The sequence below is a fragment of the Photobacterium toruni genome (genome assembly GCF_024529955.1).
Taxonomy (GTDB): domain Bacteria; phylum Pseudomonadota; class Gammaproteobacteria; order Enterobacterales; family Vibrionaceae; genus Photobacterium; species Photobacterium toruni.
This window is the reverse complement of record NZ_AP024854.1, coordinates 1268774-1730146: the sequence shown is the minus strand read 5'-3', so window position 1 is coordinate 1730146 and position 461373 is coordinate 1268774. Positions and strand designations below refer to the sequence as shown.

General features: G+C 37.6%; 435 protein-coding genes, 7 pseudogenes, 1 CRISPR repeat array and 3 riboswitches (2 of these 446 only partly in view). Of the genes and pseudogenes, 276 read left to right on the top strand and 166 right to left on the bottom strand.

Annotated features, from left to right (window positions below):
- A riboswitch (glycine riboswitch) is annotated at nucleotides 1-63 on the bottom strand; it reaches 35 nt to the left of the window's first position.
- Between the two features lie 356 nt (nucleotides 64-419).
- Nucleotides 420-1688, bottom strand: coding sequence for a glycoside hydrolase family 18 protein (locus OC457_RS08220; RefSeq protein ID WP_235866890.1), 1269 nt, complete (start codon nucleotides 1686-1688; stop codon nucleotides 420-422).
- 393 nt (nucleotides 1689-2081) lie between these two features.
- Between OC457_RS08220 and OC457_RS08215 the strand changes: the two genes are divergently transcribed.
- The 6 genes from OC457_RS08215 to OC457_RS08195 all read left to right on the top strand — a co-directional run bounded on the left by OC457_RS08215 (nucleotide 2082) and on the right by OC457_RS08195 (nucleotide 9462).
- Nucleotides 2082-2786, top strand: a complete 705-nt coding sequence (locus OC457_RS08215; protein WP_080173336.1) for a helix-turn-helix domain-containing protein — start codon at nucleotides 2082-2084, stop codon at nucleotides 2784-2786.
- 31 nt (nucleotides 2787-2817) lie between these two features.
- Complete coding sequence (locus tag OC457_RS20865; RefSeq protein ID WP_306341376.1) at nucleotides 2818-2979, top strand: HAD hydrolase-like protein; 162 nt, start codon at nucleotides 2818-2820, stop codon at nucleotides 2977-2979.
- Nucleotides 2939-3421, top strand: a complete 483-nt coding sequence (locus OC457_RS08210; RefSeq protein WP_306341377.1) for an HAD family hydrolase — start codon at nucleotides 2939-2941, stop codon at nucleotides 3419-3421. The genes OC457_RS20865 and OC457_RS08210 overlap by 41 nt, the downstream gene beginning before the upstream one ends.
- A 64-nt stretch (nucleotides 3422-3485) precedes the next feature.
- The gene (locus OC457_RS08205) at nucleotides 3486-3926 is read left to right on the top strand and encodes a hypothetical protein (protein ID WP_080173301.1); all 441 of its coding nucleotides are present in this window, start codon (nucleotides 3486-3488) and stop codon (nucleotides 3924-3926) included.
- Nucleotides 3927-4037: 111 nt separating this feature from the next.
- Nucleotides 4038-4754: a hypothetical protein gene (locus OC457_RS08200; RefSeq protein WP_080173302.1), complete on the top strand. Its 717-nt coding sequence runs from the start codon at nucleotides 4038-4040 to the stop codon at nucleotides 4752-4754.
- Nucleotides 4755-4932: 178 nt separating this feature from the next.
- The gene (locus OC457_RS08195) at nucleotides 4933-9462 is read left to right on the top strand and encodes an SslE/AcfD family lipoprotein zinc metalloprotease (RefSeq protein WP_306341378.1); all 4530 of its coding nucleotides are present in this window, start codon (nucleotides 4933-4935) and stop codon (nucleotides 9460-9462) included.
- A gap of 80 nt (nucleotides 9463-9542) precedes the next feature.
- Here the strand turns inward: OC457_RS08195 and OC457_RS08190 are convergent, their stop codons facing one another.
- Together OC457_RS08190 and OC457_RS08185 are read right to left on the bottom strand one after the other, a co-directional pair.
- Complete coding sequence (locus OC457_RS08190; RefSeq protein ID WP_080173304.1) at nucleotides 9543-11477, bottom strand: FUSC family protein; 1935 nt, start codon at nucleotides 11475-11477, stop codon at nucleotides 9543-9545.
- Between the two features lie 169 nt (nucleotides 11478-11646).
- On the bottom strand, nucleotides 11647-12012 hold the full coding sequence (locus OC457_RS08185; protein WP_080173305.1) for a hypothetical protein: 366 nt from the start codon (nucleotides 12010-12012) through the stop codon (nucleotides 11647-11649).
- Between the two features lie 292 nt (nucleotides 12013-12304).
- Here OC457_RS08185 and OC457_RS08180 point away from each other — a divergent pair, with 292 nt between their 5' ends.
- Complete coding sequence (locus OC457_RS08180; RefSeq protein WP_080173306.1) at nucleotides 12305-12586, top strand: hypothetical protein; 282 nt, start codon at nucleotides 12305-12307, stop codon at nucleotides 12584-12586.
- 270 nt (nucleotides 12587-12856) lie between these two features.
- On the opposite strand, the gene OC457_RS08175 is transcribed toward OC457_RS08180, so the two are convergent.
- Complete coding sequence (locus tag OC457_RS08175) at nucleotides 12857-14359, bottom strand: alanine/glycine:cation symporter family protein (protein WP_080173307.1); 1503 nt, start codon at nucleotides 14357-14359, stop codon at nucleotides 12857-12859.
- A 557-nt stretch (nucleotides 14360-14916) separates the two neighbouring features.
- Nucleotides 14917-15918 (bottom strand): ribonuclease T2 family protein, encoded by a 1002-nt coding sequence (locus OC457_RS08170; RefSeq protein ID WP_235866891.1) that lies wholly within the window; start codon nucleotides 15916-15918, stop codon nucleotides 14917-14919.
- Between the two features lie 172 nt (nucleotides 15919-16090).
- On the opposite strand from OC457_RS08170, the gene OC457_RS08165 reads away from it, so the two are divergent.
- The 4 genes from OC457_RS08165 (at nucleotide 16091) to OC457_RS08150 (ending at nucleotide 19808) form a co-directional block, all read left to right on the top strand.
- Nucleotides 16091-17035 (top strand): IS1595-like element ISPma1 family transposase, encoded by a 945-nt coding sequence (locus tag OC457_RS08165; RefSeq protein ID WP_080176628.1) that lies wholly within the window; start codon nucleotides 16091-16093, stop codon nucleotides 17033-17035.
- A gap of 379 nt (nucleotides 17036-17414) precedes the next feature.
- Entirely contained in the window at nucleotides 17415-17729 is a 315-nt protein-coding gene (locus tag OC457_RS08160; protein ID WP_080176204.1) for a hypothetical protein, read from the top strand.
- Between the two features lie 376 nt (nucleotides 17730-18105).
- Nucleotides 18106-18978 (top strand): ABC transporter ATP-binding protein, encoded by an 873-nt coding sequence (locus OC457_RS08155; protein ID WP_080176205.1) that lies wholly within the window; start codon nucleotides 18106-18108, stop codon nucleotides 18976-18978.
- On the top strand, nucleotides 18978-19808 hold the full coding sequence (locus OC457_RS08150; RefSeq protein WP_080176206.1) for an ABC transporter: 831 nt from the start codon (nucleotides 18978-18980) through the stop codon (nucleotides 19806-19808). The genes OC457_RS08155 and OC457_RS08150 overlap by 1 nt, the downstream gene beginning before the upstream one ends.
- 144 nt (nucleotides 19809-19952) lie before the next feature.
- On the opposite strand, the gene OC457_RS08145 is transcribed toward OC457_RS08150, so the two are convergent.
- From OC457_RS08145 to OC457_RS08130, 4 genes are all read right to left on the bottom strand, one after another.
- Nucleotides 19953-20156, bottom strand: a complete 204-nt coding sequence (locus OC457_RS08145) for a hypothetical protein (RefSeq protein WP_036795050.1) — start codon at nucleotides 20154-20156, stop codon at nucleotides 19953-19955.
- Nucleotides 20157-20487: 331 nt separating this feature from the next.
- A complete protein-coding gene (locus tag OC457_RS08140) occupies nucleotides 20488-23355 on the bottom strand; it encodes an Hsp70 family protein (RefSeq protein WP_080176207.1) in 2868 nt (955 codons plus the stop codon).
- A 167-nt stretch (nucleotides 23356-23522) separates the two neighbouring features.
- A complete protein-coding gene (locus OC457_RS08135; RefSeq protein ID WP_080176208.1) occupies nucleotides 23523-25358 on the bottom strand; it encodes an Hsp70 family protein in 1836 nt (611 codons plus the stop codon).
- Nucleotides 25358-26026, bottom strand: a complete 669-nt coding sequence (locus tag OC457_RS08130) for a DUF2760 domain-containing protein (RefSeq protein WP_162841698.1) — start codon at nucleotides 26024-26026, stop codon at nucleotides 25358-25360. The genes OC457_RS08135 and OC457_RS08130 overlap by 1 nt, the downstream gene beginning before the upstream one ends.
- Nucleotides 26027-26502: 476 nt before the next feature.
- Between OC457_RS08130 and OC457_RS08125 the strand changes: the two genes are divergently transcribed.
- Nucleotides 26503-26856 carry a YajD family HNH nuclease gene (locus tag OC457_RS08125; RefSeq protein ID WP_080176210.1) on the top strand — a complete coding sequence of 118 codons (354 nt, stop codon included), beginning with the start codon at nucleotides 26503-26505 and terminating at the stop codon, nucleotides 26854-26856.
- 136 nt (nucleotides 26857-26992) lie between these two features.
- Here OC457_RS08125 and OC457_RS08120 read toward each other — a convergent pair whose 3' ends face one another.
- Nucleotides 26993-28075 (bottom strand): site-2 protease family protein, encoded by a 1083-nt coding sequence (locus tag OC457_RS08120; RefSeq protein WP_080176211.1) that lies wholly within the window; start codon nucleotides 28073-28075, stop codon nucleotides 26993-26995.
- 380 nt (nucleotides 28076-28455) lie between these two features.
- Between OC457_RS08120 and OC457_RS08115 the strand changes: the two genes are divergently transcribed.
- Nucleotides 28456-29382: an LpxL/LpxP family Kdo(2)-lipid IV(A) lauroyl/palmitoleoyl acyltransferase gene (locus tag OC457_RS08115; protein ID WP_080176212.1), complete on the top strand. Its 927-nt coding sequence runs from the start codon at nucleotides 28456-28458 to the stop codon at nucleotides 29380-29382.
- A 270-nt stretch (nucleotides 29383-29652) separates the two neighbouring features.
- Entirely contained in the window at nucleotides 29653-30588 is a 936-nt protein-coding gene (gene lpxL, locus OC457_RS08110; protein ID WP_080176213.1) for an LpxL/LpxP family Kdo(2)-lipid IV(A) lauroyl/palmitoleoyl acyltransferase, read from the top strand.
- An 85-nt stretch (nucleotides 30589-30673) separates the two neighbouring features.
- Here the strand turns inward: lpxL and OC457_RS08105 are convergent, their stop codons facing one another.
- The 3 genes from OC457_RS08105 to OC457_RS08095 all read right to left on the bottom strand — a co-directional run bounded on the left by OC457_RS08105 (nucleotide 30674) and on the right by OC457_RS08095 (nucleotide 34182).
- Nucleotides 30674-31966, bottom strand: coding sequence for a serine/threonine transporter (locus OC457_RS08105; protein ID WP_080176214.1), 1293 nt, complete (start codon nucleotides 31964-31966; stop codon nucleotides 30674-30676).
- A 537-nt stretch (nucleotides 31967-32503) separates the two neighbouring features.
- Nucleotides 32504-32986 carry a YajQ family cyclic di-GMP-binding protein gene (locus OC457_RS08100; protein ID WP_080176215.1) on the bottom strand — a complete coding sequence of 161 codons (483 nt, stop codon included), beginning with the start codon at nucleotides 32984-32986 and terminating at the stop codon, nucleotides 32504-32506.
- A 137-nt stretch (nucleotides 32987-33123) separates the two neighbouring features.
- Entirely contained in the window at nucleotides 33124-34182 is a 1059-nt protein-coding gene (locus OC457_RS08095; RefSeq protein ID WP_080176216.1) for a 3-deoxy-7-phosphoheptulonate synthase, read from the bottom strand.
- A 317-nt stretch (nucleotides 34183-34499) separates the two neighbouring features.
- Between OC457_RS08095 and OC457_RS08090 the strand changes: the two genes are divergently transcribed.
- Complete coding sequence (locus OC457_RS08090; RefSeq protein WP_080176217.1) at nucleotides 34500-35405, top strand: putative PEP-binding protein; 906 nt, start codon at nucleotides 34500-34502, stop codon at nucleotides 35403-35405.
- A gap of 59 nt (nucleotides 35406-35464) precedes the next feature.
- Here OC457_RS08090 and OC457_RS08085 read toward each other — a convergent pair whose 3' ends face one another.
- Both OC457_RS08085 and cra read right to left on the bottom strand, forming a co-directional pair.
- The gene (locus OC457_RS08085; protein ID WP_080176218.1) at nucleotides 35465-36502 is read right to left on the bottom strand and encodes an FUSC family protein; all 1038 of its coding nucleotides are present in this window, start codon (nucleotides 36500-36502) and stop codon (nucleotides 35465-35467) included.
- Between the two features lie 97 nt (nucleotides 36503-36599).
- Nucleotides 36600-37583, bottom strand: a complete 984-nt coding sequence (gene cra, locus OC457_RS08080) for a catabolite repressor/activator (protein WP_080176219.1) — start codon at nucleotides 37581-37583, stop codon at nucleotides 36600-36602.
- Between the two features lie 377 nt (nucleotides 37584-37960).
- Between cra and fruB the strand changes: the two genes are divergently transcribed.
- From fruB to OC457_RS08060, 4 genes are all read left to right on the top strand, one after another.
- Entirely contained in the window at nucleotides 37961-39079 is a 1119-nt protein-coding gene (fruB, locus tag OC457_RS08075; RefSeq protein ID WP_080176220.1) for a fused PTS fructose transporter subunit IIA/HPr protein, read from the top strand.
- A 47-nt stretch (nucleotides 39080-39126) separates the two neighbouring features.
- Entirely contained in the window at nucleotides 39127-40071 is a 945-nt protein-coding gene (gene pfkB, locus OC457_RS08070) for a 1-phosphofructokinase (RefSeq protein WP_080176251.1), read from the top strand.
- 83 nt (nucleotides 40072-40154) lie between these two features.
- On the top strand, nucleotides 40155-41906 hold the full coding sequence (gene fruA, locus OC457_RS08065) for a PTS fructose transporter subunit IIBC (protein WP_080176221.1): 1752 nt from the start codon (nucleotides 40155-40157) through the stop codon (nucleotides 41904-41906).
- A gap of 744 nt (nucleotides 41907-42650) precedes the next feature.
- Entirely contained in the window at nucleotides 42651-43268 is a 618-nt protein-coding gene (locus OC457_RS08060) for an imm11 family protein (RefSeq protein ID WP_080176222.1), read from the top strand.
- Between the two features lie 244 nt (nucleotides 43269-43512).
- Here the strand turns inward: OC457_RS08060 and OC457_RS08055 are convergent, their stop codons facing one another.
- Together OC457_RS08055 and OC457_RS08050 are read right to left on the bottom strand one after the other, a co-directional pair.
- On the bottom strand, nucleotides 43513-44571 hold the full coding sequence (locus tag OC457_RS08055) for an IS91 family transposase (RefSeq protein ID WP_080176223.1): 1059 nt from the start codon (nucleotides 44569-44571) through the stop codon (nucleotides 43513-43515).
- Nucleotides 44568-45458, bottom strand: a complete 891-nt coding sequence (locus tag OC457_RS08050; RefSeq protein ID WP_080176252.1) for a tyrosine-type recombinase/integrase — start codon at nucleotides 45456-45458, stop codon at nucleotides 44568-44570. The genes OC457_RS08055 and OC457_RS08050 overlap by 4 nt, the downstream gene beginning before the upstream one ends.
- A 223-nt stretch (nucleotides 45459-45681) precedes the next feature.
- Here OC457_RS08050 and OC457_RS08045 point away from each other — a divergent pair, with 223 nt between their 5' ends.
- Nucleotides 45682-46455 (top strand): hypothetical protein, encoded by a 774-nt coding sequence (locus OC457_RS08045; RefSeq protein ID WP_080176224.1) that lies wholly within the window; start codon nucleotides 45682-45684, stop codon nucleotides 46453-46455.
- Between the two features lie 354 nt (nucleotides 46456-46809).
- Here the strand turns inward: OC457_RS08045 and OC457_RS08040 are convergent.
- Nucleotides 46810-47021: pseudogene (locus tag OC457_RS08040) on the bottom strand (phage integrase N-terminal SAM-like domain-containing protein); the annotation flags it as partial.
- Nucleotides 47022-47251: 230 nt separating this feature from the next.
- Between OC457_RS08040 and OC457_RS08035 the strand changes: the two are divergent.
- Complete coding sequence (locus OC457_RS08035; protein WP_080176225.1) at nucleotides 47252-47704, top strand: hypothetical protein; 453 nt, start codon at nucleotides 47252-47254, stop codon at nucleotides 47702-47704.
- Nucleotides 47705-48185: 481 nt separating this feature from the next.
- A complete protein-coding gene (locus OC457_RS08030) occupies nucleotides 48186-49022 on the top strand; it encodes a hypothetical protein (RefSeq protein ID WP_080176226.1) in 837 nt (278 codons plus the stop codon).
- Nucleotides 49023-49364: 342 nt separating this feature from the next.
- Here OC457_RS08030 and OC457_RS08025 read toward each other — a convergent pair whose 3' ends face one another.
- Both OC457_RS08025 and OC457_RS08020 read right to left on the bottom strand, forming a co-directional pair.
- Complete coding sequence (locus OC457_RS08025) at nucleotides 49365-49610, bottom strand: hypothetical protein (protein WP_080176227.1); 246 nt, start codon at nucleotides 49608-49610, stop codon at nucleotides 49365-49367.
- A 46-nt stretch (nucleotides 49611-49656) separates the two neighbouring features.
- Nucleotides 49657-49868, bottom strand: a pseudogene (locus tag OC457_RS08020) (site-specific integrase); the annotation flags it as partial.
- A 252-nt stretch (nucleotides 49869-50120) separates the two neighbouring features.
- Between OC457_RS08020 and OC457_RS08015 the strand changes: the two are divergent.
- Both OC457_RS08015 and OC457_RS08010 read left to right on the top strand, forming a co-directional pair.
- On the top strand, nucleotides 50121-50711 hold the full coding sequence (locus tag OC457_RS08015; protein ID WP_080176228.1) for a lecithin retinol acyltransferase family protein: 591 nt from the start codon (nucleotides 50121-50123) through the stop codon (nucleotides 50709-50711).
- A 38-nt stretch (nucleotides 50712-50749) separates the two neighbouring features.
- A complete protein-coding gene (locus OC457_RS08010) occupies nucleotides 50750-50935 on the top strand; it encodes a hypothetical protein (protein WP_080176229.1) in 186 nt (61 codons plus the stop codon).
- Nucleotides 50936-51328: 393 nt separating this feature from the next.
- On the opposite strand, the pseudogene OC457_RS08005 reads toward OC457_RS08010, so the two are convergent.
- Nucleotides 51329-51540 (bottom strand): annotated as a pseudogene (locus OC457_RS08005) (site-specific integrase); the annotation flags it as partial.
- A 268-nt stretch (nucleotides 51541-51808) separates the two neighbouring features.
- Between OC457_RS08005 and OC457_RS08000 the strand changes: the two are divergent.
- From OC457_RS08000 to OC457_RS07985, 4 genes are all read left to right on the top strand, one after another.
- Nucleotides 51809-52234 carry a lysozyme inhibitor LprI family protein gene (locus tag OC457_RS08000; protein WP_080176230.1) on the top strand — a complete coding sequence of 142 codons (426 nt, stop codon included), beginning with the start codon at nucleotides 51809-51811 and terminating at the stop codon, nucleotides 52232-52234.
- 319 nt (nucleotides 52235-52553) lie between these two features.
- Nucleotides 52554-53324 carry a sulfite exporter TauE/SafE family protein gene (locus tag OC457_RS07995; RefSeq protein ID WP_080176253.1) on the top strand — a complete coding sequence of 257 codons (771 nt, stop codon included), beginning with the start codon at nucleotides 52554-52556 and terminating at the stop codon, nucleotides 53322-53324.
- 245 nt (nucleotides 53325-53569) lie between these two features.
- Nucleotides 53570-54367, top strand: coding sequence for a hypothetical protein (locus OC457_RS07990; RefSeq protein WP_080176231.1), 798 nt, complete (start codon nucleotides 53570-53572; stop codon nucleotides 54365-54367).
- 301 nt (nucleotides 54368-54668) lie between these two features.
- Nucleotides 54669-55031: a GlpM family protein gene (locus tag OC457_RS07985; protein ID WP_080176232.1), complete on the top strand. Its 363-nt coding sequence runs from the start codon at nucleotides 54669-54671 to the stop codon at nucleotides 55029-55031.
- Nucleotides 55032-55084: 53 nt separating this feature from the next.
- Here the strand turns inward: OC457_RS07985 and OC457_RS07980 are convergent, their stop codons facing one another.
- The 3 genes from OC457_RS07980 to OC457_RS07970 all read right to left on the bottom strand — a co-directional run bounded on the left by OC457_RS07980 (nucleotide 55085) and on the right by OC457_RS07970 (nucleotide 59210).
- Nucleotides 55085-56431, bottom strand: coding sequence for a DEAD/DEAH box helicase (locus OC457_RS07980; RefSeq protein ID WP_080176233.1), 1347 nt, complete (start codon nucleotides 56429-56431; stop codon nucleotides 55085-55087).
- Between the two features lie 93 nt (nucleotides 56432-56524).
- Nucleotides 56525-56803, bottom strand: coding sequence for a hypothetical protein (locus OC457_RS07975; RefSeq protein WP_080176234.1), 279 nt, complete (start codon nucleotides 56801-56803; stop codon nucleotides 56525-56527).
- A gap of 205 nt (nucleotides 56804-57008) precedes the next feature.
- A complete protein-coding gene (locus OC457_RS07970; RefSeq protein ID WP_080176235.1) occupies nucleotides 57009-59210 on the bottom strand; it encodes an immunoglobulin-like domain-containing protein in 2202 nt (733 codons plus the stop codon).
- Between the two features lie 512 nt (nucleotides 59211-59722).
- Between OC457_RS07970 and def the strand changes: the two genes are divergently transcribed.
- Nucleotides 59723-60235, top strand: coding sequence for a peptide deformylase (gene def / locus OC457_RS07965; RefSeq protein WP_080176236.1), 513 nt, complete (start codon nucleotides 59723-59725; stop codon nucleotides 60233-60235).
- A gap of 78 nt (nucleotides 60236-60313) precedes the next feature.
- On the opposite strand, the gene OC457_RS07960 is transcribed toward def, so the two are convergent.
- The 6 genes from OC457_RS07960 to OC457_RS07935 all read right to left on the bottom strand — a co-directional run bounded on the left by OC457_RS07960 (nucleotide 60314) and on the right by OC457_RS07935 (nucleotide 65990).
- Nucleotides 60314-61684: an MATE family efflux transporter gene (locus tag OC457_RS07960; protein ID WP_370737975.1), complete on the bottom strand. Its 1371-nt coding sequence runs from the start codon at nucleotides 61682-61684 to the stop codon at nucleotides 60314-60316.
- A gap of 44 nt (nucleotides 61685-61728) precedes the next feature.
- Nucleotides 61729-62004, bottom strand: a complete 276-nt coding sequence (locus OC457_RS07955; RefSeq protein WP_080176238.1) for a hypothetical protein — start codon at nucleotides 62002-62004, stop codon at nucleotides 61729-61731.
- Nucleotides 62005-62328: 324 nt separating this feature from the next.
- A complete protein-coding gene (locus tag OC457_RS07950) occupies nucleotides 62329-63270 on the bottom strand; it encodes an LD-carboxypeptidase (RefSeq protein WP_080176239.1) in 942 nt (313 codons plus the stop codon).
- A 47-nt stretch (nucleotides 63271-63317) separates the two neighbouring features.
- Nucleotides 63318-64445 (bottom strand): anhydro-N-acetylmuramic acid kinase, encoded by a 1128-nt coding sequence (locus OC457_RS07945; RefSeq protein ID WP_080176240.1) that lies wholly within the window; start codon nucleotides 64443-64445, stop codon nucleotides 63318-63320.
- Between the two features lie 150 nt (nucleotides 64446-64595).
- On the bottom strand, nucleotides 64596-64883 hold the full coding sequence (locus tag OC457_RS07940; RefSeq protein WP_080176241.1) for a hypothetical protein: 288 nt from the start codon (nucleotides 64881-64883) through the stop codon (nucleotides 64596-64598).
- Between the two features lie 195 nt (nucleotides 64884-65078).
- Entirely contained in the window at nucleotides 65079-65990 is a 912-nt protein-coding gene (locus OC457_RS07935; protein ID WP_080176242.1) for a LysR family transcriptional regulator, read from the bottom strand.
- Between the two features lie 290 nt (nucleotides 65991-66280).
- Between OC457_RS07935 and OC457_RS07930 the strand changes: the two genes are divergently transcribed.
- The 6 genes from OC457_RS07930 (at nucleotide 66281) to OC457_RS07905 (ending at nucleotide 73416) form a co-directional block, all read left to right on the top strand.
- Nucleotides 66281-67474 carry a glycine C-acetyltransferase gene (locus OC457_RS07930; RefSeq protein WP_080176243.1) on the top strand — a complete coding sequence of 398 codons (1194 nt, stop codon included), beginning with the start codon at nucleotides 66281-66283 and terminating at the stop codon, nucleotides 67472-67474.
- Between the two features lie 102 nt (nucleotides 67475-67576).
- On the top strand, nucleotides 67577-68608 hold the full coding sequence (gene tdh, locus OC457_RS07925; protein WP_080176254.1) for an L-threonine 3-dehydrogenase: 1032 nt from the start codon (nucleotides 67577-67579) through the stop codon (nucleotides 68606-68608).
- Nucleotides 68609-68753: 145 nt separating this feature from the next.
- Nucleotides 68754-69230, top strand: coding sequence for a VF530 family protein (locus tag OC457_RS07920; RefSeq protein ID WP_080176244.1), 477 nt, complete (start codon nucleotides 68754-68756; stop codon nucleotides 69228-69230).
- 145 nt (nucleotides 69231-69375) lie between these two features.
- Nucleotides 69376-70971 (top strand): ABC-F family ATPase, encoded by a 1596-nt coding sequence (locus OC457_RS07915; protein ID WP_080176255.1) that lies wholly within the window; start codon nucleotides 69376-69378, stop codon nucleotides 70969-70971.
- A 125-nt stretch (nucleotides 70972-71096) separates the two neighbouring features.
- Nucleotides 71097-71552 (top strand): YaiI/YqxD family protein, encoded by a 456-nt coding sequence (locus OC457_RS07910; protein WP_080176245.1) that lies wholly within the window; start codon nucleotides 71097-71099, stop codon nucleotides 71550-71552.
- A gap of 676 nt (nucleotides 71553-72228) precedes the next feature.
- Entirely contained in the window at nucleotides 72229-73416 is a 1188-nt protein-coding gene (locus OC457_RS07905) for a DUF3800 domain-containing protein (protein ID WP_080176246.1), read from the top strand.
- A gap of 170 nt (nucleotides 73417-73586) precedes the next feature.
- Here OC457_RS07905 and OC457_RS07900 read toward each other — a convergent pair whose 3' ends face one another.
- The 5 genes from OC457_RS07900 to OC457_RS07880 all read right to left on the bottom strand — a co-directional run bounded on the left by OC457_RS07900 (nucleotide 73587) and on the right by OC457_RS07880 (nucleotide 76237).
- Nucleotides 73587-74603, bottom strand: a complete 1017-nt coding sequence (locus OC457_RS07900) for a tyrosine-type recombinase/integrase (RefSeq protein ID WP_080176247.1) — start codon at nucleotides 74601-74603, stop codon at nucleotides 73587-73589.
- Complete coding sequence (locus tag OC457_RS07895; RefSeq protein ID WP_080176248.1) at nucleotides 74600-74806, bottom strand: DUF4224 domain-containing protein; 207 nt, start codon at nucleotides 74804-74806, stop codon at nucleotides 74600-74602. Before OC457_RS07895 ends, OC457_RS07900 begins: the two co-directional genes overlap by 4 nt.
- A gap of 2 nt (nucleotides 74807-74808) precedes the next feature.
- Nucleotides 74809-75189, bottom strand: a complete 381-nt coding sequence (locus OC457_RS07890) for a hypothetical protein (protein WP_080176249.1) — start codon at nucleotides 75187-75189, stop codon at nucleotides 74809-74811.
- A 13-nt stretch (nucleotides 75190-75202) separates the two neighbouring features.
- Nucleotides 75203-75403 carry a hypothetical protein gene (locus OC457_RS07885; RefSeq protein ID WP_060999134.1) on the bottom strand — a complete coding sequence of 67 codons (201 nt, stop codon included), beginning with the start codon at nucleotides 75401-75403 and terminating at the stop codon, nucleotides 75203-75205.
- 165 nt (nucleotides 75404-75568) lie between these two features.
- Entirely contained in the window at nucleotides 75569-76237 is a 669-nt protein-coding gene (locus OC457_RS07880; protein WP_080176250.1) for a LexA family protein, read from the bottom strand.
- 101 nt (nucleotides 76238-76338) lie between these two features.
- Here OC457_RS07880 and OC457_RS07875 point away from each other — a divergent pair, with 101 nt between their 5' ends.
- The 5 genes from OC457_RS07875 to OC457_RS07855 are packed head-to-tail and all read left to right on the top strand — an operon-like array spanning nucleotide 76339 to nucleotide 79426.
- Nucleotides 76339-76566, top strand: coding sequence for a helix-turn-helix domain-containing protein (locus tag OC457_RS07875; protein ID WP_060999130.1), 228 nt, complete (start codon nucleotides 76339-76341; stop codon nucleotides 76564-76566).
- Nucleotides 76567-76618: 52 nt separating this feature from the next.
- Nucleotides 76619-77188 (top strand): toxin YdaT family protein, encoded by a 570-nt coding sequence (locus tag OC457_RS07870; RefSeq protein ID WP_060999128.1) that lies wholly within the window; start codon nucleotides 76619-76621, stop codon nucleotides 77186-77188.
- Between the two features lie 47 nt (nucleotides 77189-77235).
- Nucleotides 77236-78114: a hypothetical protein gene (locus OC457_RS07865; protein WP_262054055.1), complete on the top strand. Its 879-nt coding sequence runs from the start codon at nucleotides 77236-77238 to the stop codon at nucleotides 78112-78114.
- Complete coding sequence (locus tag OC457_RS07860; RefSeq protein WP_262054054.1) at nucleotides 78111-78836, top strand: ATP-binding protein; 726 nt, start codon at nucleotides 78111-78113, stop codon at nucleotides 78834-78836. Before OC457_RS07865 ends, OC457_RS07860 begins: the two co-directional genes overlap by 4 nt.
- Nucleotides 78833-79426, top strand: a complete 594-nt coding sequence (locus OC457_RS07855; protein WP_080176588.1) for a hypothetical protein — start codon at nucleotides 78833-78835, stop codon at nucleotides 79424-79426. Before OC457_RS07860 ends, OC457_RS07855 begins: the two co-directional genes overlap by 4 nt.
- 45 nt (nucleotides 79427-79471) lie before the next feature.
- On the opposite strand, the gene OC457_RS07850 is transcribed toward OC457_RS07855, so the two are convergent.
- Nucleotides 79472-82465, bottom strand: coding sequence for an NACHT domain-containing protein (locus OC457_RS07850; protein WP_144379629.1), 2994 nt, complete (start codon nucleotides 82463-82465; stop codon nucleotides 79472-79474).
- Between the two features lie 210 nt (nucleotides 82466-82675).
- Here OC457_RS07850 and OC457_RS07845 point away from each other — a divergent pair, with 210 nt between their 5' ends.
- The 40 genes and pseudogenes from OC457_RS07845 to OC457_RS07650 all read left to right on the top strand — a co-directional run bounded on the left by OC457_RS07845 (nucleotide 82676) and on the right by OC457_RS07650 (nucleotide 113567).
- Complete coding sequence (locus tag OC457_RS07845) at nucleotides 82676-82891, top strand: HP1 family phage holin (RefSeq protein WP_036794948.1); 216 nt, start codon at nucleotides 82676-82678, stop codon at nucleotides 82889-82891.
- The gene (locus OC457_RS07840; RefSeq protein WP_262054053.1) at nucleotides 82869-83405 is read left to right on the top strand and encodes a lysozyme; all 537 of its coding nucleotides are present in this window, start codon (nucleotides 82869-82871) and stop codon (nucleotides 83403-83405) included. The genes OC457_RS07845 and OC457_RS07840 overlap by 23 nt, the downstream gene beginning before the upstream one ends.
- Entirely contained in the window at nucleotides 83392-83781 is a 390-nt protein-coding gene (locus OC457_RS07835) for a hypothetical protein (protein WP_080176550.1), read from the top strand. Before OC457_RS07840 ends, OC457_RS07835 begins: the two co-directional genes overlap by 14 nt.
- Nucleotides 83762-83986 (top strand): Rz1-like lysis system protein LysC, encoded by a 225-nt coding sequence (lysC, locus tag OC457_RS07830; protein ID WP_235867010.1) that lies wholly within the window; start codon nucleotides 83762-83764, stop codon nucleotides 83984-83986. The genes OC457_RS07835 and lysC (OC457_RS07830) overlap by 20 nt, the downstream gene beginning before the upstream one ends.
- 17 nt (nucleotides 83987-84003) lie before the next feature.
- Nucleotides 84004-84474: a hypothetical protein gene (locus OC457_RS07825; protein ID WP_036794941.1), complete on the top strand. Its 471-nt coding sequence runs from the start codon at nucleotides 84004-84006 to the stop codon at nucleotides 84472-84474.
- Entirely contained in the window at nucleotides 84455-86548 is a 2094-nt protein-coding gene (locus OC457_RS07820) for a terminase gpA endonuclease subunit (protein ID WP_080176552.1), read from the top strand. Before OC457_RS07825 ends, OC457_RS07820 begins: the two co-directional genes overlap by 20 nt.
- Nucleotides 86545-86754 (top strand): hypothetical protein, encoded by a 210-nt coding sequence (locus OC457_RS07815; RefSeq protein ID WP_036794937.1) that lies wholly within the window; start codon nucleotides 86545-86547, stop codon nucleotides 86752-86754. Before OC457_RS07820 ends, OC457_RS07815 begins: the two co-directional genes overlap by 4 nt.
- On the top strand, nucleotides 86747-88234 hold the full coding sequence (locus tag OC457_RS07810) for a phage portal protein (RefSeq protein ID WP_235867011.1): 1488 nt from the start codon (nucleotides 86747-86749) through the stop codon (nucleotides 88232-88234). The genes OC457_RS07815 and OC457_RS07810 overlap by 8 nt, the downstream gene beginning before the upstream one ends.
- Nucleotides 88218-90215: a ClpP-like prohead protease/major capsid protein fusion protein gene (locus OC457_RS07805; protein WP_262054052.1), complete on the top strand. Its 1998-nt coding sequence runs from the start codon at nucleotides 88218-88220 to the stop codon at nucleotides 90213-90215. Before OC457_RS07810 ends, OC457_RS07805 begins: the two co-directional genes overlap by 17 nt.
- Before the next feature lie 69 nt (nucleotides 90216-90284).
- Complete coding sequence (locus tag OC457_RS07800) at nucleotides 90285-90608, top strand: capsid cement protein (protein ID WP_080176615.1); 324 nt, start codon at nucleotides 90285-90287, stop codon at nucleotides 90606-90608.
- 23 nt (nucleotides 90609-90631) lie between these two features.
- Entirely contained in the window at nucleotides 90632-90964 is a 333-nt protein-coding gene (locus OC457_RS07795; protein WP_080176616.1) for a hypothetical protein, read from the top strand.
- Nucleotides 90945-91460: a phage tail protein gene (locus tag OC457_RS07790; RefSeq protein WP_080176617.1), complete on the top strand. Its 516-nt coding sequence runs from the start codon at nucleotides 90945-90947 to the stop codon at nucleotides 91458-91460. The genes OC457_RS07795 and OC457_RS07790 overlap by 20 nt, the downstream gene beginning before the upstream one ends.
- Complete coding sequence (locus OC457_RS07785; protein WP_065190226.1) at nucleotides 91426-91917, top strand: hypothetical protein; 492 nt, start codon at nucleotides 91426-91428, stop codon at nucleotides 91915-91917. Before OC457_RS07790 ends, OC457_RS07785 begins: the two co-directional genes overlap by 35 nt.
- On the top strand, nucleotides 91898-92482 hold the full coding sequence (locus tag OC457_RS07780) for a phage baseplate assembly protein V (RefSeq protein ID WP_060999093.1): 585 nt from the start codon (nucleotides 91898-91900) through the stop codon (nucleotides 92480-92482). Before OC457_RS07785 ends, OC457_RS07780 begins: the two co-directional genes overlap by 20 nt.
- Nucleotides 92479-92811 (top strand): phage baseplate protein, encoded by a 333-nt coding sequence (locus OC457_RS07775; RefSeq protein WP_080176521.1) that lies wholly within the window; start codon nucleotides 92479-92481, stop codon nucleotides 92809-92811. The genes OC457_RS07780 and OC457_RS07775 overlap by 4 nt, the downstream gene beginning before the upstream one ends.
- Nucleotides 92808-93785: a baseplate J/gp47 family protein gene (locus OC457_RS07770; protein WP_080176522.1), complete on the top strand. Its 978-nt coding sequence runs from the start codon at nucleotides 92808-92810 to the stop codon at nucleotides 93783-93785. Before OC457_RS07775 ends, OC457_RS07770 begins: the two co-directional genes overlap by 4 nt.
- Nucleotides 93769-94512, top strand: coding sequence for a phage tail protein I (locus OC457_RS07765; protein ID WP_080176523.1), 744 nt, complete (start codon nucleotides 93769-93771; stop codon nucleotides 94510-94512). The genes OC457_RS07770 and OC457_RS07765 overlap by 17 nt, the downstream gene beginning before the upstream one ends.
- A complete protein-coding gene (locus OC457_RS07760) occupies nucleotides 94509-95033 on the top strand; it encodes a phage tail-collar fiber domain-containing protein (protein ID WP_080176524.1) in 525 nt (174 codons plus the stop codon). Before OC457_RS07765 ends, OC457_RS07760 begins: the two co-directional genes overlap by 4 nt.
- A gap of 6 nt (nucleotides 95034-95039) precedes the next feature.
- The gene (locus OC457_RS07755; protein WP_144379624.1) at nucleotides 95040-95420 is read left to right on the top strand and encodes a hypothetical protein; all 381 of its coding nucleotides are present in this window, start codon (nucleotides 95040-95042) and stop codon (nucleotides 95418-95420) included.
- On the top strand, nucleotides 95413-95715 hold the full coding sequence (locus OC457_RS07750; protein WP_080176526.1) for a hypothetical protein: 303 nt from the start codon (nucleotides 95413-95415) through the stop codon (nucleotides 95713-95715). The genes OC457_RS07755 and OC457_RS07750 overlap by 8 nt, the downstream gene beginning before the upstream one ends.
- An 8-nt stretch (nucleotides 95716-95723) precedes the next feature.
- On the top strand, nucleotides 95724-96377 hold the full coding sequence (locus OC457_RS07745; RefSeq protein ID WP_080176527.1) for a hypothetical protein: 654 nt from the start codon (nucleotides 95724-95726) through the stop codon (nucleotides 96375-96377).
- Nucleotides 96378-96380: 3 nt separating this feature from the next.
- The gene (locus OC457_RS07740) at nucleotides 96381-97112 is read left to right on the top strand and encodes a hypothetical protein (protein ID WP_080176528.1); all 732 of its coding nucleotides are present in this window, start codon (nucleotides 96381-96383) and stop codon (nucleotides 97110-97112) included.
- Nucleotides 97113-97114: 2 nt separating this feature from the next.
- Nucleotides 97115-97351: a hypothetical protein gene (locus OC457_RS07735; protein ID WP_080176529.1), complete on the top strand. Its 237-nt coding sequence runs from the start codon at nucleotides 97115-97117 to the stop codon at nucleotides 97349-97351.
- Nucleotides 97352-97408: 57 nt separating this feature from the next.
- Nucleotides 97409-97606, top strand: a complete 198-nt coding sequence (locus tag OC457_RS07730) for a hypothetical protein (protein WP_060999078.1) — start codon at nucleotides 97409-97411, stop codon at nucleotides 97604-97606.
- Entirely contained in the window at nucleotides 97603-98778 is a 1176-nt protein-coding gene (locus OC457_RS07725) for a phage tail protein (RefSeq protein WP_080176530.1), read from the top strand. The genes OC457_RS07730 and OC457_RS07725 overlap by 4 nt, the downstream gene beginning before the upstream one ends.
- On the top strand, nucleotides 98771-99259 hold the full coding sequence (locus OC457_RS07720; RefSeq protein WP_060999072.1) for a phage major tail tube protein: 489 nt from the start codon (nucleotides 98771-98773) through the stop codon (nucleotides 99257-99259). Before OC457_RS07725 ends, OC457_RS07720 begins: the two co-directional genes overlap by 8 nt.
- 69 nt (nucleotides 99260-99328) lie before the next feature.
- Nucleotides 99329-99898, top strand: a complete 570-nt coding sequence (locus OC457_RS07715; RefSeq protein ID WP_060999070.1) for a hypothetical protein — start codon at nucleotides 99329-99331, stop codon at nucleotides 99896-99898.
- A gap of 112 nt (nucleotides 99899-100010) precedes the next feature.
- Entirely contained in the window at nucleotides 100011-103142 is a 3132-nt protein-coding gene (locus tag OC457_RS07710; protein WP_262054051.1) for a phage tail tape measure protein, read from the top strand.
- An 8-nt stretch (nucleotides 103143-103150) separates the two neighbouring features.
- Nucleotides 103151-103519 carry a phage tail protein gene (locus tag OC457_RS07705; RefSeq protein ID WP_060999065.1) on the top strand — a complete coding sequence of 123 codons (369 nt, stop codon included), beginning with the start codon at nucleotides 103151-103153 and terminating at the stop codon, nucleotides 103517-103519.
- Nucleotides 103516-103719: a hypothetical protein gene (locus tag OC457_RS07700; RefSeq protein WP_060999062.1), complete on the top strand. Its 204-nt coding sequence runs from the start codon at nucleotides 103516-103518 to the stop codon at nucleotides 103717-103719. Before OC457_RS07705 ends, OC457_RS07700 begins: the two co-directional genes overlap by 4 nt.
- 3 nt (nucleotides 103720-103722) lie before the next feature.
- The gene (locus OC457_RS07695; RefSeq protein WP_080176372.1) at nucleotides 103723-104697 is read left to right on the top strand and encodes a contractile injection system protein, VgrG/Pvc8 family; all 975 of its coding nucleotides are present in this window, start codon (nucleotides 103723-103725) and stop codon (nucleotides 104695-104697) included.
- A complete protein-coding gene (locus tag OC457_RS07690) occupies nucleotides 104697-106001 on the top strand; it encodes a site-specific integrase (RefSeq protein ID WP_080176373.1) in 1305 nt (434 codons plus the stop codon). The genes OC457_RS07695 and OC457_RS07690 overlap by 1 nt, the downstream gene beginning before the upstream one ends.
- Nucleotides 106002-106041: 40 nt before the next feature.
- Nucleotides 106042-106329, top strand: coding sequence for a MarR family winged helix-turn-helix transcriptional regulator (locus OC457_RS07685; protein ID WP_080176374.1), 288 nt, complete (start codon nucleotides 106042-106044; stop codon nucleotides 106327-106329).
- Between the two features lie 354 nt (nucleotides 106330-106683).
- The gene (locus tag OC457_RS07680; protein WP_080176375.1) at nucleotides 106684-107151 is read left to right on the top strand and encodes a nickel transporter; all 468 of its coding nucleotides are present in this window, start codon (nucleotides 106684-106686) and stop codon (nucleotides 107149-107151) included.
- Between the two features lie 3 nt (nucleotides 107152-107154).
- Nucleotides 107155-107769 (top strand): hypothetical protein, encoded by a 615-nt coding sequence (locus OC457_RS07675; RefSeq protein ID WP_235867000.1) that lies wholly within the window; start codon nucleotides 107155-107157, stop codon nucleotides 107767-107769.
- Nucleotides 107753-108565 carry a hypothetical protein gene (locus OC457_RS07670; protein ID WP_080176376.1) on the top strand — a complete coding sequence of 271 codons (813 nt, stop codon included), beginning with the start codon at nucleotides 107753-107755 and terminating at the stop codon, nucleotides 108563-108565. Before OC457_RS07675 ends, OC457_RS07670 begins: the two co-directional genes overlap by 17 nt.
- A 1014-nt stretch (nucleotides 108566-109579) precedes the next feature.
- The gene (locus OC457_RS07665) at nucleotides 109580-112072 is read left to right on the top strand and encodes a polysaccharide lyase 8 family protein (protein WP_235867001.1); all 2493 of its coding nucleotides are present in this window, start codon (nucleotides 109580-109582) and stop codon (nucleotides 112070-112072) included.
- A 130-nt stretch (nucleotides 112073-112202) separates the two neighbouring features.
- A pseudogene (locus OC457_RS07660) lies at nucleotides 112203-112325 on the top strand (DUF188 domain-containing protein); the annotation flags it as partial.
- A 407-nt stretch (nucleotides 112326-112732) separates the two neighbouring features.
- Nucleotides 112733-112849 (top strand): annotated as a pseudogene (locus tag OC457_RS07655) (DUF188 domain-containing protein); the annotation flags it as partial.
- Between the two features lie 196 nt (nucleotides 112850-113045).
- Nucleotides 113046-113567: a hypothetical protein gene (locus OC457_RS07650; RefSeq protein WP_080176378.1), complete on the top strand. Its 522-nt coding sequence runs from the start codon at nucleotides 113046-113048 to the stop codon at nucleotides 113565-113567.
- Between the two features lie 528 nt (nucleotides 113568-114095).
- Here OC457_RS07650 and OC457_RS07645 read toward each other — a convergent pair.
- The gene (locus OC457_RS07645; protein ID WP_080176379.1) at nucleotides 114096-115457 is read right to left on the bottom strand and encodes a phosphatidylserine decarboxylase family protein; all 1362 of its coding nucleotides are present in this window, start codon (nucleotides 115455-115457) and stop codon (nucleotides 114096-114098) included.
- 473 nt (nucleotides 115458-115930) lie between these two features.
- Between OC457_RS07645 and hpf the strand changes: the two genes are divergently transcribed.
- Nucleotides 115931-116320, top strand: a complete 390-nt coding sequence (hpf, locus tag OC457_RS07640; protein ID WP_080176380.1) for a ribosome hibernation-promoting factor, HPF/YfiA family — start codon at nucleotides 115931-115933, stop codon at nucleotides 116318-116320.
- Between the two features lie 100 nt (nucleotides 116321-116420).
- Here hpf and OC457_RS07635 read toward each other — a convergent pair whose 3' ends face one another.
- Nucleotides 116421-117194: a class I SAM-dependent DNA methyltransferase gene (locus tag OC457_RS07635; RefSeq protein WP_080176381.1), complete on the bottom strand. Its 774-nt coding sequence runs from the start codon at nucleotides 117192-117194 to the stop codon at nucleotides 116421-116423.
- 342 nt (nucleotides 117195-117536) lie between these two features.
- Between OC457_RS07635 and OC457_RS07630 the strand changes: the two genes are divergently transcribed.
- Complete coding sequence (locus OC457_RS07630; RefSeq protein ID WP_080176400.1) at nucleotides 117537-118226, top strand: pseudouridine synthase; 690 nt, start codon at nucleotides 117537-117539, stop codon at nucleotides 118224-118226.
- Between the two features lie 74 nt (nucleotides 118227-118300).
- Nucleotides 118301-118669, top strand: coding sequence for a spore gernimation protein (locus tag OC457_RS07625; RefSeq protein WP_080176382.1), 369 nt, complete (start codon nucleotides 118301-118303; stop codon nucleotides 118667-118669).
- 112 nt (nucleotides 118670-118781) lie between these two features.
- Here the strand turns inward: OC457_RS07625 and OC457_RS07620 are convergent, their stop codons facing one another.
- Nucleotides 118782-119189: a nitrous oxide-stimulated promoter family protein gene (locus OC457_RS07620; RefSeq protein ID WP_080176383.1), complete on the bottom strand. Its 408-nt coding sequence runs from the start codon at nucleotides 119187-119189 to the stop codon at nucleotides 118782-118784.
- A gap of 237 nt (nucleotides 119190-119426) precedes the next feature.
- Here OC457_RS07620 and OC457_RS07615 point away from each other — a divergent pair, with 237 nt between their 5' ends.
- Together OC457_RS07615 and OC457_RS07610 are read left to right on the top strand one after the other, a co-directional pair.
- Nucleotides 119427-119720 (top strand): hypothetical protein, encoded by a 294-nt coding sequence (locus OC457_RS07615; protein WP_005367981.1) that lies wholly within the window; start codon nucleotides 119427-119429, stop codon nucleotides 119718-119720.
- A gap of 307 nt (nucleotides 119721-120027) precedes the next feature.
- Nucleotides 120028-120666, top strand: coding sequence for a thiopurine S-methyltransferase (locus OC457_RS07610; protein ID WP_080176384.1), 639 nt, complete (start codon nucleotides 120028-120030; stop codon nucleotides 120664-120666).
- A gap of 76 nt (nucleotides 120667-120742) precedes the next feature.
- On the opposite strand, the gene purT is transcribed toward OC457_RS07610, so the two are convergent.
- From purT to sbcB, 7 genes are all read right to left on the bottom strand, one after another.
- Complete coding sequence (gene purT / locus OC457_RS07605) at nucleotides 120743-121918, bottom strand: formate-dependent phosphoribosylglycinamide formyltransferase (RefSeq protein WP_080176385.1); 1176 nt, start codon at nucleotides 121916-121918, stop codon at nucleotides 120743-120745.
- Nucleotides 121919-122082: 164 nt separating this feature from the next.
- On the bottom strand, nucleotides 122083-122958 hold the full coding sequence (locus tag OC457_RS07600; RefSeq protein ID WP_080176401.1) for a DMT family transporter: 876 nt from the start codon (nucleotides 122956-122958) through the stop codon (nucleotides 122083-122085).
- A gap of 132 nt (nucleotides 122959-123090) precedes the next feature.
- Nucleotides 123091-123978, bottom strand: a complete 888-nt coding sequence (cdd, locus tag OC457_RS07595; RefSeq protein ID WP_080176386.1) for a cytidine deaminase — start codon at nucleotides 123976-123978, stop codon at nucleotides 123091-123093.
- A gap of 215 nt (nucleotides 123979-124193) precedes the next feature.
- Entirely contained in the window at nucleotides 124194-124880 is a 687-nt protein-coding gene (locus OC457_RS07590; RefSeq protein WP_080176387.1) for a CidB/LrgB family autolysis modulator, read from the bottom strand.
- A complete protein-coding gene (locus OC457_RS07585; RefSeq protein ID WP_080176388.1) occupies nucleotides 124877-125221 on the bottom strand; it encodes a CidA/LrgA family protein in 345 nt (114 codons plus the stop codon). The genes OC457_RS07590 and OC457_RS07585 overlap by 4 nt, the downstream gene beginning before the upstream one ends.
- A gap of 138 nt (nucleotides 125222-125359) precedes the next feature.
- Nucleotides 125360-125866, bottom strand: coding sequence for a hypothetical protein (locus OC457_RS07580; RefSeq protein ID WP_256382836.1), 507 nt, complete (start codon nucleotides 125864-125866; stop codon nucleotides 125360-125362).
- Between the two features lie 159 nt (nucleotides 125867-126025).
- Nucleotides 126026-127447: an exodeoxyribonuclease I gene (gene sbcB / locus OC457_RS07575; RefSeq protein WP_080176390.1), complete on the bottom strand. Its 1422-nt coding sequence runs from the start codon at nucleotides 127445-127447 to the stop codon at nucleotides 126026-126028.
- 179 nt (nucleotides 127448-127626) lie between these two features.
- Here sbcB and OC457_RS07570 point away from each other — a divergent pair, with 179 nt between their 5' ends.
- Nucleotides 127627-128799, top strand: coding sequence for a tyrosine-type recombinase/integrase (locus tag OC457_RS07570; protein ID WP_080176391.1), 1173 nt, complete (start codon nucleotides 127627-127629; stop codon nucleotides 128797-128799).
- 90 nt (nucleotides 128800-128889) lie between these two features.
- Nucleotides 128890-131655 (top strand): NACHT domain-containing protein, encoded by a 2766-nt coding sequence (locus OC457_RS07565; protein ID WP_080176392.1) that lies wholly within the window; start codon nucleotides 128890-128892, stop codon nucleotides 131653-131655.
- 186 nt (nucleotides 131656-131841) lie between these two features.
- Here the strand turns inward: OC457_RS07565 and OC457_RS07560 are convergent, their stop codons facing one another.
- The 5 genes from OC457_RS07560 to OC457_RS07540 all read right to left on the bottom strand — a co-directional run bounded on the left by OC457_RS07560 (nucleotide 131842) and on the right by OC457_RS07540 (nucleotide 134081).
- On the bottom strand, nucleotides 131842-132138 hold the full coding sequence (locus tag OC457_RS07560; RefSeq protein WP_080176393.1) for a hypothetical protein: 297 nt from the start codon (nucleotides 132136-132138) through the stop codon (nucleotides 131842-131844).
- A 64-nt stretch (nucleotides 132139-132202) separates the two neighbouring features.
- The gene (locus tag OC457_RS07555) at nucleotides 132203-132544 is read right to left on the bottom strand and encodes a helix-turn-helix transcriptional regulator (protein WP_080176394.1); all 342 of its coding nucleotides are present in this window, start codon (nucleotides 132542-132544) and stop codon (nucleotides 132203-132205) included.
- Between the two features lie 10 nt (nucleotides 132545-132554).
- On the bottom strand, nucleotides 132555-132938 hold the full coding sequence (locus tag OC457_RS07550) for a hypothetical protein (RefSeq protein ID WP_080176395.1): 384 nt from the start codon (nucleotides 132936-132938) through the stop codon (nucleotides 132555-132557).
- A gap of 13 nt (nucleotides 132939-132951) precedes the next feature.
- Entirely contained in the window at nucleotides 132952-133152 is a 201-nt protein-coding gene (locus OC457_RS07545) for a hypothetical protein (protein WP_080176396.1), read from the bottom strand.
- A 239-nt stretch (nucleotides 133153-133391) separates the two neighbouring features.
- Nucleotides 133392-134081 (bottom strand): LexA family protein, encoded by a 690-nt coding sequence (locus tag OC457_RS07540; RefSeq protein WP_159447890.1) that lies wholly within the window; start codon nucleotides 134079-134081, stop codon nucleotides 133392-133394.
- 90 nt (nucleotides 134082-134171) lie between these two features.
- Between OC457_RS07540 and OC457_RS07535 the strand changes: the two genes are divergently transcribed.
- The 41 genes from OC457_RS07535 to OC457_RS07335 all read left to right on the top strand — a co-directional run bounded on the left by OC457_RS07535 (nucleotide 134172) and on the right by OC457_RS07335 (nucleotide 165922).
- Nucleotides 134172-134372, top strand: a complete 201-nt coding sequence (locus tag OC457_RS07535; RefSeq protein WP_080176398.1) for a hypothetical protein — start codon at nucleotides 134172-134174, stop codon at nucleotides 134370-134372.
- Nucleotides 134373-134446: 74 nt separating this feature from the next.
- Nucleotides 134447-135016, top strand: coding sequence for a toxin YdaT family protein (locus OC457_RS07530; protein WP_060999128.1), 570 nt, complete (start codon nucleotides 134447-134449; stop codon nucleotides 135014-135016).
- A 47-nt stretch (nucleotides 135017-135063) separates the two neighbouring features.
- Nucleotides 135064-135942 (top strand): hypothetical protein, encoded by an 879-nt coding sequence (locus OC457_RS07525; protein WP_262054050.1) that lies wholly within the window; start codon nucleotides 135064-135066, stop codon nucleotides 135940-135942.
- On the top strand, nucleotides 135939-136664 hold the full coding sequence (locus OC457_RS07520) for an ATP-binding protein (RefSeq protein ID WP_262054049.1): 726 nt from the start codon (nucleotides 135939-135941) through the stop codon (nucleotides 136662-136664). The genes OC457_RS07525 and OC457_RS07520 overlap by 4 nt, the downstream gene beginning before the upstream one ends.
- Nucleotides 136661-137245, top strand: coding sequence for a hypothetical protein (locus OC457_RS07515; protein WP_080176604.1), 585 nt, complete (start codon nucleotides 136661-136663; stop codon nucleotides 137243-137245). Before OC457_RS07520 ends, OC457_RS07515 begins: the two co-directional genes overlap by 4 nt.
- Before the next feature lie 574 nt (nucleotides 137246-137819).
- Nucleotides 137820-138434: an anti-phage protein KwaA gene (gene kwaA, locus OC457_RS07510; protein ID WP_080176603.1), complete on the top strand. Its 615-nt coding sequence runs from the start codon at nucleotides 137820-137822 to the stop codon at nucleotides 138432-138434.
- A complete protein-coding gene (kwaB, locus tag OC457_RS07505) occupies nucleotides 138431-139408 on the top strand; it encodes an anti-phage protein KwaB (RefSeq protein WP_235867018.1) in 978 nt (325 codons plus the stop codon). The genes kwaA and kwaB overlap by 4 nt, the downstream gene beginning before the upstream one ends.
- Before the next feature lie 143 nt (nucleotides 139409-139551).
- Entirely contained in the window at nucleotides 139552-139767 is a 216-nt protein-coding gene (locus OC457_RS07500; protein WP_036794948.1) for an HP1 family phage holin, read from the top strand.
- Nucleotides 139745-140281: a lysozyme gene (locus tag OC457_RS07495; protein WP_065176861.1), complete on the top strand. Its 537-nt coding sequence runs from the start codon at nucleotides 139745-139747 to the stop codon at nucleotides 140279-140281. Before OC457_RS07500 ends, OC457_RS07495 begins: the two co-directional genes overlap by 23 nt.
- Complete coding sequence (locus OC457_RS07490; RefSeq protein ID WP_080176557.1) at nucleotides 140268-140657, top strand: hypothetical protein; 390 nt, start codon at nucleotides 140268-140270, stop codon at nucleotides 140655-140657. The genes OC457_RS07495 and OC457_RS07490 overlap by 14 nt, the downstream gene beginning before the upstream one ends.
- Nucleotides 140638-140862 carry an Rz1-like lysis system protein LysC gene (gene lysC, locus OC457_RS07485; protein WP_235867013.1) on the top strand — a complete coding sequence of 75 codons (225 nt, stop codon included), beginning with the start codon at nucleotides 140638-140640 and terminating at the stop codon, nucleotides 140860-140862. Before OC457_RS07490 ends, lysC (OC457_RS07485) begins: the two co-directional genes overlap by 20 nt.
- Nucleotides 140863-140879: 17 nt before the next feature.
- Nucleotides 140880-141350, top strand: a complete 471-nt coding sequence (locus OC457_RS07480) for a hypothetical protein (protein ID WP_036794941.1) — start codon at nucleotides 140880-140882, stop codon at nucleotides 141348-141350.
- Complete coding sequence (locus tag OC457_RS07475) at nucleotides 141331-143424, top strand: terminase gpA endonuclease subunit (protein WP_080176555.1); 2094 nt, start codon at nucleotides 141331-141333, stop codon at nucleotides 143422-143424. The genes OC457_RS07480 and OC457_RS07475 overlap by 20 nt, the downstream gene beginning before the upstream one ends.
- Nucleotides 143421-143630, top strand: a complete 210-nt coding sequence (locus OC457_RS07470; protein ID WP_036794937.1) for a hypothetical protein — start codon at nucleotides 143421-143423, stop codon at nucleotides 143628-143630. The genes OC457_RS07475 and OC457_RS07470 overlap by 4 nt, the downstream gene beginning before the upstream one ends.
- Nucleotides 143623-145110 (top strand): phage portal protein, encoded by a 1488-nt coding sequence (locus OC457_RS07465; RefSeq protein ID WP_235867012.1) that lies wholly within the window; start codon nucleotides 143623-143625, stop codon nucleotides 145108-145110. Before OC457_RS07470 ends, OC457_RS07465 begins: the two co-directional genes overlap by 8 nt.
- Nucleotides 145094-147091 carry a ClpP-like prohead protease/major capsid protein fusion protein gene (locus OC457_RS07460; RefSeq protein ID WP_262054048.1) on the top strand — a complete coding sequence of 666 codons (1998 nt, stop codon included), beginning with the start codon at nucleotides 145094-145096 and terminating at the stop codon, nucleotides 147089-147091. The genes OC457_RS07465 and OC457_RS07460 overlap by 17 nt, the downstream gene beginning before the upstream one ends.
- Nucleotides 147092-147161: 70 nt before the next feature.
- Nucleotides 147162-147485, top strand: coding sequence for a capsid cement protein (locus tag OC457_RS07455; RefSeq protein WP_080176619.1), 324 nt, complete (start codon nucleotides 147162-147164; stop codon nucleotides 147483-147485).
- A gap of 22 nt (nucleotides 147486-147507) precedes the next feature.
- A complete protein-coding gene (locus tag OC457_RS07450; protein WP_080176620.1) occupies nucleotides 147508-147840 on the top strand; it encodes a hypothetical protein in 333 nt (110 codons plus the stop codon).
- Entirely contained in the window at nucleotides 147821-148336 is a 516-nt protein-coding gene (locus tag OC457_RS07445) for a phage tail protein (RefSeq protein WP_080176621.1), read from the top strand. The genes OC457_RS07450 and OC457_RS07445 overlap by 20 nt, the downstream gene beginning before the upstream one ends.
- Nucleotides 148302-148793: a hypothetical protein gene (locus tag OC457_RS07440; RefSeq protein WP_256384079.1), complete on the top strand. Its 492-nt coding sequence runs from the start codon at nucleotides 148302-148304 to the stop codon at nucleotides 148791-148793. Before OC457_RS07445 ends, OC457_RS07440 begins: the two co-directional genes overlap by 35 nt.
- Nucleotides 148774-149358: a phage baseplate assembly protein V gene (locus OC457_RS07435; protein ID WP_080176541.1), complete on the top strand. Its 585-nt coding sequence runs from the start codon at nucleotides 148774-148776 to the stop codon at nucleotides 149356-149358. Before OC457_RS07440 ends, OC457_RS07435 begins: the two co-directional genes overlap by 20 nt.
- Complete coding sequence (locus OC457_RS07430) at nucleotides 149355-149687, top strand: phage baseplate protein (RefSeq protein WP_065176871.1); 333 nt, start codon at nucleotides 149355-149357, stop codon at nucleotides 149685-149687. The genes OC457_RS07435 and OC457_RS07430 overlap by 4 nt, the downstream gene beginning before the upstream one ends.
- Entirely contained in the window at nucleotides 149684-150661 is a 978-nt protein-coding gene (locus tag OC457_RS07425; RefSeq protein ID WP_080176540.1) for a baseplate J/gp47 family protein, read from the top strand. The genes OC457_RS07430 and OC457_RS07425 overlap by 4 nt, the downstream gene beginning before the upstream one ends.
- On the top strand, nucleotides 150645-151388 hold the full coding sequence (locus tag OC457_RS07420) for a phage tail protein I (protein ID WP_080176539.1): 744 nt from the start codon (nucleotides 150645-150647) through the stop codon (nucleotides 151386-151388). Before OC457_RS07425 ends, OC457_RS07420 begins: the two co-directional genes overlap by 17 nt.
- Nucleotides 151385-151909 carry a phage tail-collar fiber domain-containing protein gene (locus tag OC457_RS07415; RefSeq protein ID WP_080176538.1) on the top strand — a complete coding sequence of 175 codons (525 nt, stop codon included), beginning with the start codon at nucleotides 151385-151387 and terminating at the stop codon, nucleotides 151907-151909. The genes OC457_RS07420 and OC457_RS07415 overlap by 4 nt, the downstream gene beginning before the upstream one ends.
- Nucleotides 151910-151915: 6 nt before the next feature.
- Complete coding sequence (locus OC457_RS07410) at nucleotides 151916-152296, top strand: hypothetical protein (RefSeq protein WP_144379625.1); 381 nt, start codon at nucleotides 151916-151918, stop codon at nucleotides 152294-152296.
- On the top strand, nucleotides 152289-152591 hold the full coding sequence (locus OC457_RS07405; RefSeq protein ID WP_080176526.1) for a hypothetical protein: 303 nt from the start codon (nucleotides 152289-152291) through the stop codon (nucleotides 152589-152591). The genes OC457_RS07410 and OC457_RS07405 overlap by 8 nt, the downstream gene beginning before the upstream one ends.
- 8 nt (nucleotides 152592-152599) lie before the next feature.
- Complete coding sequence (locus OC457_RS07400) at nucleotides 152600-153253, top strand: hypothetical protein (RefSeq protein ID WP_080176536.1); 654 nt, start codon at nucleotides 152600-152602, stop codon at nucleotides 153251-153253.
- A 3-nt stretch (nucleotides 153254-153256) separates the two neighbouring features.
- Nucleotides 153257-153973, top strand: a complete 717-nt coding sequence (locus tag OC457_RS07395; RefSeq protein ID WP_080176535.1) for a hypothetical protein — start codon at nucleotides 153257-153259, stop codon at nucleotides 153971-153973.
- Nucleotides 153974-153983: 10 nt separating this feature from the next.
- Complete coding sequence (locus OC457_RS07390) at nucleotides 153984-154208, top strand: tail fiber assembly protein (RefSeq protein WP_080176534.1); 225 nt, start codon at nucleotides 153984-153986, stop codon at nucleotides 154206-154208.
- A gap of 57 nt (nucleotides 154209-154265) precedes the next feature.
- The gene (locus tag OC457_RS07385) at nucleotides 154266-154463 is read left to right on the top strand and encodes a hypothetical protein (RefSeq protein ID WP_080176533.1); all 198 of its coding nucleotides are present in this window, start codon (nucleotides 154266-154268) and stop codon (nucleotides 154461-154463) included.
- Nucleotides 154460-155635 carry a phage tail protein gene (locus tag OC457_RS07380; protein WP_080176532.1) on the top strand — a complete coding sequence of 392 codons (1176 nt, stop codon included), beginning with the start codon at nucleotides 154460-154462 and terminating at the stop codon, nucleotides 155633-155635. The genes OC457_RS07385 and OC457_RS07380 overlap by 4 nt, the downstream gene beginning before the upstream one ends.
- Nucleotides 155628-156116: a phage major tail tube protein gene (locus OC457_RS07375; RefSeq protein WP_080176531.1), complete on the top strand. Its 489-nt coding sequence runs from the start codon at nucleotides 155628-155630 to the stop codon at nucleotides 156114-156116. The genes OC457_RS07380 and OC457_RS07375 overlap by 8 nt, the downstream gene beginning before the upstream one ends.
- A 71-nt stretch (nucleotides 156117-156187) precedes the next feature.
- Nucleotides 156188-156757, top strand: a complete 570-nt coding sequence (locus OC457_RS07370) for a hypothetical protein (RefSeq protein ID WP_060999070.1) — start codon at nucleotides 156188-156190, stop codon at nucleotides 156755-156757.
- A 112-nt stretch (nucleotides 156758-156869) separates the two neighbouring features.
- Nucleotides 156870-160052: a phage tail tape measure protein gene (locus tag OC457_RS07365; RefSeq protein WP_262054047.1), complete on the top strand. Its 3183-nt coding sequence runs from the start codon at nucleotides 156870-156872 to the stop codon at nucleotides 160050-160052.
- A gap of 8 nt (nucleotides 160053-160060) precedes the next feature.
- Nucleotides 160061-160429: a phage tail protein gene (locus tag OC457_RS07360; protein ID WP_080176609.1), complete on the top strand. Its 369-nt coding sequence runs from the start codon at nucleotides 160061-160063 to the stop codon at nucleotides 160427-160429.
- A complete protein-coding gene (locus OC457_RS07355; protein WP_080176614.1) occupies nucleotides 160426-160629 on the top strand; it encodes a hypothetical protein in 204 nt (67 codons plus the stop codon). The genes OC457_RS07360 and OC457_RS07355 overlap by 4 nt, the downstream gene beginning before the upstream one ends.
- Before the next feature lie 3 nt (nucleotides 160630-160632).
- Nucleotides 160633-161607 carry a contractile injection system protein, VgrG/Pvc8 family gene (locus OC457_RS07350; protein WP_080176613.1) on the top strand — a complete coding sequence of 325 codons (975 nt, stop codon included), beginning with the start codon at nucleotides 160633-160635 and terminating at the stop codon, nucleotides 161605-161607.
- Nucleotides 161607-162911, top strand: coding sequence for a site-specific integrase (locus OC457_RS07345; RefSeq protein ID WP_080176612.1), 1305 nt, complete (start codon nucleotides 161607-161609; stop codon nucleotides 162909-162911). The genes OC457_RS07350 and OC457_RS07345 overlap by 1 nt, the downstream gene beginning before the upstream one ends.
- 40 nt (nucleotides 162912-162951) lie before the next feature.
- Complete coding sequence (locus tag OC457_RS07340) at nucleotides 162952-163239, top strand: MarR family winged helix-turn-helix transcriptional regulator (protein WP_080176580.1); 288 nt, start codon at nucleotides 162952-162954, stop codon at nucleotides 163237-163239.
- A gap of 353 nt (nucleotides 163240-163592) precedes the next feature.
- Nucleotides 163593-164195: direct repeats of the CRISPR family, unit length 37 nt; unit sequence GTCAGAAATGACAAGCCCTGCTTAAAGGGATTAAGAC.
- Between the two features lie 506 nt (nucleotides 164196-164701).
- Nucleotides 164702-165922 (top strand): hypothetical protein, encoded by a 1221-nt coding sequence (locus OC457_RS07335; RefSeq protein WP_262054046.1) that lies wholly within the window; start codon nucleotides 164702-164704, stop codon nucleotides 165920-165922.
- Nucleotides 165923-165978: 56 nt separating this feature from the next.
- On the opposite strand, the gene OC457_RS07330 is transcribed toward OC457_RS07335, so the two are convergent.
- On the bottom strand, nucleotides 165979-166245 hold the full coding sequence (locus tag OC457_RS07330; protein ID WP_080176578.1) for a hypothetical protein: 267 nt from the start codon (nucleotides 166243-166245) through the stop codon (nucleotides 165979-165981).
- Nucleotides 166246-167127: 882 nt separating this feature from the next.
- On the opposite strand from OC457_RS07330, the gene OC457_RS07325 reads away from it, so the two are divergent.
- The gene (locus OC457_RS07325) at nucleotides 167128-167361 is read left to right on the top strand and encodes a tyrosine-type recombinase/integrase (protein ID WP_235867016.1); all 234 of its coding nucleotides are present in this window, start codon (nucleotides 167128-167130) and stop codon (nucleotides 167359-167361) included.
- Nucleotides 167362-167710: 349 nt separating this feature from the next.
- Here OC457_RS07325 and OC457_RS07320 read toward each other — a convergent pair whose 3' ends face one another.
- Nucleotides 167711-168655, bottom strand: a complete 945-nt coding sequence (locus tag OC457_RS07320) for an IS1595-like element ISPma1 family transposase (protein WP_262054045.1) — start codon at nucleotides 168653-168655, stop codon at nucleotides 167711-167713.
- A 131-nt stretch (nucleotides 168656-168786) separates the two neighbouring features.
- Between OC457_RS07320 and OC457_RS07315 the strand changes: the two genes are divergently transcribed.
- The 3 genes from OC457_RS07315 (at nucleotide 168787) to OC457_RS07305 (ending at nucleotide 170607) form a co-directional block, all read left to right on the top strand.
- Nucleotides 168787-169212 (top strand): hypothetical protein, encoded by a 426-nt coding sequence (locus OC457_RS07315; RefSeq protein WP_080176475.1) that lies wholly within the window; start codon nucleotides 168787-168789, stop codon nucleotides 169210-169212.
- 34 nt (nucleotides 169213-169246) lie between these two features.
- Nucleotides 169247-169462, top strand: a complete 216-nt coding sequence (locus tag OC457_RS07310) for a hypothetical protein (RefSeq protein WP_080176474.1) — start codon at nucleotides 169247-169249, stop codon at nucleotides 169460-169462.
- Between the two features lie 395 nt (nucleotides 169463-169857).
- On the top strand, nucleotides 169858-170607 hold the full coding sequence (locus OC457_RS07305; protein ID WP_080176473.1) for a hypothetical protein: 750 nt from the start codon (nucleotides 169858-169860) through the stop codon (nucleotides 170605-170607).
- Between the two features lie 82 nt (nucleotides 170608-170689).
- On the opposite strand, the gene OC457_RS07300 is transcribed toward OC457_RS07305, so the two are convergent.
- From OC457_RS07300 to OC457_RS07290, 3 genes are all read right to left on the bottom strand, one after another.
- Entirely contained in the window at nucleotides 170690-170839 is a 150-nt protein-coding gene (locus OC457_RS07300; protein ID WP_158259517.1) for a helix-turn-helix transcriptional regulator, read from the bottom strand.
- A 1020-nt stretch (nucleotides 170840-171859) separates the two neighbouring features.
- Nucleotides 171860-172831: a HupE/UreJ family protein gene (locus tag OC457_RS07295; protein WP_235867008.1), complete on the bottom strand. Its 972-nt coding sequence runs from the start codon at nucleotides 172829-172831 to the stop codon at nucleotides 171860-171862.
- 37 nt (nucleotides 172832-172868) lie between these two features.
- Complete coding sequence (locus OC457_RS07290; protein WP_080176471.1) at nucleotides 172869-173681, bottom strand: peptidyl-prolyl cis-trans isomerase; 813 nt, start codon at nucleotides 173679-173681, stop codon at nucleotides 172869-172871.
- Nucleotides 173682-174046: 365 nt separating this feature from the next.
- On the opposite strand from OC457_RS07290, the gene OC457_RS07285 reads away from it, so the two are divergent.
- Nucleotides 174047-175210 (top strand): alpha-hydroxy acid oxidase, encoded by a 1164-nt coding sequence (locus OC457_RS07285; protein WP_080176470.1) that lies wholly within the window; start codon nucleotides 174047-174049, stop codon nucleotides 175208-175210.
- 60 nt (nucleotides 175211-175270) lie between these two features.
- Here OC457_RS07285 and poxB read toward each other — a convergent pair whose 3' ends face one another.
- Nucleotides 175271-176989: a ubiquinone-dependent pyruvate dehydrogenase gene (poxB, locus tag OC457_RS07280; protein WP_080176469.1), complete on the bottom strand. Its 1719-nt coding sequence runs from the start codon at nucleotides 176987-176989 to the stop codon at nucleotides 175271-175273.
- Between the two features lie 339 nt (nucleotides 176990-177328).
- Here poxB and OC457_RS07275 point away from each other — a divergent pair, with 339 nt between their 5' ends.
- The gene (locus OC457_RS07275) at nucleotides 177329-177898 is read left to right on the top strand and encodes a beta/gamma crystallin-related protein (RefSeq protein ID WP_080176468.1); all 570 of its coding nucleotides are present in this window, start codon (nucleotides 177329-177331) and stop codon (nucleotides 177896-177898) included.
- 71 nt (nucleotides 177899-177969) lie between these two features.
- Here the strand turns inward: OC457_RS07275 and OC457_RS07270 are convergent, their stop codons facing one another.
- The gene (locus tag OC457_RS07270; protein WP_080176467.1) at nucleotides 177970-179205 is read right to left on the bottom strand and encodes an SGNH/GDSL hydrolase family protein; all 1236 of its coding nucleotides are present in this window, start codon (nucleotides 179203-179205) and stop codon (nucleotides 177970-177972) included.
- 445 nt (nucleotides 179206-179650) lie between these two features.
- Between OC457_RS07270 and OC457_RS07265 the strand changes: the two genes are divergently transcribed.
- Nucleotides 179651-180490, top strand: coding sequence for a class I SAM-dependent methyltransferase (locus OC457_RS07265; protein WP_080176466.1), 840 nt, complete (start codon nucleotides 179651-179653; stop codon nucleotides 180488-180490).
- A gap of 62 nt (nucleotides 180491-180552) precedes the next feature.
- Here OC457_RS07265 and OC457_RS07260 read toward each other — a convergent pair whose 3' ends face one another.
- Complete coding sequence (locus tag OC457_RS07260; protein ID WP_080176465.1) at nucleotides 180553-181311, bottom strand: acetate kinase; 759 nt, start codon at nucleotides 181309-181311, stop codon at nucleotides 180553-180555.
- 276 nt (nucleotides 181312-181587) lie between these two features.
- Here OC457_RS07260 and OC457_RS07255 point away from each other — a divergent pair, with 276 nt between their 5' ends.
- The 6 genes from OC457_RS07255 to OC457_RS07230 all read left to right on the top strand — a co-directional run bounded on the left by OC457_RS07255 (nucleotide 181588) and on the right by OC457_RS07230 (nucleotide 186196).
- On the top strand, nucleotides 181588-182406 hold the full coding sequence (locus OC457_RS07255) for a Cof-type HAD-IIB family hydrolase (RefSeq protein ID WP_235867007.1): 819 nt from the start codon (nucleotides 181588-181590) through the stop codon (nucleotides 182404-182406).
- A gap of 130 nt (nucleotides 182407-182536) precedes the next feature.
- A complete protein-coding gene (locus OC457_RS07250; protein ID WP_080176464.1) occupies nucleotides 182537-182719 on the top strand; it encodes a hypothetical protein in 183 nt (60 codons plus the stop codon).
- A 148-nt stretch (nucleotides 182720-182867) separates the two neighbouring features.
- Nucleotides 182868-183665 carry a Cof-type HAD-IIB family hydrolase gene (locus OC457_RS07245; protein ID WP_080176463.1) on the top strand — a complete coding sequence of 266 codons (798 nt, stop codon included), beginning with the start codon at nucleotides 182868-182870 and terminating at the stop codon, nucleotides 183663-183665.
- A gap of 130 nt (nucleotides 183666-183795) precedes the next feature.
- A complete protein-coding gene (locus OC457_RS07240; RefSeq protein WP_080176462.1) occupies nucleotides 183796-185184 on the top strand; it encodes an MDR family MFS transporter in 1389 nt (462 codons plus the stop codon).
- Between the two features lie 195 nt (nucleotides 185185-185379).
- Complete coding sequence (locus OC457_RS07235; protein WP_080176461.1) at nucleotides 185380-185595, top strand: hypothetical protein; 216 nt, start codon at nucleotides 185380-185382, stop codon at nucleotides 185593-185595.
- A gap of 181 nt (nucleotides 185596-185776) precedes the next feature.
- Nucleotides 185777-186196: a GNAT family N-acetyltransferase gene (locus OC457_RS07230; RefSeq protein ID WP_080176460.1), complete on the top strand. Its 420-nt coding sequence runs from the start codon at nucleotides 185777-185779 to the stop codon at nucleotides 186194-186196.
- Between the two features lie 26 nt (nucleotides 186197-186222).
- Here the strand turns inward: OC457_RS07230 and OC457_RS07225 are convergent, their stop codons facing one another.
- A complete protein-coding gene (locus OC457_RS07225) occupies nucleotides 186223-187257 on the bottom strand; it encodes an IS630 family transposase (RefSeq protein WP_262054044.1) in 1035 nt (344 codons plus the stop codon).
- A gap of 256 nt (nucleotides 187258-187513) precedes the next feature.
- Between OC457_RS07225 and efpL the strand changes: the two genes are divergently transcribed.
- Nucleotides 187514-188086: an elongation factor P-like protein EfpL gene (gene efpL, locus OC457_RS07220; RefSeq protein ID WP_080175147.1), complete on the top strand. Its 573-nt coding sequence runs from the start codon at nucleotides 187514-187516 to the stop codon at nucleotides 188084-188086.
- Nucleotides 188087-188178: 92 nt separating this feature from the next.
- Nucleotides 188179-188640 (top strand): GNAT family N-acetyltransferase, encoded by a 462-nt coding sequence (locus OC457_RS07215; protein ID WP_235866950.1) that lies wholly within the window; start codon nucleotides 188179-188181, stop codon nucleotides 188638-188640.
- A 78-nt stretch (nucleotides 188641-188718) separates the two neighbouring features.
- Here OC457_RS07215 and cspE (OC457_RS07210) read toward each other — a convergent pair whose 3' ends face one another.
- Together cspE (OC457_RS07210) and cspE (OC457_RS07205) are read right to left on the bottom strand one after the other, a co-directional pair.
- On the bottom strand, nucleotides 188719-188928 hold the full coding sequence (gene cspE / locus OC457_RS07210; protein WP_080175148.1) for a transcription antiterminator/RNA stability regulator CspE: 210 nt from the start codon (nucleotides 188926-188928) through the stop codon (nucleotides 188719-188721).
- Nucleotides 188929-189312: 384 nt separating this feature from the next.
- Nucleotides 189313-189522: a transcription antiterminator/RNA stability regulator CspE gene (cspE, locus tag OC457_RS07205; protein WP_080157479.1), complete on the bottom strand. Its 210-nt coding sequence runs from the start codon at nucleotides 189520-189522 to the stop codon at nucleotides 189313-189315.
- Nucleotides 189523-190066: 544 nt separating this feature from the next.
- Here cspE (OC457_RS07205) and OC457_RS07200 point away from each other — a divergent pair.
- Entirely contained in the window at nucleotides 190067-190381 is a 315-nt protein-coding gene (locus tag OC457_RS07200) for a DUF496 family protein (protein ID WP_080175149.1), read from the top strand.
- Nucleotides 190382-190690: 309 nt separating this feature from the next.
- Here the strand turns inward: OC457_RS07200 and rsmF are convergent, their stop codons facing one another.
- The 4 genes from rsmF to OC457_RS07180 form a co-directional block, all read right to left on the bottom strand.
- Nucleotides 190691-192121, bottom strand: a complete 1431-nt coding sequence (gene rsmF / locus OC457_RS07195) for a 16S rRNA (cytosine(1407)-C(5))-methyltransferase RsmF (RefSeq protein WP_080175150.1) — start codon at nucleotides 192119-192121, stop codon at nucleotides 190691-190693.
- A 200-nt stretch (nucleotides 192122-192321) separates the two neighbouring features.
- Nucleotides 192322-194949: an MlaD family protein gene (locus tag OC457_RS07190; RefSeq protein WP_080175151.1), complete on the bottom strand. Its 2628-nt coding sequence runs from the start codon at nucleotides 194947-194949 to the stop codon at nucleotides 192322-192324.
- Nucleotides 194930-196126: a paraquat-inducible protein A gene (locus OC457_RS07185; RefSeq protein WP_080175152.1), complete on the bottom strand. Its 1197-nt coding sequence runs from the start codon at nucleotides 196124-196126 to the stop codon at nucleotides 194930-194932. Before OC457_RS07185 ends, OC457_RS07190 begins: the two co-directional genes overlap by 20 nt.
- Before the next feature lie 116 nt (nucleotides 196127-196242).
- Nucleotides 196243-198075: an ABC transporter ATP-binding protein gene (locus tag OC457_RS07180; protein WP_080175153.1), complete on the bottom strand. Its 1833-nt coding sequence runs from the start codon at nucleotides 198073-198075 to the stop codon at nucleotides 196243-196245.
- An 86-nt stretch (nucleotides 198076-198161) separates the two neighbouring features.
- On the opposite strand from OC457_RS07180, the gene OC457_RS07175 reads away from it, so the two are divergent.
- The 4 genes from OC457_RS07175 to OC457_RS07160 all read left to right on the top strand — a co-directional run bounded on the left by OC457_RS07175 (nucleotide 198162) and on the right by OC457_RS07160 (nucleotide 202297).
- The gene (locus OC457_RS07175; RefSeq protein WP_080175154.1) at nucleotides 198162-198620 is read left to right on the top strand and encodes a GAF domain-containing protein; all 459 of its coding nucleotides are present in this window, start codon (nucleotides 198162-198164) and stop codon (nucleotides 198618-198620) included.
- Nucleotides 198621-198729: 109 nt separating this feature from the next.
- Complete coding sequence (proQ, locus tag OC457_RS07170) at nucleotides 198730-199362, top strand: RNA chaperone ProQ (RefSeq protein WP_080175155.1); 633 nt, start codon at nucleotides 198730-198732, stop codon at nucleotides 199360-199362.
- A gap of 18 nt (nucleotides 199363-199380) precedes the next feature.
- Nucleotides 199381-201384, top strand: coding sequence for a carboxy terminal-processing peptidase (gene prc / locus OC457_RS07165; protein ID WP_080175156.1), 2004 nt, complete (start codon nucleotides 199381-199383; stop codon nucleotides 201382-201384).
- A gap of 247 nt (nucleotides 201385-201631) precedes the next feature.
- Nucleotides 201632-202297 carry a lipocalin family protein gene (locus OC457_RS07160; protein WP_080175157.1) on the top strand — a complete coding sequence of 222 codons (666 nt, stop codon included), beginning with the start codon at nucleotides 201632-201634 and terminating at the stop codon, nucleotides 202295-202297.
- 157 nt (nucleotides 202298-202454) lie between these two features.
- On the opposite strand, the gene pncB is transcribed toward OC457_RS07160, so the two are convergent.
- Nucleotides 202455-203654: a nicotinate phosphoribosyltransferase gene (gene pncB, locus OC457_RS07155; protein ID WP_080175158.1), complete on the bottom strand. Its 1200-nt coding sequence runs from the start codon at nucleotides 203652-203654 to the stop codon at nucleotides 202455-202457.
- A gap of 379 nt (nucleotides 203655-204033) precedes the next feature.
- On the opposite strand from pncB, the gene pepN reads away from it, so the two are divergent.
- The 8 genes from pepN to rmf all read left to right on the top strand — a co-directional run bounded on the left by pepN (nucleotide 204034) and on the right by rmf (nucleotide 215866).
- Nucleotides 204034-206664: an aminopeptidase N gene (pepN, locus tag OC457_RS07150; protein ID WP_080175159.1), complete on the top strand. Its 2631-nt coding sequence runs from the start codon at nucleotides 204034-204036 to the stop codon at nucleotides 206662-206664.
- Between the two features lie 117 nt (nucleotides 206665-206781).
- Nucleotides 206782-207000: a DUF2835 domain-containing protein gene (locus OC457_RS07145; protein WP_080175235.1), complete on the top strand. Its 219-nt coding sequence runs from the start codon at nucleotides 206782-206784 to the stop codon at nucleotides 206998-207000.
- Between the two features lie 516 nt (nucleotides 207001-207516).
- Nucleotides 207517-208527, top strand: a complete 1011-nt coding sequence (gene pyrD / locus OC457_RS07140; RefSeq protein WP_080175160.1) for a quinone-dependent dihydroorotate dehydrogenase — start codon at nucleotides 207517-207519, stop codon at nucleotides 208525-208527.
- A gap of 626 nt (nucleotides 208528-209153) precedes the next feature.
- Nucleotides 209154-211292, top strand: a complete 2139-nt coding sequence (gene rlmKL / locus OC457_RS07135) for a bifunctional 23S rRNA (guanine(2069)-N(7))-methyltransferase RlmK/23S rRNA (guanine(2445)-N(2))-methyltransferase RlmL (protein WP_080175161.1) — start codon at nucleotides 209154-209156, stop codon at nucleotides 211290-211292.
- Nucleotides 211293-211553, top strand: coding sequence for a glutaredoxin family protein (locus OC457_RS07130; protein WP_080175162.1), 261 nt, complete (start codon nucleotides 211293-211295; stop codon nucleotides 211551-211553).
- A gap of 6 nt (nucleotides 211554-211559) precedes the next feature.
- On the top strand, nucleotides 211560-213482 hold the full coding sequence (gene uup / locus OC457_RS07125; protein WP_080175163.1) for an ATP-binding cassette ATPase Uup: 1923 nt from the start codon (nucleotides 211560-211562) through the stop codon (nucleotides 213480-213482).
- Between the two features lie 11 nt (nucleotides 213483-213493).
- A complete protein-coding gene (locus OC457_RS07120) occupies nucleotides 213494-215521 on the top strand; it encodes a DUF3466 family protein (RefSeq protein WP_080175164.1) in 2028 nt (675 codons plus the stop codon).
- 171 nt (nucleotides 215522-215692) lie between these two features.
- The gene (rmf, locus tag OC457_RS07115) at nucleotides 215693-215866 is read left to right on the top strand and encodes a ribosome modulation factor (protein WP_045029021.1); all 174 of its coding nucleotides are present in this window, start codon (nucleotides 215693-215695) and stop codon (nucleotides 215864-215866) included.
- A 327-nt stretch (nucleotides 215867-216193) separates the two neighbouring features.
- Here rmf and fabA read toward each other — a convergent pair whose 3' ends face one another.
- Entirely contained in the window at nucleotides 216194-216709 is a 516-nt protein-coding gene (gene fabA, locus OC457_RS07110) for a 3-hydroxyacyl-[acyl-carrier-protein] dehydratase FabA (RefSeq protein ID WP_080175165.1), read from the bottom strand.
- Between the two features lie 68 nt (nucleotides 216710-216777).
- Nucleotides 216778-218493: an AAA family ATPase gene (locus tag OC457_RS07105; RefSeq protein ID WP_080175166.1), complete on the bottom strand. Its 1716-nt coding sequence runs from the start codon at nucleotides 218491-218493 to the stop codon at nucleotides 216778-216780.
- 195 nt (nucleotides 218494-218688) lie between these two features.
- On the opposite strand from OC457_RS07105, the gene matP reads away from it, so the two are divergent.
- The 3 genes from matP (at nucleotide 218689) to OC457_RS07090 (ending at nucleotide 219984) form a co-directional block, all read left to right on the top strand.
- Complete coding sequence (gene matP / locus OC457_RS07100) at nucleotides 218689-219081, top strand: macrodomain Ter protein MatP (protein ID WP_080175167.1); 393 nt, start codon at nucleotides 218689-218691, stop codon at nucleotides 219079-219081.
- Between the two features lie 129 nt (nucleotides 219082-219210).
- Entirely contained in the window at nucleotides 219211-219516 is a 306-nt protein-coding gene (locus OC457_RS07095; RefSeq protein WP_080175168.1) for a DUF3634 family protein, read from the top strand.
- Between the two features lie 66 nt (nucleotides 219517-219582).
- Nucleotides 219583-219984, top strand: coding sequence for a PPC domain-containing DNA-binding protein (locus OC457_RS07090; RefSeq protein ID WP_080175169.1), 402 nt, complete (start codon nucleotides 219583-219585; stop codon nucleotides 219982-219984).
- A gap of 36 nt (nucleotides 219985-220020) precedes the next feature.
- Here the strand turns inward: OC457_RS07090 and OC457_RS07085 are convergent, their stop codons facing one another.
- The 7 genes and pseudogenes from OC457_RS07085 to OC457_RS07055 all read right to left on the bottom strand — a co-directional run bounded on the left by OC457_RS07085 (nucleotide 220021) and on the right by OC457_RS07055 (nucleotide 227193).
- Nucleotides 220021-220266, bottom strand: coding sequence for a hypothetical protein (locus OC457_RS07085; RefSeq protein WP_080175170.1), 246 nt, complete (start codon nucleotides 220264-220266; stop codon nucleotides 220021-220023).
- Nucleotides 220267-220368: 102 nt separating this feature from the next.
- On the bottom strand, nucleotides 220369-220791 hold the full coding sequence (locus tag OC457_RS07080) for a hypothetical protein (RefSeq protein ID WP_080175171.1): 423 nt from the start codon (nucleotides 220789-220791) through the stop codon (nucleotides 220369-220371).
- Entirely contained in the window at nucleotides 220781-221581 is an 801-nt protein-coding gene (locus OC457_RS07075) for a winged helix-turn-helix domain-containing protein (protein WP_080175172.1), read from the bottom strand. The genes OC457_RS07080 and OC457_RS07075 overlap by 11 nt, the downstream gene beginning before the upstream one ends.
- Nucleotides 221582-221937: 356 nt before the next feature.
- Nucleotides 221938-222855, bottom strand: a pseudogene (locus tag OC457_RS07070) (ISNCY family transposase); the annotation flags it as partial.
- A 330-nt stretch (nucleotides 222856-223185) separates the two neighbouring features.
- A complete protein-coding gene (locus OC457_RS07065; RefSeq protein ID WP_080175173.1) occupies nucleotides 223186-225279 on the bottom strand; it encodes an ATP-binding protein in 2094 nt (697 codons plus the stop codon).
- A gap of 4 nt (nucleotides 225280-225283) precedes the next feature.
- Entirely contained in the window at nucleotides 225284-226447 is a 1164-nt protein-coding gene (locus OC457_RS07060) for an FIST signal transduction protein (protein ID WP_080175236.1), read from the bottom strand.
- A 293-nt stretch (nucleotides 226448-226740) separates the two neighbouring features.
- Nucleotides 226741-227193: a hypothetical protein gene (locus OC457_RS07055; RefSeq protein WP_080175174.1), complete on the bottom strand. Its 453-nt coding sequence runs from the start codon at nucleotides 227191-227193 to the stop codon at nucleotides 226741-226743.
- 126 nt (nucleotides 227194-227319) lie between these two features.
- On the opposite strand from OC457_RS07055, the gene OC457_RS07050 reads away from it, so the two are divergent.
- From OC457_RS07050 to uspE, 5 genes are all read left to right on the top strand, one after another.
- Complete coding sequence (locus OC457_RS07050) at nucleotides 227320-229737, top strand: heavy metal translocating P-type ATPase (protein ID WP_235866951.1); 2418 nt, start codon at nucleotides 227320-227322, stop codon at nucleotides 229735-229737.
- On the top strand, nucleotides 229738-229956 hold the full coding sequence (gene ccoS / locus OC457_RS07045) for a cbb3-type cytochrome oxidase assembly protein CcoS (RefSeq protein WP_080175176.1): 219 nt from the start codon (nucleotides 229738-229740) through the stop codon (nucleotides 229954-229956).
- Nucleotides 229943-230620 (top strand): sulfite exporter TauE/SafE family protein, encoded by a 678-nt coding sequence (locus OC457_RS07040; protein ID WP_080175177.1) that lies wholly within the window; start codon nucleotides 229943-229945, stop codon nucleotides 230618-230620. The genes ccoS and OC457_RS07040 overlap by 14 nt, the downstream gene beginning before the upstream one ends.
- A 74-nt stretch (nucleotides 230621-230694) precedes the next feature.
- Nucleotides 230695-231450 carry an FNR family transcription factor gene (locus OC457_RS07035; protein WP_080157434.1) on the top strand — a complete coding sequence of 252 codons (756 nt, stop codon included), beginning with the start codon at nucleotides 230695-230697 and terminating at the stop codon, nucleotides 231448-231450.
- A gap of 272 nt (nucleotides 231451-231722) precedes the next feature.
- Entirely contained in the window at nucleotides 231723-232670 is a 948-nt protein-coding gene (uspE, locus tag OC457_RS07030; RefSeq protein WP_080175178.1) for a universal stress protein UspE, read from the top strand.
- A gap of 400 nt (nucleotides 232671-233070) precedes the next feature.
- On the opposite strand, the gene ttcA is transcribed toward uspE, so the two are convergent.
- Nucleotides 233071-233964: a tRNA 2-thiocytidine(32) synthetase TtcA gene (gene ttcA / locus OC457_RS07025; protein ID WP_080175179.1), complete on the bottom strand. Its 894-nt coding sequence runs from the start codon at nucleotides 233962-233964 to the stop codon at nucleotides 233071-233073.
- 162 nt (nucleotides 233965-234126) lie between these two features.
- Nucleotides 234127-235305 (bottom strand): D-alanyl-D-alanine carboxypeptidase family protein, encoded by a 1179-nt coding sequence (locus OC457_RS07020; RefSeq protein ID WP_080175180.1) that lies wholly within the window; start codon nucleotides 235303-235305, stop codon nucleotides 234127-234129.
- 349 nt (nucleotides 235306-235654) lie between these two features.
- Between OC457_RS07020 and OC457_RS07015 the strand changes: the two genes are divergently transcribed.
- Together OC457_RS07015 and OC457_RS07010 are read left to right on the top strand one after the other, a co-directional pair.
- Complete coding sequence (locus OC457_RS07015; RefSeq protein WP_080175181.1) at nucleotides 235655-237139, top strand: carboxypeptidase M32; 1485 nt, start codon at nucleotides 235655-235657, stop codon at nucleotides 237137-237139.
- Nucleotides 237140-237295: 156 nt separating this feature from the next.
- Nucleotides 237296-237538 carry a hypothetical protein gene (locus OC457_RS07010; RefSeq protein WP_080175182.1) on the top strand — a complete coding sequence of 81 codons (243 nt, stop codon included), beginning with the start codon at nucleotides 237296-237298 and terminating at the stop codon, nucleotides 237536-237538.
- Nucleotides 237539-237641: 103 nt separating this feature from the next.
- On the opposite strand, the gene pepT is transcribed toward OC457_RS07010, so the two are convergent.
- Together pepT and OC457_RS07000 are read right to left on the bottom strand one after the other, a co-directional pair.
- The gene (gene pepT, locus OC457_RS07005) at nucleotides 237642-238871 is read right to left on the bottom strand and encodes a peptidase T (protein ID WP_080175183.1); all 1230 of its coding nucleotides are present in this window, start codon (nucleotides 238869-238871) and stop codon (nucleotides 237642-237644) included.
- A 275-nt stretch (nucleotides 238872-239146) separates the two neighbouring features.
- Nucleotides 239147-239968, bottom strand: coding sequence for a hypothetical protein (locus tag OC457_RS07000; protein WP_080175184.1), 822 nt, complete (start codon nucleotides 239966-239968; stop codon nucleotides 239147-239149).
- A gap of 443 nt (nucleotides 239969-240411) precedes the next feature.
- On the opposite strand from OC457_RS07000, the gene potA reads away from it, so the two are divergent.
- The 4 genes from potA (at nucleotide 240412) to OC457_RS06980 (ending at nucleotide 244549) form a co-directional block, all read left to right on the top strand.
- Entirely contained in the window at nucleotides 240412-241530 is a 1119-nt protein-coding gene (gene potA / locus OC457_RS06995) for a spermidine/putrescine ABC transporter ATP-binding protein PotA (protein ID WP_080175185.1), read from the top strand.
- Nucleotides 241514-242371: a spermidine/putrescine ABC transporter permease PotB gene (potB, locus tag OC457_RS06990; protein ID WP_080175186.1), complete on the top strand. Its 858-nt coding sequence runs from the start codon at nucleotides 241514-241516 to the stop codon at nucleotides 242369-242371. Before potA ends, potB begins: the two co-directional genes overlap by 17 nt.
- Complete coding sequence (potC, locus tag OC457_RS06985) at nucleotides 242371-243138, top strand: spermidine/putrescine ABC transporter permease PotC (RefSeq protein WP_080175187.1); 768 nt, start codon at nucleotides 242371-242373, stop codon at nucleotides 243136-243138. The genes potB and potC overlap by 1 nt, the downstream gene beginning before the upstream one ends.
- Before the next feature lie 358 nt (nucleotides 243139-243496).
- Complete coding sequence (locus OC457_RS06980) at nucleotides 243497-244549, top strand: extracellular solute-binding protein (RefSeq protein WP_080175188.1); 1053 nt, start codon at nucleotides 243497-243499, stop codon at nucleotides 244547-244549.
- 76 nt (nucleotides 244550-244625) lie between these two features.
- Here OC457_RS06980 and cobB read toward each other — a convergent pair whose 3' ends face one another.
- From cobB to OC457_RS06935, 9 genes are all read right to left on the bottom strand, one after another.
- The gene (gene cobB / locus OC457_RS06975; RefSeq protein ID WP_080175189.1) at nucleotides 244626-245345 is read right to left on the bottom strand and encodes a Sir2 family NAD+-dependent deacetylase; all 720 of its coding nucleotides are present in this window, start codon (nucleotides 245343-245345) and stop codon (nucleotides 244626-244628) included.
- Nucleotides 245346-245534: 189 nt separating this feature from the next.
- A complete protein-coding gene (locus OC457_RS06970; protein WP_370737970.1) occupies nucleotides 245535-246545 on the bottom strand; it encodes a formate dehydrogenase subunit gamma in 1011 nt (336 codons plus the stop codon).
- 169 nt (nucleotides 246546-246714) lie between these two features.
- Nucleotides 246715-247332 (bottom strand): formate dehydrogenase FDH3 subunit beta, encoded by a 618-nt coding sequence (gene fdh3B / locus OC457_RS06965; RefSeq protein WP_080175191.1) that lies wholly within the window; start codon nucleotides 247330-247332, stop codon nucleotides 246715-246717.
- Nucleotides 247333-247343: 11 nt separating this feature from the next.
- Nucleotides 247344-250202 (bottom strand): formate dehydrogenase subunit alpha, encoded by a 2859-nt coding sequence (locus OC457_RS06960; protein WP_080175192.1) that lies wholly within the window; start codon nucleotides 250200-250202, stop codon nucleotides 247344-247346.
- Nucleotides 250203-250214: 12 nt separating this feature from the next.
- Entirely contained in the window at nucleotides 250215-250412 is a 198-nt protein-coding gene (locus OC457_RS06955) for a twin-arginine translocation signal domain-containing protein (RefSeq protein WP_080175193.1), read from the bottom strand.
- A 66-nt stretch (nucleotides 250413-250478) separates the two neighbouring features.
- Nucleotides 250479-251096, bottom strand: a complete 618-nt coding sequence (locus tag OC457_RS06950) for a TorD/DmsD family molecular chaperone (protein ID WP_080175194.1) — start codon at nucleotides 251094-251096, stop codon at nucleotides 250479-250481.
- A 9-nt stretch (nucleotides 251097-251105) separates the two neighbouring features.
- Nucleotides 251106-252800 (bottom strand): 4Fe-4S binding protein, encoded by a 1695-nt coding sequence (locus tag OC457_RS06945; RefSeq protein WP_080175195.1) that lies wholly within the window; start codon nucleotides 252798-252800, stop codon nucleotides 251106-251108.
- A gap of 276 nt (nucleotides 252801-253076) precedes the next feature.
- Nucleotides 253077-253760: a DUF3306 domain-containing protein gene (locus tag OC457_RS06940; protein ID WP_159447858.1), complete on the bottom strand. Its 684-nt coding sequence runs from the start codon at nucleotides 253758-253760 to the stop codon at nucleotides 253077-253079.
- Nucleotides 253750-254241 (bottom strand): DUF3305 domain-containing protein, encoded by a 492-nt coding sequence (locus tag OC457_RS06935; protein ID WP_080175197.1) that lies wholly within the window; start codon nucleotides 254239-254241, stop codon nucleotides 253750-253752. Before OC457_RS06935 ends, OC457_RS06940 begins: the two co-directional genes overlap by 11 nt.
- A 290-nt stretch (nucleotides 254242-254531) precedes the next feature.
- Here OC457_RS06935 and fdhD point away from each other — a divergent pair, with 290 nt between their 5' ends.
- The 4 genes from fdhD (at nucleotide 254532) to OC457_RS06915 (ending at nucleotide 259584) form a co-directional block, all read left to right on the top strand.
- On the top strand, nucleotides 254532-255377 hold the full coding sequence (fdhD, locus tag OC457_RS06930; RefSeq protein WP_080175198.1) for a formate dehydrogenase accessory sulfurtransferase FdhD: 846 nt from the start codon (nucleotides 254532-254534) through the stop codon (nucleotides 255375-255377).
- On the top strand, nucleotides 255377-256288 hold the full coding sequence (locus tag OC457_RS06925; RefSeq protein WP_080175199.1) for a helix-turn-helix transcriptional regulator: 912 nt from the start codon (nucleotides 255377-255379) through the stop codon (nucleotides 256286-256288). Before fdhD ends, OC457_RS06925 begins: the two co-directional genes overlap by 1 nt.
- A 425-nt stretch (nucleotides 256289-256713) precedes the next feature.
- A complete protein-coding gene (gene pbpG / locus OC457_RS06920) occupies nucleotides 256714-257613 on the top strand; it encodes a D-alanyl-D-alanine endopeptidase (RefSeq protein ID WP_080175200.1) in 900 nt (299 codons plus the stop codon).
- 336 nt (nucleotides 257614-257949) lie between these two features.
- Nucleotides 257950-259584 (top strand): C45 family autoproteolytic acyltransferase/hydolase, encoded by a 1635-nt coding sequence (locus OC457_RS06915; RefSeq protein WP_210436088.1) that lies wholly within the window; start codon nucleotides 257950-257952, stop codon nucleotides 259582-259584.
- A 378-nt stretch (nucleotides 259585-259962) separates the two neighbouring features.
- Here the strand turns inward: OC457_RS06915 and OC457_RS06910 are convergent, their stop codons facing one another.
- Nucleotides 259963-262005, bottom strand: coding sequence for a sensor histidine kinase (locus OC457_RS06910; protein ID WP_080175201.1), 2043 nt, complete (start codon nucleotides 262003-262005; stop codon nucleotides 259963-259965).
- Entirely contained in the window at nucleotides 262002-263462 is a 1461-nt protein-coding gene (locus OC457_RS06905; RefSeq protein WP_080175202.1) for a sigma-54-dependent transcriptional regulator, read from the bottom strand. The genes OC457_RS06910 and OC457_RS06905 overlap by 4 nt, the downstream gene beginning before the upstream one ends.
- Before the next feature lie 363 nt (nucleotides 263463-263825).
- Here OC457_RS06905 and OC457_RS06900 point away from each other — a divergent pair, with 363 nt between their 5' ends.
- The 6 genes from OC457_RS06900 (at nucleotide 263826) to OC457_RS06875 (ending at nucleotide 269374) form a co-directional block, all read left to right on the top strand.
- Entirely contained in the window at nucleotides 263826-264599 is a 774-nt protein-coding gene (locus OC457_RS06900) for a substrate-binding domain-containing protein (protein ID WP_235866953.1), read from the top strand.
- A gap of 100 nt (nucleotides 264600-264699) precedes the next feature.
- On the top strand, nucleotides 264700-265401 hold the full coding sequence (locus OC457_RS06895) for an ABC transporter permease (RefSeq protein WP_080175204.1): 702 nt from the start codon (nucleotides 264700-264702) through the stop codon (nucleotides 265399-265401).
- 13 nt (nucleotides 265402-265414) lie between these two features.
- Complete coding sequence (locus OC457_RS06890; protein WP_080175205.1) at nucleotides 265415-266128, top strand: ABC transporter ATP-binding protein; 714 nt, start codon at nucleotides 265415-265417, stop codon at nucleotides 266126-266128.
- Nucleotides 266115-266708, top strand: coding sequence for a molybdenum cofactor guanylyltransferase MobA (gene mobA / locus OC457_RS06885; RefSeq protein WP_080175206.1), 594 nt, complete (start codon nucleotides 266115-266117; stop codon nucleotides 266706-266708). The genes OC457_RS06890 and mobA overlap by 14 nt, the downstream gene beginning before the upstream one ends.
- Nucleotides 266695-268473: a bifunctional molybdopterin-guanine dinucleotide biosynthesis adaptor protein MobB/molybdopterin molybdotransferase MoeA gene (locus OC457_RS06880; RefSeq protein WP_080175207.1), complete on the top strand. Its 1779-nt coding sequence runs from the start codon at nucleotides 266695-266697 to the stop codon at nucleotides 268471-268473. Before mobA ends, OC457_RS06880 begins: the two co-directional genes overlap by 14 nt.
- Before the next feature lie 184 nt (nucleotides 268474-268657).
- A complete protein-coding gene (locus OC457_RS06875) occupies nucleotides 268658-269374 on the top strand; it encodes a DUF3581 domain-containing protein (RefSeq protein WP_080175208.1) in 717 nt (238 codons plus the stop codon).
- Nucleotides 269375-269479: 105 nt separating this feature from the next.
- Here the strand turns inward: OC457_RS06875 and OC457_RS06870 are convergent, their stop codons facing one another.
- From OC457_RS06870 to nagE, 3 genes are all read right to left on the bottom strand, one after another.
- Nucleotides 269480-270820 (bottom strand): sensor histidine kinase, encoded by a 1341-nt coding sequence (locus OC457_RS06870; RefSeq protein ID WP_080175209.1) that lies wholly within the window; start codon nucleotides 270818-270820, stop codon nucleotides 269480-269482.
- Nucleotides 270801-271478, bottom strand: coding sequence for a response regulator transcription factor (locus OC457_RS06865; RefSeq protein WP_080175210.1), 678 nt, complete (start codon nucleotides 271476-271478; stop codon nucleotides 270801-270803). Before OC457_RS06865 ends, OC457_RS06870 begins: the two co-directional genes overlap by 20 nt.
- 183 nt (nucleotides 271479-271661) lie before the next feature.
- Nucleotides 271662-273044, bottom strand: a complete 1383-nt coding sequence (gene nagE, locus OC457_RS06860) for an N-acetylglucosamine-specific PTS transporter subunit IIBC (protein ID WP_080175211.1) — start codon at nucleotides 273042-273044, stop codon at nucleotides 271662-271664.
- Nucleotides 273045-273489: 445 nt separating this feature from the next.
- Between nagE and OC457_RS06855 the strand changes: the two genes are divergently transcribed.
- On the top strand, nucleotides 273490-274212 hold the full coding sequence (locus OC457_RS06855; protein WP_080175212.1) for a phosphatase PAP2 family protein: 723 nt from the start codon (nucleotides 273490-273492) through the stop codon (nucleotides 274210-274212).
- Nucleotides 274213-274290: 78 nt separating this feature from the next.
- Here OC457_RS06855 and OC457_RS06850 read toward each other — a convergent pair whose 3' ends face one another.
- A complete protein-coding gene (locus tag OC457_RS06850; RefSeq protein WP_080175213.1) occupies nucleotides 274291-274659 on the bottom strand; it encodes a transcriptional regulator in 369 nt (122 codons plus the stop codon).
- A gap of 243 nt (nucleotides 274660-274902) precedes the next feature.
- On the opposite strand from OC457_RS06850, the gene OC457_RS06845 reads away from it, so the two are divergent.
- The 3 genes from OC457_RS06845 to OC457_RS06835 all read left to right on the top strand — a co-directional run bounded on the left by OC457_RS06845 (nucleotide 274903) and on the right by OC457_RS06835 (nucleotide 276245).
- A complete protein-coding gene (locus tag OC457_RS06845; protein WP_080175214.1) occupies nucleotides 274903-275256 on the top strand; it encodes a hypothetical protein in 354 nt (117 codons plus the stop codon).
- A gap of 87 nt (nucleotides 275257-275343) precedes the next feature.
- Complete coding sequence (locus OC457_RS06840; RefSeq protein ID WP_080175215.1) at nucleotides 275344-275811, top strand: DUF411 domain-containing protein; 468 nt, start codon at nucleotides 275344-275346, stop codon at nucleotides 275809-275811.
- 107 nt (nucleotides 275812-275918) lie between these two features.
- Nucleotides 275919-276245 carry a hypothetical protein gene (locus OC457_RS06835; protein WP_080175216.1) on the top strand — a complete coding sequence of 109 codons (327 nt, stop codon included), beginning with the start codon at nucleotides 275919-275921 and terminating at the stop codon, nucleotides 276243-276245.
- 45 nt (nucleotides 276246-276290) lie between these two features.
- Here the strand turns inward: OC457_RS06835 and OC457_RS06830 are convergent, their stop codons facing one another.
- On the bottom strand, nucleotides 276291-277253 hold the full coding sequence (locus OC457_RS06830) for a hypothetical protein (RefSeq protein WP_080175217.1): 963 nt from the start codon (nucleotides 277251-277253) through the stop codon (nucleotides 276291-276293).
- A gap of 65 nt (nucleotides 277254-277318) precedes the next feature.
- Nucleotides 277319-277747 carry a MarR family winged helix-turn-helix transcriptional regulator gene (locus OC457_RS06825; protein WP_080175218.1) on the bottom strand — a complete coding sequence of 143 codons (429 nt, stop codon included), beginning with the start codon at nucleotides 277745-277747 and terminating at the stop codon, nucleotides 277319-277321.
- A gap of 107 nt (nucleotides 277748-277854) precedes the next feature.
- Between OC457_RS06825 and OC457_RS06820 the strand changes: the two genes are divergently transcribed.
- The 5 genes from OC457_RS06820 to OC457_RS06800 all read left to right on the top strand — a co-directional run bounded on the left by OC457_RS06820 (nucleotide 277855) and on the right by OC457_RS06800 (nucleotide 283201).
- Nucleotides 277855-278172 (top strand): DUF3861 domain-containing protein, encoded by a 318-nt coding sequence (locus OC457_RS06820; RefSeq protein WP_080175219.1) that lies wholly within the window; start codon nucleotides 277855-277857, stop codon nucleotides 278170-278172.
- Between the two features lie 126 nt (nucleotides 278173-278298).
- Entirely contained in the window at nucleotides 278299-278679 is a 381-nt protein-coding gene (locus tag OC457_RS06815) for a DUF4156 domain-containing protein (RefSeq protein WP_080175220.1), read from the top strand.
- A gap of 362 nt (nucleotides 278680-279041) precedes the next feature.
- A complete protein-coding gene (locus OC457_RS06810; protein ID WP_080175221.1) occupies nucleotides 279042-279740 on the top strand; it encodes a DUF2786 domain-containing protein in 699 nt (232 codons plus the stop codon).
- A 297-nt stretch (nucleotides 279741-280037) separates the two neighbouring features.
- The gene (locus tag OC457_RS06805; protein WP_080175222.1) at nucleotides 280038-281342 is read left to right on the top strand and encodes an inosine/guanosine kinase; all 1305 of its coding nucleotides are present in this window, start codon (nucleotides 280038-280040) and stop codon (nucleotides 281340-281342) included.
- Between the two features lie 425 nt (nucleotides 281343-281767).
- Nucleotides 281768-283201 carry an amino acid permease gene (locus OC457_RS06800; RefSeq protein WP_080175223.1) on the top strand — a complete coding sequence of 478 codons (1434 nt, stop codon included), beginning with the start codon at nucleotides 281768-281770 and terminating at the stop codon, nucleotides 283199-283201.
- Nucleotides 283202-283292: 91 nt separating this feature from the next.
- Here the strand turns inward: OC457_RS06800 and hrpA are convergent, their stop codons facing one another.
- Both hrpA and OC457_RS06790 read right to left on the bottom strand, forming a co-directional pair.
- Complete coding sequence (hrpA, locus tag OC457_RS06795) at nucleotides 283293-287132, bottom strand: ATP-dependent RNA helicase HrpA (RefSeq protein ID WP_235866954.1); 3840 nt, start codon at nucleotides 287130-287132, stop codon at nucleotides 283293-283295.
- Between the two features lie 303 nt (nucleotides 287133-287435).
- Nucleotides 287436-288827: an MATE family efflux transporter gene (locus OC457_RS06790; RefSeq protein WP_080175225.1), complete on the bottom strand. Its 1392-nt coding sequence runs from the start codon at nucleotides 288825-288827 to the stop codon at nucleotides 287436-287438.
- 126 nt (nucleotides 288828-288953) lie between these two features.
- Between OC457_RS06790 and OC457_RS06785 the strand changes: the two genes are divergently transcribed.
- The 3 genes from OC457_RS06785 (at nucleotide 288954) to OC457_RS06775 (ending at nucleotide 291472) form a co-directional block, all read left to right on the top strand.
- Nucleotides 288954-289814 (top strand): helix-turn-helix transcriptional regulator, encoded by an 861-nt coding sequence (locus tag OC457_RS06785; protein WP_080175226.1) that lies wholly within the window; start codon nucleotides 288954-288956, stop codon nucleotides 289812-289814.
- A gap of 124 nt (nucleotides 289815-289938) precedes the next feature.
- A complete protein-coding gene (locus OC457_RS06780) occupies nucleotides 289939-290913 on the top strand; it encodes a zinc transporter ZntB (RefSeq protein WP_080175227.1) in 975 nt (324 codons plus the stop codon).
- A 103-nt stretch (nucleotides 290914-291016) separates the two neighbouring features.
- Complete coding sequence (locus tag OC457_RS06775; protein WP_080175228.1) at nucleotides 291017-291472, top strand: tellurite resistance TerB family protein; 456 nt, start codon at nucleotides 291017-291019, stop codon at nucleotides 291470-291472.
- A gap of 117 nt (nucleotides 291473-291589) precedes the next feature.
- Here OC457_RS06775 and OC457_RS06770 read toward each other — a convergent pair whose 3' ends face one another.
- The gene (locus OC457_RS06770) at nucleotides 291590-293989 is read right to left on the bottom strand and encodes a helicase-related protein (protein ID WP_080175229.1); all 2400 of its coding nucleotides are present in this window, start codon (nucleotides 293987-293989) and stop codon (nucleotides 291590-291592) included.
- 198 nt (nucleotides 293990-294187) lie between these two features.
- On the opposite strand from OC457_RS06770, the gene OC457_RS06765 reads away from it, so the two are divergent.
- The 4 genes from OC457_RS06765 (at nucleotide 294188) to OC457_RS06750 (ending at nucleotide 299903) form a co-directional block, all read left to right on the top strand.
- Nucleotides 294188-295084, top strand: a complete 897-nt coding sequence (locus OC457_RS06765; protein ID WP_060998009.1) for a 1,4-dihydroxy-2-naphthoyl-CoA synthase — start codon at nucleotides 294188-294190, stop codon at nucleotides 295082-295084.
- 291 nt (nucleotides 295085-295375) lie between these two features.
- The gene (locus tag OC457_RS06760) at nucleotides 295376-297064 is read left to right on the top strand and encodes an NAD-dependent malic enzyme (protein ID WP_080175230.1); all 1689 of its coding nucleotides are present in this window, start codon (nucleotides 295376-295378) and stop codon (nucleotides 297062-297064) included.
- A 194-nt stretch (nucleotides 297065-297258) separates the two neighbouring features.
- Nucleotides 297259-298020, top strand: coding sequence for a SanA/YdcF family protein (locus OC457_RS06755; RefSeq protein WP_080175231.1), 762 nt, complete (start codon nucleotides 297259-297261; stop codon nucleotides 298018-298020).
- A 512-nt stretch (nucleotides 298021-298532) separates the two neighbouring features.
- Nucleotides 298533-299903 (top strand): SLC13 family permease, encoded by a 1371-nt coding sequence (locus OC457_RS06750; protein WP_080175232.1) that lies wholly within the window; start codon nucleotides 298533-298535, stop codon nucleotides 299901-299903.
- A 65-nt stretch (nucleotides 299904-299968) separates the two neighbouring features.
- Here OC457_RS06750 and OC457_RS06745 read toward each other — a convergent pair whose 3' ends face one another.
- From OC457_RS06745 to OC457_RS06735, 3 genes are read right to left on the bottom strand one after another with little or no spacing between them, the layout of a single operon-like run.
- Nucleotides 299969-300274 (bottom strand): hypothetical protein, encoded by a 306-nt coding sequence (locus tag OC457_RS06745; protein WP_144379594.1) that lies wholly within the window; start codon nucleotides 300272-300274, stop codon nucleotides 299969-299971.
- Complete coding sequence (locus OC457_RS06740; RefSeq protein ID WP_262054059.1) at nucleotides 300268-301212, bottom strand: IS1595-like element ISPma1 family transposase; 945 nt, start codon at nucleotides 301210-301212, stop codon at nucleotides 300268-300270. Before OC457_RS06740 ends, OC457_RS06745 begins: the two co-directional genes overlap by 7 nt.
- A 57-nt stretch (nucleotides 301213-301269) precedes the next feature.
- The gene (locus OC457_RS06735; RefSeq protein WP_262054075.1) at nucleotides 301270-301401 is read right to left on the bottom strand and encodes a hypothetical protein; all 132 of its coding nucleotides are present in this window, start codon (nucleotides 301399-301401) and stop codon (nucleotides 301270-301272) included.
- Nucleotides 301402-302282: 881 nt separating this feature from the next.
- Here OC457_RS06735 and OC457_RS06730 point away from each other — a divergent pair.
- On the top strand, nucleotides 302283-303236 hold the full coding sequence (locus OC457_RS06730) for a TerC family protein (RefSeq protein ID WP_080174765.1): 954 nt from the start codon (nucleotides 302283-302285) through the stop codon (nucleotides 303234-303236).
- Between the two features lie 98 nt (nucleotides 303237-303334).
- On the opposite strand, the gene OC457_RS06725 is transcribed toward OC457_RS06730, so the two are convergent.
- Together OC457_RS06725 and OC457_RS06720 are read right to left on the bottom strand one after the other, a co-directional pair.
- Complete coding sequence (locus OC457_RS06725; protein WP_080174764.1) at nucleotides 303335-304066, bottom strand: HAD family hydrolase; 732 nt, start codon at nucleotides 304064-304066, stop codon at nucleotides 303335-303337.
- A 150-nt stretch (nucleotides 304067-304216) separates the two neighbouring features.
- Nucleotides 304217-305986 carry a L,D-transpeptidase family protein gene (locus OC457_RS06720; protein WP_080174763.1) on the bottom strand — a complete coding sequence of 590 codons (1770 nt, stop codon included), beginning with the start codon at nucleotides 305984-305986 and terminating at the stop codon, nucleotides 304217-304219.
- Nucleotides 305987-306634: 648 nt separating this feature from the next.
- On the opposite strand from OC457_RS06720, the gene OC457_RS06715 reads away from it, so the two are divergent.
- A complete protein-coding gene (locus OC457_RS06715) occupies nucleotides 306635-308167 on the top strand; it encodes a YjjI family glycine radical enzyme (RefSeq protein WP_080174762.1) in 1533 nt (510 codons plus the stop codon).
- A gap of 14 nt (nucleotides 308168-308181) precedes the next feature.
- On the top strand, nucleotides 308182-309054 hold the full coding sequence (locus tag OC457_RS06710) for a YjjW family glycine radical enzyme activase (protein ID WP_080174761.1): 873 nt from the start codon (nucleotides 308182-308184) through the stop codon (nucleotides 309052-309054).
- Between the two features lie 71 nt (nucleotides 309055-309125).
- On the opposite strand, the gene OC457_RS06705 is transcribed toward OC457_RS06710, so the two are convergent.
- Both OC457_RS06705 and folE read right to left on the bottom strand, forming a co-directional pair.
- The gene (locus OC457_RS06705; RefSeq protein ID WP_080174760.1) at nucleotides 309126-310067 is read right to left on the bottom strand and encodes a LysR family transcriptional regulator; all 942 of its coding nucleotides are present in this window, start codon (nucleotides 310065-310067) and stop codon (nucleotides 309126-309128) included.
- Nucleotides 310068-310154: 87 nt separating this feature from the next.
- On the bottom strand, nucleotides 310155-310808 hold the full coding sequence (gene folE / locus OC457_RS06700) for a GTP cyclohydrolase I FolE (RefSeq protein ID WP_080174759.1): 654 nt from the start codon (nucleotides 310806-310808) through the stop codon (nucleotides 310155-310157).
- A gap of 310 nt (nucleotides 310809-311118) precedes the next feature.
- Between folE and moeA the strand changes: the two genes are divergently transcribed.
- The 3 genes from moeA to OC457_RS06685 all read left to right on the top strand — a co-directional run bounded on the left by moeA (nucleotide 311119) and on the right by OC457_RS06685 (nucleotide 313494).
- Entirely contained in the window at nucleotides 311119-312351 is a 1233-nt protein-coding gene (gene moeA, locus OC457_RS06695; protein WP_080174758.1) for a molybdopterin molybdotransferase MoeA, read from the top strand.
- Nucleotides 312352-312471: 120 nt separating this feature from the next.
- Nucleotides 312472-313239, top strand: coding sequence for a molybdopterin-synthase adenylyltransferase MoeB (gene moeB / locus OC457_RS06690; RefSeq protein ID WP_080174757.1), 768 nt, complete (start codon nucleotides 312472-312474; stop codon nucleotides 313237-313239).
- Between the two features lie 21 nt (nucleotides 313240-313260).
- Nucleotides 313261-313494, top strand: a complete 234-nt coding sequence (locus OC457_RS06685) for a glutaredoxin family protein (RefSeq protein ID WP_080174756.1) — start codon at nucleotides 313261-313263, stop codon at nucleotides 313492-313494.
- Nucleotides 313495-313594: 100 nt separating this feature from the next.
- On the opposite strand, the gene OC457_RS06680 is transcribed toward OC457_RS06685, so the two are convergent.
- Entirely contained in the window at nucleotides 313595-314437 is an 843-nt protein-coding gene (locus OC457_RS06680; protein WP_080157312.1) for a CvfB family protein, read from the bottom strand.
- A 327-nt stretch (nucleotides 314438-314764) separates the two neighbouring features.
- On the opposite strand from OC457_RS06680, the gene OC457_RS06675 reads away from it, so the two are divergent.
- Nucleotides 314765-316162 carry a hypothetical protein gene (locus tag OC457_RS06675; protein WP_080174755.1) on the top strand — a complete coding sequence of 466 codons (1398 nt, stop codon included), beginning with the start codon at nucleotides 314765-314767 and terminating at the stop codon, nucleotides 316160-316162.
- A gap of 59 nt (nucleotides 316163-316221) precedes the next feature.
- On the opposite strand, the gene cfa is transcribed toward OC457_RS06675, so the two are convergent.
- The gene (gene cfa, locus OC457_RS06670; RefSeq protein ID WP_080174754.1) at nucleotides 316222-317364 is read right to left on the bottom strand and encodes a cyclopropane fatty acyl phospholipid synthase; all 1143 of its coding nucleotides are present in this window, start codon (nucleotides 317362-317364) and stop codon (nucleotides 316222-316224) included.
- A 656-nt stretch (nucleotides 317365-318020) separates the two neighbouring features.
- Nucleotides 318021-319208, bottom strand: a complete 1188-nt coding sequence (gene metC, locus OC457_RS06665; protein ID WP_080174753.1) for a cystathionine beta-lyase — start codon at nucleotides 319206-319208, stop codon at nucleotides 318021-318023.
- Between the two features lie 166 nt (nucleotides 319209-319374).
- Between metC and OC457_RS06660 the strand changes: the two genes are divergently transcribed.
- From OC457_RS06660 to OC457_RS06630, 8 genes are all read left to right on the top strand, one after another.
- Complete coding sequence (locus OC457_RS06660) at nucleotides 319375-319857, top strand: hypothetical protein (RefSeq protein WP_080174752.1); 483 nt, start codon at nucleotides 319375-319377, stop codon at nucleotides 319855-319857.
- 79 nt (nucleotides 319858-319936) lie between these two features.
- Nucleotides 319937-320185 (top strand): hypothetical protein, encoded by a 249-nt coding sequence (locus OC457_RS06655; protein ID WP_080174773.1) that lies wholly within the window; start codon nucleotides 319937-319939, stop codon nucleotides 320183-320185.
- Between the two features lie 442 nt (nucleotides 320186-320627).
- Nucleotides 320628-320837: a helix-turn-helix transcriptional regulator gene (locus OC457_RS20910; RefSeq protein ID WP_080174751.1), complete on the top strand. Its 210-nt coding sequence runs from the start codon at nucleotides 320628-320630 to the stop codon at nucleotides 320835-320837.
- 288 nt (nucleotides 320838-321125) lie between these two features.
- The gene (locus tag OC457_RS06650) at nucleotides 321126-321410 is read left to right on the top strand and encodes a helix-turn-helix transcriptional regulator (protein WP_159447855.1); all 285 of its coding nucleotides are present in this window, start codon (nucleotides 321126-321128) and stop codon (nucleotides 321408-321410) included.
- A gap of 9 nt (nucleotides 321411-321419) precedes the next feature.
- Complete coding sequence (locus OC457_RS06645) at nucleotides 321420-322190, top strand: EAL domain-containing protein (protein WP_080174749.1); 771 nt, start codon at nucleotides 321420-321422, stop codon at nucleotides 322188-322190.
- A gap of 358 nt (nucleotides 322191-322548) precedes the next feature.
- Nucleotides 322549-324165, top strand: coding sequence for a phosphoethanolamine transferase (locus OC457_RS06640; RefSeq protein ID WP_096777838.1), 1617 nt, complete (start codon nucleotides 322549-322551; stop codon nucleotides 324163-324165).
- A gap of 77 nt (nucleotides 324166-324242) precedes the next feature.
- Nucleotides 324243-324920 (top strand): response regulator transcription factor, encoded by a 678-nt coding sequence (locus OC457_RS06635; protein WP_080174748.1) that lies wholly within the window; start codon nucleotides 324243-324245, stop codon nucleotides 324918-324920.
- Between the two features lie 3 nt (nucleotides 324921-324923).
- Nucleotides 324924-326303 carry a sensor histidine kinase gene (locus OC457_RS06630; protein ID WP_080174747.1) on the top strand — a complete coding sequence of 460 codons (1380 nt, stop codon included), beginning with the start codon at nucleotides 324924-324926 and terminating at the stop codon, nucleotides 326301-326303.
- 51 nt (nucleotides 326304-326354) lie between these two features.
- On the opposite strand, the gene OC457_RS06625 is transcribed toward OC457_RS06630, so the two are convergent.
- Together OC457_RS06625 and OC457_RS06620 are read right to left on the bottom strand one after the other, a co-directional pair.
- Complete coding sequence (locus tag OC457_RS06625) at nucleotides 326355-328442, bottom strand: molybdopterin-containing oxidoreductase family protein (RefSeq protein ID WP_080174746.1); 2088 nt, start codon at nucleotides 328440-328442, stop codon at nucleotides 326355-326357.
- Complete coding sequence (locus OC457_RS06620; RefSeq protein ID WP_080174745.1) at nucleotides 328442-329842, bottom strand: Na+/H+ antiporter NhaC family protein; 1401 nt, start codon at nucleotides 329840-329842, stop codon at nucleotides 328442-328444. Before OC457_RS06620 ends, OC457_RS06625 begins: the two co-directional genes overlap by 1 nt.
- A gap of 554 nt (nucleotides 329843-330396) precedes the next feature.
- Between OC457_RS06620 and OC457_RS06615 the strand changes: the two genes are divergently transcribed.
- Nucleotides 330397-332037 carry a SulP family inorganic anion transporter gene (locus OC457_RS06615; RefSeq protein ID WP_159447854.1) on the top strand — a complete coding sequence of 547 codons (1641 nt, stop codon included), beginning with the start codon at nucleotides 330397-330399 and terminating at the stop codon, nucleotides 332035-332037.
- A 182-nt stretch (nucleotides 332038-332219) separates the two neighbouring features.
- On the opposite strand, the gene OC457_RS06610 is transcribed toward OC457_RS06615, so the two are convergent.
- On the bottom strand, nucleotides 332220-332663 hold the full coding sequence (locus OC457_RS06610) for a hypothetical protein (protein ID WP_080174743.1): 444 nt from the start codon (nucleotides 332661-332663) through the stop codon (nucleotides 332220-332222).
- Nucleotides 332664-332994: 331 nt separating this feature from the next.
- On the opposite strand from OC457_RS06610, the gene OC457_RS06605 reads away from it, so the two are divergent.
- The gene (locus tag OC457_RS06605; protein ID WP_080174742.1) at nucleotides 332995-333939 is read left to right on the top strand and encodes a DMT family transporter; all 945 of its coding nucleotides are present in this window, start codon (nucleotides 332995-332997) and stop codon (nucleotides 333937-333939) included.
- Nucleotides 333940-334133: 194 nt separating this feature from the next.
- Here the strand turns inward: OC457_RS06605 and OC457_RS06600 are convergent, their stop codons facing one another.
- Entirely contained in the window at nucleotides 334134-334367 is a 234-nt protein-coding gene (locus OC457_RS06600; protein WP_080174741.1) for a hypothetical protein, read from the bottom strand.
- A gap of 265 nt (nucleotides 334368-334632) precedes the next feature.
- On the opposite strand from OC457_RS06600, the gene OC457_RS20860 reads away from it, so the two are divergent.
- The gene (locus tag OC457_RS20860; RefSeq protein ID WP_080174740.1) at nucleotides 334633-335313 is read left to right on the top strand and encodes a pilus assembly FimT family protein; all 681 of its coding nucleotides are present in this window, start codon (nucleotides 334633-334635) and stop codon (nucleotides 335311-335313) included.
- Nucleotides 335314-335469: 156 nt separating this feature from the next.
- Nucleotides 335470-335772: an antibiotic biosynthesis monooxygenase family protein gene (locus OC457_RS06590; RefSeq protein ID WP_080174739.1), complete on the top strand. Its 303-nt coding sequence runs from the start codon at nucleotides 335470-335472 to the stop codon at nucleotides 335770-335772.
- A gap of 119 nt (nucleotides 335773-335891) precedes the next feature.
- Here OC457_RS06590 and OC457_RS06585 read toward each other — a convergent pair whose 3' ends face one another.
- Nucleotides 335892-336260, bottom strand: coding sequence for a hypothetical protein (locus OC457_RS06585; protein ID WP_080174738.1), 369 nt, complete (start codon nucleotides 336258-336260; stop codon nucleotides 335892-335894).
- 318 nt (nucleotides 336261-336578) lie between these two features.
- Complete coding sequence (locus OC457_RS06580; protein WP_080174737.1) at nucleotides 336579-338288, bottom strand: L,D-transpeptidase family protein; 1710 nt, start codon at nucleotides 338286-338288, stop codon at nucleotides 336579-336581.
- A 1083-nt stretch (nucleotides 338289-339371) separates the two neighbouring features.
- On the opposite strand from OC457_RS06580, the gene OC457_RS06575 reads away from it, so the two are divergent.
- From OC457_RS06575 to OC457_RS06565, 4 genes and pseudogenes are all read left to right on the top strand, one after another.
- Nucleotides 339372-339833 (top strand): helix-turn-helix domain-containing protein, encoded by a 462-nt coding sequence (locus OC457_RS06575; RefSeq protein WP_159447853.1) that lies wholly within the window; start codon nucleotides 339372-339374, stop codon nucleotides 339831-339833.
- Nucleotides 339834-340327: 494 nt separating this feature from the next.
- A pseudogene (locus OC457_RS20905) lies at nucleotides 340328-340491 on the top strand (aminotransferase class V-fold PLP-dependent enzyme); the annotation flags it as partial.
- Nucleotides 340492-340494: 3 nt separating this feature from the next.
- Entirely contained in the window at nucleotides 340495-340683 is a 189-nt protein-coding gene (locus tag OC457_RS06570) for an aminotransferase class V-fold PLP-dependent enzyme (protein ID WP_370737965.1), read from the top strand.
- A gap of 227 nt (nucleotides 340684-340910) precedes the next feature.
- Nucleotides 340911-341483: a DUF2913 family protein gene (locus tag OC457_RS06565; protein WP_080174735.1), complete on the top strand. Its 573-nt coding sequence runs from the start codon at nucleotides 340911-340913 to the stop codon at nucleotides 341481-341483.
- Between the two features lie 129 nt (nucleotides 341484-341612).
- On the opposite strand, the gene OC457_RS06560 is transcribed toward OC457_RS06565, so the two are convergent.
- Nucleotides 341613-341963, bottom strand: coding sequence for a hypothetical protein (locus OC457_RS06560; RefSeq protein ID WP_080174734.1), 351 nt, complete (start codon nucleotides 341961-341963; stop codon nucleotides 341613-341615).
- A gap of 591 nt (nucleotides 341964-342554) precedes the next feature.
- Between OC457_RS06560 and OC457_RS06555 the strand changes: the two genes are divergently transcribed.
- Together OC457_RS06555 and OC457_RS06550 are read left to right on the top strand one after the other, a co-directional pair.
- Nucleotides 342555-343025 (top strand): SulA-like leucine-rich domain-containing protein, encoded by a 471-nt coding sequence (locus tag OC457_RS06555; protein ID WP_235866940.1) that lies wholly within the window; start codon nucleotides 342555-342557, stop codon nucleotides 343023-343025.
- Between the two features lie 200 nt (nucleotides 343026-343225).
- On the top strand, nucleotides 343226-344644 hold the full coding sequence (locus OC457_RS06550; RefSeq protein WP_080174733.1) for a basic amino acid/polyamine antiporter: 1419 nt from the start codon (nucleotides 343226-343228) through the stop codon (nucleotides 344642-344644).
- A gap of 87 nt (nucleotides 344645-344731) precedes the next feature.
- Here OC457_RS06550 and OC457_RS06545 read toward each other — a convergent pair whose 3' ends face one another.
- The 6 genes from OC457_RS06545 to OC457_RS06520 form a co-directional block, all read right to left on the bottom strand.
- Entirely contained in the window at nucleotides 344732-346054 is a 1323-nt protein-coding gene (locus OC457_RS06545; protein ID WP_080174770.1) for a GGDEF domain-containing protein, read from the bottom strand.
- Nucleotides 346055-346265: 211 nt separating this feature from the next.
- Nucleotides 346266-347546, bottom strand: coding sequence for a DEAD/DEAH box helicase (locus OC457_RS06540; protein ID WP_080174732.1), 1281 nt, complete (start codon nucleotides 347544-347546; stop codon nucleotides 346266-346268).
- A 138-nt stretch (nucleotides 347547-347684) separates the two neighbouring features.
- Nucleotides 347685-348596, bottom strand: a complete 912-nt coding sequence (gene nagK, locus OC457_RS06535; protein WP_080174731.1) for an N-acetylglucosamine kinase — start codon at nucleotides 348594-348596, stop codon at nucleotides 347685-347687.
- A 154-nt stretch (nucleotides 348597-348750) separates the two neighbouring features.
- Nucleotides 348751-349488 carry a tRNA-uridine aminocarboxypropyltransferase gene (locus OC457_RS06530; protein WP_080174730.1) on the bottom strand — a complete coding sequence of 246 codons (738 nt, stop codon included), beginning with the start codon at nucleotides 349486-349488 and terminating at the stop codon, nucleotides 348751-348753.
- A gap of 100 nt (nucleotides 349489-349588) precedes the next feature.
- Nucleotides 349589-350614 carry a GGDEF domain-containing protein gene (locus OC457_RS06525; RefSeq protein WP_080174729.1) on the bottom strand — a complete coding sequence of 342 codons (1026 nt, stop codon included), beginning with the start codon at nucleotides 350612-350614 and terminating at the stop codon, nucleotides 349589-349591.
- Complete coding sequence (locus OC457_RS06520) at nucleotides 350611-351591, bottom strand: response regulator (protein WP_080174769.1); 981 nt, start codon at nucleotides 351589-351591, stop codon at nucleotides 350611-350613. The genes OC457_RS06525 and OC457_RS06520 overlap by 4 nt, the downstream gene beginning before the upstream one ends.
- Before the next feature lie 308 nt (nucleotides 351592-351899).
- On the opposite strand from OC457_RS06520, the gene OC457_RS06515 reads away from it, so the two are divergent.
- The 4 genes from OC457_RS06515 to OC457_RS06500 all read left to right on the top strand — a co-directional run bounded on the left by OC457_RS06515 (nucleotide 351900) and on the right by OC457_RS06500 (nucleotide 356278).
- The gene (locus tag OC457_RS06515) at nucleotides 351900-352256 is read left to right on the top strand and encodes a glutathione S-transferase N-terminal domain-containing protein (protein ID WP_080174728.1); all 357 of its coding nucleotides are present in this window, start codon (nucleotides 351900-351902) and stop codon (nucleotides 352254-352256) included.
- A 169-nt stretch (nucleotides 352257-352425) separates the two neighbouring features.
- A complete protein-coding gene (locus tag OC457_RS06510) occupies nucleotides 352426-353124 on the top strand; it encodes a DUF3334 family protein (protein WP_080174727.1) in 699 nt (232 codons plus the stop codon).
- 200 nt (nucleotides 353125-353324) lie between these two features.
- Nucleotides 353325-354347, top strand: a complete 1023-nt coding sequence (locus OC457_RS06505) for an acyltransferase (RefSeq protein WP_080174726.1) — start codon at nucleotides 353325-353327, stop codon at nucleotides 354345-354347.
- Between the two features lie 266 nt (nucleotides 354348-354613).
- Nucleotides 354614-356278, top strand: a complete 1665-nt coding sequence (locus tag OC457_RS06500; protein WP_080174725.1) for a chitinase — start codon at nucleotides 354614-354616, stop codon at nucleotides 356276-356278.
- Between the two features lie 123 nt (nucleotides 356279-356401).
- Here the strand turns inward: OC457_RS06500 and OC457_RS06495 are convergent, their stop codons facing one another.
- The 6 genes from OC457_RS06495 to OC457_RS06470 all read right to left on the bottom strand — a co-directional run bounded on the left by OC457_RS06495 (nucleotide 356402) and on the right by OC457_RS06470 (nucleotide 364215).
- On the bottom strand, nucleotides 356402-357943 hold the full coding sequence (locus tag OC457_RS06495; RefSeq protein WP_080174724.1) for a GTPase family protein: 1542 nt from the start codon (nucleotides 357941-357943) through the stop codon (nucleotides 356402-356404).
- The gene (locus OC457_RS06490) at nucleotides 357940-359112 is read right to left on the bottom strand and encodes a YcjF family protein (RefSeq protein WP_080174768.1); all 1173 of its coding nucleotides are present in this window, start codon (nucleotides 359110-359112) and stop codon (nucleotides 357940-357942) included. Before OC457_RS06490 ends, OC457_RS06495 begins: the two co-directional genes overlap by 4 nt.
- Before the next feature lie 161 nt (nucleotides 359113-359273).
- Nucleotides 359274-359981: a potassium channel family protein gene (locus OC457_RS06485; protein WP_080174723.1), complete on the bottom strand. Its 708-nt coding sequence runs from the start codon at nucleotides 359979-359981 to the stop codon at nucleotides 359274-359276.
- Between the two features lie 13 nt (nucleotides 359982-359994).
- Nucleotides 359995-361104, bottom strand: coding sequence for a lipocalin-like domain-containing protein (locus OC457_RS06480; RefSeq protein WP_080174722.1), 1110 nt, complete (start codon nucleotides 361102-361104; stop codon nucleotides 359995-359997).
- A complete protein-coding gene (locus OC457_RS06475) occupies nucleotides 361104-363563 on the bottom strand; it encodes an ABC transporter permease (protein ID WP_080174721.1) in 2460 nt (819 codons plus the stop codon). The genes OC457_RS06480 and OC457_RS06475 overlap by 1 nt, the downstream gene beginning before the upstream one ends.
- Complete coding sequence (locus OC457_RS06470) at nucleotides 363544-364215, bottom strand: ABC transporter ATP-binding protein (RefSeq protein WP_080174720.1); 672 nt, start codon at nucleotides 364213-364215, stop codon at nucleotides 363544-363546. Before OC457_RS06470 ends, OC457_RS06475 begins: the two co-directional genes overlap by 20 nt.
- Nucleotides 364216-364757: 542 nt before the next feature.
- On the opposite strand from OC457_RS06470, the gene OC457_RS06465 reads away from it, so the two are divergent.
- A complete protein-coding gene (locus tag OC457_RS06465; RefSeq protein ID WP_080174719.1) occupies nucleotides 364758-366218 on the top strand; it encodes an SDR family oxidoreductase in 1461 nt (486 codons plus the stop codon).
- Between the two features lie 107 nt (nucleotides 366219-366325).
- On the opposite strand, the gene OC457_RS06460 is transcribed toward OC457_RS06465, so the two are convergent.
- Nucleotides 366326-367900 carry a BCCT family transporter gene (locus tag OC457_RS06460; protein ID WP_080174718.1) on the bottom strand — a complete coding sequence of 525 codons (1575 nt, stop codon included), beginning with the start codon at nucleotides 367898-367900 and terminating at the stop codon, nucleotides 366326-366328.
- Nucleotides 367901-368287: 387 nt separating this feature from the next.
- On the opposite strand from OC457_RS06460, the gene OC457_RS06455 reads away from it, so the two are divergent.
- Nucleotides 368288-369757 (top strand): C69 family dipeptidase, encoded by a 1470-nt coding sequence (locus OC457_RS06455; protein ID WP_080174717.1) that lies wholly within the window; start codon nucleotides 368288-368290, stop codon nucleotides 369755-369757.
- 130 nt (nucleotides 369758-369887) lie between these two features.
- Here OC457_RS06455 and OC457_RS06450 read toward each other — a convergent pair whose 3' ends face one another.
- From OC457_RS06450 to OC457_RS06435, 4 genes are all read right to left on the bottom strand, one after another.
- On the bottom strand, nucleotides 369888-370658 hold the full coding sequence (locus OC457_RS06450) for a class II glutamine amidotransferase (RefSeq protein ID WP_080174716.1): 771 nt from the start codon (nucleotides 370656-370658) through the stop codon (nucleotides 369888-369890).
- A gap of 359 nt (nucleotides 370659-371017) precedes the next feature.
- Nucleotides 371018-371632 carry a glutathione S-transferase family protein gene (locus OC457_RS06445; RefSeq protein ID WP_080174715.1) on the bottom strand — a complete coding sequence of 205 codons (615 nt, stop codon included), beginning with the start codon at nucleotides 371630-371632 and terminating at the stop codon, nucleotides 371018-371020.
- A 15-nt stretch (nucleotides 371633-371647) separates the two neighbouring features.
- A complete protein-coding gene (locus OC457_RS06440) occupies nucleotides 371648-372676 on the bottom strand; it encodes an NADP-dependent oxidoreductase (protein ID WP_080174714.1) in 1029 nt (342 codons plus the stop codon).
- A gap of 104 nt (nucleotides 372677-372780) precedes the next feature.
- Nucleotides 372781-373371, bottom strand: a complete 591-nt coding sequence (locus OC457_RS06435; RefSeq protein ID WP_080174713.1) for a TetR/AcrR family transcriptional regulator — start codon at nucleotides 373369-373371, stop codon at nucleotides 372781-372783.
- Between the two features lie 200 nt (nucleotides 373372-373571).
- Between OC457_RS06435 and OC457_RS06430 the strand changes: the two genes are divergently transcribed.
- The 3 genes from OC457_RS06430 (at nucleotide 373572) to OC457_RS06420 (ending at nucleotide 376241) form a co-directional block, all read left to right on the top strand.
- Nucleotides 373572-374144 carry a hypothetical protein gene (locus tag OC457_RS06430; protein WP_080174712.1) on the top strand — a complete coding sequence of 191 codons (573 nt, stop codon included), beginning with the start codon at nucleotides 373572-373574 and terminating at the stop codon, nucleotides 374142-374144.
- A gap of 164 nt (nucleotides 374145-374308) precedes the next feature.
- On the top strand, nucleotides 374309-375544 hold the full coding sequence (locus OC457_RS06425; protein WP_080174711.1) for an MFS transporter: 1236 nt from the start codon (nucleotides 374309-374311) through the stop codon (nucleotides 375542-375544).
- A 22-nt stretch (nucleotides 375545-375566) separates the two neighbouring features.
- Nucleotides 375567-376241: a peptidoglycan DD-metalloendopeptidase family protein gene (locus OC457_RS06420; protein ID WP_080174710.1), complete on the top strand. Its 675-nt coding sequence runs from the start codon at nucleotides 375567-375569 to the stop codon at nucleotides 376239-376241.
- Here the strand turns inward: OC457_RS06420 and OC457_RS06415 are convergent.
- Nucleotides 376238-377011, bottom strand: a complete 774-nt coding sequence (locus tag OC457_RS06415) for an AraC family transcriptional regulator (protein WP_080174709.1) — start codon at nucleotides 377009-377011, stop codon at nucleotides 376238-376240. The genes OC457_RS06420 and OC457_RS06415 overlap by 4 nt on opposite strands.
- A gap of 190 nt (nucleotides 377012-377201) precedes the next feature.
- Between OC457_RS06415 and OC457_RS06410 the strand changes: the two genes are divergently transcribed.
- A complete protein-coding gene (locus OC457_RS06410) occupies nucleotides 377202-378365 on the top strand; it encodes an MFS transporter (protein ID WP_080174708.1) in 1164 nt (387 codons plus the stop codon).
- Nucleotides 378366-378455: 90 nt separating this feature from the next.
- Here OC457_RS06410 and OC457_RS06405 read toward each other — a convergent pair whose 3' ends face one another.
- The 3 genes from OC457_RS06405 to rsuA all read right to left on the bottom strand — a co-directional run bounded on the left by OC457_RS06405 (nucleotide 378456) and on the right by rsuA (nucleotide 381271).
- A complete protein-coding gene (locus OC457_RS06405) occupies nucleotides 378456-379109 on the bottom strand; it encodes a DUF2913 family protein (RefSeq protein WP_080174707.1) in 654 nt (217 codons plus the stop codon).
- Between the two features lie 45 nt (nucleotides 379110-379154).
- Nucleotides 379155-380345, bottom strand: a complete 1191-nt coding sequence (locus OC457_RS06400) for a Bcr/CflA family multidrug efflux MFS transporter (protein ID WP_080174706.1) — start codon at nucleotides 380343-380345, stop codon at nucleotides 379155-379157.
- Between the two features lie 227 nt (nucleotides 380346-380572).
- Entirely contained in the window at nucleotides 380573-381271 is a 699-nt protein-coding gene (rsuA, locus tag OC457_RS06395) for a 16S rRNA pseudouridine(516) synthase RsuA (RefSeq protein WP_080174705.1), read from the bottom strand.
- Between the two features lie 305 nt (nucleotides 381272-381576).
- Here rsuA and OC457_RS06390 point away from each other — a divergent pair, with 305 nt between their 5' ends.
- Both OC457_RS06390 and OC457_RS06385 read left to right on the top strand, forming a co-directional pair.
- Nucleotides 381577-382071, top strand: coding sequence for a GNAT family N-acetyltransferase (locus tag OC457_RS06390; protein ID WP_080174704.1), 495 nt, complete (start codon nucleotides 381577-381579; stop codon nucleotides 382069-382071).
- A 222-nt stretch (nucleotides 382072-382293) separates the two neighbouring features.
- Nucleotides 382294-383253, top strand: a complete 960-nt coding sequence (locus OC457_RS06385; RefSeq protein WP_080174703.1) for a DUF3137 domain-containing protein — start codon at nucleotides 382294-382296, stop codon at nucleotides 383251-383253.
- A gap of 70 nt (nucleotides 383254-383323) precedes the next feature.
- Here the strand turns inward: OC457_RS06385 and OC457_RS06380 are convergent, their stop codons facing one another.
- Nucleotides 383324-383914 carry an NlpC/P60 family protein gene (locus OC457_RS06380; RefSeq protein WP_080174702.1) on the bottom strand — a complete coding sequence of 197 codons (591 nt, stop codon included), beginning with the start codon at nucleotides 383912-383914 and terminating at the stop codon, nucleotides 383324-383326.
- A gap of 296 nt (nucleotides 383915-384210) precedes the next feature.
- Between OC457_RS06380 and OC457_RS06375 the strand changes: the two genes are divergently transcribed.
- Entirely contained in the window at nucleotides 384211-385953 is a 1743-nt protein-coding gene (locus OC457_RS06375; RefSeq protein ID WP_080174701.1) for a DEAD/DEAH box helicase, read from the top strand.
- A gap of 67 nt (nucleotides 385954-386020) precedes the next feature.
- On the opposite strand, the gene OC457_RS06370 is transcribed toward OC457_RS06375, so the two are convergent.
- Nucleotides 386021-386371: a hypothetical protein gene (locus OC457_RS06370; protein ID WP_080174700.1), complete on the bottom strand. Its 351-nt coding sequence runs from the start codon at nucleotides 386369-386371 to the stop codon at nucleotides 386021-386023.
- A 68-nt stretch (nucleotides 386372-386439) separates the two neighbouring features.
- Nucleotides 386440-386664: an amphi-Trp domain-containing protein gene (locus OC457_RS06365; protein ID WP_080174699.1), complete on the bottom strand. Its 225-nt coding sequence runs from the start codon at nucleotides 386662-386664 to the stop codon at nucleotides 386440-386442.
- Nucleotides 386665-387020: 356 nt separating this feature from the next.
- Here OC457_RS06365 and gss point away from each other — a divergent pair, with 356 nt between their 5' ends.
- Both gss and rplY read left to right on the top strand, forming a co-directional pair.
- Nucleotides 387021-388901, top strand: coding sequence for a bifunctional glutathionylspermidine amidase/synthase (gene gss, locus OC457_RS06360; RefSeq protein ID WP_080174698.1), 1881 nt, complete (start codon nucleotides 387021-387023; stop codon nucleotides 388899-388901).
- Nucleotides 388902-389281: 380 nt separating this feature from the next.
- On the top strand, nucleotides 389282-389560 hold the full coding sequence (rplY, locus tag OC457_RS06355) for a 50S ribosomal protein L25 (protein WP_036794333.1): 279 nt from the start codon (nucleotides 389282-389284) through the stop codon (nucleotides 389558-389560).
- Between the two features lie 49 nt (nucleotides 389561-389609).
- Here the strand turns inward: rplY and OC457_RS06350 are convergent, their stop codons facing one another.
- Nucleotides 389610-389885, bottom strand: a complete 276-nt coding sequence (locus tag OC457_RS06350; protein WP_080174697.1) for a DUF1289 domain-containing protein — start codon at nucleotides 389883-389885, stop codon at nucleotides 389610-389612.
- Between the two features lie 266 nt (nucleotides 389886-390151).
- Between OC457_RS06350 and OC457_RS06345 the strand changes: the two genes are divergently transcribed.
- Nucleotides 390152-390469, top strand: a complete 318-nt coding sequence (locus OC457_RS06345; protein WP_080174696.1) for a hypothetical protein — start codon at nucleotides 390152-390154, stop codon at nucleotides 390467-390469.
- 50 nt (nucleotides 390470-390519) lie between these two features.
- On the opposite strand, the gene OC457_RS06340 is transcribed toward OC457_RS06345, so the two are convergent.
- A complete protein-coding gene (locus tag OC457_RS06340) occupies nucleotides 390520-392904 on the bottom strand; it encodes a DNA polymerase II (protein ID WP_080174695.1) in 2385 nt (794 codons plus the stop codon).
- Between the two features lie 38 nt (nucleotides 392905-392942).
- Complete coding sequence (locus tag OC457_RS06335) at nucleotides 392943-393713, bottom strand: nucleotidyltransferase domain-containing protein (RefSeq protein WP_235866938.1); 771 nt, start codon at nucleotides 393711-393713, stop codon at nucleotides 392943-392945.
- 215 nt (nucleotides 393714-393928) lie between these two features.
- Here OC457_RS06335 and OC457_RS06330 point away from each other — a divergent pair, with 215 nt between their 5' ends.
- Nucleotides 393929-394255, top strand: coding sequence for an HI1450 family dsDNA-mimic protein (locus OC457_RS06330; protein WP_036794328.1), 327 nt, complete (start codon nucleotides 393929-393931; stop codon nucleotides 394253-394255).
- Between the two features lie 132 nt (nucleotides 394256-394387).
- Here OC457_RS06330 and emrD read toward each other — a convergent pair whose 3' ends face one another.
- Nucleotides 394388-395602 (bottom strand): multidrug efflux MFS transporter EmrD, encoded by a 1215-nt coding sequence (gene emrD, locus OC457_RS06325; RefSeq protein ID WP_080174694.1) that lies wholly within the window; start codon nucleotides 395600-395602, stop codon nucleotides 394388-394390.
- Between the two features lie 341 nt (nucleotides 395603-395943).
- Nucleotides 395944-396540, bottom strand: a complete 597-nt coding sequence (locus tag OC457_RS06320; protein WP_080174693.1) for a GTP cyclohydrolase II — start codon at nucleotides 396538-396540, stop codon at nucleotides 395944-395946.
- 845 nt (nucleotides 396541-397385) lie between these two features.
- A riboswitch (Fluoride riboswitch) is annotated at nucleotides 397386-397460 on the top strand.
- A gap of 217 nt (nucleotides 397461-397677) precedes the next feature.
- Here OC457_RS06320 and OC457_RS06315 point away from each other — a divergent pair.
- The 5 genes from OC457_RS06315 to OC457_RS06295 all read left to right on the top strand — a co-directional run bounded on the left by OC457_RS06315 (nucleotide 397678) and on the right by OC457_RS06295 (nucleotide 404732).
- On the top strand, nucleotides 397678-398370 hold the full coding sequence (locus OC457_RS06315; RefSeq protein WP_080157628.1) for an iron-sulfur cluster assembly scaffold protein: 693 nt from the start codon (nucleotides 397678-397680) through the stop codon (nucleotides 398368-398370).
- 103 nt (nucleotides 398371-398473) lie between these two features.
- Entirely contained in the window at nucleotides 398474-399478 is a 1005-nt protein-coding gene (locus tag OC457_RS06310; protein WP_080174692.1) for a GGGtGRT protein, read from the top strand.
- A gap of 248 nt (nucleotides 399479-399726) precedes the next feature.
- Nucleotides 399727-400635, top strand: coding sequence for a manganese-dependent inorganic pyrophosphatase (locus OC457_RS06305; RefSeq protein ID WP_080174691.1), 909 nt, complete (start codon nucleotides 399727-399729; stop codon nucleotides 400633-400635).
- Nucleotides 400636-400984: 349 nt separating this feature from the next.
- Nucleotides 400985-402220, top strand: a complete 1236-nt coding sequence (locus OC457_RS06300) for an outer membrane protein transport protein (protein WP_080174690.1) — start codon at nucleotides 400985-400987, stop codon at nucleotides 402218-402220.
- A 34-nt stretch (nucleotides 402221-402254) separates the two neighbouring features.
- Nucleotides 402255-404732, top strand: a complete 2478-nt coding sequence (locus OC457_RS06295; RefSeq protein ID WP_080174689.1) for a VolA/Pla-1 family phospholipase — start codon at nucleotides 402255-402257, stop codon at nucleotides 404730-404732.
- Between the two features lie 76 nt (nucleotides 404733-404808).
- On the opposite strand, the gene OC457_RS06290 is transcribed toward OC457_RS06295, so the two are convergent.
- Nucleotides 404809-406011, bottom strand: a complete 1203-nt coding sequence (locus OC457_RS06290) for a patatin-like phospholipase family protein (protein ID WP_080174688.1) — start codon at nucleotides 406009-406011, stop codon at nucleotides 404809-404811.
- A gap of 448 nt (nucleotides 406012-406459) precedes the next feature.
- Here OC457_RS06290 and OC457_RS06285 point away from each other — a divergent pair, with 448 nt between their 5' ends.
- Nucleotides 406460-407452, top strand: coding sequence for a DUF2860 family protein (locus OC457_RS06285; RefSeq protein WP_080174687.1), 993 nt, complete (start codon nucleotides 406460-406462; stop codon nucleotides 407450-407452).
- A gap of 150 nt (nucleotides 407453-407602) precedes the next feature.
- The gene (panP, locus tag OC457_RS06280; RefSeq protein ID WP_080174686.1) at nucleotides 407603-409267 is read left to right on the top strand and encodes a pyridoxal-dependent aspartate 1-decarboxylase PanP; all 1665 of its coding nucleotides are present in this window, start codon (nucleotides 407603-407605) and stop codon (nucleotides 409265-409267) included.
- A gap of 575 nt (nucleotides 409268-409842) precedes the next feature.
- Here the strand turns inward: panP and torR are convergent.
- A complete protein-coding gene (gene torR, locus OC457_RS06275; protein ID WP_080174685.1) occupies nucleotides 409843-410556 on the bottom strand; it encodes a two-component system response regulator TorR in 714 nt (237 codons plus the stop codon).
- Between the two features lie 198 nt (nucleotides 410557-410754).
- Here torR and torC point away from each other — a divergent pair, with 198 nt between their 5' ends.
- The 8 genes from torC (at nucleotide 410755) to OC457_RS06235 (ending at nucleotide 421667) form a co-directional block, all read left to right on the top strand.
- The gene (gene torC, locus OC457_RS06270) at nucleotides 410755-411921 is read left to right on the top strand and encodes a pentaheme c-type cytochrome TorC (RefSeq protein WP_080174684.1); all 1167 of its coding nucleotides are present in this window, start codon (nucleotides 410755-410757) and stop codon (nucleotides 411919-411921) included.
- A gap of 93 nt (nucleotides 411922-412014) precedes the next feature.
- Nucleotides 412015-414543 carry a trimethylamine-N-oxide reductase TorA gene (gene torA / locus OC457_RS06265; protein ID WP_080174683.1) on the top strand — a complete coding sequence of 843 codons (2529 nt, stop codon included), beginning with the start codon at nucleotides 412015-412017 and terminating at the stop codon, nucleotides 414541-414543.
- 152 nt (nucleotides 414544-414695) lie between these two features.
- Nucleotides 414696-415343, top strand: coding sequence for a molecular chaperone TorD (gene torD / locus OC457_RS06260; protein WP_080174682.1), 648 nt, complete (start codon nucleotides 414696-414698; stop codon nucleotides 415341-415343).
- Nucleotides 415344-415773: 430 nt separating this feature from the next.
- Complete coding sequence (locus OC457_RS06255) at nucleotides 415774-416910, top strand: hydrogenase small subunit (RefSeq protein ID WP_080174681.1); 1137 nt, start codon at nucleotides 415774-415776, stop codon at nucleotides 416908-416910.
- 3 nt (nucleotides 416911-416913) lie between these two features.
- A complete protein-coding gene (locus OC457_RS06250) occupies nucleotides 416914-418617 on the top strand; it encodes a nickel-dependent hydrogenase large subunit (RefSeq protein ID WP_080174680.1) in 1704 nt (567 codons plus the stop codon).
- 13 nt (nucleotides 418618-418630) lie between these two features.
- Nucleotides 418631-419377 carry a Ni/Fe-hydrogenase, b-type cytochrome subunit gene (cybH, locus tag OC457_RS06245; RefSeq protein ID WP_080174679.1) on the top strand — a complete coding sequence of 249 codons (747 nt, stop codon included), beginning with the start codon at nucleotides 418631-418633 and terminating at the stop codon, nucleotides 419375-419377.
- Between the two features lie 5 nt (nucleotides 419378-419382).
- Entirely contained in the window at nucleotides 419383-419928 is a 546-nt protein-coding gene (locus OC457_RS06240; protein ID WP_080174678.1) for a HyaD/HybD family hydrogenase maturation endopeptidase, read from the top strand.
- Nucleotides 419925-421667 (top strand): Kae1-like domain-containing protein, encoded by a 1743-nt coding sequence (locus OC457_RS06235; RefSeq protein WP_080174677.1) that lies wholly within the window; start codon nucleotides 419925-419927, stop codon nucleotides 421665-421667. The genes OC457_RS06240 and OC457_RS06235 overlap by 4 nt, the downstream gene beginning before the upstream one ends.
- 69 nt (nucleotides 421668-421736) lie before the next feature.
- Here OC457_RS06235 and OC457_RS06230 read toward each other — a convergent pair whose 3' ends face one another.
- The 6 genes from OC457_RS06230 to hypB form a co-directional block, all read right to left on the bottom strand.
- Nucleotides 421737-422576, bottom strand: a complete 840-nt coding sequence (locus OC457_RS06230; RefSeq protein ID WP_235866937.1) for an HNH endonuclease — start codon at nucleotides 422574-422576, stop codon at nucleotides 421737-421739.
- A 616-nt stretch (nucleotides 422577-423192) separates the two neighbouring features.
- Complete coding sequence (gene hypA / locus OC457_RS06225; protein ID WP_080174676.1) at nucleotides 423193-423549, bottom strand: hydrogenase maturation nickel metallochaperone HypA; 357 nt, start codon at nucleotides 423547-423549, stop codon at nucleotides 423193-423195.
- On the bottom strand, nucleotides 423549-424580 hold the full coding sequence (gene hypE, locus OC457_RS06220) for a hydrogenase expression/formation protein HypE (RefSeq protein WP_080174675.1): 1032 nt from the start codon (nucleotides 424578-424580) through the stop codon (nucleotides 423549-423551). The genes hypA and hypE overlap by 1 nt, the downstream gene beginning before the upstream one ends.
- Nucleotides 424577-425698, bottom strand: a complete 1122-nt coding sequence (gene hypD / locus OC457_RS06215) for a hydrogenase formation protein HypD (RefSeq protein WP_080174674.1) — start codon at nucleotides 425696-425698, stop codon at nucleotides 424577-424579. The genes hypE and hypD overlap by 4 nt, the downstream gene beginning before the upstream one ends.
- Nucleotides 425695-425934: a HypC/HybG/HupF family hydrogenase formation chaperone gene (locus OC457_RS06210; RefSeq protein ID WP_080174673.1), complete on the bottom strand. Its 240-nt coding sequence runs from the start codon at nucleotides 425932-425934 to the stop codon at nucleotides 425695-425697. The genes hypD and OC457_RS06210 overlap by 4 nt, the downstream gene beginning before the upstream one ends.
- A 2-nt stretch (nucleotides 425935-425936) precedes the next feature.
- Complete coding sequence (hypB, locus tag OC457_RS06205; protein ID WP_080174672.1) at nucleotides 425937-426674, bottom strand: hydrogenase nickel incorporation protein HypB; 738 nt, start codon at nucleotides 426672-426674, stop codon at nucleotides 425937-425939.
- A gap of 412 nt (nucleotides 426675-427086) precedes the next feature.
- Here hypB and OC457_RS06200 point away from each other — a divergent pair, with 412 nt between their 5' ends.
- Nucleotides 427087-427662 carry a hypothetical protein gene (locus tag OC457_RS06200; protein ID WP_080174671.1) on the top strand — a complete coding sequence of 192 codons (576 nt, stop codon included), beginning with the start codon at nucleotides 427087-427089 and terminating at the stop codon, nucleotides 427660-427662.
- Between the two features lie 262 nt (nucleotides 427663-427924).
- A complete protein-coding gene (locus tag OC457_RS06195; protein WP_080174670.1) occupies nucleotides 427925-428944 on the top strand; it encodes a trypsin-like serine protease in 1020 nt (339 codons plus the stop codon).
- Nucleotides 428945-429000: 56 nt separating this feature from the next.
- Here the strand turns inward: OC457_RS06195 and OC457_RS06190 are convergent, their stop codons facing one another.
- Nucleotides 429001-429399 (bottom strand): hypothetical protein, encoded by a 399-nt coding sequence (locus OC457_RS06190; RefSeq protein WP_080174669.1) that lies wholly within the window; start codon nucleotides 429397-429399, stop codon nucleotides 429001-429003.
- A gap of 714 nt (nucleotides 429400-430113) precedes the next feature.
- Between OC457_RS06190 and purR the strand changes: the two genes are divergently transcribed.
- Both purR and OC457_RS06180 read left to right on the top strand, forming a co-directional pair.
- The gene (gene purR / locus OC457_RS06185; RefSeq protein WP_080174668.1) at nucleotides 430114-431118 is read left to right on the top strand and encodes an HTH-type transcriptional repressor PurR; all 1005 of its coding nucleotides are present in this window, start codon (nucleotides 430114-430116) and stop codon (nucleotides 431116-431118) included.
- Nucleotides 431119-431488: 370 nt separating this feature from the next.
- The gene (locus OC457_RS06180) at nucleotides 431489-432076 is read left to right on the top strand and encodes a TfoX/Sxy family DNA transformation protein (protein ID WP_080174667.1); all 588 of its coding nucleotides are present in this window, start codon (nucleotides 431489-431491) and stop codon (nucleotides 432074-432076) included.
- A gap of 154 nt (nucleotides 432077-432230) precedes the next feature.
- Here OC457_RS06180 and OC457_RS06175 read toward each other — a convergent pair.
- Nucleotides 432231-433266, bottom strand: a protein-coding gene (locus OC457_RS06175) for an IS630 family transposase (RefSeq protein WP_262054062.1) whose coding sequence is annotated in 2 segments (ribosomal slippage) — nucleotides 432231-432806 and nucleotides 432808-433266 — 1035 coding nt in all. Because the reading frame shifts where the segments join, the coding sequence is not laid out codon by codon here.
- A 367-nt stretch (nucleotides 433267-433633) separates the two neighbouring features.
- Here OC457_RS06175 and OC457_RS06170 point away from each other — a divergent pair.
- The 6 genes from OC457_RS06170 to OC457_RS06145 all read left to right on the top strand — a co-directional run bounded on the left by OC457_RS06170 (nucleotide 433634) and on the right by OC457_RS06145 (nucleotide 440676).
- On the top strand, nucleotides 433634-434278 hold the full coding sequence (locus tag OC457_RS06170; protein ID WP_080174874.1) for a carboxymuconolactone decarboxylase family protein: 645 nt from the start codon (nucleotides 433634-433636) through the stop codon (nucleotides 434276-434278).
- A complete protein-coding gene (locus tag OC457_RS06165; RefSeq protein WP_080174873.1) occupies nucleotides 434268-436418 on the top strand; it encodes an FAD-dependent oxidoreductase in 2151 nt (716 codons plus the stop codon). The genes OC457_RS06170 and OC457_RS06165 overlap by 11 nt, the downstream gene beginning before the upstream one ends.
- 80 nt (nucleotides 436419-436498) lie before the next feature.
- Nucleotides 436499-437662 (top strand): ABC transporter substrate-binding protein, encoded by a 1164-nt coding sequence (locus tag OC457_RS06160; RefSeq protein WP_306341388.1) that lies wholly within the window; start codon nucleotides 436499-436501, stop codon nucleotides 437660-437662.
- A gap of 81 nt (nucleotides 437663-437743) precedes the next feature.
- Entirely contained in the window at nucleotides 437744-439405 is a 1662-nt protein-coding gene (locus OC457_RS06155) for an ABC transporter permease (protein WP_080174872.1), read from the top strand.
- Between the two features lie 4 nt (nucleotides 439406-439409).
- The gene (locus OC457_RS06150; RefSeq protein WP_080174871.1) at nucleotides 439410-440045 is read left to right on the top strand and encodes an ATP-binding cassette domain-containing protein; all 636 of its coding nucleotides are present in this window, start codon (nucleotides 439410-439412) and stop codon (nucleotides 440043-440045) included.
- A 22-nt stretch (nucleotides 440046-440067) separates the two neighbouring features.
- Complete coding sequence (locus OC457_RS06145) at nucleotides 440068-440676, top strand: CDP-alcohol phosphatidyltransferase family protein (protein ID WP_080174870.1); 609 nt, start codon at nucleotides 440068-440070, stop codon at nucleotides 440674-440676.
- Nucleotides 440677-440758: 82 nt separating this feature from the next.
- Here OC457_RS06145 and punR read toward each other — a convergent pair whose 3' ends face one another.
- Nucleotides 440759-441661, bottom strand: a complete 903-nt coding sequence (punR, locus tag OC457_RS06140; protein ID WP_080174869.1) for a DNA-binding transcriptional activator PunR — start codon at nucleotides 441659-441661, stop codon at nucleotides 440759-440761.
- Between the two features lie 104 nt (nucleotides 441662-441765).
- On the opposite strand from punR, the gene punC reads away from it, so the two are divergent.
- The 5 genes from punC to artM all read left to right on the top strand — a co-directional run bounded on the left by punC (nucleotide 441766) and on the right by artM (nucleotide 446387).
- Nucleotides 441766-442971 (top strand): purine nucleoside transporter PunC, encoded by a 1206-nt coding sequence (gene punC / locus OC457_RS06135; RefSeq protein WP_080174868.1) that lies wholly within the window; start codon nucleotides 441766-441768, stop codon nucleotides 442969-442971.
- Nucleotides 442972-443484: 513 nt separating this feature from the next.
- Nucleotides 443485-444213, top strand: coding sequence for an arginine ABC transporter ATP-binding protein ArtP (gene artP / locus OC457_RS06130; RefSeq protein ID WP_080174867.1), 729 nt, complete (start codon nucleotides 443485-443487; stop codon nucleotides 444211-444213).
- Nucleotides 444214-444276: 63 nt separating this feature from the next.
- On the top strand, nucleotides 444277-445011 hold the full coding sequence (locus OC457_RS06125) for a lysine/arginine/ornithine ABC transporter substrate-binding protein (RefSeq protein ID WP_080174866.1): 735 nt from the start codon (nucleotides 444277-444279) through the stop codon (nucleotides 445009-445011).
- A 3-nt stretch (nucleotides 445012-445014) separates the two neighbouring features.
- A complete protein-coding gene (artQ, locus tag OC457_RS06120; protein WP_080174865.1) occupies nucleotides 445015-445719 on the top strand; it encodes an arginine ABC transporter permease ArtQ in 705 nt (234 codons plus the stop codon).
- Nucleotides 445716-446387 (top strand): arginine ABC transporter permease ArtM, encoded by a 672-nt coding sequence (gene artM, locus OC457_RS06115; RefSeq protein ID WP_080174864.1) that lies wholly within the window; start codon nucleotides 445716-445718, stop codon nucleotides 446385-446387. The genes artQ and artM overlap by 4 nt, the downstream gene beginning before the upstream one ends.
- 81 nt (nucleotides 446388-446468) lie before the next feature.
- On the opposite strand, the gene OC457_RS06110 is transcribed toward artM, so the two are convergent.
- Nucleotides 446469-446708 carry a hypothetical protein gene (locus OC457_RS06110; protein WP_080174863.1) on the bottom strand — a complete coding sequence of 80 codons (240 nt, stop codon included), beginning with the start codon at nucleotides 446706-446708 and terminating at the stop codon, nucleotides 446469-446471.
- Between the two features lie 459 nt (nucleotides 446709-447167).
- Between OC457_RS06110 and OC457_RS06105 the strand changes: the two genes are divergently transcribed.
- The 6 genes from OC457_RS06105 (at nucleotide 447168) to OC457_RS06080 (ending at nucleotide 454342) form a co-directional block, all read left to right on the top strand.
- The gene (locus OC457_RS06105) at nucleotides 447168-447530 is read left to right on the top strand and encodes a c-type cytochrome (RefSeq protein WP_080174862.1); all 363 of its coding nucleotides are present in this window, start codon (nucleotides 447168-447170) and stop codon (nucleotides 447528-447530) included.
- Nucleotides 447531-447605: 75 nt separating this feature from the next.
- Nucleotides 447606-449024 carry a cytochrome-c oxidase, cbb3-type subunit I gene (gene ccoN, locus OC457_RS06100; protein WP_080174861.1) on the top strand — a complete coding sequence of 473 codons (1419 nt, stop codon included), beginning with the start codon at nucleotides 447606-447608 and terminating at the stop codon, nucleotides 449022-449024.
- Nucleotides 449017-449625 carry a cytochrome-c oxidase, cbb3-type subunit II gene (gene ccoO / locus OC457_RS06095; protein ID WP_080174876.1) on the top strand — a complete coding sequence of 203 codons (609 nt, stop codon included), beginning with the start codon at nucleotides 449017-449019 and terminating at the stop codon, nucleotides 449623-449625. Before ccoN ends, ccoO begins: the two co-directional genes overlap by 8 nt.
- Nucleotides 449622-451808, top strand: coding sequence for a cytochrome-c oxidase, cbb3-type subunit III (gene ccoP / locus OC457_RS06090; protein ID WP_080174860.1), 2187 nt, complete (start codon nucleotides 449622-449624; stop codon nucleotides 451806-451808). The genes ccoO and ccoP overlap by 4 nt, the downstream gene beginning before the upstream one ends.
- 151 nt (nucleotides 451809-451959) lie before the next feature.
- Nucleotides 451960-452134: riboswitch (Lysine riboswitch) on the top strand.
- 83 nt (nucleotides 452135-452217) lie between these two features.
- A complete protein-coding gene (locus OC457_RS06085; RefSeq protein ID WP_080174859.1) occupies nucleotides 452218-453801 on the top strand; it encodes a Na+/H+ antiporter NhaC family protein in 1584 nt (527 codons plus the stop codon).
- A gap of 100 nt (nucleotides 453802-453901) precedes the next feature.
- On the top strand, nucleotides 453902-454342 hold the full coding sequence (locus OC457_RS06080; RefSeq protein ID WP_080174858.1) for a VOC family protein: 441 nt from the start codon (nucleotides 453902-453904) through the stop codon (nucleotides 454340-454342).
- Nucleotides 454343-454408: 66 nt separating this feature from the next.
- Here OC457_RS06080 and OC457_RS06075 read toward each other — a convergent pair whose 3' ends face one another.
- The 5 genes from OC457_RS06075 to OC457_RS06055 form a co-directional block, all read right to left on the bottom strand.
- Nucleotides 454409-455059 (bottom strand): Qnr family pentapeptide repeat protein, encoded by a 651-nt coding sequence (locus tag OC457_RS06075; RefSeq protein ID WP_080174857.1) that lies wholly within the window; start codon nucleotides 455057-455059, stop codon nucleotides 454409-454411.
- A 312-nt stretch (nucleotides 455060-455371) separates the two neighbouring features.
- The gene (locus tag OC457_RS06070; RefSeq protein ID WP_080174856.1) at nucleotides 455372-455770 is read right to left on the bottom strand and encodes a cystatin domain-containing protein; all 399 of its coding nucleotides are present in this window, start codon (nucleotides 455768-455770) and stop codon (nucleotides 455372-455374) included.
- A 90-nt stretch (nucleotides 455771-455860) separates the two neighbouring features.
- Nucleotides 455861-456202, bottom strand: coding sequence for a 5-carboxymethyl-2-hydroxymuconate Delta-isomerase (locus OC457_RS06065; RefSeq protein WP_080174855.1), 342 nt, complete (start codon nucleotides 456200-456202; stop codon nucleotides 455861-455863).
- Between the two features lie 360 nt (nucleotides 456203-456562).
- The gene (locus OC457_RS06060; protein WP_080174854.1) at nucleotides 456563-457156 is read right to left on the bottom strand and encodes a transposase; all 594 of its coding nucleotides are present in this window, start codon (nucleotides 457154-457156) and stop codon (nucleotides 456563-456565) included.
- 95 nt (nucleotides 457157-457251) lie between these two features.
- Nucleotides 457252-457584 carry a tRNA-binding protein gene (locus OC457_RS06055; RefSeq protein WP_080174853.1) on the bottom strand — a complete coding sequence of 111 codons (333 nt, stop codon included), beginning with the start codon at nucleotides 457582-457584 and terminating at the stop codon, nucleotides 457252-457254.
- A gap of 198 nt (nucleotides 457585-457782) precedes the next feature.
- Between OC457_RS06055 and OC457_RS06050 the strand changes: the two genes are divergently transcribed.
- Nucleotides 457783-458811, top strand: coding sequence for a substrate-binding domain-containing protein (locus OC457_RS06050; RefSeq protein WP_080174852.1), 1029 nt, complete (start codon nucleotides 457783-457785; stop codon nucleotides 458809-458811).
- A gap of 94 nt (nucleotides 458812-458905) precedes the next feature.
- On the opposite strand, the gene OC457_RS06045 is transcribed toward OC457_RS06050, so the two are convergent.
- A complete protein-coding gene (locus OC457_RS06045) occupies nucleotides 458906-459262 on the bottom strand; it encodes a DsrE/DsrF/TusD sulfur relay family protein (protein ID WP_080174851.1) in 357 nt (118 codons plus the stop codon).
- 232 nt (nucleotides 459263-459494) lie between these two features.
- Between OC457_RS06045 and OC457_RS06040 the strand changes: the two genes are divergently transcribed.
- Nucleotides 459495-460013, top strand: a complete 519-nt coding sequence (locus tag OC457_RS06040; protein ID WP_080174850.1) for a hypothetical protein — start codon at nucleotides 459495-459497, stop codon at nucleotides 460011-460013.
- An 84-nt stretch (nucleotides 460014-460097) separates the two neighbouring features.
- On the opposite strand, the gene galM is transcribed toward OC457_RS06040, so the two are convergent.
- Both galM and galK read right to left on the bottom strand, forming a co-directional pair.
- Nucleotides 460098-461186 (bottom strand): galactose-1-epimerase, encoded by a 1089-nt coding sequence (galM, locus tag OC457_RS06035; protein WP_080174849.1) that lies wholly within the window; start codon nucleotides 461184-461186, stop codon nucleotides 460098-460100.
- A 16-nt stretch (nucleotides 461187-461202) separates the two neighbouring features.
- Nucleotides 461203-461373: the 3' portion of a galactokinase gene (galK, locus tag OC457_RS06030; RefSeq protein WP_080174848.1), read on the bottom strand. Its footprint extends 1020 nt past the window's final position; only the last 171 of its 1191 coding nucleotides appear in the window; the start codon falls outside the window, past its right edge; the stop codon is at nucleotides 461203-461205.

Below are 461373 nucleotides of genomic sequence, written 5' to 3'. Positions count from 1 at the left end.
CGTAATACTTTACGGTTTGCTCCTTCGGCGCTCGATTTAACGAGTCTCTCCAGAGGCTCCTCCAATAACAGTCCATACCTATTGCATTACTGCAACCTAGTGCCTGAAAGATTTACGAATAAAAACATGATGGGATCATATTATTCATCGCTTACTTCTTCGGCGGGCCGACGTGTTATGCCATAATGGCATTCGTCAATGGCCGCTCTCCTGCTATCTTCATCGGAACTCATTTCGACCGCAATGTTAGGGGATAAAAATGTGATTGTCAGCAAAAAAATAAAAAAAAAAAGCGTTGACGGAATAAAATAAGCGCTAAGTGACAACGAAAGGAATATTCCGTATAAAAATAAACCAACTACTAAAGAGAGGCTGTTCTTCTAGCGCTTTTGAGATTAAGAAATTTTTATATTCGATAATTAAGGATTTAAGCTATTATCAAGTGTAGAGATAAGTTCATTATTAGTATCCGAAGTTATTTCCCACCCAAAAACACCGCCAAGTTTATGTTTTTTTACATAGTCAGCTTTAGCTTTAAGTGATCGTTTATCTTCGAAGCTAATGTATTCTTTATTCTTTTTATTATACAGAACAGCGGCTTCTGCATGTTCATCATAGTAATAACGATAGCCCAGTTTAGGGTTGTTCATGAAATATTTACTGATATCACTATAGTTAAAATAACCTGGATCTTTAATATCAGATCCTTTACGCAACCCACCTTGGCTCTTTAAATTTTCAAGTTTATCGGGGGATATAAAATTGACACCTTGCCAGCCTCGACCATAAAAAGGGCTGCCAATAATAATCTTATTTCGATCAACTTGTTTATTTATAAGTGTTTTTACTACATTATCGACTGAATTGTTATTTGGAGTATTTGGAGTGCTGTATAAATTACTATGATGACCGACAATATCATCCCAGTTACCTAAGAAATCAAAGCTCATTAAATAAAGCTGATCTAAATGTTGAGTCACCTGAGACCAATTAATGCCAGGTAAGGTTTTTTTATCAGCATTGACGGCCGCTGAAAGTTGATATTTACGATTATGTTGGTTACCTAATTCGTTTAATTTACACCGTAATTCTTCAATTAAAAGACTATAAGCTTCTCTTTCTTGTGCGACCTGATTTTGTCCTTTACCTGATAACCCATACCCACCAGGATATTCCCAATCAATTTGGATACCATCAAAAAAGTCATATTTAGTGATTAAATCTACAGCAGTATTGATAAAGGTTTGTCGATAAAGAGGGTTAGTTGCAACAGTATGGAAAGGCTCAGAAAGGGTCCATCCACCAAAACTGGGTAAAATACTTAAATGAGGATATTTATCTGATAATGCCTTTAATTGACCAAAATTTCCTTTGTAGCCGACTTTTGTCGATGTTTCACCTGTAAGCTTGATTTGTAATGCTGCATACTCATCTAAAATAATGGCGCTGCCAATAGGTTTATCCAGACATTGGGTTTTCATGAGTTTTTTGATGTTATCTGGCGATGAATCTACAGGTCCACAGACGGCAAGAAAAGCGTAGATAATATGAGTTAATTTTTCAGCTGGAATCATACTTGCTGAATACGGGTTATTAGGAGTATAAACTTTCCAATCAGGATAATAAGCTGCAACAACAGAAGATGGCAGCTTTTCTGCAGCATGAGTAAGATTAATTTGAGATAACAAGCTACAGGCTAGAAGAGAATAGAGAGAGAGCGCTCGAGTTGTGTTAAAAAAAGAAGTCATTTACTGTTTAATCAAATTTATAAAAAGGCTCTATATTATTGACTATATTGATAAAAAAAAGGTAACACATTAATATTATTATTTGACATTCATCACAATATTCGGGTTGGTAATTAGTATCAATATGTGAAATATCAGTAGTACGACATCAGCTAAACTAAGAATATTATTGCGTTTTTATTGCTATATATCGGTATAAAAATGATTAAATCTAATATTTAGAACAACAAATCCTGTGAGATTAAATTATTTTATTAATAGTATGTAATTGTCTTCTTATTTAAATCGCAAAGTTGATAACTAAATGTATTAGTTGTTATGTTAGGGGGTAATGTGATTTGGGTTAATTGCTGCCATAAAGAAAAATATACCAGTGTTAAAAATAATCTTGTTAAATATCATAATGTTTTAGAGGTTTCACCCTATGAATTATTATTAATAATGACAGGGTCTGAATTAATATTCATTGAAATTGAAAACTCAAAATCAAATGGTTTTAAACTACTGAGGATTATTAAACAACATTATCCTTTAGTTAAAATTGTGATTGTTTACCATGAGTTAGATTCTGAGTTAGCAATTGTTGCATTACGAGCAAGCGCAGAAGATATTTTAGTTGCTAGTGCGAATAGACAAAAAATTGATAGCTGTTTAAGCCGATTACATACTCATAAAGAAGATATCATTGTGGATGATGATATGTCACAACGTGAACGTTCAATATTACCCGCATTATCAATTATCGATAATGATATTAGTGCACCATTACGAGAAGAAGATTTAGCAAAAGCATGTGATTTTTCAGCGACATATTTTTCTCGATTATTTCATACCACGATGGGGGTTACATTAAAACAATATATTATTCAAAAACGGTTAGATTTAGCATGCGGCTTATTGAGTTCTGATCATGAAAAAATCGCATCAGTGGCGACTTCCGCTGGATTTAAAGATGTTTCTTATTTTTCTCGTGTATTTAAAAAATATATAGGTTGTTCTCCAGGAAAATTTCGTTCAAATAATGATAAAGAATCCTAATAAGGGACAGATCAAATATAAGGAGAGTTAAATGGATTTATCGTCATACCAAGGGATTATTTTTGATATGGATGGCACATTGGTTGATTCAATGCCGGCCCATATTAAAGCGTGGCAACAAACATGTCATGATTTTGGATTGGTATTTGATCGTGACTGGTTTTATTCAATGGGGAGGTTCACCTACTATTAATACTGCGATAGCGCTATTAAATAGGCATGGGATTGATGCAGATCCTCAGTTACTTGTGGTGAGTAAATTACGCTATTTTGATGAGATCAAGTATAAGGGCGATATTATTCCGGCTACATTTGCGGTATTGAAGCAACAAAAAACAATGAATAAGCGTATTGCTATTGGTACGGGGTGTTATCGACACCATGCTTTAGAAATCCTGACTACATTAGAGATTCTTCCTTTACTCGATGCTGTGGTTACTGCAAATGATGTCCAGCATCATAAGCCATTGCCTGATACCTTCTTAGAGGCTGCTCGTTTATTAGGTATACCGCCAGCACAATGTGTAGTATTTGAAGATACAGAATTAGGCTGTCAAGCAGCACATGCGGCTAGTATGGATTGTTACCGAGTTTGTAATGGGGTAATCAGTGAATTTCGAGCTTTTCAACGGTAGGGTTTAGCCATTGAGATAAATACGTTATGCTGGTGGCGTTTTTTTACTTATTAGTGATGTCATAATGACTAAACATTCATCGTCTCAATATCAATTATCTGAAACTCGCTTCTGGATTCAACGGTTAAGCAAAACATCCATTCGTGCCTTGCATATTCTAGGCGTTGCTATATCAAGTGGTGGCTTTATTTTCCATCTTGATCAAGCGTTATGGCTCAACTGGTGGTTATTAGCTATGTGCTCCGGTGTTTTGATGATGGCACAAGAAATTTATCGTTCAACGTTATGGTTAATTCAACTCAAAGGTGTATTAACGTTTATTAAATTAGGATTACTTTCTTCTATTGTTGTTCTTCCACAGCACCAATCCAATATTTATATTACGGTACTATTACTTTCAGTCTTTATTGCTCATGGACCGGCAGGATTACGGCATTACTCAATTTGGCATCGACGGGTTATTGAGGAACCGAGAAAGGGAAGTCGAAAAAATTTAAATGGATAATACGATAATCGTTAGTTGGCTTTGTCACTAACGGTTTTTATTACAATAGAACCAGCGAAAATACATCATCGTTAGTACACTAAAAGGGGTAGCTTAATAAAGGTGTTAAGAATGATTAAATATGGGGCATTATATTTATTGTTGGCGGTGGTATGTGTTGGTGCCGTAATGATAGCAAATCGAATTCATAATGATCATTCTTTGACGGGAACTAAAAGCTCATTGTATTTAGAAAATGATAAAGAACGAGCAGAATTTGCTGCAGAAATTGTACATAAATATATATTAAAACCCGATCAAGGGCTGCCTTTAGAGGAAAATGGGTTAGCACCCTATATTTATGGATATGCAGATTTAAATAATAATGGCAGTGATGAAGTTTTTATTCTTATGCAAATTGATGATTTTTGCACAAAAAAAGGTTGTCAGGGCTTTTTATTTAGCCATAACCAGAAAAAATTAGCAGCATGGATAAATATTTACCGCCCGATTCTTATGGCGGATGAATTACATAATGGATGGCGGGATATTTTAATTGCTGATGATAATAAAATGTACCGTATTGAATATAATACAGGCCATTATCTTACAGATATAAGTAAAGCACCTGAGTTCAATAACCGCCAACAAGCATTAGTAGCAGTAGGATTAGCTCTTGATAGTCAATATTACCGTAATGGTGGTAGTAATTTAGCCCTCAATTATTCTCAGCCTATTTTTGATTGTCAGCAGTGTTTCCTATTTAGTTTTAACCGTTATGAAGAATCAGATAATAATTTTTATTTATCCGTAAATACCAAAGATAAAACAGTAACGACTTATCCGTGAGTTTGTATCATAATGTTTCACAGTGTAATAATTTAATTATTTGTTTTTAAAGTGTTTATTGTTTCTAGCTATCATAGCTAGATTGGTGTTTTTTGTGATAACAGTGATTGCTTTCTTGGTATGTTCCAGTATATAAACCTCCATATATATACAATAATAAAATATTATGGAAGTTTTTGTGGCCAATAAAAAGTTAATCGTATTAGCAATATCATCTGCATTAATGATGGGCTGTAATGGTGGTAGTGATTCAAGTGATCCTATTCCACCACCACCAGTTGTTGATCCTGAGATAACACCGCCAGTTGATCCTGAAATACCCGATATTTTACCACCAGTCGATCCCGTTATTCCTCCTGCAACTGGTGTATTTTCTCTTAATGGTGACATGAATTTTGGTGCTAGTGTGCATTGTAATGGTTCACCCGCGACTGATTTTATTATCGAAGATGGTGATACTTTCGACTGCTCATATGAAAGCATCAAATTAGCAACGTTTACTGCAGTAAAATTACAAGCGACTAAGTCAGGATCAAAAGAAAGAATCAAGCAATTAACACTTGCTGAGTCTGATCGATTTGTTGCTTTTACTGATGATGAACGTATTAAGGCAATTGCTAATACACAAGCATTATTAAATAAAATGGCTGTTGAAAGCGGTAAGGTTATTGATTTTAAATTATCGGCTCTTGACCAATTACGGTTTAATAATTTCTATAATTCTAATGATTTATTGCTTCCAACCGCTGAATTTAATGCGTTGATTAGCGATAAACTTGATGAAAGTACAGACACTGACAGTAAACCATCAACCCATGAACCTGAATCACAACCCGTTGTTACACCAGGAACGAGTAATGATTTAAACAGTCATTTTGTGAGTGCAAATGCAGAGCAAAATTTAAGTTACCAGCCAACTAAAATGATCTTAACGGAAGGGTTTTTACGTGATCTTGATGGTCAACCTATTGTGGGTGTCGAGTATTACAGCCCATCAGGGCGTGGGCAAACTGATGATCAAGGTAAATTTAGCTTTAGCTGGGGCGAAAGTGTTGCTTTTGGTATTGATACGTTTGAATTAGGTGAGCTTAAAGCTAATAAAACCCAATTTACGGTAGCAGATTTAGCTGAAGGGCATGCTGGTCGTAATATTGCTCGCTTATTACAACGTTATTCTGACGCTACTGATCATATTTATATTTCCGAACGTGTTCATAATGTATTTGCTCAATATCCAAATGTGATTAATGAAGCGCTAAATATCGAACTTTCTGAATCAGTACAATTAGATAATGGTACTGGTGAATTAAAACCTGTTGTTGGTGAATTTGATAAGCAATTTGAATCAGGCTTAGCACAACAGATTGATAGTGCAATTTGTGGTGAAACGTGTAAATCAAACCTGTTATTTTCACCATTGTCATTTCCACGTACTGCAACAGTAACAGAGCCAAATATTCAAGCTGATATTAATAAGCTTTGGGGCGCAGGTGCAGATGCAGTTAAAGATGGTTGGATGCCAGTAGAGAAATTTCATGTGTTCTCTGATCCTGGTGGTAACTATTATGGTAGTGCTGGTTTTGTTCGAGGACAGGGCGCTATAAATATTTCCAATCGTGCATTTCCGATTATGATGACACGTAATGATAATAATTTTTGGTTAGGTTTTAAGGAAAAGAAAGCGTGGGATGAAAGAGGTCTTACTTATATTACTGAAGCACCATCAATAGTAGAGCCTGCAGTTGTTGGTGCCGATACTGCCACTTTTGGTTTGCCTTTTATTAGTCTCGGCGAGTTAGGTGCAGGACAAGCAATGTTGCTCGGTAATGCTCGCTATACCAGTATTTTAGTTTGCCCACGTAATTATAGTTGGGAAGGTGGAGTAACATCTGAAGGTAAATGTATTGTTCCAGCAGGAAGAGCTACTGATACAGCAGATATGGCAAATTTCTTTAAGAATACTTTTCGTTATTTGTTAGCGGATAAATATGATCTTAGTGGTGCTCCTATAACGGTAGGAACAAATATTACTAAGACATATTTCAGGAAGCACACTACATGGCATGGTAATGAGGCGATATTTAACATTGATCCACAATTTAATGTGGAAACTAAAATAGTTAATAGTTTTGCTGGCCTTACTCCAAAAGATATACCGCTATTGATTATTCGCACTCATGAATATCAAGATAAGCCAAATGATCATGATCCTATGCTTGCTGATCTATCAAGACCATTATTAACAGAGCAAGATGTTACGGATCTTATTCAATATATAGAAGTGGGCGGTAAAGTAATCATTGTTGAAAGTATAAATGGTAAACCAAATGATGATATTAGACGTTTATTTGATAGTGTCGGTATCGCTGTTAATGGAGAATCTGTAGTTCAAAATGGTGGCCCGAGTTGGGGATACCCTGATCGTATTAGATCACAGCGCGAGCATGATTTTTGGGTTATTGAAAGATACGCGACAGTAAAAGGCCAAGAGGGTATTAAGCTTCCTTATAATATTGATGAAACAACAGGTGAGGTTTCTTGGGATTATATTCTACAAGGAAAACCTGATGATAAACCTAAGTTAGAAGTTGCTCGTAAGTCATATTTTAATATGGTGACAGAAAAGTACGAATCACAGTTAGCTTTTATTGATACAGCAGGTAAATCAGCAGATCAAATATCAATAGAAAAAGCAGCATTATTAACAGCTTTTGATGGCTATAAAGAGTGTTCTGATGATAATTATCATTATGAAGTCAATTGTTTAGAGCGCAGACCTGGTAATGGTATTAAGTTAACGGGCACTATGTACCGTCCAATTTATTCTGAATTAGATCTTAATGAAGCTACAGCGAAAGCGATGGTAAAAGCAGCTGATCTTGGTACTAATATTGAACGCTTATATCAGCATGAATTGTACTTCCGCACGAAAGGTCATCAAGGTGAGCGTTTAAATAGTGTTGATCTAAATCGTATTTATCAAAATATGACAGTATGGTTGTGGAATGATCTTGATTACAGTTATGAATCAGGCGTTAATAAAGATGAACTAGGCTTTAAACGCTTTACTGAGTTCCTAAATTGTTATGGAGATGAAGCCGATAGTCAAACAGTTTGTAGCCCTGAACTGGCTCAAAGCCTTGCCGATAATAATATGGTTTATGGCGCGAATAGCGATGTAAATACTGAATACCAAGGCTGGATGAACCCAAGCTATCCACTTAACTATATGGAAAAACCATTAACACGCTTAATGCTGGGGCGTTCATATTTTGATTTAGATATTAAGGCGGATATTCGTCAATATCCGGGTGAGGCGAAAGGTTCATCATCAGCCAGTGTCGAGGTTGATTTATCGAATAATACTGTTGCATGGTATGCAGGTAATCGACAATCAACAGGTCAATGGGCTGTGGCACAACAGCCATTTACTATTTCAGTTCAAGGAAATAGTAATCCAGTAACAATCACGGTGGCTTTAGCTGACGATTTAACTGGTCGTGAAAAGCATGAGTTGGGTTTACTGCGCCCACCACGTGTTTCTAAATCATTCACATTATTAGCTGGTGGTAGTGAAACATTTACGGCACCTTACGGTGGCTTGATTTATGTATCAGGTAGTGAAACAGGAAATGTAACTGTTAATCTAGATGGAACAGTTGCCGCGCCATGGTACAAAAATAATGCTTGGGTAAATCCGCAAGAGTCAGTTGCTCCAATTGGTGAAATTGAATCTGATAGCTTTATTTATACGGCGGCCACAAAGAATCTTCAAGCCAGCAATTATGGCGGTAGTCCACAGAAATTTACGCAAGAGTTAGATATTTTTGCTGAAGATCTAAATGATTTTTATGCGCGAGATGAAATTAATAGTGAAGGTACAGGACGTCATAAAAAAGTAACAGATACGACACTGCCTAATAATAAACATCATGTCGTTAATGATGTTGCTATCTCTATTGGTGCCGCACATTCAGGTTATCCTGTTATGAACATCAGCTTTGATACTAATAGTAGTGATATTAAAATGTCACCATTAAACAGTTGGTTGTTATGGCATGAAGTTGGTCATAACGCAGCTGAAGCACCCTTTAACGTTGAAGGCTCTACAGAGGTTGTAAATAATATTCTGGCTCTTTATATGCAGGATAAGCATCTAGGTAAAATGGCACGTGTTGAGCAAGATATTCGTATGGCTCCAGCTTTCGTTAACTTAGAAACACCTTATGCTTGGGCTGCTGGTGGTAATGGTGAGCGACTTGTGATGTTTGCTCAATTGAAAGAGTGGGCTGAAACTGAATTCGATATTACTAATATAGTGAAAGGAAAGTTACCAAGCTATTATGTTACTGATGTTGATGGTATGAAGGGGTGGAATTTATTTAAACTAATGCATCGCTTAACGCGTGGTAATTTAGAAGACAATATGCAATTACCGTCACCTAATGTTTGTCAATCGACATCAGGTTTGAGTAAAGGAGATCAACTAATGGTGTGTGCATCTTATGCTGCACAAACTGATCTAAGTGGTTTCTTTAATGCTTGGTCACCAGGTTCAAAAGCTTATATGATCCCTGGTGTGACAGAGCCTTCTTATGAAGGTGGTGTTACGAATGCCGGACGTGCGGCAGTAAAAGCGCTAAAACTTGATGCACCACAGCGTGATCCGTTAAAGATTAACGCAATAACAGTTCGTAAAATGAACTAAATAGCATATATTTTTTAGCAATAACGCCGCGAATCAATAAAGGTTCGCGGCTTTTTGCTATTTTAAAGCGTCCACATTACTTACACGACAAATGCCCGTTGATAGAGCATCCACGCAGTAAGCTGCTGAATATCTTTTTCTATTAATGCACACAACATATCGTCAGGTAGTGGTGTTGTTTCAGGATCAAATGGTGGCATTTCACCATGTTTACAACGATCTGGAAACGTTTGTTTTACCCACTGTAATTGACTGATCCAACGGGCGGTAGACTGTGGTTTATCTGATTGAATACCTAATTTGGTTGCTAATAATAATGCATCATTTAAACGTTGAATTAATACTAATAAGCTAAGCCAGTCTTTTGATGTGCGAGGGCTTAAGTTTGGTTCTTTTAGTAAATTCATCACCTCACCATTTAATGCATAATAGCGTTGTTGGCTTTGGTATAAGTTGATTTTTTGTTCCCATTGAGGCTTATCTAATACAGCAACATATAAAATTTGAGACTTTATCATGCTAGCAGTGTGACGATCTAGCCATGTCATTGTCCAGCTTGGTGCAATGAAGTAATTCACCGAAAATGCAATAGTTACCCCAAATAATGTATCGATAATACGATAAAAAGATACATATGTATTATCAGGGGATAACAAGCTAATAGCGAATACAATCATTGATGTTAGCCAGAAAACATGAATGTCGTAACGTTCTTTGTGGTATGACGTGAAAGAAAAAAATACTGAAATACTTGTTAATAATAAGAGGTGCTGTGGAGGCACGAAATACAAACAGATGAAGCAATAAATTCCCCCTAATGCAGTACCAGAGAAACGATTCCAAATTCTATGATTAGTTACCGCCATTGATGAAGTCAGCAATACAATAAATGCAGTTAATGAGATCCAATAACCTTGTGGTAAGTGATAGAACTCAGTTAAAAATTGAGTTACCGCTAATGTAACCGCAATTTTTCCAGCATGACGCCATTCTTTAGAATTAAACTTAAGTGCAAGACGGAAATCACTAATAAATGCTTCACTATCACTTGTAAATAAATAGATATTTTTACTGTTATCGGGCGAAGAAAAGGTATCAAAGTTATAGCAGCGTTTGAATTTTTCTATTATATCAATTATATATATTGTATTTTTGTATTCGTTAGTAGTAAAGGTTGCTGTGATCTGTTGCTTGTTTCTTAATTGTTCTACTGCTTTTTCTATCCACTCAAAAAGTTTAACTCGGGTTGTTGTATGAATATCAAAGCTAAGCACCCGTTCTAAACAAATAATATACTCAGACATTTCTAATAAACGTTGTAGCTCTATTTTTATTTGTAGTGCGCGTTTTGAGGAGGAAACAGAATTACTGTAATACGCCAAATTATGCGCACTTTGATAAAAGAACTGGCGTCTTGCTGCCAATTGAGTTTCATTATTAGAAAAGCGTAATTCATTAAGCCAATCGGCCAGTGCATTGTGTACAGTCACTGTATGTTGATGCAATATGCGTCCTTTAAAAAAAGGCCATAAAACTAATGAAGATAGCATAACACTAAAGCCAGCGAAGACATTAGCCATAAGAACAATAACTAAACTATCACCGACAGAAGCAAAATGAATTGCCATAATGTAGATAAAGCCAAAGTTATAACCAAACAAGCGAATGTGAGGACGTTGGTTAGACATTAGGCCATAAAGGATAGCAATAGAGCATAATGTAATAGCACTTAGCCACATATAACTAAAGACTAAAAAAGCTAAATAGGTTGCAACAACGGTGATTAGTACTGAAATAGACAGTATTTGTAATCTTTTTAAATAGGGTAGATTTCGCGCTTGAACCCCGAGTAACCACGCTGTAATTAAACCTGAGATTCCGGCACTAGTAAAACCTAAGCCATAAAATACACCTAGGCTAACTAACATTGGAATAGTTATACGAATAGAATCGGGGATGTCTGCTGCATTGGAAAACCAGCGGCTAAACATAGTCGTTAACGTTGTTATTTTCATGATGGCGGCTTGTTAATAGTGAAACATGCAGATACGACAAAATATAGTTGAAAAGAAAACTAAATGAGCCGTGAAAAATGATAAATAGTGCAATACAAGTAATACGTTATTAGTGATGCTATAAAAATAAAGGCAGTGCATCGTGTGAGACACTGCTTTTTTCATTTAATTAAGCTGATTGTAGCAATAATTGACCAAGATAATTCATTGCAAAAGCAGCATCTTGTGCAGCTGTATTTACTTTTTTGATTAATTGTTGTGCACGTTCATCATCATCTTTTAAACTGATTTGTATTTTATTAACCAGTTGTTCTGCCATTTCTGTTTTTTGCTTACAGTCATTAAATAACGCAGAAATAACAGAGATATCAATTTCACCACCTTTAGCGAATAAATCAGCAGCAATGTTATATACCGTATGAAATTGATTGGCAGCATCTTTTTTTCCTGCTGCTGCTTCTTTAGCCCACTCCGTAGACCATGTTTTAAAAATAACGGCAATTTGTGGGTTAGGTTGCACTTGTATTGGTTGCATTATGTAGTCCTTGAAGTGGTTATAACTAGCATAGTAATGCAGCTTATAACGGGTTTAAAGAGCAATTTTTAGAAACTGATACCATTGGGCAAATTTCATTATTGTTGATTTTTTTTTAATCGATAAGTGGGTGGTAACCATACAATATTGAGTGTGGTATCACATAATTTAGTTATATATACCGTTTTACATCAAGATCTTTGCGAAATGACTTGCATGCGACACTGTAACGTTTTACGTTAAATATAGCCCTTGGTAGTAGTGATAGCCAATAGGTGCTAAGGAGAAACTCATGATTAATGTGAACTTCGAATTGGCAAATCAAGCATATGCTAAAGTGCTCATGTATCCTTATGGTGGCGAAATTGAACAACATGAATATACAGCACTGCGTGTTTTCCGTTGGGATTTAGCACGAGCTGGCAAGCCAATTGATCAAGCTTTTGATTTAAGACTGCAAGCAAGCGGTTATCGTAAAATAGCCTCACAGCCTGCAAAAGCTCATCGTCCACTTCCTGCGTGTGTTTTAGCACAAATGAGTGAAAGCTGGAAAAGCCAACATGGTTACTTATAATGTTTAAATACTTCTAAGGCTAAAGAAATAATTTCTCTAGCCTTTTATTTTTGTCTAAATAATATCAATCATAATAAGTTCTTGCCTAATTTAATAACCTTTTTCAGCATGCCTTACAGCGAATACACGCGAAAGTGATAGCGAATCGAATGCTTTTGAAAGATGATTACTTAATTAATGATATTGGTATAATACTGTTATATTTAAAATAGAGACAAAAAAACCAGCCATTACTGACTGGTTTAAATATAAAGATACTATTTGATTATTTTATTTATCAAACGTGTTTCCATTTGCTTCACGTGCTTCTGCAATAGTATCAGGGTGCCATGCCCCTTCAATATCTTTCAGTTCTTTAAACTTAGAGCGATCAAATTCTGGTGTTTTACCTGCTTTAAGTTGTTCTTCATAATCTTTGATAACCTTAATGGCTAATCCCGAAAGGAAGATAAGAGCGATAATATTAACTAGAGCCATTAAGCCCATAGAAACGTCAGCCATGCTCCAAACAACAGGAAGAGAAGCAACAGCACCAAACATTACCATCCCTAATACACAAAGGCGGAATAATAATAGGCCTTTTTTAGTATTACCATTTAAGAACATAATATTTGTTTCTGCATAAGTGTAGTTTGCAATAATCGATGAGAAACAAAATAGTAAGATAGCGGAAGCAATAAAATACGTTGTCCAGTCGCCGAGTTGATTACTTAATGCTTGTTGTAGTAACGCAATACCTGTTCCTGCATCTGGTGTGTTCATTACGCCAGAAAGCATGATCATTGCTGCTGATGCTGTACAAATAACAATAGTATCAACAAACACACCTAACATTTGCACAAAGCCTTGTGAAGCGGGGTGGTTAGGGTTAGGGGTCGCACTTGCTGCAACGTTAGCTGCTGAACCCATGCCTGCTTCATTTGAAAATAAGCCACGGGCAATACCGCTTTGCATTGCTTGTGAAGCAGTAAAAGCAACACCACCGGCAACAGCTTCATGCCAACCAAATGCACTTTTAACAATCAGTGTAAGTACGGCTGGTAATTCAGTAATGTTCATTATCACAATAACAAGTGCGATAGCTAAGTAACCAACAGCCATGATAGGTACAATTTTTGTTGATGCTGTTGCAACTCGGCGTAAACCACCCATGATAAAAAAGGCAGTAAAGATAACAATCACAATACCTTGAGTCGTTTCATCCCAACCAAAAGAGTGGTGTAGTGCGTCTGTGATGGTGTTTGCTTGAACGGCATTGAAGACAAAACCAAAAGCAATAATAAGACAGATTGAAAAAAGAGTACCCATCCAACGCTTACCAAGACCTTGCTCCATATAATAAGCAGGGCCACCACGGTATTGACCATCAACGTCTTTTACTTTGTATACTTGAGCAAGGGTTGATTCAATAAATGCCGTAGCCATTCCAAAGATAGCAATTAGCCACATCCAAAAAATAGCACCTGGACCACCAATAGTTAGTGCAACAGCAACACCTGCCATATTACCAGTGCCAACACGAGCAGCCATTGATGTACAAAAAACTTGATAAGAGCTAATGCCATTTTCTATTTCACGGCCGCTTTTTAATACATCGATTGAGTGACGGAATTGACGTATTTGAATAAATCCAAGACGAACACTAAAGTAAATTCCCACACCAACCAATAAATAAACGAGAAGTTGGCCCCATAAAACGCCGTTTACTGAACCAATAATCGCCATTAAGGTGTCATTGATTGATCCCAGTATATTTCCATTCGTAGAAGTCATATTTTTTCCTGTTAATAAAACTATGTAATCTTGAAGGATTACTTAGTGAAGAGGAACATTCATTACTTGTGAGTGCTCTTGCTATCGGTTTCTATAATAGGTTTTTTATTGCTTATAATTTGTAATATACATGATTATTGTGCATTACAATTACTTAACATGTAACCGATTTCATTACCATCTAAGGCGATGCAAGGTAGCACAAAAAATCTAAAATCCAAGGAGACTTATATCACAAAAAAAGAAATATTACTATGTAACACGTTACATTGTTAATAGTGGTGTGTATTTTTATTCTTTCTAATCAATTGGTTATAAATAATTGTGAATGGAGTTAGATAAAAGCTATTGTACGCTGTGCATTACCGTATGTTGAGATTTTGCCATTAAAAAAAAGAGTGTATAAATTTTTAATGGCTGGGTTATTGCTGATTTTGTAGCGAGGTTGATTATAAGAAATGCTTTAATATAGGCTGCTAGAATAGGAAACAAGTATAAGAGAGCAATATGATACATTGCTCTCTTAATGAAGAAATAAAAACTAAATATGAGAATAGTTACTTTCCAGCGGCTTCAATGTATATTTTCTTATGGCAATTACCATAAAAAGGGCGTCCTTTAGGACCTGATTCAAGCAATGCCTGAACACTACTGTTAACATTAAAGGACTTCCCAATATTCAATCGAACTTCATTTAAATATTTACCCTGACTACAAGCTAAGCTAATACGATCAACGGCATTAGCGCCAAAATGAGAAATGAGGTCTTTCTTAAAACTGGCTGTTGAGACATTTTTACCAATATTTGCTTTGATAAATTGACCAATTGCAGATGTGTCTACTTTTTCAACCAGCTTTGTTGCTGTTAAGAAATAGTCATTAGCGTCTAAATTTTGACAAACGCCGTGTTTTTTCCACTCATATTCCCCAAATTTTGTTTGGTAATAAAAATTTGGCATCCATGGTGCGATTTCTTTGATAGTAGATGCTGAAAGATCCAGACGAGCATAACGATCACAATAACCATATTTGGTGCCACAGCTGGCTTTGTTTGGCCATAAACCATGTAGCGTTAAATTCGTTATTTTTAATTTACCGTCATTAATGGCTGTACACTCTGGTTTATTACCTCTGTAATTAAAGTGCTCACAAAATCCTGGTTGCCATGTCAAGGCTAATACATATGAATCAAATTCATTACGGGTATTACAGCTTTTGGGTGAAGTATCAAATGATGTTGTGGGCTTTATTGCGGTATTACTATTAAGGTGTGTGGTACCACATGATTTACTAACCCAACGTACTGCTGGAGATGCGTTAGGAATAAGTATCTGCACCCAATCAAAATCTTTTTTATTTATAGCTTTAATTGCGTATTGTTTATTGCTAATTAGTTGGGTGTTATTCGGATTAGTTTGTTTACGAAAAGATTGATAAGCTTCACAGCTACCGTTTGATGTGAAACTACCCGATGATTGAATAGATGCATTTGCGGTAATGCTAGAAAGAGAGAGAATATTACCGACAAGAATAGTAACTAAAAGAGAGTTAGGACGCACAATTTGCCTATTATGAAATGGATGATTTAGTGCTAACTATAGTTGATTATTAGACTTTTATTAAGGGGATAAAAGTGTGTACAGGGTAATTGTGTACCTGATTACCACTATTTAACAGCCACTGTTAAATTATCTCCTATACTTTAAGATATTGAAGTATAGGAGTGACGTTATGCCTAAGAATTCAATCCAATTTCAGAAAGGCTTTTCTATACCCGAATTTATGCAAATGTATGGGACAGAAATTCAATGTAGAGAGCGTTTATTTAATATTCGATGGAAAAATGGTTACGTTTGCCCTACCTGTGCTTCTAAAAGTTATTGTGAACTTAAATCGCGGTCATTATATCAATGTAATAAGTGTCACCATCAGACATCATTGACGGCAGGTACTTTATTTTCCCATTCAAAATTACCGTTAACTACTTGGTTTTTAGCTATTTATCTCATCACACAAGATAAAAACAGTATTTCAGCATTAGAGCTAAAGCGTAAATTAGGGGTTTCTTATAACGCAGCATGGCGAATAAAACATAAGCTCATGCAAGTGATGAAAGAGCATGATGATAATCGAAAGTTAGGCAATATCGTGCAATTGGATGATGCATATATTGGAGGTAAACAAAAAGGAAAGCGAGGACGTGGTGCCAAAGGTAAAACACCTTTTGTATCAGCGATCTCTTTGAATGAAGAAGGTCATCCTATTTATATGCGGCTAAGTGTTGTTTCTTGTTTTAAAAAACAAGAAATTACAGATTGGGCTAAAAAGCATTTACAAGAAAAAACGTTAGTCATATCAGATGGTTTACCCTGTTTTAATGGTCTGTTAGCAGCAGATATTATTCATGGTTCATTACCAAAAAATGGTAAAGAACTTCACCAATATGAAGCTGCATTTTATTGGGTCGATACCATGATTGGTAACGTTAAAAATTCGATAAAAGGGACATATCACGCAATTAGAGAAAAGCATATTCCTCGTTATCTTGGTGAATTCTGTTTTCGATTTAATTATCGGTTTCGAGTTGAAGATATATTCAATACGCTAATTAAATGTGGTGCAAAATCACCACCGATGCCAGAGAAATTATTAACGCTGGCTGAGTCTCGGTGGTAATCAGGATTGTGTATGTGTTTTAGTGAAGAATCGAGTCAAAAAAGACCATACGATCAATTTTAAATGAATAAATTGCCAATTTTTTTAAATTAGTGTTCACAAAAAAGCTAACTCAGAGTAATATTCACAGAAGTAGCGTCCCCAGTTACACGAAAATGAAAAGATCAATTATAATAGAAGAGACTTTGAGGTGAACATATTCACTTTAAGGAATATTGGTAGGTAAACACCAATCTCATTTATTCATCTGAGGTTATTAATTTCATTTAGCTAAATATAGAACAATGTTGATTTTTATCATTAAGATTGTTTATTTTATCAATGCATGCTTAGCAATTTTTATGTTAAAGCAGATTTGTATTATTATCCGAGGTAATTAATGGACAGTTTCGCAGCTGCAGAAAAAGCGCTCAGTGCGATGTTAAAAAGTGTAGAAGCAACTGGTGAAGTAAAAGAAGCCCGTGTTGACTACCGTCAAATTTTAATTGATTTTGCCGATGAAGTTCCCGGTCGCCAAAAAGCAGTAATTAAGCGTATCCCCCTACAAAAAATAAATAATCTAATTGCCGTATTACATGAATTCAAGCAAGAATCACGCCATTCTCGTATGATTGAAATTTTAGCCATGATGGAAAAAGATGATGTATTACCACATGATCTTGTTGTTAAAGAACTATCCAATGAAGCTGAATAGCAATATAAATCAATAATTAAACCTGATTTTTAATTATTTTAATGTGATTAAATTTATACTGTAGTGTCTTAATACTATATTTATCAATTACAGCCTTCTTATTTTAATATAGTAAGTTGCACTCTTATATTGATCACTTATGTAGTATACAGAGTTAATAATATTAGCTCTGTATACACTCGCTTGAACGCATGTTATTAAAAAGCATGTGATGAATACTGTACTTTCTCTTCAATTCCTAAATTTCCTATCATTTATTATAATTAAACGATGTTTTATTATGAATGTGCTATTCAGTATGCCTTTAATTTATAAAGCGACTTGTTTATGTTACTAATCAATATTATTTCGATTAATTGACTATTAAGGACTTTATGTGAGTAATATAAACTGTGCGGAGCCTTTTATTAAAGCTCAACACATTACTAAGTTTTATCATAACAAAAAAGCATTAGAAAACATTAGCTTTAGTTTATCTAGTGGACAAGTTCTCGGTTTACTCGGTCATAATGGTGCTGGTAAATCAACGCTCATTAAAACGTTATTAGGGATGCATAGTTGCGCAGGTGAATTAAGTATATTTAGCCTCTCACCTGAGAAGCACCGTGAGAAAATAGTTAAAAATCTTGCGTATATTTCTGATGCAGCCATGTTACCTGAGTGGATGACTGTTAAGCAGTTAATTGCGTATGCTGCAGGAGTGCATTTTCGTTTTGAACAACAAAAAATGCAGCAATATTTGGCTCAAACGAATATCAGTATTAATAGTAAAGTAAAAACATTATCGAAAGGTATGAAAGTACAGTTACATTTGGCGCTAGTAATGGCAACAAACGTCAATGTACTTATTTTAGATGAGCCGACGCTTGGGCTTGATTTAATGTATCGGTCAACATTTTATCGCACTTTGATGGCGTGGTTTACTGAAGGTGATCGTGCATTAATTATAGCGAGTCATGAGGTGAATGAAATAGCGCATTTACTAACTGATGTTTTAGTGCTTAAAAATGGTCAGGTCGTATTGCAATCGTCTTTATCGTCATTAGCGGCTGAGTTTATGATTTTGTCTACTAATGAGGCTAACATTGATGCTGCGAAACAATTAAATCCGTTAACTGTAAATTATCAATTAGGGCAATATCGATTATTATTTGAAGGCGCTGATATCTCTCAATTGGCATTATTAGGGGATATTAGCCAACCCAGTCTTGCTGACATCTTCTTAGCGAAACAGCAGGAGTCAATATAATGAAGCAAACTTATACTCTAGTAAAAAATGAATTATTAGAACATAAAATAATTATACGATTGCCATTATTTTTAGCATTATTTGCTGCTGTATTGGTTGTAATAGTATTGAGTAATATTAATAGTTTCTCTTTTAATATTCAGATGAATGATATTGATGGTTGGCAACCACCGATAACAACATCATCATTTGCCGGCATTGTTGGCTCTGGCGCTTTTTTTATTGCGGGTATTGTATCTTTACTTAGCTTTTTTACTTATTCTGCCAAAGCTCTTGCAAAGGAACGTAAAGAAGGTACGTTAGCTTTTTGGCATTCGATGCCAGTGAGTGACAGTAAAGCAATTGCTATTAAGATCTTTGTAGCATTAGTTATTATTCCATTATTGTCATCATTACTTTTATTATTTATAGATGTGACCGTATGGGTAGTTGCGAAGTGGGTTATGCCGACTGACATGTTGGTAGAAAATGGACTTTCTCTTGCTGCAATTGGTTTGCATTGGGGGCAGTTTATTTCAATGATGATAGCAATGAGCTTAGCTTTATTGCCTATTATTTGTATTATTTTTTGTGCTTCTCAGTTAACTGAGCACCCATTATTAGTTTTGTTTGTTGCAATAACCTTGATTAAGTTCATTAGTTATATGTTGTTTGATTCAATGGCAATAGGGACTTGGCTAAACCGTGTCAGTAATTTGGCGTTTAATATTCTAACCAGTAATCATCCTTGGCAGACATTAGCAAGTGTTGGTTCAGTGACGCTATTTGGATTATTAATTGTTGCGGTAGGGTTATTTAAAGTTAGTGTTTATTTACGTAGCGGTGATTGAGTGTCATTGTAGAATATTAATGTTATTAAAAAAGAGAATGTAGCGATACATTCTCTTTTATTTTTGCTTCTAATTAAACCATGGTTATTTTATTTCATATATACATTATGCATATCGGTTTAATTATAAAAAATTACTTAATCATTAAGCTGCAGAAACTGACTCAATGTATTGTACTTCGTTTTTATATTTACGAACATTACGAGACAGAGTGCCTTTTGGTAGCTCATAACGCTTCTCAGCTTCGTAGCTTGATAGTCCATCAAAAACCACGGCAGCAACAGCAACACGCTGGTTCTCTGACTTGAAGATACGTTGTGCGATTAAATCATATTGTGTATTAGTCATAGTCTTGCCTATTTGAATTTTTGGAGTGGGATTATGGTCGTTCCAATACGTCCACTCAATGCTTGAAAAACGGTCGACCTGTTATCTATTATAACAAGTAAACAAATGCTGTTAGCAAGACAATAGCAATATGAACCTTAACAGAAGATTAATAGAATTATTTTTATGGATTAATTTAGCCGCTAAAGTGAAAAATTAAAATTAAACGCCTATTTTTTTAGACATAAAGGCAATAATTACGGCTTGGTTTTAAATAAGGAATATTAGATTGAATATATGTGATTAAATAAAGGGAGATAGATCTCCCTTTATTAGGTCATTTTAAAATCAATTAGCCAATAAGACGTAATCCATTAGGCAATGCATCACCAAAGACCCGTTTTGTTTCTTCCTCTGTCAATATTTTGACCTCAGAAACCATTTCAATCCAGCTATCAGGTGCTTTGCTTTGTTTTAATTTAGCGATCACTTGTTGACGAAGATCATCATTAATATCTAATGTGCGATCACCTGTCATACGCGTCATCATTACGGCTGCAAAACCAATGTATGACTCTTTGCGCCAATCATAATTCATTAGTTCTGGTAAGCAGTAAGAAACATGCTCAGCGGATAATAAGTTATGTGTACTACCATAAAAAGGTGATCGAGTTGCAATTCGACCGATAGCCCACCAATGCGCTTGTGCATACTGTGTTTTCTGAAGACGACCAAATAACCATTCAATCAGTTGTAGCTTCTTATCAAACGGTAAGTGCTCTAAAGACGCAGCTAAGCGAACCATATCTTCATAGCTACGCTCTTGGAGTTCTTTATTAAGCTTGGCGTTACGACTCGCACCTGGCGTAATATATTTAGCAATGTCTTTATAGATAACAAGTTGCTGCTCTTGCGTTAAGCCACCTGCGACACGACGCCAGAATGTCCACCAATCACACCATGTTTGCGTATTAGTGTCAAATTGAATGCCATGTTGATATAGCTGCCAAATTTGCTCCATACGGTATTCATCAGCAGGGTAGCCAAACCCAGGACGCATAGCAAAACCAGTAAGCTTTAACCAATTACGTTCATGAAGATCTGAACGACGACGGCGCTTCTTGCTATCAAGTAATGCATTAGCAAGTTCACGTAAACATGGCGTTTCCCAATTATCCCGTTTACCTAATATTTTATCGAGATCATTACGAAGTGTTTTAGCCGCTTGATTATCAGCAGTCTTACTACCCCCAAAGACTTTTTTAACGGCATCAATAGCATCTGGCATGCGTGCTGGAAGTTCACTTTCTGCCAGTGTGCTATCAGTATCATTATTACGATTTAATCGAGCTAAATCTTTACGAATAGAAAATTCTACTTTCCAACGTTTAGTCTTATCCGTGAGGCTTACTGCTTCAACTTGCAGCGTTCCTACTTCTGTTAGCTGACAAGCTAATGTAACTTCCTCGCGATCTTTTTGGTTTGCGGCTAATTCGCTACGATCGCGTTCACTGTCTAAGGTTGCAATAAAAGGCGGTAGGTTAACATAGCCATCACCGAGGATTTCAATTAGCTCACCCACATCGTGATGTTTATCATTTGTAGATGAAATTAAGTTAAATCGTACCGGTTCGCCTAACGTTAATGCAAACTTACGGTGTGCTAAGGTAACTTCAGTGCCTTCTTCAATCCCTTTGGGTAATAAACAGATCCCTTGCTTGGTGCCTTTGTTTTCACCAATCGTTAAGAAGAATGATCGCGCTGAGCCACCACCGATTTTTAGTTGTGCGCCATGGCGTGCTTTAGCATAAGCAACAGCACCAAAGGCAACTGCTAAGTCTGGGTGGAGGTTTTTAAGCTCAGTAACCGGCGCTCCACGCCAACGAGAAATAATATCTAGCGTACGCGCTGACAGTAGGGGGCTATTAAACACACCGCCATTAAGCAGTACAGCAACAGGAATTGCAGGTTGGTCATCACTAATAATGATTGAATCTGGGTGATGTAGATTAAACGCATTAAATGCTTCACGACAAACATTGTCATGCAGATCAATAAACTGAGCAACATGCTTACTGATAGCAGGATCAGCCGCATACGGTAAGCCAAATTCAACCATGGCTGCTTGACGTTGATTTGGTTGATCAGTAAATGCCGTGATAGGGAAAAAGCCATCAAGGGCAATGCTATGCACTTCTTCACGGTTTAACTCAATACTTTTTGCACCGCCAATCAAACGCGAACCACTGCCTAGCATGGTTACTTTAGCATTATCTGGTGCGTTGCCTGATAATAACTTTTCTTTCACTTTTCGCGTTTGCTGAATCAATTTTGATAACGCAGCTGGGCTTAGTTTTTTAGATTCGCCATGCAGGCGTTGCTCGGCAACGTGTGCTAGTGCTAAATCGAGATTATCGCCACCTAACATTAAGTGATCACCAACGCCAATACGATCAAGGGTTAATTTACCCTCATCACTGCCGACTTTAATTAAGCTTAAATCGGTAGTACCACCACCGACATCGCACACCATTAATAATGGAATGTCTTTTAATAACTCATCGGCGTGTTGGCGGTTTTGGGCGTACCAGTCATAACAAACTGCTTGCGGCTCTTCAAGTAGTAATACTTTTTTTAATCCTGCAAGCTCAGCTGCTTCTAATGTGAGTGCACGTGCTGATTCATCAAAAGAAGCAGGAACAGTGATCACAACTTCTTGATGAGCAAGTTTGTCATTTTTATGGTGATAGTCCCATGCTTGACGCACATGGTTTAGGTAACTTGCACTGGCGATAACAGGTGAGACTTTCTTAACGTCAGATGTTGAAGCTGTTGATGACCAAGGCAAAATAGCTTCGTTACGATCAACATGTTGATGGGATAACCAACTTTTAGCACTGACAACTTGGCGACCTTCAACCTTTGCGCCTAGTTCACGCGCAAATTCACCAATAATAACGCTCGGAATCTCACCATTTACAGGCTCAACGTTCCAAGGCAATACTAACTGGGTTGCGTCCATTTCACCTTCTGCTGGATGATAACGAAATGAAGGCAATAATGGTTTACGTACTACTTCACCGGGTGCAATTAATTGATCAATTTCAAAAATATGCATCGGACTTGTTTCTAAGGTATCTGTAATTTCACTATAAGCGACAACAGTATGTGTTGTACCCAGATCAATACCAACAAGGTAGCGCGGAGAAGATGAAGACATGCTGACTCCATAAAATAATTGAGATGAGAACATAGCCAGATGGGAAACATTTGATGTGTCAGTTTTTGCGGGTAGAAAATAGGTGAGTGTGTACCCCTGACAGGTTTCATTGGCTGGTGGTTAGATAAATAAACGGCGCACTATAAAGTGCGCCGTTGTGCGAGCAATTATGCTTCGCGAACGTCAAATTCGACTTGCCACTTCTGACCATTATCGGTCGCAATGGCTTCAAGGCATAACATGCCAAGTTCAGTTACATGTGACGCTAATTTAACAGGAACAACGTCACCAGCAGTACGACCTTTAGATACAGGTAGTGTCATTTGAATCGCCGGTAGTTCTTCCATCTCTTCTGGTTGCCACCAATCAAGGTGTGTACCTGCAACATCATCACGACGTACGGTTGAACCAAAGAATTTAAACTGTACTGGCTGGCCAATAATCAAACCAAATTCTTGGCTTGGTACGTCAGCTTGACTGCCTTCTTCCATACCAAAAGGAGCAACACATAATGCTTCTAATGGTGGTTCCATACCTGGAATAGCAGGCATGGCACTTTCAATACCGACGTAATAGCTACTTGCGATACCACCACGAATACGAACGCCTTTACCACGACGAACAAAACCGTAGTATGAAGCGCCACTTGCAACAGCAAGATCAAGATCAAGCCCTGAAAGTAGTTTTGCTTCTGTAGAGCCGGCGGTTGTTAGCCAGCTATTAATTGTTGTTAATAGACGCTCTGACAGTAATGATGATTTAAGTACACCACCGTTAAACAAAATAGCCGTTGGGCGAATAAAGCCTTCATGCTGTTGTTCATATTGGGCAAACAGTTCTTCTACTGCTTGGCTTTGACGACTTAAAAAGCTTGCAACATGACGAGATACTGCCGCATCTTGTGCATATGGTAGACCCATTTGAGTTAATGCACCACGCGCTGTTTGTACGGGTAACTCTTCAATGGTTGTTTGTGGGAAGAAACCTTCAACCAATGTTTGTTGTACTTCTTCTTGGGTTAATTCTGTTTGTAGCGTACCGCCAAGAAGCTTAGAACCACGACTCGGCACTACAATTGGCATAGATTGTAATTCAGCATCGTTAAGCAGTGCTTCTTTTGCATCACGACAAGCATGAGTAATCGCTAATACTTGCCATGGCTGTAACTGCTTGCCTTCTTGTGCTAGCTTCATCTTTAAGCGATAAGCTAGAGCAAGATCCATGTTGTCACCGCCAAGAAGGATGTGATCGCCCACAGCAACACGGTTAAGGGTCAAGTTACCGTCTTCTTCTGTAACAGCAACTAACGATAAATCCGTTGTACCACCACCGATATCGACCACTAAAATGATATCGCCAACCGCAACTTGGTCACGCCAGTTATCATCACTGTTTTTGATCCAGCTATAAACAGCAGCTTGTGGTTCTTCAAGCAAAGTTAGGTGCTTAAAGCCAACATTGCGTGCTGCTTCTGCAGTAAGTTCACGCGCAGCCGGATCAAAAGATGCGGGTACTGTAATCGTTACGTCTTGATCACAAATGGGCGTTTCAGGATGTTGGAAGTTCCACGCATCGGCCATGTGCTCAAGGTACTTTTGTGTTGCCTCTAATGGTGATACTTTAATAACTTCTTCAGAGCTATTAAGTGGTAGAAATGCGTCACGACGGTTTACACCACCGTGGCAAAGCCAACTTTTAGCACTTGAAATAAGACGAATAGGGGTCTTACTTCCTAAATTTCGCGCCATCGCACCAACAATAGCATTGGGTTTTGCATTCCAAGGAAGTGCAGTATCACCTTCAGCTAGCTCTGACTCATGAGCTTGGTACATAAATGACGGCAATTGGTTTTTATCTTCCACATTACCTGGGGTGGTTAATTGTGGAATAGCCATTACCGTGACATCAGCGTTTTCATTTTCAAGATCAACATAAGATAACACACAGTGTGTTGTGCCTAAGTCAATACCTACGCTGTAGCGATGTTGTTGTGTTTCTTGCATTATAATTCTACCTCAGCGGCTGCGATGATATGTACATCATGGCCTTCTGCCAATTTAGGCAATTTAACATTTGTCACTTTCCAACCGCGATGGATCAGAGTGCCATTAAATGGTGCTTCACCAACGACGTTACCCGTTAGGCGTACTTCAGAAGCATTAAATCCTTGGGGTAGGGTAATGCGTGATTCTTCTTCTTCAGCACGTACTGGTGCGAAGCTGAAGTATTCATTAAGTACTTTTTGACCACCTTCATGAATAACACGAGCAGCAGCACCAATATCAGCATCAGCAAAGCCTTTAAGATCTTCTTTCATAAAATCAATAAAGCGCGCGTCTTGTTGTAAAAGTGACAGTAGTTGGAGTGCTGAATCTGGTGTTGATGTTTTTAGTTTTGGTTCAACTTCGACTTCAACAATCTTCTCAACAATTTTTTCTACTTCAACAATTTTTTCAACAGGTTTCTCGACGATCTTCTCAACGATTATCTCGACGGGTTTTTCAATCTCAACGATCTTTTCTACTTCAATCTCTTTTTCAACAATTTTTTCGATCTCAACAGGTTTACCTTTTTTCATTAGATACATTAACAAAAAGATCACTGCTAATGCGCCTAAGATTGCGTGTCCCATGTCGATACTCGTTGGCATCGCCGACAAATCTACGTGCATCGCTGATAATTCAGTGAGCATATTGGAAAAATCAAAAGCCATATTTGTTTACTCTTAGCGGTTAAAGGTCGATTCGTGAAACGTTCTGTTAGAATCAGCTTCAAATAATTGAATGAATCTTAGCATAGACCTTTTAAAAACGTGTTATCTATACAAGGTTTTATCTTCTAAAATCTCGAATAAAAGGTCTCTTCGCTTAAATTACAGTCAAAATATTAAGTTAAATACAATGAATTTCTGTGTGATTTTTAACGGAAAAGATTGTCTGCTTTATATATGGAGGCGGTCAAAAACGATTTCAAGCTAACTGGTTGTATTAAAAGATCAACCTAGATTAAATTGTGATAGATAACCGAAGAGCTGAAACTTTACTTGAAATTTGTTGTTCGGTGATGGTTCAATACGGCAATTGGCAGTAAGTTGCCTAAATGGCTAGAGAGACTAGCTGTTTATTTCTTTATAAAATAGGTCAAGATATGTCGTCTGATTATACAGGTACTAGTGCTGCTTATGCTCGCCAAGAAGCGGGCTACCGTGAAAAAGCATTAAAAATATACCCTTGGGTGTGTGGTCGTTGTTCTCGTGAGTTTGTTTATTCAAATCTACGTGAGTTAACGGTTCACCACGTCGATCATGATCATACTAATAATCCTCAAGATGGTAGCAACTGGGAGTTATTATGTTTATTTTGTCATGATCATGAGCATGAGAAATATACCGATGCTGATAATGGTCAAGGAAGTGTGATTCGTGCCGGTGAAGATGATCACCAAGCAGCAACTTTTAATCCATTCGCTGATCTTAAAGCGATGATGGCGAAGAAGAAATAATCTAATACGTAAATAATATTAGATACTGTTATTGATTATAATAGTAAAGAAAGCCAGCAATTTTCGATGAATAATAGTAAATTAATCTCTGAATGCTGGCTTTTTTATTGCTATTTTAGATGTTATATCTACAGATTTAAGTGCCTAAAATCTGTAGGGGTAAACTTAGTAAACTGTCACCTAAGCTAGCAAAATAAGCAATAATCCCAATGAAAGCCGCGACGAGGCTGACATACCATACGGTTGAGAATATTTGACCGTAACGATCTAGTGGTAATAAATGACTTTGATGACGTTGTCGCCATTCAAAGATGATCTCTAAACTGCCCATAATCAGTAGGAAGCCAAATAAGGTTAGCCCTAAGCGATAGCTTAAAATCACTCCTGCAACCGCGGCTAATGCACAAGCAATAATACCTATCCTACTGTTCATCGAAAAACTAATGCTTTTTAGAACATGACCACCATCCAGCGGTAAAATTGGCAATAGGTTAAATAAGTTTAATAGCGCATTAAAGACGGCCAATCCGGCAAAGAACATTTCCCCCGTGATCCAATAGGCGATCATACTGGCTAACGACATGATTAAACCAAAGGCAGGACCCATGATTGAAATCACCACATCTTGCCAACGGGTGTTAATTTTTTCATCACTTAATGCTAATCCCCCCAAAAAAGGAATTAGGTAGATGCCTTTGGTTTTCATACCAAAATATTTCATGGCACGAATATGCCCGTATTCATGAAAGACTAAACAAGCTAACAAGGCTAATGCAAATTGAATTGAAAATAACCATGAGTAAGCGGCGAGACTTGCAGAGGCAAGAACAACTTTAATTAATTTAGCACTTTTAAGCGCCTTCATGCCTAATGAGGCTAAGCCAATGAAACTAAATTTTTTTTCTGGGACGATCACTTGTTGTGGTTGCTGACGTTCAATATCTTTATCATTACGTTCACCTTGCGCAATTATTTGTTGATCTGCACTGGCTTGATAATGAATTAAAAACGGCTGCCAACTCAAGCTGCCATTAAGTTGACATTGAATGGTCTGTTCATTATTTGATAGTTCAAACTGATGTGTAAATTGATCTGTATCGGTTGGTGCTGCTGCAATTTGAGATACAAGTGTATTGTCCCAAAATAATTGCTGCCATCCAGCCATTGAGCCTTCAAGTCGCAGCGGCTTACCTAAAAAATCGATAGCCAATAGTTCCAATGCATTATCCACAGAGTAAGGAAAGATGGTGTGATTATACGGAAAAAAGTGTATTGAACGCGATTATGTTACGGGTTGTTACATATTATACGTTAAAGGTGTAATAATTTGATATTAAGTATAAATAACAAATTGATAAATAAAGATTTGATTATAGATATCATTTTTGTGTGATTGTTTTATATACATTACCTTCGAGTATTAAACAGATTTTTTTATATTTTGGGGGGAAAGTTTGTATTGTGTCAATTTTCGTAATAAATAGATGAGTTTTACTTTTTACTATCATGGTTAAGCCTTATTATAGTCACCAATCTAATTATTATATTTTTTGTATTTTTTAGGATAAAAAATAACGAAAAAATAGGTCACAATAGCACATGAGTTTTAAAAATAAGCCTGTATTTACACGATCATTACTTCATCCTCGTTACTGGGGTACATTAGCATTAGTGGGGTTAATGTATTCGCTGAGTTTATTGCCATATTCGGTGCAATTTTTTTTAGGGAAGCATATTGGCCGTTTAGCGATTAAGTTAATGAAAAAACGTCGTTATATTATCCATCGTAATCTAGAATTATGCTTCCCTCAAATGAGTGAGAGTGAACGAGAAAATTTAGTTAAAGAAAACATTGATAATACTGGATTGGCACTTTTTGAAACAGGTATGGCATGGTTTTGGTCTGATGCTCGAGTTTGTCGTCATGTAACGATTAACGGCATGGAGCATATGGAGCAATTAGAACGTGAAGGTAAAGGGGCATTGATGGTTGCGGTACATTCAATGAATCTTGAACTTGGTGCGCGTGCTTTTGGTATTAAAAAAACAGGGATGGGGGTTTACCGTCCCAATAATAATCCGTGTTTTGATTATTTCCAATACCAGGGGCGTTCACGATCAAACCGAACTTTAATTGATCGTAAAGACGTTAAAGGTATGCTGCGAGCATTGAAATCGGGTGAACGTGTTTGGTATGCGCCTGATCATGACTATGGTCTACGTCGCTCAACATTTGCTCCCTTATTTGCAGTTGAGCAAGCCTGTACCACAACGGGAACAAGCTTATTAGTTGATGCAACCGATTGTGCGGTAGTGCCATTTACGATGGTACGCGATAATGATTCTGGGCATTATACTCTAACGATATGTCAGCCTGTTGCAGGGTTTCCGCATAAAGATCCTGATGCCGCTGCTGGTTTTATTAATAAGATTATCGAGCAATCTATCATGGCAGCCCCTAGTCAATATATGTGGTTACACCGCCGATTTAAAAATCGTCCTGAAGGGCAGCCAAGTCTTTATTAATTAACTTGCCACCATCAATAATATTACGAAAGCTCACTTCTACAGTGGGCTTTTTTTTATTTTAGGTATAGCCAATAATTAAAGTTGATTTATTAACGTAATAATAACTAAACTTAATCTTTGCTGTATAGCGACTATTGCAAGATTGCATTGACTTGCATTCGATAAAATATTTCACATAATATAATAATATGATTAGAGATATGACTATTTTTAACCGATTGTTTATAAGTGTTTTTAAATAGAAGCAGAGGAATCTTGTGTTTTATTATGAGTAGATTTACTGAGCCTACATTTCGCAAAGCTTTCTTACACCCTCGTTATTGGCCTGTTCTGATATTAATAGGGTTGATGTACTTGCTAAGTTGGTTACCCTATTTTATTCAGTTTCGTTTAGGGCAGTGTATTGGTCGATTAATCATGAAAATGATGTCAGGCCGCCGCGAAACGATTCAGCAAAATATTGCCTTGTGTTTTCCTTTTATGTCTGAACAAGAACAGCAACATATAATGAAGCACAATATTGAGAATGCTGGATTAGCCTTATTTGAGACAGCAATGGCGTGGTTTTGGCCTGATATTCGTGTTGAAAGGCATGTTGAAATTGAAGGATTAGAGTATGTTGAACAATTACAGCAGCAAGGAAAGGGCATTTTACTAATCGCTGTACATTCTATGAATTTAGAATTAGGTGCGCGGGCTTTTGGTCTGAAGACTCCTGGTGTTGGCGTATATAGACCGAATAATAATCCCTGTTTTGATTACTTCCAGTTTAAAGGTCGTGTGCGTTCTAATAAATATATGCTTGATCGTAAAAATGTAAAAGGCATGCTTAAAGGCTTAAAAAGCGGTGAGATTTTATGGTATGCACCGGATCAAGATTATGGCCATGGTCGTAATTCAACATTTGCTCCTTTATTTGCAGTAAAAGATGCTTGTACAACAACAGGCACAAGCCTATTAATTGATGCTTCAGGTGCCGTCCCTTTGGCTTTTGCTATGATTCGTAATAGTGATAGTGGTAAATATACCCTAAAAATATTCCCACCATTAACTGAGTTTCCACATAAGGATCCTCATGCTGCGGCAGTGTATATTAATAAAGCGGTAGAGCGTTCAATTATGGCGGAACCAAGCCAATATATGTGGTTACACCGACGTTTTAAAACCCGTCCAGAAGGTGAGCCAAGCTTATATCATTCGTGAATAGACGGCTGAAAATATTATTATTTTGTGGAATAAAAAACCGAGCTTTTAGGGCTCGGTTTTTTTTGAATTATTGCCTATCGTATTACTGTGCTAATGAATAAAAAATAGCAGAAATAGACATTAAACCAATAATCGTTACGAAAATATTACTGATAGCCCCAGAATACTTTTTCATCGCAGGTACTTTCTTGATTGCATACATTGGCATAATAAATAGCAGCATAGCAATAATAGGGCCGCCTAAGTTTTCAATCATGCCTAAAATACTTGGGTTTAGTGTTGCGACAGCCCATGTGGTAAGCAGCATAAACAGAGCGGTAACACGGTTAAGTACTTTGTCTGAAATTGTTTTGTTGTTATCACGAGCGACTTTATGAATGATGCCATTTAAGCCTTCACTTGCGCCTAAGTAGTGGCCCAAGAATGATTTTGTGATAGCGATAATAGCAACAATCGGCGCAGCATAAGCGATAATCGGAGTATCAAAATGGTTAGCAAGGTAAGTTAGAATAGAAGCGTTTTGTGCTTTAGCCTCAATAAGATTGGCTGGCGTTAAACTTAATACACAGCTACACACAAAAAACATCACAGTAATAACCATCATAATATGAGCGCGTAATAAAATACGTGAACCTTGGCGCTCAGCATTTACGCCATATTCTTTTTCTTTAGCAACGGCAAATGAAGAGATAACGGGTGAGTGGTTAAAAGAGAAAACCATTACAGGTAAGATTAACCATACCGCCATTAGTATTGTATTAATACTGCCACCTTGAGGAATAATATCCGTGAAAATAGCATTATTCCAATGAGGGACAAGGTATAGCGCAAGCATAAGTAAAACGGCAACGAACGGAAAGACTAAAATACTCATTGCTTTTACGATCAGTTGTTCACCTAAACGAACAATTGCCATTAGAACAAGAATTAAAACTAACGCTAAAATTGCACGTGCTGGTGGCTCAATACCTAACTGAAACTTCATAAAGCTTTCAACGGTATTAGTTAAAGCAACACTATAAACGAGTAAAATAGGGTAGATAGCAAAGAAATATAAGACGGTAATAATCTTACCCATATTTTTACCAAAGTGCTCTTCCACAACATCTGTAATATCAGCACCAGGGTTAGCACTTGATAGTACAAAACGCATCATCGCTCGGTGAGCAAAAAAGGTCATTGGTAACGCTAGAATCATCATTACGATGAGAGGAATTAAACCGCCAACTCCAGCATTAATAGGTAAAAATAAAGTGCCAGCACCAACTGCTGTGCCGTATAAACCTAGCATCCATACAGTATCACTTTTACTCCAGCCGAGCTTTTGAGTGTTTTCGGTTGTTGTTGCAGTTGTTTTTTGTTGTGCGGTGCCCATTATGGACATCTCCTGTATTTCATTTTCAGTCAATGTGTACTGAATAAGTTGAACTGCACAACAGCGAATAAAGGTAATTTACAACCGTTTTTTGTCGTAAAAAGTGAACGTTCCGTGATCGTATAAGCATATCCATGCTAGTTATCGTTGTTGTTGCTCTTTATCCTATTTGATAGCAACAGAGAATGAAAAATAATTAACCATTATTGAAGTGCGTGGATTATAGAGTATAAGTATGTGTTGCAACAATTTTTGCAAATAAAAAAAGTTCGTTTGCTTGAAAAGTATACTTTCGTGTAAATGTTATGTTGAGTATGTTGTGGCTGCGTTTTTAAATGCGGTATTTTTGAGGGGTTAATGTTTTATTAGTGTTTTATTTTATATTTGTATGACGTATTTGCGCATAACAGTAAAGTATAATATTGACAATTACAGTTTAAATGTTATGACTATTTTTAAATATATTCAAAAATAGTTGAGAGATTAAGTGTAAAAAAAGGAAGCGTAGCTACGCTTCCTTGATGATATTAACCGTAATTAGTCACGGAAATTATCAAATTGGAACGGCTGACCAAGATCTTGTGCGCGAACTAATGCCATTGTTGCTTGTAAATCGTCACGTTTTTTAGCCGTTACACGTAACTTTTCACCTTGAATAGCAACTTGAACTTTTAATTTAGCGTCTTTGATCGCTTTAACTAATTTTTTAGCATTCGTGGTTTCAACACCTTGCTTAAATTCAATGTTTTGTGACGCTGTTTTACCTGAGAAATTTATTGCTTTACGTTCAAGCGCATTGGCATCAACACCGCGTTTAGCAAGGTTACCACGTAAAATAGCGACAATCTGATCAAGTTGAAATTCTGATTCTGACGTGATTTTTACGATTTCTTTGTTTAATTCTACGTTGGCTTCAACACCACGAAAATCAAAACGAGTACTAATTTCTCGGATTGAATTATCTACCGCATTTTTGATTTCTACGGTATCTACTTCGGAAATAATATCAAAACATGGCATGTTATTGGCCTCTAACCTGAATATGGGAAATTTATCCCGTTATAAATTAACGCGTACATTATACCGTTAATTAAAAATGAGGAAAGGAGCAACAATGTGCTGTTGCTCCTTTATTGTATTAAGATGTTAAGCCGAAATTATGCGTTGGCATCTTTAATTGCGCTAGCCAACATATCAAGCATCACTAGCGTATCATTCCAATCAATACATGGATCTGTTATTGATTTTCCATATACAAGTTCACTTTCTTTACCGCTGATTACTGTTTGATTGCCTTCTTCAATAAAGCTTTCAGCCATAATTCCGGCAATAGACTGGCTGCCATTACGAATTTGTTCACAGATATCAGCAGTTACATCGAGTTGACGTTTATGCTGTTTTTGGCAATTACCATGGCTAAAATCGACAATTAACTTTGGTGCTAATGCAAACTCAGTTAATGTTTCGCAAGCTATTTTAATATCTTCTTGATGGTAATTTGGCATTTTGCCACCACGAAGAATGATATGACCATATGGGTTGCCAGCGGTACGATAAATTGTCATTTGACCGTTTTTATCTGGTGAGCAAAACAAGTGTGATGCGCGTGTAGCTCGAATAGCATCAATTGCAATTTTAATATTGCCATCAGTGCCATTTTTAAAGCCAACAGGGCAAGATAATGCAGATGCCATTTCACGATGGATTTGAGATTCAGTGGTGCGGGCACCAATGGCTCCCCATGTGATGAGGTCTGCAATATATTGACCTGTGATCATATCTAAAAATTCAGTCGCAGTGGGCAATCCTAACGCATTAATATCAATTAATAATTTACGCGCTTTATGTAAACCTGTAGCGAGATCAAGACTACCATCTAGGTGTGGATCTGAGACTAAACCTTTCCAGCCAATTACGGTACGCGGCTTTTCAAAATAGGTGCGCATAACGATCAAAAGCTGGTCTTTATATATTTCTTGTACAGCAACAAGGCGTTTCGCATAGTCAATAGCAGCGTTGGTGTCATGAATTGAACATGGTCCTACAATCACCAAAAGACGTGAATCTTTACCTGATAGAATGGCTTCTACTTGCTTACGTGCGTTATCAACATGCATAGCAATAGCATCTGTCATTGGTGAGGCTGTTTCTACTTCTGCTGGGGTCGGCATACGACCGAGACTTATTGTGCGAAGTTCATCTGTTTTCATTGGCATAATAGTGTGCCTACCTTGGTATCTCTGTAATAACCCCGTTAAGATAGCCCAAATCATCATTGGAATAAACCAAACTTGTGATAACAAATAGGTTTTTAGTGAGTAATTGTAGATATTGTTTACTGAAATGGTGATTTTGCATGCAATTATTAATTAACATAAACCTGGTGGCATATAGGTTGAAAGTTGAATAATTGTTATTAAATAACGTTTTATTCTTGCTTGAAAATTCAACACACAGTAAGGTCAATTATTGTCTATTTAATATATTAAGATGATAGACACTCGGTTTTTTAACATGGATGTATAGGTGAAGTATGACAACACAAACCGAATTATTACTGACAACAACAGCGCTTTTACATAACGCACAACAATTAGCTACGCTCAATCATGAGAGTATTGGGTTAGTTTCGCTCGATGATCTTATTGCTAATGAGATTGGTATTCACCCCTTAGTCTTTTCGCAACAAAATATGTTATCCGATAGTACTCAACAAGCATTACAACAAAAAATAGCTGATCAATATGGTCAGCAAACGGTGGTGTTGGCTGAATATTATGTTGCTATGCTAAGCGAATTATTAGTGTCAGCCGCGAGGCAACAAGGTGCAGCACCGCTAAAAGTACAATTAGCAGGAGCGGATGCTAATTGTCGATATCAACTTCTTGGTGCTGAGTTAGAAAGTACAGAAGTTAATCCGCAACTAGGATTACGTGGTGTGAGCTTTTATGCTGATATTAATTATCGAACCAGTTTTGCTTTGCAATGTGAGGCAATTAAGCGTGCTCGTGCAGCTATGGGAGGTGATAATATTGAACTGGTTGTGCCGTTTGTGCGTACATTCAGTGAGGCTGCGACCATGATTGATTTATTAGCCGAGCAGGGATTGTGCCGAGGTGCGAATGGCTTAAAAGTCCATATGTTATGTTCTGTACCCGCTAACGCATTATTAGCTGACACCTTTATTCATTATTTTGATGGTTTTGTAGCAGATGTTGAACAATTAGCTCAATTGGCATTGGGGCAAGACTTTGCTAATCCAAATCTCAATTACCATATTGATACTCAAAATGATGCGGTGATACAGTTATTAAAAATGTTGTTAACCGCTGTGGGAAATACATCAAAAGATTGCGATATCTATTATGCTAAAATCACACAGTCACCACGTTTACAACGGTGGTTACAGGATAATGAAATAACAAATGTCATTTGCTAAATAAGAGAAACCAGCACTGATTAATGACAATAGTGCTGGTTTTTTATTCTGGTTCGTTTTTATTTTTGATTAATAATGCGCAATTGAATAATCAGTGCATCAAGTCGACTAATAAACTGACGAGTTAGCCAAAAATAGGCATAAATACCAAGCGCATTAGCAGCATCATTTGGTAATATTTCTTCTGCCATTGTTGGAAGAATGTCTATATCAGGTAATGTGTCTATATCCATTAAACTACTGTGATTTGTAGATGCCTGCTCTAATTGATTTAAAATAGTAATAATATGCTGTTGGTATTGTTTTAGATCTGTTTGAGCCAATAACTGACGTCGGCTAATATCTGAACTCCAGTGAGTCTCAATTAATTGTTCAGTAACACTAATTAATGAACGTTGTACGGTAATAATTGTTCGATAATGACCTGCGAGTTTGTGCCTTTCTTTTTGTACGTTAGGTAATAAAATGATCATTTTCATATGTCGTTCTAAGACTTCGCGTTTCATTGAATTAAGCTGTTTAATACTCAGCATATGGGCAGAAGCATGAGCTTGATAAAGTTGGCGTAAAGCACGTAAATTTTGATTAAATAGCGTGTTCCAGCTTGTTATTGCACGAATAGGTAGCAATAAAGAAAAAGCAATGGCAATTAAACTACCAATTAAAATATTGGCTACTCGCCATAATGCAACGCTGACTTCTAATGCAGTATCTCCCTGATAAGAAACGATAATCAACGTCATTACCGCTAAAAAGAAGAAATAAATATTCTTACCATAAGATTTTAGTGAGAGTAAGAATACCCATGCTAGCATCCATGCTGGAATCAGATAATCAAATTTATCGGGAAATAAAACGGTTAATAGTCCCAAGATTGCACCTAATAACGTACCGCCAATACGCTGAAAACCTTTATAAACAATAGCGCCAGCATAAGGTTGCATCATAACAACCACTACCGTTACTGGTCCCCACATAGAATGCGGTACATGTATTACTGAATAAAAGGCGAGGGTGAAAGCAATGGCCAATGTAACCCGCAAAGCATGAGAGAACTGTGCATGCGATATTAATAATGCTTTAAAACGTAAATACATGGTGGAGCCTATAACGATCTAATGGATAATATAATTATGAATTGCTTAGTATTTTTTCATTATTGCTATTATTCCGCAACAGAATAATTTTTATGTGTTATCGATGAATCACTTGGCGAGGAATAACCTCAATATTAGGCTGGTAATTTCCTTTTATCGCTTGAAGAGCTAGTGCTAGCGCATGATCAGCAATAAGCTCAAATTGTTGTGGTAATGATTGTATTTTATTTGGTAAAAAATCTAATAAACGATTATCACCAAAAGTAGCTAAATACGTATGGCTCATTAATTGGGGGTTTTTAAGCAGACAATCAAGTACTCCTTCAAATAAAGTATAGGACGTTGCTAAAATAGCGTCAGGAAAACAATCATCATCAATCCATTGTTGAATAATATGTTGGCCATTTTGTTGGCTAAAATGTTCTCCGTAACTGATCATTGTTGTTATTGAATGCTGATGACGCTGAATAGCAGCGGTAAACCCTTGTTGGCGCTCTTTTGATACATCTAAATCAGGTACTGCTCCAATTAGACCAATGCTGTTAATTGGGTTACTTAATAATGATTGTGTAAGTTGATAAGCCCCTTCTAAATCTTCACTAATAACAGATGCAAAAAATTCGTCGTCTAAGGCGCGGTCAATAGCAATGACAGGTACACCATTAGCTTGAATATTTCGATAAAAATGATTATCTGCTGCTAATGAACTCGCCACAATTAAAGCATCTGTACGCCGACTTAATAGCATATCAACGACTTTCATTTCCGTTTCAGGATCGTCATCAGAACAAGAGATGATCATCTGATAGCCAGCTTTACGTGCATTACGCTCAAGTAATTTTGCAATTTTAGCGTAACTGGTATTTTCTAAATCAGGAATAATTAATCCAAGTGAATGGCTATTTCCAATGCGAAGTGAGGTCGCAGCATGATCAGGACGATAGTTATGCTCTTCAACAATTGCCATGACTTTGTGTTGGGTTTTCTCACTGATTCGGTACTGTTTTGCCTTCCCATTAATAACATAACTTGCTGTGGTTCGAGACACGCCTGCTAGTTTTGCAATTTCATCTAATGTCATTGTCGTTACCCTTTGTGAATTCATGCTAAGGAAAGCATAAGATATCTAATAGAACTGATTACTATTTGTTAAAGATAAGTTTGTGCGCTTGATCATATATTTTATTCATACATATCTATCAACGTTTGCAATTTTAGCTGAAACGATTCAGTATGCAAGCTGAAAGGATTCAGCAGAAAGTTAAAATGTATTTTATTGGATGTATAAAGTGTTATGTGAGGTGAAAATTTAATTTCCCTTTTTAGCTGAAACCATTTAGCTTATTTGTCATACAAGTGAGAGTATTATCAATAAGCTAATTGGGTTGCTAAGTATGACTCTAATGAATAGCACAATAAATAGCGATGTTCTCATAGAGCATTGCAGTGGAGAATTAAATGTTATCACTGTCTAAAAATGATATTGCGATGCAACAAGTAGCGGCTAATAAAGAAGATGCGATCAAGGCATTGGCGGCTGATCTTGAAGCTACAGGGCTAGTACAGACAGGGTATGTCAATGGCATGCTTGCTCGTGAACAACAAAATTCAACTTATCTTGGTAACGGTATTGCAATTCCTCATGGAACGACTGAAACCCGTGATTTAGTTAACCATACTGGAGTGAAAATTCACCATTTCCCGCAAGGTGTGCCATGGGGAAATGATCAAACAGTATATGTTGCCATTGGTATTGCGGCTAAATCAGATGAACACTTAGGTATTTTAAAACAGCTAACTAAAGTGTTATCAGCGGATGGTGTTGAAGATAAATTACGTCATTGTGAATCTGAACAAGCGATGATTACTTTGCTTAATGGTGATGAACAACAAGAGGCTGAATGTAATGCGGAGCTTATTTTAAAGCAATTTCCAGCTCAAGATTTATTACAGTTAACAGCAGTAACCGCTGGACTCATTAAATACCAAGGCTTTGCAGAAACCAGCACCGTAACAGATGCTATTAATCAAGGGCCGACTTATTTAGGGCAAGGTTTATGGCTGGTTAAAAGTAGCAAAGAGGTTAAACGTACTGCGATTGCTGTTGTAACGCCTCAAGTACCTTTTGAAGAGTTAGGTCATCCTGTTGCAGGTATGATTATGGTGGCAGCGAATAATATGGCGCATAAAGTTAACCTTGAATACCTAACCAATTTGATATTTCAAAATAAAGTGGGGCAATGGTTAGCGTCATCAGCACAAGAGATGGTAACAGCATTAACTCAAGTGAGTTTAGACGGTAATCAGGCTATTTTTACCATTCTTAATCCTCATGGCTTACATGCACGTCCTGGTGCAATGCTGGTTAATACAACGAAAAAGTTTGATGCTGATATTCAAGTTGTTAATTTGACCAGTGATAGTAAACCTGTTAATGCGAAAAGCTTGATGAAAGTGATAGGGCTTGGTGTGAAATGTGGCAGTGAGTTGCAATTTACCGCGCAAGGTAGTGATGCAGAAGCGGCATTAACGGCAATTGGCCAAGCTATTGCTGATGGCTTAGGCGAAAAACTATAAGGATTGCAGTCATGACTATTTCAACACAAAACACCGAGACACAAAGCATGTCACAAAATGTTAAACCTAAAGTTGTAACCGTTACGCTTAATCCGGCATTAGATCTAACTGGTAGTTTACGCACTATTTCGTTAGGTACTGTTAATGTGGTTGAACAAGGTAATCTGCATCCTGCAGGCAAAGGGGTTAACGTTGCTAAAGTATTAGCGGAGCTAGGTGCTGATGTGACAGTAACTGGTTTGTTAGGCGCTGATAATCAGGAACCTTTTTGTCAATTGTTTGAGCAAATAGGGGCAACTGATAAGTTTATTCGAGTGGCAGGTGCAAGCCGTATTAATGTTAAATTGGTCGAGAAAAATGGTCAAGTCAGTGATATTAATTTTCCAGGTGTTGCAGTAACTGCTGCCAATATTTTAGCGTTTGAGAAAACATTATTTGAATTAGCAACCACCCATGATGTGTTTGTGATTGCAGGTAGTTTACCGCAAGGCATTACACCCGACATGTGTGCTAATTGGTTAGAAAAATTACACCAATTAGGTAAAAAGGTATTTTTTGATAGTAGTAAGTCAGCATTAGATGCAGGTTTAGATGCACATCCATGGCTTGTTAAGCCTAATGATGAAGAACTGGCTGAATGGGCCGGACAAGTATTGACGAGCCAACAACAATGTATGGATGTTGCGGAACAAATCGCAACGAAAGGTATTGCAAATGTGGTGGTATCTCTTGGCGCAAAAGGGGTGATGTGGTTTAACCATGAAGGTTGGCTTCATGCTCAACCACCAAAAATGGAAGTGGTTAGCACCGTCGGCGCAGGTGATACTTTAGTGGCTGGTTTATGTTGGGGTGAACTTAATCAACATTCAAAAGTGCAGTCATTACAGTTTGCGACGGCATTATCAGCGGTAGCGGTGACACAAGTTGGTGTCGGTGTCGAGAATATTAATAAAGTTAATGATATTGCTAAGCATGTCATTGTAACTCAGTAGTTTAATTACATAAGAGCTTAATCACTTCATTGCTTAACAATAAAAGAATAACAATGTGAAGCAATATTGACCAAGGTGTAAATATGAAAATAGCATTAGTAACAGCTTGCCCTAGTGGCATTGCAACCACCATCATCGCAGCGGGTTTATTAGAAAAAGCCGCAGCAGAGTTACAATGGCAAGCAAGCATAGAATGCCAAACAGCGTTTAATCCAACAAAGATACTGACTCAACAGCAGATTGATGATGCTGAAGTGATCATCATTGCGGCGGGTACAGCAATTGATAATTCACGCTTTGTAGGCAAAAAAGTTTATCAAGCAGATATCACTGCATGTTTTGAAAATACCAAAGCATGGTTAACAGATGCAGTAACACAGGCACAAGTATTAACGGCAGCAACTCAACCACTTGCTGATGAAAGCGATAATGCGGTTAAGAAAATTGTAGCGATCACCGCTTGTCCAACAGGTGTTGCACATACCTTTATGGCAGCAGAAGCGTTAACAGAAGAAGGTCAGCGCCAAGGTTATGAGATTAAAGTTGAAACTCGTGGCTCAGTCGGGGCTAAGAATCAACTGACAGATGCTGAAATTGCAGCTGCAGATTTAGTGATTATCGCAGCAGATATTGAAGTAGATTTAGCGCGATTTAATGGCAAAAAGCTGTACAAAACTAGCACAGGTTTAGCGCTTAAGAAAACAAAAGCAGAGTTAGAAAAAGCCTTTGCGACCGCCACAGTATATCATCAAGCTGGCAATACTAATGCTCAAGCGACTGATAAAAAAACTGAAAAAGCAGGGCCGTATAAGCACTTAATGACGGGTGTGTCTTACATGTTGCCGTTAGTGGTCGCTGGTGGTTTGTCGATTGCCTTATCGTTTGTGTTTGGTATCGATGCCTTTAAACAAGAAGGCACATTAGCTGCGGCATTAATGACCATCGGTGGTGGCTCAGCATTTGCGTTAATGGTGCCAGTATTAGCTGGTTTCATAGCATTCTCAATTGCCGATCGCCCTGGTTTAGCACCAGGTTTAATTGGTGGTATGTTAGCAAGCACAACGGGAGCTGGTTTCTTAGGTGGTATCGTTGCTGGTTTTCTAGCAGGTTACAGTGCGAAATTCTTGGTTGAAAAAATCAAATTGCCACAATCGATGGAAGCCTTAAAGCCGATTTTGATTGTGCCATTATTGGCAAGCTTAATTACAGGCTTGGTAATGATTTACATCGTTGGTGGTCCTGTATCAGCAGCAATGGCAGGTTTAACCACATTCTTAAATAATATGGGTTCAGCGAACGCAGTATTACTGGGTATTATCCTTGGCTGTATGATGTGTTTCGACTTAGGTGGTCCTGTAAACAAAGCAGCTTATACCTTTGGTGTTGGTTTACTTGCCTCACAAACCTACGCTCCAATGGCAGCAGTAATGGCCGCTGGTATGGTGCCAGCTATGGGCATGGGTTTAGCGACATTCCTTGCGAAACGTAAGTTCTCGAACAGTGAAAATGAAGCAGGTAAAGCAGCATTTGTATTAGGTATGTGCTTTATTTCTGAAGGTGCGATTCCATTTGCAGCTCGTGATCCAATGCGTGTTATTCCAAGCTGTATGATTGGTGGCGCATTAACTGGTGCATTATCAATGTTGTTTGGTGCAAAACTAATGGCTCCCCACGGTGGCTTGTTTGTTCTGCTTATTCCAAACGCAATTTCACCAGCGTTACTTTACCTTGTCGCGATTGCCGCAGGTACGGTAGTAACAGGTGTAACGTACGCATTCTTAAAGCGTCCAGAAGAAGGTTCAGTTGCAGCTGAAGCGGCACAAGCTAACGCGTAATTAATAGTAAATACACCATCATTTAAAGCCGACTTAATTGTCGGCTTTTTTGTGGGCGAGGGTATAGGTTGTAAGGGACGAGGGATCAGCAAGAGCGCATTTTGTTATTAAAGCTACAACAACAACCCGTCATTCACTACAGTGAGGTTACGAACGCGATAGGGAATCTATTTACAGCGTGTTGTATCGTTATTATTTTTGATATATTTAAACGGTCACTAAAAATTCTGAGAGTGAATATAAAACTCACGTCGTCATTCCCTACAGTGAGGTTACGAACGCGATAGGGAATCTACTTATAGCGTGTTGTAATGTTATTAATTATTATTTTTTTAATGTGGTGATTGGTTATTTAAATAAGACAGAAATTGTTCAACATCATCATTGTCTAATTTATCAGAATGTTTTTTATCCAATATAAGTAACTTTCAACAGACGTTTTGCGTAGTTTTTTGATACATGCATTCTTTTATGTAAGTTAGAAAGAGAGAAGCCATTGCGCACCTTTTATACTGTTAATACATACAGCAATTAATATGAGTAAAAAAAGTAGCAACTAAAAGGCAGGTGCCCGATTTTGTGACTTCTATCGGGCAACCAATGTGATAATGTTTTTTGTATAATGACGAATTAAATACGGGCGCAGATTCAAAGAATAAATTCGGGCAAGTTGTTAATATAATAAGTTGTTATGTGTTTGTTTTATATGGTAGTAATTTTTAAGATCATAGTTGGGAGTAAGCAATGACAAAATACAATGATGAGTACTATATTGCTTTTCGTCCAAATGATGACACTCAAGTTCATATAAAACCAGATAAACGAACAGCACTTAGAAAGTACCATTACAAAAAATTAGAAAATGGAGGAGACCCTTTATTTTTTACTAATGGTTTTAGTGAGGGGGAGAAAACTTCTGATTTATTAACTGATTTAGTTGTAGATACATCTGGTTTATTGATAAATAAAAAACTTAAAGACGAATTGAGTCAATATACTATCGATGGTGTTCAAATCTATCCTTCTATCTATATTGATAATGCCAATAATGACCATGGAAATTATTGGTATTTGGGTTTATATACTGAGTTAAATTGCCTTGATCTTACTCGGTCAAAAATAGAAATATTTGATTTCGATGACAACGATGATGATGACTTCCTTGAAGTTAAGCAATATTACTTGAATGAAGCCGTGCTAAATCATATTAATGAAGAAAGTCGATTGATATTTAAAGTTGCAAATTGCTCTAAGAGTTATTTGTTTTTTCATAAAAGTATTGTCGAATTCATTTCAAAAGAAAACTTTTCAGGTGTTAACTTTATTAGAGTTTCTGACTTTAATGAAGGAGACCAGTTTTAAATCAGTATATGTATTTACACATAACAGATAAGGATATGTGTCGCGCAGCCGACACCTATCCGAAGTGTTGGACAAGCCCGAGCGGCTTTATATAAGTAAATATTGGGAATGTCATGAAAGGTGATACTGAAAAGAAGTCGAGCGTTATCCTTGGCGTGAACCAATAATTTTAATACTTTGATTTATAATAAAATCCTCTTTAATTATTACGCGTTAATGCCATTATCCTTATTATTTTACGTTTTTATCTGGGTCGAAAAATCCCCGCTAATTGCATGACATGTTGGCAGCAGGGGCAAAAGGGTTGTGCCGTTAAACGGACAACTTTTTGTTGTGGGGGCAACGTTAGTTGCCCTGCTAACATAAAGGCATATTGGATCAGTTGAAGTTGTTTCTTTTCATGTCCTCGTAATAAACCATAATCACGAACTCGCCTTAACCCTTTTGGTAATACATGTTGCAATATCAGCCATAGAAACTGTAATACAGGCAAAGTGCGCGTTTTCATTGTCTTTGTTTGGTTATCTTTATATCGAAATGTCACCTGATGATTATCGAGATAAAGAATATCTTTATCTGCGATGATCCCACGATAAAGATACGTTGATAAATACAATAAAGCGGGTTTTCCATGACCTACATGGCGGCAATCTACTATCCATTTATTTGCTAATTTGTCAGGTAAGGGGAGTTTGAGTTCGCTGGTGATATATTCCAGTAATCTAGCTCGCGATACTTTCGCTAACACAAAAGCATTAAATAGGTACTTATTTTTACACTGTATCCATTGTCGTTTCTTGTCATCAAAGCCACCGCCAGTGATCACCATATGAATGTGAGGATGTAAGTCTCGACGACGATTATGAGTATGCAACACAGAAGTAAAACCTATTTTATTGCCAAGATGTTTATCATTATGAGCAAAGCTTTTTACAATACTGGCAGTGACGGTAAACATGGCTTGGTACAACAATTTAGGGTGTCGTTTTGCAAGGTATCGAAGTTCTGCTGGCAGCGTAAACGTCACCATAAAATAATCAATCGGTAACAGTTTTTGCTGTTGCTTGTTTAACCAGTCTGATGTCGTTCGGTGTTGGCATTGCGTACAATGACGGTGTCCGCATGACATTGGATGATTGATGTGATGTTCACAGTGAGAACATTGCCAGCGACTATGTCCTTGTTGTTCCGTATGACAAGCCAACATGACTTTCATGGCATTGCGGATATCGTGATTAATTTGATTTGAATAAGTCGCATAAAACTCATCGAAATAGTCACTCAATAATGATTGAAAAGTCATAGTTTGAGATCCCATGATAGTGTTAAATCATTAGCAAGTTGGTTAATGGTCGTTGACGTATTTTTACGGGAGATATCGGTAAGATGAGTATATTTAGCGGTAGTATTTAAACTGTTATGACCTAATAAATGTTGAACTGAGCGTAAATCGAGGCCTTGTTCTAATAAGTGAGTCGCATAGCTATGGCGTAAATTATGTGGGCTGATTGATTTATTGATCCCACAGCTTTTAATTACTGCTTTCATAGCTTTTTGAATACCACCACGATCCATCACGGTATGGTTAACATTAAACTGTGATGGGAAAAGATAGCGGCTGTTTTTGTGGGTTTGCCAGTAATAACGCAGAGCATACAATGTTCGTCTTGGAATAGGGATAAATCTATCTTTACCACCTTTACCATTCCGAATATGGACTAACATTCGATGACGATCAATATCGCCAACAGCGAGATCTAATCCTTCCCCTAATCGCAACCCAAGGCTATACAAGGTCAGAAAAAAGACTTGGTAACGTAGTTGCTTGGTTGAATTTATTAAGTGGCTAACTTCTGCTGGCGTTAAAATATCAGGCAATGTTTTAACTTGTGGTGGCTTAACAATATTAAGCCATTCCCAATCACGTTGAAGTACATGCTTAAAGAAAAACTGTAATCCATTACGATCAATTCTGACGGTGCTCCATGAATGGGTTTTAATCAGTTGAGCAAAGTATCGCTTGAGATCATTAGTGGTTAACGTATCAGGCGATTTATCTAAATGGTGAGTAATGCGACGAAGTGCACGACTATAACCATCAATCGTGGCTGGACGTTTACCTTGCAAGGTTAGGTGGGTAACATGTTGTTCATAAAGATAATCTGAACGTTGTTGTTGTTCGTTATTCATCATAAATACTCCATTATAAGGAGTATTAAAGGTAGCTTAATCACTGCCTGCTTTACTCTGCCGCGCAGCGGCTTCGTTCAACAATCGCATCAACACGATTTATTACACTCGGCAATCTCAGTTTGCCGGGTGTTTCTCGTTTTAAGGTGTCAATTTTAAGTATGTTTGCACAGTAATAAACGTGTTATGCAGGCGTTAGGTGTTCAAGAGGTCAGTTTAAATAATGAGTTTCAAAATTAATAGAATTAGCAATAATAGTCTTGGGACGCATTACGGCATTTTTCAAAATGATGAGTTAATCCATCATGAATTTAGTCGCGCAGCTGCAGAAAAGGTACTGGCAAAACTGCAGATTGGAAAAACTCTTGAGGAGGCGCTTAAATCTGAGCCTACCCCAAAACCTGAACGAGTTATCGCCCGATTTGTAAAACCTCAAGTTTCATTGACTAAGCAACATAAATCTCTTTTCACTACAGCGGTAACTGCTGATAAAAAATTCGAGTACGATTCGGTATTATATCGCCAAATTGCGAATTTAAAGGTAAATGAAATCGTTCAGGTGACGAATCGAAAGGGGCATAGGTCAACAATACATATTACTAATATAGTAAAATTGAGTTGGCACCAACTCCAATTGTTAGTCTCTGGAGGCAGTACTAAGTTCGAGAAACGGTATTTACTTTACAAGGAGTACAGTACAAAGCATCAAACAAATAGCGTTTTGAAAGGGATGAGTTTAAGCCAAATCGAAAGTACAGAAATCCAAGAGTACATAGATCTCTTTAAGGGGAATGGGTTCTCAAAACACACACAAGTAAATGATTACATAACTAGCAATAGTTTGTGGGGACACTTCCCGACAATTCGCTCACTTAACGATCATGGTGAGTACAAAGAAATCGAAGGTATAGAACCTAAATATTTTGAAGTTGTTTGCCGTATTTTAAATATATCGGGTGAAGGTGGTAGAAGCTTAGATAACTTCAAAAAGTACTAATTTAGACCACACCTAACAAAGAAGGATATGTGTCGCGCAGCCGACACCTATCCGAAGTGTTGGACAAGCCCGAGCGGCTTTATATAAGTAAATATTGGGAATGTCATGAAAGGTGATACTGAAAAGAAGTCGAGAGTTATTCTTGGTGTGAACCAATTAATTTAATTCATTGATTTGTAATTAGATCCTCTTTAATTATTATGTGTTAATGCCATTATCCTTATTATTGTGCGTTTTTATCTGGGTCGAAAAATCTCCGCTAATTGCATGATATGCTGACAGCATGGACAAAAGGGTTGTGCCGTTAAACGGACAACTTTTTGTTGTGAGTAAAACATAGAACACCCATAACTTTCGCAATCCATTACGATCAATTCTGACGGTGCTCCATGAATGGGTTTTAATCAGTTGAGCAAAGCATTGCTTGAGATCATCAGTGGTTAACGTATCAGGCGATTTATTCAATGGTGAGTAATGCGACGAAATGCACGACTATAACCATCAATAGTGGCTGGACGTTTACCTTGCAAGGTTAGGTGGGTAACATGTTGTTCGTTATTTATCATAAATACTCCATTATAAGGAGTATTAAAGGTAGCTTAATCGCTGTCTGCTTTACTCTGCCGCGCAGCGGCTTCGTTCAACAATTGCATCAACACGATTTTCTTCACTCGGTGTTATTATTTTTCCTTTATTTTCAGTGACTAAGGGTGTAAAATTTAATGGATTCCGTATCGTGATAAATGTGTTACACAGGTATTATATTTAAAATAAAAATTAGTATAGGCAGTGAATTATGAGTCAGTTATTAAAAAACACACCTTCTGAGGTAAGTAACTATCTAAAAAGTATGGATAGTTATGATGATCCATGTTTTATGTTGATAAGTTTAGAAAAGGATATTACTCCATTTATTGATATGATCGAAACTGAGGTTGATTCTGAAAAACCTTATGATAAGACAAGTATTCAACTTACTGAAAAATTATACTTTATTTCGCTGGATTGTACGTATGAGACAATGTTGAATATATTAGCTAAGCTTCATAAAGGTATGAACGAATTAAAAATGAATATTCATATATCTGTTTTTCGTCATAATTGTTTAGGAGAGCCAGAACAAACCTTTTTATGGTGTGGAATGCTTTTAAATGAAGTAAAGGAAGAGTTTGGGGGCAATAGCGGGCATAAGGTTAATGATTTCCAAGACAGACAAAATTGGCCGGGTATAAAAAAATATATGGCATAAAAAATATAACAGATAAGGATATGTATCCTACAGGTGACATCTGTCTTAATAAACATAGGACACCCACAACTTTTTATTTCAAAAAATAGATAATATTAGCGCGATTATTTGACCTGATAATCCCATTCTTTACGGTGAATGTCTGTGGGGGCAATAAGATGTCTATTTACCGTGAGTATAAATATGGTTTTTCTATTATTATCCTAATAATCATTAAGATGCATTAGTAATATAGGATTGATGATTTCATGAGATGGTGAAGTGAATAGTTAAAATTACCAAGTGAAGTTGTAAATATAACATTATGTTTTTATTGTGTTTTTAAAAAAAAGAAAGTAGTATTTAGCTTGTGATTGATCGTGATAATAAATATTATGGTATCGCTTAGTTGTGAATGTTTTTATTATTAATATTGTATTTTCTACGCTATAAAATATTCACATTTGTTATAAATATAGGTTTCTTTCATAAAGAGTATAAAATGAGCAGTTATAAACAACTATTTACAGTGGCTACGTGCGGTTTAGTAGTATCTTTAAATGCATTTTCAGGTGAAATGCTGGATGTTAACAATATTAAATTTGAAGATAATAATTTTAAAAGTTGTGTTTTAGCACAAAAAATCACAAATCCGAAAAATATAACTAAACTAGTGTGTCGTCAGGTAAATATAGATCATGCAAATGAAGTTAGTTATTTTCCTGCTCTTAAGGAGTTATGGTTATCTGGATCACAATTGACGAACATAGATTTGAGTAAAAATACTGAGCTAACATCGGTATCTATAACTAAATCAAATCTAGATAACTTGAATTTGAATAATAATCCTAAACTTACTGAGTTGAATGTTTCTTTTAACCATATATCTAAGTTAGATCTTACAAAAAACCCACAATTAACAGATCTGAGTATCGTTTCTAATAAAATTGAAGATATTGATTTATCAGAAAATACTAAATTAATGTATTTGTGGGCAAAAGAGAATAATTTAAAAAAGATGGACTTTAGCCAAAATCTTGAATTAATTCAAGCAGGGTTAACTGATAACCAGTTGTCTAAAATCAATGTTAGTCATAATGGTCAGCTTAAGAACTTAAGCTTGATGTATAATCAATTATCTGAATTAGATATAAGTAAAAATATTAAATTAACAAAATTACATATTACAGATAATAAACTTACTAAGTTAGATATTAGCCATAATCCTAGATTAAGAGCATTATGGGCAACTGGGAATCCGTTAGTTGAGTTGAATATCAGCTCTAATCCTTCATTAAATGATTATGAAGTTGATGAGACTGTTTCTGTTAAAAAATAATTATTAAGACTTAATCTATAATATATGTGTCGAATTATCGGCACTTATTTTACAGAAAAGATGCATCCATATAAATTTTTAGCTTTCAATATATTTTCTTAAAGATAGATGATACCAATCTGGAAAATTAACTGGTCAGGTTGATCCAATCTCGTGAATACATTTCAGTGATACGTAAAGCCGATTTCATGCAATATAGACTTTATCTAAAATATTGCTATAACCAGCAAAATTTTGATTAGCGAGATAGTGTTGTCGTAACCAACTCCAAACCATCCATCACTACAATACCATAACGATCTTTTTCGGTGGTTCGAGATATCTGAGCAAGGTGCTCAGTCATTATTTCTTTATATTTACCCAAGGTATCACTAACGCCTTACCAATTCCTCTTGGTGGGCACACAGAGCCAAATAGATAAACATATTTAAACTGCTGTTGTTTTATGGTTCTTGGTCGAGTTCCTCGTTTAGCCCAAAGATTGGTAGTGGTATTTTGTTGTCCAAACCTTGCTTCATCTTGAAGCCATACATCGACTTTATCGAGCCCTATATGTCCTGAGATTGTTTTGACCGTGATGTTATCCACGAAAAGCCCATGCGCTTAATTAAAAAACTTAGAACACTCATAACTTTCGCAATCCATTACGATCAATTCTGACGGTGCTCCATGAATGGGTTTTAATCAGTTGAGTAAAGTATTGCTTGAGATCATCAGTGGTTAACGTATCAGGCGATTTATTCAATGGTGAGTAATGCGACAAAGTGCACGACTATAACCATCAATAGTAGTTGGACGTTTACCTTGCAAGGTTAGGTGGGTAACATGTTGTTCGTTATTCATCATAAACACCCCATTAAAAGGAGTCTAAAGGTAGCTTAATCGCTGTCTGCTTTACTCTGCCGCGCAGCGGCTTCGTTCAACAATCGCATCAACACGATTTACTACACTCGGCAATCTCAGTTTGCCGAGTGTTTCTCGTTTTAAGGCGTCAATGTTAAGCATAATTGCATAGTAGTAAACGTGTTATACAGGCGTTATGTGCTGGTGTGCATACAAAAAAGTATGGTTTGAGTTTTTTATGTGGAGTTTGTGGTCATGGGGATTTTCGGTTCAATTAAAGACGTTTGGAATGATGTTGTTGTAGACTCATGGAATGAAGCTTGTGAGGAGGTTAACTATCCAAAATTAAAAAGGGGCTCAGTTTTAAGAATAGAGCTTAAAAGACTCGGAATAATAGGTTTTGATCATTATGGAATTTATGCTGGAAAAAGGATGGTGATCCATTTTTCTGAAGAAAAAATTCGCAGAGAGCATATTTCAAAGTTTATTGAAGGTGCAGGCATATTCAATGGCAATCATGTAGATGTTATGAAATTCCCAGATAAAAATACCGAATCAATAACTCTGGAAGATTCTTATAATAGGGCAGTTTCTTGTATTGGGATGAAAGGCTATGACGTTTTGGAGTCAAATTGTGAGCATTTTGCATTATGGTGTAGAACAGGGGTTGCTTTTTCAGGTCAGGCTCTAGGTAAGTACAGTGATAAATTTGAAGTCTGCTCTACGGTAAGTCTTTCAGGATGCAGCATTAATTTCCCCAGAGCAATTGGTAAAATTTTCAATGATTTGGGAATGGAAAAAAGCAGAAGCATTTCAGTAAGCAATATTGTAGATGTTAAAAACTAAACTTTGTTATTATTTAATTAAACTCAGAAGTATTCTTTATGGAAGATGAATCGAACAAACTTGGATTATGGGAAAGAATTACAATTGCGACAGCAATACTAGGAGCTATTGTAGGCTTATTTAAAGAAGGGCCAATTGCTGCTTTGATTAAATTTGTATTTATTTTAGTCTTCATGATAGCTCTAAAGACTCTCGTAATATGGGTTTTCACTGATAGCGATTGATGTATTTAGTATCCCGATTTCTATAAACCTTATATTTATGGGAAAATGCACATAACAGATAAGGATATGTGTCGCGCAGCCGACACCTATCCGAAGTGTTGGACAAGCCCGAGCAGCTTTATATAAGTAAATATTGGGAATGTCATGAAAGGTGATACTGAAAAGAAGTCGAGAGTTATTCTTGGTGTGAACCAATTAATTTAATTCATTGATTTGTAATTAGATCCTCTTTAATTATTATGTGTTAATGCCATTATCCTTATTATTGTGCGTTTTTATCTGGGTCGAAAAATCTCCGCTAATTGCATGATATGCTGACAGCATGGACAAAAGGGTTGTGCCGTTAAACGGACAACTTTTTGTTGTGAGTAAAACATAGGACACCCATAACTTTTGCAATCCATTACGATCAATTCTGACGGTGCTCCATGAATGGGTTTTAATCAGTTGAGTAAAGTATTGCTTGAGATCATCAGTGGTTAACGTATCAGGCGATTTATTCAATGGTGAGTAATGCGACAAAGTGCACGACTATAACCATCAATAGTAGTTGGACGTTTACCTTGCAAGGTTAGGTGGGTAACATGTTGTTCGTTATTCATCATAAACACCCCATTAAAAGGAGTCTAAAGGTAGCTTAATCGCTGTCTGCTTTACTCTGCCGCGCAGCGGCTTCGTTCAACGATACTTCTACTGTGTTTTACGCGTATATCAAATCAGTTTGGTGTTGATTTCGGTTTCCAACTTTACCCATAATTGTGCCAGAAGGTGACGGACGCTAAACGTACTTTTGGATAGAGTGAGTTTGCAACGCTATAATAGAGCTAATCACTTTGTTATTACATGTCGCTTATATTTAAATGAGGTCTATTAATGAAAAAGTATCTGCTAATTATATTCGTTTGTGTGTCATTGCCAGTGCTTGCTGCAAAGAAGACATTAGATTGTGATAATCCTCGTAATACGTTGGATATTAATGATTGTGCGTCATTGACATTAACCTCAGCACAAGATGAATTATCCAAATATTTGACTGCCAGCATTGAGCATAATAAAGATGATCCTACATTGGTGAAAGCAATAGAACAGGCACAAAAAGATTGGGAGGTGTATATGCAAGCGCAGTGTAATGCGGTTTATACGCAATGGCGTGATGGAACTATTCGTAATGTAATGGCATTGGACTGTAAAACACAACTAACCAAAGAAAGAACCCATGATGTATGGATGCACTTTTTGACCTATATGGATAGCACTCCACCTGTTTTACCTGAGCCGTCAAAGTATTTTAAGATGTGATAGAGGCTTAACGGCATAAAATAATGAAAGAAAATACAGTAAAAAACATAGGACAAAAACAAGGACAGCCATAATTTCTCTTTAAATAACCCACCCTCCGTCAATTTCTCCTGTGAATGTCCGCGAGGGCGATAAGGGATCTACCATTAGCGTATCGTAGAATGATTATTTTATGATGTCTTTTAAGCTCGATCACGCTATTAACAGATTACGGATAACAACCACTATTATTCTTTGCAGTTTGAAGTGTAATTGGTATGGTAAGTTGTTTGCACGAATTATTGCTGCATTGGGATTTTAATGAATATGGAGTGTTATGTTGTTTTTTGATGTTATTTTTCTTTTTATGGCAGGGCTGTTTGGTGGCGTTTTAAACTCTATTGCTGGTGGTGGCAGTTTTATTACATTTCCCGCTCTCGTTTTTGTTGGTGTACCTCCTCTTATTGCTAATGCAACAAATACTTTTTCTTCTTGTGGCGGATATTTTAGTGGGGTTTATGCATTCAGACATAAATTGAAAAAACATCAAAAGGAAGTGTTTTTAACCGTTCTATCTAGCTTAATAGGCGGTACAGTTGGTGCTTTTCTATTATTACAAACATCTGAGTCCTCATTTGAAAATGCTATTCCGTGGTTACTCTTATTTGCCACACTGCTATTTATATTTGGGGCAAGGGCTAATACTATATTACAGGCTTATTCAGAAAAAAATAAATATACATTACACTTTAAATCAATTCTGCTGTCTATATCATTACTTGGTATCTCTATATATGGTGGTTTTTTTAATGCAGGTTTAGGCATTATCGTATTGAGCTATTTGACTTTGTCAGGCCATAAAAACATTAATGTAATGAACGGGCTAAAATTAGTTGTTTCTTCTTCTGTATCGCTTGCTGCAATATGTTTATTTATTTTAAATGATTCTATTGCATGGGTAGAGGGTAGCGTTGTTTTAGTTGGCACGTTACTGGGAGGATATTATTCCGCTCATATTTCAATGAGATTAAATCCAGAAAAGATCAGATTATTCGTAGGATTTATAAGTTCTATAATTACAGCTTATTTTTTCTACGTAACTTATGCGTAAATTAAAACCTAATGAGCAATATATACGGATAAATAACCGTTTTTTGTTCGTATTGCCCATTGTTATTTACGGCGTAAAAGCTATTTATTGCTAAGGTTTCAATTGGTTATCTATCTATGGTTGGTAACGCATTAATTTTCGTTATTACTATTGATATTTTAAATTGTTTTTTCTAAGTAGTAAATTTAAAATAAATCCTTACAGTTGTTGATATATTTATCTGAGCTATATTTTAGGCGGTTAATTTGAAACGGTGTGATGATGAAGTTATTGCGATTATTGAGGTTAAGAATGCGACGTTAACAATACGAAGACCGAAAATGTTTCCGTCTAAATTTGTAGGTGTCGATTCGTACTTAAAAGCTCAATCCCATTTTCAGCCTCCGATATTATTGGTGACAGAAAGTCCACATATTAAAGAATTTGAGGTGGGTAAAGTCAGTGATTTTACCAGTAACCATATTATAACGGCTAGACCTGTTAATGGTGTTACTGGTGATAATATAATGGTTTATTTAGTGAGGTTGATTGATGGACTCGGGATTTTACAACTGGATGGTTATTATCCTGTTATTGTAATTAATGCGCTTCAAGAACAATGTTCGCTAGGTGATAACGATACTGGGAAATATAGAACGAGAAATTTTATTCGGCTATGGCGGACAAAAAAAAGCTTTTTAGAACAACGTCTAAGAAAAATTCACCCTAGTGTCGTTATATGCTCATGTACTGTGGGTGATTTTAATCTATCTAATGGAAGTAATGCTTATTATGAGGGCGATAGACATCTTTTTGAGGATCGTTTTGAAACACTTCTTTATAATGAATTTAACTTAACACCATCAATTAATAAGACAGTATACAGTTTTATGGGGGCTAAGGATTTATCGGGATTAGTTTTAGATGTTATAAATACTGTATTTGCTAGTCAAAATATACCAATTTATAAAACGGCACATCCATCTACTTGGGGTAGACATTTACCAATATTGAGAAAATACAATTCAAAGATCAAATATAACTATGAAAATAAAAATAGTTAATATAGTCATGGGATTAATTTTTTTATCAGCAATTATTACAAATAGTTGTCGTATAACTAATGATGATTGGAGGGATCTAATACCGCAATAATTATTTATTGTGTGCTTTGGTGATCTTGTTAAACAGAAAATCGCACCTTTTCATTGTTGTACAGTAGATATTTTTATATTTAATGTTTTAGATAATACTATTATCTTATGATTACCTGTATTTGTAGTCGTTCGACCGTCAAAAAATATGCTGTCCTAACTCTGTGGTTTTAATTATGATAATGATGATTGTAATAATAGAGACTAGGGAATGGTTACGTTATTTTTTAAATGTTTATTAGGTGCCGCAGCAGTATTACTGATTGCGTTGTTATCAAAAAGTAAAAGCTTTTATATCGCAGGATTAGTCCCGTTATTTCCTACTTTTGCGTTAATTGCACATTATATTGTTGGTGCTGAGCGCAGTATGGAAGACTTACGTATGACGGCCTTATTTGGGCTGTGTTCATTAGTGCCGTATGCGGGGTATTTAGTCGCAGTGTACATATTAAGTTATTACTATAATTTAACCACGACACTATCGTTAGCTACTGTGGTATGGCTTGGGTGTGCAGGATTATTATTATTAGGCTGGACGCGCTGGAGCTCATTATTGATTGCTAATTCTCTTTAATAATGACGATCGCCATCTTAATGTCTAGCATTAAAATGGCGATGTCATATCAATTAGATTGATTTAGGCTTACGAGTACCACGTGGAATACCAGTGTCACGATCAGTGATTGGCTTACGGCTTCTCGGTTTCTTTGCCTTTGGTTTATCAGTAGTTGGTGAATTGCTACGCGGCTTATCATTGCGGCGTGGTTTATCGCCCTTACTATTATTATCTTCAGATTTTTGATATTTAGGTTTGAAGTTTAAAATAGAAATGGGCACTTCTTTGGTTGGTACAAAACCTTCAATTTCTCTACGAACGATTAAGTGACCTAACAGACGCTCAATCATGCATAAGTTTTTAAAGTTATCACGTGATACAAATGAAATTGCTTCACCTTTAGAACCCGCACGACCAGTACGACCGATACGGTGAACATACTCTTCAGGTGGGAAGGGGAGGTCGTAGTTAACCACACGAGTTAATTCATCAATATCTAGCCCCCGCGCAGCAACACCCGTTGCGATTAAGTATTTAACTTTACCCGCCTTAAAATCTTCTAATACTTGTGCACGAGCACCTTGGCTACGACCACTATGAATTGCTTCTGCTGCAATACCACGTTTTTCAAGTTGGCTAACTAATTTAGCTGCGCCGTGTTTAGTTTCAATGAATATTAACGCTTGATCCCATTGTTGCTCATTAATTAAATGGCTCAGTAGGGAAGACTTCATGTCTTTATCAACCGTGATCAGGCATTGGTCAATTTTAGGTTGTGATGCTTCATCTTTAGCGACACTTATCTCAACAGGATTACGTACTGCTGTTTTTGCAAGAAGACGTACTTGAGCTGATAGCGTCGCTGAGAACAACATGTTTTGGCGATCAAGTGGTAGACGCTCAATGATCTTATTAATATCTTCAATAAAGCCCATATCTAACATACGGTCAGCTTCATCAAGCACTAAAATTTCAATAGCATCAAAGTGGATAGCACGTTTAGTGTACATATCCAGCAAACGACCAGGGGTTGCCACTAGAATATCAACGCCTTCAATAAGACGACGTTTTTGTGGTTCGTAGTCGACACCACCGTACATTGCCATTGACGTTAAATTGGTGTGTTTGCTGTATTGAACAATATTTGCTTCAACTTGAACCGCTAGTTCACGCGTTGGCGCAAGAATTAATGCACGTACACGTTTAGCTCGTACTTGCTGACCATCATCAAGCATTTGCAGAATTGGAAGTACAAAACTGGCTGTTTTACCTGTACCTGTTTGTGCTGCCGCAAGCAGGTTTTTGCCGGTTAATGCCACCGGAATGGCTTTTTCTTGAATCGGCGTAGGAGTGGTGTAACCCATATCGGTTACTGCTTTAACGATAGCGTCGCTTAATCCAAGCTTAGAGAAAGGCATGTAGAATCTCAGATAAATAAATCAAATAACGGCTATCTCTAAAGTCAAAGTAATAGCCGACGAACAATGACGAGGATTATAGCACGAGCGACCTTAGGTCATTATATTATTTCGTATTAAGCCTCGACGGACATTTTTACATAACTTGCCAAACTGCCGAATTTCATCAAATTGTGGAATAACACCTCGTTCAATGGCATGTTCCCAGTAACTGACTTCAGTATCGACAAGTTCTAATAATTTTTTAGGGCAGCCAATACATTTATTGTCAGGGCCACAAACAAAGGTTTCAGGTTCATAAAGTGGAAATGCCTGCTTAACCTCAGTCAGAAGTAGGCGCATTGCCGTTTGACGGTCAGGTTTTTTATTCATGGTATCAAGTGCATTTGGGCTAAATGAGTATTTTAATTAAGCATCGTTTAAATAACCATACTTATATGATTAAAAGAGTATTATCGAGCAGATGAATGGGTTGGTATTAAAGCGGAAAAGGCGATGTTGAAATAATAAAAAAACCAGCAATAAGTTATTTACTTACTGCTGGCTTATTGTCAATTATCCGTAACTATTTGGATAATTATAGTTTATCCCAAGCATCAGCCCAGTATTGCGATGTTGCAGGTGCGTATGATGCACTTGCACACCAACCAGTGTAAGGCCATGGTTTACATTGGTAAATGTTACCATCACTTGCTAATACTTTATCGCCTGCAAGATAAGCCTTACCTGCTTCATATGCAGGAGCATCCGTTACTGGTGGTTCAACAGTGCCTTTTTCTTCAAGAGTGAAATGTGCGCGTTGCTCTATATTTTCATTGTTTGATTCTGCAATCATACGTAGTGAATATGTACCTGCAGTCACATTCTCAAGTACCATATTAATGGTTTTGTTGTTATCTATGTTTGCGGTAAATTGACCACCTGAAACAGGGTAGCCCATCGTATCCATTACATCGATCTGTACTGAGCTTGCTTTGTTTGCAGTGTAATTAAGTGTTAATTTTGCACTGCCATTAGTAATAGTGTAGTTAGCATTAATACCTGTTAGTGTCGCTGTAAAATCAGCGTCAGGTTGTTCTGTACCGCCGCCGCAATCTGTATCACCAACTTCACGCCATACTCCCCATTCACCCGTTGTGCCGGGCTCATGACCTTGTGTCCACCAACCTGCTTGCCACTCTTTACCGTTATGGCTTACAACGTCTCCTTCAACATAAGTGGCATCTGCTTTCCATGCAGGAGTACATACGATAGAACCATCATTAACCACGATAATACGTTTTACCGTTACAGTTTGGTTTGCGCTATCAGTAATGCTATAAATCAGCTCGTATGAACCAGCAATTGCAGTGTTTACTGTACCTGATACGGAAATATTTGCAGATAGATTACCGTCTTCAGCATCAATTGCAGAAACTCCTGCCATAGCATCAAAAGTGTCACCCATTTTGATTACGCTATTTTCTACGCCCGTAAAAGTAGGAAGGGCGCTAAAGACAGTAATTTTACGTGGTGATACAGTTTCGTTGTTATCAGTATCAGTTACTGAGTAAGTCAACACATAGTCGCCAACACGTTGAGTATCAACATTGCCTGTCACAGAGATAGAATCAGTTAGATTACCATCTTCTTTATCCGTTGCAGTTACACCTGCCAGCGGGTTAAAAATGGTTTTATGCTGAACGCGAGCGTCAGTAATTCCGGCAATTGTAGGTTTCCCCGGCTGTACTACTGGTGGTGTTTGACTGTGGATAAACGGACCATAAGTTTCAATAAAGCTGCTATTGTATGCTTTACCTGACGCATCAGTACCGATATCCCAGTTAATTGACCATGTCATCACACCACGAAGCGGTTGGGATTGTTTTTCTAGGCGCGCAAAGGCATTGAATAAATCTTGAGGATCTTTAATAAAGCCTGTTGCTGCAGCATCAATGTTAGTTGGAATACCAAACACTAACTTATCATGTGGAATAGTAGTAAAACCACGCGTACCGTTAACTAATGAGTCTGCAATGTAATAGATGAACTCTTCTTTTAGTGCATCATTATTTTGTGCGATCCAGCCCGGGCCTTCAACGTAAACACCATCACCACCTTGGTTATAAAACTGTGGGTTGATCCAATCATAATAACCATCAAGAGCGGTGATGTAAGGAATATATTTACCTGCAGCCGTTAAGTATGGGAACTCGGGAGCCATGGTAATAAGGAAGTTTTTACCTTGTTCACGATAGTGATCTTTTACCATACGTAATGCAGCAGGAATAACAGTTTGGTTGTCTTTAGCATCAATGGCTGCTTGTTCAAGGTCAATATCTAGCCCATCAAAACCATATAGATCCGTTAGACGAATAATTTCAGCAGCAAAAGCGTCTTCATCACCTTTGTGTAGTTCAACGTGTGCGTCTGCTCCTCCCAGTGCCAGTATGACAGCACGACCTTGATCATTGAGGCGCTTAATTTGATCGATAAATTGTGATTCAGTTAGACCAGTTGCAGGATCTAAATGAAAAGTAGGGATACGACCTTCAGCAACGTCGTAAACTTTCATAAACGACACTGCGACGACATTATACATAGGGTTAGTTGCTTTAAGGCTCATCGCAGGAGCATTACCCGCTTTATAACCACGGCCATCTGCCCAGTTATGCCAATACCCCACAACCACACCACCTTCAGGGTTAACCATTTTTTCACCCGCATTTGCGGTAAAACTCATAGAAGCTAATGCTAAAGTAAGTACATTTAATGTAAGGCACGTTGTTTTTTTATTCATCTATTTAACCCTGAAATGAGGTAGGAGGTGTAATATTAAAGCGAATAAATGCTACCACAATGACCATTTATTAGAAGCGTGATTGTGTAACAAAAAATACTGAAAACAATTGTTTATATCGTCAATTAATTGTCGGGTCATGAGTTAATATGATTGAAATTTGTCACTATTGATTATAATTATTGGTCAAATTCATGATTGGAAAATTTTAAGTAAAAATAGCCAAAGAGAATAAGCGCAAATATGAAAAAATGTTGGAAGGTAAGTCTTTTGTTATTTTTTACAATTATGATTGCATTGTGAACAAATATTACTGAATTCGCTGATTTTATAATAATTAAACCTTGGATTAGGATCACTTATTAAATTAATTGTTATTATCAATTGTTGCTAAAGCCTTTTTTTAGGTAAAGTAGCGTTATCAACAGAATATCGCAGGGATTTTGATCCTTGGCGTTAATCTGATAAGTTACCGTAAAGTAACCTAAATACTAGATTAAGTAAGAGATAAAATGGCAATTTTACAAGTATTAACCGCTCCAGATCCACGACTAGCAATTCAAGCAGAAACAGTAACTGATGTTAAATCTGAATCTGTTCAACAACTTATAGATGATTTACTTGAAACACTATATGGTACTAGTAATGGTGTTGGTCTTGCTGCGACTCAAACGGGTCGTAAAGAAGCCATTGTTGTTATTGATATCTCAGATGAGCGTGATCAGCCGTTAGTGTTAATCAACCCTGTAGTTGAACGTGGTGAAAACAAAGTAATAGGACAAGAAGGTTGCCTTTCTGTACCTGACTATTATGCTGATGTTGAGCGTTTTGAAGCTGTTGTGGTAACAGCATTGGATCGTGAAGGAAATGAATTACGTTTTGAGCGTGATGACTTCCTTGCCATTGTTATGCAACATGAAATTGATCACCTTAAAGGTACATTATTCATTGATTATCTATCACCGCTAAAGCGTCAGATGGCAATGAAGAAAGTAAAAAAACACATTAAAATGATGGCTAAATAATAGTTATTTAAAGCAAAACCGATAAGACTAATAATAAGTTCTTATCGGTTTTCTATTTATAGTGATGAATAAAAAAGATTAATCAATTAATGTATTAAGCCATTTCTTACTTTTAAAGCGATAAATACAAGCTCCCCATTTAAATAAAGTTTCTGCAAAAAATAGCATATAAATCCATTGTGGCGGCAGATGGAAAACAAACACGCCAATTAATACTAACGGTATTCCAAAAACCCATTGTGTTAATAGATCTTGATATAAACAAAATCTCACATCACCACCGGCTCGAAGTACACCGACGACAAGTGTTGTTGGTAAAGATCGTAATACTATACCAATGGATAATATTTCAATAAATGTTGTAGCAAGAGCTTTAGTTTCTGGGGTTAATGTTGGAAATAGCATTAAAATATGAGATCGAGATAAAAATAAAACGATTGCAACGAAACATGTTATAAAAATAGCAATAATAGTTAATAGCATCGCCTGATAGTAAGCGGTCTGATATTTTTTAGCGCCTAATTCATTTCCAACCATAACGGCAGAAGCATTAGCTATACCAACTAAGAAACTTAATGATAAAGATTCAATTGGGGTGAGAACGGATAATGCAGCTAGTCCCTCAACACCAGTGATCCCCATTAGAGCATGATAAGTAAAAATGCCAACAGACCATAAAAGGAAATTACAGGTTGTTGGTAATGATAATGAATAAAAAATCTTTAACTTTTCTAATGAAAAAATGACATTAAAATCTTTTATATTTAATTTTAATAAATGCTGGGTAATAAACAAATAGCACCCAAGTAATATAATTTCTAATATGCCGCTAATTAGTGTAGCAATAGCGGCCCCTTTAATTCCTAAAGCGGGAGCACCTAAATGGCCAAAGATAAGTACCCAATTTAAGAATATATTGCAAAGAATACCGCAAGCACTGAAAAAAGTGGTTATTTTAGGTTGAGCAATAGAACGGAAGCTTGCTGTAAAACTAATGATAATCGCACTAGAAAATAAGCTAATTCCAACGATAGTAAGGTATTCACTCCCTCGTTCAATAATTGCATTAGAGGTTGTTGCAAGCCCCATAACCAGATGAGGATAAAAGAAGAAAACAAAACTAAACAAAGATGCAAAACTGATAGTAGCAAAAAGACTTAAAACTGTACTTTGTTTAACACCATTTTCATTTTTTACCCCCCAATATTGCGCTGATAATATTCCACCACCTGTTGCAATACCTGATAATAAAATAGTGGTTACAAATAAAGCTTTAGCTGCAATGCCCATCGCTGCAATATCGATTTCAGATAATTGACTTAGCATTAAAACATCAATTAAACTTTTACTTGAAAAAAGTATACTCTGTAAAATAATAGGTAATGCTATAAAAAATAGTCGGTTAAAAAATTTACGATCACAAATTTTAATAAGAGGGTGTAAGCTGATTGTTGAATCGGTCATAATATTCAATGCCTGATAAAAAAGTCGAATTATTTAACACGCATTACATGATGAATTTCATTATTAAGTAATAAGGTCTGTGTTTCTGAGGTCTTCATTGTATCAATTACTTGGAGCATATTTGAATCATAGTGATTTAGTACCATCCACTCTAAAGGATAATTAAAACTATCTTCATTGATAACAATAGAACCATCATTTTTGCTATTTTTAAGAATGTTTATAATCCAAATTCGTTGCTTAAATTCAATATTAGTAATGATTTTTTGTTGTAATTTAGAAATATAGGTTCGTATATTTTTCATGATTATCCTTATGTATATGAACTAAGATAACCATAACATTGATATAAGAACTATTTGAGTTGCCAATTATTACAAAATGTAACGGTTAAATTTTATATTTTGTAGTATGAGGATAAAGGCATGATGAAGATGAATAAATTAAGCTTAATTTAATATAAATGACTATTTTTAAATGAAGAAAGGAAAGATTAACATATAAACATGCAGTGGCAATATAACGCGTCTAATTTTGGCAATATGATAAACTGTGAATTAAGTCATAAGGGATAGTATTCATCACCCAACGCTGATTGATGAATACTAATATAGACAAAGAAGGTCAATTTATTGTTGTAAATAGCAGTAGCCAGTATCAGAGAATATATTTTGCTCTTTGTTACAACCTAATGTTACGGTGTCACCTAATATAAATGGTTGATTGTATTTACCATGACCAAAGAAAGGGAAGTAATAAACTGGCTTATCATATTGCGCCGCGAATTGCTGTAAAACCGCTTTATACATTATTCGCTCTTCATCATTAGGATCTATCGAATAATATTGACCAAAAATAATGGCATTAACATTACATTCATTTAGAAATAATAATTGTTGTAAGTAACGATCTAATTGACGAAAAGTCACCCCAATATCTTCCAGTAATAATACCTTATCTGTGAAATCAGGCTGATACTTAGTACCAAACGTTGCACCGACAAGGGTGTGATTGCCACCGACTAAAGTTCCAGAAATAGAAGGCGCTTGTTGTGCTAATGTATTAAGTGGTAGCACGTTATTATAAATGACACCGTTATTCATTATCTCTGAGATATCAGGCAGCGGTTGTAGGTTTACCGTACTCATATCAAGGTGGTTATTAGCATTAACACCATGAATCGAACGCCAGCCTAATTCATTATTTAAAAAGCTATGAATGGCGGTAACATCACTGAATCCAACAATTATTTTTTCAGGAATTGCTAAAAGCTGTTGCTTATAACGATGTAAATAGGGCAATAAATTTAATGCACCGCCGCCGCCACGATAGAACCATAACACCTCAATAGTTGGATCAAGTAACGCTTTAATTAAGTTATAAGCTCGCGCCTGATCAGTATCAACATAACCAAAATCTGAAATGTTTTGCTGTAAATAATGGCAATTTATGTGATAGCCATGACGCTCAAAAACGTTAACCACCTGCGGTACTTGTGATGGGTCAAATTGAGTCGAGCAAGCAATTAAGGCAACGTTTTTATAGGGTGTATTTGTTGTGGGTATGTTCATCGATAACTCTCGTTAAAGCTAAATAATCATCAAAGCATAATATGTTATTAATCAGCCGAATAAATCGCGCCTAATTGGGCTAAACGACTAGCGCCAGTTACTTCGGGTAAATTACCTGATTGGTGGTGCATGGTGCGATATGCCAGCCATGCAAACGCCATCGCTTCCATGTTATCAATATCGACGCCACGATCTGCGGTTGTCATAACTTGCCAGCTTGGCAGCAATTCTGCTAGTCGTTGCATTAAAATAGGGTTGTGCGCACCGCCACCACAGACTAATAGTTCATTAGATGTAACTGTTGGGGTTAAGCCTGTTTTTTTAACGTCATTAGCGATGGTTTGGGCGGTATATTCAGTCAATGTTGCTTGAATATCACAGGCAGAAAGTTGCAGTTCTACGATGGTAGGTTCAGTCAAATATTGCTCCAGCCACGGAAGGTTAAATAACTCTCTGCCCGTACTTTTCGGTGCTAATTGCTGCAAATAGGGTTCGGATAACAGGCGTGTTAATAAAGCGGTATTAACAGTGCCTAAACGGGCCCAATTACCATTCTCATCATAACTTTTTTGCTGGTGGAGGTTGATCCACGCATCCATCAACATATTACCAGGACCAGTATCAAACCCTGTTACTGCTTTATTTGGCTCTAAAACGGTAATGTTAGCAATGCCGCCAATGTTTAAAATAACCCGCGTGCATTGGGTTGAACTAAAAAGTTGTTGATGGAACGCGGGAACTAATGGTGCACCTTGACCACCAAATGCCATATCTTTACGGCGAAAATCAGCAACAGTGGTAATGCCTGTTTTTGCGGCAATTATATTAGCGTCACCAATCTGCATCGTAAATGCATATTCAGTGTGTGGAGAGTGAAATACCGTTTGACCATGGCTGCCAATCGCAGTGATGTCAGCAGCTTTAGTATTGGTTTTTGCGAGTAATGCTAATACGGCATCAGCAAATAGATGACCTAAACGGTGGTCTAGTTCACCTAATGTTTGTAAATTTGTTGGTTGACCTAAACAGATATCTAACAATGATTGTTTAAGATTATTACCCATAGCAAAGGGATGTGAACCAAGTAATCGAATAGTATTGTTATCAATTTCTACGAGAACAGCATCAACGCCATCCATGCTGGTGCCGGACATTAAACCAATATATTTTTCCATCGCTGTTCCCACTGTATTTCAATTTAACGGCTGTTATTTATCATGACCGTTAAGCAATTAATTATACCGTTCGAAGTATAAGCTATACCGTCACTCTAATCAGAAGTGACCGAGAAATAAAGTAGCGATGGAATATTTAAGCTAATTGTTTTAATGCATTACACTGCGAGAAGCGGTAAGACTATTCGCACCTTGTTGTTGAACAACACTGTTCATTTTATTCGCAAATGCTGCCAATTCATGGCTTACTGCTGAACTAGCAATCATTGCATCATCAAGATCGAAAATTTCAATCATATGCCCCGTCGTACCATCATCATAAGTGCCAGAAACAAAGTGAATAGCGGTATCGGTTAGAATTGAGCGACCATATGTATTCTCGACTAAACGCATCCAGTGGATTAATTCATCATGATTTTCTATGATTTTTGAGTGCATAAACACTGATCCTTTTGCATTGGAGGCATACATTGAGAGGACCGATTGTCCTTTATTTTGTGATGACCTTTATGCATGAAGTGTATCAGTGCAGTGAAAATGATAACTTTAGCGTTACGGCAAAAATACGAATTAAAAAAAACAAAAAGTGACAAAAACGCACATTTTATGAAATTTCCTCAATTAATCAATGCTTTACAAGTTAAAATTTGCTATTACATAGTCAATAAATGCTCTTAACCGAGCAGGCATAAATTTAGTTTGGGCATATTGAAGTGCAATATCACCGTGATAATTACCGCGTATTGTCCATGTCGGTAGCACTTGAATAACAGTACCGTCAAGCAAAGCATCCTTGATGACAAAATCAGGAAAAATACCAATACCTAAGTTATCTTTTACGCCATTAAGTCGCATTTGAGAGTGATTAACTGCATAACGACCACTTACGGTAACGCGGTGTCGTGTATGTTGCTGTTCAAAATCCCAAATATTGTCAGTATTAGTTTCCCCTAAATATAAACAATCATGGTCAACAAGATCTAATGGTGTTTTTGGGGTACCTCGTTGTGCAAGGTATTTAGGACTAGCACATAGCATTAGATCAACTTTGCCTATTTGCTTTAATACCAAATCTTCGCTGGGCTTTTCAGTTAGCCTAAACACCACATCGATCCCTTCTTTTATAATATCAATGTCGCCATCACGAGCTTTAAGCTTTAATTGAATATCAGGGTATTGGGTTAAAAACGGTGTTACCAAAGGCTGCAAAACAATCGATAAAAATGCTTTTGGTGCGGCTACCGTTATCATTCCTGCTGGAATAATTGGTTCTGAATGGGAGATTTCAATTGCTTGTTTAGCCGCATCAAACATCGCAGTACATTGACTATAAATGCGTTTACCAGACTCACTGATCACCAGAGTACGAGTGGTACGCTCTAATAATTTTACAGAAAGTGCTGCTTCTAAACGTGATACCTGTTTGCTTAATGCTGAAGGGGTGACATTGAGCTTTTTGGCGGCCGAGGTATAGCTGCCTTCATCAACGACGACAATAAATACCGCCAGATCTGGCATTAGTGCGATGAGCTTATTAGTTTCCATTCATTTGTGCCTGAGAGTCAATAATCATTTTCCATGGTATGGGATAATACTGTGGTTGAGTTTGAATTAGAATGCTGAAAAGTGACCAATTAGGTTCTAGTTCAAAGTGTTGATAAAAAGCACCAAATAGTTGGCGATTTCCAAATAAAAAAGGTGTAAAAGGAAAGTCACTTTCTAGACTGCGATATTTAATGCTGCTATTGCAATGTGTCATCGGTCAGGAAGAAAGAATTTTTAGGTTTTATCAGCGATTGCGCCTAGTTACTATCCAATAAATCTGTGAGGAACACATGTCTTCTGCATTCTATAAGCAAATTAATCAACAAATTGAAGATGTTAAAGCTGAAGGGTTGTACAAATCTGAGCGTATTATTACCTCGGCACAACAAGCTGCTGTTAAGATTCAATCTGGTGAAGAAGTATTAAACTTCTGTGCAAATAATTACTTGGGTTTAGCTAATCATCCAGAATTGATTGCTGCTGCAAAAGCGGGCATGGATCAACATGGTTTTGGTATGGCATCGGTACGTTTTATTTGTGGTACACAAGATGCACATAAAGAATTAGAGCAAAAATTATCAAATTTCCTAGGAATGGAAGACACCATTCTTTATACCTCATGTTTTGATGCTAACACCGGTTTGTTTGAAACAATCCTTGGTGCTGAAGATGCCATTATTTCTGATGCACTAAACCACGCATCTATCATTGATGGTGTACGTTTATGTAAAGCAATGCGATTCCGTTACTCAAATAACAATATGGAAGAGCTTGAGCAACAATTGATTGCAGCTAAAGAGGCTGGCGCACGTAATACATTGATTGTAACTGACGGTGTATTCTCAATGGATGGCGTGGTTGCTAATCTACCTGCTATTTGTGATTTAGCAGAGAAATATGGCGCACTTGTGATGGTGGATGACTCTCACGCTGTTGGCTTTATGGGTGCAAATGGTCGTGGTACTCATGAGCACCATAATGTAATGGATCGTATTGACATCATTACAGGTACACTAGGCAAGGCAATGGGTGGCGCATCAGGCGGTTACACGTCTGGTAAGAAAGAAGTGATCGATTGGTTACGTCAGCGTTCACGCCCATACTTGTTCTCAAACTCAGTAGCACCTGCAATTGTTGCTGCATCAAACCGTGTTATTGATCTATTGGCTGAAAGTGGTGATTTACGCGACAATCTATGGATCAATGCGGCGCATTTCCGTACTCGTATGACCGACGCTGGCTTTACTATGGCAGGCGCTGATCACGCTATTATTCCAATTATGTTGGGTGATGCGAAAGTAGCCGCAGAATTTGCAGAGCGCGCACTAGCAAAAGGTATTTACGTGGTGGGATTCTCATTCCCAGTTGTACCAAACGGTAAAGCACGTATTCGTACTCAAATGTCAGCAGCACATACCCGTGAACAACTTGATAAAGCGATTGATGTCTTTATTGAAGTGGGTAAAGAGATGGCAATTATTTAATTCGTTTTTCGTTATTAACATCGGCACGGCCTTTTCTTTGTAGTTAAGGCCATTGTATAGAACGCCCGTTACGGTGGTTCTAGCTTTATGGAATTAAGTGTTATGAAAATCAAAGCTCTGTCTAAGTTAAAGCCTGAAGAAGGCATCTGGATGACTGAAGTAGATAAGCCTGAAATGGGGCATAACGATCTACTTATTCGTATTAAGAAAACAGCTATCTGTGGTACTGACGTACATATCTACAACTGGGATGAATGGTCACAAAAAACGATTCCTGTACCTATGGTTGTAGGGCATGAATATGTGGGCGAAGTTGTCGGCATTGGTCAAGAAGTACGTGGTTTTAACATTGGTGATCGTGTTTCTGGTGAAGGTCATATCACATGTGGACATTGTCGTAACTGTCGTGGCGGCCGTACTCATTTATGCCGTAATACTGTCGGTGTTGGTGTTAATCGTGAAGGGGCATTTGCAGAATATTTAGTTATTCCAGCTTTTAATGCTTTTAAAATTCCAGATGATATCTCAGATGATTTAGCATCGATTTTCGACCCATTTGGTAATGCCGTTCATACTGCTTTATCTTTTGATCTTGTCGGTGAAGATGTATTGATCACAGGTGCTGGTCCAATTGGTATCATGGCAGCTGCTGTGGCTAAACATGTTGGTGCTCGTCATGTTGTGATCACTGATGTTAACGAATACCGTTTGAATCTTGCGCGCGAAATGGGCGTAACACGTGCGGTTAACGTTGCTAATGAAAACTTAACTGATGTGATGGCTGAACTTGGCATGAAAGAGGGCTTTGATGTCGGTCTAGAAATGTCAGGTAATCCAATGGCATTTAACAGTATGTTATCAAGCATGAACCATGGCGGTAAGATTGCTTTATTAGGCATTCCACCATCAGATATGGGCATTGATTGGACTCAGGTAATCTTTAAGGGTTTGATCATTAAAGGTATCTACGGTCGTGAAATGTTTGAAACGTGGTACAAAATGGCAAGTTTGATTCAATCGGGTCTAGATCTAACGCCAATTATTACCCACCATTATAAAATTGACGATTTCCAGCAAGGCTTTGACGTTATGCGTTCAGGCATGTCAGGTAAAGTTATTCTTGATTGGGAATAAATCGTTGGCTTTCTAAACGATAAATCGAGATCTATTATTAAGCGAGTGTAGTACTCGCTTTTTTTATTCTCTTTTTTTATTAATGATTATTTTGCTATTATCAGTATAATGCGCGCCACTCAGTGAGTCTCTGTTAGGAATTAACATGCAAGAATTAGATCAACAACCACAATCAGAAAAAAAAGTAAAAGAACTGACGTTAGAGCAGCAATTACTGCAAAACAATCCATTACATGGTCTTAGTTTAGAGAAAATGATAACGGAATTAGTTGAGCATTATGGTTGGGAAATTCTTGATACTGCAATGCGTATGAATTGTTTCAATACCAAACCTTCAATTGCAAGTAGTGTTAAGTATCTGAAAAAGACAGAGTGGGCACGTGAAAAAGTAGAGGCATTTTATCTGTCTCGTTTTAAGCGTATGCCTCGTGCATCTGCAGCTGAATTTGAATTGCCACCACGTATGCGTACTTTCGCCCACGGCATTACACCAAAAACACCAATGGAACTTACTGTTGAGTCTATTTTGTTATCACAAGCAAAAGCAGCATCAGCACATAAAGAACGTTCTAACAGTGGTCGTAATGGTGGCCGCAATAACGGCGGTCGTTCTCGCCGTTAATCATTAGTTACTAAATAGCAGCACTAATTTAGGGTGATGTATGTCACGAAAGCTGCTATACTAGACAACAATTTAGAGAAAAAGTCGCCTATATTGAGCGGCTTTTTTAATGCTTGATATATTCACAAAATTTGGAAACAGTACATTGATTTCAACAGCTAATATCACAATGCAATTTGGCGATAAGCCATTATTTGAAAACATCTCAGTTAAATTTGGTGGTGGCAACCGTTACGGCCTGATCGGCGCAAATGGTTGTGGTAAATCGACATTCATGAAAATCTTGGGTGGCGAACTAGAGCAATCTGGTGGCACTGTTTCACTTGATCCTAACGAGCGTATGGCTAAGTTAGGTCAGGACCAATTTGCATTTGAAAACTACAGCGTTATTGACACTGTAATCATGGGCCATAAAGAACTATGGACTGTGAAAGAAGAGCGTGATCGTATTTACGCGATGCCTGATATGTCTGAAGACGACGGTATGCGTGTTGCTGATCTTGAAGTTGAATTTGCAGAAATGGACGGCTACTCAGCAGAAGCACGTGCAGGCGAACTTCTTTTAGGTCTTGGTATTTCTGAAGATCAACACTTTGGTCTAATGAGCGCCGTTGCTCCAGGTCTTAAAGTACGTGTTCTTTTGGCTCAAGTATTGTTTGCTAATCCAGACATTATGCTGCTTGACGAACCAACGAACAACTTGGACATTCACACAATTGCATGGCTTGAGCAGATCCTTCTTGCACGTAACTGCACAATGATCATCATCTCGCACGACCGTCACTTCTTAAACAGCGTATGTACTCACATGGCTGACCTAGATTACGGTGAAATGCGTCTGTTCCCTGGTAACTACGACGAATACATGATCGCAGCAGAGCAATCTCGTGATCAACTTCAAGCTGATAATGCGAAGAAGAAAGCACAGATGGCTGAACTACAAACGTTCGTAAGCCGTTTCTCTGCTAACGCATCTAAAGCTAAGCAAGCAACATCTCGTCAAAAGCAATTAGACAAGATCCAGCTTTCTGAAGTTAAGGCATCTAGCCGTCAATCGCCATTCATTCGTTTCGATCAGGAAAAAGAACTGTTCCGTAACGCACTTGAAGTTGAAGGTCTAAAACAAGGCTACGGCGATAACATTCTTATCAATGGTGTTAACCTATTGGTAGAAGTGGGTGAGCGCATTGCGATCATCGGTGAAAACGGTATCGGTAAATCAACTTTCCTAAATACACTAGCGGGCCAAATGGACCCAATGGAAGGTATGATTAAGTGGTCTGAAAATAACAATATCGGTTTCTACGCACAGGATCACAGTGCTGATTTCGCTGAAGACATTACACTACTAGAGTGGATGGGTCAGTGGAAGAAAGAAGGCGATGACGAGCAAGTTGTTCGTGGTATTCTTGGTCGTATGCTGTTCTCACAAAACGACATTAAGAAATCAGTTAAAGTGATTTCTGGTGGTGAGCAAGGCCGTATGCTGTTTGGTAAGCTAATCATGCAACGTCCTAACATCCTACTAATGGATGAACCAACAAACCACATGGACATGGAATCTATTGAAGCACTTAACCTTGCGTTAGAGAACTTCAAAGGTACATTAATGTTCGTATCTCATGACCGTCAATTTGTAACTTCTGTTGCAACACGCATCATTGAGATCACTAAAGATGGCGTAGAAGACTTCCACGGCACTTACGATGAGTACATTGCTAAGAAAGCGCTAATTGGTTAAGTTTCACTATTAATCAAGCGGCCTAAGCCAAAGAATTAAATAAAAGCCGCCTTTATTAAGGGCGGTTTTTTTATAGATAAATTTAACGTGTTTATTCACGTAATCTCAATATTTAAGGGAAATCTATGAAAATTTGGGTTGATGCAGATGCATGTCCAAACGTTGTAAAAGAGATTCTTTTTCGCGCAGCAGATCGCGCTAAAATAAGTGTAACGCTGGTGGCGAATCAATATATCCGTACACCACCATCACCATTTTTACGCTCGATTCAAGTAGAGCAAGGCTTTGATGTTGCAGATAATTATATCGTGCAGCAAGCAGAAGTAGGCGATTTAGTGATCACGGCTGATATTCCATTAGCTGATGAGCTTATTACCAAAGGTGCACACGCATTAAACCCACGCGGCGAGCTTTATACTAAAGATACCATCAAACAACGCCTACAAATGCGTGATTTTATGGAAACCATGCGGAGTAGTGGAATTCAGACTGGTGGGCCATCTGCATTGACGCAAGCTGATCGCCAAAACTTCGCTAATAAACTTGATGCTTTCTTAGCTAAAAACCATAAGATACAATAAGTTATAACTATGGAGGTGAACGCTGTTTTACCTCCTTTTCTCCCTTCTGCGTTATTCACATTTCTTCTTATTTTCCTGCTAAATCCCAATTGCTAACGTTTTGCTAATATGAATTGCTAATATAAATGATTATTTTGAGTTTTTTCAGAAAATGAACATGCATAATTATTTAAAATAAATGAATTTAATATGAAGCATTATGGTTTTTAGAAATGTGACTATATAGACTTGGTAGTTAGGGGGCGACAGAATCGCTTGGTGATCACAATGATGTGAAATATGAATCTAACGAGTTTTTGACCCGTTATGGGTTAGACCTAATACTCATTCATATTTTATTAACGTGAGTTTGATTAATTTTATTTATTCCTCTTGTATGAAGTTGAAGTGATATAGTTAAACATTAGTTTTCTACGCAATTTATATTTAAGTTTCTGAAGTATAACTTGTAATCTATTACGATCAATTTTTATGATTTTGAATGATTTGAGAAAAAATGTTTTAGAACATTAGATGTTAACTCATCGGGTGATTTATTCAAATGCTGAGTTGACTATAACCATTTATATTTACTTAGTGGGATTTTAGGAATAACATATTGTCTATAAAGGTAATATGAGTTTTTTGTATTATGGAGGAGTGGGTTTCAGTACGCTGAATCTTAATAAAAAGAATTATGCATAAAAAATATTATATTGATGAAAGTGGTAATACAGGTGATTTGTTAATAACAGAGGGAAATACGAATTTTAGCTCCCAAGAGTATTTTACATTAGCTTGCATAGGTTTAGAGACTTCAAAGTTAAGTGCCTTGTTTGAATATATAGAAAAATTAAAGCAAAAATATAAAATTCAGTCAAAAGAATTAAAATTTTCTAAAATTAAGGGGTTGTTTGGCAAAAAAATAGGCTTCATGCTTGAACTAACAAAATACATAGAAGAAAGTGATTTTATTATCGAAATTGTGGATAAAAAATATATAGTTTCGACCAATATAGTAAATTGTCTTATAAATCCTCCGTATTTTCAACCTAAAATGGAACCAGAGCAAGCTAAATTGATGCATTTGGAACTTAGTCAATGGGTTTATGACTATGTACCAGAAGAGTTTTTTATAAAATTCACAAATGCATCTAGAGTAGCATCAGAAGAGTCTTTAAAAGGTTTATTTGATGATTTACTTAATATAGCTAAAATGGCTAAAGATCCATTAGCAAATACTATTTTTATGGGAATTGAGGAGTCTTTAGATGATTTTTATCAATTTAAACAAAAAAGTAATCTAGATAGAGAGGCGTACACCTATTTCTTTCCTTTACCTGACTTAAATAAAAGAGGAGAAGTATTAGCAATTTTACCATATATAGGCTCGTTCTCTAATATTCATGCAAGGTTAAATTATCTTGTTGACCAAGATTTATCAAATGTAGTTATAATTCATGATAACCAATCTCATTTTGATGATATTTTAAAGTATTATCATGAAAATGCTATAAATACCAAAGTTGATAATCCTTCTGCATTTAAATATACAAACTTTAATTTCACAAACCAATCGAATTTGGAGTTTAAAGATGATAAAGAAGCAATTGGGCTGCAAGTGGCAGATCTCTATGCTGGATTCATAAATAAGGCAGTCCCATATTTAATACGTGATGAGAATAGCTTGACTGAAAAAGAACAATCTATACTACTTCGAACGTTGGCAAGTCTTTATTTTAAAGCTGGAGTGAATTTTGTCTTGCCGAAAACACACAATGATAAACTGTTTGATATTTTAAATATGGCTGTAAATGTGAACATTGCTATCGCAAGTCTAGGCTTCAGTATTGATGGTTTTGATGAGCAGCTGCTAACACGTTAATTAAATTATCCTAGAACTTAAAAAAGTATTGAACATAAACAAGCCAACTTATATAGGTAAATATTGCGAATATCATGAAGGTTGGTATTGACAAAAGTCGAGTGTTATTTGTAGGTATTTCTAATACCTACCATACAAAAAGCCCTCACTTCAAGTTGGAGGGCTTTTTGCTATTGATCACTCTTTGGTTGATTAATACTTTTTAGATTGAGTGGTGGCACCATATCTACTTTACGATCATAGGTATTAACTTGAGCAAATTCTTTATGGCCAGAGAACCGTTGTTTATCTGCCATTGTTCCTTCGTAATCTGAAATACCTTTGGCTTTTAAATCATGGAATGTGAAATCAGTATTGATGCCATATTCTAAAGCCGCTTTCTTTTTTGCTGCCTGCCAATAATCTTGTAGCGAACGATCGTGAACCTTTTGGCCATTAGGCCGACGAAGCACAAAGTTAGTTTGTTTTTCAGCTAACGTTTCCGATAGGGCGATTGCTTCACGTAAACGTGGTGACCACATCTTGATTTGTTTCTTGCCAGTTTTAGACTGAGTAATGAAAATACCATCTTCTAATAAATGCGAGTATTCAAGTTTTAATATGTCACCTTTACGAGCCGCACATAAATAGGCCAACTCCATTGCAACTTTGGTGATGGTATTAGCGCATTGGTAAACAGCAAGATATTCTTCATCTGTAATATAGCGATCTCGTTGATTAGCTGAAAACTTTTTCACGCCACGACATGGATTTTTATTTATCTTGCCACGTTCATATGACCACTGCATAACTTTAGAAAGCAATGAAAAGTCATTATTTGCCGTTGATATTGAATGTTCACCACGTTTATCCATAAATGCACGAATATGTTTAGGTAATAAAGCGTTAGGATTCATGTTACCAAACACTTTTATTAATATTGGTACTCGTGCCAAATTAGAACGCTGTGTTGATGGTGCAAGTGCTTTAAATTGCGGTGAATCAAAATATTCATGAAATAATTCAGCGACATTTCTCCTATGTTTATTAATTAGCTTTTCGTACTCAAGCCATACTAGTGATAAAGGGGATTCAATAGGGCATATAGCAATCGAACCACCTGATTTAGGGTGCCAACGGTATTTTTTACCATGAGCATAGACACGAGGTGGCAGTTTACGATCGCCTTTGTTATTACGTTCTCTCATGCTAATGCCTCTAAGTTAAAGCCATCATTATTATTACTGTGTGAAGCTGGATGGTTAATGTGATACCAGGTTGTTCTTATACGACCATCTTTCCCTTCAACATAAAAGATACCGTGGTTTCTTAAACAAGAAGCTTGATCAGCGGCACGACTATAACCCGTTAGCTCTACTAGTTCAGGAGAGGTAATGATTAGATTCTGCATGATTAAATCCTTTTATTTGATGGTTGAGAAAGACGAACCCGATTCATGGTGTGCCAGCAACGGGCATCACCTTTAAATAAGCCTCCCGCCTTTAATTTTGCACATCCTTCTGGTAATGACTCACCACAATGTTGGCAAGTACCTAGTGATTGTTTGATTTGTTCCATCTCACCATGAATACGATGGATCATTAGTTGTAATGCTTCTGTGTTATCACAAGGTGTATTGGGATAAGAGAAGAATTTACAGATCTCATTTAGCCGTTCGATTTCCATATTATTTAATGGAAGAGGAAAACTGGTCACGCCATTGGTTTTGCGTTTATCTCTTAAACGTTGAGCGCGTTTACGTGCTTGTTCACGTTTTTTATCATTAGTAGTCATAAACCGAGATACATTATAGAAAGTGAATAGCTTCATGAGCAAATTGCTCGACAAGTTCTTGGGTGATGTCAGTTTCAAGTGGATAAGATTTTGAGACACCCCAACCAGTTGTTGGATTTGGAATGATCAACAGTTCCCAGCATTCTTGCCAATCACTATTACGTGATTTAATGAGTTTTACTGCCCCTTGAGCAGTATCGAAATGAGAACACATTGATCATTCATCCTTGTATTATGAAGCTATGATAAGTATTTAATTCACGTTTTGTGTTCCACAAAGATACACAAAACGTGTTTACCATGTCAACACAAATCGTGTATTTAAAATTTAGGCATAAAAAAACCGCCAGGAAGGCGGTTCATGTTTATGTGTTACTGATCAAAACAGTTTTAGTTTGGCATCAATAACAACCCCGATAATTTTGCAATTACCGTTAATGGGTAAAGTAGGGTATTGCGGGTTTAGCGGTTTTAAGAATCGTTGGCCTGCATCGATAACCAATTTTTTGAACGTGGCTTCATTCACATCAGTTAATTTAGCCACAACCAATGATCCGTTTTGAGCCTCTCGTTCAGCATCAACAAGAACCAATGTTTCTTCTGGAAAACTAATACCACTTGATGATGTCATTGAATCACCATGAACACGAAGCCAGAAACAATTAGGGCTTGTGCGCTCAGTAGTACCGTACCATTCGCTTATTTCATCTTTCAAGTAAGGCTCACACGCTTCTGTCCATGCACCAGCTTGAATTGAACTTAAAACAGGGAAAGTTTGTTTATAGTTTGGTTGGATATCAATAGTGGTGACATTGGCAAAACTGGTTAGCTCATCATCATCAAATAAAATCTGATAGGGCTTAATGCTTAAATGTTTAGCCAGCATGTCAGCATCATCTAAATTAATACTTCTTAATCCAGACTCATAGTTACTGATACGCGAAGGTCCCCAACCACAAAGTTCGGCTAGGTCTTTTTGGCTAATGCCTTGTTTTATACGGAGCTGCTTTAAACGCAGTCCTACTTCAGTCTTTTTATCCATATTCATAAAATATCACGAAGCGTGAAATTAAATAACACACAATTTGTGATTCTTGAGTTGATAATAATTCACGAAATGTGTATCTTGACGGTAACCAAGGAGCTTTAATGAATCAAATCGCACAGCAACGGAAACTGCTTAATATTTCTCAAGCGGAACTCGCTGGAAAATTAGATAGCGGTCCATCTCGAATCTCTAATTTTGAAGCATCAATTAGAAAACCCAACCTAAAAACATGTTGGATGATCGTGAATGCACTCAATGAGTTAGGTGCCAATTGCACCTTTGAGCAAGTATTTCCTAACCCTAAACAAAATAGTAACGAAACAATCTGATTATAGATGATTGTCCATCTTCTGGTTATTTATACAGTTAAGGAAAACCCGCATGTCAATTCAGAGCCTAAAAAGCGTTATGCGTAACGCTGTTGAGGGATGGCGTACTGAAGTCAGTAAAGAGTTCATTGCTCAAAAAGTTGCCCGTCAATATCACAATATGGATTTACCGTTTGAAGTTGATGCCCAACGAAAGCAATTGCTTAAACCGGTAGGGGCTGATGATAAGAACAACCAACAAAACTTTTTCCGTTACTTAGAACGAACCAGTATTGAAGCTAAGGCCACCATGATGGATTTGTTACCGGCTATTTTGGTTGCCTTACCTAAACAACGAGCTTCTGATGCGCTCAATGCGTTTTTAAATCCACTCGGGTTTTCCGTAGCAGTAATAGGAACGGGGAGTGAAACACCTAAACGTGATCAGCTACTGGCGATGTTTAACAAAGAGTCATCCGAAGCATTGTCATCGTTATTGTTGCTACCTGATAACGCCACCGTAGAACAACTTCGTGCTGCTTACCGTGAAGTACAAGAAAGTGAAGGATCTCATAAACCTTTACTGGGTTATTTAGAAACCTTAATGACAGCTAAAAACCACAAGGTTGGCAGCCATGAATAAGTGTTATCAAGTTATCAACATTACATCAATACAGGTACGGGGGCAGTATGGCTGGGTTATTTAACGCAATACGTGAGCTATCAGGTAATGAAGCTAATATCAGTATTCCGCGTGTTTACATTCGTTTTTGTAACGGTGATTTAAACCAAGCCGCAGTGCTGTCTCAGCTCGTGTTTTGGTCAGGCCGTACCACTAGAACAGATGGTTGGTTCTATAAGCGTCATGAACAATTAGCGGATGAATTAGGCTTCTCTGTGGATCAAGTTCGCTATGCATTGAAGAAACTAAAAACACGCTTAAATGATTGCCTAGAAACAGCCCGTAAGAAGGCAAACGGTGTACCGACTGTGCACTACAAATTCAATGAATCAAAGCTAATGGAAATCATCTTTTTTAGCCAACATTCCGATTCGGTAAATTTACCGAATGGAAACGGGAATATTACCGAATCCATTCGGGGATCTCACCGAAACCTAGGAAACGGGAAAATTACCGAATCCATTAACAGATCCAATACAGATCCGATAAAACAGATCAATAACCCTGTAGTCCCTTGCGAGGATGCTTATCAAGATTCTCAAATCACAGAGCGATCACAACCAGCACCACAGGAACGTAACACCAAGCCTGTTCGTGTTCAGCGTAAATTGAAAACTGAACTGGCAGATGATTTCACTATCACCGAGTCAATGCAGCAATGGTACTCAGCACAAGGTTTCACACTGGATGCACAAGCGGCAACGTGTCAGTGGGAGGATGCGATGAAAGCCCGTGATTGTAAATATTTAGATTGGGTAGCGGCTTGGCGTAACGGCATGCGCAATGCCAACAAGTGGGCAGCAGAGCGTACTAACAAACAAATCTCAGCCACACAGCGAATGGGTGCCAGCGATGGCAAATATGGTCCACCGGAGGATTATCGATGAACATCATGCAACGTTTAGCGCAAACCATGCCAGCCCATGTGAAGCCATACACTTACGAGCAAATGCAAGCCATCCGTCAGCGTGAAGCCGATGTGGTCGCTAAGAATCTTTATGAGCAAAATCAACAAACGCGAGTGTCAAAAGCATTAGGGCGCTCAGGTATCAAGAAGCGTCACCAACACTGTAGCTTTGATAACTTCGTGATTCAGAATGCAGGGCAGCAACATGCGTTCAATGAGTCAAAAACGTTTGTCGATAATTTACTGAATGATCGTGCGTGTGGTGGTTTCATCTTTGCAGGTACATCAGGCACAGGTAAAAACCACTTAGCGTGTGCGATTGCCAATCAAGCACTTCAGCAACGCCGATCAGTGGTAGTGATCACCGTTGCCGAATTGATGCTTAAATTTCGTGATACTTACCGTCAAGACTCAGTAACCAGTGAAACAGCACTGATTCGTTTTCTGAGTAATGTCGATTTGCTGGTGATAGATGAATTGGGCGTTCAGCACAACAGCAATAACGAGCGAGTAATGATAAACCGCATCATTGATGAACGTTATACCCTAGAAAAGCCAACAGGGGTGATTACCAACCTTCAGAGTGATGAACTTATAACAACTTTAGGCCGCGCAGCTGTCGACCGCATTATGGAAGACGGTAAGTGGGTAACGTTTAATTGGTCAAGTTTTAGAATTAACAAAGGAACACAACCAGCATGAGAATCGAAACCCTGTTGAGTAAATTTGCGATTAAAGGAATCAACTATGATCCTCAGTCTGGTGGTGGTAAAGCGTTATTGTCGGCAGAAGAACAATTGGCGGTAGTGGGGTTATGTTGGCATGAATCGCCAGTAGGGTGGTTGGTACTGTTTGTTGAAGGGCTAAGAGATGTTCATGCACTTAAACAACTGCAAATAGCGACCAGAGGTGAAACATTACGATTAATGGAAGATTGGCGTGGTGTTTACCCTGAAAAGGCATTAACAGCGTTATGTGCGACTGCGATTGCTGAAGCGACTCAACAGAATGGCCAAGTGTGTCCAGAGTGCAATGGTTCAGGCAAAGTGCTTTCAAAGTGTAATCATCAACGTAATTGTCAGTGCTGTAAAAATGGACGAATTGAATGGACTCAGGAAACTAGGTTTGCTTACTTTGCTCAAGTTCTGCCTGTGACTTATAGTCGATTTAAACAATATAATAACGTGTTAAATAAATTAATTGATTGGCTTTATTTCAATAGAGAAGTAGCAGTATCAAATATTGATAAGCAAATAAAAAAAGAAATTATAGTAAATGGATTTCTAAATTAAAAATAGAGAGGATGTTAACCTCTCTATTCTATTCTATTCTATTCTTTAATTTAGATTTAAGCTATGTTCCTCTATACTCGCTAAGGTTGAAATATATTCTCTTCCTGGGCCTTCAGGAAATTTATTGTTAGGCCAATCACCCGTTAAAATTGATTTATTTATTAGTAAAATATTTATTAATTTGTTTTTACCCCAGTATGTATTCATATCTGATAACAATTCAGATATGAATATTCTTTCGATATAAGTGTCAAAGTTGATATTTTTTAATATCTTTGTGTCTTTATATCTTAAATATATAATGCGTGTGATGAATAATGTGGATATTATTCCTAATAAAATAGGATGAATAACTGTCATGAAGTATTCTAAAAACTCTTTACTAATGGTTTTAAAAACTATCAAAACTGCGAATAAAACACAAAATATAATTATTGATGGTATTTTTATCATGCCTATTATTTCTTTGAGAATTGTTTTTTTATCTTTTGATTTAAATCTCATATGTATATTTTTAAATGACATATAAATGTCAAAGTAAGGAATTAACATAAATGATATTAAAGTGGTTATTAAATTATAATATATAGACAAACTAGTTTCAGGGTAAAAGTAATTATATGTAGAAAGATCTTTTGAAAACAACAAAAGTATGATTAAAAGAATAATTTCAAATTTAATCATATTTATAATGGAACTTTTTGGTATTACATTGTTTGATATTCTACGTATAAACATCACAATTAGTGTGCTAGATATTAAGAACAGTAACAATGTTGGTTGTAATAAAATAGCAATAAATAATGCAAAAATATTTAATTGGATTATTTTTTTTCTCCAAGATATTACTTTTCTTACCTTAATAAAAGCATCTGATAATGAAAGTGAGAATATTATTTCTTTATTTCTTTTTAAAAATTCAAAGTCATTTATGTGATAAATGTAGTTTATTGTTTCATGAGCAAGTTTATCACTTATTTTTTGTAAATTTCTGCAAGCTTTAAATGCTTCATCTTGAATCCATGTGTGATTTATTTTTAGAGATTTATTTACCAGTTTATCTATATCTGATTCATCTAATATACCTATTGATTCTATTATTATTTTTTGAGAGACAATATAGTCATTATTATTTATTTGGTTATATATAACCTTTGTTAATGGTTGGATGAAATCAGACAAGCAATCCTTTCTTGTTCTAAATGCATCTCTGATAAACCTTAAGCAATGTATTGATTTAATATATTGAGAGTTTATTTTTCCAGGTTTTATATCTGCGATCTTTTTTATTTCCTCCCAACAGTAATTGGCTATATTTCTAGCTGAATTATTATCAGCAACTTCGCAATACATAACTAAAGCATCTCGCCACCTAGAATCATTAGGTATTGATTCTAAATTTACTAATGATTGGTCTTTTAATAATTTAGTTGCAACTAGGTATTCATTAAATCTTCTATGAGAAAAGCTAAATGAATCATTATCTATACCACCAATTCGACCCAAGCGAATATATTGGAGGATCTTAGTGACATTTCTGACATCATGATTTGGGATTTTGTTAATTAGTTCATTAATTGGAGCACCTAAACCATAGTTCGGTGTATTAAACATGAGTAATGCTATTTCAGATGCACAACTTATTATATCATGAGACGATAATTTGTATTTTTCCACGCGATCTTGAGCTGATTCTAGTCTTTTTCTAATGTAGCTTTGGTATAAGTCTGATTGTTTAGTTGGTAAACTATTTTTATTATCTTTTATATACATAGATATTAAAGATGTTGTAAAAGGATTTCGAGCAATAGATATTAATTCTGGCCTTTCTTTGAAAATTGTTGAAATTTGTTTTTTATCTATTGATACTGATTTTTCAAGAGCTGATTTTATTTGTATCTCACTAAAAGGTCTTATTTCTAATTTTGTGTCAGTTTGAAATTTTTGAGTTGGTTTTCGAAATATTCTTGATGATAATATACCGCGAGATGCATGAGTTCCAGCTAATGTTTTGTAAATTAGATCAGATAAATGATCAACTAACCAAGATTTTTCATTTTCATCAAGTAATGCAGGTATTTCATCAAATGAATCAAGAATAATGAATAATCGACCATTTTTAAACATGTCATCAAAATATTCATCTATAAATTCACATCCAAAAACATCTAGTTCACTTTTTAATGAATTTTTAATGAAAAATAAAAGATCTTTTTGTTGAGGAGGGTTTTCTTCACTCCACTGTGATTCTGTAGTCCAATCTTTTAGATTAATATAAATAGGTATACGGCCTGTTTTTTGAACTTCATTAATCATTTCTGAGCATAATTTTCTTAAAGCTACACTCTTACCTGAACCAGGATCTCCTAGAATTAGAAAAACTTGGCTTTTTTTGTCAGAACGAATGGCCTTTAATAGATCTGTAACTTTTCTTTCTTTTTTATTTCCTGTTATAATTTCGACCTCTGCATTTAAAGGTGTGAAAAATTCAGAACTCCAATTTGTTTCTATATCTATTTTATTTATGTTATTTTGCAATACATTACAAAATGAATGTAGAGTTTCTTTATATCCTTTTTTAGGGAATTCTTTATAGATAGCTTTTGGGTGTTCACCCATTACTGACTTATCTCTCATAAAATAATTGACAATAGTAATTCCACATAAAATAAAAACAAGGATTATAGATGAAGATAATCCATCAGTTATTTTTATTTCTTTTAGGATTGGGATATCATTTAAAAATCCATTAAAAATAGGATTAAGTAACGATGAGGTTATTATTGAGAGTATTTTATTATTAAATAATAAAGCAGAAGCTGTAATCGATATTATGGATAATGATATAATCCTTACTTTGTTATTACTATTTGCTTGGCCCCAAATATTTTTAGTTATATATAAGAAAAATAGAATAAAGGAACTACTAAAAATTGCGAGTAATAATCCTGAAATATAATAACTACTAATAACAGTAATTAATCCTATGATAAAAATTAAAAAGAATAGTTTATGTTTGGAATCTAGGTTTGTGAACAAATTGTATGTCTCTAAAAAGTTAACTTCAAAAGCAGCATGTTAAACTAAATTATGTCATTATGCATCACGATGTATTGACATTTTTTGTATGGTGCCGTTTAATTACCACATTGCAGAACCTCACCTACTCGGTGGGGTTTTGTCGTTTTAGGATTCCATTTAATCCATAACCGTCTTTTGAGGCGGTTTTTTTATGTCTGAAATTCGCCTATGAGAGAGAAAGTTATTAGCTGGTTTGCCTACCTTTGGGCAGGTTTAACCGGTGTAGCCTCTGGTCTTTCCATGAACGAAATAGGGGTGCTCATCTCTATTTTTGCCACCGTATTTACCGCGTTTATTAACTGGTTTTATCGACATCGAACCCTCAAAGCCCTGCAAAACCATCCAGAGGTGAAGAAAATCTATGAGCAAATTGAAGAAGACTAGCGGCGTTATTGGCTGCTTGGTCGCCAGTGTGTTGGCGGTTGTAGCGGGTACCGATCACGAATTAAAAACCACCCCTGATGGATTAGCGTTTATCAGTAATTTAGAAGGGTGTTCATCATCCGCTTATCAATGCAGTGCCGACCGTTGGACTGCAGGGTTAGGCCATACCACAGGAGTAAAACAAGGCGACAAAGCAACCACCGAAACCATTGCTGATTGGTACATTGAAGATATCAGCGCAGCGGAAAAGGTGGTTGATCGGCAAGTGACATTAGCTGCTGGCCCTCAATACGATATGGCAGTGTCATTTGTGTTTAACCTCGGGGCTGGCAACTTTCGCAGTTCTACCTATCTCAAGAAACTTAAAGCAGGGCAGTTAACCGCTGCCTGTAATGAGTTTCCACGCTGGGTATATGTGAATGGGAAAGATTGCCGGCTTGATAGCAGTCACTGTGCTGGCATCGTTAAACGCCGTTTAGCAGAGCAAAAGGTTTGCTTGTATGGCTATCAGTAAGTTCAAGCTCATCGGGACTGTTGGTGCAATAACGGCATTATCGATATTGGCGTGGACGTATTCACAGATAGTGCAAAAGCTGGAAGCGGCTCAAGCATTGGTTGTGGAGCAACAAACCCAATCAAAGCAGTTGGTGGAGGTTAATCAGTCGATGCAATCTACCATTACCCGTTTAGAGCAAGCATCTCACCAAGAACGATTAGCGGCTGAACATAACGAACGTCAACGTCAGCAATGGCAACAACGGGCGTTAAAAGCACAACGTCAAATCGATAAGGATATTGCTCATGAAAAGTGTGCTGATTTGCCTATCCCTAACGCTAGTCAGTGGTTGTACTACACCAAGCCCGCAAGTGGTGACTCAATACAAAATTGAATACATCAAACCACCTGCCGCGTATTTGATTAGCTGCAAACAACCTTTCTATAAACCGCCGATGACTTGGGGTGAAGCCGCGAAACGTGATCCGGTGTGGTTACATCATTTCTCGCTGTGTGCGGCACAAATTGAAAACCTACGCCGTTGTTATAACGACCCAACACACTGTGCGGCGTTACCCACTACAGAGGGAGAGCCATAACCACAATAGAGAGTGCCATGAATAATGAAAAACGTTTTTGGAATACCACCGAACTTGAACAGTTTGGTAAACACCGTTCAACCATACGTAAAAACTTAAAAGCGGCAGGGGTTTCTCCTGTCGCTTATAAGGGCAACACGCCACTTTATGATGTGGTGCAAGTCGCACCGTACCTATGCCAACAACCGCGTAAAGAATCAGATGCACCCGATTTAATGGGGTTTAAAACTGCAGCTGAATTACGGGCGTATGTGCAAAGCGAACGTGAAAAGCTGATTTTGATGCGGGAATCTGGTGAGAGTGTCACCAAAGAAGATTATGAGAATGAAATTGCCGTTTGTATTGCCAGTGTTAAAGGCTTTAAAGACAAGGTGATCACCCGTATTGAATCTGCTATTCCTACCGCGACACCGCAACAACTTGAAGATTTAGAAACTCTGCTTAATTTCGATTTAAAGGCGGTCGCTGATGAGCTTGAGACAGTTTGATGCCCGTTTAGGGATTGAGTTTGCCAATGCTAAAGCCATTCGCCGTGGCTTTGCTTATCTGTGTGCGCCCACGGATAAAACACCGGTGGAAGCGGCTGATGATGAACTGTGGATCTCAGATGGTACCGATGTGACTAAGTTTCTATCGTCGCAAGTACCGTACATGCGAGAGCCGTTAAATTGTTTGGCTCGGCGTATTTATGAAGCAGTGATTGTGGTTGGTCCTGCGCGTTCAGGTAAAACCAAAGCGATGGTGGAAGGCTGGATAAATTACACCGTCACCCAAGCCCCTGGTGACATGCTGCTTATCTATAGTACCAAAACCAAAGCTACCGATATGTCGAAGGTCGATTTAGAACGAAGCTTTTCAGCCACGGCAGGCATTGCCAAGCTGAGAACAGGGCGTAAAGCTGATGACAATATCACCTCGAAGAAATTTAAAAATGGCATGATCCTAAAGTTGGATTCTGCCACCGAAACCAGTTTATCTGCGTCCACCTATCGTTATGCCGGCGCGACCGATTACGATCGTGCTGATGATGCGGTCGGCCAAGAAGGTTCTAAGTTTGAACTGATGCTAATGCGTGTTCAAAACGCGAAATCATCCGGCATGGTGATGGCAGAATCTTCTCCTGGTCGTATTGTACGTAACCCTAAACGGGTTGAAGATTTATCACCGCATGAATCCCAACCTTGTGGTGGTATTGCTGATTTATATAACCAAGGTGATCGCCGTCGTTTCTATTGGTTATGCCAAGACTGTCATAGCTATTTTCGTCCTGATTTTGAAACGCTTAAATGGGAACAACATGCTGAGCCTTTAGAAGCGGCTAAAACCGCATGGGTTGAATGTCCTCGTTGTTGCCATCGTCATACTGAATCACAAAAACAGACCATGAATCTTGAAGGGCGTTGGTTTCGTGATGGTGCAATTGACCAATATGGTGAGGTTGTCACCGATGAATCAGCGATTCGAACCAGTAAATGGGCAACGTTTTGGTTTGAAGGCATTGTGGCAGCCTATGCCAGTTGGGAAAACTTGGTGTATCGCTTTCTTAATGCGGATGCCTTGTACAAAGACTGTGGTGATGAAGAGTCATTAAAAACCTTTATCAACGTGCGTATGGGGCGACCTTATGTGATGCAGTCGCGTGGTCAAGAAGTCGGTGCGCATCAGTTAATGGCGCGAGCTGCTGATCATGAACGTGGCATTGTGCCATTAGGTGGACGCTTCTTAATGATGTCCATCGATGTGCAAGGTGGCAAACAGAACCCACGTTTTGTGGTGCAAGCCCATGTCTATGGTGAAGGGCTGCAGCGATGGGTGATTGACCGCTTTGAAATCCTTACCAATCCCTATCGTAACAATGACCGCATTAACCCAATGGTGTATGCCGAAGATTGGGATTTGTTGATTGAACAAGTGATCAAGAAAACCTATCCCTTAGCAGATGGCTCAGGGCGGGTGATGAAGCCGGTATTAACTTTGTGTGATTCTGGTGGCTCAGGTGAGAAGAAAAAAGGTAAACAGAAAAGCTCATCCGTTACCGATCATGCTTATCAGTTTTATAACCGCCTCAAAGGGCATGGCTTATCGCATCTATTCCGCTTAGTGAAAGGGGCAAGCCGTGACATTGATGATCTGGTTAAAGAAACCTATCCCGATAAACGCAGTAAGTTGGCCAACGGTGAAATCCCGTTGTTAATGCTGCATACCAACCGTTTAAAAAATCGCGTTGCTGCCAGTTTTTCACGGTTAGAGTTTGGTGCGCGGTTCTTTCATTTACCGGGTTGGGCGGATCGGGTTTGGTTTGATGAACTGACCGTTGAATATATTGACGAGCTTGGTCATTGGCAAAAGCCTGATGGTGCACGTAATGAGTCGTTTGATTTATGTGCCTATGCCGAAGCCGGTATGCATTACAAAGGCGGTGATGATATCCATTGGGATAACCCGCCAGCATGGGCCGCTGATTGGCAATTTAATAGCAATGTGGTTGATGCTGACCAAACGCCGAAGTTTGAGCGGGTGGCGCGTCGACGATATAACCACTCAAAAGGAATTTTTGGATGACAACCCAACGTGAACGGCTGCAGTGGTATCTCGATGCCGAGAAAAAGATCTTGATGCAACAAGCGGTTGAAACAGCTGAAGGGGAAAAGCTGACCTTTGCGAGTTTGGCAACGGTACGTCGTGAAATAGAACGTCTGCAGCAGTTGATTAGCCGTGAAAATCAGGGAGGACGTCGCAGTATGATCCGGAGAAACTACCTTGAGTAAATTGAATATAGCCGATCGTATCATTTGTTATTTTAATCCTAAGTCGGGGGCTGAACGGCTTTATAACCGTAACCTGATTAATAAATACCAAGCCGCACTGCCTGCTAATCCTCATACCAAAAAACGTAATGCTCGCTCTACTGGCAAAGCCAACCAAATCAATAAAGATGCGAAGTCTTTACGCGAACGTGCACGACATATGGATGAAAATACACCTTATGTTACTGCCATTCTTGATGAACTATGTGCCAATGTCGTAGGACCTAACGGCATTATGATTGAACCACAGCCGTTAGACATGAACGGTGATGTTCACACTGACTTTGCCCGTAAGATCAGCGAATGGTTTGAACGGTTTTCATTGCAACAGAACATTGATGGTGAGTTATCACGGGCTGAAACCGAATGGTTAGCCTGTCGAACGTGGCTGCGTGATGGTGAAGTGTTTGCTCGTTATTACCTAGGACGAGATGCAGGGATTGAATACCCATCATCAACACCGTTTGGGGTGCAGCCATTTGAGCCTGATTACATTCCCCTGAATATCAACGAGCCTGAAAAGGGCATGTATGAAGGTATTCGCCGTAATAGTTTAGGTCAGATGGTGTCTTTGTTGATTCAGCGTGATGCCCATGGCTTTTCTTTTGCTGAAGTGGATGCGCGGTTCGTAGCGCATTTAAAATTCACCCGTCGATTTCATCAAAACCGAGGGGTAACACTGCTGCATTCGGTTCTAGATTTGATTGCTGATATTGAAGATTACGATCAATCAGAGCGTGTTAGTGCGCAGATTGCCAGCCGCTTTGCCTACTTCATTAAACGAGATACGGGCTCAGGTGAGGCTGATAACTTTGAACGTGGTGGCGATATCTTTCTAGGGATGGGGAACAGTTTTGAACTCGCCCCTGGTGAAGATGCCGGCATTGTTGAAAGCAAGCGCCAAGAAGCCATGAGCAGTCCATTTCGTGATGCTCAAATGCGATTAGCGGCATCAGGTGCGGGTGTTAACTGTTCAAGTGTCACCCGTCATTACACTGGTTCTTATTCCGCCCAACGGCAAGAGCTGATTGATTCCTTTGCCCGTTATCGCATTTTACAACGCAAGTTCGTTACCAGTTGGACCCGTCCTCAATATCGAATGGCACTGCAGATGGCGATTTTATCGCGGGAACTGGTGGTGCCTAAAGAGGTGGATGTGGTTTCAGTACTTAATGCTATTTATCAAGCCCCTGTGATGCCGTGGATTGATCCCGCTAAGGAAATGACCGGCATTGAAAAAGGTACCCGTCTAGGGCTGCAATCACTCAGTCACTTCCAACGTGAACGCAACTATAACCCTGTCGCTGTACGCCGCGAGATAAAAGCCGAACGTCAAGCCATGAATGATGATGCCATTGTGAGTACGGCTGATCCTGCGCATAACGTTCAAACGAAGATCCAACATTCAACCAAAGAGGCACAACATGCCAAAGACAACTAAATCGTGGTTCACGCTCAATAACCAAGGCGAAGGCCAACCGGTGAAGGTGTGGATCCATGGTGATATTGGTAGTTATGACATTGAAGCCATTGATTTAATCAAAGCCCTGCAGTCTGTCGGTACGCAAGATGCTGAGTTCCGTATTCAAAGTTATGGTGGCTCGGTCTATGAAGGGCTGGCGATGTATAACGCCATTAAAGCTCACAAAGGTAAAACCATTGGCATCGTGGATGGGTTAGTGGCATCTATTTCTAGCTATTTCTTAATGGCTTGCGATGAAATTCAAATGCCTGAAAACGCCAAGCTAATGATTCATGATCCCGCTATTGGTGCGTGGGGTGGTGAAAATGAAATAGAAAGTGCGTTAACTCAACTGAAGAACGCCAAGCAGACCATTGCCGAAGCCTATGCCGAACGCTGTGGTAAGTCGTTAGATGATGTGCTGCAAGCGATGGCAAAAGAAACCTGGTTCACCGCCAACCAAGCGTTGGAGTTTGGTTTGATTGATGCGGTGATTGATGCTGTGGACTTATCCAATTGCCTTAAAAAAGTTTCTGCCACTGAACTGCAAGCCAAAGCCTTTAAACATACCCCTGATGATTTATTGAATCAGCTTGTGCAACCGCCAGCAACGCCAATACCTGAACCTCTAATAAACCAACAAAGTGATCCTATGCCTAAACCTATTGATAACGATGCATTACAAAATGCGTTAAAAAACGAGAACCAACGTCAATCGACTATTCGTGCTTTGTGTGCAACCCATAAGGTGAGTGACACCCTGCGTGATGAAATGCTTAATGATTTAAATTGCAGTGCTGAAGATAGCTCACTCAAGATACTGCAATACTTGGGTTCGATTTCCATTAATGGTCAAGAGCCCACTGCAGAACAACCACCAACAGGGTTAACCAATACTCATATTCATGTGGGCAACGGTAATACCACTAAAGATACGCTGCAAAATGCGCTAAATGCTCGTTGTGGTACGGGTGAAATTGAAAAAGATAACCCGTACCGCTTAAAAACCTTACTTGATATGGCTGAAATAGCGGTGGGTAAGGACGCTAAATATTGCGGTAACAAGAATGAATTAGTCGCTCGTGCGTTTAACAGCGGCGATTTTGCAGACATTATCACCGAAAGTGTACGAACGGTGATGCGAGATGAAGCACAAGTACGTGCACCATTATGGCGAGACTTGGCGAATACTGAAAACCTGCCTAACTTTAAAGAAACTGATTTAATTCTGATTAATGATGCGCCTGATTTAATGGCGGTATCAGAAGACGGTGAATACAAATCAGCTACCATCAAAGGCAGTGGTGAGAAAATTCAGTTAGCCAGTTTTGGTCGTGAAATTGCCTTTACTCGTCAAGCTATCATCAATGATGAGATTGCCTTGATCTCAAAAATTCCGCGTAAGTTCATGCAATCGGCTTATCGCTTGTCGGATAAGTTGATGTTTAACGCCATTCTTAGCGGAAAAATGGGCGATGGTAAGAGTGTGTTCCAAGCAGGTGGCGCGAATAAGTGGGGCAACTTAGTTAATGATATTCCTGCCGCTGATTACCAAGCCTTAGTGATGGCGCTGCATAAAGCCTTTGCAACCGCGACCACCTCTGAAGGGGATGCGTTAGATTTACGCGGTGAAATCCTGCTGGCTAACCCTGACCATGCATCATTCTTAGAAGCGGTACTTAATACGGCCAGTAAACCTGATACGTTTAACCCTGCCTATAAGAAGTTTCCTAAAGTGGTTGAAACCGCACGATTAGCTTCGATTAATGGTGCGATTGCGTTAACCGGTAAAGATTTTGATTCGGTAGTGATGGGCTTCCTTGATGGTGCACAAGATCCTTGGTTAGAAACGGGGGATGGTTGGAGCAGTGACGGTGCGAAGTTCCGTATTACTTATGATGTGACTTCGAAAGTGCTCGATCGTCGTGGCATTGCTCAGGCAACGTTTGCCAATAAATAATAGCGATTGTTATAGGGTGCTTCGGCATCCTTTTTTATAAGCGTAATAAACACATGGACAGAAAACACTATGCGTATTGCTGATGGTTTAAAGATTGATTTAAAAGCGCCTGTGGGTGGCTTTGAGAAAGATGTGCCAGTTAAATATGGTGCGTTGATTGTGGTACCTAACTATTCGGCTCAAGAAGGCCAAATGGTGAGCTGTACTTACCGTGGTTTGTTTGATGGACCCATTAAAGCCGGTGATTCTCCATCCTTTGTGGGTGAAGCGGCTTATTTTGATGGTGGTGTATTTACTAAAACCGCACCAACAGGTGATGGTGCGGTGACCATTCCTATCGGCTCATTCATTGATAACGGCGTGTTGTTGATGGGCGTTGCCTTAAACGGTTAATTCACAAAGGGTGGTGATCATCAATGAAGAGTGCGTTTGATGATGCTCGGCAGTTGATTCAAGCCTCTATTCAGCAGTGCTTTGGCAGTGAATTAGTGGTGATGTTACCTGATGGCCAACAACGAAAAATTCAAGGTTACATCAAACACCAATCATCAGAGAATCATGCTATTAAACGGTTATTAACGGGGAGTTGTTTACCACCGTTATCAACCATGATGATAAAGGGTAAGCGTTATAGCTTGGTGCTCTATGGCCATGAACAAGGCAAGGGCAACAAAGACAGTCAGCTGCAGCGTGAATATGTTTTAAATCTGTCGCAAGCAGGGATTAAGCATGACTTCTCTGAATTCTAATATGGTATTAGACACCCGTTTTCTTGCCCGTCTTTCCTACCTACCTGATGAATTAGCCAAAGCCGCTAAACAAGCGATGATCAAAACCAATCGCTGGTTAAGGGCGGTTTCGATGGCTGATTTAGGTTATGAACTCAGTATTGATTCAAAAGCCATGACGACCCGTTTTCGAACCTATAAAAATGGCGGTATGTCAAAGCTGTGGGTGGGGGTAAGAAGCCTTGGTGTGCATCGATTAGGGATACCTGTTCAAAATGGTAAAGGGGTGCAAGTGGGTGGCCATTTCTATGATGGTGCGTTTATCTCACCGATGGACAGTGATCAACTGTTGGTCTTTCGTCGTGGAAATAAAGGTCGAAAATCCATTAAGTTAGTCACAATTGATATTAGTGAAGAAGCAGAAGAGATCATTGATTCTTACTTACCTGATTTGAACCGTAAATTTGAGGAGTTTTTTCATCGTGAGTTCCAATTCATTCTTTCGGGCACCCAGTGAATGGGTGATGACCGTCATTGAACGATTAGAGCAGCGTTTACAGCTCGGCAAGATAGAAACCGCTTATCAACGTGAAGAAACAGAGCCAAGTGCACCTATCGTGCGTTACCAATGCGGTGAATGCCAATCCATTAATCACACCAACAATGATGGCCGTAAAATCCATGAAATTGAGCTGAGATTTTTGGTTGAAGTGCCGATTGCTCAAGCTAACTTTGATGTGGTGGCGCTGGACTTATCCAGTCGTATTGAACGTGAGTTATTCAATCAACGTTTTGGTTGTGTGGATGATGTTGAAGAGGCGCGGTTGATTTCAAATCTGCCGCGCCGTTTTAATCCTGATAATGGGGTGTTCTTACGGGTTGTTACTATCAAGCAGCGTATTTTTATGGGGCCGATTGAACACGATTGGCATGAGATTATAGGAACGAAAGCCAATGTTGAGGGCATTAGTTGAACGGATCCGTTCGTTAGAAAAAGAAGTGATGGCTTTGCGTGAAGAAATGGAAGAAAACCGCCGTTCCTCAAACAATATTATTCGCCTTGGTGTGGTGGCTGCGGCATCAGAACAAAGTGTTGATGTTACCGCTGGTCAGAATAAGGCAACGCGGGTGCCGTTCTTTGTTCATAGTGCGGGGCGTGTTAGTCACTATCGGCGTCCTAGTGTCGGTGAGCAGTGCATTCTGATTAACTTAGGTTGTGGTGATAACCTCAATAATTCCGTTGCTCTTATGGGATTACCTTCAACAAACTTTCCTTGTCCTACTACCGAAGAAAACCAAGTGATGACCGATTACGGCAACGGTATGACTGAGTGTTATGACTTAGATACTGGTGCATTAACGGCGCATTATCCTGGTGGTGTCAAAGTGGTGGGTGATATAGAACAAGAGGGTAATTATCGTGCTTCGGGTGATGTGGCTGATGGTACTCGTTCGATGGCTGCGGATCGTAAGATTTATAACGGTCATATCCATAGGCATGGAAACCCTAACACCAGTAAAACGGAGCAACAACAATGATAGGGATTGATCCTAAAACAGGGAAAACCGTCACAGGTATTACAGCGTTAACGTGTCGGTTTGAACGGATCCTGACAACACAAATGACCTCACGCATTAAGCGCCGCCAAATAGGGAATAAAGCCATTGCCCGGTTAGGTCGCATGCAAAGCCCAACGGAAGCCATGATAGTGCAAAACCTATCCCTTGAAGCGTTGGCTAATCCTGCTAATGGTTTAATCCAATTTAAAGCTAAACAGTGCCAAGCCATAGCAAGTGATACGGGGTTTTCAGTGGTGGTGAAAGGCGTATGGCAAGGGAATGATATTAAATTACAGGTGCGGTTATGAGTTTACCTAAAGCGTTTGTGGTGCCTGAATTTGAAACCTTATTGAGTGAGTATATTGAAGCTGCGGTGGCGTATTGTGCTAAGTCAGATACCGATAAGGCGCAATTATTACACCAAGCCATGACCAATGATGGTGAACTGCTGGCACAAGTGACTCAGGCGTTTGTATTAAAGCGAGTGGCTGAGATTCGAGAGCAGAATCACCAAGCTTTGCAGATGTTTCGTAAGTTCGTCACTGAATCCGACATGGTGGATTTGCTGGCATTGCAATATGGCTTAAAGCGGCAAATATTAACGCCAAGCGATAACAGTATTTTTCCACCTAAACCCGCCATCATGGAATCAGATGCAAGCCTACTGCAGCGGTTTGATTTAGCGCCTTATCAGTTCCATACCACAGGTACGCGAATGGGGTATAAATTTCATGCGCTGACCTTAGATGAACGGCCGCTGATAAAGATTGAATCAGAGCCTGATGCGGTGGTGATGCGGTATGAATTTCAGCACTTAAACAGGCCGATGCCTGTTAAAGATGCGATGCCTAAAATGCTAGAGCCCAACTCTGGCAAAGTGTGTGTGGCAGTGCTAAGTCGAGAACATCCACAAGGCATTGCCAGTGCTGCGTTATTAAAGCGGGTGGCTGATTACCTTCAACGTGATGATATTGCTCAAGAGTCTGATGAAATCACCACTAAGAGTGCGGCTCCAAAGCTATATCGAATTGTGGCTTCGGTGTATACCGGCTCTGATCCAAGCTCGCATGTTGATAAAGCCCAAGCCGAACACGCTGCATGGACGTTAGCTGAAAAACGCCATAAGCTCAATGGCATTGTTGATAGAGAAGAGGTGGCACACATTCTTTATGAGTTAGGGGCAAAACGCGCCAAAGTCCACGAACCTGCAGCTGATGTTATTTGCCAGTGGGATGAAGCGCCGTATTGTACGGAGGTGATCATTGATGTTCGAGGTGACTGAGCCTTTTATTTCTGTTCAACCTGAAAACCGCACCTTGATTGAAGAATCCTTAGAATATGCTTGGCATACCTTACTAGCGAACCAACGCGATCCCTTTCCTGAGCTAAAACAACCACGATTAACCTCAGAACACTTTGTTTCCTTACTTGCTGGTGAGCGTGGGGTAACCGATTGGCGACCTGAAGATTCCTTAGAGCAGCAACGTAAAACTGCCGATAACGCTTTTGAAATCCATCGAAAAGCCGGAACGCGACACGGTTTAGCGGTGGCTATGGATGCGTTGGATTGTGATATTGAAGTTACCCCTTGGTATCAAATGGATGCGCCTCCAGGTCCTTATCATATTGAGGTGGTGGCTTGGAAACGTAATGAGCCAGTAAATCAAAAAACAGCTAAACGGATGCTGACACGGATTGAAAATACCAAGTCTGAGCGCGACACCGTTGAACTGATTTTAGCTTTTGGTTTAGATACTGGGCTCACGTTCTCAGGGGTAAAACAGCCATCTGTTGTTGATTACGATGATTCAGCCACTGGCATCATGCCACCATCACCGCTGGTATTAGCTCCCTTTGGTGTTTCAGGTACTCACTTTCATACCACTGTTGGTGATGAGTCATATCAGGGAGCCATGCCTAATGATGCGTGGTGTGCAGGTGGGAGCTATTTTGCAGGCGGTATGCGTATGGTGATGAGTACCGATATAACGTTAGGAGCAAGAACATGAGTTCACCCGTTGTTCAATTTACTAAAGTGGGATTGGCAGAGCTAATTAGCGCCAAAAACCAAGGCATCAAAGGGGCGATTAAATGGATAGCGGCAGGTGACCGCAGTTATCAGCCAACACCGGAACAAAAAGCGTTGTACAACGAAAAGCAACGTGAACTGATTTCAGATTGGGAAGAATTAAGCCCCACACAACTACGTATGGCGGCGGTATTTAAAGGCAATCTGGAATATGAAGTGCGAGAAGTCGGGTTCTTTTTAGAAACGGGCACCTTGTTAGCGGTCTATTCAGTGCCTAATACTTTATTGGCGTATAAATCAGCCAATGCCAGTTGGTTGCAGAAGTTCACGCTAGATGTCTCCCCATTACCGTCAAATAGCATCACGATTGAGGTCGGTAATGACAATATAAACCTGTTATTGGGTGAAGAGTTAACCACCATAGCAACAGCTCAAATTGGCAATATGTCGCGCCATCTTGAACTGCTATTTCGTTTTAATGAACTAGAGAAAAGAGTGTGAGGGATTATGGCATGCACGATGGAGGGACCGCCATTACTGAGCATTATTGCCGGCACAACCTATGGCTTTGATGTCAGTTGGACAACCGGTGATGATAGCAATCCTTATGTGAAATTGTTTGGCTGTACCGCTGTTTTCGTTGTGCGCTCTATTGAGGGGGAAGTGCTGGTACGGGGTACCACAGAATCTGGACATATCACCATTATTGAACACCAACAGCAGAGTGATGCGCTCGATATCAAAGTCACCCATGACCAAACCCAAGGCCACCAACCAATAACATGGGAGAACGCGAGTTATGAAGTGCGGGTAACCTTTCCAAGTGGTGATCCTTACAGCATCTTACGCGGTCCTGCTGTACTGATAAAAGGGGCGGTTGATGATTAGCGCAAATGCAAAAGTGTTGGTCACGCTCAATACTGACCGCGTGATAACAGTGCGGTTACCGCAAGGGATTGCTACTGTTCGAGAGCAAGTAAAACCCAATATTCAGGTGGTAACGATTGGTCAACAAGGACCAGTAGGAACTGTCAGTGAAGAGGTTTTAGCAACGGCTGCAGAAGCTAAAGCCTTAGCGGTGGCCGCTTCTGAAGTTACCCAATCAACCGCAACATTGTTAGATAGCGTCATTATCAGCATCACCAACGGGTTTAACTTTCAGGCGGGGGAACTGTCAGCTTAGGAGTGAAAGTGTTAAACAATAAAATTGACCAAATGATAGCGGCACTCAATAACGTGATGGGTGTGATTAATGGCAAGTTGCGATTAAAAGCTGACAAAACAGAAATCTATTCACGTTCTTATCTTGATGATCCGCTTTCTACTTTAGGCGCTAACACGGCAACGGCCAATAAACTCAAAGTTGCCCGCACCATCACCCTTGGCCGTGATGCCAATGGCTCAGTGTCCTTTGATGGTTCAGGCAATGTCACGCTGCAGGTCACCATTCCTGCACTTGATGATAAAGCCGATACGATTGATACCTTAACACCGACACAAATAGATGCCCGTATTAAGCAATTGATAGGCGTGGCACCTGAAGTATTAGATACCTTTGAAGAGTTGGCCAAGGCACTAGGTAATGATCCCCATTTTGCTGCCACCATGACAGCGGAATTAGCCAAGAAAGCGAATGCCAATCAGGTCTACAGCATTACGGCGGCGGATGCACAATTTCTAACTAAACGAGGTAAAGCGGCAGACACCACACTGTTTGGTGGTAATGCGCCAGCTCACTATGCAACCTCAGGCCAAATATCGACATTAGAGCAAGAGATTGCGGATGGTTTTACACGACTTGCCGCATCGTTTAATGATGCAGCGAATAAAATTAATGGAAGTTAATAAATGAGTTTAGAACAACAAATAGGGGCATTAGTTAAAGCCTCAGAAAACCTTACTGGTGCCGTGAATGGCAAGATTGGGGATATTGATAAGGAAGTTGAAATAGCAAAGGCTAAGTTTGATAAATTTATAATTCAATCTCGTTTAGAAAACGCTATTTTCCGTCAAACTAAAAATCAATATTGTAATTTAACGGGTACAAATTTAGATTATTTTGCTAAAAATGCGCAATATACAATAGAGGTATCTTTATATCGAACTATTGCTACAGGGGTTGTGTGGAGCGAAAGAGATGCAGAAGAAAAAGAAATCATGACGGCAATGGGAATGGCTGGGAATCAACATTTTCAGCCTGCTATAAGAGTTATGAAAATGGTGTGGAGCAATTATAATTCAAGCGCACATTCGAACTATTCTATATACCCCAATCCTATTGCAAATATATCTGGATATATTACGGTAGCGAGTTATGCCAAATTGATTTCTGGTAGTATTTCAAATATGTGGTTAGACGGCATTACTGATAATTGGAGTCTATGCGGTAAACATTATAATGGAAGACCAGGGGCTTATTTGCATGCGCATCCATATGTAGGATCAGCAAGTGGTGAAGTTTTATTCATTTGGCCTGGGGTTGTATCAGGTCATGTTCCCTTAGATAAAAATGCACCTAAATGGGGTTACTGGCCATCAATGTACGGTGAATCTCCTTATGACGCGCAACCAGGATCTTAATAATGCAAGATAAAATATTTGATTATTCAAACGATATTTTAAGTTCGATTGAAGTGAATGAACGTTGTGAAGCCTATATCACAAAATATTATGCGTTAGGTAAGCAATTAACGATTGAACGAGTTGGCCCAGAGGATGTTAAAATTCAAATGCACACATTTATTGATGCTTGTCGTGCTTGGGCTAATTCAAAAGAACCAAAGCCAAAAGATTTATATCTTATTACACCTACCATTTAGAAACCGCTCTAGTCAGCGGTTTTTTTACATCTAAATTTCACGTTTAAAGGACACCACATGGCAACCTTGAATCAAACAGGGCTGCAAGATCATCCGATCTTGCAGCCTTTTCGTTTAAATGGGCGTTGGTATTCACCTGCAGATAACACCATTGCGTTACATCCAACCCAAACCGCCTTTTTGCTGATGAATGGCAAGATTGGTAAACCAGCACAACTTCCAACCCAACAAAAAGCCAAAGGACAGCAACAATGAGTTCATTAGCACCCATTCAAGATTTTGAATTAAACGGGGTTGAGGTTCGTACCATTGAACCGCAACCAAGTATGGGGCCATTAGCGCAACAAGTGGTGCACTTGATTGGTACGGCGCCCGATAAACGCGGCACCATTGCTTATAACGAGCCAACACGGTTATGGAATTATGCTGATGCGATGATGGCATTAGATTCAACCGGTAATCGTCAAGGCTCATTACCTACTGTGGTGCGTTACTTGTTTGAGTACGTGAAATGCGCACTCTATGTCACGGTGGTTGAAGTCGGTGCGACTACTGCAGCCACCGAAGCCAATGTGATTGGTGGTGTGGATTCAGCAACCGGTGCCATTCGTGGTTTGGAAACCGTTAAGGCTTGCCCTGAAACACCCACCATTATTGCCGCCCCTGGTTTTCATTCAAAAGCAGTAGGACAAAAGTTGGCGTTAATTGGGCGTGATGTGCGTTGTCGTCCTGTGCTTGATGGTCCAAACACCAATGATATGGCTGCCGCAGAGTTTGCGGCAGAGTTTGGCGCTGAAGGAACCGGCGAAGATAAGCTGTGCATTATCGATCCTTGGTTTATGAAAACCTATGACGGCGTACAAGTATTAATGCCAGCATCCATCGCTTTAGTGGCGGCAATGGCTTCGGTATCCGGTTGGGAAAGTCCACAAAATCGCTCTGTGGTGTGTGATGAAACCGCCCGTAACATTGCCTATAAAATCAATGACAAAACGACGCAAGCGAACTTTCTGAATAAACATGGTGTGGTGACGATAGCGCATACACGAATGGGCGGTTATTCGATCATTGGTAACCGTACTAATACCGGACGTTTTATCTCTCATGTTGGCTTAGAAGACTTGATGGCACGTAAGTTAGAAGAAACCAGCCAACCATTATTGGGTAAACAACTGACTGAAGAGTTCATGCAGCAAGTGGTTGATCGTTTAACCAATTGGGGGCAGGACTTAGTGGCGCAGACCGTGATCCCTGTGTTTAAAGCCTTTCTTCATCCCACTAAGAATAATATTGAAAATTACACGGCGGGTCGATGGTTCCTATGCGTGAACTATGGCCGCTATTCACCAAATGAACACATGGTGTATGAAATGAGTGTTGATAACGGGTTAATTGCAGCATGGCTTGATGAGGTGGTAAATGGCTGATCGTATTCGTATGCGCATTACGGCACAGGTTGAATCTGTGCCATTGATGAATGAAATCGTGGACTTTACGCCACCGGAAGTGAAAGCCAAGTTAGCCAATAATGAAGGGGCATTTGTTGCTTCTGAAGATACCGTTGGCTTAGAAAAGCTCAGTTGGTCATTGAAAGTGAAAGGCGAACATGGGGTGTTATCGCGCTCTTTAGGTAAGTACACCATGGGTAATGCCCAGATTAACGTGGTCGAAAAAGGCAAAAGTACCGATGGTGTTCCCTATGTGGAAACCTATTCGATGTATGGACCGATCACCGCTATTAAGAAAGAAGCAGTGAAGATGGGCGAGAAGCCCACCATTACCATTGAAGGTACCTGTAAAGCCTACACCCAATATGATACGGGGTTATTGGTTCATGATATCAATGTGAATACCGGTAAAACCATTATTGGTGGTGTCGATTTGATGGGATTAGCAGGCATCATTTAAATCTGATTTTATCTTGAGTAACGAATAGCGCCTACGGGCGCTTTTTTTGATGAATTTTTAGGGAAAACAATGAATAAACAAATCACACTTCCGTTTTTTACCCGTTCAGGTAGCCATAAATTAACGATTAATACCATTACATTAGGTGCGTTTCGTAAGCTGCCTTTTGTGATGAAAGATGATCTGTCTGCAGCGGAACAATTTAAGCAGTTTAAGGCGATGATTTTAGCCTGTACGGACTTAACGCCGACTGAGTTTGAAGAGCTGTCGGTGCCTGATTTCACGCAATTACATCAAGATATTCGTGCTTTTATCTTAACGCCATCCGATGAAATGAATGATCACGCATTAACGGGTAAAGACTTTGAATTTGATTTGGCGTTTCCGTTTACCAATGAACTAGAAGAAACCATTAGTCACATTAAATTTGCGGTTCCTAAGGTGAAACACTCTGAAGCATTGGCAGATATTGATGATCATTACGAACGTGAAGAGTTCATGTTTCGCGTTGTGTGTCATTTAGATAAACAAGATATGGACGCCATGGCTTTGAATGATTACTTGGCCATTAAACCGCAGGTGGGCGCTTTTTTTCAACTTGCGGGGGATTACTTTCGCCCCGTGACGTCGAAGCTCTGATTGATTTGATCCCAATGCACCGTAATACCACTGAAAGTGAACTCAGAGAATGGTCACAAGACCAGGCATTACGGCGTTATGAATTGATCTTATCTAAGCTCGGAGTCAAACAATGACGGAAAAGATTAGTTTTGTTTTAGATGCGTCAGTCAAAGGCGTTAAAGACATTGTTTCAACCACTACCGCAACAGAGCGGTTAACGGCAGCACTGGCAGCACAACGGGGTGAGGTTCAGTCATTAAATGGTCAGTTAAAGGGCATTAAAGGCTTTGAAGCAGCAGAGCTTAGGGCTGAAAAACTGTCTGCTCAATTAACTGAAACCAAAAGCACCATGACGTCTCTTAGTGCTGCGATAGCTGAGAGTAAGCAGAAAACCACTCAATTACGAGGTGAATACAATTTAACTCAGAACGAAATTCGTGGGTTAAATCAGGAAATGAAAGAAGCCTCAAAGGAAGGGGCACAAGCCTTACAAGTTAAGCTAAAAGAAGCCCAACTTCGACTTGAAGTGTTAAATACTGAGATTTATCAGAACAAAGCCCAAACTAATGATCTCTCTGTCGCTTATAAACGTGCCAGTGGTAAGTTGGGTAAGTTAACCGACAGGCAAGAGAAGCAACATAACACCTTAAACAAGTTAAAAAGCTCACTGCAGGCGGCGGGTGTCAGTACTGATAAACTTGGTGATGAACAAAACCGTTTAAAGCAACAAGCTGATAAAGCCACTTTAGCCCTTGAAAAGCAGAATGCTCGATTAAAAGAGATGCAATCAATTCAAGGTCGGATTGATAGTCGTAAAGCGAAGCTAGGCGAAATAGGCAGTGAAGCAACAGGGTTAGCAGCAGCTGCAGCACCGATTGTTGGATCGATTTGGACTGCGATTAAAAATGAAACCTCATTTGCTGATGTGAAAAAAGTCGTCAACATGAGTGATGAGCAGTCCACCGAATTGAAATCGTGGGTGCTGAAAACCTCAACCACCACACCTATGAGTGCCGATAATGTCAATGCGATGTTAGCTGCAGGTGGTCAAAGCGGCATTAAAGACATCAATGAGCTAAAAAGTTTTGTGCTTGATTCGGCCAAGATGGGGGTTGCCTTTGATATGGATGCGGGTCAAGCCGGTGAAACCTTATCAATCTTTAAAGCGGCATTAGGTGTTGATCAACAAGGGGCAATGAATGTAGCGGGTCTTGCTAACTACCTTTCAAATAACTCAAATGCCAAAGCAAAAGATATTGCGGGTGTGATGGCGCGTGAAGGGGCATCAGCCAAAACCGGTGGCTTTAAAGTTAATGAGTCCACGGCATTATCGGCTTCATTATTGTCATTAGGCATGGGTGAAGAGCGTGCAGCAACGGCCTTGAAGAATATATCTGGTCGATTGACGTTAGGTGATGCGGCCAGTGGTACTCAACAAAAGGCGATGGCTTCAATTGGTTTAGATGCTGATGATATTGCCGCAAGAATGCAAGACGATGCATCAGGGACCTTAATTGAAGTGCTTAATGCCGTTAATCAGGCACCAAAAGAAGATAAAAGCGCCATATTGAGTCAGATATTTGGTGAAGAAGCCAAAGGTGCTGTGGCATCACTCTCGGGCAATATGGCGAATTTCTCCAAGCTGTTAACGCTATCAAAAGAAGATACATCGGTTCATCGAGAGTCACTGAATCAAGAATATGATGCCAAACTTAGTACCACTGGCAGTGGCATTGATATGTTTGTGAATAAGTTAAATCGACTCAGTGTGGTATTTGGTAGTGCGTTATTGCCAGCCCTTAATTGGGTACTTGAGCCGTTAGGTAAAGGTGTTGATTTACTGGCTAACTTTGCTGAAGCGAATACCGGTGTTACTCAAGCGGTAGGTCTTGGTGTTGCAGCATTTATTGGTTTGAAAGGGGTGCTATTAGCGGGTAAGGCCTTATCACTCGTCTTTGGTAACTCGATGGATAAAACCCGTTTATTTACGAAAGGTTTAAATCGTGAAACCCAAGACGGTGGACGGATTGCAGCATTGGCTGCCAAACGTTGGAGAAGCTTAAATGCGGCTGTTTCATCTAGCCAAGGGCCAGAAAGTAAAGGCAATAGCAGTGTAGGTAAAGACGCTCGTTCCCGTAAAAAGCGTAAAGGTCGTCGCCGTGTTCGTGGTCGTCGTAAAGGACTCGGTGGTTTACTTAGTTCTGTTATGGAAAGTCGCATGGCTCAAAAGGTGGGCTCTGGCGCTCAGTCTTTAATGGATCATGTCTTTTCACCCAAAGGGGCTGGCTTGGCTTTAGCAGGATCGGCTTTACTGCCAATGACGGCAAGAGCATCAGATGTTATTGATCCTCAAAGAAAACCATCAACGGCCATAAAAGATAAATCAACGGGTTTAGGTTCGATGGTTAATACGGTGACTGAAAGCCGTATCGCTCAAAAGGTGGGCTCTGATGCTCAATCTTTAATAGATCCTGTTATTTCATCCAAAGGGGCTGGCGTAGCATTAGCAGGATCGGATTTATTGCCAACAACAAGCAGTAAATCAATGGGCTTAGGTTCGATTGTTAATTCGGTAACTGAAAGCCGTATCGCTCAAAAAGTGGGTTCAGGTGCTCAATCATTGATGAGTCATATCACGCCTAAAGGTATGGCCATGGCATTGGCTGGTTCAGGATTAGCATTAACCCCCATGAGCGCGATGGCATCAGATACCATGGATGTCATTGGTATTGGTGGTGATATTGCTGAAACCGTAGGCAAAACAGGGCTGACCAAGGTATTGAAACCGTTAGGAATGATGATGAATGCCTCTTCTGTTGCTGAAGGTGTCATTAATGGTGATATGGAACAAACTGGCGGTGCATTGGGTGATATTGGTGGCTCTATGGGCGGTGGTGCGTTAGGTGCAGCCATTGGTACTTTCATTTTACCTGGTATCGGTACTGCGATTGGTGGTTTGTTGGGATCTATTGCCGGTGGCATGGGCGGTGAAATGCTCGGTGGCTGGTTTGGTAAGAAACTTGATTCACCCGAAGAAACCGCTAAAAAAGTCGATGAAGTTCAAAGTAAAGAGGCGATGGCCAAGCAAAGCCCACCTATATCATTTTCACCTACCTTTCAAATAACGGCTGCAGCGGGTCAAGATGAAAAGCTGATAGCGCAAGAAATTACCCGTCAAATGAACCAACAATTATCGTCATTAATGGGTGAGAACACTTTATCAACCCAATTTAGTTATGCCGCTATTGATAGAGATAGCTAAGGATCGTTATGCACCACTTAGTGATAGGTGAGTTCGTTTTTTCTGTGGGTGACAAAACACCGATTATGAAGTTTGAAAGAACATCACCAGGCGCGTATTCAGAAGTCAGTTTGATTTATGACGCCCGCTCTGAAATGACGGGCAGACCGCTTGAAACCCTTGATATAACCGCCAAATGGTTGCAATACGGGGCGCAAGAGTCGGTTGAAAAGCTGCGAATGTTGATTGAATTACCACAACAAGTCAGTGATGGCCAAGGTATTAACTTAGGTAAATGGACGATTCAACAACTGAAAGAAGGTAAGTCGGCATTGATCCATAACGGCCAAGCCATGGTGACAGATGTCATGCTGCAATTGAAGGAGTACCGCGAGTGAAGGTAAGCGCCAAAGCCGGTGAGTTGATCACCGATTTACTCTATAAGCACACTGGTCAAGATAATGACCAATTAGAACAAGCCTTCTATCAATTAAATCCTCACGTTCGGCGTGAGGTTTTTTTTGTCGATACCGAAGTGGTGTTACCTCAAGTTAAGCAGGTACCTAAAACGCAACGTGTTATTAAATCATGGGATTAAAGAATGTTTTATCTAATAGGCAATAATGCTGATTTGATCTTGGACCGTTTAAAGTCATGGCGGTTGAATGATGGCAATGGTACTGAAGGCGATAACGTCACTTTGGTGGTGAGCTCTGATGATGTTGATGGACTGCCAGCCAAAGGTGAACGCTATTCGGTGCGATTGGGGGATGTTGTACGTGATAGTTTTCAGATATCAAAACGGTCTGTGAGTTTATACCCACGAGAGATCACGTTAGTCCTCACGGTTGCGCCTTTCTCTATCAAAGATGAAAGTGGTTATCGTGAACGTAAGTCGTGCAGTTGGGATAAAACAACAGTAGGACAAATAGTGTATGACTGTCTTACTCCTCATGGCTTTGATGTTTTTGTTCATCCGCGATTACAAAAAATTGAAATCGAGCACATAGATCGTTCTGATGAAAGTACGCCGGCATTTATGAACCGCTTGGCCAAGTCTTATGATGCAATAGCGAAACCTGTTGAAGGGCGGTTCATCTTTGTGCCAATTGGTGAACAACGTAGTGCTTCAGGTAAGAATATTAAAAGCGTTACGCTGTCACTCCCCATAGTAAATCATCCAGGTAATAGTGACTTTGTTAATGTGTCTGCAGAATTAGATGGTCGACAAGATTTTAATGGTGTTAAGGCTTTTTATAGTTCAACGGCAGATGGAAGCCGGCAACAAGTCAAAGTGGGGAGTAAACCGTTCAAGTCATTAGGCAAAGATAAGAACACCAAGAAGGAAGCAGAACAAGCATGTGCTGCAGAGCTTCGAAAAATGCAACGGCAAGGACGGAAAATCAGCATTGAAGCACCGCCCAATCCCACTATTTTTGCCGAAGGGCTAGTGCTACTTGATGATACTTTCCCTCGTGCCTTCAAAGGTCAATGTTCTGTTGATCAAGTGTCGTTCTCTGGTCAAGGATTACAACCCAATCGAATGAGTATTCAAGCCACGTTAATAGGTGAGTAATGATCACAAACAGTAAAATTCGCTTTAATCAACATGCCTTCTTTTCTGCAACACTCCCTGTAAAAATCTCTGATGCTCAAATCAAACGTCATATTAATGATCAACGTGTACGCCAGTTAAAAGATGTCCGATGCCCACTTTACTTACGGTTTAACGCATCTCGAACCGGTGGAACGTGGTGGTTTTATCGTTATGAAGCGGGTAAACAATACCCATATCGGATTGCGAAATATCCTGGCACTCAGGCCAAAGACATTATGGATGTGGTGAGTGCGGTATCAGTCCAAATAGCCAAAGGAAAAGCCATTGAATGTAATCGATTTGAAACGGTAGATCAGCTGGTTGATTGGCATGTTCAGAGGCAATGTACCTTAAAGCGTTCCACGAAAGAGCGATTGAATAACCTAAAAAGTATGGCTGAAACTCATGTGATGAGCCTATTTCATGGGGTTGCTATCACAGATATAGACCATCAAAAGATAGACAGTGCCTTGATTCAGCCTATGTTTGAGCAAGGCTATTCAGTGAGTTACGTGAGGGCAAATTTCTTCTTATTGAAAACGGCTTTCTCTATCGCTAGACGATTGAAACACATTACCGCCAATCCACTATCAGAGGTCCAATTTAAGACGTTTTTCCCTGAGACTTTCTCTGTTACAGAAGCTCAAATAAAAGGCTGTCGAGTGAATACTGAAGATCTGATTGATATATTGCCGGCGATTGGCCAACAGCAACCACCACAACGATTATTACTGATGATGATGTTAGCCCATGGTTCTCGTATTGGTGAAACCAGAAAGGCTTTATGGAAGAACATCAGCTTTATTGAAAAACGGTGGCTAATTCCTAAAGAAGATACCAAGAACGGGGTAGCAATGAGCTATCCACTGACTGCCGAGATGATTGAACTATTACGTTCATATCAAGCATGGCAACGTGAGCTAGGCTATAACAGTGATCACTTGTTCCCGTTATCTCGTTGGAATAATCAGCCAATCCACAGTGCTAAAGCCAGTGAATGGGTACGGGGAGTGTCAAAGAAAGCATGGAGTGCTCATGATCTTAGAAAGCGAGCACGATCAATATGGGCGGAATTGGGTGTTGATTACATTGTCTGTGAATCTTTGCTCAATCATGCGAGGGATAAGCTAGATCAAGCCTATATCCATACACATATGGAATTACAGAAGAAAGAAGCGTTAGAAACGTACCATAAATGGCTTAAAAAAGGATGGTGTACCTGTCTAGCACCTGTCTCGATTCAAAATCCAATCATCGATAAACCCTTATCCAGACTGGCTTGAAGCCACTTTTCATTATAAACCTCAGCGGATGATAATAAGAATGCAGATTTGTACGAAAAACGAACAAATCAACGCTAATTTGATGGGAGCAGCACGAGCAGTTCCTCATCAAGTTGGCTTAATTAAATTGAGTAAAACCCAGTTGAAAGTTCTGCAGTCGATTATGCTTGGTGAAAAGGTAACAGCAGAGCAGATTGCCGAACGTTGTGAGTTGTCTTGTTCGTGGGCCAGTACTTTGTTGAAGACGGTTTGGGAAAGAGGGTATTTGGTGAGAGGTGGCCATGTTCGAATGAATGGCGGACTTGAGTTTGTTTATTCGTTGGGGTGAGTTGAAATTTATGTAGTGACTTAGACATAATTTAACAGTGCGGCAGTGTAAAAGTTGTTTCTAAACTGATATTTTTGTGTTCAATTTCCTAAATGTTTTTTGCTCTATTAACGTTTATATTCGATATTTATAGATATTCTGTTAATTCTCATTTGTTATTTAGTTTTTAACTAAATAGGAGCAAAGCAAGAGTTGAGCTATTACTAAATATTATAATTTTGGTTGAAATGTAGGCTAATGATTCTAACATATATGAGCAAGATCAAGATAATTATGTATTTGCTTTGATTTATATACACATAAGCCTGAATATGCAACTAATACATTAAATATTACATTCAATGGAAATACGTAATGATGGATTTAAATCAATTAATATCTTCGGCAGTTAAAGCATCAGGAGCGGATGATTCAATCAAAGCTCAATTGACAGAAGCTTTAAAAAAAGAACTTAACAGTTATGTAAACCTAGAGCTTCTAAAGACCAAGTTAGAAATTCTATATAACTTTGAGAAGAATTATCTAGCATTGGTTAAAGAATATAAAGAAGAGATCAAGTTCGCCAGTACATTACAAGAAGATTTACGTAAAGAACGCTCAAAGTTCTTTTCTGAAACACTTAAAGAAGTTTCTCATACACTTAGTGAATCTCAAGTTGATGGTGCTGTTGCTTCTAAGTGGTTAGAAGAACTTGTTGATAGTTATACTAAAAGTTTAGATTTGAGTAGTAGCCTGATTGAAGAGCATACACTTGATACTATTGGTAAGATTCGTTCAGAAGCCAAGTCAAATAAGCCAACGATTACAGTTAGTGGTAGTTAATTAGTGAGAAATAGTACTCAGATAAGACTTTTGATCAGAGCACTTCATCTAATCAAACAACGTAAAGCTTTAGATAAAAAATTACATCGAAATGCTGTAGATATCTTATTGAGAGTATTAAATTCAATAATGCAACTGAAAACGAAAGTGATCGCACCGAAAGTAATGCAAGAGCTATTGAAAGCTTTACGAGAGGCAAGGGTAGACCTTGTTTCTCGTAGTATTAGTGAAGATCCTCAACTTTTTTCAGCTCTTTTTCAATATGAGAATAATGAAAATCTTTTATCTTTATCTTTTGAAAGAGAATATTCCATCTTTATTAATAGTAATTTGGAAAAATTTTCAAACAATATCACTGATATTGAAGATGTTGATACTAAGAAAAAGTTGAAACAAATTACCAAAGAATTGGTGAGCTTTAAGCAATCTAAAAGTACTTCTTGTATCGACACGTTTTTCCTTGGTGATAAAGTTACACAGATTGAAAAAATCTTCTCAGTTTTTGATAAAGACAAGGATCGACTTGCAGAAATTAATTATATAAGAAGAAAAGATCAAGTTCTTTTTGAAAGAGAATTTAATCGATTATTAGGAGAACAAAATGGGTTGGTTAAGTAAAATAGGTGGCGCTCTTCTAGACTGCATCAGTAAACCAGTTGACCTTTTGTGTGATTGGGCTTCTGAGCCGTTAAAGACTAGTGCTCATAATAGAAGTGAATCGTCAAGGGATTCTGCTCATCAACGAAATATGGAAACTTTAACCGCTCAATCAAAATCTGAACACGAAATCAGAACTAGAGAGATGGAAATTGAACATGAACTTAAGGCTAAAGAGAAAGTACTAGGTGTAGATCTTGAAGTTCGTAGAGTTCGTGAAATTGAAATGGCTGTAGCTGAAATTCAAGAATGGAAAAAGGAGAAAGAGTTTGAGCGTATGGAGCGTACTACTGCTGCGATTGCTCTTTACCTTGAACAATTGACCAAGTTAAACGTTGAGACGATTAATGCCATTGGTCATATGCAACTTGAATTAAAAAGTCGTGCTCAACAACTTGTATATGAAAAAACCATTCAGTATAAAGAGCTACAAGATACAGCTATTGAAGAAGCTATGAATGACTTCATTAGAATCGAAGAAAAATTTGGTGATAATGAAAGAGCAAAAGATATTCTATTCAGAGCTGTCGATACTAAAATGGGTAATATCATTGATACATCAACTCGCTTCTTGGAAGAGCTAAACAGAGACATTGTTAGTCTTAATCAAAGTATTGATAGACTAACCAACCAAGGTCAGAAGTTTATTGAGAATCACCTAGAGCGTTTTCATATTACTGATGGAAGTACGCCTCTAATTAGTTCTGATGTTAGTAATGAGAAGTTAATACTACCACAATCAAAGCCAAAGGTTTGAGGTAGTTAGGTTCTTCTGGGCGCTCAGAAACTTCAAACGAGTCAGACTCTCGGGAAATAAAAATTTTCGGGCCATCTTAGCCACCACCACCGAGGTTGGTGATTTAGACCATTTTCGGTGGTGAAGGGCTGAGCGTGATGCGTAACGTTAATTCATGACATTTTTTTGGATGAAATAATCTAGGTAAAAAATACAGCTTTAATGGGCGGTATTTAATCTTAGCTCTATTTATGTGTACTAAGTAACGAGAAAATAAAACTCAATTATTTATTCAACGCCCACTAAAAAAATAGCACTCTTCAGAACCATATCAATTTTCTGGTTTATATATCTTTAATGTAAATCATCATTTTTTAGTTCTAAATTTGTAGATAAACAAAACAAAAATGTAGACCACATTTGTTATCAATAAAGCGTTTATGCCGATATCATTTCTTTGCGCTATTGTATCAGCGCATACTCCACCAAATGATGCTGCATCTTTGGCATCGAGCGAATTACTGAATCCCATTGCTAGAAATACACACAGATTAACTAGCAGACATACGCCAATTATAATTTTCTTAAAAAGCCCCACCAGATGTTCCCCTGAATATCCTGAACTTTGACCCACATAACCTATCTTTTATCCGTCGTTCCTACTGATTGGTTTAAACACAAGCGCAGTTCACAGAAGATGATACTATTAAAGTTGGTTTAAAATTAGGCAATTTTTTGCTATTTCTACTAATAATTTAGGAGTATATGAACATACGAACATACGAACATATGAATTTTGTTGCTATAAGTGCGACCTTTTATGTAAAATTATATTCCATATAAGTATGTTTTTAAAAGCGAAACTAATCACTCGTGATTTTATTAAACATACAAGTATTGTGTTGAAGTTTTGATGCTTATTGTTCGGATTGTAATTAATTCTTTAACCGATGTGTACTTTAGCGTTACTTAAAAGCGTCATGACCCGTCAGAAAATTGAATTTTATATGTAACATAATAAAAAGGATATCCTGCTTGAGAAAATTATATTTAATATCTGTTTTAATTTCTTTTTTTACATCATTTGTTTATGCTGAACCTGTTGATTTTAATGATGAATATCATGTTCTTAGGGTTAAATGGTCTGAAGGTTTTTTAGGTAAACAAAATGTTTTATTTGATAAAAAACTTAAGAATATGGTGATTATTACAAATAATAAAGCTCAAGAATATTGGTCTAGTATGAATATAGATCCTTCTCGGCATACATTATGGAATGATATTAAGTTAGATGATCAAACTGAGGATGGTAAAAAGGTATTAGGCGAAAAATTAAGAATATCTTTTCAACGTTTGTTTATTATGGCGAAAGCATATCAACTTCGAGATGGTAAACTTCAGAATAATCCCATGATACTAGAAACAATAATTGATGGATTACAATTTCTAAATAAAAATTATTATAAAGTTGGTGCTAAAGAATGGGGTAATTGGTGGAATTGGGAGCTTGGTATACCCAAAGATATTAATAATTTATTGATTATACTTTACGATCAACTTCCTCTAAAATTAATTACCTCTTATATCGATACTACTCGATATTTCACACCGGAACCTACACATCTAGGTGCTAGTTCTGGTTCTTATGTATCTAGTAATTCTAATTATCGCGTATCAACTGGAGGAAATCGCACCGATAATACGCAAGTTGTTTTATTACGCGGTATATTAGCTAAAAATAGCACTGAAATATCTTCTGCGATAACAGCTTTATCTTCTGTGATAAATTATGTTGATCAACGTGATGGATTTTATCAAGACGGTAGTTTTTTACAACATTATGATATTGCGTATAATGGAACCTATGGTAACGTTCTGTTAAACGGGCTTGGTGCTCAAATTAATTTAGTCTTAAATACACCTTGGCAAATAAATACCAATAAATTACAAAATATTTATCCGCTTATATTTAAAAATTATGCCCCTTTCCTCTATCGTGGAACTATGATGGAATTTGTAAATGGTCGTGCTATATCTCGACCTAAAGAACAAGGGCATAATGTTGGCCATAATATATTAACTTCTTTAATTTTCTATATAGATTACGCACCTTCTCAATATCTCTATCCGTTAAAGCAATTAATTAAGACTCAAATTAGTCAAGATACTTATTTGGATTTTTTTGATTCAACAAATCAAATAGATAATTATCAAAAAGCGCAGCAATTAATGCAAGACTCTACGATTTCTATCGCTGATAATCAAACTGGTTTTTTCCCATTTCCTGCGATGGACAGAGTTATTTATCGTACTGATGATTGGGTATTTAGTTTAGCTATGCATTCTAATCGATTAGGTAATTTTGAATGTATGAATAAAGAAAATAGGAGGGGGTGGTTTACTGGTGATGGAATGGGATATATTTATACTAAGCAACTAGATCATTATCATAATTATTGGCCTGTTGTTGATAGTTATCGTTTAGAAGGTACTACGGTTGATGATCAAATCATGGGTGAGTGTCAGGGGCAGCGGAATAAAATTAAGGGTGGACGTAATATTCAAATGGACTGGGTTGGCTCTGTAAAACTTGCAGATATAGGAGCCGCAGGGATGGATTTTTCAAATTGGGATGATACCTTAACCGCAAAAAAATCGTGGTTTATGTTTGATTCAGGGATTGTAATGCTTGGATCTAATATTAATTCAACGATTGGTGCGAAAGTGACAACAACAGTTGTTAATAGGAAAATAACAGATACAGATACAACTGATGTTTTTGTTAATGGTGACGTATGGAAAGGGTACAATAATGTAACTGTAAAAAGTTTATTATTACATGATCCCAAACAAGTGGATTCAGCTCTTGGTTATGTTTTTTTTACTCCAACAAAATTGAATTTACTTCAACAAACTAGAAGTGGAAACTGGAGAGATATTGGTATTACAAATAGTGAGGTATCATCTAGATTTATTACTGCTTCAATTGAGCAAACCAGAGAAAATAATAGTTATGCGTATGTTATATTTCCTGATACTGGCATTGAGCATATTTCAACATATGCAATTAAAAATCCAATTAATATCTTAAGACAAGATAACATTGCACATATTATTAATAATCTAGATGAAAAAATAATTGCTGCTAATGTTTGGGAGCAAAAAAAAGTTTTTATTTCTGATAATATATCAGTGTTAAGCAAAATGGCGTTAATGATAAAAACAGAAGATAATATTGAACATATTTCTATTAGTGATCCTTTGCAAACACAAACGACATTAGAATTAGAGTTTAATCAGCCGACAAAGATAATTTTTGATCCTGAACAACGTTTACAACTGAGTAATAAGAATGAATTAATAGTTGATGTTCAAGATCTTAAAGGAAGGAGTTATGATTTTAAAGTTGAATTCTTATCAGATAAAAAACTGACGGTAAATCAAGATAATTTAGGCGGTGGTACTATGGGATGGATAAGTTTATGTGGTTTATTTATGGGCGTATTTATACGTAAAAATAAGCAATAAATATCTAATCTTTATTGAGCGTATGGGAAGTAAGCACTGATAAGATAAAGAATTATTTTTCAGGTTGTTTAAAGCTTTATTACGTTAAATTCTTACCATTTAAGAGGTCGCTTAGGCGGCCTTTGTTAATATGGAAACCATGCAGAGTAGTGGTGTTCAGACTGGTGGACCGTCTGCATTAACACAAGCTGATCGTCAAAATTTCGCCAATAAATTTGATGCTTTCTTGGTTAAAAACGATAAAATACAATAGGTTATAGCTTTAGAGGTGAACTTGATTTCACCTTCTTTTCTCCCTTCATTTGTATTCACATTTATTCTTATTTTCTTGCTAAATTCCAATTGCTAACGTTTTGCTAATATAAATAATTATTTAATAAAAATGGGTATTTAGGGTTTAAAGGTTAGTGATTAAAGGACGAAATAGTTTATTCAAATAAATTATAAAATTGATCGAGTTTTTTCTCTATCATGACTTTATCATGAGCGATTGTGGTTGATGAGTTTTTGAATAGTTATCTATTATTAAGGATACTATTCATAATTAAATTGCTGCTAATACTCTAACTTTGTTATCAATAAATTCAATGTCTTATCGATTACAAGAAGTTAGCAAAAACAATAATAACTGTATGTATGTACAGGTGTTTATTTTATATTATGGAAACCATGCGGAGTAGTGGAATTCAGACCGGTGGATCGTCTGCATTAACACAACCTGACCGCCAAAATTTTGCTAATAAACTTGATGCTTTCTTAGCTAATTCCAATTGCTAACGTTATTTCTAATATGAATGATTATTTTAATTGTGATTATGCTGTTATCTTCGAACTGGGCTTGAAAAAGAGGTACAGATAAATTCTTTACTTTAAATAATAATAATATTGTATTTTTAGGTGTCTCTTTTAATAGGTAAATAGAGCTATTATGGTATTATTATTTTTGTATGATGAATCTAACTAAGGATAATTTATGAAGATTTTAGCAATACCTGGAAAAATGCCAATTACTGAATCATGGTTATTGAAAATAATATCAGCAACTCGATGGCGACAAGAAAAGATTGATATGCATCGGTTTGTCGCATGGGATCACGAACAAGCCTTTAGTGTTGAGAATGAAATAAGTCATCTTCCATCTGGACATTTCGATGTTGTGATCACCAAATCTATTGGGTGTTTAATTACCCTAAAAGCACAAAGTACGATTACTTGGGATCGCTTAGTATTGATTGGTGTTGCGTGGAGTTTATTTTCAGAATCAGATCGAGAACTATTATCTGCGCTTGAAGAAAAAGAACAACCAGTCTTAATTATTCAAGAAAAGCATGATCCTTTTGGCTCTTATGCTGAAATTGCTGCTGAAGTTGCCGGTAAGGATAATATTTGCTGTATAGAAGTGGAAGGAGATAGACACCAATATACGGATACAGAAGCTATTGGTGAACGAATTAATCAGTGGGTAAAGGAAACCCGTAATATGGTTGCGGTATAAATAGCTTTTGTTATAACCCTAAAAAGAATAAAGATGTTTTCCCTTTGTCATTATTAATTATATTGCTTGATATATGTTAAGTTTTTTATTGTTAATGACAAAGGATATAGCGATGTTGTTTTCTCATTTAATATATATTATACCCAATAAAAAGCTATTTCGAAAAACGCTCTATTTCCGCAGTTTCCGCAGTACAAATTTCTAAAGTGAATATAAAAAGAATCAACATTATGGCTGGTGTAAATAACGACAGTTGCTGTATTGCCTTTGCCTGCATTTCTGTAGGAGATAATGAAAAGATCATTCAATATTAAATAGATTAGGACAGAAGCTTATTATGATTGGTCTTGCTCGTATTATCCACTCAATATGAGTAGCCCAAGCAGGGGAAGGTCGTTTTAATAAGGAGTGATTTTTATAAAAATAGATGCAGTTTGGAACTTATTCAGGCATAAAAAAGCAGCCTAAATTAGGCTGCTTTTATTGTTAAATTTAACTTATTTTTTCATTAATACAGACACTGAACAATTATTTATTCTTGATTGTTGCAATGCGAGAGCATACAGGAATGTTCGTTGCATCAAGACCTGGTGTTGTATTATGGAAATCAAACTCAAGTTCTACGTCTGGTTTGAAGATTAAGCAATGTGTAGAACCACCAAAGTGGAACATACCTAGCTCATCACCTTTATTAATATGTTGACCTTCTTCAACCGTAACCGCACAAGAAGACACTTCAGCCATACCAATAGCAATAAAGCACATTAAGCCAATTTTAGGGTTATCTGATTCAATAAAGATAACCGCACGTGTTGCAACAGCAGTTAAGAATGGCTGTGAGTTATTTGGTGCACTGTCATCAGCACCATCAGGATTGCTAAAGCCTTGATAACGATTACCTAAGTAGTATGAACCGTTAACCATGTAAGTCTTTTTAATGGTACCACTAACTGGGCTGTTCCAGCGGTGGTAGCTTAATGCACTAAGGAAAGCTTGATAAACAGTACCACCAACAAATTGCTCTGCTAGAGGATCAAAGTCCATCATATTTTCTAGTGAGTAAGGTTGACCTTTAAGCCAGAAATTTGAAGATTTAGCGACATTAGTAACGACTTGCAAAGGTGCTGATTCACATGCGTTAGCAATAACATCATCGCCTTCTGCGATAGGTCTTACACCTTCTTTAAATGTACGAGTGAAGAAATCATCCCATGATTTAAAACCATAGTACTGATCACTTGGATCACAGTTAAAGAAATGCTCAAAAGGCTTATTGTGATTTTCAGAATCACTTGCTTCTGCTTGACAAGCAACAGTCACCATTTCTTTTTGCGCATTATCACTTAACCAACCAAATACTTTTGGTGTGCGGTCTGGATGGTTTTCAATTAAAACTGAACGTGATGCTGGAGATGAAAGGTATAGGCTCCAGTAAGTCAGAATTTTCTTAAATTGTTGGTTAACAAGTTCGTTAGCAAAAAATGTATAACCTGAATCTGTTGCCATTGGCCAATCAAGTAGAGCATTAATAGGGAAGCCAATTAAACCACAAGGTTCAAGTGCACCTGTTTTAGGATCTAAAAACTCAGTACATTCTGGTGCTTGAGTCATAATATGATTCAGTAAAATCAAAAACTCATCAAAGTCATTTACCTCAGGTGTTTCTAAAGGTGTTAACTCTTTATGGCTTTTTGCCTCACTAAACATATCTTGTGAAAGACGTAATAGTGTCGGATCACTTTCTACTAACTCTTTAAAATCTACAATCGGTTGGGCGATTGAATTAGACGTTAAATGCGTACGTGTTTTTAAATCTTTAATCCAAGCTGCAACATGAGCTTTGTTTTTAGGAAGCCAATTGCCTTTTATTAGAGGATATGTTTGATTCATAATTTTATACCAAATGATAATTTAAATTTAAAAACGCTAAAGCATGAACATCACATTAATATATATGATGCATTTACATTAACGACACTAGTTATTTAAGTCATTATCTAAAACCTAAAGTTTAAAACTCATATTTAAACAATCAATTATAATAAATAGGTAATTCAGTAACGCTTAAACAGTAGTGAGATAAAACATAGACTAAATTAATCATTTTGGTCTAATTTATTTTTTATAAATGGGAAATTTTATTAAGAATGACTTAAACAGTGTTTTTTATGAACTTTAAATATTATTATTGTGTATTTTTTGATCTAATTTGTGACCTTTATAATTGATTTTATGAATATTATTAGAGGCAGTGTTAATTACGATGATTTTAAAATGTGATCTTTGTCACGTTTTGTTTTTTAATTTCGGTTCATCTTAATAGCACAAACAATAAATAACTTAATAAATTATTGGTGGAAAAAATGACTTTAAAAGTAACTGCTAAAGGTTTTGAATTACCTGACTACATGGAAGCTCATATTGAATCTGAGTTTGCTAAATTTGATAAATTCCAAGTAACTTTTCATAGCCGTAATGTATTTATGAAGCTAGAACCAGGTCGTCAATTTATTGTCGAAATTGCGGTTAAGACTAGCGTTGGTGATATTGAAGCATCTGCTGATGAAAAAGAATTAAGCGATGCACTAAATGCAGCATTTGCACGTTTAGAGCGTCAAATTATTAAGAAAAAAGAAAAACCATTGGCTCATCGTTCTGAATTAAATGAACGTGATAAAGAAAGTTTTCTGAAAGAAGAAGAAGCATCAGCAGAAGCTGCTGCTGACGCAGTAATTGCTGAAAACGAAAAATAATAATGGCTTGAACGTACCGTGTTATAAAAGCACTGTATTATAGTACTATTATAAGTTAAGCAAATGGAGCCTTGATCAAGATGTTGATCAAGGCTTTTTTTTATGCAGCTTTTTGATTGATAATCGTATTTTCTTTTTTAACACACACAAAAATAGCATTACCAGAACAGCCATTCCAAGGTACTATCTTATCGTAGCTATGTTCAAACATCGTGACATCAAAAAACGGTGCTAATAACTGCTGTAATTGAACAAAGTTGATTGCCACCATTGGATGATTATCACGCCAAGATTGCGTTACATTGTCAGATGTTTTTTCAATATGAAGTTGTAATTGTTGATGTTCACCCTCGCCACAGTAATTCCAGCCTGATTGAAACATAAAGTGACTGTCTTCAAATTCAGTTGTGTGGCGCACAAAAGAGCTGTTATCGATTTTATCTTTATCAACGGCATTGAAACAAAAAACACCATCTTCACTTAAAGCATTATATGCACTTTCAATACATTGCATCAGTTTTTCAATATTAGCGTTGTAATGCAGTGAATATAAGAAACAAGTAATTAAATCTAATGGTGCATCAACAGTAAAATTACACATATCGTGCTGAACAAATGTTGCTTGTGGGCAGCGTTGCTGAGCAATATTTAGCATTGGCTGATTAATATCTAAGCCACTTGCTTGATAACCATAACCAATAAAATGTTCAACATGAGGACCAGTACCACAAGCAAGATCAAGATAACGTGTTCCTTGATTGCCAAATAGCTGGTGGAGCCTACGGATACAATTACTTTGTTCTTGGTAATCGATATCAGCACACATTAAATCATAGTAGCCAGACAAATCAGTGTATAAAGCGTTATAAGACATTGTTAACCTAATGATTATAAAGAGATTATCTTGGTTATGGTAATCGTACTATTACCAAAGTTGCGCGATATTAGCCTAGCTTTATAACGGCGACAAACAATATTTAGCAAATTAATAAAATTATTGAGACAGATCTCGTTTAATTCCTTTTTAGGATATGAGTTAGTGTCAAATATTGGTCGTTGAGATAACTACTATTTGTGAGGTTAATTGGTAGATAAAAGCGTTTATTGATGATGCTAGGGTAAGTGTTATAAGTTGATGGCTTATAAATATAAGCCTAGTGGTTGCTTATTACTGACGGACAAGGATAATAATCGCTTTATAAATAGCGATGTTTTTATGCGTCTTGATAAGTTTATTTGTAAAAGTACAGCATTAACGAAAGCACAAGCTATTATCCATATTGAAGACGGTGATGTTAAGGTCAATAATAATGTGATCACTGATATTGCAGCTCAAGTTCACGAAAATAATAATGTGGCACTGAGTGGTGAACGCCTTTATCCTCGTCCATTTCGTTATCTATTAATGCATAAACCTGCCCAGACTATTTGTTCTAATATTGACGAGGTTTATCCGTCACTGTTCAATTATATTGATATAGAACGTCCACAAGAGTTGCATATCGTTGGGCGACTCGATGCAGATACAACAGGGTTAGTGCTGATCACAGATGATGGTCGATGGTCATTTAATATTACTTCTCCTAATAAATTATGTCCGAAAGTGTATCGAGTTCAACTTCGTCAGCCTATTGATGCAAGCGCTAAACAGTTATTTTTGCAAGGCATTAACTTACAAGGTGAACCGCAGCTGACTGCTCCTGCAATATTAACTATTGTCGATGAGAAACAGGTACTATTAACAATCACTGAAGGTAAATTTCATCAAGTGAAACGTATGTTTGCCAGTATTGGTAATAAAGTTGTGGGTTTACATCGTGAGAGCATTGGCAGCATAAATTTAGATGTTAGTGAAGGTCAATGGCGTTATTTAACGGTTGATGAAATCAAGGCATTAGGTCAATAATAAAGACAACTTATGCTGTGATATATTTATTTAAAGTAGATATTGCAGCATATAAATAAAATAAGGATAAAACAGTGAAAAAAAGTCAATTAGGTTTTCTTGTGGTAGCTGCAACAATGCTATTAGCAGGGTGTAGTGAGGCCACTGTTACAGCGACTCCTGTTAAAAATGTTGATACTGTATCAGTTACATCACCCGATGATATTGATGTGTTTTGTCCAACAGGTATCTGTACATTTGAATTAGCAACCACAGCACCAACGAAAGTAACGGTTACTATGCACTATGATTACACTAAACTTTACACCAAGATTGAAGGGGTAAGTGTTGTTGGTGAAGGCGCTAAAGATGCTAAAGTGGTTGATGAAGATCAATTTACCGTTGAGTTAACAAAAAAGAATACGCCAGTAAAAATTGAAGTTATTGATTTTTATCGTAACTAATTAAAACATAACTCAGTAACTAACTAGACAACAGTGATGTTGTTATTGAAGCAGTCTTTATTTCTATAAGGACTGCATCTGCCGTCTGTCTGCAATTTATATTCATCATTTATCATTCATTGTTTAATAACGCTTTCCTTTTTTTATAATTAGATGTCATTTCTTTGTTTAGCACAGGTATTGAACGTTTATCATGAATAAGGTGTTTGATAGCCATAATAGGATGTTTAATTAGCATTTTAGGGCCTGAATAACGCATGATTGTTTGTGATTTTATCTTTTGTTGTGGTTTATAACAATGAATCGGGCACTGCTTGCAACTTGGTTTCTGTTCACCATAAGGGCATCGGTCGAGACGTTGCTTTACATAAACGCTAAATTGCTCACAGCTATCACAACGTTGAAAATTTTTATGGTTGATTTGGTGATTTTTCAAGCAATAAAGATCAATCATTGCAGTTATCGTCCTAAATTCACTATTAAGCTGACCAAATAGGTGAAAGTCGTCTTTTTTATTCATAGGTTGTTACCCGCAGTAAGGGAAAGGAATTATTCTAACGCTTACAAAGATGCATTTTAAATAAACTTTTTCAAAAGAGTAAAAATAAACAGAAAGACACTTTTTTTGAGTGATAAGTGTTAATAATGTTATTGAAGTGAAAAATTTAATGATTAAACACAAGAAACATGCTGAGATGGCTTGATTTAACGGGAGTTGAGCAGTAGTATCCACGCCTCGATTTTTATGGTGGTGTATATGAGCAGATTTGAGTGCCTTGAAAGAATTGTCGACGAATATCGTAAGAAAGTTCGTGACGCAGAGTTTAACCGTCAGAACGATAGCGAAGTGGCTAAAGTTCTAGTTTTATTAGTCGGTAACTCAATGTTCAGTCTGGCTGATGAATTTGCTGATTGGGTTAATCGTGGCGGTGATCGTAGCTATGGCGGTAAGTTTTTCGTTTCTAAGCAACTAATGACGTTGTTAGAGCCAGTAACTTTCCGTGGTGTAACGGTTCGTCGTGATTCGATTAAACTATTCAGAATTTCATAAACCTGAGTGGCTTCCAATCGTTATTCAATGACTCTCCGATAGAAAAATTGAAAAACAGATTTTTGATCTAGCTATCAGCGTGGTCAATAAAAAGGGGATGCTATGGCATCCCTTTTTTGTTGATTATTATAAGGTGCCTTGTTTGCCTTGTTTGCCTTGTTTGCCTTGTTTGCCTTGTTTATCCTCACCTCCAGCACTTCCAGCACTTCCTTTTTCCAACGTCTTCTGCACTTAACCCTTGAGTCTCAATAGTGACTTATGGTCAACTAGCACCAAATAAAAAATATATAAAGAAAGAAGGTAATACATGGACGCTGAATTTTGGCATAGCCGTTGGGCTGAAGATCGTATTGGTTTTCACTTAACCGATGTTAATCCATTACTAATAAAATATTGGCCACAAGTTAATGCTCAACGTGATGATCGCGTATTAGTGCCAATGTGTGGTAAATCGGAAGACTTAGTATGGCTCGCTACACGTCATAACGATGTGGTTGGTATTGAGCTAAGTGATATCGCAGTGAAAGCTTTTTTTGCAGAGAATTTGTATACACCATTAGTAACAGGGATCGGCTGTGAGCATGTATATTCATTTGATGAAATAACCATTTATCAGGGTGATTATTTTACTGTTCCTGTCGCACCTGCTGACGTGATATATGATCGTGCAGCATTAGTCGCGATGCCACAATCAATGCGTGAACGTTATGTTGAACGTTTATTGCAGTTAATTAAACCCGGTGGGCGTATTTTATTAGTGACTTTAGATTATCCGCAATCACAAATGGATGGTCCTCCGTTTTCAGTGCCAAAGGCTGAAATAGCAGCGTTATTCAGTAAGTGTAAAATCACGCTATTAGAACGCGATGAAGCTGATGCAACTCATCCTCGCCGTCAACGTGGTGTTGAGCGTTTTGCTGAAGAAGTATGGTTAATTGAAGTTTAATAGACTGATCATCGTATAGATGAAAAACTCAAGGCGTCCATGTGACGCCTTGGTTGTCTTTATTGCACCGCTAAGGCTATAGAATGACCTTCACCTCGGCTGCTGTAGTAATGGCATCACTTACCGCTGTATCAATGTCATCACGGCGCGTAAGCGCAATCCCAAGTCGGCGGCGACCATTGCTTTCTGGCTTACCAAATAGTCTGATTTGTGTTTGTGGACGAGAGAGCGCCTCAGCTAAATTATCAAATCGAATATTGGTAGAAATACCGTCAGCAAGAATAACCGCAGAAGCTGATGCTCCATAGTGGGTAATTTGTTCAATAGGTAGTCCTAAGAAAGCACGAACATGTAGAGCAAATTCAGATAATTCTTGAGAGATTAGAGTTACCATTCCAGTATCGTGCGGGCGAGGAGATACCTCGCTAAACAGCACTGTATCGCCTTTAACAAACAATTCCACGCCAAAGAGGCCATAACCGCCTAATTCATTTACAACCTTCTTAGCAACGTCCTCAGCGGCTTTTAGAGCGGCAGCAGACATGTATTGTGGCTGCCATGATTCACGGTAGTCGCCATCTTGTTGGCGGTGACCAATTGGCGCACAAAAATGCACACCATCAACTGCACGTACAGTCAGTAGGGTAATTTCATAGTCAAAATCAACAAAGCCTTCCACAATGACCCGACCCGCACCCGCACGTCCGCCTTCTTGTGCATATTGCCACGCAGATTCAATGTCAGCGGCAGTTTTAATCACACTTTGACCTTTGCCGGATGAACTCATGATTGGCTTAACAACACATGGCATGCCAATGCGATGTACCGATGCTTCAAAATCTGCATATTGATCGGAAAATTCGTAAGGGGAGGTTGGAATGGCTAAGGCTTCAGCGGCTAGGCGACGAATACCTTCACGGTTCATAGTTAGTTTAGTCGCGTTAGCAGTTGGTACAATATTGACACCTTGGCCTTCCAGTTCAACAAGGGTATCAGTTGCAATTGCTTCAATTTCAGGCACAACAAAATGAGGTTTTTCAAGGGCAATAATACGTTTAAGTGCATCACCATCTAACATATCAATCACATGGCTACGATGGGCAACCTGCATTGCTGGGGCATTCTCATAACGATCAACAGCAATTACTTCAAGCCCAAGACGCTGACACTCAATAGCAACTTCTTTACCAAGCTCACCAGAGCCAAGCAGTAATACACGGGTTGCATCAGAACAAGTAGCTGTACCAAACATTGAAATTCCTTACGATTTATCATTTAAAGGTGAAATCTGTCGCTAATAATACCTTATTTTTATGTTTACGCAATCGTTTGCTTTGTGCGGGAATTTAATGGGAAATAAGAGACTATAAAAACATAAAGTAAAAAAAAACCGCTTATCATAAGCGGTTTAAACAGTTATTTTTTTCGGTTTTCCCAATGGGTAATAAAGGCAACCGAGAGAATAATAATTCCAGCCCCCAGCCATAATCTACCCGGTGGTGTCCAGCCAAAGACTAACCAACCACCTAATACGTTAAGTGGTAATTTTGCATGGTCAAACGGTTGTACAAAAGAAGCATCAGCCACAGCATAAGCCTTTGCAATTGCCCATTGTGCCAGTCCAGTTAATAAACCTGCAAGAAGTAATAACCACCAGCTAAAGCTCACTGTTGGCATCGTAAAATCAGGGGCAGCTAGAATAAGGTTAAATGGCGTCATTAAAATAAGTAGGTACATTACAATTGTTGTTGGTGATTCATGGCGAGATTGCTTCTTCACCATCAATGAATACGCCGCCCAGAAAAAGGCCGCTCCCACCGGTAACAATGTTGCAATGTTAAAATCTTCAGACCATGGTTCTAAGATGATCATCGCGCCAACAAAACCACCTAAGGTTGCCAGCCAACGCGCCTTACCGACTGTTTCTTTTAGAATTAACCCAGAGCCAATAGTGGCAAACAAAGGGGAAATCATTAGCAATGCAATACCTTGCCAAATAGGAACAGGGTAGGCTAATGCCCATAACCATAATTGAATACCAATAACCGCAAAAAACACCCGTAAGCAGTGTAACCAAAAGTGATTAGTTTTAAGCGATTGACGAATACCTAACGTGCGTAACCAAGGCAGCATTGCGATTAATGCAATAAAGTATTGGATCAACGCCACAGAGGTCGAAGGAACATGCATTTTGATACTAAGGTATTGAGCTAAGCTGTTTACTACGGCAAACGCTAGCCCTGCCGTAAGCATCCATGCTGCGCCCCGCAAAGGATTATGAGTTTGAGACATTGTCATTGCTTCTAATAATGAGGTGGCAAGATGATACGCTTTTGATGTTTGATAGCCAACATTGTTCAAGTTTAGATAATAAAAAACCGCCAGTAAGGCGGTCTCTTTTGTCTTTTATAATTAATTGCTGACTTAATAAGCAACATATGTAAGCTGAATGTCAGGGTTCAGTGCTTCTAATAATGCTTGTGTACGCGCTAATTGGCTGATCTTACTCTCAGCACTTTCTACTAATGCCGCTTCTGCAATTTCAGCTAATGAATAGTTAGACATATTCATATTAATTAATGCGACTTGTAATGGCGGTAAACTTGGGTTGAAAGCTGCATTTTCTGCATACATTCCCTCAAAGATACGACCATCTTGTGCTTTTAATGCTACACCGCTGAAATTTTTCGAGTAAGGTGCATGTGAACGGTTAGCCGCTTTACAAGCACTAATTGCCAATTCAGAGCTTTCTTCAATACAAATGCCATTATCAAAATCACTTAATAGACCGTCTTTAATCCCTAAATCTAAAGGACCAAATGAATCAGGTAAGTATTGTTGCAAGGTCATTGGTTCGCGTTGAGGGAGTTGGATAATCATGTCATTAGCCGATGTTAATTCATTCATGAACTGACGACAGTGACCGCAAGGGCTGTAATTAATAGTGACATCTTTAATGCCAACTTCACCTTTGATCCATGCGTGGCTAATAGCAGATTGTTCAGCATGAATAGTACAAGCCATACTTGCGTTTTCAAATTCCATGTTGGCACCAAAATAAAGGCGACCTGATGTGCCACGAACAATCGCACCGACATAGAAATTAGAAATAGGGACTACAGCATAAGAAGCAGCAATAGGAAGGAGAGCCAAGCGAAGTTCAGTGTCTGTCATCTGAGTTGTTGATAATAAAAATTCAAATTGCTCAGGACTGATAGTTGAATCGAAATCTGAAGCTTCAATAATAGGCTCTAAAGCTGACGCCAATTCTGCAGGTAATAAGCTTAATGCTTTTATAACACGTGCGTACATTGGGTGTTACTCCTTCATTGTTTATGGCAAAACATTCTATGTGAATCTCCATACTCTAAGAGTGATCTTGATCACATTATTTGTTTTGCCATTGCACCTATTACATTATTGAGAGTGGCGTCACACTTGTTTCTGAAACTAACAAGATATTATTTCAATAACTTATTGATATTTGACCATTTAGATTGTTTTTTGTTCACCTGTATTTACTGCTGTTAAGCATGCCCAAAAATACGTAATAAGAGAGGGAACATCAGTGGAGCCAATAGGGTTGTCATGATTCCACAAATAACCAATGCTAACGAACTAAACGCACCTTCTTGGTAATCTTCTTCTACAGCTTTAGCGGTACCTAATGCATGTGAGACCGTACCAATGGATAAGCCTTTTGCTAATGGGTGCTTTACACGAAATAGTTTCATGATCGGATAGCCTAATACCGCACCAAATAAACCAACAATAATAACCATGGCAGAAGTGATCGCAGGAATACCACCAATTTGTTGAGAAGCAGCCATTGCGAGTGGCGTAGTGATCGATTTAGGTAAAATACTGGCTGCAAGTTGCGCATCAGCACCCATAGAAAAAGCAATTGCAGTACCAAAGGTCATTGATAATACGCTACCAACAAAACAAGAGGTTAAAATCGTTTTCCACTTACTGCGAATTAGCCCAATTTGTTGATATAAAGGAAAAGCTAACGCGACAACAGCAGGACCTAATAAATAGTTAATCACTTCATTTTGAGCAAAATAGGTTTGGTAAGGTACTGCCAACCATCTTAATGCCACAATCATGACAATAAGCGTTATTAAAAGAGGGTTGAAAAAAGGATTTTTGATTTTCATTGCTAAATAACGCGCAGAATAAAAACAGACTAAAGTTGCCACTAACCAAATCATGAATTTTTCTCCTTATGGTGTACAGCTAAACCGATCACAATTAATACAATAGTGGTACTACCAAGTGTACTTGCAAAAATAATGGCAGCGTTATTTTCAATGATACCTAAGTAATTCATTAAACCGACACCAACAGGCACAAATAGTAGCGCCATGTGTTTAATTAATAAATTGCAGGTACTTTCAACCCATTCAGCACGGCAAACACCAGTAACAAGGCCAATAAAAAGGATAAATAAACCAATAATACTGCCAGGAACAGGTAACCTAGAAAAATGCTGAATAGCTTGTCCTAAAAAGAAACAAACCATAACGATGGCAAATGAGCGGATGTAATTCATGTGGACAATAACTCTTAAATGTTTCATTCATCATACAAATTACCATGACAATTGTCACACTAATTTTTCACGAGTAATGAACTATATTTGTTTTCGTTGATAAAACAAGCACTAATGATGCTTAGTTGTTAACTAATATCAATTAACCAGTAGCGTTAATGTAATTATTACGATAGCAAAAATGATTGCATAATTTAAATTTATCATCATAAGAAAAGGTTTTTTTGAATGATTTTGGGTAATATTTTTCCACGGAAGCACTTTTTTTAGTTTAGGCATTTCATTACGTACTGCTGCCGTGTTTGGTAATGACACGCGAAAGCCATAGCTAGGAATAATATAGATAGGTATTGCCATTTTTCCATTACGAAGTAATTTTTTAGATAGCGAGAGTAATAAAATATTAAGATCATAATGATGATCGCTGCTATCTTCGTATGCATTGGGGTAGGTAAAGGTATAACGATATACCGATTCTATACTGACAACTTCACCAGCAAGATAACAAAGCGAGGCTAAAAAACGAGATTCGTCATCAGTTAATAGGGTTTGTTGATTGTCATGCCATCGAAGTAATCTGTTTTCAGGAATAAAATCAATACCTTCAAATCGATAACATTTTATTGCTGTTTTGGTCGTCATCATGCCACCTATTTGTAAACTATTCGAATACAACCTCACTCGATAGCATTAAGTGTTGACGGAATTACGACAATCATCAAATAACGGGTCTTATTTATAATAAAAAAGCTCACCATAAATGAATATGATGAGCTTATAACATTATGTTTGTAGCGTTATGAATTACACTAATTTGCTAATGTAGTCATATAGCGACTTCATGATCTTCATTTTGTTTTCATTAGATTGACAATCAAGTGCTGCCGCTTCAAAGTTTTCCATGTATTTTTGCATGTTCTCTTCAAAGAAATCTTGGCAATGATGTTTCCAACGTTGTTGTTCTTGATAGGTAAGCGTTAGAGGGTAGTTACGCGCACGATAGCGGAACAATAGCGGCTTAATACGCTCGTCATCGACATTGATTTCCAAGGTTGCCAATGAATCAACTGCCGTTTCACGAATAATATCCATCGTAGAACGATCAGCGGTAGAGAAGAAACCATCATAAAGCATGGTATCAACGTTGCCGCTATTAGCGTATTCACGTTTAACACTAAACATTTCAAGTAACTTCGCACGAACTTCTGGGTGCTGCTTTAATAGTGCTAAATGTTTAAGACATAATTCGCGATCAATCCCTAATCGTGCCGCATCTTCAGCTTTAAGGGTTTTTGCAGGCGCAAGCACCGGACACTTATTTAAATGCACTTCTTTAATCGGGACGGGTAACTCATCAGGACCAAGATCGATACGCTTAGTGTATAAACGTTCACGCAGTTGATCAGCATTTAGCTCAATCAAAGGCGTTGGATCTTGAGCAAGGTTAATGCAGATCACCGCATTTTTATTGTCAGGGTGCCAAGCCATCGGCACAATCCAGCTGGTATTGCCGCACTCAGTACCGAACATACCTGATACATGCACAATAGGAGTCAGATCAACAATATCGATTAACTCTTGTAACTTGCGTTTATGGCGTAACTCAAATAAGTAATCAAATAGTTTAGGTTGGTTTTGCTTTAAAATCTTCGCCAGCTCAATAGTAGCGTACACATCTGCCATGGCATCATGGGCATTCGCGTGTTCAATCCCATTAGCGATAGAGAGCTTCTCAAGCTTAAAGCTCGGACGACCTTCATCATCTGTCGGCCAGTTAAGCCCATCAGGACGCAATGCATAACAAGTACGCATGATATCGAGTAAATCCCAACGAGAGTTACCATTTTGCCACGCCCAGCCATAAGGGTCATAAAAGTTACGGTATAACGTATACCGCGTCACTTCATCATCAAAGCGGACGTTGTTATAACCAATGACACAGGTATTAGGCTTTGATAGTTCAGCATGAATTTGAGCAATAAACTCAGGCTCAGATAAACCTTTCTCCATTGCTTCTTGTGGCGTAATACCTGTAATCAAACAGGCCTCAGGAGAGGGAAGGTAATCGGCTGGTGGCTTACAATAGATCACCAAAGGCTCACCGATAATGTTCATCTCCATATCGGTACGCACCCCTGCAAACTGGCAAGGGCGATCATTTGCTGGACTGGCACCAAAGGTTTCGTAATCAATCCAGTATAGTGTTGGCTCGTTTTTCTTGTTCATAGTATTTTCCAGAAGCCATGTGTGTTGTATTAAGTAATTGTTATAACTATGGCTTTTCGTGATATACTGTGTGTATATACAGTAGTTAATTCCAATTGAATTCAGTGTGGGATTTGCATTTGTGTCCTAATGTGTGTCCCTAAATCTGAGCCTGTGTCCTAATTTAAAGGAATAGCGTAATGAGCCTGACAGACCGACAACTTAATCTTATATCAAAGCAAGACACTTATGACGGTAAAGCTGAAATTAGTGATGGTGAAGGGCTCGTTGTCCGCATTACACCGCAAGCTAAAATCTATTTTGATTACCGTTGCCGCTTTAATAAAAAAAGCCTAAGAATTCGTATAGGTAAGTATCCCGTAACTAGCCTTAAAGAGGCAAGGCGAAAGCATAAATTAATGATGGAATTGAGAGAATCTGGTCGAAATCCCAACATTGCTTTAACGGGCGAGCTTGAATTTATCACTTTAGATGATTGTGTCGCGTACTGGCTAAAGCATTATGTTCCTCAATTAAAAGTGGGTACTCAGGCACTTTATCGCTCTTTTGCTAAGAATTACCTTATTGGTGCGTTCCCTGAACGTAATGTCGAAACCATTCCAGCTAGAGAGTGGATGCAATGGTTAGATACTATTAGCCTTGATAAACCCAAAACCGCTAATTCACTATTTACCAAGCTAAGAGCCTGTTTAAATTTCTGTAAGAGTAAGTTCATTATTGAAAAAACAGACTTAGACCGTATTAAACGACAACACGTAGGTAAAGCACCAGAAGTAGGAACCCGAGTACCAACGTTTTCAGAACTCAGCATGATTTGGTTGGCCATCGAACGCAGCCGCGCCAGCTCATCCAATAAGGCGTTGCATCAATTAACTATGTTGTGGGGTAGTCGTCTTTCAGAGTTACGCCTTGCGCGTCGGAGCCACTTTGATATGGAAGCGGGTATATGGACGGTACCGAAAGAGCTTAGTAAAACCAATACACCAATAAGACGCCCAATTCCAACTAAAGCAAGGGCGATACTCGAAAGGGTAATGGCAACTTATGATGATGTGCTTTTCCCAGGTGGTGATCTAGATAAGCCGATAACTATTTCAGCAGCTAACCGTTATATCCGCCGTATTAGAGATGGTCTACCCATTGAAGATTGGCGTACCCATGATTTTAGACGTTCACTATCCACTGGAGCATCAGAATTGGGTGTAATGCCGCATGTGGTTGAGAAAATGCTAGGCCATGAGCTTGGCGGGGTATTAGCTGTTTATAACAAACATGATTGGCTAAAAGACCAGTTAGAAGGGTATGAGTTGTATGCGGAGAAACTGGATAGTTATTTGAAGCCATTATACTAATTTTTTTATCTCACGATTTTTATATAAATAGACTCTATTTATATAGTTGGTTAAAATTATAGATATATTATATTTAATATGGTGTTGGCTATGGATAATACACAAAAAGAAAAATATTATTTAGCGATGCAAGAATTAAAAGAGGATATTTTTACAAAAGAGATTCTTCTACCTCTATTTAAGTCTATGAATTATGATCGAGTAGAATTCCATGGTGGTCCTAGTGAGCGTGGAAGGGATTTAATTGCTACGTCTATTTTGCCACCACCTAAGAAAAGTGAATATATATTATATATTCAAACAAAAAAATTAGATAAGAAGAAATCACTATGTCTAAATGAGTTATCGAGGCTTTGTCGGCAGATAAAACAGGCTCGATCAAAAGGCTTTACTAAAGGTTGTGGTAAGAAAATAAAACCTGATTATGTTTACATAGCTATACCAAATAAGCTGACACAGCGTTTTTTAGAAGAATTAGAAGATGAGTTGTGTGGTGATGATTATAAAGGTTGGTTAGAATTTTACGATTGTGTTGAAATATTGAGACATATTGAAGAATATTGTCCTTCAATATTAGAAAAATTAGAACCATTTGAAGATAAAATAGCCAATCCGAAAGGTGAAAATACAATTGATAGAAATCATGAATTATTAGGAGCACTTTGTTCTGTACGTGATTCTATAGATATTAGTAAATTTTATAGTGATTTATCTTTTTTTGTTGGATCAATTGATAGTAGAATTCTTGTTACATATAAAGTTAATGTTACAACAGAAAGTCTTAATATTTCAGGTAGTGAGCAATGGAGTTTAATTAAAGACGAAAGAAAAAAAATTATAGATTTAATTGGATTTGATATTTTTAAAGATGATTTAAAAGATATAGAAGATAAATATAATAATCATTATATTAGTTATATATCAGATAGTAACAGGTTAAATCAGACTGCCTATATTTCAGCATTTGACAATTTATCTTTTATCATTGAAGAATTTGATACTAATGCTTCAATGTTACTTGAACGATTAGATATTGAAAAACGTAAACAATCAAGATTTAATCATGATCATCTTGATAAAATAACAGATGAATTAAAAGATATTCGTTTAAATTTAAAAAATAAAAAATTAGAAGTAAAGTTGAAACATTATGACATTGATTATCTTTATTTAGATAAGACAACAACAGACTTGTTTATAAAAACTTTTTCTTTTTTTAGGAAACATATTAAAATAATAAAAGAACAGTGTTTTTATGTGGATTCGCTAGAGAAGAATATTATTACAGAACCTTATTATGATATATCTATAAGGTCTTTTGATCTAGAGAATGAAATTTCAGAACGAGTAGACCAATATGGACATTGTGTAAAATCACTTAATAGTGATGATCGTCCCAATATGGCAGAAATACGACGATTACTTGATTCTGTAGAAATTAGTCTTAAGTTCTTTGAATGTATTTATACGAAAGAATCTTTACTCAGTTCGATTGTTGAATTGAAAAAATTGGATAATTGCTCTGATAGAGTTTCAATATCAGCACATGATGTATTCTATACTGGTAAAGATATTGCTATTTATGGAGGTGCCGGTGTTGGAAAAACAACAACACTTGAAATGTTTTTTAAATATTATGAAGAGAACATTAATAAGAAAAAGGTAATATTTTGTAGTTTAAATCGAGTAATTCAAAAATTATCATCTTTAGGAATAGAAAAAAGGAAAAATAAAAATACAACACAAGAAGAACTAGATAAAGTCATATATTCAATTATACTTATATCTTATGGGTTCGATGTAAATATAGATACAATAAATAGAATAAAACAATATTTAGAAAAAGGTGTTGTTCTTATTTTTGATGGCCTTGATGAAATAGTTACTGAATATCCTATTGTTTTAGATGCTATGAATAAATTTAAAAACAGGCATCAAGACACTCAATGGATTATTTCGAGTAGAGATTGTGTCAGTTATTTAAAAGAAATAAATTTCTTAGGCATTACATTATTACCATTTACTCATCAGCAGTTAAAAAACTTTATTCTTGGTTGGTTTAATGGTGCTTCTGAAGGAATTAAATTATGGAATGATATTTCAGGAACAGTACTTCATGATAATCTATTAACTCCTTTAGTTGCTACAATTCTTTGCTCATTAGTCGAAAGAGGAATTAAGGCTCCTACAAATGAATCTGAAATTTATAGTGAGCGTTTGAGTCTTTTACTTGGAAAATATGATGCAAATAAGAATATTAGGCGACAAATTCAGGGTAGTGATGAATTATTAGTTTGTGCTAAAAATTTAGCATGGGCGATGCATTTTGATGGTATTCGTAATATAAAAGAAGATGATGCCATAAAAAAAATTATAAATAAAGTTGGATCAAAATATACAACCACTCTGATAAAAAATTGTGTAAGAGAATTAGAAGATCCATGTGCTGTTTTGGTTAGAGATAAGGTATCTGGTGAATTATCTTTTGGACACTTTAGATTCCAAGAGCATCTAGCATCATTAGAGTTGAAAGAAAATAGATCTATTGATTTTGGTTCAATTATTACTAAAGATTGGTGGCGAGGAGCATTTAGTTTATATGCTCAGAATTTAGATGATATAGAATCAATAATTGAAGATCTTACTAGAGGTTCTAAATTAATTCCAGTTGACGCATTTACAACATTATATGCAATGTCTAATGTTTTAAGCCCCATCAAGAAAAAAAATATGACATCACTTTTAGATCATCTTAAAAAAGATTTAAGTTATCTATATGATAATGATTATTATGACTATGAAGATTACAATACTGATTATTTTCATAATAATGAATCTAACTGGATGTCGGTATAATTATTATTTTTAATTATATTATCTATTGTTAAAACAAAGCGCTCTCTTATCAAGATCGCTTTGCTTTTAAAAACAATTTCCGAACTAATTTATATTATATTCCTCAACGGAAGACACTATTAACGATAATGTAATTGGCTTATTAAACCTGAATATTTATAGTCCTTGAAAAATCTGATTCAGATTTTAATCTACATAGGTATTGATAAAACTTAACCGCGTCCCATTGATTAGATAGTTCTTCATGATCAACAGTGAAGTGCTGAATGACATATTTAGCATTAGTGTCGTATAGCTGAGTTTTACAAATCCAATATGAATTAACTCATGGCTGTAGTTATTAAAATAAACTTTGAATGTGCAATTTATATATTGATGGCAACACCACGTTAATAATGCTTCTTGAATATCATCGAAGGAATCGTGTTCATAAATAACTAAGATTTTTTCATCTAATGAATGCTCATAGTTAATACTTGCCATAATTTATCCCTGATTGTTATTACCAAAACAAACAAAGCGATCTCTCACCAAGATCGCTTTGCTTCTAAAACCGCTTTCCAAACCGACTGGTATTATCTTTCCATTCTTCAACAGCAGAACGTAACCAACGTAATGGCATCAATGTAATTGGTTCAGGGAAGCCGCGTGTTTGTCGCCACTTATAAATGGTTGCTCGACTTGTGATTTGAAACATCTCTAAAACTTCAACGTGACTAATTAAAAGATGCGTTGATTGCTCATTAAGTTCAGCATAAGTTTTTGCTGGTGGCGGTGAATCTGGTAGTTGCTTTTGTTGTTTACTTTTATAATGTGACGGTGTCACTTTTAAGCTGTTTTCTGTGGTATATGAGATGTTTACAGTAGGGTAGCTGTTGTAATCGAACATGTTTGATTCCTTATTCGCATGTTGTACTAACAAAATTAGAAAGACGAACCCGATTCATGGTGTGCCAGCAACGGGCATCACCTTTAAATAAGCCTCCTGCCTTTAATTTTGCACATCCTTCCGGTAATGACTCACCACAATGTTGGCAAGTACCTAGTGATTGTTTGATTTGTTCCATCTCACCATGAATACGATGGATCATTAGTTGTAATGCTTCAGCGTTATCACAAGGTGTATTGGGATAAGAGAAGAATTTACAGATCTCATTTAGCCGTTCGATCTCCATATTATTTAATGGAAGAGGGAAACTGGTCACGCCATTGGTTTTGCGTTTATCTCTTAAACGTTGAGCGCGTTTACGTGCTTGTTCACGTTTTTTATCATTGGTAGTCATAAATCGAGATACGTTATAGAAAGTGAATAGCTTCATGAGCAAATTGCTCGACAAGTTCTTGGGTGATGTTGGTTTCAAGTGGATAAGATTTTGAGACACCCCAACCAGTTGTTGGATTTGGAATGATCAACAATTCCCAACATTCTTGCCAATCACTATTACGTGATTTCATGAGTTTTACTGAACCTTGAGAGGTATGAAATTGAGATGCCATAATTATCCTTACACACATATAGAGATTGCAAAGGTGGATTAAATGTACTGTTGGTGTACATATAAAGTACATCTGATTTATGTACTTTGCAAGTTCATTTTGGTGTTTGGGATAAAAACTCCCTATAGCATGTATGTCTAAGATATTTATTATAGGGAGTGGGGAATTATTGAGTATTTTATAAGATAGGACGAATGCTAGACATGATATTCAATAAATGAGTTATTGAATGTTTACCATTATTCTGGGGTATAGCTACCAATAACAACACCACAAATTTGGATGCCTTCTTCCATTATTGGTTGGTGCGATGGATTTAATGGTTTGAGATAAAGTTCATTAAATTCATTTATTGCTAGTTGTTTGAAGGTATGACCTTTTGCTGTACAAGCGATAACACGATTACCTGGTTCTGCTTGTTTTTCTGGATCAACAAAAATAATAGTGCCTTCTGGATAGCTTCGTCCAAAAGGTGCCGTCATTGAGTCTCCAACAACCCTTAAAGCGAATGTTTTACTGGATGCATGCTTGTTAGGGCAAAGAATAGTTTCACAATCATAAGGTAAGATTTGCGTTTCTGAATAGCAAAATGCACCAGCTTGAACCCAAGAGAGAATAGGAACTTCACGAGTATGAGTTATAGGTAAGATATTTAAATTATGTGAATTATCAACTGTAGGCTGAGTATCTAATCCAATTTCATCACTATCCCATTGATGATCTGTATCTAACCAACCACTTTGTTTTCCAAAACACTCTTCAATATGACGAGCCATTTTTGAACCAATGTTTGTTGTTGGTCTTTTACCTATGATTCTGCTGATTTGAGTTGCGGAACGATCTAATTTATCAGCAAACACAGCATTACCCCCAATCAACTTTGATAGGTAACGGGCGTTCTCTAGGCGTATTTCTTCTACTTTTTTCATAAGTTCTACAATAAACATATGTACATTCATTGTACATGACGTTGACTGTACATTTTTGTGAGCGTATTATGTACCTAGGAGGTACATTTTATGTTTATAGATTATTGGAAATCACTTTCATCTACTGAAAAAAAAGAATTAGCTCAAGTCGTTAACTCTAAAGTTTCTTACCTGCGGCATGTTGCCAATGGACGGCATGTTGCAGGAATCGTATTAGCGAAAAAGCTACATGATGCCACTGAAGGCATTATTGATAAGCATAAGTTACGACCTGATTTTTTTATTCATTAGTAATTATATATACGAATGAAAATATTGGATGAGTTTAGTCATTCTGGTTATTTATACAGTTAAGGAAAACCCGCATGTCAATTCAGAGCCTAAAAAGCGTTATGCGTAACGCTGTTGAGGGATGGCGTACTGAAGTCAGTAAAGAGTTCATTGCTCAAAAAGTTGCCCGTCAATATCACAACATGGATTTACCGTTTGAAGTTGATGCACAACGCAAGCAATTGCTTAAACCGGTAGGGGCTGATGATAAGAACAACCAACAAAACTTTTTCCGTTATTTAGAACGAACCAGTATTGAAGCCAAAGCCACCATGATGGATTTGTTACCGGCTATTTTGGTTGCCTTACCTAAACAGCGAGCTTCTGATGCGCTCAATGCGTTTTTAAATCCACTTGGGTTTTCCGTAGCAGTAATAGGAACGGGGAGTGAAACACCTAAACGTGATCAGCTACTGGCGATGTTTAACAAAGAGTCATCCGAAGCATTGTCATCGTTATTGTTGCTACCTGATAACGCCACCGTAGAACAGCTTCGTGCTGCTTACCGTGAAGTACAAGAAAGTGAAGGCTCTCATAAACCTTTACTGGGGTATTTAGAAACCTTAATGACAGCTAAAAACCACAAGGTTGGCAGCCATGAATAATTGTTATCAAGCTATCAATATTACATCAATACAGGTACGGGGGCGGTATGTCAGGGTTATTTAACGCAATACGCGAGCTATCAGGTAACGAAGCTAATATCAGTATTCCGCGTGTTTACATTCGTTTTTGTAACGGTGATTTAAACCAAGCTGCAGTGCTATCTCAGTTAGTGTTTTGGTCAGGTCGTACAACCAGAACAGATGGTTGGTTCTATAAGCGTCATGAGCAATTGGCGGATGAATTAGGCTTCTCTGTCGACCAAGTTCGCTATGCATTGAAGAAGCTAAAAACACGTTTAAATGATTGCCTAGAAACAGCCCGTAAGAAGGCAAATGGTGTACCGACAGTGCACTACAAATTCAATGAATCAAAGCTAATGGAAATCATTTTTTTTAGTCAATATTCCGATTCGGTAAATTTACCGAATGGAAACGGGAATATTACCGAATCCATTCGGGGATCTCACCGAAACCTAGGAAACGGGAAAATTACCGAATCCATTAACAGATCCAATACAGATCCGATAAAACAGATCAATAACCCTGTAGTCCCTTGCAAGGATGCTTATCAAGATTCTCAAATCACTGAGCAATCACAACCAGCACCACAGGAACGTAACACCAAGCCAGTTCGTGTTCAGCGCAAATTGAAAACTGAACTGGCAGATGATTTCACCATCACCGAGTCGATGCAGCAGTGGTACTCAGCACAAGGTTTTACAGTCGATGCACAAGCGGCAACGTGTCAGTGGGCAGATGCGATGAAAGCCCGTGATTGTAAATATTTAGATTGGGTAGCTGCTTGGCGTAATGGCATGCGCAATGCCAACAAGTGGGCAGCAGAGCGTACTAACAAACAAATCTCAGCCACACAACGAATGGGTGCCAGCGATGGCAAATATGGTCCACCGGAGGATTATCGATGAACATCATGCAACGTTTAGCGCAAACCATGCCAGCCCATGTGAAGCCATACACGTACGAGCAAATGCAAGCCATCCGTCAGCGTGAAGCCGATGTGGTCGCTAAGAATCTTTATGAGCAAAACCAACAAACGCGAGTGTCAAAAGCATTAGGGCGCTCAGGTATCAAGAAGCGTCACCAACACTGCAGCTTTGATAACTTCGTGATTCAGAATGCAGGCCAGCAACATGCGTTTAATGAATCAAAAACGTTTGTCGATAATTTACTGAATGATCGTGCGTGTGGTGGTTTTATCTTTGCGGGTACATCAGGTACAGGTAAAAACCACTTAGCGTGTGCGATTGCCAATCAAGCACTTCAGCAACGCCGATCTGTCGTGGTGATCACCGTTGCCGAATTGATGCTTAAATTTCGTGATACTTACCGTCAAGACTCAGCGACCAGTGAAACAGCACTGATTCGTTTTCTGAGTAATGTCGATTTGCTGGTGATAGATGAATTGGGCGTTCAGCACAACAGCAATAACGAGCGAGTAATGATAAACCGCATCATTGATGAACGTTATACCCTAGAAAAACCAACAGGGGTGATTACCAACCTTCAGAGTGATGAACTTATAACAACCTTAGGCCGCGCAGCTGTCGACCGCATTATGGAAGACGGTAAGTGGGTAACGTTTAATTGGTCAAGTTTTAGAATTAACAAAGGAACACAATCAGCATGAGAATCGAAACCCTATTGAGTAAATTTGCGATTAAAGGGATTAATTACGATCCTCAGTCTGGTGGTGGTAAAGCGTTATTGTCTGCAGAAGAACAATTGGCGGTAGTGGGGCTATGTTGGCATGAATCGCCAGTAGGGTGGTTGGTACTGTTTGTTGAAGGGCTAAGAGATGTTCATGCACTTAAACAGCTACAAATAGCGACTAGGGGTGAAACATTACGATTAATGGAAGATTGGCGCGGGGTTTACCCTGAAAAGGCGTTAACAGCGTTATGTGCGACGGCAATTGCTGAAGCGACTCAACTGAATGGGCAAGTATGTCCAGAGTGTAATGGCGCAGGAAAAGTGCTTTCAAAGTGTAGCCATCAACGTAAATGTCAATGCTGTAAAAACGGACGTATTGAATGGACACAGGAAACTCGTTTTTCTTATTTTGCTCAAGTTCTGCCTGTTACGTATAGTCGGTTTAAAAGTTATAACACTATTTTGAATTTATTAGTTCTATGGTTAGTTAAGAATAGGGACACGGCTGTAAGGGCGATGGAAGAACAGATAGAAATGGAGGTTGTTGAGTTTATATAATAAAGAGTTCTTTATAAATAGATATGTAACTTATATTATTTGTTTTTTAAATTAAAACTTTCATTAATTATAATGATTAGTTTATATTTTGACATGTAAAATAATTATTTAAAAAAAGTATTACAAGTGAAGTAATACTTTTTTATTTATGTAATAAATAGTTTAAGTTTTGCTAGTGTGTGGTTTTTGTTTAGATTATATTTATTACATTGTTTTTGTGTTTATTAACGTTATATTTTTTTTAGGATAAGAAATTTTTTAGTAATAGTTATTAATTAAGTAGATGAATATAGAACCTTTAAAGATGATGGCGGTGTTACAAGATGATTTAACTAGTTGTTTTATTGTGTATCCTAGTGTTTATTATTTGTAACAATCTTTTGTAAAGCATGACGTTGAAACGTGATAGTTATCACAATGATAATCTATCTTTCCAATATTAGAACTATTATTGTCTATAATTCATTCGATAAATGTAAGCGCATTTATTTTTTTGTAGACAAAACTCCCTCATATAATGCATTATACTGCATATTATAGGGATTTAATGTTAGATTAACTAGGTAGAAATAAGATGAAAAATATAGAAAAAGTAAAACTATATATATTATCTTTAGCTATTCTTTTTTTTATTGTTATTATTATGACATTTAAAATACCTAAAGAATCATTTCCTATATGTGATTTTTCTAATAGTAAAACATTAGTTTGCTTTGAAAATTATTTTGAATATCTCAAGGCTTTAATTAAATGTAATCTACTTCCAAGTCTAATGGTTATCTTATTAATTGTATGTGTAAAGATTAAAAAAGATTTTAATTATATGTTGAGTGGTGGTGCTGGAGCATCTATTCGTGTTTGCGAAGTCAAAAGTGAAGATTATGAGCATTTAACATTTTTGGCTACTTATATAATTCCTTTTTTTGGTTTTACATTTAACGAACCTCAAAAATTATTAGCTTATTTTGTGTTATTGATTGTTATTGGATTTATTTTTGTTAGAACAGACAAGTATTATGCTAATCCAACATTAGCTTTATTTGGATTTAAGTTATATAAGGCAAATTTATCTGATCAAAATAGAATTTATGAATCAGTAATAATTATATCGAAAGATATTATTGAACCGAATACGTCTATTAGATATAAATTAATATCTGATAATGTTTTTTTTGCTAAGAAAATATGAGATGGTTAGAGATGGTAGTATTTAAAGATTCTTTTGCTGATTTTGTTGATAATTGTGATGGAGTTAAAGTTTATTTTGTTAATGATGCTAATGAAATTAAAGACTCAGATATCGACAATAATGCTTTAGAGAATTTTAGAGAAAGTTTTTGTAAGAGTCTAAGAAATAAGTACACAGAAAGTGATAATTTTAGTTTAATTAAACTATCAAATTATGATGAAAGGGATAATTCATTATTTCAATATGATTTTGATGAAGCAGACAAGCCATTTGAATTCGGTTTAACAGAACAAGCGCTAAAATTTGACATTACTAAACCTGTCGAATTGTATAAGGTTAAAAATGACAAATTAAATAATATTAAATCAAGTATTGTAGTACTGACAAACTCTAAAACTGATTTTTCAATAGCTTTCTTTCAGCATGTATTTCCTGTGTCTCTTTTAGGTCCAGATAAAGGCTTATTGAATTTAACTACACATAAAACAAGAGTAGTTAAATTAGAATGTGATGTTTTGAAAATTAATGCTAACTTTGTTTTTATGCAAATTAAAGATGATTTTTTCGTTGAGAATGTAAAGGTTTTTGAAAATAGTTTACATTTTAAAAAAGTTATTCATAGTCGAGCTAAAAATTACGCTGCAAAAATCGTAGCATTAGGCTTAATTGAAGATCCAACTAAATTTAATGAACGGATTGATGCGGAAACGGCTTTTGCGCGGAAAGTAGTAAAAGCATACAAAAATTCAGTTGTTATTAGAGAAAAAATACCGAATCAAGACATTGTAGAGTTTGTAGAAAAGAGAGAATACTATTCATCTCATTTAAAAGCTGCAGATGATCGCTTAAGTTTCAAATTAGATAGTATTGGTAAATGCAAGAAATTCTTAGAATTATTAGATGATGATTTTCTTAAATCGGAATTGACAAATAGACATTATCTAGCAAGAAGTAAAGATTTAGTGAATGCTTAGATATTAATTGACTTTTACAATAATTTGCCGTCTAATTCTCATATTGCAGAACCTCACCTACTCGGTGGGGTTTTGTCGTTTTAGGATTCCATTAAATCCATAACCGTCCTTTGAGGCGGTTTTTTTATGTCTGAAATTCGCCTATGAGAGAGAAAGTTATTAGCTGGTTTGCCTACCTTTGGGCAGGTTTAACTGGTGTAGCCTCTGGTCTTTCCATGAACGAAATAGGGGTGCTCATCTCTATTTTTGCCACCGTATTTACCGCGTTTATTAACTGGTTTTATCGACATCGAACCCTCAAAGCCCTGCAAAACCATCCAGAGGTGAAGAAAATCTATGAGCAAATTGAAGAAGACTAGTGGCGTTATTGGCTGCTTGGTCGCCAGTGTGTTGGCGGTTGTAGCTGGTACCGATCACGATTTAAAAACCACCCCTGATGGATTAGCGTTTATCAGTAATTTAGAGGGGTGTTCCTCATCCGCTTATCAATGCAGTGCCGACCGTTGGACTGCAGGGTTAGGCCATACCACAGGAGTAAAACAAGGCGACAAAGCAACCACCGAAACCATTGCTGATTGGTACATTGAAGATATCAGTGCGGCGGAAAAGGTGGTTGATAGGCAAGTGACATTAGCTGCTGGCCCTCAATACGATATGGCAGTGTCATTCGTGTTTAACCTCGGAGCTGGCAACTTTCGCAGTTCTACCTATCTCAAGAAGCTTAAAGCAGGGCAGTTAACCGCAGCTTGTAATGAGTTTCCACGGTGGGTATTTGTGAATGGTAAAGATTGCCGACTTGATAGCAGTCACTGTGCTGGTATCGTTAAACGCCGTTTAGCAGAGCAAAAGGTTTGCTTGTATGGCTATCAGTAAGCTCAAGCTCATCGGGGGTGTTGGTGTATTAACGGCATTATCGATATTGGCGTGGACGTATTCACAGACAGTGCAAAAGCTGGAAGCGGCTCAAGCACTGGTTGTGGAACAACAAACCCAATCAAAGCAGTTAGTGGACGTTAATCAGTCGATGCAATCTACCATTACCCGTTTAGAGCAAGCATCCCACCAAGAACGATTAGCCGCTGAACATAACGAACGTCAACGTCAGCAATGGCAACAACGGGCGTTAAAAGCACAACGTCAAATCGATAAGGATATTGCTCATGAAAAGTGTGCTGATTTGCCTATCCCTAACGCTAGTCAGTGGTTGTACTACACCAAGTCCGCAAGTGGTGACTCAATACAACATTGAATACATCAAACCACCTGCAGCGTATTTGATTAGTTGCAAACAACCTTTCCATAAACCGCCCATGACTTGGGGTGAAGCCGCTAAGCGTGATCCAGTATGGTTACACCATTTCTCGCTGTGTGCGGCACAAATTGAAAACCTACGCCGTTGTTATAACGACCCAACACACTGTGCGGCGTTACCCATTACAGAGGGAGAGCCATAACTACGATTGAGAGTGCCATGAATAATGAAAAACGTTTTTGGAATACCACCGAACTTGAACAGTTTGGTAAACACCGTTCAACCATTCGTAAAAACCTAAAAGCGGCAGGGGTTTCTCCTGTCGCTTATAAGGGCAACACGCCACTTTATGATGTGGTGCAAGTCGCGCCGTACCTATGCCAACAACCGCGTAAAGAATCAGATGCACCCGATTTAATGGGGTTTAAAACCGCAGCTGAGTTACGGGCGTATGTACAAAGTGAACGTGAAAAACTGATTTTGATGCGGGAATCTGGTGAGAGTGTCACCAAAGAAGATTATGAAAATGAAATTGCTGTCTGTATTGCCAGTGTTAAAGGCTTTAAAGACAAGGTGATCACCCGTATTGAATCGGCTATTCCTACCGCGACACCGCAACAACTTGAAGATTTAGAAACTCTGCTTAATTTCGATTTAAAGGCGGTCGCTGATGAGCTTGAGACAGTTTGATGCCCGTTTAGGGATTGAGTTTGCTAATGCCAAAGATATTCGACGCAGTTTTGCTTACTTGTGTGCACCAACCGATAAAACACCGGTGGAAGCGGCTGATGATGAATTGTGGATCTCTGATGGTACCGATGTGACTAAGTTTCTATCGTCGCAAGTACCGTACATGCGAGAGCCGTTAAATTGTTTGGCTCGGCGTATTTATGAAGCGGTGATTGTGGTTGGTCCTGCGCGTTCAGGTAAAACCAAAGCGATGGTGGAAGGTTGGATAAATTACACCGTCACCCAAGCCCCTGGTGACATGCTGCTTATCTACAGTACCAAGACTAAAGCTACTGATATGTCGAAGGTCGATTTAGAACGAAGCTTTTCAGCTACCGCTGGCATTGCCAAGCTGCGAACAGGGCGTAAGGCTGATGACAATATCACTTCGAAGAAATTTAAAAATGGCATGATCTTAAAGTTGGATTCTGCCACTGAAACCAGTTTATCAGCGTCTACATATCGCTATGCCGGCGCGACCGATTACGATCGTGCTGATGATGCGGTAGGCCAAGAAGGTTCTAAGTTTGAACTGATGCTAATGCGTGTCCAAAACGCGAAATCATCCGGCATGGTGATGGCAGAATCTTCTCCTGGTCGTATTGTACGTAACCCTAAACGGGTTGAAGATTTATCACCGCATGAATCCCAACCCTGTGGTGGTATAGCTGATTTATATAACCAAGGTGATCGCCGTCGTTTCTATTGGTTATGCCAAGACTGTCATAGCTATTTTCGTCCTGATTTTGAAACCTTGAAATGGGAACAACATCCTGAGCCTTTAGAAGCGGCTAAAACTGCTTGGGTGGAATGTCCTCGTTGTTGCCATCGTCATACTGAATCACAAAAACAGATCATGAACCTTGAAGGGCGTTGGTTTCGTGATGGTGCAATTGACCAATATGGGGAGGTTGTCACTGATGAATCAGTCATTCGAACCAGTAAATGGGCAACATTTTGGTTTGAAGGCATTGTGGCAGCCTATGCCAGTTGGGAAAACTTGGTGTATCGCTTTCTTAATGCGGATGCCTTGTACAAAGACTGTGGCGATGAAGAGTCTTTAAAAACCTTTATCAACGTGCGTATGGGGCGACCTTATGTGATGCAGTCGCGTGGTCAAGAAGTGGGTGCGCATCAGTTAATGGCGCGAGCTGCTGATCATGAACGTGGCATTGTGCCATTAGGTGGACGCTTCTTAATGATGTCCATCGATGTGCAAGGTGGCAAACAGAACCCGCGTTTTGTAGTGCAAGCCCATGTCTATGGTGAAGGGCTGCAACGATGGGTGATTGACCGCTTTGAAATTCTCACCAATCCCTACCGTAACAATGACCGTATTAACCCGATGGTGTATGCCGAAGATTGGGATTTGTTGATTGAACAAGTGATTAAGAAAACCTATCCCTTAGCGGATGGTTCTGGGCGGGTGATGAAGCCTGTATTAACCCTGTGTGATTCCGGTGGCTCAGGTGAGAAGAAAAAGGGTAAACAGAAAAGCTCATCCGTTACCGATCATGCTTATCAGTTTTATAACCGCCTCAAAGGGCATGGCTTATCGCATCTATTCCGGTTAGTAAAAGGAGCAAGCCGTGACATCGATGATCTGGTTAAAGAAACCTATCCCGATAAACGTAGTAAGTTGGCCAACGGTGAAATCCCGTTGTTAATGCTGCATACCAACCGCTTAAAAAACCGCGTCGCTGCCAGTTTTTCACGGTTAGAGTTTGGTGCACGGTTCTTTCATTTACCAGGATGGGCGGATCGAGTTTGGTTTGATGAACTGACCGTTGAATACATTGATGAGCTTGGCCATTGGCAAAAGCCCGATGGTGCACGTAATGAATCCTTTGATTTATGTGCCTATGCCGAAGCCGGTATGCATTACAAAGGCGGTGATGATATCCATTGGGAGAACCCGCCAGCATGGGCCGCTGATTGGCAATTTAATAGTAATGTGGTTGATGCAGACCAAACGCCGAAGTTTGAGCGGGTGGCGCGTCGACGATATAACCACTCAAAAGGAATTTTTGGATGACAACCCAACGTGAACGGCTGCAGTGGTATCTCGATGCTGAGAAAAAGATCTTGATGCAACAAGCGGTTGAAACAGCTGAAGGGGAAAAGCTGACCTTTGCGAGTTTGGCAACGGTTCGCCGTGAAATAGAACGTCTGCAGCAGTTGATTAGCCGTGAAAATCAGGGAGGACGCCGCAGTATGATCCGGAGAAACTACCTTGAGTAAATTGAATATAGCCGATCGTATCATTTGTTATTTTAATCCTAAATCGGGGGCTGAACGGCTTTATAACCGTAACCTGATTAATAAATACCAAGCCGCACTGCCTGCTAATCCCCATACCAAAAAACGTAATGCTCGCTCTACTGGCAAAGCTAACCAAATCAATAAAGATGCGAAGTCTTTACGCGAACGTGCACGACATATGGATGAAAACACGCCTTATGTCACTGCCATTCTTGATGAACTGTGTGCCAATGTCGTTGGACCTAACGGCATTATGATTGAACCACAGCCGTTAGACATGAACGGTGATGTTCACACTGAGTTTGCCCGTAAGATCAGCGAATGGTTTGAACGGTTTTCATTGCAACAGAATATTGATGGTGAGTTATCTCGGGCTGAAACCGAATGGTTAGCCTGTCGAACGTGGCTGCGTGATGGTGAAGTGTTTGCCCGTTATTACCTAGGGCGAGATGCAGGGATTGAATACCCATCAACAACGCCGTTTGGGGTGCAGCCATTTGAGCCCGATTACATTCCCCTGAATATCAACGAGCCTGAAAAGGGTATGTATGAAGGTATTCGCCGTAATGGTCTAGGTCAGATGGTGTCATTACTGATTCAGCGTGATGCTCATGGCTTTTCTTTTGCGGAAGTGGATGCGCGGTTTGTGGCGCATTTAAAATTTACTCGTCGATTTCATCAAAACCGAGGGGTAACACTGCTGCATTCGGTCTTAGATTTGATTGCCGATATTGAAGATTACGATCAATCAGAGCGAGTCAGTGCGCAGATTGCCAGCCGTTTTGCCTATTTCATTAAACGAGATACGGGCTCAGGTGAGGCTGATAACTTTGAACGTGGTGGCGATATCTTTCTAGGGATGGGGAACAGTTTTGAACTCGCCCCTGGTGAAGATGCTGGCATTGTTGAAAGCAAACGCCAAGAAGCCATGAGCAGTCCGTTTCGTGATGCTCAAATGCGATTAGCGGCATCAGGTGCTGGTGTTAACTGCTCAAGTGTCACCCGTCATTACACCGGTTCTTATTCAGCTCAACGGCAAGAGCTGATTGATTCCTTTGCCCGTTATCGCATTTTACAACGCAAGTTCGTTACCAGTTGGACCCGTCCTCAATATCGAATGGCACTGCAGATGGCGATTTTATCGCGGGAATTGGTAGTGCCTAAAGAAGTGGATGTGGTTTCAGTGCTTAATGCCATTTATCAAGCGCCTGTGATGCCGTGGATTGATCCCGCTAAAGAGATGACAGGTATTGAAAAAGGTACCCGTCTAGGGCTGCAATCACTGAGTCACTTCCAACGTGAACGCAACTATAACCCTGTCGCTGTACGCCGCGAGATAAAAGCCGAACGCCAAGCCATGAATGATGATGCCATTGTGAGTACGGCTGATCCTGCGCATAACGTTCAAACGAAGATCCAACATTCAACCAAAGAGGCACAACATGCCAAAGACAACTAAATCGTGGTTCACGCTCAATAACCAAGGCGAAGGCCAACCGGTGAAGGTGTGGATCCATGGTGACATTGGTAGTTATGACATTGAAGCCATTGATTTAATCAAAGCCCTGCAGTCTGTCGGTACGCAAGATGCTGAGTTCCGTATTCAAAGTTATGGTGGCTCGGTCTATGAAGGGCTGGCGATGTATAACGCCATTAAAGCCCACAAAGGTAAAACCATTGGCATCGTTGATGGGTTAGTGGCATCGATTTCTAGCTATTTCTTAATGGCTTGCGATGAAATTCAAATGCCAGAAAACGCCAAGCTGATGATTCATGATCCTGCTATTGGTGCGTGGGGCGGTGAAAATGAAATAGAAAGTGCGTTAACTCAACTGAAGAACGCCAAGCAGACCATTGCTGAAGCCTATGCCGAGCGTTGTGGTAAGTCGTTAGATGATGTGCTGCAAGCGATGGCAAAAGAAACCTGGTTCACCGCCAGCCAAGCATTGGAGTTTGGTTTGATTGATGCGGTGATTGATGCTGTGGACTTATCCAATTGCCTTAAAAAAGTCTCTGCCACTGAGCTGCAAGCCAAAGCCTTTAAACATACCCCTGATGATTTATTGAATCAGCTTGTGCAACCGCCAGCAACGCCAACACCTGAACCTCTAATAAACCAACAAAGTGATCCTATGCCTAAACCTATCGATAACGATGCATTACAAAATGCGTTAAAAAGCGAGAACCAACGTCAATCGACTATTCGCACTTTGTGTGCAACCCATAAGGTGAGTGACACCCTGCGTGATGAAATGCTCAATGATTTACAGTGTAGTGCTGAAGATAGCTCACTTAAAATACTGCAATACTTGGGTTCGATTTCCATTAATGGTCAAGAGCCCACTGCAGAACAACCACCAACAGGGTTAACCAATACCCATATTCATGTGGGCAACGGTAATACCACTAAAGATACGCTGCAAAATGCGTTAAATGCTCGTTGTGGTACGGGCGAAATTGAAAAAGATAACCCGTACCGCTTAAAAACCTTACTTGATATGGCTGAAATTGCGGTGGGTAAGGACGCTAAATATTGCGGTAACAAGAATGAATTAGTCGCTCGTGCGTTTAACAGCGGCGATTTTGCCGACATCATCACCGAAAGTGTGCGAACGGTGATGCGAGATGAAGCACAAGTACGTGCACCATTATGGCGAGACTTAGCAAATACTGAAAACCTGCCTAACTTTAAAGAGACTGATTTAATTTTAATTAATGATGCGCCTGATTTAATGGCGGTATCAGAAGACGGTGAATACAAGTCAGCCACTATTAAAGGCAGTGGTGAGAAAATTCAGTTAGCCAGTTTTGGTCGTGAAATTGCCTTTACTCGTCAAGCTATCATCAATGATGAGATCGCCTTGATCTCAAAAATTCCGCGTAAGTTCATGCAATCGGCTTATCGCTTGTCGGATAAGTTGATGTTTAACGCCATTCTTAGCGGAAAAATGGGCGATGGTAAGAGTGTGTTCCAAGCAGGTGGCGCGAATAAGTGGGGCAACTTAGTTAATGATATTCCTGCCGCTGATTACCAAGCCTTAGTGATGGCGCTTCATAAAGCCTTTGCAACCGCGACCACCTCTGAAGGTGATGCGTTAGATTTACGTGGTGAAATCCTACTGGCTAACCCTGACCATGCATCATTCTTAGAAGCGGTACTTAATACGGCCAGTAAACCTGATACGTTTAATCCTGCCTATAAGAAGTTTCCTAAAGTGGTTGAAACCGCACGATTAGCTTCGATTAATGGTGCGATTGCATTAACCGGTAAAGACTTTGATTCGGTGGTGATGGGCTTCCTCGATGGTGCACAAGATCCTTGGTTAGAAACGGGAGATGGTTGGAGCAGTGACGGTGCGAAGTTCCGTATTACTTATGATGTGACCTCGAAAGTGCTCGATCGTCGTGGCATTGCTCAGGCAACGTTTGCCAATAAATAATAGCGATTGTTATAGGGTGCTTCGGCATCCTTTTTTATAAGTGAAATAAACAACAGGAACAGAGAACACTATGCGTATTGCTGATGGTTCAAAGATTGATTTAAAAGCGCCAGTGGGTGGTTTTGTGAAAGATGTGCCGGTTAAATATGGTGCGTTGATTGTGGTACCTAACTATTCGGCTAAAGAAGGCCAAGTGGTGAGCTGTACTTATCGTGGTTTGTTTGATGGTCCCATTAAAGCCGGTGATTCTCCATCCTTTGTAGGTGAAGCGGCTTATTTTGATAGTGGCGTCTTTACTAAAACCGCACCAACAGGTGATGGCGCGGTGACCGTTCCTATCGGCTCATTCATTGATAGCGGCGTGTTGTTGATGGGTGTAGCTTTAAACGGTTAATTCACAAAGGGGGTGGTCATCAATGAAGAATGCCTTTGATGATGCTCGGCAGTTGATTCAAGCCGCTATTCAGCAGTGCTTTGGCAGTGAATTAGTGGTGATGTTACCTGATGGCCAACAGCGAAAAATTCAAGGTTACATCAAACACCAATCATCAGAGAATCATGCCATTAAACGGTTATTAACAGGGAGTTGTTTACCACCGTTATCAACCATGATGATAAAAGGTAAGCGTTATAGCTTGGTGCTCTCTGGCCATGAACAAGGCAAAGGAAAGCAAGAGAGTCAGCTGCAGCGTGAATATGTTTTAAATCTGTCTCAAGCAGGGATTAAACATGACTTCTCTGAATACTAATATGGAATTGGACACCCGTTTTCTTGCCCGTCTTTCCTACCTACCTGATGAATTAGCCAAAGCCGCTAAACAAGCGATGATCAAAACCAATCGCTGGTTAAGGGCGGCTTCGATGGCTGATTTAGGTTATGAACTCAGTATTGATTCAAAAGCCATAACCACCCGTTTTAGAACCTATAAAAACGGTGGTATGTCAAAACTGTGGGTGGGGGTAAGAAGCCTTGGTGTGCATCGATTAGGTAAGCCGGTACAAAATGGTAAAGGGGTGCAAGTCGGTAGTCGTTTTTATGATGATGCGTTTATCTCACCAATGGACAGTGATCAACTGCTGGTCTTTCGTCGTGAAAGTAAAGGGCGAGGATCTATTAAGCTCGTATCGTTAGAGATTAGTGAAGAAACCGAAGAGATCATTGATTCTTACTTACCCGATTTAAACCGTAAATTTGAGGAGTTTTTTCATCGTGAGTTCCAATTCATTCTTTCGGGCACCCAGTGAATGGGTGATGGCCGTTATTGAACAGTTAGAGCACCGTTTACAGCTCGGCAAGATAGAAACCGCTTATCAACGTGAAGAAACCGAGCCAAGTGCACCTATCGTGCGTTACCAATGTGGTGAATGCCAATCCATTAATCACACCAACAATGATGGCCGTAAAATCCATGAAATTGAGCTGAGATTTTTGGTTGAAGTACCGATTGCTCAAGCTAACTTTGATGTGGTGGCGCTGGACTTATCAAGCCGTATTGAACGTGAGTTATTCAATCAACGCTTTGGTTGTGTGGATGATGTTGAAGAGGCGCGGTTGATTTCAAATCTGCCGCGCCGTTTTAATCCTGATAATGGGGTGTTCTTACGGGTTGTTACTATCAAGCAGCGTATTTTTATGGGGCCGATTGAACACGATTGGCATGAGATTATAGGAACGAAAGCCAATGTTGAGGGCATTAGTTGAACGGATCCGTTCGTTAGAAAAAGAAGTGATAGCTTTGCGTGAAGAAATGGAAGAAAACCGCCGTTCTTCAAACAACATTATTCGTTTAGGTGTGGTGGCTGCAGCATCAGAACAAAGTGTTGATGTTACCGCTGGTCAGAATAAGGCAACGCGGGTGCCGTTCTTTGTTCATAGCGCGGGGCGAGTCAGTCATTATCGTCGTCCTAGTGTTGGTGAACAGTGCATCCTGATTAACTTAGGCTGTGGTGATAACCTCAATAATTCCGTTGCTCTGATGGGATTACCTTCAACAAACTTTCCTTGTCCGACGACCGAAGAAAACCAAGTGGTGACCGATTACGGCAACGGTATGACTGAGTGTTATGACTTAGATACTGGCGCATTAACGGCGCATTATCCTGGTGGTGTCAAAGTAGTGGGTGATATTGAACAAGAGGGTAATTATCGTGCTTCGGGTGATGTGGCTGATGGTACTCGTTCGATGGCGGCGGATCGTAAGATTTATAACGGTCATATCCATAGGCATGGAAACCCTAACACCAGTACAACGGAGCAACAACAATGATAGGGATTGATCCTAAAACAGGGAAAACCGTCACAGGTATTGCGGCGTTAACGTGTCGCTTTGAACGGATCCTGACAACACAAATGACCTCACGCATTAAGCGCCGCCAAATAGGGAATAAAGCCATTGCCCGTTTAGGTCGCATGCAAAGCCCAACGGAAGCCATGATAGTGCAAAACCTATCCCTTGAAGCGTTGGCTAATCCTGCTAATGGTTTAATCCAATTTAAAGCCAAACAGTGCCAAGCCATCGCAAGTGATACGGGGTTTTCAGTGGTGGTGAAAGGCGTATGGCAAGGCAATGAGATTAAATTACAGGTGCGGTTATGAGTTTACCTAAAGCGTTTGTGGTGCCTGAATTTGAAACCTTATTGAGTGAGTATATTGAAGCTGCGGTGGCGTATTGTGCTAAGTCCGATACCGATAAGGCGCAATTATTACACCAAGCCATGACCAATGATAGTGAGCTGCTGGCACAAGTGACTCAGGCGTTTGTGTTAAAGCGAGTGGCTGAGATTCGAGAGCAGAATCACCAAGCCTTGCAGATGTTTCGTAAGTTTGTCACTGAATCCGACATGGTGGACTTGCTGGCATTGCAATATGGCTTAAAGCGGCAAATATTAACGCCAAGTGATAACAGTATTTTTCCACCTAAACCCGCCATCATGGAATCAGATGCAAGCCTACTGCAACGGTTTGATTTAGCGCCTTATCAGTTTCATACCACAGGGACGCGAATGGGGTATAAATTCCATGCACTGACCTTAGATGAACGGCCGCTGATAAAGATTGAATCAGAGCCTGATGCGGTGGTGATGCGGTATGAATTTCAACACTTAAACAGGCCGATGCCAGTGAAAGATGCGATGCCTAAAATGCTAGCGCCTAATTCAGGCAAAGTGTGTGTGGCAGTGCTAAGTCGAGAACATCCACAAGGCATTGCCAGTACTGCGTTATTAAAGCGGGTGGCTGATTACCTTCAACGTGATGATATTGCGCAAGAGTCTGATGAAATCACCACCAAAAGTGCGACTCCAAAGCTGTATCGAATTGTGGCCACGGTGTATACCGGTTCAGATCCAAGCTCGCATGTTGATAAAGCCCAAGCCGAACACGCTGCATGGGCATTAGCTGAAAAACGCCATAAGCTTAATGGCATTGTTGATAGAGAAGAGGTGGCACACATTTTTTATGAGTTAGGGGCAAAACGCGCCAAAGTCCACGAACCTGTAGAAGATGTTATTTGTCAGTGGGATCAAGCGCCGTATTGTACGGAGGTGATCATTGATGTTCGAGGTGACTGAGCCTTTTATTTCTGTTCAACCTGAAAACCGCACCCTGATTGAAGAATCCTTAGAATATGCTTGGCATACCTTACTGGCGAACCAACGCGATCCCTTTCCTGAACTGAAACAACCACGATTAACCTCAGAGCAATTTGTTTCTTTATTAGCTGGTGAGCGTGGGGTAACCGATTGGCGGCCTGAAGATTCCTTAGAGCAGCAACGTAAAACAGCCGATAACGCTTTTGAAATTCATCGAAAAGCGGGAACGCGTCACGGGTTAGCGGTGGCTATGGATGCGTTGGATTGTGATATTGAAGTTACCCCTTGGTATCAAATGGATGCGCCGCCAGGTCCTTATCATATTGAGGTGGTGGCTTGGAAACGTAATGAGCCAGTGAATCAAAAAACCGCTAAACGGATGCTGACACGGATTGAAAATACCAAATCTGAACGTGACACCGTTGAACTGATTTTAGCCTTTGGTTTAGACACAGGGCTTACGTTCTCAGGGGTAAAACAGCCATCCGTTGTTGATTACGATGAATCAGCGACTGGCATCATGCCACCATCACCAGTGGTATTGGCTCCCCTTGGTGTGTCAGGTGGTCACTTTCATACCACTGTTGGTGATGAGTCATATCAGGGAGCCATGCCTAATGACGCGTGGTGTGCAGGTGGAAGCTATTTTGCAGGCGGTATGCGTATGGTGATGAGTACCGATATAACGTTAGGAGCAAGAACATGAGTTCACCCGTTGTTCAATTTACTAAAGTGGGATTGGCCGAGCTAATTAGCGCCAAAAACCAAGGTATCAAAGGGGCAATTAAATGGATAGCGGCAGGTGACCGCAGTTATCAGCCAACACCTGAACAAAAAGCGTTGTACAACGAAAAGCAACGTGAACTGATTTCAGATTGGGAAGAACTGAGCCCCACACAACTACGTATGGCGGCGGTATTTAAAGGTAATCTGGAATATGAAGTGCGAGAAGTCGGGTTCTTTTTAGAAACAGGCACCTTGTTAGCGGTCTATTCAGTGCCTAATACGTTATTGGCGTATAAATCAGCCAATGCCAGCTGGTTGCAGAAATTCACGCTAGATGTCTCCCCATTACCGTCAAATAGCATCACGATTGAGGTCGGCAATGACAACATAAACCTGTTACTAGGTGAAGAGTTAACCACTATGGCCACGGCTCAAATTGGCAATATGTCGCGCCATCTTGAATTGCTATTTCGGTTTAATGCACTAGAGAAAAGGGTGTGAGGGATTATGGCATGCACAATGGAGGGACCGCCGTTACTGAGCATTATTGCCGGCACAACCTATGGCTTTGATATCAGTTGGACAACCGGTGATGACAGTAACCCTTTTGTGAAATTGTTTGGCTGTACCGCTGTTTTCGTTGTGCGCTCTATTGAGGGTGAAGTGCTGGTACGGGGTACCACAGAATCTGGACATATCACCATTATTGAACACCCACAGCAAAGCGATGCACTCGATATCAAAGTCACCCATGACCAAACCCAAGGCCACCAACCAATAACATGGGAGAACGCGAGTTATGAAGTACGGGTAACGTTTCCAAGTGGTGATCCTTACAGCATCTTACGCGGTCCTGCTGTACTGATAAAAGGGGCTGTTGATGATTAGCGCGAATGCAAAAGTGTTGGTCACGCTCAATACTGATCGCGTGATAACAGTGCGGTTACCCCAAGGGATTGCTACTGTTCGAGAGCAAGTAAAACCCAATATTCAAGTGGTAACGATTGGTCAGCAAGGGCCTGTGGGTACGGTCAGTGAAGAAGTCTTAGCTACGGCTGCAGAAGCTAAAGCCTTAGCGGTGGCCGCTTCTGAAGTTACCCAATCAACCGCAACATTGTTAGATAGCGTCATTATCAGCATCACTAACGGGTTTAACTTTCAGGCGGGGGAACTGTCAGCTTAGGAGTGGAAGTGTTAAACAATAAAATTGACCAAATGATAGCGGCACTCAATAACGTGATGGGTGTGATTAATGGCAAGTTGCGATTAAAAGCTGACAAAACAGAAATCTATTCACGTTCTTATCTTGATGATCCGCTTTCTACTTTAGGTTCTAACACCGCAACGGCCAATAAACTCAAAGTCGCCCGCACCATCACCCTTGGCCGTGATGCCAATGGCTCAGTGTCCTTTGATGGTTCGGGTAATGTCACATTGCAGGTCACCATTCCGGCACTTGATGATAAAGCCGATACGATTGATACCTTAACACCGGCACAAATTGATGCCCGTATTAAGCAATTGATAGGTGTGGCACCTGAAGTATTAGATACCTTTGAAGAGTTGGCCAAGGCACTGGGTAATGATCCACATTTTGCTGCCACCATGACAGCGGAATTAGCCAAGAAAGCTAACTCGAATCAGGTCTACAGCATCACTGCGGCGGATGCACAATTTTTAACTAAACGAGGTAAAGCGGCAGATACCACGCTGTTTGGTGGTAATGCGCCAGCGCACTATGCAACCTCAGGCCAAATATCGACATTAGAGCAAGAGATTGCGGATGGTTTTACACGACTTGCCGCATCGTTCAATGATGCAGCGAATACAATTAATGGAAGTTAATCAATGAGTTTAGAACAGCAAATAGGGGCATTAGTTAAAGCCTCAGAAAACCTAACCGGTGCCGTGAATGGCAAGATTGGGGAGATTGATAAACATTTACAACAATCGACAGAACAAATCCAAGGTGAGATTAATAATCTTCGCTCGATGTTACCTCGAATTATTATAACTAAAAATCAAGTATTGAAAGTAAATTCAGGTGAACGATTCCCATCTGGATTTAGTGTTCATTCAGATATTACATTGGAGTTATATAAATCGATTTCAGCTGATCCACAAAGCCGACAAAGTGATGCTATTAGTTTATTAGCAGAGATAGAGAATGATATTGGTTTTGATATCCGTAAGACTGATTATTATCGTCAACCTTTTAATATTTATAAGCTAAAGTGGACTCAAGGCACTACATGGTTAGCTTTTCCCCAATCTTCCGATGGTGTTGGTTTAAATGATGCTATCCCATTGAGTAGTTTTTTAACTATAGGTGCCTTTGTTAAAGTGATTTCTGGAAGCATTCGTGGGGCATGGGGTGAAGGTGCGATTGAGGGTAAATGGAAGTTTACGGGTCATAGAACAACAGGTGGATCTTGGTTTGGTTCTTATACTCATTTACATCCAATGCGAAACACATCTAATGGTGAGTTATTAGTTGCCTTACCTGCGGCCATTACTGGATATATAGAAAAGCCTGCTGATTGGTTCGATAATATTATTTTATAAAAGGATATTTATGCTTATATTTAAGGATGGTTTACATCCAGAATGTAAATGGAATGAAATTCGCTCTTGTCGAGATAAATTGGTTGCTGAAACTGATTATACTCAAGTTTCTGATTCTCCATTATCTCCTGAAAAGAAAGCTGAATTTACTGCTTATCGCCAAGCATTACGCGATCTTCCCCAAACCTACGATAACCCTGATGATATCGTATGGCCAACGAAGCCAACTATTTAGAAACCGCGCTTAGTCAGCGGTTTTTTTGTATCTAAAATCTGAGTTAAAAGGAACCACATGGCAACCTTGAATCAAACAGGGCTGCAAGATCATCCGATCTTGCAGCCTTTTCGTTTAAATGGACGTTGGTATTCACCTGCAGATAACACCATTGCGTTACATCCAACCCAAACCGCCTTTTTGCTGATGAATGGCAAGATTGGTAAACCGGCACAACTTCCTGCCCAACAAAAAGCCAAAGGACAGCAACAATGAGTTCATTAGCACCCATTCAAGATTTTGAATTAAACGGAGTTGAGGTTCGTACCATTGAACCGCAACCAAGCATGGGGCCATTAGCACAACAGGTGGTGCACTTGATTGGTACGGCTCCTGATAAACGCGGCACTATTGCTTATAACGAGCCAACACGGTTATGGAATTATGCTGATGCAATGATGGCATTAGATTCAACGGGTAACCGTCAAGGCTCGTTACCTACTGTGGTGCGTTACTTGTTTGAGTACGTGAAATGTACGCTCTATGTCACGGTGGTTGAAGTCGGTGCGACTACTGCAGCTACCGAAGCCAATGTGATTGGTGGTGTGGATTCAGCAACCGGTGCCATTCGTGGTTTGGAAACCGTTAAGGCTTGCCCTGAAACACCGACCATTATTGCTGCCCCTGGTTTTCATTCAAAAGCGGTAGGACAAAAGTTGGCGTTAATTGGGCGTGATGTGCGTTGTCGTCCTGTGCTTGATGGACCAAACACCAATGATATGGCTGCGGCTGAGTTTGCGGCAGAGTTTGGCGCTGAAGGAACCGGCGAAGATAAGCTGTGCATTATCGATCCTTGGTTTATGAAAACTTACGATGGCGTACAAGTATTAATGCCAGCATCCATCGCTTTAGTGGCGGCAATGGCTTCGGTATCGGGTTGGGAAAGCCCACAAAATCGCTCCGTGGTGTGTGATGAAACTGCTCGTAATATTGCCTATAAAATCAATGATAAAACCACGCAAGCGAACTTCTTGAATAAACATGGATTGGTGACGATAGCGCATACACGAATGGGTGGTTATTCGATCATTGGTAATCGCACTAATACCGGACGTTTTATCTCTCATGTCGGTTTAGAAGATTTGATGGCACGTAAGTTAGAAGAAACCAGCCAACCGCTATTAGGTAAACAACTGACTGAAGAGTTCATGCAGCAAGTGGTTGATCGTTTAACCAATTGGGGGCAGGACTTAGTGGCGCAGACCGTGATCCCTGTGTTTAAAGCCTTTCTTCATCCTACCAAGAATAATATTGAAAATTACACGGCGGGTCGATGGTTCCTATGCGTGAACTATGGCCGCTATTCACCAAATGAACACATGGTGTATGAAATGAGTGTTGATAACGGGTTAATTGCAGCATGGCTTGATGAGGTGGTAAATGGCTGATCGTATTCGTATGCGCATTACGGCACAGGTTGAATCTGTGCCATTGATGAATGAAATCGTGGACTTTACGCCACCGGAAGTGAAAGCCAAGTTAGCTAATAACGAAGGCGCATTTGTCGCTTCCGAAGATACTGTTGGCTTAGAAAAGCTCAGTTGGTCGTTAAAAGTGAAAGGTGAGCATGGGGTGTTATCGCGTTCTCTGGGTAAGTACACCATGGGTAACGCACAGATTAACGTGGTTGAAAAAGGCAAAAGTACCGATGGTATTCCTTATGTGGAAACCTATTCAATGTATGGACCGATCACGGGTATCAAAAAAGAAGCGGTGAAGATGGGCGAGAAGCCTACCATTACCATTGAAGGTACCTGTAAAGCCTATACCCAATATGATACGGGGTTATTGGTTCATGATATCAATGTGAATACGGGTAAAACGATCATTGGTGGTGTCGATTTGATGGGATTAGCCGGCATCATTTAAACCGTCTTTGAATTATGTATGACTGATAGCGCCTACGGGCGCTTTTTTTTGATGAATTTTTAGGGAAAACAATGAATAAACAAATCACACTTCCGTTTTTTACCCGTTCAGGTAGTCATAAATTAACGATTAATACCATTACCTTAGGCGCGTTTCGTAAGCTGCCTTTTGTGATGAAAGATGATCTGTCTGCAGCGGAACAATTTAAGCAGTTTAAGGCGATGATTTTAGCCTGTACGGACTTAACGCCGACCGAGTTTGAAGAGCTATCGGTGCCTGATTTCACTCAATTACATCAAGATATTCGTGCTTTTATCTTAACGCCATCCGATGAAATGAATGATCATGCATTAACGGGTAAAGACTTTGAATTTGATTTGGCATTTCCATTTACCAATGAGTTAGAAGAAACCATTAGTCACATTAAATTTGCGGTTCCTAAGGTGAAACACTCTGAAGCATTGGCAGATATTGATGATCATTACGAACGTGAAGAGTTCATGTTTCGTGTGGTATGTCATTTAGATAAACAAGATATGGACGCGATGGCATTGAATGATTACTTAGCCATTAAACCGCAGGTGGGCGCTTTTTTTCAACTTGCGGGGGATTACTTTCGCCCCGTGACGTCGAAGCTCTGATTGATTTGATCCCAATGCACCGTAATACCACTGAAAGTGAACTCAGAGAATGGTCACAAGACCAGGCATTACGGCGTTATGAATTGATCTTATCTAAGCTCGGAGTCAAACAATGACCGAAAAGATTAGTTTTGTCTTAGATGCATCGGTAAAAGGCGTTAAAGACATTGTTTCAACCACTACCGCAACAGAACGGTTAACGGCAGCACTGGCAGAACAACGGGGTGAGGTTCAGTCGTTAAATGGTCAGCTAAAGGGCATTAAAGGCTTTGAAGCGGCAGAGCTTAGAGCTGAAAAACTGTCTGCTCAATTAACTGAAACGAAAAGCACCATGACTTCTCTTAGTGCAGCCATAGCTGAGAGTAAGCAGAAAACCACTCAATTGCGGGGTGAATACAATTTAACTCAGAACGAAATTCGTGGGTTAAATCAGGAAATGCAGCAAGCTTCAAAGGAAGGAGCGCAAACCTTACAAGTTAAGCTAAAAGAAGCCCAACTTCGACTTGAAGTGTTAAATACTGAGATTTATCAGAACAAAGCCCAAACCAATGATCTCTCTGTCGCTTATAAACGTGCCAGCGGTAAATTGGGTAAATTAACCGACAGGCAAGAGAAGCAACATAACACCTTAAACAAGTTAAAAAGCTCACTGCAGGCGGCGGGTGTCAGTACCGATAAACTTGGTGATGAACAAAACCGTTTAAAGCAACAAGCTGATAAAGCCACTCTAGCCCTTGAAAAGCAGAATGCTCGATTAAAAGAGATGCAATCAATTCAAGGTCGGATTGATAGTCGTAAAGCGAAGCTAGGCGAAATAGGCAGTGAAGCAACAGGGTTAGCAGCAGCTGCAGCACCGATTGTTGGATCTATTTGGACTGCGATTAAAAATGAAACCTCATTTGCTGATGTAAAAAAAGTCGTCAACATGAGTGATGAGCAGTCCACCGAATTGAAATCGTGGGCGCTGAAAACCTCAACCACCACACCTATGAGTGCCGATAATATCAATGCGATGTTAGCTGCAGGTGGTCAAAGTGGGATTAAAGATATCAATGAGCTGAAAAGCTTTGTACTTGATTCTTCTAAGATGGGGGTTGCCTTTGATATGGATGCGGGTCAAGCCGGTGAAACCTTATCAGTTTTTAAGGCGGCCTTAGGTGTTGATCAACAAGGTGCAATGAATGTAGCCGGTTTAGCTAACTATCTTTCAAATAACTCAAATGCCAAAGCGAAAGATATTTCGGGTGTGATGGCGCGTGAAGGGGCATCAGCCAAAACAGGTGGTTTTAAGGTTAATGAGTCCACGGCATTATCGGCTTCATTATTGTCATTAGGCATGGGTGAAGAGCGTGCAGCAACGGCTTTGAAGAATATATCAGGTCGATTGACGTTAGGTGATGCGGCAAGTGGTACTCAACAGAAAGCAATGGCCTCGATTGGCTTGGATGCTGATGATATTGCCTCAAGAATGCAAGAGGATGCGTCAGGTACTCTGATTGAAGTGCTTAATGCCGTTAATCAGGCACCAAAAGAAGATAAAAGCGCCATATTGAGTCAGATATTTGGTGAAGAAGCCAAAGGTGCGGTGGCATCACTATCGGGCAATATGGCGAATTTCTCGAAGTTGTTAACACTATCAAAAGAAGATTCTACCGTTCACCTTGATTCTCTTGACCAAGAATACAATGCCAGAATTAGTACTACTGGCAGTGGCATTGATATGTTTGTGAATAAGTTAAATCGACTCAGTGTGGTGTTTGGTACTGCTTTATTGCCAGCCCTTAATTGGGTACTTGAACCGCTAGGTAAAGGTGTTGATTTACTGGCTAACTTTGCTGAAGCGAATACCGGTGTTACTCAAGCTGTGGGTATTGGTGTTGCAGCGTTTATTGGTTTGAAAGGGGTGTTATTAGCAGGCAAAGCATTATCGCTCGTCTTTGGTAACTCGATGGATAAAACCCGTTTATTTACGAAAGGTTTAAATCGTGAAACTCAAGATGGTGGACGGATTGCGGCATTGGCAGCCAAACGTTGGCGAAGTTTAAATGCGGCTGTTTCATCTAGCCAAGGGCCAGAAAGTAAAGGCAATAGCAGTTTAGGCAAAGAAGCCCGTTCTCGTAAAAAGCGTAAAGGTCGTCGCCGTGTTCGTGGTCGTCGTAAAGGACTCGGTGGGTTATTGAGTTCTGTGATGGAAAGTCGAATGGCTCAAAAGGTGGGCTCTGGCGCTCAGTCTTTAATGGATCATGTCTTTTCACCCAAAGGGGCTGGCTTAGCTTTAGCAGGATCGGCTTTACTGCCAATGACGGCAAGAGCATCAGATGTTATTGATCCTCAAAGTAAACCACCAACGACCATAAAAGATAAATCAACGGGGTTAGGTTCGATTGTTAATACGGTGACTGAAAGCCGTATCGCTCAAAAGGTTGGTTCAGGTGCTCAGTCATTAATGGATCATGTCTTTTCACCCAAAGGGGCTGGCTTAGCATTAGCCGGATCTGCTTTACTGCCAATGACGGCAAGATCATCAGATGTTATTGATCCTCAAAGTAAACCATTAACGACTATAAAAGATAAATCTACGGGTTTAGGTTCGATGGTTAATACGGTGACTGAAAGCCGTATCGCTCAAAAAGTGGGTTCAGGTGCTCAATCATTGATGAGTCATATCACGCCTAAAGGTATGGCCATGGCATTGGCGGGTTCAGGATTAGCGTTAACACCCATGAGCGCAATGGCATCAGATACCATGGATGTGATTGGTATTGGTGGTGATATTGCTGAAACCGTGGGCAAGACAGGGCTTACCAAGGTATTGAAACCGCTAGGAATGATGATGAATGCTTCTTCTGTTGCTGAAGGTGTCATTAATGGTGATATGGAACAAACTGGCGGTGCATTAGGTGATATCGGTGGCTCTATGGGCGGAGGTGCGTTAGGTGCAGCCATTGGTACTTTCATTTTACCTGGTATCGGTACTGCGATTGGTGGTTTGTTGGGATCTATTGCCGGTGGTATGGGCGGTGAAATGCTCGGCGGTTGGTTTGGCAAGAAACTTGATTCACCTGAAGAAACCGCTAAAAAGGTCGATGAAGTTCAAAACAAAGAAGCGATGGCCAAGCAAAGCCCACTCATATCATTTTCACCTACCTTTCAAATAACGGCTGCAGCGGGTCAAGATGAAAAGCTGATAGCGCAAGAAATTACCCGTCAAATGAACCAACAATTATCGTCATTAATGGGCGAAAACACGTTATCCACCCAATTTAGTTATGCCGCTATTGATAGAGATAGCTAAGGATCGTTATGCATCACTTAGTGATAGGTGAGTTCGTTTTTTCTGTGGGTGACAAAACACCGATAATGAAGTTTGAGCGAACTTCACCAGGCGCGTATTCAGAAGTCAGTTTGATTTATGACGCTCGCTCTGAAATGACGGGCAGACCGCTTGAAACCCTTGATATAACCGCCAAATGGCTGCAATACGGGGCGCAAGAGTCAGTTGAAAAGCTTCGAATGTTAATTGAATCTCCACAACAAGTCAGTGATGGCCAAGGTCTTAACTTAGGTAAATGGACGATTCAACAACTGAAAGAAGGTAAGTCGGCATTGATCCATAACGGCCAAGCCATGGTGACAGATGTCATGCTGCAATTGAAGGAGTACCGCGAGTGAAGGTAAGCGCCAAAGCCGGTGAGTTGATCACTGATTTACTCTATAAGCACACTGACCAAGATAATGACCAATTAGAACAAGCCTTTTATCAATTAAATCCTCACGTTCGGCGTGAGGTTTTTTTTGTCGATACCGAAGTGGTGTTACCTCAAGTCAAGCAGGTACCTAAAACTCAACGTGTTACTAAATCATGGGATTAAGGAATGTTTCATTTAATAGGCAATAATGCTGATTTGATTTTGGATCGTTTAAAGTCATGGCGGTTGAATGATGGCAACGGTACCGAAGGCGATAACGTCACTTTGGTGGTGAGCTCTGATGATGTTGATGGACTGCCACCCAAAGGTGAACGTTATTCGGTGCGATTGGGAGATGTTGTCCGTGATAGTTTTCAGATATCAAAACGGTCAGTGAGTTTATACCCACGAGAGATCACGTTAGTCCTCACGGTTGCACCTTTCTCTATCAAGGATGAAAGTGGTTATCGTGAACGTAAGTCGTGCAGTTGGGATAAAACAACAGTAGGACAAATCGTGTATGACTGTCTTACCCCTCATGGCTTTGATGTTTTTGTCCATCCGCGATTACAAAAAATTGAAATCGAGCATATCGATCGTTCTGATGAAAGTACGCCGGCATTTATGAACCGCTTGGCCAAGTCTTATGATGCAATAGCGAAACCTGTTGAAGGGCGGTTTATCTTTGTGCCAATTGGTGAACAACGTAGTGCTTCAGGTAAGAATATTAAAAGCGTTACGCTGTCACTCCCTATGGTGAATCATCCGGGCAATAGTGACTTTGTTAATGTGTCTGCAGAGTTAGATGGTCGACAAGATTTTAATGGTGTTAAGGCTTTTTATAGTTCAACGGCAGATGGAAGCCGGCAACAAGTCAAAGTGGGGAGTAAACCGTTTAAGTCATTAGGCAAAGATAAGAACACCAAGAAGGAAGCAGAACAAGCATGTGCTGCAGAGCTTCGAAAAATGCAACGGCAAGGGCGGAAAATCAGCATTGAAGCACCGCCTAATCCCACCATTTTTGCGGAAGGGTTAGTGCTACTTGATGATACTTTCCCTCGCGCCTTTAAAGGTCAATGTTCTGTTGATCAAGTGTCGTTCTCTGGCCAAGGATTACAACCCAATCGAATGAGTATTCAAGCCACGTTATTAGGTGAGTAATGATCACAAACAGTAAAATTCGCTTTAATCAACATGCCTTCTTTTCTGCAACACTCCCCGTAAAAATCTCTGATGCTCAAATCAAACGTCATATTAATGATCAACGTGTACGCCAATTAAAAGATGTTCGATGCCCACTTTACTTGCGGTTTAACGCATCTCGAACCGGTGGAACGTGGTGGTTTTATCGTTATGAAGCAGGCAAACAATACCCATATCGGATTGCGAAATATCCTGGTACTCAGGCCAAAGACATTATGGATGTGGTGAGTGCGGTATCAGTCCAAATAGCCAAAGGTAAAGCCATTGAATGTAATCGCTTTGAAACGGTAGATCAGCTGGTTGATTGGCATGTTCAGCGGCAATGCACCTTAAAGCGTTCCACGAAAGAGCGATTGAATAACCTAAAAAGTATGGCTGAAACTCATGTAATGAGCCTATTTCATGGTGTTGCTATCACGGATATGGACCATCAAAAGATAGACAGTGCCTTGATTCAGCCTATGTTTGAGCAAGGTTATTCGGTGAGTTATGTGAGGGCGAATTTCTTCTTATTGAAAACGGCTTTCTCTATCGCTAGACGATTGAAACACATAACCGCCAATCCGTTATCAGAAGTGCAATTTAAGACGTTTTTCCCTGAGACATTCTCCGTTACAGAAGCCCAAATCAAAGGCTGCCGCGTGAATACTGAAGACCTGATTGATATCTTGCCAGCGATTGGTCAACAGCAACCACCACAACGATTATTACTGATGATGATGTTAGCGCATGGTTCTCGTATTGGTGAAACCAGAAAAGCTTTATGGAAGAACATCAGTTTTATTGAAAAGCGGTGGCTAATTCCTAAAGAAGACGCCAAGAATGGGGTAGCAATGAGCTATCCACTTACCACTGAGATGATTGAATTATTACGTTCATATCAAGCATGGCAACGTGATCTAGGCTATAACAGTGATCACTTGTTCCCGTTATCTCGTTGGAATAATCAGCCAATCCACAGTGCTAAAGCCAGTGAATGGGTGCGGGGAGTATCAAAGAAAGCATGGAGTGCACATGATCTTAGAAAGCGAGCACGTTCGATATGGGCGGAATTGGGGGTTGATTACATTGTGTGTGAATCACTGCTTAACCATGCTCGAGATAAGTTAGATCAAGCCTATATCCATACACATATGGAGTTACAGAAGAAAGAAGCGTTAGAAACGTACCATAAATGGCTTAAAAAAGGATGGTGTACCTGTCTAGCACCTGTCTCGATTCAAAATCCAATCATCGATAAACCCTTATCCAGACTGGCTTGAAGCCACTTTTCATTATAAACCTCAGCGGATGATAATAAGAATGCAGATTTGTACGAAAAATGAACAAATCAACACTAATTTGATGGGAGCAGCACGCGTTGTTCCTCATCAAGTTGGCTTAATCAAATTGAGTAAAACCCAGTTGAAAGTTCTGCAGTCGATTATGCCTGGTGAAAAGGTAACAGCAGAGCAGATTGCCGAGCGTTGTGAGTTGTCTTGTTCATGGGCGAGTACGTTGTTGAAGACAGTTTGGGAAAAAGGGTATTTGGTAAGAGGTGGCCATGTTCGAATGAATGGCGGACTTGAATTTGTTTATTCGTTGGGGTGAGTTTGAATGAATTGCTTATACATGAGAGATAGTATTTTAGACCCACAAAAAAGTATAATTTTTGTTTTCACGATCTAGTTATATTGTATACCGCTCAATAAATAGCATATTTATTATGCTGTTAGAAAAGAATTTTCACATTCCTTAATGTTTAACATTTTGTTAACGCATCAAATCTCTTTTTTGGGGAAAAATTCATACCATAAAAAATAAGTAAGCGTTAACGTATTGATTTGTAATGTCTGTTTATTTTATGGCATTTATATTGCTTTATTTATAAATTTTCCGTGTCTAAAACAGTAGTTTAAATGAATTATTGCTTTTTATAATTCAATACCTTAGAATATTTGCTTGTCAGAAATGACAAGCCCTGCTTAAAGGGATTAAGACTCCTACGCAGAGTTATTAGGATTACCAGTGCCGTCAGAAATGACAAGCCCTGCTTAAAGGGATTAAGACTCGTGGACTTCGTTGTTCAGTTCTTCCACCACAGTCAGAAATGACAAGCCCTGCTTAAAGGGATTAAGACATAATGAGTCTAGTATTTCGAAGTGATCTAAGAAGTCAGAAATGACAAGCCCTGCTTAAAGGGATTAAGACATAATGAGTCTAGTATTTCGAAGTGATCTAAGAAGTCAGAAATGACAAGCCCTGCTTAAAGGGATTAAGACGGAATAACTGTGGTGTTCGCTGCGAAACAAACATCGTCAGAAATGACAAGCCCTGCTTAAAGGGATTAAGACACCATTAGGTAGGAACATTGGCTTATCAGTATAGGTCAGAAATGACAAGCCCTGCTTAAAGGGATTAAGACGCTATGTATTGGCGATTATTTGCCCCCACTGAGGTCAGAAATGACAAGCCCTGCTTAAAGGGATTAAGACGCATAGAACAGTAGTGCTTCTGTGAAACTATCTAGGTCAGAAATGACAAGCCCTGCTTAAAGGGATTAAAAAACCTCGCCATGTGCGAGGTTTTTGTTTGTTGGGGCGTTTATTTTTAATTATCCAAAAAACTGCAGCTTGAGCTGAGTTACTTAGTTCATTTTTCGCTAGAAAGCATTCTCTTTTTTTCTATACAAATTGTTTTATAGTGGGAATTAATGTCATTCAAGTTTATTTGTTGATGAAGCATACCTAGCTTGATGTGGAAGACTTTAACAAAGGTAATATTTTATATTCAGACGAGATTTATCTAAGTCGTAAATAACTCTTTTAAAAGTGGTTAGGTTCTTCTGGCCGCGCAAAAACCTCAAACGAGGCAGACTCTCGGGAAATAAAAATTTTTCGGCTCTCTTAGCCACCACCACCGAGGTTGGTGATTTAGACCATTTTCGGTGGTGAAGGGCTGAGCGTGATGCGTAACGTTTAATTCATTGTTTTTTTTTATCCTAAACTTGAAATTATCACATACAACCGCCATGTATAGCATATGTATATTTAAACATATAAAGAGTTTAGAGATGGATAGAGCTTATAACGAGACAACGGATACTATTGAATACGCAGCTAAAATAAATGAAAAAGAAGAATCGTTGCGAAAGAAACATTTGGAAAAAGCAAATTATAAGTGTCCTAATTTTTTATGTCGATATGATGCAACACCATGTGCTTTTGGTGATAAATATGTACAGCCTGCTCATTTTCGATATCTAAATGGACATGTTACTAATTGTACATTTAATAAAGCATCAGGAGTATTTATTGAAGAAAAAGATAAGAATGGTAATTATAGTTATAGGCAAGCATATATTACAGAATTGATTGAGCCTAAGCTAACTCAAAAAAAATCCAGCTCAAATAATACTACCTTAAAGGATAGTATGGAGAGCAGTAGTTCTTCAGCAAATAGAAAAAATGTAAAAAATGGAACTTCAAAAAGAAAGGTTCAAGTATCCAGCTGTTTATCAGCTCCTACAAACTTCTATATGCAAGATTCAATTAATAATGCATCCTTAGCATTTACTGTCTTAGGAAGGAAGGGGACTTACCAATCACAATATCAAAAAATATCAAAATCTTTTACTAAGTATAAGAATAATTATATTTTCTACTCCCCTATATATTCTTTTGATGAGATTAAGCTGAATAAAAATGAAATTATTGTAACGCTTTTGCCTAAAGATTCTTTGACTAATAAACGATACGAATTACATTTACTATGTCAAGAATGGCCTGAGCAACATAAAAAAGCTGTATATGATGAGTTAAAAAGGGCATTGAAGACTAGTAAAGATAATTATAAGAGCAATAGTTTTGAGTGCGTTAATTTATTCTTTTTAGGAAAGCAAGACAAATTAAATAGCAACATATTTTTCTGTGAATACGCTGAGTTTTTGTATGTGTATATAGGGAGTAAATTTAACTTGTCTTACAATAAGTTTGGGACGTATGATTTTTTGGAAAAGGAGGTTGACAACAAGGATAAAAAAATATGTATTAAACAGCCACAGCCACAGCCACAGCCACAGCCACAGCCACAGCCACAGCCACAGCCACAGCCACAGCCACAGCCACAGCCACAGCCACAGCCACAGCCACAGCCACAGCCACAGCCACAGCCACAGCCACAAAAAAAAGTAAGTACAAAAAAGAATGATGAATGTGACAAGCCAGATGTAGTTAGTAGTCAATGGATTAAGAGGAAGATAAGAAGCTATTTAACTAAATTATTTGGGATTTAATTTAAGAAAATCTAACTCAGATGAGTTAGATTTTATATCATTATGTTGACTAAATATTAATTCCAGTCGTGAGACTTGTACATTTTAATTAATCTGTCAGCGTGTTCATAAGTTTCAACTTCATCATCATTAGTCCAAACAAAATAGTAGTTTTCATCTGGATTCATAGTAACACGCTGAATCACTCTTGGATTTTTCCAAGCGCCATCCTCGATTTCCATTCCAGGCATTGGAACTAGATCTGTTTGCATTTCTTTTGTTACCGATTTGTATGCGTGGTTTTCGCTTTTTACTATGATGTAATGGTTTAGTATGAGTTTCATATTGTTCCCTTTTTTACTTTATATTGCGTATTTTGAGATACTGGATAACGCAATGATATCAGTTGCTTATCTTACCATATAAGGCTTTGACTTGTGTAGTAAACGAAGGGTGATATTTATGGGGGCAAAAAAGGGGCATTTTAAAACAGTTATAAACAACAAAATTAGTTTATTTAATGCATTGAAAAATAATGGCTTTTCTTGTTTTTATCTCTAAATTAGACAGTTGCGAGGAAGTAAGTCAACATTCTGTCCAGTATTTGTGTTTTATTTCCATTTTATAGATACAAGGTAGAGTTGTGGAATTCAGTCACTAAAGAACGATTTAGGCTATGCTAATTTTATGGAATTAATACGAGGTTTTGTCCCCAAAGTGTCCTAAGTAACAAGGGAAGTGATTTAAATGTTTTATATCAAATGGTTATAAGTAACGTATTAGAGTCAATCCAGTATAAGCTTGGTTCGTTGGTTTTTTTCATAGTTTTCCCAAAAGCCGTTGGCTCAATATTAAGTTACTGCAATCCATGACACGCTGCATATCAACTTAATATTATCTTAAAGCAATACGTTATAAGGCTAAGTATCCCGTAACTGACCTAACAGAGGCAAGTTTTTAGGGAAAATAAAGCGTCCCCCTCGTCATTCCCTACAGTGAATGCCCGCGAGGGCGATAGAGAATCTACTATTCGCGTGTTGTAGGGGTTATTAATAGTGGTATCGTCATTGCTGTAAAGAGTAAGTTCATTATTGAAAAAACGGACTTAGACCGCATTAAAAGACAACACGTAGGTAAAGCACCAGAAGTTGGTACTCGAGTACCAACGTTTTCAGAACTCAGCAACCCCAATTCCAACTAAAACAAGGGCGATATTAGAGCGAGTAATGGCTACTTATGATGATGTGCTTTTCCCTGGTGGTGATCTTGATAAACCAATTACCATTTCAGCAGCTAACCGTTATATCCGCCGTATAAGGGATGGTTTACCCATTGAAGATTGGCGTACCCATGATTTTAGACGTTCATTATCCACCGGTGCATCAGAGCTTGGTGTAATGCCACATGTGGTTGAAAAGATGCTGGGCCATGAGCTTGGTGGGGGTATTAGCTGTTTATAACAAACATGATTGGCTAAAAGACCAGTTAGAAGGGTATGAGTTGTATGCGGAGAAGCTGGATAGTTATTTGAAGTAGGTTAGGACAATATTATTGTATTAATTAAAGGATAGTTGGCGATGATTAGTAAATATGTATCACAAGTGTATTGATAAAATTTAGATACAAAAAAACAGATAAATAATATGCATAAATTAGTTACATGAGTTGGAACGTTGTTGTAATAAGTGTATGATACTTAATGCTTATTTAGGTAGCAAAAATATAACTGGGGGAATGTGGTGAGAGTTAAAATTTTAGATAGTAAAGTAGAAGGTAATGCAACCTGCTATTTAGTTAAAATAAACCTGATTACCACCGAGACTCAGCCAGCGTTAATAATTTCTCTGGCATCGGTGGTGATTTTGCACCACATTTAATTAGCGTATTGAATATATCTTCAACTCGAAACCGATAATTAAATCGAAAACAGAATTCACCAAGATAACGAGGAATATGCTTTTCTCTAATTGCGTGATATGTCCCTTTTATCGAATTTTTAACGTTACCAATCATGGTATCGACCCAATAAAATGCAGCTTCATATTGGTGAAGTTCTTTACCATTTTTTGGTAATGAACCATGAATAATATCTGCTGCTAACAGACCATTAAAACAGGGTAAACCATCTGATATGACTAACGTTTTTTCTTGTAAATGCTTTTTAGCCCAATCTGTAATTTCTTGTTTTTTAAAACAAGAAACAACACTTAGCCGCATATAAATAGGATGACCTTCTTCATTCAAAGAGATCGCTGATACAAAAGGTGTTTTACCTTTGGCACCACGTCCTCGCTTTCCTTTTTGTTTACCTCCAATATATGCATCATCCAATTGCACGATATTGCCTAACTTTCGATTATCATCATGCTCTTTCATCACTTGCATGAGCTTATGTTTTATTCGCCATGCTGCGTTATAAGAAACCCCTAATTTACGCTTTAGCTCTAATGCTGAAATACTGTTTTTATCTTGTGTGATGAGATAAATAGCTAAAAACCAAGTAGTTAACAGTAATTTTGAATGGGAAAATAAAGTACCTGCCGTCAATGATGTCTGATGGTGACACTTATTACATTGATATAATGACCGCGATTTAAGTTCACAATAACTTTTAGAAGCACAGGTAGGGCAAACGTAACCATTTTTCCATCGAATATTAAATAAACGCTCTCTACATTGAATTTCTGTCCCATACATTTGCATAAATTCGGGTATAGAAAAGCCTTTCTGAAATTGGATTGAATTCTTAGGCATAACGTCACTCCTATACTTCAATATCTTAAAGTATAGGAGATAATTTAACAGTGGCTGTTAAATAGTGGTAATCAGGTAGTAAAAAACGAGAAGTTAAACAGTTTCATTTTTCTCAAGTTATTGCAGCAACTATGTCATTTGGAAGAGCGAAGCCAGTAACAATTAACTCTCAGGTACTTAGCAAAGTAAATGATAAAGTAGAGGATTATTTAGTAGAGTATGAAGATATAGTTTTATTATGTAAGTTTTTATCTAAATTAGATTCATTATTATATAAAACATATAAAGAAATATCTGTTATGTGGTTAGGACGAGAGATTATATTAACGGGATTATGTGGAGCTATTGGCAATTATAGAAATAAAAATAAATTATCTTCTAGTCAGGTGTTTGAATATGTCTATGAGATAATTTCAAAATCATCTACATCTTTGAATATTAATGAATTTGATAATGCTAGAAAAAATTTATTACTTTCTAAAGTTAATATAGGACAAGTAACAAAAAAAGCTGTTTATAGTGGATTTAATGATTTATTTTTTAATAAAACAAATTAAATAAACTGGCAATCTCTATTTACTAGAGGTGATAATGACTAAATCAAAATATATCTATTCATTTATTACGGAAGAGTTATGTCGACTTATTGATGATGTATATATTACTAATTTGACTGAATATTTAGAAGAAAATAACCTTGAAAATGAGTTGACTACTATTGAAGAGATTGTTCCTATTCTAGATAGTTGTATTATGGAGTTAATGCTTCATGAAGAAAATATGTCTAAATTTTCTGAAATAGGATAATTAATTGATAATGTTGAACTAATATTACCAATAGTATCTTTTGTTGATCCAATAGTAGATATAAATCGATTAGTTTTTTTATTAAAACTAGTCAAATATACGTTAGATAATATTATTGATATTGAATCTGATATTTCTGATGATGATTTTGAAATTATATTTGATTTAGGAAATGATTTAGAGGTGAAATCTTATTTTTATGAATCTGTGGATTTTATCAAATCAATCTTATATTTTAAGCAATCTTGTACGATAAATGATTTAAAAAATGGCAATATAACTCCATCATTAGCTGTTTTAATTTTAAAGTTTTCTAATTCTATTGATTTGAATAAATCGGATTTTTTTATAATAAAAAAAGAACCAAATTCTATTAGTAAAACAAACTACTCTCTATGCTTAAATTACATATTGTTTGTTCTGGGAAATGTTACCATGATGTAAAAAGAGTTGGCCATAAAAATTTCAATATATTTAAAGCCAAAATATCTAATAATTTAGATTATCAACAATTTAATGATTCTATGGTTATATTTAGTGAATATAATAGTAGAGATGAACTTTTAAATAAATATATTAGTATATATCATGTAATTGAAAATTTTATGTGTAAGTATCCTCTAGTTAAGCTGAATAAAGATACTCAGGGTAACATGTTTTCGATTAGAAATTTTAAAGCTATGTATGAAAGGATTGATAATGGAGAAAAAAAATCGTTAGAATTATTCTTGAAAGCTATTAGTAATGATAGTGCTACGGAAAGTATCATATTGGAATCATATTCTTTATTGTCTGATTATATTGATAGTAGCGAGGATAATAAAAATAGAGTAAATCATTCATTATTGTGCTTAGATATTAAGAATAAAGATAATAATATTCTTGATTACAAAAAAATAAAATCAATGAATGTTAAACAAAATTTTCCAGTATTATTATCGCAATTGATATATTATATTCGTAATGCGATAGTTCATAATAAAGAAACTGAATATCATTTATCACATGAAAATTTAGATTCTGAGATTGTAGATTTTATCGAGAATATTATGTTACCTATTTTAGAACAAATTGTACTGAACTTAATAATAGAAAAAAACGACATTGTTTGGTATGAACATCAAAACATTAAACTATATGCATAATGTTTTGATATGAAAATATTTTGTAGTTTCTAAAAATAGTGTTTAAAAAACAAAGCGATCTCTCACCAAGATCGCCTTGCATTTAAAACCGCTTTCCAAACCGACTGGTATTATCCTTCCATTCTTCAACGGCAGAACGTAACCAACGTAATGGCATCAGTGTAATTGGCTCAGGGAACCCGCGTGTTTGTCGCCACTTATAAATGGTTGCTCGACTTGTGATTTGAAACATCTCTAACACTTCAACGTGACTAATTAAAAGATGCGTTGATTGCTCATTAAGTTCAGCATAAGTTTTTTCTGGTGGCGGTGAATATCGGTAGTTGCTTTTGTTTTTTACTTTTATAGTGTGACGGTGTCACTTTTAAGCTGTTTTCTGTGGTATATGAGTTGGTTACAGTAGGGTAGCTGTTGTAATTGAACATGTTTTATTCTTTATTAATATGTTTTGCTGATAAAATTAGAAATACGCCTCAATTCATGCTGTGTAAGCAACGGGAATTACCTTTAAATAAGCTTTTTGCCTTTAATTTTTACATCTTTTAAGTGATGACTCATCATTATACGGGTAAATAGTTAGTCGCTGTCCAATCAGTACAAGCATTCTTGATGGTGTGACAAAAGTAGTCATTAAGAACTTAAATAAACTATTAGTACTATTTGAAGATTAATTTTAGGTAATAATGAGATGCTTTGTCGTTATTGATTTTTTACGGTAAAAAATTTCAATATAATGAATGCTAATAATTAATACTCGTCATAATTTATTCCTGAGTGATTAAAAAAACAAACCGATGTCTTACTAAGATTGCTTTGATTCTAAAGCCGCATTTTAAACTACGTGTATTATTTTTTATTCTTCAATAGCAAAACAAACCAACAGCAGAGAATCAGAGTGATTAGTCATTAAGTTCAGCACAAGTTCTTATGGACGTGGCGAATCAGATAGCTGGTTTTATGGTTTACTTTTTTAGTGTGACGTTGTCACTTAACGGCTGTTTTCTATGAGATATTAGATGGTTACAATAGAATAATTGCTATAATTTAACCTATAATCGCATTATTTCCCCATTTCAATAACAAAATTAGCAAAGTAAACCTGATTTATGCTGTGCTAGTCGCGGTAATTACTTTCAAATAAGCTTTTTCCCTTTGAGTTTTCATATTTTTGGGGTGATAAATCTCTAAAATTCAGCATGTTTATATATGATGCCACCTTTTAATATAAAGGTGGCATCGTAACATTAGCCACTTAGTGAAATACGATATAAACCCGCTGAATAAACCAAAATGAAGCCATAATTCCCATGATATATAGCGGGAGTTGTCGAAAGATACTTTTTTGAAAAAATGCGATTTTCGAACAAATTTTCAGTATCGTTAGCAATAGGCTGAGGAAGATAAGCTGTCCGATTTCAACGCCAACATTAAAACATGCCAGTGCTAAAGGAATGCTGGTTTGTTGTAGTCCCGCAGCTTTAAGTGCGCTTGCAAAACCCAGACCGTGTAACAGCCCAAATGAAAATGAAATGAGCCAAGGGAATCGTCGACTTAATGTTGGTTGATCTTTATTGTTAGGTCGCGTTAACTCATAACATAAAAATAAAATACTCAGCGCAATACCAGCTTCGACTGGCGGCTCGGGTATATGAATTAGATTAAGTGCAGATAAACTTAACGTAATACTATGTGCTAATGTAAAACAGGTGATAGCTTTTAAGAAGGTTCGAAAATCACGGGTAAAGAGCAGCAGACCAGCAACAAACATAAGGTGGTCGATACCCGTTAAAATATGTGTTATGCCTAATGTCACAAATAATTTTATGGTAGACCAAGTGCTGACTTTTCCCGCTAATAATAAATGACTATGTCCTTTATAAAGAACTAAAGTATTTATTTTTCCATGTTGGTTAGTGATTTGAGTTAACAGCTGAATATTGTTTAACCCTTGGAATCTAATCATTGGGGCAGTGATTGTGGTTGGAAATATCAATAAATAACGGTGCAGATCCATACCAAAACCATCAAGACTATCTTGAGAGCTTAATAGTTTAATTTTCCCACCACCAGAAAGTATAGGAGTGATTATTGTATGTTCTCCTGCAACCACTGGTAGTTTAAGGGTTAATTCATAGTGATGATTATTTATTTGGTTTATTAATCCAACAGCAGGTTGATAAGGATGCGCCACTACTTGCGGGCTCCATACCAAACTTAGTGTCATATATAAAACTGCGCAGAGGGCAGTGTAAACATTATGCTTATACATTTTTAAGTAAGGTCTTTGTTGTGACAACGATGCCGGCATTAGCGGGAAGTTGAATGCGGTATTTTTTTATTACATCGGCTATTTTTGTATGAATAACAGCATTAGTGTAGTCAGCCGTTAATAATGATTTCGCATCGTTAAAGTTTAGAATCCCTGCTTTTTTATATTGAATTAATTTAACGGTAATCGGGCCAAAGGGTGTATTGATTGGAGTTGACCATGTTCTAGGTGTAATAGTATTTAAGGTTGTGATTATTGATGAACCTAGTTTGGATAATAGATCTTGTTTCGTTATATGACTCAAACATTGTTGAGATGTTGGTGTTTGTTTTGAATGTGCTTGCTCTTGTGGTGAGAGAAAGTGATAGCAAAGTGAATACATATCAGGATAGCGGTAGTTTTGACGGTGTGCTAAATAATAGCGATGTAATAATGTGGTATTAGCGGCATTGATTTTAGCGATTTGAGTTGTATAAGAAATAAAGCGTTGCATTAACATTGCGTTAAGATTTGGATCGCCTTTTTCTAAACCAAGTTTAAGCGCTTGTTGAGATAAGATCTGCTGTAGAATCGCTTGGTTTATATCACTATTTAACATTTTGTGGGAAGGAGGGCTGCCAAAGTAGGTTATGTCGTCTCGTTTTTGTTGGCTGATTTGAGAAGGGGTGATCACGACTTCATTGGTAGAAGCAGTATTTGAGTAATAATACGAATAACAAATAAATAGGATCCCGCCTGCTATTAGGAAATGAGAGAATGGATCTTTAATAAATTTTTTAAGCCAATATAAAGTAGTGTTTAACATGTTATTGAGTCTTTTTATATTAAATGCCGCATAAGCATACATGTAATATCTGTATGACTATTGAATACGATTATCTTTTATTATTAACGGCATCATTTTGTTTTTATTTTGATAGGGAGCAAATTTTTTAATAATGTATCCCTATATAAAAACCGAAGAGTCAGCGGTGATTTTAATCAGTATTTAGCTATCGGTTTAATGATGAAATGCAATTATATTTATCATTAAATCTCGAAATGTAAATTCTTACTTATAGTACGTAAAAGCGATAGTCGTTTATTTTTTTTGTGATATATATGTAAAGAAAGAATAAAGTTCAGTTATGAATTCCAATAAAATTTTATCAAAATAATAAAGGAAGTATCATGAAAGACTATTTTAATACTGCATATCCATCGATTGATCTCCTCAGAAAAAAAGCTAAATCGCGGTTGCCAAAGTTTGCGTTTGAATACGTAGATGGTGGTTGTAACAATGAGATAGGTTTAAGACGAAACACAAATGATATTCGTAAGCTTGAACTTATTCCTTATTATTTAAGAGATTATAAAGATGTCTCATTAAAAACAACTTTGTTTGGTGAAACTTATGATGCGCCATTTGGTGTCAGTCCAATTGGTCTTCAAGGATTAATTTGGCCGCAAGCACCAGAGATTTTAGCTAAAGCGGCTTTTGATCATAATGTACCGTTTGTGTTAAGTACTGTTTCTACCGCATCCATTGAAACGATAGCTGAAATTACTGAAGGAAAAATGTGGTTTCAACTTTATCATCCCGTTGATGATGCGATCACTGATGATTTACTTGCCCGTTGTAAGGCGGCAGGGGTGAAAACCTTAGTCTTATTATCTGATGTTCCAACTTTTGCTTACCGTCCTAAAGAAATAAAAAATGGATTGGCTATGCCGCCAAAAATGACAGCAGAAAATATGCTGCAAATAATGCTTTCTCCTGAGTGGGCGCTTGAGACATTAATTAAAGGTAAACCAGAATTTAAATCATTAACTAAATATATGTCTGGTTCGATGAATATGCACCACTTAGCGTTGTTTATGGATAAAACATTTAATGGGCGTTTAAGTGAAGAAAAAGTACGTAAGTTACGTGATAAGTGGGACGGTAACTTAGTGCTAAAAGGATTATCAACAGTTGAAGATGCAAAAAAAGCGATTGAAATAGGTCTTGATGGGATCATTGTTTCAAACCATGGCGGACGTCAACTGGATGCGGGTCCATCAACTATCAATAAAGGCATGGAAATTCTTGATGCTTGTAAAGGCCAAACAACCATTATGATGGATAGTGGTATTAGAGAAGGTTCTGATATTGCTTGTACATTAGCTGCGGGGATGGATTTTACTTTTATGGGCCGTAGTTTTATGTACAGTGTGGGGGCTCTTGGACAAAATGGGGGTTATCACGCAATGAATATGTTGAAAAAACAACTGCAACAGGTGATGGAGCAAGTGTGCTGTGAAAAGCCACAAGACTTATCTAACCATTTAGCTAAAATAAAAAACCTTTGGTAATTAGTTGGTTATATTATAAATAGGCATGATAAAGGTGTACTGAGTACATCTTTTTATTTGTTAACGAAGGATGTTTGTTTTTACTAGATCAACTAATTCATCACCATAGCCATTAAATAGTGCTTTTAATGTGTAGAGGGTAAAACCTTTCTCTTGGGCTAATTTTATTTTTGGCGGTAAGCTTAATTCGTTTTTATCTGTGATAACTTCAAGCAGTGCAGGGCCATCATGGTTTAATAATTCATCGATAGCATCGCTGAGCTTATGCGGATCTGATACGTTGATCCCTTTAATATTACACGCATTGGCAATCGCGGCAAAACTTGGATTATGCAGATTAGTTGCATTAGAAACAAAGCCCGCCGCTTTCATTTCCATATCAACAAAACCTAATGAGCTGTTATTAATAATGACTATTTTAATAGGAAGATTGTAAGGTACTAGGGTAAGAAGATCGCCCATTAGCATTGAAAATCCGCCATCACCACACAGTGCAATAACTTGGCGAGTTGTATCTACGGCTTGGATACCAATAGATTGTGCTAATGCATTTGCCATTGATCCATGATTAAATGAACCAATTAAACGGCGTTGATTGGTCATTTTGAAATAACGAGCAGCCCATAATGTTGGTGTTCCAACATCACAAGTGAATACTGCATTTGATTGTGCTTTCGCACTGAGCATTTTTGCCAGAGTTTGAGGATGAATCAGTGTACTTTTCGGTTTTATCTCGGCTAAATTATCCAAATCTTTACGTGTTGTTTGGTAGTGTTGAACACATTTATCGAGAAAATGGTGATCTGTTTTTTCATCCACTAATGGTAGCAGTGCTAATAATGTTGAATTTATATCGCTAATTAATGCGAGATCAACTTGAGTATGGCGGCCGATAGCATCTGGATTATTATCTATCTGAATAATTTTTACTGCGTGAGGGTAGAACGGCTTAAATGGAAAACTGGTACCAAGTAAAATTACCGTGTCAGCATTTTCCATCGCATGATAGCCAGAAGCGAAACCGATTAATCCCGTCATTCCGACATCATAAGGATTATCATATTCAATATGTTCTTTACCTCTAAGGGCATGAACAATAGGGGCCTTCAGTTTTTTAGCCAATGTTATTACTTGATCGTGTGAGCCTTTACAACCAGCACCACAAAATAAAACTATTTTTGATGATTGGTTAATGATTTCTTGGCACAATGTTAATTCAGATAATACAGGGGTAATTTGTTGCAATGCAGGACGTTGCCATTTAATTGGTGTGTTTTTGGGCATATCAAGCAATGCAATATCACCTGGAATAACAATGACGCTTACGCCTTTTTTTAAAACCGCTTGTCTCATTGCTGCTTCTAAAAGAAAAGGCATTTGTGATGGGTGCGTTAATTTTTCACAAAAAACACTGCATTCTTTAAATAAGTGAAGAGGATCTGTTTCTTGAAAATAGCGACTGCCGGCTTCTGATGATGGGATATCTGACGCAATAGCGAGTACGGGAACTTTGTTTCGGTGGCAATTATACAACCCGTTAATTAAATGCATGTTACCTGGACCACAAGATCCAGCACAAACCGCGAGTTCTCCCGTCAGCTCTGCTTCTGCTCCTGCGGCAAATGCAGCGACTTCTTCATGTCTTGTTCCGATCCATTCTATTGTACCATCGGCACGTAAGCTATCACTTATTCCATTTAACGAATCTCCCGTTACTCCCCAAATACGTTTTATTCCCGCAACGCTGAGTAATTTTATTATATATTGAGCAATATTCATGATATTCCTTTCATATTTTTATTTAATGTTCTCCTATATTAATTACATAGTTTAAAAGTAAATACCAGAAAGGAATGCCAAGTAGTTGAGTTATATTTTTCATCGTTACGATTAATATAGTTATATTATAAATTTACTGTATTTAAGAATAAGTTAATGATCAACGTTTGATAAAAGAATGAATTTATAAAAAATAGCGGGTCTAAAACTTATTAAGTAATACTTAAAAAGAATATTTGTACACTGTATTATATTAACGTATTCTTTTTAGTGTTATTATGCTGTCCGTTTATTAATCTTATAGTAATCATTTATTTTACTATTTCAGAATAAGTAGTCATGAAAAAAATACTCTTTTTAACCACACTTTTAGGTTTCAGTACTGCTTCATATGCGGATTTACATTTTGAGTTTAAAAATGTAAATAATCTTAATCACAACGATAGAAGTAGCACTAATGATAGCCGCGTTTATGTTTGTACGTTACAACCATTTCGAGATATTTTTGCCGACGTTGGTGTAACGCGGGATATGGCTCGTTATAAAGTGCAACATCGTTGTGAAAAGTCTCAAGGTGAGGGCAGTCTTTTCTGTAAAGCAACAGCGGCGAAGTGTGTTGAATCTTCTCTCGTTTTGGGAATAGATACAGACCGACGTCATGGTGTTTCAATTTATAGTCAAAATAATCAAAAGGGTGAGTCTGTAATGATCACGCATAATGTTTCTAATTTAAGTGATTATAATTTTGATAATCGAATGTCATCTTTCGCTATTCCTAGTGGGTGGACGGTTAGATTTTACGAGGGTGTAAATTATAGTGGTGGCTTTTATACCCGTAATAGTGGCGATGAAAATGCAACTGGATTCGATAATCAGGTGAGTTCTATTAAGATATTAAGTACCTTTTAACCACTGAGCATCAGGGTATTGCTAAAATAATTGGCACTACCGATGGGTAGTGCCAACCTTATTAAAGTGATTTAGTTTATTGAAATACTTTTAATAATTTGTTGTGCAATATATTTATGCATCGCAGTCGTCGGGTGAGTAACCCCCCAGAATACATATTTATCAGAGCCATGTTGCGCACAATCATTAGTTAGACTATGACTAAGAAGATAATCTTTTGATGAACTTCGATTAATATCCATGCAAGCATCTTTAGCATTCACAAAACCATATTTTTGAGGTTCAAAGGTAACGTTTTCAAATATTTGGTATGCATCTACAAACGTAATGTTAATGCCTTTTGCTTTATAATACGTAGCTTGTTCTTTTATAAAGAGATTGAATTGTTTAATTTGTTGGCTGACTAGTGCGACTTTATCAGCTGTTGAATATTTAAATTGTGGTGCTTTGCTTGCATCGGGTAGTGTCATTAATAAAATATGTTTAGCGCCTGCATCGGTTAAACGAATAAGGGCTGTGCTGTAATCACTTTTGACTTCAGTAACATTACGATCGTAATTCATGAAATCATTAAGGCCAAACTCTAGCGTAAATAGTGTATTTTCAATCTGGTAATTTTTGGCTGATTTCATATAAGTAATAAAAGAAGAAATTTGGTCATAAATTCCAGTGAGAATACCATATTCGTTTACACCAGCAGCGCCACCAACAGCCCAGTTATATAAAGGGAGTTGTTTGGCGTTAGCAAGATATTCTGTCCAGACAAAGCCATTACTGAAATGACCAAGGAACCAACTATTCCTATTTGGAAATAGCCATTGTGAACCATTGAAAGTATTACCCGTATCAGAAAGGCTATCACCAAAAGCAACAATTTTATTAATAGTATGTGTTTGGTGAGCTTTATCATTCGTCCAAATAGTATGGCTATAAGATGCTTTTATATCTGAAGCATAAAAAGTAATATCTGCATTTTTATTATTTGTATCAATAGACGTTGTGCAGCGTTGTGCGATGTCTTTATTTGATACATCAGTGTAAAACATATTTTTAAATGAAATGGATGACCACCAATAGCCTGGCAATTCGTAATAACTATTATCGCTATTTTTAGCCCATACCCAATCAGTAGCAGGTTCATCATTACTTATACTGGTACGATACCAACATTTCACATAGGTATAAGTATTGTTAGTATTGGGAATGGCATTTTGTTGTAATGGATGATTTTCAATCTGTTGCACGTTATCAGAAGCTGTTGCAGCAAAAGGGAATAATAACGTTAATAGCAAATATGCTTTGTTCATGACAGTCCTTTCTATTAATAATTGGTATTAATTACAGTTGCAAATAATACGCACAGGAAATGCAAATAATTGCATTGTCTGGTTACATTAATAGAGCTTGTTATAGGATGCATGTTTTATATTCTATAATGGGATATTCTTCTAGAAAATGGATTAATTTGTATTTTTTCATTCCAATATTCAGTCATATATTATCTGTATTTGATATTATATTTCTTATTTGTATGCTTTTTATGAATGAAATAATAACAAAGAATGATGGTGAATGATGGTGAATGATGCTTTATCATGGCGACGATCATCCTTAAAGATACAATAAATATGTTATTAGAAAGTAATAATATTATTAATAGAAATTAGGTTAAGAGGGCGAATAACGAGGCAGATCTGACGGTTCTGTTTTATGTTATAATATCGCTAGTGTTTCTAATTAGATAAATGAACTATGCTCGGCTATTACCTTCATACACAAAATGCGCAGCAGGCATTAGATGCCATTAAGAAAGGACTTTCTAGTGTTCGAATCTCTGCAGATTTAAACCTTAGCGAACAGGATTTTGCAGTCACTGAGCAAGGTTTAATTCTTGACGAAGAAAATAAACTTTCTATTGCTGATCTTAAGAAGATAGTTAAAAAGACACAACGAATTTATGTTTGTAGCGATGGCGATATGGAGCCATTAGAAGATCGGAGTGTTGGTTATTATAAATTAGCCCCAACGGAGGGAGCGCCGCTACTTGAAATTAGTGGTGTTAAAATGCACATATCGAAAGGAACAGATCCTTTCAAGAGTGCATCAGAGATGGCAAAACAGGCAGTACGCAGTGGTGATAATGTATTAGATTGCTGTAGTGGTTTAGGCTACGCTGCGATTGCGGCACATCGGTTAGGTGCTAAAAAAGTATTGACCATTGAGCTAAGTGAATCAGTAATGAGTCTGCGTGCTCAGAATCCGTGGTCGCGTGATTTGAATAACGATGGGATTGAACAACGTCAGGGAAGTAGCTTTGAGTTGATTGAGACAATGCCTTCGATCTCTTTTGATGCTGTAATTCACGATCCACCACGTTTTTCTCTTGCTGGTGAACTGTACAGTGAAGAGTTCTATAGTGAGATCTACCGTGTATTACGTCAAGATGGACGTCTTTTCCACTATACGGGTAATCCACATATTATGAAAAAAGGCAGTGGTTTTGTTGATGGCGTTATTCGTCGATTAAAAGCAGCTGGCTTTAAAAATATACAGAAAGTGGATCATTTGATGGGTGTTAGTGCTCAGAAATAAATTATCAAATAAAGGAGTCGATGAAATTATTAATATTATTATAATAACATCGACTCCTTTTTTTAATTAATATTTATATTTGTTGTTTTGCTATTTCGTATAGAATGATTACGTGCATCAATTGAAGCACCTAATTTATCAGTTTGAATTTTGATAGATCTTCTATATTGCTCTTGTAATATATTATTTGTTTTTTCATCTCGAGAATCATTACGTAATTGACGCTCAAAAGCAGCATCTTCACGAATTTCATTACGTTCACGTGATGTTAAACGGCCTTTACCTGCATATTTTGTATCTTTAGCGCGTTTAAATGAATGACCTTGAGTTGTATCTAGTCGAACGGTTAATCGACCTGATTGATAATTTCGAACAAAAACTGGTGCTCCTTCTGAAATAGGGGCTTTATCTATTTGATAAACTTCAATTAGCTCACCAGTTTTTTGTGATTGTACTGTATAACGATAAGCATCAACTAATGTTGGTGTTGAAATGTTATCTGCAAGTAAAGTAAGCCCACCAATAAGTGCAGTCCCAAGACCAATCGCCATACCATCACGACTTCCACTTAAAACAGCTCCACCTAATCCACCAGCAATAAGACCTGAACCAGCTAATTGTGCTGTCTGATTTTTTAATTGTTCAGGTTTGACTTTTACTGGGTCATATGTGAGTACCACCCCGCGGATCATACTAAGCATATGATCATTCATATCTACGACATTAGAATCTAAACTATCTCGTTGTGCTTGTTGAGTTGATTGACACCCTGAAATGGATATAGCAACAAGGACACTTAAAGCAATAACTGTCTTTTTCATCAGAAGTCCGGGAAATAAAAGGAGTGATATCATTATGCCGATATAGCATACTGATGCAAGTGTTTTATTGCTAATGGTATAATTATGATATAATTAGAGCTGAAAATTAAATTCTATAAAATCATAATTTTGTTTTAATTTAGATGCTTTTTTATGTTTTTAATCTGATAAATTAAGATAAGGAAAATATTATAGATATGGATAAAAGTAATCTGTATTTTTAATTAAAACCAATATGATAAATAGGTAAAATGTAATTAATTAATGATTTAAATTATGAGTAATAACCGTATGACATCATCGATACAATTTATTGCGACAGACATGGACGGAACATTACTTAATGATGTAAATGAGCTGCCAGATGATTTCTTGAATGTATTTAATGCGCTTGATGATCAAAAGATCATGTTTGCAGCAGCATCTGGGCGACAATATTTTACATTATTAAAAATGTTTGAGTCTATTAAAGATAAGATCCTTTTTATTGCTGAGAATGGCACTTTAGTGATGTATCAAGGTAAAGAGCTTTATAGTGCGACAATTCCAAAAATTGAAACTGATGCCATTATTAATACCGTCCGTAATATTGAAAATACGCACATTGTTTTATGTGGAAAAAAATCAGCTTATACAGAGACTAAAGATAAGCAGGTTCAACAAGAAATAATGAAATATTGCCATCATATTATGTTTGTTGATGATTTATTAGATATCGATGATGAGGTTATTAAAATATCAGTATTAAACTTTAATGGTACTGAAGAATACGTTTATCCTTTGGTTGCCCCTTTGTTCTCAGCATCACACCAAGTGGTCGTGAGTGGTAAAACATGGCTAGATTTTATGGATAAGCAGGCATCAAAAGGGCAGGCGATTAAGGCTATGCGTGCTAAATTCGGATTTACATTTGAAAATAGTATGAGTTTTGGTGATTTTTTTAATGACATAGAAATGCTTAACGAAACTTATTTTAGCTATGCAATGGGTAATGCACACCCTGAGATTAAAAAATTAGCCCGTTTTATTGCACCAACTAATAATGAACAGGGTGTAATAACCGTCATTAAACAACAGGTGTTACAGTGTAACTAATCTGGGGGCTTAGTCGGTTTTTCTGTGTAGAGACAGTATTAATGGGAGTTAAAAGACTATTGACAAACAATGGTAATGAATTACATTCTTATTTGAGTTGTTAATATGTTGTATGACCAAGGAGCATTCAATGAATACAGATGAACTATTTCCGTTATATGTCATTATTTCTGTTGTTGTTTTTTTATTCTTCATGTTCTTTTTATTTATACAGTTATACCTAAAAGCAAAAAAAGGAAATGTTGGCGGTTGCTGTAGCACTGAAGTGAAGTCGACACCAAAGAAAAAAAAGATAGATAATCATCTTTCATAGATCAATGACTGTTGGTTTCTATAACGAAAGCATCATTATGCAAGGTAGTGGTGCTTTTTATAACTGACTGGTATTTTAGTAAAAAAAAGCATCATTAACAGGTAGAATATAAGACATTAATTATAAAAATGTCGGAGTAATACTGTTTATGGCATCTTCAATCAAATTTATAGCAACAGACATGGATGGCACGTTACTGAGTGATGAGAAACGTCTTCCTGCAGATTTTTACGATATATTTAATCAACTAGATGCTAAAAATATTCTTTTTGCCGCAGCATCGGGTCGTCAGTATCAGAGCTTAGTCAATACGTTTGAGCCAATTAAAGACAAGATGTTATTTATTGCCGAAAACGGTACGTTAGTGATGCACCACGGCAAAGAGCTTTATAGTTCAACTATTCCAACATCAGAAATTCATACCATTATTAATAGTATTAAAACTATCGACAATACCTTCATTGTTCTCTGCGGTAAAAATTCTGCTTATACTGAAACAACAGATGCTCAGGCATTAGAAGAAATTAAAAAATATTACCATAACCTTGAATTTGTTGATGATTTACTGATGGTGGATGATGAATTTATTAAGATTGCGGTACTTAATTTTAATGGCACAGAGCAACAGGTATATCCAATTATAGCGCCGCTGTACTCTCAGACCCATCAAGTTGTGATTAGTGCACAAGTGTGGCTTGATGTAATGCATAAAACAGCCTCTAAAGGTGCCGCAATTAAAGAATTACAACGTATTTTCGATTTTACATTTGAAGAAAGTATGAGTTTTGGTGATTTCTTAAATGATGTTGAAATGCTAAAAGAAACTTATTTTAGCTATGCTATGGATAATGCACATCCTGAAATTAAGCAACTGGCCCGTTTTCATGCGCCAAGTAATAACGAGCAAGGTGTTATGACGATTATTAAAGAACAAGTATTGAAATAGTTTTTAGAAATAGGGTATTGATTTTATTTAGCTATTAACAAATTATTCAAACTGTTTTGATGATGATGTTTGTATATATGATGAAGTCATACAGTACGTTGTATTTGCATACTTAAGTAAAGGATGAGGCATGTCGCCCCAAAGAATATTTGCCAGTGTTGCTCTTGTTATAGCCTTAGGCTCGTTAGAAAAAAGTATTGTTACTACACCGCTATCTATTATTGGCCAAGACTTAAACGCAGGACAGGCATTAACTTGGGTTGTAACCGCCTATTTATTAGCTGCCACTGCTGTTCTTCCTGTCTATGGTAAGTTGAGTGATATTTTCGGGCGTGTAAAAATGCTCAATGTAAGTATTGTCTTATTTATGTTAGGTTCAATAGCATGCGGATTATCAGATACGTTAGGTCAATTAATTATCAGTCGAGTTCTGCAAGGGCTTGGTGGTGGTGGCTTAATTGCATTAGCCTTTACCGTGATAGCTGACAGCATTCCTGCTCGTATTGTAGGTAAATACCAAGGTTATATTTCCATTGTCTATGCTGTATCTAGTATTGCAGGGCCGTTATTAGGGGGCTTTTTTGCAGAGCATCTTAATTGGCGTTGGATTTTTTGGGTTAATTTACCTTTAGGAATATTAGCGTTATGGATGGTGAATAATAATCTTGCCCATTTAAGTAAAGGACGAAAATCTCCATTTGATTGGAAAGGGGCAGCATTGCTTATTAGTGTAACGACATTAGTATTATTGCTCTTATCGCCAGAGTCACAATTGCCTATCGGCTGGGTATCCGGTGCGTTATTGTTATCACTTATTTTACTTTATATTGTTGAAAAATTAGCAAAATATCCAATTCTTCCTGCTCGTTTGGTACGGTTGCCCGGTTATTTAGTTAGCGTAATTTTGATTTTATGTTCACAGTTACTGATGTTTGCCATATTGGTGTATTTCCCTTTACAACTGCAATGGCAAAAAGGGCTAACAGCATCAGAGAGTGGACTATTTATGATGATATTTATGTTTAGCATTACAACTGGTGCATTCATCGGTGGAAAACTCATTGCGCGCTGGGGGAATTATAAGATTTTTGTGATGCTTGGATTTTTAATGGCGTCATTGGCCTTATGGCAATTACATTTTGATTTTGAAGTGAAATTAGCGCTTATTTTGGCTGGCCTTGGACTTGGCTTTACCTTGCCAGCTTTAAGTGTGGTTGTGCAAAACGTGTTACCACCGCGAGATCGGGGTATTGGTATGTCATTGTTTAATTTTGGGCGTGAGTTGGGTGGTGCTATTGGGGTCGCTGTTTGTTCTGCGATTTTCCATTTTCAATTGCCTGACAATGTGTTGGCAAGCAGTAGCAATGGGTTAGCTGGTGTAGATAGTCAATTGTTAGCATCAGGGTTTAATTCAACCTATCTTATGATGGCAACTGTTGCGGTAGTGGCTTTTATTTTGGCTGTATTGGCATTGAAGAAACGTCCATTATCTGATGAAGTTGAGTTGGACTCTGAGTAACAATAGCGTGAAATAATATGACTGAAAGATTAAAGGTAATAGCGAAATAAAACGAGTCAATCACAGTATTATTATTTAGAGACGAATGTTTCTGATTGAAAGTGATACAAATCTAATTATTGGGATTATTGAGTATCTCCTACAATTTGAACGGAGTAATGTCTTTACTTAGGATACTAATATTCAGAGGTGATTATGAGTTTGTTTTATGTAGATAAAAATGCGCAAGATAACGGCGATCATGAAATTCATACAGCAACATGTAGCCATAGCCCTGGTTTGAAAAATTGTGATGCGCTTGGTTATCATACCGCCTGTAGTACTGCATTAGAGGCGGCTAAAAAGATATATCCTCAATCAAATGGTTGCTATTACTGCTCATATTCCAGCTATACATCTGAAAGTAAGTAAAATATTACTAGCGACATGATCATATCGATGATGTCGCTATTTTTTTGTCTGCCGTTTATTGCCCACATCGAATGAATATTTCAGCATGAGAGCGTTAAATTAATTGCTGATATTCACACGTTATAATCATAATCTAGTGTAGTATTCACGTTATAAATAGCGTTGGCGTTAAAGGGTTCAAATGGAAATCGACTATAAAGTTAATCATTCGATTACAGCAAATCAATACATTGAATTAATGAATAAAACCGCATTTACTGAATCTCGACAAGTTAATGATGAAACAGTTGTGCAAGGTATACTAAACAATAGCAATCTAATCGTAACAGCATGGGTTAATGAACAGCTTGTAGGTTTGGCTCGTTCAATGACTGATTTCTATGATTGTTGTTATCTATCTGATCTTGTGGTCGATGAAAGTGTTCAATCAATGGGAATTGGTAAATATCTTATTTTAGTAACAGCAGAATCTGTGGCAGAGAACTGTAAAATTATTTCATTATCTGCGCCCAAGGCTGCAGAGTATTATTCTAAAATTGGGTTTAAGGAACAGAATAGTTCGTGGGTATTAACGGATATTAGCGAGTTAGTCTTACCTTAATATAACGGTTATACCAATCTGGAAAATTAACTGGTCAGGTTGATCCAATCTCTTGAACACATTCTAGTGATGCGTGAAGCCGATTCATTAAACTGATTCCATGCAAGGCAGACCTTATCGAGAATGTCGTTATAATCAGAAAAATTTTGATTAGCGAGATAGTGTTGTCGTAACCAACTCCAAACTTGTTCTATTGGGTTAAGTTCTGGAGAATATGGTGGAAGTTTGATGATGCTGAGATTATTAAACGGATTAGCAATATCGTCAGTATGCCAGCCTGCACCATCCATCACTACAATAGCATAACGACCTTTTTCTGTGGTTCGTGATATCTGAGCAAGGTGCTCAGTCATTATTTTTTTATTTACCCAAGGTACCACTAACGCCTCACCAACTCCTCTTGCTGGGCACACCGAACCAAATAGATAAGCATATTCAAACTGCTGTTGTTTTATCGCTCTTGGTCGAGTTCCTCGTTCAGCCCAAAGACGGGTAGTGGTATTTTGTTGTCCAAATCTTGCTTCATCTTGAAACCATACATCGACCTTATCGAGCGCTATATGTCCTGGGATCTTAAGGATCGTTTCAATTTTAAATTTTTTAAAATTATCCTGAGCTTGCTGTGATTGTTTTGGATGTTTTGACCGTGATGTTATCCACGAAAAGCCCATGCGCTTAAGTAGATAATAGATAGAATCTGGGTGGTAGTTTTTATCAAATTCTTTGAGAATGTAAGCATGAATATCCGCGCCTATTAATCGCCCGCCAGAAGAGTCTTGAGCTTTAAGTTTAATATAATTGGATAGCTGCTCACGTTGTTTAGGTGAGAGAAATGCAGGGCGACCACTACGCGTTTTTTCTTGAAGCCCTTCTAAGCCTTCTTCAAGAAAGATACTCACCCATTTATTAACACTTGTTCGGCTAACTTTGAGATATTTAGCAATTTGAGTACGAGATTTACCTTCCTTGAAGTGCTCCAAGGCAAGTAATCTCATTTTCATTTGAATTGTTTTTTGTTGGCGAGCAAGCTTTTTAAAGTCGGTATTGTTTAGGCTGTCCATAGCGAATCTCATTTAAAAATGATGGCTTCAATTAGATCATAATTTTAGTTAGATTGGTATTATATTCATAGTTATCAGTCTGACGCTATATAAAGTCATAAGAAGCGAGTAAGAAGATCTGATTATTGTCTTGTCTATCTATTGACCATGTTAGTAGATCAATGCAAAAAAATAGAGATTGGACTATCATATTACTTGCTATAAATCTGTATCTTGGTGTAATTTCTCACCACTATTTATTTTTGGAATAATGATCATGCCAAAGGCTAGTGAGATTAAAAAATTTGCAGCTATTGAACTTAACGGTAAAGTAGCTTTAGTTAAAGAAATTACTAAGCTAACACCGAGTGGTCGTGCAGGCGCAAGTCTTTACCGTATGCGTATTTATGATGTTGCAACGGGCTCTAAATCGGATGTTAGTTTCAAAGCTGATGAAATGATTACGTTAGCAGATTTCAGTCGTCAGAAAGCATCTTTCTCATACATCGATGGTGAAGAATACGTGTTTATGGATGATGAAGATTACACGCCATACACATTCACTAAAGAAGCAATTTCTGAAGAGCTACTTTTCATTACTGAAGATACTAAAGGTATTGAAGTACTGACTGTAGACGGTGCACCTGTTGCATTAGAACTACCAGCAACAGTAGAGCTAACAATTGTTGAGACTGATCCGTCAATTAAAGGCGCGTCTGCAAGTGCTCGTACTAAGCCTGCAACATTGTCTACAGGTCTTGTTGTTCAAGTTCCTGAGTACATCGCAAATGGCGAAAAAATCAAAATCAACACAGCTGAACACAAGTTCATGAGCCGTGCTGACAAATAATAATTAGTTATTATTATTTTATAAGGCCAGTATCGTTTATTCGATGCTGGCTTTTTTAATACTCATTATAAACATAATGCACAGGGAATCATGTGGCTCAGATAATAACAATTGGTGTTGCTAAAAAAGAAGATTTAGACGCGGTGTTTCAGTTAGAGCAGCGATTATTTGGTGATCATTGTTATCCTGATTTTTTCATTCGCCAAGCTTATGATTGTTGGCCCGCTGGATTATTAGTGGCTCGTGAACAAGACAATGTGATTGGTTATGCGTTGTGTGCGCCTCAGTTTAATGCTATGTCGTTAAAAGTAACTGAAGGGTGGATATTGGCATTAGCTGTTGATACTAGCGTACAGGGACGTGGAGTGGGTAGAAAACTAATACAAGAAGCTATGGAGGTACTAACGGGCTGTGAAAAACTGTGGTTAACGGTACATCCAGATAATTATGCGAAAAAGTTATATCAACAGCTAGGTTTTACCGACGTTGAACAAGAAAGTGAGTATTTTGGTGTTGGTCAACCACGGATAAAAATGGTGTATGTGGCAAAGTGAGCAATTATTACGTAAATAATAGATATAAAAAAAGGGTACCTAGATACCCTTTACTTCTTTCAACTGTTCGTTGAAAAATTAAGCACGCTCAACGTTAGCAGCTTGAGGACCTTTTTGGCCTTGCTCAACGTCAAAAGAAACTTTTTGACCTTCAGCTAGAGATTTAAAGCCTTCACCTGTGATAGCACGGAAGTGAACGAATACGTCAGCGCCGCCATTGTCTTGAGTGATAAAACCGAAACCTTTCTCATCGTTGAACCACTTAACGATACCAGTTGTTTTAGACATGTTATGTCTCCTGAAATAATAAATTAGTAGCGCACATTACGCTGTTTTACTTATGTACAAAAGAATAATGAAGCGCTTCAGGACAACTGTGAATATTTGAACAGTGTATCGAAGTTTTCTCTTTCAATTTGTTGCATAAATAGGCCTTTAATAAAACCATGAGTATTAGGCCATTTTCATATTGAAAGGGCAAGTTTCTCGTTTAAGAACCAATCAATAATGTGACCATACTAACAAAATAACATACTGTGAAAATGCTTGTATGCATATGGTAGGGAAGGGGCATTAGAGAAAGTTGAATTGGATTGTTATATAGGTTTTTGACTGAATTGAAAAAAGGGCTGAATGAGCCCTTTATTTTTGTCGATATTCAAGGTTAATTTATTAAACTCTTTCAACGTTTGCTGCTTGAAGACCTTTAGGACCTTGCTCTGTTTCGTAAGAGACTTTTTGGCCTTCAGCTAAGGTTTTAAAGCCATCACCACTAATCGCACGGAAGTGTACAAATACATCAGCACCGCCGTCATCTTGAGTGATAAAACCAAACCCTTTCTCTTCGTTAAACCACTTTACGGTACCTGTTGCTTTTGACATGTTGTCTCCTGATAAATCTATTCATCACACGGTATAGCCAATATCAGATTACGGAGCGATTTGAGTGTTGAACTCTGTTGCTGATCATGAGGATGACAGCGAAGATATCCTTGTTCAGATTGCTTTAACTGTAAATAAGTACTGGTCTACTATGAAGACTAGGCGCTGATCAGCAATTTGCAAATCAAATTGATTATTTTTTATGAGCAAAAGAAATAATCATTGGATTGTCATTATTATTTCTTAAATTTTTCACTTAAATGCCTTTTATTGCGGTAATAATTTTAAATATTTCTTGAACGAAATCAAAGCAATTTAGAATAGAAAGAGCATAATTCAGACAACAAAGGATCTTCAAGCGTATGTTAACGCATCATCTAGACGATAATCTGCGGGTATTACTTGAGTTTACAGCAGATTTTCTGATATAACGATTTTAGAAAAGAACTGAGACTCGACGGTTATGTACTAGGAAGTGCATTTTTCCTAATTATTAGCATTAAATCAGTTTCACAAGGCTTTATTTTCAGACTAAGGACAAAACATGAACAACATCCTTGAACTTGTTCGTCAGGCTCGTCGTAAAAACAAACTTAAACGCGAAATTTTAGATAATGACCGTAAAGTTCGTGATAACCGTAAGCGTGTAGAATTACTAGAAAACATGCTGGATTATATCAAAGCAGATATGAGCCATGATCAAATTTTAGAAATCATCGAAAATATGAAAAGCGATTATGAAGATCGTGTTGATGATCATATTATTATCAGTGCTGAACTTTCTAAAGAACGTCGTGACGTTAGTAAAACAGTTAAAGACCTTCGAAAAGCAGAAATTACAGCGCACAAACATAATTAATTTTATGCGTGTTAACTGATTAAGACCTGAGCAATATATGCTCAGGTTTTTTTTTGGTTATTTTTCATTGAGTAAATTTGAGATTTGAGTAAAAAAGAGAATATCAGTATAAAAAGAGCCCGAAACGATTCCTGTGTCGGGCTTAGGGGAATAGGCTCATTGATTGAGCCTTGCGCTAACTGATTTATGTCTATGTCTAGAATTTGATTACACTATCAATATTAGTTTAGCTTTGATTTTTTTCCAGTTGTCATCAAAAATAATTGCTGGATTTATCATTAAATAGCCAATAATCAGCAGGGTATTGAATTAGATATCAAATAGATTTGTATCACGTACTAATTCGCGAGGTAAGCCATTTTTGATTCGATTGCCAACCCATTTACCGATACCAATAGGGTAATCACGGTAAGTAACAATCACTTCACCTTTACCCGTTAGATCTTCTGGACGAATATCTCGCCCCATAAACCACTCTTTCGCTTGTGGTGCTGTTAATGCTATAGCAACTGACTCTTTACCGGTTGCAAGCGTCATGATCGCTTCATGCTGCCAGCGATAGCCTTTCTTGTGCTGCTCTGCGAGTTTAATGCCTATGCGTTGGAAACGGATTTCGCCAATCAAAGGTTTAATTTGTGATGGGAATAACCATACTTCTTTATCTCGTAACCAAATATCACTATTTGTTGATAAGCTAATATTAAGATCAGTGTTAAGTTGTTCTGCTATCAGTTGTTGTTCATCGGCTTTAACTTGAGTAAATGGGAATTTACCCATGCGCTTTTTAACTGGATCGGTGTCAACGGAAGCATGCTTACGAATTCGTGCAACAAAGAAGCCCTCACTATCAAAAACTTGAGGATAAACGTGTAAGAACCCTTCAGGTGTTAGCGCTTTTTGTGCACCTTCAAATAAATCCCCTAAAGATTCAAATTCAACCGCATCACCAAAGGTTTCTTTTAGGTAATGACAGACTTCTTGGTTTTCATGCAGGTTTAGGGTGCAGGTTGAATACACCATAACACCACCAGGTTTTAATGCTTGGAATGCACTAACAATTAATTTGCGCTGTACTGCTGCTATTTCATCGATTGATGCAAGACTCCAGTTAGCCATTGCATCATCATCTTTACGAATAGCGCCTTCACCAGAACAAGGGGCGTCAAGTAAAATAGAGTTAAATGCTTCAGGTGTCCATGTGCCAAATACACAGCCATCAAAATGGGTTAGTGCTGCATTATGAACGCCACAACGTTGTAGGTTAGCGTGTAATACTTTAATTCGACTAGCAGCAAGCTCATTGGCAACTAATGCGCCTTTGTTTTGCATAGCACAAGCTATTTGGGTTGTTTTAGAGCCTGGTGCGGATGCCATATCAAGAACACAATCAAGGGCGTCATTGTTATCAAGTAAAGCGGTAACAGGCATCATTGAACTGGCTTCTTGAATATAAAATAATCCCGCCATATGTTCAGCAGTATTGCCTAATGAAACGCTTTCTTCATCCTCTCGTTTAATCCAAAAGCCGGTATCACACCAAGGAACAGGGGTTAACGTCCAACCTTTATCTGCAACACGCGTAAGAAAATCCGCCACACTTATTTTTAGTGTATTAACGCGAATGCTGCGGCGTAGTGGTGTTTTACAATAGCTAATAAACTCATCAATACTCAGATTTTCTGGCATTGTATGCTTGATAAGATCAATAAAAGCGTCAGGAATATAGATATTAGGATGCAAGGTAGCACTCTCTGTCAAACTAGCAATGTCGGGATTCTATACTAAATAGGAACAAAGTTATATCAGCTATCTATGCTTCTAAGTTTGTTATAGATAAGGAGGGATTATCATTATTATATTGTGTATAAAAGCCGCATTTATTTGAGCTGAGCGATCAAAAAAGGAGCATCAGATGCTCCTTTATATTTGTTGTTTACCTATTATTTAATAGGGATAGCGGTGCGCCAACTTACCCATTGTGGATTCACTTCTTTGTTAAGTAAAAAGTGCTTATTTTGTTTTGCTTGTGGTGCCAATGGTTGTGTTGCCGGTGTTGCAAATGAAATGCCACCGCGCAGTAAGCTATCAAATGTTCCCGTTTTTACTTTTGCGCCAGTAATACCGATATCGACATTTAATCCAGAAGCATTCCAGAAAACGCTATCAGTACGTACAAGGTGACGATACTTTTGTTCAATTTGAACGGTAATTAAAACGCGATCGGCTAATGCACCTAAAGCAACCTTAATCACTTGTCCAACTTGAATATCACGGTAAAGTAATGGTGTTCCTTCACTAACAGATCCGCGTTCTTCGCTTTCAAGAATAAAGGTTTTTCCGGCATCAAATAATTCAGCAGAGCCTAATTTAAAGCTATGAGCACTTAGACCGTTACCCGGTTGAACTGCAATATACGAACTTAATAATGAGTCTAAGTTTTCACTGCCACTTAAACTGATTTTAGGTTTAACTATCCAGAAATAGCTATCTTTACGTGCGATTACTTTAGCGTATTGCGGAAATAAACGTGCTTTTACAGTAACATTGTTACAATCAAAATTTGGTTCAATATTATCAACTTTGCCAATAACAACACCTTGATACTTAATCGCGGTTGATTTTGATATAGAACGTGCATCATCAGCGGTTAATGTGATCATCACGCCAAAATGTTGAGCATCACTTAAGCTTGGGTAAAGTTTATAGTTATTACCTGAGCGATTAACAACGCCGTTAATAGAATCAAATGCGATACCACCTTTTAATAACGTTGAGAGGGGATCTGCTTTGATTTTAACGCCATTGAGCCCAGCCTCAACTTCAACGCCTGAACGGTTCCAAAAAACGGTGTTATTATCAATTAAATGACGGTATTTTTTTTGTATATTAGCTTTTATTTCAACGCCTGATGTTTTTAATGAAAAGCTGGTGATTTCACCGACCTGTAAGTTTCGATAAAGTACTGGACTGCCTACAGATATAGGAGGTAAGTTTTTTGCGACAAGTGTGATAGAGGTGAAACCTTTTAATTTTTCATCTGCAAGTTTAGCTAGTTGTCTATTTTTAAACAGAGAATAGCTTTTTTGGATGCCCGGTTTGCCACTAGCAGTAAAGCTTATTGCACTGCTGATTAATTGATCTGCTGCGGGAATAGAAACATCAATACCAGTGTTACTTATATTGGCCTCGATACCGCCATCAATAAAGAATCGACTGTGAGATCGAACTAAGTGGGTATATTGCGGCTGAATTAATGCATCAAATCGAACTTGATCCCCCTCAAGTTTTACTGCTGTAATATGACCAACATCTATTCCACGATAGCGCAATGCTGTACCGGGCTTTAAGCCATAACTTTTATCTGCAAAAAGAGAGAAAATAGCAACACCCGATTGTTGTTCTTCCAGTGTGTTTTGAGTAATAGCTGTAAAATGACGTGTTTTTTTACCTTCACCTGGAATTAAGCGTAAGTAATTGCCACGGACAAGATTACCAATATTTTTAATACCAGAAAGAGAGACTTGTGCTTCTTCTAGTAATAATCGAGAACCGCTGTTTAGCAAATCACTCATGCTTGGCTCAATAGCAGCATGGGCAATAATTTTATTGGTTTTATCGTCCAGTTTTAAGTCGGAAATTTTACCAATTTGTAGGCCACGATACATAATCGGTGCGCCTGAATTGCTCACATTATTATTATCAGGAAGGGTGATTGTGATTGCAATACCACGCCCAGCGGTATTGATGTCAGGATAGAGATTAAATAAATGTCCTTCATCTATTGGTTTACCTTCATCTGGCGAATCAAAGGCAATCGCTCCTGCAATTAATGCTGATAAACTTTCAAATTGAACATCAACGCCATTAAAGCCTATATTGGCATTTACACCACTCACATTCCAGAAACGGCTTTTATTGGTCACGAGATTGGCATAATGCGGTTTGATCAACGCATCAATCAACACTTCTTTTTTATTGGCACTGAGGGTGTAATTATAAATTTCACCGACAGGGATCTTTTTATAAAAAATTTGGGAGCCAATACTAAGCGACCCTAAATTAGGCGCTTTTAATTGTAGGGTTAAGCCATTGTGTTCTGGCATATTTGCAGGTTGATTTTCGAGCGCTGTAAACTTGGTTGCAAATTCACCAGTACCAGGCTGAAGGGCAATATAATTACCTGAAACAAGTGCATCCAAGCCTGAAATTCCAGTTATCGATGCTTTTGGTTTCACCAACCAAAATTGGGTATGTGTATGTAACGTTTTTACTGCTTCTGGATAAATATCGGCAGAAACATAGATACTTTTAAGGTCTTTAGATAATGTCACATCACGGACGATACCCACTTCTAAACCTTGATAACGAATAGTCGTACGGCCTGCGACTAAACCAACAGCATCATTAAAATGGATTTGAATACGTTCGCCGCCCTCATTAACGGCTTTATATAATAACCACCCAGCGACAATGATCGCGAGTAAAGGTAATAACCACAGAGGTGATAAGCTGCGATCACGTCGAATATTAACCGGTTGCGGTTGTGTGTTATTTGGTTCGTTGTTCATATTTGTCCCAGATTAGACGTGAATCTAAACTCTCTGCTGCTAACATTGTTAATATAACGACCACGGCAAAAGCAATTGCTCCCGGTCCCGGGGTGAAGTCAAGAATTTGTCCACGATCGATTAAAGCGACCATAATGGCAATAACAAATAAATCCATTACAGACCATTTGCCAATCCAATGCACAATTCGAAAAATGCGCATACGTTGTAGACGTTGGCTACGTTGTTTAAATTGAATACATAACAATATATATGCTAATCCAATGATTTTAGCGACAGGAACAACAATACTTGCCACAAAGATAATGATGGCAATACTGATCATTCCTGTTTTAACTAATCCGGCAACGCCTGAAAAAATAGTGTCTTCAATACGCTTACCGTTATTCATAAAAATAGATATAGGGTAAAGGTTTGCGGGTAATATAAAAATGCTGGCAGTAATAAGATATGCCCATGTTTTTTGTAATGATTTAGGAACTCGATGATGTAACTGGCTATAACATCGACGGCAATGCGGTAAATCTTCTTGGGTTAATTGGCAGCAGTGACATACCGTATCGAGTTTATCACTGATGTGTTCATCTTCGGGTTGCCATGCATCCCAATATCGACGAACACTAACTTTGGTTAATAATACTGACAATAAAATTTGCATACTGATTAAACAATATAAGCCTATGCCAATATAAATTTCAGCCACTTCTTGTACTTTAAAACATGAAATAGCCAAACTAACTAAGAAAACCTCTAGCATTGTCCATTGTTTTAAATGGGAAAGGATCCATAACGAAACTTTAAATATTCGAAAGTGACGAAAACGTAATGCGTATTGTGCTCCTAACACTGCGCCGATCAGTAACAAGGGGGCAATGGCGCTACAAAAAAGAATTAATATAGCGACAGAAGGGAAGGTGGGAGCAAGTGCTACTGTTCCTGATGTCAGTGACGCTGGGATCATTTGTCCCACTAGACGAATAGTCACTAATGGTAAATTTAGCGTAGGGATATAAAGAATAAGACAAGCTAATGCAATCGCTAAGTCAGCATTAAAACGTGCAATTCCCCCCCGATAGAGTCGAGTATGACAACGAGGGCAATAGGCGCTGTGTCCTTGAGTCGCTGGTGCTGGTAAAACAAGTAAATCGCAGCCTGGGCAGCGTCGAGCCTTCGACATGGTGCGTTTTTTCCTTTAATTATAATGTGTACAAAAGCGCCCATTGAATGGTGAGTGACTTATTGTTAATAAAAACAATAAATATCATCAATGAGCGCCGATTGATGCACACTATATTATTTTGCGTTGACGCTGGCTACTGCTTCGTGAGGATCAACATGGTGCGGCGAAATTTCAGCTGACTGAATTGGCCCATAAAGTGTTTGGTAAAGCCCTTGTGTATTGACTAACTCTAAATGTGTTCCTGACTGGCTAACTAAACCATCTTCAAGTACATAAATAATATCAGCTTGTTTTACGGCAGATAAGCGGTGAGCAACAATCAAGGTAGTTTTGTTTTTTAAAAAAACATTAAGTGCGGTATGTAATGCTGCTTCTGTTGAGGTATCTAATGCTGATGTTGCTTCATCTAAAATAACAAATTCAGGATTAGTGAGCACCATGCGCGCAATCGCTAATCGTTGGCGCTGTCCACCTGATAAGCGAATACCTTGACGGCCAATTTCAGTATTCAAACCGTGAGTGAGGCGTTCAGTCACATCAGCAAGTTGAGCGATATCTAGTGCTTGCCATAACTCATCATCACTAAAGGATGCACCAAGCGTTAAGTTATGACGTAACGTTTCATTAAATAACACAGGTTGCTGTAATACGACCGCCATTTTCTCACGTAATGCTTCATAACTAACGGTTTCAATAGGGTGATCGTTGATTAAAATATCACCGCTACTTTTTTGATAAATACCTAAGAGCAATTGAATTAAAGTCGATTTACCACCACCAGAAGCACCAACGAGAGCCACCCGTTTACCGGCAGGAATATCGAGGTTTAAGCCGCAAAGTACCTCTTTATCATTGTCATAAGAAAAATGTAAATTACGAATTTTAATCGCAATCGTTTGATCATCATTAAAAGGATAAGCCGTTGCTGGTGGACGAGTTTCTTCTTCAAGTGATAATAGGCTATTTAGACGCTGCATTGCTGCTGATGCGCCATACCAAGCAAATTGAATGCCGAGCAATTCTTGAATAGGACCTAACATAAACCATAAGTAACTAAAGACAGCTAGCATTTCACCGATAGTTAAATTACTAAATAGCACCATTAACATGGCCGCGGCACGAAATATTTCAAATCCAATTAAAAACAATAAAAAGGAAATACGGCCAGCAGCTTCTGATTGCCATGCGTATTTATCTGCACTATGGCGAATATCACTGGCATTACCTTTTAATTGGTCTAAAAAATCACGTTCGCGGTTAGAAGCTCGCAATTGATATAAACCATCTAATACTTCAATTAAGCGATGTTGAAATACTTCATAAGATTTATTCTCTTTGCTTTTTAGATTCTTAACACGGCTGCCCATTAGTTTAGAGGCATAGACAACAATAGGATTGATGATCAGAATAAAAAGCCCAAGTTTCCAATCTAGCCACAATAGAACGGCAGCCGTACCTATAATGGTTAATAATCCAATAATAAAGCGACTTAATGTATCTCCGACGAATTTATCGATGGTCTCAACATCAGTAATAAGGTGAGAACTGATTCCGCCACTGCCTCGTTCCTCATACTGTCGCATACTTATACGACCAAGTTTGTCGAGTAAGTGTTGACGTAAGTTATAGGTTATATCTTTTGATACTAATGTAAATTGTCGACTTTGAAGTATATTCAGCGCTTGGCTAAAGGTGCGCATTAATACAACGAGAACAAGCACTAAAATAATGTAGCCTGTTGCATTGTGCCAAACCGAAGGTAGAAGGGCGTTAAGATAAGTAATGCCTTCACCTGATTTATGCAGCAAAACTTCATCAACCATTAGTGGCATCAAAAGTGGAATGGGTACACTGATCAAGGTTGCGATAACAGCAATAATGTTTGCAACAATTAATCTTGGTTTATGTAATTTTGCTTGTTGTAGTAACCAAGACCAATTAATCATAAGATGGTTCTTATCTTTCACTGTGAGAATAATTCCTATTATCAGTAGTATTCTTGCTATTCTAACGGCTATATACGGAGTAAGCTATGGAAAATACACCCGCTTTTTATCATCGTCTAACACAACAAGCATTGGCTCTTATTGAGGGTGAAACGGATCTTATCGCTAATATGTCTAATATTAGTGCGTTATTAAATATGGAGTTAGAACAAATTAATTGGGTTGGGTTTTATTTATTGAAACAAGGGCAATTAGTCTTAGGTCCATTTCAAGGAAACCCTGCTTGTGTGCGCATTCCGGTTGGACGCGGCGTATGTGGCACAGCAATTTCTGAAAATAAAGTGCAACGTATTGCTGATGTACATACTTTCCCTGGGCATATCGCTTGTGACGCTACAAGTAATTCAGAAATCGTTATTCCGCTTACAGTGAAGGGAAAATTAATTGGTGTACTGGATATTGATAGCCCAAATTTGTCAAGATTTGACCAAAATGATGAACAAGGTCTAGTTTCTTTTGTCGAAGCACTACAAAAAGTACTCTAATTTCATGCTTTCGGTGGTTTTTCCGCGTTAGGTAATTATAATAGCAGCACTATTTCTTTTTGAACAAAGCACAAATAACGAGCAATCCTCGTTTATGTCAGGAAACTCCATGGAAAACTCTGAAAAGTTAACGAACAGTAAAGAAGTTATTGCATACATCGCTGAGCGTTTCCCAAAATGTTTCACTGTTGAAGGTGAAGCTAAGCCACTTAAAATTGGTATCTTCCAAGATCTTGCAGAGCGTCTAAACGAAGATCCAAAAGTAAGCAAGACTCAACTACGTACAGCTTTACGTCAATACACATCTTCTTGGCGTTACCTTCACGGTGTTAAAGCGGGTGTGAACCGTGTTGATCTAGATGGTAATGATTGTGATGTTCTAGAGCAAGAGCACGTTGATCATGCGCTTAAAGCTTTAGAAGAAAGCAAGGCTAAAGTACGCACTCGTCGTAAAGAGCAAGCAATTGCAAAAGCGGCTAAAGAAGGCGAAGCTAAAAAAACACGTGCAAAAACAGCTAAATCTAGTAACACTAAGCCAAAAACAGCTACTATTAAGAAGAAGCCTGTAGAGACAACACGTGCGCTTAATGCTGATGAAGTAATCGTAGGCAAGAATGTTCAAGTGAACATGGGTTCAGGTAACATGCCTGCGACTATTGTTGAAATTAACAAGGACGACGTGCGAGTTCGTTTAAATAATGGTCTAGTAATGGCTGTTAAAGCGGAGCACTTGCGTTCATAAAGGGAGAATGCGCGACACATGAATTGTCGATTCCGTTTCTCACTGATAGCTGCTGGCATGATGCTAGCAGCTTCGGTTCAAGCCGCTGAGGCTAAATATGCATCAAGTGATGTGCCGCATCTTGCTCCTGAAAAACAGCATGCAACGGCGAGCACAAGGGTGGCTTCGCGTTATATGCGTTCCCACTATAAGCATTTTACACTTGATGATCAGTTCTCTGGACAAGTATTCAATCGTTATATTGAAATGCTTGATTATAATAAAAGCTTTCTTAATGCTACAGATGTCGAACAGTTTGGTAAATGGAAAAACCAGTTAGATGATCAGCTTAAATCAGGGAATACATCCGCTGCGTTTGATATTTTTAATAAAGTGCTTCAGCGTCGTTTTGAACGGTATCAATTTGCACTTACGCAACTTGATACTGAAATAAAATTTGACGATAAAGATGATTTTGTTATTGATCGTTCAGAGCTTGAATGGCCTAAAAACGATACTGAACTGAATGAGATTTGGCGACAACGTGTTAAATACGATGCGCTAAATCTTAAGCTTGCAGGAAAAAAGTGGCCTGAAATTCAAAAGACGTTAACTAAACGCTATAACAATGCCATTAAACGTCTAACACAAACACACAGTGAAGATGTATTTCAGTTATATATGAATGCTTTTTCACGTGAGGTCGATCCACATACAAGTTACTTATCGCCACGTAATGCTGAACAATTTCAGGCAGAAATGAATCTGTCATTAGAAGGAATTGGCGCAGTATTACAGGTTGAAGATGACTATACCAAAATTCGTTCTTTAGTTGCTGGTGGACCCGCGGCAAGCTCGAAAAAAATTACAGCAGGTGATCGCATTATTGGCGTAGGCCAAGAAGGCAAGAAAATTGTTGATGTAATTGGTTGGCGTCTTGACGATGTTGTGCAGTTAATCAAAGGGCCGAAAGGCAGTAAGGTTATTCTGGATATACTACCTGAAGGCAATAATGCAAAGAGTTACACCGTAACTATTGTGCGTGACAAGATTCGTCTTGAAGATCGTGCAGCGAAGTCGGAAGTGAAAACTATCGATGGTAAAAAAATAGGTGTGCTTGAAATTCCAAGCTTTTATGTGGGACTATCAGAAGACACCAAAAAAGAACTGATTAAATTAAATGATCAGAAAGTTGATGGTGTTGTGATCGACTTACGTAATAACGGTGGTGGTGCTCTAACTGAAGCGACTGCATTAACAGGACTCTTTATCTCAAGTGGACCTGTCGTGCAAGTTCGAGACAGCTATGGTCGAATTAAAGTTAATAGTGATTCAGATGATCAAGTCTCATTTGATGGTCCATTAACGGTCTTAATTAATCGCTATAGTGCCTCAGCATCAGAAATTTTTGCTGCTGCGATGCAAGATTACGGACGTGCTATTGTTTTAGGTGAACAATCTTTTGGTAAAGGTACGGTGCAGCAACACCGGTCATTGAATCATCTTTATGATTTATTTGATAAACCGTTAGGTCATGTTCAATATACTATTCAAAAATTCTACCGTATTAATGGTGGAAGTACTCAGAATCTAGGTGTTGTACCTGATATTTCTTTCCCTTCAGCTATTGATCCTGCTGAAACGGGAGAGAGTGTTGAAGATAACGCATTACCTTGGGATAGTATAAAGCCTGCAGGTTATAAAAAGTTACATAATTACAGTACGCTGATACCGATACTAACAGCAGAGCACCAGGCTCGTATTAAAAATAATATGGAGTTTGGTTTTATCAATGAAGATATTTTGATCTATAAAAAGGAAAAAGATATCAATACGATTTCATTGAATGAAAAGACACGTATCGCTGAACAAGATAAAGAAGATTCAGATCGTTTAGCCCGCTTAAATAAACGTCAAAAAGTATTAGGTAAAAAACCTTTTGCTGATTTGGATGCGGTGCCAAAAGATTATGAGGCTCCAGATGTTTATCTTGATGAAGCTGTTGCGATGACGGCTGATTTTAGTAATCAAAAACAATCGTAATAATGATTAACGGAAAGACATTATTTTGTTGATGTCTCTATTATTTAAAGCGCTCTTCGGAGCGCTTTTTTTATCTCTAATTTTTATCTACACTGTTAATGTCTTATTATTGAGATAGATTAAATTACAAAGTGTGATATCACGCATATTTTTCATCGAAAAATAGGTTTCCCAACTAGCTTTAAGTATGAGGCCTTTGATTAGAAGAGGCCAATAAGAACGAAATGTTAAGCGAGGGGAATTGCGTATGATGAAGACATTTTATTTTTTTTGGATAGTTATCTTAAGTTTTTTTAGCTGTAATACTGTTGCTGATGATATTACTGAATTTGATTATCCCTTTTTATTAGGCAATTGGTACTGGTTTAGTAATCAACAAAAAGGGGTTGAGAGCGAAGGTGAGAGTTATCGTGCAATGCATGTGATGTTTAAATCTGATTATCAATTCTCAATGCGCTTATTGCGGATTGATGGAAAGGTTGAACAGTGGACAGGTAATTATGATATTGATGAAACGCATATTACTTTTATTTCATCCGGTAACGATGACCAAATGCATACCTATTTACTTAACTATAATCGTTTCGTTCTTGATGGTGCTCAATTTACAAAGTTAGCACCTGAGCATTTAGCGGGTAACTGGCGAACAACAAATATTTCAGGGCAGGACGTTGCGGATAATATTTCAGAATTTGCATTATCATTACGGCCTGATTTTTTATTTTCGGCAGAGATATCCAATCAAGCGGGTAAAACAAAAGAGCACCGTGGCGTATATTATTTGGAAGATGATCAAATTGTATTGTTGTATGAAGAAGGGCAACAAGATAATCATTTTGTATTAAATGGGCATGATACGTTAACGTTAACGAATAAACATTTTGGTATGGAAGCTATATTAAACAGAGAATAAATATATAAAATAGAGCGAAACAGAAACAGAAACAGTGAACGATCACGATTATTATGATAATGAAGAAGAAAAAGATAATGACGGGAAAAATTAAAAAACAAAAAAGCGAACAAGAACTGTTCGCTTTTTTATTTAATTTATAGTGCTGTTACTGTCATTATTCGTTCACTAACTTGAATGCAGTACGTAATTGATCAAGATAGTTTTCATCACGGCAAATACTTTTCCCTGGTTCATCAGAGATTTTAGCGACAGGTCGACCTTCACATTCTGTTAGTTTTAAAACAACATTTAATGTTTTTACATCAGGTAGATCACAAGTAAGTTGTGTACCAATACCGAAGCTAACATTGATATGGTCATTAAAATGTTTGTAAATCACTAACGCTTTATCAAGTGTTAAGCTGTCTGAAAAAACTAACGATTTTGTTTTTGGATCAATATTTAAGTCTTGGTAATGAGCAATCGCTTTTTCACCCCAAGAAATAGGATCACCACTATCATGGCGTAAACCAATAAAACGCTCTGAAAGACGCTGATCGAAATCGCGTAAGAAAGCATCCATATTGATACAGTCTGTTAATGCAATACCTAAATCATGCGGGTATTCTTGTAACCAACGATTAAGTGCTAATTGCTGAGAATCAGCCAATTCACCTGAAAGTTGTTGATGAGCTTGGAACCACTCATGAGCTTGAGTACCAACAGGGGTCAATCCGCGAGTGTAAGCTAAGTAGTAATTCGATGTGCCTTTAAATTCAGGCATGTTATCTTTTAAATAATCAACTACATGGTGATGAACATCTTTAGAAAAGCGACGACGAGTACCAAAATCAACTAATGCAAATTGGCTTAAATCACAGTCTTTCGCATCATGATAAAAACGGTCAATCTTAGTTTTTAATTGTTCAATAGCAATGGCAGCTGTTGCTTGTGGGTAAAGATGTTTGCAGCGGATTTCACAAATAATGGCAAGTAAAGGTACTTCCCATAAAATGACATCAAGCCATGTGCCACGAATAGTAATAGCGAGTTGATTACCTGAAGTATCAATTTCAACATCATTAGCCTTAAGTTTGAAATTTTTTAAAAACGCAAGGTAATCAGCATGGAAAAAAGTTAGAGTCGATAGGTAATCGAGTTCACCTTGAGTGAAGGATAAGGTTGCAATGTGATCAATTTGTGCTTTAATTTCAGCAGCGTATGGGCGTAGATCTTCTTCGCTACGACAATGAAATTCTGCTACAGCTTCAACGCCTGGGTATTGATGAAAAACTGCTTGTTGCATATGCAATTTATAAGCATCAGTATCTAGCAGGGAGTCGATAACCCTATTATTGTGTCTGTTATTATTCATACCTGGTAATAGATACTCAAATTAATAAACTTAAAGAATTTATTTTTATAATTATAGGATCTTTAAATTCAATGTCTTGGACATGGTTTATAAGGTTTAGTAAATAAATAACTAAACTATTTAACTGGTGTGAGATTGTGACCTAAGAGGTGAACTTCGTCAAGGAATATCAAGTTTACCCATTGTGACTGTTGCATTAATCATCTTAACGTGTATCGCAATGAAAGTACGGAAACGATTACGTTACGGATAATAGCCATGTCTATTCATTTAAGCTTGAAAAGTGTTATTGATGACACAATATTATTGTATAAGAATCAACATTAATTGGTAGCTCGTGCATGCAGCATTTGAGCAAATCATAAAGGATATAAAAATAATGACAGAACATTCTACTGTGACTCAACCTGCAGCTAAATATCGTTCAGACTATCGCTCGCCTGATTATACTATTACGGATATCGATCTGACATTTGACCTTCATGATACCAAAACAACAGTTGTTGCTATTAGTCATGTTGTACGACTTAGCGATCAAGCAAATGCTGAGTTAGTGTTAGATGGTGATGATTTAACATTGATAAGCGTGACGGTGAATGGTCAAGCTTGGCAAGACTACCACCAGCAGTCAGGGCATTTGACCTTAACAAATCTTCCTGCTGATTTTGAATTAGCGATCACGACAGAAATTAATCCAGAAGCAAATACACTACTTGAAGGTTTATATAAGTCTGGTGGTGGTTTCTGTACGCAGTGTGAAGCAGAAGGCTTCCGTCGTATTACGTTTTATTTAGATCGCCCAGATGTATTAGCACGTTTCACAACTAAAATTATTGCATATAAGGTTGCATTCCCTTATATGCTAAGTAATGGTAACCGTATTGCGGAAGGCGATCTTGATAACGGTCGTCATTGGGTTCAATGGCAAGACCCATTTCCAAAACCGTCATACTTATTTGCTTTAGTTGCCGGTGATTTTGATGTTTTGCGTGACACATTCACTACCATGAGTGGTCGTGATGTTGCGTTAGAAATCTTTGTCGATAAGGGTAATTTGGATCGCGCTGATTATGCGATGACATCACTTAAAAACTCAATGAAGTGGGACGAAGAACGTTTTGGCCTTGAATACGATCTTGATATCTACATGATTGTCGCGGTTGATTTCTTCAATATGGGGGCTATGGAGAATAAAGGCCTAAATGTCTTTAACTCTAAATTTGTATTAGCCAACCCAAACACTGCTACCGATACTGATTATCAAGGTATTGAAGCGGTGATTGGTCATGAATATTTCCACAATTGGACTGGTAATCGTGTTACTTGTCGTGATTGGTTCCAATTAAGCTTAAAAGAAGGCTTAACGGTTTTCCGTGATCAAGAATTTTCTTCAGATTTAGGCTCTCGACCTGTTAATCGTATTGCGAATGTGCGTATTGTCCGTGGTCCGCAATTTGCTGAAGATCGTGGTCCAATGTCACACCCAATTCGTCCTGAAAAAGTGATTCAGATGAATAATTTCTACACCTTAACAGTGTATGAAAAGGGCAGTGAAGTGATCCGTATGCTACATACTCTATTGGGTGAAGCAAATTTCCAAGCAGGCATGAAATTGTATTTTGATCGTCATGACGGCACTGCCGCAACATGTGATGATTTTGTACAAGCGATGGAAGATGCTTCTGGTATTGATTTAAGCCGTTTCCGTCGTTGGTACGGTCAAGCAGGTACACCTGTTGTTAGTGTTTCTACGGCTTATGACGCAGACGCTAAGAGTTACGCTGTCACTATTAAACAGCAAACTCCTGCAACAGCAGAGCAAGTTGAAAAACAGCCGCTGCATATTCCTTTTGATATTGAGTTATACAATAGCAAAGGTGAAGTGATTGCTTTACAAATGAATGGTCAACCTGTTCATAATGTACTGGATATAAAAGAAGCCGAGCAAACCTTTGTGTTTGATAATATTGCAGAGCAGCCTGTGATTTCAATGTTGCGTGAATTTTCAGCACCAGTGATCTTAGAATATGATTACACTGATGATGAGTTAATTTTCTTAATGGTTCATGCGTCAAATGAATTTGCTCGTTGGGATGCAGGACAAATGCTATTGGCGAAATATATTCGTCAAAATGTAACCCAAGTACAACAAGGACACGCTGTCACTTTACCTGATGCTGTTATTGATGCGTTCCGTGGTGCCTTACTGGATGAAAATCTTGATCCTGCGTTTATTGCTGAAATGCTAACACTGCCAAGTGAAAATGAAATTGCAGGTTGGTATACAACGGTTGATGTCGATGCCATTAATCAGGTTGTGGGGGCATTTACACAATTGCTTGCATCTGAAATGGAAGATGAGTTTAGTGCCATTTATCACAGCTTAACTCAAGCGCACTATAGTCTTGAGCATGCAGCAATGGCTCAACGTGCATTGCGGAATAAATGTTTGTCGTACTTAGCATATACTGCGCAAGGTGAAGCACTTGTTGCTGCGCAATATAAAGCGGCTGACAACATGACTGATACTATGGCAGCAATGTCAGCAGCCAACAATGCTCAACTAGATTGCCGTGCAGAACAAATGGCTGATTTCAGCAATAAGTGGAGTCATGATGGCTTAGTCATGGATAAATGGTTTATGTTGCAAGGTACCAACCCTGCGGCAGACGCATTAGAAAATGTGCGTCATACTATGAATCATCCGACATTTAGTTTGAAAAATCCTAACCGTACTCGTAGCTTAGTGGCTGGTTTTAGTGTTAATAACCCAGTACATTTTCATGCTAAAGATGGTTCAGGTTATGCATTTTTAACTGAGATTCTAACGATTTTAAACACCAGCAATCCGCAAGTAGCAGCTCGTTTGATCGAGCCTTTACTTAAACTTCGTCAATATGATGCTAATCGTCAACAATTGATGAGAGAGCAACTGGAAAAATTAGCAGCGATGGATAATCTAGCTAAAGACTTGTTTGAAAAAGTACAAAAAGCACTTGATCAAAAATAAGCAATTGATGATGTAACGTGATTATAAATGAAGGCCAGTGACCGATAATCGGCACTGGCTTTTATTTTATTCTATCGTTTTAAATATCTTACATAACAATAAATGAGGGAATTTGTTATCCGCAGTTTTACGTTTACCATTAATATGAGTTACAACCTTTTCCTGCAACATTATTCAGGGGCCGCCAGTAGTGTGGTGGTGTTAACTGATACTGGCTTAAAGCTTCAACTTCCAGCGATAAAATTACGAGGGTTTTTAACTCATGCTGGCATCTGTGGGAAATTTCGCGTCATTGTCAATAGTGATAACAAACTTGAGGTTATCGAACGTCTTTAATTGTATTTTTTGTTTTGTTTCTAATCGTAGCTAAGAATGGACAATATTCAATTAATGCGTGCTATTTCATTAAGCTGGCATTATTCGTCATTCGATAAATGCCATCATTAGCCTCGTTTAATTAAAGCTGGTGGAATTAAATAGAAGCAAAAGTAAGGGGGGGATACATCGCCATTATTATTTATGTGTATGGCTACGTTTTGTGTACTTATTTTTAAAGCTTAAAGCTAAAAGCTAAAGTGATGGTTTTTCTTCTATCGTAAATAAAATGTATTAATTGATGTTGATTATGTAATAGAAATGCTTTGAAAATGTATATTTACTCTTGGCGTACGAAAACGTTTGCTTGTAATTACCATAATTTAAAAATTAAGCGACTTATAAGCCATTGTAAATATTGATATAAAATCTAAGTCTATGTTTTATTGATAATAATCAAGTGAATAGGGATTGTATTTAGCCTTATAACTGTGAATAATACCACCCCGTTTATACGGGATTTTTAATGGAGTTATAATGTTATATCGCATCGCACGATCCGCTATTTTCCAGTTGGATGCAGAAAAAGCACACGACCTCGCTATTCAGAATTTTTCTCGCTTTACTGGTACTCCACTTGATCTCTTCTATCGTCAACATGTTCCTGAGCGTCCTGTTGAAGTTATGGGTATTATGTTTAAAAATCCTGTCGGTCTAGCTGCAGGCCTTGATAAAAATGGTGAATGTATTGATGCATTTGGCGCAATGGGATTTGGTTTTGTTGAAGTTGGTACTGTAACACCACGCCCTCAGTCAGGTAATGATAAACCGCGTTTATTCCGGTTGATTCCTGCTGAAGGTATTATTAACCGTTTTGGTTTTAATAACCTTGGTGTTGATAATCTGGTTGAGAATGTAAAGAAATCAAATTATGACGGCGTTATCGGTATTAACATTGGTAAGAATAAAGATACGCCAATTGAAAAGGGTGCTGAAGACTATTTAATCTGTATGGAAAAAGTTTATCAGTACGCAGGTTATATTGCTGTCAACATCTCATCACCAAATACACCTGGATTACGTTCACTACAATATGGTGAAGCGTTAGATGATTTATTATTACAATTAAAACAAAAACAAACTGAGCTTGCTGAATTACATGGCAAGTATGTTCCATTGGCACTTAAAATTGCGCCTGATCTTGATGACCAAGAAATTGTTCAGGTTTGTGAGTCATTAATACGTAATAAGATTGATGGCGTTATTGGTACTAATACCACACTAGATCGCTCTTTGGTTGAAGGTATGGATCATTGTGATGAAATGGGCGGCTTAAGTGGTCGTCCATTACAAAATAAGAGTACTGATGTTATTCGTAAAATGGCAATTGCTTTGAATGGCGCATTACCGATTATTGGTGTTGGTGGTATTGACTCTGCTATGGCTGCACGTGAAAAAATCCAAGCTGGTGCACAATTAGTTCAAGTCTATACGGGCTTTATCTACCAAGGTCCACGTTTAGTGAAAGACATTGTTAACGGTCTTTAATGTGATTATGTGATGTAACCTTATTATTAAACCAAATTGGGCATGATGTTCAGTTTGGTTTTTTTATGCCGTAAATGACCCTTTTAGCCCTTTAATTACCTATTCCCATCTTATTTATCCACCATTATTTCTTGTTCGGCGATATCCTTATCAAGGTGTCTCGTTATCGAATGTCTTTTGTTTAACCCTCCTAAATTTAATTCCGTTTGTTGCTGGTGGGCTAATCCCTAGATTATTCTTCTTACTTCAATTTTTAAGTTGTATGTGTTTTTATCTATATATTATTTAATGCACCATTATTAATGAAATTGTTATTAACGCTTTTTAAATCAATACATTAATTATTATTTTTTTGTTGGTAAGTGTTTTTATGACATTTTTTTATGTGGTAAATGCGATTTTTCAACATCTTGTTTCCTTTCGGGGATAGTAATGATGATGACGATAGAGAAACACTGCTTGCTAATATTTACGCTGTATTTATGTTCAAATAACAGGGATAGCCTCTTGTTCGAAGATTAAAGGCTGCTTTTTTTACCTAATTAATTAATTGATTGTGGTAAAAACGAGGTATTTAATGTGATTTCAGTTATAATTCGACGCAATATTAGTGTGAAAAGAACGCCATGAATCAATATTTAGCGATTACTTCCCGCGGCCTAGAAAACTTGCTTGCGGATGAACTAGAACAATTAGGTGCACAAAACATTCAAGTTGTGCATGCCGGTGTCCGTTTTAAAGCCGATCAAGCAATGGCTTATCGTTGCTGTCTATGGACACGTATTTCCTCTCGAATCATCCAAGTGTTGAGTGAGTTTAATGTCCGTGATGATATGGACTTATACTTAGGTGCAACGGCAATTAATTGGATGAGCCACTTTGATAGCAATACTCGTATTGTGGTTGATTTCAATGGTACTAACCGCGAAATCCGTAATAGCCAATACGGCGCGATGAAAATCAAAGATGCGATTGTTGACCGCTTTACTAAAGCCGATCTTCGTCGTCCAAATATCGATCGTGAAAATCCAGATCTACGTATTCATATGCGTCTTTCTGGTGAGAAAGGTATTCTTGGTCTAGATATGGCGGGTAGTGGTTTACACCAACGTGGTTACCGTAGTGAAGCTGGTCGTGCGCCTTTGCGTGAAACCCATGCTGCTGCATTGGTGATGAAAAGTGGCTGGACACCAGAAACAGCATTGTTAGATCCAATGTGTGGTTCTGGTACGTTAGTGATTGAAGCCGCTATGATGGCTGCTGAAATTGCACCAGGCCTTAAACGTAAGCGTTGGGGCTTTGAGTCAATTAAAGACTTTGATAAAGAAGCATGGTTAGAAATTCATGCAGAAGCGACAGTGAAAGCGCGTCGTGGTCCATCAAAAGTAACGACCAAGTTCTTTGGTCGTGAAATGGATCAACGTGTATTAGCCATCGCTCGTGATAACGCTGGTCGTGCTGGTGTGAAGAGTCTGATTGACTTTGCATACGGTGATGCAACACAACTGATTCGCCCAGAAGGCTTTGATACAGGCATCATTCTTTGTAACCCTCCTTACGGTGAGCGTTTAGGTACAACATCTGAACTTATCTCATTGTACAAAGAGTTTGGTAATCGTTTAAAACTTGCCTTTGAAGGTTCAGTTGCGGCTATCTACTCTGGCTCTAATGAATTGTTAAGTTGTATGCGTATGCGTGCAGACAAACAATTTAAATTAAGTAACGGTGCATTAGATTGTGTACTGAAAACATACTTAATTACAGCAGGTAGTGTTAAGAAAGAAGACGGCGAAAAAGAAGGCGTTATTGTTCAAGAAGACGTAGCACCAGATTTTGCTAATCGTTTGAAGAAGAATATTGCCAAGTTAGGTAAGTGGGCTAAGCGTGAAGGCGTTGAGTGTTACCGTATTTATGATGCGGATCTTCCTAACTACAATGCGGCTATCGATAAATACAATGATTACCTTATCATTCAAGAATACGCAGCACCAAAGACGGTTTCTGAAGAAACAGCCCGTCGTCGTATTATGGATGTATTACGTGCCACGATTGAAGTAACAGGTGTTGAGCCAAATAAAGTTATTTTAAAAGTACGTGAGCGTCAAAAAGGCCGTAATCAATACCAAAAGCTATCAAGTGCAGAACGTCACATGACAGTGGATGAATACGGTATTAAGTTTAAAGTGAATCTTTATGATTACCTTGATACAGGCCTATTCTTAGATCACCGCATTACGCGTCGTATGCTAGGTAAAATGGCGGCAGGTAAAGATTTCCTTAACTTGTTTGCTTACACTGGCTCTGCAACCGTTCATGCAGCAGTAGGTGGCGCTAAATCAACAACAACGGTTGATATGTCGAATACTTACTTGCGTTGGGCTCAAGAGAACATGGAGCTTAATAACCAAGTGGGTGATCAACATGAGTTTGTTCAAGCTGATTGTCTACAGTGGCTACAAGAAGTTGATGATACGTTTGATCTGATTTTTATCGATCCACCAACGTTCTCAAACTCTAAGCGTATGAAGCAGACGTTTGACATTGAACGTGATCACATCATGTTAATGGAAAACTTAAAGCGTATGCTACGTCCAGAAGGACAGATTGTATTCTCTAACAACAAGCGTCATTTCAAGATGGATCTTGAAAAACTGACTGAACTTGGCCTACAAGCTAAGAACATTTCAGACAAGACTTTACCACTTGATTTCGCTAAGAATAAGCAAATTCATAACTGTTGGATTATTACCCACAAGGAAGACTAAGTGTTAATCACACTTTATAGCACACAAGGATGTCATCTCTGCGAGCAAGCTTATGGTTTGCTGGTGGAGATGGGGGTGCAACAGCAAGTAAGCATCGTTGATATTGCCTTTGACGATGCTTTATTCTCTCGTTACGGTGTAATCATACCCGTACTCTCAATTTCAAATCATGATGATCACTCTATTCTTGAGCCAGAACTTCATTGGCCGTTTGATCGGAATAGATTAGCAGCATGGTTAACTATTAATAAGCTTGGTTAAAATAAGATGGCACTAATTAAAATCAGTAACGCCCAACTAGCCTACGGCGATCATGCTCTACTTGATAAAGCAGAGTTTCTTCTTCATTCACATGAGCGTGTTTGTCTTGTTGGCCGTAATGGCGCAGGTAAATCAACGTTAATGAAAGTGATCGCTGGTGAAGTATTACTTGATGACGGTAGCATTCAACGTCAAAACGAGCTGGTGGTTTCACGCTTAGAGCAAGATCCACCGCGTAATGCTGAAGGCTCAGTATTTGATTATGTTGCTGAAGGTCTTGCTGACGCTGGTCGTGTATTACGTGAATATCATCACCAGTTAGATTTAGTGACAGAAGATCCAAGTGAAGCGAACATTAATAAGCTAGCGCGTATTCAAGAACAAGTTGACCATCATAATGGTTGGCAGCTAGATACACGTATTGCTGCAGTACTAGAGAGTTTAAAATTAGAACCACATACTTTGTTAACCGATCTTTCTGGTGGTTGGCAACGTAAAGCGGCACTTGCTCGTGCACTTGTATGTGATCCTGATATCCTTTTATTGGATGAGCCAACGAACCACCTTGACGTGACAACGATTGAATGGCTAGAAGGTTTCCTAAAAGATTTCCGTGGTTCAATTATCTTTATTTCTCACGACCGTGCATTCATTCGTTCAATGGCAACACGTATTATTGATTTAGATCGTGGTCAATTAGTGTCTTTCCCTGGTGACTATGAAGCTTACTTAGACGCTAAAGCTGAGTTGTTACGTGTAGAAGAAGAACAAAACGCATTATTTGATAAGAAACTAGCGCAAGAAGAAGTATGGATCCGTCAAGGTATCAAAGCTCGTCGTACGCGTAATGAAGGTCGTGTACGTGCGCTTAAAGCATTACGTAATGAGCGTAGTGAACGTCGTGACGTTGTAGGTAAGGCTGATATGCAGCTACAAGATGCGAACCGTTCAGGTAAGATTGTCTTTGAAGCTAAAAATATCGGTTATAGTTACGGTGATAAGCAAATCATTAAAGACTTTAGCTTTAATGTTATGCGTGGCGATCGTATTGCACTGATTGGTCCTAACGGTTGTGGTAAGAGTACGCTGATTAAAGTGATGCTTGATAAATTACAAGCAACAGAAGGGCATTTCCATTGTGGTACTAAGCTTGAAGTGGCTTACTTTGACCAATACCGTGAAATTCTAGATCCAGAGAAAACGGTAATGGATAACCTTGCTGATGGTAAGCAAGAAGTGACCATTAATGGTAAAACACGTCATGCGTTAGGTTACCTACAAGATTTTCTATTCCACCCACGTCGTGCTCGTACACCGGTTAAAGCACTATCTGGTGGTGAGAAGAACCGTTTGTTACTTGCGAAACTGTTCCTTAAACCTAATAATTTATTGGTTCTCGATGAACCAACAAACGATTTAGATATCGAAACATTGGAACTTTTGGAAGATATTCTTGCCAATTATCAAGGGACATTACTTTTAGTGAGTCACGATCGTCAATTTGTTGATAATACTGTGACGACAAGCTGGATTTTTGAAGGCGATGGCGTTGTTAACGAATACGTTGGCGGTTACCATGATGCCCAATCTCAGCGTGCTAATTCTTATGCTAATCAAGCGAAAGAGCAAGCAGCTCAAATTGAATTAGCAAAAAAGAAAAAAGCTGATCAAGAACAGAAACAGCAACAAGCGACACCTAAACGTGCTGGTAAGAAGTTATCTTTTACACTTCAACATGAGTTAGCTGCCTTACCGCAAAAAATTGAAGACTTAGAAAATGAAATCGCAAAATTGCAGGAACAAGTTAATGATCCTGCGTTCTTCTCGGATCCGAAGAATGATACTCAAGCAACGCTAACAGCTTTAGCTAAGCTAGAAGAAGAGTTTGAAGTCGCATTTGAACGATGGGAAGAGCTGGACGCGATGTAAAAGGAATCCTAATGCCACATAAGATGTTAAAGCTTTCTACACTTGCTATTTTAATTGCAGGAGCCTCACAAGCGAGTGCTGCTGTATATACTGTTGTGCCTGTTGATCAAAATAGTACATTAAAAGATCAGCCTTATTTTAATACGGCGCAATCAGGTGTTGCACTTTTATATGCAAGTACTGGTATTCAAGATTCAGGAACGGCTCCTAGTTGCTTTGCTATTGCTTGTACTACTGAAGCGTATAAAGTTACAAGTGAAGCTCGTCGTGGTACAGAAGGTACGCCAATTGCCGATACCACGCCGTATAATCAAAATAGTCAAGATATAACCGACCAATATCAGCTAGAACGTTATTGTGATAATAATCTAGGTTATGGTATTTGTAATATTTGGGCTGAAAATCAATTCTTTGGTCGTGATTATGCTGATAATGATGAGTGGAATGGTCAAGGTTTAGGTGGCTTACAGAAAAAGCAAGCAGCTTGGGTTAATGGCTATCATTCAAATACTCAAGGTTTAGTTGATGGTGCGCCAATAAATGCTTTTGCTACTGATGCAGCAAACTATGATGGCACTCAGAAAGCAAATCTTGGTAGCATTATTGCAGATACTACAGACAGTATTGTAAAAGGTACTGTAGGTACTGATTTTGTTTATGGTATTACATCATCGGCATTATTTGAAAATGCGAAAGGTAAGCCAAGAGCATTTAGCAAGCGTGGTTTTGTTAATGCAAATGGACAATCAATTCAATTAGCACCTGTAGCAACGTCTAATGAACTTGTATCTAACATGGGTCAGACACAAGCTAACGATGCTGTTGTTATGAGAAACGGTAAGCTAGACGGTAAGCTACTTGTTGTTGGCTCATCATCTTATGCGGCAAGTTTTTATGCTAAAGATAGAGATGGTAAATATCGTGAAGATACTGATAAGTTACCAAACTCTAAAAATATTTTGAATAATGACTCACACTCGCTTAATTTTGACACAATGAAGCAGTGTGCGATCAATCCATCTAACAATCTATATGCTAACTGGGAATGTCAATTTAGTACCTTTGCTAACGAAGCTGCATTTTGGATCGTTGATGCTAATGGTACCAAGACGTCGGTAGCAGCTAGCGCAATTACGAGCGGTAGTGGTAATAATCGTGATGGGCTAGCTGTTATTGATAAAGATAATGATTCGTTATCATTCCAAGCATCGGCACAAGCAGTTGCACTAAAGTCTGATGGTACTCCTATTGTTGTTGGTTATTCGACTGCAGATGTCAGAGATGACTTCTATGCAATGCAAGCGACTTACTTTACACCTAAGGATAGTAGCTTAGCGTCATGGACTGCGACACCTATTCCTGGTTTGAATATTAAACCAGATGATGATCGCGATTTTACTTACACTATAGCTAATGGTGTTAATAGTGGTTCTGTGATTGTTGGTGATGCAAAAGGTAACGGCACAAAACCACAACGTGCATTTATCTATCAAGTAGGACAAGGTAACGCTAAGTTCTTTGATACGCTAGATACGTCTCTTTTCTTTAAAGACTCAAACAGTAATGCAGCTGCGATCAATGATAATGGTCAAGTTGTAGGCTGGGTTGATATTCAGGCAAGTAATGGTACAGAAACGCGTCATCGTGCCTTTACTTACATCAATGGTACAGCACAAGGTCCGCTCAAGACTGGTGGTGCTTGGATGCTTGATGATTTAACCAATGATCCAAATGCTGGTGTTGGTTCTGTAGCAAACTCATACCGTATTATGAATGCAACTGGCATTAATAATGCTGGCGTGATTTCAGCAACAGCCTTTTATTGTGCTGGTGGTTATGAAAATCTAAGCAAACTTGCACATTGTAATGGTACTGAGCAACAGGTTGTTGTTAAATTAGTCCCTAATGCAGATGCAACCGCTAATGATATTCACCCACGAGCTAAAGATGAAGAATCGCCATTGAAACGTTCTGGTGGCTCATTAGGCATTTTGGCTTTGACAGCATTAGGCTTTATTGGTTTCAGAAGAAGAAAGTAATTTATTAATTAAATTATTTAATTGTAGCGGGCTCACAAATTGTGAGCCCGTTTTGTTTTTAGGCTTGATCAATCTCTAAATTTGACCCATTTTTAATAGAGGAGTTATCACACTCCGTCATTGCTTTATTGTGATGAAAAGTACCAACAGATAAGGAATGAGGATCGAACTATGAAGAGACAAAAGCGGGATCGTTTAGAACGCGCACAAGCTCGAGGTTATCAAGCCGGTTTGAATGGCCGTTCTACAGAAGATTGTCCATATAATGGTACAGATGCCCGTACGAATTGGTTAGGCGGTTGGCGAGACGCAAGAGAGGAAATGCAACAGGGTCTCTATAAATAAGATAACCTCCCTCATGGTTAACCTTTCTGATGCCCCTTAGGAGAAGGGGCTTTTTATTGCCAACAATATCAATTGCTATCATTTTTGTAGTTTACGGTTTATTACTACTGAAGAGTAAGCAATCTATTTTTGAGATATTGTTATTGATAATTAAATAAGATAGCAAAACAACAAGAGGTTAAATTTATACTATATTTAGTGATGTTATTTCAGACAGTTGCTGGTGGACTAAAAAATATAGTGTTAAGAGTATTATTGATAAAAATTTGCGATAAAAAAAGCTCTGAAGAAAAACTTCAGAGCTTTAATGTATTAGCTTTAATGGAGTTAGAAGTTGTCGGTATCTTTGAATAGACCTACTTTAAGATCTTTAGCAACATAGATTTCTTTACCATCGACAAGTACGCGACCATCAGCAACACCCATAATTAGCTTACGGTTAATAACACGCTTAAGCTGAATATCATAGGTTACTTTTTTTGCGGTTGGTAATACCTGACCTGTGAATTTAACTTCACCCACACCCAGTGCACGACCTTTGCCTTCACCGCCAGACCAACCAAGGAAGAAGCCGACAAGTTGCCACATCGCATCAAGGCCAAGACAACCTGGCATTACTGGATCACCAATGAAGTGACAGTTAAAGAACCATAGTTCAGGATTGATATCTAATTCCGCATGGATAAACCCTTTGCCGTGGTCTCCACCTTCAGCAGAGATATTCACAACACGGTCAATCATCAGCATATTATCTACTGGTAGTGATGGAAATTCAGGACCGTATAGCTCGCTTTTACCACATGCAACTAGTTCTTCGTGTGTATAAGAATTCTGGCGTGTCATTAGAATCATTTACTCCTTCAAAAGTATGCAAGCAATTTAGCTTACACGTGTACGCTAAACAACTCGGATCAGTTCTGGCCCAACCAGTTGGAAATCATCAATCTAAGTCGATTTACAATACCAATTTCATTTGAAAGGTCGCCATGATGGAAGTAATCAATGCGTTCTTCAATTAAAGAGAGGATTGTTTCATCATCTTCATTTTCACTACGGAAGACTTTGCCTGTAAGTAGTGGAATAGCTTCATCAACATCATTTACAGCCCAAATGTGGAACTGTTTTGCTTTGATCGCTTCAATGACTTCATCATTTAAACAAAGACTAGAAAGATTAGTATGCGGTAAAATAACGCCCTGATTACCAGTAAGACCGCGATGAACACAAACCTTATAGAAACCTTCAATCTTTTGATTAATGCCGCCAACAGCTTGTACACGACCAAATTGATCGACTGCACCTGTCACGGCAATTTCTTGATTAATAGGCTGTGATGATAAAGCCGACATTAAAGCACAAAGCTCAGCTAAAGAAGCGCTATCACCATCTACTTCTGAATAGGATTGCTCAAAGACAATAGATGCTGAGTAGGGAAGTGCTTGATCTAAATCGAGTGCTGTAGCAACGAATGCCTGCATAATCATCATGCCTTTGGCGTGAATGTTACCGCCAAGTTCAACTTTTCGTTCAACGTCTGTAATATCACCATCACCAAAGTGAACCACACATGAAATACGTGCCGGCTCGCCATAAGCCATAGGATGTCCAGGCATTTCTACAACAGTCAAACCATTAACTTGGCCGACTTCTTCGCCTTCAGTGGCAATTAATACTTGGCCGTGATGGATATCTGCAATAGCACGCTCAGGTAAATATGATTCACGGTATTCTTTTGCTCTTAATGACGCTTTAAGATGTTCAGCAGTGATTGGATTACCTTCAGATTCGACCGATGCTTCTGAGAGTAAATTTAAATGCCACAATGGGCATAATGGCAACCGAGTTTGATCTTCTGCGTGACGAGCTCCTGTAAGTAAAAGGGTGTGAATAGCTTCTGAATTAGCCAGCATAGGTAGGCCATAATAATGACTAATACCTTTTACATAACGAATGTAATCTGTCATTGCGGCTTCATTAAGCAGTAGATCTTGCTCAAATTCACCATACATAGCCATACCATCACCTAAATCAGGCTCAGCAGTATCAAGTTCAGCCATGAGATAACGTTCACCTATAATAATAAGCTTAACATTAACTGTCTCTGCTGAGGGTATTTCATAAAGACTTTTGTTTGTAATTGGTTGCCATTCTAGCTGACCATTCATTAAAACATTTTTTAATTGTGGCCAGAGGCTTGGGTCACTTAAAATTGCAGTAATAGATAAGACAAGGTAGCCATTATGGGCTTGATGGAGTAAGCCGTATTTTAGTTGGGGTTGTGTTTCACCGTTTTTAGCCGGATAAACTGCGCCAAATAACTTCTCATGAGTGACGTTGTCACCTGCAATGATAATTGGTTGTTCTACGGATTTTTCATTATTGTCATTTGATTTATTAATACTTTTTTTTAGCAATTCAATAATGTAATCACGATATAACGTGTTATCGGAAGCCGTAATGCGTAGAATGCGTGGCTGTAAATTCATCGCGGTGAAGCGGCGTATAGCATCGGATAAGCGAGATTGAAGGATGCCGACCAGAGTAGGTTCTAGATCATCATATTGATCTAATACGTGCTGATACGGGCTGTAATCTGGAAACATGTTACGCCAAGATTCTTCATGCATAAATTTATGATTTCTATTGTTACTGTGAAAAGATGTGCAGTATAAAGCAATCAAAGGACTCATAATAGACACTTATCGTCTATATTTAAATTTCACTATTAAGGTTATTTAATATTCAGAGAATTAATTGTCATTTTACCACTCAAGAGTTACACTGTAACGGTCAGTATAAATAGTTTGAGAATTTTTAATCCTATGAAATATCAGCAACTTGAGAACCTTGAAGCGGGTTGGAAATGGACTTATTTGGTGAAGAAATGGAAAGAAGGAGAGGCGATAACACGATTTGTTGATCAAAGTGAAGCTGATGTTGCAATAAAAATACTACTTGATATTGAACATGAACCAACCAAAGTCATTGAGTGGATTAATAACAATATGGCGAATGGATTAGAGAATAAGTTAAAGCAGGCCATTCGCGCTAAACGTAAGCGACATTTTAATTCAGAACAAACATACACAAAAAAGAAATCGATTGATTTAGATTATCGTGTTTGGGAAAAATTAGCTGAAAAATCTCAAGAATTAGGGTCGACGTTATCAGATACTATTGAATATTTGATTAGCGAGAGTTCGCATACAGAATAAATGAGTGAAAAGCTTTAAATGTAAAGAATGATCTTAATTAACAATTTAATTTAGATTCTTTTGAATAATATACTTTTTGATTAAGTTGTTGATGTTCATCTTGCAAACTTAATTATTAGGAGGTGTGTAATGGAATATGTTCTTTTATTAGCTATTGTAGTTGTTTTTCTTGTGTTTAAAGATCGCCCTATAATGGTATTAGAGTTTAAAGATGGTGAGATTAGTAAGACTAAAGGGAAAATCCCCTCAGGATTTCACACTGCTTGTCGAGATATTGCCCATAAAACACCATTCTCTGGGCGTATAAAAGTATATAAAACCCGATTTGCAACTAAATTAGATTTTTCAAATACAATCCCACCAAAAGTAAAACAACGTATAAAAAATGTTTTTCCTCATACACTACCTACATCTAAACGTGGGAAAAGAGCATAACACGTTAATTTTAAATAAAAAGCGCAATCAATAGTGATCGCGCTTTTTATAACAATAAGGTTAAAAATGATAACACCCTATGCTAAACGGTTATTAAAAGGGGAGGATTTACGTCTTTCACTATTGGCATTCATTAAATTAAATAATATTCAGTCTGGTTCATTATTAACAGGAGTTGGTTGTTTATCTGAAGCTAAAATTAGGTTGGCGAATGAGCAAAAAATATTATATCTGGCTGGACCATTAGAAATTATATCGCTATCGGGAACGTTAACACCGAAGCATGTTCATATACATATTTCGGTAGCTGATAGTGAAGGGCGTGTATATGGTGGTCATTTAGTTCCTGGGTGTATAGTATCTTATACAGTAGAACTATGTATGCTTGAATATAATAATTTAAGATTTGAGTGTGAATATGATCATCAAACTGGATTTGATGAATTAGTTATATTTAATAATGAATAGTTAGCCCAAGGTATTTATTCTTGGGCTAAAGACTGATTAATTTACTGATTTTAATAATGCTTCTTTACTTTGAATAAAGGAAAGTACTTTTTCTTTTAATTCAGATAATTCTTCTTCAGCTTTTATTCTTAAAATAGTTTCTTGTTCTAATTTTTTGCCTATTTCAACAGCCAAATAACCACCATTAATTAACGCTTTAGTTGTAACATTCGTTTTTGTTAGTGATTTTAATTCTTCGATCATGTAATAATGTTGTTCAATATCTCTTATCGTAATAGCCATGTAGATTCCTTTTTATATAAGATAAAGAGTGTTGTAAATACCAGCCTAATGCACTATAACTTTATTATTACTATAATAGAATTTCACTGGTAACTTCCACTTTTAATTAACTGTTCTTTTGCCTAATAATATTTCAGAGAAATCATTCTTTAGACAAGAAAAGGAGGGGGAATGTGATATATAAATAGCCTCTCCTGATCGTAATGAATCAATAAAAAAATCATTAAATGTCAACTGAGAGTTATTCTCATCGATGTGCTCAATTCCAAATACGTAATAATGATTTTGAAAACGCAAAAATACACCATTTAGATGGCTAGGGTAATTACGATTATTACTACATTTTCTTGAAACTAACATTGATATATAGCCATCATTTAATGTTAACTGTAATCTATTTTGTATAACATTATTATTTTTTGTTGAGAACTCATATGTAGCTTTGGTATTAACAGAACTAATTATGGCCTGCATAATTAAAAAAACGATAGCACTAAATATGCCAATAAGCGCCTTATTTATCACTACATATTTCCTGTTTAACAGAAGAGGAGTAATCAACAAAATGCCCATTATTCACACTAAATAATTGATAGTAATTACATCCCTTACTTATAGGAAATGCATACCATTGACTAATATTACTATCATCATTTTGTAATATTGCATTTTGTACTGGTTTAGGTAAATCTATACCGTTATAAATAACAGGAAGTCCTTCAACAGAGGTCGTATCAATAAAAAATAAAAAGCGATAACAAGCAATTAATGTTAAGAAGAAAAATGTAATTATAATAATAACATCAAAAAATTTAATATTTGATAATGATATTCTTTTAATTGTCACATTTTTTAATTCTTTATTAATTAAATCCTCTTTTTTCTCAATAGATATCGCAGGTTGTTCTTCCTGTAATATTTGTATTTGTGCCTTTTTATTTTCTTTCGTTAAAATATCATTTTTAGGTGGATGAGAACCGTCATCAATCAGTACTAACTGTCGAATGCAATAACCTAATTTAGGTTCTGTCGTTATTATTTTATGCTCTCCAATTTGAGCAAAAGCAGTACGTAAATTTTTGATAGCAACTGTTAACGAATTGTTTGTTACAATTTTCCCTTGCCAACATTCAACTAATAATACTTCTCTATATATTGTATTATTAGCCGATTCAGCGAGAAGCGTAAAAATTAATATTTCTGATCGAGAAGTTTTAATAAAAGCGCCATCACTAATTCGAGTTATGGTTCTATTTGTAAAATCAACATCGAAACGGCCTAGGCGTTTACAACCGCCGTTTATTTCATCTGTCATTTTTATTCTTATCTATCAGTTTTAACTATCAAGCAATAGCTAAATTATCATCAAATACACCATACCCAAAGAGATAAAGTGTCTTAGTATTTTATACAAAACAGTTAAATATGCAATTGTGAAACAAGTATAACCAGCATAAAAGCTATAATGTCATGGTAATGTTTATTCTATTTTAAAGAAATATATACATTATGAATTTAAATTTAGACATATTGTTGATTATGTAATATTCCTTAGGTGTATTACTTAAGTTAAAACGTTGCGATAAAAATGAGTCATAGAGTAGGGAAGTCACGACTTTTTCTTGGTAAAATTTTAATACAGCACCCAAACGTTTGTTATCGACCACCTGACTCTGTCGATTCATGTAATGGTCGATGCATGTCTTTAGGATATTGAGCAGCTTTAGCAAAACAGTGGTTAAAAGCAGCAATAAAGTCGGGGAGCCATACATTAGCTTGTTCAATATTATCAATGTGTTGTAAACGCATTTCTTTGACTAAGCGATCTTGTAATGTTTTGTTGGCACGTTCAACACGACCTTTGGCTTGAGAGCTATTCGCGCAAATTAATTCAATGTTTAAGTCATGCAATACACGACCAAACTGAGTGATGCGGTTTGTTTTTGCATCCCGTTTACTGACATGAAACACCGCATGTCGATCGCTGTAAAAAGCAGTAGGCTTGCCATGTTGTTCAATATATTCGCGCGTTGTTACCATGTAATCAAACGCAGATTCTGTTTCGCTAAATCGCAAGTTCATCAGTTTGCCGGTAGCATCATCAATGAAAACCAACAAACAACATTTGTCGCTGCGACCTTCAAACCAATCGTGATGTGAGCCATCTATCTGAATTAACTCACCATAACAATCGCGTCGATGTCGTGGTTGATAAACTCGAGGCTTACGTTTGAAATGTGGTACCCAAAGACCATCAGCGATCATCCATTGGCGTAAAGTTTCTAATCCGATCTTAAGGTCGTGGCGTTCAATCAGTTTTTCACGCGCTAACGTGGGTCCGAAGTCTGAGTAATATTCGTGGATGAGATTTAAAATACGCAGCCTAAGATTATCATCATAACGATGATTACTTGGCACGCCGCGTTGTTGTGAAAGTAATCCGCCAGCACCGAACTGAGTAAAGCGTTTTACTAATCGTGATACTTGACGACAGCTCAAGTTAAGCCGATGGGCAGCTTCAACACCAGTAATTTGTTTATCACAAACATCTTGAATAACTTTGATTCGGCTTAATTCATTTTCAGTCATAGTGAGCAACATTTATTGATTCCAGTTCATAGCAAAACCTATGATCTGAAGATAGTTCAACATGACATTTCTAACGGGTTAAAACCGGACATTTCTAAATGGGACTTACAACCTTAGTGCGCATTATGTATATTATGTTAAATACGATATCAAATAATGATATATCTCTGCTATCTTGTATTGTTCTCAATTTAAGTACTCCTCTCTTATTCTCTGCTTTATTGATTAAGATATGTATTTAATGGTATTGGTCATTTATCATGACTAAAAAAATGGACCACTATTAAAGCGGTCCATTTTCATTATTAATCTAATGCGAATCAAATATTATCATTTGTTCGTTATCTCTTCCTTTAGGTTTTGATATTTACTTAAGACTAAATCCAATTCTTCAGGTTGTATTGGTTTAGCTAAAAAACCATCCATACCAACTTGCTGATAAAGAAATTGATCGTCTTGCATTACATTTGCTGTTAATGCCACTATTGGTGTCTCAATTTTTAGCTTTCTTATCTGTTTGGTAGCCTCTAATCCATCTAAAATAGGCATTGAGATATCCATTAGCACTAAATCGAATGCATTGTGACACCGTAACAGTTTTGATATTGCTTCTTTACCGTGATTAGTTATCGTGACTTTATGCCCACGACGTTCTAGCATTAATTTAGCAACAAGTTGATTCGTTGGGCTATCTTCAGCAAGTAATATATTAAGAGGGAAATCTGATCGCGCTAATTTTTTCTTTGCTTGATGTGGCATCTTATGAATTGCGGGAATAATTGGAAATATAACTTTAAAGCAACTACCAATACCAATATTGCTCTTAAGGTTAATACGTCCATTCATTTTTTTTATTAATAATTTACTGATAGTTAATCCTAATCCAGTGCCACCATACTTACGAGTAATGCTCCCGTCAGCTTGATGAAAAGGATTAAAAAGACTATCTTGCGCATCTTTAGAAATTCCAATTCCCGTATCAGAAACAGAAACCTCAATATTATTATCTACTTTATTAACGATAATTTTAACTGAACCAATATCGGTGAACTTAATCGCATTACCAATAAGATTAAACATTATTTGAATAATTCGGTTCTTATCTGAAAAAATGTATTCAGGAATGGATTCATCAATATGGCATTCTAATAAGATACCTTTTTTATTTGCTTCTGGTTGAAGCTGTTTTTTCACTAAGGTAATGCTTTCTGTGAGGTTTATATTGCTATTGAATAATTCAAAGCTACCCGATTCAATTCGCGATAAATCAAGAATGTCATTGATGATGGTCAGAAGTAAATGCGCTGATTGCTCCATCTGACCTAACCATTGTTGTTGTTCATTCTCAAGTCCTGAAGATGACAACATATCCATTAAACCTAATACTGCGTTTAGTGGTGTTCGAATCTCATGGCTCATCATTGCTATAAATTGTGACTTGGCTTTATTTGCGGCTTCTGCTTGTTGACGAGCTTGCTGTAAATCAAATAACCGTTTTTTCCTTACGCTAATATTTTTTACGGTACCTCGATAACCAAGCAATAAGCCATGTTTATTATAATAAGGCGTTCCACTGAAACTGAGCCATTGCTCTTTTTCATCAGCAAAAAGATGCCATTCTAAGTCTTCAAATGATTCGTTTTTCTGCAATTGTGAGCAAAATTTTTGCTTAAAGTCATCATGGCCATCAAAAAAATCTAGAATATTATTCTTATCAATTAAATGATTAGCAATTTGAGATGCTGAAATGTAGCTGAATTTATAATCTGTATCAATTTCCCAGAACCAGTCACCTACAGTACGAGCAAAGTCTTTAAATCGTTGTTGGCTATAGGTTAATTCTTGAGTACGAGCGGTGACTAATGATTGTAATCGTTCTCGGTAATCAATATCTATAATTGCTCGTTCAAGTAACGGTCTAAATCGATTCAAAACACGTCGGCAACTGGATGTGAAATGCCCTTTTTCACAACTCATTAAAATAATCATCGCGTCACCAGAGCTAATCTTTACGCCGGTCATTAAACTCGAATGACAAATATTTAATAAGTCTGGGCTTTTATTTTTAAATTCTTCAATATCTTTGGGTGAATATAACGCAATGCATTCCCCATTTATACAACGATTAAATGTACTACCGACTTGCCAATGATTAAAATCAAATGCAGAAACCGTACTCATTAATACCTGTAAATCAGATGCTTCATCATCACGAGTCAAAACTATGGCATTATCAAAAGCGATGAATTTTCTTAGTACTTCCAATAAGCTATTAAAAACTTGACGCTTATTATTAGCGCCAGCCATTGCTGAAACACCTTCCAGAATCGCAGCATTTTCTATGCGTAACTGATTTTCTCTTTCTTGGGTACGCTGAAGATCTAATAATGTTTCTTGCAGTTTCTCTGAATCAAAACCGATCATTTAATTAGTCCCTATGAAAAACAACGGCTGAGATCATTAAATTGCCATGAGCATTTTCACCCGTAACAAATTGCCCTTGCTCACCAAAAGTAAATGGACAGACAAATGGTCTATTTTGCATTGCTATATTTACAAATGATGCAACCTCTTCCATTCGTTCTTGTACTTTAAGCATACAGCCAGCACAATATATAGTTAGCCCGCCAATTGGATTTAATTTTGTGCCATTTGTAGCAGTTATAACTCGTCCCGCTCTTGTTATTAAACGCTCATCTGTACCTGACATAAAATATAAACGTTCACCTTCAATAATTGAGGAAAACATTTTCAAGCCATTATTTTGAGTTACCATTAATGGATGTGCTAATTTAAAATAGGGTAAATCATGTATTGTTCCAACTAAACGACCAAGAGGATTTAAACTACTTTCATTTATAATACTACTATTTTTTTCAAACTTTTGGTTTATCCATTTCTGATAAACGTCAGCTGCAGGTTGATGATCTAATTCTATAAGTTCGCGTCCACAGACTTTTGTTGCAATCGCAGAATGTTCTGTTGCTGCGTAACCCGAGTGAAAAGAAAAACTCACTTCGCAGTTAGGATAAAAAACAGCAATACCTATACCCTTTTGGGTCTGTTGTTCTTGATTAAATATTTGCCATTTACCTTGAACATTATCATCAGCAGCACTACCGCCAATGATAGCAATATTTTTACCAACAACATCCTCAATTCCACGAATGACTTCTTCTTCACATCCTGGTGTTGCATGCAATAATATTAATGTTGGTGACTCGCCAAGGCGTCCACTATTATTGATTGCTTTTAGAATAGCTTGGCGGGCAATATTAAAAATAGAACCATTAGATGAAACAATCGATGTCCCATAAGCGCCAGAAATATCATTGATGGCCCAAAGAGCAATTCCTTGTCCCTTGATATATCCATTTTCTGTCATAAAGCCCTGACAAGAAGAACAGGCAAGAAAACGTGTATCAGGGTAACGTTTTGTTAATACTGATTGTAAAATACCGTAATCGTAATCTTCCGAAAAATATAATAATAATAATGAAGGTGGTGCTATCTTCTCATCTAATATATTGATCGCGTCGACGATCGCATCATGAGAATCACTTAATACTGAAAAACTTGTTGCAATATCCATAGCCATATCTTTTTATATTTTTCCTTATCATAATCATTTTTCTGAATACAATCAGTAAGCAAATCATTTTTAACGGTTATTTATTAATAATTAACCTGTTATTTTCTATCATAGTACAGTTAATAGACTCATGAAGTATTATGTTACTTTCAATTACTCAAAACGTTATCTAAGTACAAATAATGAAAAATGTATTTATGAGGTATTCACTATAAAAATACTATCATAATAGTTATCAAAATGAATATTGAGCATTAACTTATTATTAACGCTCTTACAATAGAATTGCCTATCTATTTGGTAACTGTAAATTTAGACGAATAAATATTATCTTTAATTTTAATATCAATATTCCATGACATTTCATTATGAGTGCATTGAGGCACCATAAATTTACCAAGCCAACCGTTATTTTTCCGCGTAAAGGTAATAGGTAAAATACCCATATTCATAGTAATACCACTCACAAGTGCACTCGGGTTAATATCAACGTTATTTATATCACTATTTTGAATATATAATTCCATTGGAGTATTTGCTTGTGGTTTTTTAGATAACAACGTTACTATTAATTTATTATTATTAAATGAACACGCATTTGTATTTAGATTACAAATATTAGTCTGTGCTTTAGTTGTCATTTTTGATTCATATGTCATGGTTCTCCAAGTAAAAGCACTAATCAGAATAATCATTAAAATAATAATTTGAATTAATCGTCCTCGAGTTAATTTTTGTGCTGCCATATTGTTTTGTTCCCTTTTCATTCTTTTAAAGGAATAGTTAAACTTAAAAATATTCCATATCTAATATTAACTGCTAACCTTATAAGAAGATCTCTTTCTTATTAAATTACATGGGTATAGCAATAAATGATGTTGACTAGTATAACACCACCCACTATTAAAGGTTGTTATCATTGTGGCGAACCTATACCTGAAAAATGTCACTTTAGCGTTGAAATTCTAGGCGAACCACGCAAGTTATGCTGTGCTGGATGTGAAGCTATCGCAAAAATGATTGTTGATCACAAATTAACGACTTATTATGAATATCGTAAACACCCTGCAAAAAAAATCGAATTAATTCCGCAAAATATACAAAAATTATTGCTTTATGATCATCAAGATATACAAGCTGATTTTGTAAGTGAAAATGCACAACATCATAAAGAAATATTACTTTCTATTGATGGCGTTTCCTGTGCTGCATGTGTGTGGTTAATTGAAAAACAGTTATACAAACAGCCTGGTGTTATCACAATTGAAGTAAATATTACAACGCATCGTGCTTTATTAGTATGGGATGCCTCAGTTGTAAAATTAAGTCACTTACTCACGATTCTGCATCAATTAGGCTATAAAGCTGCCCCTTTTGAAATTAATACCCAAGAACAACAGTATCAACAGACAATGCAGCATTATCTTTATAAATTAGGTGTTGCTGGTATTGCTACAATGCAAGTTATGATGCTGGCTATTGCTCTTTATTTTGATGTTTTTGAACAGTCTGATAATAATTTTCAGCATTATTTACGTTGGATAAGTTTATTTGTTGCAACACCGGTATTGTTATATTCTGCACTACCTTTTTACCATAATGCTTGGCGAAATATTAAAATATTAACGTTAGGTATGGATGTTCCTGTCTCTATTGCTTTACTGTCTGCTTATAGTACTAGCTTATATGCAACTATTACTGCTCAGGGAGAAGTATATTTTGAATCAATATCAATGTTTGTTTTTTTCCTTCTTCTTGGGCGATATTTAGAAATGCGTACTCGGCGACATGCTGCTGTAATGAGTGCCAATTTATTAAAACTTGTTCCGGCTATGGCAACTCTCGTTTCTGGTGAACAAGTTGCAGCTAAAACACTAAAAAAAAGTGACATTGTCACTGTTCTTCCTGGTGAATATTTACCTGCTGATGGTGTTATTATTCAAGGTTCAACCACTATAGACGAATCGATGTTAACTGGTGAATCTCTTGCAGTTAAACGAACGAAAAATGATACTGTATTTGCAGGTACTTTAAATGGAAATGGAAATATTACTATTCAAGTAAGCTGCAATAGCAAAGATACATGCATATCAAATATTGTACGCTTACAAGATCATGCTTTATATTCAAAACCTCAAATAGCCTTAATAGCTGATAATATTGCTCGTTATTTTATTGGTGTTATTTTACTTATTGCTTTAGCTACATGGTTACATTGGCATGCTTATCAACCACAAGATGCATTGTGGATCACCGTTGCTGTTTTAGTCGCGACTTGTCCTTGCGCATTATCTCTTGCAACGCCAACCGCACTTACCTGCTCAACGGCAATGCTAAGTCGATTGGGATTATTAGTTCGGCGTGGTCATGTATTAGAAACATTGTGCAAAGTTAATCACGTCATTGTTGATAAAACAGGTACATTAACCGAAGGCAATATTCAGCTAGTTACCACTAAAATATTTGGTCAATATTCTATCTCTGAAGTTCTTACTTATGCTGCAGAACTTGAACGTTATGCTAATCATCCAATAGCAAAATGTTTTATGCCTTACCAGCTTAAAACCCCTCTTTTTGATCACGTTGACAATATTATCGGTGATGGCCTAAGTGGAATGATAAATCATCAACAATGGCGTATTGGCAAATATGACTTTGTTAATAATAATCAAACACCCACCGATCATTTAATAAATATTAAATATCCAAGTGACTATTCTATATGGTTATCATGTGATAACCATATAGTTGCAGCTTTTAAAATTGAGGATCCACTTCGAAAAAAGAGTAAACAATTAATCAATACTTGGAAACAGCAAGGCATAAAAGTCACTATGTTAACAGGTGATAATTCTATTCATGCTCAACGTGTCGCTCAGCAATTAGATATTGATCATTTCTGTGCAAATATGACCCCCATCAATAAATTAGACTTTTTACAAAAGATACCTGCGACTGATATTTCATTAATGATTGGTGATGGTATTAACGATGCCCCCGTTTTAGCTGGAGCTCATCTATCCATTGCTCTCAATAGTGGTACTGATATAGCTAAATTATCTGCTGATGTTGTGCTATTAGGTGATAATTTATTATCTATTATAACAGCTCGCCAATTGGCATTACGTACACGTAATATTATCCGTGAAAATTTAGCGTGGGCATTAGGCTATAATTTAATTATTCTCCCATTAGCGGTTACGGGACTGGTTACTCCCTATATTGCAGTTATAGGCATGTCAGTAAGTTCAATGATTGTTGTATCAAATTCTTTAAGGTTATTAAAATAAATGGCAAGTCTTTACATATTAATACCTATAGCGCTCATCTTTGTTTGCCTTTCCATTGCTATTTTTTTATGGGCTGTGCGTAGTAATCAATTTGAGGATTTAGAGCATCAAGGCCATAATATATTGTTTGATGATGATGTGGAAAAGCCTGAAAACTCATCTCAAAATACAATAAAAGATAATGTTATATCACCGAATTCCGATCATGATCGAACTTAATTTTCTGACGGCATTACTTATTGGTTTAACGGGAGCTGGCCATTGTATTAGCATGTGTGGTGGTATTGCTGCCGCTGTTACAATGGGTATGCCAAATAAACCACAGCATTCTTGGATATATTTAGTTTATTATAATTTGGGAAGAATAACGTCTTACATGATAGCGGGATTGCTTGTTAGTCAGTTTTTTGTTCAGATTACCTCACTGAGTCAATCAAATAATCCATTGATTTTAATGCGGATTTTTGCTTCTTTAATGATGATTATACTGGGGCTATATATTGGAAGATGGTGGTCTGGCCTTACTTATATTGAACATATTGGTCATGTGTTATGGCGTTTTATTTTACCCCTCACTAAATATTTTTTACCGTTAACTTCGCCTTTTAAAGCTATCCCTTTTGGTTTTCTGTGGGGGTGGTTGCCTTGTGGTCTGGTCTATTCAACCCTTACATGGGCCGCCGTTTCTGGAAGTGCTATTGATGGAATGATGATCATGTTTGCTTTTGGTTTAGGGACATTACCCGCTATGTTAGCTATTGGAACTATGGCTGATAAACTAAAAATATTATTAAATAATACTTACTTCAAGCGAATAAATGGCTTTTTGATCATCATTTATGGTATGCATACTGGTTATATTGCAATCAATCAAATATGGTAAGGTTTTTAATACTCGTAATATTGCTTCATAATATGTTAAAATATTGACCTACATCAAATTGGTTAGATAGGCATATGATCTCAGACAAATTTACCACAAAACGTATTCAATCCGGTGGATGTGCTATTCACTGTCAAGATTGCAGTATTAGCCAGCTATGTATTCCATTTACATTGAATGAATCTGAGTTAGACCAACTGGATCAAATCATCGAACGTAAAAAGCCAATCCAGAAAGGTCAAGAGCTATTCAAAGCAGGAGATGAACTGAAATCATTGTATGCTATCCGCTCTGGTACTATTAAAAGTTATACAATTACAGAACAAGGTGATGAGCAGATCACAGCATTTCATTTAGCTGGTGATTTGGTTGGATTTGATGCTATCAATGAAATGCAACATCCTAGTTTTGCGCAATCACTTGAAACATCAATGGTATGTGAAATACCGTTTGAAATTCTTGATGATTTAGCGGGTAAAATGCCTAAACTTCGCCAACAAATCATGCGCCTGATGAGTAGTGAAATCAAAGGCGATCAAGAAATGATTTTATTGTTGTCTAAGAAAAATGCTGAAGAGCGTTTGGCTGCATTTCTTTACAACTTATCACTGCGTTTTTCTCAACGAGGTTTTTCTCCTCGTGAATTCCGATTAACAATGACACGTGGTGATATTGGTAACTACCTTGGCTTAACTGTCGAAACCATCAGTCGTTTATTGGGGCGTTTCCAAAAATCTGAAATGCTAAGCGTTAAAGGTAAATATATTACTATCTTAGATCATGATGAATTAGCAAAGCTTGCTGGTGTAAGTAAGAATAATAATTTATAAATATATAAGATCCTATCTAACCCACTTATAAACAGGTACTTTTTAGTGCCTGTTTTTGTCTCTGCATATAACGTATCTAACCGTTTTTTATCTCATTTTTACATTTTATTACTTAAACTACTCCCCATATGACCTGCTTTAGAGTACAGTAAATAATATGTTAATTTTTTAATCACTTGATTTGAAAGTGTATCTGATAAATACAACGGTGAATGTGTTTTCTTTGTTCTTATTCCTTCAGAAAAGAGATTATGCCGTAGGGAGACATTATTATGCAAAAATATAAAAACATACTTGTTGTCGCTGATCCTGAACAAGACCAACAACCTGCAATATCTCGAGCTGTTCATTTAGCAAAAGTTTGTGATGATGTGAAGATTATTGTCTTCCTTGCTATTTATGATTTTTCGTATGAAATGACATCAATGCTTTCTTCTGATGAACGTGACGCAATGCGTCGTGGTGTCGTTATGCAACGAGAAGAATGGTTAAAAGAAATTATCCAGCCGCATATAGCCCTAGGCATTAATATTGAAATTAAAGTCGTATGGCATAACCGTCCATATGAATCAATTATTGCTGATGTGTTCAGTCAAGATATTGATTTACTTATAAAAGCAACACATGAACATGCGAAATTAGGTTCGGTTATTTTCACACCAACAGACTGGCACTTATTACGAAAATGTCCTGTTCCAGTGTTATTAGTAAAAGGTGAAAACTGGCCTACAAATGGTAACGTTCTTGCCTGTGTGAATTTATCTGCTGAAGATGAAACTCATGAAGACCTTAACGATAAGATTATAAAAGAAGCGATTGCCTTTTCATCAATTACCCATGCAAGTGTGAACTTAGTTAATGCCTACCCTGCAACACCAGTCAATATTACCATTGAACTGCCTGAATTTGATCCTGCGTCATATACTGATGCTGTTCGTGGGCATCATTTAATGACAATGAAAGCTTTACGCCAAAAGTATGCTATTGATGAAGAACAAACCTATGTAGTTGAAGGTTTAGCGGAAGATGTTATTCCTAAAATTGCAGATGAAATTAATGCTGAGCTTGTCATTCTAGGTACAACTGGACGTACAGGCTTGTCTGCCGTCTTTATTGGTAATACAGCAGAAAATACAATTGATAGTTTAAACTGTGACTTACTCGCTTTAAAACCGGATGGTTATATTAGCCCGTTAGCCCCAAATTCTATCGATGAATAACGACCTCATTCTATAATCAATCAAAACGCCTCAGCTGAGGCGTTTGTACTATTCAGTTAGGTTCTGCTTCTTTTTCATTAGCAAGCCATTTAGCAAACTTCGTTAAATACCACTCGTTTTCTTGCTTTGAACAATAAGCACGACTCAGTTTTCTACGCCTTCCATTCAGCAGCTAATGACACTCGAGTTTGATTTGTCGCTCGCTTACCTAGGTAAGTTTCACAAAGTTGGTTATTAGACATTTGCGAGCATAGCTATTAACACTGCTTCCCTGTATGCCCATTTGTTGAGCCTGATGTGAGCTACATCTGGCTATCATCAAGCATAAGCCTATAAAGCAAAAGGGCACCAACCCAAAGATGAGTGAAGTGCCCTTTTTTGCAACTAGCTATTATGAAATTTAAACGTTAGTTACATCAATGAACATACTTTCATCAATATTAGTCGATGATACAGTTGCTTCAGTGAAAGCGTACTCAGCTCTTTCACCTTCACGATCTAACGGCAGATTAACAAAATCAAATAGATTCTTATCTGCTAATTGGCTTGGGCTAATATTTTGAATTGATTTGAAAATCGCATCAACACGACCAGGGGTCTTCTTATCCCAATCAATCAACATCGCTTTAATACTTTGACGTTGTAGGTTCTCTTGTGAGCCACAAAGATTACAAGGAATGATTGGGAACTGTTTATATTCAGCGTATTTGATTAAGTCTTTTTCACGGCAATACGTTAATGGGCGGATCACGACGTTACGACCATCATCAGAACGTAACTTAGGTGGCATTGCTTTTAAGCGTGAACCGTGGAACATATTTAAGAATAATGTTTCAACGATATCATCTAAATGATGGCCTAGTGCAATCTTAGTTGCGCCAATGGTTTCAGCAAAAGAATACAATGTACCACGGCGTAAACGTGAGCATAAACCACAAGTCGTTTTGCCTTCTTCCACTTTTTCCTTAACAACAGAATAAGTATCTTTATCGACAATGTAGTAAGGAATATTTAAGCTTTGAAAATACTCTGGCAAAATATGCTCAGGGAAGCCAGGTTGCTTTTGATCAAGGTTAACCGCAACAACATCAAACTTAATTGGCGCTGCTTTCTGTAAATTAAGCAGAATATCCAGCATCGCAAATGAATCTTTGCCACCACTAATACATGCCATTACAACATCACCTTCTTCGATCATATTGTAATCAATAATGGCGTTACCCATATTGCGGCGAAGACGTTTTTGCAGTTTATTATATTCAAGTGTTTCTTTACGGTTATCTGTCTGATTCATTACTACTTCTCGAACTACCGACAACATCGATAGTAGAATTGCGGGATAAGAATTTATAGGGCATGAATTATACGTATTTTATTGTTGACTGGAAATAGCTATGCACAATAAAAAAGCCCAGTACACAATGACCGGGCTTGTTTCATCAAACAGAATAGGAAATTATTTAAAGAATCCCATTACAAATTTCTTCACTTGATCAATTAAGCGACTAAAGAAACTCCCCTCATCGACGGGTTCTAGTGCTACAAGTGGTTGTGTACCTACTTGTTTATCATTAACTGAGTAAATAATCTCACCAACTTGTTGGCCTTTGGTAATTGGTGCTTCAAGCTCACTATTTAGCTCAACACTTGCAGTTAGTTTTTTAGTGTCATTGCGTGACAACGTCACATAACTTGTTTTATCAACACCTAACTTAACCTGATCTTTATCACCAAACCATACACGCTCAGTAATAATTTCATCACCAGCTTTGTGGGGGGTTACTGTTTCAAAAAAGCGGAAGCCATAGTTTAATAATTGCTTACTTTCGATCTCACGGGTTTTGGTACTCTTTGTACCCATAACAACAGCAATTAAACGCATGTCACCTTCAGTCGCTGAACTGGTTAAACTATAACCTGCGCCGCTAGTATACCCCGTTTTCATACCATCAACGTTCATACTAGGGTCATTTAATAAACCATTACGGTTACGCTGTGTAATATTATTATAAGTAAATGACTTTTCACTGTAGAGCGGATAAATGCTTGGTAAATCACGTATAAGAGCCTGCCCTAATAAGGCAATATCATAAGGCGTGGTATATAAGTCATTATTATCTAAGCCATGAGGGTTAGCAAAGTTAGAGTTATTCATTCCTAACTTTTTCGCCCATGAGTTCATTAGGCTCACAAATGATTGTTCAGAACCTGCGACATGCTCTGCGATTGCAACACTAGCATCATTACCTGATTGAATAATCAAGCCTCGAAATAGATCCATCAAAGGTACTTCGCTACCTACTTCAATAAACATTTTTGATGAATCAGGGAAGTTTCTTGCCCAAGCATTACGGCTAATAACAACAAGATCTTTCTCATTTATATTGCCTTGCTTCATTTCTTGGCCTGCAACATAGCTTGTCATTAATTTCGTCAAGCTCGCTGGGTTCAACTTTTCGTTTGCATCTTTCTCTACTAAGACCTTACCTGTATTGTAATCCATCAATACATAGCCTTTTGCACTTAGTGTAGGCGCATCAGGTACAACTGTCGGCATGGATGCAAACGCTGAAGACGATAAAGAGTAAAGCGCAGTAGCACCAACAAGAGACAAAAACCGAGTAGTTTTTTCCATTTGAGGCAAAATTCCTTTAAAAAACGATAATATCAATCTACATAGCTATTGAAGACTTGCAGATAATGACCTAATAGGTATTTAGATTGGCTGCCAGTATATCGAAAATAGATAATAAAACAGGAATTGGTAACATTGTCTTACCAATTCCTATCACTGATTACATTTATAACGTTAATAGCCTTAAATATAAATCATTACTAGCAATTAATTACTGCTTATTTCAATTTAAAATGAATAACTTCTGCGGCGTTCGCATTTTTATTGATCTATTCGTTGGGTATCTCTATTAAATAATGAAAGGTTAGGTTAAATTTATCCCATTGCTGTTTATCAATTAGGAACAAGTATGAATAATTACAATAAATTAGAACGTCATGCTAAAAAACTATCTCGACTTAGCCACCTTAATGCCATTTGTGGCTGGGATCAGGCTGCAATGATGCCTGATGGTGGTGCACAAGCACGTTCAGAGGCAATGGCTGAGCTAGCGGTTATCTCTCATGAGTTATCCACGGCACCCTACTTAGAAAATTGGTTTGCAGAAGCGGAACAAGAAGATCTTACTACTGAACAACGTGTTAGCCTTGCAGCTCTTAAGCGTCATTGGATGATGCATAATGTTTTACCTGCCGATCTTGTTGAACAGCAATCACTTACAGGTTCTCAATGCGAACATGCTTGGCGTTCACAACGTAAAGAAAATGATTGGGAAGGTTTTAAAGCTAACTTAAAGCCTGTGGTTGAGTTAGCTCGTCAAGAAGCCGTTATTCGCTCACAAGTAACAGGCTTAAGTCGTTATGATGCCCTACTCGATATTTATGAGCCAGGAATGACATCTGCGGTATTAGACGATATCTTTACTGAAGTTAAATCATGGTTACCTCAACTTATTCAACAAGTCGAAGCTAAGCAAATAACTGAAGAAATATTACCACTATCTGCTCCGTTTGCTATTGAGAAACAACAAGCATTGAGCCTTGAAGCGATGGCATTACTGGGATTTGATTTTGATCACGGAAGATTAGATATTAGTACTCATCCATTTTGTGGTGGTGTACCAACAGATGTTCGTATTACTACTCGCTATGATGAAGATGATTTTACCTCAGCATTGATGGGTGTTATTCATGAAACAGGCCATGCACGTTATGAACAAGGCCTACCACAACAATGGCGTGATCTTCCTGTCGGTGAAGCTCGATCAATGGGAATTCATGAATCACAAAGCTTATTTTGTGAAATGCAATTAGCTCGTAGTCCTGCATTTAGTCGATTATTAGCGCCAATGATCCAAAAATCATTTAATTCAGATGATGCGTCATTATCAGCTGAAAACCTTCGGTTGATTAATACTCGAGTTAAGCCTGGGTTTATTCGCGTTGACGCCGATGAAGTGACTTACCCTGCACATGTGATTTTACGTTATGAAATTGAGCGTGATTTAATTGAAGGTAATATTGAAGTTGATGATATCCCAACGATTTGGGATCAAAAAATGACTCAATATTTAGGTATATCAACTCAGGGAAACTTTACTGATGGTTGTATGCAAGATATACATTGGACCGATGGTAGTTTTGGTTATTTCCCAAGTTATACCTTAGGTGCTATGTATGCTGCACAATTTATGGCTACGATTAATAAACAACTAAACGTTGAACAGTTAGTTGCTCAAGGTGATTTAACACCAATATTTGAATGGCTACATAATAATATTTGGAGTAAAGGCTCAACGCTATCAACGGACAAGCTGGTGGAGCAAGCAACGGGTGAAATGCTGAATCCTGAACACTTTAAAAAGCATTTGATGAAACGTTATTTAAATAAATAACCCTTAAACTTTTCGATCTGCGAACAAAAACATGCTATTTATTTTACTTATTTGCAATCTTTAATAAAATAATATCGATTAGATCACAGTTTCATCATCATTGTTTTTTATACTCTTTATTTATAAAGATAACGATTAACATTAAAGGATTTAAGAATGACGTATAAAGCAGCAGATCTCAATTACCGCGGTGAAAATTGTGGCGTACATAACTGGATCACAGATGGCGGCCAATCATTCTACTGGCATCCTGATTGGTTACATATTGCTGAAGACGAAACAGGTCTCTACAAAAAGCAAGAAATCGAAGTTGAAAAAGGTGGCGAAATTACTAAAGGTCACGCTGTTCATGCGATCTTAAAGCGTTTAAATGAAATGCTTAGCAATGATCATGATTAAATAATAAACCTGAAATTATCAATCTTGTTTTTTATTAAAAAAGCCACTATTAACGAGATTCAATCGATGATAGTGGCTTTTTTTTAATAATTAATGATGAAAATTAGGCATATCGGTTTGCCGTGTTCTCAGCAACTTTTACGATCACTTTGACTGCTAACTCCATTCCTTCAACAGTGATAAACTCATGAATACCATGAAAATTATAACCACCGGTGAAAATATTAGGGCAAGGTAAACCCATAAATGATAATCGAGCCCCATCAGTACCACCACGAATAGGCTTAATATTTGGTTTTACATCACAATCAAGCATCGCTTGCTGAGCGATATCAATAATATGTGGGAACGGCTCAACCATTTCACGCATATTATAATAGGAATCAGTTAAAATTAGTTCGACTCGACCCTGTGTTAACTGACTATTAAGCTCATTCACTTTTTGCTGCATGAATGCCTTTCGTTTCTCTTGACCATCACGATCAAAATCACGAATAATGTAGCCCAATTCAGTACGAGCAACTGATGCTTCCATTGATTTAAGGTGATAAAAACCTTGGTAACCGTCAGTACATTCAGGTGTTTCATCTGCAGGCATCATCAATTGAAATTGTGCAGCAATATTCATGGAATTAACCATTTTATTTTTAGCAGTACCTGGATGAACATTTACACCATGGCAAATAACATCTGCCGAGGTTGCATTGAAGTTTTCATACTCCAACTCACCAATTGGACCACCATCAATCGTATAAGCCCACTTCGCACCAAACTTTTCAACATCAAATAAATTTGCACCACGACCGATCTCTTCATCAGGCGTAAAACCAATACAAATATCGCCATGCTTGATTGTTGGATTAGCGATAAGATATGCTACTGCTGTCATTATTTCAGCAACACCCGCCTTATTATCAGCACCAAGCAAAGTTGTTCCGTCTGTTGTAATAATATTGTGACCATGTAACTTATTAAGGTCGGGATATTGGAATGGTGATAACACTTCATCCCCTATTCCTAATGCAATATCACCGCCACGGTAGCTTTCAACAAGTTGTGGTCGAACATTTTTTCCTGATGCATCAGGTGCAGTATCCATATGAGCAATAAAGCCAATTGCAGGAATATCACCATCTACGTTCGCAGGTAATCGTGCTGTAAGGTATCCATTACTATCAAGCGTAATATCAGTTAGTCCTAAATCAATCATCTCTGATTGAAGAGCCTCTGCGAACACGCGTTGCCCCACCGTACTCGGACAAGAAGAAATTGCACCGTTAGATTGAGTATCAAAGCTCACATATCGTAAAAAACGTTCTATTAACTTATTCATAAAGTTACCTTTCTTTCTCTTGTTCTGACAATTTAAACTGCCACTATTTATTATTAATAATATTATGATCTTATCAATAATAAATGACATTGAGATACATCATCATTAAGACTTATTTTTTACTTATGAAGTAATAAGCAAGGGTATTAAATGGAGAAATTAAAGTTGACGGTATAAGAGTTTGTTGTAAACATATAAAGTTATAGTGCGTTAGGTTTTATGGTTAAAAAAAAGACTCTTATTTAAAAGAGCCTTTTTTATATATGATCATAAAATTAAGCATTGAACGTATCGTTATCAATCGATTCACTGCTATTAACATCAGATTTTGATTCGGGTTTATGATTAGGTACAGATGTAACCTGCAATGTAACTCCAAACATATTCCGATAAATAATCGCTTTAACATTAAAGAAAAACGGTAATGTCCAAAGCAATCCAATTCCAGCAGTTACAATCGAGATAAAAAAGAAAATCATTATGACTAAATAAATAGCCGTCATCGGCATAACTTTTCGAATCGTCGCCATAAATGAATATTGAATCGCTTTAATTGGCGTTACTCGCTTCTCACACACAAGTAGAATAGCCAGACTTAAAGCCATTGTTAAGAACAACCCAACTAACGGGAAAATACTGCTACCAATCCCCTGAATTGATGAAATTAATAACATTGTAATAATCGATACTACTGTAAATGAAAAACCCTTCACAATTTGACTTGGTTTTGTTGGTAGCCCAACAGCGTGATTAAGCGCCATTAAACTTACGCCAACATACAAAGGAGCAATTAAAACATCAGACCAAAAGTTAGCCATAAAGCCAGCTTTTAAAATATCTGCAGTAAACCCCTTTCCTGTAATAAAGGCCTCAAAAAACACACTAGGGCTACCTAACTGTACTTTTAAGCTTAATAACAACAATGCGATCTGTGCAATAAACAAACAAATAACAGCAGGAAGAAATTGAGTAAAATTCTTTGCTGTTATCTTAAACGCTTCTTGAAGAACAGCTATGGGTTGTAACTCAACATCACCAACCATTGCTTTTTCAATTGAACCGCCAACGTGAAAACTTTTTTTAGTTGTCTCTTTCATACTCATATCATCATTATTCAGGTTTCTGTATTGTACGTTACTCATCATTGTACAAAAACACTATTCACGTAAAAATTTATTTCAAAACAAATTTACAGCATGAAAAACAAACAATAAATAACAACTAAGACGATAACTACCGCTTTTTCCCATTTACAATCATTGCTATCCTCTATTATTGAACATAAGTAATAAGTTTTTGAGCTCAAAAATAAAATATTTCAATTATGACTTTAATCGTAATTTATTTTTTCAGTATTATTTGTAATCGAGACCATATTGCTATGAATCAACGTGCTATCATTAAAGAAAGTAGTAGTTAATCTATAAATTTAGTGAGAAAACGCTTTAAATTGAAAGACTACAGGTCTATTATGCGCCCCTAATTTTAGCCAAAATATTGGGGCTTAACCAATCAGTCCCAAGGTGGAGATAACGTAGAATTGAACGTTGCAAAAACATCTAAGAAACCTGTAATTCAGCTGAAGGGTCTTAGCAAAAGCTTTGACGGTAAGCAAATCATTACAGGTTTGGACCTAGACGTAAACGATGGTGAGTTTTTAACCATTTTAGGTCCATCAGGCTGTGGAAAAACCACAGTACTTCGTCTAATTGCTGGTTTTGAGACTGCTGATAATGGGCAAGTCACAATTGATGGCAAAGATGTTACTGACATTCCAGCTGAACAACGTCTCGTTAATACGGTGTTTCAGAGTTATGCACTGTTCCCTCATATGACAGTGTTTGAGAACGTCGCGTTTGGTTTACGCATGCAAAAAGTGCCATCGAGTGATATTGAACCTCGAGTTATGGAAGCATTGCGTATGGTGCAACTTGATAAATTTGCCCCTCGTAAACCACATCAATTGTCCGGTGGCCAGCAACAACGTGTTGCTATTGCCCGTGCAGTTGTTAACAAACCCAAAGTTCTTTTGCTTGATGAATCACTTTCTGCGCTTGATTACAAATTACGTAAACAAATGCAGCTTGAACTAAAACAACTTCAGCGGAAACTTGGTATTACTTTTATTTTCGTAACTCACGATCAAGAAGAAGCTTTATCTATGTCTGACCGTATCATCGTTATGCGCGATGGTTATGTTGAACAAGATGGTAGCCCTCGTGAAATTTACGAAGAACCGACGAATCTCTTTGTTGCCCACTTTATCGGCGAAATCAATGTATTTGATGCTATCGTTAAAGAACGCTTAGACAGCAAGCGTATTATGGCTGATGTAGAAGGTCGTCACTCTTTAATTCACTGTGAACTTGATGTTGCTATCGGCGACAAAGTGAAAGTGCTATTACGCCCTGAAGATATTCGTATTGAAGAAATTCATAACGGTGATAACGCCACGGGTATTTTAGGTAAAGTTAAAGAGCGTACTTATAAAGGTATGACACTTGATTCTGTGGTACAGCTAGATTCAGGGAAATCGGTAATGGTTAGTGAATTCTTCAATGAAGATGATCCTGACGTAGACCACTCTCTTGATCAAAAAGTTGCCATTACTTGGGTTGAAAGTTGGGAAGTGGTGCTAGCAGATGAGCAAGAAGTTTAATCTCCAAAACATCATCATAACGATTGTTGTAAGTTGGTTGCTACTGTTTGTATTTGTACCCAACCTTATGATTATTGGCACGAGTTTTTTAACCCGTGATGATGCAAACTTGATCAAAATGGTGTTCACACTAGATAACTATGAACGTCTTTTTGATCCAATGTATGCAAAAGTGCTTTTGCATTCATTTAATATGGCGATTACAGCAACCCTTTTATGTTTGCTGATTGGCTACCCTTTTGCGTATGCTATTGCCAAGATGCCTGAAAAATGGCGTCCATTTATGTTATTTATGGTGATTGTGCCTTTTTGGACTAACTCGCTAATCCGTACATATGGCTTAAAGCTAATGCTCGGAACGCGTGGAATTCTAAATAATGCATTAATGTACTTAGACATAATTGATAAGCCCATTCGTATTATGTATACCGAATATGCAGTAATGATTGGGTTAGTCTATATTCTATTGCCGTTTATGGTATTACCTTTGTATTCTGCGATTGAAAAGCTTGATAATAACTATATTGAAGCAGCTCGCGATTTGGGTGCGAATAAAACTCAAACTTTTATAAAGGTTATTTTCCCACTAACAATGCCTGGCATTATTGCTGGTTGCTTATTGGTATTGCTACCAGCATTAGGTATGTTCTATGTATCCGATTTGCTTGGCGGCGCGAAAAACTTATTAATTGGTAATGTAATTAAGAGCCAAGTTCTCAACGCTCGTGACTGGCCATTTGGATCAGCAACCAGTATTGCACTAACGTTAGCAATGGCGATTATGCTATATGCCTACTACCGAGCAGGAAAATTACTGAACAAAAAAGTGGAGCTTGAATAATGGGTCGTTTCTTTAAATTCAGCTTCATGTCAGTAATATATGCATTCCTATATGCTCCTATTATTATTCTGATCGTTAACTCATTTAATGCCAGTAAGTTTGGTTTAAAATGGGGGGGATTCACCACCAAATGGTATGAAGATCTAATTAATAATGACAGTTTGATGCAAGCTGCTGGTCACTCAATTACGATTGCCGTAATTTCAGCAACCGCAGCATCATTGATTGGCAGTTTAACGGCAGTTGCCCTATTCCGTTATAACTTTAAGGGTAAGAAGTTTGTATCAGGAATGCTATTTTTAGTAATGATGTCCCCTGATATTGTAATGGCAATTTCATTACTGGCTTTATTCCTATTAATTGGTGCTAACCTTGGTTTCTTAACGTTATTGTTGTCACATATTACTTTTTGTTTACCGTTTGTTGTAGTCACTGTTTATAGTCGCTTAAAAGGCTTTGATGTTAAAATGCTTGAGGCTGCACGAGATTTAGGTGCAAGTGAATGGGTAATTTTAAAACAAATCATTCTGCCACTGGCTAAACCTGCTGTTGCTGCTGGTTGGTTACTAAGCTTTACATTATCACTTGATGACGTAATTGTGAGCTCATTTGTTACTGGTCCAAGTTATGAAATTTTACCTTTAAAGATTTACTCTATGGTTAAAGTAGGTGTTTCTCCAGAGGTTAATGCATTAGCAACTATTATGTTAATCATTTCATTATTCCTTGTGATTTGTTCACAATTACTTGCAAGAGAAAAGAAATAGCATCATTGCTTTTAGCAAAATTAAATGGCTAACTTTTTAAGTTAGCCATTTTTTTAGCTTGTATTTTATCCTTTACTTTAACTTTTAATTCATTGAGATATGATTTTGTATAACAATATTATATAAAAGTTAACCCTCTGTTATAAATCAATACCATGAATATAAATATCTTATAGAACTGTTCATATTTGTGATGGCGGTATGATTTTATCTGCTATACTAGCCACGTATACCAATTCATATTTGTTTAAAAAGTATGCTCTTTTAAGGCGTCTTTTAAATAATACAAAATTAGGAGAAGCGGTTAAAGCCGCTAGAGAACATTCTCGATATCCTGTTTAGTTAGGAGCTAACAACAATGAAAAAATGGTCTTTAATGATGGCCGGTGCGGTTTGCGCAGTGTCAATGTATTCAAACATTGCCACAGCTGCAGATTCAGATAGTAATAAATTATACTTTTACAACTGGTCTGAATACATTCCAAGTGATGTATTAGAACAGTTCACAAAAGAAACCGGTATTAAAGTAATTTATTCGACCTATGAGTCGAATGAGACCATGTACGCTAAGTTAAAAACTTATGATAAAGGCTACGATTTGATCGTTCCTTCTACTTACTATGTTTCTAAAATGAGTAAGGAAGGAATGCTTAAAAAAATCGACAAATCAAAAATCCCTAATTTTGCCGGTATTGGTAAAAACTATTTAAATAAGCCTTTTGATCCTAACAATAATTACTCTATCCCTTATATTTGGGGTGCAACAGGTATCGGCGTTAATACTGACGTAATTGATAAATCAAAAATCACTAGCTGGGCTGATTTATGGGATCCTAAATGGCAGGGTCAACTAATGATGATGGATGATGCACGTGAAGTGTTCCAAATCGCATTACGTAAATTAGGCTATTCTGGTAATACGCAAGATCCTAAGCAGATTAAAGCGGCTTACGAAGAGCTTAAAAAATTAATGCCTAATGTATTAGTATTTAACTCTGACTTCCCTGCTAACCCTTACATGGCTGGTGAAACATCACTGGGTATGCTATGGAATGGTTCTGCATACATGGCACGAAAAGAAGGTGCTCCAATTGATATCGTATGGCCAAAAGAAGGTGCAATCTTCTGGATGGACAACTTAGCGATTCCAATTAATGCTAAGCACGTTGATAACGCATACAAAATGATCAACTTCTTACTTCGTCCTGACATTGCAGCAAAAATTGCACTACAAATTGGTTACCCTACACCAGTTGAAGCAGCGAAGAAGCTATTGCCAGCAAGTTTTGTAAACGATCCAAGCATCTACCCACCACAATCAGTGATGGATGCAGGTGAATGGCAGAACAGCGTTGGTCCTATGACTGAAGTTTACGAAGAGTACTTCCAAAAACTAAAAGCTGGCGAATAATTACGACAGCTAGTTAATCATAGCCAGAAAACCGAGCTCCTTAGCTCGGTTTTTTATTATATTAATACTGTCATTTTTACTGTTGAGCTTTTAATAATTCTTCAACATATTCAGGAACAAGTACAGACGCTTTACCATAACGTTTTTCTTCAAACTCATTTTCAACATTACTTGGCTCTAAATTAAGCTCTATCGTATGTGCCCCTTGCAAGGCCGCTTCATGAACAAACCCTGCTGCTGGATACACATTCCCAGAGGTACCAATAGCAATAAATAAATCAGCCTTTACTATTGCATCATGAATTTTATCCATATCGATAGGCATTTCTCCAAACCATACGATATCAGGTCGTAGTGGTGCAGCTATTTGACAACAATGACAATGATCGCTTGTATGGAGATCTCCATGCCATTCTATTGTTTGCCCTGATTCACAACAGCGCACTTTTAAAAGTTCGCCATGCATATGAATTACATTATGGCTACCCGCCCGTTCATGCAGATTATCAATGTTTTGGGTCACAATCGTTACTGTGCCGTCTAATTCAGCTTCTAGCTTTGCTAATGCGTAATGAGCAGCATTAGGAGCAACTGAGCCATTTTCTATCTGTGCTCGACGCGCATTGTAAAAAGCTTGTACTAATTCAGGATCACGTTGATAGCCTTCAGGAGTAGCCACATCTTCCACGCGATGTTCTTCCCACAATCCGTCTGCTGCACGAAAAGTACGTATGCCAGATTCTGCAGAAATGCCCGCTCCCGTTAGTACAACAATATTTTTATAAGGAAATAGCATAACAACATCCCTCTAGTGATAATAATAGTTAACCTATATTCTATTTATACCACTGATTTTATATGGTTTAACGGTGTTTTTTATTAGACATTAGTCTGAGAGTTCGTGTCTTGCCATGAATCATAAATTATGCGCATAAAAAAAGCCGACACAATGAACTGTATCGGCTTTCATTTTGATGTTTAATCGTTAACTATTCAGCGATGGTTTTGATTTATCTGCATCCTGTTTTTCAGATTCATAACCAGGTTGATTTTCAGGTAAATCTTTTACTTCATCAAACCACAAGTTATGGTGCTCTCGTGCCCATGTTTCATCGACATCGCCAGTCACCATGCCATCAAGACCCGCTTCCATACCAAATAAACCAATATAAATATGGAATATAAAACCACAGATCAGAATCAGTGCTGATAACATATGCAGTAAATTTGATAACTCCATATCGCGACGAGTTTGATCAAAAATAGGGAAATCTAACACAAAACCACTGACAGCAATCGAGAAACCAAACACGATCAATAGCCAAAAGATAACTTTTTCGCCACCATTAGAAAAACCCGCTGATGGATGTGATCCTTTATGTTTACCTACCATTCCGCCCATCTTCTTAAACCACTCAAGATCGACTTTATTGAAAGTACTTTTACGCCACCACTTAACCAAGACAGCAAGTAATAGAATCGCAAAAATAGGTCCCATATAGTTATGGTATTGCTTGGCAGCAAAAATGATCCAGCCCCAAATTTCAGTAGGCATAATCGGCTTAATAAAATGTTTACCATAAACTAACGTTAAGCCACTGAATCCTAAAGTAAGGAAGGTAAATGCCATGCTCCAGTGCAATGCACGATCAATACGGCTCCAGCGTTTAATTTTACGCCCCGTTTTTGGTTTACTTAGCTTTAGTGGCCCAATCACCACATAAGCCAGTGTTACCATCACAAGGCTACCAAAAATCGCTAAGGCACCGAGTGGTGACATCCACTTTTCTTTGAGGATATACCACGTTTGCCCAGGCACACTGATTAATACATCATGCTCAGGCCAACCTGATGTGGTGTAACCTTTCTCACCATCTTTTACCATTCGCCAATAATCTGCCCCAGCGAAGCCTACCACTTCTTTTTTAACTACGGCTTCACCAGCGGACGTTGTATCACTACCACTTGCCATCGTGGATACTGAAAACACCATCATTAAAACGGCAACGATGATAGTTAACCAGCGTTGAATTCGCTTAGTCATTACAGCTCCTGTCCACTCAAAAAGCGGATTAATTGGCACACCAAGATCACTGGCGTGCCTAACTATTACAACAAGTCTACAAATAGGCGTAAAAATTACCTTTCAAGCCTATTTCAGATAATTAAGCTTTACGTACTTTACTTGCATCGTAAGCTAAATTATCAGTACTTGCCCAACCCGCATCTTTTGCACCACGAGCAACAACACGCTTACTGAAAATTTCAGAAATTTTTTCAGCATCCCCCGCCAGTAATGATTTAGTCGAACACATCGAAGCACACATTGGTAACTTACCTTCTGCGATACGGTTTGCACCATAAAGTAGACGTTCTTTTTCAGAACCAGCTTCAGTATTTGGACCGCCAGAACAATAAGTACACTTATCCATTTTTCCTCGCTCAGCAAATGCATCTTGCTTTGGAAATTGTGGTGCACCAAATGGACAAGCAAATAAGCAATAACCACAGCCGATACATAAATCTTTATCGTGCTGTACAATGCCATCCTCTGTTTGGCTAAAACAATCAGCAGGACATACCGCCATACATGGTGCATCACTACAGTGCATACAAGCAACAGAGATTGATGTTTCCCCTGGAAGACCATCATTTAAGGTTACAACGCGACGACGTTGAATCCCCCAACCAACTGCTTCTGAGTTGGCATTTTTACAAGCTGTCACACAACCATTGCACTCAATACAACGTTTAGAGTCACAAAGAAATTTCATACGTGCCATCAGGTGACTCCTTACGCTTTAGTGATTTTACACAAAGTAACTTTGGTTTCTTGCATTTGAGTTACAGGATCGTAACCATACGTAGTTGCTGTATTTGCCGCTTCACCTGAAACAAAAGGCGCACAACCTTCAGGGTAACGATCACGTAAACTCACCCCCTCAAATTCACCACCAAAGTGGAATGGTAAGAATGCTAAGCCTTCGCGAACTCGAGGAGTAACCATGGCTTTTACTTTTATGCGACCTTTTTCTGCACCTTCAACCCACACCATCTCACCATCACGAATACCAATATCGTTGGCATCTTTAAGATTGATTTCAACAAACATTTCTTTTTGAAGCTCAGCTAGCCATGGATTTGATCGAGTCTCTTCACCACCACCTTCATATTCAACAAGACGACCAGACGTTAGAATAATAGGGTATTCTTTTGAAACATCTTTTTCTTGAATCGACTTATAAAGTGTTGGTAAGCGGAACATCGCTTTGCTGTCATCCCATGTTTGGTACTCTGGCAATAAATCACGACGTGGTGTATATAACGGCTCACGGTGAATAGGCACTGCATCAGGGAATGTCCATACAACAGTACGTGCTTTTGCGTTACCAAATGGAATACAACCATGTTTAATCGCAACACGCTGAATACCACCAGAAAGATCTGTCTTCCAGTTTTTACCTTCAGCAGCCACTTTTTCAGTTGCTGTTAGGTCATCCCACCACCCTAGTTGCTTTAACATCTTAGCGGTAAATTCTGGGTAACCATCTTCAAGTTCACAACCTAATGAATAGCTATCGTCAGCTAGCAAGCTCACACCATTACGCTCAACACCAAAACGTGCACGGAAATTACCGCCACCTTGTGCAACAGTTTTAGAGGTATCATAAAGAATATGTGTACCTGGATGCTTCATTTCTGGCGTACCCCAACATGGCCATGGTAGACCATAAGTTTCACCATTAACGGGGCCGCCAACCGCTTCAAGCGTTGTAAAATCAAACGTACCCCAGTTCTTCTGGTGCTCTTTTAAACGCTCAGGACTTTGACCTGTGTAACCAATTGTCCACATGCCCTTGTTGTATTCACGAGTAATGTCTTCAATGTTTGGCCTATTATTCTCAACGCTAATATGCTTGAATAATTGGTCAGAGAAACCAAGACGTTTAGTCAATAAGTACATGATTTCATGGTCAGGTTTTGCGTCAAACAACGGCTCAATGACCTGATCTCGCCACTGAATCGAACGGTTAGTCGCTGTAACTGAACCATAAGTTTCAAACTGCGTAGTTGCTGGGAAAAGATATACATTATCGGTACGGCCATTCATTACTGCAGCAACACCTGGGTATGGGTCAACGATAACCATCATATCCAGTTTTTCCATTGCCGTTTTCATTTCAGGACCACGTGTCTGTGAGTTAACCGCATGGCCCCAATAGAACATTGCACGAATATTATCGCGTTGTTCAATCTTATCTTTGTTCTCTAAAACGCCATCAATCCAACGGGATACAGGAATACCTGCGCTGTTCATTGGTTTTTTACCATTATAGGTATTTTGATCAAAACGACCCTGTAGCCAAGAATAATCAATATCCCAAACTTGTGCCCAGTGCTTCCAAGCACCTTCAGACAAACCGTAGTACCCCGGTAAGTTGTCAGAAAGTACACCAAAGTCAGTAGCACCCTGAACGTTATCATGACCACGGAAGATATTTGCACCGCCGCCTGACTTACCCATGTTGCCAAGTGCAAGTTCTAAAATACAGTAAGCACGGGTGTTGTTGTTACCTGTAGTATGCTGAGTACCACCCATACACCAAACAACACAACCAGGACGGTTTTCAGAAAGCATTTTCGCGGTCTGGTAAACTTGATCTTCAGGTACACCCGTTACGCGTTCAACTTCTTTCGGGTTCCATTTCGCCACTTGTTCACGCACTTCATCCATACCGTAAACACGTTGACGAATAAACTCTTTATCTTCCCAACCATTATTGAAAATGTGATATAGCACACCCCAAACAAAGGCAACGTCAGTACCTGGACGTAGTGAAACATAGTGATCAGCTTTTGCCGCAGTACGCGTACGACGCGGATCAACCACCACAATTTTACAACTGTTAGTTTCTTTAGCGATCAGAATATGCTGCATAGCTACTGGGTGAGCTTCTGCTGGGTTTGAACCAATAAACAGAATCGACTTACAATTATGCATATCGTTCAGTGAGTTGGTCATCGCGCCGTAGCCCCATGTATTTGCAACACCAGCAACCGTGGTTGAGTGACAAATACGCGCTTGGTGATCGACGTTATTTGATCCCCATAGCGATACCATTTTACGGAACAAATACGCTTGTTCGTTGTTATGTTTAGCTGAACCTAAAAAGTAAACAGAATCAGGACCAGACTCTTGACGAATTTTAAGTACCTGCTGGCTAACTTCATCTAATGCTTGCTCCCAGCTTAGTTTTTTCCACTTACCGTTAACCAATTTCATTGGGTATTTTACGCGTTTAGCACCATGTCCATGCTCACGTAATGCAGCACCTTTTGCACAGTGCCCACCAGCATTAAAAGGGTGATCGAAAGCGGGTTCCTGATGGGTCCATACACCATCTTGCGTTTCAGCATAAATGCCACAACCAACAGAACAGTGAGAACAAATAGTACGCTTAACAACTTTAGGCGCACTGTAATCAGCTTCAGAATAAGCTTCTGCCTTGCGCATAAATCCAGGTGCAAAAAGGCTTGCTCCAGCAACACCACCAGCGGCAGCAAGAGAAGAATTACGAATAAAAGAACGACGAGAAATACCCAGTTGGTTTTCGTCCTTGCTCACTTTATCGGAACGTTTAGTTAATTTCATTTCAGGCTCCGCTTATAGGGTATTGTAGTAATCACGAATATGTTGAGTTTCGTGATACCCTTTTGTTGTTTTAGGATCTTTCTTTTCAGTGTCAGTTGTTGATGCTTGAACGGCAGTTGTCGTTCCCGCAGCTACAGCACCAGCCACTACAGTCAAACCAATATTTTTTAATAATTGACGACGACTATCATTTGTTTTTTGCTCACTCATTGCGTTTGCTCCTCTATCGACATTCTTATTAACAGACGTCGATTTTTTATTATCGCGAGTATCTTGTTACTGAGACTCTAAAAAATGGGTTTTTTCTATTGTCAAAAATTGCCAAGCTAATTCACCCACAGCGGTATAAAACACAGCACTCTTAGCTGCTTTTAAATCGCTACAAAATTTTTCACACCATTGCGCAAGATGACGATTAAAAAATGTTTGTTGAAGATGCTCATCGCCACCTTCCACCAGCATAGCCATAACCTCTAGCAATGCAGATATATGATCTTCTGGTTCAATAACTGATTGTGCACGTTCAAAACCCATTCGTTTTAAGTCTTGACGTAAATAAGCCAAAGGCATTTCCATTAAAGAACCCGTTAAATACCATGAACCAAATGGAATAACTTCCCCTCGACCAATACCAATGAAGACATCTTGATATTCTTCTTCAACACTTAATAATGTCGTTTTCTGAGCCGCTAATTTTAGTAAAGGCCAAGCTGATGCCATGGTTTGACGTTGAAAAGTTTGTGCCGTATCAACATCAAGATTAGCAAGAAACTCAAGTACAGATAGTTCAGGGGCTTGACGACATAAATGTGCCAACATGTTATAAATTTCAATACGTAGCAAATTATCTTGATCAGTAAGATTTGTGTGAGTATTCATAGCTGCGTTTTCCATATAATGACCTTATACCCTTGTCTGACTTTGTGGATCTTGTTCCATCTTTTCAAAAATATCGCGAACACGACAATCTTCACACATAGATAAACGACGAATAGCTTCTCCTTGAAAATGTGAATGGCGTTGAAGCTTTTCTGTCAACATTTTCACCATAGATGCAGGAGCAAAAGGTTTTCCACAACTGATACAACATGCAGCAGGTTCTTCATGAACAAGTTTATCGGCTTTACGTGCTTGCCAATCCCAATTAAATCCCGCTTCAAGGGTAATTACTTTTTCAGGACAAGCGGTTTCACACATACCACATTGAATACAATCTTGTTCTACAAATAATAATCCAGGGCGATCACCAATGGCATGTAAGGCACGCGTCGGACAAACAGCAACACAACTCATACATAACGTACAATCTTCGGTCTTACATGTTACCGAACCATAAGGTGCATTAGCCGCTACAGCTGAATACGTTGGTTGAGCAGGACTTGTCTGATTAAGTGCTTCTAAAACAGTAAATAGCTTTTCACGCTTAGTGCCTGTTAGTGCCGTTTCAATAGGAGTAATAAGTGCAGCTTCATAAGCTTCAAAATTCGCACTATCAGCAAAATCAAATAAACAAATACGATCCGCGTCATAACCCAATTCAGTTAAGAAGTTTTGAGCTATTGTTAATTCATTCGTTAAAACAGTATCAATAGTCGCAGGGATATATTGCGTATTCGTTGCTAATAGAACTTGATGCGCACCATAAGCTAAGGCACTAAACCAAGTATCAATACCTACAGTTGCCAGTTCTTCTAATGCAATCGTAATAACAGATGTCGGAAGTACAGCGAGTGCTTTTATAACTGCTGCAGTATCACGTTCACCATAAAGTAATAGTGTTGGAGATTGACCCCCTTCTTGCTTATAACGAGCTAAAACACTATGAACAAAATTTTGAGTAATTTGAGGGTCAGGTAGTGCATAACTAATAGCTTCCGTTGGACAAGCTGTCGCACATGTTCCTACCCCCTGACAAAGATAAGGATCAATCGCAATAGCAACACCATCAGAACTTAATGCTCCCGCAGGACAAGCATCAATACAACGATCACAGCCTTTTATACTGCGTGATGAATGTGCACAAAGGTCAGGATTTAAACGAAAATATTTTGGCTTATCAAATGTGCCTATCATGGCAGGTAGATCTTCCACCAGCGCGGCAAGTTTTGCAGAGACTTGCGCCTCAGATCGTTGACCTAGTGCATAATAACCAGCTGCAGGAATTTCAACATTCATAACCCCTGTTGCTGTCATATCAAGCACAAGATCAAAACACTGACGTCCAATGGCTATTTTAGCTAAGTTCGTTTCAAGACCATTTGTCTCAAAAGTTGTCGCGTCATGTTCTATACGACAATGAACATCAAAGGCGCCAAGATAACCTTTTACGCTAACAGCTTGACTGTAATACAAGGTATGTGATGTTTTGCTATCGTATGTTTTTGTATCTGTAGCCAATAGCGTCACACTATTTAATGCTAAAAATTGATCAACAACGTGAAGAAGTTGTTCAGCTTCACCAATAATTAATAAATTACCACGACTTTCATACGTCACTGTTGGCGGAATAAGATTGGCAAGTTCTACAGTGCCGGTAATGGCAGCAGCACGAGCGACACCATTGATATCAGTAAATTCATTTAATGTACTTTTTAACATTGTTATTCCTGTTTGCTCACTACCGCTAATCAGTGTCGTTAGAAAATAATAATTTTTCTTCTACTCTCTATAGAGCAATAACCGATCCAACTTTTCACGGAATAAAATGACCTAAAAGGAACTAAAATCATAACGAGGATATTACGTTATTGAGTAGTGAGACATTTTGTCTTACTTGTAGCGAACTAACGCGCCAAATTGTCTCTGTTGATGATTTTAGTCGTATTCCCTTTTTGTCTCAGTGTGGGTTTATTTCTGTTTTTATTAATAATTACTTCATGATCTATCTTTTAATGAATCAGCTATAGGGAGTGCATCATCATCGCTGCCTATCATGTCAATATTTTCAACAAACAAATCATCCTCAGAACAATCACACTTTTTAATATCATTATTCTTTATCGTTGTATCAGTAGAACCACCAGCACAAGAATCAATATCAATAGCATCACTTACTGATGATGTTGGTGTTAATGCAGATAATCCATCATCTTTTAGAGCTTCTGTTGCTGTCTCTGCTACGGTATTTATCCAACCACGCATTTGTGATGCTATTTCTGGTGCTAAACCTTGCATATTGCTGAAGTCTTCAGTGCTATCATCCATATCACTGATATAATTAAACTCTTCAGAATGAAACAACTTACGTAATGCCGCTTTTTTTACTGACTTAGTCACTTGTTGTTGCATAAATGACGCAACCCCTGAGTCATAAGTCACTTTATCAGCATCATCAATCGTTAATTCAATAACAGACTCTTCGGCGATAGGTGTAGAAGGAATAGCTGATGTTTGTTCATTATCATCAACTGGTGTTATCTCATTTACCTCTATAGGATTAGATTTAATATCTTCACAATCTACACCAGACGAATCATTAACGGTTTCAATCGTAGACGCTGTATTTTCGCTTGGTGTTAACTTACGGCTAGACCAACGCTGAAAGAAATTAGTTGCCACTTGATCGTCCTTTTTTCTTATTGCCACCACGCTTACGTTTAAATTCAAATAATTCGCCATGTCGACCTAAAAAGGCTTCCATCCATGCCTGAATAACTAATGGAATATCTATATCAAGAACCACATAATCTCCATCCATATAACGTGCAGCGACACCTTGCGCTGCGGTAACTAAAACAGGTTTTAATTGCTCGTCCTCTTCAGCACAAATAAAGAATAAATGGGGGGTTTGTGAATTTAAGTTAAATCGATATTCCATCCGCTCATCACGAAAAAGTTCTAGTGGCATCATGTAGTTACCTGCCCCTATATCAGCAAGTGTTATATCAACAGCAAGATCTTCTTCATACAGACAAATATCTTCAATCGTCCATGCGTAAGTTGTCCAACGACCCACTTGGCGCTCTTCTGCTTGTAAGCGAAAGTTAATAGGCCAAACATGTTCATTTTTCTTTAATTCAAGTTCTGCTTGTTTTGGCACATTCACTCCTACTGGCGAGTTCTATTCGCCTTTATCTTGTTATTTGATCACTTTTTACGTTAAGCAATATTTCACTTAATAAGCAGGCATAAGCAAATATTAGACCAATAACAAAAAACCACATTAAAAGTGCGTATTTTTATTCATCTCAATGTTTAGTGGATAATGTTCAGTGGATAGTGGATTAACGATAGATTGGTACATGTAAGTAATATTGGAACAATCTTTGCTTAACTTAGGTTTCAATATTCATAATTAAGTACACCACACTTATTACGCAGGGATCTCAAATGGCGACATTGCCTAAAATTATAAAAACCAAAGCAACAGTGCAGCAGACGATGTCGGTAGAAATTGTTGATGAATACGGTGATCTACAAACAAAAGAGATTGCCTGTGAACATCCGTTAACGGTTTACCTCAATTGGGTTGAAGTTGTCACACTCATGACATTAGGTGAGCGTCCATCAGCATTAGTCTTAGGGTATTTAAAAAACCAAGGCTTTATTAACGACCTTAGCGCTATCGAATCAGTGATGATTGATTGGGAAACCAATGCCGCCGTTGTTATAACCCATGAAAATACTGAAAACTTAGCGCAGCAATTAGAAAAGAAAACCGTTACCTCTGGCTGTGGGCAAGGCACGATGTATGGCAATGTCATGAAAAAGCTTGAAGGTATTACCCTTCCACAACCACAAATTAAACAATCGCTGTTATATGGCTTACTCGAATCATTGACCCATCATAATGATACCTACAAAGCCGCAGGTGCCGTCCATGGGTGCGCGGTCTGTAAAGGCACTGATATTTTATCGTTTGTAGAAGATGTAGGTCGTCATAACGCAGTGGATACCCTTGCTGGCGAAATGTGGCTACAACAACAAACAGGTGAAGATAAGATTTTCTATACTACAGGTCGTTTAACTTCTGAAATGGTCATCAAAGTTGCACAAATGGGTATTCCTGTATTGTTATCCCGTTCTGGAGCAACACAAATGGGTTACGATCTTGCTAAGAAGCTAGGCATTACTATGATTGCTCGCGCTAAAGGGTTACGTTTCCAAATTTATAACGGTAGCGACAATATCGAACTTGATGTTAAAGGTAACGAGAGTAAAGGAAACCAAGAATAATGGCTGATTTTCCTGAATTCATGAATGCCAAATTAGTGGCTGAATATCTCGACCTTAATGAAAAGAAAGTTTATGCCTTAGCCAATGAAGGACTACTTCCTGCAACAAAAGTAACCGGTAAATGGCTTTTTCCTAAGGCGATGCTCGATAAGTGGTTATTAGAATCTTGCCATAATGGCGTATTAACCGATCGATTATTAATTGCTGGCTCTGATGATCCGTTATTACAGTGTGTTGTAGGTAAAATGGCAAACCAGTTAGGCAGTACTGCTCTTGTCGGTTATACCTCAACAGGCACACGTCAAGGACTGGCGATGTTAAGTAAAGGTCATGTTGATATTTGCGCTATCCATTGGGGCAATGTTGAAGAAGCTAGCTTACGTCATCCTGCATTATTACAACAATATCCAGGGCATAAGAATTGGGTATTAGTCCATGCATTTGAACGAAAACAAGGTTTAGTCGTCAGCCCAACATTAGCAGATGCCGTCAATAGCCGCTCAATTCAACTGTATGAGTTATTATCACCTCGTTGGCGTTGGGCATTACGTCAACAAGGTGCAGGAAGTATGCGAGCATTAGAAGAATGGATCCATGGCCATGGGTATAACATGACGATGCTTAATCAAGTTGATTGTTGTAACAGTGAGCGAGAATTAGCGTCTGCTATTGCTAGAGAACAAGCAGATATTGGTTGTGCGAGTCAAAGTACTGCGGGAGAATTTGGACTAGGCTTTATTCCACTTTGTACTGAAGCATTTGAGCTGGTGATCCCTAAAAATATTTACTTTCGTACTCTACAACAACAGTTATTGCAGTCATTAACCAATAATGAAATTCAGGCTCATGGCGATCAACTAGGCGGTTATAATTTTATTCGTACAGGTCAACAAGTGTGGAGTGCTAATTAATTTTAGTGCTGATAGCAAGGTCATTGTTTGATGGCCTTGTGATTTTTAAAATGATGGCATAAATAATAATGCGTTTGAATCCACCGTCCACAAAAAGACATCTAACGACTAAAAAAAATAAATAAAACCCACGCAAATACAATCAAAAAAGACATATCCATTAGTATATGTTCATTTAAAAAAATATCTCTTTAATTCACGTCGTCACTAGAAGTAATTAAATACGTTGAAATCACTTTTACAGTGAATATATCGAACAATTATTTTATTGAATCATGTTTCATTAGCGACTTCTATTTAAGTGCTGGTTTTATGTTCTATTATAAATAGGATTTACACAAACATGACTTGCTTAACCGCAATCGAAAAGATGACAATATCAGAATAATTATTCCCCACCTAGAAATGGGATCCAAGGAGCCATTGTGCGCAACGCTTTAATTTTATTTTTTACACTTGCAAGTGTCAGCTTTTCTTCTTTCGCAAGTATTAATACCAGCAAACTAAAACCAAGTAATTTACAGACCGCTTCTGTAAGTAGCTATGTTATCGATCTAAGTTCAGGGAAAACGCTTTACCGCAAAAATTCCAACGTAGTGATGCCGATTGCTTCACTAACAAAGCTAATGACCGCTATGGTGACATTAGATGCAAAATTACCGCTAAACCAAAAAATCACTTTTACTAAAACGGATAAAGAACACATGTACAATACGTACTCTCGTGTTCGTCTTGGTTCTGAATTAAGCCGTGGTGAAACGATTCATATTGCTTTAATGTCATCTGAAAACTTAGCTGCCGCGGCTCTTGCTGCGAACTATCCAGGTGGTTACAAAGCATTTATTCGCGCGATGAATGCAAAAGCTAAAGCATTGGGAATGACACATACTCATTTCGTTGATAGCTCAGGCCTTAATCCTAAAAACCGCTCAACAGCATCAGACGTTGCTAAAATGGTACGTGCCGCTTACAGGTACCCTGAAATTCGTAAGTACAGCACTAATGGTGCCGTTCATACTGCTTACTTTACCCATCCTCGTTATAAATTAGGTTACACCAATACCAATGCGTTAGTTCGTGGTAAAAAATGGACTGTTAACCTAAGTAAAACAGGCTTTCTTGATGAAGCTGGTCGTTGTTTAGCGATGGTAACAACAATTGATGGTAAGAAGATCCTAATGGTAATGCTTGATTCACAAGGAAAAATGACACCAATTGGTGATGCTGGTCGTATTAAGCAATGGCTACAAACAGGTAAAAGCAAAGCAATTTCCGCTGATGCTAAATATTACCAACAACAAAAACTGAAAGAATTAACCAAATAATTGTTGTTAGTTGATAACGTAAAAAGCCAGCATTTAAGATGCTGGCTTTTTTTCGGAAGTTAAATATAAAAACGTATTACCAAACCATCTCACCCAATATACTTAACATTTAGCAACTTAATATCTCACTTTAGCCACTATTAGTAACCAAATCATTTAGTTATCATTAAAAATTAACGTCCTTTTTTTGTATTTTTAACTAATAAGAATCACCTGAAAAATGGCAGCTTACGTTTACATTTTATTAAAGCATTTACTCTCATTTACTCTCTTGTTGAACAATAAAAAAGGCGGATGATAACCCTATTCATTCAATATTCATCAAAGCCGTTAATTATGAAAATGCATTCGAAACACTCTCTCGGTAAAAAGACAATTCTTGCATGTATTATCTCACTTGCATCTGTTAGCTATGCCAACGCATCAGCTTCTGAAACACAACATTTAACCCAATACCCACCCAAACTATTACTTGAGCAAATTACAGCACCAGTGACTGGGGCGTTATACCAAACTAAATTAACTGAGCAACAACAAAAAATTGTTGATCAAGCTAAATTAGAGAAAAAGAATGGTTGGTGGCATGTAGGTATTAAAGGCAATGCTTTTGATCGTGGCTTTCAATATGGTTATCTTATCGCACCTGATTTTAAATTAGCGTGGAAAGATAGCTGGAGCATGACCTACCTAACAACAGGTGTCCCTTATAGTGCATGGCAAAAAGCCGCATTAGAACAAACTAAAGGGAAGATTCCCGTAGAACTTCGTCAAGAAATGGAAGGTATTGCTAAAGGCTTAAATGCTGCAGGTTTGCATGTCACTCTTGCTGACATTATTACATGGAACGACATGATTGAGCTTACAGGTTACTGGTGGCCTTCAGTGGGGATGCATAATTATACCAAGTGGGTTGATCCTGGTTTAATTAATACATCCGCATTCCCTGCCCCGTATACTAAAGCTGAAATGAACACCAATAATGTTGAACTAAGTAAAAATAGTGCCAACATTGAAGGTGCAAAAGGTAATTGCAGTGCCTTTATCGCAACAGGCAACGCGACAAATAATAAAGGTATTGTCATTGGTCACGAAACCTTTAATGATTTCTGGTCTGGTCAATTTTCTAACGTCATTTTAGATATCACGCCAGATAAAGGTTACAAAATGGCCTTCCAAACAACACCTGGTATGATTGAATCTGGTACCGACTTCTGGGAAACAGGCGCAGGTCTTGCCGTTGTAGAAACCACATTAGCCAACGTGACGGATTGGAAAGCAGGTGGTATTCCTGAATTTATTCGAGTTCGTGAAGCAAGTCAGTATGCTAATAGCATTGATAGTTGGATCAAGCTTGAAGAAAAAGGTAACAATGGTGGTTATGCTAATACATGGCTCATCGGTGATATTAATAACAACCATATTGCTAAGTTTGGTCAAGGTCGTGTTTATCAATACTTCAATGAATTAAAATCAGGCTACTTCACTGGCGAAAACGTCTCTGTTGATCCACGTTTACGCTATATTGAAGGTTCTGATGTTGACTACAACGATATTCGTCAACAAGAAGGTGCTCGTCGTTTACGTTGGATCCAACTGATGCATAAATACAACGGTACAATTAATGTGGCAACAGGTCAGAAAATGCTCGGTGATACTTATGATGTCTACCTAAACAAAATGGATGCATCATCACGTAATATTTGTGCTGAATATGATAAAGATTCACAACCGTATGTCTCTGATCCAGCAGCAGTATGGAATGTACCCTTTACACCAGCAGGCTCTGTTGATGGTAAAGTTGCCAACAGCAATGATATTAAAAACTTAACCATCAGTGCGCGTTTTGGTCGTGCGAATGGCGCACCATTTGATGCAAAAGCCTTTATTAAAGCCCACCAGCAATGGGGATGGCAATCAGGTTATTTATTAAGTCGCCCATCTGAACCATGGACAGAGATGAAATTTATCTAATTAATAGAACCTCATATCGCGGTCATTGGTCACCTTTTTGATTCAATATGACCGCGATTATTGTTTTAACTCTCATTTTATCGAAAAAATTAAACATTAAAACAATATGATACAAACATATAAGCTATGCTTTAAATGGTCTTCAAGCAAAAGGAGCATCTATGCCGCATACCGAAATGATTATCCCTTCCTCATTCGGGCTGATTAGCCGAATATCTCTTACCGCATCACTGTTTCTTGTCGTTGGTTTATCCATTATGTAATTATGGTTTATATTACAATCAGCTAAAAACACAACGCGACAAAAAAGCCCCTTGGTAACTGCAATGAACAAGCAGTTACCAAGGGGCTTTTTGTTATTCATAAATCTGGTTTTTGTTACGCTGTCACATGAAGATCCAGTTCACTGGGCGATTCTTTCTTATGTTTAAGATATACGGTAAATGTGGAACCTTGACCTTCTACAGAATCAACCGTTATTTCTCCACCGACATTAGCCACAATACTCTGGCTGACAGACAAACCTAGCCCTGTACCAGAACGACGGGTAGTAAAAAAAGGATCAAAAATACGTTTCATATTTTGTGCTGAAATGCCACAGCCATGATCGGAAATAGCAACCATTGCTCCACGGACCTCTCCCTGTTCATCTAACCAATCATTGGTAGCTATCTTCAATAAACCTTTATCATCCATCGCATGGATACCATTCATTTGCAAATTAACCAACACTTGCAATAGTTGATGACGATTTACTTCAACACTGCATTTAGCTGCAAGGTTAACCTCAAATTGAACATCCATCTTTTTAGTACCAGAACGAACAAGCGTTAAGCTTTCTTCTACAATCAAATTTAAATGATGCCATGTCACTTCATCTTGTACGCCACCTTGACGACTATATTGCAATAAACTACGAGTAATATTACGAATACGATCAATTTGTAGATGAATGGCAACCAGCTCTTCTTGAACATCAGCAGTACTATCACCAAGCTCTAACTGAATTAACTCAATATTTCCTAAAATAACAGCGACTGGATTGTTAATTTCATGAGCAATACCTGCCGTTAACTCACCAAGAGCAGCTAATTTTTCTGTTGTTACTAACTTTGAACGTGCTTGATTTAATAATTTAATGTGTTGTTCTAATTCTTCAGTTTTCTGATGTAGACTTTGAGTACGTTGTTCTACTTTTTCCTCTAACTCTATTGCTGTTAGTTTAATTAAACCATTACGTTGCTCTAACTGATCCAACATAGAATCAAATTGCTCACCCAATATTTGTAATTCATGTCCTTCGCATAAATTCAATTTACCAACACGTCGCTTTAACCCCATCTGTACAGCTTTAGCAACATGATAAATTTTTTCAATCGGTAAAAATAAATCGCGCGAGCCACGATAAACAATAATGCTAGTAAATAATAATACTAAAAATATACTAACACTCATCTCAATAATATTCGTTAAATGGCGATGAATTAGTGGCCATTGTAGATACCCAGTATAAAGCATACCCACAACTTTACCGTCATTCGCATGTAACGGTTCATAAGCAGAAACATACCAACTATCATACACAAAAGCGCGATCAACAAACGTTTTCCCTTGTTGCAATACGTGTTGTTTAACGGCTTCAGAAACGCGAGTACCTACAGCCCGACCAATAAGACTTGTACTGTCTAATGGTACATTGGTGCTAATACGCACATCACCCATAAACAATGTCACTGTACCCAGACTACCGATTGGCAAAGTACCTTTGGCATAAACTAAGTCACGAATACGATCCACCAGCGAAGTACTATTATTTAATAAAATACCGCCATCTAAAATCCATTTAAGCGTGCCTTGTTGATTAAAAATCGGCACTAAACTACGACTAACGAGTCCTTTTTTTTCAATTGCGCCTTCTTTAAGTAAAGGCAGTTGCGCTTTTGCGGGCAAATTAGGGTTTAAATTATAAAGTGCCGTACTATCTAATACCTGAAAAAATGTCTGTTCTTTCCCTGACAATAATAACGCTTGTTCTTGGCTTGAAAATAAATCGAGATCACTCACGGGATGCAACACTACAAAATCTAATTTATACCGATGATCTTGCTGACTAACCCAATTTTTTAATGTTATTTCATCAAACCGTAATCGTCGTTGAAAACCATAAGAATTAGATAACGCTTGTAACTCCATCCGTTGCTCTTTTTTTAGGAGCACCATACTATGATGAGCAACAGCTAAATCTGCTTTTACGTTCATTAAGGCATTTTGCCAAGTATAAGTAACAGTCCAATACAAGGTAATTGCGATTAAAGCTAACAACGTAAGAAAAATAGGCACTGAAGTAAGCACTAAGAGCCGATAGCGCACCATGGTTTTACAACGTCGTAACCACATTAATACAAACGTTTTTACTCTCATAATAACTCTTCAGTCCATTCTTTATATTTACGCTCTAAGGTTTTTCTTGCAACACCAAGCTGACGAGCTGCTGCTGATTTATTCCCTTCGCTAGCATCAACAACTTGCATAATATGTGCTTTTTCAACCTCTTTTAATGTCCATGTGACGGGATAACAATATTGATCTTCTCCATCATCATTACATTGACATGGTCGCTGAAGATGACCGCTATTAAGTTCAAGCGCTTCCCCTGTTATCCCTTGCTCACTTGCCATCACAATAGGTAGTGCATCACCTTGTAATTCACGCCAATAATCAGCAGGTGGCTTACCCAATAAAATACACCGCTCCATCATATTACGTAGTTCACGAATATTACCGGGCCATGAATAGGCCTGCATTGCCAAAATATCTTCATGAGTCCAACTAATAGTTTTCATACCTAAATCTTTTGAGAGTTGTTGTGTAAAATGATGGGTTAATGACGGAATATCTTCTACACGCTCACGTAATGATGGCAAATCAATGGTCAGTACATTTAATCGATAGTACAGATCTCGACGAAAACGACCTTCTTCAACTTCAAGTTTTAGGTTACGGTTGGTCGCGGCAACAATACGAACATCAATTTGAATTTCTCGCTCTGAGCCAACAGGACGAATGGCTTTTTGTTCTAGTGCGCGTAACAATGATGACTGCATTGCTAATGGCATTTCACCAATTTCATCTAAAAACAATGTGCCATTATTAGCCACTCGAAACAGACCTTCGCGACTTTTCTTTGCGCCTGTAAATGCCCCTGATACATGACCAAACAGCTCACTTTCTAAAAGTTCAGGCGCAATAGCACCACAGTTAATTGGAACAAAAGGTCCTGTACGCTTACTTAACTGATGCAATGCGCGTGCGACTAGCTCTTTACCTGTTCCTGATTCACCTTCCACTAACACTGCAGCAATAGACGGTGCAACTTGTGCAATCAGCTTTTTCATTTGCTGTGTCGCGGGAGCATCACCAATAATGTTTACAGGGTAGCTACGCTCAACATCACGTTGCAGTGCGAAATTTTGGCGTTCCACTAGCCTGCGTTCAATACACCGATTGACCGATTGCATCATTTGATCAAGATTAAATGGTTTTAGAATAAAGTCCGAGGCGCCTGCACGTAAGGCTTGAATTGCCATTTCTAAATCAGCATAGCCCGTCATAAATATCACATCACTACGACGTGTTGTTGGATCAAAAGCTTCATGCCATTCAATCCCTGAACGACCGGGTAAGTTAATATCAACAATTAACAAATCAAAATGGCAACGTTTACGAATTTCTTCAGCTTCTTCAATACTTCCAGCAGTATCTACTTGAGCAAATTTTTTACTTAACGCTTTCTTTAAAATCGTGCGCATTCCTGGTTCATCATCAACCACTAATACAGAAACCGCCGTCCAAGATGAAGACAAACTAAAATCAGACATAAATAAAGAGACATTTTAACCAAAGTAAAATTTGCGACATTTTGTCTCACTATGAATCATTAAGTCAAAATAGTTTTATCATTTAGTATAATTTCGGTTACCTTTAACCTCTTTTAAGTAATATATGATACCAAAATCACATAATTAACCCTTTTCATCAACATAAAAAAGATGGCACTTTATTTGCTTATAGCTGAGCAGCGCTATTTATTACCATGAGATGGGTCATTTTGCCGCATATATTCAGCGCCAAAAACGGATGACTTATCATCTCAACACTTTTTAATGTAAACCAATCGATCAGGAATGTTGATGAACTTATTAAAAACAACTTTAGTTATTCTCGGCTGCGCATCAGCAACAATGGCTTATGCAACATCAGAAACAACTATGAACAAAACCGTACGTTTAGCCACCACGACCAGTACCTATCATTCAGGATTGCTAGATTATTTATTGCCTGCATTTACTAAAGACACTGGCTATACCGTCGAGGTGTTAGCCGCAGGAACAGGTAAAGCATTACGTATGGGTGAACACGGTGATGTTGATTTAGTCATGACTCACGCACCTCAATCAGAAGCCCTATTTGTTGAAAAAGGTTATGGCGTTTTACCGCGTAATTTGATGTACAACGATTTCGTTTTAGTTGGCCCTAAAAATGATCCAGCTAAAATTAAAGGTGATAACGATGTTGCACACGCATTAAAAGAAATTGCCGCAGATAATGCTACATTCATCTCTCGTGGTGATGATTCAGGCACGAACAAAAAAGAATTGAACATTTGGGCTCAAACAAAAATGGAGCCTAATTTCGGTGGTTATAAAGCTGTCGGTCAAGGTATGGGTCCAACGCTAAACATGGCGTCAGAGCTACAAGCTTACACATTAACAGATCGTGGTACATGGTTAGCCTACGAAACCAAGCTTGATCTTGAAATCATGGTCGAAGGTGATAAACGTCTATTTAACCCTTACCAAGTGATTTTGATTAACCCTAGCCGCTACCCTGATCTTAACTACCAAGGTGCTAAAACATTCAGTGATTGGTTGGTTAACCCTAAAGCACAAAAACTTATTAATAATTACCAACGTCATGGCAAACAATTATTCGTTGCTGACGCAAAAATACAATAAAAATAAACGCTTAATTTAATATAACACTTTGCTGGTGGATGTTTATTAGCATAAAAGATAACACCACCAGCATATTTTTTAGGTTAGAACATACACCACCATGAATATTTGGCACACAACTCAACAAGCGACCCAACTTCTTTTTAGCGGCGATAGCGCACTCTGGAGCATTGTTGGCGTGTCATTTTCCGTATCAATCTTAGCCATTGCATTAGTTATCATCCCCTCACTACTGATCGCTTTTGCTTTAGCTTACGGTAAATTTCCTGGACGCTGGTTAACTCTCTCTTTAATTAACACATTACAATCTGTACCAACAGTAGTAATAGGCCTACTGCTTTATATGTTACTTTCTCGAGCGGGTCCTCTGGGGGATTGGCAAATGCTCTTTACTCAAAAAGCGATGATATTAGGTCAAGTGCTGATCTGTTTTCCGCTACTAATATCAATGATGCATGCAGCATTTCAAAATAGCGATCGTCGTGCTTGGGAAACCGCCCTAACATTAGGTTCTAGCTACCCAAGAGCTCTACTTAGTTTAATGTGGGAGAGCCGATTTCCATTACTTGCAGCGGTGGTCGCTTCTTTTAGCCGAGTGATCACTGAAGTCGGTTGTTCAATGATGGTCGGTGGTAATATTTTAAATTCAACACGAAATATTCCAACAGCGATTGCCCTTGAAAGCTCTAAAGGTGCCTTTGCTCAAGGGGTCGCTTTAGGGATGGTGTTACTTATTTTAGCCTTAGGTCTAAACTTTATTTTATCTATCTCTCGTGGCAAAGCCCACTTGCGAACTAACTAACCGAGGCCTTTTTATGACTCATGCTTCCATTCAGGCACTCGACCTCTCTGTTCGTTTTAAAAACCGATTATTATTCCATATTCCACAGCTTAATTTAGCACCTCGAGATGCGGTCTATTTAACAGGCGACAACGGCGTGGGTAAAACAACCTTACTAAAAGTATTAGCAGGACTACAAAAACCGACGACAGGTAGTATTAACATTCATCAGTATTCTTTTTTTAAACGTCTCTTTAGTGGACACTATGAAGGGAGTATTATCTATTTACATCAAACACCGTATATGTTTGATGCTACTGTATTTAATAATGTATGCTACGGGTTAAGATTTGCGATTAAAGATCGTCAAAAACGTCGAAATGAAGCGATTAATGCATTACGTATGGTTGGACTTGAAACCTTAGCAAATGAACACGTCTCAGTGTTATCTGGTGGTGAACGCCAACGCGTCGCAATGGCACGTGCATGGGTACTTAAACCTAGCGTATTATTAATGGATGAATCCAGTGCCAGCATGGATCAAGAATCCATTAATCGCCAAGTTATTTTAGCGGAAGATTTATTGTCACGTGGCACCAGTTTAGTGATCACTAGCCACCAGCAAAATGCACTTACTGCACTTTGTCGTCGTCAATGGACAATCAATGACACCCAATTAATTGAACGAGCCGATCTCCAACTCGTTACAGATATAAAAAACAATAAGGATAATTATGCCTACGCCTGAACAAACCCATTGGGTCATTTTAGCGGGTGGTCAAGCCAGCCGAATGGGAGGCAATGATAAAGGCCTGATAGAACTTGCAGGTCAACCTTTTATTCAACATGTTATTGACACCCTGACCCCTCAAACCTCTCATATCAGTATTAATGCCAACCGTAACCAGAATATTTATCGCCAATATGGTGATGTTTTTGGTGATAGCATTGAAAACTACCCAGGTCCACTCGGTGGTATGCATGCCGCGTTGCATCACATAGATAGTGAGTGGATTGGCTTTGTACCTTGTGATTGCCCGCAACTTCCCCATGATTTGGTTTCTCGTATGGCTGCGGCATGCCAACCCGATACAGATATAGCTGTCGCTCATAATGGTGATTACATTCAGCCAGTTGTAACACTACTTCATCGTCGTATTTTACCTAAATTAGAAACTTTCTTAGCTAATGGCGATCGCAAGATCATATTGCTTTATCGTCAATGTAATATGATCACGGTTGATTTCAGTGACCAAACCGATGCATTTATTAACCTCAACACCCCTGAGGAATTATCGCAATTTGGAGTACTCCATGAATCAAATTAACGCCTCTGTACCATTATTAGGCTTTGCAGCATTTAGTGGTACAGGTAAAACAACGTTGCTTGAAGCGATGCTACCAAAATTAGTTGAACGTGGTCTTCGCGTCGCTGTTATAAAACACGCTCACCATGATTTTGATCTGGATGAACCAGGTAAAGATAGCTACCGATTACGCAAAGCTGGCGCGAGCCAAATGCTTATTTCCTCTCGCTACCGCCGTGCCTTAATCAGTGAGACTCCTACAGCAGAAGCAACCTTACCCTATTTAATCACTCAATTAGATCAAACTCAGCTTGATCTGATTTTAGTTGAAGGTTTTAAGACGCTTAATTTCCCCAAAATCGAGTTGCATCGTCAAATTATTAACAAACCATGGCTATATCAGGACGATATCAATATTATTGCCGTTGCAAGTGATACTAAGGCAGAAACAACCTTACCGCAGATAAGTATTAATGATATCGACCAATTAACCGATTTTGTGGTTCAATTCAGTCGTCAGTCACAACAGCCTCAGCTAAAAGTAGCGCGTGGTGATGATATACCGCTACAAGGTATGTTATCTGTTGAGCAAGGCCGTCAACGTATTCTTACTCACATAAAAACTATTGATAATCCACAAACTGTTGAACTAAAACAGGCTCTTGGTCAAATCGTACATACTGATATCCTGTCACCAGTTAACGTACCACAACACACTAATTCAGCGATGGATGGTTATGCTATTCGCAGCCAAGATATTAATCTAAATAGCTATACCGTTGTCGGACAAGTACTCGCGGGGCATCATTACCCTCACCCATTACAAACGGGTGAAGCGGTTCGAATTATGACAGGTGCGCCTGTTCCTCAAGGTGCTGATACCGTGATTATGCGAGAACAAGCACATCAAGATGGTGACACTGTCACGTTCAACCTTGCTATGGGTGCTATTAAAGCGGGTCAAAATGTCCGTTTAGCAGGCGAAGATCTAGCTCTTAATCACGTTGCCGTCGCAAAAGGACAAGTAATCACAGCACCAGAGCTAGGCATGGTTGCATCACTTGGGCTTAATGAAATAACTATCAATACTCCTCTTCGTGTGGCAATTTTCTCTACCGGTGATGAAGTACAAGCCCCCGGCGAAGCACAGCGACAAAACTGTATTTATGACTCCAATCGCTATAGCTTATTCGCATTACTGACTCGTTTAGGTTGTGAAGTCGTTGATTTAGGTATTATTGAAGACAGTGAATCAGTACTTGAAGCGACATTACACCAAGCCAGCCAACAAGCCGATATGATTCTATCTTCTGGCGGTGTTTCTGTTGGTGATGCCGATTACATCAAAACCGTACTGGATAAACTTGGACATATTAATTTCTGGCGTATCAATATGCGCCCCGGTCGTCCTTTAGCCTTTGGTCATATTAGTGATGTACCATTTTTTGGTTTACCGGGAAATCCAGTTGCCGTTATGGTGACATTCTTACAGTTTGTAGAACCCGCTATTCGTAAACAACAAGGTTATCAAAATTGGCAACCCCAAACATATACTGCTATTGCGACAGAATCTCTACGTTCTCGTATTGGTCGTACTGAATATTTACGCGGTTATTTTAATTGGGATGCCAATGGCCGCCTTACGGTAAAAACGGTCGGTTCACAAGGCTCAGGAATTTTACGCTCAATGAGTGAAGCTAATTGTCTGATAGAAATTCCCCCACAGCAAGAGCACGCTTATATTGGCGATAAAGTGACTGTTATCCCTCTCGATATACGCTTATAGCCAATAAAATATCTCTTGATATAAATTAGCCTAGCAATATTTGCTGGGCTTTTTTATTCCCTCCAATATTAGCTCATATTTCATCAATATCCGTATTTATATTAATATCATCTGGCTAGACCATTAAAGTGATAGTTATGTTGTAGAATAGCGGCAGTCTTATTTTTAGGTATTATAAGTAAACATGTTTTTAGATTCATATTATTCAGATAACAGCGGTGAATTATCTTTTACTCGTGCACAAGCAAGTCATTTTGCAAAACGTGTAGCCGGTGACTTTAACCCTATTCACGATGAAGATAACAAGCGTTTTTGTGTACCTGGCGATCTGCTATTTTCGGTTTTGTTAGCTAATGTTGGTCTAAGCCAAAAGATGCGCTTCGAATTTGCAGGCATGATCAATGAATCAAGCTGCCTACTTATAGATATAAAATCCCCTACAGAGCTCTCAGTGGTCGACTGTAAGGGTAAAGTATACATGGATGTCACTCGCAGTGGCGAAACAACAAATGATGAAGTACTAATTTCACAAGTAACTAAAAACTATGTGCAATTTTCAGGAATGAACTTTCCTCACATCATGGTTCCATTAATGAAATCCAAAGACATCATGATCAACCCAACACGCCCATTGGTGATCTATGAATGTATGGAACTTGATTTCACTCGTTTAGACCTTACTGCACCCACTGTTGAGCTAACCGATTCTATTATTGAAGTGGAAGGCAAGCGAGGTAATGTTACCCTCCATTTCTGTTTTAAAGAAAATGGTGAAATTGTAGGTACAGGCAGTAAGCGTATGGTAATGAGTGGCTTAAAGCCTTATTGCCAAGATGGTATTGATGATTTGGTATCACGTTTTAATGAACGCAAAGACAAATTTAACGCTATTAATAGTTAATAACTAACCGATCTCATTCATTATTACTCAAGACTCAAAAATGTATTACTAAGAAAAAGCCCAACCGACTATCGATTGGGCTTTTTTGATGAAGATGATCTTTCGTTATACTTTATCGTTCTTTGTTGCCAATTCAGACGCGAGCGGTAAATATAATCGTGATCGTAACCCTGGATTATTATCACTAAAAACCAATTGACCATTATGACGAATAACTATCGCCTCAACTAATGATAATCCTAAACCAAATCCTTGATGTGTACGACTACGATCAGCACGAAACATGGGTTCTCGAATACGCTGTTTATCTTCATCAGATACCCCCATACCGTTATCAATGACGACAATCCCAAAATGATCGACAATCACATCAATCACACCCTTCTCGGGCGTATATTTAATCGCATTTTCAACCAAATTATAAATAGCCCTAAATAATAAACTTGGCTCACCCTGTAATCGGTATGGTTGATCTTCTCGAAATGTAAGCTGTTGTTGTTTCTCATTTGAAATCGGCAATAAAAATTCAACGACATCTCGACACACTTGCGATAAATCGACCCCTTGCTTATCTATATATTGCTTACCGCTATTTAAATTAGCAATTTCTAACATGCCATTAAACATACCCAGTAACACCTCTAAATCATCATGGCAGGCTTCTAATTCCTGTGTATGGGGGGATGTTTCTTGAGTTAATAATCGTTCTAAACGCAGTTTCATTCGAGCAATTGGCGTGCGCAAATCATGCGCCATACCAACGGATAAAGCCTTTAATGATGTCTCTTTTTTCTCTACCTGCTCAATAAGAAAATTAAGATGCATCGCTAACACATCAAACTCATCGTCATTAGCACTAACCGGTAATTTGACCCCTTTTTCACCTAAAATAACGCGATTCATACCTTGATTAACGCGTGCTAATTTTTTTAATATCACAACGGCAAATAATGAAGCCCCTGCCAACATAATAATAACAGGAATAGCAATGCCAGAAAGTAGCATTGGAATAACAGTCTGTCGGTACGATTGCATAAATTTAGGATTAATCTTTATGACTAATTCCATTCCTAAAGGTAACGTTACTACCTGAGATAGCTGAGCTGTTTTGCTAGGACCAAATATTAATGATGTGGTTGGATATAACGTAAGTTCATTACCACTATGCTTTATCGGCTGTACAACATAGCTAAATGTCATATCGCTTTTTTTTCGTTGCGCTATTGTTTTGTACAATACAGAACTGTCACCTTTATTAACAATCATCGAAAAAAGATTAGCTTCATTAACTAAGTCACGTTTTAATTGTTGGTGATAAAAGGTTTCAGAACTAACAACAACCTGATTAATGAATAAAATAAAAATAAAAGCAACGCAGGTAATAAAATACATCAACACTTTAAAAACAGTTGATCGCGACAGGCTTTCAGACCCGGCGTAAGACATAGCCAGCCCCTCGAACAGTATGAATTAAACTCGGCTCACCCTCTAATTCTAATTTCTTACGTAAATTAGCAATATGAACATCAATCACATTAGTTTTAGGATCAAAATGGTAACTCCACACCGACTCAAACAGACTCATTCGAGACACAACACTTTCAGCATGTTCCATTAAGTATTGTAATAATAAGAATTCTTTTTGCTGTAACGTAATCAAACGATCTCCTCGCCAAACGCGATGAGATTTAATATCTAGCCGTAAATCACCATAACTGTATTCAGAAGAGACAGCTGCTACCGAATAATTACGTTTAACTAAAATGTTAGCACGAGCGACTAATTCAGCTAAAGCAAATGGCTTAGTCAAGTAGTCATCACTGCCAGCGGTTAACCCCATAACGCGATCTTCAACACTACTCATCGCACTTAATATAAGTACCGGAGTGTGATTATCTGTAGCTCTTAATGATTCTAATACCTTCATTCCATCTAATTGCGGCAACATGCGATCTAAAATAATCAATTGATATTCACAACCTGTAGCCATCATTAAACCTTGGTGACCATCCTCAGCTTCATCCACGACAAACCCACTCTCTCGTAATCCTCTGGCAATAAATTCACGAGTAGTAAGATCATCTTCAATTATTAATATTTTCATTTCATACCTAAACCTAGATCTAATTACATATTCATGCGGCATTAGTAATGCATCATTATTATACACTGTCCATTTCTATTGTTTAGATATAAAAAAACGGCCTACCAAAGGTAGACCGTTTAACGCGACCATAGGGGGAAGTTATGAAATCGCGAATGGTGTATTTTGCTTAATCAATAAGAGCTAAAGCGCTTTCATTTGGTTAGCAATAATTTCAGCTTGTGGACCAATAATTACTTGAAGATTATTTGAGCCTACATTCACAACACCTTTAGCGCCTAACTGTTTTAATTTAGCATCATTGATGATTGAACGGTCAACAATACCTAGACGAAGACGCGTAATACAAGCAGAGATATCAGTTAGATTATCTTTACCACCTAGAGCTTCTAGGTATTGTACAGCTAAATCAGCTTTGCTATCAGAATCTGGGTTTGAATTTTCTTCTGGTGTATCTTCACGGCCCGGTGTTTTAAGGTTAAACATCTTAATCGCACCAACAAAGATCACGAAGTAAATTGCACCAACCACTAAGCCCATTGGAATGATTTCCCATGAATTATGCGCTGCTGGAGCGTTATAATTCAGAATGTAATCAATCAAACCAGACGAGAAGCTAAATGCCATATGTATATTAAGCATTGATGCAACAACAATACTAATACCCATCAGAATAGCGTGTACTAAGTACAAACCAGGTGCTAGGAACATGAACATGAATTCAATTGGTTCTGTAATACCCGTTAAGAATGCAGTTAATGCAACACTTAACAACATACCACCGATAACTTTCTTGTTCTCTTTCTTAGCTGTTACATAGAAAGCCAATGCCGCACTTGGAAGACCAAACATTACTACAGGGAAGAAGCCACTTAAAATACGTCCCGCAGATGGGTCACCCGCGAAGAAACGTGAAATTTCACCCGTAACAATTTGACCTGTAGCTGGATCAGTATAGTTACCAAACACAAACCAAACCATGCTGTTTAGAATATGGTGTAGACCAAGTGGAATTAATAGACGGTTAGCAACACCGTATACGAATTCACCAGGCATGCCACTGGTAAGAATCCACTTACCTAAATGGTTAATACCGTCTTGTACTGGAGGCCATATAAGACTAAAGGCAAAAGCCAGAATTAATGCAACTAAACCTGTAATGATAGGTACAAAACGTTTACCACCAAAGAAGCCTAGGAACTCTGGCAATTTAATTGCATGGAAACGGTTATATAATAGACCCGCACAGACACCAATAATGATACCGCCAGCAACACCTGGGTCGACATCGGCATTCAGTGTTTTCATGGCAGCCATCATAATGAAATAACCAACCGCTGCGGCAATAGCTGCGGCTGCTGAATTATCTTTTGAGAAACCACCAGCAACACCCATTGCAAACAGAAGTGCTAAGTTAGTGAAAACTGCCTGACCACCAGCTGCAATAAAAGGTATATTTAATAGATCGGGTTGTCCGATGCGCAATAAAATACCAGCAATAGGCAATACTGCGATTGGAAACATTATCGCGTTTCCTAGCTTTTGGAAATGTCCAAGAATACTCATTCCCTTCTCCATGTCATCACATCAAAATTAATAAACAACATATGTCGTTTAAGTATGTGCTAACCATACAGCAGTTCACTAAACTTAGTTTAAGATAAACATTAAGTTTTCTTAATGTTTACTCTATTTCACGTGACAACCTTCACAAATTAAGAAATATCATCAGAATTAGCGATAATTAATTACAAAATTAACATTTTAACAACCATTAATTTTGTGAACTTTATGAAACTAAATTATTATCCTATTGTTTAAGGAATTAAAAATATAAACATCACCTGACAAATAGGTATAGAAGTTGTTATTCAACGATTTTATTAATGACATTTGCTATAATTTATGCGAAAAGAAATAGCCGTTTAAACCATAAAAAATATTACATTCTAATAGTCATATTTTTATGGCTTACCTAATTATTCTATAATGACAAGATTGAACCTTCTCCATGATGACTTTTATATCTAAAAAATTGCTTAATTTTATTGCATTAGGCTTGTTCGCAATATTGCTCTTTATTGCGATTCATATCTTTCCCGTACCGGAATTAACGACACCAGTAAATGACGCTGCAGGTCTTTCATTTGCATTATTAACAGATAGTGCTGGTAGCCCATTTTTTCTTATCATGGCAGCATTACTGTGCTTATCGCCTGTTTTCATGCGGTTACCAAAGAAAACCATCACAAAAGTATGGATTCAATTTGGGATTTTATTAGTACTAAGTTTTGTCACTAAAACAGTCCTAAAACACGAAACGGCCATTCCGCGTCCTTATACTTATGAATTACAACACTTACATTTAGTGGAGTCCCCAGCAGCTTTCTATGCATTAGATTCAGCCGCTAAAGATAATGTTGTAAAAGAAGCTAATGTCTATGTGAGTCCTTGGCGTTTACGTAGCTGGGAAGGTGAGACAAACTACTCATTTCCCTCTGGTCACACTATTTTTGCTGCTATCTGTGTTTTATTTTGGGGTGGGTTTTTTATTCGTAGCGGTAAATATCTTTTAGCGGGGGGATTAATTATTTGGGCAACGGGCGTTGGCATCAGTCGTTTATGGCTTGGCATGCACTTCCCTTCTGATGTAATGGGCTCAATACTTGCCGCAGCAGTACTTTATTTCTTTATTCCTGAATGGGACGAAAACAGTAAGAAAAATAAAAGATAAAAGAACCGTAAAAAAAGGCTCATCGCATTATGCTATGAGCCTTTTTTATGGATTTTTTATCACACAAATAACGCTATATTATGCTACAACATCACTCACGCTTGGCTTATGTTCATACTCAACAATAAGTTGATTACCAACATACGTTACCTTCTTAATTTCACCATCAAAGATAAAAGTATTTTTAACAATCGAGTTTGCTAACGATCCTTTTTGTACCGCTTCACGTAACGAAGGAAGAATTAATACTGGATCAATATTTAAAATACCGCAAAAATCATTAACAAACTGCTGATGAATAACCGAATCTCCTCGAAGAATGTCTGAAAATTCAAGTTGTGTTAACTCTAATTTTTTAGCCATTTCTATTTGAGTTATACGCATTTTTGCTTTGTAGCTCATCCATGTATCGTGCAAAACTCGACGATCTTTTTCAGTATATTGCATTTTCTTTCCTAAAAGCGCTTTCAATACATTAAATAAACCCAACGTTATTCATCACTATGCGCAGTGGTGAATTTAAACGAATTGATTTTTTTCATCCATCAATTAGCTGTAAGAATATGTGTCAACCATTCATACGAGCAATATAATATATGTATATTTAATACTTTATTACAAGTTATTCGTTGTTGTATATCAGATAAAATCTATAATGGTCACAATTCATTGAGGATAATTTAATTAAAAATGTTACGTTCTTGGTTGTCTTTTATTGTACATAGTATGCTTATTATTACTGTATTAACTAATACAGTGTATGCGCACACCACAATAATAGCACCAGCACCAATAACGCATTGCAGTAGCGATAACAATGATTCGTGCTGTGATAATCCTCAGTCAATAACGAATAATACGCTTACCTCTTATTGCGACGATGACTGTAACGGTAATGATTGTTCATCACAACATCAATCCCAACCAGCATTACTATCTAGCTTTAGTTTTCAGTCTATTGATCATCGCGAGACACCCATAAGTGCATTAGGTCACTCCCCTCGTTACTATCATGAACCATTACTAAAACCGCCAATGGCATAAGTAATTTTCCTCTTAGGTCACTTTACTTACATCATTATTTGCAGCCATATCGTAATGGCATGCATCGCGTTATTTAGGAATATTATTATGGTCATCAAATATACTCTTTTAGCTTGTGCTCTTCTTATTTCAGCAACAGCTGCTGCGACCCCAACAACAAAAGTAACAACAACACCGATTATTACAGGTACGAATTACTTATCTCCCTACTGTGGCTGCTGTAAAGAGTGGGTAACGCATATGAAAGATAATGGCTTTGAGTTAGAAAATGTTTACCAAGAAAACCTAACGCCAACAAAAATTAAACTAGGTGTATTGCCTGAGTATGCGTCTTGCCATACAGCCCAAATTGAAGGCTATACCTTTGAAGGTCATATTCCTGCAGCTGATATTAAACGCTTTTTAGCAAGTAAGCCTACACGTATGAAAGGATTGGCTGTTGGTGGAATGCCAATGGGCTCCCCTGGTATGGAATACGGTGATCAAAAGGACCGCTACAATGTAGTAGCCTTTGATGATAAAGGTCGTACGATGGTATGGGCTAGTCATAACTAATCACTAGATAAAACAAAGGTTGGCCTAAAAGTTTTTAGTGCCAACCTTATTCGTATTAAACTCTTCTATACTTAAATGAGAATAACACTCAACAACGAGGTTATCTCATGACTCAATTACTTAACAATGAAAAACATGAATTAATCGAATTATTGGATCAAGCTGAACATACAGGACTGATCACGTACAAACAAAACGATTCATTAACCACTGAGTCTAGCTACTTTACAATCAATAAAGGTAATTACTTTATTAAAGTTCGCCTGTCTGACCACGGTGAACATTGCCACCATACTCGTCCACAAATCAATATTTATATCTTTGAAGATCAACATTCCGTAAATAAATACTTAAGTTTTTTTACGGAAAATGATGATGTAGATAATTTTAATTCTGCAATTAAGCGTATACATCGTTATATTTATGGTACGTAGTATTTCTTTAAAACACAAAAAGTTATAGTGCATTAGTCGCATACGTTATTCTGTAAATAGATCTCGATTGGGATCAGATTGCTCAGCCCATTCTGGATCTAATTCGCGTTTTTCAAAATAAATTTGCAAACCATTAAAGTAAGTAAATGCCGTTAACTCTGACTCTTTGCCAAAATGTTCAAAAAACATATCTTCATGCTCAGCTAACTCAACAAGCGTTTGAATACCACGCTCTAATGCCCATTGAATAGCATGTGGTGCAATAATCGTGCGATACAGCATTAATTGTTTAATATCAGCCAATGCAACTTTGCGTCGTTCTTTGATTGAACGGTGTGAAACTTGTGCATTCGCCTGTTCTTCTGCCAATAACGCCCGTAAACTCGCTAAACTTGATTCACGTTCTGCTGCTGAATAACCATAAGTGGTTTTACAAAAACGTAAGGCATAAGTCATTTTTTCACGCCCCACCAGCTCAATAACTTGCTCTAAATAAGGCTGGGGAATCGCATATAAAGCGGCTAACTGCGTTACTGCATGGTTTAAACTGGTGAAGATAATGCCATCATATTCAAATTGAAATGTCGTTGTCACATCATAGCAAGGCAAACCATCAATATTGATCGGCCATCCCGCGTAATTGACTCGCTCCTTAGCAATTTCAAACATTTTCCAACCACTAAGACGAAAACCTTCTAGTGCTTTACCATCCATTTCAGATGATTCAAGTTCTTCTTTAGTCCAATTGACACCAATTTGAAGATGCTTATGGTATTTCTTATGCAGTTGTTGTTTCACTTTGTCGCGTAGTAAATCCAAACTACTGACCTTTACTGCATTAGCAAAAGCAAAACACTCTTGGCAACACGGCAACATAATCGGTAAGGATTGATTATCATAATTTGGGACAGCCATAAAAGCATGACTATCAAAATACGGTTCACCGCAAAACCAGCAGGTATGACGGTAATCAAAAGGCACATCAATATTATGGTATGAAGAAGTCATTTATCTGCTATTAATAAGTTAAAATACGCTGAGTATTATGCAAAGACTGCCACTCAACAACAAGGTTATTTGTGACGAAGGTTATTCGTCATTTTATCGGCTAACTGTTGAAAGACCGCTATCTCATCGAGACTAATATTTGTTGTAATTTTTTCCTGCATTGTATTATCAATCACAGTCAACTGTTTGACAATCTCCATCCCACTATCAGTAATGCATAAGTATGAACTCCGCTTATCTATTGGGTTAGCTATCTTAGTAATTAATTCTTTATCTATTAATGTGTTAACTAAACGTGTGATTTGTGCTTTATCCCGTTCTAACACTGTTGCTATATCAACGGCAGTACATGGCGTCATTTTATGAATAATCTTAATCACTCGAACATGCATCGGTGTTATCCCCAGATCAAGGTGTTCAATCTGCTCATGTAATTGACGCTTTAATGCATGTACCAATTGAAATAAATTATCTAACGTTTTGTTATTTGCCATTACATTTCCTTTAAATCCAATATCACATAGTTGACAAGATCAACTAAAATCAAATATAGTTGATATTATCAATCATATTTGGCGTTATTTCAAATAAGGATACAATTATGTCTAATAAAAAAAACTACCGAATTACCATTGAAGAAATAGAAGGTCAATCACCTACTCCTCAAACTCTACTATTTGAGTTTCAAGACAGGGAAGATCTGTTTAAGATTGTTGAAAACTTAAAGAAAGGCAGTGAATTAGATGCAACACAAGCAATAAGAGTCGGTGTCGCTCTACGATTATTGGGGCCTGTTATGATGATGAACCACAAACATCCGCTTTTTGCTGATTTTATGCCCCACTTTAAAACCTTTATGCAATCACTAAAAAATACAGTCAAACAATCATTGCTACTACAACAGCAATACCGAGACTAAGTTGCACATAATATTAAAATGCTCATTAATTAATGTCGCAGTGATCTGAATATTGATTTTATTCTCTTGCTAATGATCCTTTTTTAAATACACTCGCGCGACATTTATTTTGTCCGTGATCTTTACATGAAAAAACTGATAGTTAGCTCAATGTTAGCCTCAACACTACTATTAAGTGGCTGTGTCACTTTCCCTACCACAGAATCAACCAACGTTGATGTCATTTGGGATGATGTAAAAGCCATAGAGAATTGTGAGCGCTTAGGGATTGTATATGGCTCAGAAGGCCATTTTTATGACTATTGGTTCCATGCTGATAAAGACATGCTATGGGGAACAATAAATCAAATGCGTATAAAAGCTGCCGCATTAGGTGCAAATACAATATATCTCTATCAACCGCTAGGGTTCTCTAGCTCTGTTACTATGTTTGCTAATGCTTATCTATGCCAGCAACCAAAAGCGACTTCAGCTATCAAGCTGGAAGTGATGCCTAACACTAAATAACGATATAACAGTTATTGATTTCGTACTCTGGTGCCAGATTTTACATTTAGGCCAGCCATTGTTGTTAATGACTGGCCTAATGTTAGCTAAGGCTTCTGTAATAACACCGCTGTAATGTCTTGAGCATCATGACGTTCAGGTAGTTGTTCCCATACTTCACTATTATGGCTGTCCTTTATTTTTTCTTATTCTATTCTTTATTCTTTTGTTTACTTTTACACTTTAGCTTGGCTTTTTCTGATTAAATATTAACCGCCTATTAAATTTAATACTAATTCGCACCGTTATCACAATTACATACTTGTAGTATGGGGGCATAAAGCGGTAAAATATGTGCCCTATTTTAGTCATGAGAATGTTTAATGTCAGAACAGAAGCGAAAGGCCCTCAAGAAAATAGCAAAATGCCTTGAGTTGGGTAATTCAGCAAATGTGAACGAAGCAGCCCAAGCCATTCGTATGGCTCACCGCCTCATGCTTAAATATGGTCTAGAAAAAGACGATATTGAATTCATTAAAATGGGCAAAACCAAATCAAAAACATTATTACCAACGGATATTAGTTCTCAGATTCTAAAAATTATTCGTGGTATTAATCGTCGCTTTGGGGTCGAGTGTGTTCTTACTAATTACAAAGGCTTAAAACAAGCAGAGTTTATCGGTACTGCTGAACGCGCTATTTTTGCAGCTTTTGCCTTTGATATTGTTTATCGCGAAATGAACCAACAAACAGGCCAATTCCGTAATAGCTTTGCTGGAACAGGTACGAGTACATCAGAAGTTACTCGTCGCGTATCATCATTTCTTGCAGGATGGCTTGAAGGCGCATTAGAAAAGCTACCAGTATTAAACACAGATGATGATCACGACCAGCGTATGGCAAACTACATTGATAAGCAGTTTGAAAATCTAGATCGTGAAACCTTTAAAAAGCAACTTCAAGAAGCAATGAAAGCACTGACTGACGACTATGAAAAAGGCATGAAAAAGGGCCGTTCTATCTCAGTTAGCCGTCCTGTTGGTGGCACCAGCGCTCAACAAGAACTCAAACGCTTAAACTAAATTTATCGTTTCTGAACAAAAAAGTCGCTTCTGCGGCTTTTTTTATAAATATTGCTTATCGTAACCAGTAATAGCAATAAAGACTGCATTATTTATTTCTAGTTAAAAGATGCTAATTGAACAATAAAAGCACCATTAAACTTACCTTATTAGTATCTAATCGTAGCTTTTTGAACAAGTCGTTTAAAAAAACAGCAAAAGAACCAGTTTCAATGTAAGAACATCAAAGAAGTGGGATTTATCTCTCATTTTTGTGATAGAATGAATCAAAATCCCTTATTTCTATAGCCTTTAGACATGAAATTTCCTGGTCAACGTAAGTCAAAGCATTACTTCCCCGTCAATGCTCGCGATCCATTGGTTGTTCAAATTCAACAAGAAAACCCACTAGCTAAATCACATCTTGTTGGCGTAGGTCAAACGATTGTGGATATTGAAGCGCGCGTCGATGATGACTTCTTAGCCAGACATGCTCTAAGTAAAGGCCATTCTTTAGTTCTTGATGAAGATAAAGCTGAATTACTGTATCAAGAACTAAAAGAACGTAAACTAATCAGCCATGAATACCCTGGCGATACCATTGGTAATACGTTACATAACTACTCTGTTCTTGCTGATGATAAGTCAATTCTGCTTGGTGTAATGAGCAAAGATCTTCAAATTGGCTCTTACGCGTATCGTTACCTTTGTAATACATCTAGCCGTATTGATCTTGATTATCTACAACCTGTATGTGGTCCTATTGGTCGTTGCTACACGTTAATCACAAAAGATGGTGAACGTACTTTTGCGATCAATGAAGGACAAATGAACCAATTACGTCCTGAAAGCATTCCTGAATGTGCATTTAAGCAAGCTTCTGCATTAGTGTTATCTTCTTACTTGGTTCGCGGTAAACCAACCGACCCAATGAAAGACGCAGCACTGAAAGCCATTGAATTTGCGAAAAAGAATAATGTTCCTGTAGTACTGACCCTTGGTACTAAATACGTGATTGAAGATAAACGTGAGTGGTGGATTGAATTCATCAAAGAACACGTTACTTGTATCGCGATGAATGAAGAAGAAGCTGAAGCACTGACAGGCGAAAAAGATCCATTAATGGCTGCTGATAAAGCGTTAGAATGGGTTGATATGGTTTTATGTACCGCGGGTCCTGCTGGTCTTTACATGGCAGGTTATACTGATGATGAGCTAAAACGCGAATCAACACTGCCACTATTGCCCGGTCGTATTCCTGAATTTAATAAATATGAATTCAGTCGTCCAATGGCTAAAGCTGATTGCATCAACCCTGTACGTGTTTACTCGCACATCTCCCCTTACCTTGGTGGACCGATGGAGATAAAAAACACTAATGGTGCTGGTGATGCGGCGTTATCAGCCCTACTACATGATATGTCAGCTAACCGTTTCCATAAAATCAATGTTCCAAATTCAGCTAAACATACTGCACAGTTCTTGTCTTACTCTTCGTTCTCACAAATTTGCCAATACTCAAACCGCGTGAGCTATGAAGTGCTAATTCAACATGCTCCTCGTCTTTCACATGGTTTACCTGAACGTGAAGACTGTTTAGAAGAAGCTTACTGGGAACGTTAATCAATACTGATTACCTTTTTCTAAAAAAGAGCGAATTATCGCTCTTTTTTTATATCTCTATTTTGCTATAAATATTCCTCAGCTAATTATTCATCCTCCTTTCTGTAATGTATTGATATGCATAAATAAAGATAAAAAACACACCTAATAATAGTCATTTTTGGTGACTTTTCTGTCATATTTTCTATCAAATAACAAATTTTAACTACATCACATCATCGATATTCAATGAACAACAAACTGTGATCAAGTTAAAGAAAAATGTTTTCACTGCTACATTTTAGTAAAACTTTTACTAAAATCCATTCCATGTTAACTAACTCTATTGCTTTAGTACGCTGAGTTAGTCATTTATTTCTCGCATCTATTGATAACCTACTTACTTCTAGTCTACGTTATCATCGATCTGATTCATGGAGGATATTATGTCTGAATCTATGCGCGGTACGATTGGAAAGTTTGCTCTATTGTCAATGACATTTGCAGCTGTATTCAATGTCCGTAATATCGTTAACAACAACATTGAATTAGGGTTAAGCTCAGCACCTATTTTTCTTTTTGCTACACTCGTTTATTTCATTCCTTTTGTTTTCATTATTGCTGAATTTGTCTCTGCCAATAAAAACTCTGAATCAGGTATGTATGATTGGATCAAAAAACCGCTAGGTACCAAAGCGGCTTACATGGGTTCATTTTTATACTGGTTCGTAAATCTATTCTGGTTTATCTCATTGTTACCTAACGTTATTGCTTACGCTTCTTATGCCATGCTTGGTTATGAATATGCGTTCTCGCCAATGGTAACTTCAATGATTTCAATTGTTTTATTTGCGGCTGCTACACATATTTCAACCAAGGGCGCATCATGGTTAGGTAAAATTTCGGAAATCGTTGCTTACGGTGTCTTCGCCCTGTTTGCTGTTTATGTTATCGGTGCCTTAATGGCATTAAATGGTAATGCGCCGCCAGCTGAACCGATTACACTTGAAGCCATGACGCCAACTATTAACTGGGCAACATTGGGCATTATGTGCTGGATTTTCCAAGCAGCTGGCGGTGCAGAAACCGCAGCCGCTTACTTGAACGATGTTAAAGGCGGTCAAAAGTCGTTCATCAAAGTTATTATCGTAGCCGGTGTGCTTATTGGTAGCATGTATGCCATCGGCTCATTATTAGTTAACGTATTTGTGGCTCGTGGTGACTTAACCTATTCAGGTGGTATGGTTGAGATCTTCACTGGTATGGCACATTACTTTGATATCTCGGCACCATTAGTGGGTCGTTTTGTGGGTGTCGTACTCTTTATTGCCATGTTCGGTGCAATGATGATGTGGACAGCAGCACCGGTTAAAATTCACTTCTCTGAAATTCCGAAAGGTGTTTACGGTGAAAAAACAACCCAACTAAATGAACATGGTGTACCTGTACGCGCAGCATGGTGGCAATTTGGATTTGTATTAGTGATGCTAATCGCGAACGGTTTTGGTTCTGAGTCTGTTCAAGAAATGATGAGTACTGCAATTAACTTAACTGCGGGCACAGCAATGTTACCGCCAATCTTTATCATGGTGGCGTATTTTGTATTCCGTCTTAAGCATGATGATACTCCACGTGATTTCCGCATGGGTTCGCGACTGTTTGGTATGGGTATGGTGTCAGTACTGATTGTTATCTTTATGGTAAGTATGACAGCTTCTGCTTTCCCTCCGGGTGTTGATCTTATTAAGGCATTCTTTATCAACGTGTTTATGACCGCTGTATTTGCAGGATTAGCTTACTTGTGGATCTCTCGCTTTGAGAAAAAAGCAGCCAAAGCATCACCATCAGTAAAGACTAAAATTGCAACACAAACGCACTAATTAGACATACTCCCCCTAAAACAAAAGGCCGCTGCGGTTATCGCATCGGCCTTTTCATTTATAGAGGTTGTATTACTACTCAATTAAGTGACTAGCACTCATTAATCGCATTACGAACCCGCTTATCAGAAATCGGATAAGGTGTTCCTAACTGTTGAGCAAAGAAACTTACACGTAGCTCTTCTATCATCCAGCGAATTTCTTTCACTTTATCAGGTACAGGTTGACCTTTAGGGATCTTGTTTAACAACTCGTTATAGTCATTAACTACTGATTCAATCTTTAGAATATGAACCCGATCTTTATTAGGATCAATCGGCAGTTTTTCCATACGACGTTCAATAGCACGCATGTAACGTAAAATATCAGGTAACCGTTTCCAACCACACTCAGTCGCAAAGCCTTTAAATATTAAACTTTCAATTTGTGCTTTAATGTCTGACATTGCAAACGCCATACGTAAATCAATTCGGCCTTTTAAACGCTTAGAAATATTAAATGCCGTTGTTAGAATAGCTTCGACTTGCTTAGCAATCTCAACCACAGTATCGCCAAGTTCTGCGCGAACATATTCTTTTAGTGCTTCAAACGTTTCCGGCTGCCAAGCTAAGCCGCCCTTTTGTTCGATAAGTTTATCAATACCACATGCAATGCAGTCATCGATCAAATCAAGCACACGCCCATACGGGTTAAAGTACAAACCTAACTTCGATTTATTCGGTAAGTTTGCATGCAAGTATTTAATCGGTGACGGTACGTTTAATAAAATCAAACGACGTTGGCCCGCTTGCATAGCATTATGCTGTTCTTCTTCTGTTTCAAACAGCTTGATACCAACAGAGTCTTTGTTATCTGTTAACGCAGGGAACGCTTTAACTTCAAAACCACCACGCTTTTGTTGGTAACGCTCAGGCAATGCACCAAAGCTCCATGTTTTTAAACCTTCTTGCTCAATATCATCATCAGCCACTTGCGATAAGGTCTCTTGTACCTTCTCTTTCAAGTTTTCTTTTAAGCCATAGATATCTTTGCTTTCACGTAACTTACGGTTGCGATGATCAACTGCACGATAGGTGATTTTAAGGTGATCAGGGATCTGATCTAAATTCCAATCTTCGCGCACTAAAGTTACGCCACTCATTCGCTTCAACTCTTTCTCAAGAGCATCAAGTAATGGCATTTCCATTGGCTTAACACGCGCAAGAAATGCATCTGCATAGTTAGGTGCAGGAACAAAGTTACGGCGTAACGGTTTAGGTAATGATTTAATTAATGCAATCACTAATTCCTGACGTAAACCCGGAATTTGCCAATCAAAGCCATCTGGTTTCACTTGATTTAAAATTGCTAACGGCACATGAACCGTCACACCATCGTTATCTTCACCCGGCTCAAACTGATAACTTAATTTAAGCTTCAAGTTTCCTTGATGCCAGAAATTAGGATAATCAAGATCCGTTACATGGCTTGCATCACCACGGAAAAGCATTTCACGTTCAAAGTTAAGCAGCTCTGGGTTTTCTTTTGAGGCTTTTTTCCACCAGCTATCAAAATGACGTCCAGAGGTAACTTGTAAATCAATACGTTGATCGTAGAAATTAAACAGTTCATCATCATCAATCAAAATATCGCGACGACGAGATTTATGCTCAAGCTCTTCCACTTCACGTAATAGCTTACGGTTTTGTTGATAGAACTTATGTTTAGTTTCCCAATCACCTTCAACTAATGCTGAACGAATAAATATTTCACGTGATAACGCGGGATCAATATTACCGTAGTTAACTTTACGCTTACCTACAACAGGAATACCGTAAAGAGTGACTTTCTCAAACGCATGCACTGCGGCTGATTTTTTCTCCCAATGCGGTTCACTGTAACTACGCTTGATCAAATGTTCAGCTAATGGCTCTACCCATTCTGGCTGAATTTTGGCACCAATTCGCCCCCATAAACGTGAGGTTTCAACCAGTTCAGCCACCATTACCCATTTAGGCTGTTTCTTGAAAATGCCAGAGCCCGGGAAGATATTAAAGCGAGCATTACGCGCACCTTGATATTCATTCTTCTCTTGATCTTTCATACCGATATGAGATAGCAAACCACTCAACAATGCGATATGAATGCCGTCATAGCTGGCTTCATTACCGTTCATTTTTAACTCAAGCTCTTTGACGACTTGGTTAACTTGGTAATAAATATCTTGCCACTCACGAATGCGTAAATAGTTTAAATATTCTTTCTTACACAAACGACGGAAATGATTATTAGATAATTCTTTCTGTTGTTCTTGAATGTAATCCCATAGATTCACAAACGTGACAAAATCAGAATCTTTATCGTAAAAACGACGGTGCTTTTCATCTGACTGTTGTTTTTTATCTGATGGGCGCTCACGCGGATCTTGAATAGACAACGCACAAGCAATGATCATCACTTCACGTAACGAACCTGTTTTAGGCGCTTCTAATACCATACGCGCCAAACGCGGATCGATAGGCAAACGGGCTAACTGACGACCAAGATTTGATAAACGCTTACGTGGATCGGTCGCTTTAGGGTTAATTGCCCCTAATTCTTCTAGCAGACGAATACCATCTTGAATGTTGCGATTATCTGGCGCTTCAACAAATGGAAAGGCTTGAATATCACCCAAACCAATCGCTGTCATTTGTAGAATAACTGACGCTAAGTTAGTACGTAGAATTTCTGGATCAGTAAATTCTGGGCGTGATAAGAAATCATCCTCAGAATATAAACGAATACAGATACCTTCTTGCACACGACCACAACGACCCATCCGCTGATTGGCACTCGCTTGTGAAATCGCTTCAATCGGTAAACGTTGTACTTTAGTGCGGTAACTATAACGACTAATACGCGCAGTACCGGGATCGATAACGTATTTAATGCCAGGTACAGTTAACGAGGTTTCCGCTACGTTGGTCGAAAGAACAATTCGACGACCATTATGCGATTGGAATACTCTATTCTGTTCATTGGCTGATAATCGTGCATACAATGGCAAAATTTCAGTATGACGTAAATTACGCTTTTCTAATGCATCAGCGGTATCACGAATTTCACGCTCACCATTCATGAAGATTAGAATGTCGCCCATGCCTTCATCGCACAGTTCATCAACTGCATCAAAAATAGCATCAAGCTGATCGCGATCGGTATCATCACCATCTTCAACCACTGGACGGTAACGCACTTCCACAGGGAAAGTACGCCCTGATACTTCAATAATAGGCGCATTATTAAAGTGCTTTGAAAAACGCTCAGGATCGATGGTTGCCGAGGTAATAATAACTTTTAGATCTGGACGCTTAGGCAATAATTCACGTAAGTAACCCATGATAAAGTCGATGTTCAGACTACGTTCGTGGGCTTCATCGATAATGATGGTGTCATATTGACTTAAAAAACGGTCGTGCTGAATTTCAGCCAGCAAAATACCGTCAGTCATTAACTTAACGTGACTACGCTCAGAGACTTGATCGTTAAATCGTACTTTATAACCAACATGTGAACCTAGCTCACACTCCATTTCCTCAGCAATACGCGTAGCAACAGAGCGTGCAGCTAGACGACGTGGCTGAGTATGACCAATCATACCGTGAGTACCACGACCAAGTTCTAGACAGATTTTAGGTAACTGAGTGGTTTTACCTGAACCTGTTTCACCAGCCACAATAACCACTTGGTTATGTTTAATCGCTTCTGCAATATCGTCTTTTTTCTGACTAACGGGCAACTGAGCAGGATAAATGATTTTAGGGCGATGATTTCGGCGTAATTCCACCGTCTGCATTGATTTAGCAATATCTAACGCAATTTCATCAAATACGGCATGCTTTGATTTTTCATTTTTAATTCTTGATGCGCCTTGTACACGTTTGTGTAGACGAAAACGATCGCGCATCATGCAATCTTTAATCGCAGACTTTAATGTTTTTTCATTATTTAACACGTCTGCTTGAGTTTGATTCGACTGACTCAATGTAATTCCTGTCTTTTCAATGACTAATTAATACCGATCATTCAAATACAACAATATACTCGGTATAACTTGGCGATTCGAAATTTTGTTAATTCTATCACAAATGAAACGGTGTGAGATCCGCTTAAAAGACAATTACTCACAACGCCCTAATCAGCCATAAAAAAAGCCCATTTGTTGGTATTCAAATGGGCAAATATTATGGATAAATAACGTGTTTACAAACAATTACGCCGATACTAATACTTGGTCGGTATCATTAATTAAATTCGCTAACCACTTACGACCACGAATACGGTAAGTCGTCAGAGCAACTTTCACCACTTCTTCTGCTAAAATGGCGACTAGCACCCAATGTAAAGGCCAGCCTAAAAAGATTCCAGTAAAAATAGCCAAAGGAATACCTACGCCCCACTGACCGAACAAGTCAATAAAAATACTGAATTTTATATCACCACCACTGCGTAACACGCCGCCAATACCCACCATGTTAAACACTTTCAAAAATAGCCCAAGTGCAAGCACCATAGTGACATTTAATGACATGGCTAAGTTTGGCGTATCTGCTCGTTGAAGCCATATACTTACAGTGTCACTGGCTAGCCAAATTGAAATACCAAGCACAAAGGCCATTGATACACTCAGTCCAATAAAAAACCATGATTGATGCCAAGCACGTTGGTAATTCTCAGCGCCCAGCTCATGACCTAAAATAGTTGAGGCAGCAACAGCAAAACCAATAAAGGCTGAAATAAGTACGCCTTCAATCGGAGATAATAAACTGATAATCGCAAGCTCTGTAACACCTAACTGAGCAAAAATAAAACTGTAAACTAAAACCCCCATCGCCCAGCCAGCATCATGAATAATCATTGGCAAAGCAATCGCAAAATAACGTTTACGGGCCTGTGGTGTTTTGGCCGCATCAATATCCGTTGCTAACGGCAGAATTTCACGATGACGGTAATAAGTAACAGCTAATAAAATCACGGATTGAATACCACGTGAAATCGTTGTACCTAACGCTGCTCCAGCAACACCCATTTCAGGAAAACCGTATAAACCAAAAATCAATAATGCATTTAAGGTTGCGTTTAATAATACCGCCACTAAGCCGACATACGTTGGCATTTTTGCTTCGCCAACAGCACGTAAAGCCGCCTCTAATGGCACCACAATCGCGGTAAAAATAATGCTCCAGCCACAGACATACAAATAATCTTTAGCATGAATAATAAAATCAGCTTGATCGCTAATCACACTCACAATTTGCTGTGGAAACAATCGATAGATAATCGCAAAAGGTAATGTAAAAACAATAGCACACACCCAAGATTGCAATAAGGTACGACGCACGCCATCCATTCTCCCAGCACCAAAATATTGCGCAGCTAAAACGCCAACGGCACCACTAACACCAACCACCAGCAATAAGTTAAAAAAGAAAATGCGATTGCCAATCCCTACCGCAGCCACGGCAGACTCACCCAATTTTGACACCATCAGTACATCAACTAGACCCAGTAATGCAAACAACATTGACTGCATCGAAACGGGTAATGCTAACCGCCACGTTTTTTCCCAAAAATTTTTATCTGCTGATGTGCGCCATGTCGTCATAGTTAACTACTCAATTAACGGTTACCTTGTGACAATGATCATACCTAGTGTTATTAATTTACGGTTATTCTAAGCAATCAAAAACGTTTGCCAAACTATCAACTTTAAGAAAATAAGGACATTTAAATGGCATGGTTTGAACATTTAAATATTTCACCACGGTGCCAATCAATCATTATTGACCAAGTCCAATCATTAGCCTTGGAACAAAAACATATCATTCAATGTGGCATTAATTATGGTAAAGAGGCTTTTACTATTTATCGGCGTAATCCTGATATGCACATGCTGCTATTTACCATTAAAGGCCGTGGAATACTTAACACTCCAGCTAAAAAATGGGATTTACAGCCTGATCATGTGATTTATGTACCACCAGGATATGAGAATGGATTTGATATTAATCCAAACGACAACCCCGATCTTATCTGGGATATGGCATGGATAATGTTAGAACAACATAGCTATTGGGATCAGCGTTTACCCCATGAGATAACGTATTCACCAACCCAATCAGGATCATTATTATTTCAAACTATCAATTGTCTTCAACAAGCTATCTGCTTGAACTATCCCCTTGCAGATCAGCTTTCAACTAATATTACTGAACAACTGTGCTTATTGATTACTAACCGTACATCGCCTCATTCGCCATTAGCGTTGCAACGTTTAGAACATGTATTTCAACATGCCAAACGACAATTACACCACCCATGGCAAGTAAAAGATCTTGCAGCATTGTATCCCTGCTCTGAACCTCATTTATACCGCTTATGTCAGCAATATTATAGCCAAGCTCCCATGGGACATTTAGCTCATTTACGCATGGAACATGCTGCTGGCTTATTAACGATGACTTCATGGCCGATTCAACATATCAGTGATTTTTGCGGTTATCCAAATCCAACCAATTTCAGTACTCGTTTTAAAATCTGGAGTTCATTTAGTCCACGGCAATTTAGAACTCGATTTCAGAATAAATCTTGAACAATGATGCAGTTAATTAGTAAGCATCATTTATTTTATTTTCTATCGAAGACTTATATCGGTTAAGCTTATAGCTATAAGATAAATAAGATTTAAATACTTCGTGCGATTAAAGGGATCCATCATGCCAAATTGTTTTGCTTACTGTTATCTACTCAATAGCGATCATTCCAAACCAGCACTGACCCTTGATAAAATTAATAACTGGCAGCCCAGTGACGGGTTACTTTGGTTACATCTAAACTTTAATCAACCACAAGCACAACAGTGGATACAACAAAGTAACCTTCCTGACATCGAAAAAGACTCACTGATTAATGATCGTGATCGCCCACGTCTAAATCAAACCAAAGATGGCTTTTTCTTAGCCTTACGTGGTATCGACATTAATAAAAAGACACAAAATAAACCGTCAGATAAAATGTTATCTATTCGTGGTTATTTTACTAAAAATATTATTATTACCACTTCAGACCAACCTGTTATTGCAATTTCTCGTATCGCTGATCATATTGAAGGCGGCTTTGGCCCAACAACGATTGGTAACTTTATTTTAAGCTTATGTGATCATTTGGTTAGTCGTAAAATGCAGGCTATTGACAACCTTGATGAACAATTAACAGAGCTTGAAGAGCAAGTCATGACCGATAGCGATATGAATTTACGTAATAATATCGCAGTATTACGTCGTGAAACGGTAAAGTTACGCCATTCAATGACACCTCAACGGGATGCTTTGGCGAAATTAATTACTATTGATACTTCACTACTTTCTGTAGCTGAACGTCAAAAAATTCATGAGGTTAACGAGAAAATCAGTCATGCGGTTGAAGATCTTAATGCTATTCGTGAACGAGCCAATGTAACTCAAGAAGAACTCATGAGCTTACAATCAGAAACCTTAAATCAGCGGCTTTATTTCCTCTCTTTAATCACGACTGTTTTCTTACCTCTTGGCTTTCTCACCGGTTTATTTGGCGTCAACCTTGATGGAATTCCTGGCGCTGAAGATCATTTATCATTTTCAATCTTTTGTGGATTATTAGTTGGAGTATTAATATTACAACTAGCGTTATTTTATCGCCGCAAATGGATATAACAGATAAAACTGCAAACGTATTTTTAGTGACTTTTATTTTTATCTCGTATAGATATAAACTTAACACTGGTTATACGCAATTATCATCAAAATAAGGGCCACAATGTTTTCAACATTACGAACTTTGTTTAGACAAGTTATGAATGAAAGTGCAAGCGCGGGCGCAGTAGACACGCCAGCACTAAACTTAGCGATGGCTTCATTATTATGTGAAGTGGCGAATGCCGATCATGATCGTGATCCACGTGAAGAACAGGCTAAAACTCAATTGTTAATTAAGCTGCTTGATATTACAGAAGAACAGGCAACAATATTACTTGGCCAAGCGCAAGAACAAAGCCAAAATTCCGTGTCTTTATACGAATTCACCAATAAATTACGTGAATTATCACAACCACAACGTTATCAATTAATAGAAGCGATGTGGCAAGTTGCCTATGCCGACGGCGTAATTGATCCTTTAGAGGAAGCTGTGATCAGACAAGTATCTGATTTGATCTATTTAGATCACTCTGAATATATTCGTGCCAAGCTCAATGCTGGAAAATTAGCTTCATAGTATAATGATGGATTAAGTTTAACTACTCACTCATTAACAAAACAAGACCACTGTAGATATCTTCTATCGTGGTCTTGTTAGATAAGCAGAACTTACAAATACAAATACAAATAATGATTAGTGAATATCAATTATTCTGCTAGCTTTCTTATATTTAATCCGCCAACCTTGCCAACGCGGTAACTCCCACCGTTTAGGATCTTGTTTACGATTTCCATGAAGATAATGCGCAATCACTGTTTTCCGATTGATCTGATACTCAATACGAAGCTCGAAATCATTTAAATTTACACTGTGTGGATACTGATTATCAAACTCTTCACGTTCCCATTCAGGAATACCATCAAATACAAAATCATCAGCACTAAATAAAGCAATATCGTCAATCGTTTCAATTCCAAGATCTGCGATCTGCTGTGATAACCATAGTGTCATATCCACTATTTCAGGCTTTCGCTGACAAACATCGGCTTGGTAACGACCTAAACCAAGGTACAAATTCCATTGGTGTATATCTGTGGTTAAGCGTGCCGCTAATCCAGCTAAAACGTCATTAGCTAAAATCAAATCAACGATAGCAGTACTGGCTGCTGCACCGCTAACGTCTTGCCATTGAGTATCAATCACTCGCCCTGCATAGACTCGTTCTATCGTTGTTTGAAAATGACCTTCACTTGTTTCTACAGTTTGTCCTTGCTGATTTTCACCAAGATCCAGTGCCATTATTTGTGACAGCGTCACAGGTGCAACACAAGTTGCTAATACTAAATTTTGCTTAACACCTTTACCAGGTAAAGCAAATTGATCAAAGACGATCGCAGCTTCTGTTGCTTGATCGTGTTCAATGCCAAATAAGGTATCTCGACTGAGCATGACTTCATTAAAACCATTACCCAATGCTTGTCGACGCCGCTCACGACGCACATAAACCAGCTCAGGCACTGCTGCCATAACGGCTTCAATCCATGGCTGACGACGAAATGCACTAGCAGCTTCAAGTTGAGGAAGTTGCAACACTTCTCGCATTTTTGCAGCTAATAATCGCGCCTCTGCTCGCATATTATCATCAACGGTTAACCATTCAGGAATAACGTCTGCCCGCACAATTTTAATTAATGCGGTTGCATCACAATATTGCTGTCCTAACCATACAAACAAGGCTTGCTGATCATGCTCTGATTTAGGTGGCTGCCACAATTTTTGCGGAATGGATAACGCTGCCGCTAAATCTACCATCGCTTCTTGATGGCGTCGTTCTGGCATCGCAGTTATTAAATGGGCAAATAAACTATCAATAGGTAACTGATATAGACTGCGACCATAATCAGTCACAACTTCATCGTCCGTTACCGCCTTCATCGCAAGTAATGCTTGAAATGCACTTGCCAACGTTTTTTCTGGTAAAGGATCAATAAATGTCAATTGTGAAAATTTAGCATCACAGCATAAAGCCGCTAAATACGGTTCAACTAACTCTTCACGTTGTAATTCTGCTGGTGTTAATCGCTCTAACGGCGCAGCTTTGCCATATAAACGCAGGCAAACGCCATCTTTGACTCGTCCTGCACGGCCTTTACGTTGCTCAGCACTGGCTTTTGATATCGAATGTAATGCTAATACAGTACGCCCATTACGCTGGTGGGTTCGGCGTTCTAACCCTGAATCAATAATGAGTGTAACACCAGGAATAGTCAGTGATGTTTCAGCAACATTAGTCGCTAAAATAATGCGTTGCTTCTCACTTGCCGTTAATGCCCGTTGGCGTTCATCATCGGTTACCGAAGCATGCAGTGGAATCACATCCATCTCACCCGTAGCAACTGCATCAGCAAAATAACGACTTAATACTTGCGCAGCCATTGTTATTTCTTTTCTACCTGGTAAAAAGACTAAAATGTCTTGATGATCACGGTAATGCTGCTTGATCAATTTAACTATCTGTTGATCTAAATGATCACCACTAGGCATGGTTTGAGTATCCGTCGCATGATGATAAACATCCACCATGAAATTACGCCCTGTCGCGTGCAGATGTGTGGCACCTAAATACGTCACTAAACGTTGGCTATCCATCGTCGCAGAGGTGGCAACTAGCCGATGGCTTTGGCGCTGTTTTAAAAGAGCGAGCAGTAAATCCGTATCCCAACGCCGTTCATGAAATTCATCAATGATCACCGTATCAAACAAAGCTAACTGATCATCACTTAACCAGCGTAATGCAACCCCAGGCGTTGCAAATACTACTTGTGTATCAGCATCAAAATGCTGTTCAAACCGAATCGCATAGCCCACTGTAATGCGCTGTGGATTAGCTTCAACTGTTGTTAAATATTCAGCTAATGATGTACAAGCTACCCGTCGCGGTTCAACGACTAACACTCGGCCTAACTCAGCGGCCCACAATGGTAAGCGGGTTGATTTTCCGGAACCTGTTTCTGCCTCAACAACAATATGCTGTTGAGATAGTGCAGCTAAAAAATCGGATTTAATTCTATCAATGGGTAGTGAAGCGTACATAATTCAATCTATTACTGATTCTGACTATATCATTGTGACAATATTCAGCGATGTTGTCATTGCACAGCTTTCATAGTTGCTGATTACATAAACAATCATCACTTAATTTCAGTAATTATGTCAGTTTATTCCCACAATAATTGACTTTTTGCTGTAACTCCCTAGCCTTACAGCATCAACTTATGGAGGCTGTGCCGCATGACTAGCAAAACCATTTTTAATCCTGAATTATGGGAAGCCGTTCCGGGCTTTAACTTTGAAGATATCACTTACCATCGCGCAAAAGCGCATGGAACAGTACGTATTGCCATTGATCGTCCTGATTGCTTAAACGCCTTTCGTCCTAAAACGGTCGATGAACTTTACACTGCACTTGATCACGCTCGTCAATGGTCAGATGTAGGTTGCGTATTAATTACAGGAAACGGTCCATCTCATAAAGGACAGTGGTCTTTCTCATCGGGTGGCGATCAACGTATTCGTGGCAAAGATGGCTACAAATACGAAGGTGCTGAAGAAGGCACGGCTGATGTTGCGCGTATGGGTAGATTACATATCCTTGAAGTACAACGTCTTATTCGCTTTATGCCAAAAGTAGTAATCGCGGTTGTACCTGGTTGGGCTGTTGGTGGTGGTCATAGTCTACATGTTGTTTGTGATTTAACTCTTGCCTCTAAAGAGCATGCTGTATTTAAACAAACTGATCCTGATGTTGCATCATTTGATTCTGGTTATGGCTCTGCATATTTAGCGAAGATGATCGGTCAAAAACGTGCTCGTGAAATCTTCTTCTGTGGTTTTAACTACAGTGCGCAAGAAGCTTATGACATGGGTATGGTGAACAAAGTGGTTGATCACTTTGAACTTGAAGAAGAAGCACTACGTTGGGCAAAAGAGATTAATAGTAAATCTCCAACAGCAATGCGTATGCTGAAATACGGCTTTAACTTACCTGATGATGGTCTTGTTGGTCAGCAATTATTTGCAGGTGAAGCAACTCGTTTAGCTTATGGCACAGCAGAAGCGCAAGAAGGTCGTGATGCTTTCCTAGAAAAACGCGATCAGGATTTCAGTAAATTCCCTTGGCATTATTGATTCCAATAACAAAAAAAAGTAACAAGATAAACTCGCTACATTAGCGATACAGACACTTGTCTCATCTTATAAATAAAAGCTCTTACTCAAGGGCTTTTATCTTTTAAAAACGATTCGTTATTGTAAAACACTGCTGTATTTTCACTTATTAACAAAATAAACATCAGAAACATGATCGCTTTCTCGAAATAAATCACTCTACCCTTTGAATTATGAGCAATGAAGTTCTAGCATTAGCAACATAGAAATTCTTAGTCCATTTTCTGGCTTAATCGCAACAGAGTTTATCGCATGAACAACAATAAAAGACCTCTATATATTCCTTATGCTGGCCCAATACTTCTTGAGACGCCGTTATTAAATAAAGGCAGCGCATTCTCTATTGAAGAGCGTATGTTCTTCAACTTAGAAGGTCTTCTTCCTGAAGCTATCGAATCAATCGAAGAACAAACTGAACGTGCTTATCAGCAATATCAAAAATTTGATAATGATATGGATAAGCATATTTACTTACGTAATATTCAAGACACCAATGAAACACTTTTCTATCGTCTTGTAGAAAATCATATCACAGAAATGATGCCGATCATTTATACACCAACTGTTGGTTCTGCCTGTGAAGATTTCTCAAATATCTACCGTCGTGGTCGTGGTCTTTTCATTTCTTACCCTAATCGTGATCGTATTGATGACATGCTAAATAATGCATCACGTCAAAACGTTAAAGTCATTGTTGTTACCGATGGTGAACGTATTCTTGGTTTAGGCGACCAAGGCATCGGAGGCATGGGCATCCCTATCGGTAAACTGTCTCTTTATACTGCTTGTGGCGGCATTAGCCCAGCTTACACTTTACCTGTTGTACTTGATGTGGGTACTAATAACCCACAACGCTTATCTGATCCTATGTACATGGGTTGGCGACATACTCGTATTACAGGCATTGAATACGACAACTTTGTGGATGACTTTATTCAAGCAGTTAAACACCGTTGGCCTGAAGCATTAATTCAATTTGAAGATTTTGCTCAAAAAAATGCGATGCCGTTACTTGAGCGTTATAAAGATAAGGTATGTTGTTTTAATGATGATATTCAAGGTACTGCCGCTGTTACTGTTGGTTCATTATTAGCAGCCTGCAAAGCAGCAGGAACAAAATTATCCGACCAACGTGTAACGTTCTTAGGTGCTGGCTCTGCTGGCTGTGGTATTGCTGAAGCAATTATTGCACAAATGGTTGCTGACGGTATTACTGATGCCCAAGCACGTAGCCAAGTATTTATGGTGGATCGTTGGGGCTTGTTAGTGGAAAACATGCCTAACTTACTCAACTTCCAACAAGCATTAGTTCAAAAAAATACAAATATTGGTGATTGGGAACTATCAGATAACAATATTTCATTATTAGATGTTATGCGTAATGCTAAACCTACGGTGTTAATTGGCGTATCAGGTGTTCCTGGATTATTTAGCGAAGAAGTGATCCGTGAGATGTATGCTCACTGCCCTCGCCCTATCATTTTCCCATTATCAAACCCAACGAGCCGTGTTGAAGCAACCCCATTTGATCTTATTCATTGGACAGAAGGTAATGCATTAGTTGCAACAGGTTCACCCTTTGATCCTGTCGTTTACGAAGGTAAAACTTACCCAATCGTTCAATGTAACAATAGCTATATTTTCCCTGGTATTGGTTTGGGTGTACTTGCCGTAAATGCCCGTCGTGTAACCAATGAGATGTTGATGGAAAGTAGCCGTGCTTTAGCTGAATGCTCGCCATTAGCGATTCATGGTGAAGGTCCGTTATTACCCGGTCTTGAAGATATTCAAAAAGTATCACGTAAAATTGCTTTTGCTGTAGCTAAAAAAGCCGTTGAACAACACAAAGCACCTAAAAAATCAGATGAACGTATTCGCGAAAAAATTGATGCTAATTTCTGGCAATCAGAATACCGTCGTTATAAGCGAACTTCATTTTAATTAAATATTTATATCTAATATCCGAAGTATTAAACGATACTTCGGATTTTTTATTTAAAGCTATTTAATGCTTGAACTTGCACACAAAACCCACAAACTCTCTCTATTCGTTCTTTTGTTCTCGCTTTTTTAAACAAAAATCTCATTTATTAAGGTAAGATATTAATAAAGCATTATATTTAGTTTGGATAATTATGAAACTGCTCAACATTATTCGCATTACTGCAGTTCTCCTTATCATCTTTGTAGCAACATTATTATTACTTGATCGCTGGGTTTCTGCACAAACAGAAAGCCAGATTTATCACGACCCTGCAAAACTGCCAGCTTATAATATAGGCTTAGTTTTAGGCACCAGTAAATACATCGCTAAAACACTTAACCCCTATTATACCTATCGTATGTCTGCTGCAATCGATTTATATAACAAGCATAAGGTTGATGTTTTTTTGGTCAGTGGGGATAACGCACATCGTTCATATAATGAACCTCGAACAATGAAACGTGACTTATTAAAGGCAGGTGTCGCTAAAAATGAAATTGTCTTAGATTATGCAGGCTTTCGTACCCTTGACTCTGTCGTTCGAGCCAAAAAAGTCTTTGATACTAATCATTTTGTCATTATTACTCAACAATTCCATTGTGAACGAGCATTATTTATTGCTGATCACTATAATATCAATGCAACTTGTTTAGCCGTTCAAGAACCGCGAAGAGGCATAGCAAGTTTTAAAATTCGAGTGCGTGAAGTCCTTGCTCGCGTTAAAGCCATCATTGATTTATTTATCTTACACGAACAGCCTAAATTTCTAGGCCCGAAAGAGCCAATTATTGACCCATTAATAAAATCTACGGCTGAACACTCTATAACACCAGTAATTGATGAAATCTCAACGACTAAACATTCCAAACCTAAAATGGCCAAACCGTCTTCAGCAGTGAATACTATTTTATAACCATAATGATACATACTAAAAAAGCCAGCCACATAGTGAGTCTGGCTTTTAGTTATCTATTATCTGAAAATATTACCTAACTGATTGTTTCTTTTTAATTTCCATTTTATCGAGTACCCGCTTTCGAACAACTCTTATATGTTCTTGAGCCTCTGTATGAATTTTTTTAGTTAAACAGATCTTTTTTTCTTTCATTTTTAATTAGCCATTACCATAAGCACTCCGTTGCATCTGTAATGCTATCATAAATTAAAATTTACAGCACCAATTATCTTTTTCGAAATTATATAATGATAAAAACTCATATATCCGCAATAAATATCACTAAAAATGCATTATATAGTAAAACATAAAATCACATAAAGATCACAATACCAACAAATATCCAATAAGAGTACTGCGTTAATATACTTTCATCACATTAACACTACCGCAACACAACGTATTATCATTTCCGCTTATTAAAGCTAACTATAAAAATAATCTAGCCTCAATATATGGAAAATTCACCTATGACAACCCTCAAACTTACGCTCAAACATTGGCTATTTAATAGAAGTAGCTTAATCCTACTTGGCAATAGTTTAATGATGATCATTCTCCTCAATACATTACCTTTTGAACGTAATGTTGTGATTGGTTTAAGCATCTTATTCTTCGTTGCTGTAATGTGGCTAACCGAAGCTATTCACGTCAGTATTACTGCTCTACTCGTTCCACTTTTAGCGGTTGGATTCGGAATTTTTGATACATCAAAAGCATTAACTAGCTTTTCAAACCCGATTATCTTCTTATTTCTAGGAGGGTTTGCACTTGCTGCCGCTTTACATAAACAGCAGCTGGATCAAGTTATCGCAGATAAAGTCCTTATTGCAGCAAAAGGAAGAATGTCTGTTGCTGTATTTATGTTATTTGGTGTCACTGCTGGATTATCAATGTGGATCAGTAATACAGCCACAACGGCAATGATGCTTCCGCTTGTACTTGGTGTGTTAAGTAAAGTAAACACAAAAAGTGGTCATAAAACTTATGTCTTTGTACTATTAGGTACTGCTTATTGTGCCAGTATTGGCGGTATTGCCACTATTGTTGGTAGCCCACCGAATGCTATTGCGGCAGCTGAAGTCGGTTTAAGTTTTACTGAATGGATGGCTTTTGGTGTCCCTGTCACCATTATTCTATTGCCAGTTTCTGTTGCCTTGCTATATGTCATATTAAAACCAGATCTAAACCACCAATTTGAACTTAATCACAATCCGATTCAATGGAGTAACGGTAAATTAATTACTATGATGATTTTTATCGTCACCGTTGCATTATGGATTTTCAGTAAGCCTATAAATGCTTTTTTAGGTGGCTATGCTAAATTTGATACATTAGTCGCATTAAGTGCCATTATCATGTTAGCAGTATCTAGAGTTGTTGAATGGAAGGACATTAAAAATTCAACTGATTGGGGTGTTTTGCTGTTATTTGGTGGCGGTATTTGTCTAAGTAATATTCTTAAAGCGACAGGAACAAGTGTCTTCCTTGCTACAGCACTCAGCAATATGTTACACCAAGCAGGACTATTACTTACGATTCTTGCAGTCGCTATTTTTGTCGTTTTTCTTACTGAATTTGCGAGTAATACTGCAAGTGCCGCTTTATTAGTTCCTGTTTTTGCTACTGTTGCTGAAGCCTTAGGTGTATCACCAGTTATATTAGCGGCATTAATTGCCATTAGTGCTTCTTGTGCATTTATGCTACCCGTTGCCACACCACCCAATGCGATTGTGTTTAGTACTGGTTATATAAAACAAAGTGAAATGATGCGAGTCGGATTTTATTTAAATATTGTCTGTGTCATTTTTTTAACTTTGTTTACATGGCTATTTTGGTAAAAATACTTTTCAGAACAATAAATAGATAAAGGTGACGATTATCGTCACCTTTTTAATAAATGACTTTAATCTAAAATAAACAATAGATATTCACTATTACCTTTAACAAACTCAATAGTCCCTTCTATTCTATGGTTTAATTCAGCTAATTGCTGTTCATCAAGAGAATATGGCATATAGACAATAAGCTGTGTTATACCTTCTTGTTTAGCCAAATCTACTAATAATATTAAGTTATTAGTATCACTAGCATTACTTGATAACACTTTTAATGCCTTCGTTTCTAATTGCTCAGCATAAGATAAATTATTATTCTCTGTTGTGTTTATTATCACTTCAAATGATGGGATTAAATATTTCCTGATTACCACCGAGACTCAGCCAGCGTTAATAATTTCTCTGGCATCGGTGGTGATTTTGCACCACATTTAATTAGCGTATTGAATATATCTTCAACTCGAAACCGATAATTAAATCGAAAACAGAATTCACCAAGATAACGAGGAATATGCTTTTCTCTAATTGCGTGATATGTCCCTTTTATCGAATTTTTAACGTTACCAATCATGGTATCGACCCAATAAAATGCAGCTTCATATTGGTGAAGTTCTTTACCATTTTTTGGTAATGAACCATGAATAATATCTGCTGCTAACAGACCATTAAAACAGGGTAAACCATCTGATATGACTAACGTTTTTTCTTGTAAATGCTTTTTAGCCCAATCTATAATTTCTTGTTTTTTAAAACAAGAAACAACACTTAGCCGCATATAAATAGGATGACCTTCTTCATTCAAAGAGATCGCTGATACAAAAGGTGTTTTACCTTTGGCACCACGTCCTCGCTTTCCTTTTTGTTTACCTCCAATATATGCATCATCCAATTGCACGATATTGCCTAACTTTCGATTATCATCATGCTCTTTCATCACTTGCATGAGCTTATGTTTTATTCGCCATGCTGCGTTATAAGAAACCCCTAATTTACGCTTTAGCTCTAATGCTGAAATACTGTTTTTATCTTGTGTGATGAGATAAATAGCTAAAAACCAAGTAGTTAACGGTAATTTTGAATGGGAAAATAAAGTACCTGCCGTCAATGATGTCTGATGGTGACACTTATTACATTGATATAATGACCGCGATTTAAGTTCACAATAACTTTTAGAAGCACAGGTAGGGCAAACGTAACCATTTTTCCATCGAATATTAAATAAACGCTCTCTACATTGAATTTCTGTCCCATACATTTGCATAAATTCGGGTATAGAAAAGCCTTTCTGAAATTGGATTGAATTCTTAGGCATAACGTCACTCCTATACTTCAATATCTTAAAGTATAGGAGATAATTTAACAGTGGCTGTTAAATAGTGGTAATCAGGAAATATTTTAAAGCATCCATAAATGATAAACGTTGCCGGCATGATTTAGATAGAAATTCTGTGTAATCAAAGATCACATCTTTTTCTATAACCTTATCAACTACTGTTTCCATAGCTATCCTTAGTCAGAAACATCGTATATATTCGATCCAATCGGTACACAGTTAGATAACCTAACGCTAATAATTACTATACGACTATATTTATTTTAGTTGTATATATCACCATTGAAATATGTGATGCATATCACGCAACCCTTACGTAATTACATATAAAAAACACAACAAAAACAAACAATTAACATAAGAGCAGCAGTAATACCCTCTAAAAAACACATTATCTATAAAATAAATTTAATTTTATAAAAATAACAACTACTTATAATTTACATTACAACGCTATCCGGCCGTAGTCTTAACCTTGCATGTCACTTAATAAATTATTTTTCAAGCGACTCTATACCCTATTGATAAGTACAACAAAACAATTAAACGATATTTTAATCACCACATTCACATCTTATTGCACTAAATTAAAGCTATTTAAGATATTTAACCAAATTAACCATAAAAACGACTGGAAACTTACAGTCTACAAGTCTAAAATTGCCTCGTTTGGGGAGTAGTCACAATTGTTCGCCTGTCGTCATCTCGAAGCCATACGCTTCCGGCAGCCGTAAATGGATTTGCTCGCAGTAACTTTTGTCTGCCATAGACGCCACTGCGAACACCATTTTGACGAGACCAATGCCATTATCGTTTACATAAAAATGTAATCGAACCTATGTAATACAATTGCATAGGTTTTTTTAATGTGCGGAAGGTTTTGTTTAGGCTCGCCTATGGCATACCTTTCGTATTTTATTCTATGCAACAATATATTGTTATGCGTGCTGTTTCATTTAATTTGATTTTTATAAATATCGTTAAATAAACAGCAAGACTAATAGCAATAAATTAGTGCATTAGATATTTATATATAAAGAGAGAACTCTATGAGTATTTTTAGTTATGAAGGGTTTGCTGTATTAACAGTATTAATGCTTGCATTGGATTTGTACCAAACACGTGGCGGTAAGATATCAATTAAAACAGCAGCACTTTGGAGTGTTTTTTGGGTATTTTTAGCCTTTATTTTTATGGGCTTTATTTATCTATATTGGCCCCAAATGGCACCAGAAAGTACATATACAAATAAACAAGCAGCAACATCATTTATTACTGGCTACTTATTAGAAAAATCTCTAAGTGTCGATAACCTATTTGTCTTCGCCTTAATTTTTGGTCAATTTGCAGTACCAGAGCGTTTACGTCCTCGTATCCTAATGCTTGGTATTGTTGGCGCTCTTTTCTTACGTGCAGGTCTAATTGGTGTTGGCGCAAAACTATTAGCTGATTATCACTGGATTCTATATATTTTTGCTGTTTTCCTACTTTACACTGGTTTTAAACTTTGGCGTGAAGGCGAAGAAGAGCAAGAAGACTTTTCAAATTCAGCACCGGTACGTCTTGTAAAACGATTATTTAGAGTTTCTGACGACTATCATGATCATAAAATGTTTGTTAAAGATGATAAAGGCTGGCTAGCTACACCATTATTAGTTGTAGTCGCTGTTATTGCCCTAACTGATGTAATGTTTGCACTTGATTCCATCCCAGCTATTTTTGCTGTTACTCAAGAAGCATTCTTAGTCTTTACCGCTAACGTATTTGCCCTACTTGGTTTACGTTCATTGTATTTCGTTTTAGAAGGTATGCTCACTCGTTTCTGCTATCTTCGTGTCGCTTTAGCCTTTATTCTCAGCTTCATTGGTATCAAAATGTTACTTGTTGGTTCACCTTATGCGATTCCAACAGTTATTTCGCTTGGTGTCATTATACTTTCTATCACGATCGCTATCAGTGCGTCATTATGGAAAACACGTAATATGGAATCTGTAAAACAATAATAATGGCTAATCGTTAATAAAATAAAAAATGCCACTGCTAACTAAAATAGATATCTAGTGGCATTTTTATTCTTCACGCTATAATCGTTGGTTATTCTCTAAGCAAAATGTTGTGTAATCACGTCCAATAGTTGCCGAGGCTCTGTCACAATATACGTAGGTGGGAACTGCGAAAGTTTCTCATGGTCACTCTCCTTTCCAGTATCCACCCACACACTCACAATACCAGCACCATTCGCACCGGCAATATCGGCTGCCAATGAATCCCCCATATGCAGCACTTCATTTGGTTGGCACTCCACTAATTCTAATGCTTTTTTGAAAATACTTAATGCCGGTTTTTCTGCCGGTTCCTCCCCACCCACAATGATATAATCAACATGTTCAGCCATCGCCGTTGCGATAAGTTTAGGGTGCTGTGAGAAAACAGGTCCATTGGTTATCACCACCAGCTTATAATATTGACGCAATGTGGCCAGCATCGTTTTAACTTCAGGGAAAAAATCAAACCCAGCCATACGACCATCATCAAATGACGCTTGAATAGCAGCAGCTTGCTCAAAGGAAATAGTCAATTGCTGCTGAGAAAATAGTGTTTGTACTAACGTTTGACGAAACAATAGCTCATTATCTAATAGCATCACTAATTGTGGAAATTCATCATTTAGCTGTTTATAAATTCCAGCAATATAGCGTTGACAAAAAATATCTGCATCCACAGTTGGGAACTGCGATTGAACATAGTGTTTTAACGTCGCCAATGCTTGTTTATCTGCAACTGATGTTGCACATAATGTTTCATCCATATCTAAAAAAATAGCTTTTAACATTACGTTCCCATTATGTCGCACAGTACGACATCCTAACTATATTGTTTTTAAAATAATAACTAAATTCTACCCTGAGTTATCAAATTACGCACATAAAAAAGCCAGCATCTAAATGCTGGCTTTCATAAATATTATGCAGTCCGTAATAGTTTAACGTTTAACAAAATCTTTCATGGTAATGAATTTTGCTTTAATCGGCTTAGCTTGTGGTGAGTCATAGCCATAAATATCACTACGCATTTGTAGATGACCGTCTTGATCAACCCACGCGGTTAGATACACGAAATCAACATCAATACGCTTAGATAAGCTCACAACTTTGTGTTGCTTGGTATCTAGCATTGTTTTGAATGGTGCAATACTACTACGATCTTGATAATCAATAACATAATTTGCTAAATCATCAGCACGTTCAACACGTACACAACCAGAACTTAAATCACGCTTATTACGGCTAAATAAACCATGAGCAGGCGTATCATGTAAGAAAATAGCATAGTCATTTGGCATTAGAAATTTCACATTACCCAATGAGTTATGAGGACCAGGACCTTGCTGGAATTCATGAGGGAATGTTTTAGGATTTACTGTTGCCCAATCAATGCTGCTTGGTGGAATAACAGTACGATCACGCCAGCTGTTTAGAATTTGCATATTATGCGCTTTCAAATAATCACGTGATATCTTCACTTTCGGAATCACATCATGCTGTTTAATTGTAATCGGTACATTCCAATATGGATTAACAACCATCGTTGTGATAGCCGATGAGAATAAGTTTGTTGGTCGAGTATCACGACCAACGATAACTTTAGACTCAAAGACTTTTTTACCGTTATCGAACACTTCTAACTTATAGTTCGGAATATTTACCCAGATATGCGCACGAGTATCATTATGACGATTTAAAGCTGATAAACGTAACGTATTCAATGCAAGAACACGAGCAATATCACTATAAGGCATTACCAACTGTTTAACAGTACCAGGACCAACAATACCATCAACACCTAGGCCGTGACGCTTTTGAAAGGTCTTAAGGCTATTAAACATAATGCCCGTATTTGTGATTGTTGGCTGCGCTAATAAGGTATCACGATCTGTCGCTGACATATCACCTAGATTATAGAGAACCTGAACAATTTCATGTCCTTTTGGCAATACAGCACCTTGACGATATACGCCTTTAAAATTTGATGCTACTAAATGATGCGGCGCTAAATGTTCAAACTTCTGAATAACCTTCATTGTCGGCTCAAAATCAACATATGTAGGACGATACATTGCTAATTTAGCCAGTGTCATTGGGTATGCGTCATCACCTTTCGCATAGTCCAACATAATATTATGAGTCATTTTAACGGGTTCAGATAAGAATAATACATTACGATGTTGAGCAATGTAATTCTGAAACGCACGGTAAACATAGTAAGTATCTGTTGCTAATAAATCATAGCCACGTAGATTGCCTTCTTGTTCTAGTTGCTTCATTTCAGCTAAACGCTGTGCAATACCAGGTAGCATTTTGCTATCAGCGATAACTTGCAGTTGTAATGTTAGCTCATTGCGTAATGCGACTGTATTCCAGAGTGGATAAAATTTATTTTGCGCATAAGCTTGCTCAATTTGTTTAGTGAAACACACGTTACTTGGTGTATCACTGCATAACATTTTTGTGCTTTGCAAATTGATATTATTCAATGAAGACCAATCAACACTGCCAGTAGTTAACGGGGCTTTTCGTGTAGTCGAAGGCATTTTAGGCAATACCGTACTAGGACCAACAATGGGCACACTGTTATTTTGTGATACAGCAGCAACATTGTGTGGAATAGCAGGAGTTACCTCAGCAGCAAAAACACTACCGGGTACCATGAGTGATAACATTAAAAGCTTGCTTACACGTTGAGGATTAAACATCGTCAAAGCGATCCTTACCTATAAAATAGAACAAAAAATACCATACCTAGCATTACAGCTTATCTTATTGATATGCAATGACGGCAATCCATAGTTCATAAAAAAACTAACTGGGTGTATTTAGACAAATTTTGACAGATGATACAATTCAAAAAATGAAAATTTAAAATTTAATTATACCAGATCATGATTTTTTATCTTAACATTCGACTAAAAAAACAAAACAACCAACTGATTTAATTAAACTAAAAATTTTACACTTTATTCTTCCATAAAAAAACATTATTTTATTAAATTTCAATTCCAATGTGAAAAAAATAAAAATCTCATGTTTTAATAGCTTGTCAGTTCAATAATTAAGCTTCATCGTTGCTATTTCGATACAGCATTTATTTATCTATGAACAAATTATGACTAACTTAATAACAACCACCACTTTCTTCTATTGTTATATAACAGCCATCCTAACCCGCTTGACATAATATATTTATAAAAATAATTTAATTCTTCCTTTTGCTTAGTCTTAATAATTTCACTATATGGATTTCCATTTAAGAAAAGCACTATTCTTTCTTTTTCACTTCTGGAAACATAAGACGTACGTTAAATTAGCCATATAAAATCTATGGATATAAGAAGAACAGCGCAATGACATCACCAACTAAAATTAAAAATATCATTACTGATGCAACACTAAGTGCAAAACAAAAAACGTTGTTCCTGTCATTAGAAGCAGAAGCACTTGTAGACTATATGCCAATTTCTACTGACGTTTCATCAGCAAAAGAAGCGGGGATTATTTGTGATATGTTTGAAGGTAACGCCCCTTTCAAGCCTCGCTATGTTCTTCCTGATTACGCTAAGTTTTTACAGCAAGGTTCAGAATACTTAGAACTGGATCCGGCAACTAATTTAGACGAAGCTATCAACTTACTGACAATCATCTATCATCACGTACCGTCAGTCACTAATATTCCTGTTTATCTTGGTCAGCTTGACGAAATCCTACTCCCCTTTGTGGCAGATGTAAGCGAAGATATTCTATACCGTAAGCTTAAAAATTTCTGGATCATGCTTGACCGCACCCTGCCAGATGCTTTCATGCACGTCAATATTGGTCCAACAGATAACATCGTCTGTCGTATGATTTTAACTATTGATGCAGAGCTTAAACAAGTCGCACCCAATTTAACTTTTATGTACGACCCTCAAATCACACCAGAAAGCTTATTACAGCAAGCGTGTGATAATATTTGTGAGTGTAGCAAACCACACATTGCTAACTATCCAATGTTCGCAGATACATTTGGTGCACCTGGTTTTGGTATCGTAAGTTGCTATAACTCTCTTCCTCTTGCGGGTGGCGCAAATACGTTAGTTCGAATGAACTTAAAAGAAGTCGCATTACGCAGTAATAACATTGAAGAATTTCTAACAACAACTCTGCCATATTATAGTTCACTGATGTTTGAACTGATCGAAGCCCGTTCAGCTTTCTTACATAAAGAATCAAATTTCTTTAGCGGTTTCTTAACCACTGAGGGGTTAATCGATGAAAATCGCTTTGCGCCGATGTTTGGTATTTTCGGAATGGCTGAAGCGGTTAATATTCTGATGAAAAAATCAGGCTCAGCGGCAAAATATGGTCACGATGAAGATGCTAACGCTATCGCACTGAAAATAAGTGAAACATTAAGTGACATTGTAACAACAACACCAGTGACATATGGCTTAGCCGATCGTGCATTATTGCATTCTCAAGGCGGTATTAGTTGTGACCATGAAGTTACACCGGGCATTCGTATTCCTTACGGCACAGAACCTGATCCAGTGGTCCACATTAAAGCATTAGCGGCACACCATAAATACTACACCTCAGGTATCAGTGAGATTTTAACCATCGAAGAAACGATTAAGAATAACCCACTCGCATTAATGCAATTATGTAAAGGTGCACTGGCACTCGGTTTTCGTGAGTTCACTGCAAACGTTGCCAGCAATGATCTTATTCGTATAACAGGTTATATGGTTAAGTTGTCTGATATTTCAAAATTTAAAGAGCAAGGTTCACGTACGAATACAACATGGTTAGGTACAGAAGCGTCTGAAAATACACGTATTCTAGAGCGTCAACCTCGAGTTATTAGTCGTGAAATGTCACCTGTTTATTTAGCTAAATAAAAGATAACCATAATATGATTTCTGCCACAGTCAGCAAAATATTGAATTACTCATGTGTTGATGGTCCAGGCAATCGTATGGTGCTGTTTTTGCAGGGGTGTAACTACCGCTGCAAAAATTGCCATAACCCGCAAACAATTGATATGTGTAATCAATGTGGTGATTGCGTACCAAGCTGCCCCACACAATCACTACAACTTACGACACAAAACAATAAATCGTTTGTGGCATGGAATATGTCGAGCTGCACTGAGTGTGATACCTGTTTAGGCGCATGTAATAAACAATCAACCCCGAAAACACAGCAGTTAACAGTGGCTGATACCTTAGCCTTAATCAGAGATAATTTATTATTTATTAATGGAATAACAGTAACGGGAGGAGAGGCAACGCTACAATTACCGTACATTATCGCGCTATTTAAAGCCATAAAATCCGATGCTACTTTGCAACATCTGAGCTGTATGATCGACAGTAATGGCAGTTTAAGCATTACTGGTTGGCAAATGATCTTACCCTATCTTGATGGCGCAATGATTGATTTAAAGGCGTGGAATAACAGCACGCATCGCTGGTTAACTGGCCGTGATAATGATCGTGTATTAGCCAGTATTGATTGGTTAAGTCAGCATCAAAAATTATATGAAGTACGATTATTGCAGATTCCAGAAATCACCGATTATGAGCAATATATCGATGCTGTCGCCGCTTATTTAATAACGTTAGATGATAGTGCTCGCATTAAGATCAATGCTTTTCAACATCATGGCGTTACAGGCGAGTCATTAAACTGGCATACATGTGGGCAAGATGACATTGAAACATTAGCAGCATTACTGACCGCACGTGGTGTTACTAACTTAGTATTACCCAGTGTATATGTGTAATTGTTCCTAAAACTATCGCCAGTGGTGATTGAAGATCATCACTGCCTTTTATTGCAATATCCCTGCTTTTATTATACCGATGTAGGCTGACCGATTGTTTGCCCTATTGCCGTAATCTGTTGATATAACCACCGTAACGCAGGATCGTTCATACTTGGCTGATACCACACTAAGCTATAACCCACTTGACCATAATTAAAGGGTAACTCTTTCATCACTAATGATTGTGCTTGAGTAGCTACTTCAGCCCATTTTTTTGAACAAGTAAATAATAAGTCAGTATTTTTACACAATGTCGCCGCAACGCCAAAATCAGCCACACTAACCTTTACCTTTCGCTTTCTATATTGCTGTATCAGCTGCATTTCAAAAAATGGCACACTAAGATCATTATCAACAATCCCAATGTGATCATAATGCAAATAATCATCAATCGTCAGTGATTGTGTCGCTAATGGATGCTCATGTGACATTAAACACACCATCTCATCGGTAAAGAGTGTTTCCCATACTAAGTTGCTATCAATATTCGGTGGTTGACTAAGATCGTGAGGTAGAATAATGAAATCTAACACTCCCTTTGCTAGCCCACTAACACCGATATTATCTTTAGACCAAATATCCAATCGAATATTAGGCGCAAGCTTTAGCACTTGTTCACATAATGGCGTTGCAATTAATTCAAAAGTACTTTCCCGCATCGACAATGAAAAACTACCGGCATAATGAGCGACATCAAACTCTTCTTGCGTCATGATCTGATTCATATCGCTAATCATCTGATGCACAGTCGGTCCTAAACGACGCGCCAATGGTGTTGATACTAAACGGTTACCATTACGATAAAACAGCTCATCATTTAAGGTATCCCGAAGCTGAGTGAGGGTTTTACTGACAGAAGATGGACTAACACATAATCGATGCGCACATGCAGTTACACTGAGGGTATCTAACATCACATGTAAGGTAATAAGGTGTTTCATGCTAATGCGTGATAGCTTAATTAAATCCATTTATTACCTCTTGAATATAAACAAAAAATGCCAGTCAACATTTATTGACTAGCATTTAGATAACAATCAGTTACAGACATATAATGTTTAACGAATACCACTTAAAAATTCAGCGCGTGTGGCAGGATTACGTTTAAAAATCCCCCCTAGAGCTGTTGTTGTCGTTACACTGGTTGCATCCATTACACCACGAGATTTTACACAGTAGTGTGTTGCATCAATGGTGACGGCAACATCTTCACTTTCAAGCAACGTTTGTAATGCCACTAAAATTTGTTGTGTTAAACGTTCTTGCACTTGTGGACGCTGAGAAAAGAAACGCACAATACGGTTAATTTTTGATAAACCGATAATTTTTCCTCGCGGAATATAAGCAACGGTTGCTTTTCCATCAATAGTAATTAAATGATGTTCACAAGTACTGGTTAATGTAATGTCTTTTACTCGCACCATTTCATCACAGTTCATTTTATTTTCAATCACTGTGATTTTAGGGAAATTGGTGTAATCCAAACCTGAAAAAATCTCATCGACATACATTTTTGCAATACGGTGCGGAGTTTCAACCAAGCTATCATCCGTAAGATCTAACGCTAAGAGTGATAGGATCTCGCGCATATGGTATTCAATTTTTTCTTTTTTTTCATCTCGACTTACAACATCAGCCGTCATCGGGGTTTCTAGATCACGGGCGGCTAAGGCGTCACGTACTTGTATTGCAGATACACTTAATGCTGTCATTCTTTTCCTCCAGCTGACCTAGGTAGAATAAAAAAGACATACCCTTCTGACCTTGCCAGCGCTAAAATCCTTAGCAGAATACCTCCAAATGAGAATAATTTCACCACCAAATTACCTACGAATACCTACTTCAAGCGTATTTTAGTATATTCAATCCCTTACAGCGGTAGTCAATAAAGGGTAAACTACTCATAAACTAGCAATCTGAACAATACTTAGTAAGAAACAGAGTAAAACATACAACCTCAAACTGAGAATTTTTCAGACCTGCTCACTTTCATTATCACGAATAAATAAAATGGACACGATTATGGGATGCTGCGACGTACCAGGTTTAATGACTGTTGAAACTGCGTTAAATAATATTCTAACTCAAGTTTCACCACTAACGACAATCACCACTGTAGCATTAACTGATGCTATGGGTATGGTGCTTGCTGAAGATATTCTATCGCCAATCAATGTACCGCCTTTTGCTAACTCAGCAATGGATGGCTATGCCCTTCGTGCCGCGGATCTTGAGCATACTGATACTTTAACCATGATTGGTAAGTCATTTGCAGGGATCCCATTTACTGGCACTTGTGAAGCAGGTCAATGTGTCCGCATTATGACAGGTGCTGAAATTCCAGCAGGCACTGATGTTGTTATCATGCAAGAAGAGACCCATGTAAATGGCGATAGCATTCAATTTACAATCAAGCCAAAAGCAAACGACAACATTCGTCCGATTGGTGATGATGTTCATTTGGGTGAAACAGTTTTAGTGAAAGGTACGCGCTTAACTGCACGTGAAATGCCACTGCTCGCGTCATTAGGTATTGCTTCTTTTACGGTATATCGTCGTCCTAAAGTCGCCTTTTTCTCTACAGGTGATGAATTGCGCCCTGTCGGTGAAGCATTAGCAGCAGGTCAGATTTACGATAGCAACCGTTATGGCATCAAAGCGTTATTAGAAAAATTTGGCTGTGATGTGTTAGATCTTGGTATTATTCCCGATTGTCCAGAAAAACTACGCCAAGCCTTTGTAACCGCATCAACAGATGCTGATGTGGTAATTACATCTGGCGGTGTGAGTGTCGGTGAAGCCGATTACACCAAAGACATTTTAGATCAAGAAGGTCAAATCGGTTTTTGGAAAATTGCCATGAAACCGGGTAAACCATTTGCGTTTGGTACAATTAACAATGCATGGTTCTGTGGTCTTCCTGGCAACCCAGTATCTGCAATGCTGACCTTATATCAATTAGTACAACCAATGCTGGCAAAACTAGCGGGTCATAGCCAATACCAACCACCTGTTCGTTTGCAAGCTAAAGCAACATCAATGTTTAAAAAGCGCCCAGGACGTACTGACTTCCAACGCGGGATTTACAGCATTAATAATGGGCAATTTGAAGTAACAACGACAGGCAACCAAGGCTCTGGCGCATTTAGTTCAATGCACCATGCCAACTGTTTTGTCGTACTAGAGCAAGATCGTGGTCGTGTTGAAGCAGGTGAATTAGTCACGATTGAAATGTTTAACCACACCATGTACTAATTTTTTAGTAATGCATTAGCCTATCATTAATATATAAATAAATGGCTAATGCATTAATGCTTAAGTTTACGCTCAAATAACTTGTATTCGAATAACCAGCCAATAACGGTATTTTCATTTATGACAACACAACAACACGCCCCTGCCGAATTATCAGATCAAGAAATGCTGCGCTATAACCGTCAAATTATTCTGCGCCAATTTGATTTTGAAGGTCAAGAAGCATTAAAAGCTTCTTCAATGTTAATTTTAGGTGCAGGCGGTTTAGGCTGTGCTTCTTCGCAATACCTTGCAGCCGCTGGCGTGGGAAAAATCACCCTTATTGATGACGATAAAGTTGAAGTTTCTAACTTACAACGCCAAGTGTTGCATACAGATGCTACTGTCGGCATGCTCAAAGTTGAGTCGGCTAAACAAGCATTAACCGCTATTAATCCTTATTTAACCGTTGAAACCATTGCTAAACGTTTAACAGATGCTGAATTATTACCACTTATAAAACACCATGATTTAGTGTTAGATTGCTGTGATAACGTTGACACGCGTAATCAGTTAAATCGCTTATGCTTTGAGACTAAAACTCCCTTAGTTTCAGGGGCGGCTATCCGTATGGAAGGTCAAATTAGTGTTTATAACTACCATGATGATGAACCTTGTTATCAGTGTTTAAGCGCCCTTTTTGGTCAGCAAACATTAACCTGTGTTGAAGCTGGTATTATGTCACCCGTTGTCGGTATTGTTGGCGCAGTACAAGCCATGGAAGCGATTAAAGTTGCCACCAATGTCGGTACACCGTTAACGGGTAAGATCTTGATGTTAGATGCAATGAATATGAGCTGGCGCGAGATGAAATTAATGAAGCAACCAAGCTGCTCTGTGTGTGGCTAATCGAATAGCGGAGTAATAACTATGAAACGTATTACCCTGTTTACTCAGAAAAACTGTGCGCATTGTAAAGATGCTCAGCAGTATATGAAAATAAAAGGTTATCCTTTTCGTTTAGTCGATATTGCAAATCCACAAGGCAGAAAAGAATTAAGTCGAACAGGTGCTCGCTCTGTCCCTGTTATTAAAATTGGGGATAGTGTGCTTATGGGTTGGAATATAACCAAATTCGAAAAGCTGTTGCACGAAAACGATTAAAGTCGCCACAATCAACAGCCATAAAAAAACCGACATTACGCACTATTTCTAGTTAAATGTCGGTTTTTTTTATCTTCACTAATCGCGAAATTAGTGATAATTAATCGTTATCATTCAGACGGATACCGTCTTTTTCGATCACAATTAAGCCTTTTTTGTATAAACCGCCAATCGTTTTCTTAAACGTTGCTTTACTAGTACGGAATACACGGAAAATATCTTCAGGGCTTGATTTATCACTTACCGGAATAAAGCCACCTTTGATCTCTAAAGACGTTAGGATCTTATCCGCTAAATCATCAACTTTACCTAAGCCTACTTTTTGTAGTGATAGGTTAATTTTACCGTCTGGACGAATTTCTTGGATATAAGCTTTTAGTTGCTTACCAATAAACAGCTTACCGAATGCTTCTGTCTTAAAGAATAAGCCCCAATGCTCACCATTAATAACCGCTTTGTAGCCAAGCTCTGTTGTTTCAGCAATAACAACTTGTACTTCTTGGCCTACTTTGTAATTCGCCGGTGTTTTATCAAGAAAACGGTTGAACTTAGTTGAGCCAACAATACGACCTGATGCGCGATCCGTATAAACACGAACCATCACTTCTTCGCCTTCTTCTAAACGACGACGTTGCTCACTAAATGGAATAAGTAAATCTTTACGTAGACCCCAATCTGCAAATGCACCAATCGTTGTTGCACCTACAATACGCAGTTTAGCAAAACCACCCACTTCAACTAATGGTTCATCAGTCGTTGCAATGACTTCATCTTCAGAGTCAAAGTAAATGAAAACTTTAAGCTTGTCGCCGAGCTTAGTACCTGCTGGCACAGTGTTCTTTGGTAACAAGATATTACCGAAATCATCACCACCATTAAGGAACACGCCAAAATCTACCAATTTGATAACTTCTAGAGTGTTGTATTGTCCAATTTTAATCATGTATCAGGTACTCTCTTTATAGGCAACAACACGCTTACAGTGCAGTTGGTTCAATATCTTTATCAATCAAATTTTTAGCCGCAATAATTAATTCACTATCGCTGACTAGGCAATACGTTATAATGAACGGGTTGCGCTTATGATATCGGCATTATACGTGATGTTGCGACCCTTCGCCCAACCTATCTGCAATTATTTGATGTTTTTTCATTCTATTAGCATCAATAATTGTGATTTATAAATAATGGACAAAAAAATATTCTCATATAATCTCAATGACAACCAATTTATGCCATTTAGCATTTGCCTTGGGAGGGCTAATTAAAAGTGATTACTGTCGATAAAAAAGATGGGCATAAACTCAAAATATCTCATGTGATTCAAGAAACAACTAATCGACAGCTTGATATGTATATATTTATCCCAGGAGAGCTTGGGTTAAATGCCAATATCATCTCTGAAGAAGAGTTTTATCATAATGCCATTCATGGCAAGCGAACTTATTTCAGTGATATAAACCATCTACCTTTAGTTCACAGTCGCCTTGCAAGTCGAGGTAAGTTGTCTATCGAGCAATACCGTTTAAGTTTGAGTCTCTATGCCTACCAATATGCGTTAGCCTTGGAAAAAACAACGCAACAGTTATTAGGTGATAGCAGTGAGTCTAAACAAGAAGAGATAGAAGAAGCGGCGCAATTGGCTGTTCGCATTTTAAAACGATTACGTCGTAACATTCCAACAGATAAAAAATTACTCAAATATTACGAGAATATTGATAACTATTTATCTTGGTTTACAGAACAACGGCTTCTACAGCTTATCGCTCATTTACCCCGTGGAGCTGAGTATAATGAAATTAAGCCACAACTATTAGAAATCTGTCAAAAAGAATCTCAACACCGTACTGATAACAACTATAACTCAATCAGAGCAATGCAAGATCCAACGCGGATGTCAAATAAGATGCGATTACTGCGTCGATTAATTGAATACCCTGTCACCATGAGTGAAAAAACAATCGAATTGGGTAAAAATACCCGTAAAATTGTAACGGGTGCTGCCGCGGGTATTGTGATGATCTTCGTTACTTTAATCTTGATAAAAGCCCGTGGTATGTTGGGTGATATTACCGCTTCTTTTATTGTCGTGCTTTCATTTATTTATGCGGCACGTGAAGTCTTTAAAGATGACCTAAAAACCATGCTCTGGCGCTGGATGAGAAAAGGTAAAGCGCGTTGGAGAAAGCAATTTTTTGACGCCAATACTGGTAATGTTATTGGGCAACAACTGGAATGGTTAGAGTTCATTAGTTATGACAGTTTGCCGGATATTATTCGTAAAACCCGCAAACATAATGTCTCTCACCGTGAAGAAACAATTTTACATTACAAAAGCACCACCAGAATGTCACCCACAAAGTTTTTAAGTGGTTACGAGCAAACACGTGAATCTATTATTCTTGATATGCGAGCGATTGCGACATTAATGGAAAAAGGTTCACAGCGTCTTTATCAACTCAAAGATGGCCAAGTCACCAAAGAATCGGTAGAGAAAAGACATCTAATTAACTTAATCACCAAAGAAACCGACGAAGATAAAACAGTACGTATTCAACGGTGGAAGATCATCATGAGTCGTTCAAAAATTGTCGATATTGAGGCGATTATTACTCCCGAACCTAAAAAATCCAAACCTAAGCAAACAATCAATATAACTAATGCATAATATATAAAAATGCCCTCATCACGAGGGCATTTTATTGATCACAAATCTTCGTTTAAGTCTTAATTAGAACGCACGCACAATGGCATTTCAGCGCCTTTTTTCGTTAAACCAAATTGCCATACATTAAGATCACGACAGCGGAATGCTCCTGCACATGACAATAAATAGTAACGCCACATACGATAGAATTTCTCACCATATTGTTCTGAAATTTTAGGCCAATTCTGTTCAAATTTATCGTTCCATGCCACTAATGTTTTATCGTAATCAGGGCCGATATTTTGTACATCCTCAATATTAAAGTAATCTTCTGCAGCAGAGCCAATCTGCGTCATTGATGGCACAACACCATTAGGGAAAATATATTTATTAATCCAAGCGTCTGTTTCTGTTTTAGAATTTGGACTTCCGATAGTATGGAGTAAAAAGATTCCGTCATCAGCAAGGTAACGGTAAGCCGCTTTAAAATAATCAGGATAATTGTCAGGACCTACATGTTCCATCATACCAATTGATACGACACGATCATAAGGCTGCTCTGGCTTATGCAAACGATAGTCTTTTAGGATGAATTTCACAGGAAGATTTAAGTCATCTGCTCGCTGCTGACCTAGCGCAGATTGTTCTTTTGATAATGTTAAGCCGTCACAAATCACACCATAATTCTCAGCAGCATAATTCATAAAACTGCCCCAACCACAACCAATATCCAGTAAGCGCATTCCAGGTTTTAATCCCATTTTACGGCATACTAAATCAAGTTTTGCTTCTTGAGCACTATCTAGATCGATTGCATCTTTCCAATACCCACAGGTATATGTCATTCGCTTATCAAGCATTGACTCAAATAAATCATTACCTAAATCATAATGGAAAGGTACATCCTTAGTAACGCGATCAATACTTTGATGATTAAAAAGGTGTTTTACTTTTGATGCGCCAATTTTTAAACCAACAGCAAGTTTAGTCGATAAATCTAGCTTTTCATCAATACGAGCATGTAAAACACGATTAATCATTTCATCAATCGCATCACAACTCCACCAGCCATCCATATAGCTTTCACCAAAGCCTAACGAACCATCTGTTAATACTCGATCATATAATCGATCATCATGAACTTGAAGATCCCAAGGTCGTGAACCATTAATCATTACATCAGCATGAGATAATAGATTTTGGAAAAATTTTTCATTTGTCATCGCGAATATTCCTTATAACAATTTGTATGACAAATTGCCTTTAAATAAGGCTAGCGACAAGATTAATTGTTGAAAAATAAGATTTGAAAAATTATTATATACATTATTAATGTATATAATTATAGAAAATACAAATCAAGAAATTCTACCTCATTATTTTTCACATAAGAGATAACCTTATTTATAAGATATTTTTAATGAACATCGAATGAATAATAAGTATATTTATGACTTATTTTATTACATTGGCTGTTAATTTTATAAAAAACACGATGAAGCTAATACGCCCTACTTTTTATCCTTTGTCTATTTATCATAACTAAATAAACTTACTTAACACTCTTCTGTAGATAGTCTCTCTCTTATATATTTTAATCTACTCATAGCAAAAAAACTTGAACTAGCTTCCATTACAGTACTTAAACTAAGTTCCAATGACTTTAAGAATAATACATTAGAACAATGCCGTATTTTTCATAGCAAGCTTTATATTGAGTATAAGAAATAATCATAACCAGCTATTTTTGAGTAAATAATAATATTTCAGAAGTAAATAAAAAACAGATCATGCCATAAAATATTTATAGCTATTATTGCAATAACTAAAACCAACGAAACGTCTTAACATGCTGATGCAAGACGTTTCACTGAAAAAATTAAGCTATCCGCATTAAACCTTGCGCAAGATCATCAAGCAGATCATCACAATCTTCTAATCCAATATGAACGCGTACTAATGTGCCATCAAAATCAACCTTACCTGCAGGACGAATACGATTAAGCTCTTCAGGCTGATTGGCTAATATAAGAGACTCATAGCCGCCCCATGAATATGCCATACTGAAATGTTTGAAATTATCAAGAAAATCAGCGGTCTGATTATTATCAAGACGTTTATTTAATACAAAAGAGAACAATCCACAGCTACCATTGAAATCTCGTAAGAAAAATTCGTGACCTTTACAGCTAGGTAATGCCGGATGGTTAACCCGTTCAACTTGAGGATGTTGTGCTAACCACTTAGCAATTTTAATGCTACTTTCATGATGTTGCTTTAAACGCACTCCCATTGTTCGTAAGCCGCGAGCTGCAACATAAGCCGTATCAGCATCTACCATTTGTCCCATCAAATATGATCGTTCTTGCAATTGGTTCCAACAACGCTCATTTGAAACAGCAGTACCTAACATTGCATCTGAATGACCCACAATATATTTAGTGCCTGCTTGAACAGAAATATCCACATCATGATCTAATGCTTTAAATAACACCCCTGCAGCCCATGTATTATCAACAATGATCACCGTTTCAGGATTAATCGCTCTAACAGCTTTAACAATAGCGGGAATATCTTGTACTTCCATTGTGATAGAACTTGGTGATTCTAAAAAGACCACTTTAGTATTGGGTTGTACTTTCTCCGCAATACCTGCACCAATGAGGGGATCATAATACGTTGTATCAACATTAAGCCCTTTCAATACGACATTACAGAAATCTTGAGTCGGCTCATAAGCAGCCCCCGTCATTAACAGATGATCGCCCGCTTTTACAAACGCTAAAATTGAATTAGCTACTGCCGCCGCACCACAAGGATAAAGATAACATCCTGCTCCCCCTTCTATTTCAACCATCGCTTGTTGCAACGAGAAATGGGTTAATGTGCCTCGACGACCATAAAACAATTCACCATTAGCACGATTGATCGTCGCTTGCTTTTTATCTGCGACAGAATCAAACACTAATGAAGATGCTCGTTGAATTACACTATTCACGGCCCCAAAACCAAATTGTTTTGATCGTCCAGCCGTGATCAGTTGAGTATTTATTTTATGACTAGACATATTACTCCTTCAATGTGTCACCAGTATGTTATTGAATCCTCATTGTATAACATGAATAACCCTATCAAACTAGAAACTAAAAGTTATTAATTACTACTCTTCGATCATCACACCAGAACCTTAATAAGGTATATTACTCATATCTTATATTGATGGTCATAATCTAATGAAAAAAATATATCATCTAATACTGCTTGCTATACTATGTTCTAACAATGCTTTCGCTGACGGTAATGTCTGGTTAAATAGCAACAACAAAAGTATTACGCCAAATGCAATAATAAAAAACAATCAAATTTGGTTACCAACAAATCAAACTCAAACACCTAATTTTATTATTTATCATCAAATGGATAAGAATAAGGTCATTCAAGCATTAACTAATAATCAGGGTGTTATCGTTATTAAAAGCAACCAGCTCTGGATTAATGAAACGAGTGCTCAACCACCATTTGCAATCTTACGCAGCGGTAATCAAATTTGGTTACAAGATAATCATGGCACTGTTGCTAATGCTGTTATTAAGCGAGATGGAACGTTATGGTTATCCTCCAATAACAGTACAATTGCGAATGCTTATATTGAAGGCAATAATCAACGTCAAGATGGTTTTATTATTGCAGCACTGCTGTTATCTCAGCAATTATGATGATGTAGGCTAGTGTAATTGGTCATTTTTCCTTAAAATGCGTTATCGCAACATATAATCACGTAAAGAGTACAAAATGATTAATAATGAATTAAGTGTTATCGATAGCCTTGAAGAGCTAGAAACCTTTTTACTTTCAGTTGAAAATGGCGGCCTTGGCCTACAAGGTGTTGAAGGTATCGGTATGGCAACTAACAATGCTGATGGTCGTCACTTTGTAGCTGTTTTTAATAACCAACACCAACTTATTTACGGACGCTGGGTAAGCGATGCTGTCTTTGAAAATGGTAAAGAGTTAGTCAGCAAAGGTCCACGTCAAACTCATTAATCGACGTATGATAGCTATGCTATTTCCCCAAAGCGCCTTTATCTTTATATAGTAGGCGCTTTTAAAATCTCCAAGAATATATCAATGAGCAAAAAAACATACCCATGATAAGACTATTTAAAAACAAGATGGTTAATTTATAAATTCTTCTTGATCTACTCTTTTAATATAGCTTTATCACATATTAAGAATAACGCTAAAATCACATACTATATAAGCCAGTAAAAATTCAATTATAGTGTTTATTTAATCAAAAAAACGTAAAATGATACAACCTAACCACCCCCCAAGTATACCTATAAAGAATTATTTACCTTTTGATAAGCTATAACTTTCATGTACTATTTTTAATACAAAAATAAAATTTATCTATTATTTTATTAAAAAAAAACATAGCCATATTGTAGAATACAAGAATAGTTTTTTAACCAATAATCTTAAAATGAATATAATAATACTCAGGCTTAGATATTCATTAAAACTATCACAAAAAGATATGGCCTTAGTTCTAGGCATATCAAGAAGTACTTTAGTTAGAATTGAGCGAGGAGATATATCACCTAAAGCAGATATAATTACAAAGCTATCTATTTTATCCGGAAAAGAAATTAGTTATTTTTACCATTCGGAAGATAAGCATATAAAAAAATAAAAGATATTATTATAAAAAACAACGTTAATAACGAAACTTTATCTTTACTAATCAATCAGATAGAAAACAATCAAAAGTTATGATAGAAAAACATTATGAGAAAAATTTAATGGCTATAAAAATAATGAGAAATTTTATACAACAAAAAATATTAAACGATGATTTATCAGATCTGGAAAACTTTATAGAATTATACAATTTGAAAATTAAAGAACTATCAATAATTATTGCTTTAAAAAATGGACGTGACTTTTAATTTTTATGCATCAAAAAATAAAAAAAGCTCGAATGGAATCAAACATATCACAATTAGAAATGTCTGAATTATTAAGCATATCAAGACAATCTTATATTGATATTGAAAATGGTTCTCGTATACCTCGTTCTGATTTATTATTTAATATATCATTGATATCTAATAAGAACATTGATTTTTTCTATAATAAATTAGATTCAATCAAATTAGATCAACTTACTTTATTTTTTCAAGGAAAAACGGAAATAGAAAAAGATCATTATATTGAATTATTAGAATTACTAATAGAAGAAAACAAAAATAATCATTTATCTTAATGGCCAAATATGAACAGCATTGTAATTAAAAAAATACAAATAACCAATGCGATTTCAATGGATGAAATCCAACCTTTCATACAACCAATAGTTAATAAAAACAGAAAGTTGGTTGGATTTGAGGTTCTTGCTCGATGGATTGTATCTGAACACGAAACTCGATTACCCTTACAATTTATACCAATAATAAAAAATGACTTACAGCTATCTGAAAGTTTAACTATTAGCTTATTGCAACAATTACTTAGGTATTTTTCATTACATAAAAACAACAAGATTTTTATATCTATAAATATATATAGTAATAGCCTAACAAATTCAGTTGTTAATCTGCTAATAAAGCTAAATAAATACATCCAAGTTGTTATAGAGGTGTTGGAAAATGATGATATAGATAATAGTAATGAATTTAAAATAATATTACGTCATCTAAAAATTAATGGTATAAAAATAGCCATCGATGATTTTGGCTGTGGTAACAACCTCAATGACCGATTATTTGATTATCCTTTTGATTATGTGAAAATTGATAAATTATTTATTAGTGATATAGATATAAATTTTGACAAGCTACTATTACTCAAGTCAATGACAAGCCTAATACATTCTTTTAACTTTTCAATTGTTGCAGAAGGCGTAGAGAATCTGCAGGTTTTTAATCTATTAACAACATTAAACATAGAAATGTATCAGGGATATCTGTTTTCTAAACCTGTACCTTTAAGAAATCAACTAGACCAATCTATTTCACTCATAACTGAAAATTTCGAGAATAGGTGAAATTTTATCAATTGCGGTACTTTAATCAAGATCGATAGACCAACGGATGTTGAAGTACCGCAAACCTTAAAAAGAATGACCAAAAACAGAAATAACCCTTATAGGTATTTAACCAGCTCAACTTGATCGATATTAAGAATTATTTTCATTATTAAATAACTATTAACAATGCATAATGTATAAATAAAACCGTTACCTTGTATAATAAAAAATGAGAATTAGTATTAGCATTGTCTCTATAAGTTTATCAAAAAATAGCCAACAACGACTATTCTATACTATCAATAAAGACTCTTAAGTAAGTCTTAAGTTACACCATAGATAATAGCGGTATTCATTAGCCGCTAACGAGTAAACAATGCGCAAGATTTTTCATTTAAAGATGACCAGCTTCATTCTATGGCTATCTCTTTATTTTTCCCTTTGCTTTAATTTCCCTACATTAGCAAAAATATTTTCATTAAGTCATAACGTCGCTAATCCCATTTTCCCTTATACTGCGCCTATTGTTTTACTCGCTGCATTTATTATTATTTTTAGTTGCTTATGTTGGCCTTATATCTTCAAAGCCATCATGATATTTTTGACTATAACATCATCAATGGCCTTATTTGCTGAAGTGAATTATCATACTTTATTTGATAATGCTATTATTGAAAGTATATTTCAAACACGCTCAGATGAAGCATTATCGTATGTTAATTTACACTCAATAACTTACATCATAATATTTGGTTTAATACCTAGTATTTGGATTGCTTGTGTAAAAATAACCAAACGTGAAACCTTTTTCAAAGAAATTATTGCTCGAGTTGTTCTTATTGGTATAGCAATGACTGCATTGCTTATTATTGCCCTTACTAACTATAAAAGTTATGCCGCAGTTGGTCGTAATAACCACTATTTAAACCGAATGATTATTCCTGGTCATGTTTACGCGGGCGGAAAATATCTATATAAAGAATTTATCTATAAGCCCCTACCCTATAAAAAACAAGGCTTAGATGCAAAACTACTACCCACTAAAAATCATAAGCCCACATTGTTTGTTATGGTTTTAGGCGAAACAGCCCGTACTTATGATTACGCCTACAACGGCTATAAGCGAGATACTAATCCGTATACTAAAAATGAAGGCATAATTTCATTTAAAAATGTCCAATCTTGTGGCACTTATACTGCGCTATCAGTACCTTGTATGTTTTCTAATTTAACACGTGCTCACTACAACCAAGATCGTGCGTACAGTCAAGATAATGCCGTTGATATTATTCATCGTGCAGGTGCAGAAGTATTATGGATCGATAATGATGGCGGCTCAAAAGGAGTAGCGGATAGAGTGCCGTATGTAGCAACTGATACATCAAAACATAATCAATACTGTGATGGAACAAGTTGTTACGATGGTGTAATGCTAAGTAAGGCTGCTAGTTTTATTAATAAAGATGATAAGAATAAGCTATTGGTATTACACTTAATTGGTAGCCATGGTCCTACATATTTCCAACGCTATCCAAAACAGTTTGATCGATTCAAACCATCTTGTAATCGTAGCGATATTGAAAACTGCACAGACCAAGAAATTAAAAACGTTTACGACAATACAATTCTCTATACTGACTATGTCGATGAACAAGTGATTAAACTGTTAAAGAAAAATGAAGGGAAATACAATGTAGCAATGCTATATATGTCAGACCATGGTGAATCTCTTGGTGAAAATGGTTTTTATCTACATGGTGCACCTTATCCTATTGCACCAAAAGAACAAAAACATGTACCGTGGTTATTATGGCTCCCAACTCAATATGCTCAACAAAAAGGTATCAATCTTAGTTGCCTAAGAAACAAAGAAAATATTGGTCATTTATCGCATGATAATTTGTTCCATAGTTTATTAGGGCTTTATGGCGTGCAATCTAAAGTCATCAATCCTGCACTTGATATTAGCGCGAGCTGTAGAACGCCATCTTAAACGACTAAGATAACACCATGATTTTAATGTATACTTATACATCTTGTATAGGTATACATTTTAAATTTGAGTATATAATGAAACTATTGATCATCGAAGATTCATCCGCATTACGTCGTAGTTTAGTTGTAGGATTCAATAACTTAGGTATAACAACAGACGAAGCTGATAATGGTTCTGATGGGCTTAGCTTGGCGCTCAATAATCCTTATGATGTTATTATTTTAGATCTCATGCTGCCCGGTATTGATGGCATGGATATATTAAAACAACTCAGAAAATCAGCAATACAAACACGGTTAATTATTCTTTCTGCTAAGAATCAACGTCAAGATCGTATTGATGGTCTACTCCAAGGTGCTGATGATTACCTCACCAAACCATTTTCTTTTGATGAATTACACGCCAGAATACTTGCTATATCTCGCCGTGGTTTAATTAATAACTTCACAAATACAATTACTATCAATGGTTTCATCTTAGATTCAAATAAAATGACACTACGTTATGAAAATATCAATATAGAATTAACACCAAATGAATTTAAAATTATTGAATACCTTTTCAATCATCAAGATCAAATTACTAGCGCATCTATGATAAGTGATAATATTGCTAATAACTTTGATTATATTTCCAAGAATACTATCGAAGCACATATCTCAACAATTCGTAAAAAAATAAAGTCAAAAGCAATAAATGCAATATTTCCAATTAAAAACAAACGTGGTTTTGGCTACTATATAGAGGATTAGTTAATGATCAAAACACGATCGATAAATAGAAATTTAATTAATTCTATTTCAGCCATTTTTGGGTTATTTATTATTATTGTCTTTACCTTTGTTGATATCAGTGTTGATGATTGGGTTCAACAACAATTTAAATCTGAACTGCAAGAAAAAACAAACCAAATTAAAGCATCGACTCATGAAAATACGGTATTAACCAATGATAACTCAAAGAGTCATTATGTGTATCAAATCTGGAAAAATAACCAAACAATCAAACGTTCAGAATCTCTTCGACCCTATCCGGAATTAGACTTACTTCATCCTAAAATTCCAGTAAACTCATATCGATTGGTTGATGTAACGATGCCAAACCACGAGTCTGGACAAGCACTACTATCGTCATATATTCAAAGGAATAAAGATGGTTCAAGTGACTATATGTATATTACAGTATCAGCATCAGCTAAAAACCTTAATCGTATTACTGGTATATTAGATATATTACTTATTGGCAGTTTTTTATTATCAATGATCATCATGAGAATCGTTGCGAAAAAAATTGTTCAGCAAGGTCTACATCCTTTAGAATCATTAAATAAGCAAATTAAAACATTTAACAATAATAACGCTTATTCAAATAATGGCTTTACGTTTTATGAACAAAAATATTACTCCGAAATAGACTTAATCATCAAAGAATTAAATAACTTTCTTACTATCCATCAAAATAGTATAGAGAATGAAAAGCGAATCACCTCTGATATTGCACATGAAATCAAAACCCCGATTGCAGAGCTTATTACATTAACAGAGGTCCACCAGCGTTTTCCTAATGATGCTCGATTAGCTGAAACATTTACTGATGATATTCTACAGATTTCAAATAGAATGCGTGTTATTGTGGAAAATTTACTATTACTTCAACGCACATCATCAACGATTGAACTCTACAAAGAACCAATTGATATCCGCTTATTATTAAAGAGTATTCAGCATTCTCTTACATTTAAATATCACAATATTAATAATAGAATAATATTTAAAACACAGCTAAATACAGTCATTATCGCCGATGAATTTAGTCTAACAACTATTTTAACTAATCTAATTGATAATGCATTATTTTACAGTCTTCCAGCATCTATTATTCAAATTAATATGTACAATAAAGAACAAAATATCATTATCGAAGTAATAAACATTGCCAAAACTAACTACTCAGAAACTGATATTAAAAAGTTAATTCAACCATTATATCAATATGATACTTCAAGATCTGATGATAGTCGCTACGGTTTAGGGCTATCTATTGTTAATAATATTTGTAAGATTAATCAATATACATTAGCTATTACACAGACAACAATGGGTTATTTTACCGTTACAGTATCTATTAAAAACTAAAGAAGATAAGCCACATCTTATTAATCATAATCAAGATGTGGCTTTCTTTGTTTACATATTCAATAGCTCTATATTATTAACTTTATATATACAGCAAGGTAAACCATTAATATAAAAACTGCCTATATCTGAATATGCCCCCGTATCCGTACTCGTTAATACATTATAATTTGATCTAAAAGCTCCTGATAATAATTCATTTTTCATTTCAGGAAACCACCAGCTAAGATCTGCAATAACAGTATTAACATTTAAATTATCATCAAAACTAACTACTTGATAAATAATTTTATCTGCTGCAGTTTCTATTGCAGCAATATCACCCTCTTTTAAATTTTCCTTTTTCCCTAACAATGAATGGATTTTTACAATAGGAAAAGGATGCCTCTCTCTTAATGCTGATATTTGGCGTCCATGAGAAAACATATAATATCGAGATTTAGCCGTCGTAACTCTTAATGAATAACGATCTGTCACAGGTAAATTAGACCTATATACCGGAATAGGATCTAACTTTAACGCATGCAATTTTTGACTATATAATTCAACTTTTCCTGATGGCGTATCAAAACCAACTGACAAATAAGATAACGAATGCTGTGGCTCAACATCCGCAATAATACTTGTTTGTGCTTTTAATTGCGTCAAATCAATATTAACGGGTGACAATGCCGATTTCCAAAAATCATCATCATTATAAACCGGCATGATCCCCATCGCATGACCAATTTCTGCAATAATTTGATGATCGGGTTTTGCATCACCGACCTTTTGCAAGGGTGCCTGATAATGAATAGATCCATCCTGCCCTTGAGTAACACCTGCATACTCAAAAAAACTTGCCGCGGGTAATACTATATCCGCCATCATTGCTGTTGGCGTCATAAATAATTCAGATACCACTAAAAAATCAAGCTGCTCAAAAGCCCGTTTTACTTTTTTGCTATCAGGCCAGCTAGTCATTGGATTAGTGCCAACAATCAACCCTGCTTTGACTGCATAAGGTTCACCCGTTAACATCGCCTCCATTAATCCCTGACTTGTGGCTCTGAAATACTCAGGAATCGGTGGCGTACCAACACTTTGTTGTCTTATCTGTGGTGATAATTGATCAACGTCTTGCTGATCATAAGGCCAACGTCCATTAACTAATGCTTTTCCTTGTGGTTTTGATTGCCCACCTTGAATTTCAAGATTACCTGATAACGCCATTAATATTGCAATCGCGCGATTAACTTGAAAACTATCAGGATTATGATCAAGTGCATTACCCGTTACGATCACTGCAGACTTAGCTTGAATATATTGTTGCGTGATATTCGTGATCATAGCCATCGATAACTGACATTCATGCGCTAAATAAGATAAATCTAGCTGCTGAACATGGCTTTTTAATGCTGAAAATCCATAACAAAAATCAGCCACAAATGCTTTGTCATACCACTGTTGATCAATAATAATTTTAATCATTGCCATCGCTAAGGCAAGATCAGAGCCAGGGGTTAATGGCAGCCAATACTTTGCGTTTTTAGCATGATGCGTTTGCTGAGGATCGATACAAATGGTTGTAGCACCATTCTCTATCGCATGGTTAATTGCTCGCATTTCAGTAAACCGTGTATTATGCTTATTCACTCCCCAAAATATAATGCAATCAGTATGTTGATTAATATCGGCACTCGGGTTATAGCCTAGAGTATATTCTTTACCATATTTTGATGGTGCCCAACATACCGTTTCAGGACCATGAATATTCACACTATTAGCGGCATTAGCTAGTTTCAATAACTGCGTGTTAATAAAATCTTTTGAATAGCCGTAACTAAAAAATAAACTATTATCACCAAACGTCTTTTGAATTTTATTAAATTTTAAAGCGATCTCATCAATCGCCTGCTGCCAACTTATCGTTATCCATTGACCTTCACCACGCTTACCCGTACGTTTTAATGGTTGAGTTAAACGGTTGGGATGGAGCATAATATCAATAGCATGGAGTCCTTTTTTACATAATGCACCATGCGTAACTGAATCGTATTTATCACCTTTTATCAAGTATTGATTATCCGCATTACGATGAACATTAATTCGGCAGCCTGTACTGCATAATCCACATGTAGTAGTTATAATGTTATTCATTATAAGTCCTCTGATAACGTTGGGATTAATACTGTTTTACCAATAGCAACAGACATCAACGTAATTAAAGGAACAAGCCACACATATACCGCATAAGGCGCATATACAAATGGACTAACCCCTAATGTTGCTGTCATAAATGCACCTGCCGTTGTCCATGGAATCAACATGCCAGAGGTCATCGCCCCTTCATTAAGTAATCGACTTAACATATGTGGCGATAAACCACGTTCCTCATACACTTCTTTATAAAGAGAGCCATTTAAAATCATCGAAATATAAACTTCACTGGTCGCCATATTACCGAGAACGCAGGTAAAAAGAGTTGTTGCAACCAAACTAAAAGTAGAACGAATATGAGGTAAAATACGTTTTAATAATACACGAAGAAAACCAACATGTTGTAATAACCCACCCATGCCTAAAGCAATAAATGCTAGAGAAAAAGTCCACATCATACTTTGGATCCCGCCACGAATAAGTAATTTATCGAGAAGTGGATCGCCAGATGGAATCTGATAACCAATATTTAAAGATAAGAATATTTGATGTAATGTTTGGCTCTGAACTATTATGGCAATTATTGCTCCACAAAAAATACCACAAAATAAGGCGATTTGTGATGGTACTTTAAATAATGTCATTCCTAATGTAATAATTATGGGTAATAAAACAATCGGAGTAATATAAAAAATATCACTAATTGTACGTTGTAATTCAGCAATATGATTTGCACTGGTCGTTCCCATTCCAATATAGTAATTACCCATAAAGTAATAGATAACAGTTGCAAGAATAACCGTCGGCAAACCAACAATAGAAAGAGATTTAAGATGATCTTGAACTTGGCTACCAACAGTGGCTGATGCAAGAATAGTGACGTCTGAAACGGGTGATAAATTCACACCAAAAACACCGCCAGAAATAATCATGCCAGCAATAACAGGCAGTGGAAATCCTAGGCTTAGTCCCATACCAATTAATGCAACACCAATAGTTGAAGCTGCTCCCCAATTTGTTCCTGTCGCATACGTAATAGCACAACAAACTAAAAACCCTGCGGGTAAGAAATAAGCTGCAGAAACAAAGTTGAGTCCATAATAAATTAAAGCAGGGATCGTTCCTGATAAAATCCAAACACCAATGATCATACCAATAAGAATAAAAGCAAACATCGCACCTGTTGCTTCTTTTAAACTATCACCAATAAGATCTATTTGTTTAGTTAAAGAATAACCACAACGCGCACTAAATAACATCGTAAGAATAACGGTACATATTAATAAAATATGCACATCAAGGTGCGCATATAATATTCCAGCCATTAATATAAAAGTAATCAGGCTTAATAAGAAAGATGATTCTGTAACAGTTGGTAAACGGGGTGTATCTGACAGCATGGTTTAATTCCCATGGTACATGAAAGTGAGCGAATAATTATACAGATTAAATGTATTCTTTACTGGAATATAACACTCATAAACATGCAATATATTTAGATAATCAATCAATTGTAGAATTACATTTACTATCGTTTATATTTTATACGTTTTTACACAATCCCAACTTAGATAGCTATCGATTATTCCCATAAACACTATCATCATGATTTACATAAATAATCTACGTTTCTTGAATAGATAGTATGAAGATGAACACACACAATAAGCAGGCAATAGCACTATTCATCAATTTTCAGCAATATAGATAAATTGACCATCAGGTTCTGCGACAATACATTTTGGTTAGTAATAATATTCACATAAATTGCGCAATCTCTATTCTTAAAAAGAAATTTAAGAAAAATACTATTCAACCACTAAATAATATACATTTCAGAATAAAAGGTTCTTTCGTCTTTAACTGTATTCACTGCATTATCTATTTTGATATTCTTATAAAGAATGAGATTATGCACGTTGATTATATATTGTTATATGAAAGCGAACTATCAATGCAGAACAAAGTACATAATATGATGGCATGGCGTCAGGATCTTTTTGCAGGATTATCCGTCGCAGCTATTGCATTACCAGCCCAAATGGCAACAGCACATTTAGCGGGGTTCCCCGTTATTTATGGTTTATACGTTTTTGTAATATCCAGTATTGGCTTTTTTATTTTCGGCAGTAACCGTTATTTATCATGTGGTGCCGATTCAACCATCGCCCCTATTTTTGCAGTGAGTCTTGCCAGTTACGCCACGTTATTCAGTGTACAATACATGGCACTAGCTTCATTATTAGCGTTGCTTGTCGGAGGTATTTTACTGTGTGTCTATGCCTTTAAATTGGGCTGGGTTGCCAACTTACTTTCTTATCCTGTGACATTAGGCTTTTTAGCCGGGGTTTCAATACATATTATTGTTAGCCAGTTACCGTCAATTTTAGGCTTACCACACAGTTCAGCATCACCCTTTCAAACGCTTTATCATTTAGTGCAACATATTACACAGTTGAATTTCATCACGACATTCATTGGTGGTGGCGTATTTGGCTTTATCTTCTGGTTTAGCCGTCAATACAAACGCTTTCCTGCCGCTTTAATTGCCTTAGCAATCAGTATTACGATTGAAATCGCCTTAAATTCAAACAATATCCATATACCAACATTATCTAATCCAGCAGGATTTGAACTTCATTGGGCTTTTATTGGCTTACCTTGGCATCAAGCATTAACAATTTTTCCGTTAGCATTATTGATAGCCATGATTTGTATTGTCCAAACTTCAGCGGTATCAAGTACCATTAAAGACCGTAATACTACCCCTAATTTTAATCGTGACTTTGCTGGTATCGGTTTAGGCTCAGTATTATCAGGTTTAATTGGTGGCTTTCCTGGTAATGCTAGTCCACCACGCAGCATGTTAATCCAACAAGGTGGTGCACATTCAAAATGGGCGGCATTATTTTCAGCAGCCGTTATTTGCCTCGTATTACTTTATGCTCAAAATGTTTTTCATTTAATACCTAAAGCAACCTTAGCGGGCATCTTAATGTATGTCGGTTTAAGCATTTTTAAATGGACTGAAATTAAGCGAATTTGTCATCAAAATCGTCAAGAATTCTATCTATGTTTAGCGACAATGCTAATGATCGTTACTTTCAGAATTGATATTGGCGTCATGTTTGGGGTTTTATTATCATTACTCCATAGTGTATTTATTATTACTCGACCAAACTGTGAAGAATTATTCAGAGAGCCTAACTGTGACCATTGGGGACACCGCTCACGTTTAAATCCAGAACAAAATTTATCAACAGAAGAAGATGTTGCCGTACTTCATTTTTCAGCACCATTATATTTTACGACCTTTTCATACTTTGAAGAGCGTATTTTAAATTTAGCCAATACTCGCCCGCTACTTCGTTTAGTCATTATTGATGCCAGTAGTATCAGTGATATGGATTTAACCGCTGTTGATAAAATTGAAGTATTAAGCCAAAAACTAACCCATCGAAATATCACATTATTGTTTGTTAATATCGAGCATCCAAGATTTAGACGCTTAGTTGAAACAACCCATTTATTAACGATATTAGATCAAAAAACAGAATATACGAGTATTGAAGATGCTATTACGGCTTATCGTTAAGATTACAGAGAATCAGATACAAAAACGACGGTAAAAAAGAAAGAATAAAAAGATGGGACAGCCATAGCTTATGCCTTAATCGCCATATAGCGATCATATAGATGTTCCATCTTCTTTTTATAAACAATGACAATGTAGATAAGAGTCAAGGTTACAGAACGTACTCAACTGAGTAGTCAATATTAGCTATTTGCCTGTTCTTGCAAGGCTTTCTCAGCTACGACTAAATCGGCATAAGTCCAACCAGTAGCTTCTGTTTTTGTCATTAATTCACAGATATCAGAAAGTTGAAATACATCCTCTGAGTTATCAGTATAAGTAACCACTAATTGCTGATCTTTCATATCCCATGAATCGTGATCTTTTTCACCAATAAGACCATCTAAGTAATCACCTAGGCAACAATGTACGACTAAGAAATTTTGCATTTGCAACTCAGAAACACCTAGAACGGCAGCCGCTTCAACACAATCATACATATATGAGGCAGATTCAGTATCAATAAAAAACTTCGTCATTTCAGCATCCCAAAACTCAAAGTCTGCAACTTTAGATGCCACATAACACTCTATCGCATTAACAACGACACAGTAATCACTTACCATTGATTCATATTTATTAGACATAACGACCCTTTAAATGCTGCTTATATACATCATGTTGTACTAACACGTGTATATGCCTTAATTATGCCGCGATTATACGCAATACCAAGACCATTGATAATAACAGACATAAAATAGTGCAATAATATTTCATCAACATGATCCTCTTTTTATAACTTAATCTTATAAAAAAAATTCTTAATTGTTCTTTTTTTATTTATAAATATACAAATGAATAAAATAAGTATAGATATAAGCTCAATGACTTATCTGTTGATATTTATCATACAATATTGTAAATGCTTCACTTATATTGCTTGCGATTTATATCCTTACATAAAGAACAATCACTATGACAAATAATAAGCTTGGCTTACTTTACAGCAGCATTACACTTCTATTTTGGGGAATATTGCCTATTGCGCTCAAACTTTCAGAAAAATTCATTGATGCAACATCATTGAGTTGGTTTCGTTTTTTTATCGCTTTTATTGTTATTTTTATAATTCAACTAACATCCAATAATTTACAACAATTTAGAAACATAACTATAAAGGAGATGTTTAAACTTTTATTCGCTGGCATTTTTTTAACGCTGAACTATGTTACTTTTGTGTTAGCGCTAAAATATTTATCACCAGGAGAAGCTCAGCTAAATTTCCAAGTTGCTCCCTTTTTTCTTGCTTTTGGTAGCTTATTATTTTTTAAAGAACGCTTAACAGCAATTCAACTATCTTGTTTATTTACATTAGCTGTTGGTATCATTCTTTTCTTCCATCCTCATATTAGTGGACATATAAATACAGGCAGTAAAGTATTAATTGGCGTTGGAATTATTGAGTTTTCAGCATTATCTTGGGCATGTTATACCCTTTTACAAAAATCATTAATGGCTAAGATATCCACGTCAAATGTTCTACTATGTGTCTTTGGTATTGGCATGGTGCTCTTAACGCCACTAACTGATTTTACTCGATTCGCCACCTTAACGACTTTTGATTGGAGTATTGCTTTATTTTGCGCATTCAATACCTTAATTGCTTATAGTGCATTAGCAAAAGCATTAGTTTTTTGGCCTGCGGCTCAAGTCAGTGCTGTTGTTGCCGTTGCGCCAGTGATCAGCTTTATATCAACAGCATTTGTTGTCCTTATGGGATGGTGGCCAAACATTATAAAAGCAGCCCATCTGACTTCACTGTCAATAATTGGTATTATCGTCATAGTTGGCTCTGTTGCAACTATGCAATTATTACCGCATTTATTAACTAAAAATAAGCTCATCAAACAATCTAATTAATACGTTGCTAGCTTAAAAATTTAGAGTGAGATATGTATCGATAATAAGTCGATGCATATCTTTATTACTTATTAAATATCAAAAATAAAACTCTTATTATCTGTGGCTTTTCATTATTAAACTTTTATAAAAAAACAAAAAGGGCAGCCCATTAGACCACCCAATAAAATGCCATTAAAAATGTGTGAGAACGACTACATTGATCTTTCTGTATTAGATACATAATCAGGTAAATTTGTTACGTAAGGTGCAAACCACATTCCTTTGATACAATGTGATTCGCTGTCTACAATGCAGATATTATCATTCGGACTTTCGACAACACCGAGAACTAAACCATCAGTTTCACCTGTAACATTGATTGATACATCAAACCAGTATGTAGAGCACTCTTTATTACAATCTTTTCCAGAAAAAACAGCTTTCATTTTTCTCTCCAAATCACACGTTTATTAACATCACCATTAAAATAAAAACAAGAAAAAGAAAACATAACCATATGAATATAATGATAATTATTGCAATTCTTCTTGCGTTAACAAGATACTATACCTCATAAGAATTCACTACTTAGGCATAGATCACATAACAGAACGTTAAAACACCAAACATAATAACCTCCTCTATAATTGGGTATTTTTCATTTCTGATAGTATTCTTAAAAGTAATTGCTATTATCTTTATGAGCAAAAAATGAATAAAGGATTTACACTAATAGAGTTAGTTATTGTTATCGTGATTCTCGGTATTTTAGCTGTCGTAGCAGCACCAAAATTTATGGGAATTAGCTCTGACGCCCGTAAAGCAAACTTAGCGCAACTAGCATCGACTCTTCAAACTTCGGCAAAATTAGCGCACACAAAAGCAATTCTTGCTGGTAAAGATAATACTTCTGCAATAATTAAAATTGCAGGCAATGATGTAAGAATGGCTCAAGGCTATCCTACAGCAACAACAGATGGCATCGTTCAAGTTATAACTGATGCAAATGAATGGCATCCAATTGTGCCATCAATAAAGATTTTAGGTGGCTTACATAAATCTGTAACTGGTTTGATGATGTTCTCTCAATACCCTATTAATAAAATGTCAGCGACTGAAGCTTTTAATACCCAATGTTTTGTTCTATATACTGATTTAAGCACTGCGGCAGAAGCTCAACCCGACTCTTCATCAAACCATAATAGTAATAGCCATGACTTAGGATTAATCAAAAAAACACTCTGTTATTTACTCTCATGGGTAGGTGCTGATCAGTATATTGGTTTTTGTCGCAAACCTAACGATAACAATGGAAAAGAATCAGGAACACAAATTGATAAGAATTTCGGCACAGACGGACCTGAAATTTCTATCGTTTCAAAAGGCTGCTAATTTTATGACAGTTACAAACTAAAAACCAAGTAGTGATAGTAAGAATAAGTCATTACTTTTTTAGTAAAAACATATTGTATTTTTATCAGTGGTCAATTTGACCATTGATATGATAATAATAATTATAACTGCCGTAAAAATCACAAAGGACATCGTATGTACATTGCAATGAACCGTTTCAAAATCCGTTTAGGCTCTGAACAAGAATTTATCGATATCTGGAAAAACCGTGAAACTTATCTCGATACAGTCCCTGGTTTTCAGTCATTTAATTTACTGCAGGGAGCATCTAATGATGAATATACCTTATTTGCTTCTCATTCGGTCTGGAATTCTCGTCAAGCATTTGAAGATTGGACACAATCAGAAGCATTCCGTAAAGCCCACACTAACGCTCGTGGTAATAAAGAGATCTATTTAGGAGCTCCGAACTTTGAAGGTTTTAAAAGCTGCCTTTGAGCCATAAATGACATAACGTCCTTAATGTATAAACGCATAGTCAGTTTATTCATTAAGGGCTTTTTATTATATTAAATAACTTAAGATAGATAATAAGTATCATCTTTTTAAATACTGTTTCAAATATCCTCGATCAATCCTTGTTTCTTTAATTCAGATGAAATTGCACCTTTTGATCGACCATGCATCTCAGCTAATTCATTAATTAAAGCTCCATTATTAAAAGCAGCAATGAGTTCATCTCTTTCATCATTGCTCCAAGATAACCCTGCATTTTTAGGTAGCCCCTTCGTAATATTTAATTTTCGCTTATTATCAATTGATATTTTCCTCTTTTGAGGCACTTTAACGCAGGTCATAATTGTGAATAATGAACGAATGACTTCAGGATCATTATAAGGGGAACATTCAGCCAATATTTCGCCAGTAATAGGATTCACGCCATTTGCTAATGCTTCAATATTTTTTAAAGCGGTAATAATATCCATATATCCTCTCCTTTTATTGTATTAAATATACCTGCCCTAAATTCATTTTTAACAATATAAAAAACAATCTAAATCAGATACTGTTTATAGTTTGTTCTCGATAGACATCACAAAACCATGCAAAATATAAAGGAAGAACATCGATAAACGTAAGATAGCCCTCTCTGTTCTATTTAATTTCCATATCATTATTATGGCGATGTATTGCTTTAAAATACGTAGCTTATTTAATGAGGCTAAGTAAATTATACTTAGCCGTTTTCATACGCTTGATTTGGTATTTTCATAACCTAACTCAAATACATTCAAACAGTTAAATTAGCTAGTTTGACCATTTAATGCCAATTTAATACGTTGATGCGTACGGTAGTTTGGAATTGAAATAAATTGATTCTGGATGGGTTTAGAGCGAGGGCTATCATAACCGTAAATATCATGACGCATCTCTAACTGCCCAGTCGGTGTTACCCAAGCTGTTAAATAAGCCACATCAAGGTTCACTGGCGTATTCAACCCTATCTCACGGTGCTTATTGGTATTAATCATATCGTCAACAGAAGGTAAAGTTGGCATATTTTGATAAGACAAAATCATTGTTGCCATCTGACGTGGTTTTTGAACACGCATACAACCAGAACTAAAATCTCGATGATGATGTTTAAACAATGGATACTCAGATTGAGATTCATCATGCATATACACCGAAAATGAGTCAGGCATCAAGAATGCTACGCGACCTAAGGCGTTTTCAGGACCAGTATCTTGACGGAATTCGTGTGTAAATGTCAGAGGGTTCACCGTTGCCCAATCAATTGAACTAGGTGGTACAACAGATCGATCACTCCAGCTATTAATCACATCAATTCGGCTATTTTTTAGAAAATTAGGATTAGCCTTAGCCGCTGGAATAATATTCTTAACTTTTATCGTTTCAGGTACATACCAATAAGGATTAATCACAACCGTATTAATGTATGACTGGAACAAATTGGTTGGGCGTTTTGGCATTCCATCGATAATATTCGATTCAAATACTGGCTGTTGATTATCGTATAGCGTCATTTTGAAATCAGGAATGTTCACAATAATTTGTGGTCCATTTCCCTTTAATTGTGCAAAACGTTCACGCTGTAAATTCAATGCAGTAATACGCGCTAAACTTGAATAAGGACGTATCAATTGGCTCACAACGTTAGGACCTATAATACCGTCCATCTTCAAACCATAATTACCTTCAAAGGTTTTAATCGCTTGATTCATTACACCGGTATTGGTAATCGTCGCTTGAGCAGTAATTTGTTGATACTGAGGCTGAGTCAAATAACCCAAATTCCAAAGTACTGTTGCCATTTTAAGCCCATAAGGGATAGTGTCCCCTCGGTAAACAACCTTATCAAAATGAACATTACTTGAATCAAGTGGATTGGCGGGTAAACTTAATAAATGGTTGATCACCCCCATTGTCGAAACAAACTGCGAAGAAGGAATAAGAGAATTGATCTTTTGAGCCGTCAATGGGAAATAACTCTGCGCCATCTTCAATGTCAAGGGCGTCAATTCTACAGGATGAGAATTATATAGTGGTCGAGGATCTAGCATTAATTGATGTACATAATCGACATAAACCAAGTAAGAATCTGTCAACAATAGATCAAACCCACGCTCATCTGGCAATGCTTGTAGTTGCTTCAACTCTTTTAGACGTTGCGTCATACCAGGGAGTGTTTTGGAATCTGCCAACGCTTGTAATTGCGGCATAATCGCATTGACAAGCACTGGGTTTAACCAATATGGCATGAAGTTATTTTTAGCATACAACGTATTTAAAATGCTACCGTTGCACACTTTCACCGTTGAAAACGAACACAAAGATGTAGCACTATTAACCGTAACACCATCTAAAACATGCCAATCCAGCGTATTGCTCGTCACGCTATCAGCAGCTAAAGCTGATCCACAGGTTAATAATGTCGAAACGGTTATTACCGAACGAATCAATGAGGTTATCTTTTTTCGATTAAATTTCATTCAACGGACCTTAACTAAAAAAGTAATAATATGCTTTTTTGGCATTAAAATCATTCACCATTAAAAGTGACAAAGATTTCAAGAATGATGAGTTGGCGTAATTTATATTAAAAAGAGATAGATGCAGAAGATCGGGTGTCAATATTACGAGAAAAAGTTTATTACACTGGTTATTATTCACATCTCGAAAGCGAGGACGAACTATTAATCGCGTGTTTTAGCCTAAAAGACGCTAGTGAAATGGTCATTTTGTAGCCCACTAATGGTTAATAGCCTATCCTTCTCGAGGATATTTATTATGGGAATAGCAAAAATGGTAATTTAAGTATCAGCTATGTTCTTGGATAGAAAATGATGGATAAGCTATGTTTCCACTCGCCCAACCAGACAGAATTCGACTGCTTCACATAATCACCATAATATAATATAAAATGAATGCTAGAAATATCTTAACCTATCAAGACAACAAACCACAAACAGCTTGAATTGTCAAACAGTAACCATTAATCGTTTTAAAATTAATTTAATGGGCTAAAATACAGGATTAAATTCTAAATAAAGAACAAAAAACACTCACAATCGTTATTTCCCCCTATTTAATAGAAAAAAAATATATATTTTATTGCTATGAACTAGCATTCTTATGTAAGCTTGTATTCCTCACAGGAATACAAGGCTCATAGAAAATGAAATTAATATCTCATAATATTATTAAAGGTTAAGTTAAAAATATCGACATTAGTGCTATTGAAGATGTAGTAGACACCTCTCCTAATATTGAAAGATTAGGAGATTAGATAATGATTATGCACACTGTAAGTGTACTAGATGTTTTTTGTAGTGGCTTTTTATCTCTTGATGTTATCCCACCACAAATAATAAGCCTGAAATACATTTATTAAATTTATTACTTCTTGTTTTTATGCATATTTATGGTATGGAAATTCATTTTAGATTTTACGCGTTCTACCTTTAACTACTTGTATTTATCGACCAAATTCTCGATAGCAAAAGTCAGAAACTAATGCACAAAATAAATGTGATTCAATAACTTTATAAATATTAGATTGAAGAGGGATGAAAATGGATGACCTTTCAACGAAACTACAAAAAACGACCAATGCAAGAATGCGACTACGTCTTCTTGCTGTTTACTATTTTATAGATGGTAAAAGTCGTTATCAAATAGCTCGCTATTTAAAAGTCAGCCGAACAAGTGTCAATAAATGGATTACACAATATTTAAATTATGGATTTGAAGGCTTAAAGGAAAAGAACCGTTCAGGGCGACCATCTCGTTTAAATAATGAACAATGCCATAAAATACAAGTATTTATTACTGAAAATGCGATTAAATCCCAAGGACAACGATTACGAGCAAAAGATATCCAAACTTTTATTTATGATGAATATCAAATTACTTATCAAAGTTCTATGATTTATAATTTACTAAAACAATGGGGATTTAGTTGGGTTATAGGTCACTCAAAACACCTAAAACAATCAATCCAGACTCAAATAGATTGTAAAAATACTTCACATTGAAGTCATTCTCAAGATCTCTAGTCATATAACTTGAAATGGTACAAATATTTAGTACCGAAATAAAGTTTAATCAAAGAGATATAACATAGGAATTTAAATATACTTTTGGTACTATTAAAGCATAAGTATCTAGTTAACAATACATTTTAGTTACAACCCATTTTTGTCATAGTTTTTCTGGCTAAAAAGAGAAACTATGACACTGTTCGAAAAAAAACATACTTGAAGTGGTCAACTGGATAGCCTGCAGCAAGGTTGGAATATTTCAACATTGCTATTTTTCAAACAGAACAATATCAATGACGTTGCCCAACCAATCACTTTACGAATAAATAAACCACAACGGCAAAGTACAACCAGCGTTGTCTCTGACCAAATATATATCATATCCCCACACAAAACCTGGTAACTTACTAATCTTAACTATTTCATTATATTATTTATTTTATATCGACTAATAGTATGCCTTTAGTTATACCTATACATGCAATCGGCCGGGCGGTTCACAAGTACCTCAATCAGTTTTAGATGCGATGAGCCACTATTTAGGACATTTTAATTCAAATTTAGGCGGTGCTTTTTTTCTAGTACAGAAACAGTGGCGTTGATGACAACCGCGCGCCATGCTGCCCAAAAATTTGTTAACGCGCCCTCAGCAGATATTGCTACCGCGTTAGGAAAACAAAATATCTGTATTTGGCATGGTCATTTTCACGCACAAGGTTTATGTGAACAATTAAATCTAATGAAATATGGTGGCGTAATTCGTATCGGCTGTATGCATTACAATACCTACAATGAAATTGATACTTTATTTGATGGGCTCAATTGTTACTTAACCTCCAACTAAAAGCATTTTTTATCGAGTATTAAAGGGATAACCTAAAACAAATTAAATATCGTCATGCGTTTTTACAAAAACAAAGCATGCTTATTCGAACTAATCGGCGTAATATCACTATAAATATACAAATGATTGCGCAAATTTCTATAATTTATAATTAACGTATTTATCTATTATCTTACATCAGTAATAATATGATATTATTATCAAACCCGCTCCAACTCGGTACACCAATGAACAAGTCTCAACAATTACTCGATATTAGTACTAATGCCTTACTACATCTAGAATTTAAAAAGCTTGATAAACGGCTGACACAAACTGAGCAAAATAACCTACTTGTTCAGTATCTAAAGAAAATCATCAAGAATGATGGATATCGTACAGTTAAAAAATCGATTAAAAATTGGTTATTGCGCGGTAGAAAATCTGGTGTATGTTTAGCATCAATACTTAATAATGATCGTGAGCGAATTCTACAAACCAGTTCAACAGACCTTTATCGTTTTGTTGACCTTATTGAAAGCGTTGAAGCTCAATTACATACACAAGTACAATATTCACTCGCACATAATATCAATCTTAATGCGCGCTTTGGTAAAGTATTAGTCTGTGTCGTTGATGAAGATTTAACGTCTAGTTTTGATAGTGATGGACTGATGATCAAATCAACGCAACTTTTATTCATTGGCAGTAGTGAATATAAAGATTTATTTTCAGCAGCTATTGACCAAAGTGGTTATTTTCAATCTGTTATTGCATATGAAGATGAGAGTCACCTTCGCGTTGAGCTGTTTAGGCTATAGTCATATCACGTTATTGTGTTATAACAATACCAATGAGTAAGTTATAAAAATTTACTCATTGGTTAATAAATATCTCAAATTGATCACTCTTTAAAAAGTATCAGCCCTTCTTGATCATAACCTTATTCTTTATTTAACTAGCATTTCTCTTGCAGCAACAAAAGATATTTCTTCTAATAAATAATCAACATTATCACATGCATCATTGACCATCAATTTTGTTGCTATTTGTTTTACAACATAGCACTTAGCTGGCACTTGCGCTTGTTCATGAGTATTTTTGAAGAATCGTAAATCATTAATAGATAAAGAGACGGCTAGTTGGCTATCAATATCAATTTCCACGGCTAAAATATCACCAACTTTTGGTAAATAAGATAAACTATCACCTGTAATATACTTTCTTATAGGTAGAATATTTTGTTCTGATTGTAAATCAATAAAATTTACCATTAATGAAATCATTGGATTATTTAACATTATATTGCCTTTATTTAATTATTTTTTTTATTATATCGACTTAAAGATAATACTATGATCGCTAAAACATAATTATTATTTTTCAAAAAATCACTAATAGATAAAACTAATATCATTGCTTAATGTAATACTTTTGATAATACAGTAAGTATCATCAAGAGAGATTTCATATTTACGATTCTTATTCTATCTCCTTCCATTGTTTATACTGCTTATCAATCATATCCCCCCCACACGATCTTTCATTAATAATACTATCAATATTCTTTCTTTTTTGACTCAACAAGACTCCGACACTTAGCCAAACTACTGTATATATTTACGTGATAACACTCATACATTTGTAATGTAGATGTATATGAAGATTTATATTATTTCTATTAGCATCTAAAAATATAACTTAAAAACGGTAACGAATAAAAAACAACACAATAAAAACAATAAGTTATAATCATTACTCCTGATAGCACCTCAAAAAAAAGATCCATTAAAAATAGACACACCCCATAAATAACGCTTGCATCCAAACCATAATAAAACTACTGTATGTACATACAGCATGTATATATAACCACTGTCGGAGATGGCACCATGAAACCACTAATGCATAATCAAGAATCTATTACAGCTTCTGACGCTTACAAAGCAACATTGCGTTCTCATACAGATCATTATCAATCTCCGCCAAGGGTTATTCCGATAGAAGTAAGCTACAGCGAACAACAACAAGCACAATTGGCCTATTTCTTACATTTACTTAAACAAGCTAATCAAGAAAATCGCTGGATAATGTTTATCGGCCAAGATGCATTATTAGATAAACGCTTATTAATCAATGCTGGTATTGATATTAATAAAGTACTTTTACTGAAAAACATGAAAAACCAAAGTAAACATTTGCTAATGGCAAAAGCATTAGAAATGGGGAATTGTTCTGCCGTGATTGTTTCTGGTGAAATTGAGATGTTCAATACCTCAATAATTACAATGGCAGCAGAACAGAGCAAAACACTCGCTTTTGTGCTAAATCAAAATGTTAAAGCACAATTAACATTCCATTAAGTCAATTTATAATCTACAATGTTATTTATAAGTTGCAATAATATTGTTATTACATAAATTTAATAATGAGATACAAACAAAAAAAGTATTTTTATTTAAAGTTGTATTTAATTAATTATTAAAAATAGTAGAAATAGCTTTTACGCATAATGAAAATCCATATAATCAAGGAAATTCAAATTTAAATACTAGGTTTCAGAATGGATAATAAGCTCGGATTTGGTGCATTAACTGCATTTGTAATCGGCTCAATGATAGGTGCGGGAGTATTCAGTTTGCCACAAAACATGGCTGCTGTTGCAAGTCCTGCTGCCGTCATAATTGGCTGGGCCATTACAGGTGTTGGCATGATATTCCTTGCAATGTCTTTTCAAATTTTATCATTATTAAAACCAAATATTAATAGCGGTGTCTTTGGTTATGCACAAGCTGGTTTTGGTGACTTTGTTGGATTTTGTTCAGCATGGGGTTATTGGCTTAGTGCTATGCTCGCTAACGTTTCTTACTTAGTTATTGTATTTAGTACGCTAGGTATGTTCTTTGACAAACCTGACCATATTATTTTTGGTATGGGTAACACTTGGCAATCAATTGTTGGTGCATCTATCTTATTATGGCTTGTATATGCCTCAGTAAGACGTGGCGTTCAAACCGCAGCAACAATTAACACAATAACAACTATTGCTAAACTTATTCCGTTAGTACTCTTTATTTTCGTCACTTTGATTGCATTTAAATGGCATACATTTACTTTTGACTTCACTGGGCTGCATTTTGGTGCTCAGCATGATCTACTTAGCCAAGTTAAAAGCACGATGCTTATTACTGTGTGGGTATTTATTGGCGTTGAAGGGGCTGTGATCGTATCTTCACGTGCACGCAATCGCCGTGATATTGGTCGAGCAACAATTCTCGGCTTACTGACCGCTCTTGTTATTTATGTATTTGTTACCCTACTTTCTATGGGTGTTATTTCTACTCCTGAACTCGCAAAATTCCAAAATCCATCAATGGCGATGGTATTAGAGCATGTAATTGGTCCATGGGGCTCAATTATTATTGGTTGTGGTTTATTAGTTTCAGTCAGCGGTGCATTCTTAAGTTGGACAGTATTAGCAACAGAAGCACCATTACTTGCAGCACAAAATAAGATGTTTCCAAAAGCCTATGCTAAAGAAAACAGTGCAGGTACATCAATTAAAGCACTTAATCTTACTATCATATGTATTCAAATTTCATTGTTTGCAGTGATATATGCTGGTGGTACCTATAATTCTTTATTAATTATCGCCTCTGAAATGATCTTAGTCCCTTATTTCCTTGTTGCTGCGTATACCCTTAAACTAGCAATTAAGAATAAAAATCGAGGGATGTTATTATTTATTGGCTTAGGCGCTACGATTTATGGTATTTGGTTACTTTATGCGTCAGGTTTAAGTCACTTATTATTAGCCTCGTTGCTGTACCTACCTGGTCTATTTTTCTTTATGAAAGCAAGAAGAGAACTAAATCAGCCTTATTTTGTAGGTAAAGAACGCATTTTTGTTATTTTGTTGATTATTTTGGCTATTTTTGCTGTTTATATGGTAACAACTGGACATATTGTACTAGAGAGCTAAGCTCTTTATTCTAATCGTAAAAAGCCGTGTATTTACATGTTTTCAATTAAAAATTGAGCATATAAACCACGGCTTTTTATTATGATATTATTTTAGATTATGTTCCCAACTTATCTCAGTTCTATTACGACCCATTTTTTTAGCTTTTAGCAATGCCCAATCTGCGCGCTTAATCAGCTCGTCACTCTTTTCATCGACTAACTCTGCCACTCCTAGACTACATGTTAGGTGAAAATCTTTATCAAATTCCCAATCTTTAAACATGATTGTTTCTCTAATACGCTCAGCTATTTCAACTGCATTTTTCATTGTTGTATCAGGACAGAAAATAACAAACTCTTCTCCTCCCCAACGAACAAATACATCAGTTCTACGTATTAATGTCTCAATAGTAGCTGCAAACTTAATTAAAACATCATCACCAAAACCATGACCATGGGTATCGTTGACTGACTTAAAATAATCAAGATCAATAAAGATTACTGAAAAAGGAATATCATTCAATCTCGTCTGAATAATTATTTCTTCTAGCCAATCAGTTACTGTATGTCGATTTCGAATACGAGTTAGTGGATCAGTACATGCTAAATATTCAAACTTCACACTTTTATTATAAAGTAATTTATTCGCATTTCGTAAATGCTGTTGATGTTCTTCTGAGATCTTGATTTTTTTATTCAGAACAAACCGTTCAATTAAAATAATAATAACAGCAGTAGCCACCCACAATAATAATAACAATTTAACTAAGGCTGATTCTGTTATCCACTTGCCATAGAATACTAGACTATTTAACTTAATCGCATAATGTGCTTCTTTAACATAACTTCCTGTTGCAATTTCAATAATTGAAATATTATCAAATTGTCGATTCGCTTTATTTACAGGAATATTATTCTCTGCAATCCACCAAGATAAAACTTGGAATGAGCGTAATGGGAATATTTGCAATCCCTTATTAATACCGGGCGAATATTCAATTGCATTAAATTTTAATGATAATGGATCATTACTATTAGCATAGCTAGGATCAAAGTTACGTAAATAAACACGCACCCTTTCTCCTTCAAGTGGGCTCGTATAATCAATATCCAATCCAACAGAATGATAAGAACTTAAATCAATTCCTGAATCAATAGCATCAGTTAATGCGATTGCTATTTCACAAAATGGCCACTTTGATTTATTCACAATTTCACATTCTAACAATACACTGCGATGACGAATATCTAACTTTGCCGTGGTCGCCCCATCTTGTCCTGAATCATCAATAATTTCATAATTACTATTCTTAGGCGTCACTATATATTCTTTATTAGCACCACCAAGAACAAACCATCCGTATGTAACAATAGTAAAACAGACTAAAAATAAAATAATTGCTCGAAGCCATTTATTCAACCCCGTCATGAATACCTCGAAAAACATTATCGCTCATAAGTAAACAGTAAAAAATAACTTTTATTACCGACAAATTAACAGACAAATTTAGCTTAAACAACTAATATTGTTAATAATTTACACCTACAATCAAAACAAATAAAACCTTGTTGCATAATCAAAAAAAACGCCACTTTGTCAGTGACGTTTAATAAAAATTTGAGTTAAAAGTAACATTTATTTATCGACGGCGTTGAGTGTTCTTGCCTCTATTTTGATGAATTTTATTTTTAGCTTTCGCACGACGTTTTTCTGCTGAAGCTCCACGATGAACAGATACTGTTTCAATTAAACTAGGATCAGGCTCGTAACCTTCAAGCCATTGTTGTGGTAACCGTGTATTTAATAATTCTTCAATCGCTTTTAACGCCCACTCTTCATCAAGACTCATTAGAGTAATTGCATTACCAATATTACCAGCTCGACCTGTACGTCCAATTCGGTGTACATAATCTTCAGCATTAAACGGTAAATCAAAATTAACCACATACTCTAGTTGCTGAATATCCAAGCCTCGCGCAGCAACATCTGTAGCAACCAGCACTCGTACTTTGCCTGCTTTAAAATCATCAAGTGCACGTTGACGTGCACCTTGGCTTTTATCACCATTAATAGAAACGGCTTTAATACCATCTAAGCCTAAATTCTTCGCTAATTGATCTGAACCCTGTTTTGTTTTAGTAAAAACTAACACCTGCTGCCAATTACGCGAACCAATTAAATAAGCCAATAATTCAGACTTACGCTTTTTATCAACGGGATACACCATTTGCTGAACCGTATCAGCAGCAATATTCTCAGGCGTTACTTCTACCATTTTAGGATTAGTTAAAATACTAAATGCTAATTTCTTAACTTGCTTTGAAAATGTCGCTGAAAAGAATAAAGTCTGACGCTCTGCTGGCATACGTTTCATGATGCGGTTAATATCAACAATGAAACCCATATCAAGCATACGATCCGCTTCATCAAGCACAAAGGTTTCTACATTAGCAAGTGATACATTGCCAACAAAAACATGATCAAGTAAACGTCCTGGTGTTGCTATAAGAATATCAACCCCAGCTCTTAATGCTTTAATTTGAACATTCATACTAGTACCGCCATAAGCGACAGCCACTTTCAAACCGCTGTATTTACCATATGCAATAAAGCTATCATAAACTTGCTGCGCTAATTCGCGAGTCGGTGTGATCACTAATGCTCGAATTTTAGCACTTTGTTGAGGCTTTACTTCTTCAGTTCCTATTTCATCCCGTGATGGTAGTGTCATTAATCGTTGCAAGATAGGGAACGCAAATGCTGCCGTTTTCCCAGTTCCCGTTTGAGCCCCTGCCATAACATCATCCCCAGCTAATGCTAATGGGATTGCTTGTTGTTGAACATCTGTTGGTTGTTCGTAACCTAACTCTGTCACAACTTGCAATAATTTAGGGTGAAGGCCGAGCGTTTCAAACGACATAATGTATTCCTAGCAATAAATACGCTTATACCAATAGATCGGCATAAGAAAACAAGGGCAAATTCTAACACAAAAAAAAAGCACTTCGTCATGAAGTGCTTTTTGTTACGAAATAAATATTCGTTATTTATATCATGGTTACTGCTTAATATTTAAGAACGCAGCGCCACGAACACCACCAGCATCACCATGTTTTGCTTTCACAATTTTAGGGGCTTGTGATACAGACAATAAGTACTTAGGCAGACGCTTAGGCAATTCATCATAAATTAATTCAAAATTAGATAAACCACCACCTAATACAACAACGTGAGGATCAATACCTGTGAATAAATTAGCAAAACACATTGCTAACACTTCCATAAAACGATCAACATGCTGCTGTGCTTTTTTATCGCCCGCAGCATTACGTTCAATTATTTCAATTGCTTTTAGTTTTTCACCATAATAATGCGCATAGATTTGTTCAAAGCCACGGCCTGATAAATAATTATCCATACAGCCTTTTTGACCACAACCACAATCAAATAATGGTGCTTTTTCACCCATATATAACCATGCATCCAACGGTAAGCGCATATGCCCTAACTCACCGCCAACATGGTTTAAGCCAGCAAAAACCTTACCATTAAATATCATTCCCCCACCAAAGCCAGTGCCTAAAATAAGCCCCAATACGGATGGAGCATCTTTATGCTCATCATCCCATGCTTCAGAAAGAGCAAAACAGTTTGCATCATTATCTAAACTGACGCTACGCCCCAGTTTAGCTTCTAAATCTTTACGTAGCGTGTGACCCTTAGCAGCAGGTATATTTGATGTTAGTACCGTGCCATCACGTGCATCTTCAATACCTGGAATACCTATACCTACAGCCCCTTCACAACCAAATTTAACATCAGCGGCTGTAATAATAGAAACAATAGTATCAATAAGCGCATCGTAATCGCTACTCGGTGTCGGTACACGCTCTGTTGCTACACGTTCTAGTTTTTCATTAAATGCACCAAATTCAATTTTGGTTCCGCCTACATCAAAGCCGTAGTACATCCTATTCTCCTACAAATAATGTTAAACAACACCGTGAGTTCATAACTCTTTAAATATAATGAAAATTATCCACATTTACGCCAAAACCGACTGTGATCTATAACTCAATTCATCAGTTATTATTTAAATGATGTCTAATATTATTCAACTAACATCACATCTTTGGCTGCCTATTATCATCTACTGACATAAATGCTTCTAATATTGATAACGATGATTGTTCAGGTAATGTACGATTCATTTTACCCGCAATGTAATTTTCGCGGAAAACATCAAACCATAAATCTAATAATTCAGCATTATAATGCTCGCCAAACAAATCAATAATACGCGCCGCAACTTCAGCGGTGCCTAATTGGTTTTCCTTTGACGCTTCACGCATTTTATATCGAGAAGGCTTATCAGGATTAATTGATAATAATGGGAATCGATCAAGATATGGACTCTTTCTGAACATCTTTTTCGCTTCAGCCCAACTACCATCTAACATAACAAATAATGGGCGCTTTCCATCTTCAAGTGTAACGGTGGTTACTTCTCGTTCTGGTGCATATTCAGCAGGAAAAACAATATAGGGTTGCCATTGAGGATCATCTAATAATGCCAACATTTCTAAATTAGGCTCTGTACGAGACCAAATATAAGCAAAGGTATCTTCAAATATGTCGGCAATTAAACGCCCAGTATTACTTGGCTTTAGAATCTCATCATCAAACATAACCAGTAAAAAAGCTGCGTTTGATGTCGCTAATGGGCGATGTTTACAAATACACAAATGCGTACGCAACATACACTGACGACAACGTTGGACCTTAGATCCACGAGCAAGAAATGGGCGGGTTGAACGTGCAAGGCGTTCTTCATAAAGAGTATGTATAGCATGAATGCGCATAGCGACTGACCTAAAACAGGAAAAACGCGAGCATCTTACCGAAACCCCTACTAAACATACAGTCATTATCATTATTCGAGGATTCGCTCTTCACTATTGGCTATTTTGCAGGCAGATGTTGATCATTATCCAATAAAATAAACTCTCCTTTGCTATCGCTGTAACAATCATCATGAGTAATAATAGTTGTCGTATTTCGACCTCTTTTCTTTGATTCATATAACGCTAGATCTGATTTTTCTAACCACGATTTATAATCTGTTAAGGTCGAATTCCATTCACTTATTCCTAAACTGATTGTTACGTTAATCGTACCTCGCTGATCATCAAATATCGTTTCTTGTTCGATACGATTACGCAATCTTTCGGTAAAATATCCAGCTAACTCAGCAGAAGTACCAGGCAGAATAATACCAAATTCTTCACCGCCATATCGCCCTGCAATATCAGTCTGACGTTTAGTACGTCGTAATATATCAGCAATCACTTTAATGACTCCATCACCAGCAACATGACCATAGGTATCATTCACACGTTTAAAATGGTCAATGTCAAACATGATCAATGTCGCTGGTATTTGAGTTTGATGGCAGTGTTCAAATGCATCTGCTAAACAACTTTCCCAATGGCCACGATTGTAAAGCTGAGTTAAGCGATCAGTAATACTTAAATATGTCAGTTGTTTATTAGAATCACGAAGATGATTTTTATTTTTAGCAATATCAGTAACATCGGTAATTGTTAAACAAATATGCGTATATTCACCAGAAAGAGAACGTAGTGGTGTTAACGTCATATTTTGAAACATAATATCTGAACTGCCCGAAACAGGACAAAAATTCAAAAAACGGAAGACCCATGGTCGATCTTCCCATGCTGAAAATGATCGCATTCTCAATTTAAACGTCGATTGTATTTTACTTTGTAACCATGAATGGGGTAAATCAGGGACAATATCAAATAGTGACTCACCTATAATTTTAACACTAGAAATACCACTATATGCCTGCATAAAAGTATTCCACGCACAAACATTATAATTTTCATCTAATATAACAACACCAACATCAAGATTATCTAATACTTGCATTGTTAAATGGAAATCAGCTAAAGATATTTCGTTCAATGTAATGATCCCATCATTTTATTATTAATAATTGCTAAAGAATGGCTATCCATAATAAATAAAACCTCACACTCAACATCTAAATTTTCTGCTTTATAGGTATATTCAATTGAAAAAAAAGTCTGCTTATGACAATGAGTATGATGTAAGTTCATATATTCTTCTAATACAATGGGCTGTCGCACAGAAAATAGAATAGAAATTTGTTCAGATAATGCAACTAAAAAAGAAGAAACCATTAAATTGGCAATATCGATAACCACTTCATTCTTATATTCATCCGTCTGGCTAAAACCCAGTTTTTCACCAAATAAATTAATATCTTTACCATGTAACTCAACCAAGGCTTCACCATGGATACCACCACCTACAAAACGTTGGGTAATGGCAATAAGTTCATGATCGTTACGAATATCCGCAATCGCCATTGATAGGTCACTGCTATTCATAAAAGCCACATTAGGTAATGGCATTTTAATAAAATCACCAAGATGATCAGAAATAATTGCAGCGCCTCGTCCTAATGCAATATTGGCTAATTCACGAATGCATTCAATAGAATCATTGTCTAAATGACTATTTAATTGTGGCAATTGGGTACGATCAAAAATTAACCCTAGACGTTGAGAGAGTTCTATTAATTCATCATGATCAAAGGGTTTAGATAAAAAATGATCAGCGCCTAATGCTAAACTTCTTTCCACTGCCGCTAATTGAACATCCGCAGATAATATAATAATCGTCGTATTATATTCACGCACAGGTAAAGACGCCATGACACTAAAACCATCCATAATAGGCATCGTTAAGTCTAAAAACATAATATCAATATCATTATTTTTTAGGCAATCTAACCCTTTTTTTCCATTCTCAGCATAGAAAAAAGTTGCATTACTGCATGATTGTAATAGCCGCGTAATTGATTTATGAACTAATACTGAATCGTCACAAATGAGAATATTTATATTGTTGAACATCAGATTAATCACTTACCCGCCAAACTTTAGTATAAGTATAAAGCAAAGTAACATTGTGCTGCACTTTAAAATTATGCATTCAGTGACATACATCTAAATATTGATCTTAGTTCCAATTAATTATCATCACAATAAAGAAAAAACCAGACACTTAACAATTTTCAACTAAATACACTTATAAAAAACACAATACAATTAACAATCAACAATCAACAATCAACACAACTTTATACCTGACTATATGGTTACCTAATGATATTTTTATAATAGAATCACAACATAATTTTATATCGCCAGTAGGATAAAATATGAAAGTTCTTCGTTGGATAATAGGTAAAATCATTCTTATTCTCAATGCGTTGTTCACTCCACGAAGCATACAACGTTCAGCAACAGCTCAACAAAAAATTGATATTGCTGTGGCTAATATGCAGCTCTACCAATTTGAAACATGCCCTTTTTGTGTAAAAGTACGTCGTCATGCTAAACGTTTAAATTTACCACTGACTACGCGTGATGCCAAAGTTTCACCATGGGCTCAAGAACTACTAGAGCAAGGAGGAAGACGTAAGGTTCCTTGTTTACGTATTGAAGAAAATGGGAAAGTGACTTGGATGTATGAGTCAAACGATATCATTGCATACTTAGATAAACAATTTTCTTAACACTACAATCATTCTTGTAATAAAAGTAATTAATCATTTAAGTCCTGACCATATAAGCCGATAGTATTAACTGCACTTTAATTTGTAGTATAAAGGCGACAGAACTATCGGCTTTAGCTATTGATGTTTCATTTATTAGTTATAAATACGGTTTACAAGGCTGCTGTATATGCGAAAAAATCATACAATCACTACCGACGATATTTTAATTAAACTATGTCACTCGCTGTCTGATGTGTTGTCACGAGCAACGGAAAGTAATATTAAATACTCACCAATGGTACAAAAAATCAATAAAACAAGCTTAAAGCCTGATATCGGTTGTTTTGTCCTCTTTGATGGCGGCTTTACTGGCTTAGTTGTGACTAATTTCTCAGCATCAGCTGCTATGGAACTGTATCAGAATTATATGCTACGAATGGGATTTACTGACGCTGATCTTTCCATTCATCATACCGCTGATGATGTGGCCAATATTTTAGGCGAATTAATGAACCAAGTTGTAGGTGACTTTACAGGGAAAATTGGTAGAGAATTAAACATATCCATCACTCAAAACCAACCAAAAATGCTTGCCCTACATAAACAAATCATTCTCTCTGTTGATACTAATCTAGATCGTCCAGAGGTTCGACGTGTTAGTTTTACAACTGCAAATAATAATATTTTTTACCTTGAACTAGCGATGGATAGAACAGAATTTATTCAACTTGGAAAATTTGAAATAGATGAACAAGATCCTGATACTATTTTTGAAACGGCTACTGTCGCCCGTCAGCAACAAGACAAACCAATATCTGGTAGCAACGATAGCACCAATGAAAATCCTAATGAAAATCAAGATTTGCTAGATCAACTTGGATTATAAAAAATATTTTAATTTAAATAATTAGGTAACTTTAGTCATCATATTGTTGCCTACTTACTTTTTGTGCCAAATAAATTTAATTTATTATTGATCATAACTTTAATTTTGTGATCAATAACGTAATTCACTTTCATAATACAATTTACAAAATCACCAATTCAATATAATTTCGACCCACTTTCGTTTATGGGTTTATCGTCATGTCTCAACACCGTATCGCCAGCTTTGAATTTGGTCGAATTATTGCCACGATTGCGATTATCGCTTTGCATAGCCAAATCTTCATGCAAGCTCCGTTATTTGATGGTCAACCTTTGTTAGGCATGGGGCTCAATCAAGTTAGTCGATTTGCTGTACCCTTATTTTTTATTATGGCGGGGTATTTTATCCAGCCACGTTTAACCACTGAATGTGTTCCTTATCTTTGGCGTTATGCTCCTCCATTAATCATTATGTGGGTGTCATGGAGTATTATTTACCTTATTTTTCCGTTTAACTTTCATCTTGTCACTACTGAGGGTTATATTGCTGAGCGTACCTTCTATTGGCAAAAGCTGCTCACAACACCATTAAATACGTTATTTGAAGGTGGATTAGTACATCTTTGGTATATTCCAGGGCTATTAAGTGGTTTAACTATCATTACCGTTTTACTGCGTTTGAAGTTATCTCGCTTAATTATTCCCATTGCTACCCTTTTATTTATTTTTGGTTTAATGGCAGGTAGCTATGCTCAAATAACAGAATTAAGCTCACCAATCTTCACACGTAATGGTCCCTTTTTTAGCACTTTCATGATCATGCTTGGATTTGAAATTCGCCGTCGTAATATCAGCATTAGTCTTAAATACAGTATTATTATGATGACTATTGGATTTTGTTTATTTATTGGTGAGGCAAACTATCTTTCATTACAAGAAAATGGTTCATTTTTCCATGACTCCCTTTTTGGCACACCATTATGGGCGTTAGGTATTTTCTTTGTTTTATTAGCAAGACCTAATTTAGGTGACTATAAAATCATTCACTCATTAAGCAAAGACGTTCTGGGTATTTACCTATGCCACCTTCTGGTTGTCATTTATTATTTAAATATCATTGCTGTTTTAGATATTGATCCTATTTTTGCCAGTCTATTTGCTGTACCAGTCGTACTTTTTATATCAACGATGATTGTTCGTGGACTGCGAAAAACGTCTATAGCGCTATTTTTAGTGCGTTAGTTTAACATTATCGTAAAGTCCTTATTATTCTCTGATTATAAGGACTTTTTACTCTACCTCTCTACAAGTTCCTTATTCTCTATCCTCAAACAATGATATTCATATAAATTGCTATAAACATCATTTTCAATGCAAAAAATGTTCAGAGCTACACGAAAACTAAACACACTGACACGCTTTTAAAACGCAATGATTGCACATTATTGCTACATACCGATAACCTTATTAGCTACTATCGTGCATTATATTAATAAGGGAATGAATCAATGGCCAAACTACATCCGCTATCTTTCGTGATTGGCAGCATCTTCGCAGCCAATAGTTATGCGATGACACCTCAACCCGATCCCGACAATATTGGTGGTTACGTCATTGAGCGTTCCGAAATTATTACAGCTGAAAATATAAAAACAATGGATCCAATGTACGATGTCTGGGCACAAGCATTAGTGACCGCATCAAATTCTATCGTTGAATCGATTCTTCCAGGGCTAAGTACTAATCCTGATAATGTAAAACGGGTTGAGCACGTTTTTCCTGAAACTGAGTGGAATTATCTCACTCAAATGGCGGCACCTGAATATACCTATACTCGTTTTTTACGCGCCATAGGAAAATTCCCTGCATTCTGTGGTGATTACACCGATGATCGCGATGCAGATGCTATCTGTAAGAAATCCATTGTTACTGCTTTCGCTCACTTCGCCCAAGAAACTGGCGGTCATATTAGTATTGAAAACGTATCAGATAATCCATTAGGGCTTGAAGAATGGCAACAAGCATTAGTTCATGTGCGTGAAATGGGGTGGTCTGAAGGTCAACCCGGTTACACCACAGGTTGTGGTCAAAATGATTGGCAAAATAAACGCTGGCCTTGTGCTGAAGGACAAGGCTACTTTGGGCGTGGCGCAAAACAACTCTCCTACCACTTCAACTATGGCGCATTTTCTGAGGTAATGTTTGACGGTGATGCAACAGTACTACTGAATAATCCAGGGTTAGTCGCTGATTCTTGGCTAAACCTTGCATCAGCAATCTGGTTTTTCCTAACGCCACAAGCACCTAAACCTGCCATGTTACATGTTATAGATCGCACATGGGTTCCTTCTCAACGTGAAACAGATGCTGGCATTGGCTATGGCTTTGGTACTACGATTAATGTCATCAATGGTGGTATTGAATGTGGTGAGCAAAACAAAGATAAAGGTCAACCCGTTAACCGTATTCGTTATTGGGAAGGTTTAGTTGAAAACTATCAAATTACACTAAAGAGTGATGAAACTAATACCTGCTGGCAACAAACGCCTTATGGCAGTTTAAATTTAAATGGCGCAACCGACGTGCTTTATACTAATTGGGATGCAAATTGGAAATACTACCCTGACCGTCCTGGTGGTGCCTCATTTGAGTGTGAGTTAGTTGGTTTCCAAACCGCTTATTCTGCTTTAGTTGCTGGCGATTATGAAAAATGCGTCACCAATTTCTATGGCTCACACGCGAACTGGCCAGAAGTACGTGTGGTGGAAAAATTAGATCCCGATACGGGGGGTGGTACAACAGATCCTAGCGATCCACCGATTGATGGTGTGGCAAGTTGGGATAAAAATAAAGTTTATACTTGCGGAGAACAAATCGCTTACAAAGGAGCTGTTTATGAAGCTAAATGGTGGAGTCAAAATAACCAGCCTGATTTAGGTGATCCGTGGAAGCTCATTAAAGCGGCAACAGATGATACTATTACGCCACCAGTAACACCGCCAACAGACAAAAAACCATCTCCTGATTTACCTGCTGATGTTACAGCATGGGAAAGTCATGCCGTTTACGGTGGCAATGATAAAGTCAGCTACCAAGGTAAAATATATAAAGCTAAATGGTGGAGCCAAGGTAATACCCCTACTGCAGGCGATCCGTGGGCTTTGTTACCTTAAAGCTAACCTCAACAATATTATTTAATTAACCTACTAATATATTAACACCCAATAAAAATGGCTTTGACGGGAAAATTAAACCCTATCAAGGCCACTTTTTATCGTTAACAAAAACAACGACGACTACTTAGTTGCAGCATCAAACACCAATTTACCTAAGCGGTACAACCGTTTTGCTTGCTCGGTATAATCAATGGATTCACCTTGAGCACGACGACGATTTAACTGGGTATTAATTCCATCTTGATACACCATCTGTAACTGTGATTGTAAACTATCAAGGTTATAGGGAATACGATCACTACTAACAGAAAACGGCAGAATATACTCCGCTTGCATCATCTCACGGTTATAGTTCACGGCATCGCTAATAATTTGTCCTTTGTCTGTTTGAGGAGAGTCAAGATCATACGGAGGCAACCATTCATCGACAGGCTTAAGTTTATCAACTTGATTAACTAATATAATCACTTTTGGTGCTTTTCGTTGCTGATTTTTAGGCTGCTTATAAAACGAATCAAAGGCTGTTCTTAATGTGACATCGAGTTGACGTGACGATTGATTGGCCTTCAAGACCCAAATAACTACATCGCTTTCAGTCATTTGTTTCAATAGTTTTTTTTCAGTATCAGCATTACCATCAATACCAGGCAAATCGATCAGATTGATTAAGTCCAATCCTTCCACTTCACATTTATAAGTTGTGGCTTTATCCGTTGAAGGTAACGTACTCACTTCAGCTGCAATTTCACCTAATAAACCATTAATTACTGATGATTTACCCGCACTTACTTGACCAACAATCGCCACCCGCAATGGCTCTACAGCAATCGCAGCTGCTTGCTGATCTTGGTCTTGTAGCTGACTATGTGGCACTGCTGCATCATCAAGTTTGAAACGACCACTGTATAAATCAATCGCTACTGATGCAACCTCTTGTAATAAAGTTGCTTTTAATTTGCTTTGCACTTCTGTGCTAACATCATCAAATAACTTACCTAGCACTAATCCTCTAACTTCTGCTAACCAACCTGTGGGCGTTGCGATTCGGAATAAGCGATATATATCATACGCACTTTTTGCATAGCCCATTTTATCTTTAATCGCGTAACCTTGTTTGAGGCTTGTTAGCGTGATTTTCTCAGAAAAAGGAACATGTTGTTGTAAAAAGTGGCGATAACGGCGACTGACCTCTTCAACCATCATTAAAAATTCAGGAGCAGTAAAAGCCAACTTTTGCGAACTCGATTGTTGATGATACTGCGCAGCAACATCAGCCACTAAAACATAAGCATGGGCTTGTAGGCTTTCCCATGTTGAATCTTCAGCTAACTGTTTATCAATCACCTGAGTTATTTGTTGCCACACTTGTTGATCGTGCTCACTCCATTGTGGATTGGCAGCCACATGCAATGGTGCGATATCATCCATTACAGCATTCGCAACCACCCGTTTACGGCGCAACCACCAATAAGGCAGAAAAGCCAATAAACAACCACCAGCAATAATGGCAAAAAATAGTAGCCATTGTCCTTGTTGAATGAGATCAACGACACCAAAGCCAGCTAATACAATGATAGGTAAACAAACTGCCAACATCAATAATGGTAAAAAATCTTCAGAAAGTTGATTGATTAACTGATAACTTTTACTTACCCGTTTCATTCGCTATCCTTTTTCAGTGTGGTTTTACTTAATTGCTGCCTATCCGCAACCGTTTTAACCATGGTAAATGCTTGTTGGTAAGCCAATTTAATTTGATCTTTTGAAATCGACTCACCTTTACTACGATGGTACAAATACATACAAGCAGCACGACCAATAGCATAGGTAGATGAAAAACTCATCGCAGCAGCCGTCGCACTTCCCACTGTTTGACCGTATGCTGGAATAAATTTAACTAACTGGTTAAGCCCTAATTTAGATAGGTATTGCAGCAAAAAACCCGATCCCAACATGCCAACGAACTCTGCATAGTCTTTTTTATTCCAACTGACACCATATTGATTGGCAAGACTATGTAACATTTTTCCTTGAATAGCAGGCACGCTAAATAACCCAACAGCAGGAATTGCATCACTGGCACCCGCAGCACCGGCATACCACAATACTTCTTGTCGTAACTGATAAAAGTTTTGTTCTTCACGGCTAGTATGGGCTTGTTGATTGGATAATAAACTCAACATCGGAAGCGCATCTGTCAATGCATGGTGCAGTGCATCAATGCCTATAAATTGGTCTTCATCTGGAATAAAATCAACCACAATAGGCTGATAGCTTGTTACAGATTCTGATTGCCATTGTGTCGGTTTTATACCCCAAACATCCATCACTCGCTGATGGTTATATTCAATCGCACGTTGGCGCTCTTGAATATCAACAATACTATTCACCGCAGTATGGATAACCAGTAAGTGTTTGATCATACCACTACGTTTAATTTGTTTTAATGCCGCTAATAAACCTGACTGTTCGGGTTCTTCCGCTTTCATCACCACCATGAGTGCATGGCTTTTACCACTACACATTGCAATGTCTTCTGCTGGATCATAATCAGTTTCACCTAATCCTCGAGTATCTAAAAAACACACTAATGGATTTTCAGCCGGATAAAGATAATGATGAGCAGTACGAGTACATGGCTGAAAACCATTACCTATTTCAACGAGGCTATTCCCTGTAAGCGTTTGAATTATTGTTGATTTACCTGCTCCTGTTTTACCTAACAGCCATAACGTTGGAATGTTTTTTTGCCATTCATCAAACGCAGGTGCTAAATCAGGGTTAACCGAGGGATTTATATATTGGTAAACTTTCTTAAAGAAGCGATTCATATCACCTTTACACCACAAAATAGTAAACCAGTCATATATTGAATATTCATACATAACTATTTAATCAATATTAGCAAAATAGCACTAAATGAAAAAAAGAGAATAACCTTAATGATCATTCTCTTTTTTATAATTCAATATTCGTTATCTTTGGTTATAGATTAATCATCAATATGCTCAATATGTTCAATATGTTCAATCGTATATTGTTCACGACTAGAACTGACTAAACTTGACACCACAATCGCCATATAAAATACACCGACAATCGCCTCAAGATAGGCAAGAACTTTAGCTATTGGCATTATTGGTAAAATGTCGCCGTATCCCAGTGTCGTTAAAGTGACAAAGCTAAAATAAGCGGCATCAGCAAAATTCTCTTGCCATGCTCCTTTATTGATGCCTTGAAATGCCCCTGGTAAAAAATGAATAAGAATTAAATAACCAATTGCCCACATTAAACCGATCAATAGAAACAATGCCATTGAACCAATGATTTTGTTGCTGTTAATTGAACCCGTAAAGAGTATTTGGCGCATAATTGAGCGAAAAGTGCCATAGAAGAAAATAAACATCAATGACAGCATGATAATTTCAATTTCTTCAATGCCGAATATTGTTCGAGTGATCACGGCTATTAACCATGCAACCACTAATGACGATAAAAAACGGAACCAATTCTTATCAAAGCGTAAGCTCAATAAACAAATACCAAAAGTAATCAACGTAAAAGCTTCTAATATATATTGCAAAATACCCGATGTAATAACCTTATTTAATGACGCACTAATCAATAAAAAAACCAATGCTAGCGTTAAGTAGAAAAAATTATTTTGATTATTTATACGTCGTACTTTTTTACTGAACATTTATCAATATTCCTTATTTCTCTTCATATCCAGTTAATTCCATAAACCCTTTACCGCTATGTGATCCCGTGACTCTAATTGGACCTTCCCAATACGGAAACATAAAATGTAACCACTGATCATGCCTAACAACACTCGTTTGGAGCTTTAATCCTTGTGACGGCACTTCAATTAGCCAATTTAATGGAAAAGATATTCCACTTACTTTATTAAAATGCATTGGCTTCATACGTATTTGGTTATTGTCTAACTTAACCACTCGACCATCGGACCATGAGCGAGATCCAATAAAATAGGGTCTTTGGCCTCTTTCTCGTAATTGCGATACCATAAGGGCACTGCCATCATCTAAATGAATAGAGAACCAATCCCATCCTTGTTGCTTCGCGCTGAGCATACTACTGCTCCATTCACGATCAAACCAACCTCGTCCACTTACTTTATATTGCTTTCCATCAAGCTCAATAACACCATCAATATCTAAAAATGGTGCGCTATAATAATAAGATGCAATATCAAGCAATGGATGCTTTTTGCTGTATCCCTTATCGCCTTGTAAAACTATAGAACCACGCTGTTTAATATCTAACCGCGCTAACATATTATCATCAGAAAACTCAAGCCTACCTGGAAATGGGCTACTCGTTGGTGCCTGCCATGACCAATTATCTAACCAAGCACGAAAAGGATTAAGAGTAACTCCTGCTTGTCCAATCCCACCCCGCGCAAACCGTTCTGTTGCCCAAATTTTATCAGACGTTGTTATCACCGCATGTGCCATATACATTTGTGGTGTTTTCCATCCACTCAAATCTTCATCACTGGTTGCCATACGAAACAACGTCCATTGCAATGCAATTTCTTTGCCTGTATCTGTTTTAAGATTCGTTGTTAAATACCACCATTCAGCAAGATATTCAGGATGCTCACCATAATCACGAGGAAAAGTTATCGACTCTCCTTTAACAACGGGTTCAAACACAAAATCTTTAGATTGCGTTAACATTTTAACAGAATTACTGCGCACAGGCGGGTGATCACATCCACTTAATAATAATAAAACCATCAGCATTATCGCTAAATAAACCCAATGCCAACGAGATTGCATAGCTGAAATTTTCATTAAAATGACTCTCGTAAAGATAAAATGGCAGAACGCCGAACCAATCGCCATACTGGCCATGCTCCTGCGACTAATAGCACCAATAAAGCAGTACCTAATGTCAACAAATAATCATACGGGAAGTATTGCATTTGCATTGTCCAACCAAAGGAGTGTTTCAATACGACATCAATCAATAATTGTGCTAGAAGTAATCCTAATGGCAATGCCATCAATGCGGTCATTAGTCCAATAACCAGCAACTGTCCACCACCGAGTAATGATAATTCAACCCCAGTCATTCCCATACAACGCAATAAAGAAAACTGCCGCTGCCGAGAAACCTCTCCAGCAATAGTTGCGAAAAATAAACCACAAATAGCAATAAATAACGTTAGATTACCGAGTGTTGATGTCACAACAAAAGTACGATCAAATACAGTCATTGCTTGTTTCAGTAACGCTGCATTGTTACGTATTCTCTCGGGTTGTAATCGAAATCTCTCGCCTAACTTCGCTAATAATGGATCTAATTTCACGCCATTTTTTAAATGAATCGCTAATCCTACTTGTCCTGAATGAGGCCAAAAACGTTGCCACTTTTGTTGTGAAATTAATACCTGTCCATAAGGATTACCGTAATCATAATAAATACCAACAACGTGCCAATGCTTATTCATTGGAGCGGGAAGATTAATAATGTCGCCTGGTTGCCAATGGTGCTTCAAAGCCATAGACTCACTGACCATCACTGCACGTTCATTGTGTAATTGTTGCCAATAATTCTTAATCCCCGTCTTGACTGAAAGTGCTTGTTTCTCACCCAATGATTGGCCAATACTCATAACTTGAATCGTACCATCATTTGAGCGTGTCGCTTTTTGCCAACTCCACCACACTTGTTCAACTTCAGGCTGTTGCTGTAACCATTTTGAAATACGTGGTGCCATATTCATTGAAGGGCGAATATAAATATCAGCAGCTAATCGCTGTTCAAGCCAATTTTCAGTCGTATTTCTAAAACTACCCACCATTGTTTCCATACCAATATTAGAAGCTAACGCTAACATAAATGCCATTGCTGCAATGCCGCGATAACTTAAACTCGCTGCGGCATCAAAGAAAAACCAACGCATTCGAGCTTTACGACTAATATTGCCTAAAAAGTTAAACAGTAGCCATAGTAAGTAAGGCATCATCAAACCAGATGCAATCAAAATAATAGCAATTAAAACAAAGCCGGTTAACTGCCCATGAGCTACCTTATAAACAACGATCGCTCCAATAATAAAGATACAAGAAAACAGTGCTTGCCATGCAAACTCTCGCCCACTAAAGCGAACTAATGATAAATGTGTAGCTAAACGTGCTGGTGGCGATTTTATTAATCGTACAATCGGCCACGTACATGAAAAAGCACAACCAAAAACTGCAATCGCTAAACTTGCAGCTCCCCATTGCCAGTTCCAATGGACTTGCAAACCAACATTAGCGTTATATAAATCATTCAATGATACAGCTACGGATGGCAACAATTGCTGTGCTAATAACAATCCAATAAGATTACCGCCAACAAGCCCAAGCAATACCCATAAACACAGCTCACCAATTAATGCTCCTGCAAGCTGAGTTCCACTCACTCCAAGCTGACGTAATAGACCAACTAATGGTTGTCGTTGCGCTAAAGATAACGACATTGCTTGGTAAAAAATAAATAATCCAACGACAAATGCGAGCATGCCCATTGCAAATAAATTAAGATGGAATGCATTGGTCAGCGGCTCTAATTTTGCATTTTGTTGGCGCTCAAGTGTTAATCCTGGTGGTAGAATATGTGTTAGTTTCATCAATTGCTTGCGGCTCATTTCACCACAGACGATAGCACTAAACCCTGAACTTGGTTGTAATTCACGCAATAGGCCGATATCTGCAATCATACGAGAATCATTCATACGACTATCACTGCTCACCTTTATCGGACCAATTTTTCGTCCAGAATCTAGTGTCAACATATCACCATTTTTAATGCCAATATAATTAGCTAAATATTCACCCAGCATAATAGGATATGGCGGTCGCATTAATTGCAATAATTTAATTTTATGTTCATCTGCAACACTATTTTTTATTGCACCAAGCATAGCAACAGGATCAATACCTAATAATTGAAAATCCCGTTGTTTTTCAGTAACAATTCGATGTTCAACTAATGGTGCGCATGTTTTTAGTCCTGCGCGTCGCATTTGAATATAAAACCCTTGAGGGACATTCATTCCAATTTGTACATGCCGAATGCGATATGGAAAAGGATTAGAAAAAAGTTGCTCGCCTTTTCGGTAGCTTTCTTTTGCTTGCTGGTTAACACCCATTACACCAACTAATAATGCAATACCTAAGGTTAGCCCTAACCAGACTAAAACAATTTGTAATGGATGACGGCGATAATGCCCCCAAAGAGCACTAGCTACGGGGCGTAACATGAAGCTGACCTCCTTGTAAACGAATACGCCCTTGCATCTTTGCAGCGACTATTTCACTATGAGTCACGACTAATAACGTACAATGAAGCTGTTTCGTTAATGAAAGAAGTAATTGAATAACAGCACTTGCATTACGCTCATCTAAACTACCTGTAGGTTCATCTGCAAGTAATAAAATTGGTTCCATATAAATCGCACGTGCAATTGCTGCTCGTTGTTGTTGACCACCTGAAATTTCTTCTGGATAACGAGATAATAACGACATTAAATCTAATGCAGAAATTAACTTTAGCCATAATTTATCATCGTCAGGTAAGCCTTTTAACTGACGACAAAAACGAATGTTATCGGCTACGGTTAAGGTTGGTAATAAATTATATTGCTGAAAAACAAGACCAATATTTTCACGACGGAAAGCCGTACGCTCACGTTCAGAAATGGCATGTATTGCTCTATCCCCCAACCATATCTCACCCGATTCAGGTTTATCAAGCCCCGCTATTAAATTCAATAATGTGCTTTTCCCTGAACCACTTTCGCCCATTAGCGCCAATTGTTCCCCAGCATTTAAAAATAAATTAGCGCCCTGAAGTACAGAATGGAACTCTGTACCGTCGAGATACCCTTTACAGAGTGCAGATAGTCGTAACATGTCCAATCACCAACGTTTATTTACATTACAAATTAATCATATTTATTTCAATATCGAACAATTAAAACAAATAGTTATTCAATACTACCTATTTTATTGTTCACATAATAGCTTGAGCACTATATATAGCCATTTAAAACACTTATTGTATTAAGATATTCCTCTTTAACAACAAATAGCTACCAATTAAGCGCAATAATTAATCACTAACAGATAACGTTTATATTTTTACTTTTAATTTAATAATTATTAGAAAAAATTACATATATCATTCCACTAAAAACAATACTGCTTATTCAAATTATTCGTACCATTCATATCCACATTTTTACTTTTGAATGGATAAATACAATCATATGCATAACCCCCCTCTAAAACGAGGTGATAATAATCATATTAATCTACAAAAACTATCAACTTTTGCAGTTTATTATTGCTTTTAATCAATAAAAAGCCATTATCTCTAAAGGTGATAATTAAAAATTAAAACATCAGTTTTTTGCATCTTTATATCGCAACATGGAATTTAGAGTGGTTATTTAATGAGCAAAAATATTCTTGTCGTCGGAGCCTCTGGTTATATTGGCAGTCATCTAGTGCCGAATTTATTAAACTTAGGTCACCACGTAAAAGCAACAGGACGGAACCTTAAGCTATTAGAAAAACGTGGTTGGGGAAATATTGATAATTTAGAATTAATTGAATTAGATTTAGAGATCGATCAAGATTTAACAACTTTATTTAAAGATATTGATACTGTTTATTTTCTGGTTCATGGCATGAATCACGGCCATGATTTTATTGAATTTGAACTCGATTGTGCAAAACGGTTTAGCCATTATCTAGCACTGAGTAATGTGAAACATCTTATTTATCTTGGCGCTTTACAATCATCAACCAGCCAATCTAAACATTTAATTGCACGAAAAGAGACTGGCAATATTCTTCGTGATAGCGGTAAATGCATTACAGAACTACGGGCTGGTATCATTATTGGTCCCGGTTCCGCTGCATTTGAAGTCATGCAAGATTTCGTTTACCACTTACCTATTATGTTAACTCCGCGCTGGGTCACCTCGCGTAATTCACCTATTGCATTACGCAATTTACTCTACTACCTCACCGAACTTATTGACTACCCTCAAGAAAAAAATCTTATTTTAGATGTCGCCGGTCCCGAACAAATGACTTATAAAGATCAAATGGTTCGGTTAAGTAAAGTGCATGGCAAAGCGATCCGTGTTATTCCCTTAAAATGGCTAAGCCCTCAAATGGCTACGTATTGGCTTCGCTTTATAACATCGGTCCCAACCAATATTGCTCGAGCACTCATTGGTGGTTTAAGTTGCGATCTTCCTGCTGATGGTAGTGAACTTCAACGTCGAATACCTCAGCATTTGATCAGTTATGAAGAGGCAATTCAAGAAGCGCTCACAATGAATACAGAAGTTGTTAGGAGTGAAATTTGGGGATTTGATCCTGATGCCCTATTACGTTGGCAAACCGGTTATGGCTACTACCCAAAACAAGCGGGTTACACACTTAAAACAGACGCCAGTTGTGAAGACTTATGGCGTCAGGTACAACTAATCGGTGGCGAAGAAGGCTATTTTTACGCTAACGGTTTATGGCGAGTACGAGAATGGATGGATGCCATGATTGGTGGTGACGCACTACAACGTTATCGTCGAGATCCTCTGCAATTACAATTGGGGGATAAAATTGATTCATGGAAAGTGATCAGTCTTGAGAAAAACCATTTCCTATCGCTATTATTTGGTATGAAAGCGCCGGGACTGGGTCGATTAGAATTCACCATTGAAGATTGTGGCGATTATCGTACGGTAGATATTCGCGCATGGTGGCACCCAAAAGGCTTTATGGGGCTATTGTATTGGTTTGCAATGATGCCTGCCCATTTATTTATTTTCCGAGGCATGACTCATGCTTTAGTTAAACGTTGTAAGGCTAAAATACAACAAGGCAATATCGAAACAAAATAATACGATTTCTCTAATTTTAAAAATATAGCTATAAAAAAGCCGAAAGCATAAAACTTTCGGCTTTTTTGTCGCTAACGAAATGCAAAAATCACATCACACTCCGCTCATCATACCGCTTTTTCTGCCTTTGAAGCACAGGTCATTTTCAATGCTGCCACCGGTCCACTTAATAGTGTTAGTCCTATCAGTAATGATACTGGCACAGCGGTAATAACAATAAAGGATTGCAGTGCATTTAAACCGCCATCACCGGCTAATAATAATACTGCCGCCACTACACCCATAGTAATAGCCCAAAATAAGCGATGTTTACTGCTTGGTTCATTATCACCAGAAACTACCATCGCAATAGAATATGCCATTGAGTCACCAGTGGTCACTACAAATGTTGTCGTCAACACTAAAAATGCGGGCAATAAAATATAACTTAACGGTAAATTAGACAGCGTCGCTAACAATACTGAAGGTAAACCACCATCATTCAATGGACCGGAAATCATACCTGGGTTATTTAGCTCTAATGAAATACCTGTACCGCCTAATACAGCAAACCAAAAGTTTGTCGCAATCGGTGCGCCAACAGCAACACACAAGATCAAACTTCTTATACTACGACCTTCAGAAATACGAGCAATAAAGATAGCCATCATTGGAGCAAAACCGATAAACCATCCCCAGAAGAACCATGTCCACCACAAGTTCCATTCAGGCTTAGCGGTAGTCAAACTCATTGTACCCATATTCTGAAGATAACTGCCAAATGCCGATCCAAACTCTTTTAATAAAAAACTCGTTGGACCTAAAATTAACATTGCAGCTAAAAGTACAAAAGCACCAATAACATTAAGACGAGATAACCACTGTAATCCTTTATCCATGCCTGATGCTGCTGAGGCTGAATAAATAGCAACAACAACGGCTAAAATAATTAACTGAGATTGGGTATTATTTTCTAAGCCTGTTAATAATTCTAAGCTATAGCCTAATTGTGATGCTAAAAAACCAATCGGACCAATCGTACCAGCCGCTACAGCAATAATTGAACATGCATCAATCACACTACCTAGCCAATGATTTTCTAAACGATGCCCAAAAAGTGGAAATAATAAAGCGCGAGGGCGTAATTTTATCCCATGTTCATGATGGGCATACATTAACACTATCGTTGAGAGCGTACCTAGTACCGCCCATGCAAGAAAGCCCCAATGTAAAAATGCTTGATCTAAGGCAGGAGTAACAGCAGCAAGCGTGCCGCCTTCGACACCAGGAAATGATGGAGAGGGTGTCATAAAGTGATAAATAGGTTCAGCTGCAGACCAAAAAACGCCACCACCAGCAAGCAGTGTACACATAATCATTGCTAACCAACGAAATGTGCCAATAGTCGGTTTAACAACGCTACCCATCACTTTTTTACCTAACGGACTAATCGCTACAATTAACGCTAGGAAGAAATTAATAAGCATCAGCCACTGCCAACTTGAACCAAAAGTTTGGGCTGCAGAGCTAAATGATGTTTGGATCATTGCAGTAAACGCGGGCATATCAATTAAAGCAGAAAGAACGAATAAGCTAATAAAGCCAATCGTTAGAGATGGAACGAGTTTATTGTCTAAACCTTTCAGTCCTATAACAAAATTCGGTACTGTATTATTACTAATTTCACTTGTATTTCGTTGCATAAATGTCTCACGCTGTGTGTGAGGGAAGACACACTATCAGCATGCAAACCTTAATACCAGTTAAATTTTCCTATAATTTTCAATAGAAAAGAAAATAAACCTCCAATTTTATTGGTTTGTAATTTGAAAACAGAAACTTATAATTTGTCATACAAAAACTAAAATTGAGAAATAAAAATCATCGAAACCATTAAAAATACTTATTAACATAAGGGGCTAAAGCATAATAAATAGTTACTGAACAAATAATTTCACAATTGATAGCTGCAAACTTAGTTATCAATTAATCGTTTTAAACGATATGGTGAGTGTGATATTTCACGCAAATACACCTATTTCTATGCCCTATAGTAATAGCCAATTTTTAACGGCATTGTAGAGGTATTCATGAAATCCACGTTAATTTCTGCTGCAATTGCAGCGACCCTTTCCCCATCCGTTTTTGCTTGCACCACTATTCTTGTTGGTAATCAAGCAACAACTGACGGCAGTTATATTATTGCGAGAAATGCAGACCATAGCCCATTGGTCAATCCACACTGGTTTAATCATCCTCATCAGACAAATACCCAAGGCGAGTTCAAATCTAACAGCAATGCTTTTACTTACCCTTTACCAGCAACCAGCCTTGCTTATAGCAGTTTCTCAAAAGCAAAAACGCAGGATACTTCTTTTGGTTCTGCTGGCTTTAATGAGCTTGGTATTGGAATGTCTGCCACGGAAACTATTTATAATAATCCCACCGTCCTTGCCGTTGATCCTTACAATGAAAAAGCCGGTATTAATGAAGATTCGATTGTTAATGTTATTTTACCGCGAGTGAAATCAGCCAAAGAAGGCGTACAACTCTTAGGTGAGATTATTGAGAAACAAGGAGCAGCAGAAGGCTTTGGCGTCGCTTTTGTTGATAAAACTGGAATTTGGTATTTAGAAACAGGCAGTGGCCACCAATGGATGGCCACCAAACTTGATAATAACGATTATTTTGTTTCTGCTAATCAAGGACGATTACAACATTTTGACCCTACTAACACCGATAAATATCTTTCCAGCCCAACGCTGATCAATTTTGCTATTGCTCAAGGTGTATACAAACCGAAACAAGATGGTGAGTTTAATTTTCATCGCGCCTACTCCATCGATAACAGCAACGATCGTCTTTATAATTATCCACGCGTACATGTCTTACAACACATGTACAGTAACGGCATTAAAACAACCTTAGCGGATCCATTAGCCTTTCCTGTCTTTGCAGAGCCTGCGCATAAATTATCGGTCGATGATGTTAAGCAAGGATTGAGAAATCATTATCAAGGATCTTCACATGATCCTTATGCTAACGTTAATCCTAAAGAAACTTATCGTCCTATTTCTGTCTTTAGAACTTATCAATCTCATATTCTTCAAATTAACCCAGCATTACCTCAGGCTATTGGCGAAGTGGCTTATATTGGCTGGGGGATGACTGATCTAACACCTTATATTGCGTTTTATCAAGGTGCAAAAATTCCAGCTATCTATAAAACAGGCATCGGTACTATGGCTGATAATATGTCAGCCTATTGGCAGTTACGTAAAGTACAAACCCTTGCGATGACTGACTATAATCAGTTTGCACCAATGGTTAAAAAAGCCTATGCCGAATTTGAAAAGAAACAAACCGCACTCATGGCGCAAACACAAAAAGACTATTTAGCCATCTATAAAACTGAGCCTCAAAAAGCACAAGCACTCTTAAATAATTTTGAATTAACCGTCACTAATCAAGCGATGGCAACAGCCAATAATCTTCAAAATAGGATTATTACTAAGATGACAATAGATACTAATACCATTTATCCATTCAAGGGGGCTTAATTAGCACTACTGACTATTTATACTTGAACATATAAATAGAATAAAACAGTGAACATCGCCAATGACGATTACCACAGATATTAAAAAGGCAGCCGATTAAGACTGCCTTTTCAATATTGTACATCACAGATTAATCAATAATTAAATCGTGCTGCGTACAATGATGATTAGTAATATGAGTGATAGTTTGACGCGGAATTTTTTTCCATGAATCAGAATGATCTAATGGCTCAGAAGCAAGAATCGTTTTATTCTTTAAGCACTGAATAAATACTGGTGGTGGTTGGTGATCGGAACTATAACGAACTACCCAAAATTGCTCACCATCAGAGATACACAATGACGTTTTTAACGGCCCAGTTATCGATTTATCTTCCATTGCTTGTTCAATTTCATATAAGGTCTGATTTATCGCTGCAACGGGATCAATTCGAAGCCCATTTTTAATCATCATCAAGAAAATCAATTCACTATCAGTTGTACCGACTCGTTTTAAAAATAACTCTTCAGTTAATTGACGGACTAACGTAAATTTCACCTGATCAAAACCACTGATCTGGCCATTATGTAGAAACATCCAATTATCAAGTACAAACGGATGACAATTTACTCGAGAAACTTGTGAGCCTGTTGAATGACGAATATGTGCCATAAAACGGTGTGAACTAATGTGATGCGCTAACGAACGTAAATTCTCATCACCCCATGCGGGTAAAATATCATGATAATAGCCAGGTAATGCGCGATGAGAATACCAACCTAAACCAAAGCCATCGCCATTTGCACGAACAACACGCTTTTTATTTGATTCGACACTTTGCTGAATTAATGAATGTTCTGGCTGATAAATTAATTCATCTAAATAGATACTGTCACCATGATAGGCTAACCATCGGGACATAACGTATTCCTTACTTAAGACAACACATACTAAATAAGTTGTCTAATTTATCACGCACTACACATGATCACTATGCTTATATTGTTTAATACAGGCGACTTATTTACTACGTATTATTTATATATACCATAATGGAAAAAGGCATTTATTCTTCTTTTTCAATAGCTACAATCCATAATGCTAATACCTTTTAAGAGCATAGATCAGTATCAATCCTCATAATATTGGCTTTAAGATGCATAATATGCCAGCTTTTAAATACGAATAAGACATAAATCGTACTATTAACAAGATCAAAATTTTAGGTAAAAAAAGATCACTCAAAAAAGTAACCTTTATATAACAATGATTTGTTGTAATTAGCCCAGTCGATGCTCAATTTGCTCAGCTTTAACAAACTTATCATGCGTTGCCAATTGGGCTTGATAACGTTGAATATTAGGATAATTAACAATCATGCCGTTATTTTGCAGTATTTCAACAATAAACGACATCATGATATCAGCGCCAGTGAGTCGATCTTCGACTAAATATGTTTTGCCTTCAAGACTCTGTTCAAAATAACTAATGACTTTTTCCGCTTCAACGTCTGCATAACTTTCTAAGAAATTAGTTTTAGCGCCATCTTTAGCAACAAACATCTTTAATAATAATGGTAAAATAGCCGAACTTTCAGCGAAATGAAGCCATTGTAAATATTCAATATAAGCTGGCGTTCCCACTTTAGGTGCTAAATTAAGGTTATATGTTTGAATTAAATATTCAGTAATAGCGCCAGATTCAGCAATCACCGCCCCATTGTCTTCAATCACTGGCGATTTTCCTAACGGGTGAATATTTTTCAATTCTGGTGGAGCCAAAAAAGTGACAGCGTCACGCAAATAAGGCTTAATCTCATAAATTACGTTAAGCTCTTCTAATAACCAAATAATGCGCTTTGAACGTGATTTATTTAAGTGATGAAGTGTGATCATATTCTATTCACCTTATTATTGAGCTTGATTGGTTTGAATAACCAATTTGCCAAAATTCTTACCGTCTAATAAACCAATAAACGCTTGAGGGGCATTTTCTAACCCTTGAACTAAATCTTCACGATAATGGATTTTGCCTTCCGCTAACCATTGGCTCATATCTGTGGCAAATTCATCATAACGATCAGCATAATCATCAAAGATAATAAACCCTTGCATCTTAATACGCTTAACTAATAGCGTACCCATTAACATCGACAAGCGATCAGGCCCTTGCGGTAATTCAGTGGCATTATATTGAGAAATCAAACCACATAATGGAATACGTGCGCCGGTATTAAGTAGCGGTAATACTGCATCAAAAACTTTACCACCGACATTTTCATAATAAATATCAATGCCTTTATCACAAACTGACGCTAGTTGAGCCTCGAAATCATCGGCTTTATGATCAATACAATCATCAAAACCTAGCACGTCTTTAGCATAGCGGCATTTTTCTTCGCCACCAGCAACACCAATAACTCGACAACCTTTAATTTTACCAATCTGCCCCACCATTGAACCCACAGCACCTGTTGCAGCCGCCACAACAATCGTATCACTCGGCTTAGGTTGACCAATATCAAGCAAGCCCATATAAGCGGTGAAACCCGGCATTCCCATCACACCTAAAGCATAAGATGGATGTGTTGGTTGCATGCCTAATTTAATTAATCCGCTACCATTTGAAACAGCATAATCTTGCCAACCTGAATAAGATAACACCCACTCACCTTGTACAAAATCAGCATGGTTAGACTGCTCAACTTGACATACCGTACCGCCAACCATGACCTCACCTATCGCAACAGGATCAGCATAAGATTTAGCATCACTCATACGGCCTCGCATATAAGGATCTAATGATAGATATACACTACGTAGTAATATCTCCCCAGCGGCTATCGTTGGCATTGCTGTTTGTTCTAAACGAAAATTATCCGTTGTTGGTGCACCTACTGGGCGAGATGCTAATACAATTCTACGATTTACGTTTGTCATTGTGCTATCCTTTTCTTTTTTACTGAATATTAGACCAGTCGTCTAGTGTTGGGTTTTAAAAAATCCCATCGAAAAATAATGGGATAATTAATCATTAACTACCACTAAACTACAGGTTGTAACTGCGTTTGAGTTGTAATTAATGCTTGCTGTAATACAGTAACGTCTTGGCTAAGTTTATAAAACAAACTAGCACCAAGCCATAATTGATATAAGGTTTGAGCAGTTAATTGACTGTCTTTTACTGTAATCGAACCGTCTTTAATACCATCATCAATGCATGACGCAATTAAGTTTACAATACTGTTAGCCCCTTTCTTCAAAGCCTCACGCATCGGTTCAGACAAATCAGAGACCTCAGCACTGAGTTTAACCACTACACATTTATTGGCGTTACAGGTGCCGTTATCAATGATTAACCACCGTGAAAAATAGTCAGTCAAACGATCAAAACCAGTTCCATTGCCTTGTACTAAAAGAGTAGAAACCTGCTCTAGATACTGTTCAAAATAGTGTTGAATTAACGCCTCACCAAATTGTTCTTTTGACTTAAAATAATGATAAAAAGAACCTTTTGGTACCACTGCTGTATTTAAAATTTCTGACAAACCAACATTTGAGAATCCTTTGGTTACTACAAGTTGATAACCAATATCTAAAATATGCTGGCGTGTATCATTTGTTTTTGTTTTCATACGATAACTATAAACTCGACTAGACCAGTCGTCTAGTACTGTGGCACAATTATTTTAATGCCACCGTTATAGCTTGTAATAAATATATTGTTTCTATCTCATTTATAACGACGGATATTAATAGACATACAGCGCTGAACACGTATGATCGTCAGCAATTAGCAAAACACCTGTATTACACTGTCAATTGGAATATCGTTTTGATTAGAGAAAATGTCTTTACCCCTTTTGCAACTTGGAGCAAGCCTTTAGTTTCTGAAGTTGCAGAAGCAATTAACCTATTAAAAGATAATGGTTATGATGCCAAGCAACTTACTTTAGCAACAGGCCTACAAGAAAAAAATATCTGTAATTGGACTGCTAAATATAAAAAAGAGCCATTAGATGTTTCTTCAATTCCTTACCCTTGCTGGTGTTTTATTGCCGCACTGATTGGCCGACCTAACATCGCAACCAATGGTAAAGTAATTGAAGTTGAAGAAATCAAACGTGTATTACGCTTATTTAAGCCTTCTGCTTTTGGCAGTCAAAATACGTTTATTTGCCCGACAAGCGAGCAGTTTGCAAAATTAATCGACAGCGGTTTATTTGCAGAAATGACCACTGAAAATATTGCAGCATTGTTTAACTGGAAACCTGAAAACGTCACTGACAGTTTACGCGCAGGTAAATTACCTTACCTAAACTGGTGCCTAATCATCATGATGTTTGGCATTAACATTCAAAAAATGGCGTTAAAAGACTTGGATACTGAGATTACTATCAACCAGTAATCCTCGTAATTATTCGCTTAAAAATACGCCTTGTGATTAGTATTTCACCCACAAGGCGTTATTCATTTATTAATATCCATATCAATACTATACGTAATAACTTGATTCATCGTAATACCTGATTAAAATAGTCGATTATTATCACCGTCAGGATCTCACGACACATGCCAACTTCAACCCAACATTTGGCGTTAAAACCCACCTCATTATTTACGCTCTATTGCATTATCTTCCTTGGCTCTGCGGGCTTTTTTATTACGATCCCAGCTTATGTGAGTTTATTTTTAACGGATCACTCACTTGCTATCGCACAAAATATGTCAATCGAACAACGTCGTACTTTATTTGGTACGGTGATGTCAGCAGCTCCCTTTATCTCAATGTTTTTTACCCCATTCATTGCTCGTTTCGCTGACCGTTTTAGCCGTAAAATGACCATGGTCTTATGTTTAATCATTGCCGCTATTGGTTTTGCAATACCGATCTATGCCATTGTGATCGGATCAATTGCATTATTATTTGCAGGAAACATGATCAATAGCCTTGGCTCTGCCAGTCAACCAATTGCACAAGCGATTCTTGCTGATAATAGCCGTGGTAAAACCAAAGCGACGTTAATGAGTATGGTGGCAATCGTAATGACAGCGGCAATGTCATTTGGACCAGCATTAGGCAGCAAATTATCAGCAACCTATGGTACTCAAGCGCCATTTTATGCCTGTCTTATTATTGCTATCTTCTGTTTAGTGCTGTTAAACCTTGTTCGTTTACCGCCGCAAGTTACTTTACACAATGAAAACCCACTCTCTTTTGTTGCCCCATTGAAACGCAGTCAATCTGGTTTATTGGCTTGTTTAGCGATCGTTTTTATTTGCCAGTTTAGTTGGAGTTTATACTTTCAAAATATTGCGTTTATTTTTCCTCAAAAATGGGGGATTAGTGTAGAAAGCAGCTTCTACCAATATTTTATGATGGCTATTGGTGTTGTTATGATCTGTTCGTTATTATTGCTTCCTCGGCTGATTTTAGCGCGTATTAATGTATTATCAGCATTGCGGATAACAACCCTATTTGCAGCGATTGGTATGATTTTATTAGCAGTAACACCCACACCAAATACACACATCGCTGCGATGATATTTACTGCTGTCATGGTTGCGATTGCTTTTCCTTTTTATATTACGGCATTATCAGACAGAGCCAGTGAAGCAGATCAAGGTTGGGTAATGGCGATGTCAAGTGCAATGGTAGGGCTTGCATGGACATTAAGTGGTTATTTGACCAGTGTATTTGTCAATATTGATTTAATTCTACCGACAGCGATTGCCGCCATCGGTTATGTGATTGCGATGATTATCGTCCCTAAAAAGGCAGCAAAGCTCGTTACGGCGGCTAATTAAGATAATGAAAAGGACAACATATATGACACCATTAACCAGTGCACTTCAAGCTCATCAGTTTCATGCGGTGATCCCAGAGCCACTTCAATTTGGGCGTGGACTCATTGTTGATCTTTCCCCTGCCAGTGTGCTTTGGCAAAGTGTTACCGCCGATCACAGCTTTGCTGATGAAATAGCCCGTCAGTCAACAGCAATGAACGCACAAATAGTGATTGGTCGTTATGCAGAACAACGGCTAATTTATCAAGATAAAAAAAATTTTAGTGACAGTAAAAATCGTACCGTTCATATGGGGATTGATTTAGGTGTCCCTTCTTTAACGCCGGTGTTTGCACCACTTGATGGCGATGTTCATAGCATTGCTAATCATCAAAATGATGGTGACTATGGTCCTACTATTATTTTACGCCATCAGCTTGAGGGAATAGCCTTTTTTACTTTGTATGGTCATCTTCATCAGGCTGCCCATACGCACTTACATGTAGGCGATCATATAAAAGCTGGGCAACAATTTACAGCAATAGGCACAACAGAAGAAAATGGCGGTTGGGCTCCACATCTTCATTTACAGATCATTGAGAATATGGGAACCAATACCGATGATTATATTGGAGTTGTTGATCCCGCAGAGTTAGATTTTTACCGCAATAACTGCCCCAACCCTAATTTGATCCTTAAACGCGATGATCTTGATTAAAAATCAGCCATAAAGTTAAGTGGGGTCAATCCTGTTTTTTGACGAAAAAAGCTAATAAATGCACTGTCATTAGCAAAGTCTAACCGATATGAGACCTCTGAAATACGTTGCCGTTGTGATAATAATTCAATGGCCGTTAACAATCGCCATTGCTGACGCCAACTTTGATATGGCATTCCTGTTTCTTTATTAAAAATACGCGTAATTGTTTTCTGGCTTGCTCCCACTAACACGCTAAGATCGGCTAATGTCGGTGCAATAAAATTTGGCGAGTTAATCTCTTCAAGCCACTTAACTAATCTAACATCATGAGGTAACGGTAAATTTAAATGACTTTCAGTAGCAAAATTAAGCTCTTCTATCAATAGATTAACTGAATTTAATTGTTCTTCATTGGGTTTATCAAACGCCCACATTGACATTCTTTCAAGCAATATTGCCATCAATGGATTAATATCAATAATCTTCATTTTACGACTAAGTTGTGGTTGTAATGATGGGGAAAAATATAAGGAACGATATTGTATTACATTGGTCATTTGCGCATTATGCAAAATGCCTGCGGGGATCCAAGCTGCACGCATAGGAGGTAAAACGCACTTAGTTCCTTCTAGGGTGATCACCATACAACCATGATGAGAGAATAATAGCTGATCTTTATCATGCCGATGTTCACCAGAATTATGATCACCAATGTCTGCTGCAAGGCCAATCACTAAACTGTCAAAGTCATTGGGACAAAATCGCTGATCATTTTCAATATATGCCATAGCTTCCGTTATTTGTCCTTATATTAATATATATAGTCTTTATATTAATATAAGCTCAAAAATGAGCACATTATAATAATTACCATGATGAAACGATACGTATATTTACGCTAACTTTCTCATATATTAATAAAAAGCATCGTTTTTGCTTATATTTTTAGAGCAACATCATGGAAATAATAAAAATCATATGAATAATAATATTAATAAAATATCGATGCCCTTAGCAGTGACATTATTAATGTTTCCACAACTCATCGAAACTATGTATAGCCCTGCATTAACCTCAATTAAAACCCATTTTGGCATCACAGGTTCAACGGCAGCACAAGGTATGTCAGTGTTCTTTATCGCCTTTGCTATTGGAGTCGTTTTTTGGGGAAGAATGTGTGACATCATTGGTCGTCGTTATTCAATACTACTGGGACTGATCGTTTTTATTAGCTTTGCCACCATCACCTTATTTGTATCAACATTTACTCTGCTTCTTATCTGCTTTGGGTGCAGTGCCTTTGGCGCAGCAGTTGGCTCTGTCTGTACCCAAACCATTCTTCGTGATTGTTACCAAGGTGCAGAGCTTGGGCGTGTATTTTCTATTATTGGAACATCAATTGGAATCAGCCCGATTATTGGCATGATAGTTGGCAGTTGGTTAACCGTTCATGGTGGCTATAAATGGGCATTTATTGGCATGATAGCACTAACAAGTGTATTACTCTGTTGGAGTCTACAGCAATTACCTGAAACGAAACCGCCCCAAATCCAACGAGATAGCTTGCTCTCTGTTGGTATCAAAATGCTCAAAGACCTACATATTTGGTACATAATGTTAATGGTTGCCATTTTTAATATTGCATTATTCTCCTATTACACTCTGGCTCCTTTTATGTTTGAAAAGTTAAATATCAGCATTAAATTATTTGGCTACACCAGTGCTGTACTCACTTTAGGCTCAATTCTTGGCGCAATGTTTAATATGCGATTATTACGTCGATATGTAATGCCACAAACAATTATTACTTTAGCGTCAATTATATTACTTATAAGTAGTAGTGGCATTTATCTATTACAAAACGTCATCTGGTTTTTCTTACCGATGATTTTTGTCTCTTTGTCATTTGGTTTAGCTTTACCTAACTTATTAAGTACAGCATTAAATAACTACCGTGATCATTTAGGCAGTGCTGGCGCATTACTGGGATTATTTTATTATCTCATTATTGGGGCGGGCTTACATAAAGCGGCAATAGTAGCCGATCTTGGTATTACACTTGTCATCTGCGCTATTATTGCAATAACACTGACGCTCTTTCATCGTTTTCTTAACTCTGCTCTATCAATAAAGTCATCATAATAGCCGGCTAATGCTATCTATGTCCTTTTTGGGTTATAGCAAATACAACTAAGCCGCAATAATGCGGCTTAGTGTATGATTCAACTTGATTTATAGCGTTCGAGTAGGTAACTCTGGTAAATGAGAGCCAGTATTTAATGGGTAAATTATATATTCCCCATGAAATTTAACTTTAGATTTATAATCAGTAATTTTAAACAACAAGATGCCATGTTGATAAGCAGTATCAATAAACTGCTGCACATTACCACGCACGTACAATGATAGTGGTTTAACTAACTCACCCTCATCATTCATTGATGCCGCATATTGCGCTGAACAAACCACTAACGATGCTTTACCGTCTGTGTGATGACTCACTTTACGATTAACTTCGTATTCATTAGTTACTAACCAATCTTGCTGTTCTAACGCAGTATAAAAGGTTGTCATGACTGCAGGTGAAATAACTGTTGATTGCCCTTGCTCATCAGTAACTTTCGCGTAAGTCTCAGCTAAACGTTCAAACTGCAATTTTAGCTGTGCATTTTTACCCATGGTTCGTGATTGTTGCTGCCATTCCTGCAATGTTTTCACTACACAGCGATCAAAACTATGTTGTTTAAGTACTTTTGTTACCCAAGCACTTAAAAATATACTTTCACTGACAGGGTTCTTCTGTGCTTTACCTGTTGCTTGTGCCTCTTGTAAAGCCACTAACCCACTGTTAACTACATTGTAAATTTCATTAAAAAAAATGGTCATGATTTATTTCAAACAATCCAAAAATATCAAATCACCACACAACCTCTAGGCTGTGCGTGCAAGGAACCAATAAAAACCGCCTGACAATATAGCACATGATGCCATTGTTAACGCCATCGGCCATGCATTACTGTCTGGCATTAATGCTACAAGGCCACCCACTATCGAACCAATACCAAAACGGAACGTTCCACCTAAAGAAGAAGCCGTACCCGCCATCTGAGGATAGCTCGACAGTAGACACGCCATCGTATTACTACCAATAGTAGATAATGTACCAATAAATAAAGCGACAGGGATAACAACACCCCATAACCCTAAATCTAGCCATTGCCCAATAAGTAGCAATATGCCTGCAACCAGCTGTATTACCAAACCAAAACGTAACATCCAATGTGTACCCTTTCGTTTCACAAAACGGCCATTGATGCTAGTAAATAGAATCATACAAAGAATATTTAAACAAAAGTAATAGCCAAAATTCTCAACGCTAATACCATAAATATCAATATATACAAAAGAGCCTGCCGTTAAAAACGTAAACATACCCGCAAAAGAAAAACCACTACAGCATATAAGTCCAAAAGCAACAGGATTTGATAATAACCGTTTGTAATTTTTAATAATCGATGACAAATGAAATGGAATACGCTTTTCTTTCGGCAGTGTTTCTTTAATCTTAAATAAAATCGAAATCAAAACAATAACGGCAAAAATAGCTAATGCCCAAAATACAGCACGCCAACCAAACCAAACTGAAAGATGACCACCAAGCACTGGAGCAATTAAAGGCGCAATTGTCATCACCAAAGTAACAAATGACATTGTCCGTGAAAATTCTTCACGTTCAAACATATCACGTACAAGTGCACCAATAATAACGGCAGCCGCAGCTCCTGCAAAACCTTGTGCAACTCGAACAATTGTTAAATCAGTAATATTAGTACTCAACGCACCTAAAACGGTTAATACCAAGAAGCTAATCGTTCCCGCGATCAGCATTGGTCGTCGGCCATAACTATCAGCTAATGGCCCATGAATTAACTGACCAAAAGCGAAGCCTGCCGTATAAGCCGTTAATGTGACTTGTACTGCACTCGGAGAGACTAAAAAATCTTTCGCAATGTTAGGCATTGCAGGCAGATACATATCAATAGCAAAAGGGGTTAAAGCAGCAATAGCACCGAGTATGAGAATGAGCTGTAAACTCAATTTAGATGTGGCTTGTTGAGTCATAAGGATTCTTTTTATAAAGATAACAATAATAGGTCAAATATAATTGCTATTGAACAGATAATATTCCTATTGTACGCTAAAAAAACAGTAATCATACTTTCCTAATAGGAAATAAAAAATTTCTAATCGATCTTATTCTAAGGAATTTTTACTTACTTATATAACTTATAAAAAAAGCACAAATAACAAGATTTATGCTTTTTCAGTATATAAAACAAAGACTAATATTATTTAGCTAAGAATGATGCAATCTCTTCAGCTGTTAATGGACGGTATTGACCAGGTTCTAGATCTTCATCTAATTCAAGTGCGCCTACACGCTCACGATGTAAACCAACAACACGGTTACCGACAGCTGCAAACATACGCTTTACTTGATGATACTTACCTTCAGTAATGGTTAGTACACCTTCACGTTCGCCCACAATTTCTAGCTTCGCTGGACGAGTAAGTCCTTCTTCGCCATTTAATTGTACACCCGCTTCAAATTGCGCAATATTTTCAGCAACAATAGGATCAGCTGTTTCTACAAAATATACTTTCTCACACACATGACGTGGAGAAGTAATACGGTGTGACCATTGGCCATCATCAGTTAATAATGTTAAACCCGTTGTATCACTGTCTAAACGTCCTGCCACATGCATTTTTTCAGGGCTAACTTCATCAAACAATACAAAAACAGTCGGATTGAAATCGTCAACATGTGAACACACAAAACCTTGTGGTTTATTCAACATGAAGTAACGAGGCCCTTGTAGGCGAAGTGGACGACCGTTAAATTCTACATTGTTATCGTCACCAACAGAGAAAGAAGCACTGCGAACAATTTCTCCATCAACTTCAATCATTTTATCACGAAGAAGTTTACCTGCTTCTCTACGGGTGATACCTAAAGTGGTACCTAAGAATTTATCAAGCCTCATTGACTGGCTCCGCTACTTACAAAAGATTCGGTATTATAGGAAGCAAATCACAGATATGCATTAAAAACTTCATTTTCGTATACATTCATACTTTAGGCATATTACTTTTATTGTTATCCAAAAAGTAAAAATCATAAAATACAGTGCTATTTCACCAAAAATATGAACATTTCTATGACTCAATTGTCATATATCTGCTAGATTACAAATTAAAAAGATATTTACTCTATGAAAAAACAACAATTTACTTACACGTTGTAACCAAAAAAGCTTTCAACGATAAGGCGTTAACTTAGGGACTCTATATGAATATTTCTCTCAGCACACCAACACTTTCTTCACTTAATAAGTTTCTTCAATTAATAGATGAATTATTTGATTATGAAGCCTTGCCTCAAAAAGCAGAACAAACCATGATTGCGGTAAAGCAGCTATTAAGTAACCCAAAACTGGGACAAGCATGGTTTATTGAAGTAGAACAGCAAGGTCTTAAACATATTGTTGGGCATGTTATTGTAAGCTATAGCTTTAGCCTTGAGCATGGTGGAAAAATAGGATTAATCGATCAATTCTATTTAAAAGCAGATTGGCGTCAACATGGTATTGGAACCGAATTATTACCCCAACTTGAAGCCTTAGTTATTCAAGATGGTGTCAAGGCGTTATCTCTTGAAGTTAATATCGGCAATGCTGGTGCTCGCAATTTCTATGAAAAGCATGGTTTTACGCCTCGCCGTCAATTTTGTATGATGACGAAAAATCTAACTGAATCTCATATACCAGCCACTATCGCCTCTTGAACATAATAAATAATAACGATTAATTTTCATTTAAGCCTTGTTTTTACAAGGCTTTTTTCGTTATAACTAAAGGATAGATTTCGTATAGATAATAACAGCCGTGATCTTACCTATTAGTTTATATAGAGGAAATAATAATGTTACCGTTATTTAAAATTATCGACACTAAAAACACTAACATTAATACGACACACTTATTTAAGCAGTAGGATATAAATATTCATGGACAGCAAACTTACTGTACTTTATGAAACTCACCTAAAGCCTCAACTTGAAGCGCTTGATCATGATCGTAAAAAAGTTATAAAACAATATTGGTTATCATTATTGCTTGGGTTAGGTTTTGCTATTATTACCATTCCACTAAGTTTTATGTTTAATCTACAAGCATTTGGCATTATTTTTTCGATTATTATCGCCATCGTAATGCACCGCTTATACAACAAACGTTGGGATCAATATAAAAAAGATTATAAGCATAAAATAATTACCAAACTCATTAGTTCAATTGATAACAGCTTTAATTACCAACCGACACAATGCATAAATAAGCAAGATTATAAAAATAGTGCTCTCTTTGGTCGTCATTATGATCGCTATCGTGGAGAAGATTTTATTGAAGGTCAAATAGACAAAACTTATTTACGCTTTTCAGAATTACACACTGAATACAAAACCCAAAGCCGTGATAACAGCGGTAAAAACCAAGATCAATGGCATACTATTTTTAAAGGGCTTTTTTTTGTTGCTGATGCCAATAAACACTTTTCAGGTCAAACAACTATTATCCCTAATGACCATAATATTTTTTCAGCTACAGATCAGAAACTATCCGATATATTTAGTAATAACCAACAACAAGTGATCCTTAACGATCCTGAATTTTCTCAACTGTTTAATGTCTATAGTAATGATCAAACTGAAGCTCAATACTTATTATCGCCGGCAATGATACAGCGACTAATCAATTTTAGTAATCGCTCAGATCATACGATAGCTTTCTCATTCGTCGACGATCATCTCTATATTGCAATATCTAGTTCTAAAAATTATTTTGAACCTAAATTATTCCAGCAAGCTGATTCTTTAACTTTTATTGCCGCTATTTATTATGATCTAAAGTTTGTTATTAACATTGTTGACGAACTCGATCTTAATACTCAAATATGGACAAAACCATAAAGACTCGCCATAAATCCTCAACCATAAAAAAACGGAAGCTAAAAAGCTTCCGTTTTTCATAACAGACTAACTAAATAGTAACTAGCCGTCGAATTTGCCAAAAATGTCGTTTCCAAAAAATATGGTGTAAATTTGAAATAGACACTCCACGAGAGCTCGCTGAGTTCATAAAATCACCATTAGAAAGATAAATCCCTACATGACGTTCATTTCGACCCGTTTTAAAGAATACTAAATCTCCTAACCTCGCTTGACCTCTACGAATCCGTCGCCCTAATTTGACTTGCCCTAACGTTGTTCGAGGCAAATCACGATGAAATACTTGCCGATACATCTTCATTACAAAGGCAGAACAATCAATCCCTCGGTGGCTTGAACCACCAAAATGATAAGGTGTTCCTTTCCATCCATAATATGCATGAAAAATTTTACGTTTCACCAATCGCACATGTCGCCGTTCTTGCAATGTTGTTCGATGATAGCTCTTACGTAAATAATGCTTATGGTATAATGTATGTTGTTGCCTTTTTTTATGTATATAATGTCGATAAATACGAGAATGATGCACAATTGTATGTGCTGTCGTTCGCGTTGTAGAAGCTGCGGCATACCATGAAAAAAATGCCGATAAAATAATAATAATTCTAAAAATATAAAACATTGGTCGTAATTTTTTAATTATAAATAAAAATCATAGCTAAGTTACAATGTAACATTATTATTACTTCCTCTATTGCTCTATTTATGCAATATATAAATTCAATAACAACCATCCTCTTTATTAACGAAACAACGCTAATTCCCTTGACAGTTTATATTATTATATGCTGGTTTAACTTATCTTATTTTTACTCTTACTTAACCCATAGATCTTTAATTTAAGCTGCTGTTGTCTCTTGCCAAATCACTGGTTAAATGTACACTAGTTACGTTTTCAGTTACCCCAGAATAGTTTCTATGTATACCCTTCGTCCTTATCAGCAAGACAGTGTTAACGCGACTATCCACTATTTTCGTAAACACAACACCCCAGCAGTATTAGCTCTACCAACAGGCGCAGGTAAAAGCCTTGTAGTCGCAGAGCTTGCCCGTATTGCTCGTGGTCGTGTATTGGTGTTAACCCACGTTAAAGAGCTAGTAGAACAAAACCACGCCAAATACGAAAGTTATGGCTTAAAAGCTGCTATTTTTTCTGCTGGCTTAGGACGTAAAGAAACCGATCAGCAAGTGGTCTTTGCTTCTGTTCAGTCAATGGCAAATAGCCTTGATAAATTTAAGGAACAATTTTCTTTATTAGTTATCGATGAATGCCATCGTGTGCCTGATGATGAAAACAGCGCCTATCGCAAAGTTATCAAACATGTACAAACGATAAATCCTAATATTAAAGTGCTTGGGTTAACCGCCACCCCCTATCGCTTAGGCACTGGGTGGATTTACAAATACCATACTCGTGGTCAAGTCAAAACTGAAACCGAACGCTTCTTTCGTGATTGTATTTTTGAATTACCAATTCGTTACTTACTTGATGAAGGCTTTTTAACAGAGCCTAAAGTGATGGATATGGCTGTATTAGGTTATGATTTCTCATCACTAACACCTTCGAACACAGGTCATTATAAAGAATCTGATCTAGATAGCGTGATCGAACAATCAGGCCGTGCAACCCCAATGATCATTGAACAAGTGATTGATTATGCCAAAGATCGCCGTGGTATTATGATCTTTGCTTCAACCGTCAATCATGCTCAGGAGATAATGGGCTATCTTGCTCATGAAAATGCGGCCCTGGTTATCGGTGATACGCCCCTTGATGAACGCGATCGTATTATCAATGATTTCAAAGATCAAAAAATCAAATACCTTGTTAACGTCTCTGTATTAACAACAGGGTTTGATGCCCCCCATGTTGATTTAATTGCCATATTACGCCCTACTGAATCTATTAGCCTTTATCAACAAATTGTCGGTCGTGGCTTACGTTTATTTGAAGGTAAAAAAGACTGTTTGATCTTAGAATATGCGGGTAACTGTTACGATTTATACCAACCTGAAGTGGGCGATCCTAAACCAAATGGCGACAGCGAAGTTGTTATGGTTCCCTGCCCTGCCTGTGGTTTCAACAATAGCTTTTGGGGTAAACTCGATCCTGCTGGTTTTTTAGTTGAACATTATGGTCGTCGCTGCCAAGGCTATTTTGAAGATGATGACACAGGCGAGCGTGAGGAGTGTGGCTACCGTTTTCGTGCTAAATATTGCGAAGAATGTGGCGCAGATAATGACATTGCTGCTCGCCGCTGTCACCAATGCGATGCAGTAATGGTTGATCCCGATAAAAAGCTACGTGAAGCATTAAAGCTCAAGGATGCAATGATCATGAAATGCACCGATATGCGTTTAGAGCCGGGTAAGAATAAGTTTGGTAAGCCACAATTGAAAGTGGTTTATATTGGCGAAGAAGACAATGAAATTAACGAGATTTGGCAGTTATCAACCAAGACCCAAAAAAGTGATTTTCTCACCAAGTTCATTAATCCGCACTTAGTGGATAGGCATCGCCCCTTTACTGATACCGCCCCGACAAAAGTGGCAAATAATGAACATCGATTACGCCCACCAGAAATTATTATTGCGCGTAAAAGCGGCCGCTTCTGGGCGATCCGCGATAAATTGTTCGATTTGGATCAGTATCAAAAGTAGATATAACAATTATAAGAATAAGATGCCAAACTTTTAGCGTCTCTTCTTTTATTCAAATTGACCATTATTATTTATCTTTTGTAAATACCAAACAATTTGTATCTGCTTTATTATTCAATAAATCGTCACAACTTGTTGTTGATAAGCGATGAATACATGCAACGGCATCATCATGAAGTGCAGGTTTGTCCTCTATATAGTGATGATAATGACTTTTCATCGTATTACATTTTCTATCAAATGCACCAATAATTAATGACTTAGCTTCATCATCAACATCTTGCTTCATTGATAAATGTTTAAGAGTGCACTTTTTTAAATTATCACACATAGCAGTAATAGCATCATCCATAGGCTTTGCGGCAAAAACTTGCAAAGAACCCACTATAAACACTGTTATAAATGCAATTTTTAACATATAAACCTCTACCATTAACCTGCATAATTACAGTTCAAGTGTAGACGTTTATTTTTGTTTTATTCTTACTAATCGTTGCGCCACTTAATTTGAAATTCGATTTCTTCTTCGTTGCCTTCACGTTCATGCTCTATGCTATATTCAGCACGAACAGGTACATAAATACGCTCACCTGCAATTTGAATATCAAAACGGGTTCCACTTTCTACCGCATCAGCTAAACGACGTAATTTAGCCACAAATTCAGTATTTGAGTAGTGCTTTTCAATATCTCTCTCTTTTTTATTTGTCATTTTTTCAGATCCCTTCATATATCACAACTCATAACGTTAAACGGCGACAAGCATCGCTATGGCTCTTTTAACGCAATACATCATTCTCTAATCATAAGAAAAAATAAACGTCCAAACTGCGACTATGCTTCTATTTTTAACTATTATCAATACCCGTCACATTGCATCAAACGACCATATCATTGAAATATATTTACAACCCTATGTTCTGTATTGAAAACACTTCATAAAAGTTTTAGCTTAGAGAAAAACCTTTATTTTCAACACTCCCCCTGATGCGTATGCATTTAATGACGCTCAATATTTGAGCCACATCATCGGTCGTAAAAGGTTAAACCATCAACTAGGCCAAGATCATGAATACAGATAATTCCAATAATGCTCCTTTCGGTACTTTACTCGGTTATGCTGCTGGGGGGATCGCTATTTATTCTTCTGATTACAGTACGATAAATGAAGATGAATATGCTGATGCCTCTGCAATGAGGAGTTACATTCATGGTGAATACATGGGGTATAAGTGGCAATGTGTTGAGTTTGCGCGCCGTTTTTTATATATCAACTATGGATTGGTATTTACCGACGTCAGTATGGCATATGAAATTTTCTCGTTACGTTTTTTACGCCAAGTAGTTAATGATAAAATTTTACCTTTATATGCGTTTGAAAACGGTTCACGCCAAAAACCCGTTGTTGGTTCATTATTGATTTGGCAAAAAGGGGGGGAATTTCAAGACACAGGCCACGTTGCTGTTATTACTCATATTGAAAATGATAAGGTAATGATTGCTGAACAAAATGTAACTTTTGTGCCATTACCATTAGGTCAACAATGGACTCGCGAACTAGCCTTGCATGTTGAAGATGGTTGTTACACCATTGAAGATACCTTTGATGATACTGAAATTTTAGGTTGGGTGGCTTACAATACTGATACAACATATAGCCTACCCCAACCTTCACCTGAGCCTGAATTACTTAACATTCAAGCTGCTTGGCGATTAAATAGCAGTCAGTTTGAAACCAATTGGTTAGATAGCAATGACGAGCTAGAACAAACGTATTCACGCGTTAATGCCAACAAGTTACTCAATGATGATATCTACCGTTATTTCACTATTTCAGAAAGTGCAGAACAAGAGTTGGCTAAAGCGACTAATGAATTGCATCTGATGTACTTACACGCAACAGATAAAGTACTGCAAGATGATAATTTATTAGCACTGTTTGATATACCGAAAATTCTATGGCCACGATTGCGTTTATCGTGGCAAAAACACCGCCATAGTATGTTAACTGGGCGTTTAGATTTCTGCATGGATGAAAATGGCTTAAAGGTTTACGAATACAACGCTGACTCAGCATCTTGCCATACTGAGGCCTGTTTAATTATTCAAAAATGGGCAGAACAAGGTGGCGATATTGCAGAAAATAGCCCAGCAGAAGACTTACTCAATGAACTTGCGAGTGTATGGAAATATAGTCAACAATATTCCTTCGTCCATATTATGCAAGATGATGACGACGAGGAAGATTATCATGCCTTATTCATGCAAAAAGCACTGACCTTAGCAGGAATTGAAAGCAAAATACTTAAAGGCTTAGACGGTATTCATTGGAATCCAGCAGGTCAATTAATTGATGATAATGAGCGCCTAATTGAATGCGTTTGGAAAACATGGGCGTGGGAAACAGCTATAGATCAAGTGCGTGAAGTTCGCTGTACCGAATATGCAGCAGTGCCGATTCACACGGGCTATCCTGATACAAAAGTACGTTTGATTGACGTGTTATTACGCCCTGAAATAAAAGTATTTGAACCATTATGGACAGTGATCCCAAGTAATAAAGCTATTCTACCCGTATTGTGGTCTTTATTCCCTCATCATCATTACTTATTAGATACTGATTTTCATATCACCGATGAACTCAGTAAAACAGGCTATGCAATTAAGCCAATTGCTGGGCGTTGCGGCAGTAATATCGATTTAGTCAGCCATAATGAATCAGTATTAGATAAAACCGATGGTCAATTTAACGACCAGAAGAACATTTATCAGCAATTATGGTGTTTACCAAAAGTCGCTAATAAATATATTCAAGTATGTACTTTTACTGTTGATGGTAATTACGGTGGTGTTTGTTTGCGTTCTGATAATTCATTAGTCATCAAAAAAGACAGTGATATTGAACCATTAATTGTTCTAGAAGACAGTGCATTTCTAAATAATCTATAACGCTTTAATTGTTAAAATCAAAAAAGCCGTGTTAATGATCTTTTACATTAAAAAGATCATAACACGGCTTTATTTAATACTAAGAGTAATTATAACACTCTCAAAAAATCAATATTAAAGTAACAATCAATAATATTTTTATTCGTCTTGATATAATTTTTATGCAGTCATTCTTTATTATAAAGAGGCGTTCTTTATCTATGAAAAAACGTCTAAACGCTGATATCTTAACCAACCATTCCTTAGGCAAATAAAAAAAATAATATTACACTTAATATGCTTGCATGTTCTTGTTTTGATTGTTAGTATGCGCCCTCGTTTTACGACGCTAAGTAAGGTCGCATTACTTAGTGAATTAATTAAATCAAAGAGTATTGATTATGAAATTTAATGCAATTGTACGTACAGACCTTGGTAAAGGTGCGAGCCGCCGCCTACGTCTTACTGAGCACTTCCCTGCAATCGTTTACGGTGGCGAAGCTGCACCAGTAGCTATCACTCTTAAGCACAGTGATATCATCAACCAAATGGATAAGCCTGAGTTCTACGAAGGTTTTGTTCTTGTAATCGATGGCCAGGAAGTTAAGGTTAAGCCTCAAGACATCCAACGTCACGTGTACAAGCCAAAGGTTGAGCACATGGACTTTAAACGCATCTAATTGCGTGTTCATAAAACTCTTCAGAAAAGCACTCTTCGGAGTGCTTTTTTTATATCTCGAATTTATGAATATCATCAAAAATAAATTGTTGCTGTGGTGACGGGTTATTAATCTCTTGAATATTATTATGTCGTTGACGACGCATAATGCGTAAATAGCGCTGTCGACATAATTTTATCACTTTAATTTTTTGATCTGCTGTCATATTTTGCCAAAAGAATCGTTCTTCTCGACTGCGATAACACCCCTTGCAATAGCCTCGATTATTAACCTGACAGCAGCCAACACAAGGACTTGGCACATCAAAAAAATCCAGCTGTTCCATGCTATTTCACTCTTTATTATTCAACGCTCCTTTCTTGAGCATAAACCATTCATCTATAGTTGTATTTAAATCATATAAATACACATAATAATGTTACTAAAATGACCGTGTTATGTTTATTGTAAGTATTAATTGTTATTTTGTTGTATTGATTTTTAGCCGCTAATTCTGCTAAGGTTATAAATATTGTCACGGTAGATAATTATTTATCACTTAAATGCGTTCATTTATCTATAAAATAATAAATGCATTAACTGGAGGGAACCATGGATTTTTTCGTACCATTAGCTAAAAATATTGATCAAGCACAATCGGTTTATTCATCAATTGCAGAGCATGTGTCAGCCCCAACACCTACGACGAATAAACGTATTCAAAAATTAGTTTGGACCCATGAGGGCGTTGAATGTATTGGTGAGATAGGAAAATTACCACCAGATGTTTTTCGTGCAAATGATGAGATTTTAGCCATTTTTGAATGTGATAATGTTTATAAAATTTGTACTCAAAATCGCGGCGTTATTAATTTTGACCCTATTTTAGCAAGTAGCGATACCGTAAAACATGTCATTTATTTTGATTAACTATAAGCTTAAATAGAAGCGCGCTTAAATAGCGCGTTTTCATTAACTGACTAAAATAAACCTAACTGTGATGCCGTTATATTATCAAACGATTTACCAATAAAAATAAGAATACCATCAGCAACAGGTTTTAATTGTTTTTCTAAATAATGATTATAATCGATTGCACTCTGACGATATTCAATCGGTTCAGCCCCTGAGGTTGTAAACACATATTCTATCGCCCCTTTTTGTTGATATTGCAATGGGCGCCCTAGCTTAGCATTCATTTCATCGGCCAATCTCGCGGCACGAACTTGGGGCGGAATATTTTTCTGATAATCATCTAAATTACGACGTAAGCGCTTACGGTAAACTAATTGATCATCAAACTCCCCTGCTAAAGTTCGATTCGTATAATCACGCACATAATCATCAACATCAATATCATGAAAGACCATTGAATATAGTGTTTGTTGAAAATGTTGAGCTAATGGTGTCCAGTCTGTACGCACTGTTTCCAAACCTTTAAATACCATTTGCTCACTATTACCTCGCCACACAAGTCCTGCATAACGCTTTTTACTACCTGTTTCTTGACCACGAATAGTCGGCATTAAGAACTTGTGATAATGGGTTTCATATTCAATTTCAAGCGCTGATACTAAACCATATTGCTGCTGAAGATGCTGTTGCCACCACTGATTGATATGACCCACTAAAGTATCGCCAATTATATTAGCATCTGTCTGAGAATGTGCTTTTTTAAGTGATACAAAGGTCGAATCGGTATCGCCATAAATCACTTCATAGCCTTTCGCTTCAATTAACTCACGGGTTAACTTCATGATCTCATGACCACGCATGGTAATCGATGATGCTAAACGATGATCAAAGAAACGGCAGCCAGATGAGCCTAATACTCCATAAAATGAATTCATGATGATCTTAATTGCTTGTGAAAAGGCTTTATCTCCATCTCGTTTAGCGCGATCACGGGCAGCCCATAACGATTCAATCATCTCAGGTAAAAAATGACGTGTTCGATGAAATTGACCACCACGAAAACCAGCAATGGCTTGATGTTCAGCTTTTCCCTCTTCTAATAATAAGCCTTCAACTAATCCCATTGGATCGATTCTAAATGAGCGAATAATTGAGGGATACAACGATTTAAAATCTAACACTAATACCGAGTCATATAACCCAGGCTTAGAGTCCATCACATAACCGCCAGGGCTCGCAATCCAATTTTCACTTTCAAGATTAGGTGCAATATACCCCGCTCGGTGTAACTGTGGCATATAAAGATTAGTAAATGCGGCAACTGAACCGCCAATACGATCAAGCTCAACTCCCGTAAGACGACTTCGTTCTATGGCAAATTCTAATAGATGGGTATGTTTAAAAATACGAGTAACAAGTTTACAGTCTTGAAGGTTATATTTAGCCAATGATAATTTATCATGCTTGAACATATGGTTAATTTCAGCCATACGATCATGCACATTATGAATAGCTTTACCTTCGCCTAATAGCTCTTGAGCAACAGCTTCTAATGACCATGAACGAAAATTATAAGTCGCGGTTTTTAATGTATCGATACCATCCATCACTACTCGTCCGGGCACACTAATAAAACCTTGATTAGCATTTTGCGTAGAACGTCGATAATGCGGTGTTTGCTTGCCACGACCAATACGAAGACTAATTTTATTCCATTCTGCACGATGTAACAGTAATCGAAAATCAAAATCAATCACGTTCCAGCCAATAATAATGTCTGGATCATACTCAATAAACCATGCTTCTAATGCTAACAATAACGCTTTTTCGTCTGTTACCCATTCAATATGCAGTTCATCACGAACTTGATAATCAGTAGGCTGTTCTCCAACCATGATGACACGGCTATCCATCTGGCTATGACAACCAATGGAATATAAAACGCCTTTCTCTGAACATTCAATGTCTAACGATACTACGGTAAGATCAGGAATATAGTCTGCAGCTTTGGCTTTAGTAAACAATACGTCGTGATACCCATTACGCGGTTTTATTTCGCCCGTAAAAACTAACCCTCCACGAATAAAACGTTCCATCAAAAAACGGTCTGCTAAACGAATATCCGCTTCAAATGGCTGAATTCCCTCTGCTTGTAAACTTTTACTAATAATATAATTGTCACGAATGGTATCGCTATAGCAACCAACGATATTCTGATGCTGAAATGTTTTTAGCGTTAACGGTTTCCACTGTACTTGAATAGCAGTCGATCGAATAATTTCCATAGCCTGTGATTGCTGACTCGCACAGATAAATAATACGGGTTTATCACCAACAATAGATAATCGACACGGTCCCGTAGCCGTTTTAACCCACAGAACAATTTCCGTTTGTCCTTTTATATCTCGACTTTGACGAGTTAATACAAACCCAGTTGAATGTGACTGCAAAGAAACCTCAATCTAACATTGATACGACAAAACAAGTATTAACCAATTTTTCGTTCGATATTATTAAACTCATTAACAATCCATGACCCAAATTGCGATAGCATAAAAAGAGATGCTTTTTTGGGGACTTGTGGGCCATTAATTAATACAAATAATCGTTCAATTTCTGTCGTTTTATTCGAGTAACGTGTCAGGAAATAATCGGCACATTGTTGATCAGTATATGCCCAATCATCAACATCGATAGCCACTAGCATAAAGCAACTTCTGAGCATTTTTTTACCCGCGCAGCGACAATAATATTGATATTCACTAACACTTTTAGTGCGTCTGATCTGTTGTTCTATTGCCACTAAAGCCACTTCAATATCATGGTTAAACGCTTTGGCTATTTCCCAACAAGATTCAAAATTTCCAAATTGTTCACTAAGGTTAGTGCCATATAAACATACACTACAATGCTTTAACCAAAAGCCCCACTTAAAGATGGCAGCAATAGATAACACCTCATCAAGCAGTATCCATGTAATATCAACCGCAGAAATCACAGGATAATCTCGAACCAACCTCTGTGACATCACCGTTATTTGATGTTGCTCTTCCACCGTTAACGGTGATGTAATCACTACCGTAAGATTTAGATCAGAAAGTCCTTTTGTTGCCTGCCGATAAGCAATACTGCCATTAAGATAAATACTGTGTAATACCGTCACTTGAGATTGTAAATCAATAACAGCAGCCATGAGCAATGGCATAAAATCTAATTGAAAGGTGGTTTGACTGTCCAAACAAGGTAAAAACTTAGTCACAAAACATACTCATAACATCAACCAATACACATTAATGGCATTTTATTATCACTTTAGGCCATTAACTTACCGAATACACACCACAATCGCCTCTACTATATCGATCTTAAGCATAACAATCATCAGCATAACTAACGACTATCGCTAAATATCGCATATTCTAAGGGTTTCGGTATAATAACATCACTAAACACAGATAGAGATCAATCAGTATCATGGAAACAGAAAACCTTATTTCATACGATGATGTTATTGACGTTGCATACGATATTTTCCTAGAAATGGCAGCGGATAACTTAGAGCCAGCTGACGTATTGCTTTTCACCATGCAATTTGATGACCGTGGCGCAGCTGAAGTTGTTGAAACCCGTGATGATTGGGAAGAACATTTAGCATGTGAAATCGACAAAGACCTTTACGCAGAAGTATGTGTAGGCTTAGTTAACGAAGAGAATGACGAACTTGATGATGTGTTCGCACGTTTGCTGATCAGCCGTGATCCTGAAAACAAAGGTTGCCACATTTTATGGAAGCGTGACTAAGTCAATCGCTATCCCATAAAAAAGGCGCGGGACCAACTTTCAACTAGACATTAACTAGTGAGAAAATGGGTCCTGCGCCTTTATTTTTTGACCATAGCTATTAGCGGATCAATTTAATTACAACACATTTTATTAACGAGCAAGAATCGTTGTATCTTGTTTACTGTAACGGATCCACCATAAGCTCATTATTACGATAATCGCCATTACAGTCATAACAACACCTAAACTAAATTGGCTTTGTGCACTCATAAATGACGCAGCCAATGTTGCAGTACCTGCCCCCACATTTTGCAAACCACCTAATACTGCACCAGCTGTACCTGCATGATTAGGAAACGGTTGTACTGCCGCTGTTGTCGCAACAGGACATAGCATACCAGTACCAACAAAATACAAAAATGCGCCGCCAATAAGACTCTTAATCGTTACTAAGCCTGCGAAACCTGGAATAATAATAGTTACGGCACCAAGTACAAGTGCAATCATGCCGATAACTAACACACGATCAACACCTAAACGTCGAACTAATCGTCCTGACAACCAAGCTCCGCCTAAATAACCAGGTAATGGTAAAATAAACAACCAACTAACAATAATAGGATCTAATTTTAGAACACTACCAAGCAATACCCCTGCCGACGCTTCAAATACTGCAATACCCGCAAATGTTGCAATCAGACAAATCACATATCCTTGAAAACGGCGGTTACTTAACACATAACGGTAACTCACTAATACACGTTCAGCACGACGTTTTTCTGGTGGTAATGTTTCACTAAAATATCTCATCATCGCGATCGTAACGGCAACACCAAAGACTAATAAAAACGCATACACTGATTCCCAACCAAAATGCTTAGCAAGGTATCCCCCTAAAACGGGTGCAATTAGAGGAGATAAAATAACTCCCATGCTAATTAGGCTATTTGCTTGGTGTAAATCATTACCATCATAGCTATCACGAGGCACAGTACGACACATTGCGCCACTACAACCCGTACCACAACCTTGAATAAATGTTGCGACTAAAAACCAATGGAAGTTAGATGATAGTAATGTTCCTATGCTACCAATAAGAAAAATTACCATACCAGCAATAATTACGGGGCGACGACCGATACGATCAGATAATGGACCATAAATAAACTGTGATAACCCATAAGGGATAAGGTATACAGCCATTACCGTTTGTAAGTATGCCGATTTAACAGAGAAAAACGTTGCCATATCTGGAATCGCTGGCACATACATTGTTTGTGTCATTTGTCCAACAGCAACTAAAATAATAAGTAATAGTAATAACTTACTCATGTTACCAGCCGAAGATTGCTTGATCACAACCATCACCCTCAAAAAAGATTAATATTGTTAGTTAATTATTAATAATCAACATATTAAATAAGAAGAAAAATATAGAATAGAGTAGCTCTGCTATCAAAGACGAAGCATGTTCGTTTAAATAGTATCTATGCCTGTAAAATAAGCGCAAATAGTAGTCTTCTGACTAATAACTAACAAGTGAATCTTGTTCATAATGCACGATAGTTTATTATGATCTACATTAGAAAAACTAATCATTAATAAACAGCTATATTTAAGTTCATTTTTTGGCCGTAAAAAAGCCTCATAATACTTCTAATAAAAAAGAAAATACTATGAGGCAATTTAGTTTAACTTAATTAACGTTAGTCAAACTTTAAGCGATGCTTACCATGTGAAGCTTTCACTTTTAAATAATTTTCATTGCCATCTTTGATATGTGCTTGCGTACCAACAACTTCAACAATGTTGATATTATGCTCTTCTAAGTCACAAATCTTTTTAGGATTATTCGTCACTAGACGCACTTCGTTAACCCCTAAGGCTCTTAACATTTGGGCTGCTTCAGAAAATTCACGTAAATCGTCATCAAAACCCAGATAATTATTAGCCTCATAGGTATTCATACCTTGGCTTTGTAATTCATAGGCATCAATTTTATTATATAAACCAATCCCGCGCCCTTCTTGGCGCAAGTAAAGAATGATACCGCCAACTTTACCCATTTTTTCGATAGTTTCATCAAGTTGTTCACCACAGTCACAACGCGAAGAATGAAACACATCACCCGTCAAGCATTCAGAATGCATACGAACCAAAGGAGCTAACGTTTTATCCGCGCCTTGAAAAATAATGGCAACATGCTCTTTACCTGATTCAAGACCATTGAATGAAAGCAATTCAGCGGGGATATTGCTGTTAATACCTACTTTAAAAGGCACTCTTGCCCTAACATTTACCATATTCTTCCTAAGCATTTCTTTACACCCCTACCATAGCGGAGTGTTTGATTATGATTAAATAATACCGAAATTAGGGTACTAACAACAACTATATCCAAAATGAATCAGAATTATTAATCTATATTCATTTTGAATGCGTTACATTACCACTTAGTACCACAACCATGTATGTTATATTATAACACTTTCTGATGATAGATAATATTACCGTTAAAATAATAAAATAAATACACCTTTTAATTTAGGGTTAATCTAACATGTTATCGGCGAATGTAATAAATCACTCAAGGATTCATTCACCAACGAGACCTAATCCATTACCCTAAAAAATTCAAATTATAGTATTTTTAATAATGCTATTAATAAATGAATCAAGGAAAATTCTTATTAAAGTTTAATTTATGTATAACCTCCCGCATAGAAATAGTTAATAAAAAGTCGATTATTTGTTCACAATTTACAGACACATTAATATTTATATTTCAAAAACAAAACTCGCCGTTAAAAATAAAGTCTTGCAATAGCTTTCTTACACTTCTAATAAAAACAATTATCATTTAACGTTGTATAAATAATAATACATCTAGTCCTAACATTATTATTCCTTGTTATTTATACTTTTACTGAAAGCAACATAAAAACAACAATATCATATAGTTATGCTAAATCACCTCATATTGAAAATATAAATAAAAACCATTATCAATTAATATTTCCATATTTGAAATCTTTTTTTTATAATTTAAATAATATTATTTATATAAAAGAGCGTATATTTATCTCATTAACAAAATAGGGAATAAAAACTATTTTGTTGCTATAAATGATAAATTATTATAATAATCTTTATAGCGGGAGATGATGTTCCTCCTTTAACCGCCTTATTGAATTTCTTTAAGGATAATGACTTCTGACAACATTCGGCTTTTAATAGTCGAGGACCGTGTTATTTATCTATTGAATACTTAATGATATTCGTTTTTCAAACACGCCACGTTGTTTACGTATAATGTCCTCTTCTTATTATCTGCACGATAACGAATTATCAATTCTACACTGCTAACAGTAATAGCTTAATACATACCTACAATTTGTATCATTTTATTACTCATACTGCGGTGTCTATGAGGCAGAGCAATGCAATACTCAAGTGAAGTTCAAAACATGTGTCCTATTTCTCGTGGTCCACAACACGAGTCAGCGCCAATTCCTGTAGAAGGCCGCTGGGTTAGCCCTAAAGATGTTATTGCTATCTCTGGTTTAAGCCACGGTGTTGGTGCTTGTGCTCCTCAACAAGGTGCTGCAAAACTAACGCTTAACGTTAAAGATGGCATCATCGAAGAAGCACTAATCGAAACTATCGGTTGTTCTGGTATGACTCACTCTGCTGCTATGGCTTCAGAAATTCTTACTGGTAAAACTATCCTTGAAGCATTAAACACTGACCTTGTTTGTGACGCTATCAACGTTGCAATGCGTGAAATCTTCCTTCAATTTGTTTACGGTCGTACTCAAACTGCATTCTCTTTAGACGGTCTACCAATTGGTGCTGGTCTTGAAGATCTAGGTAAAGGTTTACGTAGCCAAGTAGGTACACATTACGGTACTCGTGCAAAAGGCCCTCGTTACATGGAGATGGCTGAAGGTTACGTAACTAAAGTTGCATTAGATGACAACGAAGAAATCATCGGCTACCGTTTTGTAAACGTAGGTAAGATGATGGAATCTATTGGTAAAGGCGTTCCTGCAGCAGAAGCTATGGAACAAGCTACTGGTCAATACGGTCGCTTTGATGAAGCAGCTCGTACTATTGATCCTCGTCACGAGTAATCATAGACCTATATCACACAAGTAAATGGCGTTTTTATTTTGACTCTCTCAAGAGTTACAGCGTCACTGAAATTGTTTTTACCGAATTAGAGGAAACTCCATCATGGCTGCATTATTTGAAAGTTTTGATCGTCGTATTGAAAAAATCACTCCAGTACTAGAGCAATATGGTTTTGCTTCACTAGAAGAAGCTCGTGATTACTGTAACGAACATGGTGTTGATGCATACAACATCGTAAAAGAAACACAACCTATCGCGTTTGAAAACGCATCTTGGGCTTATGTTTTAGGTTCTGCTATTGCACTTAAAGAAGGTGCAAAAACAGCTGCTGAAGCTGCTGAATTCCTAGGTCTTGGTCTACAAACTTTCTGTATTCCTGGTTCTGTTGCTGACCAACGTCAAGTAGGCCTTGGTCACGGTCGTCTAGGCGCTCGTCTACTAAGTAACGAAACACAATGTTTCGCATTCCTTGCTGGTCACGAATCATTTGCAGCAGCTGAAGGCGCAATCAAAATTGCTCTAAACGCTAACAAAGTACGTACTAACCCACTACGCGTTATTCTTAACGGTCTTGGTAAAGATGCTGCTTACCTAATCGCTCGTATCAACGGCTTCAACTATGTTGAAACTAAATTCGATTACGTTACTGGCGAACTAAACGTTGTTTCTGAGCGTCGTTTCTCTAAAACACAACGTGGTGACATCAACTGTTACGGTTCTGATGATGTACGTGAAGGTGTTGCAATTATGCACCGTGAAAACGTTGATATCTCAATCACTGGTAACTCAACTAACCCAACACGTTTCCAACACCCTGTTGCTGGTACGTACAAAAAAGAACGTCTAGAAGCAGGCAAAGCTTACTTCTCAGTAGCATCAGGCGGCGGTACTGGTCGTACACTTCACCCTGATAACGTTGCAGCAGGTCCAGCATCTTACGGTCTTACTGATACTATGGGTCGTATGCACTCTGACGCTCAGTTTGCAGGTTCTTCATCTGTACCAGCTCACGTTGAAATGATGGGTCTTATTGGTATGGGTAACAACCCAATGGTTGGTGCAACTGTTGCTGTTGCTGTTGCGATTGAGCAAGCTCAAAAAGCATAAGCTATAGTTAGACAAGATTTTATCTTCAAATAACGAAAAAGGCGCAAGATTAGACACTTGCGCCTTTATTTTTTATCCTTAATTGTTATTTCTGCAAAATACTCTACAATCTTCCCCCATTCCAAGTTCTTGATCTCGCTTATCCCTATAAAACAACGTCTCTTCAAGGTATAATCGTGCAAGAATCAAGTTAATCTTATATATGTTACACAGCACCATGCTGTTACAGATAAAGTAAAGGAAATATCATGATCCAAGTTGTAGGTCACAAAAACCCAGATAGTGACAGCATTTGTTCTGCACTAGTTTGTACAGCATTCCTTAAGGCTCGTGGTCTTGAGGCAACAGCAATTCGTCAAGGCGAAATGAACCGTGAAACTCTACACATCCTTGAGCTAGCTGGTGTTACTGCTCCAGAACTACGCACAAGTGTTGCTGGTGAGAAAGTATGGTTAGTTGACTACTCAGATCTTGCTCAAGCACCTGATGACCTAGCTGAAGCTGAAGTTGTTGGTATTGTTGACCACCATCGTCTAGGTGATGTAATGACAATTAACCCAATGGAAGCATGGATCTGGCCTGTAGGCTGTACTTGTACAGTGCTATTCAATTTATTCAAGATTGAAGGTCACGAGATCACACGTGAACTAGCCGTTCTTATGATGTCAGCTATCCTATCTGATACAGTAGGTTTTGCATCTCCAACGTGTACGCAAAAAGATAAAGACGCAGTACACGCACTTGCTCAAATCGCCGATGTACAAGATCTAGAATCATTCATCAAAGCACTATTGATCGCTAAGACTGACATCAAAGGCCTAACAGCTGCACAATTAGTTGAAAAAGACCTTAAAGGTTACCCTTTCAATGATCGTGATGTTGTTGTTGGTCAAATCGAACTTGCGACTCTTGAGCAAGTTGATAGCATGATCGAAGAACTTCAAGCAGATCTTCAACGTCGTTGCGACGAAGATGGCCTAGGTATGGCTGCATTGATGCTAACAGACATCACAACCAGCACTACACGCCTACTTTACACAGGTGATTGGAATCATATCCTCGATACACACGCAACTGACGGTGTATTAATGATGGAAAATACCCTAAGCCGTAAAAAACAAGGCTGGCCTTGGCTACAAACAGTACTTGCAAAATAATTATATTAACTAGTTATTAATAACAAAAAAGGTTCTTTCTTAGAGCCTTTTTTTTGGTTTAAATCATCGAAAACACCGCCCTCAAATTACTATCAAGGCCATTCGTATAATAAAAACCCCTACAACATTTCTGATATTAGAGCAAATACTTTAATTATTTAATCAATAAAAACGTCTCTATTAATCGCCACAATGAGCAAAGTATAAGCAAACAAACCATTTTATTGTGATATTTGTCTACATTTACTTATTATTCTCTTGAGGTATAACTATAATCCTCTCTCTTTAAAATCCAGCCTTCTTTGAAGGGTGAACAAGAAGCTACTAGAAATTATAGAGAGACAGTATAATGTCCATAAATAAAAAACATATCGCCTTCATTATTACAGCGGCACTTTCAAACCAAGCCCATGCTGCTGGCTATCAAGTATCAGAACACTCAGCGGCAGGCCTCGGTCGTGCATACGCTGGTGATGCTGCAATAGCTGATACCGCAGCAGTATTAGCACGTAACCCTGCAGCAATGACACGTTTTAAACAGGCTGAAGTTTCAGGTGTAATGAGTGTCATTAATCCATCAATTAATATTAATGATCATACTCACGGTGAAACAGTAAAAGATATTTCGCCAATAAGTATTGTTCCTGCTGCTTATTATATTCAGCCAATTAATGAGAAAACTGCAATTGGCCTAGCTATTTTTAGTAACTATGGTGTAACCACTGAGTATCCTACGGCGATGCAAGCAGGTAGCCTTGCTGGTAAAACTGCATTAGAAACCGTTAACTTTAATCCTAATATTGCTTATCGTCTATCGCCCCAATTAAGCATTGGTGCTGGTGTTAGCCTTGTTTATGGCACAGCAGAATTTAATCGTCGTTTCGGCTCTTCAGCTTACGCTGCGCCAAGCAATAATCTTATTAATATGGATGGTACCGATTGGAGTTGGGGCTGGAATATTGGTGCATTATATGAACTCGATAATAATAACCGTTTTGGATTAAGTTACCGCTCACAAGTAGATCTCAATTTTAAAGGCCATTTTACTGACTACTTGGGAAAAGCAACTTCAAAGCCAAATGAAACGGTTGCCGCTAATCTTAATCTTCCTCTTCCTGCTATTGCTGAATTTTCAGGCTTCCACCAGTTAAACCCACAATGGGCAATTAGCTATAGCGTACAATGGACTCAATACAACAAATTTAAAGAAATTAGAGCAATCAGTTCTCAATGTAAAACAGGAACTTGTTTTGTTAAAAAAGAAAATTTCAAAGACACTTATCGTTGGGCTGTCGGTACTACATACACCTTAAACCCAACGTGGACACTGCGCTATGGTTTTGCCATTGATCAAAATGCAGGACAGCCAACATTAAGTATTCCTGATACTGATCGTTATTGGTATTCAGCAGGTGCAACTTATCATTACAATCCTGCTCTATCAGTTGATCTTGGTGTTTCATATATTCACAGCAAAAAAGCTAATTTTGTAGAGCAAACACCAGCACCAATGAATGAACTAGATCGTTTCACTTCATCAGGCAAAGCTTACCTTGCTGCTGCTCAAATTAACTACCGCTTTTAATGCGAAATAAACTATAAAATCATTAGGAATCACAATGAAAATACGTTCAATAGCATTATTAGTCACTTCTGCATTAAGTTTAATAGGATGTAAAAGTGATGGTACATTAGAAAACCAATCACCGATTGATCCAAATATCGCGGCAAGTTTACATGCAGAAACAAAAGTAAATTTTGATCTATTATCTACTAATAAGAAATTAATATTACCCACATATTTAGCGATGGATGCACAAGATGGCACCCTTGCAACAGAAACAATGGCGTCAGATCAAACTAATACATCAGATCCCTTAGTTGCCATGGGTCAAACAGATGGTTGGAGTACCACTCAACCAATCACCATTAATTTCACAGGTAAGGATCTTGATAAATCACCTGCGGAAAATAGCTTTTATTTAATCAAATCAGGTGATCCAACTAACCCTGACGATACAACAAAGCCGACTCTATTATCTCAACAAAATAAAGATTTTACTCTTCAAGTATCTGGTCACAGTTTAATTGTGATACTGCTTAAACCATTAGATCCTGCTAGTAACTACATGTACGCCGTTACTGATGATTTAAAAGATATAAATGGTCAGGCTGTCGGTATGAGTAATTCATACGCTTTATTAAAATCAAATAATCTGCCACCAGCACCAGCATTATTGCCTGCACAAAAAATCACCCATGCCACGGAAGAAGCCTTCCACGGTATTATACAAAAGCGTGATATTATCTTCTCTTCATGGTTTACGACGTTATCATCTGGTGATATGTTATTTGCTGCGAAAATGGCAACTGAAGAAGCCATAAATGCTGGCGCTCACAACGTATGGCAAGGTTCTGCTATTGCCAAAACCGTGACTCCCAAGCAGCTTTCAACATTATTTACGTTCTCTCAACCTGTAAAAGTTAACGATCCAGAAGAAGTTGATAAGAAAAGTAATGTCACTATCTATCAAGGTACTCTTTCATTACCGTACTACCTAGATATTCGCGCTAACAAATTTATGAATACCCCTTGGCAAAGTGGTATGCCAAGCCTTGCTAAGATTAAATATGTATTAAGCAATGGCAGTGATGCAGATAAAGCGACCATTGTTGCCCAATTAGCAGACGCAAAAGTTACATTAACAGATATGGCACAAGTGGCAACACACCCACAAGTACAAATTAAAGTGCTCACTCGCTTAATGGGTAAAACACTTTATTTAGCTAATGGTAATCAACTCGATCCTAAGCGTCTAATTACCCGCTATAGTGCTGTTCCTGAACTTAAATCAGTACAGACAATTGATTACACTTTAGTTTTACCAAGTAGTAAAAAATGTCAGACTCTAGGCGCTAATGATGTCACTATTTTCCAACACGGTATTACTGCTGATAAAAGTGTATTAACCGCACACAGTGATGGTTTACCATCGTTAGCTGAAACGTTAATTGGCAATCAATGTCGCGCAATTTTTGCGATAAATCTACCGTTGCATGGCGATCGCAGTATCAAAGATACCAACCATAATGTACTTAAAGATGCTGCCGGTAATATAATTGGTTCCGCATCAGGTAAGAATGGCAATTCTGCTGCTTATTTAAATCTAACTAATTTAACCGTCGCACGTGATAACTTACGTCAAAGTACGATTGATGTCGTGAACCTTAGAGCATCTATTGGTAAATTATTCAGCACAATAAAACAAAAACAGCTAGATAATAACTCCGCATCATCACCGTTAGACATGTTAAACCCTAATAGCGGTGTGAGTTTTACTGGTCACTCATTAGGTGCAATAGTCGGTACCAATGTCGGCAATATTGCTAACCGTCCAACGATGAACCCAACGTTTGATAAGCAATACTTTACCATCAATAAACTTGCATTAGCGAACCCTGGTGCAGAGATCCCTTACTTACTATTAAACTCAGGCAGTTTTGGTGGTCTTTTAAAAGCGGGGGTTTTACAAAGTACAGTTACAGCTCCAATACAAATCACACCAGATGTAATAGAGACTGGCGATTTTCTTAAAACAATTAAAATATGTGTTGCTACGCAATCGCAAGATATTAGTACGTGTTATAAAAATGAAATCAAAAAGCAATCACCCGCTTTAATTACTAAATGGACTGAAACTTACGTTAAATTTGCCTATGCAGCCCAAACAGTAATGGATCCTGTTGATCCAATTAACTTCGCAAAACCACAATATAAACTTAATAAACCTATCTCTATTTTTATCCAAATGGCTGATGGTGATACAACTATCCCTAATAAACCAGATAAGACTATCTTACCTTACTCACCATTTACAGGAACGCTGCCACTTATTGAGCGTTTAAAATCGATACACGAAGAGCAAAACACATTAACTATATCAAATAAAAGTTATGCAGATGGAAACCATACCTCGTTACTAGAGATTGTTCCACCTCGTAAAGATAAAGATGGCAATCTTTTATTTTCCATCGAAAAATCAAAAGAAACCACAATAAACATGCAAAAAGATATGGCTGATTTTTTAAATAAATAACTTGCCAAGTCAACGGCCTTGATAATCTTATGCGTATATATCGCTCTGGTTATCAAGGCTTTTTTATTCAACAACTCTAACGCAAATGCTGCATCAAACTAGTCTTTTGATTCAATAACTGTGAAAAAGACGTTACGAACTGCTCACCAATTTCCTTTCCCTGCTGATAATCAAGCTCCAAATCTTCATAACTACTCAGTAATGCACGACTATTTAACGTCTTCTCTGGCGCAATTTGAATGACTTGTAACCCCTGAGGTGGATTAACTAAAAAATCATTCACATCCCGATAAGTATGATGATAACGCGCTAACATTTCTAATATTTCAGAATTTGCTCCCTGCCCAGTTAGCGCTAATAGCCGATCAATATTTAACTGTGAAAACCACCCTTTTTTAGAAACTGATTTAGTCGATTGAGAATCAGTCGTTTCATCTTCCCAATAAGATTGTCGCCATTGTTCAAATCGCAGACTCAATTCTTGATGGATATTTTTAATTTTATCTACTGACTCATTAAGGCTTAATTTATCAAAATAATAAGGTAATTGAGTTTCAATATTTTCTCGCCAATCATCAAAAATACCCCGATCTTCACTACGACTCGTTTCTACGTAACTATCTTCTAGCGGTTCAGTACGAATAACGACCACTAAATCAGCCCCGCGCCGCCATGCTTCCTTAACGGGAATGGCCGCACTAACACCACCATCAACCCATTGAAGATCGTTCATATTAACGGGTTGATTATAAAGTAATGGTATCGCGCACGATGCTAACAGCACATCTCGCCAGCCTTGTTGGTACATTGGTAGATAATAATCTTGCAGAGTGTCTTTACGAGTCGCACATGCAAGAGCCGTTCTGTGCGCTAATGTTTTATGGGCGGTGGCGATATCAAGCGGATATAAACCAGAAGCTGACACTTGCTGTAATGCCCACTCTAAGTTCATCGGCTGTTGCTTGCTGAGGTATTTATAAAGATTAAAAAATTTATCATCCATCGATACGTCACGAATAAAATGATAGCCAAATCGTGGCTGGCGACTAATGAAAGAAGATAAATTAAGCGCCCCAGCAGAAGTACCAATATACAACTCAAAGGGGTCAAATTGATGTTCGAGAAAGCTATCAAGCACACCCGCAGAAAATATTCCGCGTTGACCTCCCCCTTGCACAATTAATGCAATTTTCTTATGCGATGTGATGTGAAGCGTCGAAGAAAAATCAGCAACCGATTTTTCATTAAAATCACGTAAGCTAAACGGAAGATAATTCATTTCTTCTCCCTATTAAATATGCAAACTAGCATACATTACTATATAGGAGAGTCGAATATACAACCAGTACATACCAATAAGAAATAATGCTAAAAAATATTTATGTTATGACTTAAGAATATCTTTATTTCTTATTATGCATATACAGCAACTATGCCGTAGCATGCTAATGTGAAGAGCACGATAGTGACAGTCATTACTGTAATTTTAAATTCAATATTCATCATAAATTCCTCTAAAATATGGAACAAAACATTAAATTAAGTCTATGTTCAAGTTGTAACTAAAAGCAATATCAATTGCGATCATTACAACAGTACGCACACAATACATTATCATCAATAAAGAATATTTTTTATTATGCTACACTATGCAAATAAATAGATCCCTTATATTCTATATATGATGACAATCTAATAATTAGATAACTTATATTATAGGAAAAAGAATGAAACCATTTCTCACTGTCAGCTTAGTTGCGGCCACAATAGTCTCCACCACGGCACTCGCAAAACCTGTTGATTGGACGCCTGGATTTGGCGGTGATATGTCTTTAATGGTGGGTTTCAGCAAATCAGATTCACAGTTTAATAGTGATAATCACACCACTTCAAATTTAAACAATAATGGTGACAATCAGAATAAAATGTTCGTTGCTCCCATTGGTAGCCTAAGTTACACATTTAAAGATAGCTATAATCAACTGTACTTTGGTACTAACCGATCTGATATTGCTCTTGGTCGATTTCATGTTGAAGCGGGATATAGACAAAAATTTACTGATAATTCAATGCTAACACTGAGCTATATCCCCGGCTTACTGTCCCAAAAAACATGGCAAGACCCTTACCTACAAGATATAAAACGCGCAAAAACTGATACCAACATTAACGCGTTAAATATTAAACTCGATAACATTCGTGGTTCTCGTTTTTCAGGTCAAGTTGCTTATGGTAAGTTTAGTATTGATCATGAACACAGCGGCAGTAACCCATCACTTTCACTGACAACTAACCAACAAGCAACGCTCAATCGTAATGCGAACATTCTTTATACTGAAGCTTCTTACACGCAACCATTTAGTCGTAGCTTAATTTTACGTACTGCCATCAATTTCACAAATATTAATGCTGATGGTCACGCTATGCGTAATAATATATATGGTGTAGCAGCCACTATTATTCAGTTATTACCACAATCAAGTTTTGCATTTACTTTAAATTACAAAAGAGCATTATTTGACTTAGCTAATCCCGTATTTAATAAAAAACAACAAGATAATAAATTTGGAGCATTCTTAGCTTATGAATATAACCAACCATTTAACTGGAAAAATTGGGGCGCAGTCTCTCTTATTGGCTATAATTTAACACAATCCAATATAAACTTTTATGATAGTAACGATATATTGGTTAGTGCAGGTTTAAATTATAAGTTCTAATAACAGTATCATAATGGTGGCATTGTTTAATTAATTGGCTTCACTTAGCATCGTTATATTTTGCTGATGTCGAAATAATTCGAGACATCGTTCAAAATATCGATTAGATTGACTATACTTTGCCAACGTTATGGAAACGTTAAATAAATTATGGCGGCTAATAATCGTACTGCAGATGCATCTCTAGAATCGTTGCACCGCATATTTACTGTACCAGAAGCACCTGATTCAACGTTAGGATCTATCGAAAAAGAGCTTTCTGAAAACCTCAATGAATTTCTGCGAACCCACATTGCAGCAATCGAAAAGCCCTTAGCTGAAATTGAAAAAGATTTCTCTAATCCAAATATTCCAGAAGCCCCTTCTTTTGTCTCTGAACATACTCAATTCTTATTAAATAAACTTGTTGCTCAATCGGTTCATACTGCCGCACCAACGTTTATCGGTCACATGACCTCTGCCCTACCTTACTTCATGATGCCGTTATCTAAGATCATGATTGCGTTAAACCAAAACCTCGTCAAGATAGAAACATCAAAAGCATTTACTCCACTAGAACGTCAAGTTTTAGGCATGCTACACAAATTAATATTTAATCAAAATGAAAGTTTCTACCAACAATGGATGCACAGTGCTGACCATTCTTTAGGCGCTTTTTGTTCTGGTGGTACTATCGCCAACATCACTGCATTATGGGTTGCTCGAAATACAGTATTACAGCCTGATGGTGATTTCACCGGTGTTGGCCAGCAAGGTTTACTACGAGCAATGAAGCACTATGGTTATGATGATCTTGCCATTCTCGTATCAGAACGTGGACACTATTCATTAAAAAAAGCGGCTGATGTTTTAGGTATAGGCCGAGATAGTCTTATTGCAATTAAAACTGATGATGATAATCGAATTGATCTTGATGAATTACAAACCACACTCAATAATTTAAAACAGAAAAACATTAAGCCCTTTGCGATCATTGGAATTGCCGGTACCACTGAAACTGGCACTATCGATCCGCTCGATCAACTAGCCGATATAGCCAAAGAACATCAATGCCACTTCCATGTTGATGCAGCTTGGGGAGGGGCAACCTTAATGTCAAATAAGTATCGCCATTTACTCAAAGGGATTGAACGAGCAGATTCTATTACTATAGATGCACATAAACAGCTCTATATTCCGATGGGTGCTGGTATGGTGATATTTAAAAATCCTGAATTAATGACAGCCATTGAGCATCATGCAGAATATATTCTTCGTGAAGGATCAAAGGATTTAGGCAGCCATACCTTAGAAGGTTCTCGCAGTGGCATGGCAATGTTACTCTTTGCTAGTCTGAATATTATCAGTCGCCCAGGCTATGAATTATTGATCAATAACAGCATTGAAAAAGCGGCTTACTTTGCACAATGCATAGAACAACACCCTGAGTTTGAGTTAGTCACCAAGCCTGAATTATGCCTACTTACCTATCGCTATATTCCCGCAAATACACAACAAGCGCTTATTTATGCGTCCTCAGAACAACGTGAAATATTGTTAGAACTATTAAATGATCTCACTCAATTTATTCAAAAACGTCAGCGAGAATCTGGAAAATCATTTGTATCGCGTACTCGGATTACACCAGAAAAATGGCAACGAAAAGCAACAACAGTATTTCGTGTTGTACTCGCAAACCCTCTGACAACCACTGAAATTCTAGAAAATGTCCTTATTGAGCAACAACAACTTGCACAACAAAGCACTATTAGCTTGCCTAAAATCATTAATTTGACTAAACAAATACTAGAAAAAAGAATTAAAAACGATAGATAAGGCGCATATATCTATACGGTATTTTCTTAAAATTAACTACATATCGCATTTTTTGCCATTTTTGCAGCTTTAATTTGAGCGAATACCGTATTCAAAATATGACTATTTTATGAATAACTCACACCTTAACTATGAACAGTGAATGTTTATAGTATGAATAGCATCACTAAAAAGCATTATTAGCCTTCGTTAATATTCACTCACTTACACATTGAAAGTATCGATTTTAGGTGAAATTGATTTTACAAGGAAATATAGCCCAAAATACATGTTCATAAGATTTCATTTTTCAAGGTCATTGTTGCGGAGATGTTTCAATGTATAACAGAGAATAATTCTAGCGGTTTCTTTAGTGTTACAAAAAAGCCCTGCTATTAGTAATAGTTCTCATTAGTGCGATTTGTTCCTTTTTGACCCAAAAAAATATTCCGAAAAATCATGATGTAAATCAAAAAAAAGCCCAAACAGCATCCAAAAAAAATGCCCTATTCTTTTCAAATAGGGCATTTTTATGTCAATTTGTGTCATAACTATTTTATTACAACAATGTTTTATCTGCTAATTAAAGACGAATATTAGTCGCCAGCAAACATATATCCTTCGCCATGAACGGTCACAAAAATCTGTGGATTCTTCGGATCTAGTTCCATTTTAGAACGCATTCTACGAATTAAAACATCAATAGTTCGGTCATTTGGCGCTTCAACACGGTGGCTTAACATGTTCAAAATACGCTCACGGCTTAGCACTACATTTGGGTGTGATGAGAACGCAACTAACAGCTCATATTCTGCCTTAGTTAACTTCACTGGAAGACCATTATGAGTCAGTGCGCGTTTGTTAATATCAAACTGCCATTCACCAAAACGAATGATGTTATCTTCCTGCATTTCAACCATTGTTTCATCACGCGCCTTTTCCACTAAGGTCATGCGCCATAACAAGTTTTTCACTCGAACCAATAGCTCGCGCAATTCAAAAGGCTTGGTTACATAATCGTCTGCGCCCATTTCTAAACCGACGATTCTATCGATACTATCGGTGCGTCCAGTCACCAAAATAATGCCCACTTCAGAGCGGCTACGAAGCTCGCGAGTTAGCATTAAACCATCTTCACCTGGTAGGTTAATATCAAGCATTACAAGGTCGATTTTTTCCATTGCCATTATCTCGCGCATCTGTGCGCCACTGTCTGCTTGGCTTACCTTGTATCCTTCATTCTCAAAATACCCAACCAATTTTGTGCGGGTAACAATTTCATCTTCTACAACAAGTACGTGATGGGTCATGTCGTTCTCTTTTTAGTTTTTGGCTTTCTTGCTGAACGGTAGCACAAACTAAGACCATTCACAATTTGTCATAACTCTGCCTTTGCTATTCATTCGTAGCGTTAACCTTATTCATATCGTAACAATAAGATTACCTCATAAAATTTTAACCGTCACCGTAGCCTACGGTGAGCATTCTTTTAAATGGAATCTTTCAAAATGAAAAAAATTTGGCAGATGTTGACGAAACCAAGCAGCAAGTACTCAATCCTTGCTCTGGTACTTGTTGGTATTGGTATCGCCGTGAGTGGCATTTTTGCTGTACACAAAGGTTTTGAACATGCATCAACCAATGAGTTCTGTATTGGTTGTCATACCATGAAGCAAAACTACGAAGAGTATACTCAATCTGTACACTTCAAAAATGCTTCTGGTGTTCGTGCTGATTGTGTTGACTGTCACCAACCGAAAGATTTAGTTGGTATGGTAGAAACAAAGTTAATGGCATCAAAGGATGTGTATAACCAGTTTATTACTAAGAAAATCGACACACCTGAAAAATTTGAAGAGCACCGTTTAGAATTGGCTCAGATGGTTTGGAAGCGAATGGAAAAACAAAACTCAAGCACTTGTAAGAGTTGTCATAATTATTCAGCTATGGACCATGCTAAGCAATCACCTGAAGCTGCTGCTGCAATGACAGACGCTGCTGCGAAAGACATGAACTGTATTGAATGTCACAAAGGTATTGCACACGAACTGCCTAACATGGCAGGTGGCTTCCAGAAAGATTTCCAAGGCCTACAAGCTGAAGCAACGTCTCAAGGCGCAACAGCAGAGAAACTTTACTCTCTAGGTGAGAAAGACATCTTTGCGACTGACGATGCTAAAGGCAAGTCAGAAGGTAAACTACTACCCGCTTCTGAAGTAACTGTACTTGAACGTAAAGGCGACATGCTAAAAGTTGAAGTTAACGGCTGGTTAGAAAAAGCAGGTAAAGGTCGCGTAATGACTGAGTACATGGGCAAGCGTGTCTTTAAGGCAACTATCCGCGGCGAAGTGAAAGCGAACGAGAAAATCATTAAAGAAGAAACTGATCCTGCAACTAACATTGTGTGGCAGAACATCAGTGTTCAAGGTTGGATTACTAAATCAGACATGATTGATAGTATTAAACCAATCTGGAACTACGCAGAAGATATGTACGCGTCTACATGTAACGCTTGTCACGCGGCGCCAGATCCTGGCCATTTTACTGCAAATGGCTGGATCGCAAGTCTGAAAGCCATGAGCTCTTACTACCGTCTGACTAAGACTGAAGAACGCACACTACTTAAATATCTTCAGAACCATGGCAGCGACACAGGTGGTGCTGGCGCGCATTAATCCAGCGTACCAATAAACGATTAAATGATAGGCGGGTGATAATTGTTATCCCCGCCCCATCGATAAAAATTAAAGTTTAAGGATTCTCCAACTATGGCGACTCAAAACAATCATAAAGGCATTACACGCCGCCGCTTCTTATCTGGTCTTGCGATTGCAAGTGCCGCATCAGTTGTCGGTACTAGCCTGCTTGCTCCTCGTAAAGCAATGGCAGCAACAGATGCGATAACAGGTTTTAACGGTGAAGTACTTTGTGGCTCTCACTGGGGTGCTTTCCGCGCTAAAGTTGTTAACGGTGTATGGACTGAAACCACACCGTTTGAAAAAGACCCACATCCAACAGTAATGCTAGATGCAGTACGTGAAGTGGTTTACAACCCTGCTCGTGTTAAATACCCAATGATTCGTATCGACTGGCTAAAACAAGGCTACAAGTCAGATACAAGCCAACGTGGTAACAACCGTTTCGTTCGTGTGCCTTGGTCACAAGCATTAGATTTCTTCCAACACGAATTAAACCGTGTTCAAGAAACTTACGGCCCAAGTGCATTATACGCAGGTCATACTGGCTGGCAGTCTGTAGGTAAACTACACAACGCCGGTACAATGATGAAGCGTGGTATCAGCCTTCACGGTACTACCCTTGGTAAAATGGGTGACTACTCAACAGGTGCTGCACAAGTTATTCTTCCTTACGTTGCGGGTGCAATGGAAGTTTACGAACAGCAAACCTCTTGGGATATCGTGCTTAAAAACACAGATACCATCGTAATGTGGGGTACGGATCCAGTTAAAAACCTTCAAGTAGGTTGGTTGGTTCCTGATCACAGCGTATACGGTTCATACCAACAACTTGCTGAAAAAGTGAAAAACAAAGAAATTAAAGTTATTCACATTGATCCAGTACGCAACGAAACCATGAAATTTGTTGGTGGTGAGCAGTTACCTGTACACCCACAATCAGATATTCCGTTGATGCTAGCGATTGCGCATACGTTATACACTGAAAATCTATACAACAAAGACTTCATCGCAAACTACACCACTGGCTTTGACAAGTTCATGCCTTACGTGATGGGCGAAACTGACGGTATCGTTAAGACACCTGAGTGGGCAGAGAAAATCTCTGGCATCAAGGCAAGTCAGATCCGTGAACTAGCACGTACAATGGCAGGTGGTCGTACTCAGCTTGTCGGTGGTTGGTGTCTACAGCGCATGCAACACGGTGAGCAATGGGCGTGGATGCTAGTTGTTCTAGCGGCAATGCTTGGTCAAATTGGTCAACCTGGTGGTGGTTTCGGTTTCGGCTGGCACTACAACGATGCAGGTACTATCACATCTGCTGGCCCACTAATGTCTGGCTTTAGCGGTGTAACTGGCGTAGAACCAATTTACAACGGTTCATTTAAAGGTTACGCAAAGACGATCCCTGTAGCGCGTTTTGTGGATTGTATCTCTAACCCAGGTACTAAGATTCAATGGAACGGTAGTGAAATTACCTTCCCATACATGAAGATGGCGATCTTCAGTGGTAATAACCCATTTGCTCACCACCAAGATCGTAACCGTATGATCAAAGCGTGGACGAAGTTAGAGACCGTTGTTTCTATCGAGCACCAATGGACAGCAACATGTCGTTTTGCAGATATCGTCTTACCTGCAACAACAACTTACGAGCGTGATGATATCGAACAGTTTGGTAACCACTCCAACAAAGGTATCCTTGCATTACGTAAGATTGTTGAGCCAATGTTTGAATCTAAAGATGACTTCGATATTTTCCGTGAGCTATGTGCACGCTTCAACCGTGAAGAAGCATTTACTGGCGGCAAAAAGAAAATAGAAATCATTGAAGAGATCTACAACGGTGCGCGTCTGCAAGGCCGTGGTATCGGTGTTCGTATGCCAACCTTCGCTAAATTCTGGGAAGGTGATGGTTATATTGAATTCCCTGCGGGCAAAGAGTGGGTACGTCACGAATCATTCCGTAACGAACCGGATCTTGAGCCACTAGGTACAGCATCAGGTCTGATCGAGATCTACTGTAAGACAATCGCAGATATGGGTTACAACGACTGTCAAGGTCACCCAATGTGGTTCGAAAAAGAAGAACGTAGTCACGGCGGTCCACGCTCTGATGTCTACCCGCTTCACTTACAGAGCTGTCACCCAAATAACCGTTTGCACTCACAGTTATGTTCTTCAACTGACTTCCGTGCAACTTACACCGTTGCAGATCGTGAGCCGATTTACATCAACACTCAAGATGCTGCCGCACGTAATATTAAATCAGGTGATTTAGTTCGCGTATTTAACGGTCGTGGTCAAGTATTAGCAGGTGCTGTTGTTACTGAAGATTACTCACCAGGTGTTTGTCGTATTCACGAAGGTGCTTGGTATAGCCCACTTGATGGCGGCAAAGCAGGTACAATTTGTACTTACGGTGATCCAAACGTACTAACGTTAGATATCGGTACTTCTCAACTTGCACAAGCAACATCAGCACATACAGCTGTTGTTGATATTGAGAAATACACCGGTCCTGTACCAGAAGTTACTGGTTTTAACGGCCCTACATACGAAACAGGTATTGACCCACTATTCCCAGCAATGGATAAATAATTAATCCGTTACTAGCATAGAAAATCAATCCGTAAAGGCGATGAATATCAATTTCATCGCCTTTATTTCATTTTTTAGAACCTATTCTAATAACCCTTAGGTATACTCTGCCTAACCGCTTTATTTGAATATGTTTTATGTCTGGAGTGACCATGCAAGAATTTATCGCATTCAACGAACAACGTGCTGAAATCTATTGGTGGATGTCTTCACTTTTCGCCCGTGAATTAAGTGATGCTGATCTACATGAATACCATGGCGGTGAGATGTATACCTTCCTGTCTGGTCTTGGTATGACTGAAGAATTAAAAGCGTCAGTAGACAACTTTCGTGCTGCAATAAAAAAATCACATGCACGTAGTGATGAACAACTGGAACTTGCCGCTGATTTTTGTGGGCTATTCTTAAGTACACCAAAATCAGGCGCACTGCCTTACGCTTCAATGTATGTCGGAAAAACTGGATTATTAAACGATAAACCAGCACAAGAAATGCATGAGCTTATGGCCTCTTTTGATATTGCACAACGCAAAGAATTTAATGAGCCAGCTGATCACCTAGCGATTGAATTAGACTTTATGGGCAATTTAATCATCATGGGTAATCAACAGCAAACTGAAGAACAACGTGAAGCTCTAATGCAATCACAATTGTCATTCATCAATACTATGCTACTAAATTGGTTACCATTATTTGTTAAAGAATGTCAGCTACGTGATCGCTTTGGTTTCTATGCCGCTGCGGCAAATTTACTGTTAGCATTCTGCATGCTTGATAAGAAATTTCTTATTGGTGAGTAAGCTTTTTTAGCGACCATCACACACATTAAAACGCTCTTATATAACCAAATAAGGGCGTTTTTTATGCAACACAGCTAAAAAGTTCTAATTTTAGAATTTAACTCACCTTCTCTTCAAAATATTTATATTTTAATCTTCTTTTATATTGCATAAGCATGCACATCTCCGGTTGAGCCATTCAATTCATTGCTTAAATAAAATCATTTCTAATCATAAGGTTAATCGCCAACAACAAGCGATAACACTTTGAAATAATAGCAATTATCATTAACGATCAGTATTTTATGCATAACTCCATTTTTGATTTTTTATTTTGTCACACAAAATTTCAAAATCTGATTCAGATCAAGTAATTGTCTTAATTTAAGTCATAACATTGAGAGGGTAATACTTCCAAAGTATATTTAATCATAGCTAACAAGGTTGATACATGGACTCGCATGCAGCCCTTTTTGAACTCGGCCAGAAACGTCTTGCTGAACTTCGAAATACAAAACCTCTTCGTGAGGGATCTTTTCAGAAAAAACTTGAACAAAATGGCTTTACCCGTCGTGACTTCATGATTTGGAGTGCAACCATCACTTCATTGCTGGCACTCCCGCTACCTTTTAGTACCATGGTTGCAGAAGCTGCAGAGCTTTCTGACCGTGTTCCACTTATATGGTTGAGCCTTGCCGAATGTACGGGTTGTTCTGAATCATTAGTACGTAGCACTACACCTGATATCAGTACATTACTGTTTGAACATGTGTCACTTGAATATCAAGAAGTGTTAATGGCCGCCGCAGGCGATCAAGCAGAAGAAAATCTTGATAATGCAATGAAAGCCTATAAAGGTCAGTATCTACTTGCCGCTGAAGGTGCTGTACCAACAGCTAACAATGGTACTTTCCTTACTCTAGGTAGCAAAGCAGAAACAGGTGTGTCACTTATCAAACGTGTTGCTGCTGATGCTGCTGCCGTAATTTGTGTCGGTACCTGTTCATCTTACGGTGGTGTACAAGCAGCTCGCCCTAACCCTACGGGTGCCAAAAGTGTTGGTGCTGTGATCGATCGTCCAGTGATTAATGTTGCAGGTTGCCCACCAAACCCAGCCAATATTACCGGTACATTAATGTACTTCATCATGTTTGGTCGTTTACCTGCATTAGATATTTTTAATCGTCCTAAATGGGCTTATGGCGCACGTGTTCATGATAACTGTGAACGCCGTGGTCATTTTGATGCAGGCGAGTTTGTGACTAAGTTTGGTGATGATAATGCCAAACAAGGTTACTGCTTATTTAAAATGGGTTGTAAAGGTCCTTATACCTACAACAACTGTCCTACCGAGCGATTTAATGCCCACACTAGCTGGCCAGTACTTGCAGGTCATGGTTGTATCGGTTGTTCAGAGCCTGATTTTTGGGATGACATGGCAGATTTCGAAAAGCCATTAAGTCGTCAGCCTGTTCATGGTTTAGATGCTACCGCAGATACCATTGGTGCAGTTATTTTAGGTGTCACTGCCGTTGGTATTGGTGCACACGCAGTCAGTAGTATTTTTGCTAAAAAAGTCGAGGAATAATCCATGAGCAAGCGCGTCGTTATCGATCCCATTACTCGTATCGAAGGCCACTTACGCATCGAAGTTGAACTTGATGCTAATAACGTGATCAACAAAGCATGGGCTTCATCTACCCTGTTCCGTGGTCTTGAAATTATCATGAAAGGCCGTACACCCTACGATGTTGGCCTATTAATGCAACGTATCTGTGGTGTATGTACATCGTCACACTACCTGTGCGGCACATTAGCGGTAGAAGATGCGATTAATGCGCAAGTGCCGATTAATGCGAAATACATTCGTAGTTTAATTCTAACTACCCTGCAAATGCATGACCACATTGTTCACTTCTATATTCTACATGGCTTAGATTGGATAGATGTTGTTTCAGCATTAAGTGCAGATCCTGCTAAAGCAGCAGTTGAAGCAATGAAATACTCAGCAACACCAATGGCTGCTGGTGAAGGTGATTTACGTGCTGCACAAGAAAAAGTGCAAGGCTTAGTTAACACCGGTAAGTTAGGTCCATTTGCTAATGCTTACTGGGGTAATAAGACTTACAAGTTCACACCTGAGCAAAACCTAATCGGTTTAAGTCACTATCTTAAAGCACTTGAAATTCAACGTATTGCAGCAGAATCAATGGCAGTTTGGGGTGGTAAGAACCCTCATCCACAATCCATTGTTGTTGGTGGTGTAACCTGTGTTCGTGACATGTTAGACCCTGCTCGCTTGCAAGAATTTAAGCAAAAATATCAACATGTTGCAGATTTTATTGAACGTGCATACCAAGCTGATATTTTAATGGCAGCAGCCGCTTACGGCAAAGCTCCAAGTGTTCTTGGTGGTTGTAACGTTGATACTTTCATGTGTAGTGAATCTATTCTGCTTAATCCTGATGATCATCTTTTTGTAAGTGGTGTAATCCGCAATAAAGACTTATCTAAAGCTGAAAAAATCGATCTAAACATGATTGAAGAAGATGTAACTCACGCATGGTACGACGCTAATAAGCCTCAGCATCCATACGATGGTACAACTATTCCAGAACATACACCGTTTATTGAGCGCGATACTATTGTAGGTAAACGCCCAACTATCAATGAAGCCGGTAAATATTCTTGGGTTAAATCACCACGTTACAATGGTGATCCTGTTGAAGTTGGTCCACTTGCAACAATGGTCGTTAACTACGCACAAGGTAATCCTCGCGTAACACCTATTGTAAATGAATTCCTAAAACAAACAGGGCTACCTGCAGCCGCTTTATTTACTACCCTTGGTCGTACTGCTGCACGCATGTTGCATACCCTAACCATCTCTCGTCACGGTCTAGAAACATTTGAATCTATGGTTACTAACCTAAATTCAGATCATACTACCTATATCGAACCGACTATTGATCCTAATAAAGAATACAAAGGTGTTGGTATTATTGAAGCACCGCGTGGTTTCTTAAGTCACTGGTTACGTATTAAAGATGCAAAAGTTGAAAACTACCAAGCGGTAGTACCTACAACATGGAACGCAGGCCCTATTGATGGGAATGGTAAGGTTGGTCCATACGAAGCGTCATTAGTAGGATTACACCTTGAAGATCCGAAAAAACCGCTAGAAGTATTACGTGTTATTCACTCATTTGATCCTTGTATGGCGTGTTCAGTACACGTAATGGATTACAAAGGCCAATCACTCAGTGAATTCCGTATTCCAGCTCAGGCAATGTAACTAAGGATTTATCATGTCAACAGATACCGTGTTGTATAAACGATCCTATGTATTTTCATTTGTTATCCGTTTATGTCACTGGTTACGTGCCTTTGCAATTTTTGGGTTAGTTATTACTGGCTTTTATATTGCTTGGCCGTTTTTAGTCGCACCAAACAGCACCAATGTACTTGAACAAGGCTGGATCCGTTTAGCGCACGAGGTATTAGGCTTTATTTTAATTGCCGTGACCTTAATTCGTCTCTATTTGTTCTTTTTCAGCCACAGTAATGTTGAACGGCGCTCAATTAAAGATATTGTAAGCCCGAAAAGCTGGATCAAACAAATTAAAGCCTATTTTTGGATGGGTAGTGCGCCTCACCATGGTGCTTATGGTCCATTGCAACTCATGGTTTATGCAGGAATTTCTATTGCTGCCATCTTCATGTGTGTGACTGGCTTAACGCTATATGCTAATGTGTACCACTTAGGTATTGGTGGCATGATGTGGGAACCCGCTCAATGGGTCGCATACGCGATGGGCGGGTTAGATGAAGTGCGTAAATGGCACCATTATATTACTTGGGCATTCATTATTTTTGTCTTGATCCACGTATATATGGTGATTTGGACAGGGATCCGTTTCCGTAACGGTTCTGCTGATGCCATTATGTCTGGTTACGATTACCATCCAGTAAACGTAAAAAAAGCAAATAACGGTAATCATCCCGTCCAGCATCATGCTCATCACAATAGTCACTCAAAAAATAAAGGCCACTAGCGCAAATGAAGATATTGCTGCTTGGTATTGGCAATGTCTTGTACGCCGACGAAGGAGTCGGCGTACATTTCGTCAATTATCTCACAGAAAATTACCGCTTTACGCACCCCGACCATCAGATTGATCTTATTGATGGCGGTACGTTAGCACATTGTCTTATTCCGACATTAACCCAATATGATCACCTCATCGTGGTCGATACCGTTAATGCTGCTGATGTAGATGCTGGTGAAGTGTATTTCTTTGACTTTGATAAAGCCCCTGCTGAAATCGATTGGCAAGGCAGTGCTCACGAAGTTGAAATGCTACAAACATTAATTATGATGGAACTGGTCGGCGATCGTCCAAAAACCTATGTTTTAGGTGTAACGCCAACAGTATTAGAACCTATGCACATGGGGCTAACATCTAAAATTCATGCCGCAATACCGGTTATGGAATCGGCATTGATTAACCACCTTTCCACACTTGATATCGAGTGTGAAAAAGTGAACAATATTGATATTAACAGCCTGATTCCAACAGCTTACAAGCGAGGTATTGAACAATGAAATTAATTCAATTTTCTTTTACCTGTTCACGCCCAGTGCCCTTCTATGCTCAATTATGCAACGATTATTTAGCGAATCAACAAGTGGAAATCACTATTGCTTATGATAAAAATCGTTACCTTATTGAAGCTGTTGGCACTCAGCCACAACTTGAAGCCTTAGCAGACCAAATATCCAAAGATTTCTTATTATCTATTTGGCTAATTGACTCCTCAATTAAAGAAATTCGTCACCGTGAAGGTCGTATTGTTCCTTTAATAACCACTGCGCATAATCTGCCATTTTGTAGTTATTGCGAACCGACTCTTGGTGATAACCAATCTGAGTTATTTGGTGAGGTTGATATTACCTGTTCACATTGTCATGGTGAAAAGTTAGTTTATCCATCGATTACCCGTGAAAAAATTCAGCAATGGGCTGAAACGGTAATGAATACGGGCCATGTTAGTTTTAGCTTACCACTGGCTAATAACCAGCAGCACGACTTTCATTTAAGTCGTGGTCCAATTGCCGCCGCACATCAGCAGCGCCAACAGGTCATTATTTGTAATCCTAATAACGTACCAATGCACTTTATTGTGCCATCGTTACATGTATTAGCATTATCAAGCTTAGAAAAACCCCGCGTGGCTGTTCGAGCTAAACGACACCATGCCCAGCTTGATCAACCCATGTATGATCTTTGCTTTAGCTACAACCGTGTATTAACAATACTAACGGAAATACTGCGTGTACGCGGCATCGATTATTTACATATTGAAACCAATCATCAACAACCTTTAATTGCTCGCATTAATAAAGGTTGGAGTCAGATTTGTAGCGATCCAGTTATTAATCCTTTAGCCCCATTTAAAGCGGTTGAACCATTGCATGATCAAGCTTGCATCAATGGCTTAAATGCTTATTGGAGTAAACGTCGTATTCATTTTGATTATCAACCAAACCATACCAATGATGCTCCAGCCCATACCTTGCCGATCTGTGCTCTGCATGGTGGAATGTTAGAATCTGGTGTTGGTCGACATAGTGCCGTTATTTACTTTGGTCGCTACGCCGCAGGCGAGATTGTTAGTCAAGATAGATTTACTCGAACTGATACTTTCTTAACAATGCCTACCCTACCGCAATCAGGTTCAGAAATAATTGCGATATTAGCCGCAGGTGAACAAGCTGAAGTATTAGCGAAATTTAAATATCAAATACCTGTTAGTTATAACGCACTCAATAAGCTAGTTTTAAATGAGTGTAATAATCAACTTTCTGGTTTATTTGCATTGGTCGCTGCAATACTAGGTTTATCGCAATCTGGTCATGATAGCGTTCAATTTTTAAATGATGCATTGATCGCTAAATCACTGCAAAATGCTGACAATCAAGGTCATCGCGTCGATTTCCCATTAGATATGGTCGATAACAAACGCACTATTGATTGGGCTAAAATGCTAGGCAGTTTAATGAGCTTTTGTTTAGTCGTAGATGAAGTTAATTACGATAAACTCGCTTTTGGTGTAATGGACTCATTAGCTGATTATATTGCCAACTGGATCGAACGTATGGACGAAACCACAGGCATTAAAGCTGTTACCCTTGCTGGTAGTGACTTTGCTAATGAAGTGCTAGCAGATCGCATCTGCTTACGTGTAGGTAAGAACTTCCCTATCGTAACAAACCGCAAATTAGAACTTGATGGCAGTAACTTAAGTGCTGGTGCATTGTTCTTGAAAATGCGTCGCCGTTAAGGTTTATACTATTGAATTAAATAGCCCCATTGCTTTTAAGTGATGGGGCTTTTTTGTGGGAGGTGTTTGTTATTTCCCAAAGTGCATTTTTCGATGGCAGTTAGGGCATAGAGCTTTCACATTCTCAAGTGAATCTTCACCACCTTGAGACAATGGCTTAATATGATGGACTTCTAAATAAGGTTGATCATTGGATTTTTTTATAAAAGGTGCTGGCTGAAAGCATTCCTCACAATTACCCTGAGCTCGATATAAAGCTTCGGCAACTACATCAGGATTTCTATTATAATCATAAACAGATCTTAGTACTTTTTGAGGGTCCTTATCTGCTGATAACATTCTTTTCTTACGTTCAGCTGATGTATTAGTTAAAGAATAACTCACAGCCGTATTAAACTTAATATGATATTCGGCCTGAGTTTCTTTTATTAATATTGAATCATTTGTATCAAGTTCTTTTAAAGAAATGAATCTTATATAGGTTTTCTTCTGCTGATTATCAAAATTTTCAATTAAACCTAAATGTACATTTCTTAATTTCTTGTTAGCTGATTTGCTAATAACAAATAACGGTATTTTAGCGTCATAACAGTTTTTAAGGGCTTGGATCTCATTTTTATCATGGGAGCCATGTCGTTTTGTTGCGGGAAAATCGTAATTAATACCTTTCTCTGAAAAATCATCATCGTAATCTTTGCCTGTATGTAGAATACTTACAGCAACTCCCGCGTTATCAGAAACAATTCCTTTAGTTAATGCTGTATTAACCCATACTCCAGCAGCTCCACTGTAAATACCTAATTCTCTTAATTGGCCAGCTGTAATATCTATTGCACTATCAACATACGTAATTTTATTAAATAACTTTTTACGACGTTCTATTTCTTGTTTTATCGATAGGTTATTCACATTCTCTCCAACTAATATTTTATCAGCTGAGTATTTACTCAATAAATAATTTTCTGTGGTAGATTCTATTACTCAACCAGTGGGGTATCATGCTTAACCTATTGAAAATGTGATACGCATCATAATGAATGTGCAACTAAGTTAAAATGCCTGTTACTTACGATTAAAAGCTGAGTGATATATAGAGAATGGTACTGGTTATTATCCATGACCTATTCACCGTGTAATTGAGCCTCAAAGATACCAATGAAAATAGGAACTCTACAACGCGCGGATAATAGATTCCCTATCGCCCTCGCGGGCATTCACTGTAGGGAATGACGGGGTTGGGGGTGGCATTCATTGTAGGGAATGACGATGGTTATTTTCCCGTCATCTCGGAAGTCGAGGGACGAGGGCTATCCATGATCTATTCACCGCGTGTTTGAGCATCACAGACACCAGCAAAAACACCAACTCTACAACGCGCGGATAGTAGATTCCCTATCGCCCTCGCGGACATTCACTGTAGGGAATGACGGGGTTGGGGGTAGCATTCGCTGTAGAGAATAACGGAAATTAAAAAAGGCCATATCAGCATTAACTGATACGGCCTTTTTTTAGTGATAATCGCGGCTTATGCGTCTTTGCTTTGCTCTACTTCAAGCTGCATTAGCATTAAATCTTCGCCATCTAAAACATGGGTGCGATTACTACCGCAATGCTGACAAATAATACTGCGCTCGGTGTGAATAGTTTCTTGTCCACATTCGAGGCAGGATAACACCAGCGGCTGAATGTTCATTTCAAACTCAGCGTCATGGCAAATGCCTTCGAGCTTAAACGTCTGAAAAGCGGTTTCAAGTAAGGCAGGTTCTACCCCACTTAAAATGCCGACTTTAATTGCTACGCGGGTAACTTTGTCTGCATTGTTATCACGAGCATGTTGTTCGCATTGTTCGATTAAAGCGCCAACAATGGAATACTCATGCATTAACAGATCCTCGGTAATAATTCACCTTGAGGAAGGTCAAGATAACGACGACTGCCCCAACCACTGGTTAAAATTACACGACCAGTATGATCATTATTAACTGAACCAATCACACATGCGTTTTCACAGGCAGCAAAGGCTTCAAGCACCTCTAATGCCTTTTGCGCTTGTGCTTGAGGCAATGCAATAATAAAGGTGCCTTCGTTAGCTAAATCAAACGGTTCAAAACCGTATAATTCACATAGACCACGCACTTCTTCACTTACAGGTACATCATCTTCTACAAGACTAATACCCACATCAGAAGCTTGCGCCCATTCGTTTAATACTGCTGATAAACCGCCACGGGTTGCATCACGCATTGCATGAATATCAAGCCCAGCAGCAATTAATGCTTCAACCGCAGGCCATAGCGTATTGCAGTCACTAATAAGCTCTGATTCAAGAGTTAAGCCTTCACGCGCCATTAAAATAGCCGCGCCATGACGACCCACATCACGCGAAACAATGATCGCATCACCATCAGCAAGATTACGCACTGAAATGCCAGTTTGCATGATTTTGCCAACACCTGTGGTATTAATAAAAATACCGTCAGCGCAACCTTTTGGTACCACTTTGGTATCACCACAAACAATTTTAGCACCTGAAATGCTTAACTCATTTGCCATGCTATTAACGATGGTTTTAAGCTTATCGATTTCAAAACCTTCTTCGATAATCACACTACAACTTAAATATTGTGGTTGTGCGCCCATCATCGCTAAATCATTCACAGTACCTGCAATGGCCAATTTACCAATGTTACCACCAGCAAAAAACAACGGTGACACTGTAAATGAATCAGTGGTAAAGGCAGTTTTACCTTCAAGGGTTAATACCGCAGCATCTTCTTCACTACGCAGAATCGCATTATCAAACGCTTTAAAGAATAAGCCTTTAATCAGCTTATTCATTTCCTGACCGCCACCGCCATGACTTAGTTGAATAGATTTTGTAGTCGATAAAGCGGAGAAATCTTGTTCACTCATTTTACACCTCGGTAACGGAAATACGCATTACACGCACCTTCTGAACTCACCATACAACTGCCGAGTGGCGTTTGTGGCGTACAACCTCGACCAAAGACTTTACAATCTTTTGGTTTTGCTAAACCACGTAAAATATCACCACATTGACACGCTTTATGATCATCAATGGGTGTCATTGGCAAGCAAGCAGCAAATTTAATTTCAGCATCACGATGACGATATTTTTCATTCAATTGTAATGCTGAGTTAGCAATCGGGCCTAAACCACGCCAACGGAAACTATCACGAATATCAAAACAGCGTTTAACCGCCGCTTGAGCAACCGTGTTACCTTCTTCTGTTACCGCGCGTGTATATTGGACATCAAGTTCAGCAACACCAGCAACCTTTTGCTTAGTTAAGCGCAGAATAGATTCCATTACATCAACAGGTTCAAACCCTGCTACAACAACGGGCGTTTGGTATTTTTCAACCACTGGGCGGTAAATTTTAGCGCCTTCAATAACACTTACATGTGAAGGACCAATAAAGGCATTCACCTTAACGGCAGGATCAGCCATCACCACATCAATTGCAGGTGGCACTAAAACATGGTTAATATGGAAATAAAGGTTATTGACCTGACGTTGCTCGGCGAGTTCAATTAAAATCGCCGTCATTGGGGTTGAGGTTTCAAAACCAATCGCAAAGAAAACGACGTCTTTATCAGGATTATCAAGGGCAATCGTTAAGCAATCAAGCGGATCATAAATTGGGCGAATATCACACCCTTTAGCGCGATATTGTGCCAAGCTACCTTTTGAACCTGGAACACGAATCATGTCGCCTAAAGTGACTAAAATCACATTAGGTTGACTCGCTAATGCCGCTGCGTGATCAATACGTTCTTTAGGCATCACACACACAGGACAACCGGGACCATGAATAAAATCAATATTCTCGGGCAATAACTGCTTTAAGCCATATTTCATAATAGTATGTGTATGACCGCCACACACTTCCATTACTTGCATCGGTTCAGGTAAATCAACCGCAAGTTGCTTAATCTGTTCTGCTAAGCTCAATACTGTATCGGCATCACGAAAGCCTTCATACAGTTTTTTAAGATCAAAACTCATATTGGAAGTGGCCCTGATTCATCCATAATAAACTGATACATTTCAAGGCTTTCTTGTGCATCTTTATCATTGATTTTGCTCATTATAAAGCCAATATGAACCAATACATACTCACCAATAACAAGCGGATCCATTAATAAATGGCAGCTTACACGGCGTTTTACGCCCATGGTATCTACGGTAACAGTATTATCTTCGTGAATTTCTACGACCTGAGAGGGAATCGATAAACACATAATTACGCTTCCTGTGGACGTTGATTAGCGGTTAGCCACTTAACTAAAGGAGCAAACGTTGCTTCATCTTTGGTTGATAGTGTAATCACTTCAACATTAGGATTTAATTTCTTAAGCTGTGCTTTTGCTTCTTCAATACTGAAATCAAAATACGGTAATAAATCACATTTAGTAATCAAGACCACATCCGCACGACGGAACATCACTGGGTATTTTTCAATTTTATCATCGCCTTCTGGAACAGAAACCAAGACAATATTTTTATGTGTACCCACATCATAGCTTGCAGGACAAACCAAGTTACCTACATTTTCAACAAAGCAAATATCAAGATTTTTAAGATCAACATGGTGTAATGCACCGTGAACCATGAAGGCATCAAGATGACAAGCAGAACCCGTTTGAATTTGGTATGCATCAATACCGTGTGCTTTTAAGCGATCAGCATCACGTGAGGTTTCTAAATCACCCTCAATCACTGCATATTTTAAATCAGTATGTTGATGTAAGTGCTCAAGTAATGTGGTTTTACCGCTACCTGGGCTACTCATCAAATTAAATGCGGTTACATTTTGCGCTTCAAAATGAGCACGATTATGTGCAGCTTCTATATCATTCTTATCTAGAATTTTATGGATAACTGACAATGTTTTTTTATCATTTAATTGTGGATTTGCTTGTAGTTGATGATGATGGTGGTGATCACCTCTTGGTAATGAACAACCGCAATCTTGGCACATAAGAACTCCAGCATAGGGGGGCTTTTAGCTATCGTTTTAATCAAAAATACAGATAAACGTTAGAAAAAATTAAACAGGACTCAGTTCAGGTAATTAAACACTCAAATTCTGAGAATTATGAGCATTGATTATCTATGCTTTGAAAGGATAAAGCAATTTGTGTGATAATTTATTTTGCGGGTTATTAGATTGATATTATATATATATCCCCCTCACAGCCTAACTGATAAAATAAACAGGCTACGATTCAGTTTAGCTTCAGACTTAATGACAATAATATGACATAACCTAAATGTGTATGCGTATGTTATATCATAAGCACTTCAAGATTAATCACGCGGAGACTTGCTTTTATGCTCTCTCACGCTTTCTTGAATAATAATGTTATTCATCGAACAAAAGAGAAATCATAATGCAAACAAAAACATCTAACTTAAAAACCAAACTTCTTAAATTAGCGGCACCAATAGCATTAGCTTGTGTATTTGCAGCAGCACCAACAGTAGCGATGGCTCAAGACGCTCCAAATGCTTCTATGATGGCATCTCAAAAAATCACAGCCGAGCAACAACATGTTGCTAGCGAAATTGGTAAGATTCAACAAGAGCTTGCTGCTATTCGCGTGAAGACATTAAAAGCAAATCCTCAACTTATTACTGAGATGAAAGCTTACGAAACAGCATTTAACAATAAAGTTAAAGCATTAGGTTACCAGCCAGAAAAACTTATTAAGCGCGCTCAAGAAATCCAAGTTGAAGCGGCGAAGAAAGATATCTCAAATGACACTCGTACTGATTTAATCAAAGAATTTACAACAATTCGTACTACGCTTGAAAAGCAACAACGTACTATTTTGAATGATCCTGCAATCAGCAAGCAAGATAAAAAAGTGCAAGATGATGTTATTAATGCCATGAAAAAAGTAGATTCAAAAACAACTGATTTACTTAAACAACTTGATCAACTTGTAATGCAATTCAGAAAATAGTCTTTAACTTTAATTAGCTAAATAAAAAGAGAATAACATTTTAGTTTGTTATTCTCTTTTTATTATTATAGTTAAAACCACTCTATATATGTTTATTTAAAAACAACAAATATATACCAATCATTAAATTTTTAGCACAATTAAGTAATAACGATATTCCACTATTAAAATTGATAATTATTCTTATTACAGATATTATTGACACTTAACTTAAAATAACAATTTATCCTATTGTCGCACTTAAAACTTCAAAGGTAATGTTATGATATTTTTCAATAAATATACTTATTCAATTATTTTACTCTTTTTTTCATCTGTTGCTTATGGCGAATCACCACCAATAGAGCAGCCACAACACCCCTATGCTGCTGATATTCATAGTATAAATATTAATACGCTAAAAACAACAACCTGCCAAGGTTCATTAATCAGTCCCAGTTGGATCCTGACCCATTTAAAATGCGTTAATGGGAAAAATACCGAAACAACAGCACATTTTATGTCAAATAATGGTTTTATTTCTATTCACCCTGTTGAACGTGTATTTAAATTTAAACAGAAAAAATTAGCATTATTATTCTTATCAACTCCTGTTAATAATATTCAACCAATCAAACTTTTACGTTACCCTCTTTTACCTGAACATGGCAAGTTTACAGCAACAATTATTCAATCTTACCATCAAGGTGAAAAAGATTTTATTAACGGTATCAATAATAAAAAATTATCACACCTAACTAAATTACCCTTTGTAAAACAATCTAAAGGTGGCGGTTGGATAATCGAAACACACATGCTAGGTGATGTGCAAATTGGTTTTACTCTTAACAAAAATAAGGCAATACAAACATCGTATCTAGCTAAAACTATTGACCGAGTAATTAATGATAATTCAGGTGAATCAGTGGAATGGGTAGATCGTCAAACACTGATTGATACTATCAATTGTGAGAAAGATGGCACTTGTATTGAGCTACCTGAATGTCCTGATGGTGTTCAAGATTGTGGCGACCCTTGTGATTGGGCTATTGATTGCACTCCACCAGCAGTCGTTACCCCAGAATGTCCTGACGGTGTTCAAGATTGTGGCGACCCTTGTGATTGGGCTATTGATTGCACTCCACCAGCAGTCGTTACCCCAGAATGCCCTGACGGTGTTCAAGATTGTGGTCTAGATCCTTGTGTTGTTACAGATAATTGCTTACCTCTAGCGATACAACAACATTATCATCTTCATGTGGCGTCAATATTTACTACAAAAACAATACAGCAAATAAGTTAATAGCCTATTTAAAGCATAAAAAAAGAGTTGCACATGATAATGCGCAACTCTTTTTATTACGATAATTTAATCGCTTTATTTTGACTAAGCAATTTCATTCCATTTACGATCTTGGCAAACCATACCACTATTGCAACAATAGCAATCGCACCGCCAACAAAAGGTAATATGCTCAATATCTTCGCTAGAAGATCACTATGTACCCAATATTCAGCACCAGCAATCATTCCTGTGGTTGTTGCTGCAGAAACGCCTAACACTACAAAGAAGGTTAAAAACAAAAAGAAGCTACGAATAATAGTGTAGTAATGGCTATAGGCAACTTCATCAGCGCCTTTATCAAGTTTATAACCAGCATAAATAATGGCGATAATTCCTGACAATAATAAAGTAAACGGGGTTAGAAAGCTGGCAATATAAGCAAACCAAATACCCTTTTTATGTTCTTCCGTCATCATATTGTTCCGAATAAATAAGCAATGTAATAAACTAATTATCACAGGTATTTACTTGAGTTCAAGTTTCGCTCTAAATTACGATGATCGGGATCAACTTCTCAAATATTACCGTCGCTAGAGTCTGCTATAACACCCTAAACCGACACTTCCCGTCATTAATAACAACCAAAATAAATTTAATCATTGCGCTTAATGGTACCCACTGAGTGTAATTACCGCTTCTGTTCTGGCATTTCAACCATAAGATACTAACCAAAGACAGCCTTAAATAGTTAATCAAGTGTATAATTGAGACGTTTCTGTTCATAACTATCCTTACCTACTATCATAGTATTAAAGTGCAGCATATTTTTAAATGTCGGTTGTAAATTCCATTAAATTTGCTGAAAATTACGATTTTTTGTTGATAGTTGTCAAATAATTTACTCCCAGACAATTGAAACGTTGCACTACGCGTAACACTCAGTAAAATGTGAACGCAAGCGATTACACTTGAAAAACATGTAATAATTATAAAAGCCGCGAATAAATGCGGCTTTTGGTGTTAATACTATTTAAGTATGCAATAGACACATTATCGGTGCCAAATTGAATAATTAACGAGAAACTTTACCTAAAAACATTGAATTATATTCATCTCAGTAATTACTCAATTTGGTACCTCACGATTAGCTAGAAACATCTCTAGCACCCATTATTAGAAGAATAAATATGGCAACCATTAAAGATGTTGCACGTATGGCTGGTGTTTCAACGACAACAGTTTCACACGTGATCAATAAAACACGCTTTGTCGCAGAAGCAACACAGAAGAAAGTACTGGCAGCCGTTGAAGATCTCAATTATGCACCAAGTGCTGTTGCTCGCAGTCTAAAATGTAATACCACTCGCACCATTGGTATGTTGGTAACTAAATCAACTAACCCTTTCTTTGCTGAAGTTGTGCATGGTGTTGAAGAGTATTGTTACCGTGAAGGCTACACGCTAATTTTATGTAATACGGAAGGTAACCTTTCTAAGCAATATGATTACTTACGCATGCTTGCGGAAAAGCGTGTTGATGGCTTATTAGTAATGTGTTCCGATCTTGATCAGAAATTATTGGATCTGCTTGAGCGTCAAAAAGACCTGCCAATGGTGATAATGGACTGGGGTCCAGAAAGCCCGCATACCGATAAAATTCAGGATAATGCTGAACAAGGTGGCTACATTGCGACTAAATACTTTATCGAGCATGGTCATAGCCGTATTGGGTGTTTGTCTGGCCATACAGATAAATCTACTTGTCGTGAACGCTTAAAGGGCTTTAATAAAGCCATGGCAGAAGCTAACTTAACCGTTAATGAAGACTGGATCCTTGAAGGTGACTTTGAGTGTGACTCTGCGGTGAAAGCAGCTGAAAAATATATTGCTATGGCAGAGCGTCCAACGGCTATTTTCTGCTTCAATGACATCATGGCAATGGCACTAATTAGTACCTTTGAACAAGCAGGATTACGCGTTCCTGGTGATATTTCTATTATTGGTTACGACAATATTGATCTTGCCCCTTACTTCGCGCCACCACTAACGACTATTCATCAGCCGAAACGTCGTTTAGGTAAAACAGCCATTAAAATCTTAATGGAGCGAATGAAGAACAAAGATCATGAACGTCAAATTTTTGAAATGGCGCCTGCAATTGTAGAGCGCAAGTCGGTAAAAGATTTACGCTAATACGACAACCTACTTATCAAGCCAATATTTATATTGGCTTTTTTTCTAACACCTCAATTCAACTCTCAGCGCTTTCAAAATTGTCATCGCCGTAAAAACATGAACAATATCACAGATTCACCAGTCACTATTAATATTCAAAGTCATCTTGTTAAAATATCGAATATAATGAACCCCGTAAATACATATAATAGTAAGCAAAAGACTTACAAGATATAAATAATACTTCACTATTGATAATATTATTTATAAAGTAATACATGGATGATTTAAAGTAGAAATTTTATCTCGTAAATAACTTTAATAATACAAAGTTAATTTACAGCTACTTTAATGTTAGGTGACACTCATTTATTCACCGAGTAGAAGTATGGACAAACCAATATTAAAAAATTCATTACAGCTATTAGATCATTTAGGGGATATTAAATCGCGATCCATGTTTGGCGGTTTTGGTATTTTCGCTGGTGAGACAATGTTCGCACTAGTCGTTAATAATAAACTCCATCTCAGAGCAAATGCAAAAAATGAAGAGGAATTTAAACAAGCGGGTTTGAAACCCTATATATATGAAAAGCGCGGTTTTCCCGTCATAACAAAACATTATGCTATTCTTGATGAATGGTGGGAACAACCTGAAAAAATCAAAGAACAAGCAAACTATTCTCTTAAGGCAGCACAAGCTGACAAAAAAGCAAAAGAATGTTGCACTCCTGATAGAATAAAAGATTTACCAAACCTACGCCTTTCAAATGAAAGGATGCTTAAAAAAGTAGGTATTAAAACGATTGAACAACTCCATAATATTGGTGCACTCGACGCTTATAAAGCATTACAAAAAATACAAGAGGCATCTTTAAGTTTGGAATTACTATGGGCATTGGAAGGCGCTATACATGGCCAACATTGGTCAGTAATACCAGAAAGCAGACGCAATGAACTGCTAGCTAAACTATAATAAATATATTCGTCAACTGGCTAAGTGACGCTTAAGAATAAAGAGGCCCTGTGCCTCTTTAATTTATTCCGCATATACATTTACAAACCGATTTAGCTATTCCTATCAAGCTTAGTATTTAGCTACAATTGAATAGTAATACCAATCTGGAAAATTAACTGGTCAGGTTGATCCAATCTCTTGAACACATTCTAGTGATGCGTGAAGCCGATTCATTAAACTGATTCCATGCAAGGCAGACCTTATCGAGAATGTCGTTATAATCAGAAAAATTTTGATTAGCGAGATAGTGTTGTCGTAACCAACTCCAAACTTGTTCTATTGGGTTAAGTTCTGGGGAATATGGTGGAAGTTTGATGATGCTGAGATTATTAAACGGATTAGCAATATCGTCAGTATGCCAGCCTGCACCATCCATCACTACAATAGCATAACGACCTTTTTCTGTGGTTCGTGATATCTGAGCAAGGTGCTCAGTCATTATTTCTTTATTTACCCAAGGTACCACTAACGCCTCACCAACTCCTCTTGCTGGGCACACCGAACCAAATAGATAAGCATATTCAAACTGCTGTTGTTTTATCGCTCTTGGTCGAGTTCCTCGTTCAGCCCAAAGACGGGTAGTGGTATTTTGTTGTCCAAATCTTGCTTCATCTTGAAACCATACATCGACCTTATCGAGCGCTATATGTCCTGGGATCTTAAGGATCGTTTCAATTTTAAATTTTTTTAAAATTATCTTGAGCTTGCTGTGATTGTTTTGGATGTTTTGACCGTGATGTTATCCACGAAAAGCCCATGCGCTTAAGTAGATAATAGATAGAATCTGGGTGGTAGTTTTTATCAAATTCTTTGAGAATGTAAGCATGAATATCCGCGCCTATTAATCGCCCGCCAGAAGAGTCTTGAGCTTTAAGTTTAATATAATTGGATAGCTGCTCACGTTGTTTAGGTGAGAGAAATGCAGGGCGACCACTACGCGTTTTTTCTTGAAGCCCTTCTAAGCCTTCTTCAAGAAAGACACTCACCCATTTATTAACACTTGTTCGGCTAACTTTGAGATATTTAGCAATTTGAGTACGAGATTTACCTTCCTTGAAGTGCTCCAAGGCAAGTAATCTCATTTTCATTTGAATTTTTTTTTGTTGGCGAGCAAGCTTTTTAAAGTCGGTATTGTTTAGGCTGTCCATAGCGAATCTCATTTAAAAATGATGGCTTAAATTAGATCATTATTTTAGTTAGATTGGTATAAGACCTATGGCAAAATGAATCAAAATACAAACTGTCATTTATAATGCTATTTATTACTTATAGTAACGCTCTCATTCTCACTTTTCTTAAACGTATTTTTAACGTTACAAAACCATTCGTTATCAAACATCACACCCATATATCATTATGCTTATTTAACATACTGTTATGTCACTTTTTATCATTTGCTATTACTAATAAATTATCGAATAAAAAAATTTTTTGTCTATAAATGAAATACAATATCGCTTCTCTCGGTCTTGCTACTTAAGAGTCGATGTGATTCTCATTTGATAAGGACATACTTTGCGTATATTAACCAAAAAAACATTCTCATTATGGGTAAAACCTTTACTTTGGCTACAACAACGCCATTTTGGTAAAGTGCTCAATCCGGCTAAATTATGGGGGCGTAAGCCTGTTCTCTTCTGGTTAGTCGCTTTATTTTTTGGTTACCTTGATCGTAAAAAATCACCAATAGATGCCGTTATGCGCTCACTAGTGTGTGTGCGAGTATCACAACTCAATGACTGTGCTTTTTGTGTCGATGCTAATGGTATGAAACTCGCAGAACGCTGTCATTCATTAGAAAAAATTAAAGCATTAGCCCATTGGCAAACATCTGAACACTTCTCAGATCAAGAACAAGCGGTATTAACATATACTGAAGCGATGACTATTACGGGTCAACATGTCAGTGACGATATGCTTACAGCACTTGCTACTTGGTATAGCAGTGATGACATCATTGAATTAACGGCATTAGTGAGTTTCCAAAATTTGTCGGCTAAATTTAACACTGCACTTGATGTTCCAGCACAGGGCTTTTGCTCATTGCCGATTCAACCGCAACCTATTAATAACCATCAACAAGATACAGCGCAAACCGATGCTATTTCAAAAACATCAACGTCAAATAAAGAACAATTAAGGGGAAATAATGAAAAGTAATAAAATTTTGTTGCTCATCGTTATTTTAGCCATTATTAGTACTTGGTTTTATTTCGACCTTGGTCAGTTTTTAACGCTTGAATCAGCTAAGCGTGAACAATTAGCTTTACAGCAGCATATTACCGCAAATCCAATGACTGCTTATGTCAGCTTTTTTAGCTTATATATCTTAGTCACTGCACTTTCTATTCCTGGTGCATCAATATTAACCCTATTAGGTGCGGCATTATTTGGCTTCTGGACAAGCTTAATTATGGTGTCATTTGCCAGTACTATCGGTGCAACATTGGCGTTTCTATCGAGTCGTTTTATATTACGTGATTGGGTACAAGCAAAATTTAGTAACCGTTTGGCAACATTGAATAAAGGTATTGAGAAAGAAGGCGTATTTTATCTATTAAGTTTACGTCTTATTCCAATTTTCCCTTTTTTCATCATTAACCTTTTAATGGGGTTAACGACGATTAAAGCGCGTACTTTTTTCTGGGTTAGCCAACTAGGTATGCTTGCGGGTACTGCCGTTTATATTAATGCAGGCACTCAGTTAGGGAAAATAGAATCCCTTAATGGAATTATCTCTGTTCCCGTTTTATTATCTTTATTTTTGTTAGGCCTTTTCCCTTTTGTTGCAAAAGGAATAATGAAAACAATGAACAATAAAAAACATTACCAACAATGGCAAAAACCAGCCGCATTCGATCAAAACTTAGTTGTTATTGGTGCGGGTGCGGGCGGCTTGGTCAGTGCCTATATTGCGGCAGCGGTAAAAGCGGAAGTTACATTAATCGAGCGCCACAAAATGGGTGGTGACTGTTTAAATACGGGTTGCGTTCCGTCAAAAGCACTCATTAGAGCAGCACATACCGCCGCAGATATAAACACAGCCTCACGGTTTGGTATTGATGCTCAAATTAATAATATTGATTTTTCGCAAGTTATGACACGAATTCAACATGTTATTAGCAAAGTTGAACCTCATGATTCTATCGAACGTTATAGTAAACTGGGTGTTAATTGTGTCACTGGTGATGCAACAATCTTATCGCCATGGGAAGTTGAAGTTAATGGTACTCGAATTACCACTCGCAATATTGTCATTGCAACGGGTGCTCGTCCATTAGTGCCTACAATTCCAGGTTTGGATGCGGTTAATTACTTAACATCTGATACGGTGTGGCAATTAAAAGCACTTCCTAAACGATTACTGATCCTTGGTGGCGGTCCTATTGGTTGTGAATTAGCCCAAAGTTTTTGTCGATTGGGTGCAGAAGTCACTATTGTTGAAAGATCACCGCAATTATTAAATCGTGAAGATAGCGATGCGGCACAATTAGTTGAACAAGCACTCACACACGATGGCGTAAATATCTTATTGCAACATAATACCATCCAATTTGAATCAATACTTGATGATAATGGTCAACCTATTCAACGTGCTGTCGTTGAACATGAAAATCAAAAACTTAACATCGAGTTTGATGCAGTAATAATTGCATTAGGACGGGTTGCAAATGTACAAGGATTTGGTTTAGAACAACTCGGTATTACCACAACTGAACGTGGCACTGTGGCTGTAAACCAATATTTACAGACTCAATATCCTAATATTTATGCCGTTGGTGATGTTGCCGGACCTTATCAACTGACGCATGTTGCGGCTCATCAAGCATGGTATGCCGCAGTAAATAGTTTATTTGGTGCGGTTAAAAAATTTAAAGTCGATTATTCAGTCATTCCCGCTGTAACTTACACAGCACCTGAATTAGCAAGAGTCGGCATAAATGAAAAAGAAGCACAAGCACAAGGCATTGATTATGAAATCACTCGCTATGGATTGGACGATTTAGATCGCGCCATTGCTGATGGTTATGATGAAGGCTTTATTAAAATCTTAACGCCTAAAGGCAGCGATAAGATCCTTGGAGCGACAATTGTCGGTCATCATGGCGGTGATTTGTTGGCTGAATTCACACTCGCAATGCGTCATAACTTAGGCTTAAATAAGATTCTAAGTACGATTCACCCATATCCAACCATGAGTGAGGGTGCAAAATATACCGCTGGCGTATGGAAACAGGCGCATGCACCTCAGAAACTGCTTACTTGGGTAAAAAAATATCATCATTGGATGCGTAATTAACACTCCCATAAATAAGGATATCAATTGTGATAACACCCTTTCCAGCATTAAAAAAACTAACGCTAACCGTTGCGCTTATCATAACTAGCATTACGGTGCATGCAAGTGAACAACATCAAAATGGTAATATTACACCAACGTGGCAACAAACACTGACTCAAGCCAAAGGTGAAACAGTCTATTTTAATGCTTGGGGTGGTAGCCAAGAAATTAATGATTATTTACTGTGGGCAAATACCCAATTACAACAACGCTATGATGTCACTCTAAAGCAAGTCAAAGTAACCGATATAGCAGAAACCACACAACGTTTATTAGCTGAAAAAACCGCAGCCAAAAACAAGGGTGGCAGTGTTGATATGGTATGGATCAATGGCGAGAATTTTCGTTCAATGAAACAGAATGGCTTACTGTATGGTCCTTTTACACATCAACTCCCCAACTGGAAATATGTCGATAAATCACTGCCGATCGATAACGATTTTTCAGAGCCAACTCAAGGACTAGAAGCCCCATGGGGTGTGGGTCAACTGGTGTTTATTTATGATCCTGAAACATTAAAAACTCCACCTAAAAGCTTTAAGGCATTATTAGCTTTAGCTCAACAACATCCAGGAAAAATCAGCTACCCTAAGCCACCAGAATTTCATGGAACAAGCTTTTTAAAAGCAGCACTATTAGAACTAACCACGGACAAAAAAGCCTTATATCAACCATTGCAGTTACCTAAAGATCAGGCTCTGTTTGATCGAGTAACTGCACCATTATGGCACTATCTTGATCAACTCCATAAAGTTGCATGGCATCAAGGTAAACAATTTCCAGCAGGTACTGCCGAAACAGTACAGTTACTTGATGATCAGCAATTATTGTTAGCGATCACCTTTAATCCTAATGCGGCAGCTGCAGCGATTGCTAATGGTAATTTAACCGATAAGGCAAAAACTTATGCATTCAACGCAGGTGCATTAACGAATATCCACTTTCTTGCAATTCCGTGGAATGCAAATGCCAAAGCAGGCGCATTAGTGGCAATTAATTTCTTATTAAGCCCAGAAGCACAAGCACACAAAGCTGACACTAATGTATGGGGCGATCCCACTATTTTAAGTCCGCAGGCATTTAAACAATTACCACCATCATATAATAAGCCTAGTTTTATGCCCTATCCTTCAATTGCTGAACCCAACCCAACATGGTTAGCGGCAATTGAACAACAATGGCAACTAAGATACGGTAACTAATTGTTATATTTATTATAGATCAAGCTAACTTACATTATGATAGTAAGTTAGCTTGTCTTGTTTGGTGTTTATTTGAGCCCTATGTTAGCCATTATATTTTTTGTCACATTATTGCTATTTGCAACTCCATTGATCATTGGCTTTCTTGGTATGCTTGCGCCTGCTTTTGCATGGCTACCCGCATTAAACATGCATCAACCATCACTATTAGGTTGGCATCAACTCTTTGCTTGGCCCAATCTGAGTGATTCTATTGCGTTAACACTACTGTCTGGATTAGGTAGCACACTGCTTGCTTTATGGTGGTGTTATTTAATATTGCGCCACTATTGGCTCGGTCCTAAATGGCATAAAATTGAACGCTTATTAGCTCCGTTACTTGCTTTTCCTCATATTGCCTTTGTACTTGGCTTTGGGCTGATGTTTTCTTCAACTGGCTGGTTGGCACGTATTTGGCATCATTTCGGCTTAGCTGATACCTTATATCCAGCGTTAATTCATGATCGTTATGGTTTAGGATTATTATTTGCTCTGGCAATTAAAGAAACCCCTTTTTTACTATTAATGAGCATCAGTATTCTTAAACAGCTTGATATAAAGCGACTCTATAATGTTTCTGTCAGCCTTGGCTACAGCCACCAGCAAACATGGCGAATGGTTATTTTACCGTTATGGCTACCGAAATTGCGTTTGGCTATTTTTGCGGTCGCAGGTTATGGACTAGCAGTGGTTGATGTTGCTTTAATTATTGGACCTACTCAACCGAGTACATTTTCAATGTTAATTTGGCAATGGTTTACTGATGGCGACTTAACCCAGCTACCACGTGCTGCTGCAGGAGCATTACTCTTATTTGGCATTGTTATCGTTACGTTCGGACTGCTACGTTTAGTGGAATGGTGGCAATTATCATACGCAACATCATGGCAATATCGTGGCGTGATTAGGCAATCATCCCATCGTATTCCCTCCCCTGTCGGTGCTTTTTTTAGTCATGGTTTATTATTGCTACCATTATTCATGCTACCTATTTTAGCAATATGGTCATTTGCCTTACGGTGGCGTTTTCCAGACTTACTACCAAGCCGTTATAGTGTCCGTTTTTGGCAACAACAAGTTGAACCACTGCAACAGCTAATCGGTAATAGTGTTTTTCTCGCGCTAATCAGTAGTTGTTGTGCTTTGATAATGGTCATTCTATGTCTTGAGTATCGCCAAAAGTATCACCGCGGGATCTCTACAGCATTGATCGCTATTCCAATGGTTGCGCCACAATTGTCATTATTATTTGGTATGCAGACAGCCATCTCTTTTGTCTCTGGTCACTATTTTTGGCAATGGGTTGTTTGGAGCCATTGGCTTTATGTTTTCCCTTATATTTATCTTACGTTAGATGGACCATGGCGCAGTTACGACCAACGCTTAGATCAAACAGCAAGAAGTTTAGGCTTAAATGGCTGGCAAACATGGTGGCGAGTTAAATTTCCACAACTCAAACCTGCATTATGGTTAGCCTTTGCTATTGGCTGTAGTGTTAGCCTTGCACAATACTTACCAACACAAATGTTAGGTGCAGGGCGTGTATCAACCTTAACCACAGAAGCTGTGACACTTGCCAGCGGTCAAGATCGGCGTATCAGTGCAATTTATGGATTATTACAGGGATTATTACCTTTGATCTTTTTTACTCTCGCGATGATTTTTGCACAACGCAAAACACCTCAACCTAAAATAACAAGGTAATCTTATGGCGCTTTCAGTATCACAATTAACCCTGCATCATCGCAATAATAATATAGTAATAGGACCATTAACTTTTGAGGTTGAAGCTGGGAAAATTATGACCTTGATGGGACCAAGCGGTAGTGGGAAATCAACAATTCTTAGTGCAATTGCCGGTCATCTCGCTGCTGACTTCACAATCACTGGTGAAATAAAGCTCAATAAGCAATCAATAATCTCGTTAGCACCTAACATGCGGCATATCGGTATTGTTTTTCAAGATGATTTACTATTCCCTCATCTTAATATTTGGCAAAATCTCGCGTTTGGATTACCGCAAGAGATTAAAGGTCGCCAACGAAAACACCAAGCGTTAGCGACATTAGATGAACTAGACTTGCTGCATTTACAACACCAACAAGCCCATGAAATTTCAGGAGGTCAACGCGCAAGGATCAGTATGATGCGATTACTATTATCACAACCTCAAGCGGTATTACTTGATGAGCCATTCAGTAAATTAGATAAAACATTGCGTTCTTCATTTCGTCAGTTTGTCTTTGATCAAATTCAACACCGCAATATCCCGGCATTAATGGTTACTCATGACGATGATGATATTCCCCAAAATGGCGATATTTCACACTGGCCTTGGTTATAAAAATAATAAAATAGGAAGTTCCATGCTCGATCGTTACAGTATTACTCTTATACGCCAGCCATTAGCAAAACTGGCTGCATTACCTAATAATTATGGTATCAGTGCAAACCAAATAACCCTTTGTGGCTTTATTATTGGACTGCTTGCATTACCAGCCTTAGCCTTTGAGCATTATGGATTAGCGTTATTATTTATTATTATAAATCGCTTATTTGATGGTTTAGATGGTGCTGTTGCACGTCGTCAAGGTATTACCGATTGTGGTGGATTTCTTGATATTACGTTAGATTTTCTTTTTTATTCCTTGATTCCATTTGGCTTTGTATTGGCAGATCCTCAACACAATGCTATTGCTGGCGCTTTTTTAATTTTCTCTTTTATCGGTACGGGTTCAAGTTTTCTCGCCTTTGCAATTATGGCGGGAAAACGCAATATAGAAAGCCCTGTCTATAAACAAAAATCGCTGTACTACATTGGTGGTCTCACGGAAGGCACTGAAACTATTGCCTGTTTTATTTTGTTTTGTTTACTACCGCAACACTTTGCCACTATTGCATGGATTTTTGGCTCACTGTGCTGGATCACTACCACAACCCGTATTTGGGCAGGTTACCACACCCTAAAAAATTAAATGAAGACTGCTGGATGTCGCACGATGGCATCCATCCAGCCTGTTTTATTTATCGCTTCCATTCTCCAATCGTAACCGTTACTTAACGGACCCACTGATGATGTAGCTGTTCGCTATCACCTAGATAATCTAACAACCAACTTACGGCTGGATTCATAGTTTCAGTATTCCATGCTAAACAACAAGGGCTCACTGACGGTTTAATTGCTAACTCTTTTTCAATGAGCTCTCCCGTTTCAATTAGGGGAATTGCCATATGGCTAGGTACAACACTGACGCCTAAACCGGCTTTTAAACACTGCATAGCACTGTACCAATTAGGTACTAATATTCGACGCTGATTATCCATCAACCATGTGATCCGTTTAGGTAATGTTCGTGAAGTATCTTCTAAACAAACAGCGGGATATTGAGCTAATTCATGTGGCTCTAATGGATGATCGCATGTTGCTAATGGATGCTGAGGATCAATCACAAACTTCCACGTTAATGTTCCCATATCTCTATAATCAAAACTGCCACCAACGGGCACTGCTGCTGTTGCACCGATTGCAATATCTGCACGTCCATCTGCTAAGGCATCCCAAACTCCATTAAATACTTCCATGGTGAGATGCAATTCAACATCAGGAAAGTGTTCATAAAAGTCTTTAACTAACATATTAACTCGACTTTGACGCACCACGGTATCTAAAGCCACAGATACATTTTGCGACCAGCCATTTGCAACCCGCTGCGTTTGATATTTCATTAACTGCATTTGTTTGATTATTTTGCGGGATTCTTCAACAAAATACTCCCCTGCTGGCGTTAGTTTAACCTGTCGATGTAATCGAACAAATAATTCGACAGCTAAACGCTCTTCTATCAATCTAACAGTATAACTGATAGCACTAGGCACTTTGTGTAATTCTTCCGCTGCACCTGAAAAGCTGCCACGACGGGCGACGACGTCAATAACTTGAAGATCATTATAAGAAAACATATCACATCAAAAATTTTGAAAGCATGGTTGAAATTTTAGCGTTTCACAATGATTAAAACCAGTATTACACTAGTAGCAATTGTAATATTGACGAAAAGTATAAAATGAAAAATCAACCTTCTAAAATTACCCTCTTCTGGTTTGCATGTTTAAGTATGCTAGGTTTTCTAGCAACGGATATGTATTTACCTTCGTTTGAAACGATCCGTGCCGACTTTGCTACAACCCAATCTCTTATCGGCCTTTCGCTCAGTGTATTTTTACTTGGTATGGCGTTAGGACAAGTTGTATATGGACCATTATCTGATCGTGTAGGGCGCATTAAAGTACTTGTTGGTGGTATGGTGCTATTTAGCCTTGCTTCTATTGCATGTTCATTTGCACCTAACATTGAAGTTTTCCTTGCTGCACGTTTTGTGCAAGCTTTAGGAGCATGTAGCGCAACAGTTATTTGGCAAGCCGTTGTTGTTGACCGTTACGATGGCAAAGTCTCTGAGCGTGTATTTGCAACCATCATGCCTTTAGTGGCACTGTCTCCTGCTTTAGCGCCGTTATTAGGTGCTGTACTTGAACATCAATTAGGCTGGCGTAGTATTTTTATCGCATTAGTTGGTTTTGGTGCAGTGTTAGCAATCATGACACTAAAAGAGCCTGAGAGTGCAAACCTTAGCCAACAACAAGAGAAATTAACGGTAAAACTGCGTAATGATTACGGCCAAATCCTAAGCTCTAAAAAATTCTGGGGTAACATGCTTATTTTTGCTGCATGTTCAGCCGCTTTCTTTGCTTATTTAACTGGCTCTCCTTTTGTTATGTCTGCAATGGGCTATTCAGGTACTGATATCGGTTTAAGCTACGCACCACAAACAGTTGCCTTTATTGTCGGTGGTTATGGTTGTCGTACACTACTAAATCATTTTGATAGTAAAAAACTACTGCCATGGATTTTAGCTCTGTTCTTTAGCAGCGTTTTGATTATGTTTGTGATTTCAATCTCAATCAATGTAACAACTATCTGGCCGATTCTTATTCCATTCTGCTTCCTTGCTGTTGCTAATGGTGCAATTTACCCACTGGTTATTAGTGCTGCCTTATCTGATTTTAGAAATTGTAGTGCAACCGCTGCTGGCCTACTGAACTTTATGCAAACAATGGTCTGCTTTGCGGCAAGTGGTTTAGTCTCTGCCTTTGCTGGATTTGGTTTATTAACGGTTACTGTCGCAATGTTCATCACAGGCTTTATCGCTATTATCGGTTTCATTCTGGTGACAAAAGCACGCCACCAGCAAGCAGTAATAGCAACCGCGTAATAACTCGCTCTCTTTAATTATTAGAAGCAGCCTTCGTTGGCTGCTTTTTTTTACCTATAATCCGCTGTACTCTTCTGGCTTTACTATCTAATTATTCTATTTTCCTTCCTTGTTGTTTATTCAATTACGCATTTTACTCTCACTGTATTAGCCATTTTTTTCTCTCACTCAGATCCATTTTGATTAAATACAATCACAGTAATTAAAGAAATAAACCCCTTACGTCCAACCATTAATCATCTTACATATTGAAACATGTAACTGTGACTAAATAATCATTTAATAAAATCGATAAAAAATATGATTCTAGTCATTATTATGCACTTAGCCCCTAATACCGAGGTGAAGTATATTTATTGTTAAATACATACACTGCAATCAAGTAATTTAACCCGTTAAATCATTTAAAATTAAACAAATATGTAACATTTTATTTTTTTATACATTTCTCTTGCATAAGATATCGTGATGAGTAGTATATAAATTAAGTGACGATTAATGCAGTATTAGAGCATGAGTATTCAAGTAAGTAATATCAATAAATTTTACGGTCAAAACCAAGTACTGCATGATGTCAGCTTTACTTGTGACACTGGTGACACCCTTGTTTTATTAGGTCCAAGTGGCGCAGGAAAAAGTTCACTTCTACGGGTACTAAATCTGTTAGAAAATGCAACTAATGGCAAATTAACGATAGCTAATAATACATTTGATTTTTCAACGTCTATTTCAGAACAAAAAGGCTTAACGTTAAGACGTAAAGTTGGCATGGTGTTTCAACAATATAATCTTTGGCCACACAAAACAGTCATTGATAATTTAACGGAAGCACCAACCAAAGTATTAGGGGTAGATAAAGCCATTGCTACACAACAAGCACTTGATATTTTGACGCAATTACACCTCGCGGATAAAGCAAATGCATGGCCATTACAACTTTCAGGCGGTCAACAACAGCGGGTAGCGATTGCTCGTGCATTGATGATGAAACCTGACGTGTTGTTATTTGATGAACCAACAGCAGCGCTTGATCCAGAGATCACTAGCCAAATTGTTAAGATCATCAAAGATCTCAGTAACACAGGAATAACTCAAGTTATCGTTACCCATGAGGTCGATTTTGCAAAAAAAGTTGCAAGTCATATTTTATATATGGAAGACGGCCACATCATTGAGCATGGTAGTAATCTTGCTTTTACTGCTCCCCAAACGACCCAATTTGCAGAATATCTTAACCATTAATAAATTTCTTTTTAAAACTACGTAGGTAGATAACTACGTAATACACCCGCATGGAGTATAGCGATGAAAAAAATGTTATTAGCAGCAATAATTGGCTTGGCATCTGGGCATGCCATGGCACAAGATCTTAAATTTGCAACAGAAGCAACTTATGCGCCATTTGAATACATGGACGCTAACAACCAAATTCAAGGTTTTGATATTGATATTGCTAAAGCCTTGTGTTCAGAAATGAAAGCAACCTGTACATTCCATAATCAAGCGTTTGATAGTCTAATTCCAGCACTTAAATTCAAACGTTATGATGCTGCAATTTCAGCAATGGACATCACCAAGGCACGTCAACAACAAGTCAATTTTAGTAATACCTATTATGACAATGCCGCTGCGTTTGTATCATTAAAAAATCACGTTGCCGATAAAGCGGCACTTAATGGTAAGCGAGTTGGTGTCCAAAATGGCTCAACACACCAGAGCTACATAACAGATCAAATGTCTGATGTTGTCGCTGTCCCTTATACCAGTTACCAAGATGCCTTTATGGATATGCAAAATGGCCGTATTGATTCAGTGTTTGGTGATACTGCCGTTGTCGCTGAATGGTTTAAGAAAGGTAATGGTGACAAACTGTCTTATGTCGGAAAACCTGTTACTAATACCAAATATTTTGGTAATGGTTTCGGTATCGCCGTAAATAAAAATAATCAGGCATTAGTAGAACAACTAAATAAAGCGCTGGCAACCATTAAAGAAAATGGTCAGTACCAAGCAATCTTTGAACAGTATTTTGGTAAATAAATTATGATGTTAACGGGATATTCACAATCCCTGCTAGAAGCTAGCTGGATGACAATCCAGCTTGCTTTTGTCAGTTTAGCGGTAGGGTTAGTTTTAGCGATGTTATTTGCAGGCGGCGAAATGTCACGTTATCGTGCTATCGCGTGGCCAACAACATTTATCGTGACTATCCTCCGTGGTCTGCCTGAGCTATTAGTGGTACTTTTCATCTTTTTTGGTTCAGGCGAAATTATTTTTCACATCACGGGTGAGTTTATTGAAATTAGCCCTTTTTTATCAGGTGTTATCGCTTTATCACTTATTTTTGCTTCTTATGCTGCTCAGACTATACGGGGTGCATTAAAAGCAGTACCCAAAGGTCAGCAAGAAGCTGCAACTGCATTAGGTATTAGTAAACAACGCACTTTTTTATCTATTATTTTACCGCAAGCAGTACGTCATGCATTACCCGGTTTAACCAACCAATGGTTAGTATTATTAAAAGACACAGCATTAGTTTCATTAATTGGTGTAACTGATTTATTAAAACAAGCTCAATTAGCATCAGCAGCAACCCATGAAAGTTTTACTTGGTATGCTACCGCTGCTGCGGTGTATTTAATTATTACCTTAATTACTCAACGTATTATTAAAATAATCGAAAATAAATTCAGCGAGCAAGATGGCTCTAGTACCAAAAAACATAAAAGCCAAGGAGTAACCGCATGAATGAACAAAATTTTTGGTTAATGGTGCAAGGGCTCATTACTAGTCTTGAATTAACCGCAGCGTCTTTATTCGTTGGCTGTAGTTTAGCGTTATTAATGACAGCAAGCTTAATATTACGAACTCCCATTATTCACTGGATCAGCCGTGGTATTATTACCCTCTTTACAGGAACACCATTATTAGTACAAATATTTTTAGTCTATTATGGCCCTGGGCAATTTGAAGTTATTCGTCAAAGCTTTGTATGGGATTGGTTAAGTCAACCTTGGTTTTGTGCCATGCTTGCATTAGCATTAAATACTGCGGCTTATAGTACTCAGTTATTTAAAGGTGCTTTTGATGCAATACCTAAAGGTCAATGGCATGCTTGCCGTGCATTAGGAATGAATACCAAGGTAACATTGGCGGTATTACTTCCTTTTGCTATTCGTCGTGCAGTTCCAGCTTACTCAAATGAAGTAATTTTAGTCTTTAAAGGCACATCGCTTGCCAGCACTATTACTATTATGGATATAATGGGTTACGCGCAGCGCATCAATGCACAAACCTATGATACCTTAACCGTATTTGCTGTTGCAGGAGCGTTCTACCTTACAATTAATGGAATACTTACATTAATCTTTCGAGTGTTTGAGAAAAAAGCACTTGCGTTTGAAGCAGTACGTTAATTGTTATAAAAAATTCAAAGCATTAAAAAGCCGACGCATGTCGGCTTTTTAATAAAAAATTTCGATACAATGCATCATGATTTAATGACTTAGTTTGGCATTAATTTTTAAAACTAACTGTGACTTAGTGTTTGTCACTACATCAACGTTGTTCTCTTTAATATGAGAGAATTGTGTTAACAATGCCGTTAACTCTTCTTTCATTAATTGTAAGTGACGTGATGTTCTGGTACGGGTAATTTCACTAACAAGCCTTTCTTTTGCTTGCAATGCCGTTGCTACTTTTACAACCTTCTTTTTGGAACGGAAGAAGAAATTCATAGTAAACATCCTTATTTTTATAAACTTTTATACGATATTAGATTATGAATATAAATACCATTAAATAATTTAACATTTGTTAACTAGTTATAATAATAACGCCACTATATAACTATTAACCATATGATTTTAAAATGTATTATATAAAAACAATGACAATCATTAATCTTTTACATTATAGACCACCATCAATATACCTTTTTATATTTTATATAAATCTCTATCTCAAAACATACTAACCAACTGTTTAATAAGAATAAATAAATAAAAATAATCAACCGTAAATTACATCCCCATATCTAAAAGAACTGTTCGCTATTCTTAAAATTAAGAAATGTCGCCCGAAAAATCGTTCATCCTTCTCTTCAAAAAAATGCTCTTTATTCTATCTTTAAATGATAAGACTCAATTTCGCCACCGTTAAAAAATAATCATAAAGATAAAATAAGAGTATCAACTATGAAGCGATATTTAGTGGTTACGTTTATGTTCACAACTTATCTCTGTTTCTGTTCAATAGCCGTTACAGCCGCAGAGTCCAGTACTAACACGCAATATTCACAAGGAAAAGAAAAGGCAGTGGTATGTATGACGTGCCATAGCGTTGATGGTATTTCTACTATAGATACTTACCCTAATCTTCAGGGACAAAAACAAGCATATTTTGTTGCGGCATTAAAAGCCTATAAATTACGCCAACGTAATGACGGCTTAGCTATTCTTATGCATCCACAAGCAGATTCTTTAAGTGATCAAGACATGTTGGATATTGCTTATTATTTTAATCATGTGAAATCAGAACCTATAAAAAATGATAATTAAGAACCGCATATCAGACGCTATGGTTAATTTAACACACTACTTTTTTGACAAACAATATAGTCAAAGGTTTTAAGAATGGATATTCAATACAATTATAAAGTTGTTAAATTCTTCATGGTAACCAGTGTTATCTGGGGTCTGGTTGCCATGACAATAGGCGTTATTCTTGCTGGACAACTCTACTGGCCTGCTCTTAATTTAAACTCTGAATATTTTCAGTTTGGTCGTTTGCGCCCATTGCATACTAACGGTATTATTTTTGGTTTTGTTGTCAATATCTTAATGGGGACTTCACTTTATATCGTACAGAGAACCTGTAAAGTTCCCTTATTTAACTACAGCCTATCATGGTTTGTTTATTATGGTTGGCAACTTGTATTAATCCTTGCCGTTATTACACTACCACTTGGTTTTACCACCTCAAAAGAATATGCCGAACTTGAATGGCCGATTGATATTTTAATAGCTGTAGTTTGGGTTTTATATGCCATTTTGTTTTTTGGCACGATAGCTAAAAGAACTGTATCCCATATTTTTGTAGCTAATTGGTTTTATGGTGCATTTATTTTAGTTATTGCGATGATTTTTATCGTCAATAATCTTGAACTACCCGTGACCTTGTGGAAATCATATTCTATATATTCAGGCGCCGAAGATGCTATTGTGCAATGGTGGTGGGGGCACAATGCCGTCGGCTTCCTTCTTACAGCAGGTATTATTGGAATGAACTACTATTTTATTCCTAAAATATCCAACCGCCCTATTTACTCTTACCGTTTATCTGTTATTCACTTTTGGGGCTTAGTCGGCTTTTATACGTGGGCAGGTACACACCATCTTATTTATTCATCTGTTCCCGATTGGCTTCAAAACCTTGGGATCGTAATGTCACTCATTCTATGGCTTCCTTCTTGGGGGGGCGCATTTAATAGCATTATGACCTTATTAAGTAATAAACCTAAACTTAAGCATGACTACATTATGTGGTTCTTTTTCTCTGCTATTGTCTATTATGCGCTAGCGACATTTGAAGGCCCACTACTGGCTATTCGTTGGTTTAATATGATTGCGCATAATACGGATTGGATTATTGGCCATGTACATTCAGCCGCATTAGGCTGGGTGGGTATGTCAGCTATTGCGGTATTTTATTATTTTATTCCACGTCTTTGGGGCCACCAGCAATTATGGTCTAACCGCTTGGTTAAATGGCATTTTTGGTTCGCACATACAGGTATTCTTATTTATGCGGTTGCACTATGGATCGCGGGCATTGGTCAGGGTTATATGTGGTTACAACAACAACCTAATGGTAGCTTAACCTATAGCTTTGTGGAGGCAATGAACTTTTCTTCACCATGGATGCTGGCGCGTTTTATTGGTGGTGTCAGCTTTGTCTTTGGGTTAGTGCTAATGATATACAACCTTTATCGAACCCTTAAACAGCCATTAATAACCCCATCCTCGACGGAGGAAATCAATGAACATGCTTAATAAAGATTTCACACAATCGGTGTTTATCTTAATTATTTCCACCGTCATTGTTGCCAGTATTTCTTTTCTTGTTTGGGTACTGCCTGCATTCTTTTATCAGAATAAACTTATTGCAGAATCCAGTGCCAAACCACTAACGGCGCTAGAAGTTGAAGGTCGTGATACCTATATCAGTGAAGGTTGTCACACCTGCCATACTATGATGGTGCGACCTCTAGATGCAGAAGTAAAACGTTATGGTCGCTATAGCAAAGAAAGTGATGATATTTATGAATTTCCTAATTTATGGGGATCGAAACGTACAGGTCCTGATCTCACCAATCTGGGACGTAAGTACTCTGATCAATGGCATGCGATACATCTAAATAATCCTCGTGATGTTGTGCCCACCTCAATCATGCCAGCCTATCCATGGTTATTTGAACAAGTGCTCGATGGTGAAGATACAACAGCTAAGCTCAAAGCATTACGCATTCTTGGTGTACCTTATAATGACAAAGAAATACAACAAGCTCGCCTTGCCGTCAAAGGCCATACCAAAGCTGAAGCGCTGATTGCTTATTTGCAAAGTCTGGGACACGATCAGGGAGTACAGCAATGAACACTTTCTGGAGTAATTGGGTTACCTTACTGACTTTACTTTTTTTGATTTTCATGCTCATTGTCGTGGTTTATTATTGGCAAAAAAATCATACTGCAGATAAAAATAAGACGGTTGATAGTTTTGATAATATTAAAGAAAACGATGCAGCAGTCCCTAAATTATTACTGTTCTCTTATGGGATTGCGTTTCTATTAGCAATAGTCTTTTTAGTGCTTTATCCTGGACTTGGTAACTGGAAAGGATTAATGGGATGGAACTCAGCCAGCGAAGCAACTCAACCCCATCCAACTAATTTAAAAGCCCAAATTGCACAAGCAAAATTAAGTAAAGGTTCATACCAACAACTTAGTCAAAATCCAACAATAGTCAATACTGGTAACGCATTATTCCAAACTCATTGTGCTGCCTGTCATTTAAGTGAAGCAGAAGGTCAAACCCACTTCCCTAATCTAACTGATGATGTTTGGCTTTATGGCGGTACAGATAAAGATATTTATCATTCTATTACTAAAGGTCGCAATGGTGTTATGCCAGGTTGGAAAACCATCTTGTCCACTGAAGATATTCATCATATCGCCACCTATATTGCCTCATTACAACAAGATCGCATAATTTCAGCTCCCGCCTTTGCATTACAACAGGGCAAAGCGGGATTTAATAAATATTGTGTAGGTTGCCATGGCAGCAACGCACAAGGTAATCAATTACTTGGCGCACCAAACTTAACGGATAATATCTGGCTCCACGACGGCAGTATTGATGGTATTATTCATACATTAAACAATGGCTTAGATAACGTTATACCTGCCTTTTCCCAACAACTCTCTGATGTTGAAATTCAAGCATTAGGCGCTTATATTCGCCATCAAAATACTCTGCGTAAATCTGTAGTTTCTGCCTTAAATAAAGAGCAAATCGCTCAAGGGCAATATCTCGCTTACGCTGGTGACTGTGTTGCTTGCCATACCGGCGAAGGTGGAGAATTATTTGGTGGTGGTCTAGGTTTTGTAACACCATTTGGTACATTGTATTCCACTAATATTTCATCGCACCCAGAATTTGGCATTGGTGACTACACCTATGCTGACTTTTATGATGCTCTACACAAAGGTAAAGGCAAACACGGTTATCTTTACCCTGCAATGCCCTACTCTTCTTATCAATATATTACTGATGCTGACACCAAAGCATTATGGGCATACATGCAATCACTTAACTATGTTAATACCCGTAACCTAGATAATCAGATGATGTTCCCAAGTAATATTCGCTTAGGATTATTAGGCTGGAATATTGCCTTTCTTAATAATAAACCACTAGAGTATCCCGCTGACAGTACTGAATCTTGGCGTAGAGGTAAATATCTAACCATGAGTTTAGGCCACTGTTCTGAATGTCATACACCAAGAAATATCGCCCAAGCTTTAATTGCTGATAAATTATTTCAAGGTAATTTAATTGATGGCTGGAAAGCACCCAATATTACCGCTACAGAACTTTATCAAGATCGTTGGAATGTTAATTCATTAACTGACTTTCTTAAAACAGGTCATTCCGAAAAAGGCACCGCATTTGGCGGCATGGCAGAAGTTGTAAAAAATAGTACGCGTTACTTAACCCGTGAAGATGTCAGCGCCATTGCCGAATATCTGATTACTGGGGATAAATATAACGTACTTGATAAATCAGTCGGTCAAATAACACCACCAGGGTTTGGTCATTTAATTCCAGTACAAATAAATATTCAAGATCCAGACTTAGCTGAAGGTCCTGCGGCTCAACAAACCAAAGAACAACAACTTTATGGGCTTTATATTCAAACCTGTGGTGCTTGTCATGGTCCTGATGGCAAAGGCCGTAAAGGTATTGCTCCGACACTACTCAATAATGGCATCATTATGCATAAAGACCCTTATGATACCATTGCAGTTACTATTCGAGGTTTAGCACCGAGTTACTTAGAACAAGAAATAGATTTTATGCCTATGAGTAGTTTTAATACGGTATTAAATGATGCTGATTTGGCACAATTAATTACCTTTGTACGTCAAAAATTAGGCGGAAGAGATATTCCTGTGACAGAAAATCAAGTAACCAAAATTCGTAAAGATCTTATCAAAGCCGGATTTGCAGGTAATATTCATAATCTGACCCAACCGATGAATAATAATCCCGAATAACGAAACGATATGCAACAATAACAGAAAAGATATGCGCTAACTGATTGAAACTATAATCAGTTAGTTGAAATGCTGAATTTTAAGCCTATTACACAATTAAGCGTTATTTTTTATTGCTTGTGAGAAATATCTAGGTATAGTCAAGACTAATCCTTTGAGTAGAGGCGCGCTGCCTAAGAGTATTCGGTTGGAGGGAGATCCCCAATGAGAACCGAAGAAAGGAGTCAGCGCCGAAGTAATTATTGAGTCATCAATAATCGCTGGTTCTGCATTTAATAAGTGCCGAACTGCCATAGTTATGTTGTCTATGGAGCGCTACCCTAAGGGATAAGAAGTATTATTTCTCAAGAAATCTGTTTCTCTATCCTTTCGGTAGATCTCCACCTTATTATAGGTGTTTAAGAGATCCATGAATTTAATCCAATATTCTGATTCACTATTATCAGTAGTTCCCGCGCTACTGGCTGTTATTCTTGCAATTACTACCCGCCGCGTATTGTTATCTTTAGGTGCTGGTATTCTTGCAGGATCATTCCTTTTAAATAATTACAACCCACTCGCAGCACTACAATATCTTTTACATCAAATTCTTGGCTTAGTTTGGGCTGATGGTGCGATCAATACCAGTAACGTTAACATGTTATTATTCATGTTATTACTGGGTGGTTTAATTAGCTTAATGACCGCAACTGGCGCAACCAAAGCATTTGCTGAATGGGGTGTTCGTCGTTGTAAAGATCGTCGTAGTGCTAATATCTTAACGGGTATGATGGTGTTTGCTTTCTTTATTGATGACTTTTTCCACAGCTTATCTGTTGGTCCTATTTGTCGTCCTGTAACCGACCGTTTTCAAATTTCACGTGCAAAATTGGCTTACCTGCTAGATTCAACAGCAGCGCCAGTATGTGTTATTACCCCTATTTCATCTTGGGGTGCTTATATTATTGCGATCCTTGGCGGTATTTTAGTCACTAACGATATTACAGAAACAAGCCCTATCTCATTGTTCGTACAGATGATTCCAATGAACCTGTACGCAGTATTTACCTTATTGATGGTACTTGTGGTTATTACATTCCAACTTGATATTGGTCCAATGCGTAAGCACGAACAACGTGCACGTGAGGGACAACTTTGGGATGAATCTAAAGGTCATCCAAAAGGATTAGAAATCACCACTGAAGGTGAAGGTAATGGCACCATGATTGATATGGTATTACCAATTCTAACACTAACCGTTTCAAGCGTTGTATTTATGATCATTAGCGGCGCAGAAGTCTTAGCAGCTAAAGGTCAAGTATTTAGCTTAATCGGCTCTATTGAACATACTGATGTCGGTTCATCACTGGTTTATGCAGCATTATGTAGTCTTGCAGTATCCATTGTATTGGCACTGCGTTTAAAGTTACCACTAAAAACATGGTTAACAGCGGCACCTCAAGGTGTTCAAGCGATGATGCCAGCTATTATCATTCTGTTATTTGCATGGACAATTGGTACTGTTGTAAGCGACATGCAAACAGGACAATACTTAGCATCATTAACTAAATATGGACTACCTGTTGAGTTACTACCAGCATTAGTATTCTTGTTATCATGTGGTATGTCTTTTGCTACTGGTACTAGCTGGGGAACATTTGGCATCATGTTACCATTAGCTGGTGATATGGCGATTGCAAGTGACGTTAACTTATTAATGCCTATGCTATCAGCAGTATTAGCAGGCTCAGTTTTTGGTGATCACAGTTCGCCGATTTCAAGTACCAGTATTTTGTCGGCAACTGGCGCAGGGAGTCACCATATGGATCATGTTATGACCCAGCTACCTTATGCATTAACTGTCGCTTTTGGTGCTTTCCTTGGTTACCTTGCCATGGGTATTACAGGCTCAACGGTTATCGGTATTGCAGTAAGCTCAGTCTGGTTCATCGGTTGCTGTGTCTATCATGTGCGCCAAGATAAGAAACTACAGTTGGTAACGGCTGTTAATTAAAAACAACCATTATTAACGATGATCCCCGTTCGTTTTCGTGCTTATTTGATTTATTCTAACGCACTAAACAACGGGGATTTTTTTGTTCAGGAGATAAGTAATGGAATATTTACACACTATGGTACGTGTCAGTGATTTGAATGCCTCACTGAATTTTTACTGTAATCAATTAGGGTTAGTTGAAACAAATAGAAAAGAAAGTGAACGTGGGCGTTTTACCTTAGTATTTTTAGCCGCACCCGTACAAGCGCAAGCAGCAGCTCAAACACAATCACCATTATTAGAATTAACCTATAATTGGGATACTGAAGCTTATAGGGGGGGCCGTAATTTTGGTCATCTTGCCTTCCGTGTTGATGATATTTACCAATTATGTCAGCACTTACAAGACAGTGGCGTTACGATTAATCGCCCACCTCGTGATGGTCACATGGCCTTTGTTCGTTCTCCTGATGGTATTTCAATTGAATTACTACAAAAAGGTGAACCATTATCCCCTACTGAACCATGGCTTTCACAACCTAACATTGGTGAATGGTAACCGTTAATCAATGCAGCCACAGGTATATCCGGTATTCCTGTGGTAATTATTCATCAGTCAAACAGCCTATAAAACAACTATGCCTAAATTTCCCAAAAGTTGCTCTTGTTGCCAATCACAAATTTGAACGCCTTCCAAAGAAACTCGACGAACATCAACATCATCAAGATCAACATGGCATAAGTTGGCGTCATTAAATATCGCTTGTTGCCATTGTTCACTTGAAAATTCACCACGACTTAAATCAGAACCTTTAAATGATACTCCCGTTAAATTAGCGCCACGCCAACGGTTTTCAAATAGCTCACATTTTTCAAGCATCACACTCTCTAAATTAGCATAACTTAAATTGCATCCAGATATAAATGCCGAACAAAAAAAGGAGTGTTGAGTAATATAATTAGCAAAAGACGCATAATGGAAATCAGCCCCCTTAAGATTACATTGGTGTAATTCAACACCAAAGCATTGTGCATTACGAAAATTTGCCATCGCTAAATTACAACCTTTAAAACTGGCATCTTTTAATTTCGCATAAACAAAACTGCAACCGTCAGTCTCTCCTGCTTCAATAAAGCTACAATCAACAAAACAAGCATCAGTTAAGTTTGCACGTGAAAAATCACAGCGATAAAACTGACATTGTTCAAAGGTTGCTTCACTTAAATCTTGATGAGAAAAGACTTCACCATCGAATTGTTTTTTTGCTACATGCATCAATAATTACTCTATTTAAGTCTAAAAACAGGCTTATATTAATAACAACAAACCATTAATTACCAGTAAAAAAAGTGAACAAATAAGTGTTTTTTGTATTAACTTAAATAGCCAAATCTAGCGTCTACAAGGTAGGTTAACCGCTTTATTTAATTGAAAAAGTACGAACGGTTATTGTTTTTACTATCACGCTATAAAAGTAATATTAGCCGACTAAAAATAGACATAAAAAAACAGCCACTAATATTGATAAACGATCAATATTAGTGGCTGTTTTTCATTAAAGATGAATGGCTAAATAACAACCATAATCTATAAATGATTAGATACATCACAATTTGAAGCTGAACCAACGTTCTTACTTACAGACTCAACGGTATACGTATTTTTTAAACTACGAAAGACTTTCGCTGTATAAACATCATGATTTTCGATTGAAAATGTCACGTTATAATTCATGCCAGCAACAACTTGTTGAGTAACACGAATAACATTTTTCAGCTGGTGATCACCTACAATTTCTTTTACCGCTGCTTGTGCTGCAGCTGTTACTTCAGGTGTGATCTCACCTTGCTGCCAACCGCCAGGAATTGCGTGAGTATAGTCACAACCCGTTTGCATATTTGCCTCGGTAGTTGTTTCAATGTCTTGTGCACTACATGCGACTAACGCTAATGACCCCAAAGCAACAACCAGAAGTTTCTTATTCATGACTTTTCCTATTTATAAAATACAGGTATATGACAACATAAAAACAGTGTTCATTGCAAATAAATTTGAAAAAAAACTTAACTTGCAAATTTATACTACATATTTTCGATAAGCTTGCTGATTAATATCTTCAATCTCAACACTAATTGCTATATCAGAATGAAACATTGAAGCAACATTATGCAATATCAGCTCTGATAAGGTATCTTTCTGTTGCTCAGAACGACCCGGTAAAATACGTAATGTAATATGTACAAATGGCTTTGCTATTGTTCCCGTACGATAAATCTCATAAGGAATAAGTCGAGTTTTTATATCTTCTTCTTCAAAAATACCTGAACTAAAAATAGAAAAATGCGTAGTCGTCATTAATTCATTTAAATCAATGTCATTTTCTAAATCCTTGGCGTATTCCACGATACAATGCGGCATATTATTACTCCCTATTTAATGCAGATAATTTTTTGTTATATTAGTACCAAATAAATATCATAACGCCTTAATATGACGAATATTAGTTCACTAACTTAGGTTTTAATCACTAATGTATCAATCTGTGATCAATGCCCCATGTATATTGTGGTTATATTGTGGACAGCCATATGTTTTATTCTTCAATCGCGCCCCTCAAAAATAAATCATCTCACTAAAAAAAATGCTATTTACTATAAAAATTACTGCTTATTTTTTACATTCTTGGTTAAATCAATTCTATTTCTATATTTCAGGATCAACAAAATCCACAATATTGATCGTTATTGCAGTATTTTCATCTGATGATAAGAAACTTTATTATTTGGGATGTAACTGGTGACTCGCCGACTTCCCTTTACACCAATGCCCACCTGCATGTTGTTTGAAAGCACACATTCGAGACCATTTTCCGCTTACATTGGCATAACGCTCCATAAACTGTTCACTGTGCTCAAGCCAAGCGTCTGACGTTATTCCCAATTGTTGTAAAATCTTGGGCTGGTTAGATGCAATAAAGCCTTTTTTATCATTACGAAGACATCGGCCTGTCCAGTCAATAAGTTCGAGGTAATCGGCAAAAGCAACGTTTATTCCAGCTGTTTTAGCTGAGTGCTCAGCGCCTACAAAAGGTAATAATTGAAAATGGTTAGCGCTGGGTGATGCTTTATTTGAGCGAGAGATTTTAGGTTGATGATATTCGCGAATGCGCTGCTGAATCGAGGTGAAATCTGATTGCTCTAATGATGGTGCCACGCCCGCCCTAATAGGATTTAAATCAACGTACATCATGCACGAAAGTAATGCTTGTTGATCCAAAAGAGCTTGCGACTTAAACCGTCCTTCCCAAAATGCGCCTTTACATTGATCTTCTTTATTAGCCTTTCGCGCGATCTCTTCATTTAAACAGCGCATAAACCAGCTAATAGTGACGAATAAGTAATTTATAGCTACGCAAATAATAAAAACCACTCTCGCCACTACCCTGCTTTTAGTATTATAAAAAGCAATTAAACAATCTTAACACCTGTTGCCATTAAACGTTCAGGGGTTAGCAATACGCTTTCAGATTCATCATCCGTTTCAGCACATAGCAACATGCACTCAGATGTTTCACCGCGCATCTTGGCTTTTGCTAAATTACACAGCACTACCACTTGCTTACCTAACAATTGCTCTTCAGTATAATAAGGTACTAAGCTTGTTACCGTTTGTAGCTTAGTCTCACCCACTTCAATTTGAACAATATAAAGCTTATCGGCATTGTCATGACGAACAACATCAATAATTTTACCCACACGAATATCTAATTTAGCGAAATCTGCGTATGAAATGGTGTCCATGGAATCTCCTTTGCACTTAATAATCAATTAAGCTCATTATTAATCATGATATACACATACAGTATGTTAACGTTTACATTATCAATTAAATCTTGATTTACAAAGAATATCATTTCGAATTAGCTAGCTATATCACACAGTTAAATTGCGTTATTTACACAACCGTAGTTTAATAGCTTTAACAGCAAAGAGGTGATCATGGCAACAATCAAAGATGTGGCGAAACTCGCCGATGTATCTGTCGCAACCGTATCTAGGGTGATCAATAAATCACCAAAAGCAAGTGAAGCTGCTATTACCGCAGTAACGCAAGCAATGAAAACACTAGGTTATCGTCCCAATGCCAATGCTCGAGCATTAGTCAGCCAATCAACCAATACCATTGGGGTCTTAGTCGGTGATGTTTCTGATCCTTTCTTTGGCGCGATGATCAAATCGATCGATAATATTGCTCGTCAACACAATAAGCATTTATTGATCGGTAATGGCTACCATAATGCCGACAGTGAACGTGATGTTATTGAATTATTGATCAATAGCCGCTGTGATACATTAATTATTCACAGTAAAAGTTTATCTAATGATGAATTAATCGCTTACGCACAAGAAGTACCAGGAATGGTGCTTATCAATCGCTTTATTCCTGAGATCGCTGATCGCTGCATTGCTCTTGATAACCATCGAGGATCTTATTTAGCCACAGAGCTATTAATTAAACATGGCCACCAGCATATTGGCTATATTTGCTCTAATCATGATATTGAAGATACTGAACAGCGTAAGCAAGGCTATTTAGACGCATTACAAGCACATCAACTCACTGCACCACAAAATTATATTGAATATGGTACGCCAGATGAAGATGGCGGCGAAATAGCAATGACTAACCTTTTGACTAAAAATCTACCTATTACAGCTATCGCAGCTTATAACGATTATATGGCGGCAGGATGTTTATCTGTGCTTGAGGGAAATGGTTTAACCGTACCAAATCAGATGTCTTTAATTGGCTTTGATGACGGCTTAATTGCTAAATATCTGCATCCGAAACTAACAACAGTGCGCTACCCCATTCAAATCATGGCAGAACAAGCAACGCAATTGGCTTTTCAATTAGCGACGGCGGCTAAACAATCAACACTCGATACCACTAAAGCTGATTCAAATATTACGCATCTATTTGTACCGACCTTAGTGAAACGTTTATCAGTAATGACTCCTCAATAGTCGACCCTCTATTCTAACTGTATTTCTATGTCACGGTGATATAACCGCACAGGTGACACTGTCACTTGCGCGGTTATTGTTTAACGATGATACTTTAAAATGTAAACACTTTATCAGCTGCAAGTGTCCATTCTGCTAAATCATCCAATGTTGCAAGAACGACATCTTCAATTAAAGGTAATGCTGTTAGTCCACGCGCAGCACAACACGTTTTGCACAGCTTAACTTCACCACCTTGTGCTAAAACAATCTCAACCATTTGTTGAATATCATAACCTTCCGTTGGCGATTGTTTTTCCAGTGCACACGTTACAGCATCTGACATTAAAAAAACTTTCACAGCTACCGGTTCAGCTTCTTGCTCGTTCAATTTTATCGCGAGGCGCAATGCATTAAATGGACGTTCTGATCCATAAGGCGCATCATTAATTATCATTAGTATTGTTTGCATTATTTTTCGATCCCTTCTAGTTTTTCGACTACTGTTTTACCATGAAATTTATCGCTAGGAGTTATTTATGAATGTAAACCGCACCTAATGTCTATTTTTTATTCTTTATCGGTATTTTTTGTAATTTTAAACTTTTAACTGCCGCAATAATTTGGCACATTAACGTCCCAGCGAGTAATTGTATGTTAAATGCAATTGCCATAATCTAATCGTCATTTACAGAGAGCATTTAATGAGCCATCGCCTTCAACTAACTTCTGCCCCATCAGTACTGTTTTTGTTTGGTTTATCGGGTGCTGGAAAGTCATTTGTCGGTGACGTCATTGGCGCACATCATGAATGGTTTGTTTATCATGCTGATGATGATCTTACTGACGAGATGCATCAGGTTATTGCTGCTAAACAGCCTTTCACTGAAGAAATGCGAGACCAATTTTTTTGTCGTATTGTAGATAAAATTAACTACTATCGCGCTATTTATCCGCGTCTAGTGATCACGCAAGGAGCATACAAGAAAAAGCACCGTGATTACATTCGTCAGCATATTAGCAATATCGATATGATTTATGTTACGACATCAGATCGGTTAATTCACCAACGCTTAGAATATCGCACTAATGGTATTTCTAATGCCAGCGCTGAAGCGATTAAACATATTTTTGAGATTCCCGATGAGAGTGTTAAAAAATTACACAACGTTGATGGTAAAGATGAAATTATCCAACAACTTAATGCATTTTATAATAAATAACCATCAACAAAAACGCCTACAGTATTAACTCATCATAGTTATAAACTGTAGGCGTAAAAATTATCTTTATTATAAAACTAATGACTAACGAAACCGATAACAGGTTAAGTAATGATAATGTTCATTAGGCCGCAAAGTAGCATCATTATCTTGCCACTCTGGATGATTAGGTGAATCTGGCAAAAACTGCGTTTCAAGTGCAAAACCACTGTAATTCACATACTCACCACCCATTTGATTTGGGCATCCGGCTAAAAAATTCCCTGTATATAATTGCATCGCAGGTTTAGTCGTTAATACATCCATTATTAATGAGTTATCAGGTGCAATGGCCGTTGCACAAGCAGTGGTGGCACGACGTACATCTGGGTGTAATATAAACGCATGATCGTACCCTTGTGCTTGCTGTTGATCATTATCGACTAACCAATCTTGATTAATCCTTTTAAGCTGGCGAAAATCAAAACTTGTTGCTTCAACCGTCTTAAATTCGCCCCATGGAATTCCTGTCTGATCGGTTGGCAAATAATGATCAGCATTGATCATTAACTGATGTGATAAACAATCATCGCCACTATCTGCCCCTAATAAATTAAAATAACCATGATTAGTAAGATTCACCACTGTCGGTTTATCCGTTTCCGCGCTGTATCGAATGGTTAACTCATTATTTTCAGTCAGCGTATAAGTAACAACAACCTGCAAATTACCAGGAAATCCCATATCACCATCAACAGATAGCAAACTAAATTGTACTTCAGTGGCATTTACTTGCTGCATTTGCCAACGACGATGATTAAAACCATTTTCACCGCCATGCAAACAATTACCATTTTGATTGACTGAAACTTGGTAATCTTCACCATCGATACTAAATTTCCCTGCCGCAATACGGTTAGCATAACGCCCAACAGTTGCACCTAAATACGCTCGTTGCTGATAAAAATCAGTCAGCGTACTGACTCCAAGCAAAACTTCTCTAAGCTCTGATTGTTGATTAACAGTTACTGGCACACAGCAACTAAGCCATGTGGCACCAATATCCATTAGCGTGACTGACATACCGTGTTGATTAACAAGGGTGATCAGTTTCGCAGGTAAACCATCAGCTGCCATATCAACAGTCATTGATTGATGTAGGGTAATAGCATGTTGAGGTAAGTGAGTTAACATATTCAATCGCCTTAAATTACGCTATCGCTAACTTCTGTTCACTGATAACCCCAGCGCCCGCCATTGCCTTACAAACATAAATGGTTGCCTGTAAGCCTGTTGCTGCCTGATATTTAGCATTCACTTCAGCCGTAATAGCATTAACAAATGTTGGCGGTACTAATGCAACAATACACCCACCAAAGCC

Bases quoted from the DNA above. Each gene is read 5' to 3' on its own strand.
- OC457_RS20865 (WP_306341376.1), top strand. From the start codon at position 2,818: ATGGATTTATCGTCATACCAAGGGATTATTTTTGATATGGATGGCACA.
- OC457_RS08205 (WP_080173301.1), top strand. From the start codon at position 3,486: ATGACTAAACATTCATCGTCTCAATATCAATTATCTGAAACTCGCTTC.
- OC457_RS08200 (WP_080173302.1), top strand. From the start codon at position 4,038: ATGATTAAATATGGGGCATTATATTTATTGTTGGCGGTGGTATGTGTT.
- OC457_RS08190 (WP_080173304.1), bottom strand. From the start codon at position 11,477: ATGAAAATAACAACGTTAACGACTATGTTTAGCCGCTGGTTTTCCAAT.
- OC457_RS08185 (WP_080173305.1), bottom strand. From the start codon at position 12,012: ATGCAACCAATACAAGTGCAACCTAACCCACAAATTGCCGTTATTTTT.
- OC457_RS08180 (WP_080173306.1), top strand. From the start codon at position 12,305: ATGATTAATGTGAACTTCGAATTGGCAAATCAAGCATATGCTAAAGTG.
- OC457_RS08175 (WP_080173307.1), bottom strand. From the start codon at position 14,359: ATGACTTCTACGAATGGAAATATACTGGGATCAATCAATGACACCTTA.
- OC457_RS08165 (WP_080176628.1), top strand. From the start codon at position 16,091: ATGCCTAAGAATTCAATCCAATTTCAGAAAGGCTTTTCTATACCCGAA.
- OC457_RS08160 (WP_080176204.1), top strand. From the start codon at position 17,415: ATGGACAGTTTCGCAGCTGCAGAAAAAGCGCTCAGTGCGATGTTAAAA.
- OC457_RS08150 (WP_080176206.1), top strand. From the start codon at position 18,978: ATGAAGCAAACTTATACTCTAGTAAAAAATGAATTATTAGAACATAAA.
- OC457_RS08145 (WP_036795050.1), bottom strand. From the start codon at position 20,156: ATGACTAATACACAATATGATTTAATCGCACAACGTATCTTCAAGTCA.
- OC457_RS08140 (WP_080176207.1), bottom strand. From the start codon at position 23,355: ATGTCTTCATCTTCTCCGCGCTACCTTGTTGGTATTGATCTGGGTACA.
- OC457_RS08135 (WP_080176208.1), bottom strand. From the start codon at position 25,358: ATGCAAGAAACACAACAACATCGCTACAGCGTAGGTATTGACTTAGGC.
- OC457_RS08130 (WP_162841698.1), bottom strand. From the start codon at position 26,026: ATGCACGTAGATTTGTCGGCGATGCCAACGAGTATCGACATGGGACAC.
- OC457_RS08125 (WP_080176210.1), top strand. From the start codon at position 26,503: ATGTCGTCTGATTATACAGGTACTAGTGCTGCTTATGCTCGCCAAGAA.
- OC457_RS08115 (WP_080176212.1), top strand. From the start codon at position 28,456: ATGAGTTTTAAAAATAAGCCTGTATTTACACGATCATTACTTCATCCT.
- lpxL (WP_080176213.1), top strand. From the start codon at position 29,653: ATGAGTAGATTTACTGAGCCTACATTTCGCAAAGCTTTCTTACACCCT.
- OC457_RS08105 (WP_080176214.1), bottom strand. From the start codon at position 31,966: ATGGGCACCGCACAACAAAAAACAACTGCAACAACAACCGAAAACACT.
- OC457_RS08100 (WP_080176215.1), bottom strand. From the start codon at position 32,986: ATGCCATGTTTTGATATTATTTCCGAAGTAGATACCGTAGAAATCAAA.
- OC457_RS08095 (WP_080176216.1), bottom strand. From the start codon at position 34,182: ATGCCAATGAAAACAGATGAACTTCGCACAATAAGTCTCGGTCGTATG.
- OC457_RS08090 (WP_080176217.1), top strand. From the start codon at position 34,500: ATGACAACACAAACCGAATTATTACTGACAACAACAGCGCTTTTACAT.
- OC457_RS08085 (WP_080176218.1), bottom strand. From the start codon at position 36,502: ATGTATTTACGTTTTAAAGCATTATTAATATCGCATGCACAGTTCTCT.
- cra (WP_080176219.1), bottom strand. From the start codon at position 37,583: ATGACATTAGATGAAATTGCAAAACTAGCAGGCGTGTCTCGAACCACA.
- fruB (WP_080176220.1), top strand. From the start codon at position 37,961: ATGTTATCACTGTCTAAAAATGATATTGCGATGCAACAAGTAGCGGCT.
- pfkB (WP_080176251.1), top strand. From the start codon at position 39,127: ATGTCACAAAATGTTAAACCTAAAGTTGTAACCGTTACGCTTAATCCG.
- fruA (WP_080176221.1), top strand. From the start codon at position 40,155: ATGAAAATAGCATTAGTAACAGCTTGCCCTAGTGGCATTGCAACCACC.
- OC457_RS08060 (WP_080176222.1), top strand. From the start codon at position 42,651: ATGACAAAATACAATGATGAGTACTATATTGCTTTTCGTCCAAATGAT.
- OC457_RS08055 (WP_080176223.1), bottom strand. From the start codon at position 44,571: ATGACTTTTCAATCATTATTGAGTGACTATTTCGATGAGTTTTATGCG.
- OC457_RS08050 (WP_080176252.1), bottom strand. From the start codon at position 45,458: ATGAATAACGAACAACAACAACGTTCAGATTATCTTTATGAACAACAT.
- OC457_RS08045 (WP_080176224.1), top strand. From the start codon at position 45,682: ATGAGTTTCAAAATTAATAGAATTAGCAATAATAGTCTTGGGACGCAT.
- OC457_RS08035 (WP_080176225.1), top strand. From the start codon at position 47,252: ATGAGTCAGTTATTAAAAAACACACCTTCTGAGGTAAGTAACTATCTA.
- OC457_RS08030 (WP_080176226.1), top strand. From the start codon at position 48,186: ATGAGCAGTTATAAACAACTATTTACAGTGGCTACGTGCGGTTTAGTA.
- OC457_RS08015 (WP_080176228.1), top strand. From the start codon at position 50,121: ATGGGGATTTTCGGTTCAATTAAAGACGTTTGGAATGATGTTGTTGTA.
- OC457_RS08010 (WP_080176229.1), top strand. From the start codon at position 50,750: ATGGAAGATGAATCGAACAAACTTGGATTATGGGAAAGAATTACAATT.
- OC457_RS08000 (WP_080176230.1), top strand. From the start codon at position 51,809: ATGAAAAAGTATCTGCTAATTATATTCGTTTGTGTGTCATTGCCAGTG.
- OC457_RS07985 (WP_080176232.1), top strand. From the start codon at position 54,669: ATGGTTACGTTATTTTTTAAATGTTTATTAGGTGCCGCAGCAGTATTA.
- OC457_RS07980 (WP_080176233.1), bottom strand. From the start codon at position 56,431: ATGCCTTTCTCTAAGCTTGGATTAAGCGACGCTATCGTTAAAGCAGTA.
- OC457_RS07975 (WP_080176234.1), bottom strand. From the start codon at position 56,803: ATGAATAAAAAACCTGACCGTCAAACGGCAATGCGCCTACTTCTGACT.
- OC457_RS07970 (WP_080176235.1), bottom strand. From the start codon at position 59,210: ATGAATAAAAAAACAACGTGCCTTACATTAAATGTACTTACTTTAGCA.
- def (WP_080176236.1), top strand. From the start codon at position 59,723: ATGGCAATTTTACAAGTATTAACCGCTCCAGATCCACGACTAGCAATT.
- OC457_RS07955 (WP_080176238.1), bottom strand. From the start codon at position 62,004: ATGAAAAATATACGAACCTATATTTCTAAATTACAACAAAAAATCATT.
- OC457_RS07950 (WP_080176239.1), bottom strand. From the start codon at position 63,270: ATGAACATACCCACAACAAATACACCCTATAAAAACGTTGCCTTAATT.
- OC457_RS07945 (WP_080176240.1), bottom strand. From the start codon at position 64,445: ATGGAAAAATATATTGGTTTAATGTCCGGCACCAGCATGGATGGCGTT.
- OC457_RS07940 (WP_080176241.1), bottom strand. From the start codon at position 64,883: ATGCACTCAAAAATCATAGAAAATCATGATGAATTAATCCACTGGATG.
- OC457_RS07935 (WP_080176242.1), bottom strand. From the start codon at position 65,990: ATGGAAACTAATAAGCTCATCGCACTAATGCCAGATCTGGCGGTATTT.
- OC457_RS07930 (WP_080176243.1), top strand. From the start codon at position 66,281: ATGTCTTCTGCATTCTATAAGCAAATTAATCAACAAATTGAAGATGTT.
- tdh (WP_080176254.1), top strand. From the start codon at position 67,577: ATGAAAATCAAAGCTCTGTCTAAGTTAAAGCCTGAAGAAGGCATCTGG.
- OC457_RS07920 (WP_080176244.1), top strand. From the start codon at position 68,754: ATGCAAGAATTAGATCAACAACCACAATCAGAAAAAAAAGTAAAAGAA.
- OC457_RS07910 (WP_080176245.1), top strand. From the start codon at position 71,097: ATGAAAATTTGGGTTGATGCAGATGCATGTCCAAACGTTGTAAAAGAG.
- OC457_RS07905 (WP_080176246.1), top strand. From the start codon at position 72,229: ATGCATAAAAAATATTATATTGATGAAAGTGGTAATACAGGTGATTTG.
- OC457_RS07900 (WP_080176247.1), bottom strand. From the start codon at position 74,603: ATGAGAGAACGTAATAACAAAGGCGATCGTAAACTGCCACCTCGTGTC.
- OC457_RS07895 (WP_080176248.1), bottom strand. From the start codon at position 74,806: ATGCAGAATCTAATCATTACCTCTCCTGAACTAGTAGAGCTAACGGGT.
- OC457_RS07890 (WP_080176249.1), bottom strand. From the start codon at position 75,189: ATGACTACTAATGATAAAAAACGTGAACAAGCACGTAAACGCGCTCAA.
- OC457_RS07885 (WP_060999134.1), bottom strand. From the start codon at position 75,403: ATGTGTTCTCATTTCGATACTGCTCAAGGGGCAGTAAAACTCATTAAA.
- OC457_RS07880 (WP_080176250.1), bottom strand. From the start codon at position 76,237: ATGAATATGGATAAAAAGACTGAAGTAGGACTGCGTTTAAAGCAGCTC.
- OC457_RS07875 (WP_060999130.1), top strand. From the start codon at position 76,339: ATGAATCAAATCGCACAGCAACGGAAACTGCTTAATATTTCTCAAGCG.
- OC457_RS07870 (WP_060999128.1), top strand. From the start codon at position 76,619: ATGTCAATTCAGAGCCTAAAAAGCGTTATGCGTAACGCTGTTGAGGGA.
- OC457_RS07865 (WP_262054055.1), top strand. From the start codon at position 77,236: ATGGCTGGGTTATTTAACGCAATACGTGAGCTATCAGGTAATGAAGCT.
- OC457_RS07860 (WP_262054054.1), top strand. From the start codon at position 78,111: ATGAACATCATGCAACGTTTAGCGCAAACCATGCCAGCCCATGTGAAG.
- OC457_RS07855 (WP_080176588.1), top strand. From the start codon at position 78,833: ATGAGAATCGAAACCCTGTTGAGTAAATTTGCGATTAAAGGAATCAAC.
- OC457_RS07845 (WP_036794948.1), top strand. From the start codon at position 82,676: ATGAGAGAGAAAGTTATTAGCTGGTTTGCCTACCTTTGGGCAGGTTTA.
- OC457_RS07840 (WP_262054053.1), top strand. From the start codon at position 82,869: ATGAGCAAATTGAAGAAGACTAGCGGCGTTATTGGCTGCTTGGTCGCC.
- OC457_RS07835 (WP_080176550.1), top strand. From the start codon at position 83,392: ATGGCTATCAGTAAGTTCAAGCTCATCGGGACTGTTGGTGCAATAACG.
- OC457_RS07825 (WP_036794941.1), top strand. From the start codon at position 84,004: ATGAATAATGAAAAACGTTTTTGGAATACCACCGAACTTGAACAGTTT.
- OC457_RS07820 (WP_080176552.1), top strand. From the start codon at position 84,455: ATGAGCTTGAGACAGTTTGATGCCCGTTTAGGGATTGAGTTTGCCAAT.
- OC457_RS07815 (WP_036794937.1), top strand. From the start codon at position 86,545: ATGACAACCCAACGTGAACGGCTGCAGTGGTATCTCGATGCCGAGAAA.
- OC457_RS07805 (WP_262054052.1), top strand. From the start codon at position 88,218: ATGCCAAAGACAACTAAATCGTGGTTCACGCTCAATAACCAAGGCGAA.
- OC457_RS07800 (WP_080176615.1), top strand. From the start codon at position 90,285: ATGCGTATTGCTGATGGTTTAAAGATTGATTTAAAAGCGCCTGTGGGT.
- OC457_RS07795 (WP_080176616.1), top strand. From the start codon at position 90,632: ATGAAGAGTGCGTTTGATGATGCTCGGCAGTTGATTCAAGCCTCTATT.
- OC457_RS07790 (WP_080176617.1), top strand. From the start codon at position 90,945: ATGACTTCTCTGAATTCTAATATGGTATTAGACACCCGTTTTCTTGCC.
- OC457_RS07780 (WP_060999093.1), top strand. From the start codon at position 91,898: ATGTTGAGGGCATTAGTTGAACGGATCCGTTCGTTAGAAAAAGAAGTG.
- OC457_RS07775 (WP_080176521.1), top strand. From the start codon at position 92,479: ATGATAGGGATTGATCCTAAAACAGGGAAAACCGTCACAGGTATTACA.
- OC457_RS07770 (WP_080176522.1), top strand. From the start codon at position 92,808: ATGAGTTTACCTAAAGCGTTTGTGGTGCCTGAATTTGAAACCTTATTG.
- OC457_RS07765 (WP_080176523.1), top strand. From the start codon at position 93,769: ATGTTCGAGGTGACTGAGCCTTTTATTTCTGTTCAACCTGAAAACCGC.
- OC457_RS07760 (WP_080176524.1), top strand. From the start codon at position 94,509: ATGAGTTCACCCGTTGTTCAATTTACTAAAGTGGGATTGGCAGAGCTA.
- OC457_RS07755 (WP_144379624.1), top strand. From the start codon at position 95,040: ATGGCATGCACGATGGAGGGACCGCCATTACTGAGCATTATTGCCGGC.
- OC457_RS07750 (WP_080176526.1), top strand. From the start codon at position 95,413: ATGATTAGCGCAAATGCAAAAGTGTTGGTCACGCTCAATACTGACCGC.
- OC457_RS07740 (WP_080176528.1), top strand. From the start codon at position 96,381: ATGAGTTTAGAACAACAAATAGGGGCATTAGTTAAAGCCTCAGAAAAC.
- OC457_RS07735 (WP_080176529.1), top strand. From the start codon at position 97,115: ATGCAAGATAAAATATTTGATTATTCAAACGATATTTTAAGTTCGATT.
- OC457_RS07730 (WP_060999078.1), top strand. From the start codon at position 97,409: ATGGCAACCTTGAATCAAACAGGGCTGCAAGATCATCCGATCTTGCAG.
- OC457_RS07725 (WP_080176530.1), top strand. From the start codon at position 97,603: ATGAGTTCATTAGCACCCATTCAAGATTTTGAATTAAACGGGGTTGAG.
- OC457_RS07720 (WP_060999072.1), top strand. From the start codon at position 98,771: ATGGCTGATCGTATTCGTATGCGCATTACGGCACAGGTTGAATCTGTG.
- OC457_RS07715 (WP_060999070.1), top strand. From the start codon at position 99,329: ATGAATAAACAAATCACACTTCCGTTTTTTACCCGTTCAGGTAGCCAT.
- OC457_RS07710 (WP_262054051.1), top strand. From the start codon at position 100,011: ATGACGGAAAAGATTAGTTTTGTTTTAGATGCGTCAGTCAAAGGCGTT.
- OC457_RS07705 (WP_060999065.1), top strand. From the start codon at position 103,151: ATGCACCACTTAGTGATAGGTGAGTTCGTTTTTTCTGTGGGTGACAAA.
- OC457_RS07695 (WP_080176372.1), top strand. From the start codon at position 103,723: ATGTTTTATCTAATAGGCAATAATGCTGATTTGATCTTGGACCGTTTA.
- OC457_RS07690 (WP_080176373.1), top strand. From the start codon at position 104,697: ATGATCACAAACAGTAAAATTCGCTTTAATCAACATGCCTTCTTTTCT.
- OC457_RS07685 (WP_080176374.1), top strand. From the start codon at position 106,042: ATGCAGATTTGTACGAAAAACGAACAAATCAACGCTAATTTGATGGGA.
- OC457_RS07680 (WP_080176375.1), top strand. From the start codon at position 106,684: ATGATGGATTTAAATCAATTAATATCTTCGGCAGTTAAAGCATCAGGA.
- OC457_RS07670 (WP_080176376.1), top strand. From the start codon at position 107,753: ATGGGTTGGTTAAGTAAAATAGGTGGCGCTCTTCTAGACTGCATCAGT.
- OC457_RS07650 (WP_080176378.1), top strand. From the start codon at position 113,046: ATGAAGATTTTAGCAATACCTGGAAAAATGCCAATTACTGAATCATGG.
- OC457_RS07645 (WP_080176379.1), bottom strand. From the start codon at position 115,457: ATGAATCAAACATATCCTCTAATAAAAGGCAATTGGCTTCCTAAAAAC.
- hpf (WP_080176380.1), top strand. From the start codon at position 115,931: ATGACTTTAAAAGTAACTGCTAAAGGTTTTGAATTACCTGACTACATG.
- OC457_RS07635 (WP_080176381.1), bottom strand. From the start codon at position 117,194: ATGTCTTATAACGCTTTATACACTGATTTGTCTGGCTACTATGATTTA.
- OC457_RS07630 (WP_080176400.1), top strand. From the start codon at position 117,537: ATGCGTCTTGATAAGTTTATTTGTAAAAGTACAGCATTAACGAAAGCA.
- OC457_RS07620 (WP_080176383.1), bottom strand. From the start codon at position 119,189: ATGAATAAAAAAGACGACTTTCACCTATTTGGTCAGCTTAATAGTGAA.
- OC457_RS07615 (WP_005367981.1), top strand. From the start codon at position 119,427: ATGAGCAGATTTGAGTGCCTTGAAAGAATTGTCGACGAATATCGTAAG.
- OC457_RS07610 (WP_080176384.1), top strand. From the start codon at position 120,028: ATGGACGCTGAATTTTGGCATAGCCGTTGGGCTGAAGATCGTATTGGT.
- purT (WP_080176385.1), bottom strand. From the start codon at position 121,918: ATGTTTGGTACAGCTACTTGTTCTGATGCAACCCGTGTATTACTGCTT.
- OC457_RS07600 (WP_080176401.1), bottom strand. From the start codon at position 122,958: ATGTCTCAAACTCATAATCCTTTGCGGGGCGCAGCATGGATGCTTACG.
- cdd (WP_080176386.1), bottom strand. From the start codon at position 123,978: ATGTACGCACGTGTTATAAAAGCATTAAGCTTATTACCTGCAGAATTG.
- OC457_RS07590 (WP_080176387.1), bottom strand. From the start codon at position 124,880: ATGATTTGGTTAGTGGCAACTTTAGTCTGTTTTTATTCTGCGCGTTAT.
- OC457_RS07585 (WP_080176388.1), bottom strand. From the start codon at position 125,221: ATGAATTACATCCGCTCATTTGCCATCGTTATGGTTTGTTTCTTTTTA.
- OC457_RS07580 (WP_256382836.1), bottom strand. From the start codon at position 125,866: ATGATGACGACCAAAACAGCAATAAAATGTTATCGATTTGAAGGTATT.
- sbcB (WP_080176390.1), bottom strand. From the start codon at position 127,447: ATGAACAAGAAAAACGAGCCAACACTATACTGGATTGATTACGAAACC.
- OC457_RS07570 (WP_080176391.1), top strand. From the start codon at position 127,627: ATGAGCCTGACAGACCGACAACTTAATCTTATATCAAAGCAAGACACT.
- OC457_RS07565 (WP_080176392.1), top strand. From the start codon at position 128,890: ATGGATAATACACAAAAAGAAAAATATTATTTAGCGATGCAAGAATTA.
- OC457_RS07560 (WP_080176393.1), bottom strand. From the start codon at position 132,138: ATGGCAAGTATTAACTATGAGCATTCATTAGATGAAAAAATCTTAGTT.
- OC457_RS07555 (WP_080176394.1), bottom strand. From the start codon at position 132,544: ATGTTCGATTACAACAGCTACCCTACTGTAAACATCTCATATACCACA.
- OC457_RS07550 (WP_080176395.1), bottom strand. From the start codon at position 132,938: ATGACTACCAATGATAAAAAACGTGAACAAGCACGTAAACGCGCTCAA.
- OC457_RS07545 (WP_080176396.1), bottom strand. From the start codon at position 133,152: ATGGCATCTCAATTTCATACCTCTCAAGGTTCAGTAAAACTCATGAAA.
- OC457_RS07540 (WP_159447890.1), bottom strand. From the start codon at position 134,081: ATGAAAAAAGTAGAAGAAATACGCCTAGAGAACGCCCGTTACCTATCA.
- OC457_RS07535 (WP_080176398.1), top strand. From the start codon at position 134,172: ATGTTTATAGATTATTGGAAATCACTTTCATCTACTGAAAAAAAAGAA.
- OC457_RS07530 (WP_060999128.1), top strand. From the start codon at position 134,447: ATGTCAATTCAGAGCCTAAAAAGCGTTATGCGTAACGCTGTTGAGGGA.
- OC457_RS07525 (WP_262054050.1), top strand. From the start codon at position 135,064: ATGTCAGGGTTATTTAACGCAATACGCGAGCTATCAGGTAACGAAGCT.
- OC457_RS07520 (WP_262054049.1), top strand. From the start codon at position 135,939: ATGAACATCATGCAACGTTTAGCGCAAACCATGCCAGCCCATGTGAAG.
- OC457_RS07515 (WP_080176604.1), top strand. From the start codon at position 136,661: ATGAGAATCGAAACCCTATTGAGTAAATTTGCGATTAAAGGGATTAAT.
- kwaA (WP_080176603.1), top strand. From the start codon at position 137,820: ATGAAAAATATAGAAAAAGTAAAACTATATATATTATCTTTAGCTATT.
- kwaB (WP_235867018.1), top strand. From the start codon at position 138,431: ATGAGATGGTTAGAGATGGTAGTATTTAAAGATTCTTTTGCTGATTTT.
- OC457_RS07500 (WP_036794948.1), top strand. From the start codon at position 139,552: ATGAGAGAGAAAGTTATTAGCTGGTTTGCCTACCTTTGGGCAGGTTTA.
- OC457_RS07495 (WP_065176861.1), top strand. From the start codon at position 139,745: ATGAGCAAATTGAAGAAGACTAGTGGCGTTATTGGCTGCTTGGTCGCC.
- OC457_RS07490 (WP_080176557.1), top strand. From the start codon at position 140,268: ATGGCTATCAGTAAGCTCAAGCTCATCGGGGGTGTTGGTGTATTAACG.
- OC457_RS07480 (WP_036794941.1), top strand. From the start codon at position 140,880: ATGAATAATGAAAAACGTTTTTGGAATACCACCGAACTTGAACAGTTT.
- OC457_RS07475 (WP_080176555.1), top strand. From the start codon at position 141,331: ATGAGCTTGAGACAGTTTGATGCCCGTTTAGGGATTGAGTTTGCTAAT.
- OC457_RS07470 (WP_036794937.1), top strand. From the start codon at position 143,421: ATGACAACCCAACGTGAACGGCTGCAGTGGTATCTCGATGCTGAGAAA.
- OC457_RS07460 (WP_262054048.1), top strand. From the start codon at position 145,094: ATGCCAAAGACAACTAAATCGTGGTTCACGCTCAATAACCAAGGCGAA.
- OC457_RS07455 (WP_080176619.1), top strand. From the start codon at position 147,162: ATGCGTATTGCTGATGGTTCAAAGATTGATTTAAAAGCGCCAGTGGGT.
- OC457_RS07450 (WP_080176620.1), top strand. From the start codon at position 147,508: ATGAAGAATGCCTTTGATGATGCTCGGCAGTTGATTCAAGCCGCTATT.
- OC457_RS07445 (WP_080176621.1), top strand. From the start codon at position 147,821: ATGACTTCTCTGAATACTAATATGGAATTGGACACCCGTTTTCTTGCC.
- OC457_RS07435 (WP_080176541.1), top strand. From the start codon at position 148,774: ATGTTGAGGGCATTAGTTGAACGGATCCGTTCGTTAGAAAAAGAAGTG.
- OC457_RS07430 (WP_065176871.1), top strand. From the start codon at position 149,355: ATGATAGGGATTGATCCTAAAACAGGGAAAACCGTCACAGGTATTGCG.
- OC457_RS07425 (WP_080176540.1), top strand. From the start codon at position 149,684: ATGAGTTTACCTAAAGCGTTTGTGGTGCCTGAATTTGAAACCTTATTG.
- OC457_RS07420 (WP_080176539.1), top strand. From the start codon at position 150,645: ATGTTCGAGGTGACTGAGCCTTTTATTTCTGTTCAACCTGAAAACCGC.
- OC457_RS07415 (WP_080176538.1), top strand. From the start codon at position 151,385: ATGAGTTCACCCGTTGTTCAATTTACTAAAGTGGGATTGGCCGAGCTA.
- OC457_RS07410 (WP_144379625.1), top strand. From the start codon at position 151,916: ATGGCATGCACAATGGAGGGACCGCCGTTACTGAGCATTATTGCCGGC.
- OC457_RS07405 (WP_080176526.1), top strand. From the start codon at position 152,289: ATGATTAGCGCGAATGCAAAAGTGTTGGTCACGCTCAATACTGATCGC.
- OC457_RS07395 (WP_080176535.1), top strand. From the start codon at position 153,257: ATGAGTTTAGAACAGCAAATAGGGGCATTAGTTAAAGCCTCAGAAAAC.
- OC457_RS07390 (WP_080176534.1), top strand. From the start codon at position 153,984: ATGCTTATATTTAAGGATGGTTTACATCCAGAATGTAAATGGAATGAA.
- OC457_RS07385 (WP_080176533.1), top strand. From the start codon at position 154,266: ATGGCAACCTTGAATCAAACAGGGCTGCAAGATCATCCGATCTTGCAG.
- OC457_RS07380 (WP_080176532.1), top strand. From the start codon at position 154,460: ATGAGTTCATTAGCACCCATTCAAGATTTTGAATTAAACGGAGTTGAG.
- OC457_RS07375 (WP_080176531.1), top strand. From the start codon at position 155,628: ATGGCTGATCGTATTCGTATGCGCATTACGGCACAGGTTGAATCTGTG.
- OC457_RS07370 (WP_060999070.1), top strand. From the start codon at position 156,188: ATGAATAAACAAATCACACTTCCGTTTTTTACCCGTTCAGGTAGTCAT.
- OC457_RS07365 (WP_262054047.1), top strand. From the start codon at position 156,870: ATGACCGAAAAGATTAGTTTTGTCTTAGATGCATCGGTAAAAGGCGTT.
- OC457_RS07360 (WP_080176609.1), top strand. From the start codon at position 160,061: ATGCATCACTTAGTGATAGGTGAGTTCGTTTTTTCTGTGGGTGACAAA.
- OC457_RS07350 (WP_080176613.1), top strand. From the start codon at position 160,633: ATGTTTCATTTAATAGGCAATAATGCTGATTTGATTTTGGATCGTTTA.
- OC457_RS07345 (WP_080176612.1), top strand. From the start codon at position 161,607: ATGATCACAAACAGTAAAATTCGCTTTAATCAACATGCCTTCTTTTCT.
- OC457_RS07340 (WP_080176580.1), top strand. From the start codon at position 162,952: ATGCAGATTTGTACGAAAAATGAACAAATCAACACTAATTTGATGGGA.
- OC457_RS07335 (WP_262054046.1), top strand. From the start codon at position 164,702: ATGGATAGAGCTTATAACGAGACAACGGATACTATTGAATACGCAGCT.
- OC457_RS07330 (WP_080176578.1), bottom strand. From the start codon at position 166,245: ATGAAACTCATACTAAACCATTACATCATAGTAAAAAGCGAAAACCAC.
- OC457_RS07325 (WP_235867016.1), top strand. From the start codon at position 167,128: ATGGCTACTTATGATGATGTGCTTTTCCCTGGTGGTGATCTTGATAAA.
- OC457_RS07320 (WP_262054045.1), bottom strand. From the start codon at position 168,655: ATGCCTAAGAATTCAATCCAATTTCAGAAAGGCTTTTCTATACCCGAA.
- OC457_RS07315 (WP_080176475.1), top strand. From the start codon at position 168,787: ATGTCATTTGGAAGAGCGAAGCCAGTAACAATTAACTCTCAGGTACTT.
- OC457_RS07310 (WP_080176474.1), top strand. From the start codon at position 169,247: ATGACTAAATCAAAATATATCTATTCATTTATTACGGAAGAGTTATGT.
- OC457_RS07305 (WP_080176473.1), top strand. From the start codon at position 169,858: ATGCTTAAATTACATATTGTTTGTTCTGGGAAATGTTACCATGATGTA.
- OC457_RS07300 (WP_158259517.1), bottom strand. From the start codon at position 170,839: ATGTTTCAAATCACAAGTCGAGCAACCATTTATAAGTGGCGACAAACA.
- OC457_RS07295 (WP_235867008.1), bottom strand. From the start codon at position 172,831: ATGACACTAAGTTTGGTATGGAGCCCGCAAGTAGTGGCGCATCCTTAT.
- OC457_RS07290 (WP_080176471.1), bottom strand. From the start codon at position 173,681: ATGTTAAACACTACTTTATATTGGCTTAAAAAATTTATTAAAGATCCA.
- OC457_RS07285 (WP_080176470.1), top strand. From the start codon at position 174,047: ATGAAAGACTATTTTAATACTGCATATCCATCGATTGATCTCCTCAGA.
- poxB (WP_080176469.1), bottom strand. From the start codon at position 176,989: ATGAATATTGCTCAATATATAATAAAATTACTCAGCGTTGCGGGAATA.
- OC457_RS07275 (WP_080176468.1), top strand. From the start codon at position 177,329: ATGAAAAAAATACTCTTTTTAACCACACTTTTAGGTTTCAGTACTGCT.
- OC457_RS07270 (WP_080176467.1), bottom strand. From the start codon at position 179,205: ATGAACAAAGCATATTTGCTATTAACGTTATTATTCCCTTTTGCTGCA.
- OC457_RS07265 (WP_080176466.1), top strand. From the start codon at position 179,651: ATGCTCGGCTATTACCTTCATACACAAAATGCGCAGCAGGCATTAGAT.
- OC457_RS07260 (WP_080176465.1), bottom strand. From the start codon at position 181,311: ATGAAAAAGACAGTTATTGCTTTAAGTGTCCTTGTTGCTATATCCATT.
- OC457_RS07255 (WP_235867007.1), top strand. From the start codon at position 181,588: ATGAGTAATAACCGTATGACATCATCGATACAATTTATTGCGACAGAC.
- OC457_RS07250 (WP_080176464.1), top strand. From the start codon at position 182,537: ATGAATACAGATGAACTATTTCCGTTATATGTCATTATTTCTGTTGTT.
- OC457_RS07245 (WP_080176463.1), top strand. From the start codon at position 182,868: ATGGCATCTTCAATCAAATTTATAGCAACAGACATGGATGGCACGTTA.
- OC457_RS07240 (WP_080176462.1), top strand. From the start codon at position 183,796: ATGTCGCCCCAAAGAATATTTGCCAGTGTTGCTCTTGTTATAGCCTTA.
- OC457_RS07235 (WP_080176461.1), top strand. From the start codon at position 185,380: ATGAGTTTGTTTTATGTAGATAAAAATGCGCAAGATAACGGCGATCAT.
- OC457_RS07230 (WP_080176460.1), top strand. From the start codon at position 185,777: ATGGAAATCGACTATAAAGTTAATCATTCGATTACAGCAAATCAATAC.
- OC457_RS07225 (WP_262054044.1), bottom strand. From the start codon at position 187,257: ATGGACAGCCTAAACAATACCGACTTTAAAAAGCTTGCTCGCCAACAA.
- efpL (WP_080175147.1), top strand. From the start codon at position 187,514: ATGCCAAAGGCTAGTGAGATTAAAAAATTTGCAGCTATTGAACTTAAC.
- cspE (WP_080175148.1), bottom strand. From the start codon at position 188,928: ATGTCTAAAACAACTGGTATCGTTAAGTGGTTCAACGATGAGAAAGGT.
- cspE (WP_080157479.1), bottom strand. From the start codon at position 189,522: ATGTCAAAAGCAACAGGTACCGTAAAGTGGTTTAACGAAGAGAAAGGG.
- OC457_RS07200 (WP_080175149.1), top strand. From the start codon at position 190,067: ATGAACAACATCCTTGAACTTGTTCGTCAGGCTCGTCGTAAAAACAAA.
- OC457_RS07190 (WP_080175151.1), bottom strand. From the start codon at position 194,949: ATGAACAACGAACCAAATAACACACAACCGCAACCGGTTAATATTCGA.
- OC457_RS07185 (WP_080175152.1), bottom strand. From the start codon at position 196,126: ATGTCGAAGGCTCGACGCTGCCCAGGCTGCGATTTACTTGTTTTACCA.
- OC457_RS07180 (WP_080175153.1), bottom strand. From the start codon at position 198,075: ATGATTAATTGGTCTTGGTTACTACAACAAGCAAAATTACATAAACCA.
- OC457_RS07175 (WP_080175154.1), top strand. From the start codon at position 198,162: ATGGAAAATACACCCGCTTTTTATCATCGTCTAACACAACAAGCATTG.
- proQ (WP_080175155.1), top strand. From the start codon at position 198,730: ATGGAAAACTCTGAAAAGTTAACGAACAGTAAAGAAGTTATTGCATAC.
- prc (WP_080175156.1), top strand. From the start codon at position 199,381: ATGAATTGTCGATTCCGTTTCTCACTGATAGCTGCTGGCATGATGCTA.
- OC457_RS07160 (WP_080175157.1), top strand. From the start codon at position 201,632: ATGATGAAGACATTTTATTTTTTTTGGATAGTTATCTTAAGTTTTTTT.
- pncB (WP_080175158.1), bottom strand. From the start codon at position 203,654: ATGAATAATAACAGACACAATAATAGGGTTATCGACTCCCTGCTAGAT.
- pepN (WP_080175159.1), top strand. From the start codon at position 204,034: ATGACAGAACATTCTACTGTGACTCAACCTGCAGCTAAATATCGTTCA.
- pyrD (WP_080175160.1), top strand. From the start codon at position 207,517: ATGTTATATCGCATCGCACGATCCGCTATTTTCCAGTTGGATGCAGAA.
- rlmKL (WP_080175161.1), top strand. From the start codon at position 209,154: ATGAATCAATATTTAGCGATTACTTCCCGCGGCCTAGAAAACTTGCTT.
- uup (WP_080175163.1), top strand. From the start codon at position 211,560: ATGGCACTAATTAAAATCAGTAACGCCCAACTAGCCTACGGCGATCAT.
- OC457_RS07120 (WP_080175164.1), top strand. From the start codon at position 213,494: ATGCCACATAAGATGTTAAAGCTTTCTACACTTGCTATTTTAATTGCA.
- rmf (WP_045029021.1), top strand. From the start codon at position 215,693: ATGAAGAGACAAAAGCGGGATCGTTTAGAACGCGCACAAGCTCGAGGT.
- fabA (WP_080175165.1), bottom strand. From the start codon at position 216,709: ATGACACGCCAGAATTCTTATACACACGAAGAACTAGTTGCATGTGGT.
- OC457_RS07105 (WP_080175166.1), bottom strand. From the start codon at position 218,493: ATGCATGAAGAATCTTGGCGTAACATGTTTCCAGATTACAGCCCGTAT.
- matP (WP_080175167.1), top strand. From the start codon at position 218,689: ATGAAATATCAGCAACTTGAGAACCTTGAAGCGGGTTGGAAATGGACT.
- OC457_RS07095 (WP_080175168.1), top strand. From the start codon at position 219,211: ATGGAATATGTTCTTTTATTAGCTATTGTAGTTGTTTTTCTTGTGTTT.
- OC457_RS07090 (WP_080175169.1), top strand. From the start codon at position 219,583: ATGATAACACCCTATGCTAAACGGTTATTAAAAGGGGAGGATTTACGT.
- OC457_RS07085 (WP_080175170.1), bottom strand. From the start codon at position 220,266: ATGGCTATTACGATAAGAGATATTGAACAACATTATTACATGATCGAA.
- OC457_RS07075 (WP_080175172.1), bottom strand. From the start codon at position 221,581: ATGACAGATGAAATAAACGGCGGTTGTAAACGCCTAGGCCGTTTCGAT.
- OC457_RS07065 (WP_080175173.1), bottom strand. From the start codon at position 225,279: ATGATCGGTTTTGATTCAGAGAAACTGCAAGAAACATTATTAGATCTT.
- OC457_RS07060 (WP_080175236.1), bottom strand. From the start codon at position 226,447: ATGGATATTGCAACAAGTTTTTCAGTATTAAGTGATTCTCATGATGCG.
- OC457_RS07055 (WP_080175174.1), bottom strand. From the start codon at position 227,193: ATGGCAGCACAAAAATTAACTCGAGGACGATTAATTCAAATTATTATT.
- OC457_RS07050 (WP_235866951.1), top strand. From the start codon at position 227,320: ATGATGTTGACTAGTATAACACCACCCACTATTAAAGGTTGTTATCAT.
- ccoS (WP_080175176.1), top strand. From the start codon at position 229,738: ATGGCAAGTCTTTACATATTAATACCTATAGCGCTCATCTTTGTTTGC.
- OC457_RS07040 (WP_080175177.1), top strand. From the start codon at position 229,943: ATGATCGAACTTAATTTTCTGACGGCATTACTTATTGGTTTAACGGGA.
- OC457_RS07035 (WP_080157434.1), top strand. From the start codon at position 230,695: ATGATCTCAGACAAATTTACCACAAAACGTATTCAATCCGGTGGATGT.
- uspE (WP_080175178.1), top strand. From the start codon at position 231,723: ATGCAAAAATATAAAAACATACTTGTTGTCGCTGATCCTGAACAAGAC.
- ttcA (WP_080175179.1), bottom strand. From the start codon at position 233,964: ATGAATCAGACAGATAACCGTAAAGAAACACTTGAATATAATAAACTG.
- OC457_RS07020 (WP_080175180.1), bottom strand. From the start codon at position 235,305: ATGGAAAAAACTACTCGGTTTTTGTCTCTTGTTGGTGCTACTGCGCTT.
- OC457_RS07015 (WP_080175181.1), top strand. From the start codon at position 235,655: ATGAATAATTACAATAAATTAGAACGTCATGCTAAAAAACTATCTCGA.
- OC457_RS07010 (WP_080175182.1), top strand. From the start codon at position 237,296: ATGACGTATAAAGCAGCAGATCTCAATTACCGCGGTGAAAATTGTGGC.
- pepT (WP_080175183.1), bottom strand. From the start codon at position 238,871: ATGAATAAGTTAATAGAACGTTTTTTACGATATGTGAGCTTTGATACT.
- OC457_RS07000 (WP_080175184.1), bottom strand. From the start codon at position 239,968: ATGAAAGAGACAACTAAAAAAAGTTTTCACGTTGGCGGTTCAATTGAA.
- potB (WP_080175186.1), top strand. From the start codon at position 241,514: ATGAGCAAGAAGTTTAATCTCCAAAACATCATCATAACGATTGTTGTA.
- potC (WP_080175187.1), top strand. From the start codon at position 242,371: ATGGGTCGTTTCTTTAAATTCAGCTTCATGTCAGTAATATATGCATTC.
- OC457_RS06980 (WP_080175188.1), top strand. From the start codon at position 243,497: ATGAAAAAATGGTCTTTAATGATGGCCGGTGCGGTTTGCGCAGTGTCA.
- cobB (WP_080175189.1), bottom strand. From the start codon at position 245,345: ATGCTATTTCCTTATAAAAATATTGTTGTACTAACGGGAGCGGGCATT.
- OC457_RS06970 (WP_370737970.1), bottom strand. From the start codon at position 246,545: ATGATGGTGTTTTCAGTATCCACGATGGCAAGTGGTAGTGATACAACG.
- fdh3B (WP_080175191.1), bottom strand. From the start codon at position 247,332: ATGGCACGTATGAAATTTCTTTGTGACTCTAAACGTTGTATTGAGTGC.
- OC457_RS06960 (WP_080175192.1), bottom strand. From the start codon at position 250,202: ATGAAATTAACTAAACGTTCCGATAAAGTGAGCAAGGACGAAAACCAA.
- OC457_RS06955 (WP_080175193.1), bottom strand. From the start codon at position 250,412: ATGAGTGAGCAAAAAACAAATGATAGTCGTCGTCAATTATTAAAAAAT.
- OC457_RS06950 (WP_080175194.1), bottom strand. From the start codon at position 251,096: ATGGAAAACGCAGCTATGAATACTCACACAAATCTTACTGATCAAGAT.
- OC457_RS06945 (WP_080175195.1), bottom strand. From the start codon at position 252,800: ATGTTAAAAAGTACATTAAATGAATTTACTGATATCAATGGTGTCGCT.
- fdhD (WP_080175198.1), top strand. From the start codon at position 254,532: ATGGCGACATTGCCTAAAATTATAAAAACCAAAGCAACAGTGCAGCAG.
- OC457_RS06925 (WP_080175199.1), top strand. From the start codon at position 255,377: ATGGCTGATTTTCCTGAATTCATGAATGCCAAATTAGTGGCTGAATAT.
- OC457_RS06915 (WP_210436088.1), top strand. From the start codon at position 257,950: ATGAAAATGCATTCGAAACACTCTCTCGGTAAAAAGACAATTCTTGCA.
- OC457_RS06910 (WP_080175201.1), bottom strand. From the start codon at position 262,005: ATGAGAGTAAAAACGTTTGTATTAATGTGGTTACGACGTTGTAAAACC.
- OC457_RS06905 (WP_080175202.1), bottom strand. From the start codon at position 263,462: ATGTCTGATTTTAGTTTGTCTTCATCTTGGACGGCGGTTTCTGTATTA.
- OC457_RS06900 (WP_235866953.1), top strand. From the start codon at position 263,826: ATGGCTTATGCAACATCAGAAACAACTATGAACAAAACCGTACGTTTA.
- OC457_RS06895 (WP_080175204.1), top strand. From the start codon at position 264,700: ATGAATATTTGGCACACAACTCAACAAGCGACCCAACTTCTTTTTAGC.
- OC457_RS06890 (WP_080175205.1), top strand. From the start codon at position 265,415: ATGACTCATGCTTCCATTCAGGCACTCGACCTCTCTGTTCGTTTTAAA.
- mobA (WP_080175206.1), top strand. From the start codon at position 266,115: ATGCCTACGCCTGAACAAACCCATTGGGTCATTTTAGCGGGTGGTCAA.
- OC457_RS06880 (WP_080175207.1), top strand. From the start codon at position 266,695: ATGAATCAAATTAACGCCTCTGTACCATTATTAGGCTTTGCAGCATTT.
- OC457_RS06875 (WP_080175208.1), top strand. From the start codon at position 268,658: ATGTTTTTAGATTCATATTATTCAGATAACAGCGGTGAATTATCTTTT.
- OC457_RS06870 (WP_080175209.1), bottom strand. From the start codon at position 270,820: ATGTCTTACGCCGGGTCTGAAAGCCTGTCGCGATCAACTGTTTTTAAA.
- OC457_RS06865 (WP_080175210.1), bottom strand. From the start codon at position 271,478: ATGAAAATATTAATAATTGAAGATGATCTTACTACTCGTGAATTTATT.
- nagE (WP_080175211.1), bottom strand. From the start codon at position 273,044: ATGAGTATTCTTGGACATTTCCAAAAGCTAGGAAACGCGATAATGTTT.
- OC457_RS06855 (WP_080175212.1), top strand. From the start codon at position 273,490: ATGATGACTTTTATATCTAAAAAATTGCTTAATTTTATTGCATTAGGC.
- OC457_RS06850 (WP_080175213.1), bottom strand. From the start codon at position 274,659: ATGCAATATACTGAAAAAGATCGTCGAGTTTTGCACGATACATGGATG.
- OC457_RS06845 (WP_080175214.1), top strand. From the start codon at position 274,903: ATGTTACGTTCTTGGTTGTCTTTTATTGTACATAGTATGCTTATTATT.
- OC457_RS06840 (WP_080175215.1), top strand. From the start codon at position 275,344: ATGGTCATCAAATATACTCTTTTAGCTTGTGCTCTTCTTATTTCAGCA.
- OC457_RS06835 (WP_080175216.1), top strand. From the start codon at position 275,919: ATGACTCAATTACTTAACAATGAAAAACATGAATTAATCGAATTATTG.
- OC457_RS06830 (WP_080175217.1), bottom strand. From the start codon at position 277,253: ATGACTTCTTCATACCATAATATTGATGTGCCTTTTGATTACCGTCAT.
- OC457_RS06825 (WP_080175218.1), bottom strand. From the start codon at position 277,747: ATGGCAAATAACAAAACGTTAGATAATTTATTTCAATTGGTACATGCA.
- OC457_RS06820 (WP_080175219.1), top strand. From the start codon at position 277,855: ATGTCTAATAAAAAAAACTACCGAATTACCATTGAAGAAATAGAAGGT.
- OC457_RS06815 (WP_080175220.1), top strand. From the start codon at position 278,299: ATGAAAAAACTGATAGTTAGCTCAATGTTAGCCTCAACACTACTATTA.
- OC457_RS06810 (WP_080175221.1), top strand. From the start codon at position 279,042: ATGTCAGAACAGAAGCGAAAGGCCCTCAAGAAAATAGCAAAATGCCTT.
- OC457_RS06805 (WP_080175222.1), top strand. From the start codon at position 280,038: ATGAAATTTCCTGGTCAACGTAAGTCAAAGCATTACTTCCCCGTCAAT.
- OC457_RS06800 (WP_080175223.1), top strand. From the start codon at position 281,768: ATGTCTGAATCTATGCGCGGTACGATTGGAAAGTTTGCTCTATTGTCA.
- hrpA (WP_235866954.1), bottom strand. From the start codon at position 287,132: ATGATGCGCGATCGTTTTCGTCTACACAAACGTGTACAAGGCGCATCA.
- OC457_RS06790 (WP_080175225.1), bottom strand. From the start codon at position 288,827: ATGACGACATGGCGCACATCAGCAGATAAAAATTTTTGGGAAAAAACG.
- OC457_RS06785 (WP_080175226.1), top strand. From the start codon at position 288,954: ATGGCATGGTTTGAACATTTAAATATTTCACCACGGTGCCAATCAATC.
- OC457_RS06780 (WP_080175227.1), top strand. From the start codon at position 289,939: ATGCCAAATTGTTTTGCTTACTGTTATCTACTCAATAGCGATCATTCC.
- OC457_RS06775 (WP_080175228.1), top strand. From the start codon at position 291,017: ATGTTTTCAACATTACGAACTTTGTTTAGACAAGTTATGAATGAAAGT.
- OC457_RS06770 (WP_080175229.1), bottom strand. From the start codon at position 293,989: ATGTACGCTTCACTACCCATTGATAGAATTAAATCCGATTTTTTAGCT.
- OC457_RS06765 (WP_060998009.1), top strand. From the start codon at position 294,188: ATGACTAGCAAAACCATTTTTAATCCTGAATTATGGGAAGCCGTTCCG.
- OC457_RS06760 (WP_080175230.1), top strand. From the start codon at position 295,376: ATGAACAACAATAAAAGACCTCTATATATTCCTTATGCTGGCCCAATA.
- OC457_RS06755 (WP_080175231.1), top strand. From the start codon at position 297,259: ATGAAACTGCTCAACATTATTCGCATTACTGCAGTTCTCCTTATCATC.
- OC457_RS06750 (WP_080175232.1), top strand. From the start codon at position 298,533: ATGACAACCCTCAAACTTACGCTCAAACATTGGCTATTTAATAGAAGT.
- OC457_RS06740 (WP_262054059.1), bottom strand. From the start codon at position 301,212: ATGCCTAAGAATTCAATCCAATTTCAGAAAGGCTTTTCTATACCCGAA.
- OC457_RS06735 (WP_262054075.1), bottom strand. From the start codon at position 301,401: ATGGAAACAGTAGTTGATAAGGTTATAGAAAAAGATGTGATCTTTGAT.
- OC457_RS06730 (WP_080174765.1), top strand. From the start codon at position 302,283: ATGAGTATTTTTAGTTATGAAGGGTTTGCTGTATTAACAGTATTAATG.
- OC457_RS06725 (WP_080174764.1), bottom strand. From the start codon at position 304,066: ATGTTAAAAGCTATTTTTTTAGATATGGATGAAACATTATGTGCAACA.
- OC457_RS06720 (WP_080174763.1), bottom strand. From the start codon at position 305,986: ATGTTTAATCCTCAACGTGTAAGCAAGCTTTTAATGTTATCACTCATG.
- OC457_RS06715 (WP_080174762.1), top strand. From the start codon at position 306,635: ATGACATCACCAACTAAAATTAAAAATATCATTACTGATGCAACACTA.
- OC457_RS06710 (WP_080174761.1), top strand. From the start codon at position 308,182: ATGATTTCTGCCACAGTCAGCAAAATATTGAATTACTCATGTGTTGAT.
- OC457_RS06705 (WP_080174760.1), bottom strand. From the start codon at position 310,067: ATGGATTTAATTAAGCTATCACGCATTAGCATGAAACACCTTATTACC.
- folE (WP_080174759.1), bottom strand. From the start codon at position 310,808: ATGACAGCATTAAGTGTATCTGCAATACAAGTACGTGACGCCTTAGCC.
- moeA (WP_080174758.1), top strand. From the start codon at position 311,119: ATGGGATGCTGCGACGTACCAGGTTTAATGACTGTTGAAACTGCGTTA.
- moeB (WP_080174757.1), top strand. From the start codon at position 312,472: ATGACAACACAACAACACGCCCCTGCCGAATTATCAGATCAAGAAATG.
- OC457_RS06685 (WP_080174756.1), top strand. From the start codon at position 313,261: ATGAAACGTATTACCCTGTTTACTCAGAAAAACTGTGCGCATTGTAAA.
- OC457_RS06680 (WP_080157312.1), bottom strand. From the start codon at position 314,437: ATGATTAAAATTGGACAATACAACACTCTAGAAGTTATCAAATTGGTA.
- cfa (WP_080174754.1), bottom strand. From the start codon at position 317,364: ATGACAAATGAAAAATTTTTCCAAAATCTATTATCTCATGCTGATGTA.
- metC (WP_080174753.1), bottom strand. From the start codon at position 319,208: ATGTCTAGTCATAAAATAAATACTCAACTGATCACGGCTGGACGATCA.
- OC457_RS06660 (WP_080174752.1), top strand. From the start codon at position 319,375: ATGAAAAAAATATATCATCTAATACTGCTTGCTATACTATGTTCTAAC.
- OC457_RS20910 (WP_080174751.1), top strand. From the start codon at position 320,628: ATGAATATAATAATACTCAGGCTTAGATATTCATTAAAACTATCACAA.
- OC457_RS06650 (WP_159447855.1), top strand. From the start codon at position 321,126: ATGGAATCAAACATATCACAATTAGAAATGTCTGAATTATTAAGCATA.
- OC457_RS06645 (WP_080174749.1), top strand. From the start codon at position 321,420: ATGAACAGCATTGTAATTAAAAAAATACAAATAACCAATGCGATTTCA.
- OC457_RS06640 (WP_096777838.1), top strand. From the start codon at position 322,549: ATGCGCAAGATTTTTCATTTAAAGATGACCAGCTTCATTCTATGGCTA.
- OC457_RS06635 (WP_080174748.1), top strand. From the start codon at position 324,243: ATGAAACTATTGATCATCGAAGATTCATCCGCATTACGTCGTAGTTTA.
- OC457_RS06630 (WP_080174747.1), top strand. From the start codon at position 324,924: ATGATCAAAACACGATCGATAAATAGAAATTTAATTAATTCTATTTCA.
- OC457_RS06625 (WP_080174746.1), bottom strand. From the start codon at position 328,442: ATGAATAACATTATAACTACTACATGTGGATTATGCAGTACAGGCTGC.
- OC457_RS06620 (WP_080174745.1), bottom strand. From the start codon at position 329,842: ATGCTGTCAGATACACCCCGTTTACCAACTGTTACAGAATCATCTTTC.
- OC457_RS06615 (WP_159447854.1), top strand. From the start codon at position 330,397: ATGCAGAACAAAGTACATAATATGATGGCATGGCGTCAGGATCTTTTT.
- OC457_RS06610 (WP_080174743.1), bottom strand. From the start codon at position 332,663: ATGTCTAATAAATATGAATCAATGGTAAGTGATTACTGTGTCGTTGTT.
- OC457_RS06605 (WP_080174742.1), top strand. From the start codon at position 332,995: ATGACAAATAATAAGCTTGGCTTACTTTACAGCAGCATTACACTTCTA.
- OC457_RS06600 (WP_080174741.1), bottom strand. From the start codon at position 334,367: ATGAAAGCTGTTTTTTCTGGAAAAGATTGTAATAAAGAGTGCTCTACA.
- OC457_RS20860 (WP_080174740.1), top strand. From the start codon at position 334,633: ATGAATAAAGGATTTACACTAATAGAGTTAGTTATTGTTATCGTGATT.
- OC457_RS06590 (WP_080174739.1), top strand. From the start codon at position 335,470: ATGTACATTGCAATGAACCGTTTCAAAATCCGTTTAGGCTCTGAACAA.
- OC457_RS06585 (WP_080174738.1), bottom strand. From the start codon at position 336,260: ATGGATATTATTACCGCTTTAAAAAATATTGAAGCATTAGCAAATGGC.
- OC457_RS06580 (WP_080174737.1), bottom strand. From the start codon at position 338,288: ATGAAATTTAATCGAAAAAAGATAACCTCATTGATTCGTTCGGTAATA.
- OC457_RS06575 (WP_159447853.1), top strand. From the start codon at position 339,372: ATGGATGACCTTTCAACGAAACTACAAAAAACGACCAATGCAAGAATG.
- OC457_RS06565 (WP_080174735.1), top strand. From the start codon at position 340,911: ATGAACAAGTCTCAACAATTACTCGATATTAGTACTAATGCCTTACTA.
- OC457_RS06560 (WP_080174734.1), bottom strand. From the start codon at position 341,963: ATGTTAAATAATCCAATGATTTCATTAATGGTAAATTTTATTGATTTA.
- OC457_RS06555 (WP_235866940.1), top strand. From the start codon at position 342,555: ATGAAACCACTAATGCATAATCAAGAATCTATTACAGCTTCTGACGCT.
- OC457_RS06550 (WP_080174733.1), top strand. From the start codon at position 343,226: ATGGATAATAAGCTCGGATTTGGTGCATTAACTGCATTTGTAATCGGC.
- OC457_RS06545 (WP_080174770.1), bottom strand. From the start codon at position 346,054: ATGACGGGGTTGAATAAATGGCTTCGAGCAATTATTTTATTTTTAGTC.
- OC457_RS06540 (WP_080174732.1), bottom strand. From the start codon at position 347,546: ATGTCGTTTGAAACGCTCGGCCTTCACCCTAAATTATTGCAAGTTGTG.
- nagK (WP_080174731.1), bottom strand. From the start codon at position 348,596: ATGTACTACGGCTTTGATGTAGGCGGAACCAAAATTGAATTTGGTGCA.
- OC457_RS06530 (WP_080174730.1), bottom strand. From the start codon at position 349,488: ATGCGCATTCATGCTATACATACTCTTTATGAAGAACGCCTTGCACGT.
- OC457_RS06520 (WP_080174769.1), bottom strand. From the start codon at position 351,591: ATGTTCAACAATATAAATATTCTCATTTGTGACGATTCAGTATTAGTT.
- OC457_RS06515 (WP_080174728.1), top strand. From the start codon at position 351,900: ATGAAAGTTCTTCGTTGGATAATAGGTAAAATCATTCTTATTCTCAAT.
- OC457_RS06510 (WP_080174727.1), top strand. From the start codon at position 352,426: ATGCGAAAAAATCATACAATCACTACCGACGATATTTTAATTAAACTA.
- OC457_RS06505 (WP_080174726.1), top strand. From the start codon at position 353,325: ATGTCTCAACACCGTATCGCCAGCTTTGAATTTGGTCGAATTATTGCC.
- OC457_RS06500 (WP_080174725.1), top strand. From the start codon at position 354,614: ATGGCCAAACTACATCCGCTATCTTTCGTGATTGGCAGCATCTTCGCA.
- OC457_RS06495 (WP_080174724.1), bottom strand. From the start codon at position 357,943: ATGAAACGGGTAAGTAAAAGTTATCAGTTAATCAATCAACTTTCTGAA.
- OC457_RS06490 (WP_080174768.1), bottom strand. From the start codon at position 359,112: ATGAATCGCTTCTTTAAGAAAGTTTACCAATATATAAATCCCTCGGTT.
- OC457_RS06485 (WP_080174723.1), bottom strand. From the start codon at position 359,981: ATGTTCAGTAAAAAAGTACGACGTATAAATAATCAAAATAATTTTTTC.
- OC457_RS06480 (WP_080174722.1), bottom strand. From the start codon at position 361,104: ATGAAAATTTCAGCTATGCAATCTCGTTGGCATTGGGTTTATTTAGCG.
- OC457_RS06475 (WP_080174721.1), bottom strand. From the start codon at position 363,563: ATGTTACGCCCCGTAGCTAGTGCTCTTTGGGGGCATTATCGCCGTCAT.
- OC457_RS06470 (WP_080174720.1), bottom strand. From the start codon at position 364,215: ATGTTACGACTATCTGCACTCTGTAAAGGGTATCTCGACGGTACAGAG.
- OC457_RS06465 (WP_080174719.1), top strand. From the start codon at position 364,758: ATGAGCAAAAATATTCTTGTCGTCGGAGCCTCTGGTTATATTGGCAGT.
- OC457_RS06460 (WP_080174718.1), bottom strand. From the start codon at position 367,900: ATGCAACGAAATACAAGTGAAATTAGTAATAATACAGTACCGAATTTT.
- OC457_RS06455 (WP_080174717.1), top strand. From the start codon at position 368,288: ATGAAATCCACGTTAATTTCTGCTGCAATTGCAGCGACCCTTTCCCCA.
- OC457_RS06450 (WP_080174716.1), bottom strand. From the start codon at position 370,658: ATGTCCCGATGGTTAGCCTATCATGGTGACAGTATCTATTTAGATGAA.
- OC457_RS06445 (WP_080174715.1), bottom strand. From the start codon at position 371,632: ATGATCACACTTCATCACTTAAATAAATCACGTTCAAAGCGCATTATT.
- OC457_RS06440 (WP_080174714.1), bottom strand. From the start codon at position 372,676: ATGACAAACGTAAATCGTAGAATTGTATTAGCATCTCGCCCAGTAGGT.
- OC457_RS06435 (WP_080174713.1), bottom strand. From the start codon at position 373,371: ATGAAAACAAAAACAAATGATACACGCCAGCATATTTTAGATATTGGT.
- OC457_RS06425 (WP_080174711.1), top strand. From the start codon at position 374,309: ATGCCAACTTCAACCCAACATTTGGCGTTAAAACCCACCTCATTATTT.
- OC457_RS06420 (WP_080174710.1), top strand. From the start codon at position 375,567: ATGACACCATTAACCAGTGCACTTCAAGCTCATCAGTTTCATGCGGTG.
- OC457_RS06415 (WP_080174709.1), bottom strand. From the start codon at position 377,011: ATGGCATATATTGAAAATGATCAGCGATTTTGTCCCAATGACTTTGAC.
- OC457_RS06410 (WP_080174708.1), top strand. From the start codon at position 377,202: ATGAATAATAATATTAATAAAATATCGATGCCCTTAGCAGTGACATTA.
- OC457_RS06405 (WP_080174707.1), bottom strand. From the start codon at position 379,109: ATGACCATTTTTTTTAATGAAATTTACAATGTAGTTAACAGTGGGTTA.
- OC457_RS06400 (WP_080174706.1), bottom strand. From the start codon at position 380,345: ATGACTCAACAAGCCACATCTAAATTGAGTTTACAGCTCATTCTCATA.
- rsuA (WP_080174705.1), bottom strand. From the start codon at position 381,271: ATGAGGCTTGATAAATTCTTAGGTACCACTTTAGGTATCACCCGTAGA.
- OC457_RS06390 (WP_080174704.1), top strand. From the start codon at position 381,577: ATGAATATTTCTCTCAGCACACCAACACTTTCTTCACTTAATAAGTTT.
- OC457_RS06385 (WP_080174703.1), top strand. From the start codon at position 382,294: ATGGACAGCAAACTTACTGTACTTTATGAAACTCACCTAAAGCCTCAA.
- OC457_RS06380 (WP_080174702.1), bottom strand. From the start codon at position 383,914: ATGTTTTATATTTTTAGAATTATTATTATTTTATCGGCATTTTTTTCA.
- OC457_RS06375 (WP_080174701.1), top strand. From the start codon at position 384,211: ATGTATACCCTTCGTCCTTATCAGCAAGACAGTGTTAACGCGACTATC.
- OC457_RS06370 (WP_080174700.1), bottom strand. From the start codon at position 386,371: ATGTTAAAAATTGCATTTATAACAGTGTTTATAGTGGGTTCTTTGCAA.
- OC457_RS06365 (WP_080174699.1), bottom strand. From the start codon at position 386,664: ATGACAAATAAAAAAGAGAGAGATATTGAAAAGCACTACTCAAATACT.
- gss (WP_080174698.1), top strand. From the start codon at position 387,021: ATGAATACAGATAATTCCAATAATGCTCCTTTCGGTACTTTACTCGGT.
- rplY (WP_036794333.1), top strand. From the start codon at position 389,282: ATGAAATTTAATGCAATTGTACGTACAGACCTTGGTAAAGGTGCGAGC.
- OC457_RS06350 (WP_080174697.1), bottom strand. From the start codon at position 389,885: ATGGAACAGCTGGATTTTTTTGATGTGCCAAGTCCTTGTGTTGGCTGC.
- OC457_RS06345 (WP_080174696.1), top strand. From the start codon at position 390,152: ATGGATTTTTTCGTACCATTAGCTAAAAATATTGATCAAGCACAATCG.
- OC457_RS06330 (WP_036794328.1), top strand. From the start codon at position 393,929: ATGGAAACAGAAAACCTTATTTCATACGATGATGTTATTGACGTTGCA.
- emrD (WP_080174694.1), bottom strand. From the start codon at position 395,602: ATGGTTGTGATCAAGCAATCTTCGGCTGGTAACATGAGTAAGTTATTA.
- OC457_RS06320 (WP_080174693.1), bottom strand. From the start codon at position 396,540: ATGGTAAATGTTAGGGCAAGAGTGCCTTTTAAAGTAGGTATTAACAGC.
- OC457_RS06315 (WP_080157628.1), top strand. From the start codon at position 397,678: ATGCAATACTCAAGTGAAGTTCAAAACATGTGTCCTATTTCTCGTGGT.
- OC457_RS06310 (WP_080174692.1), top strand. From the start codon at position 398,474: ATGGCTGCATTATTTGAAAGTTTTGATCGTCGTATTGAAAAAATCACT.
- OC457_RS06305 (WP_080174691.1), top strand. From the start codon at position 399,727: ATGATCCAAGTTGTAGGTCACAAAAACCCAGATAGTGACAGCATTTGT.
- OC457_RS06300 (WP_080174690.1), top strand. From the start codon at position 400,985: ATGTCCATAAATAAAAAACATATCGCCTTCATTATTACAGCGGCACTT.
- OC457_RS06295 (WP_080174689.1), top strand. From the start codon at position 402,255: ATGAAAATACGTTCAATAGCATTATTAGTCACTTCTGCATTAAGTTTA.
- OC457_RS06290 (WP_080174688.1), bottom strand. From the start codon at position 406,011: ATGAATTATCTTCCGTTTAGCTTACGTGATTTTAATGAAAAATCGGTT.
- OC457_RS06285 (WP_080174687.1), top strand. From the start codon at position 406,460: ATGAAACCATTTCTCACTGTCAGCTTAGTTGCGGCCACAATAGTCTCC.
- panP (WP_080174686.1), top strand. From the start codon at position 407,603: ATGGCGGCTAATAATCGTACTGCAGATGCATCTCTAGAATCGTTGCAC.
- torR (WP_080174685.1), bottom strand. From the start codon at position 410,556: ATGACCCATCACGTACTTGTTGTAGAAGATGAAATTGTTACCCGCACA.
- torC (WP_080174684.1), top strand. From the start codon at position 410,755: ATGAAAAAAATTTGGCAGATGTTGACGAAACCAAGCAGCAAGTACTCA.
- torA (WP_080174683.1), top strand. From the start codon at position 412,015: ATGGCGACTCAAAACAATCATAAAGGCATTACACGCCGCCGCTTCTTA.
- torD (WP_080174682.1), top strand. From the start codon at position 414,696: ATGCAAGAATTTATCGCATTCAACGAACAACGTGCTGAAATCTATTGG.
- OC457_RS06255 (WP_080174681.1), top strand. From the start codon at position 415,774: ATGGACTCGCATGCAGCCCTTTTTGAACTCGGCCAGAAACGTCTTGCT.
- OC457_RS06250 (WP_080174680.1), top strand. From the start codon at position 416,914: ATGAGCAAGCGCGTCGTTATCGATCCCATTACTCGTATCGAAGGCCAC.
- cybH (WP_080174679.1), top strand. From the start codon at position 418,631: ATGTCAACAGATACCGTGTTGTATAAACGATCCTATGTATTTTCATTT.
- OC457_RS06240 (WP_080174678.1), top strand. From the start codon at position 419,383: ATGAAGATATTGCTGCTTGGTATTGGCAATGTCTTGTACGCCGACGAA.
- OC457_RS06235 (WP_080174677.1), top strand. From the start codon at position 419,925: ATGAAATTAATTCAATTTTCTTTTACCTGTTCACGCCCAGTGCCCTTC.
- hypA (WP_080174676.1), bottom strand. From the start codon at position 423,549: ATGCATGAGTATTCCATTGTTGGCGCTTTAATCGAACAATGCGAACAA.
- hypE (WP_080174675.1), bottom strand. From the start codon at position 424,580: ATGAGTGAACAAGATTTCTCCGCTTTATCGACTACAAAATCTATTCAA.
- hypD (WP_080174674.1), bottom strand. From the start codon at position 425,698: ATGAGTTTTGATCTTAAAAAACTGTATGAAGGCTTTCGTGATGCCGAT.
- OC457_RS06210 (WP_080174673.1), bottom strand. From the start codon at position 425,934: ATGTGTTTATCGATTCCCTCTCAGGTCGTAGAAATTCACGAAGATAAT.
- hypB (WP_080174672.1), bottom strand. From the start codon at position 426,674: ATGTGCCAAGATTGCGGTTGTTCATTACCAAGAGGTGATCACCACCAT.
- OC457_RS06200 (WP_080174671.1), top strand. From the start codon at position 427,087: ATGCAAACAAAAACATCTAACTTAAAAACCAAACTTCTTAAATTAGCG.
- OC457_RS06195 (WP_080174670.1), top strand. From the start codon at position 427,925: ATGATATTTTTCAATAAATATACTTATTCAATTATTTTACTCTTTTTT.
- OC457_RS06190 (WP_080174669.1), bottom strand. From the start codon at position 429,399: ATGACGGAAGAACATAAAAAGGGTATTTGGTTTGCTTATATTGCCAGC.
- purR (WP_080174668.1), top strand. From the start codon at position 430,114: ATGGCAACCATTAAAGATGTTGCACGTATGGCTGGTGTTTCAACGACA.
- OC457_RS06180 (WP_080174667.1), top strand. From the start codon at position 431,489: ATGGACAAACCAATATTAAAAAATTCATTACAGCTATTAGATCATTTA.
- OC457_RS06165 (WP_080174873.1), top strand. From the start codon at position 434,268: ATGAAAAGTAATAAAATTTTGTTGCTCATCGTTATTTTAGCCATTATT.
- OC457_RS06155 (WP_080174872.1), top strand. From the start codon at position 437,744: ATGTTAGCCATTATATTTTTTGTCACATTATTGCTATTTGCAACTCCA.
- OC457_RS06150 (WP_080174871.1), top strand. From the start codon at position 439,410: ATGGCGCTTTCAGTATCACAATTAACCCTGCATCATCGCAATAATAAT.
- OC457_RS06145 (WP_080174870.1), top strand. From the start codon at position 440,068: ATGCTCGATCGTTACAGTATTACTCTTATACGCCAGCCATTAGCAAAA.
- punR (WP_080174869.1), bottom strand. From the start codon at position 441,661: ATGTTTTCTTATAATGATCTTCAAGTTATTGACGTCGTCGCCCGTCGT.
- punC (WP_080174868.1), top strand. From the start codon at position 441,766: ATGAAAAATCAACCTTCTAAAATTACCCTCTTCTGGTTTGCATGTTTA.
- artP (WP_080174867.1), top strand. From the start codon at position 443,485: ATGAGTATTCAAGTAAGTAATATCAATAAATTTTACGGTCAAAACCAA.
- OC457_RS06125 (WP_080174866.1), top strand. From the start codon at position 444,277: ATGAAAAAAATGTTATTAGCAGCAATAATTGGCTTGGCATCTGGGCAT.
- artQ (WP_080174865.1), top strand. From the start codon at position 445,015: ATGATGTTAACGGGATATTCACAATCCCTGCTAGAAGCTAGCTGGATG.
- artM (WP_080174864.1), top strand. From the start codon at position 445,716: ATGAATGAACAAAATTTTTGGTTAATGGTGCAAGGGCTCATTACTAGT.
- OC457_RS06110 (WP_080174863.1), bottom strand. From the start codon at position 446,708: ATGAATTTCTTCTTCCGTTCCAAAAAGAAGGTTGTAAAAGTAGCAACG.
- OC457_RS06105 (WP_080174862.1), top strand. From the start codon at position 447,168: ATGAAGCGATATTTAGTGGTTACGTTTATGTTCACAACTTATCTCTGT.
- ccoN (WP_080174861.1), top strand. From the start codon at position 447,606: ATGGATATTCAATACAATTATAAAGTTGTTAAATTCTTCATGGTAACC.
- ccoO (WP_080174876.1), top strand. From the start codon at position 449,017: ATGCTTAATAAAGATTTCACACAATCGGTGTTTATCTTAATTATTTCC.
- ccoP (WP_080174860.1), top strand. From the start codon at position 449,622: ATGAACACTTTCTGGAGTAATTGGGTTACCTTACTGACTTTACTTTTT.
- OC457_RS06085 (WP_080174859.1), top strand. From the start codon at position 452,218: ATGAATTTAATCCAATATTCTGATTCACTATTATCAGTAGTTCCCGCG.
- OC457_RS06080 (WP_080174858.1), top strand. From the start codon at position 453,902: ATGGAATATTTACACACTATGGTACGTGTCAGTGATTTGAATGCCTCA.
- OC457_RS06075 (WP_080174857.1), bottom strand. From the start codon at position 455,059: ATGCATGTAGCAAAAAAACAATTCGATGGTGAAGTCTTTTCTCATCAA.
- OC457_RS06070 (WP_080174856.1), bottom strand. From the start codon at position 455,770: ATGAATAAGAAACTTCTGGTTGTTGCTTTGGGGTCATTAGCGTTAGTC.
- OC457_RS06065 (WP_080174855.1), bottom strand. From the start codon at position 456,202: ATGCCGCATTGTATCGTGGAATACGCCAAGGATTTAGAAAATGACATT.
- OC457_RS06060 (WP_080174854.1), bottom strand. From the start codon at position 457,156: ATGCGCTGTTTAAATGAAGAGATCGCGCGAAAGGCTAATAAAGAAGAT.
- OC457_RS06055 (WP_080174853.1), bottom strand. From the start codon at position 457,584: ATGGACACCATTTCATACGCAGATTTCGCTAAATTAGATATTCGTGTG.
- OC457_RS06050 (WP_080174852.1), top strand. From the start codon at position 457,783: ATGGCAACAATCAAAGATGTGGCGAAACTCGCCGATGTATCTGTCGCA.
- OC457_RS06045 (WP_080174851.1), bottom strand. From the start codon at position 459,262: ATGCAAACAATACTAATGATAATTAATGATGCGCCTTATGGATCAGAA.
- OC457_RS06040 (WP_080174850.1), top strand. From the start codon at position 459,495: ATGAGCCATCGCCTTCAACTAACTTCTGCCCCATCAGTACTGTTTTTG.
- galM (WP_080174849.1), bottom strand. From the start codon at position 461,186: ATGTTAACTCACTTACCTCAACATGCTATTACCCTACATCAATCAATG.